The organism is Bdellovibrio sp. NC01, from assembly GCF_006874625.1.
Lineage (GTDB): Bacteria > Bdellovibrionota > Bdellovibrionia > Bdellovibrionales > Bdellovibrionaceae > Bdellovibrio.
The window spans coordinates 1,326,087-1,787,459 of sequence record NZ_CP030034.1 but is presented as its reverse complement, the minus strand read 5'-3'; the positions used below and the strand labels follow the sequence as shown (position 1 = coordinate 1,787,459).

At 44.6% G+C, this 461,373-nt stretch carries 443 protein-coding genes, 7 tRNA genes, 3 rRNA genes, 2 pseudogenes and 1 riboswitch (2 of these 456 running past the window's edge); of the genes and pseudogenes, 210 read left to right on the top strand and 245 right to left on the bottom strand.

The annotated features are described in order from the left end of the window. Nucleotides 1–6, top strand: the final stretch of a protein-coding gene (locus DOE51_RS19165; protein WP_168196351.1) for a glycine-rich domain-containing protein. 867 nt of this gene lie to the left of the window's left edge; only the last 6 of its 873 coding nucleotides appear in the window; the start codon falls outside the window, past its left edge; its stop codon occupies nt 4–6. Between the two features lie 11 nt (nt 7–17). Here the strand turns inward: DOE51_RS19165 and DOE51_RS08595 are convergent, their stop codons facing one another. After that, entirely contained in the window at nt 18–536 is a 519-nt protein-coding gene (locus tag DOE51_RS08595; RefSeq protein ID WP_142696122.1) for a hypothetical protein, read from the bottom strand. Between the two features lie 35 nt (nt 537–571). Here DOE51_RS08595 and DOE51_RS08590 point away from each other — a divergent pair, with 35 nt between their 5' ends. Genes DOE51_RS08590 through DOE51_RS08575 form a run of 4 tightly spaced genes read left to right on the top strand, consistent with a single transcriptional unit; the run spans nt 572 to nt 4,446 of the window. Continuing rightward, nucleotides 572–1,498, top strand: coding sequence for an HD-GYP domain-containing protein (locus DOE51_RS08590; RefSeq protein ID WP_142696121.1), 927 nt, complete (start codon nt 572–574; stop codon nt 1,496–1,498). A gap of 42 nt (nt 1,499–1,540) precedes the next feature. After that, nucleotides 1,541–2,086, top strand: a complete 546-nt coding sequence (locus DOE51_RS08585) for a hypothetical protein (RefSeq protein WP_142696120.1) — start codon at nt 1,541–1,543, stop codon at nt 2,084–2,086. A 40-nt stretch (nt 2,087–2,126) separates the two neighbouring features. Continuing rightward, nucleotides 2,127–3,032 (top strand): TIGR02285 family protein, encoded by a 906-nt coding sequence (locus tag DOE51_RS08580; protein ID WP_142696119.1) that lies wholly within the window; start codon nt 2,127–2,129, stop codon nt 3,030–3,032. 43 nt (nt 3,033–3,075) lie between these two features. Further along, on the top strand, nt 3,076–4,446 hold the full coding sequence (locus DOE51_RS08575; protein ID WP_142696118.1) for a chloride channel protein: 1,371 nt from the start codon (nt 3,076–3,078) through the stop codon (nt 4,444–4,446). Here DOE51_RS08575 and DOE51_RS08570 read toward each other — a convergent pair. Then, nucleotides 4,418–5,263, bottom strand: a complete 846-nt coding sequence (locus DOE51_RS08570) for a hypothetical protein (RefSeq protein WP_142696117.1) — start codon at nt 5,261–5,263, stop codon at nt 4,418–4,420. The genes DOE51_RS08575 and DOE51_RS08570 overlap by 29 nt on opposite strands. Before the next feature lie 301 nt (nt 5,264–5,564). Between DOE51_RS08570 and DOE51_RS08565 the strand changes: the two genes are divergently transcribed. From DOE51_RS08565 to DOE51_RS08535, 7 genes are all read left to right on the top strand, one after another. After that, entirely contained in the window at nt 5,565–6,158 is a 594-nt protein-coding gene (locus DOE51_RS08565; RefSeq protein WP_142696116.1) for a hypothetical protein, read from the top strand. Continuing rightward, on the top strand, nt 6,158–7,111 hold the full coding sequence (locus DOE51_RS08560) for a formimidoylglutamase (RefSeq protein ID WP_142696115.1): 954 nt from the start codon (nt 6,158–6,160) through the stop codon (nt 7,109–7,111). Before DOE51_RS08565 ends, DOE51_RS08560 begins: the two co-directional genes overlap by 1 nt. A gap of 3 nt (nt 7,112–7,114) precedes the next feature. Then, a complete protein-coding gene (locus DOE51_RS08555) occupies nt 7,115–8,140 on the top strand; it encodes a low specificity L-threonine aldolase (RefSeq protein ID WP_142696114.1) in 1,026 nt (341 codons plus the stop codon). Beyond that, nucleotides 8,137–9,216: a tryptophan 2,3-dioxygenase family protein gene (locus DOE51_RS08550; protein WP_142696113.1), complete on the top strand. Its 1,080-nt coding sequence runs from the start codon at nt 8,137–8,139 to the stop codon at nt 9,214–9,216. The genes DOE51_RS08555 and DOE51_RS08550 overlap by 4 nt, the downstream gene beginning before the upstream one ends. A gap of 104 nt (nt 9,217–9,320) precedes the next feature. Beyond that, nucleotides 9,321–10,076 carry a TIGR02285 family protein gene (locus tag DOE51_RS08545; RefSeq protein WP_142696112.1) on the top strand — a complete coding sequence of 252 codons (756 nt, stop codon included), beginning with the start codon at nt 9,321–9,323 and terminating at the stop codon, nt 10,074–10,076. A gap of 109 nt (nt 10,077–10,185) precedes the next feature. Further along, complete coding sequence (gene htpG, locus DOE51_RS08540) at nt 10,186–12,063, top strand: molecular chaperone HtpG (protein WP_142696111.1); 1,878 nt, start codon at nt 10,186–10,188, stop codon at nt 12,061–12,063. A 217-nt stretch (nt 12,064–12,280) separates the two neighbouring features. Continuing rightward, entirely contained in the window at nt 12,281–16,315 is a 4,035-nt protein-coding gene (locus DOE51_RS08535; protein WP_142696110.1) for a tail fiber domain-containing protein, read from the top strand. 33 nt (nt 16,316–16,348) lie between these two features. Here DOE51_RS08535 and DOE51_RS08530 read toward each other — a convergent pair whose 3' ends face one another. Both DOE51_RS08530 and DOE51_RS08525 read right to left on the bottom strand, forming a co-directional pair. Continuing rightward, entirely contained in the window at nt 16,349–16,819 is a 471-nt protein-coding gene (locus DOE51_RS08530) for a peroxiredoxin (protein ID WP_142696109.1), read from the bottom strand. Next, the gene (locus tag DOE51_RS08525; protein WP_210415580.1) at nt 16,809–17,993 is read right to left on the bottom strand and encodes a hypothetical protein; all 1,185 of its coding nucleotides are present in this window, start codon (nt 17,991–17,993) and stop codon (nt 16,809–16,811) included. Before DOE51_RS08525 ends, DOE51_RS08530 begins: the two co-directional genes overlap by 11 nt. Before the next feature lie 100 nt (nt 17,994–18,093). Here DOE51_RS08525 and DOE51_RS08520 point away from each other — a divergent pair, with 100 nt between their 5' ends. Beyond that, nucleotides 18,094–19,761 carry an AMP-binding protein gene (locus DOE51_RS08520; RefSeq protein WP_142696108.1) on the top strand — a complete coding sequence of 556 codons (1,668 nt, stop codon included), beginning with the start codon at nt 18,094–18,096 and terminating at the stop codon, nt 19,759–19,761. Between the two features lie 81 nt (nt 19,762–19,842). Here the strand turns inward: DOE51_RS08520 and DOE51_RS08515 are convergent, their stop codons facing one another. After that, complete coding sequence (locus DOE51_RS08515) at nt 19,843–20,223, bottom strand: high-potential iron-sulfur protein (protein ID WP_246845510.1); 381 nt, start codon at nt 20,221–20,223, stop codon at nt 19,843–19,845. A 228-nt stretch (nt 20,224–20,451) separates the two neighbouring features. Between DOE51_RS08515 and DOE51_RS08510 the strand changes: the two genes are divergently transcribed. Further along, the gene (locus DOE51_RS08510) at nt 20,452–21,222 is read left to right on the top strand and encodes a murein L,D-transpeptidase catalytic domain family protein (protein WP_142696107.1); all 771 of its coding nucleotides are present in this window, start codon (nt 20,452–20,454) and stop codon (nt 21,220–21,222) included. Here the strand turns inward: DOE51_RS08510 and DOE51_RS08505 are convergent. Continuing rightward, entirely contained in the window at nt 21,115–21,429 is a 315-nt protein-coding gene (locus DOE51_RS08505; RefSeq protein WP_246845534.1) for a MerC domain-containing protein, read from the bottom strand. The genes DOE51_RS08510 and DOE51_RS08505 overlap by 108 nt on opposite strands. A gap of 230 nt (nt 21,430–21,659) precedes the next feature. Here DOE51_RS08505 and DOE51_RS08500 point away from each other — a divergent pair, with 230 nt between their 5' ends. Beyond that, the gene (locus tag DOE51_RS08500; RefSeq protein ID WP_246845508.1) at nt 21,660–23,060 is read left to right on the top strand and encodes a protein adenylyltransferase SelO family protein; all 1,401 of its coding nucleotides are present in this window, start codon (nt 21,660–21,662) and stop codon (nt 23,058–23,060) included. A gap of 78 nt (nt 23,061–23,138) precedes the next feature. Here DOE51_RS08500 and DOE51_RS08495 read toward each other — a convergent pair whose 3' ends face one another. The 3 genes from DOE51_RS08495 to DOE51_RS08485 form a co-directional block, all read right to left on the bottom strand. Beyond that, on the bottom strand, nt 23,139–26,243 hold the full coding sequence (locus tag DOE51_RS08495) for an efflux RND transporter permease subunit (RefSeq protein WP_142696105.1): 3,105 nt from the start codon (nt 26,241–26,243) through the stop codon (nt 23,139–23,141). After that, complete coding sequence (locus tag DOE51_RS08490) at nt 26,243–27,673, bottom strand: TolC family protein (protein ID WP_142696104.1); 1,431 nt, start codon at nt 27,671–27,673, stop codon at nt 26,243–26,245. The genes DOE51_RS08495 and DOE51_RS08490 overlap by 1 nt, the downstream gene beginning before the upstream one ends. Before the next feature lie 158 nt (nt 27,674–27,831). Then, a complete protein-coding gene (locus DOE51_RS08485; protein ID WP_142696103.1) occupies nt 27,832–28,020 on the bottom strand; it encodes a hypothetical protein in 189 nt (62 codons plus the stop codon). 320 nt (nt 28,021–28,340) lie between these two features. Here DOE51_RS08485 and DOE51_RS08480 point away from each other — a divergent pair, with 320 nt between their 5' ends. The 5 genes from DOE51_RS08480 to DOE51_RS08460 all read left to right on the top strand — a co-directional run bounded on the left by DOE51_RS08480 (nt 28,341) and on the right by DOE51_RS08460 (nt 31,297). Continuing rightward, entirely contained in the window at nt 28,341–29,300 is a 960-nt protein-coding gene (locus DOE51_RS08480; protein ID WP_246845506.1) for an HNH endonuclease family protein, read from the top strand. Further along, nucleotides 29,297–29,974 carry an RluA family pseudouridine synthase gene (locus DOE51_RS08475; RefSeq protein WP_246845504.1) on the top strand — a complete coding sequence of 226 codons (678 nt, stop codon included), beginning with the start codon at nt 29,297–29,299 and terminating at the stop codon, nt 29,972–29,974. Before DOE51_RS08480 ends, DOE51_RS08475 begins: the two co-directional genes overlap by 4 nt. 157 nt (nt 29,975–30,131) lie before the next feature. Next, nucleotides 30,132–30,488 carry a hypothetical protein gene (locus DOE51_RS08470; RefSeq protein WP_142696102.1) on the top strand — a complete coding sequence of 119 codons (357 nt, stop codon included), beginning with the start codon at nt 30,132–30,134 and terminating at the stop codon, nt 30,486–30,488. Nucleotides 30,489–30,581: 93 nt separating this feature from the next. Continuing rightward, nucleotides 30,582–30,673, top strand: a tRNA-Leu gene (locus DOE51_RS08465). A 72-nt stretch (nt 30,674–30,745) separates the two neighbouring features. Further along, entirely contained in the window at nt 30,746–31,297 is a 552-nt protein-coding gene (locus DOE51_RS08460; protein ID WP_142696101.1) for a GNAT family N-acetyltransferase, read from the top strand. A 56-nt stretch (nt 31,298–31,353) separates the two neighbouring features. Here DOE51_RS08460 and DOE51_RS08455 read toward each other — a convergent pair whose 3' ends face one another. Beyond that, nucleotides 31,354–31,815, bottom strand: a complete 462-nt coding sequence (locus DOE51_RS08455) for a hypothetical protein (protein WP_142696100.1) — start codon at nt 31,813–31,815, stop codon at nt 31,354–31,356. A gap of 145 nt (nt 31,816–31,960) precedes the next feature. Next, on the bottom strand, nt 31,961–32,401 hold the full coding sequence (locus DOE51_RS08450; protein ID WP_142696099.1) for a hypothetical protein: 441 nt from the start codon (nt 32,399–32,401) through the stop codon (nt 31,961–31,963). Between the two features lie 290 nt (nt 32,402–32,691). Here DOE51_RS08450 and DOE51_RS08445 point away from each other — a divergent pair, with 290 nt between their 5' ends. Then, nucleotides 32,692–33,408: a hypothetical protein gene (locus tag DOE51_RS08445; protein ID WP_142696098.1), complete on the top strand. Its 717-nt coding sequence runs from the start codon at nt 32,692–32,694 to the stop codon at nt 33,406–33,408. Here DOE51_RS08445 and DOE51_RS08440 read toward each other — a convergent pair. After that, entirely contained in the window at nt 33,405–33,764 is a 360-nt protein-coding gene (locus DOE51_RS08440; protein ID WP_142696097.1) for a hypothetical protein, read from the bottom strand. The genes DOE51_RS08445 and DOE51_RS08440 overlap by 4 nt on opposite strands. A 216-nt stretch (nt 33,765–33,980) precedes the next feature. On the opposite strand from DOE51_RS08440, the gene DOE51_RS08435 reads away from it, so the two are divergent. Next, a complete protein-coding gene (locus DOE51_RS08435) occupies nt 33,981–34,307 on the top strand; it encodes a KH domain-containing protein (RefSeq protein WP_246845502.1) in 327 nt (108 codons plus the stop codon). A gap of 14 nt (nt 34,308–34,321) precedes the next feature. Further along, nucleotides 34,322–35,605, top strand: coding sequence for a helix-turn-helix transcriptional regulator (locus DOE51_RS08430; protein WP_168196415.1), 1,284 nt, complete (start codon nt 34,322–34,324; stop codon nt 35,603–35,605). Between the two features lie 7 nt (nt 35,606–35,612). Here DOE51_RS08430 and DOE51_RS08425 read toward each other — a convergent pair whose 3' ends face one another. Then, the gene (locus DOE51_RS08425) at nt 35,613–36,497 is read right to left on the bottom strand and encodes an NAD(P)H-binding protein (protein ID WP_168196414.1); all 885 of its coding nucleotides are present in this window, start codon (nt 36,495–36,497) and stop codon (nt 35,613–35,615) included. A gap of 165 nt (nt 36,498–36,662) precedes the next feature. Between DOE51_RS08425 and DOE51_RS08420 the strand changes: the two genes are divergently transcribed. The 3 genes from DOE51_RS08420 to murI are packed head-to-tail and all read left to right on the top strand — an operon-like array spanning nt 36,663 to nt 39,126. Continuing rightward, nucleotides 36,663–37,274 carry a hypothetical protein gene (locus tag DOE51_RS08420; RefSeq protein WP_246845500.1) on the top strand — a complete coding sequence of 204 codons (612 nt, stop codon included), beginning with the start codon at nt 36,663–36,665 and terminating at the stop codon, nt 37,272–37,274. Continuing rightward, complete coding sequence (locus DOE51_RS08415) at nt 37,267–38,307, top strand: guanosine monophosphate reductase (RefSeq protein WP_142696093.1); 1,041 nt, start codon at nt 37,267–37,269, stop codon at nt 38,305–38,307. The genes DOE51_RS08420 and DOE51_RS08415 overlap by 8 nt, the downstream gene beginning before the upstream one ends. Before the next feature lie 9 nt (nt 38,308–38,316). Next, nucleotides 38,317–39,126, top strand: a complete 810-nt coding sequence (gene murI, locus DOE51_RS08410) for a glutamate racemase (RefSeq protein WP_142696092.1) — start codon at nt 38,317–38,319, stop codon at nt 39,124–39,126. Here murI and lysA read toward each other — a convergent pair whose 3' ends face one another. Beyond that, complete coding sequence (gene lysA, locus DOE51_RS08405; RefSeq protein ID WP_142696091.1) at nt 39,127–40,302, bottom strand: diaminopimelate decarboxylase; 1,176 nt, start codon at nt 40,300–40,302, stop codon at nt 39,127–39,129. It lies immediately after the preceding gene. A gap of 68 nt (nt 40,303–40,370) precedes the next feature. Between lysA and DOE51_RS08400 the strand changes: the two genes are divergently transcribed. Together DOE51_RS08400 and DOE51_RS08395 are read left to right on the top strand one after the other, a co-directional pair. Further along, nucleotides 40,371–41,021 carry a M14 family zinc carboxypeptidase gene (locus tag DOE51_RS08400; protein ID WP_142696090.1) on the top strand — a complete coding sequence of 217 codons (651 nt, stop codon included), beginning with the start codon at nt 40,371–40,373 and terminating at the stop codon, nt 41,019–41,021. A 9-nt stretch (nt 41,022–41,030) separates the two neighbouring features. Continuing rightward, nucleotides 41,031–41,852, top strand: coding sequence for a 2,3,4,5-tetrahydropyridine-2,6-dicarboxylate N-succinyltransferase (locus tag DOE51_RS08395; protein WP_142696089.1), 822 nt, complete (start codon nt 41,031–41,033; stop codon nt 41,850–41,852). A 62-nt stretch (nt 41,853–41,914) separates the two neighbouring features. Here the strand turns inward: DOE51_RS08395 and DOE51_RS08390 are convergent, their stop codons facing one another. From DOE51_RS08390 to DOE51_RS08355, 8 genes are all read right to left on the bottom strand, one after another. After that, nucleotides 41,915–43,180: an FtsX-like permease family protein gene (locus tag DOE51_RS08390; protein ID WP_142696088.1), complete on the bottom strand. Its 1,266-nt coding sequence runs from the start codon at nt 43,178–43,180 to the stop codon at nt 41,915–41,917. A gap of 38 nt (nt 43,181–43,218) precedes the next feature. After that, nucleotides 43,219–44,175, bottom strand: coding sequence for an MlaD family protein (locus DOE51_RS08385; protein ID WP_142696087.1), 957 nt, complete (start codon nt 44,173–44,175; stop codon nt 43,219–43,221). After that, the gene (locus DOE51_RS08380) at nt 44,172–44,882 is read right to left on the bottom strand and encodes a cell division ATP-binding protein FtsE (RefSeq protein WP_142696086.1); all 711 of its coding nucleotides are present in this window, start codon (nt 44,880–44,882) and stop codon (nt 44,172–44,174) included. The genes DOE51_RS08385 and DOE51_RS08380 overlap by 4 nt, the downstream gene beginning before the upstream one ends. Further along, entirely contained in the window at nt 44,882–45,706 is an 825-nt protein-coding gene (locus DOE51_RS08375; RefSeq protein WP_142696085.1) for an ABC transporter permease, read from the bottom strand. Before DOE51_RS08375 ends, DOE51_RS08380 begins: the two co-directional genes overlap by 1 nt. A gap of 81 nt (nt 45,707–45,787) precedes the next feature. Further along, entirely contained in the window at nt 45,788–46,363 is a 576-nt protein-coding gene (locus DOE51_RS08370) for a YdcF family protein (protein WP_142696084.1), read from the bottom strand. Next, nucleotides 46,350–46,727, bottom strand: coding sequence for a RidA family protein (locus DOE51_RS08365; RefSeq protein ID WP_142696083.1), 378 nt, complete (start codon nt 46,725–46,727; stop codon nt 46,350–46,352). The genes DOE51_RS08370 and DOE51_RS08365 overlap by 14 nt, the downstream gene beginning before the upstream one ends. Before the next feature lie 11 nt (nt 46,728–46,738). Beyond that, nucleotides 46,739–47,221 carry an organic solvent tolerance protein gene (locus tag DOE51_RS08360; protein ID WP_142696082.1) on the bottom strand — a complete coding sequence of 161 codons (483 nt, stop codon included), beginning with the start codon at nt 47,219–47,221 and terminating at the stop codon, nt 46,739–46,741. A 101-nt stretch (nt 47,222–47,322) separates the two neighbouring features. Next, the gene (locus DOE51_RS08355) at nt 47,323–48,714 is read right to left on the bottom strand and encodes an HD domain-containing phosphohydrolase (protein WP_142696081.1); all 1,392 of its coding nucleotides are present in this window, start codon (nt 48,712–48,714) and stop codon (nt 47,323–47,325) included. A 104-nt stretch (nt 48,715–48,818) separates the two neighbouring features. Here DOE51_RS08355 and DOE51_RS08350 point away from each other — a divergent pair, with 104 nt between their 5' ends. Continuing rightward, complete coding sequence (locus tag DOE51_RS08350) at nt 48,819–49,457, top strand: chalcone isomerase family protein (RefSeq protein WP_142696080.1); 639 nt, start codon at nt 48,819–48,821, stop codon at nt 49,455–49,457. 53 nt (nt 49,458–49,510) lie between these two features. Here the strand turns inward: DOE51_RS08350 and DOE51_RS08345 are convergent, their stop codons facing one another. The 5 genes from DOE51_RS08345 to kdpA are packed head-to-tail and all read right to left on the bottom strand — an operon-like array spanning nt 49,511 to nt 57,193. Continuing rightward, entirely contained in the window at nt 49,511–50,206 is a 696-nt protein-coding gene (locus DOE51_RS08345) for a response regulator (RefSeq protein ID WP_142696079.1), read from the bottom strand. Continuing rightward, nucleotides 50,203–52,890, bottom strand: a complete 2,688-nt coding sequence (locus DOE51_RS08340; RefSeq protein WP_142696078.1) for a sensor histidine kinase KdpD — start codon at nt 52,888–52,890, stop codon at nt 50,203–50,205. Before DOE51_RS08340 ends, DOE51_RS08345 begins: the two co-directional genes overlap by 4 nt. Further along, nucleotides 52,887–53,438, bottom strand: a complete 552-nt coding sequence (gene kdpC / locus DOE51_RS08335; RefSeq protein ID WP_142696077.1) for a potassium-transporting ATPase subunit KdpC — start codon at nt 53,436–53,438, stop codon at nt 52,887–52,889. Before kdpC ends, DOE51_RS08340 begins: the two co-directional genes overlap by 4 nt. Beyond that, nucleotides 53,435–55,513 carry a potassium-transporting ATPase subunit KdpB gene (gene kdpB / locus DOE51_RS08330; protein ID WP_142696076.1) on the bottom strand — a complete coding sequence of 693 codons (2,079 nt, stop codon included), beginning with the start codon at nt 55,511–55,513 and terminating at the stop codon, nt 53,435–53,437. Before kdpB ends, kdpC begins: the two co-directional genes overlap by 4 nt. Before the next feature lie 9 nt (nt 55,514–55,522). Further along, nucleotides 55,523–57,193, bottom strand: coding sequence for a potassium-transporting ATPase subunit KdpA (kdpA, locus tag DOE51_RS08325; RefSeq protein ID WP_142696075.1), 1,671 nt, complete (start codon nt 57,191–57,193; stop codon nt 55,523–55,525). Nucleotides 57,194–57,695: 502 nt separating this feature from the next. Between kdpA and DOE51_RS08320 the strand changes: the two genes are divergently transcribed. Beyond that, on the top strand, nt 57,696–58,301 hold the full coding sequence (locus DOE51_RS08320; protein WP_142696074.1) for an NADPH-dependent FMN reductase: 606 nt from the start codon (nt 57,696–57,698) through the stop codon (nt 58,299–58,301). A gap of 352 nt (nt 58,302–58,653) precedes the next feature. After that, nucleotides 58,654–58,926, top strand: a complete 273-nt coding sequence (locus DOE51_RS08315) for a hypothetical protein (RefSeq protein WP_142696073.1) — start codon at nt 58,654–58,656, stop codon at nt 58,924–58,926. A gap of 104 nt (nt 58,927–59,030) precedes the next feature. Here DOE51_RS08315 and DOE51_RS08310 read toward each other — a convergent pair whose 3' ends face one another. The 6 genes from DOE51_RS08310 to DOE51_RS08285 all read right to left on the bottom strand — a co-directional run bounded on the left by DOE51_RS08310 (nt 59,031) and on the right by DOE51_RS08285 (nt 67,347). After that, entirely contained in the window at nt 59,031–59,483 is a 453-nt protein-coding gene (locus tag DOE51_RS08310) for a multidrug efflux SMR transporter (RefSeq protein ID WP_142696072.1), read from the bottom strand. 549 nt (nt 59,484–60,032) lie between these two features. Next, nucleotides 60,033–60,149: ribosomal RNA gene (gene rrf / locus DOE51_RS08305) — 5S ribosomal RNA — on the bottom strand. 249 nt (nt 60,150–60,398) lie between these two features. Beyond that, nucleotides 60,399–63,338 (bottom strand): 23S ribosomal RNA (locus DOE51_RS08300). A gap of 118 nt (nt 63,339–63,456) precedes the next feature. Then, nucleotides 63,457–63,533, bottom strand: a tRNA-Ile gene (locus tag DOE51_RS08295). Nucleotides 63,534–63,694: 161 nt separating this feature from the next. Continuing rightward, a 16S ribosomal RNA gene (locus DOE51_RS08290) occupies nt 63,695–65,208 on the bottom strand. The 16S, 23S and 5S rRNA genes sit together here with 1 tRNA gene alongside, the layout of an rRNA operon. A gap of 492 nt (nt 65,209–65,700) precedes the next feature. Further along, entirely contained in the window at nt 65,701–67,347 is a 1,647-nt protein-coding gene (locus tag DOE51_RS08285) for a methyl-accepting chemotaxis protein (protein ID WP_142696071.1), read from the bottom strand. Between the two features lie 273 nt (nt 67,348–67,620). Here DOE51_RS08285 and DOE51_RS08280 point away from each other — a divergent pair, with 273 nt between their 5' ends. After that, complete coding sequence (locus DOE51_RS08280) at nt 67,621–68,706, top strand: outer membrane beta-barrel protein (RefSeq protein WP_142696070.1); 1,086 nt, start codon at nt 67,621–67,623, stop codon at nt 68,704–68,706. A gap of 26 nt (nt 68,707–68,732) precedes the next feature. Here the strand turns inward: DOE51_RS08280 and DOE51_RS08275 are convergent, their stop codons facing one another. After that, nucleotides 68,733–69,038 carry a hypothetical protein gene (locus DOE51_RS08275; RefSeq protein ID WP_142696069.1) on the bottom strand — a complete coding sequence of 102 codons (306 nt, stop codon included), beginning with the start codon at nt 69,036–69,038 and terminating at the stop codon, nt 68,733–68,735. Between the two features lie 239 nt (nt 69,039–69,277). Here DOE51_RS08275 and DOE51_RS08270 point away from each other — a divergent pair, with 239 nt between their 5' ends. Both DOE51_RS08270 and DOE51_RS08265 read left to right on the top strand, forming a co-directional pair. After that, nucleotides 69,278–69,697 (top strand): hypothetical protein, encoded by a 420-nt coding sequence (locus tag DOE51_RS08270; protein ID WP_142696068.1) that lies wholly within the window; start codon nt 69,278–69,280, stop codon nt 69,695–69,697. Then, nucleotides 69,694–70,251: a flavin reductase family protein gene (locus DOE51_RS08265; protein WP_142696067.1), complete on the top strand. Its 558-nt coding sequence runs from the start codon at nt 69,694–69,696 to the stop codon at nt 70,249–70,251. The genes DOE51_RS08270 and DOE51_RS08265 overlap by 4 nt, the downstream gene beginning before the upstream one ends. Nucleotides 70,252–70,284: 33 nt before the next feature. Here the strand turns inward: DOE51_RS08265 and DOE51_RS19160 are convergent, their stop codons facing one another. Beyond that, nucleotides 70,285–70,431, bottom strand: a complete 147-nt coding sequence (locus tag DOE51_RS19160) for a hypothetical protein (protein ID WP_168196413.1) — start codon at nt 70,429–70,431, stop codon at nt 70,285–70,287. Between the two features lie 122 nt (nt 70,432–70,553). Then, entirely contained in the window at nt 70,554–71,624 is a 1,071-nt protein-coding gene (gene rsgA, locus DOE51_RS08260; RefSeq protein WP_246845496.1) for a ribosome small subunit-dependent GTPase A, read from the bottom strand. 276 nt (nt 71,625–71,900) lie between these two features. On the opposite strand from rsgA, the gene DOE51_RS08255 reads away from it, so the two are divergent. Further along, complete coding sequence (locus tag DOE51_RS08255) at nt 71,901–72,269, top strand: DUF1304 domain-containing protein (protein ID WP_142696066.1); 369 nt, start codon at nt 71,901–71,903, stop codon at nt 72,267–72,269. On the opposite strand, the gene DOE51_RS08250 is transcribed toward DOE51_RS08255, so the two are convergent. Further along, the gene (locus DOE51_RS08250; RefSeq protein WP_142696065.1) at nt 72,266–73,063 is read right to left on the bottom strand and encodes an ABC transporter substrate-binding protein; all 798 of its coding nucleotides are present in this window, start codon (nt 73,061–73,063) and stop codon (nt 72,266–72,268) included. The genes DOE51_RS08255 and DOE51_RS08250 overlap by 4 nt on opposite strands. A gap of 172 nt (nt 73,064–73,235) precedes the next feature. Here DOE51_RS08250 and DOE51_RS08245 point away from each other — a divergent pair, with 172 nt between their 5' ends. Beyond that, nucleotides 73,236–73,805: a hypothetical protein gene (locus tag DOE51_RS08245; protein WP_142696064.1), complete on the top strand. Its 570-nt coding sequence runs from the start codon at nt 73,236–73,238 to the stop codon at nt 73,803–73,805. 3 nt (nt 73,806–73,808) lie between these two features. Here DOE51_RS08245 and DOE51_RS08240 read toward each other — a convergent pair whose 3' ends face one another. Both DOE51_RS08240 and DOE51_RS08235 read right to left on the bottom strand, forming a co-directional pair. Continuing rightward, nucleotides 73,809–74,561, bottom strand: coding sequence for an ABC transporter substrate-binding protein (locus DOE51_RS08240; RefSeq protein WP_142696063.1), 753 nt, complete (start codon nt 74,559–74,561; stop codon nt 73,809–73,811). A 128-nt stretch (nt 74,562–74,689) separates the two neighbouring features. Continuing rightward, nucleotides 74,690–75,373, bottom strand: a complete 684-nt coding sequence (locus tag DOE51_RS08235) for a hypothetical protein (RefSeq protein ID WP_142696062.1) — start codon at nt 75,371–75,373, stop codon at nt 74,690–74,692. Nucleotides 75,374–75,467: 94 nt separating this feature from the next. Between DOE51_RS08235 and DOE51_RS08230 the strand changes: the two genes are divergently transcribed. Together DOE51_RS08230 and DOE51_RS08225 are read left to right on the top strand one after the other, a co-directional pair. After that, nucleotides 75,468–76,241, top strand: a complete 774-nt coding sequence (locus DOE51_RS08230) for a phosphatase domain-containing protein (RefSeq protein WP_142696061.1) — start codon at nt 75,468–75,470, stop codon at nt 76,239–76,241. Between the two features lie 128 nt (nt 76,242–76,369). After that, the gene (locus DOE51_RS08225; RefSeq protein ID WP_142696060.1) at nt 76,370–76,645 is read left to right on the top strand and encodes a hypothetical protein; all 276 of its coding nucleotides are present in this window, start codon (nt 76,370–76,372) and stop codon (nt 76,643–76,645) included. Nucleotides 76,646–76,679: 34 nt separating this feature from the next. Here DOE51_RS08225 and DOE51_RS08220 read toward each other — a convergent pair whose 3' ends face one another. The 6 genes from DOE51_RS08220 to DOE51_RS08195 form a co-directional block, all read right to left on the bottom strand. Continuing rightward, nucleotides 76,680–78,437 carry an NHL repeat-containing protein gene (locus tag DOE51_RS08220; protein WP_142696059.1) on the bottom strand — a complete coding sequence of 586 codons (1,758 nt, stop codon included), beginning with the start codon at nt 78,435–78,437 and terminating at the stop codon, nt 76,680–76,682. A gap of 132 nt (nt 78,438–78,569) precedes the next feature. Then, on the bottom strand, nt 78,570–79,664 hold the full coding sequence (locus DOE51_RS08215) for an NADH:flavin oxidoreductase (protein ID WP_142698227.1): 1,095 nt from the start codon (nt 79,662–79,664) through the stop codon (nt 78,570–78,572). Between the two features lie 113 nt (nt 79,665–79,777). Further along, nucleotides 79,778–80,050, bottom strand: a complete 273-nt coding sequence (locus DOE51_RS08210; RefSeq protein WP_142696058.1) for an SIP domain-containing protein — start codon at nt 80,048–80,050, stop codon at nt 79,778–79,780. Between the two features lie 111 nt (nt 80,051–80,161). Then, on the bottom strand, nt 80,162–80,950 hold the full coding sequence (locus DOE51_RS08205; protein ID WP_142696057.1) for an ABC transporter substrate-binding protein: 789 nt from the start codon (nt 80,948–80,950) through the stop codon (nt 80,162–80,164). A gap of 138 nt (nt 80,951–81,088) precedes the next feature. Continuing rightward, nucleotides 81,089–82,762: a methyl-accepting chemotaxis protein gene (locus tag DOE51_RS08200; RefSeq protein WP_142696056.1), complete on the bottom strand. Its 1,674-nt coding sequence runs from the start codon at nt 82,760–82,762 to the stop codon at nt 81,089–81,091. A gap of 149 nt (nt 82,763–82,911) precedes the next feature. Further along, nucleotides 82,912–84,117, bottom strand: coding sequence for an MFS transporter (locus tag DOE51_RS08195; RefSeq protein WP_142696055.1), 1,206 nt, complete (start codon nt 84,115–84,117; stop codon nt 82,912–82,914). 98 nt (nt 84,118–84,215) lie between these two features. Here DOE51_RS08195 and DOE51_RS08190 point away from each other — a divergent pair, with 98 nt between their 5' ends. Then, nucleotides 84,216–84,518: a helix-turn-helix transcriptional regulator gene (locus DOE51_RS08190; RefSeq protein ID WP_142696054.1), complete on the top strand. Its 303-nt coding sequence runs from the start codon at nt 84,216–84,218 to the stop codon at nt 84,516–84,518. Between the two features lie 2 nt (nt 84,519–84,520). Here DOE51_RS08190 and DOE51_RS08185 read toward each other — a convergent pair whose 3' ends face one another. The 7 genes from DOE51_RS08185 to DOE51_RS08155 all read right to left on the bottom strand — a co-directional run bounded on the left by DOE51_RS08185 (nt 84,521) and on the right by DOE51_RS08155 (nt 93,844). Further along, nucleotides 84,521–85,165 carry a hypothetical protein gene (locus DOE51_RS08185; RefSeq protein ID WP_142696053.1) on the bottom strand — a complete coding sequence of 215 codons (645 nt, stop codon included), beginning with the start codon at nt 85,163–85,165 and terminating at the stop codon, nt 84,521–84,523. A 131-nt stretch (nt 85,166–85,296) separates the two neighbouring features. Further along, a complete protein-coding gene (locus tag DOE51_RS08180; protein WP_168196412.1) occupies nt 85,297–85,923 on the bottom strand; it encodes a DNA-binding response regulator in 627 nt (208 codons plus the stop codon). Between the two features lie 163 nt (nt 85,924–86,086). Further along, on the bottom strand, nt 86,087–86,893 hold the full coding sequence (locus DOE51_RS08175) for a TIGR02147 family protein (RefSeq protein WP_142696051.1): 807 nt from the start codon (nt 86,891–86,893) through the stop codon (nt 86,087–86,089). A 183-nt stretch (nt 86,894–87,076) separates the two neighbouring features. After that, nucleotides 87,077–87,538 carry a hypothetical protein gene (locus DOE51_RS08170; protein ID WP_142696050.1) on the bottom strand — a complete coding sequence of 154 codons (462 nt, stop codon included), beginning with the start codon at nt 87,536–87,538 and terminating at the stop codon, nt 87,077–87,079. Nucleotides 87,539–87,692: 154 nt separating this feature from the next. Further along, nucleotides 87,693–92,132 carry a tail fiber domain-containing protein gene (locus tag DOE51_RS08165; RefSeq protein WP_142696049.1) on the bottom strand — a complete coding sequence of 1,480 codons (4,440 nt, stop codon included), beginning with the start codon at nt 92,130–92,132 and terminating at the stop codon, nt 87,693–87,695. Between the two features lie 152 nt (nt 92,133–92,284). After that, the gene (locus tag DOE51_RS08160) at nt 92,285–93,139 is read right to left on the bottom strand and encodes a M23 family metallopeptidase (RefSeq protein ID WP_142696048.1); all 855 of its coding nucleotides are present in this window, start codon (nt 93,137–93,139) and stop codon (nt 92,285–92,287) included. Nucleotides 93,140–93,151: 12 nt separating this feature from the next. Continuing rightward, the gene (locus DOE51_RS08155; RefSeq protein ID WP_142696047.1) at nt 93,152–93,844 is read right to left on the bottom strand and encodes an alpha/beta fold hydrolase; all 693 of its coding nucleotides are present in this window, start codon (nt 93,842–93,844) and stop codon (nt 93,152–93,154) included. A gap of 146 nt (nt 93,845–93,990) precedes the next feature. On the opposite strand from DOE51_RS08155, the gene DOE51_RS08150 reads away from it, so the two are divergent. After that, the gene (locus tag DOE51_RS08150) at nt 93,991–94,299 is read left to right on the top strand and encodes a hypothetical protein (protein ID WP_210415578.1); all 309 of its coding nucleotides are present in this window, start codon (nt 93,991–93,993) and stop codon (nt 94,297–94,299) included. A 73-nt stretch (nt 94,300–94,372) separates the two neighbouring features. Then, complete coding sequence (locus DOE51_RS19155; RefSeq protein ID WP_168196411.1) at nt 94,373–94,510, top strand: hypothetical protein; 138 nt, start codon at nt 94,373–94,375, stop codon at nt 94,508–94,510. A 67-nt stretch (nt 94,511–94,577) separates the two neighbouring features. On the opposite strand, the gene DOE51_RS08145 is transcribed toward DOE51_RS19155, so the two are convergent. Beyond that, nucleotides 94,578–94,886: a helix-turn-helix transcriptional regulator gene (locus DOE51_RS08145; protein WP_142696045.1), complete on the bottom strand. Its 309-nt coding sequence runs from the start codon at nt 94,884–94,886 to the stop codon at nt 94,578–94,580. 91 nt (nt 94,887–94,977) lie between these two features. Then, nucleotides 94,978–95,466, bottom strand: coding sequence for a hypothetical protein (locus tag DOE51_RS08140; protein WP_142696044.1), 489 nt, complete (start codon nt 95,464–95,466; stop codon nt 94,978–94,980). A 113-nt stretch (nt 95,467–95,579) separates the two neighbouring features. Between DOE51_RS08140 and DOE51_RS08135 the strand changes: the two genes are divergently transcribed. After that, nucleotides 95,580–96,185 (top strand): SAP domain-containing protein, encoded by a 606-nt coding sequence (locus tag DOE51_RS08135; protein ID WP_142696043.1) that lies wholly within the window; start codon nt 95,580–95,582, stop codon nt 96,183–96,185. 50 nt (nt 96,186–96,235) lie between these two features. Here the strand turns inward: DOE51_RS08135 and DOE51_RS08130 are convergent, their stop codons facing one another. Then, on the bottom strand, nt 96,236–97,003 hold the full coding sequence (locus tag DOE51_RS08130) for a nitroreductase family protein (protein ID WP_371726596.1): 768 nt from the start codon (nt 97,001–97,003) through the stop codon (nt 96,236–96,238). Between the two features lie 183 nt (nt 97,004–97,186). On the opposite strand from DOE51_RS08130, the gene DOE51_RS08125 reads away from it, so the two are divergent. Further along, complete coding sequence (locus tag DOE51_RS08125; protein ID WP_142696041.1) at nt 97,187–97,630, top strand: hypothetical protein; 444 nt, start codon at nt 97,187–97,189, stop codon at nt 97,628–97,630. Nucleotides 97,631–97,676: 46 nt separating this feature from the next. Here DOE51_RS08125 and DOE51_RS08120 read toward each other — a convergent pair whose 3' ends face one another. Then, nucleotides 97,677–98,858 (bottom strand): MFS transporter, encoded by a 1,182-nt coding sequence (locus DOE51_RS08120; RefSeq protein WP_142696040.1) that lies wholly within the window; start codon nt 98,856–98,858, stop codon nt 97,677–97,679. A 90-nt stretch (nt 98,859–98,948) separates the two neighbouring features. Between DOE51_RS08120 and DOE51_RS08115 the strand changes: the two genes are divergently transcribed. Then, nucleotides 98,949–99,839, top strand: coding sequence for a LysR family transcriptional regulator (locus DOE51_RS08115; protein WP_142696039.1), 891 nt, complete (start codon nt 98,949–98,951; stop codon nt 99,837–99,839). A gap of 7 nt (nt 99,840–99,846) precedes the next feature. Here DOE51_RS08115 and DOE51_RS08110 read toward each other — a convergent pair whose 3' ends face one another. From DOE51_RS08110 to DOE51_RS08095, 4 genes are all read right to left on the bottom strand, one after another. Continuing rightward, nucleotides 99,847–100,077, bottom strand: a complete 231-nt coding sequence (locus DOE51_RS08110) for a hypothetical protein (RefSeq protein ID WP_142696038.1) — start codon at nt 100,075–100,077, stop codon at nt 99,847–99,849. Nucleotides 100,078–100,087: 10 nt separating this feature from the next. Next, nucleotides 100,088–100,468: a VOC family protein gene (locus tag DOE51_RS08105; protein WP_142696037.1), complete on the bottom strand. Its 381-nt coding sequence runs from the start codon at nt 100,466–100,468 to the stop codon at nt 100,088–100,090. An 8-nt stretch (nt 100,469–100,476) separates the two neighbouring features. After that, entirely contained in the window at nt 100,477–100,671 is a 195-nt protein-coding gene (locus DOE51_RS08100; RefSeq protein ID WP_142696036.1) for a hypothetical protein, read from the bottom strand. 271 nt (nt 100,672–100,942) lie between these two features. Beyond that, complete coding sequence (locus DOE51_RS08095; protein ID WP_246845492.1) at nt 100,943–101,239, bottom strand: hypothetical protein; 297 nt, start codon at nt 101,237–101,239, stop codon at nt 100,943–100,945. 123 nt (nt 101,240–101,362) lie between these two features. Between DOE51_RS08095 and DOE51_RS08090 the strand changes: the two genes are divergently transcribed. Then, nucleotides 101,363–102,085: a VOC family protein gene (locus tag DOE51_RS08090; protein WP_142696035.1), complete on the top strand. Its 723-nt coding sequence runs from the start codon at nt 101,363–101,365 to the stop codon at nt 102,083–102,085. A 2-nt stretch (nt 102,086–102,087) separates the two neighbouring features. Here DOE51_RS08090 and DOE51_RS08085 read toward each other — a convergent pair whose 3' ends face one another. Both DOE51_RS08085 and DOE51_RS08080 read right to left on the bottom strand, forming a co-directional pair. Continuing rightward, nucleotides 102,088–102,606, bottom strand: a complete 519-nt coding sequence (locus DOE51_RS08085) for a hypothetical protein (RefSeq protein ID WP_142696034.1) — start codon at nt 102,604–102,606, stop codon at nt 102,088–102,090. A gap of 168 nt (nt 102,607–102,774) precedes the next feature. Then, nucleotides 102,775–103,929, bottom strand: coding sequence for an NAD(P)/FAD-dependent oxidoreductase (locus DOE51_RS08080; RefSeq protein ID WP_142696033.1), 1,155 nt, complete (start codon nt 103,927–103,929; stop codon nt 102,775–102,777). Between the two features lie 146 nt (nt 103,930–104,075). Between DOE51_RS08080 and DOE51_RS08075 the strand changes: the two genes are divergently transcribed. Together DOE51_RS08075 and DOE51_RS08070 are read left to right on the top strand one after the other, a co-directional pair. After that, complete coding sequence (locus tag DOE51_RS08075; RefSeq protein WP_210415576.1) at nt 104,076–104,645, top strand: TetR/AcrR family transcriptional regulator; 570 nt, start codon at nt 104,076–104,078, stop codon at nt 104,643–104,645. Between the two features lie 177 nt (nt 104,646–104,822). After that, nucleotides 104,823–105,362, top strand: coding sequence for an ester cyclase (locus tag DOE51_RS08070; protein WP_142696032.1), 540 nt, complete (start codon nt 104,823–104,825; stop codon nt 105,360–105,362). A gap of 64 nt (nt 105,363–105,426) precedes the next feature. Here the strand turns inward: DOE51_RS08070 and DOE51_RS08065 are convergent, their stop codons facing one another. After that, nucleotides 105,427–105,780 carry a MerR family transcriptional regulator gene (locus DOE51_RS08065; protein ID WP_142696031.1) on the bottom strand — a complete coding sequence of 118 codons (354 nt, stop codon included), beginning with the start codon at nt 105,778–105,780 and terminating at the stop codon, nt 105,427–105,429. A 47-nt stretch (nt 105,781–105,827) separates the two neighbouring features. Between DOE51_RS08065 and DOE51_RS08060 the strand changes: the two genes are divergently transcribed. Then, nucleotides 105,828–106,208, top strand: coding sequence for a hypothetical protein (locus DOE51_RS08060; RefSeq protein ID WP_142696030.1), 381 nt, complete (start codon nt 105,828–105,830; stop codon nt 106,206–106,208). Between the two features lie 64 nt (nt 106,209–106,272). Next, nucleotides 106,273–107,001 carry an SDR family oxidoreductase gene (locus DOE51_RS08055; protein WP_142696029.1) on the top strand — a complete coding sequence of 243 codons (729 nt, stop codon included), beginning with the start codon at nt 106,273–106,275 and terminating at the stop codon, nt 106,999–107,001. A 59-nt stretch (nt 107,002–107,060) separates the two neighbouring features. Here DOE51_RS08055 and DOE51_RS08050 read toward each other — a convergent pair whose 3' ends face one another. Continuing rightward, the gene (locus DOE51_RS08050) at nt 107,061–107,660 is read right to left on the bottom strand and encodes an FMN-dependent NADH-azoreductase (RefSeq protein WP_142696028.1); all 600 of its coding nucleotides are present in this window, start codon (nt 107,658–107,660) and stop codon (nt 107,061–107,063) included. 109 nt (nt 107,661–107,769) lie between these two features. Here DOE51_RS08050 and DOE51_RS08045 point away from each other — a divergent pair, with 109 nt between their 5' ends. Then, complete coding sequence (locus tag DOE51_RS08045; protein ID WP_142696027.1) at nt 107,770–108,201, top strand: helix-turn-helix domain-containing protein; 432 nt, start codon at nt 107,770–107,772, stop codon at nt 108,199–108,201. 12 nt (nt 108,202–108,213) lie between these two features. Here DOE51_RS08045 and DOE51_RS08040 read toward each other — a convergent pair whose 3' ends face one another. From DOE51_RS08040 to DOE51_RS08025, 4 genes are all read right to left on the bottom strand, one after another. Continuing rightward, nucleotides 108,214–108,594, bottom strand: coding sequence for a GFA family protein (locus tag DOE51_RS08040; protein WP_142696026.1), 381 nt, complete (start codon nt 108,592–108,594; stop codon nt 108,214–108,216). A gap of 174 nt (nt 108,595–108,768) precedes the next feature. After that, nucleotides 108,769–108,844 (bottom strand) — tRNA-His (locus DOE51_RS08035). A gap of 102 nt (nt 108,845–108,946) precedes the next feature. Continuing rightward, complete coding sequence (locus DOE51_RS08030; protein WP_142696025.1) at nt 108,947–109,912, bottom strand: hypothetical protein; 966 nt, start codon at nt 109,910–109,912, stop codon at nt 108,947–108,949. Continuing rightward, a complete protein-coding gene (locus DOE51_RS08025) occupies nt 109,890–110,654 on the bottom strand; it encodes a glycosyltransferase family 2 protein (RefSeq protein WP_246845490.1) in 765 nt (254 codons plus the stop codon). The genes DOE51_RS08030 and DOE51_RS08025 overlap by 23 nt, the downstream gene beginning before the upstream one ends. Nucleotides 110,655–110,735: 81 nt before the next feature. Between DOE51_RS08025 and DOE51_RS08020 the strand changes: the two genes are divergently transcribed. Both DOE51_RS08020 and DOE51_RS08015 read left to right on the top strand, forming a co-directional pair. Then, nucleotides 110,736–111,350, top strand: coding sequence for a hypothetical protein (locus DOE51_RS08020; protein ID WP_142696023.1), 615 nt, complete (start codon nt 110,736–110,738; stop codon nt 111,348–111,350). Nucleotide 111,351: 1 nt separating this feature from the next. After that, nucleotides 111,352–112,395 (top strand): rod shape-determining protein, encoded by a 1,044-nt coding sequence (locus DOE51_RS08015; protein ID WP_142696022.1) that lies wholly within the window; start codon nt 111,352–111,354, stop codon nt 112,393–112,395. A gap of 62 nt (nt 112,396–112,457) precedes the next feature. On the opposite strand, the gene DOE51_RS08010 is transcribed toward DOE51_RS08015, so the two are convergent. Next, complete coding sequence (locus DOE51_RS08010) at nt 112,458–113,432, bottom strand: aminotransferase class IV (RefSeq protein ID WP_142696021.1); 975 nt, start codon at nt 113,430–113,432, stop codon at nt 112,458–112,460. 139 nt (nt 113,433–113,571) lie between these two features. Here DOE51_RS08010 and DOE51_RS08005 point away from each other — a divergent pair, with 139 nt between their 5' ends. From DOE51_RS08005 to tsaA, 4 genes are read left to right on the top strand one after another with little or no spacing between them, the layout of a single operon-like run. After that, nucleotides 113,572–114,450, top strand: coding sequence for a carbonic anhydrase (locus tag DOE51_RS08005; protein ID WP_168196410.1), 879 nt, complete (start codon nt 113,572–113,574; stop codon nt 114,448–114,450). A 3-nt stretch (nt 114,451–114,453) separates the two neighbouring features. Continuing rightward, nucleotides 114,454–116,517 (top strand): methionine--tRNA ligase, encoded by a 2,064-nt coding sequence (gene metG / locus DOE51_RS08000; protein WP_142696019.1) that lies wholly within the window; start codon nt 114,454–114,456, stop codon nt 116,515–116,517. Then, complete coding sequence (locus tag DOE51_RS07995; protein WP_142696018.1) at nt 116,517–117,293, top strand: RNA methyltransferase; 777 nt, start codon at nt 116,517–116,519, stop codon at nt 117,291–117,293. The genes metG and DOE51_RS07995 overlap by 1 nt, the downstream gene beginning before the upstream one ends. After that, nucleotides 117,275–118,051: a tRNA (N6-threonylcarbamoyladenosine(37)-N6)-methyltransferase TrmO gene (tsaA, locus tag DOE51_RS07990; protein ID WP_142696017.1), complete on the top strand. Its 777-nt coding sequence runs from the start codon at nt 117,275–117,277 to the stop codon at nt 118,049–118,051. The genes DOE51_RS07995 and tsaA overlap by 19 nt, the downstream gene beginning before the upstream one ends. Before the next feature lie 8 nt (nt 118,052–118,059). Here tsaA and DOE51_RS07985 read toward each other — a convergent pair whose 3' ends face one another. Both DOE51_RS07985 and DOE51_RS07980 read right to left on the bottom strand, forming a co-directional pair. Beyond that, nucleotides 118,060–118,434, bottom strand: a complete 375-nt coding sequence (locus tag DOE51_RS07985) for a cysteine rich repeat-containing protein (protein ID WP_142696016.1) — start codon at nt 118,432–118,434, stop codon at nt 118,060–118,062. A 72-nt stretch (nt 118,435–118,506) separates the two neighbouring features. Then, nucleotides 118,507–119,070, bottom strand: a complete 564-nt coding sequence (locus tag DOE51_RS07980) for an exopolysaccharide biosynthesis protein (RefSeq protein WP_142696015.1) — start codon at nt 119,068–119,070, stop codon at nt 118,507–118,509. A gap of 68 nt (nt 119,071–119,138) precedes the next feature. Here DOE51_RS07980 and DOE51_RS07975 point away from each other — a divergent pair, with 68 nt between their 5' ends. Both DOE51_RS07975 and DOE51_RS07970 read left to right on the top strand, forming a co-directional pair. Further along, on the top strand, nt 119,139–119,411 hold the full coding sequence (locus DOE51_RS07975; protein ID WP_142696014.1) for a TMEM165/GDT1 family protein: 273 nt from the start codon (nt 119,139–119,141) through the stop codon (nt 119,409–119,411). 79 nt (nt 119,412–119,490) lie between these two features. Further along, entirely contained in the window at nt 119,491–119,862 is a 372-nt protein-coding gene (locus DOE51_RS07970; RefSeq protein ID WP_142696013.1) for a hypothetical protein, read from the top strand. 112 nt (nt 119,863–119,974) lie between these two features. On the opposite strand, the gene DOE51_RS07965 is transcribed toward DOE51_RS07970, so the two are convergent. The 4 genes from DOE51_RS07965 to DOE51_RS07950 all read right to left on the bottom strand — a co-directional run bounded on the left by DOE51_RS07965 (nt 119,975) and on the right by DOE51_RS07950 (nt 123,379). Further along, complete coding sequence (locus tag DOE51_RS07965; protein ID WP_142696012.1) at nt 119,975–122,047, bottom strand: sodium-translocating pyrophosphatase; 2,073 nt, start codon at nt 122,045–122,047, stop codon at nt 119,975–119,977. Between the two features lie 151 nt (nt 122,048–122,198). Then, a complete protein-coding gene (locus DOE51_RS07960; RefSeq protein WP_142696011.1) occupies nt 122,199–122,579 on the bottom strand; it encodes a hypothetical protein in 381 nt (126 codons plus the stop codon). Continuing rightward, nucleotides 122,554–122,832 carry a heavy-metal-associated domain-containing protein gene (locus DOE51_RS07955; protein ID WP_168196409.1) on the bottom strand — a complete coding sequence of 93 codons (279 nt, stop codon included), beginning with the start codon at nt 122,830–122,832 and terminating at the stop codon, nt 122,554–122,556. The genes DOE51_RS07960 and DOE51_RS07955 overlap by 26 nt, the downstream gene beginning before the upstream one ends. 10 nt (nt 122,833–122,842) lie before the next feature. Further along, nucleotides 122,843–123,379 carry a hypothetical protein gene (locus DOE51_RS07950; protein WP_142696009.1) on the bottom strand — a complete coding sequence of 179 codons (537 nt, stop codon included), beginning with the start codon at nt 123,377–123,379 and terminating at the stop codon, nt 122,843–122,845. 163 nt (nt 123,380–123,542) lie between these two features. Here DOE51_RS07950 and DOE51_RS07945 point away from each other — a divergent pair, with 163 nt between their 5' ends. Continuing rightward, entirely contained in the window at nt 123,543–124,076 is a 534-nt protein-coding gene (locus DOE51_RS07945; RefSeq protein WP_246845489.1) for an RNA polymerase sigma factor, read from the top strand. Nucleotides 124,077–124,078: 2 nt separating this feature from the next. Then, nucleotides 124,079–124,606, top strand: a complete 528-nt coding sequence (locus DOE51_RS07940; RefSeq protein ID WP_142696008.1) for a hypothetical protein — start codon at nt 124,079–124,081, stop codon at nt 124,604–124,606. Here DOE51_RS07940 and DOE51_RS07935 read toward each other — a convergent pair. Further along, complete coding sequence (locus DOE51_RS07935) at nt 124,603–125,313, bottom strand: endonuclease/exonuclease/phosphatase family protein (protein WP_256373182.1); 711 nt, start codon at nt 125,311–125,313, stop codon at nt 124,603–124,605. The genes DOE51_RS07940 and DOE51_RS07935 overlap by 4 nt on opposite strands. Before the next feature lie 48 nt (nt 125,314–125,361). Beyond that, nucleotides 125,362–126,357: a cysteine synthase A gene (gene cysK / locus DOE51_RS07930; protein WP_142696006.1), complete on the bottom strand. Its 996-nt coding sequence runs from the start codon at nt 126,355–126,357 to the stop codon at nt 125,362–125,364. A gap of 336 nt (nt 126,358–126,693) precedes the next feature. Between cysK and DOE51_RS07925 the strand changes: the two genes are divergently transcribed. Continuing rightward, nucleotides 126,694–127,176 (top strand): hypothetical protein, encoded by a 483-nt coding sequence (locus tag DOE51_RS07925; protein WP_142696005.1) that lies wholly within the window; start codon nt 126,694–126,696, stop codon nt 127,174–127,176. A 3-nt stretch (nt 127,177–127,179) separates the two neighbouring features. Here the strand turns inward: DOE51_RS07925 and metH are convergent, their stop codons facing one another. From metH to DOE51_RS07905, 4 genes are all read right to left on the bottom strand, one after another. Next, the gene (gene metH, locus DOE51_RS07920; protein WP_142696004.1) at nt 127,180–130,773 is read right to left on the bottom strand and encodes a methionine synthase; all 3,594 of its coding nucleotides are present in this window, start codon (nt 130,771–130,773) and stop codon (nt 127,180–127,182) included. 31 nt (nt 130,774–130,804) lie between these two features. Continuing rightward, a complete protein-coding gene (locus tag DOE51_RS07915; RefSeq protein ID WP_142696003.1) occupies nt 130,805–131,749 on the bottom strand; it encodes a methylenetetrahydrofolate reductase in 945 nt (314 codons plus the stop codon). A 151-nt stretch (nt 131,750–131,900) separates the two neighbouring features. Continuing rightward, on the bottom strand, nt 131,901–132,731 hold the full coding sequence (locus tag DOE51_RS07910) for an N-acetylglucosaminyltransferase (RefSeq protein WP_142696002.1): 831 nt from the start codon (nt 132,729–132,731) through the stop codon (nt 131,901–131,903). A 10-nt stretch (nt 132,732–132,741) separates the two neighbouring features. Further along, a complete protein-coding gene (locus tag DOE51_RS07905) occupies nt 132,742–134,088 on the bottom strand; it encodes a UDP-glucose/GDP-mannose dehydrogenase family protein (protein ID WP_210415575.1) in 1,347 nt (448 codons plus the stop codon). 300 nt (nt 134,089–134,388) lie between these two features. On the opposite strand from DOE51_RS07905, the gene DOE51_RS07900 reads away from it, so the two are divergent. Beyond that, nucleotides 134,389–135,498: a DegT/DnrJ/EryC1/StrS aminotransferase family protein gene (locus DOE51_RS07900; RefSeq protein ID WP_142696000.1), complete on the top strand. Its 1,110-nt coding sequence runs from the start codon at nt 134,389–134,391 to the stop codon at nt 135,496–135,498. 3 nt (nt 135,499–135,501) lie between these two features. Here DOE51_RS07900 and DOE51_RS07895 read toward each other — a convergent pair whose 3' ends face one another. From DOE51_RS07895 to DOE51_RS07885, 3 genes are read right to left on the bottom strand one after another with little or no spacing between them, the layout of a single operon-like run. After that, nucleotides 135,502–137,358, bottom strand: a complete 1,857-nt coding sequence (locus DOE51_RS07895; RefSeq protein ID WP_142695999.1) for a nucleoside-diphosphate sugar epimerase/dehydratase — start codon at nt 137,356–137,358, stop codon at nt 135,502–135,504. Between the two features lie 44 nt (nt 137,359–137,402). Beyond that, nucleotides 137,403–138,002, bottom strand: coding sequence for a sugar transferase (locus DOE51_RS07890; RefSeq protein WP_142695998.1), 600 nt, complete (start codon nt 138,000–138,002; stop codon nt 137,403–137,405). Beyond that, the gene (locus tag DOE51_RS07885; RefSeq protein ID WP_142695997.1) at nt 137,993–139,147 is read right to left on the bottom strand and encodes a DegT/DnrJ/EryC1/StrS aminotransferase family protein; all 1,155 of its coding nucleotides are present in this window, start codon (nt 139,145–139,147) and stop codon (nt 137,993–137,995) included. Before DOE51_RS07885 ends, DOE51_RS07890 begins: the two co-directional genes overlap by 10 nt. Nucleotides 139,148–139,300: 153 nt before the next feature. Between DOE51_RS07885 and DOE51_RS07880 the strand changes: the two genes are divergently transcribed. From DOE51_RS07880 to DOE51_RS07860, 5 genes are all read left to right on the top strand, one after another. Next, entirely contained in the window at nt 139,301–140,539 is a 1,239-nt protein-coding gene (locus DOE51_RS07880; protein ID WP_142695996.1) for a glycosyltransferase family 4 protein, read from the top strand. Then, nucleotides 140,536–141,600 (top strand): non-hydrolyzing UDP-N-acetylglucosamine 2-epimerase, encoded by a 1,065-nt coding sequence (wecB, locus tag DOE51_RS07875; protein WP_142695995.1) that lies wholly within the window; start codon nt 140,536–140,538, stop codon nt 141,598–141,600. Before DOE51_RS07880 ends, wecB (DOE51_RS07875) begins: the two co-directional genes overlap by 4 nt. Before the next feature lie 94 nt (nt 141,601–141,694). Then, nucleotides 141,695–142,339 carry a class I SAM-dependent methyltransferase gene (locus DOE51_RS07870; RefSeq protein WP_168196408.1) on the top strand — a complete coding sequence of 215 codons (645 nt, stop codon included), beginning with the start codon at nt 141,695–141,697 and terminating at the stop codon, nt 142,337–142,339. Continuing rightward, on the top strand, nt 142,332–143,645 hold the full coding sequence (locus DOE51_RS07865) for an oligosaccharide flippase family protein (protein ID WP_142695993.1): 1,314 nt from the start codon (nt 142,332–142,334) through the stop codon (nt 143,643–143,645). The genes DOE51_RS07870 and DOE51_RS07865 overlap by 8 nt, the downstream gene beginning before the upstream one ends. Further along, nucleotides 143,642–144,682 (top strand): methionyl-tRNA formyltransferase, encoded by a 1,041-nt coding sequence (locus DOE51_RS07860; protein ID WP_142695992.1) that lies wholly within the window; start codon nt 143,642–143,644, stop codon nt 144,680–144,682. The genes DOE51_RS07865 and DOE51_RS07860 overlap by 4 nt, the downstream gene beginning before the upstream one ends. Here DOE51_RS07860 and DOE51_RS07855 read toward each other — a convergent pair. Genes DOE51_RS07855 through DOE51_RS07835 form a run of 5 tightly spaced genes read right to left on the bottom strand, consistent with a single transcriptional unit; the run spans nt 144,674 to nt 149,754 of the window. Then, nucleotides 144,674–145,723, bottom strand: coding sequence for a glycosyltransferase (locus DOE51_RS07855; protein ID WP_142695991.1), 1,050 nt, complete (start codon nt 145,721–145,723; stop codon nt 144,674–144,676). The genes DOE51_RS07860 and DOE51_RS07855 overlap by 9 nt on opposite strands. Next, nucleotides 145,707–146,930, bottom strand: a complete 1,224-nt coding sequence (locus tag DOE51_RS07850) for a glycosyltransferase family 4 protein (RefSeq protein ID WP_142695990.1) — start codon at nt 146,928–146,930, stop codon at nt 145,707–145,709. The genes DOE51_RS07855 and DOE51_RS07850 overlap by 17 nt, the downstream gene beginning before the upstream one ends. Nucleotides 146,931–146,972: 42 nt before the next feature. After that, a complete protein-coding gene (locus DOE51_RS07845; RefSeq protein WP_142695989.1) occupies nt 146,973–147,557 on the bottom strand; it encodes an acyltransferase in 585 nt (194 codons plus the stop codon). Next, nucleotides 147,557–148,444, bottom strand: a complete 888-nt coding sequence (locus tag DOE51_RS07840) for a Gfo/Idh/MocA family protein (RefSeq protein WP_142695988.1) — start codon at nt 148,442–148,444, stop codon at nt 147,557–147,559. The genes DOE51_RS07845 and DOE51_RS07840 overlap by 1 nt, the downstream gene beginning before the upstream one ends. A 2-nt stretch (nt 148,445–148,446) precedes the next feature. After that, the gene (locus tag DOE51_RS07835) at nt 148,447–149,754 is read right to left on the bottom strand and encodes a nucleotide sugar dehydrogenase (protein WP_142695987.1); all 1,308 of its coding nucleotides are present in this window, start codon (nt 149,752–149,754) and stop codon (nt 148,447–148,449) included. 172 nt (nt 149,755–149,926) lie between these two features. On the opposite strand from DOE51_RS07835, the gene DOE51_RS07830 reads away from it, so the two are divergent. Next, nucleotides 149,927–151,162: an O-antigen ligase gene (locus DOE51_RS07830; protein ID WP_168196407.1), complete on the top strand. Its 1,236-nt coding sequence runs from the start codon at nt 149,927–149,929 to the stop codon at nt 151,160–151,162. Here DOE51_RS07830 and DOE51_RS07825 read toward each other — a convergent pair. Next, complete coding sequence (locus tag DOE51_RS07825; protein ID WP_168196406.1) at nt 151,138–152,301, bottom strand: glycosyltransferase; 1,164 nt, start codon at nt 152,299–152,301, stop codon at nt 151,138–151,140. The genes DOE51_RS07830 and DOE51_RS07825 overlap by 25 nt on opposite strands. 183 nt (nt 152,302–152,484) lie before the next feature. Between DOE51_RS07825 and DOE51_RS07820 the strand changes: the two genes are divergently transcribed. Further along, nucleotides 152,485–153,534 (top strand): acyltransferase, encoded by a 1,050-nt coding sequence (locus DOE51_RS07820; protein ID WP_142695984.1) that lies wholly within the window; start codon nt 152,485–152,487, stop codon nt 153,532–153,534. On the opposite strand, the gene rfbG (DOE51_RS07815) is transcribed toward DOE51_RS07820, so the two are convergent. From rfbG (DOE51_RS07815) to rfbF, 5 genes are all read right to left on the bottom strand, one after another. Then, entirely contained in the window at nt 153,531–154,547 is a 1,017-nt protein-coding gene (gene rfbG, locus DOE51_RS07815; RefSeq protein WP_142695983.1) for a CDP-glucose 4,6-dehydratase, read from the bottom strand. The two genes, DOE51_RS07820 and rfbG (DOE51_RS07815), sit on opposite strands and share 4 nt — an antisense overlap. Nucleotides 154,548–154,626: 79 nt before the next feature. Further along, a complete protein-coding gene (locus DOE51_RS07810; RefSeq protein WP_142695982.1) occupies nt 154,627–155,361 on the bottom strand; it encodes a tail fiber protein in 735 nt (244 codons plus the stop codon). A gap of 131 nt (nt 155,362–155,492) precedes the next feature. Continuing rightward, nucleotides 155,493–156,395 carry an NAD(P)-dependent oxidoreductase gene (locus DOE51_RS07805; RefSeq protein ID WP_142695981.1) on the bottom strand — a complete coding sequence of 301 codons (903 nt, stop codon included), beginning with the start codon at nt 156,393–156,395 and terminating at the stop codon, nt 155,493–155,495. Next, nucleotides 156,395–157,477 carry a CDP-glucose 4,6-dehydratase gene (rfbG, locus tag DOE51_RS07800; RefSeq protein WP_142695980.1) on the bottom strand — a complete coding sequence of 361 codons (1,083 nt, stop codon included), beginning with the start codon at nt 157,475–157,477 and terminating at the stop codon, nt 156,395–156,397. Before rfbG (DOE51_RS07800) ends, DOE51_RS07805 begins: the two co-directional genes overlap by 1 nt. Beyond that, complete coding sequence (rfbF, locus tag DOE51_RS07795) at nt 157,468–158,244, bottom strand: glucose-1-phosphate cytidylyltransferase (RefSeq protein WP_142695979.1); 777 nt, start codon at nt 158,242–158,244, stop codon at nt 157,468–157,470. Before rfbF ends, rfbG (DOE51_RS07800) begins: the two co-directional genes overlap by 10 nt. Nucleotides 158,245–158,364: 120 nt before the next feature. On the opposite strand from rfbF, the gene DOE51_RS07790 reads away from it, so the two are divergent. Further along, nucleotides 158,365–159,312, top strand: a complete 948-nt coding sequence (locus tag DOE51_RS07790; RefSeq protein WP_142695978.1) for a glycosyltransferase family 2 protein — start codon at nt 158,365–158,367, stop codon at nt 159,310–159,312. Nucleotides 159,313–159,329: 17 nt separating this feature from the next. Here the strand turns inward: DOE51_RS07790 and DOE51_RS07785 are convergent, their stop codons facing one another. From DOE51_RS07785 to DOE51_RS07765, 5 genes are all read right to left on the bottom strand, one after another. Beyond that, nucleotides 159,330–160,772, bottom strand: a complete 1,443-nt coding sequence (locus DOE51_RS07785; RefSeq protein ID WP_142695977.1) for a glycosyltransferase family 39 protein — start codon at nt 160,770–160,772, stop codon at nt 159,330–159,332. A gap of 64 nt (nt 160,773–160,836) precedes the next feature. Continuing rightward, nucleotides 160,837–161,148 (bottom strand): hypothetical protein, encoded by a 312-nt coding sequence (locus tag DOE51_RS07780; protein ID WP_142695976.1) that lies wholly within the window; start codon nt 161,146–161,148, stop codon nt 160,837–160,839. Nucleotides 161,149–161,186: 38 nt separating this feature from the next. Next, entirely contained in the window at nt 161,187–161,891 is a 705-nt protein-coding gene (locus DOE51_RS07775; protein ID WP_142695975.1) for a hypothetical protein, read from the bottom strand. Beyond that, nucleotides 161,888–163,303, bottom strand: coding sequence for a glycosyltransferase (locus tag DOE51_RS07770; protein WP_142695974.1), 1,416 nt, complete (start codon nt 163,301–163,303; stop codon nt 161,888–161,890). Before DOE51_RS07770 ends, DOE51_RS07775 begins: the two co-directional genes overlap by 4 nt. Beyond that, complete coding sequence (locus tag DOE51_RS07765; protein WP_142695973.1) at nt 163,303–164,094, bottom strand: hypothetical protein; 792 nt, start codon at nt 164,092–164,094, stop codon at nt 163,303–163,305. The genes DOE51_RS07770 and DOE51_RS07765 overlap by 1 nt, the downstream gene beginning before the upstream one ends. Before the next feature lie 108 nt (nt 164,095–164,202). On the opposite strand from DOE51_RS07765, the gene wecB (DOE51_RS07760) reads away from it, so the two are divergent. Next, the gene (gene wecB / locus DOE51_RS07760) at nt 164,203–165,363 is read left to right on the top strand and encodes a non-hydrolyzing UDP-N-acetylglucosamine 2-epimerase (RefSeq protein ID WP_142695972.1); all 1,161 of its coding nucleotides are present in this window, start codon (nt 164,203–164,205) and stop codon (nt 165,361–165,363) included. 94 nt (nt 165,364–165,457) lie between these two features. Continuing rightward, nucleotides 165,458–165,829, top strand: coding sequence for a hypothetical protein (locus tag DOE51_RS07755; RefSeq protein WP_142695971.1), 372 nt, complete (start codon nt 165,458–165,460; stop codon nt 165,827–165,829). Here DOE51_RS07755 and DOE51_RS07750 read toward each other — a convergent pair whose 3' ends face one another. The 5 genes from DOE51_RS07750 to DOE51_RS07730 all read right to left on the bottom strand — a co-directional run bounded on the left by DOE51_RS07750 (nt 165,830) and on the right by DOE51_RS07730 (nt 169,896). Then, the gene (locus DOE51_RS07750) at nt 165,830–166,162 is read right to left on the bottom strand and encodes a hypothetical protein (RefSeq protein ID WP_142695970.1); all 333 of its coding nucleotides are present in this window, start codon (nt 166,160–166,162) and stop codon (nt 165,830–165,832) included. A gap of 98 nt (nt 166,163–166,260) precedes the next feature. After that, on the bottom strand, nt 166,261–167,028 hold the full coding sequence (gene pstB / locus DOE51_RS07745) for a phosphate ABC transporter ATP-binding protein PstB (RefSeq protein WP_142695969.1): 768 nt from the start codon (nt 167,026–167,028) through the stop codon (nt 166,261–166,263). A 3-nt stretch (nt 167,029–167,031) separates the two neighbouring features. Continuing rightward, complete coding sequence (gene pstA, locus DOE51_RS07740) at nt 167,032–167,949, bottom strand: phosphate ABC transporter permease PstA (RefSeq protein ID WP_142695968.1); 918 nt, start codon at nt 167,947–167,949, stop codon at nt 167,032–167,034. Beyond that, on the bottom strand, nt 167,949–168,824 hold the full coding sequence (pstC, locus tag DOE51_RS07735) for a phosphate ABC transporter permease subunit PstC (protein ID WP_142698223.1): 876 nt from the start codon (nt 168,822–168,824) through the stop codon (nt 167,949–167,951). The genes pstA and pstC overlap by 1 nt, the downstream gene beginning before the upstream one ends. A gap of 73 nt (nt 168,825–168,897) precedes the next feature. Then, the gene (locus DOE51_RS07730; RefSeq protein ID WP_142695967.1) at nt 168,898–169,896 is read right to left on the bottom strand and encodes a PstS family phosphate ABC transporter substrate-binding protein; all 999 of its coding nucleotides are present in this window, start codon (nt 169,894–169,896) and stop codon (nt 168,898–168,900) included. 114 nt (nt 169,897–170,010) lie between these two features. Between DOE51_RS07730 and DOE51_RS07725 the strand changes: the two genes are divergently transcribed. Next, entirely contained in the window at nt 170,011–171,531 is a 1,521-nt protein-coding gene (locus tag DOE51_RS07725; RefSeq protein ID WP_142695966.1) for a PAS domain-containing protein, read from the top strand. 7 nt (nt 171,532–171,538) lie between these two features. On the opposite strand, the gene DOE51_RS07720 is transcribed toward DOE51_RS07725, so the two are convergent. Further along, nucleotides 171,539–172,009, bottom strand: coding sequence for a Fur family transcriptional regulator (locus DOE51_RS07720; protein WP_246845483.1), 471 nt, complete (start codon nt 172,007–172,009; stop codon nt 171,539–171,541). A 106-nt stretch (nt 172,010–172,115) separates the two neighbouring features. Beyond that, a complete protein-coding gene (locus DOE51_RS07715; protein WP_142695965.1) occupies nt 172,116–172,847 on the bottom strand; it encodes an EI24 domain-containing protein in 732 nt (243 codons plus the stop codon). 53 nt (nt 172,848–172,900) lie between these two features. On the opposite strand from DOE51_RS07715, the gene DOE51_RS07710 reads away from it, so the two are divergent. Next, the gene (locus DOE51_RS07710; RefSeq protein WP_142695964.1) at nt 172,901–173,497 is read left to right on the top strand and encodes a histidine phosphatase family protein; all 597 of its coding nucleotides are present in this window, start codon (nt 172,901–172,903) and stop codon (nt 173,495–173,497) included. Here DOE51_RS07710 and DOE51_RS07705 read toward each other — a convergent pair. Then, nucleotides 173,494–175,824, bottom strand: coding sequence for a fatty acid cis/trans isomerase (locus DOE51_RS07705; protein WP_142695963.1), 2,331 nt, complete (start codon nt 175,822–175,824; stop codon nt 173,494–173,496). The genes DOE51_RS07710 and DOE51_RS07705 overlap by 4 nt on opposite strands. 56 nt (nt 175,825–175,880) lie before the next feature. Here DOE51_RS07705 and DOE51_RS07700 point away from each other — a divergent pair, with 56 nt between their 5' ends. Further along, nucleotides 175,881–176,402, top strand: coding sequence for a hypothetical protein (locus tag DOE51_RS07700; protein ID WP_142695962.1), 522 nt, complete (start codon nt 175,881–175,883; stop codon nt 176,400–176,402). Here DOE51_RS07700 and DOE51_RS07695 read toward each other — a convergent pair whose 3' ends face one another. The 3 genes from DOE51_RS07695 to DOE51_RS07685 all read right to left on the bottom strand — a co-directional run bounded on the left by DOE51_RS07695 (nt 176,403) and on the right by DOE51_RS07685 (nt 178,604). Then, nucleotides 176,403–177,596 (bottom strand): ammonium transporter, encoded by a 1,194-nt coding sequence (locus tag DOE51_RS07695; protein ID WP_142695961.1) that lies wholly within the window; start codon nt 177,594–177,596, stop codon nt 176,403–176,405. A gap of 95 nt (nt 177,597–177,691) precedes the next feature. Beyond that, on the bottom strand, nt 177,692–177,979 hold the full coding sequence (locus tag DOE51_RS07690) for a helix-turn-helix transcriptional regulator (RefSeq protein WP_142695960.1): 288 nt from the start codon (nt 177,977–177,979) through the stop codon (nt 177,692–177,694). Nucleotides 177,980–178,199: 220 nt separating this feature from the next. Further along, on the bottom strand, nt 178,200–178,604 hold the full coding sequence (locus DOE51_RS07685; protein ID WP_142695959.1) for a hypothetical protein: 405 nt from the start codon (nt 178,602–178,604) through the stop codon (nt 178,200–178,202). A gap of 252 nt (nt 178,605–178,856) precedes the next feature. Between DOE51_RS07685 and DOE51_RS07680 the strand changes: the two genes are divergently transcribed. Then, nucleotides 178,857–179,129, top strand: coding sequence for a hypothetical protein (locus DOE51_RS07680; protein WP_142695958.1), 273 nt, complete (start codon nt 178,857–178,859; stop codon nt 179,127–179,129). A 15-nt stretch (nt 179,130–179,144) separates the two neighbouring features. Here the strand turns inward: DOE51_RS07680 and DOE51_RS07675 are convergent, their stop codons facing one another. The 6 genes from DOE51_RS07675 to pheS all read right to left on the bottom strand — a co-directional run bounded on the left by DOE51_RS07675 (nt 179,145) and on the right by pheS (nt 186,666). Next, nucleotides 179,145–181,220 (bottom strand): TonB-dependent siderophore receptor, encoded by a 2,076-nt coding sequence (locus DOE51_RS07675; protein ID WP_142695957.1) that lies wholly within the window; start codon nt 181,218–181,220, stop codon nt 179,145–179,147. Further along, a riboswitch (TPP riboswitch) is annotated at nt 181,209–181,307 on the bottom strand. It overlaps the preceding gene by 12 nt. A gap of 30 nt (nt 181,308–181,337) precedes the next feature. Continuing rightward, the gene (locus tag DOE51_RS07670) at nt 181,338–181,796 is read right to left on the bottom strand and encodes a hypothetical protein (protein ID WP_142695956.1); all 459 of its coding nucleotides are present in this window, start codon (nt 181,794–181,796) and stop codon (nt 181,338–181,340) included. Between the two features lie 296 nt (nt 181,797–182,092). After that, nucleotides 182,093–182,683, bottom strand: coding sequence for a MerR family transcriptional regulator (locus tag DOE51_RS07665; RefSeq protein ID WP_246845481.1), 591 nt, complete (start codon nt 182,681–182,683; stop codon nt 182,093–182,095). After that, on the bottom strand, nt 182,649–182,987 hold the full coding sequence (locus tag DOE51_RS07660; RefSeq protein ID WP_142698220.1) for an integration host factor subunit alpha: 339 nt from the start codon (nt 182,985–182,987) through the stop codon (nt 182,649–182,651). Before DOE51_RS07660 ends, DOE51_RS07665 begins: the two co-directional genes overlap by 35 nt. Before the next feature lie 182 nt (nt 182,988–183,169). Continuing rightward, entirely contained in the window at nt 183,170–185,644 is a 2,475-nt protein-coding gene (pheT, locus tag DOE51_RS07655; RefSeq protein ID WP_142695955.1) for a phenylalanine--tRNA ligase subunit beta, read from the bottom strand. Further along, on the bottom strand, nt 185,641–186,666 hold the full coding sequence (gene pheS / locus DOE51_RS07650; protein ID WP_142695954.1) for a phenylalanine--tRNA ligase subunit alpha: 1,026 nt from the start codon (nt 186,664–186,666) through the stop codon (nt 185,641–185,643). Before pheS ends, pheT begins: the two co-directional genes overlap by 4 nt. Nucleotides 186,667–186,775: 109 nt before the next feature. On the opposite strand from pheS, the gene rsmG reads away from it, so the two are divergent. The 5 genes from rsmG to DOE51_RS07625 all read left to right on the top strand — a co-directional run bounded on the left by rsmG (nt 186,776) and on the right by DOE51_RS07625 (nt 190,776). Beyond that, nucleotides 186,776–187,642 (top strand): 16S rRNA (guanine(527)-N(7))-methyltransferase RsmG, encoded by an 867-nt coding sequence (gene rsmG / locus DOE51_RS07645; protein ID WP_142695953.1) that lies wholly within the window; start codon nt 186,776–186,778, stop codon nt 187,640–187,642. A gap of 77 nt (nt 187,643–187,719) precedes the next feature. Then, nucleotides 187,720–188,841, top strand: coding sequence for a helix-turn-helix domain-containing protein (locus DOE51_RS07640; protein ID WP_142695952.1), 1,122 nt, complete (start codon nt 187,720–187,722; stop codon nt 188,839–188,841). After that, entirely contained in the window at nt 188,838–189,263 is a 426-nt protein-coding gene (locus tag DOE51_RS07635; RefSeq protein WP_142695951.1) for a hypothetical protein, read from the top strand. The genes DOE51_RS07640 and DOE51_RS07635 overlap by 4 nt, the downstream gene beginning before the upstream one ends. A 2-nt stretch (nt 189,264–189,265) precedes the next feature. Beyond that, nucleotides 189,266–190,027, top strand: a complete 762-nt coding sequence (locus DOE51_RS07630) for an RNA methyltransferase (RefSeq protein WP_142695950.1) — start codon at nt 189,266–189,268, stop codon at nt 190,025–190,027. A gap of 53 nt (nt 190,028–190,080) precedes the next feature. Beyond that, nucleotides 190,081–190,776, top strand: a complete 696-nt coding sequence (locus DOE51_RS07625; RefSeq protein WP_142695949.1) for a DNA alkylation repair protein — start codon at nt 190,081–190,083, stop codon at nt 190,774–190,776. On the opposite strand, the gene DOE51_RS07620 is transcribed toward DOE51_RS07625, so the two are convergent. Beyond that, nucleotides 190,758–191,471 (bottom strand): GNAT family N-acetyltransferase, encoded by a 714-nt coding sequence (locus DOE51_RS07620; RefSeq protein ID WP_142695948.1) that lies wholly within the window; start codon nt 191,469–191,471, stop codon nt 190,758–190,760. The genes DOE51_RS07625 and DOE51_RS07620 overlap by 19 nt on opposite strands. A gap of 20 nt (nt 191,472–191,491) precedes the next feature. On the opposite strand from DOE51_RS07620, the gene DOE51_RS07615 reads away from it, so the two are divergent. Next, nucleotides 191,492–192,097 carry an ATP-binding cassette domain-containing protein gene (locus DOE51_RS07615; RefSeq protein WP_142695947.1) on the top strand — a complete coding sequence of 202 codons (606 nt, stop codon included), beginning with the start codon at nt 191,492–191,494 and terminating at the stop codon, nt 192,095–192,097. Beyond that, entirely contained in the window at nt 192,094–193,335 is a 1,242-nt protein-coding gene (locus DOE51_RS07610; protein WP_142695946.1) for an ABC transporter permease, read from the top strand. Before DOE51_RS07615 ends, DOE51_RS07610 begins: the two co-directional genes overlap by 4 nt. Nucleotides 193,336–193,435: 100 nt before the next feature. Here DOE51_RS07610 and DOE51_RS07605 read toward each other — a convergent pair whose 3' ends face one another. From DOE51_RS07605 to DOE51_RS07560, 10 genes are all read right to left on the bottom strand, one after another. Beyond that, the gene (locus tag DOE51_RS07605; RefSeq protein ID WP_142695945.1) at nt 193,436–194,323 is read right to left on the bottom strand and encodes a mevalonate kinase; all 888 of its coding nucleotides are present in this window, start codon (nt 194,321–194,323) and stop codon (nt 193,436–193,438) included. Beyond that, entirely contained in the window at nt 194,313–195,293 is a 981-nt protein-coding gene (mvaD, locus tag DOE51_RS07600) for a diphosphomevalonate decarboxylase (protein ID WP_142695944.1), read from the bottom strand. The genes DOE51_RS07605 and mvaD overlap by 11 nt, the downstream gene beginning before the upstream one ends. Then, entirely contained in the window at nt 195,290–196,186 is an 897-nt protein-coding gene (locus DOE51_RS07595) for a hypothetical protein (protein WP_246845533.1), read from the bottom strand. The genes mvaD and DOE51_RS07595 overlap by 4 nt, the downstream gene beginning before the upstream one ends. An 18-nt stretch (nt 196,187–196,204) precedes the next feature. Beyond that, the gene (locus DOE51_RS07590; protein WP_142695942.1) at nt 196,205–197,524 is read right to left on the bottom strand and encodes a hydroxymethylglutaryl-CoA reductase, degradative; all 1,320 of its coding nucleotides are present in this window, start codon (nt 197,522–197,524) and stop codon (nt 196,205–196,207) included. After that, a complete protein-coding gene (gene fni / locus DOE51_RS07585; protein WP_142695941.1) occupies nt 197,521–198,564 on the bottom strand; it encodes a type 2 isopentenyl-diphosphate Delta-isomerase in 1,044 nt (347 codons plus the stop codon). The genes DOE51_RS07590 and fni overlap by 4 nt, the downstream gene beginning before the upstream one ends. Nucleotides 198,565–198,577: 13 nt before the next feature. After that, nucleotides 198,578–198,925, bottom strand: coding sequence for a 50S ribosomal protein L20 (rplT, locus tag DOE51_RS07580; RefSeq protein WP_142695940.1), 348 nt, complete (start codon nt 198,923–198,925; stop codon nt 198,578–198,580). 40 nt (nt 198,926–198,965) lie between these two features. After that, the gene (gene rpmI, locus DOE51_RS07575) at nt 198,966–199,157 is read right to left on the bottom strand and encodes a 50S ribosomal protein L35 (protein WP_142695939.1); all 192 of its coding nucleotides are present in this window, start codon (nt 199,155–199,157) and stop codon (nt 198,966–198,968) included. A gap of 189 nt (nt 199,158–199,346) precedes the next feature. Next, nucleotides 199,347–200,603 (bottom strand): DUF3443 family protein, encoded by a 1,257-nt coding sequence (locus tag DOE51_RS07570; protein WP_142695938.1) that lies wholly within the window; start codon nt 200,601–200,603, stop codon nt 199,347–199,349. Beyond that, entirely contained in the window at nt 200,600–201,082 is a 483-nt protein-coding gene (locus DOE51_RS07565; RefSeq protein WP_142695937.1) for a DUF2844 domain-containing protein, read from the bottom strand. The genes DOE51_RS07570 and DOE51_RS07565 overlap by 4 nt, the downstream gene beginning before the upstream one ends. 185 nt (nt 201,083–201,267) lie before the next feature. Next, the gene (locus DOE51_RS07560) at nt 201,268–205,245 is read right to left on the bottom strand and encodes a hypothetical protein (protein ID WP_142695936.1); all 3,978 of its coding nucleotides are present in this window, start codon (nt 205,243–205,245) and stop codon (nt 201,268–201,270) included. Nucleotides 205,246–205,421: 176 nt separating this feature from the next. Between DOE51_RS07560 and DOE51_RS07555 the strand changes: the two genes are divergently transcribed. Further along, a complete protein-coding gene (locus tag DOE51_RS07555) occupies nt 205,422–206,447 on the top strand; it encodes an esterase family protein (RefSeq protein WP_142695935.1) in 1,026 nt (341 codons plus the stop codon). Between the two features lie 93 nt (nt 206,448–206,540). Further along, complete coding sequence (locus DOE51_RS07550; protein WP_142695934.1) at nt 206,541–206,936, top strand: hypothetical protein; 396 nt, start codon at nt 206,541–206,543, stop codon at nt 206,934–206,936. 92 nt (nt 206,937–207,028) lie between these two features. On the opposite strand, the gene DOE51_RS07545 is transcribed toward DOE51_RS07550, so the two are convergent. Continuing rightward, nucleotides 207,029–207,358: a multidrug efflux SMR transporter gene (locus DOE51_RS07545; RefSeq protein WP_142695933.1), complete on the bottom strand. Its 330-nt coding sequence runs from the start codon at nt 207,356–207,358 to the stop codon at nt 207,029–207,031. A gap of 257 nt (nt 207,359–207,615) precedes the next feature. Between DOE51_RS07545 and DOE51_RS07540 the strand changes: the two genes are divergently transcribed. Further along, nucleotides 207,616–208,572, top strand: coding sequence for a D-glycerate dehydrogenase (locus DOE51_RS07540; RefSeq protein WP_142695932.1), 957 nt, complete (start codon nt 207,616–207,618; stop codon nt 208,570–208,572). Nucleotides 208,573–208,724: 152 nt separating this feature from the next. Here DOE51_RS07540 and infC read toward each other — a convergent pair whose 3' ends face one another. The 3 genes from infC to DOE51_RS07525 form a co-directional block, all read right to left on the bottom strand. After that, complete coding sequence (infC, locus tag DOE51_RS07535; RefSeq protein WP_246845478.1) at nt 208,725–209,315, bottom strand: translation initiation factor IF-3; 591 nt, start codon at nt 209,313–209,315, stop codon at nt 208,725–208,727. Nucleotides 209,316–209,474: 159 nt separating this feature from the next. Continuing rightward, nucleotides 209,475–211,442 (bottom strand): threonine--tRNA ligase, encoded by a 1,968-nt coding sequence (gene thrS, locus DOE51_RS07530; protein ID WP_142695930.1) that lies wholly within the window; start codon nt 211,440–211,442, stop codon nt 209,475–209,477. A gap of 109 nt (nt 211,443–211,551) precedes the next feature. Next, entirely contained in the window at nt 211,552–212,343 is a 792-nt protein-coding gene (locus DOE51_RS07525; protein ID WP_246845476.1) for a PilZ domain-containing protein, read from the bottom strand. A 79-nt stretch (nt 212,344–212,422) separates the two neighbouring features. Here DOE51_RS07525 and DOE51_RS07520 point away from each other — a divergent pair, with 79 nt between their 5' ends. Together DOE51_RS07520 and DOE51_RS07515 are read left to right on the top strand one after the other, a co-directional pair. After that, on the top strand, nt 212,423–212,683 hold the full coding sequence (locus tag DOE51_RS07520) for a hypothetical protein (protein WP_142695929.1): 261 nt from the start codon (nt 212,423–212,425) through the stop codon (nt 212,681–212,683). 25 nt (nt 212,684–212,708) lie between these two features. Then, nucleotides 212,709–213,842 (top strand): hypothetical protein, encoded by a 1,134-nt coding sequence (locus tag DOE51_RS07515; protein WP_142695928.1) that lies wholly within the window; start codon nt 212,709–212,711, stop codon nt 213,840–213,842. A 6-nt stretch (nt 213,843–213,848) separates the two neighbouring features. On the opposite strand, the gene DOE51_RS07510 is transcribed toward DOE51_RS07515, so the two are convergent. The 11 genes from DOE51_RS07510 to DOE51_RS07460 all read right to left on the bottom strand — a co-directional run bounded on the left by DOE51_RS07510 (nt 213,849) and on the right by DOE51_RS07460 (nt 227,346). Next, on the bottom strand, nt 213,849–215,045 hold the full coding sequence (locus DOE51_RS07510) for a BamA/TamA family outer membrane protein (RefSeq protein WP_142695927.1): 1,197 nt from the start codon (nt 215,043–215,045) through the stop codon (nt 213,849–213,851). Continuing rightward, nucleotides 215,036–215,581, bottom strand: a complete 546-nt coding sequence (locus DOE51_RS07505) for a hypothetical protein (RefSeq protein ID WP_246845474.1) — start codon at nt 215,579–215,581, stop codon at nt 215,036–215,038. The genes DOE51_RS07510 and DOE51_RS07505 overlap by 10 nt, the downstream gene beginning before the upstream one ends. Before the next feature lie 181 nt (nt 215,582–215,762). Next, nucleotides 215,763–216,962, bottom strand: coding sequence for a molybdopterin oxidoreductase (locus DOE51_RS07500; RefSeq protein WP_246845472.1), 1,200 nt, complete (start codon nt 216,960–216,962; stop codon nt 215,763–215,765). 8 nt (nt 216,963–216,970) lie between these two features. Then, nucleotides 216,971–217,552 (bottom strand): cytochrome c, encoded by a 582-nt coding sequence (locus DOE51_RS07495; RefSeq protein ID WP_142695924.1) that lies wholly within the window; start codon nt 217,550–217,552, stop codon nt 216,971–216,973. A gap of 1 nt (nt 217,553) precedes the next feature. Next, nucleotides 217,554–218,075, bottom strand: coding sequence for a DUF3341 domain-containing protein (locus DOE51_RS07490; protein ID WP_142695923.1), 522 nt, complete (start codon nt 218,073–218,075; stop codon nt 217,554–217,556). Further along, nucleotides 218,075–219,436, bottom strand: a complete 1,362-nt coding sequence (gene nrfD / locus DOE51_RS07485; protein WP_142695922.1) for an NrfD/PsrC family molybdoenzyme membrane anchor subunit — start codon at nt 219,434–219,436, stop codon at nt 218,075–218,077. Before nrfD ends, DOE51_RS07490 begins: the two co-directional genes overlap by 1 nt. Then, complete coding sequence (locus tag DOE51_RS07480) at nt 219,433–222,573, bottom strand: TAT-variant-translocated molybdopterin oxidoreductase (protein ID WP_246845470.1); 3,141 nt, start codon at nt 222,571–222,573, stop codon at nt 219,433–219,435. The genes nrfD and DOE51_RS07480 overlap by 4 nt, the downstream gene beginning before the upstream one ends. A gap of 17 nt (nt 222,574–222,590) precedes the next feature. After that, nucleotides 222,591–223,130 carry a cytochrome c3 family protein gene (locus tag DOE51_RS07475; RefSeq protein WP_246845468.1) on the bottom strand — a complete coding sequence of 180 codons (540 nt, stop codon included), beginning with the start codon at nt 223,128–223,130 and terminating at the stop codon, nt 222,591–222,593. Between the two features lie 234 nt (nt 223,131–223,364). Next, a complete protein-coding gene (locus tag DOE51_RS07470; protein ID WP_142695920.1) occupies nt 223,365–225,002 on the bottom strand; it encodes a cytochrome c biogenesis protein in 1,638 nt (545 codons plus the stop codon). Beyond that, nucleotides 225,002–226,441, bottom strand: a complete 1,440-nt coding sequence (locus DOE51_RS07465; RefSeq protein WP_246845467.1) for a cytochrome c biogenesis protein ResB — start codon at nt 226,439–226,441, stop codon at nt 225,002–225,004. The genes DOE51_RS07470 and DOE51_RS07465 overlap by 1 nt, the downstream gene beginning before the upstream one ends. A 95-nt stretch (nt 226,442–226,536) precedes the next feature. Beyond that, nucleotides 226,537–227,346 carry an N-formylglutamate amidohydrolase gene (locus tag DOE51_RS07460; RefSeq protein ID WP_142695919.1) on the bottom strand — a complete coding sequence of 270 codons (810 nt, stop codon included), beginning with the start codon at nt 227,344–227,346 and terminating at the stop codon, nt 226,537–226,539. Nucleotides 227,347–227,420: 74 nt separating this feature from the next. Between DOE51_RS07460 and DOE51_RS07455 the strand changes: the two genes are divergently transcribed. From DOE51_RS07455 to DOE51_RS07445, 3 genes are all read left to right on the top strand, one after another. Then, complete coding sequence (locus tag DOE51_RS07455) at nt 227,421–228,008, top strand: cob(I)yrinic acid a,c-diamide adenosyltransferase (RefSeq protein ID WP_142695918.1); 588 nt, start codon at nt 227,421–227,423, stop codon at nt 228,006–228,008. Further along, nucleotides 228,009–229,136 carry a hypothetical protein gene (locus tag DOE51_RS07450; protein ID WP_142695917.1) on the top strand — a complete coding sequence of 376 codons (1,128 nt, stop codon included), beginning with the start codon at nt 228,009–228,011 and terminating at the stop codon, nt 229,134–229,136. Nucleotides 229,137–229,259: 123 nt separating this feature from the next. Continuing rightward, nucleotides 229,260–230,183 (top strand): serine protease, encoded by a 924-nt coding sequence (locus DOE51_RS07445; protein WP_142695916.1) that lies wholly within the window; start codon nt 229,260–229,262, stop codon nt 230,181–230,183. 13 nt (nt 230,184–230,196) lie between these two features. Here DOE51_RS07445 and DOE51_RS07440 read toward each other — a convergent pair whose 3' ends face one another. Both DOE51_RS07440 and DOE51_RS07435 read right to left on the bottom strand, forming a co-directional pair. Then, the gene (locus tag DOE51_RS07440) at nt 230,197–231,678 is read right to left on the bottom strand and encodes a methyl-accepting chemotaxis protein (RefSeq protein WP_142695915.1); all 1,482 of its coding nucleotides are present in this window, start codon (nt 231,676–231,678) and stop codon (nt 230,197–230,199) included. 164 nt (nt 231,679–231,842) lie between these two features. Continuing rightward, complete coding sequence (locus DOE51_RS07435; RefSeq protein WP_142695914.1) at nt 231,843–232,412, bottom strand: hypothetical protein; 570 nt, start codon at nt 232,410–232,412, stop codon at nt 231,843–231,845. A gap of 213 nt (nt 232,413–232,625) precedes the next feature. Between DOE51_RS07435 and gspC the strand changes: the two genes are divergently transcribed. The 15 genes from gspC (at nt 232,626) to DOE51_RS07360 (ending at nt 248,124) form a co-directional block, all read left to right on the top strand. Then, complete coding sequence (gene gspC, locus DOE51_RS07430) at nt 232,626–233,480, top strand: type II secretion system protein GspC (protein WP_246845465.1); 855 nt, start codon at nt 232,626–232,628, stop codon at nt 233,478–233,480. Between the two features lie 56 nt (nt 233,481–233,536). After that, entirely contained in the window at nt 233,537–235,846 is a 2,310-nt protein-coding gene (gspD, locus tag DOE51_RS07425) for a type II secretion system secretin GspD (RefSeq protein WP_142695912.1), read from the top strand. 7 nt (nt 235,847–235,853) lie between these two features. Continuing rightward, nucleotides 235,854–237,545: a type II secretion system ATPase GspE gene (gspE, locus tag DOE51_RS07420; protein ID WP_142695911.1), complete on the top strand. Its 1,692-nt coding sequence runs from the start codon at nt 235,854–235,856 to the stop codon at nt 237,543–237,545. A gap of 15 nt (nt 237,546–237,560) precedes the next feature. Further along, nucleotides 237,561–238,778 carry a type II secretion system inner membrane protein GspF gene (gene gspF, locus DOE51_RS07415; protein WP_142695910.1) on the top strand — a complete coding sequence of 406 codons (1,218 nt, stop codon included), beginning with the start codon at nt 237,561–237,563 and terminating at the stop codon, nt 238,776–238,778. A 214-nt stretch (nt 238,779–238,992) separates the two neighbouring features. Next, nucleotides 238,993–239,403 (top strand): type II secretion system major pseudopilin GspG, encoded by a 411-nt coding sequence (gene gspG, locus DOE51_RS07410; protein WP_142695909.1) that lies wholly within the window; start codon nt 238,993–238,995, stop codon nt 239,401–239,403. A gap of 5 nt (nt 239,404–239,408) precedes the next feature. Continuing rightward, nucleotides 239,409–240,002: a Tfp pilus assembly protein FimT/FimU gene (locus DOE51_RS07405; protein ID WP_142695908.1), complete on the top strand. Its 594-nt coding sequence runs from the start codon at nt 239,409–239,411 to the stop codon at nt 240,000–240,002. Then, complete coding sequence (locus DOE51_RS07400) at nt 239,999–240,523, top strand: type II secretion system protein (RefSeq protein ID WP_246845463.1); 525 nt, start codon at nt 239,999–240,001, stop codon at nt 240,521–240,523. Before DOE51_RS07405 ends, DOE51_RS07400 begins: the two co-directional genes overlap by 4 nt. A 2-nt stretch (nt 240,524–240,525) precedes the next feature. Continuing rightward, a complete protein-coding gene (locus DOE51_RS07395) occupies nt 240,526–241,419 on the top strand; it encodes a GspJ family type II secretion system protein (RefSeq protein WP_142695907.1) in 894 nt (297 codons plus the stop codon). After that, nucleotides 241,379–242,638 carry a general secretion pathway protein GspK gene (locus DOE51_RS07390; protein WP_246845461.1) on the top strand — a complete coding sequence of 420 codons (1,260 nt, stop codon included), beginning with the start codon at nt 241,379–241,381 and terminating at the stop codon, nt 242,636–242,638. The genes DOE51_RS07395 and DOE51_RS07390 overlap by 41 nt, the downstream gene beginning before the upstream one ends. 92 nt (nt 242,639–242,730) lie before the next feature. Then, entirely contained in the window at nt 242,731–244,395 is a 1,665-nt protein-coding gene (pilM, locus tag DOE51_RS07385; protein WP_246845460.1) for a pilus assembly protein PilM, read from the top strand. Continuing rightward, the gene (locus DOE51_RS07380) at nt 244,392–245,072 is read left to right on the top strand and encodes a hypothetical protein (protein ID WP_142695906.1); all 681 of its coding nucleotides are present in this window, start codon (nt 244,392–244,394) and stop codon (nt 245,070–245,072) included. The genes pilM and DOE51_RS07380 overlap by 4 nt, the downstream gene beginning before the upstream one ends. A 3-nt stretch (nt 245,073–245,075) precedes the next feature. Beyond that, complete coding sequence (gene gspN, locus DOE51_RS07375) at nt 245,076–246,041, top strand: type II secretion system protein GspN (RefSeq protein ID WP_142695905.1); 966 nt, start codon at nt 245,076–245,078, stop codon at nt 246,039–246,041. 160 nt (nt 246,042–246,201) lie between these two features. Further along, complete coding sequence (locus DOE51_RS07370; RefSeq protein ID WP_142695904.1) at nt 246,202–246,642, top strand: single-stranded DNA-binding protein; 441 nt, start codon at nt 246,202–246,204, stop codon at nt 246,640–246,642. 94 nt (nt 246,643–246,736) lie between these two features. Further along, entirely contained in the window at nt 246,737–247,174 is a 438-nt protein-coding gene (locus DOE51_RS07365; protein ID WP_142695903.1) for a hypothetical protein, read from the top strand. 8 nt (nt 247,175–247,182) lie between these two features. Continuing rightward, nucleotides 247,183–248,124, top strand: coding sequence for a hypothetical protein (locus tag DOE51_RS07360; RefSeq protein WP_142695902.1), 942 nt, complete (start codon nt 247,183–247,185; stop codon nt 248,122–248,124). Nucleotides 248,125–248,141: 17 nt separating this feature from the next. On the opposite strand, the gene DOE51_RS07355 is transcribed toward DOE51_RS07360, so the two are convergent. The 11 genes from DOE51_RS07355 to DOE51_RS07305 all read right to left on the bottom strand — a co-directional run bounded on the left by DOE51_RS07355 (nt 248,142) and on the right by DOE51_RS07305 (nt 260,455). Continuing rightward, nucleotides 248,142–250,736 (bottom strand): ATP-binding protein, encoded by a 2,595-nt coding sequence (locus DOE51_RS07355; protein ID WP_142695901.1) that lies wholly within the window; start codon nt 250,734–250,736, stop codon nt 248,142–248,144. Next, a complete protein-coding gene (locus DOE51_RS07350) occupies nt 250,714–252,930 on the bottom strand; it encodes a bifunctional (p)ppGpp synthetase/guanosine-3',5'-bis(diphosphate) 3'-pyrophosphohydrolase (protein WP_142695900.1) in 2,217 nt (738 codons plus the stop codon). Before DOE51_RS07350 ends, DOE51_RS07355 begins: the two co-directional genes overlap by 23 nt. Before the next feature lie 181 nt (nt 252,931–253,111). Beyond that, a complete protein-coding gene (gene rpoZ / locus DOE51_RS07345) occupies nt 253,112–253,351 on the bottom strand; it encodes a DNA-directed RNA polymerase subunit omega (protein WP_142695899.1) in 240 nt (79 codons plus the stop codon). A 43-nt stretch (nt 253,352–253,394) separates the two neighbouring features. After that, on the bottom strand, nt 253,395–253,952 hold the full coding sequence (gene gmk / locus DOE51_RS07340; RefSeq protein WP_142695898.1) for a guanylate kinase: 558 nt from the start codon (nt 253,950–253,952) through the stop codon (nt 253,395–253,397). Beyond that, complete coding sequence (locus DOE51_RS07335; RefSeq protein WP_142695897.1) at nt 253,952–254,830, bottom strand: YicC/YloC family endoribonuclease; 879 nt, start codon at nt 254,828–254,830, stop codon at nt 253,952–253,954. The genes gmk and DOE51_RS07335 overlap by 1 nt, the downstream gene beginning before the upstream one ends. A 34-nt stretch (nt 254,831–254,864) precedes the next feature. Next, the gene (gene miaA, locus DOE51_RS07330) at nt 254,865–255,794 is read right to left on the bottom strand and encodes a tRNA (adenosine(37)-N6)-dimethylallyltransferase MiaA (RefSeq protein ID WP_142695896.1); all 930 of its coding nucleotides are present in this window, start codon (nt 255,792–255,794) and stop codon (nt 254,865–254,867) included. Further along, nucleotides 255,794–257,701, bottom strand: coding sequence for a DNA mismatch repair endonuclease MutL (mutL, locus tag DOE51_RS07325; protein ID WP_142695895.1), 1,908 nt, complete (start codon nt 257,699–257,701; stop codon nt 255,794–255,796). The genes miaA and mutL overlap by 1 nt, the downstream gene beginning before the upstream one ends. Nucleotides 257,702–257,756: 55 nt before the next feature. Continuing rightward, nucleotides 257,757–258,344: a hypothetical protein gene (locus tag DOE51_RS07320; protein WP_142695894.1), complete on the bottom strand. Its 588-nt coding sequence runs from the start codon at nt 258,342–258,344 to the stop codon at nt 257,757–257,759. A gap of 38 nt (nt 258,345–258,382) precedes the next feature. Next, nucleotides 258,383–259,222 (bottom strand): SH3 domain-containing protein, encoded by an 840-nt coding sequence (locus DOE51_RS07315; protein ID WP_142695893.1) that lies wholly within the window; start codon nt 259,220–259,222, stop codon nt 258,383–258,385. 3 nt (nt 259,223–259,225) lie between these two features. Next, nucleotides 259,226–259,921, bottom strand: a complete 696-nt coding sequence (locus DOE51_RS07310; RefSeq protein WP_142695892.1) for a polyprenol monophosphomannose synthase — start codon at nt 259,919–259,921, stop codon at nt 259,226–259,228. 93 nt (nt 259,922–260,014) lie between these two features. Continuing rightward, entirely contained in the window at nt 260,015–260,455 is a 441-nt protein-coding gene (locus tag DOE51_RS07305; protein WP_142695891.1) for a hypothetical protein, read from the bottom strand. 80 nt (nt 260,456–260,535) lie between these two features. Between DOE51_RS07305 and DOE51_RS07300 the strand changes: the two genes are divergently transcribed. Genes DOE51_RS07300 through DOE51_RS07290 form a run of 3 tightly spaced genes read left to right on the top strand, consistent with a single transcriptional unit; the run spans nt 260,536 to nt 262,471 of the window. Next, on the top strand, nt 260,536–261,189 hold the full coding sequence (locus DOE51_RS07300) for a hypothetical protein (RefSeq protein ID WP_142695890.1): 654 nt from the start codon (nt 260,536–260,538) through the stop codon (nt 261,187–261,189). Between the two features lie 7 nt (nt 261,190–261,196). Further along, complete coding sequence (locus tag DOE51_RS07295; RefSeq protein ID WP_142695889.1) at nt 261,197–261,862, top strand: hypothetical protein; 666 nt, start codon at nt 261,197–261,199, stop codon at nt 261,860–261,862. Nucleotides 261,863–261,868: 6 nt separating this feature from the next. Further along, entirely contained in the window at nt 261,869–262,471 is a 603-nt protein-coding gene (locus DOE51_RS07290; protein ID WP_246845456.1) for a Yip1 family protein, read from the top strand. A 67-nt stretch (nt 262,472–262,538) separates the two neighbouring features. Here the strand turns inward: DOE51_RS07290 and dut are convergent, their stop codons facing one another. The 12 genes from dut to DOE51_RS07230 all read right to left on the bottom strand — a co-directional run bounded on the left by dut (nt 262,539) and on the right by DOE51_RS07230 (nt 275,945). Continuing rightward, nucleotides 262,539–262,988, bottom strand: coding sequence for a dUTP diphosphatase (gene dut, locus DOE51_RS07285; RefSeq protein ID WP_142695887.1), 450 nt, complete (start codon nt 262,986–262,988; stop codon nt 262,539–262,541). Next, nucleotides 262,985–264,253: a pitrilysin family protein gene (locus DOE51_RS07280; protein WP_142695886.1), complete on the bottom strand. Its 1,269-nt coding sequence runs from the start codon at nt 264,251–264,253 to the stop codon at nt 262,985–262,987. The genes dut and DOE51_RS07280 overlap by 4 nt, the downstream gene beginning before the upstream one ends. Next, nucleotides 264,253–266,349, bottom strand: coding sequence for a polyribonucleotide nucleotidyltransferase (gene pnp / locus DOE51_RS07275; protein ID WP_142695885.1), 2,097 nt, complete (start codon nt 266,347–266,349; stop codon nt 264,253–264,255). The genes DOE51_RS07280 and pnp overlap by 1 nt, the downstream gene beginning before the upstream one ends. Nucleotides 266,350–266,562: 213 nt before the next feature. Next, nucleotides 266,563–266,832 (bottom strand): 30S ribosomal protein S15, encoded by a 270-nt coding sequence (rpsO, locus tag DOE51_RS07270; protein ID WP_142695884.1) that lies wholly within the window; start codon nt 266,830–266,832, stop codon nt 266,563–266,565. 146 nt (nt 266,833–266,978) lie between these two features. After that, nucleotides 266,979–267,893, bottom strand: coding sequence for a tRNA pseudouridine(55) synthase TruB (gene truB / locus DOE51_RS07265; protein WP_142695883.1), 915 nt, complete (start codon nt 267,891–267,893; stop codon nt 266,979–266,981). Between the two features lie 12 nt (nt 267,894–267,905). Continuing rightward, nucleotides 267,906–268,325: a 30S ribosome-binding factor RbfA gene (rbfA, locus tag DOE51_RS07260; protein WP_142695882.1), complete on the bottom strand. Its 420-nt coding sequence runs from the start codon at nt 268,323–268,325 to the stop codon at nt 267,906–267,908. Then, a complete protein-coding gene (gene infB / locus DOE51_RS07255) occupies nt 268,325–271,306 on the bottom strand; it encodes a translation initiation factor IF-2 (RefSeq protein WP_142695881.1) in 2,982 nt (993 codons plus the stop codon). The genes rbfA and infB overlap by 1 nt, the downstream gene beginning before the upstream one ends. A gap of 40 nt (nt 271,307–271,346) precedes the next feature. After that, the gene (nusA, locus tag DOE51_RS07250) at nt 271,347–272,741 is read right to left on the bottom strand and encodes a transcription termination factor NusA (protein WP_142695880.1); all 1,395 of its coding nucleotides are present in this window, start codon (nt 272,739–272,741) and stop codon (nt 271,347–271,349) included. Between the two features lie 44 nt (nt 272,742–272,785). Further along, on the bottom strand, nt 272,786–273,310 hold the full coding sequence (rimP, locus tag DOE51_RS07245) for a ribosome maturation factor RimP (protein ID WP_142695879.1): 525 nt from the start codon (nt 273,308–273,310) through the stop codon (nt 272,786–272,788). Between the two features lie 235 nt (nt 273,311–273,545). Continuing rightward, the gene (locus DOE51_RS07240) at nt 273,546–273,983 is read right to left on the bottom strand and encodes a GNAT family N-acetyltransferase (RefSeq protein WP_142695878.1); all 438 of its coding nucleotides are present in this window, start codon (nt 273,981–273,983) and stop codon (nt 273,546–273,548) included. A 5-nt stretch (nt 273,984–273,988) separates the two neighbouring features. Further along, complete coding sequence (locus tag DOE51_RS07235; protein WP_142695877.1) at nt 273,989–274,621, bottom strand: hypothetical protein; 633 nt, start codon at nt 274,619–274,621, stop codon at nt 273,989–273,991. Nucleotides 274,622–274,718: 97 nt separating this feature from the next. Beyond that, nucleotides 274,719–275,945, bottom strand: coding sequence for a hypothetical protein (locus tag DOE51_RS07230; protein ID WP_142695876.1), 1,227 nt, complete (start codon nt 275,943–275,945; stop codon nt 274,719–274,721). Between the two features lie 280 nt (nt 275,946–276,225). On the opposite strand from DOE51_RS07230, the gene DOE51_RS07225 reads away from it, so the two are divergent. Beyond that, complete coding sequence (locus DOE51_RS07225) at nt 276,226–277,134, top strand: trypsin-like serine protease (protein ID WP_142695875.1); 909 nt, start codon at nt 276,226–276,228, stop codon at nt 277,132–277,134. An 81-nt stretch (nt 277,135–277,215) separates the two neighbouring features. Then, nucleotides 277,216–277,297, top strand: a tRNA-Leu gene (locus tag DOE51_RS07220). A 74-nt stretch (nt 277,298–277,371) separates the two neighbouring features. On the opposite strand, the gene DOE51_RS07215 is transcribed toward DOE51_RS07220, so the two are convergent. Then, the gene (locus DOE51_RS07215; RefSeq protein WP_142695874.1) at nt 277,372–278,343 is read right to left on the bottom strand and encodes a PAS domain-containing protein; all 972 of its coding nucleotides are present in this window, start codon (nt 278,341–278,343) and stop codon (nt 277,372–277,374) included. A 123-nt stretch (nt 278,344–278,466) separates the two neighbouring features. On the opposite strand from DOE51_RS07215, the gene DOE51_RS07210 reads away from it, so the two are divergent. The 5 genes from DOE51_RS07210 to DOE51_RS07190 all read left to right on the top strand — a co-directional run bounded on the left by DOE51_RS07210 (nt 278,467) and on the right by DOE51_RS07190 (nt 283,280). Further along, the gene (locus tag DOE51_RS07210; RefSeq protein WP_142695873.1) at nt 278,467–279,246 is read left to right on the top strand and encodes a hypothetical protein; all 780 of its coding nucleotides are present in this window, start codon (nt 278,467–278,469) and stop codon (nt 279,244–279,246) included. 150 nt (nt 279,247–279,396) lie between these two features. After that, entirely contained in the window at nt 279,397–280,713 is a 1,317-nt protein-coding gene (locus tag DOE51_RS07205) for a hypothetical protein (RefSeq protein WP_142695872.1), read from the top strand. A 6-nt stretch (nt 280,714–280,719) separates the two neighbouring features. Beyond that, on the top strand, nt 280,720–281,427 hold the full coding sequence (locus DOE51_RS07200) for an SDR family oxidoreductase (RefSeq protein WP_142695871.1): 708 nt from the start codon (nt 280,720–280,722) through the stop codon (nt 281,425–281,427). Nucleotides 281,428–281,588: 161 nt separating this feature from the next. Beyond that, entirely contained in the window at nt 281,589–282,908 is a 1,320-nt protein-coding gene (locus DOE51_RS07195; protein ID WP_168196405.1) for an SBBP repeat-containing protein, read from the top strand. Between the two features lie 15 nt (nt 282,909–282,923). Continuing rightward, nucleotides 282,924–283,280, top strand: coding sequence for a zinc ribbon domain-containing protein YjdM (locus tag DOE51_RS07190; protein ID WP_142695869.1), 357 nt, complete (start codon nt 282,924–282,926; stop codon nt 283,278–283,280). A gap of 14 nt (nt 283,281–283,294) precedes the next feature. Here DOE51_RS07190 and DOE51_RS07185 read toward each other — a convergent pair whose 3' ends face one another. The 4 genes from DOE51_RS07185 to DOE51_RS07170 form a co-directional block, all read right to left on the bottom strand. Beyond that, nucleotides 283,295–284,836: an ABC-F family ATP-binding cassette domain-containing protein gene (locus DOE51_RS07185; protein ID WP_142695868.1), complete on the bottom strand. Its 1,542-nt coding sequence runs from the start codon at nt 284,834–284,836 to the stop codon at nt 283,295–283,297. A 175-nt stretch (nt 284,837–285,011) separates the two neighbouring features. Then, complete coding sequence (locus DOE51_RS07180; RefSeq protein ID WP_142695867.1) at nt 285,012–285,656, bottom strand: hypothetical protein; 645 nt, start codon at nt 285,654–285,656, stop codon at nt 285,012–285,014. A 177-nt stretch (nt 285,657–285,833) separates the two neighbouring features. Continuing rightward, on the bottom strand, nt 285,834–287,117 hold the full coding sequence (locus tag DOE51_RS07175) for a helix-turn-helix transcriptional regulator (protein ID WP_142695866.1): 1,284 nt from the start codon (nt 287,115–287,117) through the stop codon (nt 285,834–285,836). Between the two features lie 112 nt (nt 287,118–287,229). After that, complete coding sequence (locus tag DOE51_RS07170) at nt 287,230–288,249, bottom strand: lipoate--protein ligase (protein WP_142695865.1); 1,020 nt, start codon at nt 288,247–288,249, stop codon at nt 287,230–287,232. 125 nt (nt 288,250–288,374) lie between these two features. Here DOE51_RS07170 and DOE51_RS07165 point away from each other — a divergent pair, with 125 nt between their 5' ends. Next, nucleotides 288,375–289,229, top strand: coding sequence for a S1 RNA-binding domain-containing protein (locus DOE51_RS07165; protein WP_142695864.1), 855 nt, complete (start codon nt 288,375–288,377; stop codon nt 289,227–289,229). A gap of 33 nt (nt 289,230–289,262) precedes the next feature. Here DOE51_RS07165 and DOE51_RS07160 read toward each other — a convergent pair whose 3' ends face one another. After that, entirely contained in the window at nt 289,263–289,814 is a 552-nt protein-coding gene (locus tag DOE51_RS07160; RefSeq protein ID WP_142695863.1) for a hypothetical protein, read from the bottom strand. Nucleotides 289,815–289,957: 143 nt separating this feature from the next. Between DOE51_RS07160 and DOE51_RS19435 the strand changes: the two are divergent. Further along, a pseudogene (locus DOE51_RS19435) lies at nt 289,958–290,497 on the top strand (hypothetical protein); the annotation flags it as partial. A gap of 712 nt (nt 290,498–291,209) precedes the next feature. On the opposite strand, the gene DOE51_RS07155 reads toward DOE51_RS19435, so the two are convergent. Beyond that, nucleotides 291,210–291,941, bottom strand: a complete 732-nt coding sequence (locus DOE51_RS07155; protein ID WP_142695862.1) for a type 1 glutamine amidotransferase domain-containing protein — start codon at nt 291,939–291,941, stop codon at nt 291,210–291,212. 126 nt (nt 291,942–292,067) lie between these two features. On the opposite strand from DOE51_RS07155, the gene DOE51_RS07150 reads away from it, so the two are divergent. Further along, the gene (locus DOE51_RS07150) at nt 292,068–292,766 is read left to right on the top strand and encodes a pseudouridine synthase (RefSeq protein WP_142695861.1); all 699 of its coding nucleotides are present in this window, start codon (nt 292,068–292,070) and stop codon (nt 292,764–292,766) included. A gap of 84 nt (nt 292,767–292,850) precedes the next feature. Then, entirely contained in the window at nt 292,851–294,911 is a 2,061-nt protein-coding gene (locus DOE51_RS07145; protein ID WP_142695860.1) for a M1 family metallopeptidase, read from the top strand. Nucleotides 294,912–294,943: 32 nt separating this feature from the next. Here the strand turns inward: DOE51_RS07145 and DOE51_RS07140 are convergent, their stop codons facing one another. Together DOE51_RS07140 and DOE51_RS07135 are read right to left on the bottom strand one after the other, a co-directional pair. Continuing rightward, a complete protein-coding gene (locus DOE51_RS07140; protein WP_142695859.1) occupies nt 294,944–295,615 on the bottom strand; it encodes a hypothetical protein in 672 nt (223 codons plus the stop codon). A gap of 12 nt (nt 295,616–295,627) precedes the next feature. Continuing rightward, nucleotides 295,628–296,098, bottom strand: a complete 471-nt coding sequence (locus tag DOE51_RS07135; protein WP_142695858.1) for a hypothetical protein — start codon at nt 296,096–296,098, stop codon at nt 295,628–295,630. Between the two features lie 239 nt (nt 296,099–296,337). On the opposite strand from DOE51_RS07135, the gene DOE51_RS07130 reads away from it, so the two are divergent. Continuing rightward, nucleotides 296,338–297,192: a TIGR02147 family protein gene (locus tag DOE51_RS07130; protein ID WP_168196404.1), complete on the top strand. Its 855-nt coding sequence runs from the start codon at nt 296,338–296,340 to the stop codon at nt 297,190–297,192. Here DOE51_RS07130 and DOE51_RS07125 read toward each other — a convergent pair. The 3 genes from DOE51_RS07125 to DOE51_RS07115 form a co-directional block, all read right to left on the bottom strand. Further along, nucleotides 297,174–297,246 (bottom strand) — tRNA-Arg (locus DOE51_RS07125). The two genes, DOE51_RS07130 and DOE51_RS07125, sit on opposite strands and share 19 nt — an antisense overlap. Before the next feature lie 18 nt (nt 297,247–297,264). Beyond that, entirely contained in the window at nt 297,265–297,591 is a 327-nt protein-coding gene (locus tag DOE51_RS07120) for a hypothetical protein (protein ID WP_142695856.1), read from the bottom strand. Nucleotides 297,592–297,602: 11 nt separating this feature from the next. Next, nucleotides 297,603–297,929, bottom strand: a complete 327-nt coding sequence (locus DOE51_RS07115; protein WP_142695855.1) for a hypothetical protein — start codon at nt 297,927–297,929, stop codon at nt 297,603–297,605. A gap of 108 nt (nt 297,930–298,037) precedes the next feature. Here DOE51_RS07115 and DOE51_RS07110 point away from each other — a divergent pair, with 108 nt between their 5' ends. Beyond that, the gene (locus DOE51_RS07110) at nt 298,038–298,892 is read left to right on the top strand and encodes a LysR family transcriptional regulator (protein ID WP_142695854.1); all 855 of its coding nucleotides are present in this window, start codon (nt 298,038–298,040) and stop codon (nt 298,890–298,892) included. Between the two features lie 194 nt (nt 298,893–299,086). Continuing rightward, the gene (locus tag DOE51_RS07105) at nt 299,087–299,380 is read left to right on the top strand and encodes a hypothetical protein (protein WP_142695853.1); all 294 of its coding nucleotides are present in this window, start codon (nt 299,087–299,089) and stop codon (nt 299,378–299,380) included. Nucleotides 299,381–299,427: 47 nt separating this feature from the next. Here DOE51_RS07105 and DOE51_RS07100 read toward each other — a convergent pair whose 3' ends face one another. After that, entirely contained in the window at nt 299,428–301,512 is a 2,085-nt protein-coding gene (locus DOE51_RS07100) for an ATP-binding protein (RefSeq protein ID WP_142695852.1), read from the bottom strand. After that, nucleotides 301,509–301,928 carry an Hpt domain-containing protein gene (locus tag DOE51_RS07095; protein WP_142695851.1) on the bottom strand — a complete coding sequence of 140 codons (420 nt, stop codon included), beginning with the start codon at nt 301,926–301,928 and terminating at the stop codon, nt 301,509–301,511. Before DOE51_RS07095 ends, DOE51_RS07100 begins: the two co-directional genes overlap by 4 nt. Before the next feature lie 408 nt (nt 301,929–302,336). On the opposite strand from DOE51_RS07095, the gene DOE51_RS07090 reads away from it, so the two are divergent. Next, a complete protein-coding gene (locus tag DOE51_RS07090) occupies nt 302,337–303,827 on the top strand; it encodes a methyl-accepting chemotaxis protein (protein ID WP_142695850.1) in 1,491 nt (496 codons plus the stop codon). A gap of 49 nt (nt 303,828–303,876) precedes the next feature. On the opposite strand, the gene dtd is transcribed toward DOE51_RS07090, so the two are convergent. Both dtd and DOE51_RS07080 read right to left on the bottom strand, forming a co-directional pair. Then, nucleotides 303,877–304,311 (bottom strand): D-aminoacyl-tRNA deacylase, encoded by a 435-nt coding sequence (gene dtd, locus DOE51_RS07085; RefSeq protein WP_142695849.1) that lies wholly within the window; start codon nt 304,309–304,311, stop codon nt 303,877–303,879. Beyond that, nucleotides 304,311–304,979 carry a hypothetical protein gene (locus DOE51_RS07080; protein ID WP_142695848.1) on the bottom strand — a complete coding sequence of 223 codons (669 nt, stop codon included), beginning with the start codon at nt 304,977–304,979 and terminating at the stop codon, nt 304,311–304,313. The genes dtd and DOE51_RS07080 overlap by 1 nt, the downstream gene beginning before the upstream one ends. Before the next feature lie 319 nt (nt 304,980–305,298). Here DOE51_RS07080 and DOE51_RS07075 point away from each other — a divergent pair, with 319 nt between their 5' ends. The 12 genes from DOE51_RS07075 to DOE51_RS07020 all read left to right on the top strand — a co-directional run bounded on the left by DOE51_RS07075 (nt 305,299) and on the right by DOE51_RS07020 (nt 318,008). Continuing rightward, nucleotides 305,299–306,279 (top strand): hypothetical protein, encoded by a 981-nt coding sequence (locus DOE51_RS07075; protein WP_142695847.1) that lies wholly within the window; start codon nt 305,299–305,301, stop codon nt 306,277–306,279. Nucleotides 306,280–306,453: 174 nt separating this feature from the next. Further along, nucleotides 306,454–307,122 carry a MotA/TolQ/ExbB proton channel family protein gene (locus DOE51_RS07070; RefSeq protein WP_142695846.1) on the top strand — a complete coding sequence of 223 codons (669 nt, stop codon included), beginning with the start codon at nt 306,454–306,456 and terminating at the stop codon, nt 307,120–307,122. Nucleotides 307,123–307,140: 18 nt separating this feature from the next. Next, on the top strand, nt 307,141–307,602 hold the full coding sequence (locus DOE51_RS07065) for a biopolymer transporter ExbD (RefSeq protein WP_142695845.1): 462 nt from the start codon (nt 307,141–307,143) through the stop codon (nt 307,600–307,602). A gap of 4 nt (nt 307,603–307,606) precedes the next feature. Then, a complete protein-coding gene (locus tag DOE51_RS07060; protein ID WP_142695844.1) occupies nt 307,607–308,092 on the top strand; it encodes a biopolymer transporter ExbD in 486 nt (161 codons plus the stop codon). Further along, on the top strand, nt 308,092–311,055 hold the full coding sequence (locus DOE51_RS07055; RefSeq protein WP_142695843.1) for a tetratricopeptide repeat protein: 2,964 nt from the start codon (nt 308,092–308,094) through the stop codon (nt 311,053–311,055). Before DOE51_RS07060 ends, DOE51_RS07055 begins: the two co-directional genes overlap by 1 nt. Continuing rightward, the gene (locus DOE51_RS07050; protein ID WP_142695842.1) at nt 311,052–311,333 is read left to right on the top strand and encodes a hypothetical protein; all 282 of its coding nucleotides are present in this window, start codon (nt 311,052–311,054) and stop codon (nt 311,331–311,333) included. The genes DOE51_RS07055 and DOE51_RS07050 overlap by 4 nt, the downstream gene beginning before the upstream one ends. Nucleotides 311,334–311,342: 9 nt before the next feature. Beyond that, nucleotides 311,343–312,566 carry an AgmX/PglI C-terminal domain-containing protein gene (locus DOE51_RS07045; protein ID WP_142695841.1) on the top strand — a complete coding sequence of 408 codons (1,224 nt, stop codon included), beginning with the start codon at nt 311,343–311,345 and terminating at the stop codon, nt 312,564–312,566. Nucleotides 312,567–312,579: 13 nt separating this feature from the next. Continuing rightward, on the top strand, nt 312,580–314,007 hold the full coding sequence (locus tag DOE51_RS07040) for a hypothetical protein (RefSeq protein ID WP_246845454.1): 1,428 nt from the start codon (nt 312,580–312,582) through the stop codon (nt 314,005–314,007). After that, the gene (locus DOE51_RS07035) at nt 314,007–314,750 is read left to right on the top strand and encodes an outer membrane beta-barrel domain-containing protein (RefSeq protein WP_142695840.1); all 744 of its coding nucleotides are present in this window, start codon (nt 314,007–314,009) and stop codon (nt 314,748–314,750) included. The genes DOE51_RS07040 and DOE51_RS07035 overlap by 1 nt, the downstream gene beginning before the upstream one ends. Next, entirely contained in the window at nt 314,747–315,847 is a 1,101-nt protein-coding gene (locus tag DOE51_RS07030; RefSeq protein ID WP_142695839.1) for a hypothetical protein, read from the top strand. Before DOE51_RS07035 ends, DOE51_RS07030 begins: the two co-directional genes overlap by 4 nt. Continuing rightward, nucleotides 315,844–317,118 (top strand): hypothetical protein, encoded by a 1,275-nt coding sequence (locus tag DOE51_RS07025; RefSeq protein ID WP_142695838.1) that lies wholly within the window; start codon nt 315,844–315,846, stop codon nt 317,116–317,118. The genes DOE51_RS07030 and DOE51_RS07025 overlap by 4 nt, the downstream gene beginning before the upstream one ends. A gap of 80 nt (nt 317,119–317,198) precedes the next feature. Further along, on the top strand, nt 317,199–318,008 hold the full coding sequence (locus tag DOE51_RS07020; RefSeq protein WP_142695837.1) for a M48 family metallopeptidase: 810 nt from the start codon (nt 317,199–317,201) through the stop codon (nt 318,006–318,008). A gap of 57 nt (nt 318,009–318,065) precedes the next feature. On the opposite strand, the gene DOE51_RS07015 is transcribed toward DOE51_RS07020, so the two are convergent. Beyond that, nucleotides 318,066–318,698, bottom strand: a complete 633-nt coding sequence (locus DOE51_RS07015) for a YkvA family protein (protein ID WP_168196403.1) — start codon at nt 318,696–318,698, stop codon at nt 318,066–318,068. A 295-nt stretch (nt 318,699–318,993) separates the two neighbouring features. On the opposite strand from DOE51_RS07015, the gene DOE51_RS07010 reads away from it, so the two are divergent. Beyond that, nucleotides 318,994–319,404, top strand: coding sequence for a hypothetical protein (locus DOE51_RS07010; protein WP_142695835.1), 411 nt, complete (start codon nt 318,994–318,996; stop codon nt 319,402–319,404). Nucleotides 319,405–319,473: 69 nt separating this feature from the next. On the opposite strand, the gene DOE51_RS07005 is transcribed toward DOE51_RS07010, so the two are convergent. The 8 genes from DOE51_RS07005 to DOE51_RS06970 form a co-directional block, all read right to left on the bottom strand. After that, nucleotides 319,474–319,905: a bacterioferritin gene (locus tag DOE51_RS07005; protein WP_142695834.1), complete on the bottom strand. Its 432-nt coding sequence runs from the start codon at nt 319,903–319,905 to the stop codon at nt 319,474–319,476. Between the two features lie 69 nt (nt 319,906–319,974). Further along, nucleotides 319,975–321,381, bottom strand: coding sequence for a sigma-54 dependent transcriptional regulator (locus DOE51_RS07000; protein ID WP_142695833.1), 1,407 nt, complete (start codon nt 321,379–321,381; stop codon nt 319,975–319,977). Between the two features lie 38 nt (nt 321,382–321,419). Further along, the gene (locus DOE51_RS06995) at nt 321,420–322,952 is read right to left on the bottom strand and encodes a nitrogen regulation protein NR(II) (RefSeq protein ID WP_246845452.1); all 1,533 of its coding nucleotides are present in this window, start codon (nt 322,950–322,952) and stop codon (nt 321,420–321,422) included. Between the two features lie 48 nt (nt 322,953–323,000). Continuing rightward, on the bottom strand, nt 323,001–324,215 hold the full coding sequence (locus DOE51_RS06990) for a type II secretion system F family protein (protein WP_142695831.1): 1,215 nt from the start codon (nt 324,213–324,215) through the stop codon (nt 323,001–323,003). A 1-nt stretch (nt 324,216) separates the two neighbouring features. Beyond that, complete coding sequence (locus tag DOE51_RS06985) at nt 324,217–325,260, bottom strand: twitching motility protein PilT (RefSeq protein WP_142695830.1); 1,044 nt, start codon at nt 325,258–325,260, stop codon at nt 324,217–324,219. After that, on the bottom strand, nt 325,260–326,963 hold the full coding sequence (pilB, locus tag DOE51_RS06980; protein ID WP_142695829.1) for a type IV-A pilus assembly ATPase PilB: 1,704 nt from the start codon (nt 326,961–326,963) through the stop codon (nt 325,260–325,262). The genes DOE51_RS06985 and pilB overlap by 1 nt, the downstream gene beginning before the upstream one ends. A gap of 46 nt (nt 326,964–327,009) precedes the next feature. Continuing rightward, complete coding sequence (locus DOE51_RS06975; protein ID WP_142695828.1) at nt 327,010–327,846, bottom strand: hypothetical protein; 837 nt, start codon at nt 327,844–327,846, stop codon at nt 327,010–327,012. Continuing rightward, entirely contained in the window at nt 327,824–328,771 is a 948-nt protein-coding gene (locus DOE51_RS06970; RefSeq protein ID WP_142695827.1) for a bifunctional riboflavin kinase/FAD synthetase, read from the bottom strand. The genes DOE51_RS06975 and DOE51_RS06970 overlap by 23 nt, the downstream gene beginning before the upstream one ends. A gap of 73 nt (nt 328,772–328,844) precedes the next feature. Between DOE51_RS06970 and DOE51_RS06965 the strand changes: the two genes are divergently transcribed. After that, entirely contained in the window at nt 328,845–330,713 is a 1,869-nt protein-coding gene (locus tag DOE51_RS06965; protein ID WP_142695826.1) for an ATP-binding protein, read from the top strand. After that, the gene (locus DOE51_RS06960; protein ID WP_142695825.1) at nt 330,710–332,122 is read left to right on the top strand and encodes a sigma-54 dependent transcriptional regulator; all 1,413 of its coding nucleotides are present in this window, start codon (nt 330,710–330,712) and stop codon (nt 332,120–332,122) included. The genes DOE51_RS06965 and DOE51_RS06960 overlap by 4 nt, the downstream gene beginning before the upstream one ends. Here DOE51_RS06960 and DOE51_RS06955 read toward each other — a convergent pair. Next, complete coding sequence (locus DOE51_RS06955) at nt 332,097–333,197, bottom strand: glycosyltransferase family 9 protein (RefSeq protein ID WP_142695824.1); 1,101 nt, start codon at nt 333,195–333,197, stop codon at nt 332,097–332,099. The two genes, DOE51_RS06960 and DOE51_RS06955, sit on opposite strands and share 26 nt — an antisense overlap. Continuing rightward, entirely contained in the window at nt 333,121–334,086 is a 966-nt protein-coding gene (locus DOE51_RS06950; protein WP_246845450.1) for a glycosyltransferase family 9 protein, read from the bottom strand. Before DOE51_RS06950 ends, DOE51_RS06955 begins: the two co-directional genes overlap by 77 nt. Before the next feature lie 328 nt (nt 334,087–334,414). On the opposite strand from DOE51_RS06950, the gene DOE51_RS06945 reads away from it, so the two are divergent. Next, nucleotides 334,415–335,551, top strand: coding sequence for a cyclic nucleotide-binding domain-containing protein (locus tag DOE51_RS06945; RefSeq protein ID WP_142695823.1), 1,137 nt, complete (start codon nt 334,415–334,417; stop codon nt 335,549–335,551). Between the two features lie 33 nt (nt 335,552–335,584). Here the strand turns inward: DOE51_RS06945 and DOE51_RS06940 are convergent, their stop codons facing one another. The 14 genes from DOE51_RS06940 to DOE51_RS06875 all read right to left on the bottom strand — a co-directional run bounded on the left by DOE51_RS06940 (nt 335,585) and on the right by DOE51_RS06875 (nt 351,384). Then, nucleotides 335,585–336,730, bottom strand: a complete 1,146-nt coding sequence (locus tag DOE51_RS06940) for a DUF3108 domain-containing protein (protein WP_246845448.1) — start codon at nt 336,728–336,730, stop codon at nt 335,585–335,587. Continuing rightward, entirely contained in the window at nt 336,727–337,611 is an 885-nt protein-coding gene (locus tag DOE51_RS06935) for a lysophospholipid acyltransferase family protein (protein WP_142695822.1), read from the bottom strand. Before DOE51_RS06935 ends, DOE51_RS06940 begins: the two co-directional genes overlap by 4 nt. Next, a complete protein-coding gene (gene lpxK / locus DOE51_RS06930) occupies nt 337,583–338,602 on the bottom strand; it encodes a tetraacyldisaccharide 4'-kinase (RefSeq protein WP_142695821.1) in 1,020 nt (339 codons plus the stop codon). The genes DOE51_RS06935 and lpxK overlap by 29 nt, the downstream gene beginning before the upstream one ends. Nucleotides 338,603–338,605: 3 nt before the next feature. Next, a complete protein-coding gene (lpxB, locus tag DOE51_RS06925) occupies nt 338,606–339,757 on the bottom strand; it encodes a lipid-A-disaccharide synthase (protein WP_142695820.1) in 1,152 nt (383 codons plus the stop codon). A gap of 10 nt (nt 339,758–339,767) precedes the next feature. Further along, nucleotides 339,768–340,694, bottom strand: a complete 927-nt coding sequence (locus DOE51_RS06920; protein WP_142695819.1) for a Gfo/Idh/MocA family protein — start codon at nt 340,692–340,694, stop codon at nt 339,768–339,770. Next, nucleotides 340,687–341,508 carry an acyl-ACP--UDP-N-acetylglucosamine O-acyltransferase gene (gene lpxA / locus DOE51_RS06915; RefSeq protein WP_142695818.1) on the bottom strand — a complete coding sequence of 274 codons (822 nt, stop codon included), beginning with the start codon at nt 341,506–341,508 and terminating at the stop codon, nt 340,687–340,689. Before lpxA ends, DOE51_RS06920 begins: the two co-directional genes overlap by 8 nt. A gap of 85 nt (nt 341,509–341,593) precedes the next feature. After that, nucleotides 341,594–342,094, bottom strand: coding sequence for an OmpH family outer membrane protein (locus DOE51_RS06910; protein ID WP_142695817.1), 501 nt, complete (start codon nt 342,092–342,094; stop codon nt 341,594–341,596). A 62-nt stretch (nt 342,095–342,156) separates the two neighbouring features. Then, a complete protein-coding gene (locus DOE51_RS06905; RefSeq protein ID WP_142695816.1) occupies nt 342,157–342,660 on the bottom strand; it encodes an OmpH family outer membrane protein in 504 nt (167 codons plus the stop codon). Nucleotides 342,661–342,693: 33 nt separating this feature from the next. Beyond that, on the bottom strand, nt 342,694–345,054 hold the full coding sequence (gene bamA / locus DOE51_RS06900; RefSeq protein ID WP_246845446.1) for an outer membrane protein assembly factor BamA: 2,361 nt from the start codon (nt 345,052–345,054) through the stop codon (nt 342,694–342,696). A gap of 171 nt (nt 345,055–345,225) precedes the next feature. After that, a complete protein-coding gene (locus tag DOE51_RS06895; RefSeq protein ID WP_246845444.1) occupies nt 345,226–345,909 on the bottom strand; it encodes an ABC transporter ATP-binding protein in 684 nt (227 codons plus the stop codon). After that, nucleotides 345,902–347,131 carry an ABC transporter permease gene (locus DOE51_RS06890; protein WP_142695815.1) on the bottom strand — a complete coding sequence of 410 codons (1,230 nt, stop codon included), beginning with the start codon at nt 347,129–347,131 and terminating at the stop codon, nt 345,902–345,904. The genes DOE51_RS06895 and DOE51_RS06890 overlap by 8 nt, the downstream gene beginning before the upstream one ends. Further along, a protein-coding gene (gene prfB, locus DOE51_RS06885) for a peptide chain release factor 2 (RefSeq protein ID WP_246845442.1) occupies nt 347,128–348,259 on the bottom strand; the annotation gives its coding sequence in 2 pieces (ribosomal slippage) (nt 347,128–348,177 and nt 348,179–348,259; 1,131 coding nt in all). The genes DOE51_RS06890 and prfB overlap by 4 nt, the downstream gene beginning before the upstream one ends. Nucleotides 348,260–348,529: 270 nt before the next feature. Further along, nucleotides 348,530–348,967, bottom strand: a complete 438-nt coding sequence (gene ybeY, locus DOE51_RS06880) for an rRNA maturation RNase YbeY (RefSeq protein ID WP_142695813.1) — start codon at nt 348,965–348,967, stop codon at nt 348,530–348,532. A gap of 2 nt (nt 348,968–348,969) precedes the next feature. Further along, nucleotides 348,970–351,384 (bottom strand): HD family phosphohydrolase, encoded by a 2,415-nt coding sequence (locus DOE51_RS06875; protein ID WP_142695812.1) that lies wholly within the window; start codon nt 351,382–351,384, stop codon nt 348,970–348,972. A gap of 111 nt (nt 351,385–351,495) precedes the next feature. On the opposite strand from DOE51_RS06875, the gene mazG reads away from it, so the two are divergent. The 16 genes from mazG (at nt 351,496) to DOE51_RS06795 (ending at nt 372,604) form a co-directional block, all read left to right on the top strand. Continuing rightward, complete coding sequence (gene mazG / locus DOE51_RS06870; protein ID WP_142695811.1) at nt 351,496–352,320, top strand: nucleoside triphosphate pyrophosphohydrolase; 825 nt, start codon at nt 351,496–351,498, stop codon at nt 352,318–352,320. A gap of 482 nt (nt 352,321–352,802) precedes the next feature. Then, the gene (locus tag DOE51_RS06865; protein ID WP_142695810.1) at nt 352,803–353,867 is read left to right on the top strand and encodes a VWA domain-containing protein; all 1,065 of its coding nucleotides are present in this window, start codon (nt 352,803–352,805) and stop codon (nt 353,865–353,867) included. A gap of 11 nt (nt 353,868–353,878) precedes the next feature. Continuing rightward, nucleotides 353,879–354,490 carry a PilZ domain-containing protein gene (locus DOE51_RS06860; RefSeq protein WP_142695809.1) on the top strand — a complete coding sequence of 204 codons (612 nt, stop codon included), beginning with the start codon at nt 353,879–353,881 and terminating at the stop codon, nt 354,488–354,490. Then, the gene (locus DOE51_RS06855) at nt 354,477–355,178 is read left to right on the top strand and encodes a MotA/TolQ/ExbB proton channel family protein (protein ID WP_142695808.1); all 702 of its coding nucleotides are present in this window, start codon (nt 354,477–354,479) and stop codon (nt 355,176–355,178) included. The genes DOE51_RS06860 and DOE51_RS06855 overlap by 14 nt, the downstream gene beginning before the upstream one ends. A gap of 58 nt (nt 355,179–355,236) precedes the next feature. After that, entirely contained in the window at nt 355,237–355,782 is a 546-nt protein-coding gene (locus DOE51_RS06850) for a biopolymer transporter ExbD (RefSeq protein ID WP_142695807.1), read from the top strand. Between the two features lie 4 nt (nt 355,783–355,786). Next, nucleotides 355,787–356,284: a biopolymer transporter ExbD gene (locus DOE51_RS06845; protein ID WP_142695806.1), complete on the top strand. Its 498-nt coding sequence runs from the start codon at nt 355,787–355,789 to the stop codon at nt 356,282–356,284. 1 nt (nt 356,285) lies between these two features. Then, nucleotides 356,286–359,993 carry a tetratricopeptide repeat protein gene (locus DOE51_RS06840; RefSeq protein WP_142695805.1) on the top strand — a complete coding sequence of 1,236 codons (3,708 nt, stop codon included), beginning with the start codon at nt 356,286–356,288 and terminating at the stop codon, nt 359,991–359,993. Nucleotides 359,994–360,007: 14 nt separating this feature from the next. Continuing rightward, nucleotides 360,008–360,256: a hypothetical protein gene (locus DOE51_RS06835; protein WP_142695804.1), complete on the top strand. Its 249-nt coding sequence runs from the start codon at nt 360,008–360,010 to the stop codon at nt 360,254–360,256. A 17-nt stretch (nt 360,257–360,273) separates the two neighbouring features. Next, nucleotides 360,274–361,731 carry an AgmX/PglI C-terminal domain-containing protein gene (locus DOE51_RS06830; protein WP_142695803.1) on the top strand — a complete coding sequence of 486 codons (1,458 nt, stop codon included), beginning with the start codon at nt 360,274–360,276 and terminating at the stop codon, nt 361,729–361,731. Nucleotides 361,732–361,748: 17 nt separating this feature from the next. Next, a complete protein-coding gene (locus DOE51_RS06825; RefSeq protein ID WP_246845440.1) occupies nt 361,749–362,510 on the top strand; it encodes an outer membrane beta-barrel domain-containing protein in 762 nt (253 codons plus the stop codon). Between the two features lie 22 nt (nt 362,511–362,532). Continuing rightward, nucleotides 362,533–364,653, top strand: a complete 2,121-nt coding sequence (locus DOE51_RS06820) for a lipopolysaccharide assembly protein LapB (RefSeq protein WP_142695802.1) — start codon at nt 362,533–362,535, stop codon at nt 364,651–364,653. A gap of 16 nt (nt 364,654–364,669) precedes the next feature. Next, a complete protein-coding gene (locus DOE51_RS06815; RefSeq protein ID WP_168196402.1) occupies nt 364,670–365,317 on the top strand; it encodes a hypothetical protein in 648 nt (215 codons plus the stop codon). A gap of 191 nt (nt 365,318–365,508) precedes the next feature. Then, nucleotides 365,509–367,107 carry a methyl-accepting chemotaxis protein gene (locus tag DOE51_RS06810; protein WP_142695801.1) on the top strand — a complete coding sequence of 533 codons (1,599 nt, stop codon included), beginning with the start codon at nt 365,509–365,511 and terminating at the stop codon, nt 367,105–367,107. Nucleotides 367,108–367,279: 172 nt separating this feature from the next. Continuing rightward, nucleotides 367,280–368,938 (top strand): methyl-accepting chemotaxis protein, encoded by a 1,659-nt coding sequence (locus DOE51_RS06805; RefSeq protein ID WP_142695800.1) that lies wholly within the window; start codon nt 367,280–367,282, stop codon nt 368,936–368,938. A 111-nt stretch (nt 368,939–369,049) separates the two neighbouring features. Continuing rightward, nucleotides 369,050–370,705, top strand: coding sequence for a methyl-accepting chemotaxis protein (locus DOE51_RS06800; RefSeq protein ID WP_142695799.1), 1,656 nt, complete (start codon nt 369,050–369,052; stop codon nt 370,703–370,705). Nucleotides 370,706–371,056: 351 nt separating this feature from the next. After that, complete coding sequence (locus DOE51_RS06795) at nt 371,057–372,604, top strand: methyl-accepting chemotaxis protein (RefSeq protein ID WP_142695798.1); 1,548 nt, start codon at nt 371,057–371,059, stop codon at nt 372,602–372,604. On the opposite strand, the gene murJ is transcribed toward DOE51_RS06795, so the two are convergent. After that, nucleotides 372,601–374,133: a murein biosynthesis integral membrane protein MurJ gene (gene murJ / locus DOE51_RS06790; protein WP_256373181.1), complete on the bottom strand. Its 1,533-nt coding sequence runs from the start codon at nt 374,131–374,133 to the stop codon at nt 372,601–372,603. The genes DOE51_RS06795 and murJ overlap by 4 nt on opposite strands. 108 nt (nt 374,134–374,241) lie before the next feature. Between murJ and rpsT the strand changes: the two genes are divergently transcribed. After that, complete coding sequence (gene rpsT, locus DOE51_RS06785) at nt 374,242–374,505, top strand: 30S ribosomal protein S20 (protein WP_142695796.1); 264 nt, start codon at nt 374,242–374,244, stop codon at nt 374,503–374,505. Nucleotides 374,506–374,615: 110 nt separating this feature from the next. On the opposite strand, the gene DOE51_RS06780 is transcribed toward rpsT, so the two are convergent. The 3 genes from DOE51_RS06780 to DOE51_RS06770 all read right to left on the bottom strand — a co-directional run bounded on the left by DOE51_RS06780 (nt 374,616) and on the right by DOE51_RS06770 (nt 376,753). After that, nucleotides 374,616–374,972 (bottom strand): PilZ domain-containing protein, encoded by a 357-nt coding sequence (locus DOE51_RS06780; RefSeq protein ID WP_168196401.1) that lies wholly within the window; start codon nt 374,970–374,972, stop codon nt 374,616–374,618. 45 nt (nt 374,973–375,017) lie between these two features. Next, nucleotides 375,018–375,980 (bottom strand): DNA polymerase III subunit delta, encoded by a 963-nt coding sequence (holA, locus tag DOE51_RS06775; RefSeq protein WP_246845438.1) that lies wholly within the window; start codon nt 375,978–375,980, stop codon nt 375,018–375,020. Between the two features lie 191 nt (nt 375,981–376,171). Then, a complete protein-coding gene (locus DOE51_RS06770) occupies nt 376,172–376,753 on the bottom strand; it encodes an LptE family protein (protein ID WP_142695793.1) in 582 nt (193 codons plus the stop codon). Between the two features lie 44 nt (nt 376,754–376,797). On the opposite strand from DOE51_RS06770, the gene DOE51_RS06765 reads away from it, so the two are divergent. From DOE51_RS06765 to DOE51_RS06740, 6 genes are all read left to right on the top strand, one after another. Then, entirely contained in the window at nt 376,798–377,967 is a 1,170-nt protein-coding gene (locus DOE51_RS06765) for an alanine--glyoxylate aminotransferase family protein (protein ID WP_142695792.1), read from the top strand. Then, nucleotides 377,964–378,950, top strand: coding sequence for a D-2-hydroxyacid dehydrogenase (locus DOE51_RS06760; protein WP_142695791.1), 987 nt, complete (start codon nt 377,964–377,966; stop codon nt 378,948–378,950). Before DOE51_RS06765 ends, DOE51_RS06760 begins: the two co-directional genes overlap by 4 nt. An 87-nt stretch (nt 378,951–379,037) precedes the next feature. Next, nucleotides 379,038–380,336: an adenylosuccinate synthase gene (locus DOE51_RS06755; RefSeq protein ID WP_142695790.1), complete on the top strand. Its 1,299-nt coding sequence runs from the start codon at nt 379,038–379,040 to the stop codon at nt 380,334–380,336. 94 nt (nt 380,337–380,430) lie between these two features. Continuing rightward, entirely contained in the window at nt 380,431–380,829 is a 399-nt protein-coding gene (locus DOE51_RS06750) for a DUF3224 domain-containing protein (RefSeq protein ID WP_142695789.1), read from the top strand. After that, nucleotides 380,826–381,260, top strand: coding sequence for a nucleoside deaminase (locus DOE51_RS06745; protein WP_142695788.1), 435 nt, complete (start codon nt 380,826–380,828; stop codon nt 381,258–381,260). Before DOE51_RS06750 ends, DOE51_RS06745 begins: the two co-directional genes overlap by 4 nt. 200 nt (nt 381,261–381,460) lie before the next feature. After that, nucleotides 381,461–382,135, top strand: a complete 675-nt coding sequence (locus DOE51_RS06740; RefSeq protein WP_142695787.1) for a hypothetical protein — start codon at nt 381,461–381,463, stop codon at nt 382,133–382,135. Nucleotides 382,136–382,403: 268 nt separating this feature from the next. Here DOE51_RS06740 and DOE51_RS06735 read toward each other — a convergent pair whose 3' ends face one another. After that, nucleotides 382,404–383,327 carry a LysR family transcriptional regulator gene (locus DOE51_RS06735; protein WP_142695786.1) on the bottom strand — a complete coding sequence of 308 codons (924 nt, stop codon included), beginning with the start codon at nt 383,325–383,327 and terminating at the stop codon, nt 382,404–382,406. A gap of 113 nt (nt 383,328–383,440) precedes the next feature. Here DOE51_RS06735 and DOE51_RS06730 point away from each other — a divergent pair, with 113 nt between their 5' ends. From DOE51_RS06730 to DOE51_RS06705, 6 genes are all read left to right on the top strand, one after another. Beyond that, nucleotides 383,441–384,346: an NAD(P)/FAD-dependent oxidoreductase gene (locus DOE51_RS06730; protein ID WP_142695785.1), complete on the top strand. Its 906-nt coding sequence runs from the start codon at nt 383,441–383,443 to the stop codon at nt 384,344–384,346. A gap of 66 nt (nt 384,347–384,412) precedes the next feature. Further along, entirely contained in the window at nt 384,413–385,285 is an 873-nt protein-coding gene (locus DOE51_RS06725; protein WP_142695784.1) for a radical SAM/SPASM domain-containing protein, read from the top strand. A gap of 194 nt (nt 385,286–385,479) precedes the next feature. Then, nucleotides 385,480–385,555: transfer RNA gene (locus tag DOE51_RS06720), tRNA-Lys, on the top strand. 28 nt (nt 385,556–385,583) lie between these two features. Next, a tRNA-Glu gene (locus DOE51_RS06715) sits at nt 385,584–385,659 on the top strand. Between the two features lie 356 nt (nt 385,660–386,015). Beyond that, nucleotides 386,016–386,381, top strand: a complete 366-nt coding sequence (locus DOE51_RS06710; protein WP_142695783.1) for a helix-turn-helix transcriptional regulator — start codon at nt 386,016–386,018, stop codon at nt 386,379–386,381. Beyond that, nucleotides 386,365–387,318, top strand: coding sequence for an SRPBCC family protein (locus DOE51_RS06705; protein WP_142695782.1), 954 nt, complete (start codon nt 386,365–386,367; stop codon nt 387,316–387,318). The genes DOE51_RS06710 and DOE51_RS06705 overlap by 17 nt, the downstream gene beginning before the upstream one ends. Nucleotides 387,319–387,364: 46 nt before the next feature. Here the strand turns inward: DOE51_RS06705 and DOE51_RS06700 are convergent, their stop codons facing one another. Beyond that, entirely contained in the window at nt 387,365–387,874 is a 510-nt protein-coding gene (locus DOE51_RS06700) for a VOC family protein (protein ID WP_142695781.1), read from the bottom strand. A gap of 116 nt (nt 387,875–387,990) precedes the next feature. Here DOE51_RS06700 and DOE51_RS06695 point away from each other — a divergent pair, with 116 nt between their 5' ends. From DOE51_RS06695 to DOE51_RS06685, 3 genes and pseudogenes are all read left to right on the top strand, one after another. After that, a complete protein-coding gene (locus tag DOE51_RS06695) occupies nt 387,991–388,446 on the top strand; it encodes an SRPBCC family protein (protein ID WP_142695780.1) in 456 nt (151 codons plus the stop codon). 23 nt (nt 388,447–388,469) lie between these two features. Beyond that, a pseudogene (locus tag DOE51_RS06690) lies at nt 388,470–388,953 on the top strand (SRPBCC domain-containing protein). A 232-nt stretch (nt 388,954–389,185) separates the two neighbouring features. Beyond that, nucleotides 389,186–392,329, top strand: a complete 3,144-nt coding sequence (locus tag DOE51_RS06685; protein WP_142695779.1) for a S8 family serine peptidase — start codon at nt 389,186–389,188, stop codon at nt 392,327–392,329. A gap of 14 nt (nt 392,330–392,343) precedes the next feature. Here DOE51_RS06685 and DOE51_RS06680 read toward each other — a convergent pair whose 3' ends face one another. Further along, nucleotides 392,344–392,655 carry a GNAT family N-acetyltransferase gene (locus tag DOE51_RS06680; RefSeq protein ID WP_142695778.1) on the bottom strand — a complete coding sequence of 104 codons (312 nt, stop codon included), beginning with the start codon at nt 392,653–392,655 and terminating at the stop codon, nt 392,344–392,346. A 181-nt stretch (nt 392,656–392,836) separates the two neighbouring features. Between DOE51_RS06680 and DOE51_RS06675 the strand changes: the two genes are divergently transcribed. From DOE51_RS06675 to DOE51_RS06665, 3 genes are all read left to right on the top strand, one after another. Beyond that, nucleotides 392,837–393,574, top strand: coding sequence for an ABC transporter substrate-binding protein (locus tag DOE51_RS06675; RefSeq protein ID WP_246845436.1), 738 nt, complete (start codon nt 392,837–392,839; stop codon nt 393,572–393,574). Between the two features lie 117 nt (nt 393,575–393,691). Further along, nucleotides 393,692–394,756: a branched-chain amino acid aminotransferase gene (locus tag DOE51_RS06670; RefSeq protein ID WP_142695776.1), complete on the top strand. Its 1,065-nt coding sequence runs from the start codon at nt 393,692–393,694 to the stop codon at nt 394,754–394,756. Nucleotides 394,757–394,898: 142 nt separating this feature from the next. Next, nucleotides 394,899–395,378 carry an OsmC family protein gene (locus DOE51_RS06665; RefSeq protein ID WP_142695775.1) on the top strand — a complete coding sequence of 160 codons (480 nt, stop codon included), beginning with the start codon at nt 394,899–394,901 and terminating at the stop codon, nt 395,376–395,378. Between the two features lie 5 nt (nt 395,379–395,383). Here the strand turns inward: DOE51_RS06665 and DOE51_RS06660 are convergent, their stop codons facing one another. Further along, nucleotides 395,384–396,268 carry an NAD(P)-dependent oxidoreductase gene (locus DOE51_RS06660; RefSeq protein WP_142695774.1) on the bottom strand — a complete coding sequence of 295 codons (885 nt, stop codon included), beginning with the start codon at nt 396,266–396,268 and terminating at the stop codon, nt 395,384–395,386. 51 nt (nt 396,269–396,319) lie between these two features. Here DOE51_RS06660 and DOE51_RS06655 point away from each other — a divergent pair, with 51 nt between their 5' ends. Further along, nucleotides 396,320–396,871, top strand: a complete 552-nt coding sequence (locus DOE51_RS06655; RefSeq protein ID WP_142695773.1) for a hypothetical protein — start codon at nt 396,320–396,322, stop codon at nt 396,869–396,871. Nucleotides 396,872–396,886: 15 nt separating this feature from the next. After that, on the top strand, nt 396,887–397,720 hold the full coding sequence (locus DOE51_RS06650) for a PPK2 family polyphosphate kinase (RefSeq protein ID WP_142695772.1): 834 nt from the start codon (nt 396,887–396,889) through the stop codon (nt 397,718–397,720). Nucleotides 397,721–397,758: 38 nt separating this feature from the next. On the opposite strand, the gene DOE51_RS06645 is transcribed toward DOE51_RS06650, so the two are convergent. Together DOE51_RS06645 and DOE51_RS06640 are read right to left on the bottom strand one after the other, a co-directional pair. Beyond that, on the bottom strand, nt 397,759–399,270 hold the full coding sequence (locus tag DOE51_RS06645; RefSeq protein ID WP_168196400.1) for a C1 family peptidase: 1,512 nt from the start codon (nt 399,268–399,270) through the stop codon (nt 397,759–397,761). Nucleotides 399,271–399,327: 57 nt separating this feature from the next. Next, complete coding sequence (locus DOE51_RS06640) at nt 399,328–400,935, bottom strand: apoptosis inducing factor family protein (protein WP_142695770.1); 1,608 nt, start codon at nt 400,933–400,935, stop codon at nt 399,328–399,330. Between the two features lie 256 nt (nt 400,936–401,191). On the opposite strand from DOE51_RS06640, the gene DOE51_RS06635 reads away from it, so the two are divergent. The 6 genes from DOE51_RS06635 to DOE51_RS06610 all read left to right on the top strand — a co-directional run bounded on the left by DOE51_RS06635 (nt 401,192) and on the right by DOE51_RS06610 (nt 406,181). Then, nucleotides 401,192–402,310, top strand: coding sequence for a GGDEF domain-containing protein (locus DOE51_RS06635; protein ID WP_142695769.1), 1,119 nt, complete (start codon nt 401,192–401,194; stop codon nt 402,308–402,310). 168 nt (nt 402,311–402,478) lie between these two features. Next, nucleotides 402,479–403,399: a S8 family peptidase gene (locus tag DOE51_RS06630; RefSeq protein ID WP_142695768.1), complete on the top strand. Its 921-nt coding sequence runs from the start codon at nt 402,479–402,481 to the stop codon at nt 403,397–403,399. 10 nt (nt 403,400–403,409) lie between these two features. Then, nucleotides 403,410–404,096: a cyclopropane-fatty-acyl-phospholipid synthase family protein gene (locus tag DOE51_RS06625; RefSeq protein WP_168196399.1), complete on the top strand. Its 687-nt coding sequence runs from the start codon at nt 403,410–403,412 to the stop codon at nt 404,094–404,096. A 94-nt stretch (nt 404,097–404,190) separates the two neighbouring features. Further along, the gene (locus DOE51_RS06620) at nt 404,191–404,565 is read left to right on the top strand and encodes a VOC family protein (protein ID WP_142695766.1); all 375 of its coding nucleotides are present in this window, start codon (nt 404,191–404,193) and stop codon (nt 404,563–404,565) included. A 117-nt stretch (nt 404,566–404,682) separates the two neighbouring features. After that, nucleotides 404,683–405,504, top strand: coding sequence for a C1 family peptidase (locus DOE51_RS06615; RefSeq protein WP_142695765.1), 822 nt, complete (start codon nt 404,683–404,685; stop codon nt 405,502–405,504). Nucleotides 405,505–405,524: 20 nt separating this feature from the next. Continuing rightward, a complete protein-coding gene (locus DOE51_RS06610; RefSeq protein ID WP_246845434.1) occupies nt 405,525–406,181 on the top strand; it encodes an HD domain-containing protein in 657 nt (218 codons plus the stop codon). Here DOE51_RS06610 and DOE51_RS06605 read toward each other — a convergent pair. The 3 genes from DOE51_RS06605 to DOE51_RS06595 all read right to left on the bottom strand — a co-directional run bounded on the left by DOE51_RS06605 (nt 406,178) and on the right by DOE51_RS06595 (nt 408,057). Then, the gene (locus DOE51_RS06605) at nt 406,178–406,678 is read right to left on the bottom strand and encodes a MarR family winged helix-turn-helix transcriptional regulator (RefSeq protein WP_246845432.1); all 501 of its coding nucleotides are present in this window, start codon (nt 406,676–406,678) and stop codon (nt 406,178–406,180) included. The two genes, DOE51_RS06610 and DOE51_RS06605, sit on opposite strands and share 4 nt — an antisense overlap. 105 nt (nt 406,679–406,783) lie before the next feature. Then, the gene (locus DOE51_RS06600) at nt 406,784–407,470 is read right to left on the bottom strand and encodes an RluA family pseudouridine synthase (RefSeq protein WP_142695764.1); all 687 of its coding nucleotides are present in this window, start codon (nt 407,468–407,470) and stop codon (nt 406,784–406,786) included. Next, nucleotides 407,467–408,057, bottom strand: a complete 591-nt coding sequence (locus DOE51_RS06595) for an RlmE family RNA methyltransferase (RefSeq protein WP_142695763.1) — start codon at nt 408,055–408,057, stop codon at nt 407,467–407,469. Before DOE51_RS06595 ends, DOE51_RS06600 begins: the two co-directional genes overlap by 4 nt. Before the next feature lie 115 nt (nt 408,058–408,172). Between DOE51_RS06595 and DOE51_RS06590 the strand changes: the two genes are divergently transcribed. Further along, on the top strand, nt 408,173–408,352 hold the full coding sequence (locus DOE51_RS06590; protein WP_142695762.1) for a DUF1418 family protein: 180 nt from the start codon (nt 408,173–408,175) through the stop codon (nt 408,350–408,352). Here the strand turns inward: DOE51_RS06590 and DOE51_RS06585 are convergent. From DOE51_RS06585 to DOE51_RS06570, 4 genes are read right to left on the bottom strand one after another with little or no spacing between them, the layout of a single operon-like run. Continuing rightward, nucleotides 408,342–409,598, bottom strand: a complete 1,257-nt coding sequence (locus DOE51_RS06585) for an MFS transporter (RefSeq protein ID WP_142695761.1) — start codon at nt 409,596–409,598, stop codon at nt 408,342–408,344. The two genes, DOE51_RS06590 and DOE51_RS06585, sit on opposite strands and share 11 nt — an antisense overlap. Further along, complete coding sequence (locus DOE51_RS06580) at nt 409,570–410,412, bottom strand: ABC transporter permease (RefSeq protein ID WP_142695760.1); 843 nt, start codon at nt 410,410–410,412, stop codon at nt 409,570–409,572. Before DOE51_RS06580 ends, DOE51_RS06585 begins: the two co-directional genes overlap by 29 nt. Beyond that, nucleotides 410,402–411,235, bottom strand: a complete 834-nt coding sequence (locus DOE51_RS06575) for an ABC transporter permease (RefSeq protein ID WP_142695759.1) — start codon at nt 411,233–411,235, stop codon at nt 410,402–410,404. Before DOE51_RS06575 ends, DOE51_RS06580 begins: the two co-directional genes overlap by 11 nt. Further along, nucleotides 411,232–412,131 carry an ABC transporter ATP-binding protein gene (locus DOE51_RS06570; RefSeq protein WP_142695758.1) on the bottom strand — a complete coding sequence of 300 codons (900 nt, stop codon included), beginning with the start codon at nt 412,129–412,131 and terminating at the stop codon, nt 411,232–411,234. The genes DOE51_RS06575 and DOE51_RS06570 overlap by 4 nt, the downstream gene beginning before the upstream one ends. 28 nt (nt 412,132–412,159) lie before the next feature. Here DOE51_RS06570 and DOE51_RS06565 point away from each other — a divergent pair, with 28 nt between their 5' ends. Next, a complete protein-coding gene (locus tag DOE51_RS06565) occupies nt 412,160–413,161 on the top strand; it encodes a spermidine/putrescine ABC transporter substrate-binding protein (RefSeq protein WP_142695757.1) in 1,002 nt (333 codons plus the stop codon). Here DOE51_RS06565 and DOE51_RS06560 read toward each other — a convergent pair. The 3 genes from DOE51_RS06560 to DOE51_RS06550 form a co-directional block, all read right to left on the bottom strand. Further along, a complete protein-coding gene (locus DOE51_RS06560; protein ID WP_142695756.1) occupies nt 413,158–413,349 on the bottom strand; it encodes a hypothetical protein in 192 nt (63 codons plus the stop codon). The genes DOE51_RS06565 and DOE51_RS06560 overlap by 4 nt on opposite strands. A gap of 154 nt (nt 413,350–413,503) precedes the next feature. Next, nucleotides 413,504–414,298 (bottom strand): alpha/beta hydrolase, encoded by a 795-nt coding sequence (locus tag DOE51_RS06555; protein ID WP_142695755.1) that lies wholly within the window; start codon nt 414,296–414,298, stop codon nt 413,504–413,506. Beyond that, nucleotides 414,298–415,929, bottom strand: coding sequence for an ABC-F family ATP-binding cassette domain-containing protein (locus tag DOE51_RS06550; RefSeq protein WP_142695754.1), 1,632 nt, complete (start codon nt 415,927–415,929; stop codon nt 414,298–414,300). The genes DOE51_RS06555 and DOE51_RS06550 overlap by 1 nt, the downstream gene beginning before the upstream one ends. Nucleotides 415,930–416,564: 635 nt before the next feature. Between DOE51_RS06550 and DOE51_RS06545 the strand changes: the two genes are divergently transcribed. Together DOE51_RS06545 and DOE51_RS06540 are read left to right on the top strand one after the other, a co-directional pair. Then, nucleotides 416,565–418,415, top strand: a complete 1,851-nt coding sequence (locus DOE51_RS06545) for a DEAD/DEAH box helicase (protein WP_246845430.1) — start codon at nt 416,565–416,567, stop codon at nt 418,413–418,415. 136 nt (nt 418,416–418,551) lie between these two features. Beyond that, a complete protein-coding gene (locus DOE51_RS06540; RefSeq protein ID WP_142695753.1) occupies nt 418,552–419,298 on the top strand; it encodes a hypothetical protein in 747 nt (248 codons plus the stop codon). Nucleotides 419,299–419,301: 3 nt separating this feature from the next. Here the strand turns inward: DOE51_RS06540 and DOE51_RS06535 are convergent, their stop codons facing one another. After that, on the bottom strand, nt 419,302–419,667 hold the full coding sequence (locus DOE51_RS06535; RefSeq protein ID WP_246845429.1) for an STAS domain-containing protein: 366 nt from the start codon (nt 419,665–419,667) through the stop codon (nt 419,302–419,304). 203 nt (nt 419,668–419,870) lie between these two features. Here DOE51_RS06535 and DOE51_RS06530 point away from each other — a divergent pair, with 203 nt between their 5' ends. Then, the gene (locus DOE51_RS06530; protein WP_142695752.1) at nt 419,871–421,241 is read left to right on the top strand and encodes a TolC family protein; all 1,371 of its coding nucleotides are present in this window, start codon (nt 419,871–419,873) and stop codon (nt 421,239–421,241) included. Between the two features lie 59 nt (nt 421,242–421,300). Here DOE51_RS06530 and DOE51_RS06525 read toward each other — a convergent pair whose 3' ends face one another. Further along, nucleotides 421,301–422,302: a zinc-binding alcohol dehydrogenase family protein gene (locus DOE51_RS06525; protein WP_142695751.1), complete on the bottom strand. Its 1,002-nt coding sequence runs from the start codon at nt 422,300–422,302 to the stop codon at nt 421,301–421,303. 112 nt (nt 422,303–422,414) lie between these two features. Next, complete coding sequence (locus DOE51_RS06520) at nt 422,415–423,248, bottom strand: flagellin (RefSeq protein WP_142695750.1); 834 nt, start codon at nt 423,246–423,248, stop codon at nt 422,415–422,417. A 300-nt stretch (nt 423,249–423,548) separates the two neighbouring features. On the opposite strand from DOE51_RS06520, the gene DOE51_RS06515 reads away from it, so the two are divergent. Next, nucleotides 423,549–423,938, top strand: a complete 390-nt coding sequence (locus tag DOE51_RS06515; RefSeq protein WP_142695749.1) for a hypothetical protein — start codon at nt 423,549–423,551, stop codon at nt 423,936–423,938. Here the strand turns inward: DOE51_RS06515 and DOE51_RS06510 are convergent. Continuing rightward, a complete protein-coding gene (locus DOE51_RS06510) occupies nt 423,935–424,882 on the bottom strand; it encodes a hypothetical protein (RefSeq protein WP_142695748.1) in 948 nt (315 codons plus the stop codon). The genes DOE51_RS06515 and DOE51_RS06510 overlap by 4 nt on opposite strands. Nucleotides 424,883–425,089: 207 nt before the next feature. On the opposite strand from DOE51_RS06510, the gene DOE51_RS06505 reads away from it, so the two are divergent. From DOE51_RS06505 to DOE51_RS06450, 12 genes are all read left to right on the top strand, one after another. After that, nucleotides 425,090–425,875, top strand: a complete 786-nt coding sequence (locus DOE51_RS06505; RefSeq protein WP_142695747.1) for a phosphatase domain-containing protein — start codon at nt 425,090–425,092, stop codon at nt 425,873–425,875. 81 nt (nt 425,876–425,956) lie between these two features. Then, nucleotides 425,957–426,415, top strand: a complete 459-nt coding sequence (locus DOE51_RS06500; RefSeq protein WP_142695746.1) for an OsmC family peroxiredoxin — start codon at nt 425,957–425,959, stop codon at nt 426,413–426,415. Further along, nucleotides 426,384–427,700, top strand: coding sequence for an NAD(P)/FAD-dependent oxidoreductase (locus DOE51_RS06495; RefSeq protein WP_142695745.1), 1,317 nt, complete (start codon nt 426,384–426,386; stop codon nt 427,698–427,700). Before DOE51_RS06500 ends, DOE51_RS06495 begins: the two co-directional genes overlap by 32 nt. 141 nt (nt 427,701–427,841) lie before the next feature. Beyond that, nucleotides 427,842–428,432: a YceI family protein gene (locus tag DOE51_RS06490; RefSeq protein WP_142695744.1), complete on the top strand. Its 591-nt coding sequence runs from the start codon at nt 427,842–427,844 to the stop codon at nt 428,430–428,432. A gap of 157 nt (nt 428,433–428,589) precedes the next feature. Then, complete coding sequence (locus DOE51_RS06485) at nt 428,590–429,141, top strand: DUF4142 domain-containing protein (RefSeq protein ID WP_142695743.1); 552 nt, start codon at nt 428,590–428,592, stop codon at nt 429,139–429,141. A 59-nt stretch (nt 429,142–429,200) separates the two neighbouring features. Then, nucleotides 429,201–430,193 carry a ligase-associated DNA damage response exonuclease gene (locus tag DOE51_RS06480; protein ID WP_210415573.1) on the top strand — a complete coding sequence of 331 codons (993 nt, stop codon included), beginning with the start codon at nt 429,201–429,203 and terminating at the stop codon, nt 430,191–430,193. After that, the gene (locus DOE51_RS06475) at nt 430,190–431,821 is read left to right on the top strand and encodes an ATP-dependent DNA ligase (RefSeq protein WP_142695742.1); all 1,632 of its coding nucleotides are present in this window, start codon (nt 430,190–430,192) and stop codon (nt 431,819–431,821) included. The genes DOE51_RS06480 and DOE51_RS06475 overlap by 4 nt, the downstream gene beginning before the upstream one ends. Further along, entirely contained in the window at nt 431,808–434,255 is a 2,448-nt protein-coding gene (locus DOE51_RS06470) for a ligase-associated DNA damage response DEXH box helicase (RefSeq protein WP_142695741.1), read from the top strand. Before DOE51_RS06475 ends, DOE51_RS06470 begins: the two co-directional genes overlap by 14 nt. Beyond that, nucleotides 434,224–434,871 (top strand): ligase-associated DNA damage response endonuclease PdeM, encoded by a 648-nt coding sequence (gene pdeM / locus DOE51_RS06465; protein ID WP_142695740.1) that lies wholly within the window; start codon nt 434,224–434,226, stop codon nt 434,869–434,871. The genes DOE51_RS06470 and pdeM overlap by 32 nt, the downstream gene beginning before the upstream one ends. Nucleotides 434,872–434,976: 105 nt before the next feature. Next, nucleotides 434,977–435,243, top strand: coding sequence for a hypothetical protein (locus DOE51_RS06460; protein ID WP_142695739.1), 267 nt, complete (start codon nt 434,977–434,979; stop codon nt 435,241–435,243). 185 nt (nt 435,244–435,428) lie between these two features. After that, nucleotides 435,429–436,319: a hypothetical protein gene (locus DOE51_RS06455; protein ID WP_142695738.1), complete on the top strand. Its 891-nt coding sequence runs from the start codon at nt 435,429–435,431 to the stop codon at nt 436,317–436,319. Between the two features lie 118 nt (nt 436,320–436,437). After that, nucleotides 436,438–438,042: an ABC-F family ATP-binding cassette domain-containing protein gene (locus DOE51_RS06450; RefSeq protein WP_142695737.1), complete on the top strand. Its 1,605-nt coding sequence runs from the start codon at nt 436,438–436,440 to the stop codon at nt 438,040–438,042. Here the strand turns inward: DOE51_RS06450 and DOE51_RS06445 are convergent, their stop codons facing one another. From DOE51_RS06445 to DOE51_RS06415, 7 genes are read right to left on the bottom strand one after another with little or no spacing between them, the layout of a single operon-like run. Further along, nucleotides 438,043–439,254, bottom strand: coding sequence for a hypothetical protein (locus DOE51_RS06445; RefSeq protein ID WP_142695736.1), 1,212 nt, complete (start codon nt 439,252–439,254; stop codon nt 438,043–438,045). A 3-nt stretch (nt 439,255–439,257) separates the two neighbouring features. Further along, complete coding sequence (locus tag DOE51_RS06440) at nt 439,258–440,130, bottom strand: hypothetical protein (protein WP_142695735.1); 873 nt, start codon at nt 440,128–440,130, stop codon at nt 439,258–439,260. After that, nucleotides 440,130–441,716 (bottom strand): hypothetical protein, encoded by a 1,587-nt coding sequence (locus tag DOE51_RS06435; protein ID WP_142695734.1) that lies wholly within the window; start codon nt 441,714–441,716, stop codon nt 440,130–440,132. The genes DOE51_RS06440 and DOE51_RS06435 overlap by 1 nt, the downstream gene beginning before the upstream one ends. Nucleotides 441,717–441,746: 30 nt before the next feature. Next, nucleotides 441,747–442,793 (bottom strand): protease, encoded by a 1,047-nt coding sequence (locus DOE51_RS06430; RefSeq protein WP_142695733.1) that lies wholly within the window; start codon nt 442,791–442,793, stop codon nt 441,747–441,749. A gap of 50 nt (nt 442,794–442,843) precedes the next feature. Then, nucleotides 442,844–443,455: a hypothetical protein gene (locus tag DOE51_RS06425; RefSeq protein WP_142695732.1), complete on the bottom strand. Its 612-nt coding sequence runs from the start codon at nt 443,453–443,455 to the stop codon at nt 442,844–442,846. Further along, nucleotides 443,455–446,226 carry a hypothetical protein gene (locus DOE51_RS06420; RefSeq protein WP_142695731.1) on the bottom strand — a complete coding sequence of 924 codons (2,772 nt, stop codon included), beginning with the start codon at nt 446,224–446,226 and terminating at the stop codon, nt 443,455–443,457. Before DOE51_RS06420 ends, DOE51_RS06425 begins: the two co-directional genes overlap by 1 nt. A gap of 60 nt (nt 446,227–446,286) precedes the next feature. Then, a complete protein-coding gene (locus DOE51_RS06415) occupies nt 446,287–446,832 on the bottom strand; it encodes a protease (protein WP_142695730.1) in 546 nt (181 codons plus the stop codon). A 417-nt stretch (nt 446,833–447,249) separates the two neighbouring features. Between DOE51_RS06415 and DOE51_RS06410 the strand changes: the two genes are divergently transcribed. After that, nucleotides 447,250–448,095 (top strand): AraC family transcriptional regulator, encoded by an 846-nt coding sequence (locus DOE51_RS06410; protein ID WP_142695729.1) that lies wholly within the window; start codon nt 447,250–447,252, stop codon nt 448,093–448,095. Here DOE51_RS06410 and DOE51_RS06405 read toward each other — a convergent pair. Next, nucleotides 448,092–448,277: a hypothetical protein gene (locus tag DOE51_RS06405; protein ID WP_142695728.1), complete on the bottom strand. Its 186-nt coding sequence runs from the start codon at nt 448,275–448,277 to the stop codon at nt 448,092–448,094. The genes DOE51_RS06410 and DOE51_RS06405 overlap by 4 nt on opposite strands. A 165-nt stretch (nt 448,278–448,442) precedes the next feature. On the opposite strand from DOE51_RS06405, the gene DOE51_RS06400 reads away from it, so the two are divergent. Further along, nucleotides 448,443–448,913: a YcnI family protein gene (locus DOE51_RS06400; RefSeq protein WP_142695727.1), complete on the top strand. Its 471-nt coding sequence runs from the start codon at nt 448,443–448,445 to the stop codon at nt 448,911–448,913. Between the two features lie 55 nt (nt 448,914–448,968). Then, nucleotides 448,969–450,360: an ATP-dependent RNA helicase DbpA gene (gene dbpA / locus DOE51_RS06395; RefSeq protein WP_142695726.1), complete on the top strand. Its 1,392-nt coding sequence runs from the start codon at nt 448,969–448,971 to the stop codon at nt 450,358–450,360. A 1-nt stretch (nt 450,361) separates the two neighbouring features. Here the strand turns inward: dbpA and DOE51_RS06390 are convergent, their stop codons facing one another. Beyond that, nucleotides 450,362–454,333: a DEAD/DEAH box helicase gene (locus DOE51_RS06390; RefSeq protein ID WP_246845426.1), complete on the bottom strand. Its 3,972-nt coding sequence runs from the start codon at nt 454,331–454,333 to the stop codon at nt 450,362–450,364. 228 nt (nt 454,334–454,561) lie between these two features. On the opposite strand from DOE51_RS06390, the gene DOE51_RS06385 reads away from it, so the two are divergent. Both DOE51_RS06385 and DOE51_RS06380 read left to right on the top strand, forming a co-directional pair. Continuing rightward, nucleotides 454,562–454,963, top strand: coding sequence for a BON domain-containing protein (locus DOE51_RS06385; protein WP_142695724.1), 402 nt, complete (start codon nt 454,562–454,564; stop codon nt 454,961–454,963). Nucleotides 454,964–454,974: 11 nt separating this feature from the next. Continuing rightward, nucleotides 454,975–455,562 (top strand): DUF3341 domain-containing protein, encoded by a 588-nt coding sequence (locus tag DOE51_RS06380; protein WP_142695723.1) that lies wholly within the window; start codon nt 454,975–454,977, stop codon nt 455,560–455,562. Nucleotides 455,563–455,592: 30 nt separating this feature from the next. Here DOE51_RS06380 and DOE51_RS06375 read toward each other — a convergent pair whose 3' ends face one another. Continuing rightward, entirely contained in the window at nt 455,593–456,843 is a 1,251-nt protein-coding gene (locus DOE51_RS06375) for a DUF4010 domain-containing protein (protein ID WP_142695722.1), read from the bottom strand. Then, entirely contained in the window at nt 456,844–457,266 is a 423-nt protein-coding gene (locus tag DOE51_RS06370) for an SRPBCC domain-containing protein (RefSeq protein ID WP_142695721.1), read from the bottom strand. A gap of 168 nt (nt 457,267–457,434) precedes the next feature. On the opposite strand from DOE51_RS06370, the gene DOE51_RS06365 reads away from it, so the two are divergent. After that, a complete protein-coding gene (locus DOE51_RS06365; protein WP_210415572.1) occupies nt 457,435–458,076 on the top strand; it encodes a UdgX family uracil-DNA binding protein in 642 nt (213 codons plus the stop codon). On the opposite strand, the gene DOE51_RS06360 is transcribed toward DOE51_RS06365, so the two are convergent. Further along, on the bottom strand, nt 458,073–458,969 hold the full coding sequence (locus tag DOE51_RS06360; protein ID WP_246845424.1) for a DUF72 domain-containing protein: 897 nt from the start codon (nt 458,967–458,969) through the stop codon (nt 458,073–458,075). The two genes, DOE51_RS06365 and DOE51_RS06360, sit on opposite strands and share 4 nt — an antisense overlap. Nucleotides 458,970–459,082: 113 nt before the next feature. Here DOE51_RS06360 and DOE51_RS06355 point away from each other — a divergent pair, with 113 nt between their 5' ends. The 3 genes from DOE51_RS06355 to DOE51_RS06345 form a co-directional block, all read left to right on the top strand. After that, nucleotides 459,083–459,943 carry a hypothetical protein gene (locus DOE51_RS06355; protein ID WP_142695720.1) on the top strand — a complete coding sequence of 287 codons (861 nt, stop codon included), beginning with the start codon at nt 459,083–459,085 and terminating at the stop codon, nt 459,941–459,943. A gap of 111 nt (nt 459,944–460,054) precedes the next feature. Continuing rightward, nucleotides 460,055–460,843, top strand: coding sequence for a hypothetical protein (locus DOE51_RS06350; RefSeq protein WP_142695719.1), 789 nt, complete (start codon nt 460,055–460,057; stop codon nt 460,841–460,843). A gap of 21 nt (nt 460,844–460,864) precedes the next feature. After that, nucleotides 460,865–461,373: the 5' portion of a TfoX/Sxy family DNA transformation protein gene (locus DOE51_RS06345; RefSeq protein ID WP_142695718.1), read on the top strand. It continues 331 nt past the right edge of the window; 509 of the gene's 840 nt are visible here — the first part of the coding sequence; the start codon lies at nt 460,865–460,867; the stop codon falls past the right edge of the window.

The following is a 461,373-nucleotide window of genomic DNA, read 5'->3' as shown; positions in this document are numbered from 1 at the left end:
TATTAATCTGTATAAAATTAAAGGCCGAGCTTTTTTAAAAGATCGTCGATTTCTGATTGAGCCATTTTCTTGCTCTCAGTCTGTCCTGTGCCGACACTCATAGAATATTCGTCACTGAATTGTTGAGACACCCAACGCAATCTTTCGATAAAAGCTTCAGGAATTGTTTGACGCAATTTTGCTGCAGGATCGTGAATGTGTTGTAGCAGAACTTCAAGCGTTTCCGTAGCATCTAACAACAACGCCACACAGACGTCGAAAAAACCTTCATTGTTTTTGATTTGTGACGCCTTATAACCGACAGCTTTACACAAAGCCGCATAGTCAGAAATCATATGAAGTGCGTGATCCCCATCTGCCATGAGCGCTAAATTTTTTGCGCCCCCCATAATGCGGTCCACGTTGTTTCCATAGTCAGCCAATTCATGAACACGAGAAAAATCACCTTCAATACTTTCGAGAAGGTCAATCAACTCTTCAATCAAGGTCTTTGACTCGCTTACAAAATCTTCTACAATCTCTTTATCAATCGACATTAAGTCAACGATAGCAACCGAAGGAATGGCAGGCAATGGATTATGTTTCTATTCGCGTGAGTACTCTACGCGGAGATCAGAAGATCGACTTTAACGCCTATATCAAGATCAATGAGAAAATGATCCTCTACCTTCGTCGTGGGGACAGTTTTGAAGGCGATCGTCTGCAACGCTTGAAAGAGAAAAAACTCAAGAAGATGTTCATCCTGACAGACGAAGAAGTGAGTTATCGCAACTACCTTCAAAAAAACATCGAGATCGCTTACGACAACAACTCAAACAAAGACATCGGCACTCGTGCCGAGATCATTCAAGGCGCGCAACAAAGCAATGCTGAAGAAGTATTTGAGAATCCAGAAAACGTCGAATCGTATAACTACGCCAAAGACGCCGCAGGGAAGTATGTTAATTTCATTATGAGCAATGCTCAGGCATTAAACACTGTAATGAATTTAGAAAATACCGATAAGAATATTGCCCATCACGGTGTGACTGTTTCTACCCTCGCGATTGCGCTTGCGCAAAAACTAGGAATGAACGATCCAAAGAAAACGCAGCTTCTGACTCTGGGAGCTTTGTTACACGATTACGGTCACTACAATACGAATATCAACTTGGTGCAACCACTTGATAAAATGGCTGGCGAAGATCTTGTAAACTGGAAACGCCATCCCCAAGCTGGTGCTGAAAAAGTTCAAGACAAAAAGCACTTTGACCAAGCTGTTATCAATATCATCGCACAACATGAAGAAACTTCGAACGGCACAGGCCCCTTGGGTCTTCGCGAAAAAGACACCGACCCGCTTGCAGTGATCGTTTCTTCAGCAAATGCGATGGATCGTCTGATCACATTCGAAGGCGTGCCGAAAGCAGAAGCTGCGAAAAAGCTTATGATCGAACACGTGGGCAAACATCCTTTACAACATCTTCAATTTTTAAACGACATCATCAGGGGCCTCTAAAAAGAGGCTCTTCTTTTTTCTGGATCTTCCGATAAGAAATCCATGCACGGATTTCAATTTCTTCTTTTGAACCCTCGGTCCCTTCCTCACAGTCATGTCGAGCTGTTCAACCGTGTTTACAATCTTTATCTTCAACAAAAATCACCAGCAACACAGTGGCCCGGCGATCAGGTGAGTGTTTTACTTTACGGCGATAAAATTCTTGGCTTCCAAGTCTTTGAGTATTTGGATTTGCGCTTAAAACACGTCTGGAATCAATCGTTGCACGATCTGGCACCGATTGACCTAGCCGATCTTCGCCAAAGCCATGCGCATCTTTTAATGCGTGTTAAAACTTATTCTGGTGAAAGTATCGCGCAAACAGAACTTCAAGGTTTACATAGCTCTGAAATATTGAACGCCCTTGCATTACGTTTGATGGACGATTCAAAAGCAGATCTGGCTTATCTTTCTGAATCCTTTGAGCAAACTCAACTGCATGCGAAAGACCGCCACCGTCAGTTTAAGAATTTTGCTTTAAATTCTTGGGTCGATCAGCTTTGGCCCTTGTCAGACTACAAGCCAGCAAAACTACATAGTGTGCAATAAGGCTAAGCCCCGTTAAAATGAAGTCAATTGCGGAGACTTCATGTTGGCTTCACTCTTCTCGTTTATTTTTTCTGTGTCATTCCTCTTCAGTTCAAGTTTTGCTGAAGCCGCTTCTACAAAAGAACGCATCATTTGGTACAAACCTAATTGGCCACCCTACTTTGAAACTTCGGGACCACGAGCTGGCCAAGGCTATATCGACAAACTGCTGGATTATCTGCAAAGTCAAATGCCGGATACGCAGTTTGAATCGTTGTATTACTCCCTCAATTCCCTCGCGCAAATGCGCAAACAAAGTCCCTACACTTGCAATGTCTCGCATCTGCGCACCCCGGAGCGCGAAAAGTATGCTTACTTCACGGCGTTTTATATTCAACCACCACCTCAATTAGTGTTCCGCACAGAAGACTTTAAAAACAAAATGTTTGAAGCCAAAGTCGTATCGCTTGCGCGTTTGCTTGATCAAAAAGATTTGCGCGCGGGTTTATCGGCGGACAGATCTTACGGTTCAACACTTGATGCGATTATTAAAACACATAAAAACAAATCAAATGTCGAAACGTTGCAGGGCATTCCTGATTCCTCCAGCACTTTGAATATGCTGTCGGCAAAACGCTTCGATTATGCGATCGAATACGAAGAAGTCGCCCGCTATCTGCAAAGCAATAAACTTGTTATCGGCAACTTTTCATTTGCTGAAATCGAAGAACAACGAGGCTTAGTTGTTGTGCATATCGCGTGCAGTAAAACAGACTGGGGTTTAAAAACCATTTCGCGCCTGGATTCAATACTGCGCAGGATATCAGGGACACCTAAATATAAAGAGCTGATGGAGTCCTGGCATTCCGAGGCTTTATTAAAGAGCTATCGCAAAGAATTTGATGAATTCTATCAACGTCGCTCTTCAGAAACATGGACCAACGCACCTTCTCTTCACAAAGATTAATTAAGATTTGCATTTTGAAATAAGAGGCGTATTTCTTTAAGAGATGCTTATTTCTTCTTTACGCTCTAAAGCTCAATATCTTTTAAAGAAAGTTGAATACGAAGAGTCACTTCGTGTCGTGCCTTATCTGATTGCCAGTCTTGTGGCTGCAGGTACGGCCATTATCTATTCCAAACTGTTCTTTCAAGTCGAGGAAGCGGCGTCATGGATTTTGCGCGAAACCCACTGGAGCGTTTCGTTACTGGCCACCCTAGCAACGGTGTTTTTAAGCTGGTTTATTCCGCATAAGATCGCAGCACAAGCCGGGGGCAGCGGTATTCCGCAGATGTTAATCGCAAATGAACTTGATCCCTCTAAAGACAAGATGATCATTCGCAAATTGATCGGCATTCGTGTGATCTTAGTTAAAATCATTGCGTCTTTGGTGTGTGTCTTAGGTGGTGGTGCTGTCGGTCAAGAAGGTCCTACACTACAAATCGCGTCGGGCATCTTTTATCGCATTGGCGAAAAATCAACGAAATGGATTCGCCAAACGACGTTGCGCACTTTCATTCTTGCCGGTGGTGCTTCAGGTCTTGCTGCCGCTTTCAACACACCCCTGGGTGGTATCGCTTATGCTCTTGAAGAGTTAAGCAAAGATAGTTTTAACAACTTTAAAACATACGTTCTGTGGTCGATCATCACAACCGGCATTATCGTGCAAACTTTTTCAGGCGGTTATCTCTATTTCGGATTCCCGCACCTGGAAAGTGTTGTGTTCCAAACTTATCTTTTTGTTGTCGTCATTGGCATTCTTGCTGGCGCCATGGGATCGTATTTTGGTTCGGCCCTTTATGAAATTTCAAAATTCAGAAAACGTTTAAAGGGAATAAAAAAACTGATCGCTCTGAATCTTGCGTGTGGTTTGTTGTTCTGGCTGGGAATTTATTTTGTAAGCGCAACGGGAGTTGGCGGTGGCAAGGTCCTGATCATGGATCTGTTATTTAAAAACAACTGGGCCACACCGTTTGATATGCTAGTGCGTATTGCAGGGCCTCTATTAATGTCACTTGCTGGAGTTGCCGGCGGTTTATTCGCGCCATCATTAGCGGTCGGTGCAACGATGGGCTCTTTGCTTTCGGAGTTCTTCTGGACTCATAATCACCATCTTTTGATTATGGCTGGTATGATCGCCTTCCTAACCGGTTTCATGCGCACGCCATTCACTGCATTTATTTTAATTTTTGAAATGACAGATCGTCACTCGGCGCTGTTCCCAATGATGATTGCAGCGACTGTGGCCATGTGGGTTTCAAGTCTGCTGCAAAAACATTCGTTCTATGATCGCGTTAAAGAAGATTTTCTGCATGAGCATCAGAATAAAGAATCCAGTGCGACAGCTTTAGTTAGTTCTGAAAAAGAATCTCTGAGTTAAGCATGTCTGTTACGACTTCAGCCCATTGTGTTTTATTTAAATTGGGTTGAAGTTCTTCGCTGATGCTCGCCATCTCTACCAACTGTTCCGTTGAAAATTTGCGATCTTCTTGCAGCAAATCTAACAACAAGGCTTGTGCTGCCGTCAGAGGTTTTTCAAGAACTTGTTCCTGTTTTTCAGAATAAACAAAGGCGTACATGCCTTTCATTTTTCCTAAGATCGAATTGTTCTCAAGCAGCGGAACAATTTGCAAAGACGGATTCACCGTCAAGATGCCTTTTTCCAAATTCGTGTGCAGATCAAAAGGTTGAACTTCCAACCACGCTTGCACCCACTCCCAATAAGCAAGATCAACAAGTTCTTTTTGTTGCGGAAAACGCTGACGAAGATAACCTACGAAATAACGCCAGTGATCTTGCAGCAACCAACTGCTCCATTCCATTTCAGCCAAATAGGAATCACGAACCTTTGCTGCCGCAAGTCCCAGAGTTTGCGCCGTTTTAGGAAACACACGTTGGAAGATTTTTTTCTGTTCGTCTAACAAATTGAATTCGGAAATTTTATCAATGCGCAAAGGTCGCAACCACTGCAGACTGCGAAACAACTCATCATCGTAAATGCTACGTACGCCATCAGGAATAAAAGCTTCGTGAGTTTGCAGAATAATTTGCTTCGCGCCCTGCAAAGCTTCGATTTGTTTGCGGCGCTTAGCGCCCACACCGATGACATCCAAATCACGAAGCGTTACCGTTTCACCCGCTGGGATCTGACCGTTCCAAGGAAACACTAGATAAGACGACTCGTTATTTTTGGACATGTGCTGATAGTTTAAGCGTTTCCTGAATAACCACGCAAGAAATGTCGGCAGGCAATTATCAAATGCAAACGAATCTGTCCTCACTTTATGATTTTAGGCCCCAAATAGTCAGGCCCATTTCCGGCAAATTTTAGTAAATTGTTTCAAATAACAGTTTAAAGTTAAGAGTTTATTAGACTGCGCAACTTCTCTCTGAAAAATGCTGAAAATTGCCCTTTTGTTAAGCAGTTGACTCGCACAGTCAAACTTTAGAGTAGTTTTACTATTGACCGGATTTCGGAGCCATGGAACAAGGTCAGCCATGCGAGTATTACTTTTCGTCCTCACCTCTGTTTTTTCAACATGGGCCGTTGCTGTGCAACCGGTTGCGGGCTTCATTGAAAGAAAAGGCCAAGACATCTATTTGCAAGCGAACGATGATTGCCCAAGCTATCGCATTGAAACAAAATCTACGGATGCCCAAGTTGCTTTAGAAAAACTTTCTCCTGGCGATCACATTACAGCAACTGGAATCTACGACAAAGACACATGCCAAGCTTCTATCGAAAGCGTTGATTACGTTGGTTTGAAACGCATGCTGGGTACATGGATCAGCCGCCAAGGTGTGATCTCTGTTCACGACTTCAAGACATTAAGCTTCTATCCTGGTTCAAACACAGATCTTAAGGCGTCTCGTAATAGCGATGACTTCCAAACTGTAAAACCAGTTGATTACAAATACAGCGTAACTCCTTCTGATGGTAAAGAGTGGGTGCTTTTCTTGTCTGATCTTGAAAGCACAACATTCGCAACAATCCAATTCAGCAAAGAGATCGCCATCATGAAGATCTACGATACTGACAACGGCAATGTGACTAAAACATTGATCCTTACTCGTCGAGGCAATCTGAAATAATGAACTGGCTACATCCTACCGACAAGAATCTTCTTTTTACTAAAAACGACAAAGAAGATCCTCGTCTAGGTGAATGCGTACAGCTTATCGCCGAGACGGCCCTAGAAAGCATCTCTTCTTCAACTGACATCGCAATCCTTGGCTACCCTGATGACGAAGGCATCGCTTTGAATGGCGGTCGCGTTGGTGCTCACTTAGCTCCTAAAGAGATTCGCACTTTCCTTTACAAGATGACCCCGCACCCTTTAGCGACTCGCATGCCTGCGATTGCTGACTTGGGTGATTTGCACACGTCACAACCGTTGGCCGCTCGCCATGAAAAAGGTCGCGAGATCGTTCACGGTTTAGCGCAAAAAAACATTCGCTGGATTTCGTTTGGTGGCGGTCATGACTACGGCTATTGCGACAGCACAGCTTTTGTGTCGGCATTTCCAAACGATGCGGTGGTGATCAACTTTGATGCCCATATGGATGTTCGCCCTACCGATAAAGGCTTTAATTCAGGAACTCCGTTCTATCGCTTGATGACTGAATTCGCTGGCAAAGTTGATTTCGCGGAAGTCGGAATTCAAAATCAATGCAATAGCAAATTCCACATGAACTGGGCCACTGACAAAGGCGCTTCCATCTTCATGTTGGATGACGTAAATGAAAAAGGTCTGCAAACCGTTCTTGCCTCTTTCCTTAAAGGTAAAGAAAAGAAAAAGATTTTCTTAAGTGTGGATATCGATGCTTTCACCTCCAACGAAGCTCCAGGTTGCAGTCAGTCTTGGACAACGGGATTATTTACTCGCGACTTCTTAGCAAGCTTGCAGTGGATGATTGCGAACTTTGACGTGCGTGGCATGGGCATTTACGAAGTGTCACCGGCGCTCGATCAAGATAAACGCACTAGCAAATTAGCGGCACTTCTTTCGCATAACTTTATCTTTGCGCAACTTAACAAAGGCTAGTCTATGAAACGTGGTTTCGGCAGCGACAATCACGCGGGAGTTCATCCACTAATTCTTGCTTCTTTCGCAGAAGCAAATATTGAACATGCGCCGTCTTATGGAACTGACGATTGGACTGAACAAGCCATCGAAGAATTCCGCAAACACTTCGGTAAAGACGCGCAGGTGTTCTTTGTCTTTAATGGCACGGCAGCGAACGTTACCGCTTTACGCGCACTAACTCGTCCTTATCAATCGGTTTTATGTTCGGACGTTGCCCACATCAACGTAGATGAATGTGGCGCGCCTGAACAAATGGCGGGATGCAAGTTGATCCCTGTACCGTCTACGAACGGCAAACTGTCCGTAGCCGAACTTGAAAAGTATTTCATTCGTCGCGGCGATCAGCACTATTCGCAAGCGCAAGTCTTAAGTATCACGCAACCCACAGAACTTGGTACGACCTATTCTGTTGAAGAGCTCACGGCTCTTATCACATGGGCCAAAGACAAAAAGCTGTTCGTGCATATCGATGGCTCGCGCCTTGCCAATGCGGCTTGTTTCTTAAAGAAAAGCTTTAAAGAAATCACCACCGATCTTGGTGTGGACGTCGTTTCATTTGGCGGTACTAAAAACGGATTGCTGATGGGTGAAGCGGTGATCTTTTTGAATAAAGCCCTGGCCCAGGATTTTAAATACATCCGCAAACAAAGCAGCCAACTTCCCTCGAAGTCGCGCTTCATTGCTTGTCAGTTTATTTCTTACTTTAAAAATGATCTGTGGAAGTCCATCGCAGATAATTCTTTAAAACGCGCTCAAGAACTTTACACTCTTGTCGAAGGCATTCCCGGAGTCAAACTTCGTGAAAAACCGCAAAGCAACGCAGTCTTTGCAACGATTCCTTCGACGTGGGTAAAACCTTTGCGCGAAAAATATTTCTTTTACGTTTGGGACGAAAACACATTCGAATGCCGTTGGATGACTTCGTGGGATACAACCCCTGAAGATATTCAAGGATTCGCACAAGCCATTAAGGAACTTTCAAGATGAAATATCCTCCGGTGCACTACCACAACTATCTAGACATCGATAAAATCTTGCATGCGCAACACCCGAAAAGTGTTGAGTATGGAAAACCTGCTCACGATGAAATGCTTTTTATCGTCGTTCACCAAACTTATGAGTTGTGGTTCAAACAAATTCTTTTTGAATTGGATTCAGTTCTTAAAACTTTCCAACAGCCACAAATTCAAGAAGAAGAAATGGGTCGCGCGAGCGCTCGCTTAGAGCGTATCGTCAGCATCTTGAAGTTAATCATTGGCCAGGTTGACGTTTTAGAAACGATGACTCCCCTTGATTTCTTGGATTTCCGCGACATGCTTTATCCAGCGTCAGGGTTCCAAAGCTACCAATGGCGCTTGATTGAAACAAAGCTAGGTCTGCGCATTGACGACCGCTTGGCTTACAATCAATCTCCCTTCTACAAATCGCTGACTGACGACCAAGCAAAAGAAATGATGGACGTGTTAAATCAAAGTTCGTTGTTTGATGCGGTGGAAAAATGGCTCGAGCGCACTCCGTTCCTGCAAGGTGAAAATTTCAACTTCTGGGATACGTACAAGCAGGCTGTGAATCAGATGTTCCAAGAAGACATCAACACAGTAAAAGCAAACCCACGTTTGCCGGAAGAAGATAAAGAAAAAAACATCAAAGGCCTTGAAGCTTCATTGAAAACTTTCGACGCCTTGTTTGACGAAAAAGCATTCAACGAATTGCGCGCAGGCGGTCACTTCCGTCTTAGCTACAAAGCGATGCATGCGGCGTTGTTGATTCAGCTCTACCGCGATCAACCCATTCTGCAGACGCCATTCAGAATTATTCGTGCATTGCTAGACATCGATGAGACAATGACAACGTGGCGCTATCGCCATGCTTTGATGGCTTATCGTATGTTGGGACAAAAAATTGGTACGGGTGGTTCAAGTGGTCACAAATATCTTGCCGATGCGACTTCGAAGCACAAGATTTTCACAGACTTCTTTAACTTAACGACGTTCTTCATTCCGCGCTCGAAAGTTCCGCAATTGCCTAAAACAATTGCAGACAGAATGAATTTTCATTACTAATACCCCCACGGCGGAGTCTTTTTGACCCTAGACTTCGCGTTAAATTAGTTTTCAAAAACACGAAGCTCTTGGAGGAGTTCGTGTTTTCGAATAAACTAAAATCTATGGAACATTTCAGTACATGGGTCTTCGCACTGACTCTGCTTAGCGGATTCAATGCTCAGGCAAAAGAAGTCATCAATTGGTTCGTGGCAGATATGCCACCTTTCATCTCAACCAACACTGCACACGAAATTATTGATATCCAAGCAGCCAGCGGTCCTATCGCCGATCTTCACAGACAGATTGAAAAATCTCTTCCTGAATACGAACACCGCTACCATTTACAGAGCATTCCCCGCGGCGAAGTTTCTTTAAAAAAGAAAAACCACTATTGCACACTGATTTTGCTGCAAAGCCCACAGCGTGAAGAGTTCGCTTACTTCGGGGCATCCTTCACCAAGACGCCATACAAAATGGGTCTGATCACTTTAAAAAAATATATCGACGCTAAAAACACCGATCTTGAAGCTTATCTTGATAAAAAAGACTTTACCCTGGCGGTGTTAAGCAAACGCTTCTATGGCAATGATGTCGCTCCGATTCTAAAAAAATACAGTGCTCGCACGATCTCTTTGGTGCGTGATGAAGAAAATATGGCTGCGGTATTTAAGCTTCTTGAAAAAAACCGCGTTCAGGGAACTTTGGGTTATAAGTTTGAAATTGAAGACTATCTGACAAAAAATCCTGCGGCAGATATGGGATTTCAGCCGGTCAAACAAATGAACGAAGGGCACTTTGGTCGCGTCTCTTGCGAAAAAACGCCGTGGGGCAAAGTCGCTTTAGACAAAGTCTCAAATGTCATAAAAGCCATCAAATAAGCTCATTTTTTTACTCTTAGCGCCTTGCCAAACTCCATCCAATCCTCATATTTCTAAGGACGCTTGCTGTCAGCAATGAGCGGGCCCGTATTTGTATTGAGGAGTTATTATGGCGAAACAAACCCAAAGTTTTAACGCAGAGATTAAACAGCTATTAGATATCGTTATTCACTCTTTGTATTCACACAAAGAAATCTTTTTAAGAGAGCTCGTTTCCAACGCCTCTGATGCTATCGACAAACTTAAATTCCAATCTTTGACTCACGCGGCTTTGTTGCCTGAAAACTGGCAACCTGAGATCCGTTTGGAACCAGACACTCAAGCACGCACTTTGAAAATCATCGATAACGGTATCGGTATGACTCAAGAAGAAGTCACACAGTTTATCGGAACAATCGCCCGTTCTGGCGCAAAAGCCTTCGTGCAAATGAATGAAGAAATGAAAAACAAACCCGAATTGATTGGTCAATTCGGTGTTGGCTTCTATTCTGCATTTATGGTTGCTGATAAAGTGACTTTGCATACCCAAAAAGCCGGCACCAATGACGGCACAGTGTGGGAATCAAATGGCGATGGCACTTACACGATTGATTCGGTTCCTCGTCCAGGTGGTACCGGCACGACAATCACTTTGCATTTGAAGGCATTTAAAGAAGAAGATGAAGTTCAAGACTTCACTGATACTTGGACATTGAAGTCTTTGGTTAAAAAATATTCTGACTTTATCGCGCATCCAATTAAATTGAAAAACGATAAAGCTGAAGACGAAACAATCAATTCACAAAAAGCGATCTGGTTGAAATCCCCTTCTGAAGTGACGAAAGAAGAACACAAGGAATTCTACCAGCACTTGTCACACGACTGGAACGAACCATTGAAAACCATCCACTACAAAGCGGAAGGTACAATGGAGTTCAACGCGCTTATGTACATCCCTGCTAAAAAGCCGTTCAACTTTAACATGCAGGATTCTGCTTACGGTCTAAGCCTTTACATCAAACGTGTGTTCATCATGGCTGATTGCAAAGAGTTGATTCCAACTTACTTGCGCTTCGTAAAAGGTTTGGTCGACAGCGCCGATCTTTCCTTGAACGTGTCGCGCGAAATCTTACAACAAGACCGTCAAGTCACGCAGATTCGCAAAAATGTGACAAACAAGGTTCTTGCCGCTTTGAAGGATCTTTTGAAAAACGATCGCAGCCAGTATGAAAACTTCTGGACTGAATTCGGCGCCACTTTAAAAGAAGGCATTCCTAGCGATGGCGCGAATAAAGAAAAACTTGAAGAACTGACCTTGTTCCATTCAACGTCTTCAGACAAAATGACGACTCTTGAAGAATACGTGACTCGCATGAAGGAAGGTCAAAAAGACATTTACTTCATCACGGGTGACAACTTGACTCAAGTCAGCCACAGCCCTTACTTGGAAAAATTGAAAGAGAAAAACTACGAAGTTCTTCTGTTGGTTGATCCTGTGGACGAATGGGTTGTGAACTCAATGCCAGAATTCAAAGGCAAAAAATTGCAAAGCATTATGGCGCAAGGTTTAGACCTTGATTCAGAGGCAGAGAAAAAACAAAAAGAAGAAGAGTTAAAGCAAGCTGAATTCACTCTTCGCCCTGTCCTTGATACGATGAAGAAAACTTTGGAAAACGACGTCAAAGACGTTGTTCTTTCAGAGCGTTTGACAAACACACCAGCGTGCTTGGTGTCTGCGTCTCAAGACCCTTCCGCACACATGCAGAAGTTGTTATCGCAAATGGGTCGTGAGTATGGCACCCCAGTGAAACGCATCATGGAGATCAATCCAAAGCATCCAGTGTTTGAAAAGATGTTAAAAGCGACTCCTGAACAACAAACGAAATGGACAGAAATTCTTTTTGCCCAAGCATTGTTGAACGAAGGCTCAAACATCCCTGATCCAGTGAAGTTTTCGCAGCAAATTGCGGAACTGATGGTTCAGGCTGCTGATGCCACAAAACACTAAGCTGTGTCGTAAGAAGACATTTGTTATCTAAATTAAGAGCCGTCTCACCAGACGGCTCTTTTGCGTTCCACCACTGAGACATTTAAATTCGAAGCCTTCACGCATTCGTTTTTATGGACTCGTCGAGGGACTAGACCTGGAACACATTCAGCGAATTCGTCTCATATTATCTCGAGTTAACTTAATTTTTTTTATTTAGTAAGCCGATATCAAGTGTATGGGATTACTACTGTACGTTACTTTACCGTTGGTATTGCTTAGCTTTGCGGCGCAAGGTGCTCCTTCATCGCTGACCTATCAAGGACGCATTATGAAGTCTTCGGGAGAACCTCTTGAAGTCAACGGCGTCAATTTTATCTTCGAACTAACAAGCCCAGATGGTTCGTGCGTTATTTACCGAGAATTAAAATCAGGCATCGACATGAGAAACTCCAGTGGTGTGTTCGACGTTGCGATCGGCACCGGTTCACGTCAATACCCGGCTTCAGGCACCTCAACGGTCCTGGATTATTTTAATAATTCTAAATCTTATACCTGCGCAAATTCAGACAACACTGACTCTACGTCCACTTTCAGCGCAGCAACGACTGATGGCCGCAAACTGCGCGTAACATTCTGGGATGGTTTCGGCTGGCAATTGATTTCACCTGATACTGTGGTGCGCTCAGTTCCGTACGCGGCTTATTCTTTAGCTTCAGAAAAATTAGGAACACTTTCGCAAAACGACGTGGCTCTAAAAACGCAACTTCCGGCTGCGAATTGTTCCTCGGGTGAGGTATTAACTTACTCAGGAAACACATTCACCTGCGTTGCAGATCAGTTGGGCTCAACCGGTTCGGGAATTCAAAGTATCAATGGTGACCTAGCAACTGCGCATGCACTTGCTGTGAATGCAACGGGCAGCATTTTGAATTGGACTCACTCAAGTGGTGTGCACACTTTGAATTTACCACTCGCTGCAAATTCTGGCGTTGCTGCCGGTTTGTTATCCAATTCTGACTATCAAAGTTTCCAAGCAAAACAAAATGCCTTGGGCTTCACACCTCTGAATCCCGCAAATAATTTAAGCGATGTCACGAATGCAGCGACAGCACGCGCGAATTTAGGTTTGTCGACTGCGGGTGGTGACCTGACGGGAACTTATCCGTCACCAACTATCGCGGCAAATGCAGTAACAACTTCAAAACTTTTTGCAAATCCCGGAGTCAATCGTATCGTTGCAACGGACAACTCTACCGGCGCAACGTTGAAACCATTTACATGTTCTTCTCAAGGACAAAGTCTGACATGGGATACAACCAATGGCTGGCAATGTTCGTCTGCATTGGGATTTACTCCGCTGAATCCTGCAAATAATTTAAGCGATCTCGCGAATGCAGCGACAGCGCGCGCGAATTTAGGTTTGTCGACTGCGGGTGGTGACCTGACTGGAACCTATCCGTCACCAACTATCGCGGCAAATGCCGTGACCACGTCGAAACTTTTTGCAAACCCTGGAATCAATCGCCTGGTTGCGACGGATAATTCAACCGGCGCAACTTTGAAACCATTTACTTGCTCTTCTCAAGGACAAAGTCTGACTTGGGATACGACCAATGGATGGCAATGCGGGTCTGTGGGTTCACTCACAGCAGTGACTGCGAGTGCTCCGTTAACATCAAGTGGCGGCTCAAGCCCAAATATTGCGATCACTCAAGCAAGCGGCTCTACAAATGGTTATTTAACTTCCACCGACTGGAATACATTTAATAACAAACAAAGCTCACTCGGCTTCACTCCTTTGAATCCAGCGAACAATCTTAGCGACGTTGCTAATGCTGCCACAGCTCGCGCAAACTTAGGCTTATCAACAGCAGGCGGCGATCTGACGGGAACTTATCCAAACCCTACAATTGCAAAGCTTTCTGGCAAGGCCATTACGCTAACCTCTTTAGCTTCAGGAAATTATTTAAAATATAACGGCACGGATTGGGTTAACGTTTTACCGTCAACCGCAGATTTATCAGATGCAAGCTCTCTGATTAAATCTTCGCAGATGCCGGGCAACTGTACGGCAAGTCAGACATTAACATTCTCTTCACCGACGGGCACGTGGACATGCTCTACAATTTCAATCACAGGCTCTGCATTTGGAACACAAACAGCGGGAACTTTTTTTGCGGGACCGACGACAGGTTCAGCAACTCCGACATTCCGTGCGATTGCTTCTTCGGATCTTCCTAAAACTGGAACCGGCGGTGTCTTCGTAAATGGCGGCAATAGTTTTGGTGCCAACGCAACCTTGGGCACAACGGATGCTTTTAATTTAGTTTTGCGTACAGGTAACACGGATCGTGCAACATTCGATACGTCAGGCAATTTAGCGATTGGTACTTCAACTGCTGGCGCAGTCCCGGGTGCAAGTCGTTATTTAACACTCTATACAAATCAAGGCCCTACTTCCTTAGAACTAGTTGGTAAGGAATCTGGGGGCGCTCTGCTTTCACAAATTGATTTCGTCAAAGCAAGCGCCAACTTACCGTCCGCCTCGATTCGCGCCATAAACGGTAGTCTTTGGGCGCAAAGCGCTCACTTAACATTCTTGACGAGCCCGAACACTTCAGGCCCTGTTGAACGCATGCGTATAGATCCGAATGGTCTGATTGGAGTGGGAACAACGTCTCCACAAGTTCCATTTCACGTAACAACGCCAGTCTCTGCTACCGCCGTATGGCCATATCGCGCAGGAATTTTAGTTGAGGGTGAGGGCACATCTCCTTCGGGACGAATCAATACTTTGACTTACTCGGATACAGAAATTCCAACATTTAGTTTGCTGCGCGCAAAAAGTGCCAAGGCAACGCCAGGTGCAATTGTCGCAAACGACAGTCTTGGTCAAGTCACTGCAATTGGTTACACGGGTTCTGCTTTTCAAACCGGTGGCAAAACCGCCATTAACTTCTATGCAGCGGAAAACTTTACTTCAAGTACTCAAGGTTCGAGAATTAGCTTTGCAACAACAGCTCTCGGTACAACGACGACTGCAGATCGCGTGACAATTGATTCTACAGGGTACGTCGGTATTGGAACGATAGCGCCCACGAAATCGCTTCACATTCTAAACTCACAAGCCGCTGATACCGCAGTCCTTGTTCGCAATCCATCTAGCGTCGACAATGCAGCCAGCGCCATTGATATCGAAACGGATGGCACAGGTTTACAAATGATCGCTTACAGCACCGGCACGACCGGAACTTGGGGCACAAGTACTATTCCGAAAGCGGATTCAGTGGTTTTGCGTTCTTATACAACAACACCTCCCTCCAGCATGGGAGTCGGCACAGGCTCAAATGTTCCGCTGCACTTAATTACCGCAGATACACCTCGCATCACTCTGACAGGCGCAGGCAATGTTGGTATAGGTACGACAAATCCAACAGATCCTTTAGCCTTTGAAAAAGATTTCGATGGCGATGCATTCTTTAACGTGAACAACAACAGCACAGGAACAAGCGCACGAGCCGGTGTCGTTCTAACGAACAGAGGCACCGCTTACGGGGCTTCTTCCGGAGGACTTATTTTAGGAGGCAGCGCGCACAGCGCATCTCCTGACGTTCTCAATTTATTTACAAATTCTAGCATCACAAACGGCGTGAAAATTTCAGCTACAGGGGCCTCGGCACCCATCACCTTCGCAACATCAGCCGCACCGCTTGAAAGAATGCGTATCACTGCAAGTGGTACTGTAGGCATTGGAACGACAGCGCCAGCTTATCCTTTAGACGTTGTTGGTGATATTAGAACTTCATCGTGCTTACGTTATGCTTCAAGCACGCTTGGAACTTGCACTTCCGATGTGCGCCTTAAAAAAGATATTCACGCCTTTGATTTAGGACTGAAAGAGCTTTTAGGAATCAATCCAAAATACTTCAAGTACAATGGTTTAGGAGAAGAAGCTGAAACTAAAGCTGAACAAATGGGTGTGATCGCCCAAGAAATCGAAAAGGTTGCGCCCAGTTTAGTCGGCACGAAAATGGCTAAACTGCACCCCACTGATAAAGATAAAACAGAATTGAAGGTCGTTAACTACAGTGCCTTCATCTACGTCGCGATCAATGCTATCAAGGAATTCTATTCTCAGTGGCACGCTGACAGTCAGATCCTTCATCGTGAAATCGCATCACTCAAAGAACAGAACGATCAGTTGAAAATTCAAAACGACAAGCTTCAACAGCGTTTGGATAAAATAGAAAAGGCTCTACAGTCTAAGTAGAGCCTTCGCCAAAACTAAAATCTAGTTTGGAATCTAAAGAGCTTTAACAGCTTCAAGCATCTCAGCCGCATGCCCTGCGGCTTTGATTTTTCGAAACTCCCCGACTAGCTTTCCATCTTCATCGATGATGAATGTACTGCGCTCAATCCCCATCACCATTTTTCCGTACATGTTCTTTTCTTTGATGACGTCGAAGAGCTTGCAAACTTCTTCCTCTTCATCGGACAAAAGATGGAACTTAAAGTCATACTTACAGATAAATTTATCGTGAGACTTTAAACTATCACGCGAAATACCGAACACTTCCGTATTCAACTTTTTAAACTTAGGCAGAAGTTCATTGAACTCAATACCTTCAGTCGTACATCCCGGCGTATTGTCTTTTGGATAGAAATACAAAAGCACTTTCTTACCTTTGTAATCGGCTAAATTAAAAGTTTCGCCATTCGAAGATTCGATTTTAAAATTAGGAACTTTCTTTCCCATTTGAACTTTAGCGGCCATGTGGTGCTCCCGGTGCTTGCGGTGGAGGTTGTATATTCGGATTTGCAATCGGCGCAGGATTTTCGCGCATCTCTTGCTGCTGCTGTTGTTGTTCCATCAACTGTTGTTGCTGCTCAGGTGGCAAGTTTTCTGGAGTGATCGGGTTGCCATTTTCATCCAAAGGCCAACCCTGACTGCTTGCCGCCGCAGCGGGTGTTTGTGCTTGCGGCTCTTGCTGATCTGGTGGCAATAAAACTTGCGGCGCTGCCGGCACTTGATCACCATGACCTTGAGCGCGTTGAATATCAGGATCAATCGCAGGTGTATCTGGAGCGCCCTCCGATTTACTAGGAACACCGCTGACCGCCGAGCCTTCTTCTTTTTTCTTTTTATCTTCCGGTTTTTCTTTTACGACCGGTGCATACAACTCTGTCTCAACGACTTGAATTTTACCTTGCATCGGCACATCCGCTTCAATCTTGCGAATGTCAGAAAGATTTTCGAAAACTTTGCCACGCAACTTTAAAAGATTTTTACCTTCTTTGGCGTAGTCATAAGTATCCAGACGAATCATCTGTTCTTTGGTACGATCCTCTGCCCAGTTCTTACACTGCAACGATGTCAGTGCTTCAGAATCGTTCGCTTTCAAAGTACATTCAATGCGCTTATTCAAGATACTGGGACCAAGCCCCAGAATCTCTTCCAAGTTATCCGGGTAAAACGTCACACTGACTTCGTTGACATTGGGAATGTTAAGATCCGCAATTTTTTTACCGGCTTGTTTTTCACTGCACTTTTCTAAAACTTCGGCACTTTGCGGATAACCCGTGGGATTCAAAATTTTGCGCGTAACAACGTAACGGTCACAACGAAAAATGGATTTATTCGGCAATTTGATATTTTCAGAGGCCAGCAAAGCTCTTTCGACTTTTCCGAAAGGAGTTTTCTGCATCGGTTTCTTTTCAGATGTTAAGACCCACCAAGCTTCGCGGTGAATTCCGTCTGCTTGCGAGAAATAGCGCGTGATTTTTCCTAGATCTTTATCCTTATTTGTCGCTGCTGCGTCCTGTTTTTTCGGAGCAGAAACCTTCGCCTCGACCGCAGGAGGTTCTGATGGCGCAGCAGCTTCCTTCTTACCGAAGCAAGCTGTTAGCAAAAGTGCAGCAAAAATACTCAAGCGACCCATCCATCTCATACAAAGAGTCTTACAAAGACCTGGATTTAACTCAAGAATTTCCTTTACCGCGACTGAATACTTACTCTAGGATTGAGCTTGAAGCACCTTGGAGGACATCATGGAAAAGATTTGGCTTAAAAACTACCCTAAAGGCATTCCTGCAGAGATTGATTTGAGCCAGTACGAATCCCTGACTGACATCTATGATGAGTCTATTCGCAAATTCGCGAACAAAAAAGCTTTCACGAACATGGGCGTGAGTCTCACTTTTAGTCAGCTTGACCAGAAAGTGAATGACTTCGCTTCTTTCCTGCAACACGAATTAAAACTTAAAAAAGGCGATCGCATTGCGATTCAAATGCCGAACTTGTTGCAATTCCCAGTTGTTGCTTTCGCCGCTTTGCGCGTTGGTCTGACGATTGTTAACACAAATCCGCTTTACACAGCGAAAGAGATGCAACACCAATTCAAAGACTCTGGTGCTAAAGCCATTGTTATCATGGCGAACTTTGCTTCCCACCTTGAACAAATCATCAAGGACACAGCGATTGAAAGTGTTGTGATCACAGAGCTTGCGGATCTTTTCCCAACTCCAAAAAGAATTCTCGTGAATTCGGTTGTGAAATACATCAAGAAGATGGTTCCCCCTTACCACATTCCAAACGCCTACACATTCCGCCAAGCTCTCGAGTTGGGCGCGATGAGACCCGTTGAAAAAGTAAAAACAAATCACGATGACCTTGCCTTCCTTCAGTACACAGGTGGTACGACAGGTGTTGCCAAGGGCGCGATGTTAACTCACCGAAATGTTCTTGCGAATATGTTGCAAATTCGCTGGTGGATGTCGCCAAAATTGGTTGAAGGCCAAGAAGTCGCAATCGCTGCTTTACCGCTTTACCACATCTTCGCTTTAACTTTGAATTGCTTAGCGTTCTTGAAGTACGGCGCTGAAAATATTTTGATCACAAATCCAAAAGATATTCCTGGCTTCATCAAAGAACTTAAAAAAACGCCGTTCACAGCTCTTGCGGGCGTGAACACGCTTTTCAATGCTTTGATGAACAATCCAGAATTTGTAACTATCGATTTTAGCAGAGTGAAAATCAGCGTTGCAGGCGCCATGACTTTACAACGCCCGGTTGCTGAAAAATGGATGGAGCTTACAAAGTCCGTAATCGTTGAAGGTTATGGCCTGACAGAGGCGTCTCCGGTCGTTTCGTGCAACCCTATTGATGGCACGGACAGAGTCGGCACGATCGGCCTTCCCGTTCCAAGCACCGACGTAAAACTTTTGAACGACAACGATCAAGAAGTGGCGATGGGCGAAGCTGGTGAACTTTGCGCGAAAGGTCCTCAAGTCATGAAGGGCTACTGGAATCGTCCCGACGAAACTGAAAAAGTGATGACGGCGGATGGTTGGTTGCGCACGGGTGACATCGCGACTGTCGATGCTGATGGTTTCTTTAAAATCGTCGATCGCAAAAAGGATATGATCTTGGTTTCTGGCTTCAACGTTTATCCGAATGAAGTCGAAGAAGCGATTGCTTCACACCCAGGCGTTCTTGAAGTTGCTGCGATTGGTGTTCCTGATACTCACTCCGGCGAGATCGTAAAAGTTGTGATCGTAAAACGCGATCAGAATTTAACCGCAGAAGATGTGATCGCTCACGCTCGTAAGAGTTTGACGAATTATAAAATTCCAAGATTGGTGGAGTTCAGAACTGAATTGCCTAAGACGAATGTTGGAAAAATTCTGCGCCGTGCTTTGAGAGAGAATCCGGCTTAATAAGAAAACTTAGTAAGATGAAAACAAAAAAGGAGCCGAATGGCTCCTTTTTTGTGTTTGGAGATAACTCCAGCGTAGCCGTTAGGCTTTTTTATTCCAAGATCCGCACCAAGCGTTGTTGTAAACAAGCTTACCTGCGAAGATTGTGCATGTGCCAACTTCTTTGCCGTTACGAGTTTCTTTTTTAGCGTAGAAGCCGCAAGTACCGCAGTGGTTGCCTTTTGCTTCTGGAGATTTGTTGTGATCTTCAACGTATTTTACTGCTTTTGCTACAGCGTCGTTTGGATCAACCATTGGCATAGCGGCGCCGCCAGCTGCTGGAGCTGAACCACGTCTTTTTTCTTGAGCGTTAGCTTGTGAAGAGAAAACTGTATTCAATACTGTTGGTGCGACTGCTGCCACTCCTACTACTGAAGCAAGAGCTTTAAAGAAACCGCGACGATTCATTTTGTTATCGATCATAGATGCCTCCAAAATTTGAATTTATGTCCCGATACTACGCCCTTTCATTTGGTTTTCAATTAGATTTTTTGAAAAAACTACCGAATTGTTCAAAAAATCGCCGTCACTGCAGCACTTCATTTCACCTCAGAAACAAATTGTTGCACCTCCAGCCGCGTTTTTCGCGGCACACAGTTTGAATTTCCGCAAAGGTTGCATCTGAAAATTTGCTTCATCGGGGGGTGAAGAATGAAACCACTATACGGCCTGGCAGCGCTTGCCTTTATCGCTCAACCTGTTTACGCAGGCTCTTCTTTCTACACGCGAAAATCAAAAGGCGTTTTGCTTTACGATCTCTACAGAAAAGCCGGAGTCCCCACGCCCGCCTTACAGCGCACATTTGAATTTCTAGATTTGAATTCTGAAAAAGAATTTAAAGTTCGTGCCGACGAACGCTTAGTCACAAAAGAAATCACGAACAAAAACTACGCGGTCATCATCGACTTCACAAAACCTTCGTCGTCTCGTCGTCTTTATCTTTTGAATCTTAATACCGGCGCTGTTGAAAAATTCTATGTCGCGCACGGAGTAAACACCGGCGATGATGATGCCGAGAAGTTTTCAAACATCCCGGATTCGCGCAAATCCTCTTTAGGTTTGTATCTAACCGGCGGATCTTACGTCGGCAAACATGGCGAATCTTTGTATCTGTATGGTTTGGAAAAATCGAACGACCGTGCGTTTGAGCGCGCCATCGTCATGCACGGGGCTACTTATGTTTCGATGGATTTCTTAGATAAATACGGCCGTATGGGAAGAAGCTGGGGTTGTCCCGCCGTCTCTCAGCAGATCATTAAGAAATTGATTCCACTCTTAAAAGACGGCGCTGTTGTTTATGCTTACCACAAAGACTTAATGCCTGTCGCAGTGACAAGCCCTACGGTTCAAAACGTGGGCAACAATAAGGGCAGCACTACCGATAATAGTAATAACGTCATGCCCGAAGAGATTGAGCCCTGAGATCGGGGCAAGCAAACCAATTGCGATCAAAATAATACCAAGCACACCAAGGGCCACCAGGCCCTTTTGTTTGTGATGTTGATAGCCAGAGAAAAACGCATAAAGACCCGTCGGCACAACAAACACAGCCATTACCAAATGCACCCATGGCTGTTCAAAAGTTTCACCTAACACAGGAACTGCTAACGCCAAGAACGGTGTGATCACACAGTGAATAGCGCAAATCGTAGACAGAGTGATGCCCAGTTTATCCCAGCGATCCGTCTGCTCCACGAATTGATCGTGTTCAGCATGGTTTACTTCACAACAGTGTTTAGCATCTTCCACAGGCACCTCGAGCACTCTGTTGTCTCCTAAATGCAAGTCACTGTCAACTAGACTTCGCGAGCGGCCTTGCGTTTCTAAAGGAATCGGCTCATAAAATAAGGGTGTCACAAGTGAAAACTCCTCCCATATATGAATTAGGTTCTGACTTCTATGACGAAGTTGATGCTGCCGTCTTCCCTGCGCTTAAACTGCGTTATAGGAATAATCAGGCCGCAAAAGTAATTGGCCTTGAGCAACTCTCTGACGTGGAGTGGTTTGAGCACTTTGCGCAATTTAAAACTCTTCCCAACAACATTCAAAAGCCCTTGGCTTTGCGCTACCACGGCCACCAATTCCGTCATTACAACCCTGACCTCGGTGATGGTCGCGGCTTCTTGTTCGCCCAAGCTTACGGCGACAACAAGCTTTATGACCTTGGCACAAAAGGCAGTGGGCAAACTCCTTATTCACGTCGTGGTGATGGACGACTGACTTTAAAAGGTGCTTTCCGCGAAATTCTTGCTACGGAACTTTTAGAATCTCTTGGCGTCAACACCAGCAAAACTTTTTCTGTATTCGAAACTGGCGAAAGTCTTGATCGTCATGATGAACCATCACCGACTCGTGCGGGAGTGCTGGTGCGAATGTCTCACAGTCATATTCGCTTTGGAACTTTTCAACGCTTGGCTTTCTACAATCAGACGGAAAATATTAAAAAATTAATGGCGTATTGCATTCGTCATTATTATCCCGAAATTGCAAACCACGAAGAATCAGAGCAAGCTGCTTTATTCCTACAAAAAGTTGCGCGAAATATTGCAAAGACTGTCGCTGAATGGATTGTCGGTGGCTTCGTTCACGGAGTTTTAAATACTGACAACATGAACATCACGGGCGAAAGTTTCGACTATGGACCTTATCGTTTCTTACCAACTTACGATCCAACATTTACGGCCGCCTATTTCGACAATTCAGGTCTGTACGCTTTTGGGCGTCAGCCGCCTGCGGTGTATTGGAATTTACATCAATTGGGTGGCTCACTGAAAGTTGCCTTCCCTGAACCTCCTTACGAAGAATTGCTTGAAGACTTCGGCGATGAATTCAACATCCAAATGCGCGCGAAATTATTATCGCGCTTGAATCTGCGCAATCCTTTATTAGACGAGGCCGCCGCTGGCGAATTAAATGAAGAGCTGGTGATGCACTTCTTCCAGTTTATGGATGAAGCAAAACCTTTGTATGAACAAACGTTCTTTGATTTGCACTCGGGAGCCAAAGCAGAACGCCTAGCGCGTTCCGTCCAAGCGCAAGCTTACACTCACCCGTCATTTGCAAAATTAAAAGAAACGCTAGATTGTTTCGAAATCGCCAACGAAGAAAACGAACAACACCCCTACTTCACTCGCACAAAATGCTGTTCGCTATTAATCGACGAATTGGAATCGATCTGGGCACCCATCGCTGAAAAAGACGACTGGTCACTCTTTGAAGATAAACTAAAAGAAATTCGTTCATTCCGTGGAGTTTATTAAAATCACCGTTACCTTTGACGACAAAAAACCGTCTATTTCTTCAAAAACAAAAAAGCCCTCCGAAGAGGGCTTTTTCTTTTAGTGCGATTGATATCCGCTGATTTTAGCTAACCACTTACGGACCCAAGTTCTGAAGTCATCAATGAAACCAAATGCGGCAGGAACCACCACCAACGTTAATAACGTCGAGCTGATCAAACCACCGATAATCGCGATACCCATGGATGTTCTCATCGCAGAAGCTTCATTCAAACCGATTGCGATTGGAATCATACCGGCAATCAATGCTAACGACGTCATCAAGATCGGACGAAGACGTGTACGGCAGGCTTTCAACAACGCCGCATTACGCTCCAAACCTTCATGCAAAAGATGATTCGTGTAATCCACAAGCAGGATCGAGTTCTTCGCCACAACCCCTAACAGCAAAACGATACCAATCAACGAGAAGATGTCGATCGTCTTACCAAAGATCAACAATGCTAAGAACGCACCGGTCATTGCCAAAGGCAACGCAAGCAAGATCGCAAATGGAGTAATGAAACTTTCATAAAGGCTTGCAAGAACCAGGTAAATGAACGTCACGCCTAAGAAGATCGCGATCAACATATTATTGATCAAATCTTTAAAGTCATCCGCTTGACCCTGGAATTTATAATCAACTCCTGGAGGTGGCGGCAACTCTGTCTTTACGATTCTTTCAATTTCAGCAGAAGCCGTTCCCAAAGCACCATTCTTAGCCAAGTTCGCAGACAATTGAATGAAACGGTTTTTGTTTTGACGATTGATTTGCGAATAGCCCTTCGTCTCTTCACCCTTTGCGATACGTGGCAATGGGATCATGTTACCATTGTTATTCGGAACCAATGTCGTCGCGAACTGAGTGCGCAAATCACGGAACATTTCTTCAAAACGTACACGGATTTTGTAATCGATACCGTTTTCACGATAAATCGCATCGTTATTACCTTCCGTGCGGTTACGAAGTTCTGCCCCCGCAGTAACAGTCGACACACCCAAGGCTTCCGATTTTTTACGATCGAAGATCACGTGGAATTCAGGCTTACCAGAACGGAAGTTGGTATCAACATCCACCAGGCCCGGAATCTTCTTCACGCGCTCTACAACTTTTTGCACGTAAGCATTCAGCTCTTCCAGATTTTGTCCCGTGAAGTTGACATTCAAAGGTTTTTGTCCAGAACCGACGGCATCGATATCACCAACAGCTACAATCGCACGGTCATTAAACCCGGCAAGCTTCTTACGAACAGTTTCTTTATAGTCCGTCGTCGTCATGCTACGTTTTTTACGTTCAACCAAGCGGATGAAGAGATTTGCTTTATTCGATTCGTTATTAGACGTACCGATTGTTGATACAACGATATCAACAGCAGAGTCTTTATCGAATACTTTTTCAACTTCTGCGGTAAACGCAGCTGTTGCATCCAATGAAGAACCCACCGGCGTTTCGATACTGACCATAAATTCGCCGGCGTCATTCGCTGGCAAGAACGTTTTTGGAATGAAAGCGACCGTTCCCAATGACAACACGAAGATCACAACTGCTGACGCCAAAACCGTTTTTGGACGACGCAACGTAAATTTCAACAAGTGCTCGTAAATATCTTCAAGCTTCGTTTGGAAATTATCGAAGGCTTTCAACATACGTCCCACGATGCCGTCACCTTTTTTATGCTCATCTGGATGAGCCAAGTAAGCTGACATCATTGGCGCCACAGTGAAGGCGTCGAAGATCGAAATGATCATCGTAAATACGACCGTTAAACCGAACTGTTTAAAGAACTGACCGACGATACCACCCAAGAATGAAATCGGACCGAAAACTGCAATAACAACCAAAGTCGTTGCCACAACGGCCATCGCGACTTCTTTTGTACCATCCAAAGCAGCGTCTTTAGGTTTTTTACCCATCTCTAAGTGACGGAAGATGTTTTCACGGACAACGATGGCATCGTCGATCAATAGACCCACTGCTAACGATAACGCGAGCAAAGTCATCAAATTGATCGTAAAGCCCATCGCATACATGATCACGAAACCGCCCAAAAGGGAGTTCGGAAGCGCCATCCCTGTGATCAACGTCGAACGCGCCGAACCCAAGAAGAAGAACACCACAAGCACGCACAGCAAGACCCCGATGATGATCGACTCATTCACGTCTTCAACGTTCAAACGAATCGGACGAGACGTATCACGCACCATCTTCACTTCGCCATGCAAGCCTTTGTCTTTTAAGAAGGCGTTGGCTTTATCGATATTCTTTTTTACGGCATCAGCCACTTGCACCGTGTTTGAACCACGTTGCTTATAGATTTGCATCAACAGCGCATTCTGACCTTGAATACGACCCACTGTCTTTTCATCTTCAAGACTGCGCACCACTTTACCGATGTCACTGACTAGAACTGGACGGTCAGAACCCAAGAAATTCACATTCACTTCAGCCAGTTGTTTTAAAGATTCAAACTCCCCGCGCGTACGCAAAGCCGTTTCATCCTTTGAATTCCAAACTTTACCGATGGGAATATCTTTCGACGTATCAATGATACGCTTAGAAACTTGTAGCATCGAGATCTTACGATCTTGAATTTTGTTTTTGTCGACAAGAACATGGATTTCTTGCTTACGACCACCATAAATCTCTACTTGGCCGACGTCTTTCAGACGGTCAAACAACGGCTTCACAGTTTCATTGGCAAGGTCATACGCTTCACCCGGAGGCAAATCTGAAGTCAATGCCAATGTCACAATCGGCTGATCGGCAGGATCGAAACGACGAACAATCGGCTCTTCGATATCGGATGGCAGATCACGACGGATGTTGCCGATACGATTGCGCGTTTCTTGCTCCATCTCTTTGATGTCGGTACCAAGGTTGAATTCCAGAACGATTTGCGCAACACCGTCTAAGTTTGAAGATGTTAACGTCTTCAAACCAGATAAACTTCCCAATTCATCTTCAATCGGTTTTGAAACTTGTTTTTCCAAATCCAGCGGCGAGGCACCTGGATAGATCACTTGAATCGCCAACACCGGGAATGTGACATCGGGGAACAAATCCACTGGCATTTTAATCAGTGAAAACGTACCCAAGATCAGCATCAAAATGACCACGCATAAAATCGTGATCGGTCTACGAATCGATAGACTTGGTAAATTCATTATTTCTCCTCAATGGCGATAAATAAACGCCCTTGAGCCTCCATTTTTCTTTGCTCGGATTTCAAACGAACCAAGTTCAATTTTGAAATACCGGCATCTTCTTCTGCATTCACAACGTTGTTTGTGATGGAGCGACCTTTGTTAAATAAAACGCCTTCGGCTTTCGCGCGATCGTCTTGCAACCTCGCCGTTTGTTCGGCGGCTTGAATTCTGCGAGTCATCTCTGAATATTTACGATTCAATTCAACCCACGCGCTATCGCTATCAATAAATAGACGTTCGCTTTGTAGTTTCGCAGCCAAAGCCGTTTTCTTAGAGATATTGCGAGCCGCATTTTTCACGTCCGTATCAAACATGTACGTGAAGTTTAAAGAGATCTTCGCCGTTGGGTGTTGCGTATCAGCCCACTTTTCTGCTGCTTTCGGCATATTGTCTTCGAAAGAATTCGTTTTATATGAACCCACCAAAGTCAGTTCAGGACGATAAGCATCTTCAACTTGTTCAGCAGACAATTGCTGTGCGCGCGCATCCAAATAAGAAAGATAAGCATCTAGCTTTACAACTTTTCCTTTTGTGCCATCGACCATGGAAGCAATCGTGCGCATTTGCGACAGATCACCATCAATGGGCGGCAATGCTTCGCCAGGTGCTAGCTCTAGGTAATCGCGCAAAGCTTGACGAGCTGTCGCTAAATCGTCTTCAACCGCAATCAACTGCAAAGTTCTTGTCGATACCAAAGCTTGTGTTTGCAACAAATCCGCTTGTTCACTAATCCCATCAGCAACGCGACGACGCGTCCACGCTTCGATGCGTTTCGCACGCTCCAAAGAGTCACGACTGATTGATACATTTTGAAGAGCGTAAAGATAATCCCAGTAAGCGGCTTCCGCATTGACTAACAAACCTTTACCTTGCAAGTCGTAACGGCCCTTTTGCGCTTCAGCGACAACGGTATCCGTCTCACGGCGCAAAGACGTCGCGCGACCGAAGAAGTCTCTCCACAATGATTGACTCAATGAGATTCCCAACGAACCTGTACCGAATCTTGAAAGACTTCTGCCATTAAAAGTAAATTGCACATCAGGATTGTCGAAGTCAGCAGCTTCCGCTTGAACCGCAACACTCGTACCCGTCGAAAATTTCGACTGAAGGCCAAGCATTCCGCCATAGCTTTTACTTTGCGATGCACCCATCGTAGCAAATTGATTTAACGGACTTTTATCATTCGTATAGAAAATGCTTGCAGCAAGAATCGGAACGAGATCAATATCACCCGCTTCTTTACGCAGATCCGCGGCTTCCTTTTGTACTTCGAAAGCTTGCATTGATTTGTGTTTGCTTCTGACTGTCGAAAGATATTCCTGCAAGTTCAGCGCGAAAGCGCAGGACGGGGCCACTAACATCAGGGCCAAAAGAGACTTCATCTTCATCGGTATCATCCCCTTCAAAAGAGCATGAACCTAATCTTATTTATTATGAGTGGTAAATCAAATCATTACGCAAGCTAACGATTTGCATAATAACTGATAATAAAAAAGCCTCAGCGATCGCCGAGGCTTTCAATAAACTTTCAGTGTGCTCTAGAAAACTACTTACCTGGAGTTTTCTCTTCGCCTTTGCAGTGCTCGCAACCTTCACCTTTGTGCATTGGGCATTCTTTTGTTTCTGAACAAGCCGTTTTATCTTTACCACAAGCGCAAGTCTCTGTGGCTTTGTGAGCGCAAGCTGAAAGAGTCAAGGCAACGGCTGCAGTCATGATCAGAGATTTCAATTTCACTTTTTTACTCCTTGAAGGTGATCGCTCTCTATTTATAGAGGCAGTTACTATGCAAGAATATCGACCTTCGTTGTCCGAGTACAAGAAGCAAAAACTCGAAGTCCAGGGTTGATGGGCTGCCGGAAAACATAGAAATATTTACTAAAAACGACGCTATTTGGCAGGAAATAAGCTTACAAGTGGGCAAAAACACGGCAATTTTCACGAGTCGACACGACTTAATGTGGAGCGTTAAAAACTAACGATAAACTGACAAATTGTTTTGTTGAATCTGAAAACGGATTCCGGCTAAATGGCCCCATTCATTCAGTGGGGGAATAATGAATTTCATTAGGGGAATGAAAATTCATACAAAAGCTGTAGCACAAATCACACTGTCGATCGCTGCAGTTCTTGTTTCAATATCAGTTCACGCACAAGAAAACGTTGAGGGCGCATCAAGCTCGCAACAGGATTCTTCGTCGCAACAACCAACGCAACAAGCGCAACAGCCCGCCTATCAACAGTATTACACTGTGAATGAAAGCGCGACAGAGACAATCGAAGTCCCCGCTAAAAAGAATGTCTCTGGCACTTTCGACTTAACGAAAGACTTCAGCCCCGCTCAATTGGCAGCAAAGGCGAAAGTCATTGTTATCAATATTTTGAAATGGGTTGCGCACAACGAGCCTCTTTCAGTTCCTCAAGAAAAATATATTCGTAAACTTCACTTCGGCCGCTGGATCAATGACCCAATGGACGATACATGCATGAACACACGCGCTCGTGTCCTGGTTCGTGATAGCGAAGTCGATGTGACATATAAAGGTACAAGACAGTGCACAGTTGAATCTGGCAAATGGCTTGATCCTTATGCAAACCAAGAAGTGACTGAAGCCAAAGGCATTCAAATCGACCACTTGGTTCCTTTGAAAAATGCTTACTTGTCTGGTGCTTGGGAGTGGGATTACAAAACTCGCTGCCTGTACGCGAACTATATGTACTTCAAACCGCACTTGGTATCTGCTGGCGGACACGAAAACATGTCTAAGAGCGATAGCGGTCCGGAAAAATATCTTCCACCGAATGAAGACTATCGTTGCGAATACGTTCGTAACTGGTTGGCAGTAAAAACAATCTGGAAATTGAAAATGAATCCAGATGAAGTTCAAGCTATTGCTGACGCTTTCAAACAATACAAATGCAAAGTTCAAAACTTCATGATGAGCAAAGACGGCTTGGCGCAACAACGCGACTTCATCGAAGCCAATTTGAATTTCTGCATGATCAATAAAAGATGATTTTTAAGATTCTCTTTGAGGACGAGTACTTCATTATCGCAGAAAAACCTGCAGGACTTCCCTCACAACCAACGGTTGATAAAAAGAGACCGAACTTCTTCACTCTCTTAAAAAAACAACTGCAAGACGAACGCGGAGCGGGTTTCTACCTAGCTCTGCACCATCGTTTAGACCGCGACACATCGGGCGTGATGATCTTTGCTAAAAACAAAGAAGCCAACGAACCGCTTGCGGATCTTTTTAAAAAGCATCGCATTCAAAAAACTTATCTGTGCCTGACTCAAACGGGTAAAGCTGCTGAAAAATGGGACGAAAAAAACTTCTTAGCCGAAGTTCGGGATCCTGTTTTAAAAAAGATGAAAATGAAGTCGGTGCGCTCTGGCGGACAAGTCGCGCATACACAGTTCGCAGTTCTTGAGCGCCTTAAAAAAGGTTTGCTCATCCAAGCCCGTCCTCTGACAGGACGTATGCATCAAATCCGCGTGCATCTGGCCGAAAAAGGTTTGGGCATCTTCGGTGACGATATTTATCCGTGCTTAAAGAGCCCAGCAGCCCCGCGTTTGATGTTGCACGCCTACAGCTTGGAGTTCACTCACCCGTTTACTCAAGAGCCAATCACAATCGCAAGCACTCTTCCTGACGACATGGCGGAATTTAAAAAGAAGCTTTCCTAAACAGCGTTTCGCCTTGGATTAATTATATTCCCATTATTAGAGTTTCGTTAAGAAGCGCTTCGTAACTTGCCTTCTTTCTTTGATAAGCAATATTTGCCTGCAAGTTCTCGACGTAAACTTAGAGAACGGAAAAACTAAAACATCAAAGGGAGTATTTATGAAGAAAAGTATTTTATTTCTGGCGACTACATTCCTAACTTTAGCAGCACACGCAGAAACTTGGGATTGCAAAAGCTCTAGCGGCGAAACAATGACCGTGAAGGTCTCTGCAGACGGTAAAAGTGTTGGTCAAATTAGTGGTATTTTTAGTTTTCAAAGTGTAGACGTCGCCGGCGATAAGACGTCTCTTTCAGGCCAAGTTGTCGACTATGATTCTTATGATGCTACCGTCACACTTTCGCGTGATTCCGCAAACCCAGCAACGGGAACAGCTCACGCCGTAATCGACATCAATATCGATTGCTTGGGCGAAGCGAACTACGATCTTCAGATGCAGTGCCAGATTTCTGAATAAGGAATCGATATTGCTCTGAATTTGAGCAATGGGAACCCGCGCCAAGCCATTGACCTTTCTGGCAAAAGCAGTGATCATGGCTCTTCTATCGATGCCTCGGTGGCGAAATTGGTAGACGCACAGGACTTAAAATCCTGGGATTCCTTTACAGGGTCGTGCCGGTTCAATTCCGGCCCGAGGCACCATTAAATAAGAAAAGCACCCACAAGGTGCTTTTTTTATTTAATCTGCCTGCTCGTCCGCTTATCGTTAAAGTCATGGCAATACTTCCCTACAAGACGTTCAAAACAAAAAACGGCAACGATGTTCTTATTGGAACTCCAAGCATCAGTGATTCCGCCGAGCTTCTAGCCGTGGCCAAAAGAATTATGACTGAAAGCAAGCACCTCCTGACTCAAGGAGATGAGTTTCAATTCACAGTTGAAATGCAAGAAAAGCGAATCCGTGACTTCACAGATCACCCCGATGGTCTTTTATTGGTCGCGAAGATTGACGGAAAAATCGTCGGTATGACCGATTTCAAGGTCGGTGGTCGTCGTCGAATCGCCCATCATGGGATGCTAGGACTTTCATTTGTCCCAGAATATACGGGAAAAGGCCTTGGGCGTTTATTGATGAACGAACTTATTAGCTGGGCGCAAGCTAATCCACGCGTTGAAGCTTTACGCTTAGAAGTTCATTCGAAAAACACCCCAGCCGTCACATTATACGAAAAATTGGGATTCAAAATCGAAGGGCGCCAAATCAAGGGTATAAAATTCGATGATGATTCTTACGACGACGTACTCACAATGGTTCTATTCGTCTAAACAAAAGACCACCTAATAAGGTGGCCTTTTTCATTAAACAGTTATACATGCCATTCTTAACGAACTTGGCAAGCCACCGCAACACTATCAATCATAATCATCTGCGGGCCATAGCTCACTGGGTTCGCCAATTTAAGAACACCAACAGTGTTCACTGCGCCAACTGCTTGCGTAGCGTTCACAGTATTTGAATAATAAGCACTCAATTGATTTTGATCATCGCGGTAGGTTTGCACTGCTACTGAATCAATCGCCACTTGCGAACCTTCAACTTGCGCGTAAACACGCACGGAAGTATTGGGCACGTTCGTCAAATACACAGTCGCAGCACAGTTTGCCAAAGACGGCTCATCCCAATGCTCATCGGCGAAACCATCCAAAGCAGTGCCTGTCACAACGGCTTTGCCAGCAGAAAGAAAAGCACCTTGGCAAATCAAAGTCAGGTTCGTGTCACAAGAAGCTTGAGCTTGGTAAGAAGCCAATACTGATACTAGAACAGCAAATACGATGCGTTTCATAAATTACCTCCAAAAGATTGAATGGAGGAGTTTATAAGCGCTTTTTGACAGAATGAAAAGTTGGATCTTTGTTAAGATTTATCAGCCCTACGAGCTAATTGCGGAGCTGTGAGCGCACTCAGATATGCGCTCACGCTAACTAAAGCTATTGCTCTTTACGCATCTGAGCTTTTACTGTGATGCCAGCAGCCAATGAACTTGTTACTGAGACCTCGGTACCATTACGAAGATCATTCATGGATTCTTCTTTAAAGTTGACCTTAAAGTCAGCCACTTTCGAACGATCGTCTGGACAAGATCCAACACCGTTAAAGACCGTCGCATCTTTAAATGGCCATGGTTTTTTCTCGCGCTCTACTTTGAAAGTTCCATTGCAGATTTTGCCTTCATGATCGGCATAAATTCTTTGCACTTCAAATTCATGATCATTCAAGACCGTGAATTTCAGGACAGCACTTTTACCAAAAGCATGTGCTTCGATACGATAACGACCTACTAAACTTTGCGCAGTGATGTCTGATGCGAATGCCGGCGAAACCAACAAAGTCAGAACAGAAGCTGCTGTTAAATTCAAAAACGCTTTCATAATTCCCCCATGTGAACGCTTCGAAAATCTCGAAGCTGCATCCATGAGGGATAAAATGCTGTTTTAATTTTTCTGTCGATGAGTAATTCACGCCTCTGTAAAAAGTCAGAAGTCAAAACTTCACCAGGGCCAATGTGCTCCCGCTGCCCTTTGTAGCATTGCCAAGGATTGCAAGCTGTATATTTTTAAGACAGCTAAAACGGCGTGTAAGCAGATATATGCGATCTGACCTAGGAACAAGACTTGAAATAGCTCGAGCCGGAATCAACCTGTACCTACTGGGAGTACTCATGAATAAGCTCGTTTCGACTGTCACAGCTCTAGCTCTAACCTTCTCTAGCCTGACAATGGCTCATGCTCAAAACTGTGATCGCGAAGCCCTCGCCCGCATGTCACGCGCTTATAAAATGCAAGCTTCTGATGCGCAAATGATCGCTGATAACTTCAAGGATATGAACACCGATGCAGTCAAATGGAATAATCGCTCTCTGATCACAATGGTTTCAAGTCTCGCTCTTTTGTTTACCGCTGAATATTTACTTGTGGGTGAAGGTTCAGTGGGCGTTGTAGGAAAAGCAGGCGCAGCACATTCAAATGCTGTCGAAGGCGTTGCTGAATTTGTCGCTGCAAGAATTCAAAATCAATTTTTAGGCGCGGCCCTTGTCGCAGCATCTCCGGCAGTGACGATTCCTCCGGTCAATTCTATTGCAGCTTCTGTGATCATCAATATGAGAAACAGCGAAAGCAAAGCTCAAGAAAACATTCATAATGAACAAAAAGTTTTAGTAACGATGTCTGAAGAAGCGATCAAACAACGTATTGAAGTTTTACGTGCGCAACAATCAGCATTGATCGAGCAAGCTCCAAATCAATTTTTGGATGGTTTGTCTTTAGGCGCTTTGGATAATGCGTGGACTTTGTCTTTGTATGAAAACTCGCAACGTCTTGCAGATTTGAACAATCAACTTTACGCATTGAAAACAACTGAACTTCTTCAGTGTCGCTAATTAATACCTTCTCCAGCAAGATCAATGACGAATTTTTCCGTATAGAGATCAACAACAAGTTGCCCTTGCTGGACCCCTTCCGTAGACGGAGTAAAAACCGCACCAACCGCACAACGCTGCTGCGCTGGTAACGTGACGGGACAATCGGTTTCAAGTTTAAAAGCCAAACCACTCACATCAATACTTTGAATCGCAAGATCAAAATCTTTCGCACGAAGATTCCAATGAACTCGTGCACTTTCACCGATTTTCACTTTTCCAAAGTTCGCACTGAAGTGCACATCTTTCTGTGCAAGGACTTGCGCATTCACATTCGAACAAATCAGGACTAAGAAAAAGACCGCAACATACTTCATCGCTTTAGTCTAAGGACTCCGTCACTTCCACTCAAGGCTGAAATTTCTTAAGACACCCTTAACTATTTCGAATCCTAATTAGAGGACATCTAGGACACGGGCACTTCCTTCATGTCCGTACTACTTTTCAGTCGTCGATTACCGAAGCGTAATTATAATTAAAAATCTATTTAGGAGTTTCGATTGTCGGCAATAAAGCAACCTCTGGTGGTAAGAGTGAGAAATTCAAACACAAGTCCTTCGTCTTGCAGTTTACAAAAGGTGATGTCACGTGAAGAAGTCGCTGAACTCACTTGCACTATGATTCAAGAGTTTCTCCGCCTGATTGTCGATCATCCCGAAGAAGTCAGCGTAGCGATTGAATACGGCGAACGTACCACTGTTTTTCGTGTGGAATGTACAAAGCGAAATTTCTCAAAGATCTTAGGTTCCAAAGGAAGAATGATTTCTAGTGTACGTAACATGGCTTTAGCAATCACAGCTAGACATGGATATAGATCTATTGTCGAAATCCCTTACTTCGCTCCGGAAGATCACGTATAAATATGCTATCCAATATGAGTAGCGAATTAATAGAGATTGACCCGAATGAACTTCGGGCTTTGCTCCGCACGCGGGGACTCTCCCGTTATGATCTTGCGAAGAAATTAGATATTTCCACCAAGACAGTGCAGCGATGGTTGAATGAGTCGGTCCGACGTATTCGACTCGAAACCTTAGAACGATTAGCCGGCGCTTTGGAGGTCAATCCAGAGCAACTTAAAAAGTCAGCCACACCTATAGCCAATCATAAAACAAACAAAACTTTAGATCAGTTGTGCTCCTTCGAGTTCTTCAAAAAAGTCAGAACCAATGGCGATTGGGAAAACTATCTCGACATTTTAAAAACGTTCAATCCGCAAGCTCTTTCTTCTGAACAACGTTTGGATTTGTATAAGCATATTGGAATTTGCTCTTACTATCTTCGTAAATTCAAAGCATGTCGCCTGTATCTTAAACGCGCCGATGAAATTGCTGATGCTCTCAACCGCCCCGTTGAAAAATTATTGATCTACAAGTGGCAAGCCGCACGCGAGCACAACCTCGGAAATTTCGCAGAAGCACAAAATCATCTTTTGCGTGCAGAAGAACTTCTTTCCCACACCGATGATATGAGCATTCACGCGTGGTACTTCTACTACAAAGCGCAGTTCCTACATCAAGAAGGACATTACGAAGCGTCTTTAGCATTCGGAAAACAAGCGCTGCTCTTGGAATATACAATGGAGGAAGCTCCAAACATGTTGCATATTTCTTTGCAGTACTTCCAGGTTGGTTGCACACACTTGCGTTTAGGAAATTATTTAAAAGCAAAGATTATGTTTCAACGCATGCTTCGTTGCGCGGAAAAAGCGGGATGGGTTCGCGGCGTTAGTTTCGGACACTTCTATCTTGCAGTGGTTTACAAATTAGCAGGTCGCAGCCATCTAGTGCACAGACATTTCGGCAAAGCGCGAGTATTTCATCACTTTGTAAAGGAACGTCGTCACGATCCTCATGTGGCACAGATTGAATTCCTTTATCAAATTAGCAATGCTCGCTTTGAAGAATCAAAGAAGAATATCCTTCAGCGTTTGAAAAAAGCTCGCAACAGTCGCTTGCATTTTGCTTACACTGTGATTGATGCTTTATTTTTACAAAAGCTTTGTCCGGATTTATTGACGATTCGTCAAAGCTATCTTGATATGACCGAAGAATTTTTCACTAAAAATAATATCAAGCCCGGACTCGAGTTACTCAAGACACTGTCACAAAAAACTCACATGACAGAGCACGAAGTTTTTCAGCTTTATCATTTTTAATTTCCGTTTACGAGCGAAGTCCCAAATTCTGCGCGGGGCTTTGAAATTCCTCTGCCACTTCATCGCAATATTCTTCAAACGTTAAAGGCTGACGTCCTAATATCTCTTCAATGGTTGAAGTCACAAGTTCGCCGATGCCATCACGATTTGAAAGATGGCGGCTTAATACAAACTCCGTCCACCAACGGGACGCTCCCGCCTTAGAAAGTGCTTTGCGTGTCGCCTCTTCCGTCACGGGGATGTACGAAATCCTGCGCCGAGCTGCGAGCGATAATAATCTTAAAGCTTCAGCATTTGAAATCGCGCGAGGCCCCGTCACTTCATAATCTCGGCCAATATGTTGAAATGGATTTACTAAAATTTCCGCACAAACAGCGGCCAGATCGCGCGCATCAAGATATGCGACCCGGCCTTCGCCTTCTGGTAAAAAAAGATTTCCTTGCTTCAAAGCATCGCCATACAAGCGTGAATAGTTTTGCATGAAGCCCGTGCCCTTCACGATCACCGAAGGAATGCCGCTTTCTTGTAAGAGCTTATTAATCTCCCCTTCAGTTCGTAACCATAAATAGGGCGACTCAATATCGGCGCCCACAACAGAAGGTCGCACGATCAACTTCACACCGGCTTTTTGAGCCGCACGAATGGCATTTCGCGCCCATTGCTTCATGTCTTCAGCAAACGGGATCAACAAGAATAAAAGATCTATTTCGCGGAAAGCTTGGTCCAAAACCGCAGGAGATTCATAATTTACAGTCAAATTGCGAATCTCTTCCGGGAAGATGCTGTCTTGACGACAAGCCGCGACAAAGTCGACCTCACGTTGATGGAGCCGCTTTACGATTTCTCTGCCTAAACAACCGGTTGCGCCGGTCACCAGAATTCTCCATGCCATAGACATTTAGTATCGCGCGATGGGTCTTTTTTCGGGACCTGTTTCTTAACAAGTGTCTTCTTGACCACCCGGGGCTTCTGGGGTCTATTTACTTACGTGAATTTTTTTGCGGAAAACCTGAAGGTATTTAAAAAAGCAGCCCTCCCCCTTTTCGTCCTTGTGATAGTGTCGAACAACATCGATCAATATCTCAATATTCAGGTCGAACAGGCATTGCAGAATCCTCTGGGCGCTATCAATCAAGTTTACTTCTTCGGTTTCCTTTCCATCATCAGCAGCATCATCTTCCCAGTTCTTTTAATCACAACAGCTTTGTACGCCATGAGTAAGGCGCAACAACATTGGGAAAATATCACGACTTTTTTTGGTCGCTATCTTAATCAAGTGTTTATTGAAACCTTGCGCTCGTGGGGCAAGATCTTGGGTTGGTCGTTGCTCTTCATTCTTCCAGGAGTTTGGAAATACGTAGAGCTGATTTTCGTTCCGTTCGTGGTCACATCTTCAGTCAGTTATGAAAATGGCGAAATCGATGCTTTAAAAGCTTCTAGCCACGTTTTCCGTCGTCATTGGTTTAAAGCCATCGCGATTTTATTTATCTTCCATCTTTTCATTCCTCTTATTCTTACGAGCATCTTTGATTCGTATCGTTTGATTTGGAAGACGCCGATTGCAAGCTTGGCCTTGAGCTTGCTTGATACCTATTTGCTTTTGGTTTCGACACAGCTTCTATTTAATGTATTTCAAAGCGAGGTAAGAAAACATGACTCTCATGTTTAACTGGAAAGATATTAAGCACCGTGGAAAAGGTCTCACTTTCGATGACGTCTTGATTATGCCAGCGCGTTCTGACGTGCGTTCTCGTCGTGATCCACAATTGACGACAAAACTGACTAAAAACGTTTCCATCGAAACTCCGATCGTCAGTGCGAACATGGACATGGTGACAGAGTACGACATGGCCTTCGCGATGAATCAATTGGGTGGTATCGGTATCCTTCACCGCTTCCTTTCAATTGAAGATCAAGCAGCGCAAGCACGCCGCTTGAAAGAAGCTGGTGTAAAAAATATTTCTGCCAGCGTCGGCGTTGGAGAAGAATTTAAAACTCGCGCAAAAGCGTTGGTGGATGCAGGTGTGAATGTGATCACGATTGATATCGCTCACGGTCACTCTGTGCAAATGATGGAAACGATGAAGTGGTTGAAAGATCACTACCCACAAGTTGATTTGATTGCGGGCAACATGGCGACTCCAGATGCCGCTCGTGATTTGATTGAATCAGGCGCTGACGCTATCAAAGTTGGTATCGGTCCTGGCTCGATGTGTACAACTCGTATCATCACAGGTTGTGGTGTCCCACAATTAACAGCTATTGCATTGTGTGCTGAAGTTGCAGCCGGTTATGGCGTACCTGTTATCGCTGACGGTGGTATCCGTACTTCAGGTGATATGGTGAAAGCTTTTGCGGCAGGTGCTTCAACAGTTATGTTGGGTAGCATGCTTTCCGGCACAATCGAAACGCCGGGCGAAATCAAAAACGGTAAAAAGCAATATCGCGGTATGGCTTCACGTGCAGCGCAAGACAACTGGCGCGGTGGCGTTCCAGAAGGTATGGCTCCAGAGGGAGAATCAACGCAAGTTGCAGTAAAAGGTCACGTGAAAGACGTGATTTTTGAAGTCACTGGCGGCATCCGTTCTGGCATGAGCTACATCAATGCAACAAGCATTGCTGAAATTAAAGAGAAAGCACTCTTTATCGAAATGTCTTCTAATGGTATTTCTGAATCTCGCGCTCACGGAGTAAAGAGCTAAGAGAGATTTATGAAAGATCATGATTCACGTCCCATAGGTGTTTTTGATTCAGGTATCGGCGGGCTCACAGTATTGAAAGAGCTCGCTTTACAATTCCCTCAAGAAAGTTTTCTTTACTTGGGGGATACGGCTCGATTGCCCTATGGTTCGAAATCAGGTCACACCATTCGAAAATATTCTGAACAGAATATCGAATTCTTAAAACGCCAAGACGTTAAAGCCATCGTGATCGCTTGTAATTCTGCCTCCACGCAAGTTCCTGAAAGTGAATTTGCAGGTTTGCCTGTTTACAACGTCATTGGCCCGGGCTCACAAAGAGCTTTGGAAGTTTCAAGTGGTCTGCGCATTGGGATCCTTGGCACACGTGCCACGATCAATAGCCAAGCTTATACAAAACGCATTCACAGCATGAATCCAAAAGCACAGGTCTTCGATCAAGCCTGTCCTTTATTTGTGCCTTTGGCTGAAGAAGGTTGGGATTCAGATCCGGTCACTAATTTGATCGTGTTCCGTTACTTAAGTACACTTATGCAAAACCAGATCGACACATTGATTCTGGGTTGCACTCACTATCCTATTTTGAAAAATTCGATTGCACGTGTGACGGGCTCAAGTATTGAACTTGTCGATTCGGGTGAAGCTATCGCCGACTGGTTGGAAGAAGACTTCATCGCAGGCCGTCTGCAACGCCGCAAAGATCCAGCCCCGCGCATGGTAACGGTCTCAACAACGGATTCTTCGACACACTTTACGGAACTCGCCCACAGAATTTTAAAACCTGTGAAAGCTGACGAATTCCGCGTCGTTGATTTAGTTTAATTAAATACAGATTTCCAAAGGCAGTTCTTGCTGATTGTAGGTCGAAGCCATGGAGTATCCATAGGCCCCCGCATCCGCAATAGCTAAGAAATCTCCTTCTTTCACTTCAGGAAGCTTACGATCTTTAGCAAAGAAGTCTGAAGATTCGCAGATAGGCCCCACGATATCGTAAACACCTTCGTGCGATTTTTTATCCAGCGGTAAAATCGTATGATAAGCCTCGTACAGCGACGGACGCACCAAGTGATTCATTCCTGAATCGACAATTACGAATGTTTTCTCGGACGTCTTTTTCACATATTGTACTTGAGTGATCAGCACACCTGCATGAGCAAGCAACCACCGACCTGGTTCTGACTGCAATTCACAGTTTAATTCTTTTAAAGAATTCAAAGTGATCTTTGCGTATTCCTGCAAAAGACTTTGTTCTTTATCCAATTCAGAACGCTCGTAAATAATGCCTAAGCCACCACCGAAATCAAAACGACGCAAAGTCGAAAATTCCTGTTTCAACGAGTGATAAACATTTTTAAGACGCTCTAAAGCCTCTTGATAGCCATCGAACTCAAGCATCTGCGAACCCAAGTGCAAGCTCACACCGACTAACTCTAAAGAGCTCGCATATTTTTTAAGGCACGCGATCAATTCCGGAATCAGCGACAATTCCATACCGAACTTGTTGTCACGAAGACCCGTCGCAATATAAGGGTGTGTTTTGATATCGATGTCAGGATTTAAACGCAAAGCAATGGACGCTTTTTTGCCCATGGCTTTTGCGATTTCACCAATGCGCTCTAGCTCCGGCAGACTTTCGACGTTGATTTGATAGATTTCTAATTTCAATGCCTCAGTAATCTCGTGGCGAGTTTTACCGACACCGCTATAAACGATATCCGCCGGCGTAAATCCGCTTTCTAAAGCGCGCTTGATTTCACCTAAAGACACAACGTCAGCACCCGCCCCACATTCTTTAAGGCAAGCCAAGACTTCGGGATTTGAGTTCGCTTTCATTGCGTAGAAAATACGCACATTTTGCAGCGCCGCCGCCATCGCTTTGAAGCGCATACGAATGAAATCTAAGTCATAAACGTAGATAGGCCGCATATAATTTGCTGTGAGGCTTTTCAAATTCTTTTTATTAGGGCCTATATGCAGTTCATTATTGATGTATTCCACGAATTCCTCTTAAACTACGTCGGTCAAGCCAAAGACAGCTTATCATTACTCAAGAAGGAACCTTTGTCATGAAAACTTCGATCTTTACTTACACTTCTAAGGGAATGCCTGTTCCTGCCTTCGAATTCGAAAATGGCGGACCGGAAGTTCTGATCCTTGGCGGCGTTCACGGCGATGAAATCGAAGGTGTGATCTGCGCACAAGAATTATTGAAGCATTTCATGACGTCGTTCACTTACAAAATGAATCTGACACTGGTTCCGCAATTCAACTTGGAAGGCGTGATCTATAAAACGCGCGGCAACGGCAACGGTGTCGATTTGAATCGCAACCTGCCAACAAAAGACTGGTCCCCTGAAGTAAAAACTCCACGTTATAATCCAGGACCATTCGCCGCCTCTGAGCCTGAAAACAAAGGCTTGATGGAATACATCGAAAAGAAAAAACCAGTTTTGATCTGCTCTTTGCATTCGTGGAATCCCGTATTGAATGTGAATGGTGATTGCTACGCTTTCGCAAAAGTGTTGGCAGAACATACGGGTTATAAAATTGATGACGATATTGGCTACCCAACGCCTGGTTGCTTAGGTACTTATTCAGGTTTAGAGCGCAACTGCCCGACTTTGACTTACGAAATTCAACGTGGGCAAATCGCAGAGGACATCATCAAGATCCACGTGCCAGCGATTTTGGAAGCTTTGAAGGTTTACAACAAGTAGGAGATATTTATGCAAAATGAAGTGACACAACTTTTTCAAGACGTTCAAGGTGGCAGACCTGTCTCTGAATTTTCAACGAACGATCTGAAACACATCTTCGAAACGATCGAAGGTTTGAACTCGGGCAAAATCCGCGTGTGCGAAAAAACTTCGGAAGGTTGGAAAACAAACGAGTGGATCAAAAAAGCGATCTTACTTTATTTCCGCGTTCAACAAATGACTGTGATGCAAGCCGGTGACTTTACTTATTGGGATAAAATTCCAGTAAAACAATGGAGCGAAGAAGACGGCGTGCGCGTTGTGCCTCATGCATTGGCGCGCAAAGGTTCCTTCATTGAAAAAGGCGCGATCTTAATGCCTTCTTACGTCAACATCGGTGCTTATGTGGGCGCAGGTACAATGGTTGATACTTGGGCAACAGTGGGTTCATGCGCACAAATCGGCAAAAACGTTCACCTGTCTGGTGGCGTGGGTATCGGTGGCGTTCTAGAGCCCGTACAAGCTTCTCCGGTGATCGTTGAAGATAACGCATTCATTGGCAGCCGTTGCATCGTGGTTGAAGGCGCCCTGATCGAAGAAGGTGCGGTTCTTGGTGCCGGCGTCACGATCACTGCCAGCACAAAAATCATCGACGTTTCTGAAGGCAAAGCCACTGAATATCGCGGCCGTGTTCCAGCGAACTCTGTTGTGATTCCGGGCACACAAATGAAGAAATTCCCAGCCGGCGAATTCGGTGTGCCGTGCGCATTGATCATCGGCAAACGCAAACCTTCAACAGACTTGAAGACATCTTTGACGGATGCTCTTCGTGACTATCAAGTGAGCGTTTAAAAAAAGCAAAGGGACCGCAAGGTCCCTCTTTTATTGCTCAAGCAAAGCCTGACCTTAGAAAACTATTTAATGCGCAAAGCTTCTGATGGCTGAACTTCTGAAGATGTTCTAGCTGGAACGTAAGATCCCAACCACGCAATCCCAGCGCTGACAAACAACGTTCCAACAACCAATTTCCAGTCGACAAGAGCCGGGATCGAAGCATCGTAATAAATTTGCTGCGGTAAGAAGTTAATCGGATTGTGTTCGATATAAATGCCAATACCGGTTCCTAAAATCACGCCCGTCAGCACACCGATCGCCGACAACATACAACCGATTTGTGTGAATGTACGAACCGTCAAACGACCCGACAATCCAATCGCACGAAGAATCGCGATGTCCCTTCTTTTTTGCGAAAGCAAAAGTGCTAACACCGTCAGAATGGAGCTTGCCGCAATCATCCCAGCAAGACCTAAAAAGAACCCAATTGTCAGCTTTTCTAATTTTAAAGCGTAAAGCAAAGCGCCATTGCGATCTTCCCACGTCTCAACCTGCACGTCTGGGAATTTCAACAAATCTTCTTTCACGCTATCGATCTTTGACTCATCGGAAAGCCACGCTTCAATACCGATTTTCTTTAAGCCTTCATTATCAAGTTGCTTCAGCGCTTTACCACGCTGATAGAACAAATACTGCGAATCGATATCGGCAAGACTCGTCGTCACAATCTTCTTGATACGCACACGTTCAAATTTTGGAGTTTCCCCAGGCGGCAACAACAAGCCTGCAGGCGACACCACCGTGATGAAATCACCTTCAAAGACACCCAGCGATTGCGCAAGATCAACACCCAGAACAACTTCGCCCTCATCTGGAATCTCTTGCGGGTCCCAGAAGTAAGTGGGACTTTCATCTTTCAGATTTTGCGTCGAAGGTTTTTTACTGTCGAGCTTTCGCAGTTGTTCGACAAAATGCTCAAGACTTGGCTTTGTCACACCTCGCGCAATACCACCGCGAAATTGTCCATCCTGACTGCGAATGATGATGTCTTGGGTTTCATAGACATAAACTTTGTTGCCTGGATCTTCTTTCAAGCGCTGAAAGCTCGGGTGAACCTCTAATGCTTGCGCTGTTTTAGCCGTAGGAATTTGCACGTACATATGTGGCTCAAGACCGACAATGCGCGATTTAATACTGGCATTCATCCCATTCATCACAAACAGAACAACTAAAAACGCTGTCACACTGATAGAGATCGCCCCCATCGACAGCCAAGCAATACGCTTTACCAGCGCTCCTGCACGTTTAGAGAAGATAAAATGACGAAAGAGATGCCCAACTAGCATCTCTTCATCATATTATTAAGCTCTGTTGTTTCAAGAAGTTATTTCGAATTCGCAGGAACGCGGCGTGTGGATTCTTCCTCTTGGACTTCCTTCACGTTGCTTTTCATGAAAAAGCTTTTTTGCATCGCCTTCAGAACAACGACAGTTTCATTTAAAGCTTCGACAAGGCGCACACTAGCGCCTGGAAGTTGTGGTTCAACCGCCTGAACTGCGGGGCCCAACGCTTTGGTCATAACTGCCAAGTTTTGCGTCATAGACGCCAAGTCTTTTGCCAACTTCGGATTTTCTTCATTCAACTCTGGAAGGATCTTATTGATCTCTCCCGTTGTCACTGCCAAGTTGCCAACTAACTTTTGTACACCATCATCGTGGGTTGCTTGTTTTGAAAGCTTGATCACTTCGACAGACATTGTATTCAAGTTTTTAATCAACGGGTCCATACGGTCAAAGATACTGACGATACTTTGCGCGCGTTTTTTATCTGCAAACGCTTCCACTAGGATCTGCATGTTTTCAAGAATACCACCGAGCTTACCCAGATATTGATTCAAGTGTTTGCCACTCATCAAAGTCATAAAGTCTGTGGTTTCCGTCGACTTAATAAAACTATTTGCAGCAAGCACAGGACTTGCTTCAGATCCCACACTCACGTCAATCACTCGTTCACCAATCACAAACGGACGAATCAACTGAATGCCGCTGTCTTGACGAACACGATTTTGAAATTTGCCCAAAACATAGAACGTCACACGAACTTGGTTGTTGTCTTCAAGTTCAACGTCATCAACAGCGCCAGCACGAAGCCCCGCCATCTGTACCGTTGTACCTTGATGAATACCGTCGGCCGTTTCAAACACCGTGGTATAGTAAACTTTCGTTTCAAACCAACCTTGTTTGATCGCGACACTGACAGCAGTCAATGCAACCCCGAAGATCGCACACAGAACAAAAAGTCCCGCGACCCGTTCGTATTTATTGAACTTCAAAGGCCTCATAGGTGAACAACTCTTTTCTCTGGATCGACAGCTTGGAAGTACAATTGGCCTTCATCAAGGTGAATGATCTGGTAATTCATCAAGTTCATGAATTTTTCATCGTATGAACTGATGAATACGTGATTCAAACAACCTTCTTTACGTAACTGATGAACGTAATCTACGAATGTGTAAACGCTATCTTGACCAAGACCGACACTTGGATCATCAAGCAACAAAACTTGCGGTCTCATAACAAGCGAGCGCATCAAGCACGTCAACTTACGAACACGACCTGGCACATGGGCAGGACGTTCATTGGCGAATTTACCGATATCAAAAATACGGATCATCTCATCAACACGCTCTTTCGCTTCTTTTTGCGAAACAGCTTTGTGATAAAGAAGTGGCAACATCAAGTTGTCATACAAAGTACGATTATTAATCAAACCGCCGTAATCGAATGAATAGCCGATTTGCAAACGGTATGGCAAAAACTCTTCAAACGACATATCGACAACGTTTTCACCGTTAATCAAATATTGGCCTGATTGAGGGATTTGCAAGCCACCTAAAATTTGCAGCAAAGAGCTTTTGCCAGCACCTTCTTCAGCTTTAACCCAAAGAATTTCGTTCATTGGGAAATCGAATTCCACGTTGTGAATGATTGGCTCTTGCCCTTCGTGCGTAAATGATACGCCTTCAAACTTAAGACTTTCGATTTTCATTAGACCACCCCCAAATTGCGAAGTTGATTGAGATAAAACAAAGCTGTAACCATTAAATTGAAAATCACGACGAAGATAATACTGTTTACAACCGCTTGAGTTGTAACCTGAGGAACCTCATGCGGGCTCTTTTTCACAGACAAGCCTTGATAACATGACACCACAAATATAATCATTCCGCTGAAGCTGTTTTTAAGAAGGAAAATAAACACGTCTTCCTTCGTAAAGGCGCGCATCAATGAATCAGAATAAAACGCAAACGGCATATCCTGAATAAGACGAGTAATCGCAAATCCACCGATTAACGCCATAAAGTTAAAATAAAATGCCAGACACAAAACGCTGACAACACCGCCCAACACACGTGGGAACACGATGAAACTCAGCGGATTAATACCCATACTTTCAAGGGCTTCGATTTCACGATTCGCACGCATGTTACCAAGTTCCGAAGCAACAGCAGTCCCCGAGCGTGCGATCACGACAAGGGCAACAAGTAATGGACCTGCCTCACGCAAAACCATCACGATCAGAAAGTTCCCGATCATCGCAGTTCCGCCTAGCAGAGTTAAATTTGTCAGTGATTGTAAAATCAAAACTCCGCCCGTACCCAACGCTAACACGGTCACAAGCGGAAGCGCTTGCCAGCCGGTGAAATAAATTTGCGCTGAAATAACTCCGAAGATTTGGCGAAGGCCTTGCGCCTGATCCAGAACAGTCGCACGAAGAGAAAGGTATACCATCAAGAGGACACGCAATGTGTACTCCACGTTTTTGGTAATAAATCTGCCTAAGGAATCAATTTGCGTCAGCAAAGAGTCCATGACACCGTCCCTTTTCTCTAAGGACGTATCGGGTTTTTACTATCTTTTGTTGGCGGACCAAAGGTCTGGTTTTATGTCAGATTAATAAGCCCAAAGCGAATAAAACAGGGACTTTAAGGCTTCAAAGCCCGTCTCCCATGATGACGGCTCATAGCGCGAGGCAATCACAGGGTGTTTTTGAATGTAGATATTTTCCGGGAACGAGGACCTAAACGTGCGATATGAACGGTACATGTGAATGCGCGAAGTGACTAACAAGATGTCACGACATTTCAAGGCTTCGACAATCGGTAAACTCTGCTGAGCGTTCCCGTAAGTTGTTTCAGAACGGCGATCAAGAACGACATCATTCTCGTTCAAGTTTCCATAGTATGGCCACACGGGCATGATCTCGCGCAGACGTGCATTTGCATACACGCCCGAGATCACAAGCTTCTTTACATTTTGATTCGCAAGCAAATCAAAACCTTCGCGCACCCTTCCCGCTCCCCCAGTCAAAACCACAGCGCAATCTGCCGTCTGTGATTTTGTCCAAGAGATCATTGGCTCGCTTTGCACTCGCTGGTATTCGTTTACAAATCTATAAACGACAATACCGGCGATGATCAGCACCAGCCAAAAAGTGCGCGAACGAAGAAGCTTCTTAACGATGAGCAATGACTTCGATCTCCACGTTCACGCCTTTTGGAAGGCCTGCAACAGCAACAGTTGAACGAGCTGGCGGAGCTTCAGAAAATGACTTCGCGTAAACTTCGTTCACAGTGGCAAAGTCTGCCATGTTCGTGATGAAGATAGTTGTTTTGATGATGTTTGAAAATTTCATGTTGTTCGCAGTCAAAACCGCTTCAACATTTTTCATCACCATTTCAGTTTGCGTTTTGATGTCGCCAGTGAAAACTTCATTCGTTTTTGGATCGATTGAAATTTGACCAGAGCAGAACAAGAAATCGCCCATAGCAACCGCTTGAGAGTATGGACCAACTGCTTTAGGAGCATTGTCTGTGTGAATCACTTTTTTCATATTTATTCCTCTTAGAAGTAGAAAATAATTCCCGCACGAAGTGGGCTGTCAGCGATTGTTCTGAAACGAACATTGTCTGTTGAAAGAACGCCCGCACCGCCTTCAAATGTAAAACCCAATGAATCCAAACCAGGCAAGAAGAACTCACCACCGAAGACAGCATCAAGTTCAATACCTGATTCTTTATCGCCGGCTGTTTCCCAGTTCACAAGACCGAACGTACCGCCCATGTAGAAGTTCATATTGTCTTCTTTAAACACGATACGACGAACGCCCACGTTCGCTGCGAATTTAGATTCGTCTTTCTTAGTATCGATACCCAAACCGCCTGTGATAGCAATTTCATTTGTTGGATTGTAAACGATAGCCAACTCTGGAAGATCCAAAGTTTCGTGACTTTTAACACCAACACCCAAACGATTTGTAAGTTCTTTTGCGTGACCTACGCTTGCGCAAGTAATCAACGCCAAAGCACATGCTGCTTTCTTAAGCATTTAACGATTCTCCTTATTCGAACCAATATTAAATGCAAAGGTGTGTAAAGGCGCAAAAGGAATCTAAGTCTTACAATGGGTGTCAAACCAGATAGCGGTCGTTAGATCAGACTCTCGGCAATCGAGTTCAAAAATTCAAGACTGAAACTGCCCGGAGCCGATTGCTCCTTCTCCCACAGTTTCTCTTTCATAAAGCGGAAACCCACTCCGGTTTCTGCCATCGTTGTGCGCACACCCAGATCGATCAATCCAGCAAAGCGAATCGCTTGGGCTTCTAATGACAACTTATCCGCAGGAACTTGGTTGGGATAACCCTTCTCGTCATGACGCTCATGAACTGTGACTAACACAGACTTCACTGCTTCATTCAAAGGAAGTTTTTTGATAAGACAACGATTCAACGAAAGTACCGGATGCTTTGAAAGCTCTTTGCTTTCATTTTCATTCAGGTCTTTATCGCCCTTTTGCAGGTACTTTGCAGCCGTGCCATCAGAAATATCAAACAAACCGACATCGGCAAATAATCCCGAAATAAACGCAACCAACGGATCACCTTGTCCACTTTTTTTGCACATCAAGGCTGCGTAAGTCGCAATCCACGGAGATCTGAATTGCACAAACAAATCATTCTGCACGGATTCACGGAAGACATCCCAAAGACTTTCTTCTGTGGCCATTAAATCAATCAATGCGGTTGCTTGCTCCAACAGACGCGTATAGCACTCGCGAACTTTCACTTCGCTATTCGATTTAAAATCAAACAACAAGTATTCATTCATCTCAAGCCACAGACTGCACACACTCAAAAACAAAGCGCGTGCCTTCTTTTTCAAAGCCGCCCCTGAAGCATCAAAGTATGTATTGATATAGCGATAATACGAAGGACCGTCTTGAATTTGAAAAAAGATGCTATCGACAGCCTTAAGGCGTTGATACTTGGTTTCTGACAGCACCAGGCCTTTATAAGCAACGCCTAAAAATTTTTGATTCATCGGCAAGCGCACGGACACCGTGAATGGTAATTCGGTCATTGGGAATAAATCTGTCGGAGCCATCTCAAAAAATTGTGACCGCGCTTTCTGCAAACAAATATATTCAAACTTTAAAGTGTTGAAAAATTCCGACGGCGACAATGGGATCACGCGATCATTCTGCGTGCCCGCTAAGTTTTCACGTAAAGACGATTCATGCAAAACCGTTAGAATCCACGAACGCGGAAAACGTTGCAGCAAAACTTCCACGCGACCAGAAAAGTCTTTAATTGATTCCTTTTCTTCTTGAGCAATCAAAACGATCTGCGCGTTATTTAGTTCGCGGCCAGTCCCCGCATTTTCAAGACTTGGGAACTGTTTGAAGGTCAAATAGTACTCAGAGATCACGACTTTCGCGCGAGAAAGCACGTCCTCTCGCTGTGTTAACAGCAAAAACTCCAAACGTTGCCTGAATATTGGTGTTGGGCGCTTATCCAATTGGTCGCGCGTCGATGACCCCATTACTCATATTTTACGTTGAGCAAGTTGTGGCTGCCAACAATTCTTTTCCGGGTTGACATTTTGGTGGTCGCCCCAAATCCTTAAGAAACAACGAAAGGATCTTTATGAAACACTTTACAACTGTGATGCTGGGCCTAGTCTTCTCTATCAATTCTTATGCGGCTCTTCTGACAAATGAAGGCAGCAAAGGCAAATTAGAAGGAGTTTCGTTGTCCTCAACAAGTTCCGCAACTGTCGAAGGCGAAGCGGTAAAGCTGTCTCAAATTGGAGCGGGCTTGCGCTCTAAAAAAGTCGCTTTCATGAACTTCAAAGTTTACGTGGGCGAACTTTTTGTTTCATCTCCTGAAAAGTTCAAAAAGTCTGAAAGCGAAGCTTTGGCTTCATTGAAAGAACAAAAAGCCGTGGCGGTTCAACTTCACTTCTTGCGCTCTGTCGGTGGCGAAGACGTCCAAAAATCTTTTAAAGAGGCCTTAAAAGTAAATGGCGTAAATCTTGACGACTCAAGCGTAAAACAATTCTTGGATAGCGTGACTAAAGGTGGCGAAGCGAAAGAAGGTAAGACTTTAACTATTCTTGGCTCAAAATTGAAAGACGGTTCTGAAGAAGTGATTTACGAAACAACTTCTGGCAACGTCTCTTCAATCAAAGGACCAGCGGGCTTTGTTCAACAGATCTTCTCTATCTGGTTAGGTAAACCAGCTGATGACGGCGTTGGTAATCTTAAGGCATCGATCTTAAAATAATTTTTACTGTTCAAAAAATGAAAATGCCGAGGTTTCATAACTTCGGCATTTTTTTATTCAAGATCTAACAGACGATAGCCGACACCGGCCTCAGTTTGAATTAATTCCGGAATATCATCGCGAGTTTTCAGTTTTTTACGAAGCGCACCGACATACACACGCAAATAGTGAGTATGTTCGACCGAATTAGGACCCCACACCTCATTCAAAATCATCCGGTGGGTCACAACCTTACCTTTGTGTTTGATTAAAACTTTTAAGATATTGAATTCCGTCGCTGTCAGCTTAATCAACTCCCCGTCGACTAAGGCTGTGTGCCCTGGCAGATCCACGACTAAGGGGCCACTTTTTAGATCTTTTTTATCTTGAACAATTCCATTGGCATGACGTAAAGCCACACGCATACGCACTAACAGTTCGGGCACGCTAAAAGGTTTTGTGACGTAGTCGTCTGCGCCACCGTCTAAAGCTGTGACCTTATCGTTTTCAGAATCTAAAACCGTCAGAACGATCACGGGAACTTGCGACCATGCACGGATCTCTTTTAAAACTTCAAGCCCGCTTTTGTCAGGAAGTCCTAAATCCAAAAGAATGATTTCAGGACGAAGACTTGCAGCCATCTGTAAACCTTCAGTCGCTGATTTTGCCTCATCAATGTGATAACTATTAGCTTCAAGACTGACACGCAAAAGTTTACGAATAGAAGCTTCGTCATCAATAACTAAAACACGACGTTGATTTTCTTTCATGACTCACGACCTTCTAACAAAATCTGTGGTGGCTCAACATACGGAAGCTCCACAACAAACTCAGCTCCACTGCGCTCATTTCGATTTCTAGCATAAACGCGTCCGCCATGAGCTTCAACAAATGCTTTAACGATCGCAAGGCCTAACCCGACGCCACCGGCTGCACTTCCTGGCACACGATAAAATGCTTCAAAGATCTTATCGACATTATTCGCAGGAATACCCGGCCCTTCATCAGTGACACGAACAGACACTTTACGATTGTCTCGCTCGATATTAACCGTAATCAAAGTGCCTGGCGGAGCATAGCGGGCTGCGTTCGTAATCAAGTTCAAAAACACATGTTCCATCAAGCGTTCATCCACTTGAACCAAGCACTGCTCATCCGTAAAGTTCATCTTTAAGTTATGCTGAGCCACCGCCGCTTGCACTTTACGCTGCAAACCTTCAAGTAAATCGACTAAATCGACCCATTCCTTCTTCGGAGTCAGCACCCCCGAATTTAAACGAGACATATCAAGTAAGTTCTCAACAACTTGATCTAAACGATGCGAAGACTCCATCAAAGCCTGGACCAATTGCTTTTGAATTGCAGCTTCCTTGTTCACCTTTTCATCTTGCAACGCGGATGCTGAACCAATGATCGCAGTCAGCGGCGTTCTTAATTCATGCGAAACGGAATTCAACAAAGCCTGATGCAATTTTTCAGAGGCCTCAAAAATTTTGATACTTTGAAGTTTTTCTTGAAGTGTTAAACGCTCTAACGCCATCGCCAATTGCACAACAACTGTATCAAGTAGATTCTCTTGATCTAAAGGCAAGCCTTCATTTTTACGAGGATAATAAAGCAAAATCCCCATAAGATTTTCTTTTCCACGCAACGGCAAACTCAGACAACGTGATTCCGTCAAGGTATCCGTTTTCCATCCAGCCTTCTTGCGATTTTCAAAAGACCACAAGGCTAAGGCCAAATCCTTCTCATCTAATTTGGCAGAGTTATAAGTCTTTCTTAAAAGCTTACCTTCGCTATCGGTCAAAATGATTTTTACTTTTCCTTTCAGAAGAGTTTCAAGACTTTGCTCAGCACTCAAACACGCTTCCAAAGAAGTCAAAGCGGCAGCCATCTCTTTAACGAGCTCATACAAAGCACGATTGTATTCGTCCCTTTGAATCAAATCTAAATCGCGGCTACGAACCTTGGCCGTTAAGAAACCACCCATCAATGCCACGAACAAATACGCCAAGCACATCATCACGTCTTCAGGTTGCGAAATCGCAAACGTAAAGACCGGAGGAATAAACATGAAATTCCAAATCAATGCACTCAACCCCGCCGCAAACAAAATCGGTCCTAATGACGTTAAGAAACCAAGAACCAGAATGCACATCAGGAAAATAAAACCTACAGCACGGTAGCCAACATAAGGCACGATCAACTGACTGACGAACGTGACCCCCACCATAAACCAGAAAGTATTCCAATAAGAAGCCCCCGGCGCATAAAGACCTGGAAACTTCCATGACCACTTTCTCTTTTCACGCGCATCTTCTTGGCGAATGACGTGAATATCGACTGCGCTGGTTTTTTGTACTAGTTGATCCAATAACGAACCACGGTTCCAAATCAGATTCCAAGCATTACGCTCTGGTCGACCCATAATTATTTGAGTCACATTGCGTTCGTGCGACACACGATTCAAAGCTTCCGCAATATTCATGCTTTTAACAGAAATAACTTCAGCACCAAGCTCACGCGCCAGATTCAAGTTTTTCGTCAGCATGGATTGATCGTCGGGCTTAAACTGATTGCCGGTATCGACATACAAAGCAATCCACGGGGCCTCTAAGTTGTAAGCCATTCTTCGCGTCGCACGAATTAAACGTCCCGAGTGAGGACTATGTCCGACAGCAACTAGCAAACGTTCTTGCGTATTCCACGGCCCCTGCACTCTTTGCACGACCATACTGTCTTGTAAGTCTTGATCCACGCGCTCGGCCGTATAACGCAAAGACAATTCACGCAAAGCCAACAGATGAGTTTCTTTAAAGAAATTCTCTTCTGCCCGTGCCGCCCGATCACCTTGATAAACTTTGCCTTCTTTTAAACGTTTAATCAGATTTTGCGCCGAGATATCGATCAGCTCAATTTGTTGCGCACGATCGATCAATGAATCAGGCACACGCTCAAACACGCGTACACCTGTAATTTGTTGAACCAGATCGGCGCGACTTTCGATATGTTGCACATTGATCGTCGTATAAACGTGGATACCAGCGTCCAATAACTCAATCACATCTTGATAACGTTTGGGATGGCGAGATTCTGGAGCATTCGTATGCGCCAGCTCATCAACCAAAACAATAGCTGGCTTGCGAGCTAAAATAGCATCGATATCCATCTCTTCAACAACGGCACCACGATACGGAGTTTTCTTGCGCGGAATCACTTCCATCCCAAGAACAAGCTCCTCCGTTTCGCGACGTCCATGTGTTTCAACCACGCCAACAACTAAATCCATGCCTTGGCGAAGCTGCTCCTGCGCTGCTTTTAACATCGCAAAAGTTTTTCCCACTCCAGGGCACATTCCAAAGAACACACGAAGATGACCTCGCGAAGAAGCCTCTTCTTGTTTCTGAATGCGCTCTAACAATTCATCTGGATTGGGACGATAATCATCATTCATAGAGACTTATCCAACGCGCCATCAAGTGCTGCATTTAATTTAAGAACATTCACACGAGGTTCACCTAAGAAGCCCCACTGTCTGCCCTCAGTATAATCCTTAATCAGTTTAAGAACTACATCTCTTTGTGAGGCAGAAAGTTTACGCTCTACAGAAATGCGGTCCACCTGATCTAGCGCCGCCTCGGGGCTAATATGTGGATCTAAACCGCTTCCGCTGGCATATAGCATATCGTGGGATAGCCCCTGCGCCTTGCGCTCTGCAACAGCTTTAAGCAGTGTTTCGTTAGCGACCGCCTGATTGCTCGCGGAAGCCGATGTGCCACTATAGTCACTGGCTGAAGAGCGTGACCAAAAATAAGTTTTTTTCGTGAACTTCTGAGCCAACAACTCAGACCCCACGACCTGCCCATCACGCTCTAACAGCGAGCCGTTTACTTGGCGTTTAAAGATCGCTTCACCAACACCCGTCATCAAAAACGGATAAGCCAATCCAGTTAATAAACTTAAAGCAATAAAGATACGAAGACCTATTAACCATGTTCTCATGACACAACTCCCAAAGCGACGATGATAAGATCGATCACTTTGATACCAATAAACGGAGCGATCAAACCGCCGACTCCGTAATTTAAAATATTTCTTTTCAAAATAGCATTCGCACCCATGGCTCTATACTCGACACCACGGAGGGCAAGAGGTACCAACAGAATGATAATCAAAGCGTTAAAGATGACCGCACTTAACACCGCACTTTGTGCAGAGTGAAGACCCATGACGTTCAACTTTGCCAAAGGCCCGTGCCCGCCAGACACCGCATAAAGCCCCGCAAACATCGCAGGGATGATCGCAAAGTATTTCGCAACGTCATTTGCCACACTGAAGGTTGTTAAAGCTCCACGAGTCATCAACAGTTGTTTTCCCGTTTCAACGATTTCAATTAATTTTGTAGGATTCGAATCAAGATCCACCATATTGCCGGCTTCACGTGCTGCTTGCGTTCCCGTATTCATCGCAACACCCACATCGGCTTGCGCTAATGCTGGGGCATCATTCGTTCCATCACCAGTCATTGCGACTAAGTGACCACGACCTTGTTCTTCACGAATACGCGAAAGCTTCGTTTCTGGTGTGGCCTGAGCAATATAATCATCCACACCGGCTTCGGCAGCAATCGCCGCCGCTGTTAACGGATTGTCACCAGTCACCATGACAGTGCGAATACCCATTTTGCGAAGTTCAGCAAAACGTTCGCGAATGCCACCTTTCACAATGTCCTTCAAATAAATCACACCAAGAACTTTATTGCCTTCGCAAACAACCAGTGGCGTACCACCTTTGCGCGCCACATTTTCAGCGGCTTGTCGGACTGATTCGGGATATTTACCGTCAAGACCCGCAACGTATTTTTCAATAGCGTCGCCCGCACCTTTTCTTAAAGCACGCACACCATTATCAGTTTTAATATTCACACCACTCATGCGAGTTTGCGCAGTAAACGGCACAAACTCTGCCAAATGCGGCTCTAATTTTTCCGCACGCAATGCAAACTTTTGTTTCGCCAGCACAACGATTGAACGACCTTCAGGAGTTTCATCACTCAGCGATGCTAATTGTGACGCTTCTGCCAACATCTGCTCAGATACACCATCCGCTGGATAAAAGGCACTCGCCATACGATTACCCAAAGTGATCGTTCCTGTTTTATCAAGCATCAAAACGTCGATGTCCCCCGCCGCTTCCACGGCACGACCGCTTTTGGCGATGACATTCTTACGAACAAGACGATCCATACCACTGATACCAATTGCACTTAACAGCCCACCGATCGTCGTGGGAATCAAACACACAAGCAACGCAATCAATACAGGTACAGTCACGATATTAGATAAATCCTGATTCGCAGCTTTTGCAGAGTACTCTGCAAAATATTTAAGCGTGGTCACACCAAACAAAAACACCACAGTCAAAGCGATCAACAAAATACCTAAAGCAATTTCATTCGGAGTTTTCTGACGTTTCGCACCCTCAACCAAAGAGATCATACGATCCAAAAAACTTTGTCCAGGATCCGCAGTAATACGCACAAGAATTTTATCACTGATAACTCTTGTACCACCGGTCACGGCACTACGATCCCCACCACTTTCACGAATCACGGGAGCAGACTCACCGGTAATGGCCGATTCATCGACCGTCGCAATACCTTCAATCACTTCACCGTCCCCAGGAATCACATCTCCCGATTCACAAACGACGATGTCGCCTTTACGCAAGTCTTGCGCATGAAGTGAAGACTCTTTGCCATTTTTTAAGACACGAGCCACACTGTTAGAGCGCGCATTACGCAAACTTTCCGCCTGTGCTTTACCGCGACCTTCCGCTAATGCTTCCGAAAAGTTCGCGAATAGCACTGTGAACCACAACCACAAAGCAATTTGCAGTTCAAAACCAAACGTGTGTCCGCTTATCATTAAACGCACAGTAATCAAGGTCACAACAACAGCACCCAACCACGTGACGAACATCACCGGATTGCCCCATTGCACTTTAGGATTCAATTTTACAAAGCTCGCTTTAACAGCTTCACTCATTAGTTTTTTATCAAAAAAAGAATTATTCATAAGGTCACCTTAGCCCTTAACCAACAACAACAAATGCTCAAGAATAGGTCCCAACGAAAGTGCTGGGAAGAATGTCAACGCACCCACAATCAAAATGACAGCCGCAAGTAAACCTGCAAACAGAACTGAATCCGTTTGGAAAGTTCCCACTGACGGAGGCGCAATTTTTTTCTGCACAAAACTTCCCGCGATCGCCATCACCGGAATGATGATCAAGAAGCGTCCGATCAACATCGCAACACCAATCGCCACATTGTAATAAGCAGAGTTCACAGAAAGACTGCCGAAGGCACTGCCGTTATTTCCCGCACCAGACGCAAAGGCATAAAACACTTCACTTAAACCATGAGGTCCCTGATGACCAAGCCCCGCTAAACCTGCAGGCAACACAATCGACAAAGCACTGCCGACAAGGATCGTGATACACGGAGCAAGCACCCCGATAATCACCCATGTGATTTCTTTGGCTTCAATTTTTTTACCCAAGTATTCAGGCGTACGACCCACCATCAGACCGCACAAGAAAACGGTCAGGATCACGTAAAGTAAAATGCCGTACATCCCAGCACCGACACCGCCAAACACGACTTCACCCAACATGATGTTTAACATCGCGATCCCGCCAGACAATGGTGACATGCTCGACAGCATCCCGTTCACAGAACCATTCGAAGCCGACGTCGTCATCACAGACCACAACACGGTGTTCATCACACCAAAGCGTGTCTCTTTACCTTCCATCGTGCCGAATGAATATTCAGACCACAGTGACAGTCCCAAAATCACAACCATCATCGCCATCATCGTTCCAAACAGAACCAAACCCTGACGACGTGAACCCACCAATAAACCAAAAAGATAAGTACAAGCTGAAGCCAATAAGATCAGCGAAATCATCTCTAGAAAATTTGCCAACGGAGTCGGGTTTTCAAAGGGATGCGCACTATTCACACCAAAGAAGCCGCCACCATTCGAACCCAATTGTTTGATCGCGATCTGCGAAGCCGCAGGACCTTGCGGAATAATCTGCTCAACACCTTCGATCGTTTTCACATGCGTGTACGAAGAGAAGTTCTGCACCACGCCCTGACCCATCAAAATCACAGTCAGTAAAATCGAAAGCGGCAATAACACATGAGTCGTACTTCGAGTCAAATCAACCCAAAAATTCCCAAGCTCAGAAGTTTGTTTGCGTGAAAAACCACGCGCAAGAGCCAGCATCACAGCAAAACCCGTCGCGGCACTCACAAAGTTCTGAACACCCAAGCCCAACATCTGCGTCAGATAACTCATCGTATTTTCGCCAGAGTACGCCTGCCAGTTGGTATTCGTCACAAAACTCACAGCCGTATTGAATGCAAGATGCCACGACAAATCACCAAGATGTTCTGGATTCAGTGGCAGATGGCTTTGCACCATCTGCAGAATCATAAGAAAAACAAAACCGAAGAAATTAAAAATCAAAAGTGCCTTCGTGTATTGCTTCCAATTCATCTCTTCCGTTTCTTGAACTCCAGAAACGAAATAGATGATTTTTTCAAGCGGTCTAAAAACGCGCAGAAGCCCCGAATTTTGCCCCGTAAAGACCTTGAACATGTATTGGCCTAAGATCGGAGTCAAAACCGTCACAACGGCAAGCACAGCGAATATCTGTAATATATCAAAAGAGGTAAACGTCATAACAAGCATCCTTTTCCAAAGAAAAGCCTACGCCTTGCCCCCTCAACCCCACGTAAAAAGACCCCACAACCACATAAAGAAAATATAAAAATCGCGTATTTCCCTCTAGATTTCGCCTCATTACCAGGCATTCCCAATCCAAACCTCCCGACTCCATCTTTCCACCAAGCCGTACACCCCCGACCAACCTGGAAAACCAACTGTCTTGAATCGGCCTAAAGGATCAACCACCACCGAGGAATGAAGTACTTCCGGCGAAAATACGACCAGCTATCTAAAGAAAAAGTCGGACTAAAATATTCAGACCATTGAATGCCGCAAAGCACTCGCCTAAATCCTTTTGAGACAGCGCCGAATGTCTTTGGCATGAGTCTTCAACCTCTTTTTTCGACATTTCTTTTGGCTCTACCAAACATGATTTCTTGTAATTGCACAGTTAGCGACCTAGCATCTTTATCTGCTTTGGAAACACTGCCAGGATTTTTGAAACGGGAAGATAAATATGAAAATTTTGATGTTCGCGCCGGTATTGCGCAAAGGCTCTTTTAATAAAAAATTAATCCGCATCGCCCATGAAATCGTGTCTGGATTTCCCGAAGTAAAAGTCAAACTTCGCGAGTTCAACGAATTCCCAATGCCCGTCTACGACGGCGATCTTGAATCAGAACAAGGTCTTCCAGCAGGAGTTAAAGATCTTGCAGCGGCCATCAACGAAGCCGATGCAATCATCATCTCATCACCTGAATACAACGGTAGCATTCCAGGTCCATTCAAAAATGCCATCGATTGGGTTTCACGTATTGCGCCGGTTCCTTGGGAAGGAAAACAGATTCTACTAATCGGCGCCTCTCAAGGATATTTCGCCGCAGTGAAAGGCCACTTCCACAGCCGAGTCCCACTGCAAGTTTTGAAATCCCACGTCTACCCAGATTATTTTGGTTTGGCGTTCGCACACAAAGCCTTCGACGAAAACGACCAACTCAAAGATCCAAAAGACAAAGAGCGCCTAGCAAAGTTACTAGTAAACTTCGTCCACTACGCAGCAAAAACCGAATCCCCATTCGACAAACTCACTGACTTCCTAGAAGCCCAAATGAAACAACACTAAATCAAAAACTCATCAGAGAGGATTTCTCCAAACCTCTCTGATGACCCCACCACAACCTCCTACGACCCTCACATCATTTCTTTCTCCGCACTCACTCACTCACTCACTCACTCACTCACTCACTCACTCACTCACTCACTCACTCACTCACTCACTCACTCACTCACTCATCCGTGATTGAACGCACGCATGGCGATGAGAGATTTTTATGTCTGAGAGCAAATATAGTTTTGAGTGAAGATGTTTGTTTGTGCGCCCTTTGATGACGAGCGTTTTTAGAGCAGAACCTGCATGAGGCTCGCTTTACATGAGAAATATTCTTTACTAAGGTCCTCGGAAAACGGGGGATCTTATGAAAATTAAAGTACTTTTTTTCTTATTGGTTTCAACTACAGCAATGGCTCAAACAGCACCGATGACTTCATCGTCACTTCCTGAATCTCAGACAGCAGTTTCAAGACTTGTGCAAATCGGCAACACGAACGAGAGCGCTGTCATGAACATGATTTGTGATTACATCGGCACTCAACCAGATCCACGCGCATGCATGTTTGAATGCAGACATCGCGGTTATCGTACGTACCGTGCAGATCTTCCATCTGGCTCATGCCACTGCTGTGACTAATTAAATTCTGTCGGTGTGTTCACGCTGCTCATAACAACACAAAAAAAGAAGGAGACCGCAAAGTCTCCTTCTTTCATTCGAGAAATAGATCAATTTAGTCGACGTTAGCCAGAGTTTCGATTCGCGAGCGGTGCTCGCTGGGGAATCTCCACGTTCGGAGTTTTTACATCCGCTGCAGGAATGCGTTTCAACTCTTGAACGTTTTCCACTTCAGCAATTTGCTCTTTCGTCTCCTGAGAGTGCTTACCGCTAAAGTTCAACATCACAACACCAAGAATAATTAAACTTGTTGCCATAATTTTTTGTAAAGGAAGTGGTTCGTTAAAGAAGAACAAACCAACAACTGCCATAATAGCAGTTCCCACACCCGCCCAGATTGCATAGACCATGCTGACTGGAAGAGTTTTCAACGCAACTGTGAGAGCTACAAAGCAGATTCCATAACATACAAAAATAAGTACGGATGGAACCACCTTTGTAAATCCCTCTGCGTATTTCATACTAATAGTTCCCAAAATCTCAAAGATAATGGCTGCTGCCAAATATACGTATGCCATAAGACACCCGACATCCTGACCCTTTCTCTCGTATTCAATTTTTTTATCCCGTGTCTCGGGTGAGCCCCCGAGAGATCTTTTTTGAGTTCAGTCGTCAAAAAGACTTAAAAAGCGAACAGGAATATTTATTCCCGTGGTTTGATAGATACAGAATACCACAGCGGCCTACGAAAAGCTCTCGGAGCAGGTCCAGAATTACTAACCACAGAGATTCCAATAACTTAGCCATGAGACACAGAGCTTAAAATCAACCTCTTTTGAGCCCTAACAATTAAACTTTAGTTTATTCATCGTATCTAAATGAGACACTTTGCAAGACTCATCTCGAATCATCAGAGAAGCAAAAACCTCATGGCAACACCCACTCCTCGCGAATCGGATGAAGACAGTCAGAAAAAACTGAACCTAACTTTGGAACATTATGAAATTTTGAAATCAAGAATTCAGGAACATTAGATCACTAAGATGCATATAAATAATATTTTATTTACATGAAGAATAATAAAAAACCCGATTAGTTTTAAGGCTAATCGGGTTCGAGTAAAAAAGAGCTGGCGTCGTGCTACTCTCCCACACGGTTGCCCGTGCAATACCATCGCCGCAAGAGGACTTAACTTCTGAGTTCGGAATGGGATCAGGTGTGGCCCCTCTGCTATAAACACCAGCAAAGCGTTTATTAATCAAAGTGGAAGCATTCTTAGTACTTCCTTTTTCGTTTTGCAACTTTCTTCCAATCCAAATGGAGAAGTTACGTTTTATTTTGATAACTGAATGATTGATTTAGCTGATTTTTAGCGATTACTGGTTAGTTCCAGATTTAGCTCTCTTACTTATTCAGAGAGATAGTCTCTATTTTCCCGAAGGAAAAGTCTTTGAGACGAAAACTTCGTTAACAATGTTAAGAAGAAAATTTTTTTAAAAAAGCCTCACGACCTATTAGTACGGATCAGCTGAATACATTACTGTACTTACACCTTCCGCCTATCAACCTCGTAGTCTCCAAGGAGTCTTTAGGGGGCCGAAGCCCCAGTGAGATCTAATCTCGTAGTCTGCTTCCCGCTTAGATGCTTTCAGCGGTTATCAGTTCCGAACATAGCTACCCTGCATTGCTCTTGGCAGAACAACAGGAACACCAGAGGTTCGTCCATCCCGGTCCTCTCGTACTAAGGACAGGTCTACTCAAATCTCATACGCCCACAGAAGATAAGGACCAAACTGTCTCACGACGTTCTGAACCCAGCTCGCGTACCACTTTAATTAGCGAACAGCTAAACCCTTGGGACCTGCTCCAGCCCCAGGATGTGATGAGCCGACATCGAGGTGCCAAACTCCATCGTCGATATGGACTCTTGGATGGAATAAGCCTGTTATCCCCGGAGTACCTTTTATCCGTTGAGCGATGGCCCTTCCACGCGGGACCACCGGATCACTTTGGCCTGCTTTCGCACCTGCTCGACTTGTAGGTCTCGCAGTCAAGCCCCCTTATGCCAATGCACTCGACGCCTGGTTTCCAATCAGGCTGAGGGGACCATCGCGCGCCTCCGTTACTTTTTGGGAGGCGACCGCCCCAGTCAAACTGCCCACCAGACAGTGTCCCTCTGCTCGTAAAGAGCAGCAGGTTAGATTTCAAAGGTGCCAAGGGTGGTATTTCAAGGTTGACTCCACAAGGGCTAGCGCCCCTGCTTCAAAGTCTCCCACCTATCCTACACATGCCAACTCTAAAATCACTGCCAAGCTACAGTAAAGGTTCACGGGGTCTTTCCGTCTTTCTGCGGGTACTCGGCATTTTCACCGAGAATTCAATTTCGCGAGGCATTTGGTCGAGACACCGGAGAAGTCGTTACGCCATTCGTGCAGGTCGGAACTTACCCGACAAGGAATTTCGCTACCTTAGGACCGTTATAGTTACGGCCGCCGTTTACTGGGGCTTCGATTCTCAGCTTCGCTTACGCTAACTAATCCTCTTAACCTTCCAGCACCGGGCAGGCGTCAGCATGTATACTTCGTCTTGAGACTTTGCACATGCCTGTGTTTTTGATAAACAGTCGCTACTCCCATTTCTCTGCGACCCGAAAAAGCTTGGGGAGTAAATCCTTACACTCTCGCGGGCACACCTTTTCCCGAAGTTACGGTGTTAAGTTGCCGAGTTCCTTGACCAAAATTCACCCCATCGCCTTAGGATATTCACCCCACTCACCTGAGTCGGTTTACGGTACGAGCTAACAAATCTAAATTTACGAAACTTTTCTTGGATACATGGCTTTTCTCACTTCCGGGACAAGTCCCTCGCATTCACGCCTCAGTGTTATGTGCCGCGGATTTGCCTACGACACCACCTACACGCTTACACCTCAATCCAATAAGAGGCTGAGATAGCCTATACCGTCATTCCTTAAACACAATCTGTTAGGTAACGGAATATTAACCGTTTTGCCATCGATTACGCCACTTGGCCTCATCTTAGGTCTCGACTAACCCTGGGAGGATTATCCTTGCCCAGGAATCCTTGAGTTTTCGGCGCCCGGGTTTTTCACCCGAGTTCAACGCTACTTATGTCAGCATGATCACTTCTAGTTCGTCCAGCTGTCCTACCGGTCAACCTTCATCCTACGCTAGAACGCTCCCCTACCACTAAAATATAAAATATCTTAATCCAAAGCTTCGGTAACACGCTTAGCCCCGTTGTATCTTCCGCGCAGAGTCACTAGACTAGTGAGCTATTACGCTTTCTTTAAAGGATTGCTGCTTCTAAGCCAACCTCCTAGTTGTCAAAGTAACTCCACAACGTTCTCCACTGAGCGTGCATTTAGGGACCTTAGCTGTTGGTCTGGGCTCTTTCCCTCTCGACTCATGACCTTATCACCCTGAGTCTGCCTGCTGAGGAACATATCTGTGGCATTCGGAGTTTATTTGGGTTTGGTAATCCGGTAAAGACCCCTAGCCCATTCAGTGCTCTACCTCCACGATACTTTTTACTCAACGCTATACCTAAATATATTTCGGGGAGAACCAGCTATCACCCAGTTTGATTGGCCTTTCACCCCTAATCACAGATCATCAAAAGAGTTTTCAACCTCAACTTGTTCGGTCCTCCACGAGGTGTTACCCTCGCTTCAACCTGTCCATGATTAGATCACCGGGTTTCGGGTCTATGCCTGCAAACTAAACGCCCTATTCAGACTCGCTTTCGCTACGACTACACCTTCAACGGCTTAATCTCGCTTGCAAACATAACTCGCTGACTCATTATGCAAAAGGTACGCGGTCGCGCATATAAAGCGCTTCCACTGCTTGTAGACTTACGGTTTCAGGTTCTATTTCACTCCCCTCTCGGGGTTCTTTTCACCTTTCCCTCACGGTACTTGTTCACTATCGGTCACTAAGGAATATTTAGGCTTAGAAGGTGGTCCTCCTAGATTCCCACGAAATTTCACGTGTTTCGTGGTACTCGGGATGCCACTAGCGCTTCTGAGGTTTTCGAACACGGGGCTATCACCCTGTCTCGCCAGACTTTCCAGACTGTTGTTCTAACCTCTCGAGTCGCACATTGTGGTCCCACGACCCCTCAATCAAATAAATGATTAAGGTTTAGCCTCTTACCCGTTCGCTCGCCACTACTAGGGTAATCTCGGATTTGATTTCTCTTCCTGAGGGTACTGAGATGTTTCACTTCCCCTCGTTCGCTTCAGACACCTATGTATTCAGTGAATGATACCATTAAATGGTGAGTTTCCTCATTCGGACATCTTCGGATCAAAGTGTGTGTGCCACTCCCCGAAGCTTATCGCAGCTTACCACGTCCTTCATCGCTTCTTAGTGCCAAGGCATCCACCGTAAGCCCTTTGTAGCTTTAAAAAATGGAACTAACCTCGCTAAAAATCAACTAAATCAATCTATTCAATTGTCAAAGAACGAAAAACGTTCACAAGCAAAAATCCTCAAAACATTCCAACAGTCCAACTGATCAATTAGTTGGTGGGCCAGGGAAGACTCGAACTTCCGACCCCACGCTTATCAAGCGTGTGCTCTAACCAACTGAGCTACTGGCCCGTGTTAGATGCTTCGAAGAGTTTTCACTCTTTCAAAACTAAATAGCTAGAAAAGATTTTTGGGACTCACGCTTCCTCGGGAAGAGGAGCGTTGACCTAAGATTGGGTCGTTTTGACTTATCAAGATCAAGTCTTGATGAAGATCGACCGGATAATCCTTAGAAAGGAGGTGATCCAGCCGCAGGTTCCCCTACGGCTACCTTGTTACGACTTCACCCCAATCATCGACCATACCTTGGGCGCCTGCCTCCTTGCGGTTAGCGCAGCGACTTCTGGTACAGCCGACTTTCATGGTGTGACGGGCGGTGTGTACAAGGCCCGGGAACGTATTCACCGCGGCATTCTGATCCGCGATTACTAGCGATTCCAACTTCATGGTCTCGAGTTGCAGAGACCAATCTGAACTTAGATAGCTTTTCTCCGATTAGCTCCATCTCGCGACTTCGCTTCAGTTTGTGACTACCATTGTAGCACGTGTGTAGCCCTAGGCATAAGGGCCATGAGGACTTGACGTCATCCCCACCTTCCTCCGGTTTAACACCGGCAGTCCATCTAGAGTGCCCAACTGAATGCTGGCAACTAAATGCAGGGGTTGCGCTCGTTGCGGGACTTAACCCAACATCTCACGACACGAGCTGACGACAGCCATGCAGCACCTGTGTACCGACCCTTGCGGGCGACGGCGTTTCCGCCAATCTTCCAGTACATGTCAAGCCTAGGTAAGGTTCTTCGCGTTGCATCGAATTAAACCACATGCTCCACCGCTTGTGCGGGCCCCCGTCAATTTCTTTGAGTTTTAATCTTGCGACCGTACTCCCCAGGCGGGATACTTAACGCGTTAGCTTCGTCACTGAAGGGGTCAATACCTCCAACAACAAGTATCCATCGTTTATGGCGTGGACTACCAGGGTATCTAATCCTGTTTGATCCCCACGCTTTCGGGTCTGAGTGTCAGTGCTTGGCCAGTTACCCGCCTTCGCCTCCGGTATTCCTCCTGATATCTACGTATTTCACCACTACACCAGGAATTCTAGTAACCTCTCCAGCACTCAAGCTACGCAGTATCAAATGCACTTCTGGGGTTGAGCCCCAGGCTTTCACACCTGACTTACATAGCCACCTGCACCCGCTTTACGCCCAATGATTCCGAACAACGCTAGGATCCCTCGTCTTACCGCGGCTGCTGGCACGAAGTTAGCCGATCCTTTCTTACAGGGTACATTCATTGTGTTATTCCCCTGCGACAGAGCTTTACGACCCGAAGGCCTTCATCACTCACGCGGCGTCGCTGCATCAGAGTTTCCTCCATTGTGCAATATTCCCTACTGCTGCCTCCCGTAGGAGTCTGGACCGTGTCTCAGTTCCAGTGTGACTGATCATCCTCTCAGACCAGTTAAAGATCGTCGCCTTGGTGAGCCATTACCTCACCAACTAGCTAATCTTACGCGGACTCATCTTAGAGCGAAAAACCTTTGACCCCTTGAACCGCAGTTCTTGTGGTCTTATGCGGTATTAGCTAATCTTTCGACTAGTTATCCCCCACTCTAAGGCAGATTATCCACGCGTTACTCACCCGTGCGCCACTAGTACTCATATTGCTACTTTCCCCGTTCGACTTGCATGTATTAGGCACGCCGCCAGCGTTTGTTCTGAGCCAGAATCAAACTCTCCAGTTTAAATTCTGTTTCATCCCAAACAAGCTAGCTTTTACGCTGTTGTTTGTTCGAATATTTTTTTGAAATTGTGTCCTATCATTGCTGATAGAACTAAGAGCCCAAAAATCTATTATATCTAGCTATTCAGTTTTCAAAGAGCGAATCGTTTCTCAACATCGAAGTTACTCGTTGCTGAGAGGTAAGGTTTATATCGAAGGCTTAATGCCCTGTCAACACCTCAAAATCATTTTTCTCAAAAATTTTTAAAAAATCTTTTTTGAAAAATTCTTCGCGTTTATCAAACAAGTTGAAACCTAAGATCTAACTTTTGAATGCAAATCAAAGAGTTAGCTCTTTCAGTTCGTTTGAAAATCAAACATCAACGTCGAAGTGAGACCGGGTTATAGGCCTTAGACCCCTTTGCGGGCAAGGACTTTTTTAAAAGAAAAAAGAAAAACCCGATTATGCGCGATAACTGGGCATAATCGGGTGTTTTTGCTTATTTAATAGGAATTAAAATCCTTCTGCAGTGCCGATTTTTGAACGCGGGTCACCATCGTCATCAAAAGGAATCATCTCTTTTGCTGAGTTTTTAGGCGCTTTTGCTGCAACTGAAGTCGTTTTCGCAGTCGCCTTGAACGGAACCACCTTATTTGCGGCTTTTGGCGCCGCTTTTACCGGAACCGGTTCATGGTGAGCAGCTGTTTTCGATAAATCCACACCAATAACTGCTACGTTTAGTTCCACAGTCAAAGATTGAGATGTGTGCGCAAGGCTGTTGATCTCTCCCGTTGTTGCAGCGATCTCTTCTGCAGAAGCTGCGTTCGACTGAGATGATTGATCCAACTGATTCATCGCTTTGCTGATCTGTTGAATACCTGTTGTTTGCTCAGAGCTTGCTGCCGCGATCTCATTATTCAAGTCAGAAACTTTCTTAATAGAGTTCACGATGTTCGCAAGTACTTCACCGCTTGAATCGGCAATGCGACTGCCGCGATCCACTTGTTCTACTGAATCTTTAATAAGAGCAGAGATGTCTTTTGCTGAAGAGGCACTTCTTTGCGCCAGAGCGCGAACTGCTTCGGCTACAACCGCGAAGCCTTTACCTTGTTCACCTGCACGAGCTGCTTCAACAGCCGCATTCAAAGCCAACAAGTTTGTTTGGAAGGCGATATCGTCGATCACAGAGATAATCTCTTCGATCTTTTTAGATGAGTGGGAGATTTCGCTCATAGATTGAATCAACGATTTGATTTCAGACTCACCTTTTTCGGCAGCTTCTTTAGATGAAGCTGACAGAGCGGCCGCTTGTTTGGCGTTGTCTGAGTTCATTTGCACCATAGATGACATCTCTTCTAGAGCTGCCACTGTTTCTTCCAAAGAAGCTGCGGCTTCTGTTGAGTTTTGTGAAAGAGCGTTGCCAGCCTGAGACAATTGTTCAACGGCATCGACAACTTTTGAACCGGCACCGCTGAGATTCGAAGCAATGCGACCCACGGAATTTGAGATCTTAGCTGCCATGACTAGCAATAGACCCATGATAGCGAAACCTGCACAAAGAGTCACAAGCATCATCAAATGAATAATTTGCGAACGGCTTTCGACAAAATCTTTCGCTTCGGCGTCAGCTCTTTTTTCGTAGTGGGCAGTCACCTTTTCATTAAAATCTTCAAGCTTCGAAGAATAATGATGAAGATTTTCGTCTAAGTTTTTTCTTGCACGTGCTTGAGCCTCTTGGGATCCATTATCTAGATCTGCAAGAATAGAGTCAGCAAGCTCTGTATATTTACCGAAAACGTCTTTCACTTCATCAAACAAAACTTTTTCTTCAGAATCAAATGGAGCCGAAGTGTATTTCTTGTAAGCGGCTTTAAAACCGTCCATCGCCTCTTTACATTCTTTGACGGAACCTGGGCGATCTTCCTCGCTATTTAGGCCTTCCCACATTCTGTAACCGAAGCGGTTCTGGAAAATACGCATATCATCCAGCGCGGAGATATTAGGAATAATTGTCTGATGAGCACTTTCAACCAAATGACTGATCTTGTTGAGGCCCGAATATGTAAAACCAAAGATGATCGCAAATGCAATGAATGGGAAAACTGAAACAGCCAAAAGCTTTCCTTTAATACCCTTCAACCACAAACTTAAATTACCCATGTATGATTCCTTCTTACTTACTAAGATTTCTTAACAAGCAATTTTTCGGACGAATGTTCGCAATAGATAAGTCCAGTCCGTGGACTCCCAATAGAAACCTACGCTTGTAATACTTCTCAACAAAATTGAGTTCACTTCTCAAGAAATCTTGTAGGTTGAGGTTTAATTTCAACATCTTTGGGCACCTAAAAACTAGACTTAATATTGGTCGAGCTTTCCCGATAAAGGTGTGGGTTTTAATAAAGAACCAGTAAAAGACTACAGGGAGCCACCTTGAAAACAAAACTTTTAGCTCTGAATGCCACTCTTCTTCTTTGGGGAACTTCTGCACATGCCGCTGATATCGCAGGCATGAAGGTGTCAGGCGAAGCTTCATTCGACTATAACTATTTATCTTCGGGCGATAACGTTTATCCAGCCTCAGGCGGAGCGATGAACAATCAGTATCGCTTTAACCAAGCACAGCTTGTTTTGACTAAAGAAACAGATCAGCTGTCTTTTCTGGCGCGCTTGAATTATCAGCCGACAGATTATGCGCAATCGGCGACAGCAACTTCAAAAACGTCGTTCGGCACTCTTGATCAGTTAGAGATCTATTATAAGGTCACACCTGAGTTTTCAATCGGCTTCGGTCGCTTGGCTTCCACTCTTGGTTTAGAGTCTTTAACTCGCTCTGAAAACGTGTTTTATGTAAACTCGGTTTCTTATCAAGGCATTCTTCCTGGTTATGCAGAGGGCTTGCGTGCGAAGTACAATCCTGGTGATTGGTTAGCTCTTACTGTTTCTACTTATAATAGAACGCCAACAAATGCTTATGGCGACGACAACACTCCGACTAAAACGACAGAGGCTTCGGCAACAGGTGTTGCTGGTGGATTTCTGTGGTACGCGGGTATTCTGTGGGGCACGGACGGTGGCACTTCAGGAACAGATCCCAAAGTGGATCGCCAAACTTCAAGCATTTGGTTCACAGAGAAATTTAACGACGAATTTTCGTTGAGCGCTTTTTACGATACAAAATCGATGAAGCCACAAGACGGTTCTAAAAACTATGCGCAATCTATTGCCGGTCAATTGGCTTACACAAACGGTCGTAACGTATTTGCACTTCGTTATGAATCGGTGTTGGGCGCGGGTATGCTTGATACACTCAATGGAACGGCTTCACCGGTATTCTATCCAGGTGCGGACCGCGTTCAGGTTTTCAGTGTGGGTGAAAGCTTTAACTTGTCAGAGTATTTGCGTTTATATCTAGAGTATCGTTATGACAGTGCTGATCAGCCTGTTTTGCAAAAGTCAGATGGTGAGGCTACTAAAGATGGCCATATGATCACCTTGGGTACAGTAGCCCACTTCTAAGAGTTTGATGGGAGTAGTCTTTGCGACTACTCCTTTTCGATCAACAAACCTTCTTTAAGTTTTACATTGCCATCAACTTTGATTTCAGAAGCGTCTTGTGAAATCACGCGTGATACCACTCCCGTTCCTACTTTCGTTTTTCTGCACAATTCAATTTTAGGTCCTTGGCAAGTTTCTTCGTAAAGAGCGACGCGGTCGCCTTCTTTAACAGAGATGTTTTTTACGATGATTTGCGCGCTTGAGGAATCGATCTTCATAGAGACTTTGCCTTGCACAGCTGCGAAGGCTGAAGAAGACATCAATACGCTAAGGATAATCATTTTTGCTTTCATAATTCCTCCAGGGAAATTTTAAATATTCTCACTGATGCTTCATTGCAAGGGCGTTGCCATCTATTGCGCATTCTGCGCTATTTGGCGGCTTTTCGTTGCACAAGTTTTTAACAGAAGCTCACGCAGTTCGTCCAGATCTCATTCTGAGACACTGGTTTCGTAGAGATATTGTTTAGTGACATAGGGACTAAGACTTGGCCTGCAGCTTCGCTAAAATAGAGCTAAGAAGGAGGTGCCCTATGAACAGCATTCTTCGAGGGATATCAGCGAGTACAATGGCTACGAGCTCCACAGCCTTGGGACTCTTTCAGCTCTTCGGAAAAATCTCGGGCAAAAAACACACTGAGATCATTCCCACTGAGCCTCAAGAACAAAAAAAGCTGCTGGAAAGATATGGATACGGCGCCTTATTCGGAGTGGCCTACGCCACCGTGGCTTCCCGTCTGCCCATCAATCCCTTGGCAAAAGGTGCGTTGTTTGGTTTAGGCTTATGGGCTGGGGGCAAATATGGTCTTTTACCCGCGGCAAGCACATCACCGCTTTCATCTGCGCCATTAAGTAAGAATCGCAATACCATGTTGCTTCTTTCCAGTGTCGCGTGGGGTGTCGCTTTAGCTTATGCCGATGAAAAACTGCAGCGCCGCGAGACTCGTAAATGAGAAATTATAAAAAGCGTGATTTTCCGGTAGCGAAAGTCAGGCGCTTTCTTGAAGTGGGTCCTATTGTTCTGGTGAGCTCTTATTATAAGGGTGAACACAATATCATGACGATGGGTTGGCATACTGTGATGGAGTTTTCGCCTTCGCTAGTAGGCTGTATGATTACGGCAGCTAATCACAGCTTCGAGCTTATTAAAAAGAGCAAAGAATGTGTGATCAATATTCCAACTGTCGACATGATTGATACGATCGTTGGGATTGGCAATTGCTCCGGCACTGATGTTGATAAATTTAGCGAGTTCGATCTAACGGCAACCCCCGCAACTCAGGTATCGGCACCCATGATCAAAGAATGTTATGCAAACTTCGAATGCAAAGTTGTCGATACGTCGCTGTTGAATAAATATAACTTTTTTATTTTAGAAGTTGTGAAGGCCCATGTTGCAACAAGCCCGAGGTATCCGCGCACTGTGCACTATCGCGGCGATGGTATCTTTATGGTGTCTGGTGAACATATCAATAAACGCAAACTCTTTAAGCCTGAAATGCTTTAAGCCGACCACAAAGATCGGCTTAAAGAGGTGAAACTATCTTCTGCTTGATTTCGTAGATTTACCGCTACTGCTGCTGCTTGAGCTTGAACCACGTTCCATTCTTTCTTCTTTGTCAGAACCTTTGCTTCCTTTAAGACCTGATTTAGAACCCATTTGAGATTTGCCTGAGTTTTTTGCCATGTTGGCCTCCTTGTTTCCCTCAGCATAGAAGCGCATATCGTCATTGTCTTTTCCGATGCGAAGAAGAAAATAAAAAACATAAAGAGCGCTCTACCTTTGAATGGGAGAGCGCTCTTTCAATCTCACACTTGTCCCCGCGCTTTTTGCTTGATACGGACGCGAAGATCCTTAGAGATCTTCTTCCATTTGTTGCGCTGTTGTTCGAGAAGCGCATGATCTTCTTTCATTTTCTCGTGCAAAACTTCTCGCTGCAGCTTTAGGAAGCTCAACCAACGGCCTTGATCGACGTCGCCAGAATCCAAAGCCGCACGAATAGCACAACCGGGCTCCGTTTCATGCTGGCAGTCACTGAAACGACAGCTTTGCGCGAGCTCCACGATGTCAGAGAACTGATGCTCAAGCCCCTCTTCATGCGACCCCAGTGCGAGCGAACGCATGCCTGGTGTATCCATAAGCAGAGCTCCGCCTGCCAGGCGATACGTCTGTCGTGACGTTGTCGTGTGACGACCTTTTTGATCATCGTCACGAATAGCACCCGTCAGAGCGACTTCTCCACCCATCAAAGCATTTGCAAGTGAAGACTTCCCGACACCCGATGAACCCATGAGCACCACTGTTTGTCCCGGTAGCAGATATTTATTTAGCTGCAACAGCGTTTGTGGCTGCTGAAGACTGACAGCAAGCACATCCACGCCGACGTGACGCTGTTCAATTTCTGCAACAAGTGTTTGTGAGTTTTCGCACAGATCAATCTTGCTTAACACAATCACGGGCTGTGCCTTACTTTCCCAGCACAAAGTTAAATAACGATCCAGACGATTCAAATTCATTTCAGCATTGGCCGACGTCACAATGAAAGCGACATCGACATTTGCAGCAATAACTTGTTCCGAACCACGATAAAAACAAGTGCGTCGTTCAAGCACCTGTTGAATCATCGCGCGCTCATCGCCCGAATTAAAAGAATATTGAATCCAATCGCCAACCGCCGGAAACGCGAGAGGATTCGTTGTTGAATATGACAATTTACCGCTGAGTTGAGCCAATAAAGTCTCATCATCAGAAGTTTGAATTTTATAAAGTCCTTTTTCCTGATTGATGACTCGAGCAATATGCCAATGTGGCTGTGACTCTAAGTAAGCATCGAAAAAAGGTGACCATCCCCACGAATGAGGAAATGATTTCGCGTTCACGCAAAACTCCAATTAAATTTAGAATTAATAAATTGAGAATATGTGCCGCGAGCTAAAAATGTCTGGAATTAATCTTAATTAAGACAATCGAGAGCTGCGGCTATTGATAAAAGCTTGAGTTACAATCATGGCAGCCCTCCTATATAAAGACTTTGTAAAAAATGAAGATCCTATTGAGATCTCTTTTGAAGATAGCAAAGAGCTGCTGAATTCACAAGCATAAATATTTTGCGAATTTTCAAGACTCTATGGCAAGAACTCGTTAGCATTTATCTTATGAATAACATTTCTAACATCTTTGTCGCGCTGGTTTGTTTCATTCATTGGTATATTGTTGTCCTTGAAATGTTCTTATGGACGAAACCTTTTGGTTTAAAGACATTCAGAATGACTTTGGAAAAAGCCAAAGACACAGCAGTTCTTGCCGCGAATCAAGGTCTTTACAACGGCTTTCTTGCTGCAGGTTTGTTGTGGAGTTTGCTACACCCCGAGCCTGAGTTTAGCTTTCAACTGAAGCTTTTCTTTTTAGGCTGTGTTTTGATTGCCGGCATTTATGGCGCCATCACGGTGGGGAAAAAGATTCTTTACGTCCAAGCGATGCCGGCTCTTATTGGACTGATTTTAGTGTGGTTGTCGGCGCACTAAAGGGGTTCAAACCTTGTGCCGTAGCTTTTAAAAATTTGATCGAATCGTCCTGAGTTTTTTAAACGCTCAATGGCGCGATTCAGATCTTTAATTTTAATCGTACTTTTGCGATTCATATTGCATGAAATCGCATAGTCCTGAAGCGGAAAGCGCTGGCGATTTTTTTCGATATCGGGATGAGTCTGTTTGAAATAATCCAAAACAGTTTCATCCGTGATTGCATACTGCAAGCGGCCTTTTTCAAGCTTCAATAGATTTGCTGTTTCGCCGTACGAGTCTTCGCGTGTAATAGATTTCGCCGCAAACAATTTATCTAATTTCGGATAAGTGTAATTTAAAACAGTCCCGATCGTCTTGCCTGTAAAACCACTGACATCAGCGGGCGCTGGGCTTGGGCCTAAGATGACTTCGCGCTTTGCAAACATGGGTTTTGACCAGTTATAGGCATCCGCATTCTTGCCCCAAGATGGATTAGCAAAACACAGAATATCGGCCCGACCTGAAGTCAAACTGTCGTGCAAACGATAATGAGTTAACAACATCAACTCAGGCTCACGCCCCAACTCTTTGGCAATTGATTTAGAAATATCAACCACGATACCTGTTGGTTGTGAGCCCTCTTTGACGAAGAGCATAGGTGCTGCAAGTCCTTCAGGAATTGCTACAACCAATGGAGTCGCCGCAGGCTGCGCCGACGCAACCCCCGCGCTCAAAATTATTCCAAGAAAATAAAGACCCGTTTGCAAACGCATGCGCGCAATGTGCCGTACTTCGATTGCTAAGACAAATTTCAATTGCGCCTTTGAACAAAGTTTTTCGCATGAACAAAGATTGTCAACGAGTTTGCGGCCAAATTCTCAACGAAAGTTCACCGAGAGACTGTCCCAACCGCTTGTTTAAGCAGAAATTTTTTCATTTGCAGACTGGCGACTGCCCTGTCTGAAAATTTCCCATTAAACAGCTCTTATGAAAATGTTGTTTGTTCTTTTATTGTCATTGGCCCCTCTTCAAGCTTTCTGTGCTTGGGCAGAGGATTTTGAAGCTCTTAAATCTGTACCACGCTCTTACGAGGCGGCAGGAACGATCTGCGAAGAAATCGCGCGCTTAAATGTGCAAAAGAAATTTCCGGCTCCGCAATACAATGTGATGACGGGGATTTCTTACGGCAATGCTGAACGAGTTATTGGCGAACTTGATGTCATTGTTTTCGATACCAACTTAAACAAGGTGATCCAAATCGCCGAAGTGAAATGCTGGAAAGATCTGAATGACGGCCTTGATAAAGCGCACGAACAAAGAGCTCGCTTTCTTAAAAATTTGCGCTCGAGCAAAGATTTGATTTTTCGCTCGACTTCGTCTGCTGAGACATTCGCAAAAGAACAATTTCAATACGTAAAAGAATTTATCACGATCGGTCAATTAGGCGCGGTTCAAGCGGGCTACGATCTGGAGTTGCCTTACACTTTGAAAGAACTTAAGGGCTACTCGTACGAAATGATTCGTTGCCAACACAACGGTCAATGCGTACGCCCCTAATAATTAGTGTTGCACTCTTTTGATGTAGGCTTCAACGCTTTGAGTGAAGCCTTCTTCTGTCGCCGTCTTATTAAATTGCTCCATGATTTTGGCGTTTTCTTTATCCGTCTTGAATGCGACGCCATATTCGTTCAGCGCAACAATTTTTGGATTGATTTGCAACTGCTGCGCGTGAGCACGTAAGTTCGGATCATTCGCCACTAAAAAACCAAAAACATTGCGATCAATGAACACATAATCAATGCGTTTTAGCGCAAGCTTCATCAGATTTTGCGCATCGGCTGGAGCATCTTCCAAAGCTTCAGGATGCGCTTTAAAGACTGGGGCTACCTGCGAACGCAAAGTGTAACCACCTACGTTGCCACCTTTATACTTCAAAAGATCACTGGCTGTTTTCCATTTAATCGGATTGTCTTTGCGCTCAATGATCACCCACGGAGTTTTGTAAACCGTTTTAGACAGCTTCATCCCTTGCACGAAATCGTCGTCAACAAACGATGGAAAAAAACCAGCAATACTTTTATCTTCAAGCCCCACATTGCGTGTTCTTTGAATCGGGACGAATTTAACTTTCAACTCGTAACCCATCTTTGCGAAAATTTCGCGCAAACCCACAATGGCTGCACCGTTTTCTGGAATATCCGGACTCATAAACGGCGGAATATTCATCGACACCAACGTCACCGTTTTTACTTGTGCAGCGAAAACGGACATACTTAACAAGAGCATACAAAATGTACTGATTGCTATTTTCATGGGCCTGAATATAAAAATTCAGATTGCAACTTTCAAACAAAAGTTCTCTGTTCTAACAACTTCTTGAGCGAACATTGTAATGTCCTTCAATTCTGTAATGTTCCGTAAAATTTTTTCGAGATTAAAGATCAGTCAAGATTGGCATAACGTACAGAGTAGATTTTTACGAGTGCATCTTCGGTATAAAAACCGATCGCCCCCTTGGCGCTATAGAGTTTGCTTGAATCGGCAAATGAAAAAAAGCTTACTCCGTCGCATACGACGGTAAATAAGTTTCCTTTGCGACGATAGGTGAATATATGACGCTCGCCAATCGCAGTCTTTGCTGGCGCTAGATCAGAAAGAAAAGTTTGGCCGACACTGTCAAACGCGAGCCCCAACTCTCCCCCATTTTGTGGTTTGCTTAAAAAATAATTTGTCGTTTTATCGTTCACATTGTTTTGGTTATAGCTGAAAAACAACCAGAACACTTCCCACGGATTCGCTGCCGTGTTTTTACGAAGTTGGCGAACCGTTTCCAATTCAATCGTAAGTTCGAAATCGCGAACGGGTTTATTCAAAGTATCGTTCAAAAATACTAACGCAGCATGCGTTTCATTTGCAACGGTAGCGACTTTCGGTGACAGCGTAATCGCTTGAGAATCTATACTGACCGAACCCTCGCCGTCATAGGCCACTGTAAAGTTGTCATTACTAACTGTCACTGTTTGTGCCGTCGAAGTCTGTGGGTCACTTAAAGACGATACGGGCGCGGCTGAAAATCCGCACGAAGCAAGAGACCAGGTTAAGATTATCCAAAGAGCACTGCGCATTCCTTCATAACGGATGCTTTAGTCTGTCACTTGAGTTTTTAGCGAAACTCAGATTGCTCTAGACCTTTTGTGGATTCGCTATTAGGTTGGGCGCATGAAAACGCCTATGTTCTCGCTGTTATTCAGTTTAGTTTTGACCTCACCCGCGTTTGCGCAGTCAGCGTATATTATTAGCGGTTTTGATGATGTTCTTCGTCAGGCAGAAAACACGGGACTTGTAAAAGCAGCCATCAAGATTTTCGAAAAAGATCACGGCTTCACCGGGATGTCTGTTCTTTATTCCGAGATTTCAAAAAATGAACGTGATCCACATTTCTCTTTGGTGAGTGGGATTGCTACTTGGTTTGAAAATCGTGTTGACTCGCTATTGACGCGAGAACAGTTCCCGTCTCGTCGCTTGTATTTGCGTAATTGGGTCACGCAAATGAATTTAGAAAAGTTTAAAATTGATAACGTCGCGACAATTATTGACGATCATCCCGGTCGAAAATTTATTGTCATCTTTGATAACTCCGATGCCAGTCTGACTTTAGCTGATCAATTAATGAATAAGTTCCCAGCGCAAATCTTAGAAGTGTATCTTCATCAAATTATCGATAAAAAGATTCCTTCACGTGCAAAGGCTTATCACACAGCTTTCGATATCGCAGTGAATGAATACAAAAACGGTCGCTTGGATGCAGGCAGCGTAAAAAATGTTGCCGATTCCATTTTAAAAGAAAATCGCTTAGAAGCGTTGATCCCCGCTTACGCCGTCTGTCCACCAAACAAAACTTCGACGGACTTTGAGCTGCCACAGGAAATTGAAATGTTGCGCGGCCAAGTGGAAAGTCATTTGGCGACGCTTTGCACTTTACGAAAACAATAGAGCGATTTCCGTTTCATGACTTTCCATCTGTTCATTTTGTGCTTTTTCAATCAAACAAGTCGCAATACGATTTCGTCAGACAAAAGTCTGACTTAAAAAAAGCAAATACATGAATAAAGGAGTATTCGATGAAAATGTTTCTAGTTTCAGTTTTGTGTGTCTTAGGGATGAATGTTGCTCATGCAAGCGATTATCAAATGCCGACGCTGCCAGTACAACTTGAGCAGCCCGCGAATGCCTCTGTGCCTGCTGATGAGAATGATGCGAACATCATGTCTCAATCACGCTACTGCTGCATTCGTGAAGGTGGCAACTACTGCGATATGGGCTACTACGATACTTTCGGTCAACCATGCAAATGCTATACTGGCAATCAAGTATGGCACGGTCACGTTTGCCGTTAAGACTTTAAAAGGGAGCTTCGCGCTCCCTTTTTCTTTATTGTGATTGAACTGTTCCGTCGGTTTTGAATTTACTGATACGCCCGTTATTGCCATCGGCGAAATACAAATTGTCCCACTTATCGATAATCAAGCCTGACGGCGCATCTAAACAATCGGGCGCTCCACATGCAGGACGACCCAACTTCCCGACGAAATTTCCGTTGCTGTCGAATTTCAAAATTTTATTATCAACGGCGTCCAGCAAATAAACGTTTGAATCTTTATCGGTCACGATGCCAGCGGGCGTGTTGATCTCACTTTCGACGCCAAAGCTGCCATGGGTACCAAAACTATCGATGAATGTTTCCTGAGCGGAGTAACGATAAATTCCGCCAGAATAGGTCGCGATCACAAACCTGCCCTGCGCATCAATGGCGACATGACTTGGATAAGCCGACATCTGCCCTGGTCCCGATGTATCTCCAAAAGAACCTAAATGAGTTCCATCCGCTTTAAATTTTTGAATACGTAAATGAACAGCATCCGCCACATACAGGACACCATCTTTAAATAACAAACCCATTGGATAACTGACATCCGCAGCCCCAGTGCCGCCAGAAGCAATCACTGTTGGATTCGTGCCGTCGGCATCGTATCGAGTCACCGTACCGTTGACAGCATCCGAAATAAATATTGCGCCACTTTCAGGGTCCACAGCTAAACCCGAGATATACGCATAGGTCATCAGCGAGCGAACAAAGTGACCGTCATAGGTATATTCTTTGACATATCCATCTTCAGAGCCAAAATAAAAATGATAGTTTGGTCCCATCGCTAATTGTGTTACGACGCCCAGGCCACCTTGATTTTTGGTCTCTCGCAAAAAAGTTCCCGTGTCTGAATAGACGGCAAGACGATTGCCCTCTGCGACCCAGAGTTCTGAACCGACTTTTGAAGACTGAGAGGGGGCGCTTGCTAAGTCTGTTGGATCATACTGTGTTAGAATGGTGCCGCTTGCATTAAACTTTAAAGTTTGTGTATTCGCCAAATCATTCGCATAAAAATTAGAAGTCGAATTATCGTACATCATCGTATTAAAGAAAAAATTCACCGGATTGGTAATTTTGATTCGACTGACAAAATTGCCTGAAGGATCATAAGTCAAAAGATGGGCCGAGAAATCACCCACAAACACATAGTCACTGGCACTGATGGCAATCGATTCTGGTATTCCAAAATCCTGAGGGCCATTGATTCCGTTAGGACTGTACGTTCCGATTGTTCGAAGGAAGTTTCCGGAAGAATCGTATTTGATAATTCTTGGCGCAAGCCCACGATCAAGAACATAAATATTACCGCTGCTATCAACATCAATATCTGTTGGAAGGCTCAGAAGTCCGTTCGTAGTCCCTGGCGAACCAAAGCTTAACAGAAGATTACCATCTTGATCGAACTTATATATTTTTTCTAAGTTTGCATTGATCGCAAAAACATGACCTGCGCTATCCACTTTCACACGCATAAGATCAGTGACCGCAAAACATGTGATCGTCGTAAATGTCGTAGTTACTGAGCGTAAAGGACAATTTGGATCATAGTTATCGCTGATAAGATAATTGCCATTAGAAAGAATCGCAAAGAACGCCAGCGCCTTAAACTTCACATCCCCTGCACCCATTGGAAAATTTCCAACAGGCAGTACGTCTTCAGTGACAGATGAAGGATTGCCAATCACTTTAGTTTCTAAAGAGAAATCCAACGCACACGCCGTGCACAGTAAGCAGGATAGATATAGCAAGCCAGTACGTACCATGCTTAACTTTTCGGAATTACGAGAATATATCTAGAGAAGAACTTCTATCAACTGCTCCTAGGATCAAGCATCGTTTCGCTCTGAGACGAAAAAAAAGGCTGTCCATAAAAGACAGCCTCCCTAAATATTTTTTTAGTAGAGCTTCTTAAGGTCGTCGCGATTAAAACCTTTGAGTTCAGAGTTGCGACCTTCTTTGATTTTCACAACCCAATCTGGATCTGCCAATAAGGCACGACCGACAGCGATCAAATCAAACTCTTTTTTATCAAACTTCGCCAGCAACTGATCCAACGCTTGCGCCTCGGAACCTTCGCCTTTAAATGCCCCAGTGAACTCGCCAGACAGACCGACAGAGCCCACAGAGATTGTTGCCTTGCCTGTGATTTTTTTTGCCCAACCAGCAAAGTTCAAATCAGATCCTGCGAATTCTGGTTCCCAGAAGCGACGTTGCGAACAATGGAAAATATCAACACCTGCAGTAGCCAATGGTTGTAACCATGACTCCATCTCTTGCGGTGTTTGTGCGAGTTTGAAAGAATAATCCGCTGGTTTCCATTGTGATAAACGCAAAATAACTGGAAAGTCTTCGCCCACTGCTTTACGAACGGCTTTGACCGTCTCAACCGCAAAACGATTTCTTTCGGCCAAGGATTTACCACCCCACTTGTCAGTGCGTGTGTTTGTACGATCCCACAAGAACTGATCAATCAAATAACCGTGGGCACCATGAATCTCGACCGCATCAAAACCAAGACGTTTTGAATCAGCCGCAGCTTGGGCATAGGCTGCAATCGTGTTTTCGATATCTTCGTTTGTCATCGCGACACCATTTGGTTTGCCAGATCCCATCAAAGCCGAAGGACCTTCAAATGGTTTATTAGGCGACCAACCCGATTGTGAATTAGGTTGCACACCCATGTGCCAGATTTGCGGAGCCATCGCACCGCGAGCTTGGTGAACTTTTTCGATCACATGCTTCCAACCTGCCAGTGCGGCATCGCCATAAAAGTGCGGGATGTTCTTTTCATTCGAAGAAGGCACACGGTTAATCACGGTCCCTTCTGAAAGAATAAGGCCGACTTCACCGGCAGCACGACGTTGATAATAATCAGCGACGTCATTTGTAGGAATACCGTTTGGTGAAAACACGCGAGTCATCGGTGCCATCACAAAACGGTTTCTTAATTTTAAAGTTTTTAATTCAAACGGTCTGAACAAAGAATCCATTGAGCTCAAGGGACATCCTCCACTATAGAAGATCTATCCTAAGCCTGCTTTGCTAAGTCTCCAAGTTATGACTAAATAAAAAATACTGTGGCCTGCGATGTAATTGCGATTACTTAAGTCGTTTCAATCCATTCTTCCTGACTGCCTTTGACAGTGACAAGAAGATCTTTAAGAGCCACGGCACAAGGTGGGTCACAAGCAATCCACGTGAAATAGTCACCATGGGGAAACATCGCTTTAAGGACTTTGTTTTTTAGAGCTTCCGTGTCGTTCTCAATAATAACCACGGACTGAGCATGCGCCGGAAGCTGTTTCAGACGGTCCTCTATGAGTGAAGTCGCCGCCTGATCCCCGACTAATAAATACCAATCGAATTTTTGCTGCATAGACACCTCGACTTTTGCGAGGCCATCTTAATGCTTCACTTTATAAACCGGCAATTTTCTCCAACCGAACGATGGAGATGAATAGTTAGTGACTGGCAGATGAAAACCAAACTAGAAAGTATAGTACTTATTTACATCATCTTCGAGAACGTACTTCAGAAGAGTTTTGCGAATGAACCCGTCTTTGCGCATAGATTTAATCGCATCCGCAAAGATTTTTTGCTCTTCAGGCTTCACACGTGTTTTTGAAAAGAACAGTGTCAAATCCAGATTATTATTTTTATCAGGAATGGCTTCCGTCAATTCCGCCAATTTGAACTGTTTTACATAACGACGATAAAAAGTAGGCGATGTAAAGACAGCTTGAACCTTGCGTTGGGTCAGTAGTTCGATGACGCCGTCAGGAAACGGATCATAGACCGCACGTTTTTCTTTTTCTAACAAATCCAATTCATCTTTATTTGTGAAGAACATGCCACCCGAAACAACACCGAATTTGATTTTTGGATTTTTAATATAATCAGAAATTGTGAACTCTTTTTTATAGACGCCTTTACTTACGAGCAAAATACGCGAAACAGAATAAAGAACTTCCGAATTCGTGACAGCGGTCCACTCGGGAGCTTTGAATGCAAATGCAAAAATATCAATACGGTTATTACGAAGTTCTTCAAGAGCTTTAGTGAAAGAAAGAGTGCGTTCGTTGTAAACACAATTCACGCGCTTTTTTATTTCTGAAAAGAGTTCAATGGAAATAGCGTTAATTCCAGCGCGTTTTTTTGCGACAGCGTCCGTGTTTGTGCCAACAACAAAGATACGACTGCAGTCCGCATGGCCTGCAAATGGCGCAATTAAAAATGCAATAACAATAAATAGATGCACAATCGTTAACGACTTCATAGGTAGAGTATAGACCTAATCACTTCCTCATACTCTTGTGCAATGTAATTATTGTTGATGTTAAGCAGCAGATTTTAAGCAAAAAAAAGAGGATGAGATTGTCCTCACCCTCTTCGTAAGTAGAGTTCCTGAGAATACTTAGAAACCGTCAGTGGTTCCGACTTTTCTTTCATCGTCATCAAAAGGAATCATTTCAGCAGACGATGATGCGACGGTTTTTTTAGCAGGCGGTGTGAACTTTAAAACCTTGTTCGCCGCTTTTTTCGCTGTCGGTTGCGGCTGACCCTTCGCGGAAGGTTTGGCAGACCATTTTGCCGCAGGAGCTGGTTTCACTTCAGAAACAGTTGCTTCAGGCGTTTTTTCACCGGCCACGTATCCATTCAAATTCACCACAAGATTTTGCATTTGCGTTGATTGGGAAGCGATCTCTTCAGCTGTAGAGGCGATTTCTTCAGATGAAGCTGCATTCGTTTGCGAACTTTGGTCCAATTGATTCATAGCTTTACTAATCTGCTGAATGCCCGTTGTTTGCTCCGAGCTTGCAGCCGCAATTTCATTATTAAGATCAGAAACCTTTTTAATGGAGGTCACGATGTTATTCAAAACGTCACCGGAACGATCGGCAATCTTAGTTCCGTTTTCGATTTTTTCAACAGAGTCCTTAATTAGACTTGTAATGTCTTTTGCAGCGACCGCAGATCTTTGCGCAAGACTGCGCACGGCTTCCGCGACAACGGCAAAACCTTTACCGTGATCGCCAGCACGTGCAGCTTCCACAGAGGCATTCAGTGCTAACAAGTTCGTTTGGAAAGCAATGTCATCGATAACATTGATGATCTCTTCAATTTTTTTAGAGGACTGAGAAATATCCTGCATCGAAGCCACAAGATTTTTAATCTCGCGCTCACCTTCTTCGGCTGCTGTACGCGAAGCTTGTGATAAACCTGCTGCTTGTTTGGCATTGTCAGAGTTCATGTTAACCATAGAACTCATCTCTTCAAGGGACGCGACTGTTTCTTCTAATGAGGCTGCCGCTGACGTTGAAGATTGCGACAAGCTTTGGCCCGCCTGTGACAATTGCGAGATCGCCAAATTCACTTGGGAACCTGCGTCTGTCAGATTGTTTACGATGCCACCCACAGTTTTACTTAAGCGCGAAGCGATCAGCATCAACATTGCAAAAACACCGAAGCCCGCAGCGGCACCAATGGCAAACAAAAGAAATAATGACTTTTCTGTCTCTGCTTTTTGTTTCTTATTATTGTCGATCGCAAGCTGCTTATAAATACCCATGATTTTGCTTGTCGTCGTTTTGATTTCAACGGACTCTGCATTGTAAGTGCCTTCAGACATTAAACCACGAACCTTTTCATAGTTTTCTGCTGTCGGCGTATGCAACGTTTTAATCATGTCTTCCACACGAGCAACATAGTCAGCGTAATGCTCTTTCATTGGAGCATATAATTGAGGCTCGCCCGGTTGATCCGGCGTTGCTTCGTACTCTTTCACTGCGGCCTTATATTCTTCGATCGCAGTTTCTGCTTTCTTTAAATAAGTTTCGCGCTGTTTTGGCGCATTGAAATTTGCGACTGTTCCCCACAGGTATTGGCCAATGCGAGCACGACCGCCCTCGAGATTACCTAGTGAAGTAACATTTGGAATCACATCGCTGTAAGATTCATCCAACATTTTGCTGGCCGTGCTTTGGCTAGTGTATGAAACATACATCACCGCTGCAAAACCAAATAGTGGAAGACAAGCTGACAGGAATAATTTGCCCTTGATACCGCGAAGCCAAGAAAAAGAAGCCATTGAACCGCCCTCTGATTTCAAACGTGCACGGCTGGACTATTCGGTATTTTCGTTACGGGACTTTAAGTCAGGAAATGGTTATGTGTCTCTTTGAGACGTCGAGAGCGCTCGTCTATTGAGCGCTCTTTATTAGTGAGACTTAATGACTACTACGCGGTTTTCAATTCCTCTTGATAACCAAAATACTTTTCACTGACTGCCAAACCCAATGCGATTGTTGGGAATAGGAGTCCGACGAGTGTGGATGCTCCCCAACCGCCGTGGGCGTAAGCCCATGCACCGAATGCAGAACCAATACCGCCACCCAGATAAACGATACCAATGTACAAACCATTCAAACGACTTTGATTGTGTGGATCAATCATGAAAATCGCACGCTGACCCAACACTAAATGCGCAGACACACCTGCATCCAACAAATTTGCAGAGATCACTAAGAGGACCAGCGATACAAGACTGCCCTCTTGAATGAAATGATTCATTAAGAACGAAATAATAGCGACGGCAAACGCAACCAGCGTCGCTTGACGACTGTAACCTTTATCGGCAAGACGACCCGCAAAAGGCGCGGCGATTGCTCCAGCAAGACCGGCCAAGGCAAATACTGCAACACCTTTTTGCGTAAATTGAAAAGCGGAATGAATCAGCATGAGCGGTGCCGTCGTCCAGAAAGAACAGAACGCGGCAAACATCAGTGATTGATAAACGGCTCTTCTTCTTAAGGTTGGTGTGGATGTGAAGAGATGTTTCATCGACCAGATCAACTGCGTGTACTTCATACTTGTCGCTGCCGGTTGACGAGTCGGCAAACTGCGAGCTAGCAACCACAATAACACCGCCATGATAGCAGCCGAGACGTAAAACACTGCATGAAGCGAAACGAAATCAGTTAATAAACTTGCAAGCGGACGAGACAGCATAATCCCTAACATCAGACCGCTCATCAGACTGCCAAGCACTTGCCCGCGCATGGCTTTGTCATAAAGGTGCGTTGTATAAGGGATAATGATTTGCACGGCCGAAGCTCCTAACCCCACAGCCACAGAGGCCGCAAGATAAGTGACAACTGACTGCGATAAACCCAGCACTAACGATGCAACGATCGTTAAGCCTATCATAAAGAGAATCAATTTTTTATTTTCAAGCAAATCCCCTAAAGGAATCACGAACAAGACGCCCAATCCATAACCGATCTGCGTGAACGTCATGATAAGACCTGCGGCATCAGAGCGCAGTCCTAAGGAATCCGCAAGCAGTGCCAGGATAGGTTGCGAATAATAGATATTTGCCGCCATCGTACCGACAGCGAAGGATAAAAGAAGAATAAAACCTTTTTTGAGAGCTGGAGATGTCATAAAACGAGCCTTTCGAACATAGTTCGATGTTTATCTAACTATGTTTCTACGCCCACTCTTGACAGAGCACAAGAACTTTGTTAGATAATTATCTAACAATGGATGAAATAAGTCACCCTTCTTTAAAAGATGTCACAATGGAACAGGTCTTAAAGGCCCTGGGCGATCCTGTGCGTCTCTCAGCCGTGCGCGAGCTTATCGCCGCTAAAGGCGGAGAAAAGGCTTGTGGGACTTTCAGTTACACGGTGACGAAAGCCACGTTTTCACACCATCTACAGATTTTACGTGAAGCTGGAATCATCTGGACGCGCGTCGAGGGTAAACATAAATACACATCTCTGCGCACGAAAGAATTGGAAAAACATTTTCCAGGTTTGATGAACGTTATTGCCAAATACTGATATCACGTCCCGGCTTTTTGAGTCGCGTTAGCTAAAAAGTTCTTCATGAAGTAAGTCATAAAATTAAAATAAGCCTCGCGCGATTTGGGATTCTCCAAATACTTTTGCATCAATGCTTCACAACGAATCACCTCTTGATAAGTCGCGAAACTTTTTAACTGCCATAGAGCCTCATGAAAAAGAACCGCTGCTTGCTCCGATTCCTTCTTGAGGGCAAAAAAGTGCGGAAACAAAAACACCGATCGCTCACCTTTTTGTGATGGATGATTCTCTGTATAGGTTAAGGCGAATAACGCCACTTGATCTCGCGATACACCTAGCTCTCGCGAATAACGAGTCACCATTTCTTCCCGAACATCGGGGTAAACGCTGTCGCTGACTTTATAATAAGACCTAACAGCCGAAGGGTTGATTGCTCTTAGCACTTCGCTCTTCGCTTCTTCAGGTAAGTTTAAAGAATGAATGGAGTTTACAAGCAGGGCTAAACCAGGAATTTGCGCTGCTTGCAGTTTGTCTTTTGGTTTTTCGAGTGCAGAACCAACCGTGACCGGCGCTCCATCAACTAAAAGGCCGCCGCCCCCATTCCATACACCCGTCCATGCGAACGACACGCTTGCCAGTAAGATAATCAGTAGAGATAGCATCACGCTCCAGAACTCCCCTAAGAAGAGAGAGTTCCTTAATACCAATTATTTTTTCTCTGTCACGACTCTTTTAGATTTTTGATTAAATTCATTTTCCGTTGTTTAGGCTCACAGAGTTGATTCTTAATTAGCTATTAAGAATCTGATGGAGGCTCGACGTACAGTCGAAAACCCACTCCATATTGTGAAGCAATCGTGCCATCGAAGTTTTTAATTTTACGTTTGAGATTATGAATCTGCGTGTAGATGTTTCCTTGAGAAACCGTCGCGCCCTTCCATATCGACGCAATAATTTCTGCTGCTGTCACAAACTGTTCGCGCTTCTTAATCAACAGCAGAAGAATTTCATATTCCTTATTCGCCAAACGCACTTCTTGATTATTAATCAAAACTCTTTTGTACGCAGGGAAGATCAGCATATTCTTCAGTTCGATCGTAGGTGGAACATTGCGCAGCAAGTTCGTACGTCGAGTTAAGATAGACATCTTAAAGTGCAATTCTTCAGGGACCATCTCAAGGCTTAAACAATCTTGTGCGCCCACTTGATAAGACTTCAAGCGATAAGCCACATCGTCTTTATTTAAAAAACTAAAAATTGAAAAACGATGTTCAGACTCGAGCTCTTGCAAAAATGGATTTGAAAGCAAACGATCGATGATAGGCTCCGTCAACAGAACCAAATCTGGCTTTGCTTCAAGAACAGCGCCTTTGTCCAAATGAGGAACGGTTACCAGATCGATCTGCCCCTTTCCTTCAGCCACGTATTTTTCAATAAACTCCGATCCCGCAGATCGGCCAAAGCATAATATTTTGCACATCGCCATATTCCTTACAAAACTCTTGCTTAGGATGAATGAAATTTAAATGATTTTAAAACGTGAACGAAGCATAGTGGTCCAAGATGGTCCACTTGTGCTGAGCAGGCTACTTGCTCTCTGTCACTTCAAAACATTGCATCCCAACGCAGAACACGGAATCGCTGTTTTGCGATTCAAGCTCTTCAATTTCCTTCGCAAGTTCTTTTCGTAACGACAGCAATACTTTCTTAAGATACGAAATTTTCTTCTTCGGCATTGCGAACATCATATATGAATAATCTCTTTCACTAACGGGACGAGTGTCTAAGGCCTCTTCTGCTTTTCTCAAAACTTGCGCATGAGATTTACGAATATACGCAGAAGGAACATCCAACGTCGTCGCACGATTGCGATGAGTTTTTTCCGCACCACCATTTTTAATTTTTAAAAAATTCAGACGTTCTAAACGATGAATCGCTTCACCAGCAATATCTGGAGAAATCCCTAAGCGCTTCGCGACATGCTTCGCTGACACTTCAAAGTCTTTCAAATCAACCAATTCCAGTATCGCCGCATGATACCAGTCAGAGATCACGTTAAACTCTTCTTGCTTAAAGGCGTAAGCCTCTTGCAAGCGATCACGCAGTCGTTCGGATGAAGCTTGGCGAATCGCCGCACTTCTTCCGTATTCACTTTGCACAAGATCTAAGAACATCGCTTTATCTTCATCAGACAACTCCAGACGCTGCGCAATCTTGTTGGCATTGCGATACGAAATCCCTACTTTTCCAGTCATCATTTCACTTAAACGCGAAGGAAGGATGCCAAGGTCTCGAGCGAAAGCACGCTGCGAGTAAGAAGGGTTCCGCTTCTGGCGGTTCATTAGCTCGTCCAAAAGAAACTTTCGGGCGCTTGTGTATCTCTGTGTACTCATCAGAGGATATGTTAAGGAACTATCGAACAAATGTCTATACTAGAGTGCGCATGCGAAGGTTGCTTAAGTAAGAATTGAGTTTTCTATAATTAGCATGCTGACGATATCAGTTTATTCAAGGATTCTTGAGAAGTAATGAGGAAAAGGCCACCGTTCAAGGAAAACGGAGGCCTGGATAACCATTTATTGGTTCAATCTGTACGTGATCGCTTTTGTCTGTACGGAATCAGCAGCACACGCGTTTTGAGCCGAAGTGTAAACAACTACGATCTCCAAGTACTTTGGATTTACTTCGCCATAAGCTTCTTCACCTGCGATATAAGCCACAGCTTTTTCAGCAAAACCACATGTCGCCGTCCAACGATTGAACAAAGTTTTTTCTGCTTTGAAGTTCAATCTGTCTTCGTTGTGACGAGATGTGAATGTCACAGGAAACTGACCAAACAAATTTCCGTAACGTGCTTCAAGAGTTAAAGAATCATGATCAGGCGAAAGAGTTGCCGTATCGAATTTTAGTTCCAAAAGATAGTACGGAACAGCTGTATCGTTTGCGATGTAAACAGCGCCTGGAGTGTGATCTTCAGGACCAGCAAAAGAGATAAGTGGACAGATCACAAATAGCGCAAACATGACAAGTTTCTTCATTATATTCTCCTCGAAGTTTTTGATGGCTAAGAGGTGGTATAACTGAAGAACTCCCAAAAGTTTGTTTGATTTCCGTCAGGATCAGGTAAGAGTGAGCGCAATTCAGAGTGATTACTCTTAAACTTTGTTAACCAGCGCGCCGCGAACGCGATAGTTAACGACAGATTGGAGCTTTCGGATCTTTTGCGCACAGATATGCCTTCAGTGCTGCGTTTTCTTTTTTCAAAGAATCAATTTCAGCTTTATCTGTCTTTTTACTTTCCTCAATGCTCGCTAATCTGCGAGTCACATTGGCGATCTGTTCATCATGACCTGTCATTTTCGCATAAAGCTCTTTGACTGCATTGATCAACGGCGCAACAAGAACTGCGTAGTTCACTGACTTATAACCTTGTTTATCAACGGCGACGGCTTCAGGGAATTTAGTTTCCACCTCTTGCGCAATCACACCGATTTGATGTCTATCGCTAAAGTTCTTATCGGGGAATTCTTCTTGGCGCCAATCGTAAGTCACACCACGCAGAGATAAGATCTTATCCAAGGCATTTTCAATCGGCGCGATGTTCTTTTTAAAACGAATATCAGAAGTTTGAATTGTTCCATTGGGCGAACGGAAGTATCCGCCCGTATAAATGTCACCACCTTGAACTTCCAAGCGATATCCCGGACCACTCGTACCGATACCTAAATTACCACTCGAATTAAATACCATCTGCACTGTTGGCGTACTTCCGACAGGACCCGTAATGAAATGAAGTGCACCACTATCGGATCTGATATTGATACCCGCAGAAGCTACGGCATTGCTAAATTGCGGCAAGCCCGTTCCGCTCGTACTCGCATAAGTGTTTGCACCCAAATACAAATTCATCGCGCCATTCGCAACCTTAATCGGCTGAATGATACTGTGAATAGAGTTATCAGAACTCATGAACTGAACACCATCTACGGCTGCGGTATAAACGCTAGGGACAATCGCTAACTTCGTTGGCGGAGCCGTCGTACCAATACCAACGTTACCACTTGAATCAATACGCATACGCTCCATCAATGTTCCTGAGGAATTCACTGTTTGGAATGTCAGACGTCCCGGAACAACGCCCGTTGCAACGGTATTATCCACAAGGCCCGAAATCACAGCCGCTGTGAAAAGTCCCGCGCCATCAGATCCCCCAAAGTGAATACTGCCAAGACCATCACCACTTTGCGTCGCTGTGAAATCACCGACAGTCGAACCGCGAGAACGATTCAGCAAGATGCGACTTTGAAAACCAGATCCCGCATTGCTAAATGTATTAAACCCTGCATTCGAATCGCCCACATTTGACACTTGAAATATCGGAGTCGTCATAGTGTTTGTCGTATAAGCCGCCGACTGATTGACATAGACAGGACCTTGAACAGCCAAACCATTCGTCGGCGCTGTTTTTACTCCGGCATAACCTGAGCCGATGACAACTCCACCACTAACATCTAACTTATTCAGCGGAGCCGCCGTGCCTATTCCCGTTTTACCAGCAAAATAATTATTCGCGCCTGAGTCCGAAGCGTAAATATCATAAGGTGTGTTTGTATATGTACCGCCACCAGCCCCAAGACCACCGACGTACAGACCATATGCATTCGTCACTGTACCGCCAGCTAAATTGTTGGTCGTAATTCTTAAGCCATAGAGGTTGCTCACAGTGCCTGTCGAGAAGTTACCGGCATTTGCAGCAGCCCCCATTAAATTTGCAACTGTTCCTGTACCCGCATTGGCGGCGTACGTGTACATCGCCTGCATGCCGCCAGTGATATTACCGCTGCCCAAATTTACAGTCTTGGCTTGACCGCCATAAAGATAATTCGAAAGCGTAACATTAGAAGTTGCCGGTACGACGACTTCACTTTGACTCGCTGAACCTTCTGCTGATGAGTTCGCTGAAGGAGCAAAAGTCACATAGTTTAAAGAACCATAAACGGAATTCGCCGTCGTCGTTGTGCTTGTGATATTTGCTAAACCATTCACGTAAACATTATTTGTCACACCCGTTTGTGCAATGATCGAGTAAGGTCCCGTTGCATTAGCGTCCGTGGAATTGAGCGCTAGCAACGCATTCGGAGTCGCCGTACCAACGCCCACATTGCCACCACTGGAAGCGAGTAAAATACTTCCTTTGGTTGCATGGGAAGTTGAATCAATAGAAATATTTTGTGAAGCTGTTGTGCCACCATAAATTTGTGGCGCATAAAGTGTACTACCACTAACAGCACCCGATGTCGCGATGTTACCACTCGCATTGATATTGCCATTGACGCCGACACCACCACTGACTACAAGAGCACCGTTATTATAACCTGTCGAAGCCGTTGAATTTGTCACGGTCATGACCGAGCCTGTTTTAACAACCCCCGTCCCTGTTCCAGATAAAGTCAGATCTTGATTTGTACCACCCGCAGAAACTGACAAACCACTACTTGAACCCGTGATGGTTGATACGTTCGAATAGGCACCAGTGCCGGAATAAGTGCCAAGGCTGACCCACGCCGTGCCATTGTAAATTTCTGCAGCGACATTGTCTTTGTTCCAACGGATCATACCAATGTTCAAAGTCGTCGGACGTTGAGCTGTTGTCCCCGTCGGCAAACCCAATGCATCCGTCGCATTCGCCATATCTACAGTCACGCGTGGAGTATTGGTGTTAATACCAACTTTGTTCAGGAAATTTACGGTGCCGTCCTTTAAAAAGTTCATGACGTCTGAACGCGAACTGCCGTCAGCATTTCTCCACGAGAATTTGTAATTGATGTCGGTCCCGATCGTTGTCGTCATCAATTGAAACCAACGTTCATCCGCCGTATTTGTATAAGTGCTCGTTGGATCTTCAGGCTTCAAAGCAATGGCTACCGACGCATTTGAATTTGAAACAGCAAGACCACCACGGACTTCAAGTTGTGAAGTAGGAGTAGTCGTCCCGATACCGACATAACCGTTGTTTTCAATTCGCACGCGTTCCGCCGACGTTGTTCCACCGTTTGTCGTTGTGAAAATGCCAACCTTCGTCCCTTGGGCAGTATCACTCCAGTTTTCAGCAGCTGACATCATCAATGAAGCTTTTGAAGCCGAACTGAAAGCCGTACCTGTATAACCGCGAGCACCAATGAACATCAATGTTTGCGCATTTGTCACAGCCGTCGGACTTGCCTTCGTGCCACCTGCTTTACGACCAATCAACGCAGGATTTGTTGATGCCACTGAAGAATAGTTATCGAATAAAACGACTCCCGTGCCTTCATCAACGACATGAACTTTAGCTGCTGGCGATGAAGTGTTAAGACCCAAGTTTGAACCATCATAATACAGCATTGAATTTGTAAGTGTTGAGCTTGCATTATAATACGGGACATATCCCGCAGTTCCCGCACCTGACAGGGTACCCGCTGGCAAGTCGGCAGAAGTCATCGCACGGAAAGTCGGAGCACCACTTGCATTATCAGGTGACGCTAAAAATTGATTAGCAGAACGAGAGGCATAAGTGATCTGCGAATCGTTTAAAGAAATATTCGTACAAGTCCAAGTGCTTGTCGGTGAAAGAAACACAAGAGTTTGATTCGCAGCACAGCTTCCTGAAATTTGCGAAGCACTGATCTTACCACTTAACGCAGTATCAAGACCTGACACATCACTGGTTGCAAGAGCCGTCGGTGCCCAGTTACTGCCGCTGTATTTTAGTACGTTGCCAGATGCTGGAGCCGTTGTACTAACTGCAACACCCTGAATTTTTGCGACCGTTGGGGAAGGCAGAGTTCCAGACAAATCGCCGCCTGCTGAAGCACCCGTTTGAATTGCATTCACAATACGTGTGTCGTTACCGGCAGCCACTGTATTCGCTGTTGTTCCAACGTTTACTGTTAATGTCGGAGTCGTTGCTCCATTCACGATACTTAAATAAGCGTTGCTTGAAACAACGTTAGTAACCGTACCACCACTTGAACCTGATACACCCGCACAAGATAAGCTTGAACCATTCCATGACAAGAATGTACCGGCAGAACATGTTGGCAACCCAGCTTTAAGCAAGAAATCACTCGCGACATTTGTTCCTAATTTTTGCGCCGTCATAGCGAAACCAGAATAAGGAACTGAACGAATCACGTTATCTGGTGAAATTGTTTTCCAACCACTGCCATCGTAAAAAGATACGCGCAACAAACGACCATCAGAAACAACAGGCGCATACTGAGTCGTCGTTGCAGAACACGTATACGAACTGCCAGAACTTGAACAAGAACCACAATAGAAGTTTGCAGAGTTGTCGAAGATATCAAGAATCGAAGTTCCACCGCTTAAAGGATATTGCACGGTTCCTGAGCCGATCGGCACATCAAAAATACCGCGCGAATTCACCATGCTATAACCGGAACGGAGTTCTTGATAAATGATGCAACTACCAGCGGGGTCTGTAATTTGAAAAAGAAACGAAACGTTACCGTACTCTAAAGGAGTGCCGTCAGATTTTAAAATACGCCCTTGATATTCAAGCGTCGCTGGAGAAGCGAACACAGCTTGAGAAAGGAAAATTAATGCAGTGAGAATATAAGTAAATACAGGCATCCTACCCCTCGCACGTTCCGGTATCTAATTATCGGTTTTCAGAGGGGATCCCTTAAGAAAAAGACGCGCTTTTAGGGAGTGAAACTGCTCTTTTCGAGACATTTTCGACATATTCTGACAGGGCCTACGTTCTTAGAACAAGACTCCTTGGTTTAGTGAGTAAATTCAGATTCGGAAGCCTGGACTAAACTAAATCCGTCGACTGCTTCACCTTGGACATTTACACCCCAATGAAGATGAGGTCCCGACACTCTGCCCGTGTTACCCGCAAGTGCGATGATTTGTCCTTGTTTAACTTCTTGATCTTTCTTCACTAGAATTTTTGAAAGATGGTGATACTGGGTGAATATTCCCAAGCCATGATCGACGATGACGATATTGCCAGAGCGGAAAAGTTCGCCAGCAAATACAACTTTTCCAGTATTAGAAACAGATATTTTTTTGCCAATACCTGCGCGAAAATCATAACCAAGATGCTGTCCGTTCGTATCACCGTTAAAAACTCGCTTGATACCATAGGGACTTGTGATAACGCTCTTCAACGGTTGCTTAAAGACTTCTGTGAAGTACGGCTTCGCATTGGAATTTTCATAAAGCTCTTTCAGCATTTTTGTTTCCGCATCGACACGAATTTGATCTTTCGCAGACAGCTTCACCAAACGCGGAGGAACTTTTAAGGTTTCGATTTGGTATTGTTTGGCTTCAACTTTAAAAGATACTTTTTCCAACTCCTTCTCACCGTCCTTTAATAGACATTCAAAGGGTTTGAGTTCTGAAAAATAACTTTCAGAGATATAGGCAACATATTCATTCTTGCCGTCGTTGTATGCGCGAACTTCCTGATTACGACAGAAAAGCTTCGCGTTTTTCACTTCAGAATGAATTTTGAGAAAACGAACTTCACCCGGGTGAATAATCATTGGATCGGATTTTCCATCCGCGGCAAAAGTCGCTTCACCAGAGATTAACAAAACGATGCCACAAATAACCGACGACAAATGCTTCATAAAAAATTCCCGTCACTTGTTATTCAAAAAATCCGTGATGCTCTTATTAAGAGCCTCGGGCTGCTCCAGCGGAATGAAGTGACCACATTCTGAAATTTTCGCAAGTTGACCCTTAGGAACTACGTTAGCAGATCTTTCAATCGACGTAAACGGCACGATCTTATCATCAGCCCCACCAACGAATAGTGCTGGTAGAGACAAATGATTCATTTCATGTTTAAGCTCACGGCGATCCAAAGTGGCGCGCAATTGGCGCAGGTACACTTCTTTCGCATCAGGTCCTGCCATGTCGTGAATAACTTGTCGAAGCTCAGTGTTTTCGTAAGAAGAAGGATAAAGATATTCTTTCAATCTTTTGTCCGTGATCCCCGTGAACTTGCCTTTTTTAATAATTTCAATGGACGATTCAACAATACGTTTTTCTTCTTCTGGATAACCTTCACTTGAAGATCCCATCACAATCAACTTTTCTACCCGCTCGGGATACTTCAGTGCAAACTCCTGAGCGATATACCCGCCCATGGAAAATCCCAACAATACGAATTTTGCAACATTGACTGCGCCCACCGCCTCTATCATTTGATCGACGCTATCAGAATGCCTTAAATCCACGACGATAGCTTGAGAAAACAAACGGACCTGGGCGGCAAAAAGTCGTTCATCACATAAAGTTCCAGGAAGAAATACTGCGACCTTGTTGATCATAAGACCTCTGCTTCAAAACTCTATTTTGCTTTGATTAAAGAGGATGTTCAACAGTATGAGGCCTGTAAGCCGCCTGGCGCCATTTTAAAAAGTAGATGCTTCCTGGAATATCAGATAGACTACCAAGTACAGTGAAGCATCTATTTGTGCCTTTTATATTAGCGTTTATTTTCTTTGCAGGCTTCCCGCAGTTCGACATTGCGGGAATTCGCAGTGATACGCTTAAAGCACAGACCCTTACGGCAACTTCTTCGCTTTCATTTGAAAGCATCAGTTCTCTTCGTTTTTCAAAACCATCTGAACGTCATCAAGCCGACTATACCTTCGTAAAAGAAGTAACGCTAGAATGCCCTTCAGCTGATTACGCTTATCGCGATCCTGTTCTTTATCTTTATCGCGGTCTTTTCAATCCAACTTGGTCTGATCCACGCGCGCCACCCGCGCCCGTCGTTTAACACTGCATTTTTCAAATGAGTTATTTAACGATTTGTCTTTCGCACAAAGCGAAGGGATTGGATTTATTTTTATATGGAACAACAAACAAAAAACTCTTCTAAAACGGCGCCACCAGAAGGCAGTAAAGACGCACGCGGGATTATCATCCTTGGAGTAATCATCGTCCTTTTGATCGCGTTTAGAATTTTGATCTATCCGCACTTTGAATAATATTTTTTAATTGTCCCTGCCTGCTCGGCGCCTCGACTCGTCGGGCAGGTTTTAGCTGACATGGGATCTAAAATTGAAGAGCCAGTGCTAGCAGACCAAAAACAGGAATTTCAAGCTCTTCTTTATGATTCCAGCGATCCGTGGCTTTCTTCACGGCCTGCTCTTCAGCCTCTTCGACGTATCTATTGAACATTTCTGTCTCACAAACATCGTAAACACATGCCATGCGTTTCAAAAGTTTGATGGATGGCTTACGGCGCCCCAGCTCTACACTCGAAATAAATTGTGACTTGTAATCGCCTAATAGGTCTGCAGCCTCTTGCTGAGTTAAGCAACTCTTCTGACGCTGTTCTTTTAGAAACTGACATAATGGCATTGTTTTTCCTGACGTTGCAGAGACTATATATGCGTATTCATGTTTCCATTAGTTAATATTCCGCCATGAATAAGTACAAAAAGTGCGGAACTTACAAAGTCAGTCCCGTTTTTGTCTGAAAGAAGTCTTTGAGGAAGCGCAAACTCTGATACCGAGTGAGCTCTCCATGCTTATAGAAGAGTTCGCGATATTCTGCGGATAAAGAGTCTTGTTCTAGGCGCAAATCGTAATCGATAAAAAAAGAGAAACCATCATTCAGACGGATTGTAAAATTGACGTTTACCACATCTGATTCAAGGGCCACGATGTCCGTGTAAGCATAAGAACGCTGTACGCGGCCATCTTGAACTTCGAAAAACTCTGGGTTTAGTACAAGCTCTTTATTTAGCCGCAGACCTTTGATCAACTGCCAGCCCGCAAGCACGATAAAAGCCAGTGACATACCGATCAACAGGGCATCCGTTTTACCGTGATAGTCACTCACCCCCCAAACAAGAGTCGCGACAAAAAACACAAGAACGATTGAGGAACCCCAAATAAGGATTTTACGCGCAAGTTGGGTGTTAAAACGGATCGCCATAATTCATTGTAGAGACACGACATCGTGCTGGCACTCAGTATTTACAGGATTTTGTTAAATGCAAGACTTCTATTTCACTTCTCTCGATTACAGATCTATCCTATCCTTATATTATGACAAAGAAGCTTCGTCGAAAAATGTCGGTCACAGAATTTGAAAATGGTTATTTTTACGCTACGGATTTAAGAGATTTCGCTAAGTCTTTGGGAATCTCGGTGACCGCAAAGACCCGCAAGGATCAACTTGAGAAATTAATTATCGCCTTTCTTAAAAGTGGAAAGGTTGCGAACGCCCCTACCAAAAAAGTAAGCATGTCGGAAAAAACAGATCTTGAAAAAGGCCTGACTTTAAAACTTCCGATCATGAATTACATAAGCAATAAAGAAACAAAAAGCTTTCTTGAGCGCGAGGCTTTGACGATTGCTCCGAAGATGAAGCAAAAATCGGGGGCGCGATATTGGCTGAATCGTTGGCGTGAAGATGAAATGGCGAAAGGACGAAAAATAACCTACGGCGACTTGGTTCAGCAGTTCGTAAAGTTGAATGAAGGCGATGAACGTCTGCCGCGTATTCCCTCCACTCGTTTTAATAATTTTATTACGGATTTTTTGGCCAACGAAAAGAACGCGACGCGCGCGCAAGCCATGGATGCCTGGGAAAAGCTAAAGACTCTTGAGATTCCTAAAAATTACGAAGCCTGGCATCGCCAGAAGAAATAAAAAAGGCTCGATCTGAAATCGAGCCTTTTACATTGCCTATTCCTCTAATGTTATATGTTTTCCATGAAGCCTTGTTGTTCTAAGTACGAAAGCACGGTTTGCGAATATTGCAAATGCGATTCACGGGTGTACTTCATGATGGTGTAAAGCTGTGCGAGATTTTCTACACCACTTTCGGTAACACGTTTTGCAAGCTCTGGATCACTCAAATAACGTTTCATGCCCGCGATCTCTTTTTCGCGATAACTGTCTTTTAAACGCGTCTCTGAAAAATCATTATAACGTTCACGATGAACAATGGACTCTAACGGAAGACGATCTCGCAACACAGGAGATTCATCTGGATATCCCAAAGAAAAACCGACGACTGGTACCACATTTTTAGGACAACCTAAGATCTCTCCAATTTCAGCACAACTTGCAAGTGTCGTCCCCATGTAACAAATCCCTAAACCTTCTGCCTCTGCCGCCAATGCCGCATTTTGTGAAGCTAAGATCGCGTCAATCGAAGCAATCATAAAGCTCATGAAGTTATCGAAATTCATCGGTGCATCTGAAATCTTTAACCACTCGCGCATTCGGTGAAAGTCCGCACAGAACGTTAATAACAACGGTGCCTCGATCACCATGCTTTGCTCAAAGTGTGGCTTGTACAAGGCTTCTTTAATATCAGCATCACTTGTGACAATGATCGAATAGGCCTGCATATTGCCAGAGCTTGATGCCCGCGTTGCCGCCGTCAGAATACGTTGTAGTTTATCTTCCTCGACAGGATCTTTTTTATATTTGCGAATAGAGCGATGCTGAAGCAAGAGCACCTCCTGCCCCACGATGTGCCATGGATTGAGACTCTATAAAAGTGATGTGTTGTCTTTATCATGTGACCGTTTGGAACATATCCAAAGCTGTCACCACAAGGAACAAGACATCCCCGTTTTTTCACTATTTTGCTAATGCTTCAAAGGATAGAAAGGTTAAGAAATCTTCAATGGAGGAATGAAATGAAAAAGCACTTCTTATTTTTAACGATTTTATTTTCAAGCTTAGCCGCCCACGCGGCTGACGGAATTCTTGATGGCCACTATGCGGTTGAAATGCAGATTGGGCAGAGATTATTTCACGACGAAATGAATTTACAGGGAGCAAGCCCTATAGCTCTTCGTAATTTCACTGGTGCGATCTCTGGCAATATTGTCGTCCCAGGGGTCTTTGAATCACCTCTTGAGGGGCAAGCTGTTTGTTCAGAAGCAAACCTCAGCTGCGAATTAGAATTTACGATTTTAGTCAATGAAGGTGGCGAACCCTACAAGGTCCGTTATGTTGCAGAAATTCACGGCGAAGATTATATTCGCGCCGCGACTCTGAAAGCCGAGCCTGTTCTTCGCGGCTCTGCGTATCTGGAGGATGGTAAATTGATGGGAACTTTTACGGCGACTCGTAAATAAGAAGATTTTCTGCTGCTCACACTTCGCGAGCAGCAGACATTTTAAATCAATGTGTTAAAAGACTACGATCAATGTCGTTAAGCTCTTTTGCATCTGAAAATTTCGAACTCATGAATGCAACAATCGTCGCAAGAACAGCGATGCCTAAGCCTGTCCATGTCGTTGTTAATAAATTTCCGTGATCAATCGCAACGCCACCAACCCATGCACCAATCGCATTTCCTAAATTAAAGGCCGCGATATTCAGTGCCGACGCTAATGTCGGAGCTTCCGCCGCATGCGCCAGCGCCCGCATTTGCAGTGGTGGTACCGTCGCAAAACCAGTAAATCCTAAAAGTGCAACTAAGATAAGTGCCGCAATTTTAAAGCCCATAAAAAAACCAAAACCAAGAAGCACGACAGACAAGCCAATTAACGAGCCCACCAGTGAACCATTGAGATTTTTATCAGCCCACTTGCCGCCGACGATATTTCCCACAATAAGTCCCGCACCGAAGAGCAATAATATTGGCGACACTGCGGCTTCTGAAAATCCAGAAATCTGAGTCAAGATCGGCGCGATATAGGTAAAGACTGTAAACACACCCGCAAAACCAATCACAGTTAATAACAAACTGACTAGTACCTGCGGCTTCAAAATGACTTTCATTTCATGAGCCATGCTGCTTGGTTGTGCATTTTCTGTCGCTTTAGGTACGAAGAAAATCAATGCTGCCATCGCTAATGGGCCTACAGCCGTGACCGCCCAAAACGTCGCATGCCATCCGTAATTCTGACCTAACCACGTTCCAAACGGCACACCCAGAACGTTTGCTAACGTCAAACCTGTAAACATCAACGCAATCGCAGTTGCTTTTTGATTGGGCTTCACCAAGCTGGTCGCCAGAACAGAACCAATACCAAAGAAAGTTCCGTGCGCAAATGAGGTCAGCACGCGTGCCACCATCAACACCGAATAATTAGGTGCTAGAGCACAAATCAGATTTCCTAAAGTAAAAATCCCCATCAAAATAATCAGCGAACGTTTGCGTGGCCAGCGTGCAGATAACAGAGCCAAAATCGGTGCACCAATCGCTACACCCAAAGCGTAACCGCTTACCAACAACCCCGCTGAAGACAAAGTCACACCTAAGTCTTTTGCCATCTGTGGCAACAGTCCCATAATGACAAACTCAGTCGTTCCAATCCCAAATGCTCCAATCATCAGAGCATATATCGCTAAAGGCATATGAGCCTCCTTTTATTCCCTGAATCTAGCACCTTTGTTGTTGAGTATTTAGACATGAATAGGCAAAATATATTTGATCTGGAGTCAATAATGAAAACAACCCTCGACGAGCTTCAAACCTTCATTGCCATAGTCGATCTGGGATCCATCACCGCGGCCGCGGAAGAGCTGGATCAAACTCCCTCAGGTATCAGTCGCACTTTGGCGCGTTTAGAAAACAAACTGGACGTCACCCTGTTACGTCGCACGACTCGCAAACTTGATCTCACAAGTGAAGGCGAAAGATTCCTTAATAGCGCGCGTGAAATTATTCAATCCCTTGAAGCGGCCGAAGAAGCTGTCGGTTCAAAGAATACTCCGGCGGGTGTGTTGCGTGTTGATTCCGCATCACCATTTATTCTGCATTCTGTTGTGCCCTATATCCCCGAGTTCCATCAGCTTTACCCCAACGTACAAGTGGAGCTTTTTAGCAGCGAACGCAATATCGATCTTTTAGAAAATCGCATCGATGTCGCCATTCGCTTGGGAAATCTTGCCGATTCATCCTTGCATGCCGTGCACTTAGGACAAAGCAAACGGCGCGTACTTGCAAGCCCGTCGTATTTGAAAAAACACGGCACACCAAAATCGGTTGAGGATTTACAGAATCACAAATTGATTGGCTTCACAGATCCTAAAGAGCTAAATCAATGGCCCCTGAAAAATTCCGGTTCAAATCGTTACTTAATTAAACCTGATTTTGCAGCCTCAAGTGGCGAAACGTTACTACACTTAGCACGGCAAGGTTTGGGACTTGCCTGCCTGAGTGATTTTATGACGGGGCCTGATCGTGAAAGCGGCGCCTTGGTTCCTGTTCTAACAGGTGCGACCAGCGATCAGAAAGAGCAAATCCACGCGATCTATTATAAGAACGCGCAGCTTTCGCTGCGGGCTGATGTGTTTATTAAATTTCTTAAAGCAAAATTGAAGAACGCTTTATAGTCAGAATTTATAAATATTGATCCGTGATACAAAGGCCGTCTTCTTGATAGACTGAAAGATTGCATTTGTAGCGCTGAATAAGTCCGATCAATGCCAAGATCGCATCAACACGACTGTTAGCAACCTCTGCCGGATGTTCTTCCACTTCTTTTAAAACATCCGGCAATTCTTTACGAAGTAAAACAGATTTTTCACGTAACTCGGGCGCAAGTCTTTCTGAAAAAATAAATAGTCGCATAAATCACCTCTTACAGTTTGGCGAAGATGTCGATTTGATTTCCATCAGGATCTAGCACAGAAGCGTAACGCTGCCCCCAGAAGGCATCCCAAGGTTCTTTCATGACTTGAAAGCCGCTTGCTTTTACGTGTGCTACAACTTCATCAACGACTTTTGCGGATGACTGTTCAAAACACAGAACGATCGGCGTGCTGCCGACAGGTTTTTTCCAATCCGGATAAAGTTGCTTAATGGAATGAGCCGAATCAAGCATGATGTTGACACCAGATTCTTGAAGCGAATCAAAATGCTCTGTTTGTTGGAACTGTTTAAATTGAATTCCCAACAATGCATAAAATTTTAAAGACTTTGAAACATCTTCTGCGACGATACCAATAGCTGCTAATCCCATAAGACACCTTAAAGGCGAATGACGATGTCATTCGAAAGAGGTTTAATTGGTGTAGCGACTTCGCTGATTTCATTTTCTTCAGCGTGTGCCGAGTAAACTTTGAAACCCGTAAACAACTCAAGCAAACCTTTAAACTCTATTTGATTCGATGGTTGTTCCGGAAGATAAACTTCTTCATCATAGATTTCTTTAAATGCACCCATGGCGATCTCCTTTTACTTCAAAAACACAAAGCAATGCCCACAGAAAGAACAATTGTTCCTTCCGTTGTTAGCTCAACTCAGCATTTTGAAAAGTTACAAGTCTACTCCAGCCGCACTGGAAGACGAATTTGACGGTTTCAGAGGAGAAAAGAAGGCTTCTCTCCCCTTAAAATTGAATTTATGTCCGGAAAACGGACGAGTCAACGGATATGTAAATAATATGTAAATGCACGGCAGCAATCAGGCCTATCATCTAGCGAAGAGTCTGATCTTAGTTTTTGAAGCATTTGATTTTTTCAGGCTGGCAAAAAGAAATCGCTGTGCGGTCTTTGCAACGAGCAAGAACTTCTTTGCTGGCTTCATCTTCGGATTTGCCTAGAGCAGAAAAATGATTACCCATGGAGTCCAACTTACAAGTATAAGTTGCGACAAGTTTTACACCACCGCCACTGTAATCAACAGCAAGAGCGCCTTTATTCTTTTCATCTTCTGGGTTCACCACTTTCAAACCACAGCCCGCAGAAAACAACACAACCATCGAATAAATAATTAAAAGACCGTTCTTCATATATCTCCAGCATGAATATCAGCTCTAATTATGAAATGCCGAGCGCAGGGAGCGCAAGAAGAATGCGCTTGCATTCTTTAACTGCTAACTTTAGCGTTTCGGTATGTCAGGAAATCGCAACTTATGAAATATAAAGCCCTCTCTATCGTTTATCCCAATGGTTCTAAGATTGCGTCTGGAGAAAAGACGATTGAAGTCAGATCGTGGCAGCCACCTGCTGACTTCAGTGGTGATTTATTGATTGTTGAAAACCTGCATTTCTTACGTCAGCCCGGCGAGCAGGATCCTGAAGGTCGTGCGGTGGCGCTGGTAAAAATTAAAAACGTTCGTCCTTATATGGCGGGCGACATGTTAGCTGCATGTGCAACTCGTTGGGAACCCGGATACTATTCATGGGAGCTGACGGATGTCAGACCCTTAAAGCACGAATCAAAAGTTTTAGCGGCTCGTGATATTTATGAAATTGATTTAAATATCGACGGCGAAAAACTTCAGATTGGTTCTTTACAAACTGTGCGCATCACCGTGACGAACATTCAAAAAAGTCGCGATTGGTATAAAGAGCTTTTCAATATCGAGCCCGTCGAAGATCAAGATAATTTTGTGTCGTTCAAAGTCGGCGCAATTAATTTTGATATCGCACAAGCTGACGACAAATCTCCCCTTTCTACAGGTGGATCTGTCGCCTATTGGCTTGTGAATGACCTTGATTTGCTACTGCAAAGAATTGAAGCTCTTGGTGGCAGCGTTTATCGTGGCCCACTAAAGGTGCCCGAAATCCAAAGAACGATTCTGCAAGTGAAAGATCCCTTTGGAAATATCATTGGTTTCGAGGCACCGCTTTAACTTTATTTTTCGCAAATATTCATCGGCACTTCAATGCGCGGAAGATAGTGAGTGCCATGCAGGACCGTGCCATCTTCAAGCATCACAGTCGTTTCAACTTCCGTCTGTTGATAACAGTGCTGCATCTCTTCCCACGTGCCAGAATTTCCGTAAGTCACTAGTGTTGATTGTTCAAAAGTATATGGAAGATCCTCCTTCGTTAAGGACTTCTTCCACTGAGCGACATTGGCTTTTCCCATCTCTTTGTCACAGGGCGAATACGACGTATCAACATGCGCTGGATAAATAGACAGTGCCGTTGCCACGCCGTTGATTGCTACTTGCGTTTGGTAAGTGCAAATGACTGTATCACCAAATGTCGAATTGTAATCGGCTGTCACTGCATCAACAGCGATCGACAAAGAGGCCCCATTCAAAACTCCAGCCCCATGAGTTTGCGAGCGCGAAACAATGCCACTATTGGCCTGTGCCGCATTTGCAAAAAACAATATTGTGATCATTGATAAAAGAGAAGAACGCATAGAAACCTCCTGATTAGATCAGATAGGTTTCTTTCATAACTTGATCCACCAACAACCTGGACGGGAAAGAAACTCTGATAAAGAGTTCCAGGTCTAAAAATCAAGCTCGCAGGCACTTTAACACAAGATTTTAAAAACTCATTTTCTAAAATCTTGCGCCAGAATTTTTTACAGCTCTGGTGATGAGGACTTCATCCCGGTAAAGAAATCCACCAGGCTTTGCGGCGCTTTATCGCCATAACACAAATTAAATATCTCACGTGCTTCAACCGCGATCTTTGCAGTTCTTAGGAACATGTCTTTTTCATATGCCGCAAGTGCCCCCTCCATATCGCCTGGATGAGCAATAATCGCCTTTGCCAACTCCGCCCCGTCATGCATCGCAAGATTTGCACCGTCACCAGATGGCACCATTAAATGGGCGGCATCACCAAGCAACGTGACTCCCGGGACGCGCCCCCAGCGGTGCCCTATGGGCAACTCATACAGCGAACGAAACACAGGAGCCGTATCGCTTGCAGTAATAAGTGCTGTTAACTCCGGCGCCCAACCTTTAAACTCGTCAGCGATTCGCGCCAATGAATCTGCTTTGTTAGCAAGATCAAAACTTGCAAACCACTCTACTGGTTTTTTCAAAGCGACATAGGCATGCAAAGTTCCGTTTGCTTCACGATGAGCATTAATTCCTTTATCTGTCACAAGCGCAAATAAAGATCCCGCCCCCACCGCTTGCGCGGTCTTAGGATAAAGAGTGTCAGCATTATAAAGATAAGTTTCAACAAACGTCGTGCCCACATATTGCGGTTTTGCGTTCGATAACAGAGCCCGAACTTTCGACCACGCACCATCCGCACCGATGAGCAGGTCTGTCGTAATTTCAACCCCGTTTGTGAATATGACTTTGTGGCGACCATGCCCTAAAGACTCGATCGATGAAAGCTTATAACCCCAGCGAAGTGAATCCGCAGGTAAAGAATCCAAAAGCATTTTGCGAAGCTCGCCACGATTTACTTCAGGGCGCGAAAGCGATCCATCATCCCCACCAGCATACAACACTTGTCCCGTGGTGCTCAGCACACGTGTCGCTTCGCCACCGGGCATGATCAGTTTTAAAAACTCCTCAAAGAGTTTCGCATCCTTCAAAGCCTGCTGGCCGTCGTTAACGTGAATATCCAGCATCCCGCCTTGGGTGCGCGCATGGGGCGAGGCTTCTGCTTCATAAACCACCGCAGGAATACCATGAACATGCAGAACGCGCGCAAGCACCAAGCCCCCTAGACCCCCGCCAATGATTGCAATGGGTGTATGAGTTGTCGAATTCATAAAGACTCCTTTTAAATAGACCTGACGAAGCCCCGTGGTCTTACACTAATAATACAGAGCCTTTCAATATTTTTATAGTTACTTAAATATTTTAGTGTATATAATTATTCAGGTAGCTTTTATTCGATTTGGCATGCAAAGGACGTATGACTATGGGACTGCGAGAACTCAAAAAGCAAAAGACACGCAAGGCGATCTCGGATATGGCGACCCAGCTTTTTATAGAACGCGGATATGCCAACATCACAACGGCAGAAATCGCAGAACGTGCTGAAGTGTCACTACCCACTTTGTTTAATTATTTCCCGACAAAAGAATCCTTGGTATTTGATGAGGATGCTGAAACTGAACAAAAACTGGTCGCAGCAGTCATTCAGCGCAAAAAAGGCCAGACTGTTTTAAAAGCTCTGCTTGAAGCGGGCCTACATTTTCTTGACGAGATTCCTGAAAGTCATAAAAAGAACTTCAAAAAATTCATGACTCTGATTGAAAGCACGCCGGAGCTGAATTCCTATTCCAAACAAATGTGGCTACGCCACGAAAAGGCTTTGGGTGCCGCTATCAAAAAGGAAACGAAGAAAAAACTGACGAGCGCAGAAGCTGAAGCGATCGCGCGCTTTGTGTTGGATGCTTATCATCGTTCACTTGGTGTCACGAATGCAAAGGCTCATCTGAAAGCATTATTTGGAATTCTTGAGCACGGCTGGTCGGAGTAAAAACGATCGAGCTAGAAAAACGCACTGAAGATTTACAAAGATATGACTTAGGTTACCCTATCATTATATCCCCTGTATCTGCGCAGGAAGAGCAAATTCACCTTTTGGTGTCTTAGCGACACGCCTAATATCATTAATGATTTATCGGCTAAAAGAAAACACCATCATGGAGGATTTATGAGAACTACGATTTTTAAATCATTGATCGTTTTCATCGCTATGATTGCGGTCTCAACTACTCAGGCAAAGAACAAATCACAAAAAGACTTTGAACAGTTAGAGAAAAAGGTGAAAGAACGTCTCGCCACCTTCGATGATCTCGATTTCAATGTGTTTTCAAACCAAAAGTGGGACGAGCTTAAACGCAGTCACACGCAAAATGTGAAAGTACACTGGCCGGATGGGCATATCACAGAAGGAATCGACAGACATATTGCCGATTTAAAATACATGTTCACCTATGCACCCGACACCAGAATTAAGGAACATCCGATTAAAATTGGCCAAGGTGATTGGACAGCCGTTTATGGAATCATGGAAGGCACGTTTACAAAACCAATGACGACTCCGGATGGAAAAGTCATTCAGCCCACAGGGAAATCGTTTAAGCTTCCTATGGCAACAATTGCTCATTGGACAAAAGACGGAAACTTTGATGAGGAGTATCTGTTTTGGGACAACCAAACTTATATGAATCAACTGGGATTGGGAAAATAACGTAACTAAATAATTAAACTTTTGGAAAATCAAAAAGCCTGATCGTTTCTGATCAGGCTTTTTCTTATTCAACATCAAATGGACATGCCGATTCTAGAATTTGGCGAACGTTTTTTTGAAACTTTTTAATTATGGCAATTCGTTCATCCAACGCATCAAGCTTTTTGGTTAGCTCAGAACGAACTCTATTTTTAGTTAAGGCCCCTTGCTGAAGAGCACTGGCTAGAGTTTGAATTTCTTTAAGAGTGAAACCTAAATCTTTCGCCTGTAACACCAAAAGCAGAAGTCTTTCGGACTCAGGTGGAAAATCACGGTAATTAGACTCTCCTCTTTTGGCTCGAATGATTCCTAGAGTTTCATAATAGCGCACTCTTGAGACTGATAATCCGACTTTTTTCGCTAGGTCACCAATTTTCATATTTTCCTCTTGAGTCTAAAGTATACTTGAGGGTTTACAGTTATGCCATGGATTCAAAAAGATATAAAAAAATAGTACAAGCCAGCGCATTATATGACCTCATCGTATCAGCTCCGTTTGCAACACCATGGACCTTCAAGTGGGTGCATCACGGATTAGGATATTTCGTCACACTTCCAGAATATCTACCTATGCACATGCTATTCGCTAACTTAATGGGAAGTGTCGTTGTTGTTTGGTCGACTTTGCGCCTTCGTCAATATAACCCGATTTTTGGGCTCTATGACGGAATAGCTCGCGTGCTCTTTTTCACGTGGCAAATGTATTACCTTCTAGGATTTCAAGCTCCATGGATAGTCGGAGTTTTCGCTGTGTTTGAAATTACGTTTGGGATTTTACAGTTGGGGTTTAGAAAAAATCTTGAATGATCACGTCCGATTGCAGCCAGAAATTTAATATCACTTTGAGGTATCTTACCTCAAGGAGATACATATGCAATTTCAAGACAAAATCGTTCTCATCACAGGGGCAAATCGTGGAATTGGCAAAGCATTAGTAAAGGCTTGCCTAGCGAAAGAGGTAAAAAAAGTTTACGCCACATCAAGAAATATCGGCAATCTACCGTCATTTGATGACCCGAGAGTCGTTTCGATCCAACTTGACGTTGCTGATAAAGATCAAATCAAGGCAGCAGCTCAAAAGTGCCAAGACACCCAAATTCTCATCAACAATGCTGGAACGCTAAATCCAGGAAGCGTGTTTTTAGGTGAGGTTGATGGATTTAGAAAAGACATGGAGGTCAATTTCTTCTCAGTCATTGAGATGATGCGAGCTTTCGCGCCAGTTCTGTCAGACAATGAAGAACCCCGAATCGTAAACATAGCTTCTATTGCGAGCTACGTGAACTTTCCGTTCATTGCTGGCTATTCGGCTTCCAAAGCAGCTTTATATTCTATATCACAAGCAGCCAGAATTGAATTAAGCGCCAAGAACATTCCTGTCCATATCGTCAATCCCGGAGCGATTGATACAGATATGAATAAGGGCAGTACAATGCAGATGACTCCCCCTGACGAGGTTGCGAAAAATATTATCGAAATGGTTGAAAGAGAAATCGAAGATATCGTTCCAGACAGAATTGGTAAGGATATGTTCGCAACTTGGCAGAAGTCTCCGCGAGATTTAGAAGAGCTCGCTGGGAAGATATACTTCGGGGAATAATCAAAGATGAGCCTGTTCATTATCCGAACAGGCTCCGCTTACTTACGACGTAACAACACTTACAACTTCAACCGTTCAACATCTCTCATTGCGTTCGCGACAGCATTAACGGCAAGTTCGGGAACGGACAGTCCTTCGACTCGGACGGATTGAATGTCTTCAACTCCCAGAACGCGCAGCCAAGTTTTGACAAATGGCTCGGAGAAATCCAAAGACTGCGCTGGGCCTGAACTGTACACTCCGCCAGCTGAGGTCACTAGAATGGCTTTCTTTCCACCTAAAGTCCCTCGCGGCCCCTCTGCGGTGTAAGTAAAAGTGATTCCAGCTCGAGAGGTGTGATCAATCCAGGCCTTTAAGTTTGAAGGCACGCTGAAATTGTGCATGGGCATGCCGATGACGATGATATCGGCCTTCCTTAGCTCGTTGATCAGCTCCATAGATCGCGTGTTGAAAGGGCTTTGGAACTTTTCATCGTGAGAAAACAAGGTCGCTATGTCATCGAATTGAACGTGGGGCAAATTGGTTTTCACCAAGTCACGTTCAGTAAATTCGACCTCCTTATATTCTTTGCTGAAACGATTCTTGACCGCTTCAATCAATTGTCTGGTTTTAGAGTTTTCTCCGGCGGGACTGGATTGGATGATTAAAACATTTTTCATGATACTTCCTTTTAGTAAGTTACACTCTGTGCTAGAGTTAATTATAAAACGAGAGCTTGTGATCCCCAATAAGGCACTTTAATTACCGTCACTGAGCTGGAGGTAACCCATGAAAAAATCATCTAGAGTCAAAGACTTACGCCCCTGGGACGTTTGCTCGGGTCAGGACGCGGGAGATGTTCGCGATCTTTTATCAAGAGTCGGAGACAAGTGGAGTATCTTCTTGATCGTCTCGTTATCTAAACGCCCCGACCAACGCGCCCGTTTCAGCGAAATCGAAAAGGGTATTCCGGGAATTTCACAAAGAATGCTAACAACGACTTTAAAATCGCTAGCGCGTGACGGATTTGTCAGCCGCGAAGTCTTTCCCGAGGTCCCTCCCCGTGTCGAATACGAACTGACAGATCTCGGTCGAAGTATTTTGATACCGATGCAAGGTCTCGTAAACTGGGTGGGTCAAAATTGGCCCACGGTGAAAAAGTCGCGCGCGAAGAAGGACTCCGAGGTCGAAGCGAAGACTGTTCGCAAGCGACAGTTTTAGTAGTCTCAGCGATTATCCTTTTCGATCAGCCGGATGATTTGCGCCGTCAGATACCGGCACGTTACCAAGCTCAAACGGATCGACACCCTCAAGGCAGCCGACGTTGAAGCGAATTTGATTGGGATTTGTGCGACTGACGTTGTGAGTGTGAATTCCACAGATCGAACAGAAATAATGTTTTGCTGTTCGCGTGTTGAATTCATAAAGACTCAATTTTTCAGAGCCTTCTAAAATTTTAAATTTTTCTTTGGGAACGACAGCGACGATAGTGCCTCTGCGACGACAAAAAGAACAATTGCAACGTTTGGGATCTTCAATTCCGTTAGCTAATTCAATTTCAAATTTAACAGCCTTACAGTGACAGCTTCCTTGATGTTTCGGTTCTATTTTCATAATCGAAAGCCTAACAGAAATCGCAGCGCGAACGAAAGAACATAGAAAACGACGTCGAGCGTTTTTAATGCATATTTTTAAATGGGATCTAAATGAAGAGAAAAAACATTACTCTGACGAAGTCAGAGTGCAGACAGAAAATTTTTTAGTCAGCCGAAGGCTGGATAAAAAATTTGGGGTGAGTAACGGGGCTTGAACCCGCGACACTCGGAATCACAATCCGATGCTCTACCAACTGAGCTATACCCACCACAATCCCGAAAGGGAGATGCAGTTATAGCAGTGTCCTCAGCCAAAGTGCAAGATCAAAAAATCAGCAAAGCTGATGATTTTCGGGGGATTTTTGGATTATTTAGTAATCACAAGGAGCTACGACGGGCTGCGCCTTACATTGGATGCTGCTTTTTTGCGCATCCACAGGGCTTTCTTCAGCCCAAACCCCATTGGCGTTGCAACGGCGACGGACGCAAGAAACGCCCTCTTTTTCCGTTAAGCAGGCCTTCTTTTCTTTCGCGGGATTATTCAAACACACCCAAGCGCACTGATTAAATTTCGCAGATGGAGCCGAACAAATCGCACCGGAACGTTTTGCCTCTTCAGCAGCTTTTCGGTCATCCGCTTTTCTTTGGGCGGCGGCTCTCTTAGCTTTCGCCGCTTCATCAGAAAAACCATCCAGATCTTTTTTGCTCATGGATACAACCGGAGTCAGGTTGCCGCGTGGGATCTTCTTACCTTTAAGCAAAATATCGTAAGCGATCTCTCCTGATTCGATGATCCCTTGAAAGCCCGCTTCTTGGCCGGCCTTCACATGCGAAGACTCTTCACCGTTAAGGGCGGAAAATTCCATTGAACCTTTGATGACCTTCACGCCCGCATAAGCTTTTGCAGGATTGATTGAGAAAATAAAGTCACCCTTCGGAGCTAGGAACTCAAACAGGTCCGAACGCAATGCCACATTATAAGTGGGCTTATTTTCCGTTAACTGCTGCCAACGCAATTCGCCTTTTTTCAAAAGAATCACGGGCGCTTCCCCGCCCTCCCAACTGATGGTTGGAAGTAAAACTTCAGAAGCTTCTTGAACTGTGAAACTGCGATCCGCATCAAGCAACACTTTAACTGTTGCACCTTCAGTGGTTTCAAATAAGGCACGCTCAATCAACGGCGTCGTCTTTTTAAGTGCCTGCTTTTTGCCATCTTTCCCTGTGAGGAAAACATTGCCACGAACTTCAGCAACTTGAGGATACTTCGCAGCTGCCAGAGTCACTGCAGGAAGAAAAATAAGCAACGACGAGACTTTAAGAAGACTTTTTACGAACACGCTGAAGCTCCCACATTTTGGCGTACCTTAAGAAAATCGAATAAGAAGCACCGACCGAAATAATAAACCCCGGCATGCCATCCAAGAATCCGCGTTTGACGATATAAGTTTCGATAAACTTTGAAACCGGTTTCGTTAATAACTTAAAGTAGGAAAACTTTTTGCCGGCTTTGTGCAATTGTTCTGCCCCCAACGTGGAATAACGATCGTTCGTCACGACTTGGTCGCTTAAAGAATCAAACACCCAATGCAACATCGGACAGTGCATCGCGATCTTTCTCTTTACTTCAACCTTCTCGTGCAAAGCTGCGGAATTCCATTGAGATTTGTCTTTATTAAACAAACGCAGTTGGTAGTCAGGATACCAGCCACCATGGCCAATCCAGCGCCCTAAGTGAAACGATTTACGTGGGAAAAGATAGCCCGCCTCGGGATCAAGATTCGCGAATTTCTGGATGATCTCTGCCCCCAACTCGGGACTTAATGCCTCATCCGCATCCAAAGAGATGATCCATGAGTTCTTCGCCTGACTTGCAGCGAAAGCCTTTTGTGGTCCGAAACCTTTCCACTTTTCTTGGAAGACGCGCGCCCCGGCACGTTCGGCAATTTCAACGGTGCGATCCGTCGAAAAACTATCGACCACGACAACGTCATCTACAAAAGGAGCGGAAAGAATGCAGCGCTCAATATGCGCTTCTTCATTCAGGGCAATGATCACTAAAGAAATAGGAAGTTTCGTCACCCTTTTAGGGTCTCTTTGGATCAAGGTCTTGTCAAATGATTCGCAACTCGCTAACATTTTTGAAGTGAAAGGTTTTACTCCATGAAATTTGCTAAATACTTTGTTTTAGGTCTTTTTCTAAGTTCGCAAGCGCATGCATTTATGAGCATGGCTGAATCAGGTGAACTGGTTCCGATGGGTTCATACCAAGTTGGTTTCGAACCGCAACTTCTGACAGATAAAGACAGCGGAGGAAACTTCAACCTCTTGCTTGATGCTCCACTGAACGATTCAACAAGTGCCCGCGTGGTTTTGGGTGGTGGCACGATTGATTTTAACGCTTTCGCGAGCGTTAAGTTCGTTCCATTTCCAGATGTTGATAAGCAACCAGCAATGGGCATTCGTTTGGGCGCAGGCATTGCGCGCAATGAAGATGACAACATTCTACAACTTCAAGCGGCTCCATTGTTGAGCAAAAAGTACGACACAGATTACGGTCTTGCTGTTCCATACTTCGCGATCCCTTTCACATTTCTTAACACAAAAGACGAAAATTTCGTGGCAACAAACCTAGCAATCGGTTCAGAATTTCATTATCACGAGTGGAACAATGTTACTTTGGGTGGCGAGATCGGTTTGGATCTAAATAAATCTTGGTCATATATCTCTATCTTCGCGAGCTTCCCATTCGAGAGCAGCAAAGGATTCGGTAAATAATATGTTTTCTTGGCTCTTTAAAGACGAGGCTGGTACAGCCGCTGACCTTTACGTTGACCTGGGCACTGCGAACACTTTGATCGCAGCGCGCGGCAAAGGCATCATTTTGAATGAACCTTCGTTGATTGCTTACCAACAAACAAGCCCAGGCAAAAAACGTGTGATCGCTGTCGGTAACGATGCGAAGGAAAAACTCGCAAACAACCCTGGTAACATCTTCGCGCAAAAACCAATTCGTGACGGCGTGATCGCTGACTTCGAAACAACTGAAGTCATGTTGAAACATTTCTTAAGTCAACCGGGAGTGAAAAACACATTCTCTCGCCCCCGTGTGGTTGTGTCTTTGCCTTACGGTGTGACTGAAGTAGAGAAAAAAGCAGTTATCGAATCTTGCAAAACGGCGGGCGCAAAAGAAGTGTTCTTGATCGATGAACCAATGGCTGCGGCGATCGGTTCTGGTTTGAATGTCAAAGCGGCTGAAGGTTGCATGATCATCGACATGGGCGGTGGTACAACTGAAGTTGCAGTTATCGCTCTTGCTGATATCGTTTACTGCCAAGCAGTACGCGTTGGTGGTCACCGTATCGACGATGCGATCATTGATTACTTTAAGAAATACAAAAAACTTCATATCAACGAAACAACAGCTGAGTACTTGAAAGTTTCAATCGGTACTGCGGTTGCAAAAAAAGACATTCGTTCTGCAACGATCTCTGGTCGCGATGCTGATACTGGTATGAATAAAACGATCGAAGTCAGCTCTGAAGACGTGGGCCTTGCGATGAATAACTGCATTGGTGAAGTTATCAATGCGATTCACAAAGCTCTTGAACACACGCCACCAGAATTGGTTTCAGACATCATCGAATCAGGCGTTGTGCTTGCGGGCGGTGGTGCTTTGATTCGCGATTTCGACTTGCGCATTCAAAATGAAGTGCGCCTGCCAGTGCGTATCGCTGAAAATCCACTGGTTGCGATTGCTCGTGGCGGTGAGGCGGTTCTTAGCGATCCTGAATTGCTCGATAAAATTCAATTGGAAGTTTAAGACTTCTGAAAGCATAAGCGCCGATGACCTCGGCGCTTTTTTTTATTTGAAATATCTGCGAACTAATAAGGAACCGCTGTGGAAGTCGGTCCTTTTTTAATGTCTTCTTTTAATAAAGCTAACAACTTTTTCGCAACCGGCCCCGCAATCCCCGGTCCGATTTTTTTACCTTCAAAACTTGAAACCGGCAGGACGTCTAAAGTCGTTCCGATCATCATCACTTCTTTAGCAGCATAGATGTCTTGCTCGCTGATATTACGCTCTTCGATGGCTTTGATATCACCAGACTTCACAAGGGCTTCGGCCAATTCAAAAGAGCGCATCATTGTTGTGCCCTTTAAAATCTGATTCAATGTTGGGCGAACAAGAATGCCATTTTTATCCAGAATAACGATATTTTCAGTGCTCGACTCTGTCAGATTGCCTTGGGCATCGAAGCTGACCGTGAAATCAAGCTTACGGTCGACACTTTCTTTTTTCATCAAGACGTTTTGCAAATAGTTGCAGCTTTTAATGCGCGCAAACCATGGGTCTTTCGGCGGGATCTCGCTTTTACCACACGCCACACCCACTTCGTATTTTTCAGCGGGCATTGGCTTCAGCGTCGTTGCCACCAAGTACATTTGTGAAGACACGCTTTCATACGGATTCGTCGTGAATCCACCTGGTCCGCGGGAAATGTAAAGACGCAAGATGAGGTTTTGCTGACCGCTGATGGCTGATAATTCAAGACACGTGCGTTTGATTTCAGCGATGCTCATTGGCAAAGCCAACGATAAAAGCTCTGCGGACTTCGCTAGGCGCGCCAGATGCTCATCAATTAAAAAAACGCGGCCATCGACAACTTTGATCGCTTCAAAGACGCCATCGCCTCTGTGCACGAGGTGGTCATCAATGGGAACCATCATCAAAGAAGGGTTTTTAACGACTCCGCCCCACCAAGTGCTATACATTGCGTAATAAGTTTCTTGTGCAGGATATTTTTTCTCTAAAAGCTTCGCTTGGATTTGCTCGGGACTCAACACTGCTAGCGACATCGCAAAACTCCTTCTTTGCAGACGAAAGCATATTCTAAAATTCACGAGCCCGGCAGAAAAGTTTTTTTGCTTTTTAATTTGACCAGATGCGATGGAACTCTTGAAAATATCAGAGTCAATGTTCATCAGGGAGGATGCAATGTTAATTCGTGTTGCGCTTATTCTAGCGCTGATCAATTTGTCCGCTTGTTCCTACTTCTCAAAACGTCGTAATCCATCACAAGAAACGAAAGTGATGTTGAAAGATAAAACAGGCCAGGCAAAAGAAGCTCCGGCGCAAGCAACGACGACAGACGCAAAAGGTCTGACACCTATCAATCCAAATGAAGAAGAAGCGCAACAACAAGCGCAAGAGATGAAAAACGCCGTAGCACAAGCAGCTGAACACATCGAAAAAACCCACGGTAAATCGAAACGCGAAGTGGGCGCAGTACCCGCGGAAAAAGCTTTGGGCTGGTTGCGTAACGGAAACACTCGTTTTATGCGTGGAACAGTTCGTAAAGATGGCGCGACAGCAAAAGATCGTGCGCGTATTGCAAGTGAACAACATCCTCACTCTGTGATCTTGTCTTGCAGTGATTCTCGTGTTCCACCAGAAGTTATTTTTGACCAAAAGCTAGGTGAAATCTCTGTGGTTCGTACTGCGGGTCAGGCTTTAGATGCTGGAGTTGTCGGCAGTATTGAATACGCTGTGCAAAATTACGGCGCAAATCTTGTTGTCGTCCTAGGCCATGAGTCCTGTGACGCCATTGGCAGCGCTTTACGCGTCGTAGAAGGTGCGCAAATGGAAAGTGCCAATATGATGAGCTTTGCGAACGATTTAAAAGCTCGCCTTTTGAAATTTAAAGGAATTCCTCAATCACCAAACCTTTCCGAGGAAGGCTGGTCGAATGTGGATGGTGTAGCGCGCGATCTTCTGTTACGCTCAGAAATCCTTCGTGACGCGGTCACCTCTGGTGAGGTAAAAATCGTGCGTGCGATGTATCACCTCGATTCTGGAAATGTGGAGTTTAAGTAAACTATGTCTCAACGTAAAATCCTGATCACAACTGCTCTACCCTACGCGAATGGCTACATTCATTTAGGGCACTTGGTTGAGTATCTTCAAGCTGACTTCTGGACACGCTTCCAAAACATGCGTGGCAACGAATGCGTTTACATTTGCGCAGACGACACTCACGGTACACCGATCATGGTGAAAGCTCGTGAATTGGGAATCACTCCAGAACAGTTGATCGCTCAATCCTACAAAGAGCACACTCAGGATTTTGCTGATTTCCAAATCAAGTTCTCACACTACGGCTCAACAAACTCTGCTGAAAACAAAGCCTTGTGCGAATACTTCTATGGTAAATTCGTAGCTGGCGGTCACACCCGCAAACAAGCGATCAAGCAGCTTTTCTGTGAGCACGACAAAATGTTCCTGCCAGATCGTTTTGTTAAAGGCACGTGCCCTAAGTGTGGCGCAAAAGAACAATACGGCGATTCCTGCGACGTGTGTGGTTCAACTTATTCACCAAGCGATATGAAAGACGTTCACTGTTCTTTATGCGGCACAACGCCAGTACTTAAAGACAGCGAAAGTATTTTCTTTAAACTCAACGACTTCAAAAAATATCTAGAAGAGTGGATTCCTAAACACTCGTCGCCGGAGATTTCTAAGAAGATGCTTGAGTGGTTCAACGAAGATCTTCATGACTTGGATATCTCTCGTGATGAGCCGTACTTTGGCTTCCCGATTCCGGGAACTGATAATAAAAAATTCTTCTACGTCTGGGTTGATGCTCCGATGGGTTACATGTCTTCGACAGAGCAATGGGCAAAAGCTCAGGGCAAAACGTTGCAAGATATCTGGCAAGATCCTACGCGCGAAATCTATCACTTCATTGGTAAGGATATCGCACGTTTCCACACGATCTTCTGGCCTGCATTCTTGAAAGCCGCAGAGTTGCGTTCCCCAAATCAAGTTTTCGTTCACGGACACTTGATGGTGAATGGCGAAAAAATGTCTAAATCAAAAGGGACATTTATCGCAGCTCGCACTTACTTGAATCACATGAATCCTGAACATCTTCGTTATTACTATTCAACGAAGCTCAGCAGTTCTGTGGATGACATCGATTTGAACATGGAAGATTTCGTGAACCGTGTAAACTCGGACCTTGTGGGTAAAATCACAAACTTGGGTTCACGTGGTGGTCAGATGTTGAAAAAGAAAATGGATGGCATCATGAGCACTCCGGATGCGGAAGGCGCAAAACTGATCAAGTCAGCTCAAGAGCGTGGCGAAACTATCGCCGCCCACTTTGAAGCGCGTGATTTTGCCAAAGCCATCACAGAGATCCGTGGTATCGCTGACGATGCCAATAAGTACTTCGACGAAAAAGCTCCGTGGAAGACTTTGGAAACAGATCCTGCTGGCACAAAACAAGTGATCACCGCAACTTTGAATATCTTCCGTATTCTTGCGATCTACTTAAAACCAGTTCTTCCGTACTACACGGAAAAAGTGGCAAAACTTTTGGGCGAAGCCGATTACAAATGGTCTGACATCAACACGGTTTTGACGAATCGTTCAATCAACGAATACGAACATCTTGCAACTCGTGTCGAGGCTGACAAGATTAAAGCGATGATTGAAGAAAGCCGTCAGATCAATGAAAAGATCCAGGCTGAGAAAAAAGCCGCTTCAACGGCTCCTGCGAAAGCAGCAGCTGCACCCGTTGCTGCAAAAGCTGCTGAAGGCGATCGTGCTCCTGAAATCGAATTTGCTGATTTTGAAAAAGTCGATTTGCGCGTAGGTCTTGTCGTTGAAGCCGAAGAGATCAAAGAAGCAGACAAACTTCTTCGTTTGAAAATTGATATCGGCAATGGCGAAATCCGCCAAATCATTTCTGGTATTAAAGCTGCTTACAAACCGGAACAACTTTTAGGTCGTAAAGTTTTGGTCTGCGTGAATTTGAAACCACGTAAGATGAAATTCGGCATGTCTGAAGGTATGGTTCTGGCGGCTGGCACTGGTGGCAGTGACTTGTTCATGCTGACTCCTGATGAAGGCGCACAAGTCGGCCAACGAGTGAAGTAATGCATTTACACGATAAAAAATCCCTCGAAGAAATTCATAAGCTTTTTCTAGAGCTTGAGAAATCCTCGGGGGATTTTTCTTTTGACTCAGCGAAATTGAAAAATTTGAAATCGCTGATTGCCAGTCTTAAGACATCTGACAATCACGATGTCTCGCGCTTAGCGGATATCGAAAAACATCTTGTCCCTGACATGACTTTAAAACATTTTGTCAGCTTTGCGATTCCCTTTGAACGCTTGCTCCACAAAACCGTGCAGGATGATGATTTCCTTATTTTAGAAAACGACAAAGACCAAACTCCTGAAGAAAAACTGCCTTTGATTTTTGTTTTAGATAATATTCGCTCGGCATTTAACGTAGGTTCCATTTTTAGAACCGCAGAATGCTTGGGGGCTGAAAAGGTCTTATTGTGCGGCTATACGCCTCTGCCGACGCAATGGAAGGTCGAAAAAACAGCTATGGGCACGCAAGAGTACATGGACTGGGCAGAGGGCGGAAAACTTTTTGAGTGCCTTGAATCGCTTAAAGAAAACGGCTATCGCCTGATCGCACTTGAAACGGCAGCCAGTGCCGAAGATCTTTACGAAGATTTCGATGATACACCAACGGCTTTCATTTTAGGCAATGAACGTTTCGGCCTTGATCCTGAGATATTAAAATTAATCGATGAAGTTAGAATTATTCCTCTGCGCGGTCGCAAGAATTCTCTAAACGTCGGTGTGACCGCTGCGGTCGCTGGCTTTGAATGGATGAGACAATGGCGAATGAAAAAATAGAATTCACGCCGATTGGTTATTTCCGAAGTTCTCAAGTTCATCCTTACGAAGCTGGTCGCCAACCCGATTCCCATCACTCCGAAGGTGTGATCGAACTTGCCAGTGGTCAGAACTTTGAACAAGCACTGACAGGACTTGAAGGCTGCGATCGCTTGTGGATCATCTTTACGTTTCATCACAACCAACATTGGAATCCGATGGTTTTACCTCCGCGTGGGTCTGATACGAAGCTGGGTGTGTTTGCGACACGCTCTCCTTATCGACCGAATAACGTGGGCATGAGCTGCGTGAAACTAAAACGCATTGATAAACTGAAAATCTATGTCGAAGGGGCTGACTTACTTGATGGCTCCCCGATTCTGGATATTAAGCCTTATGTGGCTTACGCGGATTCTTTTCCGGGTAGTGAGCCCGCGTGGCTTTCTTCTTCGGAAAAGTTCACCGTGCAATTTTCTGAAGCCGTTTCAGATGATCTACAATATTTAGAAAATCATGGACTTTCGCAGTTGCGGGGCTTTTTACTGCATCAATTGGAATATGAGCCCGATAACTCACGTAAAAAACGCGTGAAAGCGACGGACGACGGCTTTGTGATTGCCTATCGCACGTGGCGTGCTTCATTTAAAATTATCGAGAGCGGCGATATAAAGACTGTTGCGGTTGAGAAGATTTTCTCGGGGTATTCTGCGGAAGAACTTCAAGCTGTAGAAGATCCCTATGCCGACAAAAAGCTGCATAGGGATTTTCTAAATCGCTAAGATAAGGCTTAACCGTGGTGTTTGCCTTTACCTTTTTTATGCTTCATCATTTCGTCTTTGCATGTTTGTGACAATTCGTCCTTGTGCTCTTTCATGCATTTCATCGCGCGACCTTTTCCCATTTTCACATCAGCGCAGAATTTTTCATAGTCGTCATGACAAGCCTCTTTGATATCTTTCATTGCGGCTTTCATTTTATCGCGTTGAGCTTTACAAGCTGGTGAAAGTTTTGCTTCATTCTCTTTCATACACTTCATCATGCGGCCTTCACCTGGCTCTACAGTTCCGCATAACGTTTGCATATCTTGCTGACATGCGTTTTCAGCATGTGCTGCGAATGAAACACCCATCGTCATTAATCCCATCAAAATCCACTTAGTCATTGTGACCTCCTGATGCCTTGATGGTAGATGAATCAGATTTCGCTGACAAAGACTGAAAGGTCCTGAGGCTTGTTAGAAGAAATGTTTTGCCCCCATCGCAAGCGATGTGAAAAAGGCGATCACTAACAAAGTCCAGAGGTAACTGAGAAGAATAAATAGACCATCTTTTTCCACATGCCCTAAGGCACACAAAACGATCGCGATTCCTGGAACAGTGTTAGTAAACGGAATGGGTAATGGCAACGCTAACAAGCATGCGTTTACTACAAATATCATAAGATTCAGCATGCGAAAGAACGAGCCGTCATGCAAAAACACCCAACGCTCTTTCACCACCCGCGAAAGTTTTTTCCAAATTCTTTCCGCAATTTCCGAAACCCTGATCACTACTTTCGCAGAGATCTTTAGTGTCTCGTATCTTCGTGGAATCCATGGCGGTCTGTGCATATAAAGCATGATGGCCACGGCAGAAATGATAATTCCCACGGGCGTTGACAACCCTGGAATTTGCACAGGAAAGATGGATGGAATTGCAATGAACAGCAAGAGCACGGCATGGCATTCTTCTCCCAAAATATCGACGATACGTCGCAGAGTCAGATCGCCCTTTATTGCTTCTAATTGCAACAAATCCATGGCTTCAATGAATTGACTCTTGGGATGGGAATTTCTAGACTCCATCATGTCATTCTAAAGGACGGCGTATGGATTGGAAGATTTTTGCGAGCACTTTCATTACTATTTTTTTAGCTGAAATGGGTGATAAAACTCAGTTCGCGGCTCTGGCTGCATCTTCACAAACCAAATCCACTGTAACTGTTTTAATCGCAGTTTTATTAGCCTTGGGTCTTGCCGGCACTATGGGTGTTCTTTTTGGAAGATACTTGAGTCAATTGTTAAGCGTGCAGATCCTGCGCTATATCTCGGGCAGCTTGTTCATTTTGCTGGGCGTATGGGTTTTAACTCATAAGAACTAACGAACGAAAAGGTCCCGTCTCAAATCAAAACAACGACTTGTTTCTAAGTTGTGATAGCATAAAAGCACGTGGGGAATTTATGAAAACATTCTGTGCTGTGCTTATCACTTTGGGCCCGCTTGCATCGTGGGCCCAATCACCATCAAAAAGTTCCTGTGTCACAAGCATCAAAGTTCGTTCGATGTCGATCTCAACCGCTGATGCAGAAAAATTGTGTGAACAAGATTATGAAGTCAGCAATTGCGCCGTGACGGCAATGCAAAGTTCGCATTCTGCCATGGGCGATGCCGTTAAAAAGTGCCGCCAAGAATGGGGCATCCCTGAAGAAAAAGTCGTCGAAAAAACAGTCGAGAAAAAAGACGAAGCCAAAAAAACAGAACCACTTGATGTCACGAAAGCTGCAAAGAAAGTGTACGACGAAGAATCTGAAGACAGTGAACCAAGTAAATAACTTCTCCTCTGCCCTCTCTTAAAAAACAAAAAGGCTTCCTCATCGGAAGCCTTTTATATTTTCGAACTATTGATTCAGTTAGACTCTACTCCGGCGGAGCCGGAGTGTAGACCTATCCGCCGATAGTTGCGATCAACTGAGCGATCAACAAAGAAACGACAGACATAACTTTGATCAAGATCGCGATACCAGGACCTGAAGTATCTTTGAATGGGTCACCAACAGTGTCACCAACAACGGCCGCTTTGTGAGCGTCAGAACCTTTTGGATGACCTGGCAATCCACCTTTTTCGATGAATTTCTTAGCGTTATCCCATGCACCACCCGCATTCGCCATGTACAAAGACAATGTCGCGCCGACAGCCAAACCACCTGCAAGAAGACCCGCAAGAGCTTGAGGACCCAAGATGAAGCCAACTGCTACTGGAGCAAGAATAGCGATCATACCTGGCAAGATCATTTCCCATAGAGCCGCTTGAGTCGCGATATCTACGATTTTCGCTGGTTGAGGCTCTGCCTTACCTTCGCGAAGACCTGGGATTTCTTTAAATTGACGAGCGATTTCGACAACGATTTTTTGAGCAGCTTTACCAACCGCAGTCATAGTTGTTGAACCAACTAGGAACGGAAGGATCGCACCGATCAAGATACCGATCAAAACGCCAGAAGAAGTAAGATCCAAAGACATTGCTGCAAGACCAGCTTTAAGACGTACGTGGTTCACTTCCATATTGAAAGCAGAGAACAACGCAAGAACCGTCAAGATAGCTGAACCGATCGCGAAACCTTTACCGATAGCTGCTGTTGTATTACCAACTGCATCCAATTCGTCAGTGATGTCACGAACGTTTTTACCAAGACCAGACATCTCAGAGATACCACCAGCGTTATCCGCGATAGGACCGTAAGCATCAACAGTCATAACAACTGCTGTACCAGCCAACATACCTACTGCAGAGATAGCGATACCATAAAGACCCAAAGCACGGTCAGCGATGTAAGCTGCGATCACAACGATCAACATTGGGATTGCAGTTGATTCCATACCTACTGCCAAACCACGGATCACACCAGTACCCGCACCAGTCAAAGCTGCTTCAGCAACTAGACGGATTGGACGAGCCGCTGTGTAGTACTCAGTGATCAAACCGATCAAAGCACCACCGAACGCACCCGCTGCCAACGCAACAGTCACTGCTTGGCTGATACCGAACATTGGCAACACAACGTAAGCTGCGATTGTCAAAACGATCGGAGGGAAGATCAAAGCATTACGCAATACAGTTGCAGGCTTGCCGTTTTTGAACGCGCGAGCTGCGAAGATCACGATGATAGAGATCACCATACCCAAAGTTGAAAGCAACAATGGAAGAGTGATACCTGCCATGCGAGTTGCATTAGCATCTGAAGAGTTAGTTACCAAGTTCGCCAATTTTTCTGCTGGGATTGTCAAAGCAATCGCCATTGCAGAAACGATCGCTGCAACCATTGATTCATAGATGTCAGCGCCCATACCAGCAACGTCACCTACGTTGTCACCAACGTTATCTGCGATAACGCCAGGGTTACGTGGATCGTCCTCTGGAATATTTTCGATAACTTTACCAGCGATATCCGCACCAACGTCAGCAGCTTTAGTATAAATACCACCACCGATACGTGCGAAAAGAGCGATAGAAGAAGCACCTACTGCGAATGAGTGAAGGATAGTACCAACAACTTCAGTTTGATCTTTGAACATCATGTAGATAACGCCAAGACCGATCAAACCAAGACCCGCAACAGAAAGACCCATCACCGCGCCACCGTCAAGAGCAACTAGCAACGCCGCTGCTTTTGAACCTGTAGAAGCCGCTTGAGAAGTACGAACGTTTGCGTAAGTTGCGGCCTTCATACCGAAGAAACCAGCAAGCAATGACAAGAACGCGCCAAGGATGAAAGATCCTGCAGCGATACCGCCCAATGCAAACCAAAGAGCTGCACCTACGACGATTGCGTATACGAAAAGAACTTTGTACTCACGTACAAGGAACGCCATTGCGCCTTCGCGAACATACGTTGCGATGCGATTCATTGTTTCATTGCCTGTTGGTTGTGCCTTCACACGAAGGTACAAGAACAAAGCAACGATCAAACCAACTGCCCCTGCGATAGCGGGAGAAATCAGCAAAGATTCACTAAACATTTTTGCTCTCCATAGTTGTCTGTCTTCACTCCGGGGTCACCGGAGTAATTACTGTTTATCGTTATAATTACGAAGACTTAGGGATAATAAAAACATTGCATGTAGTCAACGAACGTTGACGGCGCTGAGAGCTTTTTAGGGCTCGGCGCGTCTAGAAGAGCTTAGGCGCGATGAACGCGAAGAAAAATCCGATCAGAAAGACCGCGACAGATAGAATATAAACGCGAGCGGAGAATTTTCTGCCTGTTAAACAGGCATCTCGCAACTCGGGATCAATAGGACATGGAGCATTGCGATTGCGGTACATCCACACGCCATTAAAAGTAAGCATGAAGGCCGCAAAAACGAAGACTCCTATTTTATTTTCAGAAATCCAAATGAGGCCGGGAACTTTGGTTGCGACACCGGCAAGAACGGCTCCCATGCCAAGGCTCACAAACAACGCTGGCAGCGCGCAACACACCAGCGTGCCCGCGGAACTGAACAACGTCAGATAAGTGAAAAAACTATTTTTTGTCGAAGCTAACTTCATAACCCGCCTCTTTCAAAAGAGATTCGATTTTATCATGCGAAAGAGTTTTGCCGTCTTTATAGGTCAACTTCACGTATTTATTTTCAAGACTGACATCAACATTTTCAACTTCAGGCTGTTCTTTAAATTTTTTCGTAATGCCTTGAGCGCAGAATGAACACACCATCCCCTTCACGCCGACTGTTTCAGTTTGTGCAGCGTGGGCTGCAAAAGAAAACGTTGAAAGAAGAACTGTTAGTAAGATTGCTTTCATCTTCATACTCCTAGAAATGCACCATATAGTTAAATGCCCAACCGCCATCAAAGCCCGCGCCTAACTCCACCAAAACATTTTTATAGAACAAGCGCACGAATTGAGTCAGCACCACCGGTGTATCATTCATTTTTTGTGCTTCCAAAATGAACCACGTATTGATTTCATTAAATTCCGCTAAGTAAGGTGCAACACCCGCACGCACTTTCATGACTTCAAAATCAGGTCGTGAAATGTCGTCTTGATCTTGACGAAGAAAACGTTCGTAAGACGCTGCCGTATAATATTTGCGCGACTCCCAATCAACATCGATCGCACCAAAACCTGCGCCCACAGTCTGATTGAACGAGCGTTCATAGCCATAACCGCCACTTAAATAAATATTCCCTTGCGAGTCTTCGTTGTTCCAACGCTTCGCTAAATAATTCACGCGAGGAATGGTGAAGTTCACGTCACCCTCTCTGAAATAATAAACGGCTGCGGCGAGATAGGATTTTACTGAGTACGTTAATAAGAATTCGTTGTGCTGATCTTTATTGTAAGACATGAGTGAAGTCGCACCTTCATACGAGACTGGATGCGCCCACAAGGACGGACACATCAAGAATATTGTGGCTATCAAGACTAAGTGCTTTTTCATGTTTTACAAATCCCTCTTGTGTGTTGGTTCATAGACTATTAGGATGAGCCCAATAGGTTTGTGACAAACGATGGAAAATAATCTGCAAGATCTTAATGACGAAGAATTATTGGTCGCTCTGGCTGAAGGCCACGAGAAGGCGCTCGATATTCTTTATATGAGACACTCAGGCCGCGTACTGGCTTATGCCCTGAAGCGTGGCCTTTCTAAAGAGCAAGCCGATGACGTGCTTCAGATCGTCTTCTTGCAGGTCTTCCGTAAGAAACACCACTATGATCCTAAACATAAGGCCTTGGCCTGGTTGTACGTCATTACCAGAAGCGAATTAAAGGACTATAGAAACCGCGAAATTAAAGATTTCCTCGAGTGGGACGATTCTTTGTCACAAAATACAGCGGAGACTCCTACTTTAGAGAGTAAGGACGAGTCCGCGGCGTTGCTAAAACAGCTCAAACCGCGCGAACAAGAAGTCATGCGCTATCGCTATTTGGATGAACTGGAGTTTGATGAGATCGCAAATAAACTCGATCTTTCACCCAGCAACGTTCGCCAAATTATTAGTCGCAGCTTGAAAGCCTTACGCGGAAAGAAACAGGAGAAGTAAACATGAAAGACATAAAACAGGATTTTGAGTCTTTTAGTTCAGAAGACGCTGCAAAAACAGCGGGCTCTTCTTTTGTTTTGCAAAAAGTGAAAGAGCAGATCGCATTGACGGCCCCTAAAAAATCACATGTTGCAGTGAAACTGGGCGCAATTCACTTAGCAAGCTCCGTTGCGACACTGGCTGCGTGCCCGCAGTTTGGTTTGCGTTTATTTTTTGAAGGCGACGGTCTTATGCACTACTTCATGCAGATCAGCCCGATGTTCTGTCAGGCGTTCTGTGGTGCTTTCTATCTATCGGTTACATTTATTTTGGCGCGCGTGTTGTTGAAATACGACGAGTGGTTGGTGATCTTACGTTCGCGTGTTTTATCTATTGGCGTTCTAGCGCTGGGTTCACTCGGCGTATTTGCGATGATCAATCGTGGTGTTTCTTTTGAAGCGGGTTTATTCTGGATCTTTGGTGCGACGGTGGCTGCAGAGCTTGCCTCTGCTTCGAAGTATTCGGTGAAAAAACTTTTCAGCCGCGCTTAAAGTTTCAATTTAATTTCTAAAGGCAAATGATCTGATCCCAAAGCAGTGTGATGGACTTCTGCCTTTAAAACATCAAGGCCCCGTACAAACACGTGATCCAATTTTAAAAGTCTGCCGTCATTTTCTAAATCTAAATGTTCCATCCCTAAATCACGGAAGATGCTCTTCATAATCATATAGCGTTTAAAATTCCACGTATTGAAATCACCAGCCAATACCACCGGCCCTTCAAAGAGTGAAATTTTTTGCGCGATTTCATATAGCGATTCAGAAAACGCCGCAGTCGTTACAAAATTCAATACGTGCGTGCACACGAATAAAACTTTACGGCCTTCAAAATCGTACTCACTGAATAAAGTTAATTTTGGCGTAAGCCAGAAAAACTCGCGCGCCTTAGAACGAATGAAATCAACCGTTGTTGGAGTATGTTTTGAGCCAATCGCAACACCGGTACTAGAAAGATCTTTTTTATAGTGAAAGCTTTGAGCGAGATGCCACTCGTAACTTGAGAAATCTTGCTTCCACAATAGCGGCATCTTGTTATCGACAAGGGCTTCTTGCAAAAGAATAAAGTCCTTGCCGCTACCATACTTTTTAAAATCGTTTTCAAACAGATGAGCTTTTTGTCCCTTATACACGTTCCACACAAAGACATTTAATTCAGGCTGTAGGATGAGCGGAGATTTCTCCGCCTCCCCAATCTTCATTAAAACTTTGTCCTTAGCAGGAACGACAAAAGGGACCATTACAACTCTTTATCCGTGTTTAATTTTTGCCAAATATGATTCATCGACCTGAGACACTTGAAGCTGTTGAGCTTCCGCGCGCTCTTGTTCTGCAAGCAACGTTGAAAGATAACGTTCTGTATAACTTGGTACGATGACCACGATATTTTTACCGCGATTTTCTTCTTTTGCAGCCTGGCGAAGACCTGCCGTGATCGCAGCACCTGAAGAAATCCCTACTGGAATGCCTTCTTTTTTGATTACTTCACGCGCCATTTTCAATGACTCTTCAGAAGATACTTGCTCGATGCCATCAACGATTTTTGTATCCATCACTGACGGAATGAAGCCTGCACCGATACCTTGAATTTTGTGAGGGCCTGGTTTACCACCCGACAACACCGGGCTTTCCACAGGTTCAACCGCGATCATTTTTACTGACGGTTTTTTTGCTTTTAAAACTTGGCCAACACCTGTGATCGTCCCCGACGTACCAACACCGCTGATCACCATATCGACTTGCCCGTCAGTGTCGCGCCAGATTTCAAGTGCTGTTGTTTCTTTGTGAACTGCAGGGTTTGCCGCGTTGTCGAATTGTGACGGCATCCATGCATTTTTATTTTTCTCTGTCAGTTCAAGTGCTTTTGCAACTGCACCCTTCATACCCAATGGGCCTGGAGTCAGAACAATTTTCGCGCCCAAAAGAAGTAACAACGTTCTTCTTTCTTGCGACATTGTTTCAGGCATCGTTAGCGTTAGTGAATAACCTCGTGCAGCTGCGACGAAAGCCAGTGCGATCCCTGTATTACCGCTCGTTGGTTCGATGATTTCCATTCCTGGTTTTAATTTACCCGTCAATTCTGCTTCTTCAATCATCGCAAGACCGATGCGATCTTTAACAGATCCTAGCGGATTAAAAAACTCGAGTTTCAACAATAGTCTTCCTGGCAAGCCCTTCCCGATTCTTTGCATCTCTACGAGAGGAGTTTGGCCCACTGTCTTTGTGATATCCGCATAGATTTTCATAGCTGTCCTTTAGGTCGTTTTGTTGTGTCTTGGGATGGTCTGTTTTATTCTGGCTCAGCCAGAGTTCTAAACAGACTTCAAGTGTACTCCCAAGATCGAGGTCTTAAAAGAGTTCAATTGCAAAAACACCTCTAGCGTCCAGGCAAATGACAAGGTTGTGTTTCCCTTTGAGACCAAACTATTTTTGTCAAATGAAGCATTTAATCTATTTCGAAACACTGATTTTTTGTTTTTTGTTAAAGCTCTAAACATCAGGCTTCCGATCTGAAACAGTCCCTATGTTAACCTAAGGTTAAGGCTTCCTAACACTGTACACTTTTGACAGGAGGACTCTTCATGACGAAGGCTTTACTGATTTCGACAACTCTAGTTTTATCATTTCTCGCTGTTGAACTTTTAACGATAGAAAATGCCCACGCGGACAATGCCATAGGTGTAGTCCTAGGATCTCCAACAGGAGCCTCAGGACGCTTTGGTTTAAACGATGGCCACTCCATCGAGGGCGCCGTGGCTTATGCGTTCGGTGAGTGGGATGGTTTAGAAGTTCATGGAACTTATTTATGGGATCATGCTCGCACATTCGGAACAAAAGAAGGACCGATTGAAATGTACTACGGTCTAGGTGCGCGATTGATCATGATTAACAGTGGCAAACACGATGGCGAAGTTGCTGTCGGCCCACGCGCTCCGATTGGTTTGCTCTATAACTTTCATAATCCCAATATCGAAGTCTTCGCAGAGTTATCTGCGACGTTAGATATCGCACCCAAAACCGATGTGGATTTGGATGCGGGGATTGGGTTTCGAGTGAGGTTCTAATTCTTAAATCGCGAAGTACTTGGCTCCGTCGTGCATGAAGTAGTATCCAGATACACTTGCTGGCGGAGTCATCGCGTAGTTTTCAGTTAAAGACACACCCGTTCTTTTTTCGGCATCCAGTAGATTCCAGATTTTTTTCTTTTCACTGTGGTTCGGGCACGCTGGATAACCAGGGGCTGGACGAATGCCACGGTATTTTTCTGCAATCAAATCTTCGTTCGTTAGATTTTCAGAGATACCAAACAAAGCACGGACTTTTTTATGTGTCCACTCAGCCAAGGCTTCAGCCAAACGGTCACCCACGGCCTTCATCAAGATCGAATTGTAATCGTCGTATTGCGCTTCATATTCTTTAGCAATGACATCAACTTCATCACCTGCCGTGACCACGAACAAACCGATATGGTCTTCGCGTTGACACTCTTTCGGCGCGATAAAATCTGCTAGTGAATAATGAATGCCGTTATTCACGACTTTTTCACGTTGCTGGCGATCGAAATGCAGTCTTTCTAAAAGCTTTTTGTCTTGCGAATAAACATGCACTTCTTCATTTTCCGAATGCGCCTTGAAAATCCCAACGAGCGATTTCGGCTTAAGACGATCTTGTTTAATCAACATATCAAGCAACGCTTGCGCATCGTCGAAGAGTTTACGTGCTTCGACACCGTATTTTTCTGATTCAAAGATCTTCGGATAAAGACCTTTCATCTCCCACGCCCAGAAGAACGGGCCCCAGTCGATATAATCGCGTAATTCCGCAACGGTTGGAGCAAATTCAATGATCCCCGTCTTTTGCGGTTTAGCGATATCCGCTTTTTGCCAGTCGCAGCTATATTTTTTAGCGCGCGCTTCTTCCAACGAAATCTGTTTTCCAGAATTAAGAGATGCTTCGTATTGTTCTTTTAAGTTGGCATTCAAAGTCTTAACTTCTTTTGCGTAAGACTCTTTTGAATTAGGACTTAAAAGTTTGTTACCAACTTCCACCACAAGCGACGCATCGGCAACGTGCCCAACGACACCTTCATAGTGAGGCGCCAGCTTCACCGCAGTATGAACCTTACTCGTCGTAGCCCCACCAATAAGTACGGGTACGGTGATACCTTCACGTTGGAATTCACCAAGATTAAATGCCATTTCTTCAAGTGACGGAGTGATCAAACCACTCAAACCGATAAGGTCTGCTTCATTTTCGCGGGCAGCCTTCACGATATTTTGCACAGGGACCATCACGCCCAAATCGACGACTTTATAACCGTTGCAGGCCATGACGACAGATACGATGTTTTTACCAATGTCGTGAACGTCGCCCTTCACAGTTGCGATCACCATTGTGCCCTGGCTTTGAAGTCCGGTGCGAGTTTTCTTTTCTTCTTCCATGAAAGGCTCAAGATGGGCCACGGCTTTTTTCATCACGCGCGCACTTTTTACCACTTGGGGAAGGAACATTTTTCCTGAACCAAAAAGCTCACCGACGACTTTCATGCCGTTCATCAATGGGCCTTCGATGACATTTAAAGGGCGGCCTAATTGTTGACGGGCCTCTTCAGCATCTTCGACAATGTGGGCATCAATGCCTTTAACTAGCGCATGAGTAATACGCTCTTGCAGCGGAAGATGACGCCAATCTTCATTAACGACATGTTTATCACTGCCTTTTTCGGCTTTATATTTTTCTGCCTCTTTTAAAAGATCTTCAGCGGCTTTCGGTGACGAATTCAAAACCACGGCTTCTGCCAATTTACGAAGTGCGGGCTCAACCTCTTCGTAAATTTCAAGCATGCCGGCATTCACGATCCCCATATCCAGGCCCGCTTTCACGGCATGATAAAGGAAGACCGCGTGAATCGCTTCACGCACTTTATTATTTCCACGGAAACTGAAACTTAAATTTGAAACACCACCCGATGTATAAACGTGCGGGCACAGAGCTTTAATTTCACTCACAGCTTCAATGAAATCGACCGCATAATTGTTATGCTCATCCATGCCGGTCGCAACCGTTAGAATGTTTGGATCAAAGATAATATCAGATGGATCAAAATCTAATTTTTCAGTAAGTAGCTTATAGGCCCGTGTGCAAATACGGATTTTATCAGCTTTCGTTGCGGCCTGACCTTGTTCATCGAAAGCCATCACAACCACAGCCGCACCATAGCGCTGAATCAAGCGAGCTTGTCTTAAGAACTCCGCCTCGCCTTCTTTTAAAGAGATTGAATTTACAATCGCTTTACCTTGCAAACACTTCAGCCCCGCTTCAAGAACTGACCATTTTGATGAGTCCACCATCACGGGAACTTTAGAAACGTCTGGTTCTGCCGCAAGAAGATTTAGGAATCTTGTCATGGCGGCTGGCCCATCAATCATGCCTTCGTCGAAGTTCACGTCAAGAATGTTGGCGCCAGTATTAACTTGGCTACGCGCGACTTCCAAGGCCTCGTCGTATTTGTCTTCTTTAATAAGTTTCGCAAATTTTGGCGAGCCCGTGACGTTCGTACGCTCCCCGATCATCACAAAGTTTCTAACTTTTTCTTGCGAAAGATTGAACGGTTCAAGACCACTCAACTTCATCATGGGGGCTAAATTTGTTGGCTTAGGACGAACCGCTTTTTGTTTCAAAGTTTCAGCGACGGTTTTGATGTGATTCGGTGTTGTTCCACAACAACCACCAAGAACATTCACGATCCCCTCTTCCGCCATCAAACCTAATTGATACGCTAGCGACTCTGGAGTTTCATCGTACCCCGTTGGACTTAATGGATTTGGTAAACCGGCATTTGGGTAGCACGACACGTAACAATCAGACACGCGAGCGAGTTCTCTGATATAGGGATGCATTTCTTTGGCACCGAGTGCGCAGTTAATACCAACGCTCAAAGGCTTTGAATGTCTGACTGAATTCCAGAACGCTTCGACCGTTTGTCCTGAAAGAGTTCGACCTGAAAGATCCGTGATTGTTACTGAAATCATCAGTGGATATTTTTGTTTGCGCTCTTCTTCCACTTCCGAAATTGCAAACAAAGCGGCCTTGGCGTTGAGCGTATCAAAGATTGTTTCAGGCAAAAGAATATCAACGCCACCTTCTAGCAAACCCAAGATCTGTTCTTTATAGGCCGCTTTAAGTTCGTCAAAACTTGTGGCGCGGTAGCCGGGATTATTCACATCAGGACTTAAGGAAGCTGTTTTGTTCGTAGGCCCAATTGCGCCTGCGACATAACAGCGCTTTCCGGTTTTTGCTTGATAATCATGGCAGGCTTTTTTTGCTAATTTTGCTGCTTCAACATTCAGTTCATAAGTCAGATCTTCTAAGCCGTAATCGGCTTGCGCGATTCGCGTACCATTGAAAGTGTTGGTTTCAATAATATCAGCACCGGCTTCAAGATACTTATAATGAATATCGTAAATAACTTCAGGCTTCGTAATGACTAGAAGATCGTTATTGCCCTTTAAATCCTTCCCATGATTTTTAAAGCGCTCCCCACGATAATCGGCTTCACTAAGTTTATGGAGTTGCACCATGGTGCCCATCGCGCCATCCAAAAACATCAAGCGTTTCTTCAATAGATCTTCAAGTTCAATAAGAACCGGATTTTTCATCATCGTGACGAACTTCCTCTAATTTTTTACGAGATTACTTAAAACTTTTTACGATATCAGCGATACATTGCACGTCATTCAAAACGTAGAAATGCACACCCGGGGCACCCGCTTCAAGAAGGCCTTGAACTTGCTTGTGTGCCCAACGTTTACCAATTTCGGCAGCATGCTGAGGCGAAGTATGAACTTCATCAACCAGAGCATCTGGCAAATCAATATAGAAATTCTTTGGAACACTCTTAAGCTGTGGTGCTGATTTTAAAATTTTAAGACCCGGCACGATAGGCACTGTGATACCAGCAGCTCGGCATTCGCTCACGAAATCAAAATACTTCTGATTATCGAAGAACATTTGAGTGACGATGTAGTCAGCACCTGCATCGACCTTTTTCTTCAGATTGGCGATATCGAGTTTCAAGTTCGGTGCTTCAAAATGTTTTTCTGGATAACCAGCGACGCCGACACCGAAATCAAGCGGATGTGCATCTTCGAGATCGTCCAAGAACTTTCCTTTAGACAAGTCTTTGATTTGCGTCACCAAGTCTGCTGCAAAATTATTCGTTGTGCGGTCATTGCGAATTTGTTTTTGAAAGTTTGGCGTATCACCACGCAATGCCAGGACATTTTCAATACCCAAATAGCTCAGCTCAATCAGTGCGTCTTCTGTTTCCTCTCGAGAAAAACCCAAACACAAAACGTGCGCGACAGTATCGATCTTAAATCTGTTTTGAATGATACCACAGATACCCAGTGTGCCCGGGCGCTTCTTCAAAGTGCGCTTCTGAATGGAACCGTCTGTCTTTTCTTGAAAGTACGCTGTCGAACTATGAGACGTCACATCGATCCATGGAGGATTCAAAGGCGCAAGGATCTCGACGATTTCGACGATATCTTTATACGAGCGACCACGCGGTGGCGGCACGATTTCATAACTGAACAAAGGGTCTTTAGCGCTGTTGATGTGTTCGATGACTTTCATTCATTTTATTATGGGCCTTGAACGAAAGTTATCAACATCTAATTTATATTGTAGCTGGTTAGATTTATTGCTCTATGTCCGCTCCAATCTGAGCCGAGAGACTGCAGATTGAAGTTTTCATCAATTACCACGAAGACGTGGTTGCTCTACTTTACGGATGCAAAATCAAATCAGAGTAACGAGCTTGATTGTCGCGAATGTACTGCGGGAATGTCTCGTCGATCGCTACGAATTCAGACTCGATGTTCTGACCGTAAAGACCTTTACCTTGCTTGATTAAGGCTTCGATACGTTTTGGATCTTTGAAAGACTCAACGTTATGCTCTTTGTGCGAGTACGCTTCGATCTTTTCAATCACCGTCTTTACACCACCAAGGTAGCTAAAGTGCCAGCCGCCTTCGCGAATGATTTTAACTTTGTCCGTGTCCTGGCGCATGCCGCGGTAAAGACGCGCCTTCTTGATCGACTTAAGATCCTTACGTTTCATCATCACAGTGCCCTGCCATGGCTTGTAGCCATTGTAGACTTCGATAGGCTCTGGATAGTCTTTGATGAAGCAGTTCAAGTAGTAATAGTAAAGACGTTGCTGAAACACCTTAATTTCCGGCGTGTTCGCGTATTTGAGCACTAGATCTGGACGAGGAATTTCATCAAGATCCGAAACGATGATTGTATCATCAGGCTTTGCATCCTTCAGACCACGCATCTTCGCTTCTTTTTGATTGTCATGATAATCCCACGTTTTAACCTTTCTGAACTTTGTCCAGAACGTTGGATACGTGTCGACAACGATATGATCGATTTTGTGAAGAAACGGCTTAAAACGCTCTTTGTTTTTTTCAAAGAGCATCGGCTTGTCTTTCATTTGGAAAGTCTTAGTCGCTTCAACAAGAACGAAACGGTCCACCACATCGTTCATGATGTTCAGGCGCATTTCCAAAAGGTCGAGTTCGTTGAAGAATGAAAAACAATCGTAAATCATGGTGTGCTTTCTAGTTACGTCCAATGGACGTATAAGTGAAACCTCTCTCTTTCATCTTTTTCGGCGCATAGATATTTCGGCCGTCAAAGATGACTGGTTTCTTTAAGTTCTCTTTCATTTTATTAAATACCGGCTCACGGAAGGACTTCCACTCGGTCATGATCACTAAAGCATCCGCTTCTTTCATGACGTCGTATTGGTCTGCGATGAAGTGCAAGTGCTTCGCAGCCTCTGCTTTTACGGGTGAATGAGTCGCAAAATATTTTTTTGCAGATTCGGCAGCCACGGGATCAAAGCATGTGACTTCGCCGCCCTCTTTTAAGATCGACTCGATCATAGTCAAAGCCGGAGCCTCACGAATATCGTCGGTGCCTGGTTTGAAGGCTGCGCCCCACACAGCGATCTTGCGACCTTTCAAGCTTCCTTCAAAGTATGCTTTTACTTTTTTGAAGAAGTTATTTTGCTGAAGATTGTTTGTGGTTGCTACGGCTTTTAAGATTTTTAGATCTTCGCCAAGCTCATCACCCGTTTGAATCAGTGCGCGCACGTCTTTAGGGAAACAGCTTCCACCGTAACCGACACCTGCGTATAGGAAATGCGGACCAATGCGATGATCAGCACCGATGCCACGACGAACCCATTCAATGTCGGCTCCCACTTGTTCACACACGCGCGAAAATTCATTCATAAGGCTGATGCGTGCCGCAAGCATTGAGTTTGCCGCATACTTCGTCATTTCGCTTGAGAAAGGGTCCATCAGCAGCAAAGGATTGCCGTTTAAGAAAGGCTCATACATCTCGCGCATGATATTGCCAGCTTTCGCCGTTTCAACACCCACGACCACGCGATTTGGTTTTAAACTGTCTTCGATCGCAGAGCCTTCTCTGAGGAATTCTGGATTTGAGCAGATGTCGAACTCAACATTCACGCCGCGTTTTTTTAGAACTTCTTCGACTTTCGTTTTCACTTTCTTCCAAGTGCCAACGGGAACCGTCGATTTTGTGACGATCACTTTGTAGTCGTTCATGTGTGTTGCGATGTCTTCCGCGACTTTTAACACGTATTGAAGATCGGCAGATCCGTCTTCTTGCGGAGGCGTGCCTACAGCGATGAAAACGACTTCAGAATTTTGAACGGCTTCTTGTGCTTGAGTTGTGAAATTCAGGCGCGACGCTTTGATGTTCGTCGTAAGCATCTCATCAAGGCCGGGTTCGTAGATCGGTGACTTTCCACTTTTAAGCAATTCAACTTTGCTTGAATCGATATCAACGCAAGTGACTTCGTGGCCCATATCGGCAAAACAAACACCGGTTACTAAACCAACGTAACCAGTACCGAAAACAGAAATTTTGACCACACGAACTCCCTCAGTAAAAACGAAATTCCATTGGTACAAAATCATTTACGATAAGGCAACAATCAGAAGATTAGGTTAACGAAAGATTGGGACAGTACGATATCAAATTTGCGAATCATTACCAAATGTTAAGTCGATGCATTATTACTTCACGCAAGTACCGGCAATAACTCTCCCACCTCCAGATAAAAAACTGCATTCGAAACGGATGACCCACAGTTTAAATATTCTCCATCGGTGGACAAACTATTTTACAAACGCAATACTTCCAAACTGTTTACACACTCTTGGAGAGACACTTTGACAGTTCCATTTATTGATTTGAAAACGCAATACAAAGTTCTAAAAACTTCGATCGACACTCGCATTCAGGCTGTTCTTGAGCATGGCGCCTACATCAACGGACCTGAAGTTGTAGAACTTGAAAAAGTTCTCGCGGACTTCGTGGGTGTGAAGCATTGCCTTACAATCGCCAATGGAACTGACGCCTTGTTTGTTCCTCTGATGGCAATGGGTATTGGTGACGGCGACGAAGTTATCACGACGGCCTTTTCATTCATCGCAACAGCAGAAGTGATCATGCTCGCAGGAGCAAAGCCCGTTTACGTAGACATTGATCCACGAACTTACAACATCGACGCGACTAAAATTGAAGCCGCGATCACACCAAAAACCAAAGCCATCATGCCGGTGTCATTGTACGGTCAAATTCCCGATATGGATGCGATCAACGCTATTGCAAAAAAGCATAATCTCAAAGTCATCGAAGATGCCGCGCAAAGTTTTGGAGCGCAATACAAAGGCAAACGCAGCTGCAGCATGACCGACGCAGCAGGCACAAGTTTTTTCCCTGCAAAACCATTGGGCTGTTACGGTGACGGCGGTGCGATTTTCACTAATGACTCAAATCTTTATAAAGTGATGAAAGAGATTCGCGAGCACGGATCTGAAGTGCGTTACTACCACACGCGCCTGGGCCTGAACGCACGCTTAGACACAATTCAATGCGCAGTTCTTCTTGCCAAGATGGAAAGATACAATTGGGAGCTTGAACAACGCGAAAGAGTTGCGGCTCGCTACACAGATGCTTTTGTAAAGATCAACGCACCTGGTTTCTCTGTAACAACTTTAGAGTCTCACAACCACAGCGCTTGGGCGCAATACACTCTTGCAGTCTCAAACCGTGCAGATTTCCAAAAGAAACTTCAAGAAGCTGGCGTTCCAACTTCAATTCATTATCCACGTATTATGCCGGATCAACCGTTCTACCAAAAAACAGCTGATCCAAATGTCGATTTAAGCAAATCACGCTGGGCGGCTGATCATGTCATCAGCATCCCATTGTATCCAGACATGGATGAGGCGACTCAGGATAAAGTCATTGCTGCTGTAACTGCGGCGTCGAAATAATAATTAAGAGTTCGTGCTAGGGCTGTATTCTTTAACCAGCTCTCGCACGACAGAGTGAACAAATTCGTCGTTCTGTTTTTCACAAGCATCTTTAACAGCCGACAATTTAGGGAAGAGCTCTTTTGCTTCGATCATATTCTCGACGGCTCTCATAATTCGAGGGTGGCGAGTTTTTTCAACGCTATCGCCGATCAGCAATTCTTCATACAGCTTTTCACCCGGACGAAGACCCACGAATTCGATAGAAATATCACCAGCGCCAGTCATAGGATTACGAACCTCAAGACCACTCAATTGGATCATCTTCGCAGCAAGATCGGCGATTTTAACTGGCTCACCCATATCTAAAACAAAGACATCTCCGCCCTGACCCATGGCTCCGGCCTGCAATACGAGCTGAGCGGCCTCAGGAATTGTCATGAAATAACGAGTGACCTCAGGATGAGTGACTGTCACAGGACCGCCGGCTTTAATCTGCTCTTTAAACAAAGGAACAACTGATCCCGAAGATCCTAACACGTTACCGAAGCGCACCATCGTGAAACGTGTTCTTTGCGCACCTTCTTTAGCCAGAGCTTGCAACACAAGCTCTGCCATCCTTTTGGAAGCGCCCATAATATTAGTCGGACGAACCGCTTTATCCGTTGAGATCAAAACAAAATTCTCAACACCTTGATTGATACTTGCTTGCGCCGCGCACATTGTACCAATCACATTATTCATCACCCCAGCCGAAATATTAGATTCCACTAATGGCACATGCTTATAAGCGGCCGCGTGGTAAACGGTGTTTACAGAGTGAGCGTGCAGAACGCGTTCAAGCACCGGCTGATCAAGAACATTTCCCAAAACAGGAACGATTGAAATATTGCTACGATACCTCTTGAGATCTTGTTCAATTTTATAAAGAGCATATTCGCTTTGTTCGAACAAAATCAGCTTTTGTGGTGAGTTCAATACAATCTGACGACACAATTCAGAACCGATGGAACCGCCAGCTCCGGTAACAAGAACTGAACGTCCCATGATACAACTGGAAATCAGATCAGCAAATGGCGGTACCGGATCTCTGCCAAGCAAATCCTCAACACCCACTTCGCGAATGTCCTCAACTCTCACTCGTCCGTCGACAAGCTCCCCCATACCTGGAAGTGTTTTAAGAGTAATTTCCATACCCTCAAATCTTTGAATGATTTCTCGACGACGTGTACGAGACGCTGACGGCATTGCCAGTAAAACTTGGCGACAACGTTCTTGCTGAAGAACTTCTATAACTTTATCAGGAGAATGCACTCTGATGCCCGCGACACTACGTCCTTGCAATTGGGAGCTATCATCAAAGAATGCGACTGGACGATATTCTGCACCAGACATCAACGCCAAAGCTGTTTGCATGCCTGCGCGACCAGCACCATAAATGGCGACAGGTTGACGGAAGTCTTCGAAGCGTTCAAGGCTGCGCAACAATCCACGCGCTAGAAATCGACTTGTTGTGATGTATGCGACAGCGATGATCCAATAAATTAAGATTGAACTTCTTGGAACCGATGTTGCGCGGCCCATAACAACAGCTGCCATTAATAACAAGACAGATAAAGTTACACCGTAAACGACTGTATAAATAATTTTATCATCAAGATAACGGATAACTGCTCGATAAAGACCGATACGAACGAAAATAGGGACCGTAACAACAGGAATAATTAAAAAGAGCCAATAAAAAGCAGAGACATCGGGTTGAAAAGTACCAAGGCGAAGCGCAACACTTGACCAAAATGCTAACGGCAACAACACAACGTCGCACAAAAGCATCATCATAATTTTTACGAAACGTGGAAGACCCGCGACCTTTTCAAACATACGATTTCCTAAAGGAACATTTAACCTTTACGGAGCCCTAAAGATCAACTTCCAAATACAATCGCTTTGAGCGTTAGAAAAATAATTTTTAAATCTACAATCAGTGAAGCCGACTCGATATACTTCATTTGGAAACGAAGTTTTTCCGGCAGGACCACTTTAATATAATCCACCTCTGGGTTCGTCGACTTTGCTAAAATTTCATTTTCGTTTTTGAATTCAACAGAAGCCCAATCAGTAATACCGGGCTTTACTGAAAGAATGGCCGTTCTTAAACTTTCGGGATACATTTCAACATAACGCGGCACCTCGGGACGAGGCCCCACCAAACTCATTCTGCCCAGAAAAACATCAATCAACTGTGCAAGTTCATCAATTTTATATTTACGCAAAAATGCACCCGATTGAGTGATTCGACTATCTCCAGCGACAGTAATTTGCAGACCATCGTTTGCCACACTCATCGTTCTGAATTTGTGTATCCAAAACACTCTTCCGTTCAAGCCGACTCTTTGTTGTTTAAAGAATACAGGCCCTTTCGAATCATATTTAATCCAGAGCGCGACAAATAAAAATAACGGCGAAAGAACCAATAAACCTATCGCAGAAAAAGCAAAATCAAAAATGCGCTTTCCTAGCCACATAAAATTTCGCGAACAGTGGCAATAACACGTTTTTGATCTTCGTCAGTCATTTTCGTATAAAGAGGAAGACTGACCGCATCCTTGTATGTATTAAGGGCGTTCGGATAATCTTCGGCTTTAAGGTGATAAGTCTCTTTCCAATAAGGATGTAAATGCAGCGGAATGAAATGCACGCTGCAGCCAATCCCTTGTTCCGCCATTTTAACAATAAACTCATCTCTGGAGATCTTGTCTGTACGCAAACGTAATACAAAGAGATGCCATGCATGCGTGCTATTATCGATTGTCGCAACTGGCGGCATTTCAAGTGGCAAGTCTTTTAATTCATTGAGGTAGATTTTAGCCATTTCTTCGCGGCGTGCTTGGAAACGATCTGACTTCTTCAATTGGTGAATCCCCATCGAAGAAGCAATATCTGTAAGATTGTACTTAAAACCTGGGGCGATGACCTCATAAAACCATGCAGGTTTTGTTGACGTGTAACGATCAAAAGCATCGCGACTAATTCCATGCAAGCGCATGACTTTCATGCGCTTCGCGAGCTCATGATTACGCGTGACGATCATACCACCTTCACCTGTCGTGATTGTTTTTGTGGCATAGAAGGAAAATACCGTGATGTCGGAATCCAACGTCCCGATGAGTTTTCCTTTATAGCGAGTTGGTAAGGAATGAGCTGCGTCTTCAACAATTTTCAAATTGTGCTTACGCGCGATTTGAATAATTGGATCCATATCGCAAGACAAGCCTGCAAAGTGAACTGGAATGATGGCTTTGGTTTTCGCCGTGATCTTTGCTTCAATTTTATTTGGATCAATGTTGAAAGTTTTTGGGTCGATATCAACGAACACAGGATGTGCGCCTAGATAGCGAATGACTTCACCAGTCGCCGTGAAAGTATAAGGCGTAGTTAACACTTCATCGCCAGGGCCAATTCCTAAAGCCTCAAGCGCCAAATGCAATCCCGCAGTCGCTGAATTGACCGAAATACATTCGAGACCACCACCAAGATAAGCCCCAAAATCAGCCTCAAATTGCTTTGTTTTAGGGCCAGTCGTGACCCATCCCGAACGCAATGCGTCCACTACCTCTTGAATTTCCTCTTCACCGATATCAGGAAGAGCGAATGGAAGAAACTTATTCATAATGGAAGAAGCTAAGATGGGTTGACTACATTCGCAACGAAAATTACAACTTTTATCCAAGGTGAACCTAAAAAAGAAGTTCAACAACGGAGTTCAAACAAGAGTTAGCCAATTTCGCAAAAAGCGAGTTAGATAAATACAACAAGGAAGAACGTGCGGATTTTATATATCAACCATTATGCTGGCTCACCATCTTATGGAATGGAGTTTCGTCCCTATTATTTAGCCAAGCGTTGGGTTGAAAATCAAAATCAAGTTACAATCTTGGCTGCATCGCACTCTCATGTTCGAGGTAAACAACCAACCGTCACCGATTCCTTTACAACAGAAAATATTGACGGCATTAATTATGTTTGGTGTAAAACGCCGACATACAAAGAAAATGGAATCAAAAGGTTTGTTAATATCTTAGCATTTGTAGCGCGCGCCTTCCAATTTAGCTTTAAACTAACGTCTATAAAAAAACCGGATGTCGTTATTGCCTCAAGCACTTATCCTTTAGACATTTTCCCAGCTTGGCTCATTGCAAAAAAGGCGAAAGCTAAACTCATCTTTGAAGTTCACGATTTATGGCCGCTTTCACCGATCGAGCTAGGCGGAATGTCAAGAATGCATCCCTTTATTCTATTGATTCAGATGGCTGAAGACTTCGCCTATAAGCATGCCGATCAAGTTGTTTCAATGCTTCCGAAGACTTTGGATTACATGACCTCAAGAGGAATGAGTAAAGAAAAGTTTAATTATATTCCCAATGGAATTGAGCTTCAAGAATGGCTTAACCCAAAACCAGTAACTTCGAATGAGGCTAAGCAAATCACCGCGAAAGTATTGGAATATAAGAACCAAGATTATTTCTCGGTGGCCTACTTGGGTACACATGGGTTGGCGAACTGTCTTGAAAATCTTGTCAATGCAGCGGAGATTTTAAGAAATGAAAAGGTTGTATTCTTCTTCATTGGTCCCGGACCAGAAAAAGAAAGCTTAAAAAGCTTATGCAAAATTAAAGAACTTTCCAATACAGTTTTTTTTGATGCGATTCCAAAACCGGACATTCCATCAATCACTGGTCTTTTCGATGTGAATTATATTGGGTTGAAAAAAGAGCCCCTTTTCCGCTTTGGCATTAGTCCAAACAAAATGATGGATTATATGGCGTCTCGACGTCCAATCATTAATGCTGTCGAAGCTGGCAATAATCCTGTTGCTGAATCAGGATGTGGGCTTAGTGTTCCGGCTGAAAATCCACTGGCTCTCGCAAACGCCATCAAAGAATTGATGAATAACTCGAAAACAGAATTGAGCCAAATGGGTGAATACGGGTTTCAATTTGTATCTAAAGAAAATGACTATAAAAAACTGGCAACTAAATTCTTGCAGGTGATGGAAAAATGAAAATTGTAACCGTTGTCGGCGCTCGGCCACAATTTATTAAGGCGGCGGTCGTTAGCCGCGCATTTTTAAAACACAATCAAATCGAAGAAATTATCATTCACACTGGTCAACATTACGATGCCAATATGAGTGACGTCTTCTTTGAAGAAATGAAAATTCCAAAGCCAAAGTATAACTTAGGAATTTCGGGCCTTAGTCACGGAGCGATGACAGGTGAAATGCTTAAAGGCATTGAAGAAGTTTTGATAAAGGAAAAACCAGACTGGGTTTTGGTATACGGCGATACAAACTCAACTCTAGCCGGAGCTCTAGCCGCATGCAAACTCCATATTAAAATTGCACATGTCGAAGCGGGATTGCGCAGTTTCAATATGGCAATGCCAGAAGAAATCAACCGCATTCTAACAGATCGCATCTCAAATATTCTTTTTTGCCCGACAGAAACCGCCATCAAAAATCTCAAAAATGAGGGCTACGATAACATCAATTCAAAAACTATTAATGTAGGCGATGTGATGTTAGATGCCGCTATCTTTTACTCAAAAATGGCTCCTGATATTACTCCAAAAGAATCGTTTGTCCTAGCGACAATTCATAGAGCAGAAAATACTGACGACGAGCAACGCTTAAAAAACATCTTCCGAGGATTGACTGAGATAGCGAAGAGTACAAAAATCATTTTACCTTTACATCCAAGAACGAAAAAAATTGTGGAAACCTTAAATATTTCCACGACAGGAATAGATATTATTCCTCCCGCGAGTTACTTTGAAATGATTTCTTATTTAAAAGAATGCCAACTTGTGGTCACCGATAGCGGTGGCTTACAAAAAGAAGCATACTTTTTCAAAAAGCAATGCATTACTTTGAGAGATGAAACCGAATGGGTTGAGCTTATCTCATCAGGAACTAACTCACTAGTTGGAAGCAACGTAGATAAAATGCTGAGCGTATTTAACGAAATGAAAAATAGAATCAAACCGCAAAACTTTCCCTCGCTTTACGGCGATGGACTTGCTGGCGAAAAAATTGTTAGAGAGTTGTTAGGTCATCAAAAATAATATGGATAGAGAAATTGTACGAATTAACAATTATTATACGACACGTGATAGCTCGCCATCTTATTGGAGCTCGTTCAATTTTTTTCCTGCTTATATGGCCTACACACAACAACACCATCTTGTTGCTCTTTTTAAAAAGATTGGGATCACTAGCGAGCGAAATTTAGAAAACAAAAAAATCTTAGATGTCGGCGCTGGAAGCGGTGTTTTTTCGTTATTAATGTACAAGCTTGGCGCCACTCCGCAAAACTTTTATGCGTGCGAGCTTAACCCAGTGCGATTCGAAAAATTGCGAGTACTATCTCCCTCTTCGAATAATTACTTAGGCGATTACTGCTCACTACAAAATTCAAATAAATTTGATTTGATATTTCTGAATGCCGTACTCACATCAGTCGTTAATTTTGAAGTTAGAGCAAAGATCATCAAGAAGTGCTTAGACGAACTCGAGGTTGATGGCAGTCTATTTATCTTTGATTACTATAAAAAAGGGTCTCCGTTGAAGAGTGATCATTACCGCGCTCTTGATATTTCCGAAGTCATGCAACATACGACGCAAGGAGACTTCTGCATAAAGAAAAAGCTTAGAATTTATTTAAATTTACGTCTTGGAAAGCTATTGTCATTAGTTCATCTTGATTTCTTAATTCCACTACTCACAACATTTCGTATTTTGAATACGAATGTTGGATATTTGGTAATCACAAAAAAATCATCTGGTTTGAAGCATAATGAGTAATTTAGTACGCAGTTCCGCCATAAATTTTCTTTATAAGATATTCAATCTTTTATTAGCACTAGGAATAATGGCAGTTACGGCACGCCTCGGAACTTACAATCGAGGTGAATATTCTATTTTAATCACAAGCGCACAAATATATATTACCATATTCGCGGGCTTTGGGGCTGCAGCAGCCTATCAAATTTCTCGAGAAGGCAACTTCAATCGTAAATATATCTCCACTTGCCTTTTCTTATCTGGAATCATCGGAAGTATCGTTACATTTCTGACGATTTCAATTTCTTACTTTTTCAAATCACCCCCTTTAGTCAATCTTTGGATCGTCGGGCTCAGTGCTCCCTTTTTAATGATTATTCCGCTACTCAGTGGTGTATATCTCGGATCAGGAAATATGTTCCGAATGAATTTCATCAATTCATTTTCTTCTTCATTCGTACTTATCACGATTTTTCTACTCTACGTTTTTAGGGTAAATGTCACTATAGAAATAATTTTATTTTGCTGGGCCCTCTCGCAAGTGATTTCAGCAGTTTTGTCTATTTATATTTACCTAAAAGAACACAAGTTTGATGGTTGGGATTTCAAGTCACTTATCCCATACCGTGTCTACGCCATCGAAATTGGCATCACTAACATCGTGAGCTTGCTTAATTATAAAATCGATCTATTCCTGGTTCAGTCGTTCTTAGGCCTCAGCCAGGCTGGTGTATATTCCATTTCAATTTCGATCGCTGAAATGCTCTGGTTCATTTCGTCGTCGGTTACAGCTGCCGCGTATTCGCGAATTGGTCGAGATAATAAAGTCGATTCAGGTTTATTTGTTATTCGACTCGTTCATTTAAATTTCCTATGCCTCTTACTCGCGGCACCTATGATTATTATTGGATTTGTGTATACAGTGCCATTTTTATTTGGCAAAGCTTATGAGGAGTCTCTAATACCTTTGTTGATTCTATTGCCTGGCGTATTGCTGTTTGGCGCTGCAAGCACATTGTCTACCTATTTTACAAACCAATTGGGACAACCTAATCTTTCAAGACGTGTCGCCACTTTTTCATTCGCAACAAACTTAATACTTTCACTAATTCTGATCCCAAACTTTCAACTTATTGGTGCTGCTTTTGCCTCTAGCTTTGCATACATCATCGCCATAATTTATGGCCTATTCTTATTCACCAAAAACTCACATGTGTCGTGGGGGATCATTTTACATCCCGACATGGCAATGCTATTACAAGACGTAAACAAAATTGCGATTTCTATTAAAAATATTTTAAGACCTACTAAAAGAACACTGCGATGAAAAATAAAATAAAGCTGGTAGTTTGGGGAGATCATTGGCATCCATTATTTCAATCCTCTCTGGAATTCATCTTAGCCAATAAGATGTCCTCTGTTGAAGTGTGTGCCATTATCACATCCCCGCTTGAAAAAAATCGTACAGGCTGGAGTCGCCCAGTCTTATCTAAAAAAGATCTTTTCAGACGAGCCATAAAGAGAATTTACTCATCGTTAAAGCCTAAAGATAAATCATTCTTAGGAAAATGGGGCACAATTGAGCAGCAGTTAAAACAACGACAAATCCCTCAATATTCACCCACTAAATCAGAATTAACGACCTCTGACTTTACTTCGCTTCTGAAGAACTTAAAGGCAGATTTGTTTTTATTCGTTGCATATACTGAATATGTCCCACCAAAAATATTCAACATCGCACCAGTTTCTCTTAATATACACCCATCCTTATTACCTCACTACCGCGGTTCACATCCGATAGTCTGGGCTCTTAAAAATGGAGAAACCACAATTGGAGTAACTTCATTTAAAATGCATGAAGAACTTGATGCTGGGGATATCTTTGAGGCTAGAAGCTTCGTAATTTCTGACGATCAATCTTTTGATTCGATCATAGAGCAAGCGTGTGTCGAAACCAAAACGCTGGTCGAAAACATAATTACATGTGCATCGAATGATACGCTTAAATTTCATTCTCAAGATCACACTTTGGCAACTAGATACTATCCACCCACGGAGTCCGATTATAAGGTTAACTGGAATACGTGGCATGCTAGCCGTTTTTTCTGGACGGATAAAATATCTCCGGGCTCCATTTGGACAATCGTCAATGGCAATCGAGTTGTTTTAACTCATATTAAAAAACAGCCAGGCGCAGCCGGGGTCCCTGGCAAAATCTTAAAATTTGAGAATGGCAGCGTCTATTTGGCAACTGCAGAAGGCACTATATCTGTAGCTAAAATTGAATCGGGAGTTTGTTTGCGAACAAATGCACAGCGTGTACTCAAACGCTTAGGGTTTTCCGTGGGTGATGTACTACAATAAAGACAAATACAAATGAGCCATTCGGTCCATCTCAATTTGTCTCGAAGCATTTTTAGAAACTAGGTCTCTATTTTTGTCTCCCAAACTTTTGCTGTTTACAGGATCGGCTAATATCTTTTCCAGTGCCTTAGCTAACGCATCGACATCCCCAACAGGCACAATACAATTTTGATCGAAGATCCATTGACGATTTGCTGGCAAATCACTCGCAATTACAGGGAGCCCTGATGCCATAGACTCAAGCAATGACATTGACGTCGCATCGGATGATGGCACCGTCACAGAAACTGTCGATGTTGACAGTAACCTAGCCAGCGAAACTTCATCAAGCTGCCCTACAAATTGTATATCTTTCTCGATTCCTAATTTTTTTGTTAAATTCTGCAACTCTTCATTTAAAGGGCCAAAACCAGCAATAGTTAATTTAATATTATCCGTATTTTGTCTGACCTTAGCGAATGCTTTTATGATTATATCAATATTGTAGTTTTGGTTTAGCCCTCTTAGACTCACAATGTTTCTTACCGGCTCACTAACTTGCTCAGCAGGTTTGAACAAATTTAAATCAACGCCCCATTGTACCTGTTCAAAACGCGCTGAATTTGAATATGTTCTAGTTAAATCCAAAGTATCCAACGAATCTGCAGTAATTAAAGCTGCTTCACCCAAGGCCCATTGAGTTAACACACGTATCATCCTACTTTTAAAAGGCGACACGAGAATATCAGATCCCCAAGCTGTTTGAACTAGTGGCTTTATCCCAGACGCCTTGGCCCAAAATCCGTATGAAGTAATATAATGCCCGTGGACTATGTCAGGCTTAATTTGCTTCATCAAACACCGAATTTCCCAAATTTTTAAAAACCAAGAAAGCTTATTTCTGTTTCCAGATAAAACGATGACCTTAACACCGGGAACGTGCTGAAAGTTTTTTGAAATAAGTACCACTTCAAAACCGCGCTTAGCAATTTCGCTTACCCATCTTTGAGTATGAACACTTTGAGCATCTCCAAAAAAGCAAATTTTAATTTTTTTGGTCATTTGTCAGACTTTCGATTTCATTTTGAAGTAATCTTACACCGACACTTCTATGGTATTGAGCAATCAGATCCCAATTTCTTTTCGGCATAGATCCAGTTCTATACGCATCGACAATTTCTCGAAGGCATCTTTTAATACCAGCTAAATCATCACTATTAGAAACCCATCCCGCAGAGCATTTACGAATCAACTCAGCGGCAACATCATCTGGGTCAACTAAACCTAAAATCGGACGATCAATGGCCAGATAGTCAAATAACTTACTGGTATAAATGCCTTTCTGGTCCGTTGTTGGGTGGGTGACAAGTAAAGCATGCATTTGGCTTAATTTTTTTGGCAATTCCTCATAACTAATTCGATCTTGACTTGAAATACGCGCACGTATTTTTTCAGATAAATTTGGCAACGGCTTCTTATTACCAATAACAATCAAATTAATATTTTCATCAAACTCTTCAAGAGCCCGGAGAAAAATATTTAAATTACGATCGCCGTACAAACTACCCGCATATCCAATATTAATGGGAGTAATACTTAGAGCATTCAAGTTCTTTAAAGGTGAAAAATCGTATCCATTTGTTATTCTAACCCAATTAGCATGAACTTTATCGGGTTTCATTTTACTAATTTCATCGCCAATAGGATCTGAAACAACGGTTATCAAATCCGTCACGCAGAGGGAATCAGCCAACTTTCTTTCCGCATGCTTTCTAGAAAATGTATTTAGCGTATCCCAACTTAAGTGATCTCTAAAATCACTAATCCACTTTAATTCAGGAAATTCATTCTTTATCTTTTCTGCTGCCAATAACGGTCCGATTTCAGGATATGTCGACATCAAGTAAGAAAAATCACCTTCTTGAACCAGCCTGCGCCCTAAATGCGCCACCTTTTGAATCGAATCACTTTCGCGATTCCAAATAAAATATTGAAACAGTCGATTATAAGCAGCTTTTAAAAAATGGACTAGACGAGGCTCTTTACCGGTAAAAGTTTGCAATTTGAAACATGAACTATCGTTAATATAATGAACGGAAATACCGTTTATATCTTGAACACTATCTTTATAGTCCGAACCCATAACAATTACTTCAAAACTAAATTTTTCTTTATCAAAATACTTAACCCAACTTCCTGTTCTTAAGGCAGCAACACTTTTCGATGGGGAAAAATAATTAGTTATTAGAAGAATTTTTTTTTGAGTCATTATTTCACGTCAAATATTTTTCTTTAAATGTTCGGTGGGCAATTACGACTTTTCATCGACAACCAAAACATGTCCTTGCAATGAATAAGTGATTTTTTGATTTGGACAAACCCACTCACCTTCTCCTTCAGTTGGCAAGGGGATGCGCTCTCCGTACTTCGACATCCAACCAATTTGCTTTGCCGGAACTCCCGCCATCAAAGCGTAAGGCTTCACGTCCTTGGTAATAACTGCGCCTGCAGCGATGAAACAATATTCACCAAGAGTTACGCCACATACTATCGTTGCATTCGCTCCGATAGTAGAACCCTTCTTAACAAAAGTATTTAGATACTCATCCTTACGAACAACTGCAGCGCGTGGGTTGATGACATTGGTAAAAACCATACTTGGCCCACAGAAAACGTCGTCTTCCATGAAGACATTGTCGTATACCGAGACATTGTTTTGAATTTTGCAGTTATTACCGATGACAACATTATTGCCGACAAAAACATTCTGACCGAAAGAGCACTTGGCACCGATTTTTGCCTTAGGGCTTATGTGAACCCAATGCCAGATTCTGCAGTCGTTTCCGATCTGCGCACCTTCATCAACGATTGCAGTTTCATGTTTAAAGTAATCCATTACTGTTCTCGAATCATTTCAACAATCTCAATGGCAGCCCGAGCAGCTGAAAGTCCATAACCTTTTCCACCTAAGACGTCCGTGTAAACACGTTTATGAAGCTCTGTGAAACCTTCAGAAAATTCAAACTCTTCGCCGTCAATTTTAATGGATCTAAATGTTGTCTTCCCGCTTTTCACTGCCTCTGGTGGCAGATGAGATCTATCGATAGTCAGACTCCAATTGATATGAGCTTTTTCTAAAACTAACTCACCTGATTCGAAGCTTGAGCTTTTCTTGTTAATTTTTACTTCTTTCGGGTTACCAAAAATCCAAGTCAGCATATCGAAGAAATGAACACCAATATTTGTTGAGAGGCCTCCCGACTTCTTAACATCACCCTTCCAAGACTCATGATACCACTGTCCACGTGAAGTTATATAAACTAGGTCAACCTTATGATTGCCCTTCTTTTCTGAATCGATCTTCTTCTTCAAGGCTAGAATCGCATCATGCACACGTAGCTGCAAAACAGTGTAAACCTTGCGATCGTACTTTTTTTCATAATTCAAAAGATCATCAATATCTTTCGTATGAAGCACCAATGGCTTTTCACAAATGGCGTGAGCACCGTGGCTCAATGCAAACTTAATATGAGAAGCATGCATGTAGTTCGGCGTACAGATGGAAACGTAATCAATCTGTTGGTTAGAGCCCTTCAACGAGTCGACGTAAGACTCAAATCTTTCGAAGTCAGTAAAAAACTGACAGTCTGGGAAATAACGATCCATGATTCCTACAGAGTCATTATGGTCATACGCAGCTACAAGATTATGGCCTAAGTCTTTAATGGCTTCTAAATGCCTTGGGGCAATATAGCCACCAACACCAATAATCGCAAAATTCATAGCTAAGCCTTCACCAAATTGGCAGACGTCTTGCGATACTTCCCACGAGTATCAACAACCAACTTCGCATTTTTCAAAATCATATCGTAATTGAATTTGTCGTGATCCGTCGTCAAAACAACGCAGTCATAACTTGCAATGACCTGTTCATTCAGGTCTACGCTCTTTAAGTTGAATGAATGCTCACGCATTTTCGGAAATACCGGAACATGCGGATCTGAGTAATCTACGATCGCACCATCATCACGCAACTTCTCCATCAAAAACACTGACGGAGACTCTCGCATATCATCAATATTCTTTTTATAAGAGATTCCTAACACTAAAACTTTGGCACCTTTAACTGACTTCTCTCTATCGTTCAAAGCTAGTGCAATTTTCTTCATTACATAGCTTGGCATGGCACTATTGATCTCGCCAGCAAGCTCAATAAATCTTGTGTGGATACCGTATTCACGTGCTTTCCAAGTTAAGTAGAATGGATCGATTGGGATACAGTGACCACCGATGCCAGGTCCTGGGCGATATGCAACGAATCCAAAAGGCTTTGTTGCAGCAGCATCGATGACTTCGTGGATATCAATTCCCATCTTATCAGCAACTATCTTCATTTCATTCACAAGACCGATATTCACCGCTCTGTGAATGTTCTCAAGAAGCTTTGTCATCTCGGCGGCTTTTGTTGAAGTCACCGGCACAACTTTGTCGATAACTGCTCCGTAAAGCGCGACACCCGCCTGCAAGCAAGCTTCAGTGTGACCACCGACCACTTTGGGAATTGTATGAGTTGTAAAATCGGGGTTACCTGGATCTTCACGCTCCGGTGAAAACACCAGGAAGAAATCTTCACCAATTTTAAATCCACGCGATTCAACTCTTGGCTTAAGTTCTTCATCCGTAGTTCCAGGATAAGTCGTACTCTCTAGTGAAAGGAGTTGTCCTTTTCTCATGTGTGGAACAATTGAATCCGTGGTGTCCAACACAAAACTCAAATCTGGTTCTCTATATTTATTTAAAGGAGTTGGGACGCATAGAATGATGGCGTCCACTTCACCAATGCGTTTGAAATCTGTCGTCGCGGAAAAACCAGCGCGGGCTGCTTTCGCTACTGCTGCTGTCGGAATGTGCTCGATGTAACTTTGCCCATCGTGAATTTTGGAAATTTTATTTTGATCAATGTCGAATCCAAGAACTGGAAGTCCCATCTCAGAAAATCGCAAAGCTAATGGAAGTCCAACGTAGCCAAGTCCGACAATGCCGACTTTAAGTTCTTTATCTAAAACCTTTTTTCTAAATGTATCTAAGAGCACGTCTGCCTCCGCTAGTACGCCAAAATGCAAGAAATAGTATGACGAGCCTTCTCAAGTTGCAAACGACACATCTATAGAACCTTCATTTGGCGTCCTAAATTCCGCGATGTGCCAGATTCAATCGGAATTAGAAGTGGACTTCCTCGAGCATTTCCTCCAATCTAAATCGGATTTGAACACATTTTTACATCGATTTTCATCTTGGAATTTGCTTTTCATTTTGGCTATAGCCCTAAATGTAGTGGCCTATCTTCAGGTCGACATCATCTATGTGCTAGTTTTTCTAGCAGGCGCCTGCCTAACACTTCGCAACAACAGGTCATTTACACTGAGACCTTTTGAACTCAATGGCTCTGCTTGGAATATTCTTATCATGATCTGGGTTGCCGCAAATATCACCGGCTTATTCGCGAGCGGATCTTTCACCAACAGAGGCTGGCACGACACTCTAGATCTCAGATGGATCCTATCTTTTTTTGCATGTGTATATCTCGGTAAATCGGTTTCCAATATCAAACTGTTGTTGAAGCTTCTTGGTGGAGTTTCCACACTCGTCTTAGGCGCTTCCATCCTGTGGTACCTAAAGCATCCTAATGTATTCGGAAGAATCAGCGGCTTTTACTCGAATCCAAATGATTTTGCGTTGGCTGTTCTATTTTTATGGGCGTTTTTCTTTGGTTGGTTTGCTTCCGCGCTAAATGACTTAAAATCAAACGCTTGGATGCTTGCCCCTCTTGCGTTCATGACAGTCATCATTTACGAGACTTATACAAGAGGTGCCTGGCTTGCCATGCTAGTGGTGATTGCATTTATCACTCTCATAGGGAAAACCAAAAGACTCTTAACCGTATCGGCTATCTCGCTCTTTGGGATCATCTTGATTTACGCTTTTAACTTGTTCCAATTTAAAGATCGGATTTTGTATTCTTTGAATATTACTGCCGGCAACTCTCAGGCACTACGACTCATGATCTGGAAGGTCAGCGTAGCTATTTTTAAGGATTTCCCAACGTTTGGAGTCGGGTTCACTGAAAATAGATACTTGTTTCCTGCCTACTATAAAAATTTAGGCTTCGAGGGTCAGGAAATGCTTCTTCACTCTCACAACATGTATCTACAAATTCTAAATGATAGTGGACTCGTAGGATTTTTAGCGTTCTGTGGAGTTTTGATCACGGCGCTAACTTACTTTTATCGTGTGTTTAATAAATCTAAGAATGTTGAAAGCCGCTCCATGGCGCTTGCGGGACTAGCGATACTAATTGCCTTCATGACAGGATCACTCGTAGATTGCCCATTGCTTTCCACTGGCCCCCGCAACTACCTATTTTTGCTAGTGGGACTGTCTGTAGGTTATTGCCTGCAACATGATTCAGAGATTTGTCACAAAGAATCTATTATTTCATAAAATTCTGGAAGAATTCGTTCTTTCGAAAAATAAGACGCTCTTTCCAATGATTTCAGTTCGTATCTTTGCTTCAATGAAGCTTTGCTCTCAAGCTCAATAATTTTTTCAGCGAGATTCCGGTCATCTCCAACTTTGATTAAAATTCCAAACTCACCATTTTTTAAAACTTCAGCGGGCCCCACTGGACAGTCAGTTGCAATGACAGCTTTACCTAACGTCATCGCCTCGACCATCACAAGGCCGAAACCTTCAGTAATTGCTGAATGTATAAAACCTTGCGAATGCTTCATCCAAACATAGGGATTTCTTTTCATCCCGACGAGAGACACACAGCCTTGAAGACTAAGGTCTTCAAGCGACCGTTCTAGTTTTTTTCGGTCCGTACCATCGCCTACAACGACGAGTTTAAGGTTAAAATTTTTCTCCTTAAGAATTTTAAAAGCCTTAAAAACCGTCACAAAATCTTTTTCCGGAACAAATCGCGCAACGGCGACGTAGTATTTCTGCCCAATCAATTTTTGCTCTAAAGCAGTAAGCTCGGAAAAATCATCCGCTTCCGAGCGAATTTTTTCATAATTGATTGGAGTATATACGGTACGAACACGATTTGAGACTCTAGGAAAAAAGTCCTTAATGTGCTCTTCTAAGACATGACTTACAGTGATCAACTGATCAAATGGCAAAATACGTCGATAAAACTTTCGAAGGTCGCCTTTACTCCATTTCGTGCAGGGACCATGCACCCAGTACACAAGTTTGTATTGCTTGCGGAAAAACGGAAGATACTTTGGATACGTCAACGTAAAGCCAATCAAACAATCGGCTTTAGGTAAAGTTGAAAGCACTTCTTTGATTCTCAATATTTTATCAAACTTCTCTGAACGACATCTCAAGAAATTCCAAAACAAAGAGTTATACTTTTGAGGAAAATTTGAGTTTTCAGGAAATAAAGTTCGGACAGCCACATTTTTTGGAATCTGAGAGAAAAGATGATTGTCTGAAGACGGAGATCGCTCCAAAACAAGCGATAGTTGGTACTTATTCGGGTCAATACTGGTTAGGAAATCAATCTGCGCTTGCGCAGCTCCTCCAGATTCTAAATGTTCACAGAAAAACACTAAATGCTTTTTTTGACCCACAAAACTCACCTAACAAATTCACAAAAACATCTTTCAACAATCATCAAGCTTTAGATCAACAGTTTCAAGGTCGTTTTGCATCAAATTATCAAAAAGTTTCATCAACTTACCTGTCTAAATTTCTTGCAATCCACTCTTGCACCTGAGAAAAGTTTGACCAGGAATCCCAGGAGCCGTGCCACAATGACAAATCGGAGATTACCAGAACTAGATATTCTACGGGTTTTAGCCGCGAGCTTCGTGATGCTTTATCATTTTACCTTTCGTGAACCTGTGATGAATCAGATTCCTACGGTGACCTTTCCAATTATAGGTACTCTGACTCGATACGGTTTCTTAGGCGTCCAATTATTCTTCATAATCAGCGGATTTGTGATATTGATGTCCGCCGAAAAAGGCACAGCGACTGACTTTATTAAAAATAGAGCGCAGCGCATTTACCCTACTTTTTGGATCTGTTGCACAATTACGTTCTTTGCCTGCCTTCTTTGGGGCGCTCCCGTCTTTACGCCGACATGGTACCAGTATTTTGTTAACATGACATTGATGACGGATTTTATTCGGGAATACGCAATTGATGGCGCTTATTGGTCTATTTTCGTCGAAATTAAATTTTATCTTCTTATTTATTTAATTTTACTTTGCAAAAAAATTCTTAAAATCGAATTGATTTATTTCTTCTGGATCGGCGCAATTGGTTTGTTTTCAATTTTGCCGGGTGATCACAAGATGACTCAGGAATTCTTGCTGGCGCACTATGCACCTTATTTTGCTATCGGTTCCATTTTTTATTTATGGTGGCAAAAAAGGGCTTCTGTAATTTCATATTTAACTTTTGCAATTGCTTACGCCGTAGCTGTTTATAATACAAACTATGAAGTTTTTGTTTTGAACCGCGATTACCATCAAGAGTATTTCTCTATCTGGGTTTATAATATAATAATCGCGTCCTTCGTCGTTTCTATGTTCTTAATCTTAACAGATAAAATAAAGATTAAAGGATCAAAAACGATCACCCAACTTGGACTCTTAACTTATCCTCTTTATTTGATTCATCAAAATATTGGCGTTCTATTAATGAAGAGCCTACCAATAGAAATGTCCGGAACGTTGATAGTTGCACTAGCTTGCATTCTAGCTATTGCAATTGCTTGGGTTGTACTTGTTTCTGAAAAGCACATCATGCAGAGGATTTTTTCTTATAAAAAACAGACCTCTGCAACTATTGCTTAATTAACTTTACTATCAAATCTTTTAAACCACTGCGCAGTCCTTCGAACGGACTGCTCACTATTAAATTGTGGGCGCCAACCAAGAAACTCCTGTGCTTTCGAACAATCCAGCCCACTATGAAAGGAAGGGCTGCCACTATTTTCAACTGGTTTAGCGGGAACTCCAGAGTACTCACTAATGAAATAGGATTTTGCCTGCGCAACACTTGCTAGTCCATCCGCATTTACCCCAAAGTTCCAAGCACCAACAACTTTAGGTCCTCTTTCAAGCAACGATTGTCCTAACAATGCAAGTCCGTTAACAGCGTCATCTACATGCAGCCAAGGACGAATCGAGTCGGGATTCTTCAATGGCAAATCCACACCAGCTCGACATGACTGAGCTAGTTGGTGTATTAAACTCTCTGCAGAAAAATCACCACCACCAATTATTCCACCAAGTCGCGCTGTCGCTATTGCAACCTTATGCTTGTTATATTTTTCAGGAGAAAAAATACCATTTAAGTAGGATTCGACTATCAATTCGCAACAAGCTTTAGCAGCAGATGCGGGCGCATTTCCACCCAATGGATCGTTTTCGGAAAACGACATCGACGTGTCAGAAGAACGATATACTTTATCAGAACTTAAAATCACCACGGCACGGACAGTGGCTGTTTCTCGTAAAGCTTCTAATAAATTGACTGTTCCCAAAACCTGGCTCGAGTACACTTCAGAAACTTTATTCCAAGAGTCCTTTAAGCCTCCCCCACCTGATAAATGAAAAACGATATCCGTCTGTGAGTACTGAAGGGCGAACTTGAGCGCGTCACTATCTCGAATATCAGAAAATGTTGAAGTCATCCCTTGAGCCACATTTTCAACTTCAAAATAATTAGGGGTTGTCGTTGGAGACAGGCTATAGCCAAAGACAACCGCCCCACATCGTTGTAGATGAAGTGCTAAGTGACTGCCTAAAAAGCCGGAGTGGCCAGTAATAAAAACCTTCTTCTGAAACCAAAAATTTTGAGCCATGATACAAGATATCTTGATGACTATTTTTGGTCATGAGAAAAAATCGCCGCAAAATTAATTTACGGCGATGATCAATTCATTAAAGTTTAATGATATAATGAACTGCAACGTTCTTAGGACGCGTTTCATTTGATGTTCTTGGCGTACCGTGAGTCCCATCAGAGCGTGGATCTGAAACTTGAATAGATGAATTCGTTTGGTATCCAGACGAATTGTTCGTATTCGTAGCGCCCGCAATATTTCCCGTTCCGCCAGTATAGTTAGAGGAATTATGCCAGTGGCCTTGGAATGCATCGTCTTCTACGGAACCAAGAAGGCTTGTCGATGAACCACCATTTTCCCAATAACGAGGCCCTGGATCTCTGCTTTGACCTGATGTTGTATCCGCTCCACGCATAAAACGACCACGCATATCCGGAAGATTGAATGTAGTGCTACCATCACCATTACCAAATGTCGTACCAATGGCTGCAAATAACAGCGCATAATCACCAGTTCTAGGCACGGCTGAGCCGTCAGCAAATACAAATCCATCTGGAGGTGTAGCACCAGCATAAGGAAGGATCACGCCTGACGGAATGATTGATTGACCAGCCGATAGCAAAACCCATCTGTCGCCGTTATGACCGAAAAATTGAGGTGATGTGCCTGCCGTATCTAAAATGATCTCGCCACGCTCAGGATGAGGAATATTTTCTTGTCCTTTAATTTCCGGCGCAACAAAATGAAGTCCCATCGTTTGAAGGTCATTTTTATAAGTAAAACCTGCAGCGGCCAATCCAATAGCCACAATAACAATTATTTTGTTTCTCATGTACACTCCTTTGTGTTTATGTCGACAAAGTATGCCACTCGAAAAAATAAAAACAAAATTTAATTTATTATCTAGACCTAAAGAATTTTAAAACTCTAACAAGGATCAAACAAAATTATTCATGAATTAATTTAAAATAACTGCTGACGATGCCATGCGATTGTTTCCGACAAACCTTCTTCAAGCGAAATTTGCGGCTCCCAACCGTAGACTTTCTTTAATTTAGAAATATCTGCTTCCAAATGCATATTTTGATTAGGCCCATAAGGAATCGCACCGAAATGAAGTTCTGCATTGGGATCGATCTTGTTTGCAATCATGTGAACAACTTCTTTTAACACACATGCATGCCCACCACCCAAATTGAAAAAGCCTGATTCCTTTGGGTTTTGCAAAATCATACCAATCAATCTTGCGATATCTCGAGCGTGCACATAATCCCACACCTGAACGCATTCAGACAAATTCATAGGCTCATTCTTTAACAATGTTTTGATCATCAAAGACATCAATGAACCTGGGCGATCTCCGGGGCCGTAAGAAGAAAACAGACGAAGCCAGGTAAAATTCATACCGGCATCTTTGCACATTTTTTCCATCATCAAACCTGTCGCAAATTTTGCGATAGCGTATTTGGTTAACGGTTTATTAGATGCTGTCTCATCAATTTTTTTGTTGTGCACACCATACTCAGACTCGCTCCCCATCCCGATAAAAGATTTTACCTGGTACTTTTGTGCCAGCTGCAAAAGATCGACCGCCGTTTGCAGATTGTGAATTTGACCGGGATTGGACTTTTCTTTTTGATCGACTCCTATCCAACCTAAGTGAACGATGGCTTCTGGCCTAAATTCCGCAAATTGCTTTTCAATTGCGGGAATCTCAGAAAGATCTCCCTGAATGATGGCAACCGCAGAATCCGTAATTTTCTTTGGATCACGAGCCAAACAAGCGACCTGATATTGTTTTGCCAATAATTCTTTGACAACAAAACTACCAACACCACCTGAACCACCAGTGACCAAGACTCTCATTACAGACTCACCTTCGCAGACAGATCTTGATAGTGCTTAATTTGCTTTAAAGTCACAGAAGCTAAGTTTTCCTTAGACTTCAAGAAGTCTCCATACCAATCCGCCGTAAATGCTACAGTTTCGTCTGGAGAAAATGTCGGTGCCCACTTCAAGAACTCCATGGCCTTGCTTGGATCCAAGCGCAACAGATTTGCTTCATGGAATTTCCCCGAAGCTTGATCAATCTTGAACTCACCTTTACCAATGACCTCAATAAATTTCTCTGTGATGTACAACACATTATGCTTATTCAACACGCCTTGCGGAGCCAAATTATAAGGTGTCGAATGTTTTACCGGATCTAAATGGCAATGCATTCCCAGTGAAAGATAGCCGCGTGCCACATCCAAGACATGCTGCCAAGGTCGGACGGCTTGAGGATTACGCAAAACAACGGGACGATTGTCATCAATGGCTTGAACGATATCAGGAATGATACGGTCTTTGGCGAAGTCACCACCACCAATTACATTTCCTGCGCGGGCCGATGCGACTCCCGCACCGGTTTTTTTAAAGTATGAACGATAATACGCTGAGATCGCAATTTCTGCCATCGCTTTACTTGCTGAGTATGGATCATGTCCACCCAGAGTTTCAGTTTCACGATAAGGCCATAACCATTCTTGATTTTCGTAACACTTGTCACTTGTGATGAAGACACCAGTCTTGATGAAGTCGGTCTTTCTCATAATCTCAAGCAAATGGATTGTGCCCATTGCATTTGATTGGAAAGTTTCGACGGGATCTTCGTATGAAATATTAACGATCGGCTGTGCTGCCAAATGCAAAACGATCTCAGGCTTTTCAGTTTTGATTACACTTTCGAACTTCGCAAAGTCCAACGTGTTTCCTTCATACGAAGCCATCTGATCTTTTAATTTCGTTAAATTAAAATGGTTACCGCGATAGTCTACTGGAGACTTTGAATATCCGACAACATTGGCGCCAAGATCCAGCAAGTACCAACTTAGCCATGAACCTTTAAAACCAGTGTGACCAGTTACTAATACTTTTTTGCCTTTATAAAATGATCTTAAGTCCATCTGATCCACGGTGCTTTTCCGGTTTTAATTAAATCTTCAAGAAGAGTTTTATCGCGCAGGGTATCCATACATTGCCAGAACCCATGGTGCTTGTATGCGTAAAGGTTGTCGCTCTTCGCAATCGCCTCTAAAGGCTCACGCTCCCACATCTGCGAGTCACCTTCGATATGATCTAGAACCTTATTTGATAAAACGAAAAAACCACCATTAATATACGTATGAGTGTTTTCAGGTTTTTCTTTGAATGAAGAAATCTTGTTATTAGCATTCAACTCGAGAACACCATAACGTTCCACAGGTTGAACGGCTGTCAGGGTCGCCATCTTCCCATGCTTCATATGACAAGCAATAAGTTCATTGATGTCTACATCACAAACTCCATCACCATAGGTCATACAGAACGTATCCTGATCTTTCAGATGGTCTTTCAATCTTTTTAATCGACCACCCGTCATCGTATTTTCGCCTGTGTCAACAAGAGTCACTTTCCACGGCTCGCTACGACTGCTATGAAACGTCGTTTCGTTGTTCGCAAGGTCCACAGTGATGTCACTCATGTGAGCCTTATAATTCATGAAAAAATCTTTGATCAAATATCCTTTGTACCCAAGGCAAATAATGAATTCATTAATTCCATAGTGTGAGTACATTTTCATGATGTGCCACAAGATCGGCTTTCCACCAATTTCGACCATGGGTTTAGGTCTTAAAGAAGTTTCTTCACTTAGACGTGTACCCAATCCGCCAGCTAATATAACTGCTTTCATTAATGTCCTTTACGAAAAAAACCACTAAACAAATAATTTCTTGTCCGGCAGCACAGAAGATTGCTATGAATTGACAAGTGCCTGTAATATTCAGCAAAAACTTAGGTTTGGGTAAACAACATGTCAACTAGAAAACTAATCAGCGTCATCACACCTTGCTTCAACGAAGAAGAAAATATTCAGGACTGCTATGACGCCATCAAAGAATTGTTTGCCACAAAATTAAAAGACTACGACTACGAACATATTTTTTGCGACAACGCTTCAGAGGACAACACAGTTAAAGAACTTGAACGAGTTGCGGCGCAAGACAGCCGAGTGAAAGTCATCATCAATGCTAACAACTTTGGTTTCTTACGTTCAATGTTCAATGGAGTTCTTGCTGCCAAAGGTGACGCTGTCATCCCTATGATGCCGGCGGATTTACAAGATCCACCTGAGCTTATTCCAACATTCGTAGACTATTGGGAGAAGGGCTACAAAGTCGTTTACGGGCAGCGCGACAAGCGTGACGAACCATTTTTAATCGAAACAGGTCGTAAGCTTTACTATAAATTTGTGACTCGTTTTTCCAAAGCAAAGATCCCAGTTGATGCCGGAGAGTTTCAATTAATTGACCGCAAAGTTGTTGATGCACTAAAGCTTTTCGATGACTATGAGCCTTATTTGCGCGGCATGATTGCACAGTGTGGATTCAAATCCATCGGCGTAAAATATTTCATGAAAGCTCGCGAAAAAGGGGTCGCGAAAGGGCGTTTCTTTCTTCTATTTGATCTCGCACTGAATGGCATTGTTTCGAACACAACAGTTCCAATTCGCGTGGGTTTAGTCATTGGATTCTTGATGTCGATTCTGAGCCTTGCCTATGCAGCATTTTTATTGGCTTTATTTTTATTTAATGGCCGTTCAGACGTAAACAAAGGTATGGCTAGCGTCATGATTGGCCTATTCTTATTGAGCGGCATTCAGTTATTTTTCATCGCACTTGTCGGAGAGTACGTTGCTTCTATTCACGCACAAGTTCGCAAAGGCCCTTTGGTCGTCGAAGATCGCCGTATTAATTTTTAAAAGTAGAGCGTTCTGCTCTACTTCATAAATTTATATATTTTAAACTTCTCAGAGGGCTGGTCTGACATCACACGGAATGGCCCATAGTCGATGTCTTTAATTCTAAAGAACGCAGCATTCCCATCATCCACCACGACATATTGAATATTGAATTTCTGAGCTTCAGCAAATAACGCATCGGCGGATTGCTGAAGTGTTCCGGCCTCAACTTTATCTCGATAAGTAATAAAAGACTGAATGCGAAATTTATCTAAACCAGAAAACATGAGGTGCGCTGGGGACAAAACATTTGAGCCACTTGGCAAAAACTCTGTCACCTTTGCATATTCGGGCGCCATGAATTCTCGGGTGTTAAATTCCTGTAAATTATAGGCCCACGAAGCAAAAATAAAAATCAGCACAGCAGACCACGCTAACTTTTTTCTTCCCTGCGCAACCAGATTTTCAAACGCCAGAATGGAAATTAAAACTAAAAATGGAAAAGCGTACATCAAGTAATTCGTATTATTGCCATGAGTGACTTCAGCAATACAGAAAGACAACAACAAGGTATAACCGACAAGTCGACGATGATTCGCCCATAGATATTTCCGAGTTGGTACTATTAGCAAAAGAAGCATCAAGGAGTAGATAATTTCAGGAGGGCTATGAAGATAGCGACTCTGCTCTTCAAAAACTCTGAAAATTAGATCCCATCCATATTTTCCTGTTGCAACATCTCGCCAGTGAGTCAACTGGGTAAACATCTGCTGCAGTTCTTGAAGGGATCGAACATCAAAGGTAAATTGAAATATCAATCCCCACGTGGCAACAACTCCAAATATAAATCCTGCGAGCCAACGACGATAGCACCACAACAGTAAAACACCTGCGCCGGCGAATACGACTCCATTCAGATGAGTGGCAATGCTTATTCCCGTAACGAAACCAGCAATTAATAACTCGGAAAATTTTGAAGTGTCGAAATATCTCTCGAGAAATAGATAGCTAAGAAGACCCCAAAACACTAAGTGCATCTCAGGCCTAAAAGTGAAACCAAGATTCATTGTATGGAAAAAACTTAAGAACAGTGCCAGAAGTAAAAACGCCAATTGCGGTTTTAAAGAAGAGCGACGATAAATTTTAACTAAAAGGATACCGCTTAAAAGAAGATAGACAATGCTGATTGCTTTAAGCGGATATGGGTGAAAACCAAAAAACTTAATGACCCACGCACCTTCAATATTGAATAACTTGTGATATACATAAAGCTTGGTCTCGGCTTCATAAAATCCGCGCATGGCCTCTGACTTAACATAACCAAGCTTAGCTAACCAATAGGAGTACTCGGCAAGCCATACGTCATCAATATGAATGACTCGCTTCCAAAGTGTGCTGACAAAAATCAGTAAAGAACCAACGAACAAAAACAAAGAAAAGCGTGATTGATTTTTTGCTTGAGCATTTTCGGATGATGACATGATTTTAAGATTAGATGTTTCCCCTTACTGGGTCATCATATCATCATCGTTTTACATGTCGCGTTTAGTGCCCAGCCAAACGCTCTTCCACACCCTGCCCGCGGTGCTCCGGCATCACCCACGTCGCCATCACCTTCCCATCATAAACCCAGTGAAAACCCACCGGATCGGTACCATGAATGGCAACACGTAATTGGCCTTTGCCTTCTGTCGCTTTCATTTTTAAAAGTGTGTGCGATAAAGATTCTTTGTTCAATGAACCCGATGTTGCAGATGGCACGCAGAACTCTTCGTAAAAGCGTGCGAGCAAAGAAAGCTCAACAAGGTTGTACATACTGTCGCGGATAAAATATTTGTCTGAGTCTAATGAAGGCATGTGTGTAAGCTTAAAGTCCCTAACGAAGACCGGTCAAGCTAGTGCGTAAGTCCAGATACACTTCTGGCCCTGTCGTGCGGTGGCACCCCCGTCATCTCGGCCAAAATATCGTTAAATAGCGGCGCGTATTCTGCGTAAGCCGCAAGATCGGCCGGAGTTCCCGCGAAGTAATAGCGATTCTTCGCACGAACCGCGTAGGGCAAAATTTCCCGTGAAGAGTCGCTACGAATTTCTGCCAAGATCTCGAATTTTTCAGAATTCACTGGCAACAACTCGACACGGCGATGCTCTAAAGAACGTGTCTTAAAACTTTGTCCCTTATAATACACTTCACTTTGTAAGTTACCTTTGACAAGCCCCACGCCCAAAAAGCGCAAACCAAACACCCGCTCTAATTGATCACCTAATTGCCAGATATTATTTCCTAACCACGCAACACTCGTAGACGTTCGCAAATAATCTTCCCGAAATTCGCGCGGCACGAAGGTTTCGTCCTTAGCGCCCACATAAAAGTTAACCTGGCACTTATCCATGTCACCTTTGTGATAATCGCCGATATCTTTTACGTACTGACTGTATTCAGGAAAGCCACGCAGATATTTCTGCACGCCTCGAGCTTCTTTTTTCGAGTCGTGAAATATCTGAATGCACTTTTCTAAGGGTGCAGAGTTAAATCCAAACTTCAACACACCAGCAAGCGCACAAAAGGCTATCGCAAAAATAAAGTAGTAGGGAGATCTCATTGGGATTGTGCCTCCACGACGACGGGGTCAACCGCTTCCGGCGCACCAAAATGCGCTGGCAGAGTATGATCTGTTTTCACCCACACCGGGCGCGTACCTGTTCGTTGGCTTTCTTTGTAGGTCGTATAAGCACGATAAGAAGCCATGACATTAATCAAATTCGCAACAAGCCAACGCAGCGGCACCATCGCACTTTGCGACCAACCATTCACGCGTCTGACCGCGAGCATTCTTTGCAACAGACGCACGGTCATACCTAATATATTCACTGCAACCAAGGCTTGAATAAGAGGATGAGAGAACGCTTTTGGAGTTGCCCATCCCAGCGCATGGATCATCACAAAACTTAAAAATAAAATCGTCGCAAGGACGACAAGAACACTGCACATCGGCCCCTTGCGATCACGCAAGAGGAAATAGCGATCAACCAGACTGCCACTCCACTGAATATTTTCAGTTCCTTGATAAGCAATCCCCAGAGTCCATCGCGACTTCTGACGAACGCTCGCCATAAATTTCGCAGGAAAATATTCGCGAGTCGCAATAAATTCGCGCTCCCCTTTTTCATTTTCAATCTGAGTGCACACAAACTGACTGCGAAAGCCCATGGGTTTAGCCATCACACCAAGGTGATAGTCTTCAGTCAGCGTATCTTCTTTTAAGAAATGCCCCTCTTGCTGCAACATCATGCCGACCACAAGTTCGCGCGCCATGCACGTGCCCACGCCAGCAGAAGGAATTGCCGCGCCCAGATCTTGTCTGACTAACAAATCTTTTGTATGCGCCTCACTGAATTCATCAATGTAAACGCCACCTACTAATGACGTCTTCGGCACATCAAACGAAAACACCGGAATCTGAATGAAGTGAGCTTCATGAGAGTAGTAGTTCATCAGTGTCAAAGAATGCTTATGTAACACATCTTCCGAATCCTGCATCAAGAACAAATCATAACGATTACGAATCGACTCTTCCGACGCCAAAACCTGACGAGCGATTTCATTTAGCATTTGACCTTTTGAAGTCGGCCCCGGCGAAGAGTTTACGATCACGACCACCTTGTGAGGATAAAGCTTTTCAAGTCTACTTGCTTCCTCCCAAGTGGCCGTGTCGTTTGGATAAACTCCTAAAAAGAATGTGTAATTATCATAATCAAGACCACGAATGTTTCCGCGAATCATGGGCCCTAGAACTTCCGCCTCTTTCCAATTAGCGATCATGATGGCGATTTTCTTTTGCTGTGTCCGCTTCATACGCGCGAGCACAGCTTGACTGATGACTTTGGGTTTTAATTTGCGAATAAATGCCACGGCATCAATGAACAAGTCATCGAACGTAAAGATGCACGTCGCAACAATCACAGCGACAGTGAACAGAACAAAAAGATCTTCAAGACCGAATGATGTATCCATTAAAACTGTCCTCCGATGACTAAAAGACCTTCGATGTCTCCGTGTGCTTCCGTACGATTGATAGGATGATAAATGAGTGCCGCTAAATTCCAGCTTCCCGGCAACCACTGTGTGCGCACTCCCACTCGCCCTTCCTTCATAGAAGGACCAAGATCAGCGCTGCGACTTTCTCGTAAATAAAATTCCGCATAAGGGTCGATGTTGACACTCACCATGGGCTTAAAGCGATAACCTTGTTTAAGCCATCCTGTGGATACAGGCGTACTATCAAGACGAGGAACGTATGCCACTTCGCCATAACCTTCGGTAAAGATATGACTATCCACTGGCCACTGCCAGAAATCTCCAGCACTTAAAATCACACGTGGATCCCACTCAGCGCTGCGATTTGTTTGACCCGAGTTTTCATCGTTTAAAACGGCGCGCACCCCAGCTTGAAATTGCAAAAAGATTTTTTGAAAAGCACCGGCACGCATTCCCACATAAGGTGTTACCGAGTTATCAAAATACTTTTGCTGAGCGTTCGGGGATTGATATTGAAAGCCCGCTCCCGCAAACGCATCAAGACTTAAAACATTTTCTATATATAAAGGTTGGTAATAACGAAGCCTTGTGTCAGTTACGAGATTGTACTGTTCGTAATAACTGTTCTCTGAGTACAGCTCTTTATATGATTTTGCTTTTGGATTTAACCAAATAGATGTCGTTGAAGTTCCTTCTTGTGCAAAAGACTGAACACTCATCCCTAGGAAAACCATAACTGCTAGACTTTTTACGCTTGTACTGAACATTATTCCAACCTCGATTCCGCAGACAAAACGGTAAGTGAGTCGTCGGTGTTTGATGAGTTAAACCTCTGTAAGTTGCCAAGTAATAATTCCAAACAATAACGTGTGTGCATGAAAACTATTCTTGTTGTGTTTGGAACTCGTCCAGAAGCTGTTAAACTTGCACCCTTTATCCTACAAGCGCGCAGAGACAAGCGTTTCAAAGTCGTTGTTGGCTCGACCGGGCAACATCGTGAAATGCTTAAACCTCTTCTAAACTTTTTCGATATCATTCCCGATTTCGATCTTGATTTGATGAAGCCTGGACAAAGCTTGGCTGACATATCAATCGGCGTGATGAAGGGACTGAACGATTACCTGTCAAATAACAAAGTCGACGGAGTTGTGGTGCAAGGAGATACGACAAGTTGTTTTATTGGCAGCCTTGTTTCTTTTTATCATCGCATTCCGGTCATTCATATTGAGGCGGGCTTACGCTCTGGCGACATCTACTCCCCTTACCCTGAAGAGTTCAATCGCAAAGCAACGGGACTGATTGCAAAGTTTCACTTTGCTCCGACAGAAACGTCAAAAGCCAATCTGGTGCGCGAACATTATCCTGAAGAATGCATTCACGTGACTGGCAACACCGGCATTGATGCTTTATTTGAAGTAAGCTCTCGCTTAGAAAATTCAAACCTTAAGAAAGAGTATGATCATCGTTATTCGTTTTTAAATCCGCGCAAAAAATTAAATCTCGTCACCGTTCATCGTCGCGAATCTTTCGGCACACCGATGGAAGAAGTGATGAAAGGACTTGTCGCTTTATCAGAACGCGAAGACGTCGAACTGCTGATCCCTTTGCACATGAATCCCCAAGTGCGTGCCAGCGCTGAAAAAGTTTTCGGCGGAGCCGCTCGCTGGGTTGATAAAGGTCAGGATATTAAAGAGGGACAAAGCAAAATCTGGTTGTGTGAACCGGTCGACTATGTGCCGTTTGTATATTTGATGAATCGCGCGCATATGATCATCACAGATTCAGGCGGCGTTCAGGAAGAAGCTCCCTCACTAGGAAAGCCGATCTTAGTTGCGCGGGAAAAAACAGAAAGACCGGAAGCAATTCACGCCGGCACTTCGCGCCTGATTCCTCTTGAAGAAAAAGCCTTCTATAGAACAGCCGTGGAAGTCTTGGATACGCCCGAGATCTTTAATAAAATGTCCCAAGCGAAAAATCCATTTGGCGATGGCAAGGCGTGCGAGAGAATTCTGAATATTCTGGCAGAACAGCTTTAAGAGGTTCGCCGCCTTAAGTATGACACATTGTTTCGATGCAAGCGGTCTTAAGCTGAAGTTTGACAGTCACATTTGTGAGGAACACACTCTGCCCATGGATGGACAAAAAATTGAAATCTTAGCGAATGTCAGTGATGAAAGACAAAGCCCTGGTTTTGCTTACATCGAATTTTTCAACCCTGCACAGAAGACTCAAGTTGCGATTAAGAAGCTTGCGATCTTTTGGGGTATCGCTTTACTTTGCGTTTTGATTCCTGTTTTCCATTTCGTGCTTGTGCCGTTATTTTTCTTCTTAGGATTTTACTTCGCACGCAGAGGCTACAAAGCCGAAGGACAAGTCTTGGGTGGAGAAACAACATGCCCCCACTGCCACACTCAAGTGATCATCAAGAAACAAGAGTTGAACTGGCCGATCACAGAAATCTGCCAAGGTTGCGCTCGTGTTGTTAGGATTGAAAAGGCTTAATTAGTTTTTATCACAAGAAGGATCCCGCACAAGATCCTTCATAATAAGTTTCGAACGCTCACCGATTGTGATTTCGCCGACCTTGACTTTATAGCACTGCCCTGGGGCTGCGTAGAATTTCACGTTAAAGATCATCTCGGAATTATTCATTGAAACAAGATTCATCCAATTAGGACTCTCTGAAGAAGCATCGCGAATCGCTGCGACGACCTTATTTTGGTTTTCCATCAAATAGGCTTTTTGCTGTTCCGTCAGAGTCGGCGAAGCCATGGCGACTGAAGACACCGACAAGATAATAGACATAGCACCCAAAATTGTGCGCAAACGGATCATAAAAGCCCCTATAAACGGTTTTAATGCTCTTATAATCCTTAATGCAAAACAGGCCCCAAATAGAATGACTTTGGTCGCCCGCGAGGGACTTGAACCCTCTACCCGAAACGACCCGTAATGTAGTTTTCCGTCTTAGGATCTTTAGGGTTTGTAAAGACCTGATCACTTTGACCGAATTCAATCAAATCACCCAAATACATGAACGCCGTATAATCAGAAACACGCGCCGCTTGATGCAGACTGTGAGTCACAATAGCGATGGTCACATCTTTACGAAGTTCTTGAATCAACTCTTCAATGTGACGAGTGGAAATTGGATCCAATGCTGACGTTGGCTCATCCAGAAGCAAAATTTCAGGCTCTGTCGCTAAAGCACGAGCGATACACAGACGTTGTTGTTGACCACCCGACATCGCCGTCGCCGCCGTATGCAGGCGATCTTTCACTTCATTCCACAGACCCGCTTGTTGCAAAGATTTTTCAACGCGCTCTTCGATGAAGCTTTTCTTTTTAACGCCACGAACTTTCAAACCGTAAGCAACGTTTTCGTAAATACTTTTCGGAAACGGATTAGGCTTTTGGAAAACCATTCCGATACGCATGCGCACTTCCATCGGATCAATTTCTTTACCCAAAATATTCACGCCACCTGGGTGAAGCAAAATTTCCCCGTCATAAATCGCATTGGCATAAAGATCATGCATGCGATTAAAACAACGAAGTAAAGTTGTTTTACCGCAACCTGATGGACCGATCAAAGCCGTCACACGGTTTTCGTGAATAGGCAATGAAACGCCCTTCAAGACCAATTTTTCTCCGTAAGAGAATTTTAAATTTTTAACTTCAGCACGAACGTTTAATTCCATAGCCTACCACTTCATCTTCTTACGGAAACGCGAGCGCAGGTAAATCGCTCCGCCATTCATAATCAAAGTCATAACCAAAAGCACCACACCTGTTGCCGCCGCATTCACATGGAATTCTTGCTGCGGACGCGACAACCAGTTGAACATTTGAATCGGCATCACGGTGAATGGGTCCATGATCCACTTAAAGTTTACAAAAGGAAAATGCCCCTCTATCGGAGCCGTCGGCAAAAATGCAATGAAAGTTAAAGCACCAATCGTAATCAATGGCGCCGTTTCACCAATCGCACGCGATAAAGAAATAATCACACCCGTCAGAATACCACCCGTCGAATACGGCAAGATGTGATAACGAATCGTCTGCCATTTACTTGCACCCATGGCATAACTGGCTTCCCGAATTGTATTAGGAATAGAGCGAATCGCTTCACGGGTTGTCACGATGATAATCGGCAACACCAACAAACCCAACGTTAAACCCGCAGTCAAAATGCTGGTACCAAGTTTCAACTGATAAACGAAAAGGCCCAACGCCATCAAACCGTAAGTAATCGAAGGAATCCCCGCCAGGTTGATGATGTTCAGTTCAATAATTTGCGATAACCAATTTTTCTTAGCGTACTCTTCCAAGTACACGCCGGCAGCAACACCCAACGGGATTGCACAAAGTGCCGTTGTTAACATGATACAAAACGAACCCACCCACGCAGATAAAATCCCCGCTTTTTGCGGAAAGCGCGAAGGAAAGCTTGTGAAGAATTGCCAGTCAATACGTGGCACACCCGTCATCGCAAGATCGACGATCAAAGCCAGCAAAGTCAAAAGAGCAAACATCAACGATAGCAAACCTAAGAATGCAAACAAGAAGTCCATTCTTTGGCGCTTTTTGATATTGGCAAGAAGCTCTGAACGAGATTCCATTATTCTTTCTCCTGAAATCTTTTACGCAGCCACAAACCAAAAATATTAAACGTCAACGTCAGAATCAAAAGACTTAAACCCGCAACATAAATAGATCTAAAACCAATCGAACCATGAGGCAAATCACCAAGACTCACCTGCACGATGAAGGCTGTGATGGTCGCTGCAGGCTCTGTCGGATTCAAAGTCAGATTCGGTTGCATACCAGCAGCAATCGCCACAACCATCGTTTCACCGAACGCGCGCGAGATACCCAAAACATAAGCGGATGTGATTCCAGAAAATGCCGCGGGGATCACAACACGAAATGCCGTCTGCATACGTGAAGCACCTACTGCGAACGAAGCTTCGCGCAAATGTCCTGGCACAGATCTCATCGCATCTTCGCTTAAGGAACTGACATAAGGAATGATCATCACGCCCATCACAAGACCGGCGCTTAATGTATTAAAGCCACCCAGTGATGGAATTACTTTTTGCAGCATCGGAGTTACGAACAACAATGCGAAGTAACCGTAAACAACCGTGGGTACAGCAGCGAGCATCTCAAGAATCGGTTTTAGAACTTCTCGCACACCAGGGCGCACATATTCACTTAAGAAGGCAGCGGCAATCGTGCCCAGTGGAATAGCGACGATCAATGCAATCATCGTTGTCAGGAAGGTACCGTTCAACAATGGCAAGATACCGTAGTGCGCGTTTTCAAATAACGGCGTCCACTCTGTATCCGTTAAAAATTCTTTCAAAGTTACTTTTTCAAAGAATGGCAAGCTTTCAGTAACCAGAATCGCAACGATTCCTACTGTGACAAAAACAGAAGAGGCTGCTGCCAAGAACAAAATCGCTTCAATGATACGCTCTTTCAAACGGCGCATCTTACGAACCGGATGGTCCGCAGAAGTAAATTCAGAAAGTTTGCGTAGTTGATTTTTTTTGCTCACGGTGTGTTTACAAAGATCCTTCTTGGGATAACAAATCTTCCAACTTCAAACCGATTTTAGAGTGTCCACCAAAAACGGTTCCCAATTTCTTTTTTTGCAAGCGTTCGTTACCTAACACATACAGCTTCGTTGGAAGCGGAACGTATTTCACTTCAAGAACGATTTGGGGTGCTTGCTTTAAATAAAATTTTACAAATTGTGAAACCCAGTCTTTATTCAACGCGGCCTCATTGATGTAAATAAAAATCGGGCGCGACAATGGAAAATAAGTTCCACTTTCCACGGTTTCACGGTTAGGTAAAACGCCTTCGTTTTTCTTTGGCGACTTCTCGCCACCGACAACCGCTAGAACTTTAACTTTAGATTTGTTCTCTTCGTAATAAGCGAGCGGCAAATAACCTAAAGCAAAACGATCTTGCGAAATTCCCGTAACCGTTACATTGTGATCTTGGCTAGCTGTGTAGTCACCACGTGAAGAGTGTGCTTTTCCTACCACAGCCTCTGTGAAGTAATCGAAGGTTCCAGAATCAGAACCCGGGCCATAGAGATTCATTTTCTCATTCGGCCACGCAGGATTCACGTCGCTCCACTTTTTGATTTTACCTTGTGCTTCTGGAGACCAAATCTTTTTTAGCTCTGCGAGAGTGATTTGATTCAGCCATGTGTTTTTGGGATGAACCGCAATAGCCGCTGCGTCAAAAGCAATTGGAATCTCAATGAACTTGATCCCTTTGTCTTTGCAAGCTTGCAGTTCTTTTTCTTGAATCGGACGAGAGGCATCTTGAACATCGGTTTCGCCACGACAGAATTTTTTGAAACCGCCACCTGTTCCAGAGACACCCACAGTGACACGCACTTTTCCGCGGACAGATGTTTGAAAATCCTCAGCCATTGCTTCGGTAATTGGAAATACCGTGCTTGAACCATCGATCCTGACAACAGGAACTTGCGCATGAGCAGTGACTTCTAGTGAGGTCACTAGAGCCAGAATGGTTTTAAGCAGCATCAGAAGACTCCTCTAGCTAAAGGTCTAGCATCTCCAGCTTCCCGTGTATTGTTAAGGTTTTATTATGATTTAGCCGTTTTGCGTTAGACGCGATTTCGAGTAAACTAAACCTTAATGACTCAAGCATCACTGAACGATCAAAAGCATCTTCTTGAAAAGATAAATCGCGCTATTCCAAGCAGCATCTACATCTACGACGTCGTTGCTCAAAGCATGGTGTGGTTCAACGAACGCGTGCAAGCGCTGTATGGCTACAGTGTCGAAGAGATTCGCGAGATGGGTTCAAACTATTGGACCTTAACGATGCATCCCGACGACATCCCCTACCTCGCGGAAAGCGTAAAACGTGTGCAAAACCTGAAAGACGGCGAAGTGATCGAGCTTGAGTACCGTTTCAAAGCACGTAACGGCGACTATCGTTGGTTGAGTGATCGTGTGACGGTCTTTTCGCGCGACGATCAGGGCGGAGTGCAATCGCTATTGGGAATCGCAACAGACATCCACGATCGTAAAATCAACGAGCTGACTTTAAAAAAAACGATCGATAAGTTGAATCTGTCCTTGGGCGCAGCAAAGATGGGCACATGGGAGTGGGATTACGACACCCGCGAAACAACGTGGGATGATCGCATGTTTCAAATCCACGGTGCCGTGAATGGCCCTGGCGCGAAACCTCTTGAGGAATTGCATAAACGCATCAATCTTGCGGATCAGGCCGTCTCTAGACAACGTTTCGAAGAATCCGCGCGAACTCATCAAGATGTTTACACCACTTACCGCGTGACCTTTGACAATGGCGAGATTCACCACATCCGCTGTTATGGTCGCTATCGCATTTCAGAAACAGAAAAAAAATTCTATGGCGTTGCCTGGGACTCCACGGAAGAAATTCAAACCGAACGACAAATGGAAGAGGCTCGCGCCACTTTGATTGCCAGTACAAAAATGGCGGCCTTGGGCGAAATGTCTGGCGGTATCGCGCATGAAATCAACAATCCACTGACAGTGATTCAAGCACGCGCCTTCCAACTGACACAAATGGTGGATCAAGGAAAAGCCGAGCCCACCAAAATCAAACAGGCCGCAGAAAGTATCAGCCGTACCGCCGATAAGATCGCAAAAATTATTAAATCACTGCGTTCATTTTCGCGCGAAGGCACGAACGATCCGTTCGATGTCGTGCAAGTTAAAGAGATCATCAATGAAACTCTCGAATTCTGTCGCACGCGCTTTTACAATCACGGCGTTGAAATCGACGTGGAAGAAATCGACGAAGAAATTGAAATCGAATGCCGCTTGATTCAGATCGAACAAGTGCTTTTGAATTTATTAAATAATTCATTCGATGCGGTTCAACATTTTGAAGAAAAATGGATTCGCGTGGGTGTTGTTGCGCACGATAATTTCGTCGATATCAAAGTGATGGATTCTGGAAAAGGCATTCCTGCAGAGCACGCTGAAAAGATGATGCTGCCATTCTTTACGACGAAAGAAGTCGGTAAAGGTACTGGTTTAGGTTTAAGCATTTCTTCAGGGATCGTGAAGAGTCACCACGGCGAACTGTTTTTAGATAAGAAAGCAGCCAATACGACGTTTGTGATTCGCATTCCCCGTTTGCAAGAACAACCTGTCTAGTCGGATATTATTCAGAACAATTCGCGCAAAGACCGAAGAAATCCAAGCGATGTGAAAGCTGCTTATAGCCCATCGCTTCGACAGCTTTGATATGCGGCTCAAGATCGCACAAGTGAATCGGCTCTACTTTTTGGCATTGACGACAGATCACGTGATGATGGTGGTGGCCCGATTCAAGAGTCAATTCAAAGCGCGCAACACCGTCCCCAAATTCAAGACGCGAAACCAATCCCGCTTCTTCGAATTTTTTTAGAATACGATAGATGGTCACCAAATCCATGCCATCTTTTTTGCTGCCAACTTCTTTAAAAATATCATCCGCCGAAACAGGCTCAAGATGATGAAGAAGAACCTTCAACATCTGCTTACGCTGCTCAGTCAGCTTCATACCCGCCTTACGAACCCTTTCGTTTAGCGAATCAATATCAATATTTTTACGCTCATTGCCACATTTGCTCACAGCACATATGTAACCCATTTGGTTACATAAATCCACCCTTTTACACCCCCGGGAGTCCCAAAGGATCAGATGCAAGGCGCGAGGAGAAGGCGTACTGGCAGTACGCCGCCGACGAGCAACGCAGTCAGCTGGCCCTTTGGGGCTCTCGGAGAGTGCGTAACTCGTTTAATGCGTAATGGGAGTAACTGAGCGCCGAAAAGACTGGAAGTATAAAGACCGCCAAAGGAATATACGCCATAAGCCCCAAGAGCAACCCCATCCCCCAAAGTGTGTGGGATTCTGATTTTTCAATCTGCGCGCGCTCTTCGGCTGTGGCAAAATCCTGAAGTACATCGTACATAAATACTTTTTTATTCAGCCATGACGTCAGCAACAACGGGATCAAAACCTGACACCCCGGCAAGAACCACAAGGGCAATGTCACAAAGAACAACACCACAAAAACAATCGTCGCTTTCACCGCATTCCACACACTGCCCACGGTTGAGCCACCACGTTTTTTCTCGAGATCTTTGAATTCAGATTCACTGATCCACTTCAACGCAATCGGCATCACAAAGATGGACGTAAATAAAACCGCGCACAAATAAGCGAGCGGAATAAACATCAACACCAAAAAGATAATAGTGACGACTGATAAAATTTCAGGACTGCCCGTCGAGGTTTCAATCCAATTCAGCCAGCCAAAGCCGTGCAAAAATCCAGAAACGCCGTTGAATAAACTATTCCATACGAAAAAGAAAAATCCTAAAACACACAGTACGGCCACAAACGGCGGCACAATCACTAACAAAAACATTCTTAAACTGAGGAGTGCTTCAAATGATTGACGAAGGGCCTGAAGAATTTTAGTCATAACTGATCTTTTCCCTTCCAGTTCAAAAGCGCAAGTGCTTCAATAGGCCCATCATGTCTAAAGTCATTCATCTATTTCGTCATGGACAAACAGACTGGAATATCGGTCGCCGTCTGCAAGGTCACACAGACATTCCGTTAAACAGCGAAGGCCGCAAACAAGCAGAAACCTTGCAAGAGTACTTCGCAAAAAATCCTGTTGAGTTGATTTTCTCAAGCGATCTTTCGCGGGCAAAAGAAACCGCAGCGATTGCCAATCTTTATCAGCAGGCTCCGGCATTTTATTTTAATTCTTTTCGTGAAGTGAAATTAGGCGAGATCGAAGGTCTGACGTACGATCAGATTTTAGCGGCTTATGGCGAAGAAGCGTGGCAGAAATGGCAATCCATTCAACCGGAAAATTATCACTTCGCTTTTAAAGATGGCGAACCCGCTTTTGCGGCACTGAAACGCTTTAAAGAAGCTCTGGAAAAATGTTGCCGCGAGTATGATTTTACTGCGGCAGGACTCTGCACACACGGTTTGATGATGCGCAGATTTATTCATTCACTGCGCCCGGATTTAAAAGAACCCATGGCCGTACCCAACTGCTCCGTCTTTGCGATTCATTGGGAAGAAGACAAAGGCTTCTCCTTCCCGTCTGAAGTTTAAAGATCGTAACGGGTTAAATCCAAATAGCCCGCTTCAATCGGCGACGTCTGCTTATAGATTTGAGTAAGCTCATCGTAGTAATTCCAAAACTCCGCATTTTGACGGCGAATACCGAATCCATCGACCAGCGCCTGATAATCACTATCTGACTTAATGGCATGAATTTTATCTGTGAACTTCTTAAGCTCAGCCTCTTTCACTGAGAAAATCATATTGGGATATGAGCCCCAATAACCCTCTTTGAAAGTCAGAGTATCTTCTGCTGGTGCCATACGTAAAGATTCACCTGTGATCCACGAGATGTTTTCATGCTCTTTATTGTGAATCAATGTGAACACAGTCGTTAATCCTGTGCGGTTTTTCACCATGACGTAAGCAATATCTGGGAAGTAACGCGCAAAAGGAGTTTTACTTCCCGCCGCGATAGAAGCCACTTTTCTAAACTCACTTTCATAGCCGTGAGTTTTAAAATGCTTCTGTAAGTTTTCAGGGACATCGATCTTTTTCCAATTTAAAGCGTCCAGTGGACCGCGCACTTTTTCGTTAAGACGATAAAACAAAATCTTTTCGACGAGTTGTTTTTTGGTTTTTTGCGACTCTGTAAAGCGAATGCCAGTCGGCTCTTTGCTTCCCACTGTCGGAAAAATGTAATTCATTTTTGCTGACGCTAAGATGCCGTCGTACCACGAGCGACGATAAGCCAGGCGTGCTTCGGGAGGCAAGAATGTTAAGAACAACTCTTCTGCTTCCATACGAATCATATCCATATAAATACGAGTCATCAGTTGGTGACTGACGTTACCGAACACATCGAAGTTCACAACTAAATTGTAAACCAAACGCTCAAACAAGGGATAATCCAAAACAAACGCTGTTTTGGAAAGGTCACCGATGGCTCCTTTAAGAACAACGGCATTTTGATCATGACGGAAAACTGTTAGAACCGCGTTGTTATTCGTTTGTTCGCCATCCCATATATCTTTCAATGTATAACCACCAGGATGAAGCTTCGCCAATTCTTGAGAGCGCAGTTTGCGATAGCTTTCACGGTAATCAATGACTTTGGTTAAAAACCCGGGCGTATTAATCAGCCCCACGTCGCTACCATACATGCCTGGTAAAATCAGAAGATCTTTGGCGCGATCGGCATATTCTTTATTCAGCACCATATTGTCAGATTCAGGAGCCAAGAAGAACACATAGAATTGTTCTTGGATGGAATTCACTGCCATGCTGCCGTTACAAACGGGACCTTTGATGAAAGTCGCAACTTCGTACTGCGCATCATCGAGCAAGAACTGATAACGCGCTTTCACCGGAATATCTTTAAAAGCAATGAACGGATTTTCCGCAACTGCTGATTTATAAGTCGGAAGCTCCGTCACTTTCCAATCACCGCTTAAGAATAATTCTTTGTAGCGTTGAAGTTTGGTGGGACTGAACTCATAAGGCAAATGTGTTTTCATCACCACGGTTCCTGGGAACTTCACTAAACAATAGAAAAACTTTTCTGTCCCTGGATCATCATTCGGTCTACGCGTTGCGATTTCTTTAGGACCTTTTTCGCAGGCGCTAGTTGAACGAATCAGACGGAAGAACTCATGTGCAGTTCCACCTTTAAAATGAATGTGCGCTAAAAATAAATGTTCATACAAATAGCGACTGACCAACTTCTGACGTTTGTCGTCGCCATTAAAGAAAACTTCCCACTCACGCACTTGCTTCAAGCTTTCCGAAGAAAGCTCATGAAACTTTTTGTTCATTTCTGTCGAAGGCCCCGGCGCGCCTTTTTCGATCCATTCTTTTAGCGTTGCCAACTCTTCCGCTTTCAAAGGTGGCAAACCATACGGCATCCCAAGTTCTGGCTGCGCCGTCTCGCTCGCTTTTTCGGTGGCGATGCTATTGGAACATACTTCGGACTCATGAACTTGCTTTGTGATCTTTGCCGTCGGTTGGTTCACACGCAAATGCACCATGCGGAAGAAAAGATTTTCGTCAGGATTTTGTGAGGTGTGGACGGTAAAGAAATCCTTTTTTCTCCACTCTTCTGTCGTTTGTGCGTCGACCCAAATTCGGGTTGGTTCAACCGCTTTTGTGCGTGAACCGTTGTAGACATTCAGCTTATTGGCGCCGCGAACAAAGGCATCGTAGTTCTGCAAATTCAATTGGCAGGGAGCATTGAAGCAGCTGTGGCAAGCCACACAACGGTTATCAAATAACGGTTGAATTTTGTGGGCGTAGAGATCGCTTTCCGTTGTTGACGCGACTGAGACGCCCGTCATCACAAGTGAAATAAAACAGAATAACAACATCTTAATAAATTGCATCGCTTCCGACTCCCCTGTATTCTCTGCCAATAGTAAACACAAAGCCGAGGAAGATCATGGAAAAAATCCCTTTTCAAATTGTTCAAGATTCGATCGACAAGATCTGCAGTATCACGGAAGAGGCAGACCTCGAAAAGGCATCAGAACATCTATTTGACGTTCAACCTGATCTTTCAAACTTCTTTATGGAGTTCATCGAAGACATGAGCGAGTCAGCACAAGACCTTGGCTTCATGATGGCTTTGATCTTAAATAAATCTTTCGAAGACAAATACAAAGCAATGCGTGCAATGACAGAAGATGAAGTTGTACAACGTTTTGAGAAATCCGAAGCTGAGTTCGAAAAATTCATGAACATCAACGACGATATGATCGTTGAGCTTCAAGACAAAGAATCTTCTGGCGACGGACAACCGGAAATCTTGAACTACATGTTGGAAGAACTCTTCATGTCTCCAGAGTTGGAACCATCATTGGATGCTAACGAACAAATTCATTTGTTCATCATCTGCAAATTCTTCGTGGATTGCCTCAATGAACTAGCCAAAGAGGCTTCTCCTGAAGTGATCCGCCACTAATCAATAAGCACGTTCACCGTGCTGATGAAGATCCAGTCCGAGGTCTGCGACCTCGCGACTGATTTCTGGCTCTGTAAATCTTTTGATGAGCCAAATTCCCGCCGACGTCACAACAAACGTGTAAACCGTAACAATTCCCAAAGCTAAAACGTGCATTCCTAAAAGTTTCCACGAGCCCGTGATAACGCCACCCTCTTGCGCGAAAACAGCCGTTAATAACATTCCGACCATGCCACCCACGCCATGACATGGGAACACATCTAAAGTGTCATCAATGTTTGTGCGTGTGCGCCAGCGAACGACATAATAACTGACCACAGGTGCAATCACACCAATTGCTAAGCTTGAAATCACTGACACGTATCCCGCCGCAGGAGTGATCGCGACTAAACCCACGACCGAGCCAATGCAAGCGCCCATCGCTGACGGTTTTCCGCGGTAATGCCAATCAAGAAAGACCCAAGTTAACATCGCAGCGGCCGAGGCCGTGTTCGTTGTTAAGAACGCTTGCACCGCTTGCCCATTGGCCGCTAAAGACGAGCCACCGTTAAATCCAAACCACCCAAACCACAGGAGCCCCGTCCCTGTCAGCACGAATGGAATCTGACTGGGATTGTGTTCATTTTCACTTTTGCGTTTTAATAAAAGCGCACTTGCAAGAGCGGCAACACCCGCCGTGATATGCACCACAGTTCCACCGGCAAAATCCAGCACTCCCCATTTTCTTAAAAAACCCTCAGGATGCCACGTCCAATGCGCGATGGGACAGTAAATGAATAAACAGAAAAACACCGCGAAATACAAATACGCTTTAAAACGAATGCGTTCTGAAAAAGCCCCCGTGATCAACGCCGGAGTGATAATCGCAAACTTCATTTGAAAAAGTGCAAACAACGCAAACGGAATGGTCGTTGCAAACGCGGGATTCACGTCATAACCGACATTCGCAAAACCTAAATAAGTTAAAGGATTGCCGACGAAGCCAAGACTGTTTCCAAAAGCAAGACTGAAACCAACAAGCACCCACAACACACTGATCAACGCCATCGAGATAAAACTTTGAAACATGGTCGATAGCATATTGCGTTTACTGACCATGCCTCCGTAAAACAAGGCAAGCCCCGGTGTCATCAACAACACCAATCCTGAAGCCACCAACAACCACGCCGTATCCCCTGCAGAAAATGTCGCCATAAATCCCTCGCTGTCAGAAATTCTCAAGCGATGACATAAACGCAGACAATGGCTTTTGCGTGATTATGAAAACAAACAAGTTTGGAATGTTTATTCTATTTCGAGCGGCGCGATTTTTTGTCGTTAAAAAACTTGGCCCGCAGATCGCGTTCAAGATCTTCCATGGAAGCTTTCAATAATATCTCAAACACTTCATGCACATCGGCGCGATAGATTTTGGTTAATTCTTTGAGCGTCTCAATTGGCGGATAGGAAAGACCTCTTTCCCAGTTCGATACGAATTGCGGCGAAGCATATCCTAACACTTCTGCAACCTCGGCTTGAGTCATCTTAACGCTAACTCTTTTTTCTCTTAGGAAGTGAGCTAATTTTCCAAGTCCCATTCCAACAACTCCATTTGACGTCTTCTTATTCTTCTTCGGTCACTTTATGGAGACACTCCATTACAGAGCAGCTAAACAAATCATATTTAGCATTACATTTTTAAGAGGATGGAGAATTCGCCTAAGCTATAAGCATCTTGACGAAATTATGTTAATCAAAAACAAAAAAGCCCCTGGGTTTACCAGAGGCTTTCCTCATATTGCTCATTGCAAGTGAGAACTATTGTTCGATCACTTCACATTGGAATTTACCAACCAATGTTTGTTCGCCCAAACCCCACCAGTACAAGTTTGCAGTGTGGTCTTTTACGCTAACTACGAATTCATATTCATAAGAAGCATCAACCCAGAAATCATAACGAACGCTGTATTTGTTCGCTGCTGCAGATTTCATTTCAAGAGCGGGAGCATCTTTGTCGATTGTGCTCAAGTAAAGATCGCCAACTTGCAAAGACCATTGTTTCAAACCTTGGCGGAAGATTACGTTTGGATTTTTTTCGATGTTCGTATCTTCAGGGCGTTGCAAACCACGAGAAAGTTGAATTGCTGTGCAATCAAAAACTCTTTCTTCAGCGAAAGAGACAGCAGAAGTAAGCATCACGAATACAAGTACCAATGACTTCATATTATTTCCTTTTCTATTTGATGGCTCGATCTAGCCTGATTCCCAGGAAATGTCCTGTTATTTTGAGGTTTAGAAATGCCGCTCTGAAATTTTTCCGTGCGATTTAACAATTGATAAATAAAATCCACTCAATCAGACGTGCCAGAGTTCCACTTCATTGTTCACATTGGGGCTTTTTGCCAATTCTTGATGGATTTATTTGCGATACAACGGGCCCCGCATTTGCTGTGAAAAGCTGACGTAGGAGGCCCTATGAAAACATTCATCATGGCTTTGGCAAGCCTTGTATTAACACAAATTTCATTCGCAGCAACGGATTCAGGAAGAGGACAACCCTCACCCAATGCGCCGATGTCAGACACAAACTTACATCCGAGCGACCGCGACTATCACGGTACCTATAATAAAAAACAAAATCAAAAACGTACGGCTCGTACGACTTATGATCATGATGAAGTTCCTGCGGCAAAACCTGTGGGCAATACGAAAGATGAAAATGTAAAAGGTCCGCACACTGACTATTAAATGACGACAGCTCTCCTAAAGAATCGCGTTTAGCCACAAACTGAGGCTGCGCGATTCGCCAGGATAAAGATAAATGTGCCCATACTGCGTTGGCGATTCTCGCCAGTAGGAATTGTCTGTCACATTTTCAACCGCAAAACTGAGCGTCGTCTTTTTGCCAAACCATTTACTTACGTAACTAAAGCCCACATCCCCGCGAGTCCACGCTGGCAACATCAAAGTGTTATCAGCGACAATCGCACGCTTCCCTTCATGCATCACACGCGCATTTAGACTTAGACCACTGACATCAGGTACTTGATAAACGACGTTCACACGAACTGCGTTTTCGGGAATGTTTACTGGCGTGTGCGCATTCGCAGCCGTATTCAAAACACTGTTCTTGCGTGTTGCTTGCAGTGCCATCGCTGAAACATCCACTTGCCAACGACTTAAATTCAGCGAAGTGCTTGCCTCAAGACCGCGATGTTCATCATCGCCATCAATTTCATAATTCGGTTCTTTATCTTCAACAATAGGACGCGTGATTTGAAAAGCCGCAAGCGACCATTGCATCAACTCGCCACCCTTCACTCCCACTTCGTATTGGCGACTGCGCACATCACTTAAATATTCACCCGGGTGAGAATACGCAGGCTTATTTGGAGTCACAAAAGATTCAAGACCCTCCCCGTAACTGGTGTAAGCAATAAAACTTTTGAAGTCATAAGAGATCGCAACCCATGGCAGTGGGAATGTTTGCGTGTAATGAATCGAGCGCGAGCCATCCGTGCGCACACTGCTGCGATCAATATAACTTACACGTGCGCCTAACCACGCCTGCCAGTTTTCATACTTCGCAGAGTCCGTGACGAATACTTCCGCTGTTCCCGAATCACGATTCGTTGCTTGATCATTTTGCGCGGGATTTGCGATTCCTACACCCGTGCCGTTGACGTTACCAACACCTGCATAGTTGTAGGCCTGATTCTGATAGCGTTCTTTCATGTGACTGCCGACAACACCGAAACTGATCTGGTGAGCGATATCTGCTGTTGCAAACTGTCCCTGCACCGAAGCTTTCAACGCTTGCGTTTCGCGGCTTTCATTTTCGCTGCGATAATCATACATATCGTAGGTGCCATCAGAACAATAACGATCGTAATTATTCTCAGCCGAGCAACCGAAGGGATAAGCCAAGCGATCATCGGTTCCAAGACTTTGCGCACCGGCAATGACCGACCATGACCAATCATTTTCCAAAGCTTGCGTAAATTTCAAAGTGCCCGTTAAACCTTGAAACACCACGGGTTGAGTCCACGACTGATTGTTCAAATTTAAATTCACATCAGGGACTGACGGAATTTTATTTCCCAACAAACTAAAACCCGCCTGACTGGGCTGCGAGTGACGAGACCACTCAGCTTCCACTTCCAGAAGTGAGGATGACGGCAAACGCCAATCCATTGCCATCGCAGCCAAGGAGCGCTCCCCTTTGGAGTCTTTCAACTGCGGATCTAATTTTTCCTGAGCGAGATTTATGCGGTAATCAATATTTTGCGCAAGCGACAGCGAAGACTCAAAATCTGCCGCGATCAATGCATTACCACTGTCACTCACACCCGTTGTGATCGCCTGTGAAGCTTTGCCCGTCGGTCTTTTCACGACGTAATTGACTAATCCTCCAGGACTGCTGGCCCCCGCCTGCATACCGCCGAGTCCTTTCAGGATTTCAACTTTTTCTTTATTATCTAAAGCAATGAAAGTTTCTGCCGTGATTGGCAGTCCTTCGCGCAAATAATTCGTGCGATTATCAAGCGTGTAACCACGAATCGAAAGCATGTCCCAATACCCCGTGGCATTGTAGCTGTCAGTCGTTGAAGCTTCGACTTTCGTGACATCAGACAAATGATAAATTTGCTTCGCTTGCAATTCCGCAGCGGGAATTTGTTTTGTCGACAACGGCAAAGTCTTAGCGGCCTCTTCAGAAAGTCCGGTGATATCAGACGACGGCAATTTTTCAGTAATATCCAACTGCATCAGTTGAATCTGCGCCTGCGCTGACGTTGCAATTGTGAATAGGAATACAAGAATAGAAATATGTTTTTTCATAAGCCTTCCCTGCGCGAGCATTATCTCTTTCAGGTTCAAAGGGTTTTTCTCAGTCACCGACAATCGGTAACACCCCTAGCGTTGGAGCAAGCTTATGCTTCAGGAAGTATCAGGCTGTCAAAATATATTTTCTACGCGCTTCGGCTCATACACATTCTGTAATTTAGCTTCAAACTCTCCGGAATCATTGAAGTAACCGTATTCATCCGCCATCACCCCAACCGACAGATAAAAATGAAACCGACGACGAATCTTAAAAGGCTCCCGATCTTTGAAGACATTTTCAATATCAATCACGATATCCCCATCGCGAACATAAGATGTCGTAAAAACAACCATCCCAATCGAAGCCACTTCATCATGCTGAACTTTAACCCCATCAAGCACATACACATCATCACGAGATGGATACTTCAAAACAAACTTCTCACAACCACTTTGTTGAATAGTTAAAGTAGCAGGAACATCAAGCCCCGCACTCACAAGCTTATAGTCCCCAGAAAAATCCTGGCACTCACCCGCAAATGAAAACGATGAAATAAAAATCAAAGAAAGACTGAAAAGAAAACACTTCATAGAAGAACCCCACGAAGTGCAAAGGCTATCAAGAGAAGAAAGTCGGTCAACGATATGAATTTGATAATGTTACAGAACGTACCACCAACACACCATCAGTGTTCATGTAGCCAATTCATCGAAGGCAAAATTTGCTGGAGAGGTAGAGATTTATTTTTGCGTATGAGGCCTTCGCGGGGCCTGGATGGCCCTCGACGCCAAAGGCGTCGAAGCGACGAGGCAGGAAGCCGTGCCGAAGAAGCAAAAAGAAAGCTCTGCCTCTCCAGCAAATCCCCGCACTACCGAGGACCCACAAACTACAAGAACATCTGACGAACGCGGCGGATATCCATAACGAGTTCATCAACCGCTTCATTCAAGTGATCGATCTTAGTGTAAACTTGAGTCATGTCTTTTTCTTTACGGACATGAGCTTTCAGTTCTTTCATTGCGTTGCGAGCGCCTTCGATAGAGAAGCGGTCGCGGTGCAAAAGCTTTCTGATCAACAGCGCGTTTTCCACGTCTTTACGAGTGTACATACGTTGGTTGTTAGAAGCTTTTTTAGGCTTTAGAACTTCGAACTCAGTTTCCCAGTAGCGAAGAACGTATTGTTTGATGCCCAGAATTTCTGCAACATCACCAATTTTAAAACCCATTTTATCTGGAATCGCTTTGATCTCCTCCAGAAGTTTGTCATCACAAAGCATCGCTGGAATAGAAACAGGAACGATGTCGTTCGCGTTTGCCGTAGAGCCTTCAGAAGTCTCTTCAACGAATTCAAGATGTTGATCGCCCAAATTAAGTTCTGTGTTATCAAAACTCATTTGCTCTTCAACAACTTCTTGAACTGTTTCATCCAAGTCAGTCATCGGATTATTCATCATCACCGTAGTCATCGTCGTCGTCATCGTCATCATCCTTGAGGTGAGCGTACTCTTCACCATTCAGCATCGCCTTCAATACTTGAGACGGTCTGAAAGTGAGAACACGACGTGCAGAAATTTTGATTTGTTCGCCAGTTTGTGGGTTACGTCCGATACGTTCGTTTTTGCCACGAACGACGAAGTTACCAAAACCAGAAATCTTAACCTTTTCACCGTTTTGCAAAACAGTCTTCAAGGTATCAAAGCAGAGTTCAACCAACTCTGATGCTTCTTTCTTCGAGAAACCGATCTTTTGATACACGTTCTCGACGATATCGGCCTTCGTCACAGTTGATTTACCTAAGTTTTGGCCAGCCATAGTGATCCTTCACTTTAATTACTTGCTTCAGCTTGCGCGCCTATTTGTACTCCTGCTTTGCAGGAGTTGTTCGGCGCTTCAGCTCTGCCGGCTTCCGCCGGAAAATGCCTACTTAACTTAAGCCTAGCAAGCATTTGAAAACAATCAAGAATTTATCTCACAGAAAGATCAAAATTCTTTTTGAGAGATTCAAGTACCTTCGTAGTTACCTCGTTGATCTGCGCTTCTTGCAGCGTGGCATTTTTGTCTTGAAGCCACAAACGGATCGCTACGGATTTTTTCCCAGCTTCCATTTTTTCGCCTTCGTACAAGTCAAAAACGTCAACATTCACAAGCAAACCAGCCGCAGCTTTACGGATGTCTTTCAAAACGTCGCCGACTTTCAAAGTCTTCGGCATCACGAAAGCAAAGTCGCGCTCTACGATCGGGAACTTCGAAACACTTTGGATACGGTAAGGACGTGGTTGGCCTTTATAAAGCTGATCCAAGTCAAACTCACCCACCGCCGCAGGCACACGGATCTTATTATCATCCAAAAGAACCGGATGAAGAGTTCCGATAAAGCCTACTTTTTTGCCTTCAACCAACAACTGCGCATACTGCCCATGATGGATGAACGCTGGCACTTCGCTAGAATCTTTAGCAGAGACCCACGTATACGAAGAGATATTCAAAGTTTTCAAAAGCGTTTCAACAGTCGCCTTCAACTCAAATACCAATGGATAGTCCAAAGACTTATTCCAAAGATTTTCGTTTTTACCCCACAATGCAAAACCAATGTGCGAGCTTTCATTGTAGCCACCGTCTTCTTTTACAGAGAACGTCGAACCAATTTCAAACAAACGGCCAAACATGTTGCCGTAATGGAAATTCGTGTTCAAATTTCTGAAAAGACCAAAACTCAAAGAAGATCTCATCACGTCCATTTCCTCATTCAGAGGATTCATGATGCGAATTTCTTTATCACTCACGGCAAAGCCCGCCGCTTTCAACGCTGCTGACGAACCCAAGAAAGCCTTTTCAGCTTTCGAGCCCACGAAGGCAAAGTTGAACGCTTGTTGGAAACCTTCCGCACGAACGATTTCAGATGTTGAACGATTCAACATGAAAGCTTTGTCGTGGTTTGATGGAGACTTCACGAACACCGGCAATGTTTCAGGAATGTGTTCGTAACCATTCAAACGCGCGTACTCTTCAACCAAGTCCATGTCTTGTTCAAGGTCGAAACGGAACGTTGGCGGAAGAATTGTATAAGTTGCTCCAGCTTGCGCGCCTGCCGTCGCTCCAGCACTGCCGGCTGCCGCCGTAATCTGACAACCCAAGCGTTTCATGAAATCAACAAACTTCGCTTCTTCCGCTTGGTAACCCAAACGATCAGAAACTGTTTGCACAGAAATAGTGACTGGAGATTTCTTCACTGGATTTGGATAGAAATCATGGTGATCAGCAAACGCTTCGCCACCAGCAACTTCCAAAATCAAAGCCGCAGCACGATTCAACGCACGCAAAGCTCCGTCTGGATCGACACCGCGAGAAAAGCGGTAAGCAGAATCTGTATCGATACCGTGAGTACGTGAAGTTTTACGCGCACTCATTGGAATGAAGTAAGCAGCCTCCAAAAAAACTTCTGTCGTGCCATCAGTCACGCCAGAGTTTTTACCACCCACAACACCCGCCAAACACACTGGATGAGAAGCATCACGAATCGTAAGCTCTTCGCCAGTCAATTTGATTTCAGTGCCATCCAAAGTGATGAATGATTCACCAGCAACCGCGCGATCCACGATGATTTTTTTACCACCAATAAAATTAGCATCGAAAGCATGAAGAGGCTGACCCAATTCCATCATCACGTAGTTAGTCACGTCGACGATGTTATTGATAGAATTCAAACCAACGCTTTCAATACGTTTCTTCAACCATTCAGGCGAAGCACCGACTTTAACGCCTTTGATGTAGCGACCTGTATAACGAGGACACAAATCAAAAGCCTTCACATCAAGAGCGATCGCTGATTTTGTTGATTGCGAAGAAGTTTTCACTTCAGAAGAAGGAGCTTTCAACTCTTTACCAGTTAAAGTCGCAACTTCACGAGCCAAACCAAAGTGGCTTAAGCAATCCGCACGGTTCGGAGTCACCTTCAATTCGAAAGTGATATCGTCATAACCACCGTACTGCGCATAAGACATACCCACTGGGGCATCCGCAGGAAGAATCGCGATACCGTCAGATTCTTTAGCAAGACCCAACTCTTTCAAAGAGCACAACATCCCTGCTGAATCAACGCCACGAACTGCTGATTTTTTGATCGCAAAATTGCCCGGCAAAACCGCGCCTGGCAAGGCCACGATCACACGGTCACCCGCTTTGTGATTTTGCGCGCCACAGACGATTTGATGAACAACGTCACCCGTTGAAACACGACAAAGAGAAAGTTTGTCTGCGTTTGGATGTTTGTCTTTTTCTAGAATGTGACCAATCACGACGTGATTGAAATCTTTCGCACGATTTGTGATTTCTTCAACCTCAAGTCCTGCGCGAGTCAATGCTTCCGCAAGTACTTCTGGCTTTTGGAAGTACTCTGTCACATCAACATAATCTTGGAGCCATTTTAGACTGATCTTCATTTTACAAACTGCCTTAAGAAACGAACGTCATTTTCAGGGAATAAACGAATGTCTTCGATGCCGTACTTGATGATAGCCATACGCTCAACACCGAAGCCGAATGCGAAACCTTGATATTTTGGATATTCGATTTTCGCTGCTTGGAACACTTTCGGATTCACAAGACCGCAACCGCCGATTTCAATCCAACCCGATTGCTTACAAAGACTGCAGCCTTTGCCTTTACAAATTGGGCATGAGCAATCCACTTCCGCAGAAGGCTCTGTAAATGGGAAGAAGCTTGGACGGAAACGTGTTTTCAAACCTGGGCCAAAATATTCGCGCACGAAGAAACTGATGGTTCCCTTCAAATCCGCCATCGAAACTTTTTCATCGACACACAAAGCTTCAATCTGGTGGAAGTTCGGCAAATGCGAAATATCCGAGTCACAACGGAACACAGGCCCCGTACCGATCACACGAAGTGGCAACTCCTCAGTTTCCAAAGAGTGAATTTGAATTGGTGATGTGTGCGTACGAAGAACATGCGACTTATCAATGAAGAAAGTATCTTGCATGTCACGCGCCGGATGATCGGCTGGAATATTCAACGCTTCAAAGTTGTAGTAGTCCTTCTCGATGAGTGGACCCGTACGAACAGAATATCCAAGACGCGACATCACCGTGAAGATCTCTTCAACAACCATGTTCACCGGATGTTGCGTGCCTTTGTTGCGAGTCAAACCCGGCAACGTCAGATCGATTTCTTCCGCTGCCATCTTCGCAGAGATCTCTCCCTTTTTAAGATGCTCTTCAGCCTCTGTGTAAGCAGTTTCAAGAAGCTGCTTCACTTCGTTGACCTTTTTACCAAACAGAGGTTTTTCCTCTTTCGGCAATGAAGCCATCTCTTTCATGATTTCTGTAAGGGAGCCGTTTTTACCAAGATATTGAACTTTCAAATCGTAAAGTTCTTTAGAGCTCGGAGCCGCTTTAAAAGCTGCTAAGGCGCTGTCTTTGATGGAATCTAGTTTCAGTAATGACATAGGCGTCCATAATGGCTTGAAAATAAAGGCTTTTCAAGGACTTGAGCTTTTTCACACAGTGCAAAAAAGGCTTGAACTTTGGGTCCTGGAACCCTATCTTCCTCCGTCCATGGCTCACAAGAACACAAAAAACTACAGTCCCTATAAGGCTCGCCAAGAAGCACGTCAAAAAGACGGCAAAGCCCCGGCTCAGGCGAATTCCAATCAGGGACGTCATAAAAAACCTGAAACGATCTATGAGTTGCACGAAGCCAACGATCGTATTGCCGATGTTTTCCGCAATCACCGCTTCGATATGGTGAGCCACGAACAACGCCTAAATCTTGCGCATTTTTACCGTTTGTTGATGCTGAATCAGGAAAAAGAGAATTTCACTCGCCTGTTGAAGCTTCGTGATATCGCGATCAAGCACTTCATCGACAGCATCATCATCTTGAAATACACGGATTTGAAATTTCCATTGATCGACGTCGGAACGGGCCCAGGATTTCCTGGCATTCCTCTTAAGATCATGTTCCCGAACGAACAGATTCTTTTGGGCGAGGGCGTGCAACGTCGTGTGGAGTTTTTGAAACACGTGCGCCAAGAAATGAAGCTTAAAAATTTGGACATCATCGGTCGCAATATCAATAAGCATTTCGTTTATCCTGTGAATGGTGTGATCACTCGCGCGGTCGAGGATATCGGCAATACTTTAGGTAACGTGATCAGTTGCTTGAACATTGGTGGCCGTGTGTATTTCATGAAAGGCCCTGGGGTTGATCCTGAAATCGAAATGGCCAAAAAAACTTGGGGCGAGTACTACAAACTGGTCGATAATATTCCTTACACGTTGCCGGAAACTCCTCACGAGCGCCGCTTGGTCGTGTATGAAAAGATCAAACACATGCCATTACCAGAAGACGATGAAGGCGAAGAGCTTCTGATGGATGAACTTTCTAGCGATGAAAAACGTCGCTGGTCTCAGTACAAATAACTGCTCATTAAAAGTTTTTTGTAAGTTATTTTAAGAATTGACTCACCTACCTCACGGGGCTATCTCTAGCCCCCTTGATGAAACAGACGCAGAATCCTCTTATTCGAATCACTCAATTGGAATACCAAAAAGGTCATTTCCAAGAGGCGTCTATTTCTGCGCGCAAAGCCGCTAAAGAAACCCTTGAAAGCAAGAATTTCCCCGAGTGGCTAGAGGCGTGTCGTTTACTTCTGCAATCAGGTTTTGAACTCGACAGCATGTTTGAGTTTGAATCGCAACTAGCTTGCCTTCAACAATTCGACAAAGACACCCAAGGCCCCTTAAGCGCCGTCGTAAAATGCCTGCTTGCACACTATTCGATGTTACGTGGGGAATCTGCGGAAACCGCAGTAAAATTGCACGAAGCTATTGATACGGCAGCAGCGACACAGAATCTTGAATACTTCGCACGCTCCCTCGCTTTGGGGGCTTTCTGGTACAGCTGGGAACCTCAACGCAATATCAGCAAAGCGATAGAGTATCTTGATAAGTTAGATATTTTAATTGCCGAGCTGGGCCTTTTCGATCTGTCTATAAACTCATTGATGTATCGCTCCTTCTTCGCCATGGATCGTGGGCACCTGGATCGCGCTCATGATCTTGCATGGCAGGCTTATGAAAAAGCGCAACATCACGGTCATCAATTCGCATTGCCAACGGTGCTTGTGCAAATTTCTCGCGTACTTTTGGCGCAAAAACGTCAGGATCTTTTCCAGCTTTACGCCGAGCTTGCGTTGAAGGCTGTCAGCGCTCAACGTCACCCGCGTTTGTATCGTCAGATTTCTGATTTCTGCGCGAAAAATCTGGTTAAAACCCAAAGCAATTTTGACTTCGTTTTAGACGAAGAACAAAATGTTCTGAAAGAGCGTGAAAAAGGTTACATCGATTTCCGCAATCAGCATATCTTGCTGGAACTTGCCGTCTTGTTCTTAAAAAATCCGGGAACTCGCTACAGCAAAGAAGACTTGATCGAAAATATCTGGAAGCAAGCTTATGATCCAGATATCCACGACAATTTGATCTACGTTTCTATTAAAAGACTGCGTCTATTGATGGAACCGAACTCGGAAAGTCCAAAATACATCCTACGCGACCGTCAAGGTTACTATTTGAATGCGCAAACTCAAATCCAATTGAAAACACGAGAGGAAAAAGTATGAAACACTTCTTCTTAATCATCTTGAGCCTATTCTTCACAGCCGGATCATTGGCGCATCCTGGTGGTCCCATTACTCCGCCATGGCCTCTGAGCATTTCGACTGCGCCGTTAGATATTGAAACCCTTCCAGGCGAATGGGTTGCATACTCGCACAATACGATCTGGTTCTTACAAATTGAATTGAACGCCAACGGTCGCGGCCTTGCTGCTATCCACATTCAATCGAATGCGATTCGCAATCACAAAGTGGATGGATGGTTAGCTCCGGATCAAAATGCTTTGATCGGTGAAATTTTGGTCGATGAAAATCGCAGCCAAAAAATCATGATCTTCAAAGATAAAGACGGCACAAAATTGCGTATTGCCGCAGGCGGAAATGGCTATTACGATCTTAAGCTGTATAAACGCGAAAAAGGAAAATAGTCATGACAGAGATCACTTCAAAAAGTAACGAACACTTTCGTCGTTGGAGTGATCTATCGTCTGCTCGCGGAATCAAAAAACACAATGAATTCATTTTGATGGGTGAAAAGCTGATCGAAGAATTCTTGGCAAATCCCAACTTCAAAGTAAAAGCTGAAATCATTCACGAAGACTTGCGCTCGCTGACGCCAACGTCTTCGGTGGCACAGTTTGGTCGCATCCCCGTATTCAAACTTCCGAAAGCGATGTTTAATGAGTTGGATGTGGTGGGAACTCATTACAACTTGTTGGTTCTTGAGCCGAAAGCTCTGCCTGCCTTGCCGAATGATCACAAAGTTCAAGGTTTAGAACTTGTTTGCCCATTGGGTGATCCAGGCAATCTGGGGGCACTGGCGCGTTCAGCTTTAGCATTTGGTGTAAGTAAACTGATCCTGACGGAAGAAAGCGTTTCCCCCTACCATCCCAAAGCAATCAAAGCGTCAGCCGGAGCGATGCTGAAACTTCCGATGTTTAAAATCGGAAAATTTGCAGAGTATGTGTCTTCTCATGAAGGCCTTTGGGCTTTGGACATGAAGGGCGAAAATGTCGCAAAATTCAATTGGCCTAAAAACTTGCAACTAGTGATCGGCGAAGAAGGCCCCGGCTTTAGCGGTATCAAAGGCTTGCAACGCCTGTCCGTTCCGACTCATGGAGTGGAATCTTTGAATGCGACTGTGGCAGCATCAATTGCGCTTTTTTCTTACGCGAACTCTGTCAAAAATTAGTTCTTCTCATTTAGCGCTGCTTATACACACTCTTTGTTAAGGATCTGTGTCTTATGGAATTGCAAAATGACGTTTTAAAGCAAAGATCACCGAAAAAAGCTGCGTTCCTACAAGGCTTTTTTAAAACTGGCAAAGGGCAATACGCTGAAGGCGATATCTTTTACGGCCTGACAGTAGGACAGTCCCGCGCGCTCAGTCGCAAGTACAAAGATCTATCCTTCACTGATCTGCAAATCTTGATGAATTCCGAAATTCATGAAGAGCGTTTGATTGCGCTGCTCATTTTGGTTTTACAATACGAAAGCACGGACGATTCAAAAGTTCACACGCGCATCTATAAATTCTTTTTGAAGAACTCAAAGCGGGTCAACAACTGGGATCTGGTCGACTCTTCCGCTCCGAATATTGTTGGCAATTATTTACTAAATCGCGATCGTGCGATTCTTTATAAGTATGCTGCTTCAAAAAATCTGTGGCAGCGACGTATTGCGATTATTTCAACCTTCACTTTCATTCGTAATAATGATTTCAAGGACACCTTGAAGATCGTAAAACTTTTGATGAGCGATAAGCACGACCTGATTCACAAAGCTTGCGGCTGGATGTTGCGCGAAGTGGGAAAACGTGATGTCGCAGTTCTTAAGAAGTTTTTAAATGCAAATGCAACAAAACTCCCACGCACAGCTTTACGTTATTCCATCGAACACTTTCCAAAATCAGTGCGCGATTCCTATTTGAAATTGAAATGAGTTGCGACGGCAGGTGCCGCACTGTCGACATCTAAAACGGTCATAAAGTCGTAACAATCTAAATCTGCATCGAACACGGGTTGCAAACATACCAGAGCCCCCGCCATCAGGTACGCCCTTAATAAACTGGGCAACAATCGTCTGCGTAACGGTTGCGTATGGGCCCGCTCTAACACAACGGCATTTTCAGAAAAATACCCATGACGAGCTGTGATTGAATTCTGTGCGATAACGTAGTTTTCGTTCTTCAGATAGCTCATGATATCTAGAACTTGTTCGGAACCTTCGGTTGTGACACTCGCTAATCCAAAAACGTATCGCACTTGATGTTCCTTAAAGAATTCACTGAGCGCACGCCATAGCAAGTGAATGACTCGGCCATCGCGATAATCTGGATGCACGCAGGCCCAGGCAAGTTCAACTTTGATTCCTGGCTTCTTCTTGAATTCTTCAATCAGGAAATCATCTTCAGTTTCGAAGCGTTCTGTTTGCGTGGAAAGTGTGACGCGGTAGGCTCCGATAATTTGCTGCTCATCGTTTCTGATAACCAAGTGATGGGCAAGCAGATCAGCATCGCTTAAATACTCTTTAATTGCAGGAAAGCAGAGCTTTCGCAGCTTAAGAACTTCGCGCAGACTTGATTCGTCTTTGCACCAGTTCACTTGAAATTGAGATTTGCTTGCTTGATTCACCATTAAAAGAATAACATTTGTTCATGGAACTGCAACTTCAAGGCATCGAAACACCCTATTTTAAAGTCTCGAACTTTAGCCTTTCCCCAGGAAAACGTCTGTTGATCAAAGGTCCAAGTGGTACTGGTAAGACGACTTTCCTTCATCTCTTAGCGGGTTTATATACTCCTACCGCGGGTGACATTCAGTGGGATCAGAAATCCATTAAGAGCTTATCTGAAAGTGAACTCAGTCACATTCGTAGAACAAAGATGGGTTTGGTCTTTCAAAATTTGAACTTACTAAGCTACCTAACCGCGACTGAAAATATCGAACTGAGCGGCGCCAGTCGCGAAGTCGCGCATGAGTTGCTGGGTAAAGTCGGTTTGGCCGAGAAAACCTCACGCCGCACTCAGCAATTAAGCCTGGGCGAACAACAGCGTGTCGCCGTGGCCCGCGTTTTAGCGCAAAAGCCTGAATTAATTTTAGCCGATGAACCCACATCCAGCTTAGATGATAAAAATGCCGAGCACGTGATGAACTTATTAATCGGCGATTTGCGCGAGCAAAGTCTGGTTATGGTCAGTCATGACCACCGCATTGAAAAGTTTTTTACTGACATCGTGCCTGTACAGGAGTTGCTAAGATGAATTCATTCCGTCTTTCATTCTTGTATTTGCGTCGTCATCTGTTTGCGACTTCAATCACGGTCTTTGCCTTGGCCCTGGCCATTGCCGCGGTGACAATTCTTTTAAAGTTAGAAATCCTCTCGCACTCGCGCTTTAATACTTTGGCAGAACAAAGTGATGTGATCGTGGGCGCAAAATCAGGCGGCATTGATATTTTATTAGGCGCTTTGAATTTTGAAGGCGATATCCCCGCTTATGTTCCGCAAAATCTTTATGAAACGTTGAAGGCTAAAAAAGATATTTCTTTTGAAGACCAGACGACTTACCGCGAGTCTTTCGTAATCACACAGATTGCTCCGATGTTGATATTCGGAAAGTACAATGGCTTTACCTTAATCGGTACCGAAGCAAGTTTCTTAAATTTGCAGCCTTCTGCAAGTGCTCCACAAATTTCTGAAGGCGCATTTCCGTCTGGTGTTAAAGAGACAATCGTTGGTTCTGCGGTTGCTGCAAAAGAAAATCTCAAATTGGGCGATTCGCTTTATGTGCATGCGCGTATTCACGATTCTTCGCAAGAAAGTTCTGCTTTTGCTGTGAAAGTTGTCGGTATTTTAAAGCCAACTGGAAAAATCTGGGATCAAGGTATCTATACAAATCTTGAAACGGCTCAACAAGCCGTGATGGCGACTCCGGGCTATCAAACAATCTGGGGCCCGCATATTTTAAGTTATTTTTTGATTAACATCAAAGAAGGCGGCGAAGCTTCGCTTGCAACTTTGATCAACCAAAGAACTGTTTCGCAACTGGTCTTCGTCGATAAAGAAAAGAAACACTTGGAAGAACTAACGGGTTCAAGCAAAGAGCTGCAATTCTTAGTTGTCGGTGCCTTATTAGTCTTAAGTACTTTGACGGTGCTTGCGGTGTTCTTTACGCGTATCGAAGCGCGTTCTTTGGAGTTAGCGGTGTTGCGTGCCTTAGGATGGGCTCGTCGTGATTTGACGGGTTTATTATTAATTGAAGGCTTCTGGATGGGACTTGCGTCTATCGTTCTTGCCGCAGTGATTGATGTCGTTATGAGTCCGGTGATTCTTGCAACCGCGGGTTCACAATTGCCGGCGGCGACAGCAAGCACATGGCCACCATGGATGATCTTAGTAACAGGCTTATTAGCATTGATTGCTATTGCCATCGCAAGCTTACCGCCTTTGTGGCGCTTGTATCGCCAAGACGTTCACTCCGCCCTACGCAATATTTCTTAAATTCGCTTTCAACTTTTGAAAATTAAAAAGGGACCTTTGGGTCCCTTTTTAATTCAAATACTTAATCTTAATTTAGTTAGTTTTTTTCGAAAGATTCCGACTAACAGGGAATCAGTTCTTTAAGAACTTCTGGCGAAGGCTCTGAAGTCCATAATGATAGAACATAACCGCCACCGCCCGAGCCCGTTGGTTTCACGGCAATCGCGCCATTATCACGCAGCCATTGAATATGTTTCGCGGGTGCGCCTTCGTTAAGTCCCCACTGTTCAAAACATTGACCGGCTTGATTGATGGCATCGATCAATTGCGCTTGGGCTTCAGGTGAATTCCACAGCAAAGCTTTTTGGGCAAGCTCGACCGCTTCACGCATTTCCTGATCAATGCGATGACCGCGTGTTGGATCTTTTGCGATTAATTCTTTTACTTTGTTCACAGCGTCCACAGTGACTCCGCGTTTGCCGGTATAAGAGATATACCAACGTGGTTTCCACTGAGTTTCCAAATCTTTGCGCTCGCCATCACGAACAAAACGCAAACCTGTGCCCGACAAGGCCACCGCGATATCGACACCACTGCTTTCGCCGTGGAATAGATTTTCTAAGTTACGAGCGAACTCATAGAACTCAGACTCTTCCACATAACCTAAAAATCCCAACCAACGAGTCAAAGCCACACACAACGCTGCCGAAGCACCCATACCGGCGCCCACAGGTAAAGAAGATTTAATTGAAAGAGAACCCTTCAATTCATTGCGCGAAAACTTTTTCATCTCGCAGGCTTTTTCCAGAACGCCCCAAACTAGTAATTGCAACTCTTGGCCGTGATCACCTTCAAGATGTAATTCCAAAGCTTGTGGACCCGCCTGATAATCAAGCTCTAAAAAACGCGAGCGAATCGGAAATACCAGCGCAGGAATTCCGCGAAGAACAGAATGTTCCCCTGCAAGAATCCATTTGCCGAATGCTTTGCATGAAAAACTAGTGGACATTTTCTTTAACACCTTCAAAAGCCAAGACTTTAAAGTCTTTACCGAAATGTTCACGATATTCAGCGAAAGATTTCTTTTGATCGTTTCTGAAAAGCATGTGCACGTTCGCACCAGCATCCATTGTCACCAACGGACCGTCTTGCCATTTGTTCCAAAGTTTTTGGCAATCTTCCAAAACTTTCTTTGAACCATCTGTCATATAGCTAAAGGCCGGGGTGCTTGTTTCAAACAAGCGATGCATATCGATGAATTCATCCCACACGATTTGACGAGCCATGTGCCAGTCGTTGAAGCGCAAAGCATGGACCAGGTCTTTTAAACGGATCTCTGCACGCTCAGGGCGGCCATCAAAGCGCGGGCTTGTTGTTACAAGCTTATGCGCATCAGAACTTGAAACTTCTTTCTTTGAATCTTCAACCACCACAACGATGTGGTGCATGTGCGTGACCTCAAGACCCATGGGTTCTGCATACTCCGCCTGCCACAATGCCCACGGAGAAAACAAAGAACGACATGAAGAGCCTGAACCCATGCGCGAAAGTTCAGACAAAGTTTTTTTATCTTCACCCCACGGCTGTGGATTCATTTTCTGAAACATTTCTGCGGCAGCTAAAGTCAAAGCCGCAAAACTTGAAGCCGAACTTGCAAGACCACAGTCCGACGGAAAGTTATTGCCCGATTCAACCAAGAAAGACTTTGTGATGCCCCAACGATTTTTCAACATTGCTAAATGTTTTAAAAAACGCTGCTGCCCTTTTTCAGACAATTCAATTTTTTCAAGGTCTTCACGCACCAAGGGTTTCCATTGATCTTGCGACCCTTCAATTTCAGTCAAACGAACAAACGTGCGCAAGTTTTCAAGTGTATACGACAACGAACCGTTCGTCGGTTTATTGCCCGTCGTATCGGTCTTACCCATGTACTTAATCAAAGCAATATTCGACGGTGCTGAAGTTAAAACTGAATTCATACATTCTCCTTCACACTCACCTGAAGACCCGAAGAGATTTGTTGGTGAGAGGAAACAATAACCAGGCCCTTTTGCTGGCAGTAAGTTTTCAAAGCGAGCGATTGATCTTTTGCGACCACCGCTAATAGAACGTCAGAGCCTAAAGCTCCGCAGCCCTTCACCGCTTTCACACCTGCCAAAGGACGAATTTCACTGAGTAGCTTCAAAGTATTATCGCAAGTAAAACCCAACGCCTGAAGATTCATGGCATAAAGGTTCACCGCTTGAACGAACAATTCGCTTTGATGAGTTTCAAACGATTCCTTCGCCATCGCGAAACTTTTCTCTAGACCTGAAGAATCAAACTCATTCAATGCACGCAAATGTTCGTGCGTCGCAAGTTTATGACCTGTGTGGATCAGATAAAATTCCAAATCCGTGAACGGCCAGCTTGCGACCGACAAGAAGCCTCTTTTTTTCTCAAAGAAAGTTAAAGAGCCTTTCAGTTGTCCTACAAGGTCTGCTCCACTGGGTGGAAAGCCTTGTCCATTCCAAGCATACTTGTTGTATGTCTCTAGCAGATGCTTGAAATCGAAAAGTTTTTCCATGTCTTGTTGATGCGCTTCTTTATAAAGCCACAACGAATACACACCTAAGAATTGTGCCGTCGATGCACCGAAGCCGCCCTTACCTTGGTAAGGATCTTTGAATTCAAGACCGAATTTATTAAAATATTCCTGATGAGCCGCCACGAATTTTCCCGCAGGAGAATCCGGATGAATGCTGCCTAAACCTGCGCCGTTTTCTTTTACGATCAACTCGAAATTAGGATGAGTCAACGCAACCAGAGTTGGCCCTCCGTGAAGAGCCAAGTACTCACCTAAAAGAAAAGTTTTGCCGGGAATAGAAAGCACCAATGCCAAGGAAGACCCCTAGGAATGATGATGAGTCGTTGTAGAAACTGTTTGGCCAGAACCAGAACGAAGCTCTTTCAAGACGTCGATCGCATTGCTTAAAGAAATACGTTTACGGATTGCCAAGATTTCTTCCAATTTCTTTTGCACCAAAGGAATTTCTTTTTCTTCAGCACCAGCACCTAATGCCAGGTTCTTCGTGTGAAGTTTCATGTGACCTTCGATGATACCCACAGTCGTCAATGCTTTCAAAGCACCCAAGTTTTGCACAAGGCCGACAGCAGCAATCACGCGCGACAATTCGTTGGCTGATTGCGTGCCCAACATCTTCATACACAACATCGCTGTTGGGTGAAGAGTCGTCACACCACCAACAGTGCCCACAACTAGTGGCGCTTCGAAGACGCCCGTCAAGCCACCATTTTCACGGTACCAACGAGTGATCGAGCGATATTGACCATCACGGCAAGCGTAAGCATGAATGCCCGCTTCGACAGCGCGCCAGTCATTACCTGTCGCCACCAACACCGGATCGATACCGTTAAGAACACCTTTATTATTTGTAGCCGCACGATAAGGATCTTGTTGTGCGAACAAAGAAGCTTCTTCAATTTTTTCAGCCAATTCAGCATCAATGTCTTTGATGTGCACAACCGCTCTTGTGATTTTTGTATCCACAAGATTTGAAAGAATACACATCGTCACTTTTTCGCCAGTGAATTGCTCGATCGGCTCTTTCAAGAATTCGCACACTTGATTCATGATGTTTGCACCCATTGCATCGCATGGGTCCATCAAGACGTGCACTACAGCCATATCGCTGCCGTCACCACGAGGCACACGGCGAACTTGGATGTCACGAACTCCACCACCGCGACGAACCAGGCCGAAAGCCACTTCGCGGTTTGAGATTTCGATCATGTAGTTTTTCTGAGAAAGAATTTGTTTTTCAAAGTCTGCGAAATTTTTGATTTTCGCACACTGAATTTGACCGATGATTTCAGCGCCCACAACTTCCGTTGTGATTGAACCTGATTCACGGATCCATTTTGCACTTTTACAAACGGCAGCAACGATCGAAGTTTCTTCAACCGCCATCGGGATGACAAAGTCTTTGCCATCGATACGGAAGTTCGTTGCAACACCCAAAGGCATTTGGAAGTAACCAATGACGTTTTCGATGAACTTTTCACCCAAAGATGTATCGCGCAAACCACCCTTAGAAAGATATTCGATATCAGAGTCTTGCAAAGCGCCCACTTCACGGAGTGCTTTCAATCTTTCTTCACGGGAAAGTTTGGAGAAACCTTTAAAAACATCTTGAAGTTGTTTTTTCATAGAATCACCTTCTTCGTTTGCAGATCCTGCAGAGTTCGACAACCAGTACAGAACATTGTGATCTTAAGTTCGGCCTCAAGTCTATCGAGCAATTTCTCTAGTGCCTCATCACCTTGCAGAGCGGCTTCAAGGAAAGGTTTCGCAATCCCCACCTTTTGCGCTCCCAGAGCGATCAGTTTGCCGACATCCAAGCCGGTTCTAACTCCACCTGAAGCCCACACTTCGTAAGAAACGCGAGCTTCTTTGGCGTTACGCATAGAATCGACTGTGCTAATACCCCAGTTTTGGAAAGTCTGCGCGATCTGATAAAGCATATGGCTTTCTTCAGAGCGATAACCTTCCACACGTCCCCAGTGCGTGCCGCCTTTACCTGACACATCCACCCCGAAAACACCTGCGTTTTGCAGACGCTTCAAAGTTTCTGTAGAAAAACCGCAGCCCACTTCTTTGACGATCACAGGAATGCCCGCGAACTTCACAAGATTTTCTATCGCATGAAGGCCATCTTTGAAAGAAGGAGTTCCTTCGGGCTGTAAAACTTCCTGCAGTGGGTTCAAATGCACAAAAAGTGCGATCGCCTCTGTGGCCTCGATAAGCTTTTGAATCTTATCAATCGGAGTCTTAATCAGTTGTGTGATTCCAATATTTCCCAATAAACGCGCGTTCGGTGCTTGTTTGCGCACTTGCGTCCACTCTTGGGCAGCATTGGAATCATCCAACTCACGACGTTGCGAGCCCACGCCCATCAAGATCTGACGACGATCACTCAAACGCGCCAATGCCTCGTTGATGAAACGACCGTGTTCGTGTCCTGCTGTCATGGAAGAGATAAAAATCGGAGAAGAAAGCTTCAGAGATGTGTTCGAAAAAAAGAAAGAGGTCGAAATATCGACCTCTTTAAAATTCAAATCAGGCAAAGCCTCATGAATCATTTGGATCGAATCCAACCCATTTTGTCCCTCAGTCTGCGACCTTGGATCCAGCGCGATGCGAATATGATCGCGCTTTCTTGTTTCAAATTGGGTTGTTGATTCGTCCATTGCTTTGGGTTGATTACGCCAAAGCGTGTTTGCAAAGAGCTGCGAAGCCCGCTGCATCAGTGATAGCCAAGTCAGCCATTACTTTTCTGTCTACTTGGATACCAGCTTTGATCAAACCACCGATCAAACGAGAGTATGTTGTACCGTTCAAACGAGCAGCTGCATTGATACGTTGATTCCACAAAGTGCGGAATGCACGTTTTTTAGCTTTACGATCGCGGTAAGCGAACGCCATACCACGGTCATTTTTCTCAACCGCGTGGATGTATGAGCGAGAACCCGCTGCATAATAACCTTTTGCTCTTTTTAGAACTTTTTTGTGACGAGCACGATTTGTTTTACCACTTTTTACACGAGCCATTTTCTATACCTCAGACTTATCTATATTTGAGAGAGTTAAATTAGAATACCAAGCAACGACGCGCTTGAAGCAAGTTTGCGTCTTCAACGTATGATGTTTTGCCTAGTTGTCTTTTAGTCTTTGAGCTCATGTGAGAGTTCAAGTGACGCATGCGAGTGCTTTTCTTTTTGATTTTACCGCTTGAAAGAACTTTCATGCGTTTCTTAGCGCCAGAGTGTGTGCGCATTTTCATAATACTTACCTTCTACCCGATAAGGCGTCTATCCCGAGGGGGACAGCTCTTAGTTATGCCCTAGCCAGTTATAATTATGGACTCATCGTTTTAGGTCGAAGTACCGGGAAAATCAAGCTTTTTAAGGGCTTAGCCACATTCTTTGGCCAAACCCTCATCCGATACAAAAAGTGATGTGATTATAGATACTTAGAAGGCGTAGAAAGCCTGAGTCGCGTTCGAAGTCCCGTTCACAGTCGAGCTCTTCCCATAGATTCCCGTATAGACGGTGCGACCAAAGAAGAACGGCAGTCCCCAGTCAAACACATAGGTGCCACTCATGCGTAAATAGCCGCCCGTGTTAGAAGCGTAATTGTCGCTATAATAGGCAGCATAAGTATTCACCACATTGAACGGCACAGACACTGACGGAGTTGAACCCGAGTAAGGTTTCATTGTCGCTGAAGTCTGCACCGTCTCGTCAGGACAATAGAACACCGTGCCTGAACAGATCGGCAATGACGAACTTGTCGGCGGGAAGTACAACCCGTTCGATCCACTGTCGATGAACGCTGTATAACTTGAACCGTTATAGGTCGTTTTCATATAACCGTTGCTATCCGTGATGAACATGGTCGACGAATTTGAAGGCTGATTATTCGCGCGCGTGTTGATGCCGAACACTAAATAGCCACTTGCAGACACAGCACCCGTCACTGGAATTGCCGGAAGAATCAAAGCAGACCCATTGCTGTCATCAATACCGCCCAGAGTATCGAGTCCCGCTACGGGATTACGAACCTGACTTGCCAAAGGAGCCACAGAACCTGTGCATGCACTTCCTTGAGTAGCAGCGTTACATGCGTAATAAAGACTATTGTTCGAAGAAGCGACACAATCAGTTCCGCAGTCACGATCACGAACGCCCACACCAAGAATACCATTATACTGAGCTGCAACCGGATCACTCTCAGCTTCTGCACAACTTGAAGGAACTGTTGCGTAATTGGCTTGGATCAATTGAATCGGAATATTTGAAGCCGTCTCGCCACCCATTTGAATGTCTGCAAGCTTCACGGGCCCCCAATGACAGGTGCCATCAGCGAAGTTTGTAACTTTCGCCAATTGCTTCGTAGCACCGACATTCATCACACTCGTCAAATTCAGTGTGCTTACCTTCGAAGCGAAGACACGCAGGCCACTACTGCCTGTGTCTAACAATAACTTATCGACAACGATACAGTGTGTCGTCCCAGGTTCACAAACAGTCGCGGATACGCACGGCATGTTCATATAGCCACAAGACACATCGACAGAGATCACGTTTACCCCGTTCATGGTTGGAGCGTAAACCGCTGCGCCATTTGGTAAAGCATCGACGTTACTTTGAGTACCGCCACCACCAGCACCACCACTACAGGCCGTCAGAGCAAAAATCAAAGAAGTCAGTAAAAAGATAATTCTCATTGAAGATCCTCTGGTGCAAGACCCGCTGGAAGAAGTTTCGAGATATAGGCCATGCCCTTCATAGAAGCGCCGACAGTCATGTTGCTAAATACAAGATCTGCTGTTTCAACTGTTGCAATACGACGATTGCGGTTTGGCGTTTTAGCAGCAACCTTTTCTTTGTAAGCCGCATAATAACTGCCGAAGGTCGCGGCTAAATCCGGCAACCCCGTCCCGCTCCAAGAAACAGCGAAAACAACGCCAGAAGAGTTTACGTATTCTTTGATCACCCGCACGTCTTCAGTGATTTCGCGAACCGTGTACGACGCACCTAACGAAGAAGTTTTTGAGGACGTCTTCATGTTGGATGTTGATTGCGCGGAGACTTTTGCTTGCAGTGAAGAATTGGAAGAGATGTTTTCCCCTAACGCTGCGGCTTGAGCATTCGTCCAAGCGCAGGTCGCTGCAATCACAATGGTGGAACGTAGGAAACGATTCATTAGAACCTCTGTCCTATTATTTTCGGCTTTTTTGTAAGGAAGGAATAGAGGAAACCGTCAGACTTAACACTTCTATTCCATAGTGAATATTTCATTTTGAGACTGTTAAAAAGGTGTGGAAGCCATACCCATTTTCAGGAACATCTGCACTAGACTTTGGAACGATATATGAGCGTATTGAAACATTAATTGCTAACGCGAGCGCAGTTAAACTGCGTGCGACGGCTGCCCGACACTACTTTTGCAGCTCCTGAATTTTGATAGACAGTACAGCCCACCGTTCCACCCGTCGTATAGAATGTCGTCGTCGTTGAAACGGTACAGACGTTTTGATTGCAACCAATTCTATTTCCAATGTCAGGCAAGTCACCTTGTGCAGTACCCGTAAAGCCCGTGAAGATGTCAAACGGCGCAGCTGCCGTTGCACCATTTGCTTCGAAGTCCGCCTGACACATACACACGTACATTCCGGCAGCCGAAGCAGGAATCGTGAAATATCCAGTGGCGGCGTTATACGCATTTCCACGATTGTACGAAACAGTTGGGTTCACCACGACCGTCGTGAAGTTAGAAGGAATACTTTGCGACGAACTGTGCGCTAAAAATGCAAGCGGAGTAAAGGCTGCTGTGGTTTGCGTCGTTCCATCTGGAAACTTCACGCCTCCGGTTGTGCTTTCAATTGTTCCATTCACAGTCAACTGCGATCCTGGTGCCGACGTGCCGATACCGATTTTACCATTTTGATCGATGCGCATGCGCTCAGTAGTCGCATTCGTTCCGTTGGCGGTTGTAGAAAAGAAAATCGCCGTACCGTTGTTGGTTGCACTACTCCAGTTTTCTGTCGCAGCAATCGCCATACCCGCGCGAGAATCATTGTTTTCAAAAAAGTTATTGGCTTTTCCCGTCCAATAACCGCTGGCATTGAACATTCCTATGTTATCACCGTTCTGAACCGCCGTTGAAACGCTTGCAGTACCGCGTGCTGTGAATAAGCGCACTGCATTTCCGACTCCGCCTGTGCCGTTTTCATAAGCTTGTATTGCTAAACCGGTTGCACCCGCCGAGGTATTATTCATGTTGATCGAGACCGGCCACAACGGAGCCGTGTTATTAATCCCGATTTTCCCATTTTGAATTGTCAGCTCGTTACTCAAGAAAGTATTCGGTGCCGCTGCATCAACAAGTCCCAACTGCATAATCGCTTGCGCCTGCGTCGAGCCCGTGTAAGCGGCTGATATTTTATACGCGTAAGCTCCAGCGGTCCCTGACGCAAAGTTAGAGTTGTTCGTTAGATACAGACCGCCTTGATAAGGGGTCGTACCATTTGATTGAATGATGACTCCACCATTGCTTGCAGCACCAGTAGCTTGGAAGTTGGCTCCACCGTTTACGTGCAACAAACTGTTCGGTGCAGTCGTATTAATACCGACATTTCCCGCTGCCGAGATGCGCATTCGTTCTGCGATATTGCCAGCACCTGAGCCACGAGTGAAGAAACTCATATAGGTCGGTAAATCTCCTGTTGATGGAGCGCTTTCAACCAAAGCGCGAATGCGGGCGCCCGGCAAAAAGTTTGTGCCGTCGCTTCCTTGGAAATACACGGTTCCTAACTCATCACCCGATGCTAAAGAAGTTTGCGCGTTTGAAACATCTCCGCGCGCGTGAGCCAAAATCAAATTCGCGCCAGCGATATTGCTTTGGTAGGAAACACTTGCAGTTGATGCTGCATCAGAACTCACACCTGACGTCGATAAGCGTGGCGTGAAATTATAAAGACCCGTATATGGATTATAAATATTTGTGAGAGCTGCACTACTACCCACCCACACACTGCCATTTGTAATGGGACGATATACATTGCTACCAGAAACCGACCACACACCGATTGCTGAATCCAATTTCGCCGCAGTAACTGCGCCGTTTGCGATCGTCGTTGCTGTTGATCCAGCGGATGTTGTCACATCACCTGTTAACGCTGGCATACGTGCGGCTGCCAAGGTGCCAGACGTGATTGAGGCCGTATCAAGACCCGTGATACTTGTACATGAAAGCGTATCAGTGATTGAAACCCACGTTAGTGTTTGTGCCGCCGTACAACTTGTTGCGGGAAATGCAGCTGAAGCTTGTGTGATACTCGAACGAATATCACCCAAGCTTAAGAATTTTGGCACGTAAGAACTTGTACCGTCATAGCGAAGGACTTGTCCGCCCGACGACGGCGATGTTGCAGACACAGCCACACCTTGAATTTTTGCGACCGTCGGTCCCGGATAAGAGCCTGACAAATCACCACTCGCTGAACCTGTTGGTGCAGCCCCTGTGGTGGCAATAGATATAGAACCGTTGCCATTGGTAATACTGATGCCTGTGCCGGCCGTAAGGTTTGCTTTCGACAATGTATTGCCAGACGAATTGCCAATCAAAAGTTGACCGTCAGTAAATGACGTTTGCCCTGTGCCGCCCTTATTCACTGGCAACGTGCCTGTTGTGTCCGTTGAAAGATTAACAGTTCCATTAGCGGCCGAAGTGATACGGCCTTGCGCATCGATCGTAATCGCAGGATGAGTATAAGAGCCAGCTGTCACTGCCGTATTTGCAAGATTCAATGTCACGGCACCCGTTGTGCCGCCACCAGATAATCCTGTGCCCGCAGTCACACCTGTGATCGTGCCACCAGATCCCGTCGCAGAAGCAATCGCAACCCAGGCGCCCGAATTGTACTGATAAATAATTTTGGTATCCGTTGCGAAATAAATCGCACCCGCTGTCGGAGAAGCAGGCTTGCTCGCATCAACTCCCGTTTGGATCGAAGGTGTTCCACCGTTGTTAGTTAAATAATTTCCAGCAGCTTGTTTGTTATTAAACGTGTTCCAATCCGCAGAAGAAAGATAACCGTTGGTTGACGTAGTCGCCTGTGCGATCGAAATCGCTGGCGTCGTCGTGGTATTTGTCACCGTAATCGGCGCTGATCCCGTCACAGAAGTCACCGTTCCCGCATTGCCTGCAGGCAAAGTCGTCGGCACCCATTTCGAACCATTCCACTGCAAAACCTGATTCGCTGTCGGAACTGTCGTGTCCACTGGTTGGTTCTGCAAAGCTACGACTTTCGCAGCACCAATAGAACCTGTGACATCTCCCGCAAGACCGACGTTGATAGCCTGACATAAGAAGTTTCCAGAAACGGAATTCCAATACAACGTTTGACTTTGGGTACAGTTCGCACTCGCAACCATCGTGTTAAAAGACGAGGTTGCTAGTTTCGCTGATAAATTCGCAGACAATCCAGTGATATCACCAATTGCTAAAACATCAGCTACCCATTGTGACCCACTATAACGCAAGGTCTGACCTGCTGTCGTTGGCGCGACCGCACTGACGCTAGTGCCTTGAATCTTTGCGACAGTTGGATTAGGCAAAGTCCCCGAAAGATCTCCACCAGCGGCAGAACCTGATTGCAAAGCGCCGACGATGCGCGAGTCATTCCCCGCAGCCACAGTATTTGCCGTCGTACCAACATTCAAAGTAATCGCTGGAGTTGAAGATCCATTTGCAATCGTAATATAGGAATTTGCTGAAGTCACATTCGTGACAGTCCCACCACTTGCACCACTGACTGGCGAACACGCGAAGTTCGTTCCATCAAAAGTAACGAACTCGCCCGCAGAGCATGCGGTTAAGGAAGTCTTCAAAACGAAATCAGAGGCAACGTTATTCCCAAGCTTCGCCGCAGATCCTGCAAAGCCCGAAAATGGAACCGAGCGAATGATTGAATCCGGAGTAATTAATTTCCAACCTGAACCGTCGTGAAATTGCACACGCAACACACGTCCATCTGTTGCCAGTGGCGTGTATGTTGAAGTTCCTCCCTCGCACGAAAGAGGTGTCGCATTATTGAAGGCGCTTAAGATGTAGAACGTACCTGATGTTGGCCACGACACTGAGCCGCTGCCGATTGGCACATCAAACACGCCTTTTGAGTTGCTCATGTCGATGCCGTTCACTTGCTCGCGATAAATCGTGCACAAACCTGCGGGATCTAAAATTTGAAATTGAAATGAAACGCTGTTGCTTTCAAGAGGACTGCCGTCACTTTTTAGAATACGGCCTTGATAAGTCAAACTTTGCGGAGCTGCTGCGGCTAACAGCGATCCGAACAGAGTCATTATGAACAAGAGACGTGCAAGAAGATTCATGACTAACTTATCGGTTTAATTGCGGAAACATTGACGCTTTTGGTAGTGAATTCTTTCAATGAGACGTCCGATTAACATGATTTTAAGACTCTATTTCCCTCTCCCCAGACGTTGATCTTAATCTGATGGAATGTCATATTGTTCTAATGCACAAAACAGAAACGCTCCCAAATTTACACGCTTTCGAAACGAAGAACTTTAAAGTTGAAACACTGAAAATTGAAAGTCAGTGTTTGAAGAATAATCCGCTGAAAGATCCAGCGGTGCGCTTCAATCCTCTTTTGGTTCCTCACGGCGAGGGGCCGTGGCCTGTGGTTTTGGTTTTAGGCGGCTTCACCGGTAATTCACCCTATTACTTCAACGGTAAATTTAACGAGCAAAACACAGTGCAGATTTTGGATCAGGCCTTAGCTCGCGGCGAAGCTCCTGAAGCATTGTATGTCTTCGTTGATGCGATGACGACGTGGGGTGGTTCGCAATTTATTAATTCAGCGGCCGTCGGCAATTACGAAGATTATGTCGTTGAAGAGATCGTTCCGGCTTTGCAGAAGCACTACCCTGTTTCTAAACTTGCAAACGAATGGTGTGTGATGGGTGGCTCGAGTGGTGGTTATGGCGCGCTTCACTTAGCATCAAAACATCCGCATATTTTTGGCGTGTGTGCGGCGATTGCGCCCGATTCATTCTTTGAAGCGTCGCTCTTGAAAGATCTGTATGAAGCCATGCCTGTGTGGGAAAAATATCAATCGGGTCTGCGCGCTTTAGAAGAACTTCGCAATGGTAAACTTACAAAGATTCGCAACTGGCATACTTTGCTGAACGCTTTTGGTATGTCAGCTTGTTATGCTCCGTCTGGGGAACACGGTGATTTCCAATATCCGCTGAATAAAAATGGCGAAAAAATCACCGAGACCTGGAAACTGTTTTTAGAAAAAGATCCGTTGCACTTTTTGCCGAAGCGTTTGCCTGCGCTTAAAAAATTGCATGCAATTTATTTGGATGTTGGAACGAAGGATCAGTTCAACTTGCAATATGGTTCACGCCAAATTTCTGCCTTCTTTAAGAAGGAAAACATTGTCCATGATTACGTAGAATTCGATGGCAATCACTTCGATATTGGGGAGCGCCGTCCTGAAGTTTGGAAGTGGCTTAGCAACTGTTTTCGCCGCTGAGTCCTGCCCGTTGGCTTAGCTATTGCTCTTGTAAAAAGCCTGAGATTTTAAAGCTTATTAAGTCAGTTTTATTCGTTTATACGAGAGGCTTTTATGCGTCTTCTGTCGCTTTTTGTCACAGTGTTTGCTTTGTTTCTAGGTCTAAGTGCCCAGGCTTCCCAATGTTATTGCAAGGCCGATCCTTACTCTAAAAAATATACCGAGCCAAACGGTGTCGAAAACCATTGGTGGGGCGGCAAGCGTGATTGGACTTGTGAGTACACGTGTTCAACTCCCAATGGAGAAGCTAAGATCGTTGCCCGCCATAAAAAAACTTACTTCGGCAAAGACGATGGCTTATGGGGGATTTGTGATGGCCTCATCTACGAATCCCGCTACAATACTTACGTGAATGACTTTGTTTACACTCTTGAAGGTAACAAAGGGCTTGATCCAGTGAAGTCAGCTTCACCGGATCTGCAAAAGTTTACGAAAGATTTTTGTCAGTAATTTTTGTCGTTCGGTCCAATGCCGTTCGATCGAAAATAATTTTTATCGAACTCTCATCATTCGACTTCATCTATCCAAAAAATCGATGGAGTTTATGACTCTACGAATTTCAATCCAAGAATTCCGCCGATAATCATCGCCAGGAAAACCATCTTCATCAGTGACATCGGCTCTTTGAACACGATGTAGCCAATGATCACCGCCCCCACAGCGCCAATCCCCGTCCACACTGTGTAGGAAACTCCGACTGGCAAAACCTTCATAGCATTCGACAGAAGATAAAAACTAATCCCCATCGTGATAAGCGTAAAGATCGAAGGGCCAAGCTTCGTAAAGCCCTCTGAATATTTAAGGCCTGTCGCCCATACAAATTCCAAAATTCCCGCAATAACCAATAAGATCCATGCCGTTGTTGTAGTCATAGCAAATCCTTATTCAAATTTATTTGTAAGTCGTTGCTGTGAAGAACAGAGGGAGACTTGTATATCCCAAAATCTTTTTTAGCTTAAGTCGCAGAACTGCAACTTTGATGACCTTATCTTCTCACACATCGGCACAGCTTTAAAGAGTATTTTCTTGCGACCACGCGCACTCAGGATCAAAATAAAGACATAATTTTCTTCTGTGAATTTTTCCGCTACCTTCGTATCAGACTGTAGCCGAGCTTCTGAGGTTTTCTATGAAAGACACGATTCTTTTAACTTTCGCCGCTCCTGAAAATGTCATTCGTCGTTCCAAAGAATTATTCGACAGCCACGTCGCAACTTCCGAGTGGACTGCAGAGACCATCGCCGCTGAAAGTGCGAAACTCAACCCGAAAGCGATCGTGGTTTCTCCTCGTCAAAAGATGACAGCAGATATTATTGCGAAACTTCCCGCTTCAGTAAAAATCATCGCGACCTCAAGTGTGGGCTTTGATCACTTAGATCTTCCCGCAGCAAAAGCTCGCGGTATTGTTTTAACAAATACTCCGGATGTTTTAACTGAATGTACGGCGGATCTTGCGATGTTGTTGTTGCTAAATGCATGTCGCCGCGGACGTGAATACCAACACATCATGGAAGATGGATGGGGCAAAAGTTTTTCTCAATCAGAAATGTTGGGGATCAAAGTCAGCGGAAAAACTTTGGGCATCTACGGCATGGGTCGCATCGGCCAAGCCGTCGCCGATCGCGCCAGAGCTTTTGGCATGAAGATCTTGTACTGCAATCGTAAACGCCTGCCACCAGATCAGGAAAAAGGCGCAACCTACTTCGCAGACCTCAAAGAGATGCTCCCGCACTGCCAAATTTTCTCGTTAAACGCGCCAGGCACGGCAGAAACTCAACACATCATGAATGACGAAACCTTCGCGCTTCTTCCCAAAGACGCCGTCCTTGTGAACGTCGCAAGAGGAAGCTTAGTCGACGAAAAGGCATTGATGAGATCTTTAGATTCAAAACATCTCTTCGCCGCAGGCCTCGACGTCTTCGAACAAGAACCCAACTTCAACCAAGACTTACTGAAATACCAAAACATCTTCATGTGCCCCCACATGGGAAGCGCCACTCAAGAAACTCGCGATGAAATGGGCTACCGCGCCCTAGAAAACATCCGCAGAGTCCTCTCCGGACAACCCGCCCAAGACCCACTCTAAAGAGTGCCTGCTTCTTTTTTACGACCCACCAGCGTCATGACGCGGGATGGGCCCAAAAAAGTGCCAGACACCTTTTGATAACGCGGGTTGGTTGTAAAAAAGAAGCAGGCACCCCTGAAATAAAAAAGGCAGCGTTTCCGCTGCCTTTTTTTCTATTCTTCGTCGTCTTCTTCGAGCTCTTCCAGGTCGGCAAGTTCTTTCGTATCTTGCTTCGACTTGTTTGGATGGGCTTTTTGGTAGTCTTTGATTTTCACTGGATCTGGAGCCAGCATCAAGAACATCTGTTTGCCTTCCATTTTTGGATTTGATTCGATCAAAGCCAAATCGTTTACGAAAGCGATCGCTTTTTGCATCACTTCCATACCCAACTCTTGATGGGCCAATTCACGACCCATGAAACGCAATGACACTTTTACTTTGTCGCCATCCAAAAGGAAACGACGAGCGTGATTCATTTTTGTTTCGAAGTCATGTTGATCTGTACGAGGGCGCATTTGCACCTCTTTGATCGTTACAACAGTTTGTTTTTTACGAGCAGCAGTTGCCTGTTTTTTCTTCTCGTACTTCCACTTACCGTAGTCCATGATTTTACAAGTTGGAGGACTTGCAGTTGGAGCAATCTCAAGAAGATCGAGGCCTCTATCTTCAGCAATACGTAACGCCTCTGGAACAGTCATAACGCCCAACATGTTACCTTCATCGTCGATAACACGAATTTGTTGAGCACGAATCTCGCGGTTCACTCGCAAAGAGTCTTTAGAGTCTTTCTTGTTGCGATCAAAACGACCACCACCGGCACCGCCGCCTCTAAAATTACCACCTTCAAACTTGCTAATGGGAAACCTCCGTTGGTCGCCTGTTTACACTCCGGCTTCGCCGGAGTAGTTAAATTTATTTAAGGCCTACGTGTTTACTGGCGCAGATTTCGCCAATGAACTTTGTAGTGCTCTTGTATTAATATCAGTTTTAATCAAATTCATCACTTCATCAACTGTCAGACCTTTGTGTTCTGACCCGTCACGAAGACGTAATGAAACCGTTTTAGTTTCAGCTTCTTTATCCCCGACAATAATCATGTACGGAACTTTCTGAAGTTGAGCTTCACGGATTTTATAATTTAGCTTCTCAGCTCTACGATCAAATTCAACTCTAACTTTTGACTCTTTCAAAGAGTTCATAAGTTCTTCACAGAATGTATTCACACGGTCTGTCACATTCAAGATCGTCACCTGAACCGGACACAACCATGGAGGCAAATGACCCGCTGTATGCTCAAGGTAAACACCAATGAAGCGCTCTAAAGAACCAAGGATCGCACGGTGAAGCATCACAGGGCGGTGTTCTTTACTGTCTTCGCCTGTGTATTTCAGGTCGAAGGCCTGTGGAAGATTTGGATCCACTTGAAGTGTACCCAACTGCCAAGGACGGTTCAACGCATCCACGAACATGATATCAAGCTTAGGACCATAGAACGCACCATCACCTGGATTCAAAGTGAATGGCAGGTTCAAAGACTTCAAGGCATCTGACAACGCACCTTCAGCCATGTCCCAGTACTCTTCACTGCCCATACGGTTGTCTGGACGAGTTGAAAGATAGATGATGTATTTGCTCATACCAAGTTTGTCGTACACACGATTCAACAAGCCCATGAACTTCGCGATTTCCTCTTGAAGTTGATCCATACGGCAGAAGATGTGCGCATCGTCTTGGCAGAATGTACGAACACGAGTCAAACCGTGCATCGCGCCTGATTTTTCGTAGCGGTGCAAACGACCGAAGTCGGCCATTTTGATTGGCAAATCACGGTAAGAATATTTCTCTGAGTTATACAACAAACAGTGCGAAGGACAGTTCATCGGTTTAGAGGCGAAATCGCGCTCGTCCACTTTCGTGAAGAACATGTTCTCTTTGTAGTTTTGGTAGTGACCTGAAGTATGGAACAAGTTCACGTCGAAAATTTGCGGCGTGATCACTTCTTGGTAACCCGTTTCAAAATACAATTCGCGCAAGTAAGTTTGCAAAGCTGTGTACACAGTCGCACCCTTACCCGTGAAGAATGGAGAACCCGGAGCCAGTTCGTTGAAATAGAACATGCCAAGCTCTTTACCCAACTTACGATGGTCGCGTTTTTTCGCTTCCTCGATATTGTGCAGGTAAAGATCCAAATCTTTTTTATCGCCAAACGCTGTTGCGTACACACGTTGAAGTTGCGCGTTTTTCTCGTCGCCTCTCCAGTATGCACCCGCCACGCTTAACAATTTGAATGCTTTGATCTGACCAGTCGATTGAATGTGTGGTCCACGGCAAAGGTCAAACCAGCTAGTCCCATTGAAGTAGATACCAACTGTTGTTTCGCCTTTTTTCGCAAGGTCTTCGATCAATTCAACTTTGAAGCGCTCGTTCATGCCTTTGAAAGTTTCAATGGCTTTTGCGATCGGCCAGTCTTCACGGTGAATCGGCAAATCTTTAGCGATGATTTCAGACATCTTCTTTTCGATTTGTGCGAAATGTTCTTCCGTGAAATGGAATGGAGAATCGAAGTCATAGTAGAAACCATTATCGATCACTGGACCGATAGTGACTTTCACCTCAGGCCAAATATCTTGAACGGCTTGAGCCATGATATGTGCGCAAGAGTGACGGATCACCTCTACAGCTTCAGGCGATTTTGTGGTGATCAAAGCGACTTGCGTCTGGTCTTTCAATTTAGTGCGAAGATCAGAAATTTCAGAAGAACCATTGAGCTTCGCGCCCAAAGTTTCTTTGGCAAGACGTGGACCGATAGCTTGAGCTACCTCAAGCGCTGTCGGTTCGTGGTCGAACACCTTCGTAGAGTTATCCGGCAAAATGATTGTAACTTGTGACATTATGACTGCTGAGTCGTCGTTGAGCGACGACCGATTTCCGTGATTTGATGTGATGAAGAAATAAGCAAATTTTGCATCACATTATTAGTAATCCGGAGCCGTCAGAGGGTCAAGCACTCACCGCAAGAAATTGCACACCAATAATCTGTTGGCCAGTCACAGTCGAGGCAATCCAACGGACTTGGGATTCGATGGAAACCCACTTTCCTCTTTGGTCCTTGTACATCAGGCTAACGAAGTCCTTAGCGTGCAAAAGGCCCTCGCTGATCTCGATTAAAGCGCCCCCATTGGAGAAATCCTTCATCGCACCTTCACGCAGGAACTGGACCCCACCACCCGTTGGCGATGTGGCAGAGTAAGAAGACTTTTTAAGCATGACCTCAGCTTGAACGGCGTGGCGCTCGGCTTTGCGAGATTTCACTCCCAAACCTTGCAAGCGACGCGTCACGATGCCGGCAATTTGCTCGCTTTCCGACTCTCTTAAAAACAAGACACGGGAATCACTTAAACCAAGCTGATAAACAGCATTTTCAATAGTTTGCGCGATAAAGATTAAGGACAATCTTGTCTTTAATTGAGTCCAAGTTAGGAATGCTTGAGCTGTGCGCTGGTTTAAGAATTCTGATCTTACGATCACGCAGATATCTCCTTGTTGAAATTGAATGAGCTGCTTCATTTGTTCCGGTGTCTGAACCCAACGCCAACGAACCCCACGCAATTCGCGAAGATAATTCGGAAGAGTTTGAATCGGACTTAGATAAATGATGTCTCGAATTGAGTCTTGCATCACAGAACTACATTGCAAAGTTGAAGCCCAAACGTGAACTCGAACTAAAGTGACTCTGTGGTGGAAACTGCTGTTAACAACGTGGACACCTGCAAACAAAGCTTTAAACAACATTGTTAAATTACTGATTTACCGACTGTTTTTGCTGATTAACTATCTAGTCACATAAATCAAACCTAAAGGAGAATAATTTATGAAACTAATGATCACGGCACTGACAGCAATGTTCTGTTGTTCAATGGCTTTCGCACAATCTGACATCGATAAGATGAATCAACAAGCTCATGAACAAGGTGCAAAAATGGAAGCTGCGGGAAAAGAAGCTTCCGATAAAACAAAAATGGAGGCTGACAAAGCTTCTGCCTCTGCAAAGAAAACAACTAAAAAAGCTAAAAAGAAAGTTCACGAAACAAGTAAAGCTACTGAAGAAAAAATGGATGAGATGACTAAATAGTTCGCTCTCTACCTAAGGGGCCGGCATGTGGTTCTTCCGACGATTATTGTATTTTACTTTAAGTGTCTGGAGTGTGCAGGGCTGGTCCTTCCTGCTTTTAAATCCCGTCGGTCATCAAGAGGCATTGATGGGCAACGCGGGTATTGCTCACCCCGCCTCGCCGGGAAATCCTTTATTCAATGCCGCGGGATTAGCGTACTTTACCGATGACTTACCCAACATTTCTGTAAGTGGTACTTTAATATCTAGTTCTGACGCTTCTTCAAATGCTTTCGATAAAAGTAACAACTCCCTGACCTCACAGAGTGTACTTTCAGTCGCGAGTTTTCCGATCGGCTACGGCATTCGCATCGCGCCTTTTTATTCGTATCCACAGAACAGTGAATTTTACGGTTATTCTGACAACACCACTTCTGGCACCCGGGAGCGACAGTTTGAAAACGTCAGTTTGAAACAAGCCCTGGGCGGACTTTCTTATTCTGGCTTTTTTATTCCCGATGTTTTGGCGTGGGGATTTTCCGTGGGCGTCACTTGGAATGAAACCGATATTCACACCAGCCAACTGCAAGAAGGCGCCGGGTCCAGTCGGTTAACCTCCACTTACGATCAAAAACAAAGATCGCAGATTGAGTTGATGCCGGGACTTTTATGGAAAGCGACGGATGAGCTGTATTTGGGAATGGCCGTTCATCTGACACCACTGGAAGTTTTTTCGACGGGCACCACTTTTCAACAAGGACAAAATTCAGGCTCGCCAACAGGTGAACAGGACACCCGCCGTTATAGTCCCAACTTGGACAAACTTATTGGCGTCAGTCTGGGCCAAAGCTTCATCACGAACCGCTTTACCTTTTCCACCGACCTTAGTTATTTCGAACACGAGCCCCTGTTTAACCAATCAGCCTGGCAGGCGGCTTTGGGTTTAAAAATGCCGGTGATAAACCCCGTGCATTTACTTTCTGGGTTTAATTACTTTCGCACACGCGATTATGCGCAGTACATTCTGGATGGCGGCTTGGTCGTGAAACGCAACACTTACGAGTTTCTTTTTGGCGTGACATATAAGCGCATCGATTCCACCAACGAAGCCGGTTTTAACCTAGACAGTGACGCCTTAGGGTTCTTATTTTCTTCGACGATTTCATACAGTCCGTTTTAAGAGATTTTAAAATGCCTGATTCACTGAAAAATACCATGACCACTCATCGCCATAGGCAACGTCGACACGAAAATCGATGGGATTGCGCGCGGCAATTCGATAGCGCGCACCTAGACCACCCGACCACAACAGATCTTTTAATTCCAAATCCGAAACAGAATGCGCAACGTCTCCAACACCTGCAAATGCAACGGCGCCCCAGTGATCCGTAAAGCGCTGACGATATTCCGCCTGCGTCGCCCAAATAACTTTATCGCGATATTTACCGGCTTTATACCCGCGCAAGTCAGATCCCATTCCAAACATCGCCAAATCATAAAATGGAACATCACCAACGTTTGCTTGAAAATAAGCACGCGCCGCCAGCACCTTATTCGCATCTAAAGAGTGATAATAATTATAGTCCGCTTTATATCTTTGGAAGTTCGTCACATTGCCAAGTGACTCCATATAAAACTGCAAATTCAAATTCGCCAGATAACCTTTGGTTGGATAAAAAGAGTTATCGCGTTCATCCATTTGCACTTTAAATCCGGGCACCCAGGTTTCACTATCAAGTTTGTCGTTCACATTAATTTCAGCAGGCAAATTCGGAACATCGAATTTATTATCGAGTTTTTTATAACCAATCGTCGGCCCTAAATACACAGGCCCCCACTTCGGCATCAGTTGAGCACTAAAGAACGTTGCCTTTTGCTCCAGCAAGACAGAAATATCGCGCTCGCCCGTATCACGTCCCACACCATAGAAATCAGAATTGATTTTTGCATAACCACCGAAGACGTTCAGTCGAAGTTTGTCTTCATTCAATCGGCCGATATACCCCAACATGCCGCCGTAAGATTTCTTTTCAGTCCCAAAAACAGCGCCTGCAAAGATCGACGGCTTCTGATCTTTTTCATGCGCAAAAATTCTTTGCATCATCAAAGCCAAAGAAAATTCTTGGGATGGATTATATCCCGGCACTGGAGCAAAGACCCACTCCCCTTTCGTCAACTCTGGCTTCGAGGAGATTTCAAGTGGCGTCTTTTCTGTAGGGTCCTGCGCTTCGGGTGGCTCAATCGCATCGGCGTCTTTTAAACTTGAACGATCACTGACATCACCTTCATTTGCTGGCTTTGCAAATAAAGGCTCCGCTTGCGCGACGGAAGCAAGTGCAAGCATCAAAGCGACAAGGAAAAACAGTTTTCCTGCTAACGGCATTGATCCGCGATTTTGCGAAGTTCAGAGAGCTCATCACAGTCAAAACGCGACAAACGTGAACACACGTAATCGATGCACGAAACATCCATCAGCCCGCGACACATTTGTGTGACCGTAAATAGTTCCGTTTTTTCATCGCAATCAAAGCGCGAAACGCGATTGCAAACGGTATTCACACAAGCACTTGTGACGTTACGACAGTTGCGCGTGATTTCGGCAAGCTCCCCTTGTTCATCACAATCAAAACGTGACAGGTGCGAACACACGGCTTCAACGCACGCTTTCGGGTATCCCGTCGACGGAGGACAATTCGGTTGTTGTGGAGGATGAGGTCCTGGAGGATTCGATGGGTTTGTTGGCTGTTCTGGCATATTCGGATCATCCGGCAAAGGCATCGGCCCCTGTCCTGCCATGATCATTTTAAATGTCTGTAGCTTATCGAAATCGTCCACTAATTTTTTTATCTTCGCGGGCGAAGCCGCAAGACAAAGTGACGTGAACACAGTCACCAACGCGAACACAAGTCCCTGAGCCATAATCCCCTCCACGTTCCTACTTCAACGTGAGTGGCTGGAGGTCTCAACCTTTTAATCGAAAAAACAAAACACAGTGTGTGGAACGACAAACACCAAACAAGCTGAAATGCAGAACTGCAAAAGGCAAAAAAAAAGCCACTCGCGAAGAGTGGCTTTCAATATATCCAATTCTTTTAAAGAACTAGTATGCTACGTGGTGGTTTAGAGCCTCGTGCATGCGTGGGTCTTTCAAAGGAACCAAGCTGTGTTTGCTCCAGAAAGAGAACAAGCAAAGCATGAATAGACCAGCGAAACCTGCGAAGATACCAATTTCCCAGAAGCCGAATGTTACTTGGCCATCGAAGAAGTTTGGATATACCAACCAGTAGATGTCTACGTATTGCATAACAAGCACTAGAGTTGAAACAACCAATACATTCGTGTCAGAGCGTTTTGCTGCACGAGGAAGCAACGCCAAGAACGGAACGATGAAGCGGAAGATCAACAATGCCGTTGATACTGACATCCAACCACCCAATGAACGAGCGATGTAGAACTCAGTTTCTTCTGGCAAGTTCGCGTACCACATCAACATGAATTGAGAGAATGCGATGTAAGCCCAGAATACTGTGAAACCTTTAAGGTACTTCACAACGTCATGTTGGTGCTCAACAGTTACGTAACCTTTTACAAAACCGTGTTTTCTCATCAAAACGATAACGATCGCAAGGAATGCAAGCCCCGCTTGGAACAAACCTGAGAATGTGTAAACACCGAAGATCGTAGAGTACCAAGTTGGCAACAATGACATCAACAAGTCCACGCTGAAGAATGAGAACATCAAAGCGAAGAATGCGATGAAACCGATTGAAGGACCGACGTTTTTGTTCGTCAACTCAGCGTCACCAGTTTGATCTTGTTTCAAAGAGTTACCCACGATAACCCAACGGAACAACAAACAACCCACTACGAAGATCAACAAACGAACTACGAAGAAACCTGTGTTCAAGTAACCTGTTTTTGCAGCCACAACTGGGTTTGAAGCAACCACAGCTGGATCAGCCCACAAATAAAGTTTTTTGAAACCAATCAACAGAACCAAACCGCCAACGAAAATCCAAGGGATGAACGCTGTCGTTGCTTCAGCAAAACGGCGGATCGTTACTGACCAACCTGCTTTAGCTGTATTGTTGATTGCAACCCAGAACAAACCGCTCAAACCCAATGAAGAGAAGAAGAAGAATGCGACTAGGTAAGAAGTCCAAAGACGGTCTTGGTTTTTCATCAAACCGATGATGAAAGTCAAAACACCGATTGCTACCAAAGCAAAACTCAAAGTTTTAAGTTTTGCTGGAGCTTCAAATTTAGAGACATGGAGGTTTGTGTGATTATGATCGCCCATACCAATTCCTATTTGCCATCACGCTTCTCTAGGAAGCGAATGTAGTTAACAACTTGCCAACGATATTTTTGTGGAATGTGAGATGCGTAAGGACCCATCACACCTTGGCCCATAGTGATCACGTGGTAAACGTGTCCATCTGGCCAGCCTTTAATTTTATCAGTCAACAATGCAGGTGGTTTCAAAGCCATTTTAGCAGAGACAACAGACTTCGCAGCCTCGCCGCCTTCACCTTTATACCCGTGGCAAACTGCGCAGTTTGTCTCGTAGTATTTTTGGCCTGTCATTAGAGTCTCTTCATCCATTTTGCCTGCTAGTGGATTTTTCAAATTCTTAGCAGCACCTTCTGGATCCGTTGCATATCTGTATGGTTCGAAACCTACTGGAGCTGTGTGCTCTGGAGGTACGCGCATACCGCTATGGTGCGGAGAAGTTTCATCATACTCCTGCGCTTTGATCGCTGGAGATTCCATCATGTCTTGAATGATTTCAACGTTCGGGTTGTTACCGCGAGGACCGCAGCTAGACAATGCTAGAGCTGCTAGGCCTGCCGCCGCTACACCCATGGAGATATTCACGATGCTTCTCATTCTAGTACTCCGTTTTCTTCACTTCAAGAGCGCCAAGCTCTTTGAACATTTTCTCAATTCTTGCTTCGTCATATCCAGTATCGTTTTGTGGAATGAAGATCGCAAATTTGTGTGAGCTCAAATCCGGATCAATCACTGGAGGATCGATGCGTGGGATTTTGCAAATGTAGAACAAAGCGCCTACGGAGCAAAGAGCTGCAAACAAAACTGTCAATTCAAACATAATTGGAATGAACGCAGGCAAAGAGAAGAATGGTTTACCACCGACATTCACTGCCCAGTTCACTGCTGAAGTCCACCAAGTCAAAAGAAGACCTGCCGTCAAACCAACAAGACCTGCAACGAAAGTTACGTATGGAATCCAAGATCTTTTGATACCACACGCCTCTTCCATGCCATGCACAGGGTAAGCAGAAATGGCGTCAAATTTCGTGAAACCCATCTCGCGAGTTTTGCGAGCGGCTTTCAAGATCATGCCTTCATCATCCCAGATACCAGCGATACCTTTAGTATATTGAGCCATTAGTGGTGCCCTCCTTTATCGTCGTAGCCTACATGCAATACGGGCTTCACTTCTGCGATAGAAACCGCAGGGAACAAACGCAAATACAACAAGAACAGAGTCAGGAACATACCGAACGAACCGACAAGGACGCCCGTATCGAACCATGACCATTGATACATACCCCAGTTGGCCGGCAAGAAATCACGGTGCAATGAAGTCACAGTGATAACGAAACGTTCAAACCACATACCGATGTTTACGAAGATAGAAACGATAAACATCACTGGGATTGAACGACGCATTTTCTTGAACCAGAAAACTTGTGGAATCAAAACGTTACAAGATACCATCACCCAGTACGACCAGCCGTAAGGACCGAACGCACGGTTCACGAACACGAAACGCTCGTATTGGTTACCAGAGTACCATGCGATGAAGAACTCAGACGCGTACGCGTAACCAACAAGCATACCTGTTGTCATGATGATCTTATTCATCACTTCCATATGATCCAAAGTTACGTAGTTTTGGAATTCTTTGAAACCAATACGTACTAGAGTCATCAACGTCACAACCATCGCGAAACCAGAGAAGATCGCGCCGGCAACGAAGTATGGAGGGAAGATCGTCGTATGCCAACCTGGCAAGTTAGAAACCGCGAAGTCGAACGATACGATCGTATGAACTGAAAGAACTAGCGGAGTCGAAAGACCTGCAAGAATCAAGTACACCATTTCATAGTGTGACCAGTTACGAGCAGTACCTCTCCAGCCCAATGACAAAGCACCGTAAACAGAACGGCGAAGTTTGTTTTTCGCGCGGTCTTTAATAGTTGCAAAGTCAGGAACCAAACCGATGTACCAGAATACCATTGATACAGTCGCGTAAGTTGATACCGCGAAAACGTCCCAAAGAAGTGGCGAACGGAAGTTCACCCACAATGGACCACGTTGATTCGGATACGGGAACAACCAGTAATCAAGCCAAGGACGACCTGTATGTAGCAACGGGAAAAGACCCGCCGTCATTACGGCAAATACGGTCATGGCTTCCGCAGTTCTGGCAACCGATGTTCTCCACTTCTGACGGAAGAGGAATAATACGGCAGAGATCAACGTACCGGCGTGACCGATACCGATCCAGAATACGAAAGTAACGATCATCGTACCCCAGAAAACTGGATGAGTAACACCCAGCAAACCGATACCGACGCCCACAACTGTTCCAAGAATTACGATGTAGAACAACAACAACGTTTTTGCTGCTAGGAAAAGACCTACCCAACCTTTAGATGGGAATCTTTCCACTGGCGCGCAGATGTCGTCAGTCACATCTTTCAGTGTCTTATTTCCAAGGACTAATGGATTGCGCTTAATCATGAGTGTTCACCTTGTTTCGCAGTTCCGTGACCTTCTTGGCCACCAGCAGTTTCTTTATCGTTGTTACGGATCTTAGAAAGGTAACGAACTGAAGGTTTCGCATGCCATTCTTCTAGCAATGCATAACCACGCTCTTCCTTCTTAAAGATCTTAGCCACTTCAGAGTTTGGATCATTCAAATCACCAAACACGATACCACCTGCAGGACATGCAGTTTGGCAGGCTGTTTTAACGTCGCCGTCTTTCAACTGACGTTTGTCATTGCGAGCGATTGTTTTCGCTTCTTGGATACGGTGTACGCAGAACGTACATTTTTCCATAACCCCGCGCACGCGAACACCAACTGATGGGTTCAAAGCCATGTGCATTGGTTTTTCAATCAACTTCGCATAGTTGAACCAGTTGAAACGACGTACTTTGTACGGGCAGTTATTCGCGCAGTAACGAGTACCAACGCAACGGTTGTAAACCATGTCATTCAAGCCCTCATCAGAGTGAGTCGTAGCTAGAACCGGACAAACAGTTTCACAAGGAGCGTTGTCACAGTGTTGACACATAACCGGTTGGAAGACTGCTTCAGCATTCGCGATATCGCCAGTGTAGTAACGGTCGATACGCAACCAGTGCATGATACGACCTTCAAGAACATACTTCTTACCGATAACTGGAATGTTATTTTCAGATTGGCAGGCAACTACGCAAGACGAGCAACCTGTGCAAGTGTGAAGATCAACAGCCATACCCCATTTGTGACCAGAGTATTGGTGACCTGACCAGATGGACCAAGTCTCGTGACGTTTGATACCCGCAGAAGCACCTTTTTTGTTGTAGTCTTTCAAAGTCGCTTCAGCAACGATCTGACGACCTTCCATAGAGAAGTGACCAGATGTTGTTGCTAGAGGAATGTGCTCAGATGTTTTAGTGAATGTTACTGGCTGACCAGAAGCAGTCACTTTTCCATCTTTAGAGACAGTCATCATCGCAAACGCGTTTTGACCTACACCATTACCTACTTTACCAACTTTAGAACGACCGTAACCAACAGCTACAGCCACAACTTCGTCATGAAGACCTGGTTGGATGTAAACTGGAAGAGAGATCTTCTTGTCGCCTACTTTGATTTCGATAACGTTGCCTTGTTTCAACTTATGCTTCTCTGCCGTAGCGATAGAGATTGAAGCGTAGTTGTCCCAAGTCACTTTAGTTACAGGATCTGGAAGTTCATGCAACCAAGGTACGTTCGCCAAAGAGCCATCGCCCATTTGTGAAGTTGGGTAAAGAACAAGTTCATAACCTTCAGAAGATTTAGCAGGTTTGATTGCAGAGAAAGAATCTGCTTTGAATGAACGAGCAGAAGAACCTTTCGCCATCTCGCCAGCGTAACCTTTTTGAAGAGTTTCTTGCCAGAAGTCTTCGAAGGCTTGGCCTTTGCCAACTTTCGGGTGGATGTCTGATTTCCAGAATACACGAAGGTAGTCATAGAATGTTTCATAGTCGCGCAAACGAGCAGGACCCGCTTTCGCCATGAATGCCCAGTTCATCAATGACAATTGGAATGAACGCGTGTCGTACATAGGACGAATCGCTGGTTGGCAGATCGTGTAAACACCAGATGCCAATTCCATATCATTCCAAGACTCAAGGAAGTGATTGTCTGGGATCAAGTAGTCTGCATGAACGCCTGTTTCATCAACACGGTCGCCAGTGTACAGAACCATTTTTACTTTTTTAACTGCGTCTGCGAAGCCCATTTCAGCAGGCAATACGAAACCAGGATTTACACGGTGGATGATCAAAGTTTTCACTTTGCCAGCGTTCATATCTTGGATCAATTGCGCCATGTCTTCATAAGAACCCTTCAATGCAGGAGTTCCCGTTTTCGCTTCGATTGTCGAACCTTCGTTACCAAGAACTGAGTTCAACATGTTTACAGCGGCTTGAAGTTCAGAAGATCTGTCAGTCAAAGTCGCCAAACCACCTGCAACAACAAGTGATTGACCTTTGTTATCCCAAAGATCGGCAGCAACTTTTGCGAACAATTCTGGTTCAATGTTCAATTTCTTCGCAACATCACCGTAAGAAGACAAAGCAGATTTCACACCAGCGTTGCCAGCGTAAGAAGAGTTGCCTTTTTTCACGATGATTTCATGAAGAAGACCCATCACAACATCAAGTTGTTGCGAAGGTTTGATTTTCACGCGGATATCCGCGTTCGCACCAGTCAAAGAGTAGTTTGAATCAAATGAAACCAAACGGTTCATTTTTTTGATGTCTTTACGACCTTCAACGAATTGGTTTGTGAATGCTGTTGGAGCAATCCATGTACCCAAGAAGTCTGCATCGATAGAAACGATCATTTTCGCTTTATCGAAACGGTAGTTAGGAACAAGTTCTTCGCCGTAAGCAGCTTTAGAACCCGCCGCAACGTCAGCATTCGTCAATGCATCCCAAACAACGTGAGTTGCTTTGAAACCTTGTGCGAAATCACCAATCACTGCACGTGTTGCAGGAGACGCGATAGAACCCGTCAAGATAACTACGCCACCTTGGCCCAATTGTTCGACGACTTTTTTATCAAGATCTTCCCACTTCACATCAACCAATTGGCTGTTGCTTTTCTTTTCATTGAAAAGATTGCGTTTAGGACCTTGCGCTCTTTCTGGATCATACAAATTCAACAATGAAGCTTGTGAACGGATGTTCAAGCCGCTGATGCTGAATGGGTGACCAGGATTTGCTTCGATTTTAACCGGACGACCTTCGCGCGTTTTAACCAAAACTGCGATGGGGTCAGAACCGTCGAAATACGCAGATGAGTAGTAGTTTGGAAGACCCAAAGTTACTTCTTCTGGCATTTTGTTGTATGGAACGATTTTTTGTACTGGACGACGGATGCAACCTGCAGTTGCCATCGCTAGTGACGCGCCCATCAACTTCAAGAATTCACGACGTGCAAAACCATCTTGGCCATCTTCTTCACGTAGAGGTGAAGACATGAACTCAGTTTGTGCTTTCGCTGCGAACTCTGGGTTGTTGTTTAGCTGTTCAATCGTTTCCCAGTAAGTGTTGTCATGCTCTATCTTTGGACGAAGAGCTTTTTTCATTTCTAATTCGTGATCGTGATGCATTTCAGACATGATACCTTCCGAAACTCTTAGTAGTGACAAGTTGAACAGTTAAGAGGTGCTTTGTTCTCTGGTTGACGGTGGCAGTTCACACACCAGCCCATAGATAGATCAGAGAATTGCTCCACACGCTTCATTGTTTCGATAGGGCCGTGACATGTTTGGCAGTTCACGCCTTTAGCAATGTGCGCATTGTGATTGAAGTGAACGAAGTCAGGAAGCATGTGCACGCGAACCCATTCAACAGATCCACCGCTATCATATGCTTCACGCAATTTTTGGATTTCAGGTTTGTCTGTTGCAACTTGCAAATGGCAATTCATACAAGTTGAAAGAGCTGGAATGTTTGAGTGTCTCGATCTTTCCACTTGGTTGTGGCAGTATTGACACTGAATTTTGTTCGTTCCAACGTGCAATTGGTGATCGAACGCAATTGGTTGCTCAGGTGCATACCCTTTGTTGTATCCCCAACCTGGTTGAAACTTACAACCCGTTAGAAGTGTTGTAACCATGAGCGCGCTCAAGAAGGCCATCGCGCCCGCCGCCGTACTTTTGAATACCCGATGCATAATCATCCCTTTGCCAAGCCTGTTCTCCACCGCAACTTATGGTTGCCATGTTTGAGGCCAACAATGCTGTCCTAAATTTAGTTTGCCCTTATTTAAAGACTTTAAAGTCCAGTGGTCAATTTTCTTTTTGCAAGCATATTGAAAAAGGAAGACACTCCGCGATCTTCGCTCAAAAACTATGCAGCTTCGAGAATCATTCTCACCCGACTACTAAAGTCACTTTAGCTCTTTGGTCTAAGCTGCTTTCTTCTTCCCGTTGCGGATCATAGCGACGTACACAACCATTAATAGATGTGCAGCAACAAATGCGGACACGTATTCAACACCGCCCGCACCGAATCCGTATGAATGAAGCCCTGCGCCAAGCACGAAGTTCACGCCATACCACGCCATAATCACAAGTGAGAACGTCACAATCCCCGTCACAACCATGCCGAAGTTACGAATCATGCCTGCATAACGAGCATGAAGAACCGCTAAATATCCAAGCAGCGCGATCAAAGCCCAAGTTTCTTTAGGGTCCCAACCCCAGAAACGGCCCCAAGAATAATCCGCCCAGATACCACCCAAAATAATTCCGGGAGCTAAGAACGCGACACCAATTTGCATGGCGCGATAGATTCCCATGACGATCGCACGAATTTTTTCGTGATGCTTTTCTTCACCACGCAGGTAGTAAAACAGACCAATGTCTGCAAGACCGAACGCCAAGAAGAAAGCAGCGTAACTGATAGTGATTGTCATCACGTGGATCGTTAACCAATAGTTACTGCGCAAAACCGGTTCAAGCGGCGTCAATGTCGGATCAAGAACGGCTGGTGCGAAGTCAGCAATCACAAGCGCAAACAAACTCGCAAGCGTGCCCGCGAAAATAATAAAACGGAATTTATAGATGCGCTCTAAGATTGTAGAGAACAAAATAGCTCCCCACGAAACCCAAATGACCGTCTCATACATATTTGAAACCGGCGCGCGATCCATGATGTACATACGCAAACCGAAACCATACGTGTGCAATGCAAAACCAATTGCCAACATCGCCCACGCAAATTTCATCAGGCCTGGTTTGTTCAAGACCCACACAAGCAAGATTGAAGTCGCTGTGATGAAATAGAAAATATAAGCCCAACGGAAGGGGTGGAAGTCATTATAATGAACTTCTGCTTTAATTTTTGTGTCGTGATTATATAGAGCAGGATTTTCCGCACGCGCAGAATCTTCAAACTTCAAAACCGCTTCATCCAAAGCTTTGGCAGTTCCTTCAAGCGCTCCCGCATCGGCTCCCTGAGCCACAGCACCGATATGATTTACGAATGCTTTTGTGACGTCCAAGAATTTTTCTTGTTGTGCAGCAGGCATATCAGCAACAGAAATCCAGTTCTCCCCTTCTTTCGGTGGAACCAATTTCAACATGCGACCTGAAGCCACTTCTTGGAACACGAAGAATTGATTTTCCAAACGTTGCAACGCTTGGAAGTACGGATTTAGTTTTTCTTTTGTTTCACGCTTTGACTGCAACTCTTGACGAAGCAACGTGAAGCGATCGCTGGCGAACAACTCATCGCCTGAGAAATATCTTTGCTCTTTTGGCAGCTTCATCGCCTCTAAAACTTGGTGATTGCGCACTTCAAAGATTTTTTTGTTCTGCCACGCTTGTGGCGACAACATCCACGTTAAAATAATTTCAGTCGCGGCACGACCTTCAAATTTTGATTTCCCATAAACGATTTCAAGCATCTCGCGCGCGAAAGAATCGTAAGGTTTAATACGTCCGCCATCTTGCACAGGAAGATACTTCAAAGCATCGCCCGCTTTAGCAAAAGCCGACACAGAGATCACGGATGTTAGAATTAGTACTAACAGAGATTTCATTATTTTTTATCTCCACTTTTTTTCGCAATTTTAAAATCAAGATGCTTGAACCACATCAACAGAACGATCCCCAAGCTCATGATCAATGAACCCATATATTTTAGGAAACGTCCCGGATCGGCGTTCACCGAAAAGATCGAAGCCACAGGTTGGCCATTTTCTTCTTGGAAACTTGCTTGATAGACTGTCAAACCTTTGTATTTCAAAGGCTCATTCATAGAAATCAAATGTTCGCCCAATTCAGGAACTTCAACGACGCTCTTGTAAGCCATCGCACGCATTGTCCCTTGATAGCGATCCACTTCAAATTTCTTCAACTTCACAGGGAAACCGATATCGATGCGACGATTGCCGTAAGTCAGCAAATACACCGCTTGATTCGTGAACAGCTTCACCATGTCATTTAAAAGCACCCAGTGCTCTTTGCCTTCAAAAAGAATTTTGATCGCTGATGTCGTCAACGGCGTTGGATGTTCCAGCTCTTGCAAATCCCAGTCTTCAACTGCTGACGGCAGATAACGAAGGACACGGAAATCCATACTCATTTTGAATCCTGGATCGAAAACTTCGCCCTCTTTAAGGAAGCCTTTTTTACCTGGTTTTTTAGATTCTTTATAGAAAACAGCATAACGAACGCCGTCTTTTTCAGGATTCAAGTAAATTTCGTTCTTCCCCAAACCCTCTGCAGGAATAGGCCCCAAGTTGATGCGCGCAGGACCGAAATCATGAATCGCCAAAGCATTGGCTTTTCTTTGCACCAGCCATTCGATCACATTGACGTTTGGATTTTGAATTTGAAAACGAAGCCCCGCGCCCGCTTTACCCGATTCATCGGCGATCACTTTTTTCGCAGGCAGAACATACTTTTTGTAATCAACAACTTTGATGGCACCCTCAACCACGGGAATGTCCAAAGACTTCTGCGCTGTTGGTGGTTTCACGAAGAAATCAACTTCGCTTTCATAAGTTTTCGAATAGCGATCGCCATCGAATGACGAATACACAACTAGATCTGTATCAGCCGTTTGCACGAAATTATTTTGATCGCCAATACCAACACGCATCGAACCATCAAGACCGAACTTCGCTGTGATGACTGCACCTGCAAGCAAGAACAAGATCCCGATGTGCGCAAGCACGAAAGACGCATGACGTTTTTTCCACGGCCAACGATCCACCATCACGCCGATCAAGTTGATCGCAAGCACGATCATGATCGTGTACATGAACCAAGTGTCGTAAACCCATTTTTTTGCGGCATACGCATCGTATTTCGATTCAATGATCGTTCCGACCGCAGTGATGGCCGCAATTGCGATAATAATGACTACGGCCAGTTTTAAAGAAGCCAAAGGCTTGTTCAGCCTTTTCAGCAAAGATTTTTTTGGTGCGCCAGAAGTGGTCAAAGCTGCATCCCCGATAGAGTGATTTTTATTCACTGCTATCAATAATTTAGAACGCTTGCGATGACCACGCTTTTTAACCCCTCAACACTTCGTGTTATCACGCAACATTTGGTTGCGGACACCTTTCATTAGTAAAGGGAATGGAGATTTTTTCGGATATAATCCAACGCGAAGAACACTTTTTCTTGAACCTTCTTCGCCTCTTCAGGCTTCAATTTCTTCGTTTTTTCATCCATGTACAGCTCACGATTCATCTCCACCTGCAAAGTATGCTGCTCGCGTGATGGATTGCCGTACTGTTCTGTGACGCGACCGCCAAAATATGGCCAGTTGTAGCCAACTTTGAATCCCGCCGTCACATACGCCGCAATCACCAAGTCTTTGAATTTTGGATCGCAGCTTTTACCTTTGCTGTCACTTACCACAATATCAGCGCGTCTTTCACCTGGATCGCGATGTTCGCTTGTTCCTACCGACGGCATGCTGTGGGCATCAATATGAAAGGTCTTTTTAAAACCTGCTGCATGCACCTTGCTATACATATCACGAATGCTTGAATGAAATGGTTCGTAAACCAATTTAACCAATTCATCGTGAGTTTGTTGAGTCATCGGTGCTGGCATTAATTGATGCTTGTAAGTCGTAATCACCCAGTGAAAACCACGATTGAACATGCCCGCTTTGTTAGCATTGCCAATCACTGACGATTCATCGATATCCTCAGGAATACGATTCATATCTGCGGCATAACGATGCCATTCTGTTTTTACAAGTGGGATTTTCAATTTGTGTAAAGCGGGCTCATACAAAAAGTCCACGTAACGATCGACATCGCACATCAAAATTTCTTCAGGCAGAGTATTCAACCACGGAGTTTGTGGCGGAATTTTTTCGCCCGAGTGAGGAATGGTAACGATCAAAGGTGCAGTGATTTCCATATTAGCTCCCCGCCGGATCAGAGTTGACCTTAGCAGACTAAATCGCGACAATTATTTTGAAAAGGGTAAATCTTATGACAACACCTCCCAAAGCAAAAATCTACACGCGCACAGGCGACAAAGGCTCTACTCGTCTTGTTGATGGTTCGTGCGTTGAAAAATTCAATCCACGCGTCGAAGCCTATGGCACTGTTGACGAATTGAATAGCTATTTGGGCGTGGTTCGTTGTGCGCTTAAACAAGATTCTGCCATCGCCGCTAAATTTGTGGCCATGGATCACGTGCTTGAAAAAATTCAAAATGAACTTTTCAATATTGGCAGCTTACTTGCGACTGAAAAAGACGAAGTCTTTAAGATGTTACCTGCCATCACGGAAGAACAAATCGTATTCATCGAACACCAAATCGATGAATTAACGGCGGGCTTGCCTGAATTGCGCAATTTCATTCTGCCAGCGGGTCATCCTGTTGCTGCGCACTTGCACGTCGCAAGAACGTGCTGCCGTCGCAGTGAACGTCGTTCCGCAGAAATTGCCGTGAAAGACGACCGCTATGCTTTGGCTTTGCAGTATTTAAATCGTTTAAGCGATTACTTGTTTGTGGCGGCTCGATTTGCGAATCAAACAGCCGGCCAAGCTGACGTTGTTTGGAAAAAAACTTAGATGAAGTTAGAAATCGCAAAGCCCGAGGACAGTGCTCTTTTAGCAGAGTTTTATAAAGGCTTCCCCGTTCGCGGTTTAGTCGAAATGAAGATTGATCGTAACAACGACTTCTTCATGCCCTATGATATTCAATCAGATCAACACATCACTTATGTTCTGAAAGAAGAAGACAAGCCCGAAGGCATGGCAAGCTTCGTTCTGCGTGATGTTTTATTGGATGATAAAGTTCAGCCCGTCGCTTTCGGTCGCGACTTGCGTATCACTTCAAATCGCAAAGCCGTCATCGAATGGTCCCAGCACTTTTTGCCGGTGATGACCGAGGTGTTTCAAACCTTCGGCACTAAATATTTGTTTTCCATTTTAAGCATGGGTGAAGTGCAGGCACTGAATGCCTTTGTGCGTCCTCGCACCTTGAAGCGCCCCCTACCGCAGTATCATTTATTTCGTCGCTTCAACATGATTTCGGTACATGGTCGTTTGCCGTGGGCAAGCAACCCTTTGCCGAAAATGCGAATTCGCCATGGCAATGAAAACAATGTCGATGCCTTGATCTACTATATTTGTCAGAAATCTCGCGATAAGGATTTAGCAACAGTTTGGGATGCACAAAGCTTCCGCGATAAATTAGATCGTTGGAAAGGTCTTAAACTTGAAGACTTCCTGATTGCGTTTGATAAAGACGAAAACATTGTTGGCTGTGTGGCGCCGTGGAGTTCCGGTGGCCTGCAAGACTTCATTCCTATGCAATATGGATTGCGGGCGCATAATTTCCGTCAATTCTTAAAATTCGGCAAGATGCTGGGGTGGACTCGCACTTTGACGAAGCCCTTTTCTCGTCTGAAGGTTGAAGCCAGTCTGAATTTTAAGTACTTAAGCTTTTTACACGCTGATAATGGTGATATTTTCGAAAGTCTTTTGTGGAAAGCTTTTGATGATGCTGAAGAAAACGAATTTTTGGTCTACAACCAAATGCGTTCAGAATACATTTATCGCAGACCTCGCACATGGATTTCTGCGAAAATGCCTTTCGGCGTTTATCTTTTACAACCACCAGACAGCGAACCGCCGGCGTTCTTGCATCCATCGAACGAAAAATCGATCGAGATCGAACCGTTTTTTAATTTTTAATTCGGCGAAAGCCGGCATTTAAAAGAGTTGTCGGATTTCCGCGGAACATTCTAAAGCAACTCTAATGTTGGTTGCGCAATTGAAATTGGTTTTTTGCTTAGCAAACACATAGGTTTGTTTTCTATGAAAAAAGCACACATTGCCCTTCCCCTATTGATGCCGGCTTTATTAATCACTGCTTGTGGACGAGTTCCTTCAAAGCAGCAAATTCAATCGACAGAAAACACTCAAGGAGTGGTTTACACGTCTGACTCACGTAAAGAGATTTCAGAAGTTAAAACTCCTGCGGTTTTAAAGATCGCGCGTTCAGCGGTTGCATTTATCGACTATAACAATATGGAAAGACGCGGTGACGAGTACGTTATGTCTGCGCGTACTTTGAAAGATGAATTTAACATGTGTAGCAATCAGCGCTATGCGGACCAACAAAGCGTCGCGAATTGTTCCGGTATCTTGATTTCGCCAAAACATGTTTTGACTGCCGGCCACTGCATCAACGAAGACACTTGTTATCTTTATAAAATGGTCTTCGACTTTAAACACGAATCACCGTTCTATGCATCAGACCGTCAAAACTATCGCATTCCTTCAAACAATGTTTATTCATGCAAAAAAGTCGTCGCCCGTGTTTCACAACCTGGCTGGACAACGCATGATTATTCTATTGTTGAATTGGATCGCCCTGTACAAGGTCGCGAACCTGTTAGCCCTAGCTATAAAACTTTGAAACCAAATGACCCCGTGTTCACTTTGGGTTTCCCAACAGGAATCGCCATGAAATGGGCGCACGGCATGGTGCGTGTCGATCTTAATGAAACAACTTATAAGACAGCGATCGATACTTTTTCTGGAAATTCAGGCTCGCCTGTATTTGATGAAAAATCGGGAGCTTTGATTGGTATTCTGACTGGTGGTGAAAGTGATTTCGTTTACAACCCGCAAGATGCCTGCAACGACATTAAAGTCTGCGCTTCAGGCACCTGCATGGGTGAGCGCGTATTTAAACTTTCAGCGATTGCTTCCGTTTTGAAAAAATACGCGCGCTAAGGCGATAACCGCCCTAGCCTGCTTTCTGCTTAATACCCGTTAACAACGCCAGATTTGAAATCGTGCTTGTTAAACCCATCGTTGAGGTATTCAAACTGCCCGCAGCCCCAGAAATAGTTTCTGCAGAGGCTGCATTGGTTTGCGTCGCTTGATCCAATTGATTCATCGCTTGCGTAATTTGCGAAACACCTGTGCTTTGCTCGTTACTTGCTGTTGCAATCTCATTATTCAAAGCTGCAACTTTATTCACTGAATCCACGATTTTCTTTAGTACTTCGGCACTTGATTGCGCAACATCTTGACCTTTTTCAACTTGTTCAACGCTTTCTTTGATCAAGCCAGAAATTTCTTTTGCCGACGTCGCACTTCTCATCGCCAAAGCACGGACTGCTTCTGCAACGACAGAGAAACCTTTACCTTGCTCTCCCGCACGAGCGGCTTCAACCGCTGCATTTAGCGCCAACAAATTCGTTTGGAACGCGATATCGTCGATAACCGCGATGATTTCTTCGATTTTTTTAGAAGATTGCGCGATCTCATTCATTGATTGCGTCAACGCTGCGATTTCACGCGTACCTTCTTCTGCTGAAGCCTGAGAAATATTAGAAAGATCAGAGGCCGATTTGGCATTTTCGGCATTTAACTTAATCATGCTCGTCAGCTCTTCCAAAGAGGCCACCGTTTCTTCAAGCGAAGCGGCTGATTCCGTCGACGCCGTCGAAAGATCCGCACTTGAACCCGTCAAACTTGCCACCAATTCGCGAATTTGCGAATACGCAGTCGACAAAGATTCTGTTTGCATACGGATACCTTCTTTCAAAGAGAAAGAAGAGAAGAACATCGTCAAAGACAAACCAATGATCATGATGGCAACCGAACCCAATGACCAGTTGGCATAAGAAGAATAATTATCCACCGCGGCCAAGGTACGATTGCTCATCGCTTGTTCGAACTTATTGATGGGCTCCATGATGTACGCCACGTTGTCTTGATATTTTTGATTATGCATAAGATCGCGGGCCAATTTTGTGTCCGCTTCTTTTTTCACAGTGAACTTGCCGCTTTCATCAGTGAACAATCCTTGGGCTGCATTCATCGCGATCTCTTCTGTATGCACAAGATCGTTGGAACGTTTTGCTGCCTCGTCCAAGAATGCAAACTCTTGATCCGTAAAGCCCGCATCTTTCATCATTTGATTCAAAGAAATCGTACGACCATCAGGACGAGCTTTTTCGCCGCTACGAATTTTTACGATATCCCAATAAGTATCTAGATATTTTTTTTCACCCGTCACAACGAAAGTACGCGCGTTTTCAGTCAAGTCGCGTGAACTTTTACGCAACTCATCGGCAAGTCGTTGTGATTCAAAACGATTGCGATGGGCCGAGTCCGCTTTTTTCTGGAAGTAGAATGCACTTCCGATGCACAGATAAAGTGCGCCGATTAAACAGATTGATAAAAAATTAAAAAACTTAACTTTGGCAAATACGCTCATGGAGGTTCCCTTAAAAAATTTAGAGAACTCATCGGATTATCCTTAGGTAACAAAAGCAGCTAAGTTTGTTTATTTCGCACTTTTTGTGATGAACAAAAGTCTAGCGACAGCAAAGTCGCTTAAGACAAGATTCTTAAGCGGAAATTAATTTATGTTACGCATTTTTAGATCAACGGATTTTCTGAATCAAAGAACGTTTCACGCACCTGAGGCCAGAACCAATCAAGTTGTGGGTCTGCGGCGATAACATCCTTAATAAGAACTTTAATATCGGTGCGAGTTGAAACTTCGCGACGCAACCACATTTCGATTTCGTCGTAGCCCGGCCCGATGATTGTGATTTCAACATGACTCATGAAGTGCAAAAGATGAAGATCTTTGGTAGCGACCTGCTTGCCATCACGTTTTGCATTGATAAAGCTCAGCACCTCATTTTTGATATCCAAAAATGATCGATGATTGATTCTTCTCAGAATCAAATCCGCACGATGATCGCGATTGACCCATCGTTGGTGTAAGCCTCTTTGCACGAGGTTGATCAGTAGTGTGCGTAAAACGCTTGGCACCTGACGAAATTCATCATCAGGGAGTGCCATTACCTGCATCAAGTCTACGTAGCGAGCCTGTTCCTGGCCGCGACGAAGGGAGGTAAGCACTTCAGGGATTCGCAAAAGGGACTCACGAATTCCTGATAGATCAATTCCTGCTCCATCCGTGAAGTAGAGAATTCTCATACTTCTATCATGACCTAAGTTTATAAAATGTGTGCAGAAAATTTCACTCTCAAGACCATGGTCTAGTATGTATTTTTTGGTGCACCCCCCTCGCCTTTTTGATAGGATTGTTCAAGGCCTATGGACTAGGGCCGTAGAAAACAAAGGATTGTTATCGTGAGTTCGAAGAACCCCAAAAATCAGCGCCCTCCTTTTGAGAAGTGGTACTCCTATTTGCTTTTTGCTTTTGTGGGTTATTGCATCGCTGACCTTGCGATTTTGTCGTATCGCGATTTGATGCTTCCGCAGTCTGCACCGCCTTCTCATCCGAAAGCTCCACCTCCAGATAACTATGTTAGTAGTGGCGCCTACAACAGCATCACGTCACGTAACATCTTTGCTTCAAGTGGAATTATTCCTGATGCCTTAGTTGATAAATCTAAAGGCAATCAGGAAAAAGAAGCCGCTCCTGTTCCTTCACAATTGCCTCTGACTTTGATTGGCACTCTGGTGCATTCGAATCCTGCGAAATCAATTGCCGCGATTGAAGTGCGCGGTAAAAACCAAGTGATCTCTTACTCTCCAGGTAAAGATGTTGAAGGTATGGCGAATATTATTTCCGTGGAACGCCAAAAAGTTATTTTCAGAAACTTGAATTCAAATCGTCTTGAATATCTAGAGATGAAAAAAGAAGGCAATAAAGTTGCTTTCGGCGGTGCTCGCCCTGCTGCGAGTGGCGGCAAAGAAGTTATGAAAACCGGCGACAACACGTTTGCGATCAAGCGTTCTGATTTGTTGAAATATACAAATGATCTTTCAAGCATCTTGATGCAAGCGCGCGCAGTTCCGAATCGTGATCCAGGCACGGGCGCCATCAATGGCTTCCGTATCCTTGATATGCAACCAGGCAGTATCTATGAACAGCTTGGCGTCCAAAGAATGGATGTCATCAAGTCTGTTGACGGTACGCCAGTAGATTCTCCAGCGAAAGCAATGGAGCTTTACAACAGCTTAAAAAATTCTCCAAAAGTCAGCATCCAAGTTGAGCGTAACGGCAAAACCGAGACGATGACGTATAACATCCAGTAAGTGATGTTATTTTTGAGATAGATAGAACGTTTAACTCCTCAGGAGGAGAGAGAAAAATGAAAAAACCGGTCAGCATAGGACTTGCTTCATTGATGACGGCCCAACTTATAGGCCCGGTAGCAAAAGCGCAATTCGAGGACTTCCCTCCTCCACCGCCACCACCAGATTTTGGTGGCACTGAAAGTGCGCCTGCAGATTCATTCCCACCTCCTCCATCGATGCAACAATCATCAGGCCCTTCTGCAAGTGGCTCGCGTGGTGGTTCATCAAATCTTTCAACGGCTGGCGTTCTTTCTAAAAAAGAAAAAGATAAATTCGCAAAGGCGTCTATTGAAGACATCACAAGCGAAAACTTCCCAGAAACGATTGAATCATTCGACTTCCCGAATGTAGAGATCACAGATTTGATCAAAGCGATCGGCGAATTGACTGGTAAGAACTTTATCATCGATCCGGGCGTGCGTGGCAAAATCACGATCGTGGCACCTTCTAAAATCACAGTGGCAGAAGCTTACAAAGCTTTCCTGTCTGCCCTTGCGATTAACGGTTTCACAGTGGTTCCATCAGGTGCTTTCTTAAAAGTTAAATCAGCAAGAAATGCGCAACGTGACAATATCGATACTTTCTCTGGCGCTTACTATCCAAACAGCGACCAAATGATCACAAGAATTATTCACTTGAAGCACATCTCTGCGGCTCAAGTAAATCGTGATCTGCGTATTTTACCTTCTAAAGATGGCGAGATGAATATTTACGAGCCAACAAACTCGATCATCATCTCTGACTACGGTTCAAACATTGACCGCGTGATGAAAATCATCAGCCAATTGGACGTTCCGGGATTTGAAGAACAACTTGAAGTTATCCCAGTTAAGTACGCAAAATCCAAAGACCTTGCTGACCTTGTTGATAAAATCGTAAATAAAGGAAATAAAACTCAAGGTGGCGCCCCAGGCACATTCACTGCGGGTGTTCCTCGTTTCACTCGTACAACAGGTGCTTCATCACAACAAGGTGCAAGCTTCTTCATGGCGATTCCAGATGACAGAACGAATTCAATCATCGTTGTTGGTAACAAATCTGGTATCGTTCGTGTAAAAAAATTGATCTCGCAATTGGATTTCAAAATCCGCGCTGAAGAATCAGGCGGCGTTTACGTTTATTACGTAAAAAATGGCGATGCTGAAAAAATCGCGCAAACTTTGACGGGCGTGACAAAAGACGCAACTCCAAAACCAGCAACGGGCGGAAGCTTGTTGTCTCCTTTGGGTCCTTCTGGTGCGATGCAAGCTCCGACAGAAATCTTCGGTGGCGACGTAAAAATCACTGCTGATAAAACAACAAACAGCTTGGTTATCACTGCAAGCAAACAAGACTACGACGTGATCTTGAATATCTTAAATAAGATCGATATCGCGCGTGATCAAGTTTATGTTGAAGCAATCATCATGGAGATGAGTGCGAATGACGGTAATCAATGGGGTGTTGGTTACTACCAATACGGCAGCTCTGGTTACGGTAAAGTCGGTTTCAACGGTTTCACTGGCAGCCCTACTTTGACGGACTTGTTAAGCCCAACTGGCGGTAACGGTGCGATCATCGGTTTCGGTTCTGGTAAAACAGTGACAGTGACAGATCCTTCGACGAAACAAGAATTGAAAATCCCAAGCTTGATTGGTTTCATCAACTTCTTGAAGACGACGAAAAAAGCGAACATCCTTTCAACTCCGCAAATCATGGCTTTAGATAACCAAGAAGCAGAGATCGAAGTGGGTGATAAAGTTGTAACTGGTTCGCAACAGTCTTCGACTGGTACAAGCGGTACGACAATTACAACGCCAACGTTCGACGATGCGACTATCAAATTGAACATTAAACCGTTCATTAGCCCGACATCGAATTCGATCCGTATGGAAATCAAACAACAGGTTTCGCAATTGTCGACGGCTTCAACTCCGAAGGCGTTCCAAGACTCTACTCAGCCGATTGCAAAACGTTCGATCAAAACAATGATCAACGTTAACAACGGTGACACGGCGATCCTTGGTGGTTTGATTAAAGAAGACGACACTGAATCCATCATCAAAGTTCCACTTTTGGGTGATATTCCAATTATCGGTTGGTTGTTTAAGTCTTCAACTCGCGTGAAGAATAAAACAAACATGGTTGTGTTCTTAACGCCGAAAATTGTGAGAAACGTTGCTGATTCGAATCAAATTATCTCGAAAAAGCTAGATCAACGTTTGGAATACATCAAATCCGAGGGTGGTAAAGATCCATTTGGGTCTAAACTTGATGAGATTACCCGCAAGGTGCAAGGGAACGCTGCTGATGTAGTCAACCCTCCTGCAACAGAAAAGGAATAGGAATTAAATGGCCTCCGTGGATGTTCAGACGATTCTAACAAAAGCAACTTCACTGACTCCTGATCAAATCAAGTCAGTGCTTAACAACCCTTCAGTGGTCCGCCCGGTCACTGTAGGGGAAGCTTTGAACTCGAAGGAATTTTCCACGGCGGATGAAGTCGTTGCTGATCTTTGCAAAGAACTGGGTTTGGATTTTATCAAAGACATTCCTGTTGCAGATATCAACGTCGACTTGATCCGAGATGTCCCAATCAACTACGCCAAACAACATCAAGTCCTTCCCTACAAAGAAGAAGCTGACACACTGACGGCCCTTACAAGCAATCCAGTGAATTTGAAAGCTTTGGATGACTTGAAAGTTTTGTTCGGTAAAAGAGTCCGCCCGCTTGTGACAACAACAAGCCGTATTCAAGACGCGATCAATCGTGTCTATGAAAAAAGCACTTCGAATCTTTCAGGTCTCGATGAAATCGACGAAGAGGATTACGATCTTGACGATCCTATCGTGGATCTTCTTGATGCTGGCGAAGATGATGCGCCGGTTATCAAACTTGTGAATTCAATTTTGTTCCGCGCTGTAAAAGAAAAAGCTTCCGATATTCACATCGAACCGTACGAAAAAGACATGGTTGTCCGCTTCCGTACTGACGGTGTTTTGAATGACGTTATTAAACCGCCTAAAAAACTTCAGAACGCGATCACTTCCCGTATCAAAGTTATGGCGAACTTAAACATCGCGGAAAAGCGTCTTCCTCAAGACGGTCGTATTCCATTGAAAGTCGGCGGTAAAGATATCGATATCCGTCTTTCTACAGTCCCGACTGCTCATGGTGAGCGTCTGGTTATGCGTATTCAAGATAGATCAACAGTTGTTCTTGAACTTGAACAACTGGGTTTTTCTCGCGAAAACTTGGATCGCCTTGATGATTTGTTATCGCGTAATGACGGCATCTTGCTGGTTACGGGGCCTACGGGTTCTGGTAAATCCACAACTCTTTATGGTGCTTTAACGAAACTCAATAAACCTGACGTAAACATTCTGACGGTAGAAGATCCGGTGGAGCAACGTATCCACGGTTTAGGCCAAGTGCAAACAAACGCCAAGATCGGTCTGACATTCGCGGCGGGTTTAAGATCTTTCCTTCGTCAAGACCCCGACATCATCATGGTCGGTGAGATTCGTGACTTGGAAACTGCCGAACTTGCGATTCAAGCGTCTCTGACAGGTCACTTGGTTTTATCTACACTACATACCAATGACTCTGCCGGTGCCTTCCCGCGTTTGATTGACTTCGGGGTTGAGCCCTTCTTGATCGCAACTTCAGTTATGGGCGTTGTTGCACAACGCTTGGTGCGCGTTCTTTGCCCTCACTGTAAAGCTCCGCACAACCCTTCTGATTTTGAATTAAGTCTGTTAGGTATTTCACGCGCCGATGCTCAAGGTCACCACATCTGTAAGGCGATGGGTTGTACTCAATGTGGGCAAAAAGGTTATTCAGGTCGTACGACGATCAGCGAATTGCTGGTCGTAACTGATGATATTCGTTCTTTGATCATGCAACGTAAAGACGGTAACACGATCAAAAAACAATCGGTCGCAAACGGCATGAAAACATTCCGTGATCACGGCATCGCGAAAGTTCTTGCCGGCATCACAACGATCGAACAGTTAACTACAAATACTCAGTTAGATATCTAATAAAGAGAACCACCCATGCCAATTTTTGAGTACAAAGGTTTAACCCGAGACGGAAAAAATACTAAAGGTACGATCGACGCCGAAAATCAGCGTGCGGCTCGTACTCGTCTCAAAAAAGATGGCGTTTTCGTAGTCGATATCAAAGATAAAAAGAAAGCGGATCCTAAAAAATCCAAAGGTCCTCGTCAGACTGCAAAAGTTGGCGTGAAAGACTTAGCCTTAATGACTCGTCAGCTGGCGACTTTGATTAAGGCCAACATTCCCCTGGTCGATGCACTTGCTGCCGTTTCTGAACAAGTTGAAAATCCAACTTTGGCAGAAGCTGTTGCCGACTGTAAGAACATGGTGAATGAAGGCTCCCCGTTCTATAAAGCTCTGCAAAAATATCCAAATATTTTTACCAACATCTACATTTCAATGGTTGAGGCCGGCGAGATGTCAGGTAGCTTAGACATCTTGTTGTTGCGCTTGGCAGAGTTCACTGAAGCCCAAGCAGAACTGCGCGCGAAAGTTTCAAGCGCCATGATGTACCCGATTATCATGTTGGTAGTAACCGGCGGCTTGTTATCATTCTTGTTCATCTTCTTAATTCCAAAAATGGTGACAGTGTTTGAGTCCGCTCCCCAACTTGTCCTGCCTTGGTACACGATTGCGTTGGTCAATGTTTCAACGTTCATGGTGAACTACTGGTACATCATTTTCGGTAGTATCTTCTTGGTTGTTGTTCTGTTTAGAAATTGGAAATCAACGCCAGCGGGTAAAGATCAATGGGATGCGATTTCTTTGAAATTGCCGCTGATGGGTCCGACAGTGCGCATGGTTGCGGTATCACGCTTTACTCGTACTTTGGGTACACTTCTTAGCGGTGGTGTTCCAATGTTGACGGCTCTTGATATCGTTAGAAACGTCGTTGATAATCATGTTTTGGCTGTCGCGATTGATGAAGCCCGCAGCAATATCTCTGAGGGTGAAACGATTTCGGGTCCGCTTAAAAAATCAGGACAGTTCCCGCCTATCGTTATTCACATGGTGAACATCGGCGAAAAAACCGGCGATCTAGAAAACATGTTGATGCAAGTTTCTGAAGCTTATGACTTCCAAGTTAAGAATAAGTTAGAATCTTTGACGGGTTTGATGGGCCCGGTTGTTATCGTGATCATGGGTTTCGCAATTGCTGCGATCGTGTTCGCGGTCATGATCCCAATGTTCGAAATGACGAACCTTGCCGGGTAGATCTTCACCAGACTTAAAGTAAGTTCTTAAATATCAAATGTGAAATTATGCAGCACGAACTGAGTGCTGCTTCCTCACCACCCAAAACGGAACCATATCAATTCAAGAAATTCAGGATTTTTGACGAAGGTCGGTGTAGATTCCCTCGCGAATCCTTTACCTGACAGTTCGCCAGTGTTATTCTCTGACGATGTTGTTAACCAAGGAGAAATTAATGTCACCTATCAGCAACCGTAAAGGTATGACCTTGATCGAGATCATGATCGTTCTTGCGATCTTGGGCGGTATCATGACGCTGTTATTACCTCGTTTGACGGGACAAATGGAAAAAGCAAAAGTTAAAGAAGCGCGCATTCAAATGTCGCAAATCGTAAATGCTCTTTCAATGTACTACACTGATTGCGGCAAATACCCTCAATCACTTGAAGGCCTTGTGACTCAAGATTCTCAATGTAACAACTGGGGACCTGAAGCTTACTTGAAAAAATCGCCGAAAGACCCATGGAATCATGACTTCGTTTATGAAATCAGCGGCAGTGAATACTCTTTGAAATGTCTTGGTAAAGACGGCAAAGAAGGTGGTTCTGGTTTCGACGCTGACATCACACTGGAAGACATCCAGTAGTCCTTATGGGTAAAAAGGGGTTCACCCTCATTGAAGTAATGATCGTCTTGGCTCTGCTTGGAGCCTTGATTGGTTATGGTGCTCCCCGCCTCTTCAAAAAGCAGACGAATATCAAAACAGCTGTTCGTCACTTCATCGTCCTTTCTCGTGAAATTCGCAATAAAGCTCGACTTAATAATTCTACTTACCGTCTTGTTGTGCAAATGGACGATAAAGAGCAGAAATATTGGGTAGAACGCGCCAACGGCCCTCAGGCCATCGACATCGAAGCCCAAGAAAAAGAACGCGAAGAAGGCAAAAATAAAGACAAAAAAGAGGATGCTCCGCCGCCTCTTTTCCAAATCGACAAATCACTCACTAAAAAAGAACAAACTCTACCGGAAGGTCTTCGTTTCGGTCAGGTTGAAACCGTTAATTCCAAATCCGCGATGACATCTGGAACGGCCTACATTCACTTTTTCCCAGAGGGATTTGTGGAAGCTGCGGCGATTCAGATCACCGATGGAAATAAATTAACATGGACTCTTGTTTTTAATCCTTTAACGGGTCAAGCTGATATCATAGAGAAAGCTCAATCGTTAAAGGATATTCAAAGGTGATTCGTTCCCGCAAAGGCTTCACACTCTTAGAAACAGTGATCGCGATGGTGATCCTATCTACAGGAATTATTTTGCTTACCAATTCCTGGGGTGGCGCTTTCATGCGCGTGAAAAAGACCCAGCTTTCAACGGAAGTCACCGCCCTGCTTGAACGCAAGATGGCTGAAGTTGAAATGGAATACGCCGGCAAACCTCTGGATTCCATTCCTGAAGAAAAAGAAGACGATTTCGGTTCTGACTATCCTCAATATTCGTGGAAAATGGAATCTAAAGAATTTGAAGTTCCAGACATCTCTGCCACTTTAACTGCCAATCAAAAAGGCGGACAAAATGGTGTCGATGAACTGAGTCTGACGATGATGAAGACACTCACTCAGCATCTTTCGAAAACAATCAAAGAAGTCAAAGTGACTATTATCTATAAAGGTGGCAAAAAGCCTTTGAACTTCTCTGCCACGCAGTATTTTGTCGACTACGATAAAGAAATCCCAATGCCTTCAGTGCCTGGAATGGGCGGCTAACGATGAAGCGCAATCGCGGTTTTACATTGATCGAAGTGATGATCACGATCACGATTTTGGGAACTTTAACGGTTCTTGCGGCGCAAGCCATTCAACAAGCGATCAAGGCAAAAACAAAATTGCAAACCCAAATCGACGACGTCTCTAGAATGCGTGATGCCGTTCGCTTGATGGAGCGAGACATCAACCTTGCCTATCACTATCGCGACATCGAAAAAGAGATGGCAACACTGGTGAAAAATTCTGGCAAGAATCCTGCGACACCTGGTGGCCCGGGCACTGGTGGGCCAGGCGGTATTGCAAGTGGCGGTTTCGGTGGCACTGTTGTGCAAACTCCGCAAGCTGTGGGACCGAATCAAGATTTAATCACGGGCGCTGCTCGTGAAGTTCCGCGCATTGATCCTGAAACAAATTTAGTCGGCACAACAGATTCATTGAATTTCGTGACGATGAATAATGCGCGCACTGTGCGCAACACCAAACAAGCAGACTTCATCGAAGTTGGTTATGCGTTGAAAGATTGCAAAAACCTTCGTGAAGACAACAGTTCTTCAAAATGTTTGTGGAGACGAAGCACACCTTACGTAGATGCCGATGTCACAAAAGGTGGCGATGAAATCGTTCTTTTAGAAAACATCACTGAATTCAAACTTCGCTATATCGGTAAAGGTAAGCAAGATTGGGTTGGCGACTGGCGCACCGATGCACAAGGCGATGGTGCCACAAAAGGCAAATTCCCACAGGCCGTTGAAATATCTGTCACTGTAAATAAAAAAGAAGGCACTCGCAGCAAGAAATACTCTATGCAAGTTGTCGTCCCTATCCATTTCCCTAATAACCCAGAGGAGTCTTCAAATGCGTCAAGCCCTACGTCGTTTGGGAACCCCACTCAATAACAATCGCGGCATCGCCCTGATGGTGGCGATCGCTTGCGTGATGTTGATTATGTATTTTGCGATGGAAGTCTCTTATGACTCTAACGTGGAGTATTTGGTGAACTCGCAAGGGTTAAATCGCGTGAAAGCTTATTACGCGGCGAAATCTGGCATGCAGTTAAGTCTTTTGCGCATTAAGATTTACCAACAAGCACAATCTAAATTTGGCGCACAACTTGGCGCCAATAATCCCATGTTAGATCAAATCTGGCAGTTCCCTTTTGCATGGCCTTTGCCGATTCCCGATCAAATGACCGCCGTCGACAAAGATCAATTCAAAAAATTGGTCAAAGAATCTTCAATGGACGCCAGCTACTTTGTGACGATCGAAGATGAAGGTTCCAAAATCGACATCAACGATCTGGGTTCGGCTTCGAAAACATTGGCTGACATCACAAAGACACAGGTTCTGAACATCTTCTTGCAAAAAATGAAAGAAGACGAAGAATTCGCACGTCGTAACAGCAACGTGCGTTTTGAAGAAATCGTGAATAACATTGCTGACTGGATGAGTTCAAAATCGCAATCTTTAAACGGTGGCGATAAGAAATCTCGTTACGCAGATTTAAATCGTGAATCTCAAGGTGACAACTTCCCGCCAAACCGCGCCTTCAGAAGTATTGCTGAACTACATATGGTTCCAGGTTTGACGGATGAATTTTACGACCTGCTAGCTCCACGAATCACGATTTACGGAATGAAAGGGATCAACCCGAACATTGCATCTAAAGAAGTTTTGAAATCGTTAGACCCTGCGATGACTGAAGAAGCCGTGCAAGCGATCATCAAACGTCGTGATGATGCGAACGAAGGTGGCCCCTTCAAAGATGCGCAAGATTTCTGGAACTTCGTTCAACAAAAAGGTGTGCGTACGGAAGGACAAACGGATCAAGTTCCGCTTGTTTTCGAATCAGTATTCAACTTCAAAGTGCGCAGTACGGGTGAATTCGCGGGGGCTACTCGAGAAATCACTGCGATCGTAATGGATTTGAACAAAACGGCAGCAAAAATTAAGTCCTACCAAGACAAAGACAAAAAGGCAGCTGACACAGCAGGTGGCGGCGGTGGCACAGGAACTGGTGGAACGGGAACAGGCACCGGTACTGGCAGCGGTTCAAAAACTTCTTCCACTCCTGTCGGCAAAGGTCCTCCACGCATCGTGTACTGGAATGAAAGATAGACCTTGGTCGAGTCGACCTTAGGTCACTAAAAAATTGTACATAACCAAAAGACATCCTATACTTAGACCATTATCTCGTTCACGGAGGAACGTTGAAATCTCTAGGTATAGACATCGGTTCTAGCAGTATCAAAATTGTCGAGATGCAGTCGTCATCTAAAGGCTTTCAAGTCTCTCAATACTATGAGCACGCCCTCAGTAACATCGCGGGCAGTGATCAAGAACTTGAAGTGATTGAGTATATTCGCGATTTGATTTCCAAATACGATGACTCTACCCGTTTCATCGTCGGTCTTCGTCAAGACAGAGTCGCAATTCGTAATAAATTTTTCCCATTCAACGACAGAATTAAAATCGCAAAAAGTTTGCCGTTCGAATTGGAAGAAGATCTTCCCTTCTCGTCTGAAAATGCCATCTACGATTCTAAAATTATTCGTACAATTGGCGGTGGTGCAGAAGTTCTTGCCTGTGCGGCTCCGAAAACGCATGTGCAAAATTGTATTCAACGCGCACAAGATGCGGGCTTTGAACCACACCTTGTTTCTGTTGAAGGTATCGCTTTCGCAAACGTCTTTGAAAGATGGAATGAAGCTCCCCCTGCTCTTGCGGCAGCAGCCCCTGTCTTTGACGACATGGAAAAACCAGTTCGCCATATTCAGCTTGTTTTGAATATGGGCCACACGCGCACTATCGTCGCGGCGTTTGAAGGTCATTCGTTGATCGGTCTGCGCTCGCTATTGTGGGGCGGAAAAAATATCGCGGAAGCGATTTCAAAAAAATACGAAATCCCTTATGTGGAAGCGTTGAAAGAACTGCAAACTAAAGCGTTCATTTTAACGAATAAACAAGGTGCTACTTTTGACCAAGTCACTTTTTCAGAGACAATCGGCAAAAGTGTTCGCGAGATGGCTCGCGACTTGCAACTTTCAATTCTTGAAATTAAAGGCGAGTTCAATGTTCAAATCGACAGCATCGGTTTGACTGGTGGTACTTCTCAAATTCAAAACTTGGGACCGTTCCTGACTCAGATCCTTGAGGTTCCAGTTAATAAAATGTCCACGTTGGATCAAATTCCAAATGTGATGTTTGAAAGAAGCCCTGCGATCTCTGCCAAAGCAGGTGTTGCTTTAGGTCTTGCAATCGAAGGTTTCAAAAAACCGCGCAATCCTCCGATGAATTTCATGCGTGGTGAATTCGCTCGTGAAAATCACCAGATGAAAATGTTCTGGGAAAAATGGGGTCACACTTTCAAAATCGCAACCGCAGCGTTGGTGGTATTGTTCGTGTACACATCCCTACGCTCTGACTTTGCGACAAGCCTTGCAGAACGCGGCCAAGAAGTTTTGAAAACTCAGGCGAAAAATGTTGCGAACCTTAAAGGTAAAAATGCAACGGAAGCCGGTATTAAAAAATACATCCGTGAAAATAAAAAGCGCGCTTCAGATCTTAAAACTCTGGCAAGTGTTGCGAATATGAATTCAGCCTTGGACGTATTGAAAAAAGTCAGCGATGCGGCTCCGCCAAAATCGGCTGTGACGATGGATGTAGAATCCTTCAATGTTCAAGATGCAAAAGTCACTTTGGAAGGTTACGTGAACTCTCCGCAAGAAGTCAGTCTTTTGCAAAAATCACTTTCTAGTATTACAGCAGACGGCCAAGTTAAAGTAGAACGCGCGACGATCGGTACAAAACCAGGTCGCACGGCTTTCTCTTTCAGCTTTAACGTAGACCGCGGCATTCAAAAGGTGACTCGATGAATTTAGACGATCTTAAAGAACGTATATCAACGGAAGCTCGCCAAACTTGGGACCGTATCCAAGAAAGTGCTGCTTACAATCAACTGCGTGACCGCTATGAAAACATGACACCAACAATGCAGAAATTGACATTGGTTGGTAGTGTTGCCGCAGTCGCCGCCTTGATTCTTTCAGTGCCCTACGGAAACTTCACGACAAGCAACGAAGCGGTTAGCGAATTCGAAGGCAAACGCATGACGATTCGTGAACTTCTTAAAGTCAGCCGTGAATCATCTGAAATGCCGAACATTCAACCGGCTCCGCCGATTGATATGCTTCGTGCAAATATCGACAACCAAATTAAAATGGCCAATCTTCTTCCTGAACAAGTCAAAGGCATCGACGCGGGCGCAGCAGCTGGCGGTTTGATTCCTGCAAACTTGGCAGAGGGAACTTTGGACGTGAAACTTGCGAAGTTGAATCTTCGTCAAGTGATGGACATGGGCTATAAATTCCAAAGCATCAACTCAAGCGTTAAAATGAAAGACATGGTTGTAACCGCGAATCGCGACGACAATCGTTATTTCGACGTGATTTACAAAATGGTCGCCTTAGCGGTGCCACAAGCTCCTCCTCCACCGCCTGAAGAACCGCCTTCTAAAGGTAAACGCAACAAGCAACCAACGACGGAAGAATAGTTCATGGAAAATATCTCTCAATTCTTCAAGCTTCTGAAAAACAACAAAGGCAAAATCTTCGTCATGTTCGTATCGGCGGTGATTTTCATTTTTGTTCTTTTCCCTTTTGATGACTTGAGTGACCTGGTTACTTCCCAAGTAGCAAAACTTTCTAACAACACAGTCTACGTCAGTTTTGAACGCTTGAAGATGAGCTTATTCCCTACTCCAGGTGTTAAGATGGACCAAGTGTTCATCGAATCCATCCGCACTCCTGCCTTGTCTGCTTCTGAATTGACGATCACGCCTTCTGTATCAGGAATGCTGGCACAAAAACCTTACGGCCATGTCTCGGCAAAAGGTTTCTTGAAAGGCAACGTTGATTTAAGCATGAGCAAAGGTCAACGCAGCGATAACGGTGTTGAACGTCAACGTATCGAAGTATCCGCGAAGAAAATTGCATTGCATGACTTGCGTGAGCTTGCGAACTTGCCTGTTATTTTAAAAGGTCAGTTGAATCTTGAAACGACTGCGTTGGCAGATCTGACTTTCCAAGAACAACCCGACATGGATATCGATTTGACGATCAATCAATTCGAACTTCCTCCGTCAAACGTGAACACTCCGATGGGACCTTTGACTCTTCCCGATTTGAAGTTGAGCACTGTTGAATTGAAAGGTCGTTTAGCGGCTGGTCAGTTCATCATCGAAACAGGAACAATCGGCAAACCTGGCGATGAGTTGCAAGGTACGATCAAAGGTAAGATTGGTTTGACGATCAATAACCGTGGCGGCATGTTCACTCACCAAGTGGGCGCTTACGATTTCAGTATCGATTTGAAAGCGAAGAAGTCTTTCCAAGATCGTGCTGCTTTATTCTTGTCGTTCATCGATGGCTTCAAAACCCCGACAGCAGAGGGTTCTCAGTATAAGTTCAAAGTTTCCGCGACGAATCCTATGATGCCGCCAAGCATCGGGGCCGCGCGTTAGATCCGAGTTCTAGCCTGCATTATAAGCCCTTTGGTAACCAAAATGACAAGGGGCGTGCTTAAAACTTGCTCACCTCACCTCCTATCTTAAATTAGAGTCCGAAGTCTTATTGACTTCACTCTTAAACTGACCAAAAACGAAGTGGTCTAAATCGGAGGGAATAATGTCTGTAAATAAGGTTATCATTGTAGGTCGTTTGGGTGCTGATCCTGAAGTTAAAGCTATCGGCAGCGGCAGCACAGTTGCGCGTTTGAATATCGCAACAAGCGAATCTTGGGTAAAAGATGGCCAAAGACAAGAGAAGACTGAATGGCACCGTGTAACTGTTTGGGGCAAACTTGCAGAAATCTGCGGTAAGCACTTGAGCAAAGGTCGCCAAGTTTATGTTGAAGGTAAATTGCAAACTCGCCAATGGGAAGACCAACAAGGTGCTAAACGCTATACGACTGAAATCGTAGCAAGCACAGTTCAATTCTTGGGCGCAGCAAGCGGCGAAAGATCTTCTTCGACTTCATCTTCAATGGGTGGTGGCGACGATTTCAACTTCAACGATTTCGGTCCAGAACCAAGCTTCAACAGCAACGACGAAATTCCATTTTAATCGTTTGCTCTAAAAATGTATTTTACTGCACAAAGGCCCTGATCATCTCGGGGCCTTTGTCATTTCTGCCCTCAGATTCTATAATAAAAGGGTTATGAAGCATGTTTTCACTTCACTCCTTTTTCTAAGTCTTAGTGCCTGCTCTCTGTATAAATCAGATGGCCGTAAAGAATTTGAAAACGACGCTCCTGGAAAACTGAAAGCTGCTTCAGCTTCCGCGACTGCCGTCGCTCCAGCACTGCGCACTACCGCGCAATTCAAGCTTAAAAACTGCAAAAAAGAAGGCACGATTGAATCATGGTTCAATTCAGAATTCCCTGCAGCTTCTTATGAACTTGTAGTGTCTGAAACAGATCTTGAAATCTGGCGCACAATGAACGCCAATGGCGTGATCGAAGTTAAAGCGATTCAAAAAACTGATAACGCCACGACCATGACTTGCAATTATGAATTCGCCACGTCTGCGGTGTGGGACCTTTATAAAGATCAATTCATTCGCGAGCTTGAAAACAACCTGATGACTCAAGATTAGGACACTGTTTGAAGAATATCATCGTCGCTCTTAGTTTGATCCTTTTCATCCAGAGCTCAGCCACTGCTGCAACAATCACTGCCGTCAAAAACGGAAAAACTTTAATCTCTTTAGACGGCGATGAAGTGGCTGAAGGTGATGAATTCTTTCTGATCAATCCCGCGAACAATAAAAAAGTCGGCATCATCCGTGTTAAACAAGTGAAAAACGGCAAAGCCTTGGCTGATATTCTTAAAGGCCGCGCTGAAGCCGGTTATTCGCTTCGTGCAAAGGCGTCATCGGGCGCAGGCGCTGTTGCGGCTGCACGCTCGGCTGAAGCTGAAACTGCAAAAGAAACACACGCTGAAGAGCCCACAGAGGGTTCGGACAGAACTCCCCGTGACACTTCTTATTTACGCTATTTAAAACCTTCATTCGGTATTGTTGGCGAGCTTTTGCAAAATACGATGACGGTTTCAATCAAAGACTACTTTAACGCCACTGAATCTGTTGCTTTAAAAGGAACTAGTTTTGGTGCCGGTGGTTTTTACGAATTTATCGCAACTCCGGATATCTCGGTGCGTGCCTTGGTTGCCTTGGAACAATACAATGCCAGCGGCACTTCAACCATTTTGGGTTGTGATGGCAAGACGTCAACGAACTGCTCTGCCAACATCATGTACTTGTCAGCTTATGGTTTAGGTAAATACTATCTGACACAAAATCGCCTGCGCTTCTGGGGCGGAGCCGGCGGTGGCTTCTTAGTCGCCGTTTCAAAATCAGCAACGGCACTCAACGAATCAAACATCGCAACAAATCAAATTCTGACATTAGCAATCGGCGCCGACTGGCAAATCAGTCGTAAGAACTACATCCCGATCAGCATCGAATACAATTATTTCCCACCGTCAGACACCGTGAAGGCCACATCCATCATCCTAAAAGCCGGCTGGGCTTGGAACACCAATTAAAAAATGGCAGACACCCGTTAGGATTTGAGCCAGATGACGAATCTTGTTTGTTTGCTTGTTTCGTCTAAATAGAATTTGCCGCCGTGGCTTTGAATAATACCTTGAGAGATGCTTAAGCCTAAACCAATCCCCTGCCCCACTTCTTTTGTTGTGAAGAACGGTTGCATGATTTTGCTGCGCAATTCTTTTGGCACGCCGGGACCGGAATCCGTGACGCTGATTTCGATTCCATCAGAAACTTTTTTCGCTTCGATAACAACTTTACGAACTTGCGACTGCGCTACTGCATCGTAAGCGTTGTTCAAAAGATTCAAAATCACTTGCGAGATTTGATACGGACGACAGCGAACTTTCAAGTTCGGTTCAATGGAAGCGACAAGATCGATGTTGTCGTTTCTAAATTTTTCCGTACAAAATGCCAAAGTATCATCGATGATTTGATCCACACTTGAAACTTCATCGCTACCCTCGTGCGATTCACGCGAATAGGTTCTTAAGCCGCGGATGATTTTAGCAATACGCTGTACTGTTGAATCAATGGAATCGACACGGCGATTGATCTCTACATCCCCGTCTAAACCTTTTTGCGAAAGTTGCTTTTTCAAGACGCTGACGTAACCACTGATGATCGCCAGCGGATTGTTAATTTCGTGCGCGATACCAGCAGCCATCTCACCCAGCGAAGCTAAGCGTGACGACGTCATGATAAGTTTTTCTTGTTCTTTCAAAAGATTTTCGCGCTCTTTTTTCTGAGTGATATCTTCGAAGATCGCCATATAGCCCGCGATTTCTCCATTATCACCAACCACGCGGCTGATAGAAGCGACTGTAGAAAGTCTTTTGCCAGATTTAGTAAGTAACGTGCGTTCAGATGCAGAGCTATAACCTAATTCAAAGATAGCTTCCGCAAAATCGCGATCCGTCGGTAACGGACGACCTAGGCGCGCTTCCATCTGTCCACGTTTCATCATCAGTTCATCGTGATCGTGGAATGCGTAAGGCGAAGTGCCAACCAATTCTTCGACACTGTAACCAAGCAACTTCACCATCGCATCGTTAACATCCAAAATTTTTATATCGGCGTCGGTTGTAAACACAATAAGGGAAATACTATTGCGTGCGGCGTTCTGCCACTCTAACGATTGGCGTGCTTTACTTTCTGCTTTCTTCGCTTTTTGGAAGAAGTGAACTGCCAACGACAGAAGCAATGAAATCGTCACCCCGAAAATAAATACGAAACTTGGCAAAACGGATGCGTTGGCACGGATCAATTCAGGCTTTGGCGTCAGCTCGATTTCCCATTTTGCATTCAGATACCTATACGTTGTTTTATAAGTCCAGTCGCGCGCATACGTCCCTTGAGCTTTGCCAGTCGAAATCAGCTCGCGGCCATCTTCATAAATAGTTAGATCGTAGTTTTCAACTTTCGCAATACGCTCAAAGAAATCTTTTGCGATCACAGCGGCAGAAAGGATTCCCTGAAATTGATCTTCACGAAAAATCGGTGCAAAGATAACAAAGCCACTTCCACCGGTTTTTAGTTCAAAAGTGCTCGACATACTCATGGTGCGATTTTCGACGGCATACTTTACGATATCGCGCACCGTAGGTTCTTCAGAGACATTGACGGATTTGATCTTTTCCCCGCCATTAGTTAACGGATAAACCCAACGAGTCACATAGTTTTCATCGGCCCATGTGACACGTTTAATTCCACCGAAATCTTCAATGAAGCTGGCAGAGTCCAACGCCCATACCTCATAGTTTGGATAACGATGAAGTGCAAAACGTCTGGCCATATTTTCCAACGACGTTTTCACCGGATAAAGAGTATTATCCATGTTGGTTTTCAAGGATTCAGCGCGAATCTCGGTGATACCGCGATTTCTATCGAAGTCTTTGACGACTAAGAGTTGCCAAATCAGCAACGACGTCAAAATCCCGATGATCAACATATAGAACGGAATGAAGTAACGCCCTTCAATGTTATCGGACTGTTCTTTCACTTTCGTACGAAGTTGCGCAAGCAGCGCGATACTTAACAAAATAATGGACGTTGAAGTGTGCACGGCCATTCTAGAAAAAGAACCCCAACCATACTCCGAGTTGAAGTTAAAGACGTATCCTAAAAGACCAATTACACCAAAACCGAAAGCCAAACTGGAAGCGGTACTGCGCACATACTGACACAGTGTCGAGCGCTTATTGAAAAACAGCGCAAGTCCCAATAAAGCGGTTGTCCCCGCCACACTCGCAGCCATGCGACCTGGATAATTCGAATCAAAGAAAGGTTTTACAAAAAACGTATCAATGCCGAAATTTATGTTCAGCGGATACTGAATCAAAACCACGCCAGAAAAAATCATGACAATGACGGAACAAATGCGCCCGAGTTTTAAATAACTGTATTCAGAAAATAAAACTCCCAAAGAAAGAAAACACAAAAGAAAGGCACTGTTAAACACCATTGGCGCAAACTGCGGGCGCACGCGAATCAACATAGGATCTTGCACGATCCATCCGAAGATCACAGTCAGTCCCACGCCCAACACGATCAGTGCCAGGACGTTATGGAGTTTTGGTAGTTTTCTAATGAAGGACGCGAGAGACACCGATAATGCCTTTAATTTTTTGAATTTCGTAAATGGCCTGATTCAACTGACTTGCATCGCGAACGCTGACCTCAAAATTACAAACGGCTTTTTTATCTTTTGTCGTACGAATTTGCGCCGATTGAATATTGATACCTTGTTGAGCAAAAGCCTCAGACATAGATTTCAAAAGTCCCGGAACGTCTTGAGAGATAATTTTCAAACGCACGATACGCTCTTGGCCCTCGCCCGCTTGTTTCACATTCCAAGTCACATCGACTTTGCGAAGCTGATCGAATTCGAACGCTTTACGACAGTCACTGCGATGGATTGTAATACCGCGGCCACGACTGATAAAACCAACAATCGGATCGCCTGGAATCGGATGACAGCATTTTGCATAGTGAACAAGAACGTCGTCCATACCATCAACGCTGACCAAAGAATTTGATTTCTTCGTTTTTTGCGTCGCTGCTTTGAAGACTTTCTCCATGAAAGAACTGTTTTCAGTTTTTGCGGCTTCTTTCGCAATCGCTTCTGGAGAAATGCGTTCTACCAAAATTCTTGTTTCAAGTTTGCCGTAACCGACAGCGACATAAAGCTCGTCAGTGTCAGCAAGGCCGTGATCCTTTAGATAATTTTCGTAGTGCTCGCCCTTCATGTGCTTCGCAGCAGCCATGCCGAATTTGCGGAATTCTTTTTCCACAAGCTCTTTACCAAGAAGAATGGCACGACGGCGTTGTTCTTCTTTAACGAAGGCACGAATTTTTGCTTTGGCTTTATTCGTAACAACAAATTTCAACCAATCTTTCGACGGCTGTTGTGTTTTTGAAGTCACGATTTCAACAGTGTCCCCGTTTTGCAATTGATGCTTCAAAGGCACCATCTTGCCATTCACGCGCGCACCGACACACTTGTTACCAAGTTCGGTATGAACGGCGTAAGCGAAGTCGACCGGTGTCGCACCTTCAGGGAATTCACGCACATCTCCGTTCGGAGTGAATACGTAAATTTCAGACTCAAATAAGTCCGTTTTTACAGTATCCAAAAACTCGTCAGAACTGCGTGTTTGTTGATGAAGATTCACAAGGTCACGAAGCCAGTTCGCTTGTTGCAAGTCGGAAGAGTCTTCCATTTTGCCGCGCTCTTTGTACTTCCAGTGAGCCGCGATACCGCGCTCAGCGACCAAGTTCATTTCTTGAGTACGAATTTGAATTTCAATACGCTCACCGCCCGGACCAATCACTGTCGTATGCAACGACTGATAGTTATTGGTTTTAGGCATGGCGATGAAGTCTTTGAAACGACCAGGAATTGGTTTCCACAACGAGTGGACCAAACCTAGAACGGCGTAACACTCAGCGATTGTATCGACAAGCACACGGAACGCCAGAACGTCATAGACTTGATCGTAATCGATGTTACGTGATTGCATTTTTCTATAGATCGACCACAAGTGCTTTGAGCGACCATAGACGTCGAATTTAAAGCCAGCTTTATTCAGCTCTTTAGAAATTTTCGATTTCACATCTTCGATGTAACGGCTTTGTTCGGCTTCAGTCTTTTTAACCTGTTGAACAAGCGTGTAGTACATCTCTGGGCGATAGTAACGGAAACACAGATCTTCAAGTTCAGTCTTTAAAGAGCTGATACCCATGCGACCCGCAAGTGGACAATAAATTTCCAAAGTTTCAAGCGCGATACGCTCTTGCTTATCAAACGGCATGAAGTTCATCGTGCGCATGTTGTGCAAACGATCGCACAACTTCACCAGAACGACGCGCACGTCTTTACCCATCGCTACGATCATCTTGCGAATATTTTCGCCTTGTTTTTCGTGCGAGTTTTTAAATTTCATCTGACCGATTTTAGTAACGCCATCAACCAAGTGCGCGATCACATCACCGAACTCGCGACGAATATCATCAAGAGTCGCATGCGTGTCTTCCACCGTATCGTGAAGCAAACCTGTCGCAATCGTATCTAAATCCAGTCGCAAATCTGCAAGAATAGCTGCAACAGAAAGTGGATGAGAAATATACGGCTCACCCGAACGACGAATCTGTCCTTCATGAGCTTTCTCAGAAAAATAATAGGCTTTTTCAATGACTTTCAAATCCGCGCTCGGCCAGTAACTGCGAATGCGGTTCAATAGATCTTCAACTGTCTTAACGGGCTTATGGGAAAGGCCGTCCTCTTTCTGAGTCTCAACCATATCCACTAGAATACCCTAAGTTTACATAGAACCAACTAAGAATTCAGAAATATTAGTGTTTTTAGGATGTTAGCGACCTTGGACTGGCTCGATAAAAAGGCTCGATTTCAGAAACGAAAAAAGCGCACCTGAGTGCGCTTTTCTTGTCATTCCTCGAGGGAATTATGAACAAATGAGAGGATTACTTATTAAGGTCTTTCTCGATTTGTTTGATAGCGTCAGCATTATCCAAAGCTTCAGCGTAACCAACGTTACCGATAGCCACTTCACGAAGAGCGCTAACGATGTATTTGTTGCTCTTAGTTGAAACTGTAGCTTCTGCACCTTTAAGAAGTTGCTTCGCTCTTTTAGCGACCATCAATACAAGAGCAAATCTGTTAGGAACTTTTTCCAAGCAATCTTCAACGGTTACACGAGCCATTTTTGCCTCCAGGCGAATCTACATACAGGGAGTGAAATTACCCTTAACCTAGCAATTCTTCAACGATTTTTTTGAATTGCTCGTAGGAATGATCGAACTTATCGTTCACGATCTGGTAATCGAATTTAGAGGCCTCACGCAGCTCTTTTTCGGCATTGGCCATTCTGACTTCGATATCGTGAGGCATACCGCCATCGCGTTTCTCAATGCGACGACGCAGCTCATCAATTGAGGGTGGGAGAATGAAAATCGTCTTTGCATCCGGATACTTAGACTTAAATGTCAAAACACCTTGGATGTCGATATCCATGATCGCTGTTTTGTTCTGAGCCCAGGCATTTTCAATCGAAGCGTAAGAAGTTCCGTAGTAATTCGTGTGAACTTTCGCCCACTCGACAAAGAAACCTTGTTCGATCTTATTCTGGAAGTCGTCGTGGCTAATGAAGTTGTACTGAACACCGTTCGTCTCCCCTTTACGGATTGAACGCGTAGTATAAGTAACGATGTCGACCAAGCGATCGTTTTCCTTGGTCAATCTTTCGACAAAGCTACTTTTTCCTGCGCCACTCGGAGCGGCGACGATGATCATGCGTGTCTTCATTATTGCACGTTTTGAACCTGTTCTCTTAGTCTCTCAATAAGGGTTTTTGCTTCTACCACAGCCTGAGTGATCTTGGCTACCTGAGACTTCGAACCAATCGTATTCACCTCGCGGAGCAGCTCTTGAGTGTAGAAATCCAATTTCTTACCCTCGGCCTGTTGCGACGACACTAATTGGCGGTAGTTTTTAATATGCTCACTTAGACGAGACAATTCTTCGTTGATGTCTGCCTTTTCAAGCTGAATCACGATTTCTTGCGACAATCTAGTTGGATCAATTTCATTGCCTTTAAGACGAGCACGAATTTTTTGTTCAAACTTGTCTTGAAGTTGTGCATTAGCTTCTTCGCGCAAACCCGTGATTGCCTTCACTTGTTTTTCCAGCGAAACCAGCAAAGCCGTCAGATCGTTACGCAAGGCTTTTCCTTCACGTACACGTTCTTTATCGCAATTCTTACAAGCATCAGCGAAAGCTTTCTTCAAAACTTTTTCTTCGCCAGCAAACAATTCATACGTTTCCTCAAGCTTGATCACATCTGGCAAACGCGCCATAGCTTCAAGATGTACTTGAAATGGAACGCCCAACTCTTTGGAAAGATGTTTGTATGCCGTGAGATATTTTTTCGCCAATGCATCGTTCACCGTCATCTGCGTTTTGCCGCCCACGTTTTTCACGCGACGAGAAATAAACACATCAACTGTTCCACGCAAAAGCGTTGAAGATAAAACTTTTTTAAGATCGCCTTCAAAAGCTACGAATTCACGAGGTAAATGGAATCGAGGCTCCAAGAATCTGCCATTCACTGAACGAATGCTCACCTCGATAGTGACATCCTTTGATTGAACTCTCGCGTTGCCGTAACCTGTCATGCTTTTCATATTGCCTTCATTCTCCGCGCCCGTAGTTTTCGGGTCAAGATTTCAGAAATTTCTCGACCTGTGCTCGCGCTTGCTCGAAACCCGTGCCGCCATCAAACCAGTGAATTGATTTGTCTCGCTGAAACCACGTTTTTTGTCTTTTAGCGAGCTGAGCTGTACTTGTCGTAATCGCTTCTTGTAATTCACTGAAAGGAATTTCACCTTTCAAACATTCAATCGCTTCCTTATAACCAACCGAACTGAGCGGAGCCCAGTTTTCCAAACCTTCGTCGAGGAGAGTTTTTGTCTCTGCCAGCAACCCGTTTTGCAACATGATCGCCGATCTTTTCGCAATTCGCTCGCGCAAAAGTTCACGGTCCCAACTTGGGCCAATCTTTAACAGCGGAAACGGAAATTCTTCACGTTGATCTTCGAACTCTTTTTGGATTTGCGTAACACTTTTGCCTTCGCTGCGAATCAATTCGATCGCGCGCCCGATACGATACTTATCGGCTAAATGAATTTTAGCCGCATACTCGGGGTCCATTTTTGTCAGTTCCGCGTGAAGTTTTTCCGAACCGCCCGGTTCAGAAAGTTCTTTTTCGATTTGCGCTTTTAATTCCGGCGCCACTTTCATGACCGGATACATGCCCTTTTCAATCGCCATGAAATAAAAACCAGTACCACCCACAACAAATGCGGGCTGACCTTCAGGAAGTTGTTCCATCACCTGAAAGAAATCACGGGCATAATTACCAGCCGTCACTTCTTCCGGAGGATTCACATAATCGAGTAAATAATGTTTTACGAGGGCCTGTTCTTCTTTACTGGGCTTCGCCGAACCGATGTCGACTTTGGTGTAAAGCTGAACGGAATCGCAGTTAATGATCACCCCGTTAAATTCTTGCGCAAGCTTCAGCGCCCACTCGGATTTCCCAGTGGCCGTGCTGCCGACAACAAAAATCACAGGATTCTTTTTTCCCATTAAACGATGCGACCGAAATCTTTTTCCAATTTATAGAACGGATATTCAACACTCACCGGTCTGCCATGCGGGCAGAAACTTGAAAGTGGGAATTGATCCATCTCTTTCAGCAAATTCTTCATCTGCTCAATGCTTAACGCCTGTCCTGCACGAACGACCGAATGACACGCCATTGTTGCACAGATATCACCGACTGCTCTTTCCAAAGAATAGCTGCCACCCTGCTCGACGATTTCGCCGGCCATGCGGTCCAAAACTTTTCCTAGGATTGATTCTTTAATAAACAACGGTGCGGCCTTAACACCCACAGTGCCCGGGCCCAAGGCTTCGATATGAACACCTAGGCGTTCAATATCTTTTGCGAGCAATAAAATGCCTTCCACTTTTTCCGGAGACATATCAATCGCGAGTGGGAATAGGAAATCTTGAATATCAATTTTTCCACCCTTCCATGCACTCATCAGGCGCTCAAAAGCAACACGCTCGTGGGCCGCATGTTGATCGACGAAAACAATCTTGTCGCGATTTTGTGTCACGATGTATGTCAAATTCGCCTGTCCCAAAACTTCAAGCGATGACCAGTAGCCACCCCCAGAAGTTTGTGGTGTCGCTTCTTCCGTCAGCGGAGTTTGTTGCGCCGGAGATGTCGGCGTCATCAACTCTTCGCGAGCGGCTGCGGAATCCGCAAGCGTTTGATAATCCAACTTCGTTTGCTGAAACGTGGTTGGGAATGAGAAATCTTTTTTCTGGAATTGAGTCACCTGCAAAGAGGAATCTTCGAAAGAAAGATTTTCCTTCGGCATCGACTTCGCGAAGTTCGGCAGACCTTGAGTCGTTTTAAATTCAGAAGTCGCTTCAGCACCACTCGGGTCTGCGGAAGCCATTCTACCAGCGGCCGAGGAAACACTTCCCGCAGTTTTCGGAATCCACGGAGCTTGCTCCAGCGTCGAACGCACCGAACCCGCCACCGCACGGAATGCAAGCGAAGGATCTTGGAATTTCACTTGTGATTTTGTTGGATGAATATTCACGTCGACACAGTCTGGATCTAACTCAACCCAAACCGCAGCAATCGGAAACTCACCGTGCATCAGCAGACTGCGATAGGCTTCATTGACTGCCGCTTGCAGACTGCGATCTTGAATCCAACGATTCTGTGCAAACAGCCAAATATTTTTTGATGTCTTCGCCACGTTATGAGGATCCGCAAACACCGCATACGCTTTCACGTTTTCGCGAACCGCTTCACCCTCAAACATCGGTTTGATTTCTAAGATCTGTTCAACACGGTCTTTGCGATTATTACATGCAGGCCAGAAGTTGATCAGCTTGCCGTTTTCTTGAATACGAAATTCCACATCAAAATGGGAAAGCGCCATCGCCTTTAAAGTCGTCTTGATCGCAGTGTGTTCAGCGGCGTCTGATTTTAAAAACTTCAAACGCGCCGGAGTGTTTTCAAAAAGATTCTCCATCAAAATCGTCGTGCCTTCAGAGCCACCGATTTTGTTGATCTCGCTTTTTTTGCCGAATTCACTGATCAGTTGATGAGCTTGTTCATCGCCTTTACGACGAGACGTCAAAGTGATTTTTGAAACCGCCGCGATACTCGCAAGCGCTTCCCCACGAAACCCGAAAGTGCGAAGCTTCCACAAGTCGTCTGTTTTTTTGATTTTGCTTGTCGCGAATCGCTCTAAAGCTTTTGGCAAATCGGCTGGCGCCATGCCTTTACCGTTATCGATCACTTTGACGTTGCGACCACCGTCAAAATATTCCACATGCACGCGCGTAGCACCCGCATCGATACTGTTTTCAACCAATTCTTTGACAAGATGGGCAGGCCGTTCAACCACTTCGCCGGCAGCGATTTGGTCGACAACTTCAGGGGATAAAACGTGGATTTCTGACATAATCAGCGACTCTGCATCAGGGCCTAATCGCTGTCAAACCTACTCGGCGCGTCAACTACTCCTGATCAGGCTTCTTGCAATGGCCTTGATCTTGGCATTTCAAAAGCTGCATACGAAGCTGCTTAATCTCGCTTAAATTCAAATCCAGCTCTTCATCAAAGCCCTTTGCCACACCGCCTGCTTGCGACACAAATACGAACGGGAAAGAGCTCGCAAAATTGGCAGCCGTAAGCTTTGTGCCGTCGTAAGACGTAAAGCGCATTGCCTGCGGAGTTTTACCCAAATGCCACAAGAAACGAAGCTTCTGCGATTGCGCTTTTTCAAGGCCGCCAGCGAAGTTTTTCCAGCACTTCACTTCTTGCACAAGGATCACTCTGTTCGAGCTTTTTTCAATCACGATCACGTCTAATTCGCCGATCGTTAAGGCCCCCGTGTCGTATTCGATATCACCTGTGATTGTGTATTGATTTTCCGGATACGCAGCACGAATTTTAAGACGCGCTAATTGTTCACACACAGCACCGTCTGGTTCCCAGTTCTCACCCACATTTTGTAGAGATTGAAATGCAGCTTGGATGTCGCCCGCAAAAGATTGATGAGTAACGAAAACCAAAGTCAGAAATAATGTAAAACGTAAAATCATGTGAAAGGCTTTGCCCGAGCGGTAGCCCGAAGTCAAAGTTAAAACTCGAAGCCCCAGCTGACGCCTATTCCTGGGTATTTGTTTTTTTCCCAGTAGTACTTAACGTCGGAACGAATCGCCGTTTTGCTGATTCTATAAGCAAGTCCCACATCAAACAAAATACCGAGCGCCATATCATCCGCAGAGTAGCCTTGCGAAACGCCGCCATTATTAAGGTGCAAATCAAAATGCGAATAACGCCACGTCGGACCGAACCCGTAATACATCAGGCAATCTTTTGTTAAGGTGCGCACCGTTTGCAAAAGAAAATTCGCATTCACGATAAAACCACCAGCACTCTCACCGGTTTTATCTTCGTAGTACGAAGGCGCGCCACTATGAAAAATCAAATTGGCATCGGTATAAACTTCGCCACTGAACAGAGTATTAAAGCCCGTCCACTTAAAGCCATAAAACATCGTCATCGCTGAACGTTCTTCACCCATGGTGTCTTCCGTGTAGTTTAGAAACTCCACAACGGGACCCCAGTGACGAGTCGTAAAAAAAGCAGGTCGATTTTCTTCGTGCTCTTTTTGTTCTTTGAGTTTTTGGGCTTCTTTTTTTGTTTCCGCAGTAACTTTCAAATTACCGGGGCGAATATCCGTTTCAGAAATCCAGCCGACAGTTCCCGGCTTCACACGAATTTTAAAAAACGGACCTTTTTTGCCAGTAGAAATACTGTAGACCCCACCTGGAGGTAACACCGCAATCACCGGTGCATCAAAATCTGGATCACGATAAATCTGCGCTTCATCTGCAACAATCGTCCCCTGCTGCGCCGTCTGCGCAAACACTTGAACAGGGAGGATGAAAAAAAGAATCAGCGCAATGAATTTCATTTCTTATTTAAAGCGCATGATCCAGACGCGATAGAAGGCTTCGATCACGATTTTCAAAGACATCTTACTTTGCCCAACACGACGATCTTCAAACACGATTGGTGATTCTGCACCTTTAAATCCGCGTTTCATCGCTTTGTATTTCAATTCAATTTGAAAGCTGTAGCCATTCGACTCAACCGTTGAAAGATCAATACCTTGAAGAACTTCTTTCTTCCACGCATTGAAGCCACCCGTCCAATCGTTCAACGGGAAACCAAGAATCAGACGCGAATAAATCCCGCCGCCGCGAGAAATAATCTTACGCATCAGACCCCAATTAACTGTACGACCACCCTGAATGTAACGAGAGCCCACAGCGAAATCATTCTTAGACAATGTATTCAACAACGGACCCAAATCTTCGGGGCGATGTGAAAAATCCGCATCCATCTCAACCAAAGCTTCATAGCCTTGATCCATACCCCAACGGAAACCAGCGATGTAGGCTTTACCCAAACCTTGTTTTCCTGGGCGAGATAGCAAATGCAATTGCGGAAGATTTTTTTGCATTTCGCGAACGATCGCACCTGTTCCATCCGGAGAGTTGTCGTCAACCACAAGGATATCGACTCCAAGATTTTGTGCAAAAATAGCAGGCACAATAGTTTGAACGTTTTCTTTCTCGTTGTATGTCGGGACAATGACCAATGTTTTCATGCCCCTAACGTCGCATAACTGAAGCAATGAGGCAACGAAATCTGGTTTTTAAGATGATTACAGAAGCTGCTCCAGCACTAACGGCCTCCGCCGTTAAATAGAGCGAGAAACGAGCTTGCCTTTTTCTTTAGCCTGCAAGGCCTTTGCTTTCGCGGCCGGAATCGCAGGCAGGTTCAAAGGTTTCGCTAAAAGATATTTAGGATCTTCTTTACGCATGTCTAATTGCGCGCGCACTTTAGTCGCTGCAGCCTCTGGATCTTTCGTGTACAAAATGGGATCAAAGCCGCAAGTTCTGCACACGACAGACAAGCGCCAACGAATTTGCACGAAGGTTTCAGAGATCGCCAAACACACAACGAAAGCAATAATGGCGCGCGGATCGAACTCTTGCCAGATCGCGAACATCAGAACAATCGCAGCCATAGCGCTGGCCACGACATTCATCACAGAAATATTCTTCTTACGATAAATGCGACGAGGCGTTTTGCAAAAAGCGCAGTAGCAGTTGTTTTTGGCTTGGAATAAGGAAAACATCCTCTTCAGTGTGCCAAAAGGATGGTCTAGATTGAAAGATCAATTTATGAAAAATGACAAAGTCTTGCTAGAATTGAATAATGACTAACAAAAATTCATTCAAATTTGTATTGGCGGGACTTTTATTAGCTTTAACCCCAACTATGGTCTGGGCGGCTTCCGGTAAGGATTATGAGGAAGTCAGCTATGACGACCTTCTGAATGAACTCTCTTCTAAAAAGACAAAGCTTCAACAAGAGAATAACACAGCAGGCACTCCTCGCCTTCATGTGGGTATCGGTTACGCAAACTCATTCTCTAACATCTCAACAAACGGCGAAAAATTCAGCCGCCACGCAACGGGTATTCAGTTAAATGCCGGCACTGATTTGATTTCTCCAGAGTGGTACGCAGAAGGCATCTTCAGAAACTACGGTTCAAACTCGAACGGTTCAGAAGATTTTTCTTTGCGCGAACTTGAAGGCAAAATCGGTTACACAAATCTTTTGCAAAACGTTTGGCACTACACAATTAGCACGGGTGTTTCAAATCGCTTTATGACTTTCAAAGACAACACTCGCGGCATCAATGTTGACGAATCAACACCGGCCCTTGTGATTTCAACGGGTGCGTACGCACAAGTTCACAGAAATCTTTCAATCGGTGCAGAGATCAGCGGTCGTACAGCGATGGTCAATAAGACAGCCGATCAAAACAGCTTTGACTTTGCATTTAGATTAAATACCTCTCTATAATTAGAGAGTGGATTTTATAGTCATATTACTCAGCCTCTTTGTTATCACACTCGCCCTGGCCATCTTTTCCAATCGCGCCAGGGCCCGTAAAGAAATCCATTTCGAACTTCAACCAAACTGTTTACTGACTCGCTGGCCTCTGGTTTTCGTAACCGGTCCGCGCAGCTTCTTTTACTTCGATAAATATTGGAATCAGTACACATCCTTCATAGCCGAACACGGCTATGAAGTTTTCAATGTGCGCCTACCATGGAATAAAACGACGTTACGTAAAGAACGCTTCAAAGAGTTTTTAAAACAACAAGAACAAGCTCATCAGAAATTTCATCTCTTCTTAGACTCCCCGACGTTTGCTGAAATGGAAGACCTTTTGCGCAACCACAATGGCACATGCCTGATCAGCGTGACTGAAATCAGTGATGCCGGGAAATCTCATCCCAGCTCCTCGCTGAAACCTTTTCCGTTTCCAGTGGGTCTGATTGAATTAAATCCCGATGGCAAAGCTTCGTTTTTTACAAAACTTTCTTACACGCTTCACTTGGCTTCACTGACTCGTTATCGATTGCTGTCGTTGAGTTCTCTTGGAGCCGCCCCAGAAACTTTTCTGACAAATGCTAAGATGTTATTAGAGCGCGCCCACGACCTTGCTGAAACAGATTTGCGAAGCGAATAATTCGCCTTGCCAGATCTTACGTCTGGTGCTGCAATATTAGACATGAACGACTACAGAGACGTCACACCTAATCAGTCCCCTTCAGGTAAACAAACAGCAAAAGAAGTGATCGGATATCTTGTCGATTATCTTCGCCATCCGATTCACAAAATCAAAGTTCTTCCCGACTGGCACTGGTCAACTCTTGTTGTAACGTTGATCGTGATCTCGATGATTTCAGGAGTGATCACGGGCCTAGTTCCACCGAACTTCTTCCGCATCATGAGTGGCGTCATCGTTTCGCCAATGGTTGCGATTGTAACGGCTTTCGTGGGTGCTTTGTTTATTTACTATTACTTTCAAGTTTTCGAAAAAAGAACGTGCTCACTTCGTCGTATCTTCACGTTGATTCTTTTCGCTGACATTCCGTTCTTTATTTTCCAAACTGGCAGCGAGTTGATTCCACCCATCACCTTGGTGGGCTTCGCCTTCACAGCGCTATTGATGGCCGTCGGTTTAACTGAAAATTTCCAAATGGAAAAAAGAAGATCTTTGCGTTTGGTTACGATCCTGTTCGCGATCGTTTTCATCTTGTGGTTATGGAACCGCATCGATGCCGCGAGATTATAGGCCAGCAGGCCAGAGCGACTCTTCGTTTTAAAAACAAAAAAGGCTTCGTCACCGAAGCCTTTTTTTATTACGCGCGACCTGTTGAGCCGAAGCCACCAGCACCGCGTTCAGTGTCTGATAATTCATTCACCACTTCAAAGTGTGCTTGGTAAACCGGCGCAATCACCAATTGAGCGCAACGCTCTTGATCGTTGATCGTCACAGATTCATTACCCAAATTAATCACGATGATTTTTACTTCACCGCGATAATCAGCATCGATCGTGCCCGGAGTGTTCAACACTGTCAGACCACTTTTCGCTGCCCAACCGCTGCGTGGACGAGCCTGGATTTCATAACCCAATGGAATTTCAAAGCTCAAACCTGTTGGAATCAAAGCGCGTTCGCCTGGATTCAAAACAACCGGTCCTGCCAATTGCGCGCGAACGTCAACGCCGCTTGCACCCGCAGATTGATAAGCAGGGATTTCCCCGTGGAAGTTTTCAAGTTTCTTAATTTTCACAGTCAATTTATTCATAATTCAATCCCTTCCCACCAGTCTTTAACGTCATTCACACCAGGCCCTAGCAAGACGCCAGAAGCTTGAGATAAATCGATCTCGTGTCGAAGATAATGGTTCACAGTATCTACGTTCACTTCGTTGATCTCTTCAATCACCGATTCAACCGACCGATATTGGCCGAAGACCATCTCATTCACCGCTAAAGAAGTCATACGATTTTCGATGTCGTCAGAGCCCAGCAAAATACTGCCAGTCACCTGCGTCTTAAACATTTCAACGTCGTTTTTCGAAATACCTTTTTTACGAAGCTTCGCAAACTCAGCCGAAATCAAATCGCCGACTTTGCGCACGTTCTTCGCTTCAGTACCCGCATAAATATTCAACATCCCCGAATCGATATTTGTATTCAGACTCGAGAAGATGGAATACACCAAGCCCTTTTTCTCACGCACAGATTGATACAGCTTTGAAGTCATCCCGCCACCCAAAAGAGTATTCAAGATCACAGCTTCAAAACGATATTTGTCTTTAAAACTTGCTGTCGGCAAACCCATCAACATATGAACTTGCTCTGCTTGTTTTTCAACCACGTGACGACGTTTCAACCAGCGAGGTTTTTTACGCGTATTTTTCAATGCACTTTTTTGCTTACGACCTAAATGCTTCTGCACACCTGCCATGAAGTCTTCATGATCCAAGCAACCAGCGGCACTGATAATGATATTCTTACCCGTATAGTTCTTCTTATAATACGACATCACTTGCTTTTGATTCATCAACGCAATTGATTTTGGCGTACCTAAGATCGGACGACCCAATGGATGAGCGCCATAAACTTGGTCATAGAAAATATCGTAAATCACATCTTCGTGGTTATCTTCAGACATCGCGATCTCTTGCAAGATCACGCCTTTTTCTAACCCGAATTCTTTTTGATTCAGATGCATGTTCGACACAAGGTCCGACAATACATCCAAAGCTTTTTCCCAATGATCTTTCAACACCAGCGCGTGATAACAAGTGTATTCACGTGTTGTGTAAGCATTCAAATCTCCACCCAAAGCTTCCAAAGATTTTGCAATCTGATAAGCCGAGCGAGAATTCGTGCCTTTAAAGACCAAGTGTTCAAGCAAATGTGACATGCCGGCGATTTCAGGAACCTCATCACGAGTCCCCGTCAACACCCACACACCGATAGAAACGGCACGGGACCCTGGATGAAACTCGCTCATCACTCGGATCCCGTTAGATAGTTCAGATTTTTTGAACTTAATAGACATTATTGGTTAAGAAGCGCCTTACGAGAAAGCTTGATACGACCAGCGCGGTCTACTTCAAGAACTTTCACGTCGATAGTTTCGCCTTCTTTAAGAACGTCAGTTACTGCACGAACGCGCTCGTTAGCGATCTCAGAGATGTGCAACAAACCTTGCGTGTTAGGCAAGATTTCAACAAATGCACCGAACTCAGCGATCTTAACAACACGGCCTTTGTACACTTTGCCAACTTCAGCTTCAGCAACGATGTCGTTGATCATGCCGATAGCTTTTTTAGTCGCTTCAGGATCTGCAGACGCGATGTGGATTGTACCATCATCTTCGATCTCGATCTTAACGCCAGTCGCTTCAGTGATACCGCGGATAACTTTACCGCCAGAACCGATAACTTCACGGATTTTATCTGGTTTAATTTTGATCGTCTCGATACGAGGAGCAAATTCAGAGATTTGACCACGAGGAGTTTTGATCACTTTTTCCATTTCGTTCAAGATGTGCGAACGACCTTCTTTAGCTTGCGCCAAAGCTTGTTCCATCACTTCGAAAGAAACAGAGTCAATTTTGATATCCATTTGCAAAGCAGTGATACCTGCAGGAGAACCAGCAACTTTGAAGTCCATGTCACCCAAGTGATCTTCGTCACCCAAGATGTCAGTCAATACTGCTACACGGTCGCCTTCTTTGATCAAGCCCATCGCCACACCGGCAACGTTACCTTTCAAAGGAACACCAGCATCAAGAAGTGCTAGAGTACCAGAGCACACTGTACCCATTGAAGAAGAACCGTTTGATTCCAAAACTTCAGATACGATACGGATTGTGTATGGGAATTTTTCGTGATCAGGAAGAACTGCTTTGATCGCGCGTTCAGCCAAGTTACCGTGACCAATTTCACGACGACCCAAACCGCCCATACGACCCACTTCACCTACAGAGTATGGAGGGAAGTTGTAGTGAAGCAAGAACTTGCGTTTTTGAAGACCCATCAATGAATCAACCATTTGTTCGTCATCACCAGTACCCAAAGTTACTGTGCCCAACACTTGCGTTTCACCGCGAGTGAAAAGACCAGAACCGTGCGCACGAGGAAGCAAACCAACTTCGTTCGCGATAGGACGTACAGTTTTTACGTCACGACCATCGATACGAACTTTGCGATCCAAGATCATTGAACGAGCTTCATGGTATTTCAACTCTTCAACGATAGTGTTCAATTCTTTTTTACGTTGTTTCAACAAGTCTTTATCAGTGATAGCTGACAACAAAGATTTTTCAGCTTCAGCAGCCGCCGCATTTGCAGCAGCATAACGATCTTGTTTTTCACGGATAGCAAGAGCCGCCGCGATTTTTGGTTTCAAGATGCTTTCAGCAGCAGTTCTGAAGTCAGCATCGATAGCTGGTGCAACGAATGCACGTTTTGCTTTTGAACCTATTTTTTCACGCAATTCATCTTGCGCGTTCAATAGAGGCATCATTGATTGGTGACCGAATTTCAAAGCAGCCATAACGTCTGCTTCAGAGATGAATTTCGTTTCACCTTCAACCATCAACAAACCATTGCGAGTACCCGCAACGATCAAATCCATGTCTGATTTTTCCATTTGTTGTGGAGTTGGATTCGCTACAAGTTGACCATCAACGCGTGCAACTTGGATCGCAGCTGTTGGGCCATTGAACGGAATGTCTGAAGTGTGAAGAGCTGCAGAGGCACCCAAACTTGCTAGAATCTCTAGAGGGAATGCGCCGTCAGCAGAAAGAACTGTCGCTACTACTTGAGTTTCGTGACGGTAGCCTTCTGGGAATACAGGACGAATTGGACGGTCGATCAAACGCGCGATCAAAACTGCGTCGTTTGTTGGTTTTGCTTCACGTTTGAAGTAACCACCAGGGATTTTACCAGTCGCATAGTATTTTTCGATGTATTCAACTGTTAGTGGGAAGAAATCTAGTTCTGAGGCTTTTTTAGAAGATGTCGCAACAACAAGAACCATGTTGTTACCACAAGTAACTAGAGCAGAACCATCTGCTTGTTTTGCCAAACGGCCTGTTTCGATAGTGATCTGTTTTCCGCCTACCGAAGTTGTCACAGTCGTTTTCATTATGTCTCCTTGGAATTCTGGCAGAGCCTTTATGCTGTGCCGTTGTGAAGGGCTGTCTACCCTTCGAATGCTATATTGTTTCTCTCGTTTAATTCTTTTTTATTCTTTTGTATTTGGGACCGAATTTCAATCACTTGTGCAGCTTGATAAGAATGCACTGGATTAAAAAAGCTAAAGGGGCTTTTCGCCCCTTTAGTGATTTCTAGAATCAGATTACTTACGGATATCAAGAGCCTTAAGAACTTCTTGATAAGCTTTAACGTCTTTACGGTGAAGGTAATCCAAAAGCTTACGACGTTGGTTAACCAAAGTCACAAGACCACGGCGACCGTGGAAGTCTTTTTTGTGTTTAGAAAAGTGCGTAGTCAAATCGTTGATTCTTGCTGTCAACAAAGCGATTTGTACGTTTGCTGAACCAGTATCAAGATCACTAGTTTTGAATTTTTTTACGATTTGTTCTTTTTGTTCTTTAGTGACTGCCATTAACGTCTCCTGTTTTAAATGTTTCGTTCAGGTTTCCCACCCTCAGATCGTCATGGCTGTCGACCCAGGTAGGTTTGAAGATAAGGTTCTAACTGTTCCCGCGAAGGCGGTCAAGTACTCAAAACGACTAATCTTTAAAGACGCCTTTAGTACTTAAAAACTCGACGAAGCACGAATCCTTTACCCGGTTCTAAGCCAATAAGGGCCAATAAAGCGCCCGTTTCTTGAGCAACAACTTGGATATATTGATCTTCTTCCGGCTTAAAAAGGGCTATCAACTGCGAACGCAGGTCATGGCTGATTTGACCATTCCCCAAAAGCACTTGATCCTGACCGCGAACGCGAATTCGTTTGATCTGAGGCAAAGCCATGTCCATTTTCACGAACGATGAACTGAAAGTGCCTTTTTTAACACAATCTTCGATGTCTTCCAGGGTTTGCGCCTGCTCTAGCAGGTAAGGAGCCGAATAGGTTCTGCGCAAAGCACTCATCGCCGCCCCACAGCCCAAGGCTTTCCCTAAAAGATCGACCCAAGTACGGATGTAGCTGCCTTTTGAGCAGCGTAAATCGAACTCGGCCCAATCCGCCCCACAATCCAAGAACTTGATATCCCAGAAATTCATCACTTTCTTCGGAATCACAACTTCTTGTTCTTCACGGGCGTATTCGTACAATTTCTTACCCTGAATTTTAATCGCAGAGTAAATCGGAACTTCCACTTCCATTTCGCCAGACAATTTAAAAGCCTCACGCAAAAGATCATCCTTTGAGTGAGTCACCGGCAACGTTTCCAAGGTCTCCCCTGTCACGTCCAAAGTATCAGTGCGAATTCCAAACTGAATGCGCACGCGATAGCCTTTATCGCCTTCCAAAATATATTGGCTTAACTTGGTGCCTTCATTGATTAAGCACGCCATCAAGCCCGAAGCCATCGGATCCAAAGTCCCCGAATGCCCGACCGAGCGCGTGCCCATAATACGACGAAGTCGTGAAACGACGTCATGGCTTGAAATACCTGATGGTTTATCAACCAACAGAAGACCGTTAAATGTATTGTTCATTAATTAGAGATCCTAGTTTTCGTCAGAGTCAGCGTCGCCGTCGGTATCTTCATCCTCTGAAGTTCCGCTCGCCTTACGCTCTTCCGCAAGTTCATGCAGAATGCGCTCTACTTTTAAAACCTGATCCGTGGCGTGATCTGCAAAGAACGTCAATTTTGGGCAATAGCGCATTTTGAGTTCTTTACCGATATAATTTTGAATTTCAAAAGCGCGATCTTGCAGAAGCTCAATCGCTTCTTCTTTTTGTTCATCCGAACCAAGAACGCTGATGTAAACCTTAGCAGCACGCAAATCCGCTGGCATACGCACCGATGCCACAGTCACAAGACCTGGCAACGGCGTTTTAAAACCACGGATCAAAAACTGAGCGATGGTAGCTTGAATCTCTTTTTCTACGCGAGCGACTCGGCGCCCATCACCCATGTTCTTCATTACTGAGCTCCGCTAGAAAGTTCACGAGCAACTTCTTTTTTCACGTATGCTTCCATCATATCGCCCACTTTAACGTCGTTATAGTTTTCGATACCGATACCGCATTCGTAACCTGCTGCCACTTCTTTCGCGTCATCTTTGAAGCGTTTAAGTGAAGAGATTTTTCCTTCGTAAACGATTTTATTTTCACGAAGCAAACGAATCGAGTTGTTACGTTGAACTTTACCATCAAGAACGAAGCAACCAGCGATCAAGCCGACTTTAGGTACGTTGAATGTGTTACGCACTTCTGCGCGACCCATAACTTCTTCCACCACATCTGGAGAAAGAAGACCTGCCATCGCCGCTTTCATCTGATCGATCAATTCGTAAACGATAGAGTATGTTCTGATGTCGACACCCAATTGTTTCGCTTTAGCTTGTGCGCCCAAGTCAGGACGTACGTTGAAGCCCAAAACGATACCTTTTGAAGTGTTCGCCAAAGTTACGTCGTTTTCGTTGATACCACCAACAGCCGCATGGATAACACGCGCTTTAACTTCCGGAGTGGAAATCTTAGCAAGCATGCCGTTGATTGCTTCCAACGAACCGTGAACGTCTGCTTTCAAGATGATCGCAAGCTCTTTCACATCACCCGTTTTAACTTTCGCGAAGATCTCATCCAAAGAAAGTTTTTGCGCAGGTGCATTTGCAATTGCAGCAGCTTTTTCTTTACGAAGAGTCGACATTTCTTCAGCAGTTCTTTCATCTTTAACGATGTCGAACTGATCACCCGCTGCTGGAACACCGTCAAGACCCAAAACTTCCACTGGAAGACCTGGACCGACAGATTGAACTCTTTCGCCTTTATCGTTCATCAAAGAACGAACGCGACCTTTCATAACACCAGCAACGATGTATTGGCCTACTTCAACAGTTCCGTCTTTAACTAGAAGTGTTGCAACAGGGCCTTTGCCTTTTTCCATTTTCGCTTCGATCACAAGACCTGTACCCGAACGTTTTGGATTGGCTTTAAGTTCAGCAACTTCCGCAAGCAATTTGATTTGCTCAAGAAGCTCTTTCAAACCTGTTTTCTTCAACGCAGAAACTTCTACGAAGATCGTGTTACCGCCCCATTCTTCTGGAACGATTTCAAGTTCAGTCAATTGTTGCTTGATACGTTCTGGATTCGCACCTGGCTTATCCATTTTGTTCACAGCAACGATGATTGGTACGCCCGCTGCTTTAGCATGATTAATAGACTCTTGAGTCTGTGGCATCATACCGTCGTCAGCCGCAACCACGATAACCGCGATATCCGTCGCATTCGCACCGCGAGTACGCATAGCCGTGAAAGCCTCATGGCCCGGAGTATCTAGGAACGTAATCAACGAACCATCATCAAGTTTTACAGAGTATGCACCAATGTGCTGAGTGATACCGCCGGCCTCGCCTGCAGCTACGTCAGCTTTACGGATAGCATCTAGCAACGACGTCTTACCGTGGTCGACGTGACCCATGATAGTCACAACCGGTGGACGAGTTACTTTTTCTGCATCCAAATCACCGAATGCTGTTTCTTGCGCAACATCTTCAGCAGTTTTGAAGACGTTTTGTGCTTCCCAACCGAACTCTGGAACGATCAATGCGATCGTATCGAAATCAAGGTCCGTGTTCATGTTGGCCATCACACCATTTTGCATCAAGACCTTAACGAGTTGAGGAGCTTTCAAGCCCATCTCCATCGCCAAGTCAGTCAGCTTCATCGTGTTATTAACTTTAACAACACGTTTGTGAGCTGCTGCAGTTGTGATTTGCGTTTTCATAGCGTCACGATCCAAAGAACCTTTTTTCTTCTTCGGTTGGAACACCATTTCACGTTTACGGAATTCAACAGCGTTGAAGTCCTTCACTTCCTCTTCTTTTTCCTTCTCACGTGTGCTTGGGCCGGCACCGAAGCCAGCAGGACCTGCCGCCGGAGCTGCAGTACCGAAGCGTTTACGCTTATCGAAGTCACGATTTTGGAAATGACCACCTGATTCTGGCATTGGTTCCGGTGGAGCAGCTTGCGCTACGAAACCAGGACGAATGTTACGAGTCGGTGCACCACCCGCTGGACGATTGAAGCCGCCTGGACGAGGAGTGAATCCGCCACCACCTGATGAACGGTCTGGACTGTAGCCACCGCCTCCTTGACCGGCAGGACGAGGAGTGTAACCGCCTTGAGGACGTTCACCACCACCCTGACGTTGTGGAGCTTGAGTTTGAACGCGGGAAAGATCCATACGTCCAATGATATTTCTTTTTGGAGTTGTCGCAGGAGTTGAAGAACTCGCTACACCACTTGTGCCCACTACTACTTCTTTCTTACGAGCAGCAGGTGCCGCTACTGGAGCCGGAGCTTCAGTCGGTGCTGGTGCCGCTGCTTGTGGAGCAGCTGGAGTTGGCGCTGGAGCTTCGACTTTTTTCGGAGCTTCCACTTTCGCCTCAACCGCAGGAGCTTCTGCTTTTGGAGCAGGAGCCGCTTTTGGTGCTTCTTCTTCTGGAGCCGCTTCGGCTTGCGCCGGAGCTGCAGCTGCTGTCTTCTTAACAACAACACGTGTTGTTTTCGCCGGAGCTGCTTCTGCTTCAGGTTCCGCCGCTTCTGGTTTCGAAACAACTTTTGCTTTTGTTTCTACAACCGGTGCGTCTTCTTTTTTACGACGGATCACAGGGGCTTTCGCCGGAGTGGCCGCTGCGGCATCGCCCTCAGCAGGAGCTGCAGCAGCTGCTGGAGCTGCTTTCTTCGCTGGAGCTTTTCTTGTTGCCGCTTTCTTTGGCTTAGCTTCTTCAGTGGATGCGCCACCGCCGCTAAGTTTGATTTTAATTTGCTCTAGAACGCTAGGTTCAAGTTCTGCCATGTGAGATTTCACAGGCAAATTCCACTCGCGGATTTTATCCATGAGGGCTAGCGGGGTCATCCCGACTTCTTTTGCAAATTCAAAAACTTTTGGATTACTCACTCAGTCTCCTGTGTATTTCCCAAAAACAGTTTAGTAATTACTATTCTTCATCCGCTTCTTGTGAATTGAGTTTTTGCAACTCTTGTTTCAACAAGGCGTCGGCTTGTTCTTTTGCAGAACTGCCTGATTGTTTGCTAGCTGCAGATGGAGCTGTTGGAACTGGAATGCCTTCAGCTTCATATTTTTTAACTACAGCTTTTGCGTCGTTCAAAAGCTTTTCAGCTTTTTCTGGATCGTCGTAACCAGGGATCGTCATAATGTCTTGGACTTGTGCAGTCGCAACAGACTGGAATGAACCGAAACCAGATTGGAAGATGTTTTGTGCCATCGTCTCATTCATGCCTGGGATCAACATCAAGTTGAAGATTGATTCCGCAGTACGAGAAGCCGCTGCTGATTCAGAAATGATATCCAATTTCCAAGTCGTCAATTTAGCTGCCAAGCGAACGTTTTGACCACGTTTACCGATTGCCAAAGACAATTGCGAATCTGGAACAACGATTTCCATCTCACGGTTTGAGTCATCCAAGAAGACACGTGAAATTTCAGCCGGAGCCAAAGCGTTGCACGCGAAACGAGTGATGTCTTCATCCCAAGGAACGATATCGATTTTTTCACCACGAAGTTCTTGTACGATGTTTTGTACACGAGAACCTTTCATACCAACGCACGCGCCTACTGGATCTACCGAGTTGTCTTTTGAACGAACTGCGATTTTCGCACGTTGACCTGGTTCACGAGCTGCCGCCATGATTTCAACCACGCCGTCATAAATTTCTGGAACTTCCATTTCAAAAAGTTTCATCAAATAACGTTCATCAGCGCGAGACATGATGATTTGTGGACCACGAGTTGTTTGACGAACTTCTGACAAGTAACCTTGAATACGGTCACCTGGTTTGTATTGTTCGCCAGGGATTTGTTCACGAGGTGGGATGTACGCTTCCGTACGACCCAAATCGACAACGATAGCACCTTTTTCTACGCGACGAGCGATACCAGATGCGATCTCACCTTTACGTTCTTCGAATTCATTGAAGATGATGTTGCGTTCAGCATCACGCACTTTTTGCATGATGATTTGTTTCGCAGTTTGAGCTGCGATACGACCCAAATCTTGGGCTTCCATTTTAATACCAATAGAATCGTCCAATTGAACGTTTGGATCTAGTTTAACTGCATCGTCGTAAGGAATTTCAACTTCCTCATCCACGAATTTTTCACGAGGAACAACTTCTTTGAACTCGAAAAGTTCAACTTCGCCAGTTTCTTCGTTATAAGCTGCTTCAATCTCACGGTATGTCCCGTACTTCTTACGAGCCGCTACAAGCATTCCTTGAGTGATAGCATCGATAACAACTTGTTTGTCGATACCTTTGTCTTTACCAACTTGTTCAATCACTCTGGAAAGATCTGAAAACATACTTTCAGCCATGGTTTCCCTCTCTGCAATTACCCTGAATTCTTCAGGGTGTGGATCTACTTTTTCTGACCTTTATTAATCTCAAATACTACTTTCGCTTTTTCGATCATGCCGTATGGGATTTTGAAATCCACATCGTCAATCACAAAGCGAACGCCCTCGTCGTCTGCAGAAGCAATAACGTTTTCTACAGTCTTCGCGGCCTTCCATTTTTTATCTTCAACACCGGCGCTTTCTAGAGCCTTCGTTGTTTTCAGATAAACTTTTTTACCGACAGCTTTTTTAAAGTGCCAAGGTTTTACAAGGTGACGTTCCAAACCTGGAGTGGAAACTTCAAGATTGTAAGCTCCCCCAGGAATCAATTCTTCGTCTGCATCCAAGAACACATTCAGAGCTTTAGAGACATTCGAACAGTCTTCAATACTGATCGCGCCTTCTTGTTCTTTATCGATGAACAAACGCAGAGTTCTGCCTTTGCCTGCGCCTACGAATTCGATATCGTAAAGCAAACAGCCTTCTTGTTTCGTGGCTTGTTCGGCAAGTTGTTCAACTTTTCCCATCCAAGCTTGTTTTTCTGACATTTAAATCAACCCCACTAATACGAATACACAGCCGCCCATAGCACGGGTGGCTCAAACTTAATTCCAATGTGTGGAGTGAAGTGAAGTGCACCGGATTTGCTCAAACGCTTACATAAAACGTATCTGGCGAATCGGCCCGTGTTCGAGTGGCAAAAAAAATGGGCCTATTAAAGGCCCATCGAACGAACTTAAACTAACAAAAATATCGAAGCAGTGCAAGGAGTTATCTCAATTCTTAGGGACAGGAGTACAAAAGAGCTGTGGCCCCATCTTTATAATACCTCGGTCGCCGCCCGCTCAGCTTAAATCCGAGCTTTTCATAGAGTTTTTGAGCCGCATCGTTATCCTGGTGGACTTCAAGCCAAAGCTCACGATTTTGACCCTTCGCGGCTATAAGATGCTTTATAAGCGTCTCCATCAACCCGCGCCGGCGAAAATCAGGGTGAGTGACCACTAAAGAGATCTCCCAAGCTCCCGGCACATCCCGATAAAGCACGAACCCCGCGAGCTTTTCATCTTCAAAAATACCGACAGCTTCCGCGGTTGCAAGCTCCGCCCCCAACAGGTCCATCGGCCAGTAAAAGCCCGCTTGCAATCCTTGATTCGCAAGCACAGCTTCAATCAAAGCTCGCATTTCTGGTTTATGTGGCGTGTACAAAGATTCAATGCGCATAAGGCTTAGCCCGAAATAAAGTTGCGAACTCGGTATTTCCTTTTGATCACTTCAAACCATGAACGCAGACGCTCTTCCAACTGCTGCTGAGCAAGGAACGTCTTGATGTTTTCTTTGAATGAAGCAAACGGCATATTGCCAAATTTCAAACGATTTTTTTCGTAGTAAGCTTGCGCCTCTTGGTCTGAAATGATGCCTGACATAGAGTTGGTTTTAAATTTTAGGAAATTTTTTGCGACAAATTTGCGTTTCGTGAAACGACGAAGTTCCAGATCTGAAACTTCCAAGGCCGTCCAAAAACTTTTGCCTGCCATCGCTTTTTGTACTTTTGCAATCGCCTCATCAACATCTTTATCGCCGACAGTCGCAACACTGAAGTTTTCTGCTTCCATCGCCACAACGGTTTCAAGCAATACAGAAGTAATCATGGAATTGAACTCAGGCGCATCCAATTGCAATTCTAGCGGTGCACTTTTCGCGGGATAAAGAATTCGTTCGATGACATTGGAAATCTGAACTTCGCGGCTGGTTGTCACATACTCCGCCACCTGCCCTACTGTTTCAGTAACGACAGTTGCAGCCTGACTCTTGTGTGCAAATAAAACTGTTGCGAAGAAAAGACTTAAAAGAAGATGCATGGTCTGATCTTCACCAAAAAGAAGGGTGAAGTCAAAGCACAATACCCGCTATTGCTAGCAGGTATTGTGTAACCACTTAAAGACTTTAATTCAGGAACTAGAAGTTAACGCGTCCAACTACTGACATTACGTAGTATTGGAGTTTTTCGATTGGTGTACCGTAAGAAGGTGCATTCAACCATGTGTTGTTGTCTGCGTTGATACGGCTAGACATATTCCACATATAACGGAAATCAAGACCCAAAGAGTATTTAGGATTGAATTCCAAATCCACACCAGCAAGAGCACCTACGTCAATCGCATGTGAGCTTGCAGAAGTGTCGTTGCTGTAAGCATAACCGTTGTTGTTGTTAGCCCAAGCAAATGTTCTGTAAGAGTATGATACCAACGCACCAACTACTGGACGGATGATACCAGAGAACAATTGAAGTTTACCAGCCAACTGACCAGTGTATTGATTTACGTCAACGTTCATTGGGATATAGATGTTGCTGTATGGGTAAGCATAGCTATAGCTGTAACCATTCGCTGCACCTTGATCCACAGTGTAGTTTGAATACAAGAATGTACCTTCAAGAATCAAATTGTCGTATTTGTTACCGAAAGAAACACCCAAAGAGTAGTTACCTTTCACGTTACGAACATCTGGAAGGTCCGCAATACCAGCCATAACCGCAACATATTTTGTTTCGATTGGAGCTTGTGCTGCTTCAGTTTCAGTTTTCATAGCTGCAGCAAGTTCTTCACGGATAATATCGCGTGTGTTTTCTTTTGGCTCCTGTACTTGTTGTACAGGAACTTGTTGAACTTGTACTGGTTGAGCTTGTTGCTGAACTTGTACAGGAACTTCTTGCTGTTGCTGTCTGTTATTCATTTGATTAAATTTATCACCGAACAAAACGTCAGCTCTGCGTTTCTCGTCTTCCATACGAGATTGCTCAAGCTTTTCAACGATTTTTTGCTCAGTTTGAACTTCAGCATCTTGACGAGATTTACGGATTTGATCCGCACGTGACTCAGTCAATGGTGAAGCTTCGATCACAGTCGTAGGTTGTTTTTGAACCTGTGACTGTTGAACTTGTGCAGTTGCATTTGATGGAGCCTGATTCAAAATATAGATAGGCTGGCTGCCATTCAAATTAAGAGGTTGGCCTTGTTGAGCTGCTGCAGGAGCTGCAACGGCCGCTGATGTCTGAGGCGCTGCTGCTGCTTGATTGGAATAGATTTGATCCAATTCAGCATCAACGTCGCTTTCCAAACTTTGAGCTAAAGCGAACGTAGGCGCGATAGTCAAAGCCGCGAGGATATAGAAATACTTTTTCATAAAGTCTCCAGTTTAATGGTCGTGGTTATAAAACCTTTTTTAATCAGGAATCCGCTAAAGCAAGGCCAGTGCCAACTTGGCCGCTTTCGTCCCCAGCGTCTAAGTGTTTGATATCTAAGCTGTACATGGTTTTGCACCATGGGAGGTCGTTAGGTCCGCTGGATAAAGAAGTGACAAGGCTCGAAACACTTTCTGAAATTCTTGCAAAGTGGAGTCATTTTGCCCTGCTCTTATTTGGACTCTGATAAAACAAACACCTCATATATAGGAGAATATCTCTATGAAAACCAGCTTGATGGTTCAGGCCCTTGCTTTGACTTGTACTCTCGCAACGATGACAGCATGTAGTGGCTCCGGCGGCGGCGAAAGCGCAGCAGCAGCTTGTGAAATCCAAGGCAGCTCTTACGGTATTATTCAGGGCGAAACACTTTCTTCAGGCAACTTACTTTCAAAATCAACAGTGATGGTTATCCATATCCAAGATGACACCCACGCAGAGATTTGCACAGGCACTTTGATTGATAACGACAAAGTTCTAACAGCCGCTCACTGTACTTCTCGCAGCTCTTCAGAAAAAACCCTTGTCGCGTTCTCTAACAGCTTTGGCTGCGTAACTAAAAGCCAAGCTAATGTGAAACAACTGGCTCGCCCGGTTGTCGCTAAAGAGATCAATACATCTTATAGCTATGCTCAAAATAAAAGTGTCGAGAATGCGACAAATGACTTAGCAGTTCTTAAGTTTTCAGGCGGCATGGCTAAAGGCTATTCTGTTCGTCCATTGCCAGCAGCCTCTTATGATCCAGCAACAGCGACTGAAATCGTGATGAGCGGCTACGGCATAACGAATGAAAAAAATGAAGACTCTGGAACTTTGCGTTTCACGACAGCGAAGCCTTCACGTCTTAAAAAAGACTTCTATATGAGAGGTCTAAAAAAGACGATCCAAGTTGATAAGACTCTTATTATGGAGCAACCAGAAAACGGCGTTTGCAGTGGTGACTCTGGTGGTCCGTTGTATGCGAAAAACCAAGATGGCACTTTGACGTTGATCGGTGTGACTTCAATGGTCGCTGATAACAACGCGGAATATTCTTGGAATGCGAAGGTTTGTCATGGCGTTTCGATCTTCGTCGACGTACGTGCGCAACTTGATTGGATTCAAAGAGCCGTGCAAACGCTTAATTACTAAGCAAATCGCTAAAAAATGCGGTGCATTTAAAAAAAGATCTTGAGGTTTTACCCCAAGATCCGTTACAAAGGTTACCTCACTGCGGGTGTGGTGAAATGGTAGACACAGAAGATTCAAAATCTTCCGCGAAAGCATGGGGGTTCAAGTCCCTCCACCCGCACCAAATATGATTTTTAAAAGGCCATCCACAAGATGGCCTTTTTCTTTTTCAGACTCAGCAATTCCTAAGTGATATTTTTAAGTAATATTTAAAGAGACTTTACCGATCGAAACGATTCGGCCCGCCTGATCGACGATGGGGAAAACTGTGGAAAGGTATCGCATTGCCAGTCCATGGTGGGTCAAGACTTCTTCGAATGTCATCGGCTGCTTCGACATGTAGACTTTCTGTTCAAGCCCGATTGATTTTGAATCCGCGGCCACAAGCTTTCTAGCATCCAAGCCAATTAATGATTCGCGAGAAACACCGACAAAACGTGAATAGGCAGCATTGCAGCTGCTGATAATGCCATCACCATCCGTCACCACAAGTAAGAAAGGTGCCGCATCCAGAATTTGCTGCATACGAATTTGGAAATTTCGTTCATCTGTCACATCGCGAGCCGAAGCGAAGCGCACTCCCAATTCACGGTCGGCAGCGGCACTCCAGCTCAGTGTGCGGTAACTTCCATCCGCTGTGCGATAGCGATTTTCAAAACCCACTGTGCGTAGACCCATGTTCAAGGCCTCAATGTTTTTGCGCGTGGCCTCGCGATCGTCGGGATGAATGAATTTAAAAAATGGCGTCGTTAAGATTGTCTCTTCACTGTAACCCAGAGTGTTCACCAACGATTTGCTGGCTTTCTTGAGCAATCCATCTTGGCCCGCTACAGCCATAAGATCACTGGATATAGAAAAGAATCTATCCAATGTAATTTGGCTGTGTTCAATATCCTTCAAGCGCTCTTGCAGTTTTTTGTATTCACGTTGGGCTTTCGCCGACTCGAGATTTGAGGAATGACAAGTGGCGATTCCAAAGCACGCAATCGTCGGAATCAAAACGATAAACGCAATGAATTGAGAAGTGCTAATTGCAGGCAGCATAATGCTGGCGATCACAAATAGCCCTGACAGCACCAAGATGGCGATCAACGAAAACAAAGTGATTTTGTTTTGCAACTTCCAGAAGCTGAAATATTCAATTGTCTTCTTCTCTTCGCCTAGATTCAAAAACGTCCCTCGCTAAACAATACTTCGAATCATATATATAGGCCCTTAAACAGACAAGAAACTTAAGAATAGTTAATACAATCCTTAATAATCCCGGCACGGTCCTTTCATTGTCTTTGAAGCATGAGAATCAAGTCCCTTCCTAATGCTTTAGGCGGCATTTTGCTGTCTATTCTATGCACAATGGCGCTCCAAGTTGGCGCGGCGGAAAAGCCGTACCTTGAAGCCCAATTGCAGAAGACGGTCGATACGACCGAGGGGTCACTGCGCATTCTGGTCTTTGAAGGCAATGACAATACAAGCTTTTACGAAGCACCCGAGACTTCGCTGCCGGCAGTTACTGAACTTCAAAAAAAGGTTCGGGAGCAAGTCGTGGATACCGATCCTTATGCCCTACTCAAACGCCAACAGAATCTGTTTGTGCGAGTCGGATATACCGAGTTTTTGCCCCGCTTTGATTTAGTGATGAGTAAAAAAATCTATTCCATGTCGCTGCTGGAACAAGCACTTCTTGAAATTCATTCACAGGTGATGAAGAAGCCTTTGTTTAATAGTTACTCGGAGTTTGGCGCGAATGTCTTGGTCAAAGAACAAAAGATAGCGATCATTTTCACTTCGAACGAAAGCGACGCGATGGTGCCCGATTCAAAAACGCGCCGTCAGTTTCTGCAGAAGTTTTTGGACGCTGGCTATACTTACAAATTTCATATTCACAACCATCCATTTAATTTCGACAACCCCAGTAAAGACATTGGCGGCACGACTATTCCATCAGGCAATCACGAATTCGGTGATGTCGGCACCTACCTGGATGAAAACAAAAATCTGGGTCTTCAGAATGCGTGGATTACCAATGGCTTTAGCAGCCTTCACATTCCAGCCAGTGAGTTTTCCGACTACTAGATACTCAAGCCTTACTAACAATTGTCACCCTCTCATTTTGAGACATTTTTTATTAACTCCCCTTGTTTCTAAACTTATACATTTATTTAGAGCACCTTCTTAAAGGCACGTCGCTTGCTGTGTTCCCATGTATACAAATTGGGAGTCCCTATGACTTACGCTGGCTCGTATAAAAAAATATCGGCTTTGGTATTCACTGCACTTCTTATGTCGGCACCGTTTGCGCATGCAGAAGGACCACAGTGCTCTTCCGTATTTTATACTTCCACCGAGTCTTTAAATGACCTGATGACGAAGCGTTATCCGTCGCTTGATAAATTGCTTCAGGATCCCAATGCATTTTATGAAACTTACCGCCAGCGTTTCCATGCCCAAAAAGAACTGACTCCGGATCACCCCTATCGTTTTGATTTTAGCGAAATGGGCATGCCGCTTGTGCGTGACATCGATAAATATCTTGAAGTTAAAATTGATTCTGTGACGAAAGAATTGGCTGAATTTAAAGAAAAGCGTGCAAGTCGCATGAAGCTTTCACGAATCGTGCGTACGAAGTTCGATAATGCCAAAGAAAAGAATCTTGAAACCTACGTTGAATACCTCAAAGATCTGCGTGGCGAATCGCAAGAAATCATGAACGATGGCCACGTCAGCTATGAACGCGTTGTTGAGTTTTCGTACTTCTACAATCGCGCCGCAGGTCGTTTCGACACGAATAAATATCCCATGAAAGATCGTTTCTTGTTGCTAACGGACCGCCTGCTTGAAGGTTACAAGCCGTTGCCGATCGCTGAAGAATACCGCATGTACAAAAATCGCGATTTCGGCGTTTTTCAAATGAAGAGCGTTTACAAAGGCTACCGCGATGCTGAAAAAATATTTGCGAAAGACTTCAAAGCGACTGACGAATTAAAACAATTATGGATTCCAACCAACGCAGCGCTGGGCAATTCAGTCTTAATGCGTTTGATGAATACAAAAATCCACTTGGTGGGTGTGACGGATGCACCGATCTGGGCGGACGGTTACAATCGCCCTGCTGGTGATTTCTGGATGCATGACGTTCGCCATGAATCTTTCAAATATTATGAAGCGCAAAACTATATCGAGAAAAATCAACTTTCAGACGCGCAATTTGATCGTATGAAAAGCAAAATGGATGACTGGTTGGTGGAGCTGAATTCTGAAATTGCCAAAATCGAAGACGTGAATTTGAAAAAAGCGGTGTCATTGACGATTTTCAATTTCCATCATGATGCAGGCTTCCCTTTGATTCCGACGATGTTCTTAACTAAAAAGAATACGACGAAGAATTTGTACACAATGTATGTTGTCAGTGGTCACGGAACTTATTTCGAAAATCCATGGAAAAACCTAGATCGCGCCGATGCATGGTTGAAGGATTTCTGGGGTAAACGCGTCGAGCAAGAAAACGAAGCTCTTGATCTAGCGCGAAGCCACAATCCATAATTGCTTATGGCAAATTATCTGATCGTTGGCGCATCTTCTGGAATCGGACTCGCGGTGACGCGTGAACTTTTAAATCAAGGTCACAAAGTGTGTGGCCTTGGGCGCAGTCTTGAGGCCCTTCACCTTTTACAGCAACAGCATAAAAATCTTTTTGTCTTATCTTACGATATTCAAACTTTGCAGTCGCAACCGATTATCGCGGAAGCTGAAAAACACATGGGCCCCATCGACGTTGTGTTTCTAAATTCCGGCGTCGCCTCGGGGCACTCACTGGATGACTGGAATGATGCTGCTCGCACCGTCCACACCAACGTCACAGGAACGACTGAGTTTTTAATCAATGCCAATGCATACTTTAAACAGAAAAACTCTGAGGGCGTCATCGCTGTGAATACTTCAGTGGCAGGTCTTCGTGGTTTGCGCCAAGCTCCCGTTTACAGTGCTTCAAAAGCTTATCTCATTAATTTATGTCAGTCGTTGCGTTCACAGAATAAAACTTCTGCTGGCAAAGTTCGTGTTGTCGATATTCGCCCCGGCTTCGTTGATACGCAAATGGCTGGCGGCACAACGTGGATGAGTTCTACTGACAAAGCGGCAAAACAGATCATCGCAGCCATTCATAAACGTAAAGAGATCGTCTATATTTCCAAACGCTGGATCTTAGTTGCGGGACTCATGCGTTTGGTTCCACGCGCACTCTACGAACGTTTTTAATTTGTCTCACTATGAGGCGATATTCATGCTCCCAAAACATGATGGAACAATTCCTCTGTAAATCATGAGGGATTCTTTAAGAGTCGTGATCCCTCCTCCGAAAACGGAGTATGGGAACATTGCTGCACCTTTTGGAACGACTCCTGTACACTCTTGCATTTGTGTCTGTACTCGCTATCAACGCGGGTTGCGGGCTTTCTGTCTCTCTCTGGGGATCATCAAGTAAACATTCTGCTTCAAGCGGCAACACCGGGGGAACCGGTGGCTCTGTAGCCTTGCAGGAATTTTACCAAAGCTTCGGCACACCATCTGGCTTGGTGCTGATGGCGGGAGCTACCTCGGACTCGGATAATAATATTTATGCCGCAGGCGCCGCCACGGGTGGAGTCTTAGGCGACAGTGCCATTGGAAGTGTTGACGCTGTTATTGCGAAGTATGCTCCGGACGGAACATACTTGTGGCACAAAGCGATTGGCAGCTCCGGCTCGAGCACCCTGGTGAATCGCCTCTATTATAAAAACGGTTCACTGTATGCATCTGGTTACACGATAGGTGGCGTATTTGAAGGACAAACTGCTGTCGGCAATTCCGATATGTTTGTTGCAAAACTTAATATCGATACCGGCGCCGTTATTTGGCTGAAAATGTTTGGCCAACCTTCCACGCAAATGGCGACGGCTGAACTGGTTGTTGATAGCTCTGAAAACGTTTACGTGACTGGTTATGGCAACATGAGTTTTGATAGCTACACGGTTCTTGGCAATATGCCGAGCTTCGTTATGAAATTGGATTCATCCGGCAACAGATTATGGACAAGCTATTTGGATGAAAACGGAATGTTTTTTCAAGCATCCGGAATCGGCTTAGATAACAATGGCAATGTCTATATCGGCGGCAGTGCAATCGGCGCAAGTTTCGATGGTCAGGCTGCGGTTGGGAACCTTGATGGTTTTATCGCAAAGTTTGATTCTAATGGAAATAAGCTTTGGGCAAAACGTACGGGATCAGCTTCTAACCGTTTGGCAATTTATGATATTGAAGTCGATGCCAGTGGCAATTCATATATTGGAGGCACCACTATAGCAGACATCAACGGCCAAACGATGATCGGCAATAGCGATCAGTTCGTTGAAAAATATAATTCTTCAGGCGTTCGCCAATGGACCAAAATTTATGGTGTCGCTAATGCGAGCACTCAAGTATCGGCCATCCATCTTGACAGTTCTGGCCGAGTTTTGATTGGTGGTGGCACCGACGCCAACACAACAGACACGACTGGTTGGTCCGTAAAACGCCTTAATTCTAGTAACGGAGCTCTCGTTGATGAATTCTCAAGTTCCGCAGCCACTGCTCTTATCATGGATTTTCAGGTCACATCAGATGGCTGGTTAAAAGCCGTTGGTGTAACGAAATCCTCCCTGGAAGGACAGCCGTTGACCGGAGTCCTTGACGCCTTCGTACTAGTCAAAAAGATCAATTAATCGTATACGTAGGGCATGACAAATCCAACGAACTGCCCTACTTGCAATTCTGAAAATATTTATTCTGACGGCAACCTATGGATTTGCCCCGAGTGCGGGCACGAATGGAGTGCACACGCCGTTGCTGTTGAAGCAACAGAAGAAGTCGATGACGGCTTGATCCGCGATTCCAATGGCAATGTTTTAACCGACGGTGATTCTGTGACTGTGATCAAAGAACTTCGTATCAAGGGTTCATCAAACGTCGTCAAAGTCGGCACGAAAGTTAAAAACATTCGTCTTGTTGACGGTGGTGATGGTCATGACATCGCCTGCAAAATTGACGGCATCGGTGCCATCAATTTGAAATCGGAATTTGTAAGAAAGGCCTAAGACAGGCCTTTCTTTTATTCCTCTTTATTTTGTAGTTCAAAAACTTGCTCGACTCCTATGGCCTGCAAGAAATACTGATCATGCGAAATCACCAGCAGTGCGCCTTCGAAATCGCACAGGGCTTTTTCCAAAACATCCAGACTTTGCAAATCAAGGTTGTTAGTCGGTTCATCAAGAATCAAAAACTGCGGTGCCGGATTTGCCAACAAAATCTTCGCTAACGCGGCTTTCAGTTTTTCTCCCCCACTTAAGTGTTTTACTTTTTGCAGCGGCAATTCCTTTGTGAATTGAAAGCGCGACAGTTCATTGCGAATCTCAATTTCACTGCGTGTCGACGAGGCCTGCACATTTTCAATCACACTTAATTCATGATCTAGAATCGCATATTCTTGATCAAGGACTGCGTAAGCTACAGATCCGAGTTTTAAACTTCCCTGAAGACGCCCTGCGGGCTTCAATCCATCCGAGAGCAATAACTTCAACAACGTCGACTTGCCCGCTCCATTTCTGCCAGCCAAGGCCCAACGGTGTGGCCCTTTCATGGTCAGGTTTAAGTTTTCAATCCACAGATTTTCGCCTTCACCATATGCAAAGTTACAATCTTGAATTTCAAAAACCATCTTGCTTGAAGGAATCGAAGTTTCTTGTAGCTGCAACCCTAAGCGCGATTCCTGTTTCATATTATAAAAGAAATCAGAAAACTCTGCCTGCTTGCTTTCGACTCGATCGCTTTCATGGCTGTTGATTCGGCCCATGGTTTCTTGGGCGCGACGTTTTCTGCCACCTAAAAGAATTTTTGGAATACCACCTTGTGCAGCCTTCTTCGCTCCTTGGCGCATACGTTTGTCTTGCATCGCCAATTTTTCGACGTGTTCATGTTCCAGTTTTTTCTTTTCACGACGAAGACGATCTAAAGTTTGCGCTTCAATGGCGCGTTCACGTTCTTTTTCTTCTTCGTAAAAGGCAAAGTTGCCACCATAGGTGCTGACACCTTGATTGGAAAGTTCCAGAACACAATCAACTCGATTTAAAAGTTCACGATCATGGCTAATAACTAATAACGGTCCGTGAAAATTGCGCACAAACTCTTCGATAAAGGTGCGCCCTTCTCGATCCAAGTTATTTGTCGGCTCATCCAGAATCAGCAAGCCATTCAAGTTCGCTAGCGCTTTAGCAATTCTTAAGCGCGTCCATTCCCCGCCACTCAGATGTTGAAGCTTTCGCTCAAAAGCAATGTCTTGAATGAGAATATTCAAAACCGTTGCGTCGTAATTTAAGCTCCAAATGTCTGCCAAAAAAGTCGCAACATCCGTGTCAGGCCTTTCTTCGTGCTGGGGTACATAGACCGCACGATGGGAAAGTTCCAGATGACCTTCGGTGGGCGATAACTCTTCACAAAGAATTCGCGCAAGCGTGCTCTTGCCAATGCCGTTGGGTCCCACTAAAGCATAGCGTTTTGAATTTAATGAAAATGTTAAGTGGCTAAAAAGCTTACGCCCATGCGGAAGCTCAAAGCCTAGCGCCTGGGCGCTGACTTGAAATATATTATTGTGCATAGATAAATCCGTCCGAGGCCTGATGAATGGCCTAAGAGAGTTGATAAAAATGAAGATAGTGACGGATTATTAATTTCTCATAGGTGTTCGGTTTAGGAGCCGAACAAAAACAGTATACGCGAGCTCGTTTAAAAACAAAAGCCCCTTTTTCAGGGGCCTTGAAAACGCTTATATTTTAGTTGGCGTGCATGAAGTCTAGAAGCATCTCATTTAAAATCAATGGATGTGTCACGGCGTAGTGGTCATTTTCTTTCTTCACTTTGTATTTTGCCGGCACCGTGATGACCTCGTCATAAACCAAAGCTGTTGTTGCCTCCCACGCTTTACCTAACTCGTGCGATACCAAAGGACGACCGTTGATTTTAATTCCACGAAGACCCATTGCTGTTGGATCAATCACTGATGTATTCGCTGGCAACTTCACTTCGACATCTTCTTTCGTCGAATAAGTGCCATAATCGACTGACTGATAACTTGTGATTCTATCACCCGGCTCGATCATCAATAACATTTTGCCGTCGATGCCTTCTTCATTTTGTGGTGGCTCAGCATAGATCACACGCGAGCGATAAAATTTTGCATCTTCAACCGCTTTTGCCATCTGCTTTTTTGAATCGCGGATATCAAGCAGGTGCATGACATAAAATAATCCCGTGTACTTCATCGCCTGCATAATACATCCGCCATAATAGACACAGATGAAGCCTTCCATTTGGACTTTTTCTGAAAGGCTTGTTGATTCTGGTACTAACGAATCAGCCTTCGCTGTTGCTCCCAAAATTAATAGTGATGATAAAACGATCGATAAGATTTTCTTCATGGGGATTCTCCGTTTCAATAATTAATAACGAAGATCCCTAAAGCAACGGCCATGCCTAAGTTTCTGAAATCCCAAAATCTGTATATTGTTTACGAAGACCTAGCAGCCTTTAAGAACGTCAAAAATTGCAGCTCTTTTTTGGAGGTTCATCACTTGTTCACAGACGGTGAACACGCATTAGAAACGATAGCGTTTAATAAAGTCCTCTTTGGAAATACTTTTCACCGAATTTAAATATTCCAATAAGGCTAATGCCTCTTTAAGTCCATTTTTGATGAAGAGTTCTTTGGCTTTTTCAACCAGCGTCTGACGAATACGGAAGTGCTCAGGATAACGGCGTCCTAGAAACATACTATCCAAAACTGCAAAGGCGAAGTGCATACGGCTTGGACGAACCAAGGCCATGCGCTTCACCAGCAAATTTTTCGCTTCTTCGGGTAAATCGTTTGCCATGCAATAAAAGAATTCAAATTGTTCGACCTTCGTATCAAGGCGATGAAAGTGCGAATTATCGCGCAAACGCTTTGCTTTACCGACGTGGGCACGAACTTCTGAATAGTCGTCCCCTTCAAGCAGGCGAATGATACCTAGGCAGAAATACGTATAAGCCTGACCACGCACCCACCCCGCTTTTTCAGCACAGCGGAGGTTGCGCATGAAAGCGACCTTCGCCTTTTTTAAATCGCGGGCTCGCAGATAGTTTCCACCTAACTGAAAATATTTGACGGAAATCATCACTTGGTTTTGGCTGCCACGTTTATAATCTAGCCAGATTGATTCACGAATCAGGCGCACGGACTCTTCTTGATGTTCCAAATGAAACAACACACGACCTTTTTTGAAATACAGGTCGGCCACACATGCCAGATTATCTGTTTTAGGCAGAAGCTCTTCGGATTTTTTGAAGTAGTCCATTGCTAGCATAATGTTTCCGACTAATTCAGAACGAATCGCCAGCCAATTCAGAATAAAAATCTGCTCATCGATGTTGTGCAAAGCATGAGCGATCTCTAAGGCTTTATCCAAATGGCTTTTGCCCGAACGCAATTCACCTAAAAACAGGGATGTCTGCCCAAGATGTTTATGCAAAACCATTTGTTGTGATGAACGCAGATCTTTATGTAAATACGATTTTAAAATGCGACTGTAGCTTTCCCATTCATTGGAAGCCCGCACTCGCTTATAAAAATGCTCCGAACACAACTCTTCCAGGGAACGATCGATAGGACGATTCGATAAGACAACCTGAGAGCGACTAAGGCGTTCAGGCAAGACTCCAAGGGCCTTTGCTAGGTTTTGCAAAGTTTCGGGCTTTAAACGACGAACTGAACCGTTCAACCAACGTTGAATCGTCTTTGTTGTAACTTTAAGTGTGCCCGCCAGTGAAGAATGAGAGAGACCTTGCGCCTCTATAAAGTTTCTTAACAAGTTGGCGTCGATTTCGACTAAATCCATCTTCATAGATGTATTTAGGCTAAACTGTGCAAAGTTTCCGTCAAAACAATTTTCTTGGGATCACAAATAACAAGTCTAAAAAGACCGCATGGCAACAGCGCTCCTCACATTTCGAGGATTACACTTCCACCTGACTGCACAGCCAATTTTCCAACTCTTGCAGACCCGTCTGCAAGTCCGGCAAACGACTTTTAACATAAGTTAACGAATCACGAATGCTCCCGCCGTTATACGGTTTGCCCTTCAAAAGCGTCGTTAAATCTTCAACGACTTGTGGATACAAACAGTCCGTAAAAATTTGCAGATCGGCGATAGTTCCCTCTTCTACTTTGAAGTTGAAGTCGAAGAACCCTAACGACAAATACTCATCCAACTTGTGATTGAACTCTAAAGTATTCCCGTACAACCAATCCCAAGAACTCAAGCCTTCATACTGAGTTTTCAATTCTTGGTTTTCTTGAAGCGTCTTCATGCTCAAAAATTCAGTCTGAGCTTTACCGCCATAGAAGTTTTCAAAAGAGCGCACCATCGCGGTCACGATCTGATCGTGATTGATATCTTTGGCGACCTCACTCAGGTTTGCAACGCGGGCGCGAACAGACTCTTTGCCTTTTGCCTGAAGTTTTTTTGGATTCGGAGTCAAATAATTTCCCAGGCGAGTTAGATCTGCATGCAACAACAACGTGCCGTGATGAAAGGCACGATCTTTCTTTTCGCGATAAGCGCTGCCGCTGAATTTTCTTGGACCATCTTGAAATGGAATTAGTAAATCATTGCGACCAGAAGCTTCACCTTGAATGCCAAATTCCTTAAGTGCGTTGAAAATAATTTGAATGTTGTTTTCGCGGCGATACGATTCTTTTGGCGAAAGGAACGTAAAGTTGGTGTTACCCATGTCATGAAATACAGCGCCCCCACCCGTCGTTCTTCGCGCCAAGTGCACAGAGTCTTCTTTCATCTTCGCCAAGTTACATTCAGACCACGGGTTTTGGTTACGACCAATAACCACCGTGTTGTCGTTTCTCCATAAAAACAGCACCTGACTTGAAGGATCTAAATTGTGAAAAATCCACTCTTCTGTGGCTAAGTTCAGGTGCGGATTCAGGCTTTCAGACAGGAAGATCTTTAAATTCGACATGGAGGTATTCTAGCGCGTTTCCCTCGGAAAGTCATCCTGCCCTTTTTTCACGCAGGGTCAATATCAGCTATGAATTTTGCTCAAGATGAATTAAACAAGGGCCTGACGTTAACAAAGGTTCAATTATGATCGAGCTCGGCAAATTCAATAAACTTAAAGTCCTAAAAAATTCTGAATTTGGTCTGTTTCTCGATGCGGGCGAAGGTAAAGAAATTCTGCTACCAAAGCGCTTCGTCACGTCGGACTTTGAAGTCGGTCAGGAACTTGAAGTTTTTGTGCACACGGATTCTGAAGACCGTCTTGTCGCGACAACACAAAAGCCGCTTGCCCAGGTGGGTGAATTCGCGACTTTAAAAGTTGTGTCTTTATCGAGCGTGGGCGCCTTCTTGGACTGGGGCTTGGCGAAAGATTTGCTTTTGCCTTTCGCCGAAAAAACTCGCCCGTTGCGAGTTGGTGAAACGGTTCTGGTGTATCTGTACGTTGATAAAAGCGATCGTATTTCAGCAACCATGCGTGTAGAGAAATTCACAAACACTGACAAGCCTGAATATGAAGAGGGTCAAACTGTTGATTTGATCATCAGTCGCAAAACGGATCTTGGAACAAGCGCGATTGTAAACGGCAAACATCTGGGAATGCTTTTCGCCAACGAGATCTTTGAACAGCTTATTCCAGGTCAACGCCTTCAAGGTTATATCAAAAAAGTTCGTCCCGATGGTAAGATCGATTTAAGCCTTCATCAAACAGGCATCAAAGATGCCGATGAAATTGGCCAAAAGATTTTGAATCTTTTGAAAGAACAAGGCGGATTTGTTGAAATCAACGACAAGACTTCGGCTGATTTGATTTACGATTATTTCGGCGTCAGCAAAAAGAAGTACAAGATCGCACTTGGCGGTCTATATAAAAAACGTTTGATCACTGTCGATGACGATGGCATTCGCCTGGCAACAGCACACAAACCAAAACGTCTGTTTTAAAGAAAAAAGCTCGAATGTCCTTCGAGCTTTTTTTTAATTTTCTTTTTTAAATAGTAAAACCAATCCCGTCGTTAAGGAACTGCACGACTTAAAGATCTGATCCGAGTCAGCACCAGGTTTCAAACGTGCACCCACCGCGCAAATCATCTGATCTTTATCGTTTAATAGACGGCAACTGTATTCACCATACGCTTGGTCCGTGATTTCTTTGTCTCCGCCTTGTGCTTCGTCATAAGCCCATGACGAAAAGACAGCGTCCGCTGACTTTACTTCGTAAGGACCTTGGCTGTGTTTCACGCCGCCGACATTTTCAAACGTCACTTGGCGTCCACTAAAGTTTAAAGTGAAGATCGAACCATCACGATTGGGAATTCCTTCAGGCATAAACGCCGAGCCACGCATCACGTTCTTACAACTTGCATGCTCGACAACGCCCGTGCGAATCCAGCGACCACCCAGGTCAGGTGCCGACGTGGTGTTGGCTTCATTCCACTCTTTCAATGCGGCTACGAAGTTTGTGGATTTATCAAAAGCATGTGCTGAAAGGCTTGTGCCCAGCAGAAGACAGGCAATAAGTGTTTTCATAAAGTTTCCTTTACCTCTTCTTCAAACTAGCAAATCTTGTTGAGCACACAAGGCCAACGACAAATAACATATTTTCGCGAAGAGCTAAGCCCAGTGTTGCCACTCAGATTGACCTCGAATGAAAGTCGCGGCCAAATGATTGTATGAAGATGTTACTTTTTTCTTTCTTCTTCGCACTGGGCGGCCTCTTTGTGGGGCAATCTGTGTTGGCACAAATGCCTTCGGAAGCAGCCTTTAACATCATCACTTATGATCCGTTTGGCTTTCGCGTTGATGACACGGCTCAAGGACAGCGCGTGCGTCGCTTGTTACTGAAAATGCAGGCGTTAGGTGCCAATACTGTCATCTTTAATTTTCGCGCGCGCATGGTGACTGGAACCAAAGCCGACATTCGCTCTGACGTTTTACCCGAATATCAATCCGAGGAAGAGCGTCTTCTTAAAGATGCCGTTGCGTTCGCAAAACAACGAGGGCTTGCTGTTGCCTTTCGCCCGATTCTTTTAGTCGTCGGCCCCAATGCCGAATTTCCTTACGTCGATGAAAATGGTTTCACGTGGTGGCATGGCAACATTCGCCCGGAAAAACCTGAAGAATGGTTTCAAGCTTATTTCAATTATCATCAACGCTACATGCGTATCGCCCATGACGTCGGCGCCAAGTGGTATTCGATCGGAGCAGAAATGCATTCCATGACTTCAGGTCTTGGCAGTCGTGATATGACCTGGCGTTTTGGTTATCCGCAATTGTGGGTGCAATTCGTATCGAAAGCTCGCACGATCTTGGGCGATAATGTGCAAATAACTTATGGTGCGAATTACACCGATCAATATGTTTTAGAAGATGGCATTAAAACTTGGGGTGGCGAATTCGGTCAGTGGTATCATGATTTAACCTTCATTCCAAAGACCGATGAAGAAACGAATCATCAGGAAAATCTTCGTCAATTTTATCACTCGCTTGATTTTATCGGTTTGGATTTCTATCGTGCTCTCGGCAGTGCCAATGTCGATTATCCCGCAGAGTATCAAGCCCTTGTCACGCAACTGAACGATTACTCTTTCACTTATGCACAAACTTTGAATGGCATGGTTTCCGACATCGACAGACAATTGGGAACCATCAGCCAAATCGCCATTCAAGAAGTGGGCTATCGCAGTGTCGAGAAGTGTTTTGTGGCGCCCTACTTGTATGAAGATGATCACACGCCAATCAATTATGAACATCAAGCTGCTGCCTGGGATTCTTTGTTGTCAGCGTTTTGGAGTCAACCTTTAAGCTGGATGCGTGGAATTGGAATCTGGCAGGTGTTGCTTGACGATAACTCTGATGAAACTGTGAATGGCGGATTCTCTCCTTTAGGAAAAGAACCCGCAGAACTCGTTTTAAAAAAATATTTTATCGGGCATGCCACTCGCACCAATTTTGTTCCGGCACGATTCGTCCCCGACTTACAAAATCAAGAACTTCAACAATTCCTTTTCCAACACCGGCCGCTGATGCCGGATTTTGCCCCGTCACAAGGCGACCGCTTTTAATAACATTGTCAGTGAAACTTGGCGCCACAACCACGCTGGCTCCCCGTTCATTCAGTCTTGATTCCAGCAAGAAAGGCACGACCGATTCAAAACCAACGGCGCGTTCTTCTTCATTCGTAAAGCATGACATTTCGTGACCGCGAACCAGATAACTTCCATCAGAAAGTCTGACATTCACAAGACCCGCAGGCCCATGGCAGACGGCTCCGACCACACCGTCATTTTCAAAAATTTGCGAAGCCAGTTTTTGCAGACTTAAATTATCAGGAAAGTCGAACATCGCCCCGTGCCCACCGGCGAAGTAAATCGCGCAATAGTCATCACCACTCACTTGCCACGGCTGCAAAGTGTCTTCAATTTTTGCAAGAAACTCTTCATCATTCATCCACGTCGCATTGATGGGATCATCCATTTTCACACCATCTAACGGCACCTTGCCACCGCGTGAACTGATCATGTCCACTTGATAACCGGCACGTGAAAATTCGTCATAAGGATGAGTGATTTCGGAAAGATATGCTCCGGTTGTGTGCCCGCTATCCCCGAGGCGATCGGTGCTTGTTAATACCGTCAGAATTCTTTTGGGTCTCATAGGGCCTCCTGGCTCAGGATTAGAATCACTCTACGGTTTCATGAATACAAATTTCCCAAGGGCTAGCTGTGAATGAACACATTTTGACTTGGACTTTCGGCAGGTGCTTCGTTATAAGCTACTCCGATGGAATTGATTTACCAAGATGAACATTTTATCGCGATTAATAAGCCGTCTGGCTATCATGTTCATCCGCCTGAGGATTCACAGTTCAAAATTCCCCGCGACAAAATCTGTTTATATCAAGTGCGCAACATGATGAAGAAGCACGTGTATCCCGTGCATCGTCTTGATGCTGCGACAAGTGGCGTGTTGTTATTCGCTTTGTCTTCGGAAGCTGCTTCAAAATTCGGTAAGATGTTTCAAGAGCGTGCTCCACAAAAAACTTATCACGCTGTCGTTCGCGGCTATGTCCCGGCAGAGGGATCTATCGACGTGCAACTGGAACTGGATTCAACCGGCGCCCTTGTCGACGCAAAAACGTCTTATAAGCGTCTTAGCACCATTGAGTTTCCCGTCGCTGTCGGCAAAAAATTTCCCACCGCGCGCTACTCGTGGGTAGAAGCTTATCCTCACACAGGTCGTTATCATCAGATTCGTCGTCACTTTAATCGTATTTCACATCCTCTTTTGGGCGATGCTTATCATGGCGACTCCCACCACAACCGATTCTTCAGAAATGAACTGGGTATTGAGGGGTTGTGCCTGAAAGCGATTAAAATGGAATTGATCCATCCGTGGACTTTGGAACCCTTGAAGATCGAGGCTCCTCCCTGCGAAAAATGGAATAAAATTCAAAGCCTTTTCACTTTAAAACAGGGCTAAGCAAGCTACCATTGTAAAAACTCAAATCCCTTTGACCAGAAACGTCACCAGGCGTAGAAATCGGCCTCTTTTTAGAGGTAAAAAATGTCTAAGGCTAAAGCCCTTCACAGGCTGATGTTTGTGATCGGAGTTCTGTTCTTTTTGTTAGTGACAGTGCAGGCACCCGCACAGACTTTGAATCACAAGTTGGATGTCGAACTACTTCCAACTTTGAAAATGATCAAGGTTCAAGACAAGATCACTTTTCCTAAAGACTCTCCTCGCAAAGTAAGCTTCCTTTTGCATAAAGACCTGCAAGTCACTGTTCTTAGTCCCGACGACTCCTTGATTGTTCTTCACCCTGCAACTTCTGACGAATCTTTCACCGAATATGGCTTAAGCCTTGGCAGCCAAGATCAAACCGCAACCTTGTTATATTCTGGCGTTATCTATGATCCGGTGGTGAATGATAACTCCAATGGTTTGATCTCTGCTGAAGGTGCGACACTGTTTGGTAGTACCTACTGGTACCCGTCTATTCTTGATACTCAAAAAAGCTTCGACATTTCAATTCGTGCACCGGCCGAGTGGAAAACTTTGTCGCAAGGTCAACTTGTGGCGCAAGAAGTGAATGGCTCAACAGCTATCACTCGTTACAAAGAAATTTATCCGCAAGAAGATATTTATTTGGTCGCAGGGCCTTTTAAAAATTATGAAACAGAAACGGCGTCAGGAAAAAAGCTGCGCGTTTTGCTTCGAAAAGACGATCCACCTTTGGCGCAGTCTTTTTGGGCTTTAATGCCTGAATATATTCAGCACTACTCTGAAACCATCGCTCCTTATCCTTATGCGAGTTTTTCCGCTGTCGAAAACATGTGGGAAACAGGTTACGGTATGCCAAGCTTCACACTGCTTGGTCCAACGGTCATTCGCCTGCCATTCATTTTAAATTCATCACTACCGCACGAAATCCTGCACAACTGGTGGGGTAACAGCGTTTACGTTGATTATCAAAAAGGCAATTGGAGCGAAGGTTTGACGACCTATATGGCTGATTACTGGCAACAGGAAAAAATCGGCGCTGATACGGCTTATCGCATGAAAACGTTGAGCCAATTTGCTGATTTTGTGGCAAGCAATCCTGCGAACGACTTCCCGGTTCGTGAATTCCGCGGTCGTCACAACTCAAGTTCGCAAGCTGTGGGTTATGGCAAATCGATGATGATCTTCCACATGCTAGAGTTCCGCTTCGGTAAAGAAGTTTTTGAAAAGGCTTTGCAAGACTTCTACAATACGAATCTTTACCAACGCGTGAGCTTTGAAGAGATTCAAAAAAGTTTTGAAAAAGTAACGACACAAAATCTTTCAGGCTTCTTCACTCAATGGTTGGATCGCAAAGGGGCTCCTGTCCTTGAATTGACTGACGTGAAGCTGATGCGCTGGTTGGATGGTTCGCATGCGACGTCTTACGTGTTAAGCCAGAAACAAGACGAAAAATACGACCTTGCAGTTCCTGTAATTTGGAAGCTAGAGTCTGGCGAAGAAGTTCGTCAGCTAGTAAAGCTCACTGAAAAATCACAAATCTTTACTTTGGTGTCACGCAGTCGTCCGGTGAAAATCTCTGTCGATCCTGAATTCCACGTATTCCGTTCTCTTTATACAGAAGAACGTCCTGCGACGATTTCTTCAGTTGTTGGCAGTTCGCAAGTTCATTTCTATTTCGATGGCAATGATGGTGGCGCGCAACAGTTCGTGCAGACGTGGTCTAAATCTATCGAAGGCAAAAGCACTCTGCACAATGTAGGCGACTCGATAGAACTTCCTGAAACTGGCGCGCTGGTTTTGGTGGGTGATAAAACCGCATTTGCGAACTTTATGAAAACACAACTGGCGGATCAGAAGTTTTCTGTTTCGGATACTTCACTGCAAATTGATGATCAAAGTTTTGCTTTGAACGAACACAGTACAGTTTTGGTAACTCGTCTTAAAGGCAAACCTCAACAACCCGTTATTTGGGTGCGTTGGACACGTGACAATCCACCGGCAGAGTGGGCGAAACGCTTATTACATTATGGTAGCTCGGGTATTTTGGTATTTAAAGGCCGCCCCGTTGTCTTGCAATCAAGCTGGCCTGTCACTGAATCGCCGTTGCAACGTAAGATGTAAAAAAAAGGTCGCTCTGGTAAGCGACCTTTTTTTTATTTAATTTTTGTCCAGAAAGTCGAAACATTAAGAAATTTAGATGACGTAAAGTTTAAAGATCCGTCGTCTGCCTGTTTAAAATCAAACTGTTTGCGCATGATTTTTCCTTTTGAACAGAACGACAGTGCTGCTTGTGTTCCTTCAGCAGTACCCGCGTCGATCACGCGGTAAGGAGTCGAGACGCAGTCCCCTAGTACTTCTTTATTCTTTTCCAGATCGTGATCTACAGATAAAGCTTGAGTCGAGTTTAAGCCAGTAAGTACGTCAATAAACGTCTCGTTACCGTTTCCCGTTTTATAGTACATCTGACCTTGGCGAACAAAAACAACTTCAAGAGAACCATTCTTTTCGATGACTGCGATATCTTTTGAATACTCCTCAAAGCGCGGGTCTGTCGCATATTGTTCGATATTACGCTGTTCAATGCCATGGGCTTGCAGCTGATCGTTGGGAATGCTGAGCGTTCGGTAAACTCCGACCAAAGCGGAAGCCGAAATCCCTGAAGGTTCTGCATTCTTATTCTTCATGTCTTCAGCCGCAGACAACATTTGAATTTCTGCCGGATCCAACGAACTCTTAAACCTCCAATATGAGGAAGAACTAGCAACAGCTTGTTGTGCCAACAAAACAGCAGACGAAACCAAAAGCATAAGCAAAGATTTTTTCATAAATAATATTTCCTATTTCTTACAGTTTAAGACTGTTCTTTCGATCCACGCATTTTTTGCAGATACGGATGGGTCAGCAAGATTACCTTGATTGTTATATTCAGGAACTTGTTCGCTAATGACCAAAGAACCAGCCGTCACTTCTTTCAAATCCGCCGAAGTCGAAAGACTCAGTGAAATCTTATAATGAGCAACGCTAGAAAAAGTTAATAATGGTTGGGTCGTTGTATCGATGATTCCCGAAGTCGCGCCGTCAATCACACTTTCAAGAGTGCCCGCAAGAACAACATCTGCTTTGTAAGAGACACAATCCAGATTTGCCTTTTGCAAAGCTGTTTTCGCCGCCAATTTATATTCTGCCATTCGCGCCGCAGGAATTTCTGTTTTCCCAATACTACCGGAACCGATTTCACCAACACCTGCGAAGGCGTTCAAAGAAGCAAATAAGATTAGAGCGGTCGAAGCAAATTTGATGTCTTTCATAAAGACTCCTATTTATTAAACCCCAAGGTCATCGCAATAGAGCGGAATGCTCGGCAGTCAAAATAGTTATTTGCAATCCTAAGACTCATTCATTTTCACTTAAATCAACAATGGGCTCAGTGGAGGTGTTCAGCGATTAGCCATGCCACTCAAATTTGGAAGAAGTTCGTAACTTGCGTGTGCAGATGCACTCAAGGAAGTCGCTTTACAACGACTCACGATTTTGTTCAGATAATTTTATGCCAAAAAAACCCAGCGTCACCGAATATCTAAGTGTTCACCATTACCTGAATGATCTTTATAAGTATCGCAAACAAACAGAACCTGATTTTTCTTACGAACTGTGGGCACAAGAACTTGATTTCAAAAATCGTTCTTTTTTAAGACAGATTGTCACGGGTCGTCGCGGGCTGACCTCAGACACCGCAAAACAATTAGCTGTGCGACTGAATTTTCAAGGCATCGAACGCCAGTATTTTGACCTTCTTGTTCAATATTCCCGTGCGCGCTCCCTTGAAAAGCAAAGTTTGCTTGGACGAGAGCTTATGAGTCTTTTAAAGTCAGAGCATTCACAACAAGAAATCGAAGACTATTGCGAATTTGTTTCGGCGACTTTATATCCAAAGTTGCAGACGCTTTTAAGTTTTAAAGATGTCCGTAAAACACCAGAGCACTTGGCACCTCTTTTACGCAAGTCGCCTGAAGAGATTACGAACGCGTTGAAAATCTTAGAAAGAATCAATCTTGCCACGCAAGAAGATGACGAGGAATGGAAATCAGTCCCAAAATCCTTCAAGGTTCCTGAAGCCATTGGTGATAGAAATCTATTAGAGTATCATGCGCTGTCATTGCGAGAAGCGATAGAAGCAAGAAGTCTTCCTAAAGAACAGCGCCGCTACCTGAGCCTTATTTTGCCATTGAATCAACAAGACTTCGCGGCCTTTTGGGAAGAGTTTAATAAATTCAAAAAAGATATGATCCGAAAATTCGACGTCGAAGACCTGCGTGATCGTCAACTTTTTCAAATGAATTTGAATATCTATGCCGTCTCTGAAGAAATGGTGGATTCAAAAATTGACCCTACCCCGACTTGAACGGGGATCTGGCGTTTAGGAAACGCATGCTCTATCCAGTTGAGCTATAGGGTCGATGGCGGCAGTTTTACACTAAAGCCGCTCAATTTCAAGAGAGTACACTTCGCACTGTTCGCCTACTTTAAACGTATAGTCGTTATAATTGTAATAAGCCCCACCGTAAATATATCGCAAATAGCACTCGCGGGCGCCGGTGTCTGCCGCTTTGCAACCGCTGAACACCAGTTGGCAATTATAAGAGGAACCTTCCCCCCAGCACGTATTGATCTCATTCATCCCTTCCTGCTGTAGCAACGTCGTCGTCACCTTCGTCAGTTTATCTTCGCAGTTTTGAGGTTCTGCTTGTGCTATAGAGGAAAAAATAAAAATCGCGGCGATAAGACTTTTAAACGTTTTCATACCGGACCTTCTTAATATCTATCAATTTGAATAGAGAATACGTCGCACTGGTCATTAACTTTAAAAGTATAATTGGTATACGTATAGTACGCACCGCCGTAGTCATATCGTAAAGAACATTCACGGATGCCAATCTCCGATGTTTTACAACCTTCAAACGCGAGCTCACAAACTGCTTTCGAACCAAGATTTGGGCAAGACGTGATTTGATTTGAACCCTCTTGCTCGAGCAACGTCGTTGTTACTTTCGTGAGTCTGTCTTGACAGTTTTGAGGTTCAGCATGCGCGGTAGAGGCAAAAACAAAAGTAGCAGCAATAACAGCTTTTAACGTTTTCATTTAGATCTCCTTGGTTAGTTCATGTTCTTTCTGAATCGAAAAAGGGTTTAAACCGAGTTTTAATTAAATAAAAATATATAATTTGTATGCAATCCATGCTATTTAGGTATGGATATGAATCTTCTGCATTTGCAATACTTTTATGTGGTAGCTCAAGAGCGTGGTTTTACCAATGCTTCAAAGCGTTTACGCATTCAGCAACCGGCAATCAGTCGTATGGTGAAGCTGCTAGAAGATGATCTTGGCTTTAAGCTTTTTGAAAAAGTGGGCCGCCATGTACAGGTTACCAAACAGGGCATGGAAGTTTTTGAGTATTGCCAACGGATCTTTGGCACCGTTGAGGAATTGCAGCAGTCATTGGGACGCATTTCAGGTGAAAGCAAAGGGCCTTTGCTTGTCGCGGCCGCAGAGCCAATCGCGACCCATTATTTACCGGCCCTGATTAAAGATCTCTTAGTACAGTCCCCGCTTGTGCATCCTCAGATTTTTTCGGGTCCCGCTTCGATGCTGTTTACGCAAATTAAAAATGGCGAAATCGAGCTAGGTATGTTCTTTCATACTCCTGATATTCCGGATGAGCTGACGCTCTTTAAAACTAAAGACATTCGCTTTCATGTCGTGATCCGCAAGGATTTACGCCGTAAGAAAGAGGTTTTAGAAACGTTCATCGGTTCACGCGAGATCGACGACACCTCCACTCGCCGCTTTCCTACTCTTGAGAAGCTTCGCCAAGATTGGCCGAACGCGAAGATTAAAATATCCAGCAACAATATCACCGCGCACAGGCAAATGGTTTTAGAAGGCTTAGGTGTTGCCGTTCTGCCGGATTTTATTGTCGGCCAAGACATCAAAGAAGGCTTGCTGTCGGATATTTACCCGCACGAGCACTTAAGTTTTAAAATGAAATTCATCAAACGGAAAACCGCGACACTTTCTTCCGCAGCGATGGCGTTGACGAAATAGAACCGTGCGCGTCCTTGCTGTGCTCTTACAATGAGGACTAAAAATAATTTTGAATAGTTGAAATAAACAAGCACGTTGTTCCTGTACTTAGAACAAGCAATGGTGATTGTTCGCACATGGAAAATAAAGAAACAGATTCTTCCGACGAATTCTTTTAGGTTTTTACGAGATCACTTTCAGGCAAGGAGGCCATCGTGAAAAAAGTTTTCGTTACAGCAGTTCTAGTTATGTTCGCAAGTTTGTCTTCTGCATTCGCAGACAACCAAAGCTACGTCAATCAAGAGCAACAGCCACAAGATGTTGTTGTACAACCTTACCTAAGAAGTTGCGATTCCCCATATCTTGGCAACAATGAAACGTGTTTGAGCAATTCCAGCACTTGTCCAGGTGGTTATGAGTTCTCTCACGCCAATTACTGCTGCGATCACAATGGTAGCTGGTATCGCTGTGGTACTGTGTGCAAATCGATCTATGCTCCAGGTCACTAATATTTAGAATTTAAAAAGAGGATCCTGCTGAAGGCAGATCCTCTTTTTTACGTGACGATATATTTCTGTAGGATCGCTTCGACGGTCGCAAGATTCAGTGGCTTTGCAATATAGTCTGTCATTCCCACCTGTAAGCAACGATCTTTTTCATCTGACATCGCACTGGCCGTCATTGCAATGATCGGTGTGCTTTTGAACTTTTGCATCTCGCGAATTTTTTGAGTCGCAAGATAACCATCCATTTCAGGCATGTGACAATCCATCAACACCAAATCGTATTTGGCGTTTTCCAATTCCTCGAGAGCCAGTTTACCGTTTTCAACCACCGTGAAGCCATGACCCATTTTTGCAAGCATACCGCGAATGATAAGTTGGTTAACGGGATTATCTTCTGCCACAAGGATATTCAATTTTCCCGTTTTGTCTTTTGGTACAACGTGTGCTGCTTGAGTATCAATCGTCGCGGCTTTTTCAAGAGTCAAAGAAAACCAAAAAGTTGAACCATCATTAGGAACGCTGAAGAAACCCATTGTTCCGCCCATCAGCTCTACCAGCGATTTTGCAATCGATAATCCTAAACCAGTGCCGTCGTAACGACGACTTGTCGAAATATCTCCTTGCTCGAAGCGTTGAAAGATGCGCTGTTGCACTTCTTTATTGATCCCGATGCCTGTGTCTTTGACTTGAACTTTCAATGTCACTTGCGAATCGGTTTCCCGTTCGACAGATAAAAAGACATCGACACCGCCTTTTTCAGTGAACTTCAAAGCATTGCTAATAAGGTTAACAATAATCTGGCGGAACCGTGCCGGGTCGCCCATGACTTGAAGGTTGGGATTGATGGCTTCATGAAGTCGCAGGTAAATAGATTTGTGGCGGGCTTGAAAATTCATTAAGCCCATCACCTGATGCATCACCGAACTTAAGCCAAAAGGTACTTTTTCAAGTTCAACCTTATTGGCTTCAACTTTAGAAAAATCTAAAACGTCATTAATGACACTTAACAAACTTTCCGCTGAAGCTTTAATCAGCTCCGCATATTTTCTTTGTTCAAGATTCAAATCTGTATCCAGAAGTAAATCCGTGACCCCCATCACACCATTCATTGGCGTGCGAATTTCGTGGCTCATGGTCGCCAGGAAACGGGACTTTGCTTCATTCGATTTGACAGCTCGGTCAGCCTTCGTTTCCAGTTCATGGGTACGCAATAAGTTCAAACGATAAAGCATTCCAAGGACCGCGAACAAAACAGCGATAAAACAACCAACCCCAAGAATTTGACGTTCAAGCAAAACGGCTTCTGCAAATGCCTCTTTAGCAGGACGATCTAGAACGACTATCCAACCAAAACCATCGCTATCAATGCTACCAGAACCTTTAGTCCGCGCCTGGCCTTCCAATAACACATCACCGTTACCGTGATCTTGAACGTGATAGTGATTGCGCTCTCCCGCCGCTGGCATATCAGACGCTTTCATGTCTGGAAGTGTCTTATCGCCAAGAATGACTTTACCCTCTTTCGAGTACACCGTTAAACGCACTGGGAAACGGCTTTGCAAAGGCGCAAGCCACGCTTCACTGATATCCTGAGCCCAGCGCCAGCTTAAATGCGCTCCTAACACGCCAACCGGCTTGCCGTTGTATATTAATGGAGTTGCGTAATCGAAGAAACGAATTGGTTCTGCTTCAGTCCCGCCAAGGATTTTATTAAGCAGCAAGGCATCATGAACATCGCCGAAATAATCCTTTTGCTGACCATGAATGAACCAATCCCTTTTCGCAATGTCGGCTCCTTCTAGAAGACCTTTATTGCTAACCAGGACATGACCATCCAACGATGCGATACCCACCCACGCAAATTCTGGAAAAGACTGCGTCAGTTGATTTAGAACCCGACGTTTATGTTCGAGGGCAACTTTAGGATTAGAAATCTCGTCAAGTGTTGAAAGAGTTTTGATCTCTCCCGCGCGAGCCGCGATAATAATGTCGATTTTATCCGCGATATTGTAGGCCATATCAGCCAAGGTGTGGCCTTGTTCAAACTCAATGCGAGAACGAACCTGACGACCAATCAACCAACTCGATAAGACTGTGATCACGAAGATCAGAGCTGCTAAATGACCAAGCTTCATGCAAGTTCCTGAATCCTTCCGAAACTATCCACTAATTGATTTAATTGTTTTACGAAGTCTTTGGTTTGTTTCACAAGAACACCGTACTGGGCTTCAAACTTTTGACGATCCCAATCAGACGAGCCCATCTCAATACGCTCCACTGTGTCTGCCACGCTGGAGTCATGAAAATTCGCGATGGCACCTTTAAATTTATGAGCCGCTGCATAAATCTTTTTACGATCTTCTGAAATGATTGCGGATCTGATGTCGTTTAATTGCGCTTCATAACTTTCCAAAAAAATTCCAGCCGCCGCCGCAAAAATCGTAAAGTCGCCAAGGAATCGCCCGTCCATCATCTCTTCAAGTTCAGTGAGGTTAAAGCCAGCACTGACGAGCTCGGGGCAATATTTTCTTATTTTTTCAGTGAGTGTCATATCGTCTTCTATATCACCCCAAGAATGATTCGCGTGCAAGTGGTGCTATTTGGAAAATGCGGACATTTCAGCACTGCGGTCATTAGCGAGAAACATGCATCTCTTTTCAAGAATTCTTATAAGCGACTTTCCACTAGGTCTAGGCGACGAAGTCCTCACGGCAATATAAATAAACTTCACATTATTTAGTATCTATGCAATTTTAAAAATGAATTTCCATTCAAAACTCATCCACCGCCATGTGGATTTTTCGTTCAGCGAGTTTGCATTTACTCTTCACTACTCACATCTCGAATTTATCAAAAGTTCATTCGCGATTTTTCAGTATATCTTGAAGTAAAATTAATAAAGAGAATTCGTTCAAATCCCGACAAAGAGTCACGACCAACTTTCGAGCAAAGGTAAATTATGAAAATCGGAAGCTTAAATTTCAAAGTAACATCCATCATCGCAATCCTTGTAACTGGCAGCATGTTGATAGTCTTCATCGGCCTCTCGAAGATGGGAGAGCTGAAAGAATCCCTAAATATGATTGTCAATGTCCAATCAGCGCGCGTTTCTACAGCGAAACAACTGCAGTCCGTCTTCTATGTGCAAATGTCTAATCTTCGCTCTTACATTTTAGAAGATGACAAAGCAGAACACGAAAATCTGAATCTTCTGATGGAGAAACGTAACGAGCAAATGCTGAAGCTCGTACAAACTCTTTATGATATTTCTACAGAGGTAGGTCGTAAGGAAATGACCGAATATAAAGACACTTACGGGAAATGGTGGGAACTTTCTAAAGAGGTCCGTGAAGTTTCAAATAAAGGCAGGGAGTTCGATGCCGCCGCCTATAAACTGCTAGGCTCCAAAGGGGGCGAGCTTAAAAAGAGCATCGAAAATATTCTAACGGGACTGATTGATCGCAACGAAGCGAACATGGCTAAGGAAGTCACGTTGGCAGATGAGCAGTATCAAAAAGCGCGCATGACGATGATTCTTGTTAGTGTCTTTGCGACATTGCTTGGTATTGGTATCGCAACAGTCGTCTTAAGAAAGCTTTCAAAATCAATTAATTCGGTGATTGAAAACTTGGATGACAACTCTCAACAGGTCACACAAGCGGCACAACAGATTGCGAATGCCTCGGTCGAATTATCTCAAGCGACGACGGAACAAGCTTCATCCCTGGAAGAAACCGTTGCAACCTTAGAAGAGCTGACATCTATGGTACGTGTGAATTCAAATAACGCTGGCGAAGCTGCGAAACTTTCGGGCAGTGCGAGCACTGTGGCTTCTCAGGGTGAAGAACGCATGAAAACACTGATTGATTCAATGCAAGAAATCTCGGCCGATTCTAAAAAAATCGAAGAGATCATTTCAGTCATTGATGACATCGCTTTCCAAACAAACTTATTGGCCCTTAACGCCGCCGTCGAAGCGGCCCGCGCTGGTGAGCAAGGCAAAGGTTTTGCCGTCGTGGCCGATGCTGTTCGTACTTTAGCGCAAAAAAGTGCCGAGGCCGCGAAAGACATCAACAATCTTATTAAATCGAGCGTTCATAAAATCGAACGCGGTAGTATCGAAGCCGATGCCAGCGGTCAGGTTCTAACCGAAATTCTTTCAGCTGTTAAAAAGATGGAAGAACTGAATCGCGAAATCGCATCCGCCAGCGAGGAACAATCAAATGGTATTGCACAAATTAGCAAAGCCATGAATCAATTAGACCAAACCACGCAAGTGAATGCGGCGTCATCCGAAGAAGCTGCAGCCTCGGCTGAAGAGTTGTCAGCGCAAGCAGACTCTTTATCGCGTATGGTGGTGCAATTGATTGAGACGGTTCACGGGACGAAAGAGGCTCCCCGTTCCAATGAAAAAATCGCAGATTATAAAAGCGAACTTCAGGCCGCTTAAGTTTATAAATCAACCGCGAAAAAAGGATCTGGTTGTGGCAGATCCTTTTTTATATCTCTATGATTAATGTGACGGGCCCGTCGTTTAAAAGTTCCACCTTCATGTCAGCACCAAAAATGCCACCGTATGTGGGAACTTCACGACCGCTCAGTTGCAGAGCTTTTTCGTAAAGTACTTTCGCAACATCAGGATGTTCAGCACCAATAAAGCTAGGACGATTGCCTTTGGCGGCATCACCCAACAAGGTAAATTGCGATACAAGCAAGTGTTCGCCTTTGATATCTTTTAAGGACAGATTCATCTTCCCCTGCTCGTCGGGGAAAATACGCAGGGCTAAAATCTTTTGAATCATTTTTTGCAGCTGCTCTTCGCTATCGCCTTTTGCAACTCCCAATAAAGTTAAAAGGCCTCGTTCGATTGACGAGACCTTTTGACCATCTACGGTGACTGATGCTTTTGAAACTCTTTGAACAACCGCTTTCATTATTTTTCTGTCTGGCCTTTGATTTTATCCACTTTAGTTTCTTCCAAGTTTACGCGCCAAGCTTTTTGACCCCATTGTGGGCTGTCGTCTTCGCCGTGACAGTAATGTCTATCAAAATAAGTTGTATAACCGATGCGGAACTTCTTCAAGTTCTTCATCTCTGGCAACATATCGTCTGGCCATCTGAACTCAACCACGTTTTTATCAATACTGACTTTCACGGCGTCGGTTCTATTCAGCTCTGTATCGACTGCGCAGTTTGACGTTAGGCAATTTTGTACGGCGATCTTTTCAGAAACCCAGTTGCCGCCAGTATTGGAATCAAGCGAATAGAAGATTCTATAGTTCGCATAAAGATCTGGCCACGCCACCGATTCTGGATCGTAGGGTTGATACGCTCTTTTATCGTGAGTTAAATCAAGCCAGAAGTAATACTCTTTATAGCCGCCTGTCTTTTTGATGTCTTCGGTCACTTCCATGCGCACAACAAATTCACTGCCTTCTTTTGTGATGTCTGTGCTGACAAGATCCGTATAAGTTTGATTTGAACAAGGCATCGGTGAAAAGTCGATATCGCCCACAGGATCTGTGTGTTTGTTGTTCCCGGCAATCGCCAGTTGGCAAACAAGTGTTGAAGCAAGAGCCATGTATTTCAATGCGGCTTTCATAAAATCTCCAGGTACTATCAGGTTTGTGTTCACCCCAGATCATTACAAGTTCCACTCCACTCCCAATTCAATCTTAAGAACTTTTAACGGATTTTAACTGCCCAACTTTTTGACGCCACGACCGTTTTGTCGTCATGAAAATCTCTCGAGATTCATTCGAGAATCACAAAATGAGCGCAAAAAATCCGCGTTTTTCAGAGTGAAACTAGAGTATATGCTCCAATGTCAAAAGCGCTATTATGATTGACTCATTCACCCCTTTCGCGGAATTCCTATCGCGACTTCAAAGAAAAACTCGAACACTCTGGAAGGATTTTTTATGAAAAAATCGACTTTGATTGCTTATGGTATTGTCGCAAGTTTACTGATCGCCTGCTCGACATCTGCATGGGCTCAAGAAGGAACTATTTCTACAAAAGTAGAACAACCGAAATTGTTTCTGACTTACAGTTACTACAAATACGATTTGCAAGGCACGAACTCAGCCAACACACGCATCTACAAATTCGATGCTGCGACTGTTGATATGAACATGGTGACTGCGACTTACTTGCTAAGCCCCAACTGGACTTTGCTTGCTTTCGTTCCGTACATCAAAAACATGGTTGAAACAGTGTATGAACCACTACCAGGTGGTTTGAACTTCAAAACCCGCGACTACACAGAGGGCCTTAGCGATATTCGTTTGATGGCTGTGACACCAACTCTTGTGCAAGGCAGCCACCTGATTCTGACTGATATCAGCGTGACGTTGCCTACTGGTGACATCAATCAAAAATTCACAAGCGCTCCAACGCAAAACGCCGCTTACAATATGCAATTGGGTTCTGGAACGACAGACTTGGTCATCGGTAGCACATACTCTTACACGACGACGCCAGCATGGGTGCAAAGTGCTCGTGCCGAAGCAACAGTTCGTGGTGGTCGCAATGAAAACGGCTGGGCCCTAGGCAATCAATTGGTTCTTTCAGCGGGCAGCAAATATCAACCAGCAAAATGGGCTGAAGTTGGTGTGGTCGCAAACTATAAAGCGCGCGATGCCGTTCAAGGTCGTGATGATAAATACGAGTTGCACAATGACTGGAACAACGTTGCTCACGGCGACGGCCATCAATACTATCACGCGCCACAAATCAACTGGGACACTGAAGTTGTTGGTAAGCTAACAAGTCCTTCTTACCACGGTGTGAATGCAAGTGCTGAAGCTGGCGTTTCATTCTATCGCGATGCCATCAACAAAGATGACGTTCGTTTGGACAACCCTTATTGGATCGCAGCGTCCGTAAACGGCGTTTTCTAATCGCATTTTAGCAAGCTCCATCTTCCATCCATCTTTAACAGGGGTGACGCCGTAAAGTGTCACCCCTGTTTACTTTCTTCACTTTCTAATCAGTTTTAGGCCTGAATAGGCGTCTCAAATCGTGGCACTAACGTTGCTCATAAGACTTCCGGAAAACTAACTGGAGGATTTTATATGCAATTCCTAATGTCACTTGGTTCTGGCTTCACATCTGGCGATGCAATTTGGATGTGGACGATTTTGGCAGCTCAGATCGTATCTGTAGCTATTATCTTGGAACGCTCTCACGCTTTGTTCGTTTCTCGTAAAACGAATCAAAAAGAGCTTTCTAAACTTCTTGCGGAAGATATCCGTGCAGGTCACCTCGATAAAGCTCTTCGTCGCTCTATGCAATTGGGCATGAAAGAACCATTGGGTGTTGTTGCCTCTGCAGGTATCCAAGCGGCTCTTGATATGGGCGGAAAAGAAGAAATCCAACTTAAAATGGACGAAATCCTATTAGAAGAAAACTCGCGCGTAGAAAAACGCATTGGTTTCCTTGCGATGTTCGCTAACGTTGCGACATTGTTGGGTCTATTAGGTACGATCACAGGTTTGATCCACTCTTTCGCAGGTATCGCCAACGCGAACCCAGTAGAAAAAGCGACAATCCTTTCTCAAGGTATCTCATTAGCGATGAATACAACGGCGTACGGTTTGATCGTGGCAGTTCCTGCTTTGATTATGTATGCGGTTCTTCAAAACCGTGCATCTCGTTTAACTGACGATTTGAACAAAGCGGCTTTGAACTTGTTCATCCAATTGGGTTTCCACTACGAACCAGTTTCAGACAAGAAACAATAGTAGATAAGGGCGTAAGCTATGAGCGCATCCAGCAACAACAACGATAAGTTGAATTTTGATATCAACATTTTGCCGATCCTGGACATCTTGTCTGTGTTGATCTGCTTTCTGTTGTTGACAGCGGTATGGGTTCAAATCGGCACATTGGATACAAAGCAAGCTATTGGAGACAACTCCACATCAGGCGCTAAAAATCCTCCGTCTTTGTGGGTGACTTTGGATGCAGATGGTAGCGTACAACTTTCTGTGCGCGACCTTCCGAAGCTTCAAACATCAGAAACACGCGTAGCTAAAACTACGAAAGGTGTGAACTGGGCAGGCCTTGAAGCCAAATTAGCCGATTTGAAAACAAAATTCCCTGAACTGAAAACTGGTATCGTTCGCCCCGGAGCTCAAAGCTCTTACGGCGATGTGATCAAAATCATGGATCAGTTGAAACAATCTCAATTTGAAGGTGTGGGCTTGTCCCCTCTTGGGTAATTTTATGAAAACGAGCTTTTTAAAAGTAGACCAAAAAGCTTCTCCACTGATGGATGCGATGGTCTTGAAAAACGGAAATAAAAAGAAAAAAGGCATCGCTAGCAACCTTGCGATCGCATTGCCTTTAACTTCTTTGATCGACGCTTTTTCAATCATCGTTATCTATTTGCTTATCGGAACGCAAAACAGCGGTATCGAAACTTCCGTTCCTTCGCGTATGAATCTTCCTCAAGCTTCACACAGCCAAGGTATCGATAAAGAAACTGCGATCCTGCGTATCGAGAAGGGTTCGTACTTCTTGAACGATAAAGCTGTGTCTGGTTCACAACTAAGCAACAAATTGGCTGAGTTGAAAAAAACCAAAGAAGACAAAGTTGAGTTGATGATCCAAGCCGATACCGAGATGAAATATGCCGATCTCGATCCATTGCTTAAAGCGGGATCTCAAGCTGGCATTGAAAAACTTAAATTCGCGGTAGTACCAAAATAATGAAAAACACAAAACACCTCCTTTTTTTAAATGTGGTTCTTGCGGGTATGCTCTTCTCTCATCCGGTTCATGCAGAGAAGATGAATGCAGACACGCAAGACTTGGTTATCAAAAAGATGGACCGTGTTTTGGACTTGATGGATCGCAAAGACCCTTCTTGGATTCCAACACAACAACGTCTTGCTGACGTTTTGGCGGAACGCGCACGTACTCGTTTCATGGCTGAAGTTGAAGCGAACTGCGAAAACTGCAAAGGTTCTAAAGACGACCGTCAACGCGCTATCAAAATTTATGAAACTCTTTTGACTGAAGTGAAATTGAACGAGCACGGACCGATCTTGTTCCAATTGGCTCACTTGTACGAAATGGCTGGTCAACAAGATCAAGCTATTGCGTTGTTTGAACGTATTATTAAAGAAGCTAAAGCGAAGTCTATCGATGCTGGTATCGTTTCTAGATCTCACGCTTCATTGGGCGATTTGCTATTCCAAAAAGGCAAATTCAAAGAAGCTAAAGAACACTACGTGATCGCGTTGAAAGACAAAAATCTTGAAAACAAATCTTTAGCTATCTACAACATGGCTTGGTGTGACTTCAACACAGACAAGCTGACTTCTGCTATCGACACATTAGAGGGCTTGTTGAAAGACCCTACTAAAATCACGAAAGACACGGAAGCTGGCAGCAATTACGATCCAGTTTTCCACACTGATATCGTTCGCGACCTGGGTACTTTCTATGCTCGTAAAGAGATCACGATTAAAGAAATCGCTCGTTATGAAACTTTGACTCCTAAAGAAAAACGCAAAGAATTGATCTTGAATTTCGCTCAGGAAGCAGACCGCGTTGGTCAAAAACAAGCGGCACACTTGATCCTGACGCGTTATATGGATCAACCTGATTTGACAAAACAAGAACGTCTTGAAGCTTTTGTTCGTATGGCACAAGTGAACTACGACCGTGGTGAAACTGGCAAATCAACGCAAGACTTCGCGAAAGCTGCTGAAGCTTTCAAAAATACTGATTGCGACGATTCGAACAAGTGCGAAGAATTGAAAAAGACGATGAAGCGTTATGTAACGGAACTTCACCGCTCTAAAAAAGTAAAACCTGACCAAGACCTTTTGAACGCGTATATCATTTACGCAAACACATTCCCTGGCGACAAGGAAATGGTACAACGTGGTTCACAAGTTGCGATGGACATGGGTAAATACCCAACCGCTATCAAACTTTACCGCACAATCGCCGAAGGCCGCACTTATTCAGCTAAAGAGCAAAACGAAGCGATGCTGAATGAAGTTGCTGCTGCTGAAAAATCTGGCGATCCCGTTCTTAAGAAAGAGGCTTACGCTTACTTCTTAAAGAATTCCGCAAAAGACGAAAAATACTACGAAGTTCGTTACCAACAAGCTTACCAGCTTTATCAAGCTAAGCAGTTGAAAGACGCGGCGAAGATGTTTAACGATTTGGCTCGTGATAAAAACACGAAAGCAGATCTTCGTAAAAAATCCGCGGACCTTGCCTTGGATTCTTACGCTCAGTTGAAAGACGACGAAGCCATCCAAGAAAATGCAAATGACTACGCAGAGATGATGCCGGCAAACGCCCCTGAGTTTTCAGGTGTGGCTCGTCGTGCTTTGATGAATCAAGTGGCTGACGTCGCAAACAATCCGCATTCGACAAAATCAGAATTGAAATCAGTGATGAAGACAGTTTTGAAGACGAAATTGGATGGTGCAAAACCAGACGAACGCATCTTGATTTTCACAAACTTAAGCGTCGTTGCGAAAAAACTGGGCGAAGACGACGTTTATGCAAAATCTTTGTATGCGTTGATCAATACTCCTGAAACTCCAGAAGCGAAGAAGCAGCAGTATTTAGAACAACTTGTTGGTTACTACGAACGTAAGCTTGATTTCAAAAACGCTTATAATACCGCTTTGAAAATGAACGATTCAAAAGTATCGGCGAAAGAAAAAGCTTTCCGTCTTGGTACTTTGGCTGACTTGGCTGATATCAATCCGGAAAAACACTATAAAGAAGCTTTGGCTTTAGGTATTTCTGGTGAACGTGCTCTTGTTATCCGCGAGCGTTTGGTTCTTCTTTCAAGCAACCCTGTTAGAGAGTTGAAAATCCAATCTGCTGACTTGCGTGCAAGACCTTCAATGTTGAATGAAACGACTTTGTTGGTTTACGCAAAAACTGGAAACAAAGCAGGCTTGCAATCGATTTTAGAAATGAAAGAGATGCGCAAACAATCTGCGAACTCTTTCATTCGCAAACAAGAGTTCTACAACAAGCTTAATGAGTTCCAAAATCAGATCGCGAAGCACAAAATTGACGATGGTTCTGACAAAAATCTTACGAAGGGTATTACTCAACGTATGAAATTGTTGGCTAAAGCAGACCAAACTTTGACTGAGTCTATTCAAACAAAAGACATCACAGCTCAGTTGGTCGCTTTGAATATCGTAGCGATTGAAAATCAACGCTTTGTTAAGGATTTGTCAGGCGCTGATATGCCAAAGGGTCTGACGGCGGCTCAACAAAAGCAATACGTTGAAGCCTTGAAAGCCAAATCAAGACCGTTCTTGATGAAGGCGAAAACGGCTCAGACGAAAATGAACGAATTATGGAATTCATCCCCTGCTCTTGCCTCTTTGGCTCGCGACTACCGTATGGCGCGCCCAGAGATCCAAAAGCTGCTTTCTCGTGAAATGCAGATGTTGGAAGAGCTTCCAGGTCGCGGCAAAATGAAGACGGCGGTCGAAGATGCTTATGGCTCTTCATCATTGTCGGCTCGTGATCTTGCTTCGGCTCGCAAATCAGTGTCTGAAAACCCTGATAGCGTGAAGGATCTTGAAAACTTGAAATCTATCGAGACAAAAATTGGCCATCCGTTAATGCCCTCTTATCTGGAAGCGCGTTTAAATCACATCCAGAAAGGAAAAAGCCTATGAAAACAGCAGTTTTAGTGGCCTCCCTTTTGCTAACTCTGATTAGCAGCTTTGGAGCTAGCGCCCTCGCGAAAACAAGCCCTAATGAAGGGAAAAAAGTCGAGGGTACTAAGCCAAAACTTGGCACTTCGTTTAAGTTCGACGGTTCTGCCCTTCGCGGGAAATATCAGACCTCACTTAGTACGAAGGCCGCAGTAGAAAACGATAAATTACTTGAAGATCTTCTGGGCGGAAGAACACAGTTCGAAGACCGCATCCAACAAGATCAAGAAAGAAACTAGGATTCAGAAATGGGAACAACAAAGCTTTTAATCTTACAAAATCAGTTGGGCCAGAAGGTTCGTACCTTCTCGGTTGAAGCTGAAGCTTTGAATCTCGTTTATCTGACTGATAAACGCAGAGTTGAAGCGTATACCCGTCTTGAATCACTTGATGAAAACAAGGTTGATTATCGTCTTCTTAAAACCATCAATCTTTCAGAAATTTCTGAAGCTGGTATGGTGATTCCGGGTGTTGGTTCAGTGCGTGTTGCCGGCGCTAAAGTCGACAACAGCCCGATCTATTACCTTCCAGAAGAAAACGATAAAGAAGATCTTAAAATCATCATGCAAAAAACAGCGTTGGGTCACTTGGCGGCGTTGTTTGCATTAATGCTTGGTTCATGGGTTATTGCTCATTACTTCTCTAAAAAAGAAGAGCCGCAATTAGTGACGATCGTTCTTCCTAAAGACGAAACAAAACCTGAAAAAGCTCAACCGGCTCCGCACGTCAAAGTGTCAGAGCATAAGTTGAAACAAACGAACAAAGTTTATCGCCCGGTTGCGAATAAACTTAAAACAAAACCTTACAAAGTGAATACAGCGAAAGCCGTAAACGTTGAACGCGTTGGTGCTTTGGCCGCTTTGGGTGGTATCCCAACTGGTGCTAAAGGTTATGAAGGTTTGGATCCTCGCTCAATGAAAGCAATCCGTGCAGCCGGTACAGGCAGCGGCGGTGGCGGCGTTGGTTCAGCAGGCCGTGGTGGTATCAAAGGTTATATGCCTGGTTCTGGTTTGATCGCAGGTTCCGCGGGTGAAGGCGGTCGTGCCCAATCTGCGGGTGGCTACGGTACTCGTGGTGTTGGTGGCGGTAAAGCTGGTTACGGCAAATTGAATATGGTTGGCGGCACAAGCGCAGTCAGTCTTCCTCTTGATGAAGAAGCAACTGTTGAAGGCGGTTTAGATCGTGACCAAATCATCGCTGTTATCAACCGCAACAGAGGTCAAATCATCTATTGTTATGAAAAAGGTTTGCAAGCGGCTCCAACTCTTGGTGGTCGCGTGGCAGTCGATTTCGTGATCGGTCCAGCAGGTCGTATCACAACGGCGAAAGTATCGCAGTCGTCTTTAGGTTCGCGCATGGTTGAAAACTGCATGCTTGATAGAATGCGTACATGGCAGTTCCCTCGCCCTGTAGGCAAAGTGAATGTTGATGTTCTCTATCCATTTGAGCTGACTCGCGTAAGCAGTCGCTAATTGAGAGGTTGTTATGAATCACATTAAATCGTTTTTGACTCTTATCCCTGTGGGCCTAGCTTTGACTGGCTGCGGAGAGTGGAAGAAAAATCCAGTTCCAGAATCGAATGGTGTGACTCTTGCCGACTATCGCAAATACGCGAAAGAGCAATCGACTCAAGGACCTGAAAAACCACGCGTGATCACAAACACTGTGATCGTGGAAAAACCGCAAGTTATCGTTAAAGAAGAATCAAGCATCGATGATAAATTCATCGTTATCACTCCTGATTCACAAATGACTTTCAATGAAGGTCAAGCAGCGAGCTTTAAAGTTCGTGCGCGCGTCTTGGTTCCAGGTGTTCAAGTAAAATTGAGTGCTCAAGGTTTGCCAGACGGTGCCACATTGAAAGCTTCGCAAACTGAAAAAGATCTTTATGTTCTTTCTTGGACTCCAGCTCTTTACACGGTTCCTTCAAATGCCAGCATGAAAACATACAACGTCAAGCTAGTTGCTGAAGTTGTTGTTGCTGACGATGCTAAAAATGCCGCGCAATTGAAAGGTCTGGTTCGTTCAAAAGAAATCAGCTTGTTCCTTTTCAGAAACCAAGAGCTTCCTTCTGGTTTGAAAGTGGAAAGCTTGCCAACAGAACTTTCTGAAGGCGCATTGACTCCGTTCTCGGTTACTGTAGCGGTTCCTGGCATTGACGGTTCTGCATCTGCAAAACCACGTTTGGTTATCAGCTATGACGGTGTGTCTTACACAGCGGGTAACAACTTCCTTGAACTTGATGGTTCAAGATACGTTGTTGCTGACTTGAATCAAAAAGATCCTGAATATCTTGGCGATTCAAAATGGAAGTTCTCTTTGTTATTCGATACAAAGAATATTTCTGTCCAACCACAATTGGCTAAAGACGGTACGATTCTTAAAAACTCTGACGGCACACGCGTTCGTTTGAGCTTTAAAGTATTCAGCCCGGTTGGTTTGTCGACTCCAGAGAGTTTGACGCAATTAAAAATCAAATACACTAAAACGATCACGGCTCCTCGCTTTGACCTTTCTGGTTTAGCGCAACAAAGTTTGGAAGTTTCTCGTGGTCAAGCTGTGAGCTTGAAATTCACAGTGGCGTCTCCTGATTCAGCGGCAGCAGTTGCTGTTGAAACAAAAGAAGCAAAATTGGCGGGCTCACCTTCTGTGACATGCCAAGCTTCAGCTTCTGGCGCTAACAAACAAGATTGTACTTTAAGTTGGAATGTTCCTTGTGACGCAGCTCTTGACCAAGTGGCGGGGCAGATTGAGATGACTGCGACAAGCACAGTAAACAGCCGTTCTTCTGAAACGACTGCTTACTCGTTGAAAGTAGTGAACGCTTCGACTGAACAAAACCTTTGCAACACAGGTGCAACGGCTCCTTCAACAGAGCAAAAGCCTGCTGAGCAAAACGTGGAGAAGAAATAATGAAAACCGCTAAAGTCATTAGTCTTTTAGTTCTTGCTGCTCTTTCCTGGTCATCTGTTTCTTCAGCCGCTGGCAGCAAAGCGTCTTCAAAACAATTGAATGTCAGCGAAGACATCGACTCTTTAGGTGGTAACCAAGAGTTGGCAGAGATGGCTCAAAACATCAAATCTGAAACACGTTCACGCGTTGTTCAAGAGCGTCTTGTACAAAGAAGAAACCGCATTGAATTCGGTCTTTCTTATGGCGGCGTTATCGGCGGTGACTCTTATTTGAAAACACAAAGCGCTGGTTTCGCGATGGATTACCACATCACTCCCCGTTGGTCTATAGGTGCTCGTTATTACGATTACGGCAACAGCTTAACTGACGAAGGTAAACGCGTTTACGACAATGCTCGTAAAAACGTTCAAGCTGGTGGTACTGGTTACGCAGTTGATATCGACTACCCAGAAAATGCAATGCTTGCCGTTGTGAACTGGTACCCAATCTATGGTAAAACAAGCTTCCTTGATATGGGCGTAACACAATTTGATATGTACTTGCTTGCTGGTGGCGGTCAAATCACTCTTTCAAGTGGTTCGACAGGTCTTGCAACCGCAGGTATTGGTGTTGCTGCTTGGATTTCTAAACATTTGTCTGCGCGTGCAGAATTCCGTTACCAAACTTATAAAGACAGCCCAGTCACTGGTTCACGTCAACTTGACACTGGTGTTGCGACACTTGGTTTAGGTTGGATTCTATGAGTCGTAAATCCTGGATTGCCACTTCAATTTTCGTGACTTGCATGCTTGCGATTGCCTCTTCGGCAATGGCAGCAGACCAGGCACAAGCTGAGAACGCCGCTTCACAAGAGCGCTTCTCAGTGGAAGCATGGGGCCAGTCATTTAAATCGGCTTTAAAAAATAATAAATCACAAGACCTTTTGAACCTTCTTGATATGAAGGCTCTTGAAAAGCAAGCTCTGACTTTGTCTGCTGAAAACGGCAAAGACAAATTGGAACAAGCTCGTAAGCTTTTCGCGAAAAAACAATTCGCTGAAGCGATGGCTTTGTACAACCAAGTCCCTAAAGGCACGGACTATTGGTTCAATGCTGTAGAGGAAAAAGGTTGGACTTATTTCCGTCAAGAGGACTCTGAAAAAGCATTGGCGCAAAGTAAAACTCTTTTGAGTCCACAGTTTTCAGAAGTTGTGAATTCAGAAGCTTACTTCTTGCAATCTTTAACACAATTAAAAATCTGTGATTACAAAGGCATCTTTGCAACACACCAGATGTTTAAAGAAAAGCAAAAGAACCGCATTGTTGACGTTCAAAACTTGGCTAAGTCCGGTATGAACGAAGCTTATGCCAAAGTCATTAATACGACAGATCAGTTCCCGCTTTTGGCTAAAGATCTTGGCGATTCTTTTTTGCATATGCCAGTTCTTTACTACAAAGACTTGGAAGTTCAGTCAGCGTTGTTGAAGTTTAAAGTATCGCAAAAAGCTTTGGACATCTTGAAATCTCAGGATTCAGGTTTTGCGAAACTTCAAGCGACTTTGACTAAGTTGAACCAAGACAGTTTTGCGAAATTAAAATCGCGCATGATTGAGTTGGCTTCAGATGAAACAAAAGAAAACACTAAGATCGTTCAAAAATTGAACTTGATCGAAGTTGAAGCAATTCAAAGAATTCATACTGATCTGTCTTTGAATGACGAGCTTTACAAAAAAGGCAAATTCAAAGAAACAGACGAAGACAAATTGGTTTTCATGGACGACGGTCGCCCATGGATCGACGAATTGGATAAATTCGAAGTTTCTGCGAAATCTTGTCCTCAAGGCATCAGGAGGAAAATGTGAGAACCATCACGATCCTTTCTATTTACCTAGCAGCGTTTGCTTTGCTATCAGCTTGTTCTCCTGAATCAAGCGAAATCAAAGCGCAAATGCCATTGCCACAACAAGAACAACCACAGATCCCAACTTACGATAAAGTTGAACCACAAAAATTCGACTGGATCACTGAAGATGGCGGTCAAAGTCAGTTGGACTTCAATCCGCAAGTAGACATTCTATTTGTGATGGACAACTCGGACTCTATGAAGTCTGCGCAGGAAAACTTGAATCGCAATATCGATCGTTTTACTGCGGGTATCGTTAAGAACAAAATGATCGACTACCATATCGGCGTTGTGTCGACATGGGATAGTTCAGAGCGTTTTGCGAAAATGAAAAAAGATTCTTTCAACATCGGCGATCTTCGTTATGTGAAAGACTTAAACGGCAAAGCTGTTAACAAACGCTATTACACGAAGACTGACGGTTCAAGATTGTCACTCGCTTCAACTTTGGCGATTGGTGTAACTCCGTACGCTGAAGGTGGTCCAGAGGTTGAGGAGTTCTTCTCTCCCCTAGCGGCTGCTTTGGAAAATACAGGCCGTGGTGCTGCAAATGAAGGTTTCTTCCGTGATAATGCACAACTTGTTGTTGTGATCATGACGGATGCTGACGATTCAACAAGTCGTATTAGCCCAGAACAAATGGCTAAAACTTTGATTGATTTCAAAGGTGGCAAAGAAGAAAAAGTATCAGTGTTCGGTGTTTTAGTTCGTCCTCAAGATCCAGATCAATACAAAGACTGGGACTTGCGTATTCATCCAAAATATCACCCAGAGTGTTTTGATATGACTCAAAAAACTCCGAAGAACACTGGCAAATGTACTGGCTTCGGTCCGGAACGTTTGGATCAGTTGATCGTTGCGGCAAATGCACAAGCGGGAACTCCTGAACAAATTCGTTCAAAGTTCATCATGAGCATCGTCAGCAAAAACTTTGGTAGCGATTTAGCGAAAATCGGTAACGACATCACTGTTAAGACTTTGGAAAAAGAAATCTTCTTAAGCCAACGTCCACGTGTTGACGATAAAGGTGTTTTGAAAGTTCGCGTACGTTACGGCACAGACAAACAATTGGCAGCTGGCAAAGGACAAATCATCCCACAAAAAGCGGATGGCGGCTGGTTGTATGACCCTGAAAACAACTCGGTTCATTTGTCAGGTAATATCAATTACGAATATCAAGAAGGCGCGCGTTTCGCTGTCGACTTGATCCCTCTGACTCTAAAGCAGTAATCGCTGATACGCAGCATGTTGCGTAGACCTTGGAAGGCTCGGATTTTGACAATCCCAGCCTTCCTTGTCATTCTGGGGCTATGAAAAACGCATTTAAATACTCAGCCCTACTCGCTTCTCTTTTCATTTATACTTCTTGCGCGACAACGACCGACCAAGGCGCCACTGGCGTCAATCGTTCGCAATTGATGTTGGTTTCTTCTGACGAAATCAATCAAGCTTCTGCCGCAAGCTATGAACAAACTAAGAAAGAAGCTGCTGCTAAAAAGATTCTTGATACAAACCCAACGCAAGTTCGTCGTGTGCAAGCTGTTGCGAACAGAATCATTCCGCAAACAGGGGCTTTCCGCAAAGATGCCCTTGAATGGAAATGGGAAGTTCACGTTATCACCAGCAAAGAATTGAACGCGTACTGCATGCCTGGTGGCAAGATCATTTTCTATAGCGGCATTATCGAACAATTGAAACTCACAGATGGTGAGATCGCAGCAATCATGGGTCACGAAATCGCCCATGCTTTGCGTGAACATGGTCGCGAAAGAATGTCCGAAGAGCTCGTAAAACAAAAAGGTCTTGAGCTGTTGGTTTTGAGCGGAAAAGTCAGCGCCAATTCAGCAAGCGCTTTAGGCCAATTGACGAATGTGGCAATCTCGTTGCCGCACGGTCGTGGCCAAGAATCTGAAGCCGACGTGATCGGCACTGAACTTATGGCGCGTGCTGGATACGACCCACATGAAGCCATGAACTTATGGAAAAAAATGGGCGCCGTTGGTGGCGAAAAACCACCGGAAATCTTAAGCACCCATCCTTCGGATGAAAAGCGTTTGGAACACATCGCTTCGTTGATGCCGAAAGTAATGCCGCTTTACCAAGCCACTCTTAAAAAGTAGGCATAAAAAAAGGGACTCGATCGAGTCCCTTTTTAATTTGTCTTTATTGAATCAAAATTAGCCTTTAAACGGTTTTAATTTCAAGTAGTAGTCAACTGCTACCCCAAGAACCGCGATATCATCCAGGAACCCCACAGCCGGGATCGCATCTGGAATGAAATCGAATGGGAACAACAAGTAAAACAAGGCGCCAATAGCGACATATTTATTTGTTCTTTGCACGTCGCTGCCGTTCAAAACTTTCCAAAGTGTGGATACTTTCTCGCCGATGCTTGAGCCTTTTTGTTCGTACTCACGAAGTTTTTCTTCGTTTTGTTGAACGTAAGCCAAGCTTTCGTCTTTTTGACCAAGCTTCAAGCACAAATCAACTGTGCCTTCTTCGTCCTGTGACGTTTTCTCGAACTGTTCCATCGTCAAATCCATCATTGTAAATGAATTTTTCGTGCTCAAGCTTTGCATGAAGTCGTAGGACTCAAGAACGATTTCGTTCTCTTTAGGCAACATTCCGTTCTTCACAAGGGTCAAAACACCTTGGTGAAGGTTCGTCTCATATTGAGCCGGAATTTTATATCCAACTGGTTTTTTCAACCAACGACGCAAAGTCATGTTGGAAACTTGAAAATATACAGCCAATCTTTCAGGGCTTAAACCGGTGTCTTTAATTAACTTACTGATTTGTTGTACTTTCATATGTCTGCATCTTAGCCCATATGGGCCGATAATAAAAGGAAACAAGCGAAACTTTTTTATAACATCTGTTAATTGACTCTGAGAACGCTCAGAAGCCGCTCTGGGACTATTTTTCATGATCAGATGTGAACAGGGGGTTGTATGCACAGCGTTCGCTGCATAGTGACCGCGCTCCGCTTTGGGACTGATTTGCATCACTAGCAAGTGCGATGCATCCGATTGTTGCATTCAAATATCTTCGCTCGACAACATCAAGCCTTTGCAATAAATCGATTGGCATCCAAAGGAGATCCTAATGAAAGCACTTATCGTGGCAGCCTCTTTGCTTTTGAGCTTTTCAGCATTTGCCGGCACAAGCCCCAAAGCTGGTGATAAAAGCGCCGTTGTTTGCGCAACAGACGACGCACAAACTTGCGTACAATTGCAATTCTTGGCTGATGTGAACTCTTCATCAGAGTCTTCTTTCATCGTGAATATCGCAACTGCCAACAATGCAGAGATCTATAACTTGAAAGTCGATTTGTGGATGAAAATGGGCAGTCATGGTCACGGTTCTGCACCGGTTGAAATTGAAAACACTTCTGCTAATGTCGCGAAAATTACGAATGCATGGTTCGTGATGTCAGGTCCGTGGTTGATCCGTGTGGACTTCGATTTGAATGGCCAGCATCAGCACTTGGAAATCCCTGTTTACGTTGCTCAGTAATTTTACTCACTAGCGCTTAAAACAAAAAAAGCCAGGTTCATCACCTGGCTTTTTTGTTTTTATGAACTCTTAATTCACATCAAGCATCTTCATGCATTCTTCGATGTGCTCTGTCTCGTTGCGGATTTGTTCGCGCACAAGCTCTTCAAGTGCTACGTCATCTGGCTCAACAACCGCTAGCAACTCTTTATACTTTGCTAGAGCTCTTTCTTCGAACTCTAGGCTTTCTTTCAAGATATCTAAAACCTTGTGTGTTTTAGTTTCAGGAACCGGGCTTACTTTCAAAGAAGGGTGACCACCCAACGCCGTGATCTTTTCACCGATCAACGAAGCGTGCGCATAACCTTCATTCGCTTGATCGTGGAACCACTTCACGATTGGAATACGATTAGGTCCTTTGATCATCAACGCATAATGCAGGTAACGAACAACCGCCGAGATTTCCATCTCGATGATTTCGTTCAATAGCGCTACTACTTTTTTGTTATTATCTTTAGCCATAAAGTCTCCAATGGTTTTTTAGCAAAAAGGAAACGGCTTTAAACACGGCAGCTGCCGTATTTAAACCGTTTACTCGTCGTCCAACTCGTCGTCGCCGACTACGCCTAGATTATATTTTTCAATGCGATAACGCATAGATCGGAAAGAAATATGAAGTAGTTTTGCTGCACGTTTCTTTACACCACCCGCGGCGTGGATCGCTTTTACTAACAATTCTTTTTCGATTTGGCCCATCACCTTATCAAGATCAACACCGTCATCGCCGATTTCGATCTCGTTTGAAGAAGCCATCTTACGACCTGAAGACGTATTCACCATTGGTGGCAATGATTCAGGAAGAATTGTCGCACCACCCTCCAAAGCCACTGTGCGCTCGATCAAGTTTTCAAGCTCACGCACGTTACCTGGGTAGTCGTACTTTTTAAGGATTTCCATCGCTTCAGTGCTGATTGCACCAATATTTTTATTCAAACGCTCGTTATATTTTTTCAAGAAATGGTTCGCAAGCAATGGAACGTCTTCACGACGCTCACGCAAACCTGGAGTCTTGATGTTGATAACGTTCAAACGATAGAACAAATCTTGACGGAAGCCGCCTTTAGCAACCATCTCTTCAAGATTTCTGTTTGTCGCAGCGATGATACGAACATCGACTTTCATGTCTTCTGTCGCACCCACTCTGCGGATAACACGTTCTTGAATCGCGCGAAGTAATTTAACCTGAATCGTTAACGGCAACTCGCCGACCTCATCCAGGAACAATGTACCGCCATCGGCAACTTCAAAAAGACCGGCTTTATCAGCAACGGCGCCCGTGAAGGAACCTTTTTTATGACCGAACATTTCTGATTCCATCAAGTTTTCAGGAATCGCACCGCAGTTCACGGTAACGAAAGGTTTATCTTTCAATGGTCCGTTGTAGTGAATCGCTTTTGCAACGACCTCTTTACCGGTACCAGATTCCCCTGTAATCAAAACGTTTGTTGGCGTTTGTGATACACGTTTAACCATGTCATAGATTGAATGCATTGCTGGAGAATTTCCGACCATGTTTTGGAAGGAATATTCTTTCACCAATTCTTTTTTCAACGTTCTATTTTCAACTTCCAAGTTGCGCGAACGAAGAGCGTTTTGAATATTCAAACGTACTTCGTCGATCTTGAATGGTTTTGTCAAATAGTCGTAGGCACCCATCTTCATGGCTTCAACCGCAGTTTCAGTCGTACCGAAAGCTGTGATCAACATGAACACTGTATCTGGGTATGTCTCTTTAACATGCTTAAGAAGTTCAATACCTGTGACATGAGGCATTTGAAGATCTGAGATGATCATGTCGAAAGTTTTTTTCGTAAGAAGGTCTTTCGCTTTTTGGCCGTCTTCAGCCAAAGTGACTTCATACCCTTCTTTCTTGAGCATGATCTCTAAAAACTCGCGTATTGATTCTTCGTCATCGACGACCAGAATTCTCGACTTCATGTGTGCGCTCCCACGTCCTGTGTATAGACGTTATTCTCTCAGTTAGCTTTTGGAAATGTCAAAATAAACTCAGTCCCTACACCTTGTTCACTCTCAACGAACACTTGCGCCCCGTGACCTTCTAAAATCTTATGAGTCACAGCTAGACCAAGGCCCGTACCTTTAGGCTTCGTTGTATGGAATGGTTCAAACATTTTCTTCTTCGTCGTTTCACTCATACCGCAACCCGTGTCGCGAATACGAACTTCAACTTTGTCTTGAGCTTTCATTGCCTTCACGATCAGACGCGGCTCTTTAGCTTCGCCCATCGCTTGGTAAGAGTTCAAAACAATATTTAAAAACACTTGTTTCAACTTATCTCTGCGACCCAAAATGACTAGTTCCGAGCCCAGCTCACGAACTTGTTCGATATCAGCGCGCAGTTTGTTATCGGCCTTGATTGCATCCAGCACTTCATTCATCAACGGAGACAAATCTACTTTGTCTGTCGGCGGAGTTTCTGGGCGAGCGTAATCAAGGAATTCAGTAATCAAATTATTCAAACGATCAATTTCACGAAGAACGATCTTCATTAACTTCTTATCGTCATCGTTCGTCACAGTTTGCGTCAGCATTTCGATACTGCCACTGATACCTGCAAGCGGATTGCGAATCTCGTGCGCGATACCTGCTGCCAAGCCACCCACTGCCGCAAGCTTTTCATTTTGTCTTGCCGCATATTCCAACTGACGAACTTTGGTTAAATCATCAAACAATGCGATCGACACGTTTGATTGAAGTTCCGGGCTGTACACTTTGGAAATTGTCATCCCCAAAGTTTTTGGTTCCTGATCTACCGACGGAGCGTAACGAACGTCCGCTTTAAACAAACTGTTTTCCGTCGCTTTCGCCTCTGGAAAAAGCTCAAACCAATTTGTTTGAGTCAGATTTTCTTTTTCTAGAATCGCCGACGCGGACGAGTTCGCTTGAATGATCTCACCGTTATCTGTAAACGAAGTCATACCTGATGGGATGTTCGCGATCAGAACCTGATTCAATTCTTGTGCTGAACGAAGACTTGCCCCCGTCTTCTTTAACTCTTTACCAACCGATTGCAATTGCTCGCTTAAATAACCTGCAAGACCTGCAACTGAAAAGAAAGCGACGTTATTTAAAACCAGCAAGAAGAAGAAATTCAACGCCTTCATTTCCGGTGAAAACAACGCTGCCGCCGTAAAGAAAATGCTTGTGAACAATGACAACGTCAATGCCCCGACACCACGACACGCAATCCCCGCAAGCAAGATGTTCACAAGATGCAAGAACAAGAACAGCGATTGATTGACACCGAAATAGTAAATCAAAAGCGAGATGAAGAACGAATCAAGAACGAAGCCTGCGAACAATAAACGCGGACGTTCGATCAATTGATTCCACTTCGCGATCCACACGATATGCAGACCCAAAGCCAAAGTTAAAATCGCATAGAACGGCCCCAGCACCACCCAATTGATGAAGCTTCCTTGTACCAATGTAGATACAAGGCTGACCCCGAGGATCAGTACGAATAGACTGACGCGGGCAAATTCCACTGCCAGTCCATTGTTTTTGCTATTCTGAAGCGCATAACTAAGACGCATCTATTGAATCGTTCCTGCCATGTTGAAGATCGGAAGATACATCGCGATTACTAGGATTGCGATAATACCACCCAAGGCCACCATCAAAAGTGGCTCAATCAATGAAGTCATTGCTTTAACAGCCGTTTCAACTTCGTCTTCATAGAAGTCGGCGATCTTACCAAGCATCACATCCAGTGTACCTGATTGCTCACCGATGGAGATCATCTGCACAACCATCTCTGGAAATGCTTTTTCGCGACCCAAAGGTGCAGCGAAAGTACGACCTTGAGTCACAGACTCTTTACAACGAAGAAGAGCTTGTTCGATTACGATATTACCTGAAGTCTTAGCCGAGATGTCGATTGCTTCAATCAACCCCACACCTGAAGACAACAAAGTACCCAGCGTACGAGTCAGCCTAGCAATCGCTGACTTCTGCACCACTTCACCGAAGATAGGTGCTTTAAAGATCAAACGATCAAACGTGTCGCGACCTTCCGGCGTTTTTCCATATTGAGCAAGTGCAATCGGACCACCAATACACAAACCCAAATAAACGTACCAATTATTCGTCAACGAGTGGCTGAGGTTCACCACCATCTGAGTCAATGCCGGCGGCTGTTGACCAGAAGAAGCGAAGAACTCCATAAATTTTGGAATAATGAAAATCAAAATACCCGCAATGACCAGAATCGCTACGATGATGATCACTAACGGATAAACCAAGGCACCTTTTACTTGGCCTTTAAGTTTTTCCGATTTTTCCATATAGCTGGCAAGACGTTGCAAGATACCATCAAGGATACCGGCCTCTTCACCTGCTTGAATCATGTTGCAATAAAGTTTATCAAATACACCCGGCACTTGCGCCATTGAATCGGCCAAACGACGACCGCCTTCGATGGAAGTTTTAACTTGAGCTGAGGCTTCTTTTAACAAACCAGGACGCAGACCTTCCGACAAGATCTTCAAAGAATCCACGACAGGAATACCGGCATTGATCAACGTCGCAAACTGACGAGTAAAGATTTGCAGATCTTTACCTTTTACTTTCGGCGCGAACAAACCTGTCGACTTGCCGACACCTTGTTTTGCAGAGGCCATACCGACACGTACAGGAATCAACTGTTGTGCGCGAAGACGAATCACAGCCTCTTGTTGAGAGCCCGCTTCGATATCGCCATTCACCATTTGTCCCGCAGAGTTTTTTGCCTGATACGAAAACTTTGGCATCCTAGATTCCTACCTTCTTCAGAAGCAAGTCTAAGCCATCTGGATCGCGCGAAGACTCAAAAGCAGTCTTCAAATCCACACGACGACGAATCAAGTGTTGAAGCAGGGATTGATTCAAAGTCAAAAGACCCGAATTTTCAGGAGCCACTTGTAACAGACTTTCAATTTGTTTCATATTTTGCGTTTCAAGCAATTCACGAACTTGTGGTTTTACCAATAAAACTTCATGAGCATGAACACGCTCGCCACCAAGACCCGGCATCGCATATTGACCGAAAGCCATTGACAGAACTTCCGCCAGACGAGGCGCCCCGTGTTCAGCAAAACGCTCTGACAACACAGCCAGACAACGACGAAGTGCATTTGGTAATGACGGAGCTTTCATAGAATAAATAACAAACACGCCACGCTCTGCTAGTGCCAAGGCTTCAATGAAGCTGTTGTCATCAGCGTAACCGTCAAAGACAACCATATCCGCACCCGCAAGAAGACTTTCACGTTCTTCATGACGAGCGAATTGGCCCGAGTGATAAATGAAGCTTGCTTTTTCTTCACGGACTTGTGGAAAAGCTTTGTTCGAGAACACGACGCCCAAGAACGATTTTTCTTCACCCATTTTTTGGAGGATTTTATGCAAGGAAGTGACTTGACCCGACTCGCCAGGAGCCGACATCAACACAAGTCCTTTCATACGCATGCAGCTTTCAAGGACGCTTGCTGGAATTTGAATATCTTGGCGTGAACCATCGATATCCAAATCCAAAACAGCTTTCATCGTGCTGTCTTGTTGAAAGAATGAAAAACCAATACGTAAGTTTTCAAACGAAGACTCACCCTGTACGACGCCTGTCGTTTCAAGCACGGCTTTTTGGGTATTATCTAAAAAGCTTTGCTGAAGAAGATTCCACTCAGTAATCAAACCAGGAGAAGCACGAAGACTTTCCCATCCTGTGGCTGCACGCGCACGCGGCTCGCTGCCTACGATGAATAGAAACTCTTGTGCCTTCTTAGATTTAGCCTGCAATAGAAGTTCTGTTAAACTCATTAGACGTCCTTCACTGATGCATTTAAAACTTCTTCAATTGTCGTAATACCGCGCTTTAACTTTAACAAAGCCGAACGACGCAAAGTTCTCATACCTTGCTCGCGAGCGAGGTAACGAAGCTGACCTGTTGAAGCGCCTTTTAAAATGGCTTCTTTCATCTTTTCAGTCATGCTCATCAATTCATAAATTGCGGCACGACCTTTAATGCCCGTACCCGCGCAGTTCGCACAACCTTTTCCGCGGAAAAGTTTGTATTCACCCACATCATTCGCAGCAACACCCAGGTTGATCAGCGTTTGTGCTGGAACTTCGATCGGCTGTTTACACGATTCACACACGCGACCCACCAGACGCTGAGCCACGATCAAGTTTACTGTAGAAGTAATGATATAGGGAGCAACACCCATCTCTGTCAGACGAATGACAGTTCCCGGAGCATCGTTGGTATGCAAAGTACTTACAACCAAGTGACCTGTTGAGGCCGCTTTAAATGCAATTTCTGCCGTTTCAAGGTCACGAATCTCACCGACCATAACGATGTCAGGGTCTTGACGAAGGAAAGACTTCAGCGCACTTGAGAAGTTCAAATCAATGTCAGGATTCATTTGTACCTGATTGATACCTTCCAAGTTGAACTCGACAGGATCTTCCGCCGTCGAAATATTCACGTCTGCTTTATTCAATTCCGCCAATGCAGAATAGATTGTTGTCGTCTTACCAGAACCCGTCGGACCTGTGATCAACACCATTCCTTGCGGAAGGTTGATATTGTTTTTGAAAATTTTAAGATCGTCTTCCTCGAAACCTAATTTCGTCATGTCGAGCTGCAAGTTTGATTTATCAAGCAAACGCAGTACGACTTTCTCGCCCCAGATTGTTGGCAAGACGCTGACACGGAAATCCATCTCTTTACCTTTAATGGTACGTACTTTCAGACGACCATCTTGAGGACGACGTTTTTCCGCGATATCAAGTTTCGACATAATTTTAATACGCGAAGCAATCGCTGCGGCCGTTCCTGGAGGAGGCGCCGTTGCTTCCACTAAGTTACCGTCAATACGGAAGCGCACACGATAACGTTTTTCATACGGTTCAAAGTGAACGTCGGAAACTCTTTTACGAATCGCATCACCCAAAATAGAGTTTACGAATTTAACGATAGGAGCGTCGTCATTCGTACCTTCTTGGTCAATGATCTCTGCTGTCGGGCCCGAGAAAGAAAACTCATCGTCTTCCCCTGCTATCGACATAGAGTTCAATTGCTTCATGCTGATGCTGCCGCCGTAATATTTTTCAATCGCGGCACTGATCGCACTTTCAGTTCCCACAACCGCTTGAATGCGGCAGCGAGCGATGAAGCGCAAATCTTCTTTGACCATGATGTTACTAGGATCAGCGAACGCCACGACCAAGGTGCTTCCCGCGCGTTGTAAAGGAATGAGTGTGTGTTTTTCACACATATCACGCGGAATCATAGCAATAACAGAAGCATCAATTTCAAAAGTATTTACTTCTACACCGGGGACGGCATAGTTCTTTTCGAGCGCACGAAGAATTTGATTTTCTTTAAGAAATCCAAGTTGAACGATGGCGTTCGTCAGCTTCTGTCCTGATTTTTTTTGCTCTTCAACAGCCAAAGCAAATTGATCAGGTTTCAGCAAACCTTGCTTAACTAAGATTTCACCAATTTTGAGTGAAGACATTGTGGCTCCCCTTTATTACCTTAATACAGGGTGCCATTTTTTGTAACTAGACCGAGGGAGAGATTTCTTGCAAAAACTTTTTCCAGCTTTCGCGAAGCTCCTCGACCTTTAACGAGGCCCCTACTTGAAGGCGTTGCAACCAAATCTCTGTCAGAGATGCAGCGACAAGTGCGGGATGAAGAACGCGAAGATCAGCACGCTCTGCTTCTTCAAGAAGAGAGTTATGATAAGGCAACAAGTTCAAGTCTAACGCATAACCATTGACCTTCATAAAATTAAAATATGAAAGGTCATTCAAAAGTTCTTTATTCTGAGACAGATCCACAGTGTTAACGATGATCGCTGCACTAAGGGACTGAATCGTCAGCTCTTCAGACAGTAAATCTCTAAACTTAATTCCAAAGTGCGCACGACGAAGGATATCCATTTGCACTGCAAGCTGCTCAGCATCTTCGCCGACAACGTAAATTTCACTAAAACCAAGTTCTGCAAAAACAGAAGCCACCACACGCGCAAGCTCGGTGTGACCGACGACGAAGGCAGGCAGACGCACGTCCAAATCGCGAGCGCAATCGACCAGAACTTTACGAATCGCTTCGTAAGTATACAAACGCGGAAGCCATTTGCCGTCTTCAGGTGCAAAAGCATCTACACAGCGAATGGTTCTGACTGCCGTTGATAACAAATGCAGTTGCGGCAGCACCGCATCTGATAACGTCAACTCCACTTTCGCCATGTCAGCTTGATCCAGAAGCTCCATCTTGAATTCAGGATGAGTTTCAAATGTAAAATCCCAACCCTGCTGCTTTGCTAGGTTTTCAAGATAACGACAGAATATTCCTTGGCCTTCAGGATTGAACTCAAGAATCTTTTTTGTGCTCATCAAAATACCTGCGTGCTGCTTGCATGTCGTTCATGATTTGCGTTTTTAATTCATCGATGCCGTTGAATTTCTTTTCATCACGTTCAAAGCGCATCAAGAAAACTTCCACTTCAACGCCATAAAGTTGCGCATCAAAATCAAAAATATGACTTTCAATTTTGATGGGCGATTTTTTATCTTCATGGAATGTCGGATTGATACCGATGTTCGTGATTGACGGATGCATGTGCCCGCCAATTTTCGTGTACGTAAAATACACACCTTTGCGGGGAACAAATTCGATATCAGGATGTACGTTCGCTGTCGGCACACCGATCGTGCGACCACGTTGGAAACCTTTTTCAACATGACCACGCAAATAGTAAGTGCGACCTAAAAGTTCATTGGCCTTTTCAACGTTGCCCTCTTTAAGGGCTTCACGAATCTTTGTCGATGACACGACTTGTGAGTTCAACTGAAATGGCGGAATGATAATCAAGCGGATGCCTTTATCAGCACAATATTTTTCCAAGAATGGAATGTTGCCTGCGCGATCAGCACCGAAAGTAAAATCATGACCGACAACCAAAGTCTTAGGATGCAGGTTTTTCAGAATATAATTATCTAGGAATTCCTGGGGGGTGACCTTCGCGAAATCCTTCGTGAACTCCTCGATAATCACCATGTCGATGCCTCTTTTTTCAAACTGCTCTTGCTGGTCGCGCAGGTCAAAAAGACGTTCGGTAGCTCTTTCAGGATGCAAAACCTTCACGGGGTGTGGATGAAATGTATAGACGACAGAGGGAACTCCGAAGTACTGCGCCTCCCTCCCCACGTTCTCGATAAGCTGCTGATGCCCTAGGTGGACCCCATCGAAATTACCAATGGTGACCACGGAAGCCGTTAATGGAGAGTTGAGCTGTTTCACACCGTTTAAGATCTGCATATTTTTCAAATATACCCCGTTGTGAGGCCGGCGGTAAGTACTTTTAATTGTTGATATTTCTAATAAATTTGCTATGTTGCGACGCGTGCAAACCGGAAAGTTTCAAGAGCTCATCTACCGTAGCGAAGTCCTGCTTCGTTTCTTTTCTCGCCGCCGAGGTTTTTGGCTGCGTTACCTGCTGTGTTGGGTGATCGGTTGCGTGACCTTGGCATCGGACGAGATCAATTCGTACGACCAACGCTTTCAATTGCGCGGAGATCAAAAGGTCAGTTCACAAATCGTGATGATCACGATCAAACAATCTGACATTTCAAACATCTATGATGCCCGTACAAATTCTTTGGGCAACATCAGCGAAGCCACTGACATCACGGACAGCTTCTTTTGGGACCAAAAGACCTGGACCACGTTGTTACAACGTTTGTTAAAACAAAATCCAAAATCCATCGGTGTGGTTTTGTATTTTGGCGATAACATCGGCGCCGTTCGCATGTCGGCAGAAGATCATAAAATCTTTGATGATCCACGCATCGTGTGGGCTTCAACGACAAACAACTTAGAGCGAGTCTTAACACCGGTCTTTGCAAATTCTGAAAAAACGAATTTAGGAAACAATGAAATTCGTCGTGACGAGGACGGCATTGTTCGTCGTGTGTTCCCGTCCCGGTCCGACATGCCTCACTTGGTAGAGAAAATCACCGGCAAGTCCTTCCCGACAACTTTAGCAGGACTGCCAATTAACTATCGCGGTAACAGCGGCGTGTTCGCGCAGTATTCGTTAAGCGAAATTCTTTACGATGAACTTCCGGCTAATACCTTCACGAACAAAATTATTTTGATCGGAGCCGAGACTTCTTCCGCACCCGTGTATTCGACACCGGTTGGAACTTTGTCACGTACAGAGATCATGGCACAAATCACTGACACCGTGATCGGCAACAAGTGGATTAAGCGTCTGACCTTCTGGTGGTACGCAATTGGCTTTGCGGTTTTGATGTGGGTTGCGGTGTTCATCATTACCACTTATCCGCAATCAGTCGCTTTGTTCTTCATTATCTGGATTGCGACGTTGCTTGCGGCATTATCCGCGTGGGTGTTCGACAGTTTCTATTTCTGGTCACCGGCGTTTTCACCATTCGTACTTTTGACGGCGACCTGGACGATTTTCATCGGTTATCAGGCGACGAAGATTGAGAAACAAAACTTTGCCCTTCAACAAGAACAACAGTACTTGGCAGAGCTTGAACAACTTAAGAATAATTTCGTAAGTCTTATTTCCCATGACTTAAAAACTCCGATTGCGAAAATTCAAGCGATCGTGGACCGCTTGATGACTCAACATCAAGAGGCTGAACTGAATACCGATTTGCGTTCTTTAAGAACTTACAGCGATGAACTAAACCGCTATATCCAATCGATCTTAAAAGTTCTGCGAGTTGAGTCGCGTGACTTTAAAGTGAATGTTGATGTGGCCGACATCAACGAAGTGATTGAAGAAGCGCTACAAACATTACGCCCGTTAGCGCGCGAAAAGGATATTCAAGTCCATACGGCTTTAGAGCCTATGTTTTCTTTGGAATTCGATAGCACGTTGATTAAGGAAGTTATTATTAACTTGGTCGAAAATGCGATCAAGTACACTCCGCGTAGTGGCAGCATTGAAGTGATTTCGCACGAAAATGACGACTATGTGCATGTCGTAGTGAAAGATACCGGCGAAGGTATCAAACCTGAAGACATGGACAAGGTTTGGGGCAAGTTCACTCGCGGTAGTGACCAGGATTTAAAAACAAAAGGTACGGGCTTGGGCTTGTACTTAGTTAAATATTTTATTGAACTTCATGGTGGTAAAGTCACTATGGAAAGTAAAGTGGGTGTCGGCACGACTGTGACATTCACTTTACCGTTGGAATCTGAAACTGAATCAGAGGTGATCGCATGATTAATAAACTTCATACTCTTATCGTGGATGACGAAGCTGAACTACGCCGTTCGGTGATTTCGATTCTTCAATCAGCAATGCCTGAAATCGAATTTTCGATTGAAGAAGCCTCTAACGGCAAAGAAGCTTTAGAAAAAGTAAAAGCACACACCTGGGACCTGGTCTTGATGGACGTCAAGATGCCAGAGATGAATGGTCTTGAAGCTTTAACGGCTATCAAAGAACACGATCCACGCACATTTGTCGTTTTGATGACGGCGCATTCAAATCTTCATGACGCCGTTCAAGCGATCAAAGAAGGCGCTTACGATTACGTTGAAAAACCAGTGAAACCAGAACTTTTGACAGAGATCGTTCGCAAAAGTTTGGAAGCTCGCGACTTGGTTTCCTCTTTAGCACTTTCCAATCCGGTTTTTGATGACGACATCGAGTCTGAATTTGTTGGTGGCAATCAGAAGATGAAAGAAGTCTTCAACTTGATCTATCGTCTGTGCAAAGTCGATACGACAGTTCTTATTCGTGGAGAGAATGGTACGGGTAAAGAGTTGGTGGCGCGAGCAATCCACTTCAACTCGCCTCGCAAATCGGGCAACTTTGTCGCGATCAATTGCGGTGCAATTCCTGAAAGCTTGATGGAATCAGAACTTTTTGGTCACGAAAAAGGTGCGTTCACAGGTGCCGTTGAAAGAAAGATTGGTAAATTCCAAATCGCGAACAACGGAACGTTGTTCTTAGATGAAATCGGTGAACTTCGCCCCGATATGCAAGTTAAGTTGTTACGTGTGTTGCAAGAAAAGAAATTCACTCCTGTTGGTGGCAACCGTGAAGTGAAAACAACAACGCGTATTATCGCAGCGACAAATCGTAACTTAGAAAAAATGATGGCTGATGGCACGTTCCGCGAAGACTTGTTCTATCGTTTGAATGTCATGCCGATTTTCTTGCCGAACTTGCGTGATCGCCTGGATGATATCGAAGCCTTGGCGCAACATTTTATCAAAAAATTCTCGCGCCAACACGCGCGCACCATTTCAGGAATTACGCCTGAAGCTTTGGATATGTTGAAGTCTTATCGCTGGCCGGGAAATATTCGTGAACTTGAAAACGTTGTGGAACGTGCGTTCATCGTTGAAAACTCAAACCAGATCACAGTGGATTCTTTGCCAGAGTCTATTCGTTTAGCACCAAAAGACAGTGCTGAAAAAACTGCGAGCGTTGGTTATTCAGGTCCACTTGATTTCGATGCCTTCAAAGAAGAGATGGAAAAAGAGTTCATCGTGAGCGCATTAAAAGCAAATCAAGGCCGCATCAATCAAACGGTTGCGCAAGCAAACATTCCAAAGAACACGTTGCTTCGTAAAATCCGTAAATACGGAATCAATGTTAAGGATTACTCGGGCGAAGAATAAAGCCCGCTGTTTTTAAAACCTCGTCTGGTGAAACTGATTTCATACAGACGTGGGTTTTAATCGGACACACTTTATGGCCGTGCTTTCCACAAGGACGGCACGCCAATTCTGAATTCTGCACAATATACGTTTCTGCAGACCACGGACGATAACCAAATTCCAAAATCGTAGGACCAAACACCGCAATCAGCGGGGTTTCACACACACTTGCTAAATGTGTTGAAGCACTGTCGTTACCGACAAGCAAAGCCGCGCGACCAATCAACTGTGCCGATTCAAAAATCTGTGTCTTCCCTGCTAAAGAAACAGAACCTGCGATTTCTTCCGCAACTTGTTCTGCCAAAGCTTCTTCTCCAGGTCCGCCCATCACGTAAACTTGATAGCCTTGTTGCTGCAAGCTTTGGCCAACCTTGATGAAACCATCTGTCGTCCAACGTTTTGTCGCCCACACACTGCCGGGAAAGATAAGGACAGCTTTACTGTCTTCAAATCCATGCAGTTGGTATTTTGTTTTGAGTGCTTGGAAAAGCTCATCGTTCAAAACGGTTTTGCGTAAACTCATCGAACCCCATTTGGGTGGAGCTGACAAGTGGCCGTGTTTATCCGGACGATACGGAGTCTCTTTATTTTTATAATCTGCCAGTTGTTCTTTCAAACGTGGATCGACGTCTTTCAATAAACTGATTTGACGAAGTGAATCTGGCAACTGTGAATCGCGTTCAATCTTAGAATCAAATGCAAGCCATGACCAAAAATTCTTATAACCGATTTTGTGTTTGGCTTTGATCTGACGACAGAACAATGTCGTGCGCATAGATTGATGTGGAGAAATCAAATAATCCACTTCTTGCGTTTTCAATTGTTCGAGAATTTTTTTATAAGTGTCTTTGTTGCCTTTTTGAATTTCAAAAACTTGATCGACAACGCCCGTCTTGATGAAAAAATCGCCCATGCCCTTGCGACAAACCAGTGCAAGCTTATGGTCAGGCCATAGCTCTTTACAACGCTTCAATAGCGGAATCGACAGAAGTAGATCCCCTAGAAAGGCAGTTTGCACGACTAGATTTAACGGCATCAATGATATCTCCAAGACGAACCTGATCGTAACACATTATGTCTTTTTCACAAGTTCTCTTCCAGCACGGAGCACACGGACTTTGCGTTAAAATCTTAGATCCGCGATCAAAGATGTCGATCTCGTGAGCACAGGTTGGACCAAACCATGCGATCACCTGTTTTTTCTGTGCAATGGCCATGTGCATACCAAGACTGTCGCCAGTAATTACAATGTCACAACAAGCGACGCTGACAAGACCATCACGCAAGCCTGAAGTTGTTGCGCTGGAAATAACCGAAAGACCTTCAGCAATTTGTTGGTTGCGTTCCGTATCTTCGGGACCACCCAGCAAAACAATTTGGGCGTCTGAAAAACGTTGCTGCAATTCCTGAATCATTTTTCTTTGATAAGCCACAGTCAGTTTTTTGTGAGCAATCACATGACTGCAACCGGTGTTAACACCGATAATATAGGACTTACCTTGTAACCACGAAGCCCGACGCTCCCCGGCCTGAAGTTCCTCTTGATATGTCAGAGGCAACCAGTAATCGTCACGTTGATACTCGCCCAGCTCTAAAGCTTCGATCATCAATTGCGTTTCTGGTTTTTGATTCACAAAGAACTTCTGATTGTCGTCTAAACCTAATTGCCACAATTCATTCGCAGCTTCTGTTGCAGGAATGATGGCGCCGTTTTTAACATTGACCGTAAAGCCAAAAATTTGATCAACCGTTGTACGCTTCACAATACCGACTGCTTTTAACGATTTATCGATCACTAAGGCCACTTCGAATTCTAAAGCTGACAATTGCAAAAGATCTACTTCTGCTGTCGTCAGCACGCGATCAATCGCCGGATGATTTTTCAATAAGTGATGAGCCGGGGCATCCGTCACCCATGTAATCATACTGGATGGATATTTTCTTTTAATCGCTTTTAACAGACTTGTGCTACGAACCACGGCACCCAGCGCACCTAAGTGCACCAGCAATATTGAAATCTGCGGTACATCTTTATGCTGGCAGTTTGAATCGCATGTGAGATTTTTTTTGCACGGTTTATAGCCAGAAAAATGTCGACAGTCAGTTATTGCCATTCTTCTATCCTAAAACATCGTTCCACCAATATATGAGGGCAAACACAAACCCAGACCTCTTGGAATTGTGAATCAGGACCTTCGTTGTGCGAAAGAACGTCGAGGTTTTTCCGATAAGAGCAAGGCATGAAAGTTGACCATGAAAGTTGAAAAAGAAAAGCTCCAGTTTAAGCCCTTTCAACTGACTCCAAAAGATGGAGCCGGTGTGATTACTATTTCCGGGCGTAACGATTCTTTTCAACTCAGTCCCCTGCAATATTCCTATTTAGACGTTTTAAAAAATGGCCTTTCTATTGAAGGCCTTGTGCAATTTTTCTTAGGACAAGGTTGGTTAGTTAATTTCCGTGAACTTAATACGCTGATTCAATTTTTAGTCACCGAGCGTGTGATCACTAATCCCACAGTGGTTGATTATTTTAAAAAAGCTTTAAGTCATGATGTGCCAATGGTGTTTAGCTCGATCAGCAATATGACTGGTAAAGCGGCGCAAGCGTTGAATCCTGCAGAGCTGCCGTTTTTTCGCTCGCTCGATCCAGCATTAGCTCGATACCTTCTAAAGGGCGCGGAAGTGTTTCAAGTTCCCGCGCAAATTCGTCTGACTCATTCAGGGCAAACGGATCGCGATTTGTTCATTCTTTTGAATGGCCAAGCTGCGATTTATAAAGTTATTGATACTCACCGTCGTCAGATGGTTGCGACTTTAAATCAAGGTTCGCTGTTTGGTGAACGCGGATTCTTATTAAATCAACCGCGCAACGCCGATATTATTACGACGACACCGTCAGAAGTTTTGCGCGTTAAACACTTGCCCGAATTTGATCAACTGATCAAAACAGAAAAAGCACAAAGTCTGCAACACCGTTTCTGGGTGATGCAAGCCTTACTGTCATCGCCAATATTTAAAGAGATGCCAACCGATTCACTGGATGCCTTGGTATTTGCCGGTCGCTTAGTCCAAGCCCCTGCCAATCAGATTCTTTTCCAAGAAGGCCAACGCGGAAACACTTGTTATATCTTAGTGCAAGGATCTGCGGTTGTGACCAAAGGTGGCCAGCCAATCAACGTGCTGAACCAAGGTTCTTGCTTTGGCGAGATTTCGCTACTTATGAGTGGCGGAGTGCGCACGGCAACCGTGGCAACCCAACGAGATTGCGTGCTTTTAGAAATCCAACAAAACGATTTCTATAAGATGCTCAGTCAAAATTTAATCTTAGCAAAAGAGATTGAAACAATGGCTGCGAGTCGTCTGCAAAAAGATTCGACTCGCCCGAAATAGTCCTACTCCGGCGAAACCGGAGTGCAAACAAGCCTAGTGACCTGGTTTGATTTCCGTTACTTCTGAAACCAATGTACCAATTTTGATTTTCGCTTCGATACGCAAGATGTATCGGCGATCATCATCTGACAACCAAATCAAGTTATCACCAATAGGTTTAAACTTCCCTTTCAGCATAATGTTCGGCTGAATGACGATGGCTTTCATCGGACCTAGCTTTGTATCAAGCACTTCTTTGCGAAGAGCTTTACCTGAAAACACCAGGTTTTCATTATCGTTGGCAACACGGAAGGAATACTCTTTGCCCACTTCCCATTTAAAGAAACGCATATAGTAAACGGCACTGTATACGTTTTGTGTGTATGGCAAGATTTCCCAGTTTTGTTTCTTTTCTTCAACGCCGTCTTTTTTCGTTACTTTCTTTTCCCAGAAAGTCGCAGTGTTGTCTTTTTCGTTGAAAAGCATTTTCGCTTCACGAAGTTGCCCCGACTCTTTCACGTGCAATTGGAAAACACTTGGCACCAAAGATTCGTAATCCATAAAAATGTCGACGCTGTCTTCAACACTATAGAATGAAGAAAACAATGAACTTGTACTGATAAAGATTTTAAACGAGTACGCTTTACGACCATTCACCGTTGCATACGGGTCCACTTTCATACGCAAAGTACCCGCTGACACTTTGAAGTAATTGACGTCGTGAATGACTTCTTCACCCACACGGAAAGGATCCACATTAGGACGACGACCCGTGAAACCTTCATCGTCTTCCAGTTCTGGTTGACGACGCGTTGGTGATGGCTCTGCTGTCGGTTCAGTAGCTGCATCTGTTGCCATGGCTTTTTTTCCTTTGGCTGACTTCGCAGGTTTTTTAGTAGCAGTTGCAGCCGCAGTCGTTGTCGCTGCTGCTGATTTTTTAGAACTGGATTTCGTTGATTTAGAAGTGGAAGACTTGCCTTCCATTAAATCTTTTTTGCTTTCAGTAGGAATCGCCACAGTCCCAGCTGTCGGCGCTGGCGAAGGAGTTGGTGTTGGCGTGGCATTGGGTTCGACAATCTTCACTTTCTCGTCGAACTCATCAATCTTCTTTAGTTGATCTTCCTTGTCGTACTTTAAAAACGCAGTCCCGCAGGAAGAAAGAAGAAATGCTGAGATGATAAGAAACGAGCTGTACTTCACTTAAAGTCCTTCCATCGACGATGCACCCACATCCACTGCTCCGGATGCTTTCTGATGATTTCCTCAAGCTTGTTATTAAAGGCCTGAGTCAAATTAGCTATCGTCTGATCTTTATCATCAACGACGTATTTGGCTAAGTCCATCGCTGGTTCAAAAACAGTATGAAGTTTTTTATCAGTTCCCTCGTATGTGTAGCATGGGATCACCGGAGCTTTGGTTTTTTGCACAAACAGAGCTAGACCATAGGCTGTTCCCGTTCTTTTACCAAAGAAAGTGGAAGCAATTCCAAATGGCTTTCCCATGTACTGATCAAGCACGAAGACGATTCCGGCATTCTTCTTTAAGGCTTTTAAAATCTCAAAAGCATTATTCGGAGAATGGGCATCGATGTACTGAACACCTTGCGAACCGCGAATCGAAAACCAAATATCATCGAACCATTTCGTCTTAAAACGTTTCGTAATGATGAACGTTTCCTGCCCGCGCATGGCGATGGAACTTGCACCAAAATCACCGTTCCCCAAATGCAGACTTAGGAAGAACATGCCCTTCCCGCCTGCAGCGGCTTTTTCGATATTTTCCCAGCCGTGAGAAACCATATTCTTATCAAGCCATTCGTTATTAATCGATGGCAGTTTAAAGAATTCAAGACCGTTGTAGCCCAGTTGATAAACGGATTCGCGACCGACAGCATAGCGCTGTTCATCGCTCCACTCGGGAAAGGCGATTTTCAAATTGTCTAAAACGATTTTTTTACGAAAGCCAAAAACGTCGAACCACAAAAAGCCAATCCATGCGCCACTTTTGCGCAGAATTTGACGTGGCATCAGACCACTGATCAGAGTCGCAATCTTAACGAAGAATTTGACCAATAATTTCATCAAGACGTCCTTTTTTACCGATCTCTGACACTTCAAGATGCGCGCTCCACAAAGCCGGTGATTTCGCCATCAACGGACGAAGCTTCACAGCATCTTTTTCTGTCGTAACCAGATAATCAGCACCTGATTTTTCAAATTCAGCCACGATATTGCGAACGTCTGCTGGCGTGTACTGATGGTGATCACGGAATGCTAAGCTTTTTTTAGAAACTTCACCAATTTCACGCATCATTTTTTCAAACACATCAGGACGAGCAATTGCTGATACCAGGAAAACTTTTTTACCCTGCATTTCCGCGCGAGTGATTTTTTTGTTTTCAACGGGATTAGAAAACTTCTGTAATTCATAGCCGAAATAAAGAACTTCTTTATCTTTCGGCAGACGCGCTTCCAAGGCTTTCAAATGTGCTTCTTCAGCCAAGTTGCATTTTGTTAGTAAGATGATGTCGGCGCGATCAAGACCGGCCCAACCTTCGCGCGCACGTCCTTCAGGCACGACTTCATAGTTTGCCAAAGATTCTGTGGCATCTAAAATCACAATATTCAAATCACGTTTCAATTTGCGGTGCTGGAAACCATCATCCACAATCAAAACATCGTAAGGCTTTTTAGAAACTGCATATTCAGCCGTCTGCCATTTACTAGGCCCCACATAAACTGCGACTTCGGGATTTGCCTGTGCCAACAGCAGTGGTTCATCGCCATAATAGCGCGCACCGAATGGATGACTGACATCGACCCAACAAGGTGATTCAGCATCCGCACGATAAGAGCGACTAATGACCGCCACCTTCTTACCGGCTTTAACTAAATGTTTAATACAGAAATCCGTCAGTGGAGTTTTACCCGTTCCACCGACAGTCAAATTTCCAATAGAAATAACAGGAACTGGAGCATTGTAAGTTGTTATCACGCCCTTGTCGTAGAGTGAGTTCTTCACTCCCACAACCTTGTCATACAAATATGAAAGAGGACGTAAATAGATCTTCATGCTTTAAGCCTTAATATATTTATCCAAAGCCGCAACCACACGTTGAGTTGCACCTTTGTCGCCTAAGTACGGACGAATCTGCGCCAAATCGTTGACGACTTTCGCTTTGTATTCAGGATCAACAATGTATTGTTCAAGAAGAGCTGCGATTTTTTCAGGCGTTACATCACCTTGGAATCTTTCAGGCACCGCTTCTTTGTTCAAGATCAGATTTACAAGACCGAAGTACTTCGTCCCACGCACCACAAGTTTTGCAATCAAACCTGTCAGCCATTTCATCCGGTACATGATGACCATTGGTTTTTTCAACAAACCCACTTGCAAAGTCGCTGTCCCCGAAGCCACCAGCATCATGTCCACCAAGTGGATCATGCGGAATGGTTCGTCCTTTAACAAGATATAAGGCAGACGGAAGTCTTCCAAATAATCTTGCATCTGTTCTTTCGAGAATGTTGGTGCCGTCAAAATCAAAACTTTTAAGTTCGGATATTTTTTAGAAAGAATACGAGCTGCATCCAACTGAATCTGGAAGTGCTGTTTCAATTCCAAACGACGACTGCCCGGCATCAAGCCCAACACGATTTCGTCATCACGAATACCACATTGGTTACGATGAGTTTTCAAGTAAGCCGCATCATCCGTCAAACGATCATCGAATTCATCCAACAGCGGATGACCGACGAACTCACAAGGCACGCCATGCTCTTCGTAAAATTTCACTTCAAATGGGAAAAGAACGAATACTTCTTTGCAGTATTTTTTGATCGTTTCAACACGACCCTTGCGCCATGCCCATACTTGCGGAGAAATATAATAAACAACCGGAATACCCATCGCGTGCAATTTTTTTGCAAGCATCAAGTTGAACTCTGGGTAATCCATAACGATTGCAACTTTAGGTCTGCGCTTTTCCGCTTCAGCGACAAGGCTGTTAAATACGCCTTTTAATAAGCCGAAGTGTTGGATGATCTCTGCCGCACCGACAACAGCCATCTCTTCAGATTTGCCTAGGCGTTCAAAGCCCAGGTCTTCCATTGCTTGGCTGCCGACACCGAAGGCATGGATCTTACGACCCTGCTTTTTCCACGCTTCCAAAATGCGTTGTGCATATGTGACGCTGGATGCTTCGGCTGCGACAAAGAGAACTTGATCCATTAAGCCATCCCTACTTTGTTACTAGCTTTTCGATAGTTTCAATTGCACGAAGAGCTTTCAAGCCATCAAGACCTGTCACGACGGGTGCTGTGTTATTCATAACAGCCGCGATGAAGGCATCAGTTTCTTTTTGAAGAGCATCTTCTTTATTTACAGTCCATTTCGTCACTTTAGTCAGATTCTCTGGAGTGCCATCACCCTTTTGAACCATTTCAAGCTCGTGGATACCTGTGTTTGCAAAGATCGTGGCATCATCTTGAACGATGCGCACAGATCTTTGTGGATTCGTCGCCACACGGCTGACAGTGATAATACCCATGATGCCATTTTTCATTTTGAAAGAGGCTGAGCATGTATCTAATTCTTGAGAAATCAACTTCGTTCCCGAAGCGATCACAGAATCAATTTCGCTGTCACTTAGGAAATACAAAAGATCCATATCATGAATCATTAAGTCGTGAAGCACACTGACATCAGCGCCACGTGTTTTGTACGGAGCTGTTCTTACAAGCTCAATCGTGCGCACGTTGCGAAGATGTTTTTTTAATTCATTCACAGAAGGATTGAATCTTTCGATATGTCCCACTGCCAATTTTAAATTATTTTTTTCAGCCAAGGCCACAAGCTCTTCAGCTTGCGGCACAGTTGCTGTGATTGGCTTTTCAACGTTTACGTGAACGCCATTTTGCAAAAACATTTTTGCAACTTCGAAGTGACTCAAAGTGCTGGCTGCAATAGTCACCAAGTCCACTTGACCGATAAGGTCTTGGGGACGATGGAAACTTTTTACGCCCAACTCTGCAGCGACTTTGTCAGCTTGAGCTGGGAATGCATCACACACCCCTACCAATTCCACGTTCGGATTATTTTTATATTTCTGAGCGTGAAACGTGCCTAGATAACCTACGCCAACAACGGCGCCGCGAAGTTTACTCATCGTCTTGCCAACCTTTTGGACTTCTGTCGATTGCAAGTCCACGTTTTGAAGTTTTGATGAAGTTCAAGAAGTACTCAATGTTTTCACTCATTGTGCATTCTTGTTGAATACGAGCAACACCCTCATCAACTGAGTGCGAGCCCATAATCATGATACGAATTGCTTTATGTACGTTTGCCACTTCTTCACGAGAGTAGCCTTTACGTGACAAACCGATTTTGTTCGTCGCACGCACCATTGCGTAGTTACCTTGTGCGCGAGAGAACGGCAGGATGTCTTTATTGATTGCAGAGGAACCGGCAACGAAAGCACCGCGACCTACGCGAACGAATTGATTGAAGGCACAAACACCACCGATGTTCACGCCGTCTTCGATGATACAGTGACCACCCAAGTGCGAGTCATTGGCGATGATAACGTTGTTACCAATTTTGCAATCGTGACCGATGTGCGTGTAAGACATGAAATAGCAGTTGTTGCCGATTTCAGTTTTCTTATCGTGTTTGCTTGTCGCAAGATTCACAGTCGAAAATTCACGGAATGTGTTGTTGTTACCAATAATCAAAGAAGTCGGTTCGCCCTTGTAAGAGATATCTTGAGGAGCACCACCGATAACGGCTCCTGGGCTGAAGTGATTGTTTTCACCAATCTCTAGAATACCGTGACGAGTTCCCAAAGTAACATGGCCTTCTACGAACGTGCCTTTACCGATTTTTACTTTACCTTGGATCAAGCAATAAGGACCGATTTCAACATCGTCTGCGATTTCTACATCAGGACCAATAACGCTGCTTGGATGAATATTTTTTGCCATAACTTTTTCCTAACCCCTTAAAGCCTTAAGTACTGCTCGGCTTTAAACTAAAAAGGGCCTTTGTGAGGCCCTTTTACTTATTGAACTATTTCTCTTTTTCGTAGGCCTTGATCACTTCATCTGTCAAATCACTGTCAGGTGTTGCGAACAAGATCGCTTGATTGTTTTCCATCACAAGCGTGTAGCCTTTTTCTTTTGCGATCTTAGCGATCACTTTTTTCATTTTATCAAGAATCGGAGCTGTTAGGTCTCTTTCCTTTTTTTGGATTTCAACCTGGCTTTTGCCGACAACGTCACGATACTTCAACATCTCTTCTTGGAACTCAGCTTGTTTTTTGCCAAGTGCTTCTTCAGAAAGAACTGATTTTTTCTTTTCTAGGTCTTCACCCATTTTTTTCAAATCAGCTTCTTTTTTCTCAAGATCTTTTTTCTTTTTGTTGAACTCGCCTTCCAATTCAGCTTTTGCTTTTTTACCAGCAGAAGTTGATTGAATAGCTTTTTGCATATCAACGAAACCGATCTTAGATTCAGCATGTGCTGCAGTTGCCATCAATAGCGCGCCCAACACAACAACGATTTTTTTCATCTCAATACTCCTTCAAATTTCACAACAAATTAATTGTGCCAGGAACCTGGCGTTCCGTCACACTATTTCTCTTTTTCGTAAGCTTTGATCACATCATCAGTTAGATCTGAGTCAGGTGTTGCATAAAGAACGCCCTGTGTGTTTTGCAATACAAGTGTGTAGCCCTTCTCTTGAGCAACTTTCGTGATAGTTTTTTGCATCTTCTCCAAGATCGGAGCAGTCATCTCTTGCTGCTTCTTTTGGATTTCAGCTTGGCTCTTACCAACTTCATCACGGAACTTCATCATTTCGCCTTGGAATTCAGCTTGCTTCGTACGCAAAGCTTCCTCTGAAAGCACAGACTTTTTCTTGTCTAGGTCTTCGCCCATCTTTTTAAGATCAGCTTCTTTTTTCTCTAGTTCTTTTTTCTTTTTATTGAACTGGCCTTCCAATTCAGCCTTAGCCTTTTTACCAGCTGAAGTTGCTTGGATTGCTTTAGGAACGTCCACGAAACCCACTTTCGTTTCTGCTGCTTTTGCCGCGCCTGTTGCTAGAATCACACACAAAGAAAGAATCATTTTGTTCATGGAATACTCCTTAAATTTTTAAACTAAACTGCACTAGAAGCTAGGTCCGATAGAGAACTCGAACACAGTCGCATCGTGGTACACAGGATCGCGATTGAGTGGGAACCCCCACTCGAAGCGTAACACCCCGATTGGCGAGTACCAGCGAATACCGAAACCAACGTCAGAGAAGAAGTTGCCCGCTTCAAGAACGTCATCCGCCGCACCGATATCGAAGAAACCTGCGCCGTAAATTTGTGCTTCACGAACAAGTGGGAACTGCAACTCGGTCTGATACATCGCTTGTTGCGTACCACCGTAGAAACGCCATGACTGCTGAGTCGCGTACGGTTCTGGCACCGGAGGATTTGATGGATTCTGCGCCCCAGGACACGCCGTCAAATCACAATGGATTTTATTTGAGTATTTCATTTTACCGACACGGTATGAACGGTAACCACGTAGTGAGTACGGTCCACCCAGTAAGTACAATTCATTGAACGGCACAGAGCCACCATCCACAGCTGCGATTTGCGCATACTGCAATGAGTTTCTCCATGTGACATCCCAGAACAAATTCTTAAAGAAACGGAATGTACCGCTGGCACGATTGAACTTAATAGTTCCCGCAAGACCCGCGTACTCGTAAGAAGCACTCGCAAAAATACCTTTTGTCGGAGAGAAACGGTCATTACGCGTATCGTACTCGATCGATGCCGTCACAGAAGCCATCTCGCCCGATGCTGAATCCAATGGGAACAGATCGTAGTCCGTGATCAACTTACCGTTTGAATCATATGTCGGATCCAATTCAGATTTGTCGTATTTGAAACGCAAGTAACCGCGAGTGTTTTCCGCCACCGGGTGACCGAAACGAACAGCCGCACCTGTGTGATTTTCTTCGTAGTCAAGACGAGCGGAGTTGGCACTGCGATACACATCGGCGCCCGCAGACCACAACGTATCGTTCACGTACGGTTCTGTGAACGACAAACTGTAGTAACTACCCGTACCGCTTAAGTTCAAAGACGCACCAAGGTTTTGACCTTTACCCAAGAAGTTGGATTGGTTCACGGAACCTTGAAGTGTGAAACCTTGAGACGTACCGTAACCAGCACCCAATTGGATTTGTCCTGTGTTACGTTCTTTCACGTTGATATCCACGTTCATCACTTCTGTGTGATCAGGATCTACGGAAGTTTTAAAATTCACTTCTTCGAAAAAACCAAGACGTTGGATATTTTCTAAAGATTTACGACGACGAGTTTCGTTATAAAGTTCGCCCTCATGAACTTGTAATTCACGGCGCACAACTTTATCGCGAGTTTTCGAGTTACCAACAACGTTGATTTTACCGAAGTAAACTTTGTTACCTTTGTCGAATTCAAACACAAGATCCACTTTGCGATCTTTGTCGTTGAAACGCGTTCTTGGGATAACGTTGGCGTAAGCGTAACCCAAGTCACCGTACTTCGCCGTCAACTCACTGATGTCTTTTTGAAGAACATCGTAAGCAAAGACGCCGTTTTTATCGATTTGAATGGCTTGGAACAATTCCTCTTTCGGGAACAAGATGTCGCCCGCGAAATCAACGTCGCCGACTGAATATTGCTCGCCCTCTTCGATATGAATAGAGATGTAGATGTTTTTCTTATCCGGAGTCACCGTCACTTGGGGACGATCGACTTTGGCTTGCACGTAACCTTGATTGTAGTACGCAAAACGCAAGATTTGCACGTCACGTTCGAACATCTCTTGCTTGTATTGACCAGAACCGCTCAGTCCCGAGAAGAAGCCGCCTTCTTGAGTCAACATACGAGATTTCAAATCACGAGACGTCAAAGCTTTGTTACCAAGGAAAGTGATCTTCTTTACTTTCACTTTATCGTTTTCACGAATTTTGAAAACCAAGCGAACTGTTTCATCCGCTTTGATCACTTGCACTTCAGCTTCTACTTTCGCCAAGAAGAAACCTTTGTCTTCGTAAAGCTTTTGAACTTTCTCAACCGCTTCTTTTACTTTCGGCATGTTCAAAAGTTGGTACGCTTTGATACCCGTCGCCTCAGCGATGTCTTCCGCTTTAATTTCGCTATTACCTTCGTATGCGATTTCGGCGATCGAAGGTTTTTCCAAAACTTTGTAAGTTACAGACACATCTTTGCCTGAAACATTTCGACTGACTTCGATGTCGTTGAAATAACCCATCTTGAAAAGTTGCTCGACATCTTCGCGCACATTCTTCGCAGAATATTCTTCGTTCACTTTCGAAACGAGTTTCGCGATGATCGCATCTTTTTCGATCTTACGGTTGCCAGTGATCTCGATGGATTTGATAGTTAAGCCGGAAGGAAGATTGGAAGTATCCACAACCTCGGCCGTTTTTTGGGATGATTTTTTGGTCTTTGGCGCAGCCATAAGCTGCGACGATGAAGACACTATAAGCAGAGCACAAAGAAGCTTAAACAAAGTTCCAATTCCCCAACTAGTTGTTTTTTGGAAAAACTTAAAGTTTTTCAATACTTACAATTTATTGGGAGAATCGTAGCCCAAGACCAACGTCCTGTCAAAGAGGAAGCGGCGCGCTGCTTAAGAGAACCAGCTACCGTCTTTCATTCTGTAGACCTTTGGAAAACGAGTCGCGAATGTTAAGTCGTGAGTGACGATGACTAACGCTAACTTCATTTCCTCTTTCAGTCGGAAAAACAGCTCTTGTATTTTGCCACTTGTCTGTGAGTCCAAATTTCCTGTGGGCTCATCGGCAAACAAAATCTTCGGCTGACGAACCAGTGAACGTGCGATAGCGACACGCTGCAACTCGCCACCAGATAGCTGATTTGGGAAATGATGAGCACGCTCGGCAAGGCCCATGAACTCTAACAAGTGCAGAGCTTTTTCACGGGCAAGTTTTGGCGACTCACCTGCCACGCGACACGGAATCATGACATTTTCCACCGCGTTAAATTCACTCAAAAGATGATGGAACTGGAAGACGAAACCCATTTCAGCGTTTCTAAATTGCGATATTTCATCGTCGTTCATTGCAAGCAAATCGCGGCCTTCACACGTCAATTCACCACTTGTTGGACGATCCAGTGTTCCCATGATTTGCAATAACGTACTTTTACCAGCACCTGATGAACCCAGAATCGCAAGAGCTTCGCCCTCTTTGATTTCCAAACTGACTCCGCGCAGGACTTCCAATTCGCCCGTCGCGTGCGAGTAAGATTTATGGATATTTGTCGCCTTCATGAAAACATTGGCGTTATTCATTACGAAGCCCTTCCATCGGATTGAGCTGACCGCCTCTGCGAGCCGGAGCCAAAGTAGCAATAAAACAAATCAACATCGTCGCAAAACAGATCGCAATCGTATCAGTGAAACGAATGCTGAGGCTGATCCCATCAACACGGTACACAGCCCCTGCGATCAATCCCAAACTGCCCTGCAAAGTATTAAAGAGCGCGCACAAAATAAAACCGACGATAAAACCGCCGAACAAACCGATCGCCCCCATGAACAAACCCTGAAACGTAAAGATTTTAATAATATCTTTACGACGGAAGCCGACAGTTTTCAGAATCGCGATGTCTTTATATCTTTGCACCACATTCACAAACAATGTGGATGAGATATTAAAGGCCGCAACGAAAATAATAATTGAAACGACAAAGAAAATCGCAGGGCGTTCAACGCTGACCGCATCAAAAAGATTTTCATTTGAATCACGCCAGTCACGAATCCAATACGGAGTTCCCAAAGCACGACTTAAATTAAATCCTGCCTGACGAGCATACTGCGCACTTGGAAATCTTAGAAGCAAACCACTGTAGCGATCGCCGATTTCGGCCACTTGTTGTGCTGCTGTTAAACCGGTCACGACAAAGCGCTCATTCCAGTCGTATTTGCCAAGCTCTAAGATCCCTTGAACTTTAAACTGGCCGACTTTTCTTTGCAGACTGTTGGGATCCACTGTTTCGGTGACTGGTACGACAACGCGGAACACATCGCCGACTTTTAAATTCATTTTTTTGGCAAGCCCCGAGCCGATCAAAGCCAAGGGAACGTCGGATGGCGCTGATAAATCTTCGCTGCCACTTTGCACGCGGCTTTTGAATTTCAAAACTGAAGTCACACGTTCTGTATCGACACCTTCTAGCAAGACGCCAGAAATTTGACCATTGTGAGCCATGATGCCTTCAATAAAAACAAAACGCGTCGCCCCCACCAATGTGGGCTCGGCTTTTTTAATGCGCGCTTCAAGATCTTTCCAGTCATCAGGGAAACGCGAACGCTTCACCACTTGCACATGACCTGAAACATCGGTCATTGCTTGTTGCAATGTCGATTCAAATCCGCTCATCACTGCCATGGAAACGACAAGGGCTGCGACTCCAAGAATGAGTCCCAACAATGCCAATGGAGCTGTTCCACCGAACAAAGTTTTACGCGAAAGTAAAAGTCTCCAAGAGATCCAGGCTAAGGTTGATTTCACTGTGCTGGCGTTCCTGCAGTGATTTCAGATTTAAGGTAGGCCATGATGAAATCATCAATATCGCCGTCCATTACGTCATTCACTTGATTGGTTTCAAAATCAGTACGGTGGTCTTTCACCATTTGATAAGGATGCATCACGTACGAACGAATTTGCGAGCCCCACTCGTTGGCTTTTTTCACAGAATTCATCGCGTCTTTTTCAGCGTTACGTTTTTCAAGCTCTTTTTCGTAAAGCTTCGCTTTCAACATCTTCATCGCCTTTTCACGGTTCTGAATCTGTGAACGTTCAATCTGACATGACACCACAATCCCTGTGGGGATGTGATACATGCGCACGGCTGAATCGGTTTTATTGACGTGCTGACCACCGGCACCGCTGGAACGGAACGTTTCAACGCGGATTTCGTCAGGTTTTACTTCAATATTAATATCGTCATCGACTTCCGCCCATGCAAACACGGACGAGAACGATGTGTGACGACGAGCATTTGAATCAAACGGTGAAATACGCACCAGACGATGAACGCCTGATTCCGCTTTCAAATAACCGTAAGCATAAGGGCCTTCGATCAGCAGCGTGCACGATTTAATTCCGGCACCTTCGCCCTCTGTGATCTCAACGATTTGATACTTGTAGCCGTGTTTGTCAGCGTAGCGCATGTACATACGCAGAAGCATTTCAGCCCAGTCGCACGATTCCGTACCGCCCGCGCCCGAGTTGATTGAAAGGTACGTGCTATTCGCATCAAGCTCACCGTTCAAAACTCGTTTTAATTCTAATTCGCGACCGTATTTTTCCAAGGCCGCGACTTCTGCTTTCACTTCAGCAAAGCTGCCTTCATCGTGGGCTTCTTCGGCCATCTCAAGCAAAACTTTGGCGTCTTCCAAACGGCCCGTAAAACCGTCGAATTCACCGACAGCTTTTTCTAACAGACTTTTTTCTTTGTTGAGTTTCTGCATTTCTGCAGGTTTTTCCCAAAGGGCCGGGTTTTCCGCTTGGATTGCGATCTCGTCTAGACGCTTTTTCTTTTTGTCGAGGTCAAAGATACCCCCGGAGCTCCTGTGAGAAACTCTCGAGAGAAGAAATTTTGCTTTTTACTTCAGATGCTTCGGTAACGATAGACATGCGGATACTGTTATTTTTCTCGGTAGTTAAGTCAATGAATGCTCTGCGTCTTTGCTTAAACAATGGTGATCAAGTTCGTTTATCGGCATGCGGGGTTCAATAAATATTGCCAATTGTTTACGCAAACACTCAACACTCTTGCTTACGAGAGAATCAGTTCGATTCTCTCGTTTTTGAATCTCGAAATAAAGAAACTTCTAGCTCGAGTTTCTCGGGCGGATTGAGTGACATAGAGAGTGGTGTTGTTGGTCACTCACTGAGTGAGTTTTTTTATTTGGTTAGCTTTTCGAAGATCGTGTCTTGGATTTTGAACATTTCTTTGGCGTCGGCTTCGCTGGTTTCGTGATCGTAGCCTAGCAAATGTAAAATCCCGTGAAGGAGCATATAGCCTAATTCTTTTTGGAATGTCAGGCTGTGCTCCTTTGCTTGTTTTTTTAGAACTTCTGGGCACATTACCAGTTCACCCAAGGACGATGGGTCCATGGAATCAAAGCTCAAAACATCAGTGGCGTAGTCTTTACCACGGAATTCTTTATTGATCTTTTGCGCTGGCTTTTTATCTAAAAAGACCAGCGTTAATTCGCGTTTCGCTTTTTCGGCGTTGATCACTTTGCGTTTGCGAAGCTCTGCAGTGACAGACTCGGTCCACTGCTCAATAAATTTTTTGGGAATAGCGTGTTTGGATTCGTTTACAACGACAACTTTCATGATCAACCTTGTGTGCTGCTGCTTCCTGCAACTTCGCCTAAACCGCCGCCAGCACTGCGTGGATAGTCGATACGTTGATGGTAGATGCCCAAAAGAATGCGGATGAATGCCGCTTCAACTTTTGAAATGTCTTTCAACGTCAGATTACATTCATCTAACTGCCCGTCAGAGAACTTTCTTTGGATAATATTACGAACGATGTTCTGCAAACGCGCAGGAGTCGGTTCATCCAATGAACGAGCCGCCGCTTCGATACTGTCTGCTAACATACACAACGCCGCTTCACGGAATTGCGGTTTTGGACCTGGGTAACGGAAATCTTGATCGCTGATTTCAGGATCTTCCGGCTTTTTCAAATCCAGAGCTTTATTAAAGAAGTAAGAAATCAATGTCGTCCCGTGATGCTGAATGATCCCGTCGATGATTGGTGTTCCCAGTTTATAGGAAATCCCCATTTCCACACCGTCTTTAACGTGCGCGATCAACAAAGTCTTACTCATGAACGGCGAGATATGATCGTGTGGATTGTGTCCCGGCTTTTGATTTTCGATGAAGTAATTCGCGTGCTCCATTTTACCGATGTCATGGTAATAGCACATGACTTTACCAAGCAGTGGATTCGCACCGATTTCTTCTGCTGCCGCTTCCACCATCGAACCCACCATCATCGAGTGATGGTATGTGCCCGGTGCTTTCACGATCATTTCTTTTAAAAGCGGATGATTCAAATTTGAAAGTTCTAGAAGTTTAACGTCGGTTGTATAATTGAAGATCGATTCCAAAAGCGGAATGAACATCATCGCAAACAAAGCACTGAAGATCCCGCCAACAAAACCACCCGGAATCGCAAACAAGATATCTTTCGCTCCACCCTCTTGATCGAATTTGGTCATCGTTAAAATGAATGCGATCATCAAGGCGTTAACCGCACCTGTTCTGACACCAGCAAAGTAGATATCGTTTCTTGTTTTACAGTTGAACACACCACGAGCCGCCGCGATACCGCCGACCAGACTTACGATCATGAACGAATAGTTGTAATCAACCATCACGCCCAGACATACGGAAATGAAGGCTGTGAACAACCACACCACTTCGCCTGATGTTACTAGCAAACCAACAAGCATCGGTCCTGCCGCCACGGGTGCCGCATACAACCAGAAACTTGCCGGCAGTAAGTGACCTAGTTTGGAAACAAAAGCCGCATCCACGATGAACAAGTAAATCTTCGTGAATAAAATCACCCCAAAGGCGATTAACATCATGACCACAAGGTCTTTAAAGGCCACACGCACACGGTTTAATGTGAAACGTTTCAAGTACGAGAAGAACACCATGATCGCAACTGACAGCATCAAAGCCATTGAAAGCGATGTGATGTCTTTGCGTTTATCCGCTCTGATATTTTCGATCTGTTTAATCACCGCCATTTGGAATGGCTGAATCACAGAACCTTGCGTGATGATCGTTTGATTCTTTTTGATCGTAATCGTAACTGGAATAACCGCATCACGTGCCGACTGACGACGAGTTGCCGTTTCCTGCTTATTCAACGTCAAATTCGGGATTAACAATGAACGACCGAAATACAAAATATTCGCACGGTCACTTTCCGTAAAACGATCCAGATCTTTTTTATCGTCAAGATTGAAATTTTCAGGATCTTGCAGATCGATCACGTCATTGCGATTGATTGAAAACTCGCGGCCCAGATTGTTTTTGTGCACAACGCGCGCAACCACTGAAGTTTGGCTGGCAGGCACAACACGATCCGGAGCTTCCGCGATTTTTCTTTCATACCAGTTTTCAAGATTACGAATCAAAACCGCTTCGATACGAGGACTAAATTTATTGTCTATGAGCCACTCGTACATAAAGTCGGAAACTTGAACGCCCAACTCTTTTTCGAATTCTTTTTTATATTGGAAGAACTCTTTAACTTGTGCGCGGTTTGCAACGGAAGACTTTGCCCACGATGTTTCACGGTAATATGTGCGCATCGTTCTGAAGGAATGAATCAAACCTTGAGAGACGCGTTCGAACACGTTCGTATCGAAGTCATAAACAACCGGTACCGAGTATTCCGCTTTAAAGCGTTTCTCTTCCGTTGTGACCTCATCCGTCATTTCAAAACCAATTGGTGACGCCACATCGTATTTGGCAACGTCGCCGACCGCGAAATTATATGGCACATCGAATTGATAGAAAATTGTGTAAGAAAGAAGAACGCAATACAGGAAGATCAACGCCGCACGACGAATAAAGAATTTTTCTTCCATCAACTGCACAACGCGACCGAAGAAAGTTTTCTCCAGACCAATAGAATCTACCCAGTCCAAAAACTTAAGACTGTGATCTTCATAGTTAACGCGTGTGGTAGGACTCTCGCCCTTTTTAAAATTCTTGTTTCGTTGCATGCCCTTAGTAAGTCATTCCTGTTGTTTTGGACCTATCTTTTTATCTTCCTTTAGGCTTTCGTTTTAGGCTAGCATAGAAGCCAGTTTCCAATCAGAAAGTCGAGGCTTGTGATGCCAAAAGCTCCTTCTAACTTACGTCAATTTGAGTCCTTAGTCGAGATCGTCAAGTCGCTGCGCGGCCCAGATGGTTGTCCTTGGGATAAAGAGCAAACACACGAGTCTTTAACACAGTACGCGATTGAAGAAACAGCCGAGCTGGTTGAAGCCATCGAAACGAAGGATGCATCACGCGATATGAAAATGAAAGAAGAACTTGGTGACGTGCTATTCCAAGTTATTCTGCACTCGGCAATGGCTTCGGAACGTGGTGCCTTCACCCTTGATGACGTTATTCACGGCATCAGCGAAAAATTAGTACGTCGCCACCCTCACGTGTTTGGCGAAGTAAACGTGACTGACTCTGCTGAAGTTATTCGCAATTGGGAAGAAATTAAAAAAGCTGAAAAAGCGCTTAAAGGAGAATTACAGAAATCTCCTTACGCGTTGAACGTGCCGCCACTTCCCGCTCTGCAAAAGGCTTTCAAGATAGGCAAACGTACCGAAAAATTACAGTTCGATTGGGAAAACGTAGAAGGCGTTTTAGGCAAAGTCGATGAAGAGATCGATGAATTGCGTGAAGCACTAGATCTGACTTCTAAAGAAGAGATCGAACATGAATTGGGTGATGTGTTTTTCTCGCTGGCGCAATTAGGCCGTCATCTCGACATGGACCCAGAACAGGTTTTACGTAAAGCCAACAATCGTTTTGAAGAACGCTTTAATAAAATGATCGAGTTCGCTACCCAAGACGGAAAAGATTGGGGCAAATTGACTCTTGATGAAAAAGAAAGCTATTGGTTGAAAGCCAAGCAAGCATTGAAGACCGTCAAAATTTAGTCGTCACAGCGGTTCTGCCACTCACTCTTCAAGGGTTCTTTAGAAGTGGCAGAAATTTTCGTTCACTCTCCTCTAGAGAAAATGCGTTTTCCCTCGAGAAACGTCGTGATTTTCACTCTACCTTGGACAAGATTTTCCCGCGGCGTTCTGCCAGTCTTGTGCTGAAACGCAGGGACCTTGAGACGCAAAAAAGTTCGTCAATCTTTTTAAACTTACTAAAATTCCAACTACTTAGACAAAGTTTCAGACAGTATTTCTGTTGAAAGTGCGCAAAGGTTTAACAGCAGAAAATTATTTGCGCACTGGTCTTTCTACCAATTCACTGTGTTTCCGCACACTTAGTGCGTGTCAAAAAGAGACTCTTCACAGAATAAAAAACGATTTCGAACACTTAGGGGTGATTTTCTATTTTCGTTGATTGCAACGAAACTAACTTCATCACGAAACACAAACGTGGTGGGGTTGCTCAGGAGGGCATGAGTATGGTTAATCAAGTCGCACGCAAAGCAATGACATTCGCTTCAGCGTTAGCAATGCTTGCCGGTTGCGCTAAAGGTGGAGGCTCGTACTCTACGCTTGCTGATACAGCTAGCTTCACGCAAGAAGCTGTCTATATCCCTAAGAAGATCGACATCCTTTGGGTGATCGACAACTCAGGCTCTATGGCTACTTCACAAACTAACTTGGCTAACAACTTCCAGTCTTTCATCTCACGCTTCAACCAATATAGTTATGACTTCCATATGTCAGTTGTTACGACTGACGGCTGGGAGAAAGAATTCTTCACAAGCGATAAAGCTAAAATCCGTGATGGTAACGGCACAACACATTCAGGTGTGTTTGTGATGGATAAAAATACTTCGAACTTGAGTTCCGTATTCGCAACAAATGCTAAGGTTGGCATTAACGGTAACGGTGACGAACGTGCGTTTGAGTCTCTTTACCAATCATTAGGTAACGAGCCTTACAACGTATCACTTGGTTTCCGTCGCGCCGATGCGTTTCTTGCAGTGATTATCGTAAGTGACGAGGACGATTTCTCGAATAATACGACTTCACTTCATGAAGACTACAATTACTCAGGCCTATTCCCTATTTCTAAATATACTGACTTCTTGGATTCATACACTGGCGGTACTGCAAACGGCAGAAACTATTCAGTAAGCACGATTTCAGTACAAGATGCTGCTTGCCGTTCTCAGTTGATGGCGGGCGATCCAAATGCGGCACAAAAGATTTCTCAGCGCTACAATGCGATGGCTGATGCAACTGGTGGCGTAAGATCTTCTTTGTGCTCTGACTTCGGTACATCTCTACAATTGATCTCTGATAAAATCATCCAGCTTTCGAGTGCATTCAAATTGTCTCGTGAGCCGATTCCAGAATCAATCGTAGTGACTGTTGATGGCGCTTCGGTTCCAAACAACGCAACGAACGGTTGGACTTATGATGCAGCAACTATGATCATCACGTTCCACGGCAGCGCGGTTCCATCAGCGAATTCAAGTGTGAAAATTAACTTCGATCCGAAATCGATCAAATTGTAAGAAGGTGCTGTATGAGTGGTGGGGTACAAGCAACAACTACAAAAGGTCAAGAGTGGTACATCCTTCGTGGGGACATGAAATACGGTCCTTACGAGTACAAATCCTTGATCACTATGATTCAAAACAGCGAGCTTTACGATTATAATTACGTATGGGCTCCGCACCTTGAGAATTGGACTCTCGTAGGTGATTTGCAAGAATTCTCTAAAGACCGTCTTTGCCGTTTGATCGAAACTAAAGATCACTTGGCAGGTTCTTTCAAGGATAGAAAGGTACCACGTGTTGACCTTGTGACGCCTGTTTATGCGCACAACGATCAAACGTTTTTCGATGGTCAAACACTCTCTGTGAGTGAAAACGGAGCTCTCGTTCTTTTGAACGATCCGCTTCTTTTACCAGGTCAAAAAATTCTGCTTCACTTCAGAACTTCTGATGTGAATCCAGTATCGTTCAACGTTCTTTGCGAGATCGTTCGTAAGAATTATTCGAAGCAAAGACTTAATGTTAAATCCGGTCTGCACTATGCTGTCCGTTTCCTCGAAGTGCAAGAACACGGTGTTGCTCAACTTACAAAATGGTCGCGCGGTGGCGTTGCCAAGGAGGAAACAAATGGCATTTCTTAAATTCATGAATGAATCTGGTTTCGTTGGCTGGACAATTCTATTAACTGGTATCGGATCTTTGATCCTGGTAGCTGAACGAGCAAAGATGCTCTATAAAGAATACGGTATGAACACGGAAGAGTTCATGGGCAAGATCCAAACTTTGGTTCTAGCTAAAAAGCTTGATGAAGCACTCTTGATGTGTGCTCAGCTTGAGAAAAAGCCATTGGCTGCAGCTTTCAAAACTATTTTGGAAAAAGCAGACCGTGATGACGACACTATTTTCCAAGCGCACGACATCGCTTTGTCTGAAAATACACCGCTGTATACAAAACGCCTGCACTATCTTTCAATGCTTGCCAACGTTGCAACATTGCTAGGTCTTCTTGGTACGATCCACGGTCTTATCCTGTCGTTCCAAGCGGTTGCACAAGCTGACCCTGCACAAAAACAAGCGTTGCTTGCACAAGGTATCTCGGTATCCATGTATACAACAGCGTTGGGTCTTGCGGTTGCGATCCCTGCGATGGTGTTCTTCTCTTTCCTAACTTCTCGTCAAAACGAGTTGCTTGAAGAGATGATGGAAAAATGCGGTAAACTTGCAGAGCTTCTTACAAGTGCACACATCCCTAACTTGACTCGCCAAAACGTGTTCCCTGATCACGTGCCAGCGATGACACCTCCGACTCCAGGCGCAAAGGTCTCTTAAGACCTTTCGCTGCTAAGATTCGGTAATGGTGGGTACGATTCTTTAAGATGGGTGAACTATGAGACGCGCAAAAAAGTTAAAAATTAATCACCACAGTGAGTTCGAGTTGGACTTGGCTCCCCTGCTTGCTGTGATGGTAAAACTAGTTCCGGTTCTTCTGGTTTCCTCAGCCTTCGTGCAAATGATGGTTATCGAAACAGAATTGCCACAAGTAGTGAATGAAGCTATCCAACGTCAAGACAAAGACAACTTGCCGACAAACATCGCATTGGATGTCGACGCGAAAGATGGTTTCCGCATTGTGGTGACTGAAAAAGGCCAAGAGAAAGTAGAAGAAGTTCCATTGAAAGATGGCGCCTTCGACCTTCCTGCCCTTCACCAAAAATTAGTTGAAGTTAAAAAACTACATCCTGAAATCTTTAAGCTTGAACTGAATCCAGATGCGAAAGTTCCCTACAAGGAAATCGTGAAAATCATGGATGAAGTTCGTCAAGCTCACGATTCATCAGTAAAATTTCCAGTGTTTGATACGAAACAAGGGAAGAACGTAGATACACCGTATATGTTTCCAGAAATCATTTTCTCTAACATGATGGAGGGCTAACAACATGTCACGCAGACGTCGTTATGAGCCAAACCTTAAAAAGAACTCCACATTTGCTTTGAATATCACGTCGATGACCGACATGTTCACGATCCTCCTCGTGTTCTTGTTGCAAACTTATTCGACGTCAGATGTTCAGATCATTCCAGAAAATGGTTTGCGCTTGCCATCTTCGGCTTCGCAATCGAATCCAACGGAAGCGATTAAGCTTTCGCTGTCTGGAACAGCCCTTAAAATTGACCAAACAAAGATTGCCGACGTTAAAGATGCGGAATTTCTTCCGCAAGATCTTGAAGAGAAAGACACAAACTTCATCAAGCCTCTTTTCGAAGAGCTAGATAAGCTTGCTAAAAACTCTCAAGATAAAGCTGGCGTCAAAGAAGGCCGTATCTTGCTTCAAGCAGATAAAGAGCTTCCTTATGCAACTTTGAGAAAGGTCATGTATACAGCTTCAATGGCGGGCTTCCCGCAATTGAAACTAGTGACTTTAGTTGGAGAATAAAATGAAACTGCGCACAGTATTTCTTCTTCTAGCAATACATCTTTTTTCGATTTACTGTTTTGCAGAAACCGAAAAGGGCCTTTTGCCTGAAGTGCGTCTATCCGGCAACGAAGATGACAACGAAAGAAAAGCATTAAGCAGCGAGATCATGATCACGCGCTCTGAAAATAAGGCGATCGAGTCTCTTCAAGCTATTCTTAAAAAACAAAAAGGCTCGAAAAATGAGGCGGACCTATGGTACCGCCTTGCCGAGCTTTACATGAGAAGATCTAAATCAGGTCGTTTCTTTGATTTACACAAAGATACACCGCTGATGAAGCTTTCTTCTTTCCCAGTACCAAACGAAAAAGGTGCTGAGGCGATTAAACGCGCCATCAAAATCTATAATAAAATTGAAGCGGAATTCCCTGGCTTCAAACAAATGGACTCAGTTCTTTTCAACAATGCCTTTGCTCATCAGCAAGTGGGTCAATTTAAAGAATCTGATAATCTTTACGCTCGCCTACTACAAAAATTCCCTAAATCTCCATTGGTACCAGATGGTACGTTGGCGTTGGGTGAGTTGTTGTATGATCAAGGTAAATTTGCTGCCGCTTTGGACCAATTCCAACGCTTAGAAAAATTCCCACAAAGCCGTGTGTATTCATACGGTATGTATAAAGCAGCATGGGCTTACTATAATCTTCATGACTCTGATAACGGCATTAAGAAGTTGATCGAGGTTGTTAAAAACAATCCGCCACTTCAAGAAGGTGAAGTTCCAACGAACCGCCACAACTTGCGTAAAGAAGCTTTGCGTGACTTGACGGTCTTCATTGGTGACTCTTACCCTGCTAATAAACTTTATTCTTTCTTCGAAGACATCACGACTGAAGACGAACTAGGTCAATCAATGTCGGACCTTGCGAAACTTTACGATTCGCATTCTCGCCAAAAAGAGATGAATATCTTCTTGGGCGAATACATCGATAAGCGCCCATCGGGTCCAGAGGTTGTGAAATCTCACTTGGCCTTGGTTGAAGCGAACGAAACTTTGAAGAAACGTGATTTGGTTCTAGAGCATTTGCAATTGGCCAGCGATCTTTGCCGCAAAGATTCTGCTTGGAAAACAATGCAAAAAGCAGACGTTGCACAAGCTTCTTGTAACGAAGGTTTCCGCCATACAAGTCTTGATATGACGAAAAAATGGTGGGACATCTGGACTAAAAACAAACAAAACACTGAGTTCTCGAATTTGACTCAGAAACTTTTCAAATTGATGTTGGATAACGAAGATCCAACGAAACCAGATTTGAAAACACGCTTTGCCTATGCAGAGTTGTTATTCCAATTGGGTAAATACGATGACGCCAGCGTTCAGTACAAAATGGTGGGCGATGCTTCTAAAGAAGAACCTCTTCGCCATGATGCCAACTACGCGGCCCTATTCTCTAAAGAAAAGTCTATCGATCAAAAGAAAGATGCTTTGAAAGAGGCTGAACGTAAAGAATTGGCTTTAAACTACTTAGCTAAATATCCTGCTGGCAAATTCGCGACATCAGTGAAATTCAAAATGGGTCACATTGCTTACGAAGAGCAAAACTACCCAGAAGCTGAAAAGTGGTTGAAACCTTTGACTGTCGTTAAAGGCTCTGAAAACGCAGATATCAAAAAGAAATCTGAAGACTTGGTGTTGGATATGCTGAACATCAAGAAAGACTACGCTGGTATCAAAGATTTCTCGAAACAAGTTATGACTTCTTCATCAGACGAAGCCCGCAAAAAAGATATGGGCAAAATCTTCGAAGAAGCTCACTTTACGGAAGTTCAAGAGTTTGCGAAAACTGGTGACAAAGACCAAGCTGCGCAAAAGCTTATCGCTTACGCTAAAGAACACGAAGGTTCGAAGTTAGCTCAAGACGCTCAATGGCAAGCTATCGGTATTCTTTATACTGAAGGCAAAGTCTTTGATGCTGCTGAATTGTCTTTAAAATACGTTTCGAAATATCCAGACGATAAAAAGAACTTGGATGCTTTGAAAGATGCTGCGAAAGCTTACGCTGACGTCGGCCAAATTTCAAAATCGGCAGAAACTTTGGTGAAAATTGCCGACCTTGATAAAAAAGGTCGCAACACACAACTTGAAACGGCTGCTGACATCTACTTGCTAGAAAAGAAAATCAAAGATGCTCGTGCGGCTTATATGGGAATCCTGGCTGGTGCTGATAACAAAACGTTAGAGCGCATCTATGGCAAATTGATGGATTCATATAAAGGTGAACCGAACTCTGCGGAGCTAGCGAAGATCCAAAATCAGATCCAAGCTAAAGGGATCGAACCATATACGACTCAGATCATGATCGACAAAGCGAAAGCTTTGTTGGCCGCTGGCAAAATGACTGCTGCTTTCGATCTTTCGATGAAAGCAAACGGCCGTAGTGTTCCTGCAGAAGTTCGTGCGGAAGCTCGTTTGATCCAAGCGCAAGTTCTTGAAAAAGAATTGATCCAACAAAGCGTGAAAGCTCGTGAAGAGAAATTCGCAACAGTTCTTGGTATCAAGACTGAAAAGTTGGATAAAGCTCAAACGGCTTACGTGACAGCTTTGAAAATGAGTAAAGATCCGTATCAACAGCTGGAAGCTATGCGCGGTATCGACCGTTGTTACGGCAACTACATCGAAGCTTTATCAAGCATGCCATTGCCTGCTTCCTTGAAACCGGAAGAACAACAGCAATTGCGTGGTGAGTTGGCTAAATTGATCAACCCGATCCAAGAAAAGAAGAACGAGAACGAAAATAAATTGAAAGTTCTTGCGGCTTCTAAGGGTCAATCAGCAACGACAGGTCGTGTGATTGCAAATATTCGTGTGGATCAAACGATCACTCCGGATGTGCAATACCCTGCGGCTGATAAAATGGGTGCTTTCTTGCCAGCTTCAATGGATATGAGCATCGGTAAGGTGTCTCGTCTTGAGACTCGCGCAGGAAAAACTTGTAACAAAGCCGCAGTTTTAACGGGTCAACTTGCGAAAGTAAATCCGATCGAAATTGCAGGAAATTGTTATGGTTCTAGACAGTTCGATATCGTTGAAAAATTGGGTTTAGAGCTTGCGAAAAATAAAGACACGCGCGCACTAGGTTTGTTCTATGCAAGCGTTGGCGCGGAAGCTCGCGGTTATACAGAGAAAGCTCAGTGGATGATTGAAGCCGCATTGAAGCTTCAACCTGAAGCAGCTCCATTCGTATATCAAAAAGCACGCTTGATTTATAAAGACGATGGCTTGAATGCAGCAATGCAATTTTTCGAAAAAGTTTTGGACATGCAAATGCCTTCGACAGAAATGCAAACTTTCGCTGGCGTGAAGGCTTTCTCAGAGGGAGATTTTACTAGAGCAATTGAAAAATTATCTTCTCTGAATAAAGAACAGTTGTATACTTTCAATGTGGGAACCTTGATGAGCGAAGCCTATGCTCAGAAAGGTGAAGTCGATAAAGCTCTCAGCACTCTGAAAGATTTGTTGGGTGGTAAGAAAGACAATGTCGACTTCCTTCTAGAACAAGCTCATATCTTTGAGACTTACAAAGGAAGCCCAACTCTTGCCTTGGACTCTTATGAAAAAGCGTTCAAAGCAAGCTCGCAAATGGATTTGAGAGATTGGTTAGGTAAGAAAATACAGTATTTGAAAAATCAAAACAAAGTCGGTCAGAACGTAATCTCAGGAGACTTGTAGTATGGAGGGTACAGGTGAAAACTTTCATCTCGGCGATGATCGCTTTCATTCTCTTGGGAACTGCGACTGGCTTTGCCAAAACAAGAACAGTCCGTAAAGTCCAAGAAGTAAATTTTGGTGACATGAACCTCAAGGGTACGATTCGTAATCCTGACGGTGCCTACCTTGTGCAAAAAAGAGGGATTAAATTTATGCCTCTTTATGACGTGCAGAAGGATATGGATGGCCGTATTCGCGAATCTGCTTTGTACCTGAATAACTAGAACACACGAGGTGTTACATGCTCACGTTAATTGTACGTCAGTCTCTTAAGAACGGGACTGCAAAAACTTGGAAGTTGCGTTCAACAAATAATACACAAACATTCGGTTCATCTCGCGATGCCGATGTGATCTCGATCGCTCCTGGTACAAAAGGCATTCAAGGTCTTTTTGAATTCCGTGACAACCAGTGGTGGTACGTAAATATGGATCTTATGACAAGCGCAAAAGCCTCTGGTTCCCCTGCTTTGTCATTGAATAAAGATCAAGTGCTTGAGTTAGAAGATTGCACTCTTTCTTTCACTCCGGTGAAAAGAGAAGTCGATCTTTACATGCGCCTTGAAAAAGCAGGCCGTGAATCACAAGAACTTGGCAAACAATTCCAATTGTTCATGGTGAAACAAGCTGGTGTTGTTATTCAAACGAAGATCCTTCCTTTGAATAAAAAATTCCAACCTGCATTGAGCTCTGAAAAGATCGCATGTGTGCCGTCTCCGGAATGGCACCGCCAAATGGTTGGCGATCTTGAAGTCAGCCAAAGAACATTGTCTTTGGAAGATGCTGCAAGACTTGCACGCTTCTCTCCAAGTCAATTGGTTGATGAAGACTCTAAAAAAGGTGTGGTGTTGATGTTGGGAGCTGCGGCTTTCTTCATTACACTGGCGATCTTCTCTCCGAAGTCGAACCACCTTGTGGCAGAGGCTCCACCAAAAGTGGCGCAAAAAATTATTGTTAAAACTGAAATCAAACCTAAGCGTAAAAAAGCTGAAGCTGCAAAACCTGCGCAAGTGGCAGTGCAAGCGGCTCCTGCTGCAGGTCCTAAGGCAGAAATGCCAACAGGTGGTGGCGGCGGTAAATTGGCGAACATGATGAAATCGATTTCGAACGGTCGTATTTCGCAATTGATCGGCAAAGTTTCTGCGCAAGGTGCAAAATCTAACAACGTGATTTTCGCAAATGGCGTGAAAGCAGGTTCGGGTCCTTCAGGTCGTGCCTTGGCTGCAGTCGGCAGCATGGAACGTTCTGGTCGTGACTGGGGTGCTGCAGGTAACGGCAGTGGCGTGATGATTTCTACGAACGGTCGCGGTGGCGGTAAAAACGCTGCTGGTATGGGTGGCCTTGCAGCTGGTGGCACTGGTAGCGGTGGCGTTGGCTTGATCGAAGAGGAATCAGAAATTACGGGCGGTTTGGACCGTGAGGTTATCGCTCAGTACATTAAATCTAAATTGGGTCAGATCCTTTATTGTTATGAAAGACAATTGAGTGCGAATCCAGATTTGTTCGGTAAAGTTGCTGTGAAATTCACGATCGGTCCAACGGGCCAAGTGGAACAACAGTTAATCGGAGACACAACACTTAAGAACGCAACCGTTGAGGGATGTATATTGAATAGGGTTGCGGCATGGAAGTTCCCTACTCCACAGGGTGGGACTCGAGTGCTGGTAACGTATCCATTTTTGTTCAAGAGTACAAACTAATACGACGGGGGTAATTCGTGTTTAAGAAAGCATTTCTAACGATCATCTTGATGGCTTCATCAGCGTTAGCACAACAAGGTGACAAGCAAGCAGAACAACGCGGCAGCGACAAACTTGATATCAAGAAACTTGAGCAAAAGTATTGGGCTGCAAAAGACGACGATTTCAGCGTCGTACAAAATCGCCGTTACGTAAAAGCAGAACGCTTTTATCTAACTGCTGAAGGCGGTATTCCTTTTAACGATCCGTACAGCACAGGTTCAATCTTTGGTGCAAGCTTCGGTTATTTCTTCAATGAGCGTTGGGGTGTGGAAGCAAACTACAACAGCGCCAACATGAAAGATAACGATGCGGTTGACCAATTCGTCACTCAATACGGTGCGATTCCGGATCACAATATCTTTAAGTCATCTTATTTTTTGTCAGGAACTTTCGTTCCGTTCTACGCAAAAATGTCCTTCATGGATAAATCCATCATCTATTTCGATATGGGTCTGTCATTGGGTGTTGGTAGCGTGAACTACGAAATTGCTAAGAACACAGGCAATGAATCAAAAAATGCTTTTGGTGTGAAGCTTGGTATTTTCCAACAGATTTTCTTCTCTGAACACTTTGCGGTTCGTGTTGACTTAAACAACACATGGTCGAACCAAGATCAGGCGAAATACTATACTCCAGGTTCAGCACTTCCTGGTGGTGGTACAGCTGGCGCGAACACTCTAGGTTCTAAGACGATCAACGATACTTCATTGATGTTCGGTCTAACATATTGGCACTAGTTTTCTCCAGGGCGGGGGTTTTATGTTAAAGCCAATGAGTTTGTTATTACCTTTATCTTTGCTTTGCGCGACTGCGTGGGCTGATCCTGCTTTGACAGTAAAAAAGCAAGGTCGTCCAGCGGCGGCAAGCTTGAAAGTTAAAACAAGTCTTGTTCCCACTTTCGATGTTTACCAACGTAAAGTCGTTAAGGGTAAAGTAGAAGTTTATAAAGTAAAAAGCATTCCTGTACTGGATCTTGGCGAAGAACGCGAAGTCGAAGCGGCTACTTTAAGCCCGCTTCGACTACCCGCTTCTCGTGAAGTGAATGTCAGCGAAGTTAAAAAGCATCAGCCAGTGCCTGCGATGTTGTTGACGACACAAGCGTACAACGCGACTGTTGCAGCACCAAAACAGTTCACAAGCGCTGAAGCGTTCAGCAAAATTCCAGACATTAAGATCCTAAATCCCGTTCCAGCTCCAGTAACTAAAGAGCCGCAAGTGACGCTTGCGAAAATGGACGAGATGGGTCCTAACGACTATAAACTTTTGCAAGCGATGATCTTTTTGGAAATCCAAAAGAAGTACGAACTTGCGATGGGTTTATTTGCTGAATTGATGGACGATCCAGAACATCGCATTGAAGCATTGTATAACTATGCACAAACTGCGAAAGGCATGGGTCTGAATTCTGAATTCCGCGAATACATGATCCAAGTGGCAAAAGAAACTAAAGCAAAAGAATGGCAACAACGTGCCACTGAAGCTTTGGTTAAAAATATCAACGTGCTTGAGCACTCTGACATCGCTTTGATTGACCCATTGGTTACAAAGTACGAGTTGGATGTGACTAAGAACGATGACTATCAATTGACTCGTGCAAAATATTATTCAGAAACAAATCAGTTGGGTATGGTTGAAGATGCGTTGATCTATATTTCAGAGCAGTCTCCCCGTTATCCAGAGGCTTTGATGCTGAATTCTTTATTGAGTTACCGTCAAGGTAAAGTCGATGAAGCGATTATCTCTTTAGAAAAATTGATGCAAATTACTGAACCAGACAAAACAGCTCAGATTCGTTCTGTAGGTGCTTTGACTTTGGCTCGTATGCAATTCCAAAAAAGTCAGTATAAAGATGCGTTCCAATCTTACTTGAAGGTTGATAAGTCCAACCCACTTTGGTTGCAAGCGATGATTGAAAGTGCTTGGACTCAAATCTTGGGTGAAGACTATGAAGGTGCTGCGGGTAACATGTTCTCGCTTCACACAGACTTCTTTAAAAACGCTTTCGTGCCTGAGTCTTATGTTGTGCGCACAGTGGGTTACTTGAACCTTTGCCAATACGGTGACGGCGCTCAAGTGCTTAATGAAATGCGCCAAAAATATGGCCCATGGAAAAAGAAATTGGAAGCTTACAATGCGTCTCATAAGTCGAACATCAATTACTACGACACTGTTAAGAGCTGGATTAGAAATTCAGACTTGAAAGAAGTAGATGGTCTGCCAAGATCTTTCATCGTGGAGTTAGCTCGCCACCCGGCTTACATGAGCGTGCAAAAACAAATTAATAACTACGAAGATGAAATTGGTAAGTTCAATCGTATCGCGTTGAATTTGATTAAAATGGAACGCGAACTTTTGGCGAAACAAAATGCAGCGAACAAAGAGCTTTTGGATGCGAAACGTAGAATCGCAGGCAATAGCCCTTCTGAAGGTGCAGTCCAAGCTGTACAAACTGCTGAAAAGAAACTTTTAAGCTATCGTATCCAGTACCATATCGCTAACAAAGCTCGTACATCGATCAAGAACTTGCGTGCCCAAGGTATCGCTCGTATCGAGAAAGAAAAAGACGTGCTTCGCCAAGCGGCTGGCAAAACGTTGCAATCTCGTTTCACAGAGATGTATGCAAGCTTGAACAAAGTTTTGGATCAAAACGATGTTCTTCAGTATGAACTTTATTCTGGCGCCGGCGAACACATCCGTTACCAAATGGCTGGTGGCGATGTGAACGACAAAGAACGTCCAGAGCTTAAAGTTCAAAAAGAAAAAAGTTTGAATTGGAAATTTAAAGGTGAAGTTTGGGAAGACGAGGTTGGTCACTATCGTTCTTCATTGAAAAACGTGTGCCCGCAAGAATCACTAGCGGGAATGGCTGATCAACAATAAGGAAAGGACTTTCAAGATGAAAATCTCTAAAACAATGACAACAATGACTTTAGCACTTTTGATGGGTTCATCGGCTTTCGCCCAGAATTCTGCGAAAGAAGGCTTGGAGCGCATCAAAGCCAACCTTAACAACTCTAAATCCAATCTTACTGAGTACGAAAAGAACCTGAAAACTGTTGAAGGCAACTTGGGCGAAGTGAATAAAGCCAAGTCACAGGTTGAGGGCCAACAAAAACAAGTTCAAAACCAAATGGAAGAAAACAACCAAGCTATGACAAAAGTGGGATCTCAAGAAAAAGAGATCACAGCTTTGATCAATAACGAAAAATCGCAAACGGAAATGGAAAATCAAAAGATTGCCGAGTACGAAGCGATGATCGCAAAGATCAAAGAAAACCAAAAGAAACGTCAAGCTAACGTTGCTGACTACCAAGCGCAGATGAATCAGTTGCAGGAAGAAAAGAAAATCTGGAATTCACGTGCGCAAAGCTTGAAAGAACAAAACGAACAAGTGAATGGCAAACTTCGTAATCTAGCAAGCGAAGAAAAAGAGTGGAAAGCAAAACAGCAAGGCTACCAAGGTGAAGTTAAACGTTGGAGCAAAGAAGTTGAAAGACAGCAAAAGATCAGCGACTCTTACAACTCTTTGGCTGAAGTAAAATAAACTCTGAAAAAATTTAAGACCGAATAAATAATTGAACGGAGAAACTGAGAAGTTTCTCCGTTTTTTATTTTTTTGACCACGACACAAGTGGCGGACAGAGTGGACGTGATAAGTAATTTAGGATCCCAATCTCTTCCCGAGATGGAAAATTCCGAAAGCTCTTTCAGTCACTCCTCTGAAAGGATCTTTTCATGAACTCCTCATTGTCCACATGGTTTCGTGGCATCAAGGGCAAGCTGCTATTTGCGGCAGTCCTTCCCGTTATTGGTTTTGCCGTTGTATTTACGATCGCTCATACGAACTTCGATCGCCTTGGTTTTTTACTTAAAACAGCCAATCGCGAAATGATTCCGAACCTTCAAGGTATCGGAGAAATGCGCCAAGCCCGCAATAAATATGGCTATCAAGTGTGGGCTGCGATGAACATGCCGACGGAAGAAAAACGCATGGCTCGCGCGAAGCTTGCACGTGATGCCATCAAAGAATTCGAAGCCGGTTACAAAACCTACATGGAAGTGCCATCGCCTGAAGAGCTCAACGCTAGCGATGACAAGGGTAAAGCCGTTTATGATGAATACATTGCTCTTTTGAATAAGTGCGTGGATCTAGCAGAATCCGGTAAGCCAGAAAACTATGAAGAGGTTAAACGACAACTTGACGGACGTCTTTGGGAATTGGGTTCTATTATGAACACGATGACGCAAACAGCGTTGAAAGTTTATAATGGCTATACGGAACGCTATGCTGAAGAAGGTGAAAACCTGATTGTTTCGGCAACTCGCAACATTATCATCACGACAGTACTTGCCTGCTTCTTCGTTTTCGCCATTCTTTTATTCTTGGCTCACCGAGTATCTTCATCAGTCGCTTCGATCGCCGGTCGTCTGACAACTGCAGGCAACAACGTAGCCACTTCGGTAGAACAACTTAATGAAGCTGGCAATAGCCTGTCCCAATCATCCACTGAAGCCGCCGCTTCACTTGAAGAAACCGTCGCGGCCCTTGAAGAAATGTCTTCGATGGTGCAGATGAATTCAGATAATGCGAAACAAGCCGCTGCCCTATCGTCTTCTTCGAAAGAAGCAGCCGAGCGTGGTGAATCTGAAATTAAATCGTTAATCAAATCCATGAGCGAAATTTCTCAATCTTCGAAAAAAATCGAAGAGATCATTTCAGTTATTGATGACATCGCTTTCCAAACGAATCTGCTCGCATTGAATGCTTCGGTTGAGGCCGCACGTGCGGGTGAACAAGGTAAAGGATTCGCAGTTGTGGCAGAAGCCGTTCGCGCCCTGGCGCAAAGATCAGCCACTTCAGCTAAGGATATTTCTGCGCTGATTAAAGACTCTGTCGATCAAGTTGATCGCGGCAGTCGCATCGCAGACAGTAGCGGCGAAGTGCTTGCGAATATCGTGAACTCCATCAAAAAAGTTTCTGATTTGAACAACGAAATCGCGGCAGCAAGTTCAGAACAAACGACAGGCATTCAACAGATCAGCAAAGCGATGAATCAATTAGATCAGTCGTCACAGTCCAATGCGGCCTCTGCGGAAGAGATCGCTGCAACCAGTGGCGAGATCAATAACTTGGCGATGACTTCTCAGAACCTAACTGTTGAATTGAATACGGTGATTTTAGGTCGCGACAACCACCCGACTGAATCTGCGATTGCAGCAGAGTCTAGTCCAGGCAAGAAGTCAGCCCCGAAAAATGTTTTGAAGTTTCCGGCGACTCAAACGAAGACATCTCATTACGATCAGTCACGTGTTGGAACGACTGAGGGTTTCTAGACTCAACAAAAACATGTTAAACAAAGGCGAAGGCTTCTGGTTGGTCCAGGAGCCTTTTCGATTTTAAGGGCCTTTGATTTGTAATCGTTCTGGCCCTTAACAAGATTCAGTAAAAAACCGATCAAGAAGTGTTGAACATTTTTAAAACAAATTTTTATGGGAGCTTATTAAAATGAAAAACGGTTTCTTGAGTTCATGGTTTAAAGGGATCAAAGGTCGCCTGCTAATAGCAGCCATTATCCCGTTTATTGGTTTTGCGATCCTATTCTCTGTCGCAATGAGAGGTCTTGATCGTACAAACGATATTCTTTCGACAGCTCAAAAAACAGTTATTCCAAATTTGTTTTACCTCGGAGAAATGCGCCAGTCGCGCAATAAGTTCGGCTACAAGGCATTAGAAGTACAGCTTAACAATGAGAATCCAGAAAAACGCGAAAAATCACTTAAAGCAGCTGAAGAAGCGATTAAGGAGTTTTCTGATAACTATAAAAAATATGCCGACGCGCCCTTCATTCCTGGTGAAGACGAAATTCACAATAAAGGCAAGGCTTCCGTTCCTGAGCTTGTTTCAGCAATGAATAAAATCAAAGATCTTTTAGAAACAAAAGATCCTGCGAAAATGAAAGAAGCCATCGTGCTTCTTGAAGGTGACTTTACGAAACATGGCAACGTGGTTCGCGACTTCAACCGCGACGTCGCAGCATTGTATCAACAAAAAGCCAGCGAAGAAGCCGTTATCGCCGCTTCAACAAGAAGCGAGGTATTTAACCTGCTTATTCTCGTTTCCTGCTTTGCCGCATTCGGCATCAGCGCTCTTTTACTATGGATTGCTGCAAAGATCTCAAATTCGGTGGGTTCGATCGCAGATCGTCTGACGAATTCTAGCGCGCAAGTTGCAACAGCGGTTGAACAATTAAATGAAGCCGGCAATAGCTTGTCACAATCTTCTACAGAAGCAGCGGCATCTCTTGAGGAAACAGTGGCGGCCCTTGAAGAGTTAACTTCGATGGTACAAATGAACTCGGACAACGCCAAACAAGCAGCGACATTGTCAATTTCATCAAAAGAATCTGCTGAATCTGGTGAGCATGAAATTCAAACATTGATCAAATCGATGACGGAAATTTCACAGTCGTCGAAAAAAATCGAAGAGATCATCTCTGTTATTGACGATATCGCTTTCCAAACAAACTTGTTGGCCCTCAATGCGGCTGTCGAAGCAGCTCGTGCTGGTGAGCAAGGTAAAGGATTCGCAGTCGTTGCGGAAGCAGTACGCGCTCTAGCACAAAGATCTGCGGCTTCAGCGAAAGATATCTCATCTTTGATTAAAGACTCCGTATCGCAAATTGATCGTGGCAGTGAAATAGCTGACAAGTCTGGCACTGTTCTTTCAAACATCGTGAACTCAATTAAAAAAGTTTCCGATTTGAATAACGAAATTGCAGCAGCAAGTTCTGAACAAACAACCGGCATCCAACAAATCAGCAAAGCGATGAATCAGTTGGATCAATCTTCACAATCAAATGCAGCTTCGGCTGAAGAAATCGCCGCAACAAGCGGCGAGATCGCAAACCTTGCAACGACGACTGAAAATCTAACAGTGGAATTGAACAAAGTCGTTCTTGGTGGCAGCGAAGTGGATCATCACCCTGTTGAACGTGAAGTAAAGGTCGCAAAACCAAAATCCTTTTCAACACCTGCAAAGAGCAACGTACTGCCAATGAAAAAGGCATCTGCGTCATCAATGCCTAAAAAGTCATCACCTTCTTCAGAAATGATTCCTTTTGATGACGATGATAGAGCAAAAGTAGGATCGACAGACGGCTTCTAGCCCCAGAATCTGAGACAAGACACAGGGGACATGACATGAATTCATGTCCCCAGACCTTAGCTCCTTTTATGACCTTTCCGAAAGGTTTCTCATCATCAAGGAGCATAATTAATGAATCAGTCCTCTTCGTTTTCAAGTTGGTTTAAAGGTATTAAAGGTCGCCTTCTAGGTGCGGCAGTGATCCCGGTTATTGGTTTCAGCGTTCTTTATGTTATCTCAAACAGAGGCACAGATAAGTTAAATGTCGTTATCGACAGTGCTCACTCCGAAATCATTCCCAATATCGTTGCATTGAATGAATTGCGCCAGGCCCGCAATAAATTTGGTTTCATGACTTGGAACTATATCATGTCTGAAAATAACGATGATCGTACTGATGCATTAAAAGGTATGACTCAAGGTTTGGCAGAGTATGAAACGAACTACAAAAAATATACGGAGTCCCCGTTTTCAGGCGAAGAAAAGAAAAACTACGAAGCTGTTAAAGACAAATTCGCAGTTTTGATCAACGCGATGAAGAAAATGGTTGATACAGCCAATGCCAATACTCCGGAAAGCAAAGCACAATTAAAAACGCTGCTTAAAGGTGACTTTTCAAGTGCTGGTGACATCGCTGGTGGATTCACTCGCGACACAACTCTTGGCTATGTATCACGTGCTCAAGCTGAAAACAAAGAAGCTGACGTTACTGTCGCTTCCGTTTCAAACATGTTAATCTTCACTACCCTATGTGCAAGCTTCCTTATCTTCGGTCTTTTGATGTGGTTGGCAGCAACTGTATCTAAATCAGTAAGCTCTATCGCAGAACGCCTTTCAACTGCTGGTGGCCAAGTTGCTTCTTCAGTTGAACAATTGAATGAAGCAGGTAACAGCTTGTCACAATCTTCAACTGAAGCGGCGGCTTCTTTGGAAGAAACTGTTGCAGCTCTTGAAGAAATGACTTCAATGGTACAAATGAATTCAGACAACGCGAAACAAGCGGCTTCATTGTCAGCTTCTTCTCGTGATGCGGCTGAAGTTGGTGAACGCGAAATCAAATCATTGATCGAATCAATGAACGACATTTCTCAATCATCTAAGAAAATCGAAGAAATTATCTCGGTTATCGACGATATCGCTTTCCAAACAAACTTGTTGGCACTAAACGCCGCAGTTGAAGCAGCTCGTGCCGGTGAACAAGGTAAAGGTTTCGCGGTTGTTGCGGAAGCAGTTCGTGCCCTTGCACAAAGATCTGCGGCTTCAGCAAAAGACATCTCGTCTTTGATCAAAGAATCAGTTCACCAAATTGATAACGGCAGCCAAATCGCTGATAAGTCAGGCACTGTTCTTGCGAATATCGTAAACTCAATCAAAAAAGTATCTGATTTGAATAACGAAATCGCAGCAGCAAGTTCCGAACAAACAACAGGTATTCAGCAGATCAGCAAAGCCATGAACCAATTGGATCAAGCTTCGCAATCAAACGCAGCGTCTGCAGAAGAAATCGCCGCAACAAGTGGCGAGATCAACAACCTTGCGATGGTGAATCAGAACTTAACGATCGAATTGAATAACGTGATCTTGGGTTCAACAACTGTGACAGCAGAAATTCCAGTTGGCGCAACTGCAAAAGCGTCTACGACGAAACCATTTGCTAAAAAATCAAATGTCGTCAGCTTCAAACAAAAGCCTGCTCCACAAGGTCACTCGGCAAAACCTTCTGCAGCTTCTGAAGTGATTCCATTTGAAGATGACCACCGCAAAGTGGGCACAACAGACGGATTCTAAGAGTTTACTCAGAAATTTCATGACGGGTTTTCCACTTCCAACCGTCACAATGAGGCCTCGCAAGAGGCCTTTTTGTTTATTTGCGCCTCTAATCATCAGCTCTTTTTTATGAGTCACTCAATGATCTTTCAACAAAAGCGTTTCACTCTCGTGCACTTTCACGAATAAGTTTTTCGTTTCTGACTCACCCAAAGATTGCTATGTCCTCCGAGGTTAAAAAGTCGTCAAAGGCCTCTCCAAAAATTTCCTTAGCCTCCGAAGAGTTTAATGAAGACTTCTCCAAAATAACTCACATCTGGTGAGAGGTTTTGCAGACGACTTCGTTTCTGCTTCTTCAGCAAGGAGTACGTTATGAGTTTCAGCAAATGGTTCAAAGGTCTACGCGGCCGTCTTTTAAAAACTGCTTTGATTCCCCTCGCCGGTTTTGCTTTGATGTTTTACATCGCTTCACGTGGCTTCACGATGATCTATGGCTTAATGGACAGCGCGGAAAGTGATGTTCTACCGAATCTGACCACACAAAATGAGATGCGCCAGTCACGCAATAAATTCGGCTACAACATCTGGGCTGCGGTTGACGAAGCCAAAGACATGCAACTTCATAACTTCTATATTACGCAAGCCAAAGACGCGATGGCTGAATTCAGCGAGAACTACGATAAGTATACAAAAACTTCAGACACGCCTGAAGAAACAGCCCTACACGATAAATTCAAACCCGACATTCAAGATATCCAAAAACAGATGGCACAGATTTACGCCTTGGCTGAAACTCAAGATCCACAAAAATGGGAACAAGCTAAAGACCTGCTACGCAAAGAATTCCGCATCACCAATCTTAAAGTTGCAGAATTCAACACTGGCGTTATTAAAATCTATCAGCAAGTGGCTGCAAGCGATGAACAACAAGCAGCGTTTATCAAATCCACTGGCTTGAAATTGATGATCGGTGTGATCTTACTTGCCAGTATTGCCGTGTTCGCGTTTATGGTTTTCCTTGGCAATCGTCTTTCCAATTATCTGAATGGACTTGTGCAACAAATTGCCGAATCTGGTGGCAAAGTGAAAGGCACGATTGCACATCTAAATCACGCCGGTTCTTCGCTGGTTACAACTTCAACCGAAGCTGCCGCTTCTCTTGAAGAAACTGTCGCATCCCTAGAAGAACTTTCATCAATGGTAAAATTGAATTCCCAACATGCGCGTGAGGCAGCCGCATTGTCAGTGACTTCGCGCCAATCCGCTGAAAACGGCGAACGCGAAATCAAATTGCTAGTAAAAAGCATGCATGAAATCCACGACTCTTCCCGTAAAATTGAAGAGATCATCAACGTGATTGATGACATCGCCTTCCAAACAAATCTATTGGCACTAAATGCCGCTGTTGAAGCTGCTCGCGCTGGCGATCAAGGTAAAGGTTTTGCAGTCGTTGCGGAAGCTGTCAGATCCTTGGCACAAAGAAGTGCCGCCGCAGCGAAAGATATCACGAACCTTATCAAAGACTCGGTCGAGCATGTGCAAGAAGGAACTCGTATCGCCGATCGCAGTGGCAGCGCTTTGACAAGCATCGTAACTTCGGTCAAAAAAGTTTCTGAACTAAATAACGAAATCTCTGTCGCAAGTACGGAACAAGCAACTGGTATTGAACAAATCAGCCAAGCAATGAATCAATTGGATCAGGCGACACAAGCAAATGCCGCTTCCGCTGAAGAAATCGCCGCAACAACGTCAGACTTAAAAGCTTTGAGTGAAGGAAATCAGAAGGTCACATTATCACTTAAAGAAGTCATTACCGGCGATAAAGAGCAAAATGCAAATAATGACGATGCGCCAGAAAAAAGCAAAGTCATTACCTTCCCCGATCGCAATCATAAGCTAGGTTCTGTACAAGGATTCTAAAACTTCCTACGAAGCGCGGCCCACAAAAGCCGCGCTTGTTCTAAGCGCAGTCCAAGAGCCACGACTGTATACGCCCCGGCCCCCAGCAAGATTGCCAGTGCTAAATTCACCAATTGCGATGGAACACCTGCTTTTTCTAAGACCGCGTAAATCTGCACGGCGCCGACCAAGGCACATCCCGCCAAAAACATTTTGCCGAGCTCAGCTGAAGTTTGCAGCCACTTTATTTTTGTAACCATGAAATGCATTGCAAGCATCATCACCACAAACTGCACGATCACAGCACACAAGCTTGAAACAACTAAGCCCTGCAATCCCGCTCGAGAAATCCACCACGGCGCCCACGCGATATGAAGAACCAGCGACAACACGGCTGCGACCGCGGGCAACCACGTGTTTTTCACGGCATAAAAGGCCGGAGCAATAATGCGCACACCTGAAACAAATAATAAGTTTAGCGCATAAACTTGCAAAACGATGGCGGTTGCGCGCGCATCACCGTCTGAAAAAGCACCGCGCTTAAATAACACTTCAACAATCGGCTGACTTAAAAAGAACAAACCTAAAGCTGCGGGCCACGCTAAAAAGAACGTGAACAGAAAATTCTTCTGCAAAGTATCCGCGAAGTAAGAATGCTCTTTGCGAATATATAAATCACTCAAGGTCGGCAACAACGCAGCCCCCAGACTGATTGATACCAGCGACAGTGGCAGCTCTAACAAACGATCGGCCCAATAAATATAGGAAATCGCCCCCTGCCCGAGTGCACTTGCGAAATGCAAATTCACTAACGTCGTCAGTTGCAACAAGCCCATACCCAAAAGACCCGGCACCATATTCACTAAAACTTTTTTTAGATCGGAATTTTTAAAAGCAAATTGCAAACGCGGCAGATATCCACGCGCCTTCAGCGCCAACCACAACACCAATGATTGCAACACGCCACCAACCAGCACACCCCACGCAAGTCCATCACCCGCTTGTGCAAACCATGATGGCGGCATGAATGTAAATACCAGCATTGAAATATTTAAAAGCGCCGGTGCGACGGCCGGTAGGCCGAAACTTCCTAGGGCATTTAAAATCCCCATGAAGTAAGCATAACTACACACGAAATACACAAAACCAAACATCAAGCGCGCCATACGCACCGTCAGTAACCAGCGTTCCGTGTCAGCCATGTACTGCGAAGTTAATAACACTCCCAGCACTTGCTCCATAAAGATGATGCCCAATACTGTGAGGGACCCCAGGAAGATCAGCAGAACGGTATAAAGCGCATTGATCAAATTTTGTGCGCGAACGCCCGATGCATCTTCGCTTTTGGCTTCCATGAAAACGGGAATAAAACTCACAGAAAGGGAGCCTTCACCGAACAGACGGCGGAACAGATTGGGTAAACGGAACGCCGCAGTCCACGCGTCCGTGATCGCTCGATCAAACAGAGCCGCCAACGCCATATCGCGGAATAAGCCCAAAATTCGGCTTGTTAAGGTGCCCGACGCCATGAAAAAGGCCCTTTTCAGCACCTTTTTGTGGTCAGATTCGTTCTGTTTGGTTAAATGGCTTGCTTCGACAGACACCCTATGTTAACCCCTATGGTTCGTCTAAAAAAGATTACTTTGGAGGAATATCCCTTGGCAAATCATAAGTCTGCAGCAAAAAGAGCTCGTCAGTCTATCCGTAAAACAGCAGTTAACAACGCTCGTAAAAGCACAGTTAAAACAGCTGAGAAAAAACTAGTTAAAGCTATCGAAGCAAAAGACCTTAAAGCTCTTCCTGAGTTGTTGAAGGCTTTCACTTCTCAAGTGATGAAAGCTGCTAAAACTGGCGTTATGAAGAAAGAAACTGCTTCTCGCAAGATCAGCCGTCTTTCTGTTCGCGCTACAGCAACTAAATAGTTTCTGTTGATAGAGCACAAAGCTTAAAAAATAAAAACGTCAGTGGCGGCGCCGCTGGCGTTTTCTATTTTCCGGCCCCGCAAAACTCAGTGCTTTGTCAGATATGTTGATTAGCTTGCGATAGAGTCAGCGCGTGCTGATACGAAGGCACGGATCTGACGTTTGATCGAAAATGCGATATCCGCGAAGCTCAGACCGTGAACGACCTTATGGTCTTCTCTTTGACGAGTCGAACGCACAACCGCGCGTAAGAACACAAAATCACCTGATGGGATTTGCAGACTGACCACAAGTTCGTGACCCTCTGTCAAAACAAAATCAGAGACGATGGCCATACCACCCTCACCGATTTCACCTGTTTCACAGACAAAATAAGAACCGTCACAAAGCACACCGGCTTTGCGTTTCATCGCACGTCGTGGGTACTGACGGCGAAAATGGCCCTTATCTTCGTAATCAAACTTCATAGTCATCTTAAGGGACTTATCGGATTTTCAGAGGAGGATCTTAACTTAAACGGCCGCTTGCGAACCGCAAGTTTTCAAAACCATGTTTTCAAGCCAGATGTGACTAGACAATGGTGAAGACTTCAAGGCTTTATCTGTCTCAGAAAGAACCACGAGAGTTTGCTCAAGCTTTTTGGCAGTCCAGCGACGTGATTGATCTGTATAAGTATCAAGGAAGTACGGAGGCACTTGGGCATAGTGCGCAAGCTTCGCCCCATGCAATCCTTCATCCATACCTTTTTTTACTGTCAGCAAGATGCGCACATGGCGCGCTACCAACGACACGATACCGATTTCGTTTTGGCCTTGATCTAACAAGTGCACCAAGTGTTCAAGCGCTTTGACGCGATCATTTTCACCGATAGCTTTGGTGAAATCGAAAACGTTTTCTTCTTTTGAACGGGATACCACTTGCGCCACATCAGACACTTCAATACGACGTGCGCCCTCGATAAACTCACCAAGCTTTTTCAGCTCCCCTTCAATTTCAGTCAGATGATGACCCACTAATTTATGAAGAAGGTGAATCGCTTCGTTGCTGATCGTAAGACCAAGGCTTTGTGCGATGTAGTTGATCCAAGACGGGATCTGATTTTCGTAAGGCTTTTTAAATTCCACGCATTCAGCTTTATCAAGCAGTGCACGGATTTGTTTTTTACGTTTATCTACACGAGTTGCAAGAATCACAAACACTGTCGAATCAACAGCGTTGTCGATCAGCGGCTCTAATTGAGTCCACTCTTTATCGTTTAATTCTTGGGCTTCTTTCAAGATCACCAAACGGCGCGGAGCCATCATCGGCAAAGTTTCAACAGCATCACGAACGGCAACAACGTCCGCATCGCTTGCATAAAAAAGACTGTAGTTGAAATCGATGGCGCCTTCATTCAGAACGGCGTACTTGAAGCGCTCAACACTTTGATTCAGCAAATAAGGCTCTTCACCAAACAAGAAATAAAGAGGAGCCAACTGCCCCTTCTCAAGATCTCGATAAAATTTCTGAGCATCAATAATCGCCATTAAATCAGTGCCAACAAGTTGTTAATTTATCACCAAACTAAGTGTGTCAGAAAATGTCGGAGCCGAGGCGCTAGGAGGAAGCTGTACTGCTAGTACAGCGACGACGAAGCAACGAAGGATCCGGCATTTTATGGCGCACGCTAAAAATTCTCAGTGATGCGGTCATGGGCCTCGAGCATAAGGTCGCTCGCCATGACGTCAATGTTTTGCCTGCGTGCAGAAAGATTGTAAAGAGGATTCACCGAGTTTACGCCTGCAAGCGTCACCTGTGGAGCTTGGTAAGTTCGCTCACCGTTGAAGGAGCCTTTCCACAATTCAGTTCCGTCTGCTTGACGAACCACTCGCACTGTCACCGTTAAAAGAATACGATACTCTGAAGCGAGTGCTGAACCGTTAGGCAAATAAGGAGTTGCAGAGTCACCTGATAGACGTTTCGCTCCAGGCAAGTATTGAATGTTATCGATTGAACCGATCACCGCAACTTCGGACAAAGAGTTGTCCACAACACGCGCAACACGTGAACGTTGAAACTCTTGAATCATGGCATTTGTAAATGACACTTCGATTCCTGTTTCCTGAGTTTTATTTTTAAAAACCGGCACAGAAATTTGCTTATAGCCACCTGGAATACTGCGACTTGCAGCGCCTAAGTGATAGGCACATCCACAGAGGAAAAGCGAAAGAATCATAGAGATACGAAAAGCTTTAAAGATTGCGTCCACGAACCCAGTTGAGTATAAATTTATCAAGATATCAAGGAAGAAAAATGACATCTCCAAATGCTTCAGATTACAGCTTATTAGCTCCGGGGCCCGTGAATCTTCATCCTGAGGTGCGTAAAGCCTTGGCACTGCCGATGATTCACCACCGCACTCCTGAATTTGATAAAATTTTGAAGCGCGTTTTGACGAATATTAAAACCGTTTTTCAAACGCAAGAAGACGTTTATCTTTTGACGGCAACGGGTTCTGGCGGAATGGAAGCGTTGTTAGTGAATACGCTTTCTCCGGGCGATAAAGTTCTGGCAATTGTCTCTGGAAAATTTGGTGAGCGTTGGGCCGACATGGCGAAAACATATGGTGCGATCGTGACGATCATCAACGTTCCATGGGGCGAAGCCGTTAAAGTGTCTGATGTCGCTGCTCACTTAAAAGCAAATCCTGATACGCGCGCGGTCCTTTGCCAAGCTTGCGAAACTTCAACAGCCGTTGCTCACCCCATTAAAGAACTTGCACAAGTGATTGACGGCTATGCTGACACCTTGTTCTTAGTTGATGCGATCACAGCCTTAGGTGCATATCCCCTGCCGATGGACGAATGGAAAATTGACGGTCTGGTCGCAGGCTCGCAAAAAGCATTCATGTTGCCGACAGGCATGGCGTTTATTTCTTTTTCTAAAAAAGCCTGGAAGTTTATCGAGAACGCTAAATTTCCACGTTATTATTTTGACGTTCGCAAAGAGAAAAAAGCAAACGGCGCCGGCGAAACTTTTTATTCTTCAAACGTGGCGATCATTCGCGCGCTGGATGTGGTTTTAGGCCTGATTGCGACTCAAGGTTTGGATAAACTTTTTCACACGATTCATCGTCGTGCGGAAGTGACGCGTATTTTTGCGCAGCAATTAGGTTTTACTCTGTATGCCCAGGCACCGAGTGATTCTGTCACGGCTTTGACTGTTCCACCGCAGATGGATGGACAAAAAATTCGTCTGCATCTTGAAGAAGTTCACAACATCACAATTATGGGTGGCCAAGATCAAGCGAAAGGTAAAATCATTCGCGTCGGTCACATGGGCTACATCCAAGATCAAGAGATGCTCCGCTTGCTAGAATGTCTTGGTCTAACACTTCGTCATTTCGATAGCGAATGCATTTCTTTGGAACAAATCTCTTCTGTGGTGGATGAAGCACGCAAGTGGTTGGAGCAAAATCCATGAAGAAAAAGATTTTGATCACAGATCGTTTCGCGCAAGACAGCTTTTTGTATTTACAACAACAAAGCCATTTTGAAGTCGTACGTTCGGATCATCCGCAACACCTGCCCCTTGAACACTTAGTGACGGCGAACTGTCTGGTTATTCGTAGCCGCACTAAAATTAACGAAGAGCTTTTACAAAAAGCCCGTCAATTGCAATTGATCATCACGTGCACAAGCGGTTTTGATCATATCGATTTGGATGCGACAGAAAAATGGGGCGTCACGGTTATGCACACCCCGACTGCCAATATTGAATCAGCAGCGCAATTGACGTGGGGCTTGGTTTTGAATTGTGTGAACAATATTCCGCAAGCATTCAAAATGGTGAAGGCCGGCGATTGGAAACGCGATCTTATTACGGGTATTGAATTGTGTGGTCGCACTTACGGCATTGTCGGTTTAGGCCGCATCGGCAGTCGTGTCGCTGAAATTGCACAAGCTTTCGGCATGAACGTCGTTGCTTACGACCCGTATGTCGATGATGACGTGTTTGAACGTTTAAAAATTCCCCGTTTAAGTTACGAAGAGGTTTTAAAAACTGCTGACGTTTTAAGCTTCCACGTGCCACGCACTCTGGAAACAGACAACATGTTAAACCGCTCGCACTTTGAATACATCCACCGTGGGATTGTGCTGATCAATACATCGCGTGGCTCGGTGATAAACGAAAACGACCTGTGTGAGGCTCTTGAAAAAGGTTGGTTGCGTTCCGTGGGCTTGGATGTTTTTGAAAAAGAGCCACTAAACAGAAACTCAAATCTTTTGACATATCCCAACGTAATTTTGACTCCACATATTGGAGCAAATACTGAAGATGCGTTCTTTAAAGCCTCTCAGGTTGCAGCTAATAAGCTTTCAGCCTTCTTTATTGATGGCAGCACTTCTGACACTCTCCCGCCAAGAACGCCTTGGTACGGAGCAACTGGATTTAAAGGCGAATAAAAACTTGCCTCTGACAAACTCTTAAAAGATAGTTCATGGGTACCGGCTCTAGCTAACAACCCGGTACAGTCTTTGAGGGGTTTTGGTATGTCTGGAGTTGTGGTTGTCGGCGCTCAATGGGGCGATGAAGGTAAAGGTAAATTGATCGACGTGTTTGCAGAAAAAGCAGACATGGTTGTGCGCTACCAAGGTGGTGCAAACGCAGGTCACACATTGGTCGTTAACGGCCAGAAAACAATTCTTCACTTGGTTCCTTCGGGAATTCTTCGTCCTGAAACAACATGCGTGATCGCTTCTGGTGTGGTGATTGACGTTTCTGCCATCAGCAAAGAAATCAAAGGTCTTAAAGAATCAGGCCTTTTGCAAAATCCAAAACAATTGATGATCTCTGATACCGCAACTGTGATCCTTCCTTATCACAAGGCTTTGGATGCGGCTCGCGAATCAGCATTAAGTGATGAAAAAATCGGAACAACTGGCAAAGGCATCGGTCCTGCTTATGAAGACCGCGCTTCTCGCCGTGCTGTTTTGTTCGGTGATCTTTTCGATCGCGAATCTTTGCGTAAAAAATTGGAATTGGCTTTGCGTGAGCGCAATTTCATCTTGGAAAATTATTATAAAACGACAGGCTTCAACATTGATGAGTTGATGAACGATTTGGCTGTGCTTGCTGACGAGTTGGCTCCATACCGCTCTAAAGACTGTGCGTTGTTTATCTCTAAAGCCATCAAAGCTGGCAAACGCGTGATGTTCGAAGGTGCGCAAGGGACAATGCTTGACGTTCTTCACGGCACGTACCCGTTTGTAACAAGCTCTTCAACATTGGCTTCAAACGCGTGTGCGTCAGCGGGCATTGGTCCAATGAGCATCAACAAAGTGATCGGCGTATTCAAGGCTTACACAACTCGCGTTGGTAGCGGTCCGTTCCCGACTGAACTGTTTGATGAAACGGGTTCAAAAATTCAAGCTGACGGTCACGAATTCGGTTCAACAACAGGTCGCGCGCGTCGTTGCGGTTGGTTGGATCTTGTTGCGTTGAAATACGCGATTCGTGTTAACGGCATCACAAACTTAGCGATGATGAAGATTGACGTTTTGACTGGTCATGATCGTTTGGGCGTGTGCACAGCTTACAAATTGAATGGCGAAATCATCACAGAACTTCCAACGTCTCCGTACGAATTGGAAAAAGTGGAACCGATCATCGAATGGCTTCCAGGTTGGAAAGAAGATTTGACGAAAGTAAAAACACTTTCTGATCTTCCTCGTCCAACAACGAACTACATCGATTACGTTGGTTCGCAATTGGGCACACCGATCGATGTGATTTCAGTGGGACCTGGTCGTGAGCAAACTCTTTGGGTAAAACCGTTGTTTAACAACTAACATCGACTCCTATTTAAAACTTACAAAGCCCCTGCAGAAATGCCGGGGCTTTTTTTTATCCTTGTTATCTGAAGTTTCTGTTAGGCTTGTGGTTATGAAAACAATTAAAGGTTCTTTCGAAGTTAAAAGCACTCCCCTGCCAGCTGACGAAGTTTCCCAAGCGACAGGTGCTATGCGCATGCGTTTTGATAAAACATTCTCAGGCCCCTTTGCAGCAACGGGTGTTGTATCGATGATGGGAATTTTAAACGGTTCTTCAGGCGGCTATGTCGCCATCGAAAAAATCACTGGCAGCATTGAAGGCAGATCTGGTTCATTTTGTTTTCAGCACAGCTGCACGATGGATGCAGGGGCACAGAAACAAACAATTGAAGTGATTCCGGGAACTGGCAACGGTGAACTGACGAACTTGAAAGGTGAAATGACTATCGAGATCGTCAACGGTCAGCACTTTTATACTTTCAATTATTCTATTGAGTCGGGAATTTTATGAGCGAAAAAGATTTTTTAAAGCAAGCTGTCGAATTAGCGATCGAAAATCGCAAAAAAGGCGGAAGACCTTTTGGCGCACTGCTGGTTAAAGACGGACAGATCATCGCTAAAGGCGTGAATAACATTCTGACAACGTTTGATCCCTCTTCCCATGCAGAGATGGAAGCGATTCGGTCGGCAACCATGAGCACGCGCAATCTTGATTTGCGTGGCTGTACGATTTACGCAAGCGGCCAACCTTGCCCGATGTGTTTAGCCGCGATGGCTTTTACTGGAGTTTCTGAAGCCGTGTTTGCATTCGCTAATGCGGATGCCGAGCCGTTTGGATTTTCTAGTGCTGTCGTTTATTCGAAGCTTCATATTTCAGAGGTTGAATTTATTCCTTTCAGAAAAGTTGATTGCGGCTATTCGGCTTCGCAAGTCTATGGGTAACGACCTTTTGACCTAGGCGCTAGTCGCGCAAACTTAAAATACTTTATCAATATTAAGGCCTCTGCATTCGCAGGGGCTTTTTAATTCTAGGGATTCCTCGAATTTTTAAATGGGACTTCATTAAAAATGGTCCCGGACATTTTGTTTAGACTTGCTGAATATCAATGTCGTTTGAAAAACTAAGTCAGAAGGAATCCTCTATGACAAAAAAAATTCTGTTACTTGGTTCGCTGGCACTTACGACTGTCTTTTCTTCTAAACTTTATGCTGCTGAATTCCCCGTACAAGCACGCTTGTTTGTCGGTGTGACGTCCGTCGATCCTAAAAATGTTAATGACGTGACTGAAGCGCAAGGTCTGCAAAAAATCGACAAATCAACTCAGCTGGGTCTAGAGATTACTTATCCATTGATGTCGCATTTGAATGTCGGTGTTCGCTATTCGAAACGTATCGTCTCATTGGATGAGAATCCTTCGAATGAAGCGACAGATTATATTCAACAAGTGGATCAAGATGCGTTGTTGTTAGTGGCGCGCACTCCTTTCGTAAAAAGTGATACGTTCCTAGCAGACGCATTTGTTGGCGTTGGTGGGACAAACACGACTTTCAAAGTTAAAACCGCATCACAAGATGGTGAATTGAAAGCCAGTGCTGGCGATGGCTGGGCGGCATCACCGTATGCGGCAGCGGGCGTATCCGCAGCGGTCGGTTATAAGCAGTTCTTCTTCGTCGTCGAAGCTGGATATGAATACAACAAAGCCAGCAGCTTCAAACGTTCAGGCAATGTGGATAGCAGAATTGATGAATTAGATTTAAGTGGCGGCTATGTGACCATCGGTCTGTTGTTTGATGGTGTAAAAGGTTTCACGAAATAGTTTTCGCTGATTTAATTCGATGCGCACTTTCATCGTGCGCATTTTCTTTTCTTGTTCTAAAACTTTTATATTCTTTAATTATGAAAACTATTAAAGGTCCTTTTGAAGTTTAAAGCTCTCCGTTACAATCCGATGAAGTGTCCCAAGAAGTGGGCGCTATGCGCATGCGTTTTGATAAACGCTTCTCTGGAGCCCTAAGTTTGGGCGAAGGGAGTTTTATTTTTTTCAAGAAAATGGATTGCGGCGTTTCTCCGGCGCAGCTTTACGGCTAGTGTGATTTATCGCTTGCCAGGTAAAGACATTGCGTATTTTTCGTCAAGACGGCTTCTTTTTCTGCGATGAAGCTGATAAAAGTTTTTAAAGAGGCATCTTCTGCTCCGGGGCGCCAAAATACATGCACTGGCATGAACATATCTTTAATCGGCACAAAACGCGTGTGTTCCGGTGCAAAATTCGTTGCGTTCGCAATCGTCAGCGACACACCTTTACCCATCGCCACTAAAATCGGACAACTCTCACCTTCTGCTTTAATGTATATTTTAGGACTTTTCGCAATCCCCTTCATGAGATGTGAAATGCGATCATGAAACTCTTCGGCCTCTTTACGATGATGCAGAATAATCGTTTCATTTTTAAGTTCGTGCAGGTGAATTTCTTTTTTCTTAGCGAGTGGATGTTTTAGAGGCAAAAGTACACCTAAGTTTTCTTGCAACACCTCTTGATTTGCAAGCCCCGGGAAAGAAGTCACCGCTTCGACAAAGCCCACGTCATAGCGACCGGCTTCGACTTTTTTAAGTAGGTCTTGACTGGAAACCTCCTGCAATTCCAATTTTATTTTTGGACAACGTCGTTGAAACTCTTCAATCAGATCTGGAAAACGAGCCATAAATGCGGTTCTGGAAAAACCGATTTTTAAAGTGCCCGCCTTCATCCTGCCCGCGGCACGAACTTCTGTTTCTATTCGCGATAAGGCCCCAGCAATTTCTCGAGCCTCCTTCAAAAGTAGAACGCCAGCACCCGTCAGTTGTACAGAACGCGTGGTGCGCTCAAAGAGCTTTGTTCCCAATTCTTTTTCAAGAGATGAAATAAGACGAGTGAGTGGTGGTTGAGACATTCCCAGAATTTCTGCACTTTTGCGGAAGTTCAGTTCTTCGGCCACGACGATAAAGGCTTTTAGCTTTCCAAAGTCCATAATCTATTAATACCTAAAAAGTATCAATTAGTCAATAAACTGGGGAATTATCGTCTGCAGAGCCAGGTGATATTCTTAAACCGAGTCTGAAGTCGTTAAAAAGGAGCTTTAATATGAAATTCGATTATGAGGTTTTAATTGTAGGCGGCGGCCCTGGAGGCTTAACTGCTGCTCTAACGTTGGGACGAATCCACCGCACGGCACTTCTTTGCGATGATAACCATCCACGCAATCTGCCGTCAGCGCACGTAAACAACTTCCCTTCTCATGACGGCATTCATCCCGCTGAATGGCGCCGCTTGGCCAGAAAGGATCTGGAAAAGTATCCCTCTATCTCCCCTTTTCACGGCACTGTCTCATACATTGAGAAACTGACGGATGGTTTTCGTGCCGAACTTTCTTCGGGCACTTCGGTTGTTGTGAAGAAAATCATTCTTGCTTATGGAGTTAAAGATCGCATGCTTCCAATTTCAGGTTTTCAAGAACTTTGGGGCAAAGCGATTTTCCACTGCCCGTTTTGTCACGGCTACGAAATTCGCGGCTCACGCTTAGGCATGCTTGTAAAAAATGGCTTCGCGTTTCACTCCTTGCCATTGATTGAAAGCTTGGCGTCTAATCTTGTGGTCTTCACGGACGGTGGTCATCCGTTTTCCTCTGAGCAATTGGAGGTATTGGCGCGCAAAAATATTACTGTAATACAGCAAAAAATTTCTTCTTTTACGTACTCTGACGAACGACTCCAAGCGGTCGTGTTAGAGAATGGGACATCTATAGATCGGGATTATCTTTTTTATGCGGCAGAATTCCCGTTTATTCAGAAGTCCTCGCTGGGTGAAAAGCTTGGATGCGAGGTGAATGAGTTTGGTCTTTATAAAATCAATGAGCGCGGGGGCACGACTGTCCGTGGTGTTTATGCTTGTGGAGATTCCGTGGCTATGGCTCAGTCTGTTCTACTTTCTTGTGCGAGCGGGGTTTTGGCTGGAAGTGGTGTTATATTCGAACTGTTATCGAGTCATTAATTCCAAATCGCGATCAGAACTATAAAAAGAGTGTCGGCTCGTTAGCAAGATGGTAGATTCTGGTTAATGAGTAAACGCTTTCAAAAGATCAATATCGAAATCAGCAATATCTGCAATCTTCAGTGCAGCTTTTGTCCTGAGGTCATTCGTGCTAAGAAAACGATGCCTGTTGATCTTTTTGAACGAATCATTCAGCAAGTAGCGCCCCTGACAGAACAAGTTTGTTTTCATTTGATGGGTGATCCCCTGGTTCACCCGCAGTTAGCGGATTTCGTGCAGATCTGCGAAAAACATGACGTTAAAATTTTCCTGGTTTCTAATGGCGTGCTTCTTCGCGAAAAGCAGGCTGAGTTATTATTGAACCCTGCATTTCGTCAGGTGAATTTTTCTTTGCACAGTTTCAACGACAATTATCCTGATCGTGATCCGACAACTTATCTTGAGAAAATTTTCGCTTACACCGAACGCGCGATGAGCGAGCGCCCTGATCTTTACATCAACTATCGTCTTTGGAACTTACAAGATGTTCGTGGTGGGACGGATCGCAATCGCGACATTCTGAAACGAATCTGCGAACGCTTTCAAGTGAACGTCGAAGACAAAATTGATGTGCGTCTTAAAAAAAGCATTCACCTGAAGAATCGCCTGTATCTTCACTTCGATACGGAATTCATTTGGCCGTCGATGGACCTTCCCGTTTTAGGAACAAAAGGAACTTGCTACGGACTGTCTTCACACTTCGGAATTTTGGTTGATGGCACCGTCGTGCCGTGCTGCCTTGATAAAGAAGGTGCGATTCCTTTAGGAAATATTTCTGCGACAGATATTTCGGAGATTTTAGATTCTTCGCGCTCTCGCGACATCCTTGAAGGCTTCCGCCGCAGAAAGCTGATGGAGGGCCTTTGTCAGCGCTGTCAGTATATTGAAAGATTTTCTTAGAAAACATTTGCGATTTTGCACGCTAAGTATGCAATTTTGCGGAGACTTAAGACTTTCTCGCAAAACCTGCTGAGCAATTATGCAAAGCTTCGCCGCACCCCAAAAAACTTCAGAATTTTTTTAAAAAACTGCAAGAAAGTGTATTGACATTAAGACCCTCTTAGAACAAATTAGCACTTCCTCAAACGGACAGTGGTTCGCTAGCTCAGCTGGTAGAGCACTTCACTTTTAATGAAGGGGTCGATGGTTCGAATCCATCGCGAGCCACCATTTTTAGTTCGCTTGATTTTCCTAGTACGTTCCCATCGTCTAGGGGCCTAGGACACCTCCCTTTCACGGAGGATACAGGGGTTCAAATCCCCTTGGGAACGCCAAATTTTGTATCTAAAATAAAAAACCCGAATCGAAAGATTCGGGTTTTTTATTTTACACACAGTCTGCCGCCCCAAGGAGATTAGAACTCAAAAGGTCGGCGAAAAACAAAACCACGCACAACAAAAATCAAAGAACCGCCGACAACAGGGGTTCATCGGCGGCGCACGATGCGCCCCCGAGGGTGCCGAAGGCAGGGCAAAGCCCCGAGGGCCCGGACGGCCCGAGCCCCAATCAACTCCGCACCAAACCAACTCTTTTAAAAAACCACCAAGAACCAACCACTTACCCCCTCTTGACGAACCGTAAAAAAAGGCCTATTATTTAACCATTAAGTTAATTAACTAAGAGGTTAAACATGCAAGACCATCTCAGCCAAACTTTCTCAGCCCTTGCAGACCCAACTCGCCGAGCGATTCTGGCGCGCCTTTCAAAGGGCGAAACCAGCGTGTCGGAATTAGCAGAACCTTTTTTGAAAGAGATGAGTCTGCCTGCTGTCACAAAACATTTAAAAGTTTTGGAGAAAGCAGGACTTGTTACGAAATCTCGCGAAGCGCAGTGGCGACCGTGTAAGTTGAATGGCACTCCCCTGAAAGAGGCTTCTGACTGGATGGATTTCTATCGACAATTTTGGGAAGAAAGTTTTGATCGTTTGGATGAATACCTAAAAACTGTAACCGCTAAAAAGAAAGCGAAAGGAAAAAGCCATGGGCGCAAAAAATAATTCCGATGAGCTACACCTGACACGAGTTTATGATGCTCCCGTGAAACTTGTTTGGGATGCGTGGACGGATCCAAAACAAGTCGCAAAATGGTGGGGCCCGCGTGGCTTTACAATCACGACTCACAGTAAAGATCTAAGACCTGGCGGCATCTGGCACTACACTATGCACGGGCCCGATGGCACAGACTGGCCCAATAAAACTTTGTATCATGAGGTCGAAAAATATTCGCGCTTGGTTTACGACCACGGCGGTAACGACGTTCAAAAACCTCTCTTCAAAGTGACGGTCACTTTTAAAGAGACCAACGGCAAAACTAAAATGGACATGACGATGAAATTCGAAAGTCCAGAACGCGCTCGCGAAATCGCGGTGTTCATTAAACAAGCCGGCGGCAATTCCACTTGGGATCGCTTGGCAGAGTTCTTGGAAAAAGATACGACTGGTAAAGACAAGTTCGTTATCAATCGTTCGTTCAATGCTGACATCAACACCGTCTTTGATATGTGGACGAATCCAGAGCACGTCGCAAAATGGCTGCCACCGACAGGTATGACGATGAAGTACCTTCATGTCGACATCAAACCCGGCGGCAAATCATTCTTCATGATGACGAATGGCCAAGGACTTACAATGTACGGATTGCAACAGTACTTAGAAGTGACAAAACCAAGTCGCTTCGTTTACACGCAACAATTCGCGGATGAAAATGAAAACATCTCACGCCACCCAATGGCACCGACGTGGCCTGAAAACATGTTAACCACAGTGCAGTTTAGCGTCGAAGACGAAGAGACAACACGCGTGACTGTAACATGGGAACCGTGGGGCAAAGCTTCTGCGGAAGAGATCGCTACATTCGTCAAAGAAAGAGCCGGCATGACTCAAGGTTGGACGGGTTCATTCGATAAACTTGAAGAGTACTTGGCTAAACGCTAATCACCCTTCCAAATAAATCCCTCTCCATAGCAAGAGAGGGATTTTTTTATAACGACGCTTCTTGATCGCTGCCTTTGCTATTGAAGGCTGCCGTTAATTTTTCAAGATCGAGTTTCTTCATATTGGCCATTGCCTTCATCACCTGATCCGCGCGGCGTGAGTCTTTATCAGACATCATCTCATCCATTTGTTTGGGCACGATTTGCCAAGACAGCCCATATTTATCGCGCAGCCAACCGCAGGGTTCTTCCTCCCCGCCTTCGGAAAGTTTTTCCCAGAAATAATCGATCTCTTTTTGATCAGCACATTTCACCATCAAAGAAATCGCGTGATTAAATTTAAACATCGGGCCGCCATTCAGTGCGATATATTCTTGGCCATCCAATTCAAAACTGACAACCATCACCTGCCCGACCGAACGGCCCGCCATTTTCGCGACCGCGTCGCCGTAGTGATTCACGGTTTTGATTTTCGAATTCTTAAATACAGAGACGTAAAATTTCGCAGCCGACTCGGCCTCTGAATCAAACCATAAGTTTGTGACAATCTTTTGCATAGCAGTCTCCTGTGTAGGTTTCTATTTTAGTGCATGCTTGCAAAATCAAAAGTTGTAAAAACACACAACGCCTTTAGAATCGAATTATTCTGCTGATGACATGTAAAGGGTCTTTCATGAACGAAAATTACAACACCATTATCGCAAGAGAAATTGTCACATCGCGCGTCTTTAAAGTTCCGCGTGAAACACTTTACCGTGCGTGGACGACGCCAGAGTTTTTAGAGATGTGGTGGGGCCCCGCAGGCTTCACCAACACCTTTCAAACCTATGACTTAAAACCGCAAGGCTTGTGGAAATTTGTGATGCATGGACCTGATGGCATTGATTACGACAATGAGTGCGAATTTATCGAAGTTGAAAAGCCTTCGAAGCTTTCATGGAATCATCTTTCCGAGCCCCCTTTTCAAGTCACGGTAACGTTCGACGAAGTCAGTAAGGACTCTGCGAAGGTGACATTTAGAATGCTCTTCAATACGGCGGCAGAATGTGAAACGATTAAGAAGTATGCTTTAGCTGCCAATGAACAAAACATGGAAAAGCTCGAAGCTCTTCTTGAAGACATCGTTTAAGATTTAACTCTGCGGAGGTTGCTGTGAAATTTCATTTTAAAATGCATATGAAAATTCAAAAATCGTTGAATGAAGTTTTTGATGCTGTTCAAAAACCTCAACATATCAGCAAATACTTTGCGACAGGTGGCGTTTCAGCTCCCCTTGAACAAGGACAAAACGTTATTTTAACTTTCAACGATGGTGGCGAAGACTTCAACGTGCCAATTCAAGTCATGAAAGTTGAAAACAACGAACTGATTCAGTTTGAATGGGCCGCAAGCGAAGGCGCTTACGATCCAGAAACAAATTCTTATCCTCGCCCCGGCGGCTACAACACTCTGGTTGAGTTCAAATTCAAACAACGGTGGCACCGAAACACTTGTGACTGTCAGCGAAGGCTCATGGACCGAAACACCAAGCGGTCTTGAAGGCTCCTATCAAAACTGCCAGGGCTGGATGAATATGATCTGCTGCTTGAAAGCGTATCTCGAGTACGGAATTAACTTAAGAAAAGGTGCTTTTTAATTAAGCATCTTGTCTGCAAATTTCTCCTGCAGATTCACTGAACGATGGCGGGAGTTTTTTACAAATTCCTCAATCAATTGTTCCCACCAAAGTATTTTTCCTTAATGATTCTGGCGACTCCATGCCTAAACGACACCATCTTGATAGGCATGCTTCTTGAGATAAGGACAGTGGCTTAAAACTTCAGCGCAAATCTGGAGTCGTTATGCCACCTTAACGAAAGGGCTTCCAGATGAAACGCACATTTGAACTATCTCACCTCTTAACCGGCCTGATTCTTTCAAGCTTGATGTTAACAGCATGTAGCAAACAAGAATCTCCAATGGCGGGTTCTGCGAATGCCGAATTCCTTGATGGTTTGTATTCAACTCGTCCCACAGTGGAAGAGCCTGTTATCACAATTCTGAAACTTCAAACTCCTGCTTTGCTAGAAACAGCAAAACGTGAAAATGGTAAATTAAAAGTCGATGCAAAACTTTTGAAAGCCATCCAGGCAGAGCAAGAAGCAACAATCGCTGAGCTGCAAAAAATCTCTTCAGACATTCGTGTGTTGATTCGTTATAAATACGTCCTGAATGCAGTGACAGTGTGGGCTCCGGCAAGTGCGCTTGAGCAAATCAAAGCTCTTCCTAATGTGACTTTGTCTGAAAAATCTGCGGCGTTTTCTCGCCCCGTTCTTCAAGGAGATGCGAAAGTCACTGCGGCCGTTGGTGAACACACATCAGTGAACTTCATTGGCAGCGATGCCGCTTACGCTCAAGGTATTCATGGTGAAGGTTTGCGTGTGGGTATCATCGATACAGGTATCGACTATACTCACAAAATGTTAGGGGGCGAAGGAACCGAAGAGGCTTACAAAGCCGTTGATCCTTCCAAAGCAAATGCGGGTTTCCCAAATAAGAAAGTTGTCGGCGGTATTGACCTTGTTGGTACTGAATACAACACCGCTTCAGCAGACTATCGTAAACGCATTCCTGTTCCAGACGCGAATCCTTTAGATGAAGCCGGTCACGGCAGTCACGTTGCCGGCACAGTGGCTGGTCACGGTGATGGCATCAACACGTATGATGGTGTGGCTCCAGCCGCGGATCTTTATGCGATCAAAGTTTTCGGTGCGAAAGGTTCAACTTCGGATGAAGTTGTTATCGCAGCCCTTGAATACGCGGTGAATCCGTCAGGCGACATGAAATTTGAAGACCAATTGGACGTTGTGAACTTGTCTTTGGGTAGCGGTTATGGCAGCGCTCATATCATGTACAACCAAGCTATTAAAAATTTAACTCGTGGCGGAACTGTTGTTGTTGCTTCGGGTGGTAATTCGGGTGACGTTCCTTATATCGTAGGCGCGCCGGGTGTGTCTGACGATGCAATCTCTGTTGCATCAAGCGTTGATAACACAAATCAAAACATCCTTTCCCCTGCAGCAACCTTCACTTCATCAGCTGGTTCATTCCAAGCGGAAGCAATCGAAGCCGCGGTTACAAAACCCTTATCTGATATTGAAAAGGCCGAAGGCGTTCTTGTTTACGCAGGTGTCGCCGACAAAGACTTCACAGGCGAATTAAAAGACAAAATCGCTGGCAATGTCGCTTTGATTGATCGTGGTGTTGTCGCATTCGCTGATAAAATCAAAAGAGCGCAAGATGCGGGCGCGATCGCGGTTGTTGTCGCAAACAATGCTGACGGCGCACCTATCGTTATGGGCGGCGAAGGCAACTTTGACATCCCTGCGGTGATGATCTCTTTAGATAATGCCAAAAAAGTTAAAGAGGCGATGGCTGCCGCTGCCGTTTCTGTAAATTTGAAATCAGGCGCTTTTGTTGAAAAAGCATGGTTGATCGATACCATCTCAACATTCTCTTCACGCGGTCCCCGCTCTGAAGACGGTATGATTAAACCTGAAATTGCGGCTCCGGGTACAAACATTATCTCTGCCGCTGTGGGTGGTGGTGCTAAGGGCACACAAATGTCTGGGACGTCGATGGCGGGTCCACACATTGCCGGTGTTATGGCATTGTTGAAACAAAAATTCCCAACACTTTCTCCACTAGAATTGAAATCCGTATTGCTTTCGCACGGTAAAATCATCGGTGATGAAAAGAAAAAGCAATATCCAGTGGCTCGTCAAGGTGCAGGCCGCGTGCAAGTGGCTGAATCCTTGAAAGCGAAAGTCATCAGCGTTCCTTCAACAGTATCGTTGGGCATCACTGACATCGAAAAAACTAAAACGTTGGCTCGTGAAATCACTTTGAAAAACATCAGTGCTGAAGCTGTGACAGTGAAAGCCGTTTGGACTGGTCATAAAGCTTTGAAAGTTGCGGCACCTGCAACAACTTTGGCTGCGGGTGAAAGCAAAACGATTCTTGTAACAGCAAAAATCGACGCTTCACAAATGGCGACAGCAAATGATGAACTTGATGGTTTCTTGAACTTTGCAACTGACAAAGAAAACGTTTTGCAAATGCCTGTTCTTGCCGTGGCAAGACAGATTTCGCAAATCTCGGCTTCTAAAGTCGTAGTGCACTCTTCATCGGCGGCAGACAGCGCTGGCAGCCTTGCGGAAGTGACTTTGCAAAACAAAGGCAACAACCCCGGCACGGCGTATTTGTTCAACTTGATCGATGTCGACGGTCGTAAAAAAGATAGCAGACCAGATCTAGTTCACAACCGTAACTGTGACATGCAATCGGCAGGTTACCGTGTGGTAGAAAAAGATGGCGCACGTGTATTGCAGATCGCTGTTAAACTTTATGAAAGCATGACGACTTGGAATCGCTGCGAAGTGAATGTGCAAATCGATGGCAATCATGATGGCATCACAGACCAAGAAATTTCAGGACTTCAACAATCAAACCTTCCAGGGTTGACTGCAGATTCCTTCGTAAGTCTTCTTTTGGACGGCAGCACAGCTCGTGAGCTTCGCAAGAAGTACGAAGCTGACTTCGCGGCCGACCCAACAAAAGCCAAAGAAGATTACTCAAGCGCGGTGATTGACATGCGTGATATGGGAGTCTTCGATAATTCTACTTTAGCGATTATCGAGGCCGACATCAGTGCCCTTGCGATCAGCGATACTGGAGAGTTGCAGATTAAAATTTCAACGACGCATGAAGATTCGGGTGCGATTGAGTACGACGACTACTTGAATAACCAAGCGACAGAGTGGAAGAAAATCTCTTTAGAAAAAATGGGTGCGGGTTATGCTTCATTGCCTGAAGAGATCACTTTGCAAGGTCAAGAATCAGTGACTGTGCCTTTGCTTAAGGGTTACGGCGCCAACGATTTGATCTTGTACGCGCCACAAAATCGTTCGGTGCGTGATGTGCTTCTTGAAGACAACCAATCTCAGGTTGTCCCAAGCAGCTTTGAAGAATAGTTTTTAAACTTATATCAGAAGAACGCCTCCATCTGCGGCTGATCCCCGTTCCATAAGATGGCGCGTTCTTCGGGATGTTTTTCAAACCAGTGTCTGACATAAGGGCACGTGCCGATGATTTGCACGTTTTCGTCCTTTGCCACTTGAATGGCCGATCGAACCAGCTTATCTCCTATGTTCTGTCCCCGTGCCTCCTCGGGGGCGTTGGTACTTAATAAGTCATAGGAATTACCGGGACCACGGCGGTATTTAAGGATGGCTTCGCCTCCCTGCACGTTAGCGATGAAACGATTCTTGTGGGATTCATGACGAACTTGCGTATCCATAAGACCTCCGATACTTTAAGACTAACCTCGTGGATCACTTAGAACAAACCCAGGCGATATTTTCTGCCAGAGTGCACGTTTCTAGTGTATTCCCTAGGTTCTTTCGTACAGTTGTAATAAGATCGGCAAAATGAAGTTTTGTTTAATTGCTCTTCTCTCTCTGCGCACACATGAGTCGCTTTTGTTAGCGCTTGGCCTTGCGATCGTACTGTGTGTTCCAACAATCGCGCATTGTGCAGAAGAAAGCCTTAAAATTGGCGTCAATTCAGACTACGCTATGCCGTTGATCAAAGTGAAAAACACGGAAACTTCACGCGAACTGCAAAGCGGAATTCTTAAAGAGCTAGGCTCTGAAATCGCCAACGAGCTTGAGCGCAAACCTCAATGGATGCTGCTGCCAAAGCGCAGGGTTGCTCCGGCATTGATTGCTGGCGATGTGGATGTGATCTGTCACCTAAACGAAGTGTGGCAGCCCGCCATTCGCAACGACGTCTGGTGGAGCCAAGAACTCTATCGCTCCAATAATGTCATCGTGACATTGAAAGATACGAAAACGCCAAGGTCTATTAAAGATTTGCACGGCAAACGGGTCGGTACTGTTTTGAATTTCATATACACAAACCTTGATGACGACTTCAAAAAGGGTTTGATTCAACGTGAAGACGGTCCCAGCAACGAAAGCAATGTGCAAAAACTTTTGCATCACCGTCTGAATTACGTCGTGATGTCTAACATAGAGTTTCAGTACTACAAAAAATCTTATCCTAATTTGGTGGACGTGGATTTCGGCCTGGATTCAATTATGACCAAATGTGCGCTGTCGAAAAAATCAAAAATCTCTTTGTCAGCTCTGAACCGCGCTATCGAAAACATCAAGAAAAGCGGGACTCTTGAAAGGATCTTTAAGTCCTATTATTAGGAGGATTCACGAGTCAAAGCGCCCACAATGCCTGTCAATCCGACAATTGAAAATTACTCGCGCTTTTCGTGGTAATTAAGGCATGACATTAGGCCCAAGATCAGTTAACTAGGGCCTATGACAGACATTCAAATCACGCTGACAAAAGAGCCTAAAGCACTTCCTCCAACTGACAATCTTGGATTCGGTAACTACTTCACAGACCATATGTTTGTGGCGAAGTATTCTGAAGATAAGGGTTGGTATGAAGCGAAGATCTTGCCTTACGGTCCTTTGCCGCTTGATCCGGGTGCTTCGGTATTCCACTACGGCCAAGCTTTGTTCGAAGGGATGAAAGCCTTCCGCCAAGCTGATGGCAAAATCGTGTTCTTCCGCCCCGAATTCAATCAAGTTCGTATGGCTCAAGGTGCAGAACGTATGTGTTTGGAAGCGCCACCAATGGAACTATTCATGAAGGGTTTGCATGAGGTCGTTAAAGCCGATGCTCGTTGGATTCCTAATGAACCAAACACGTCTTTGTACATCCGTCCTACTTTGATTGGGACGGAGTCGTTCTTGGGTGTACGCCCATCACGCGAAACAATGTTCTTCATTATGCTTTCACCTGTGGGCTCTTATTACGCTGAAGGCGTGAAACCAGTTAAAATTTGGACTGAAGAAAAATATCTTCGTGCAGCGCCTGGTGGTTTGGGTGCGGTTAAAGCGGGTGCGAACTATGCATCAAGCTTGAAAGCGGCACTTGAAGCTAAGAAAAAAGGCTATGCACAAGTCTTGTGGTTGGACGTTGAACATCAAGGTATCGAAGAAGTTGGTACGATGAATGTGTTCTTCGTATTCAACAACGAAATCGTAACACCGGCATTGAATGGCAGCATTTTGAATGGCGGCACTCGCGATGCGATCGTCGAACTTCTGAAACACAAAAATCTTCCGATCGTTGAAAGAAAAATCACGATCACTGAAGTTGTTGAACGTTTGCAAAAAGGCGAATTGCGCGAAGCTTTCGGTACAGGTACAGCAGCGGTTATCTCTCCTATCGGTGAACTTCACTACCGAGATAAAGACTGGAAAATCAACGGTGGCCAAACTGGCGAGTTGAGCACTCAACTGTACAAAGAAATCACTGGCATCCAACGCGGTGAACTTCCAGATCCATTCAACTGGATCACTCCATTAAAATAATCGTTCTCGACTAAATCACTACAGAGCTGGCCCACCCGCCAGCTCTTTTATTTTGTGCCGATGCTTTAAAGCACACTCTTTGAATTTTTATGTAAATTGCTGGGTAACTGCCGCACGATAAATTTATGTGAGGAGGTTCCCTATGGAACGTACAGCTTCAGCCTATTGGCGAGGTTCAATCCAACGCGGTCGCGGTGAAGTCACTACTGCGAGCGGTGTCCTTAAAAACTCACCTTATTCATTCTCGACACGTTTTGAAAATGCACCGGGCACCAACCCCGAAGAGCTTATCGCGGCGGCACACGCAAGTTGCTTTGCGATGGCCTTATCAGGTGCCTTGACGAAAGCGGGCTTTGAACCGAAAGCCTTGGATGTGACGGCAGCCGTGAGCATTGAAAAAGATGGCGAAGGCTTTACCGTGCGCTCTTCCAAACTGAAATTACGTGCGCAAGTTCCAAACATTGATGGCGCCAAATTTAGTACGATCGCCGAAGATGCGAAAAAGAACTGCCCGATTTCAAAATTATTGAACGCCGAAATTACTTTGGAAGCTCGCCTTGAAGGCGCGCAAAATTACGGCAGTCCATCCAAACCGAGCCAACAAAGCAGCTCGGCCGTATAGATTTTTTATTGCGAGACCCCAGCGTTTTCTGCGGCAAATTTGCCCAGAGCACTGAGGTCCATTTCCGCCATGCCTCTGGCAATTGCTGTCATGACTTGATCGTGCACGTGACTTGCCATTGGCAATGGACTTCTTGCCGAAGCCGCCGCTTCTTGCGCCAAACGCAAATCTTTTAAAGCCAAAGGCAATGCGAAAGCGACATTCTTTTCATACATCTTATCCACGATCATCGAGCCATAGTTTTTAAATATCGGAGCCGAGAAAATAGAGCCCGTCATAGCTTCCAAGAAAAGCTTCTGATCAAGACCGGATTTTTGCGCAAGCGCCAAGGCCTCTGACAACATTTGAATGCTTGAGATTAGCATGAAGTTGCCAAGAACTTTGGTAAGATGCGCGTGTGCGGGATCTTCACTGACATGGAAAACTTTTTGCGAAAGAGCGTCGAAGATTTTTTGACAGCTCTTCAAGAGCTGATCATCACAACCGGTCATGATGAAGAGCTTTCCTTCTGCCGCGGCCTCGGGTCTGCCAAAGACCGGTGCGCCGACGAAGAAGCTGTTGCACATATGGTGATCCGCTTCCATATGATCGGCTAATGCGGGGCTAATGGTGCTCATTGAAATGTGAATCGTACCGGGTTCTAGAACTTTTAAAAGGCCGCGCTCGCCATAAACCAGATTTTCAAGCGCTTTATCATCCGCAACCATCGAGATGATGATGTGACAATCATGCAGATCCAGAGGAGAATAAGCGATTTTTGCGCCCTTTGCCACCAAGGGTTCCGCTTTTTCTGGTGTTCGATTGTATACCGTAAGATCAAAGCCTTTATCTAAGAGTCTTGCGGCCATCTTTGCACCCATGTGACCGAGCCCCATAAATCCGATTTTCATTGCAGCCCCCTTCACTTTCCTTCTAGCATATTAGCAATCATGGAGATTCTAATGAACCAAAGAATAAACACAGTCTTTTTGCTTCCACTGGTTTTAACTCTTTCAATGATGTCCTTCACAGGTTGCGCGACGTTGAGTCCTCGCAGTATCGCGGACGTGCCCGCTATCAATGTCGAAAAAGTCAAAATGCCAGTCCTTAAAAACATTCCAGGTAATCAACTTAACCTAAATGTAATGGACAACAGGGACAGTATGTACCGTCAGAACACGGAAGCGCTACAAAAAGAACTTCGCCGTGTTATCACACAAAGTTTGAAGTCCAAAGGCATCACAGTGAATCCGAGTTCAAAGAATTCGCTGCTGATCTCTGTGCAAGAACAAAAAGTGGGTGATTACAAAGATGGCTGTGTGAAAATCAATGGCATGTTGGCGATTCCTGACGTGGCAAACGTGTATTCCGACGCGACTTCTTGCTTTGAAATGAAAAGTCCTGTGAGCACTGTCAGCATGGGAAGTGATATTAACGAATCATACGAGATGGCGTTATCCGCCGTATTCCAAAGCTTTGGTACGAATTTACAAAAACTAAATCCAAAAAAATAATCCACGGAGGCTGAGATGACGAAAGATAAAGACTTCTTCCTAAAAAAGAAAAAACTTTCGTCATTCAGCACCGAGGGCGAAGACTTCTGTAAGTTTGATAAAGCCGAGCTTGTGGAGAAAACCAAAGAACTTGGCGACGATCTTGCCGACCTTCAAGAACTGATCTTTGCGGAATCTAAATATAAAATTCTAATTATTTTGCAGGGTCTGGACACCTCGGGCAAAGACGGCACTGTCAAACACGTCTTCGGAGCGACCAACCCTCAAGGCGTGCGCGTCGTTTCCTTCAAAGCTCCGACGGAACTTGAGCTTGCCCATGATTATATGTGGCGCATTCATAAGGAAGCCCCAGAAAAAGGCGAGCTCGTCATTTTCAATCGCAGTCATTACGAAGATTATATCGTGCCACGTGTACACGGCACTTTAAACAATAAGCTTGTAAGACAGCGCATGGACGACATCAAAGCATTCGAAAAAATGCTTGCCGCACAAGATTTTGTTATTTTTAAATTCTTCTTGCACATTAGTCTTTCCGAACAAGCTGAACGCTTGCGCGAACGTTTAGATAACGCTGAAAAACACTGGAAGTTTCAATTAAGCGACCTGACAGAACGCCGCCACTGGCGCGAATATCATAAAGCCTATGAGGAGATCATCCAACACACGCATACGGATGACTGTCCATGGTATATCATCCCGGCTGACAACAAGCCTATTCGCAACTATCTGATTTCAAAAATTCTTGTACATCGCTTAAAAAATTTGAAATCACATCTGCCGGAGTTCAATCCCAAAGTGATCAAGAAATTAAAAGAAGAAGCGCAAAGAATTTTGCCGCATAAGAAATAAAAAAAAGGCCTCTTGCGAGGCCTTTCTTTTTAGTGAAATTAGTTTTTCACATTCACAGTCAAGTGAGCACTTTCCACTTTCGTATCGATCGTGTTCGACTTCAAGTGACCGACAAACCAGATGTCATATTTGCCGTTGGGAACCAGATTTGTTCTCCAGCCCATCGTCAATTTACCTGGAACGACAGATGCTGTTCTGACATCGTCCTTACCATCGGGTCCAACATGATGGAATTCGATAGAGCTCATTGGAACTGAAGAAGACGTCATTGTGATATCAACTTCGATACGCTCTTTAAGGTCCTTGTTTAGATCAAGGCTGCCTTTGCCTTTAAACGTGATCGCCATTTGTGGAGCTTGGTTAACAACATAGAAGAAATGTCTTTCTGATGTTCCCAATTTTTCGCCCACGGCATTTTGTGCAAGCACTTGCACTTCATAACGACCATCTGGCAAAGCACTGACATCCATTTGTTCTGGGCAAACGCCTTTTTCACAAGTCGCAGAAAGCACGGCTTGATTTTGGCTATTGTACACCGCAACTGTCATGGAATCCGTTGAAGGGGAAGTTGAAACTACTTTCACTGGAACGGTCCCTGTGTTGTAAGAATAATCCGCTGGTGATTCCACCGAAACAGCTCCGCCAATTGCAGGGATATTGTACAACCATGTTTCGTCACCTACGCCCGATTCGTCATCGTAAGCCACGTAACCAAAACCTTTTTCACCCCACTCTTCGCCCCAGCTGTTGCGGATAATGAATGCTTGTTTGGCATCATCATAACCGATGATTGAAATCGCGTGACCGCCCATGTATTCGCCCGTCGTGTGTTTGTAAACGCCACCTGCATACGCCATGAAGTCTGCATACACTGTCAATGTCGTTACAACCGGACCTTGCAACAAGGCTTGTTTTAAAGCCTGCAAGTTTTGTGAACCACGAGTTGGACTTGAGTAACTAGAAATTTTGAAACTTCTTTGCGCCGAATCAGAGCAAGAAGCGCGACATGCGACGTCTTGTCCCGTTGCTCCTGAAATATACGGCATACACGCTTCATCAGGCACACCGTTACGTTGAATATAACGAGCGGCACTTTCAGGCATCCAACCCCAGTTACATGCACCACCACCGCAAGCAAATAAATGCTGAGGCGAGAACTTCACGTTAAATTGAGGCAGCAATGATGAGATTTTGTATTGTGTTTCCAAAACACCGATAGAGGCAAAAGCCACACAGCTTCCGCAATTACCTTGATCTAAAATCGGTGACACCCAATTTTGACCGTCTTTATTTCTCCAGTCGAATTGCGCAGGCAAGTTTGCCATGATTTTTGGACTGTCTGTGATGAACTGGATATCGCGAGCACCTTCACGGCGCAAACCCAGACGATGTTTAAGCTCTTGCTTATTCATATCAGTCAGAGTGTTCTTACGTGCGTACCACTCGCCACCTTGTTGTTGAATCTTGTGATTCAATTCTTGAACGTTCAATAACTCGGCATGCCCCACTTGAGAAAGTAGAAGCGCTGTCGTCAAAACAAGTGTTTTCATTGTTCTTCCCCCCACATAGAACATTATCTGACTAAAATTTGTTAAGAGACAAACAGTTTAAGGACTCGGCTCAAAGAAATTTGACGATGTCATGGGTTTGCCTTCGACGTATTTCGGGAAGTTTTCCAAGATGTCTTTCACTTTGTTGTTATCGAAATGCTCCAGCGCATCTTCGATGAGCAAACTTTCTTTATCGCGACCGACTGTTGCGACCGCAGCAATGCGTTCATCTTCATAAAATGACACCGCGAAGTCTTTGCTGTGCATGTCACCATAACACTCCATACGATCAAACGCTTCTGCGTGGCCCACATACGACAAGATAACGTCATATTGTTGACTCCAGAAGAATGGAACTTCGTCGTATTTGACTTGTCTGCCTAGCATATTCAAAGCTGCGATCTGTCCTTGGCGCTCGGCGTGTTCCCAATGTTCTACGCGAATGTGCTCTTGCGCGCGCGGATCAGGCCAACGGGCGACGTCACCGGCAGCAAAAACTCCGGGAACGGAGGTTTCAAGATATTCATCAACTAAAATACCATGATTGGTTTTAATCCCCGCTTGTTCCGCCAAAAGAGTATTTGGAATAATTCCCGCGCCTAAGACAACGAAATCGCAAGGCACTGTCGTTAGATCGTCTAACAATACACTGCGATCGCGAATTTCCCGAACTTCATGCCCTAAATGGAAAATCACGCCATGATCTTCATGCAACTTCTTAAGAAAGCTTCCGATGTGTACTCCAAAAGTTCGCAACATCGGCAAACCTTCGGGCGCCACGACGTGAACTTCTAGGTTGCGCTCACGCAAAGAGGCTGCGACCTCCATGCCGATAAAGCCCGCTCCGATAATAACAACTTTTTCTGCCCACGACGTGCGATCGATAATGTTCCGGCAGTCTTTTAAAGAGCGCAAAGTAAAGACGTGCCCTTTTTCTACTCCCGGAATGTGCGGTTTTGCGGGTTGTCCGCCGGTTGCCAGCAAACACGCATCATATTTTAAAGTACGCCCGTCTGCTAGAAACACATGTTTGCGATGAGCATCTAATTTTGCGACTTTAATTCCTAGTTCCAATTGAATGTTTTTACGTTTGAAGAAATCAGGATTAAAGAGTGGAATCCACGATTCTTTGGCATTGCCCGCAAGATAGTCTTTGGAAAGATTGGGACGATCATAAGGAGCTGATTCGTCTTCGCTTAACAGATGAATATGTCCTTGAAAACCTTCGCGGCGCAATTGCACGGCGGCAGCAATACCGGCGGCGCCTCCGCCGACGATGACGAAAGTTTTGTGTTCAGTGTCGGCGATACTTTTTGTTGAAGCTGTTTTTTTACCGGTCACAAAAACTTTGCCGTCTTTAACTTCGATATTCCAACACGAAATGGGACTCAACGCGGGAGTGCGGTGCGCTTCGCCGGTTTTTAAGCTAAATGCCGAGTGATGCCACGGACAGTGAATGATATCACCTGTGACGATGCCTTCGTTTAATGGTGCGCCATAGTGCGAACACTTTCCACCGACAGCGTAAAACTCTCCATCTATTTTTGAAAGCAGAACGGCTTTGTCGCCGACGTGGCCAAGAAGCAAATCGCCTTCATTAATGGAATCTTCCGCAATCCCGAGTGTGAAGTCAGGACCGCTCACGTTTTCATTATCTTGGCCCACAAGTACCTCCGAATTGAAAGCCTAAGGACACTTCAATAATAATTTTTTTCTGATTCCACCAGCACTGCTGACAAAGAGTTGTGCAAAAAAACACCAGTGTGCTGGACCTACATCAACTAGTATTAAAAACCTGATGTCTCAATTTGAGAATGAGATTTCAAATACCCAATCTTCCCTTAACATCGGACCCTCATATTCCGAAAAAGCTATATGCATTCCGACTTGTTGGAATGAGTATTTGCAACCGGAGGCTCCGTTGAAACAGTGGGTGAAAAAATTGGTCGATCAGCTCGATATGGACTGGGGTCATTCGCATTCTGAACAGGGTGCTAAGAAGACTGATAGCCCGGCTTTGTCTGAAGAGCGCGCCACCATCGTTTACATTCTAGATGTTTACAACAAAAACCTATTCGAGATTCCTCGTCACCAGGTTCGTAAGGTGCGTGCGAAAATCGATACTTACGCTAAAGAGATCGTTCATGCGCCGTCACAGGATGCTTTGAATAATACGCTCTTTAATTTGCGCCAATTCATTTCAAGCTATCGCATTGATGAATACTCGTTCGTGCAAAACACGATTGACGATTTCAAACGCATTATCTGGGAATTCGCCGATCACCTTAGCGAAGAGGTTTCCCAAGAATCAAAATCCCAAGTGGATTTGGATTCAAGCCTTGCGCAACTGCGTGAAGCCGTCGAGTCTAATTCCGTCGAAGAATTGCGTCTGAAATCACGTGAATTCATTGATCTGTATCTGAAATCGCAAACGTCACAGAACGAGCGCCGTTCAAAACGCATGGATTCTGTGAAGAAGAACTTGAACAGCGTTAAAAAACAATTGATGGAAGCAAATCAAACGATGCGCCGTGATCACCTGACTGGTGCGCACAATCGTCGTAGTTATGACGAGCAAGTAAAACGTTATCTGCAATTGAATGAGTTGGATAAAGATCCTATTACGCTGGTTATGCTAGATATCGACTTCTTTAAGAAGATTAACGATAACTATGGTCACGATATCGGCGACTTTATTCTGCAAGAATGCGTACGTATGCTGCAAGAAAGCTTTTCACGTGAAGAAGACTTCGTGGCCCGTCTGGGTGGCGAAGAATTCGCCGTGATTCTTCCTGGTTGTGACGCTGATGCGGCAGCAAAAATCTGCGAAAATGCCATGGCTAAAATCCGTAAGGAAGTCTTTATCCACGGCGAACATCAGATCCGCTTTACCGTGTCTATGGGGATCGCACCATTGATTCCTGGGGAAAGTGCAGATAACTGGTATAAACGCGCTGACGGCGCTTTATACGAGTCTAAAACCACGGGTCGCAATAAATATACGATTGCGACAGCGAATTCCGCTAAGAAAGTGGCCTGATCAACTTTTAGACACCTGTCAAATCACTAGTGGTGACAATAAAAGCCTGAACACTCGTTCGGGCTTTTTTTATGTTTAGAAAAATCTGAACAGTTACAGTGAATTTTCAGACGAACTCGATTGTAGAGTGCACACAAGTAGGTCTTCCTTTTGCTTTGTTGAAAAAGCATGAAGACATCAATCCAATTTTTCAAATACACTTCTGCTCTATTACTTCTTTCTTCTTCCTTCACGGCGCCAGCGCAAGATCGCGTTGATAGAGATATCGTGATTGCGATCATCGATACGGGTGCTGAAGTGAATCACCCTTTAATTAAAGAAAACATTTGGACCAATCCCAAAGAAGTTATCAATGGCATCGATGATGATGGCAATGGATTTGTCGACGACGTCCATGGATGGGACTTTGTTTCTCACTCGACGGATTTGAGTGATAATAATGGTCATGGGACTCATATCGCGGGCATCATCCAACAGCGCGCTCAAAGTGCCCACGTTAAATATATGATCCTTAAATATTATGACAACGGCAAAGCGGAAGAGGACAACGTCACCGCGACGATTGCTGCTATTAAATACGCAACTAAAATGAAGGTCGACATCATCAACTATTCAGGTGGTGGTTATGATCGCAATCCCAAAGAAGAAGAAGCGATTAAAGAAGCGCAACGCCAAGGTATTTTATTTGTGGCAGCGGCAGGTAATGGCGGAATCAATACCGATACCTTTGGCTACTACCCGGCTTCTTATAAGCTCAGCAATATTATTTCTGTCGCAGCAATGGATTCGGCAAAGCATTTAATTGATAGCAGTAACTATGGTTCACAGTCTGTGGATTTAGCGGCCCCAGGTAAACGCATTCTTTCTTCACTTCCTGGTGGACAATACGGTTACATGACTGGCACTTCGCAAGCGACGGCGTGGGTCAGCGGACTTGCTGCAAGTCTTATGTTGCAAAAAAAGACATACGTGCCAGAAGAGATTAAACGCCAGCTTGAAAAACGAGGTGTGCGCGATTTATCGCTCGCTAATAAAACGAAATCTCAGGTGCGCATTTCCTCTTTACAGTCTTCAGACGCAAGCCTATAACCTAAAAGTATTGAGCAAGCTTGAATTCAACCCGCAAGGGCCCTTTCCCCTCGTCACTTATGACGAATGCAGTTATCAACAGGCGCAGGAACATTCTGTGCTTGTTGATGAGTTGTTGGGATTTCGCACGGCTGAGGTTGAAACGGCTTTGTTAAAATCAAGTGCTTATCAGGTGCAAGCAGACCAAAACATTCCCGTGCAATTTTGGCGCGGCCTTCCGGTTCAAGCCCTGCAAACTCCGTATAGCGAAATTCGTTGGATTTTGGATTTATTGAACTTACAACCTGGCGAAACTGTTGTCGACCTGGGTTGCGGTTACGGGCGGATGGCTTTTGTGCTTGGCAAACATCATCCCGGTGTCAACTTTGTTGGCTACGAACTGGTTGCTGAACGTGTCGATGAAGGCAATCGAGTTTTACAGAGTTTCAACTACCCGAGTGTTAAAATCGTAACTCAAGATCTGACGGCGCCCGATTTTATTCCTGTGAAAGCACAGCACTATTTCTTATTTGATTATGGCAGTGCTGCTGCCGTTGATAAAACTTTAGAAGATTTAAAGACTCACGCCAAAGGCGAATCCATTAATGTGATCGCCCGTGGACGTTATACGCGTCATCGCATTTATCAAGCACACCCGTGGCTTGCAGAAATAAATGAACCCAACGTGCAAGAGACTTTTACGATCTTCAAATCATGAGAACGCACACAAATTAAATTCAACTTCTGTATTCACACAAACTTCGCCGATTGAATCTTGCGGTTCAAGCGCAGTCCTTTGGATACTAAAGTCTATGAGACTTGAAGGCTTCGGCGAATACTACAAAAAATCCAACGATCCCCAAAAACTCACTCAGTGGTATGAAGAGCATATGGGCCTTCATCACGAAGACGACGGTGAAGTCATGCTTCCCGATTCAAGTTTTAAGCCCGTCGACATGAGTTACTTTTCGCCAAGTACAGAGATGAGCAAACTGACTTTTCAGGTTGAAAATCTCAATCAAGCTTTGCAAGACCTTACCGAAGAAGGTGTCAAGGTTGATGACAATCTTCATGAAACCGAATTCGGTCGCTTCGCTTGGGTTTATGACCTTGAAGGCAATCGCATCGAGCTGTGGGAGCCTCGTCCCTATTATTATAATCCGGTCGATCTTGGCGAGCCCGAGTGATCAATTCTTTGACGGCCTGGTAAATCTCTCTCACTCTTAACAAGTGTCCATCGTAAGATCGCGCTGATTGCCGTTCACGCATCGAAAAATGGCAAAGGCTTTGCTTAACCTCAACCCATGAAAATACTGATTCGTGCTCTGATTTTGTCGTTGAGCCTGTTATGCTCAGCCTTCCTTGATAATGCTCGCGCTGAAGTCGTAGACCTGCGCCCGCTGCAAACACCCGCCAAAGACCAGAAGAATCGCGATACCTGCGCTTACTTCGCGGTCAGCGGTTTGGTTGAAAGTGCTTTTAAGAAATTTACTGGCAAAGAATATGACATCTCGGAAGAGTTCGAAATTTTCCGTCATAAAATCATCAATTCCTGGCGCCCTGAAGTTGAATTCGGTGATACGTACACGTTGCTACAGAATTTAACGAACTCTTATTTCGTGGCTCCTGAAAATCTTCTGCCGTATCAAACTCAAAGTTTAAATTTTCAAGCACCATTAAGCGCAGAACAAACAGCGATGTACGATCTGCGCAATCGTAAAGGCTTGATTCAATTCCGCAGTTTAAAATTTAAAATGTTAACGCAAATGTGGAGCCGTAAAGCATGGTCGGAACTTGCGATGAATGAAATCAAGCAAGAACGCCCTGTGGTCGTAACAGTCAAAGTCGCGATTCCATATGTCGACGATGCAAAAGGTACTTTTACGTATAGCGCAGCTATTGACCAAGAATGCGGTGGCGGTAAAATCGTTTGTGGTGGCCATGCCATCTTACTTGTGGGTTATGACAGCGATAAGAAAGTGTTTCTGTTTAAAAACTCATGGGGACCGCAATGGGGTTCTCAAGGTTTCGGAGTTTTAAGTTTTGAGCATGTTGATAATTACTCTGACCAATTATTGACGGCGTATTTTGACAAACTTACGTCCCCTTCCGTGAGACAAGATTAGCGTTCAATTAAACTGGAAAAATGGAAGTCATGAGTACTGAATCGTCTGTAGATAAAAAATGGTTCGAGCTGTTCAGCAACAAGGCGCGTGTGATCTATCCACACTCGGACCCATCTCATGACTATCTTCATATCATACGTGTTGTGAACACCGCTAAAAAACTTTGTGATGCAGAAAAAGCTAACTGGGAAGTCGTGATGCCGGCGGCATTCTTTCATGACTTTGTAAACGTACCTAAAAACGATCCCCGTCGTGCATATGCTTCACGTATTTCCGCTGAAGCCGCGTTAGAATACTTAAAATCTGTGGGCTATCCGGAAACGCATTTTGAAGACATTCGTCATGCCATTGAAGCCCACTCTTTCAGCGCCAATATCAAACCTGAATCCCTTGAAGCGCAGATTGTGCAAGACGCAGATCGCTTAGACAGTTTGGGAGCTATTGGTATCGCTAGGTGCTTTGCGACTTCAACATTGATGAGCCGCCCCTTCTATTCTGAAGAAGACCCATGGGCCGAGAAGCGCGATCTAGACGATAAGAACTATGGTATTGATCACTTCTATATCAAATTATTTAAATTGGTCGATAAGCTGAATACTGAAACGGCAAAAAAAGAAGGCCAACATCGTGTGGCCTTCATCAAAGAATATCTTGAGCAGATTAAGCGGGAAATCTAATTAGATTCGCCGTCAATCATCGATGGCGGTGTCGTCGTTGAATCGACGATCTTTGCCTTCGTCACGAATTCATGCATGATCTCTGCAAGAGTTTTTGTTTTGTGTGGTGACATCGCTTGCAAAGTTTCGATCATGTCTTCTTGAATCGCACGTGGGATGTGTTGCAACTTTTGCTCCCCTTCAGGAGTCAAAAACACAATCACCTTTCTTGAATCTTCTTTTGAAGTCGAACGCGAAACTAATTTCTGTTCTTCAAGTTTCTTCACGACAACTGACACAGAACTTTGATGAGTCACTGTGCGAACCGCAAGATCGTTGATCGAAAGACCTGGCTCTTCTTTCAGTTTTTTTAGAACGAAGATTTGCGCAGCACTCAGCCCAAGATTCTTTTCAAACTGGCTTGAAGAGATTCTTAGAGCTTTGAAAATGTGTCGGATGTAGTCCATGATTTCTGCGACTTCAGGTCGTTGCTCATGAAGTGAGTCGTTGTTTTTCATTGATAAGATTTTCGACTAACAACTAAACACAATCAATATTAATTTACATGGCCTGCCATACATGCACCGATTGTCATCGCTCAATATGCATCTACAATTTCTGCTTTAAATAAATTTGTGAATAGAAATTTTTTGCGGAAGAGAAAACTTCTCTCGCTGTTTTGCTCTAGAAAAATCGATTTCATATGAACGCAAGGCAATTGCATCATCAGCAAGCCAACGCTCTTTAGAACCATACAAAATATCGCCTATTATTGGAAATCCATGACGACTTAAATCGAATCGCAACTGATGCGAGCGCCCCGTGACTGGATGCAAATCCCACAAATGAAAACCATTTGAATTAACTCCCAAGTAAATGGCTTCGGTTAAGCTAGGTTTGCCTTGTGGAGATTCATACGCACGTCGTTTTCCGCGTAAAACTTTAGCAGTCCATGTGTATTTGTGACCAACTTTTAGTTCAATAGCATGCTTAGTGTTTTGGACATTGTCTGGAATGTGAGAAAAGTCCTGCCCCGAAGTCAATGCACAGTAGGTTTTCGTGACTGTGCGATTCTCAAACCATGCATTGGCAGCACGATGGGACTCCATACTCTTGGCATACATCACAAGCCCCGACACCTCGAAATCAAGACGGTGCACGGGAAAGATCTGAATGCCTAGTTCGTGTTGAAGAGTTTTTCCCAAACAAGCGCGCGTATCTTCGTCTTCAAAGCGACTTGGGGTACTTAATACTCCACTGGGCTTATCACAAATGACGAAGTGCTCGTTCTGGAAAACAACGTTAATCATTTCTTGCTGATTCCGACCAAAAAGATTTCTTTTGAGATCTTACGAGTAGAGTCAGGCTTAACCGCCTCGCATTTTGCGAATGATTTTTTGATTTCATCGCGAAGTTTACCGAAATCGTCGCTATGAAAGAGTTTGCAGATAAAGTGGCCATCTTTTTTCAAGAAACGGCGTGCAACATCTAAAGCCAGTTCACACAGCTCCATCGAGCGTGCTTGATCGGTCATGCGGATGCCTGTCGTCTTTGGCGCCATATCTGACATCACTAAATCAAACGGGGGTTGATATCCGTGTTCTTTAAAAATCTCTTCAAGATTCAAGTCGCGGAGATCAGCTTGAATAAACACAGCATTGTTCAACTTCACAGTCACCGGGCTTAGATCGACACCCAACACGCGACCGTTTTGACCAACCATTTTGGAAGCATATTGTGACCACGAGCCTGGAGAGGCTCCAAGATCTAGAACTGTTTGGCCGGGTTTAAAGATTTTGTATTTCTTGTCGATCTCTTCAAGCTTGAAAACAGAGCGGGCCGCAAAGCCCTCTTCCTTTGCTTTTCTAAAGTATCTATCGCGCGGATTGTAAGTCATATCGAAGGTTTATGTCGTGAACCATGGGTAAAGTCCAACACAAAAGTTTTCCTTTCCCTTTTGGGACCTCATATACTAGAAAAGATTCATTCTTTCCCTATTTTTGGAGTGCATTGTGAGTATTGTTTTATCCATGGCCATCTTCTTTGTTGTCGTTACGATGGTATTCGTCACGATCACCCTGCTCTTCCCAGAATCAATGGGTATCACTGGTAAACGCGCGAAAAAGATCATCGAACAACAGCAAGAGCAAGATCCCGAAAAGAAAAAGCACGACGACGAAACTAAGCCTTAACTCTCGGCTCTTTCACCAGAGCCAACAACCAGCCGCCCGAAATAAACAGAACCAGAAGTCCTAACATTCCCATGCGCGAATTCCCAGTCACTGTCACCCCGAAGGCCACAAACAACGGGCCTAGGATCGAAGCAAATCTACCAACAAGGTTAAAGAGCCCAAAATATTCGCCACTGTATTCTTTTGGCGACATACGCGCGAACAAAGAACGACTCAATGCCTGAACTCCACCTTGCACCAATCCAATCACTGTCGCGAGCAGATAGAAATGCCAAGCCTGTGACATCATCGTCGCTAAAATAACTGTGATCGCGTAAATGAGAATGCAAAACAGTATCGGTCCTTTTGTGCCCCAACGTTTCGTAATTGTGCCGAAATAATAGGCTGCCGGGAAACCTACGAACTGCGTGATCAACAAGGCGGCGATTAAATCTTTTGCTTCAAAGCCGATTGAAATCCCGAAATCCACAGCCATCGTCATGACCGTGTAAACTCCGTCAATGTAAAGCCAATAAGCGATCATGAAGATCAGCAAATTCTTTTCAAGCAAAAGTTTTTTGAAAGTCGCAGCCAACGTACGCACACTTTGCAGAGTTAAACGCCAGATACTTTCTTTTGAAACCAACACTTCAGGTTCAGGAACATTCTTCGCAAGTGGATAGGAAAACACGAACCACCACAACGCCACACTGATAAACGAAACTTGCACCGCTTGAACGCCATCTTTCAAACCAAAGATTTCAGGTTTCAAGTACATGATCACGTTGAGCAAGAATAAAATTCCACCGCCTAAATAGCCTAACGAATATCCTAAGGACGAGGCGTAATCCAGATCTTCAGGCTCTGCAACAAATGGTAGCAGGGCTTCGTAAAATACGCAGCTTGCATTGAACGCCAACATCGCAACCCCATAGGCAACAATGGCATTCCACCAATCGCCCGCTGGGATAAACGCCATCCAGGCACAGCACAAAACACCTAAAACCATGAAACCCAAACATAGAAGTTTTTTAAAACCACGCAGATCGGCCATGACTCCTAAAGTGGGACTCATCAACGCGACAACCAAACTTGAAATTGAAATAGCCGTCCCTAGTCGTGCAGTTGTCGTGACGGCATCAGCGCCCTGACTCCAGAAGTTTTTAAAAAAGACGGGGAAAAATCCAGCCATCACGGTTGTGGAATATGTACTATTCGCCCAGTCGTAAAAAGCCCAGCTATAGATTTTCTTTTTCTGTGGATTCATTGCCGCTTCCTTGTGCTTCATCTTGAAGCAAAACATGAAAGGAAGAAGAACGGAAGAGGAAAATCAAGACAGCTAAAGTCATAAGAAACATCAAACTTGAAAGCGCATGCAGCTTGGGACTTACACCCATCTTCATCGCGGTATAAAGCTTCACTGGCAGAGTATCTTGACCTACACCATTCACGAAATAGGTGATCAAAAAGTCATCGAACGACAACAAAAAGCTTAAGATAAAGCCACCTAAAATTGCGGGCTTTAACAATGGTAGAATTATGGTTTTTAGAATTTGCCATTCACTGGCGCCTAAGTCGCGAGCCGCATCTTCAAACGAAGGATCAAAACTGACCAGCCGCGAACTGACGGTCATCATCACATACGACAATGAAAACGTCACATGGGCGATGATCACCGTCGTCAAACCCAGCTCCATACGCATGACAAAGAACCAACTCAGAAGTGCTAGGGCAAAAACGATCTCTGGAAAAATCAAAGACGTTAATGACAAGCCTTCTAAAAGGCGGCGCACTTTTTTAGAAGCTTTTTGCATACCGACTGCGGCCGCGGTTCCCACTACAGTCGCAATTGAACTTGCACAGATCGCCACCAATAAAGAATTACCCAAAGCCTGCATCAATGCGGAATCGGCAAAGACCTCTTTAAACCAACGCAAACTTAACGAAATCCTGTCAGAGTTGCGCTCGACAAAAGAACTTACAAACATCACCGCAATCGGCAGATATAACAATAACAGCACAAGCCATAATAAGATCTTCGCAAGTTTTGGAGCGGCAGGACGCTGACATTCATGAGCCATGCTCTGCCCCTTTTTTACGAGTAAAGACGAAGACGATAACCAACAACATCACGATCAACAAAATCGCCAAGGCCGAACCTTGTGCCCAGTTGCGTGCTTTTAAAAATTGTTCCGTGATCAGGTTCCCGTAAAGCATGGTCTTTGCGCCACCCAATAAGTCCGGAATCAAAAACTCACCCAAAGAAGGGATGAACACCAATAAGAATCCGCTCGCCAGTGGCTTTTTAAGGTTTGGCAAAATAACCGTGCGTAAAATAGTCCATGCCGAAGCGCCCAAATCTTGTGCCGCCTCAACAAGCGCAAAATCAAATTTCTCGAACGCTCCATAGAGTGGCAACACCATGAACGGCAGATAGGTCGTCACCATCCCGTAAAAAACCAGGAACTGATTTTGTGTCAGCATGAACGGATCGAATTCAATGCCCGTAAATTTAAGCACCGCTTGCAGTGGTCCATCAAAACCCACAAACAGTCTGAGGGCATAAATACGAATCACCACATTCGTCAAAAAAGGCAGCGCTAAAGCTGCGACATAAAACTGACGCTGTTTAAGCGAAGCTGTGCTCATTGCCCAGGCCATCAAAACACCCAACACCGCACAAGTGACGGAAGTTAGTAGAGCTAACTTCAGGCTTTCTAAAAAGATCGCGAACGACGTCCACGAAAAGGCGTGCACATAGTTTTCAAATGTCAAAGTCCACTCAAGACCACCATAGGTGCCGCGAGTCGCAAAACTGACCGCGAGCACAATCAAGAGTGGCAACAATACAAAAGCTGCAAACCATATTAAAGCTGGAAAAGAAAGTGACTGACGTGATCTCACTTCGCGCGAGTTCCCACTTGCAAATCGCCGCGATTAAAAACCATTGCCTTACGCACGTACGCATCTAAGGACATGCCTAAGCGCAAGTCTTCTGCTGGGACATTGAATTTCCCACGCACAAGACTGCCATCGCTTAATTTTAAAGTCGCGAAGTCCTGAGAGATCTCAACCAACTCCCCTTGCAGACATGTGCTCATCCCCATGAACTGGGCCGCAAAGGCACCTTCCGGGTTTTCATAGATTTCTTGGGGCGAGCTGACTTGCACAAGCTCGCCTTTATTCATGAGACCAATACGATCCGACATTGCGAGTGCTTCTTCTTGATCGTGAGTTACGTAAATAAACGTCAAACCAAGTTTGCGTTGCAACGCGCGAAGTTCACGCTGCATGTGTTCGCGCAACTTTTGATCTAGTGCAGATAAAGGTTCATCCAAAAGTAATACTTTCGGGTGATTGACTAATGCGCGAGCAATGGCTACGCGTTGCGCTTGACCTCCCGACAAAGTTTCAGGACGACGATGACGGAACTCTGACATCTCGACAAGGTTTAGGGCATCCGCTACCCGAAGTTCAATTTCATCAGCAGAAAACTTTTTGACCTTCAGGCCGTAAGCGATGTTTTCACCCACAGTCAGGTGCGGAAAAAGTGCGTACTTCTGAAAAACCATATTGAACGGTCTTTCGGCTGCACTTAAATGCTCGACGTGTTCGCCATTCAGAAGAATTTTTCCGTGCGACACCGTCTCAAGCCCCGCGATGATACGCAAAAGTGTTGTCTTTCCGCAGCCACTTGGACCTAGCAAAGAAAAGAACTCCCCTTCCGCAATAGAAAGGTTCACGCCCTTTAAGGCTGTTTGACTCGAAAAACTTTTGCCGATATTCAGAAGTTCAAGCATGCACTAACAATAAAAAGGATTTCAAAAAATGTCGAGAATATTGATCGCACTTCTAGCTTGCAGTCTGCTTTTCACGGCTTGTACCAAAAAAGCTCAAGACACTGACGCCAAGGTTGTGAACCTTGCGATCTGGGGCAATTACCTCACTCCGGAAATGCAAGCGAAGTTCGAAAAGGAGACGGGCATTAAGCTGAATATCTCCAACTACTCTTCCAGTGAAGAGCTGCTAGCGAAGGTGCAAGCGGGATCTTCAGGCATCGACGTGGCTGTGCCCTCGGACTACATGGTCGACATCATGATCAAAATGAATCTTTTGGAAGAGCTCAAAGCCGAACAAATCGCCAACCGCGCTCAAGTTTCGCCGACGTTCATGGGTTTGCAGTTTGATCCAACTAACAAGTACTCGCTTCCCTACGCTTGGGGCACGACGGGCATCGCTGTGAACCGCGCCCTTTACAAAGGTTCGATGAAATCGTGGAAGGACCTTCTGACAAATCCAGAGCTTGCCGGCAAATTCGCGTTGCTGGATGACGTGCGCGAAGTTTTGGGTGCGGCTTTGATCATGAATGGAAAATCTGTGAACAGCACAGACCCGGAAGAGTTAAAAGCGGCTAAAGCAATTATCCTAGCAGCTAAAAAGAACGTGAAGATGTTTACATCTGATACCGTCGACATCTTAAAAAATAAAGAGGTCGTTGCTGCTCAAACATATTCGTCAGACGCACAACAAGCCGTCGCTGCCAATAAAGACCTTGAATACATCATCCCGGAAGAAGGCTGCAGCATGGGCCTTGATAATTTGGTGATTATTAAAGGCAGCAAGCACACGGAAGCAGCCCACAAGCTGATTAACTTTTTACTAAGCCCCGAAGTCGAACAAAACAAGATTCAGAACATTCACGCGGGACCCGTTTTGAAGGTTAATCAAAAGCTGATCCCTGCAGATCTTAAGAAGTTCCATTCGCTTCACGACTTGGCCGAGAAAAACAAACTGTGGGAAGATATTTGGACTGAGATCAAAACCAACTAAGACTGTTCGCCTACTTGATTCGTCACCGCAGGTGCAATGCGCGGAGATTCTTCACTGCGCGCATTGAACTGTCGGTACAGATTCACAGCCCCGATGGTGGTGGCTATGACTCCTGCGACCAAATAGATCATGACTGCTTTTTTGCTTTGATTGAAGACGTAGTTGAAACCCGCAATTATCAGCAACAAGGGCCCTACAACTACCAAGGACGAAATAATCTGTCGGAGAGCAAACTCTCCCATTTCCGAATTCATAACCCCGCCTACGTTCAAGAATTTGGTTATATTCGTAGAACTTATCGGCAGGACTTTGGGCCACTTGAGGGCAATTAGAATTCAAAACCTAAAAAACTGAAAGATAACCGTCCACTTTTGAGACGATCGAAATATGGTTTAAGGATTCGAGCAGCAGAAACTTCACATCGGTGTGAGCAAACAATTCTTTTTGCTTTTCTGCGTTGATCACTTCGTCTTTACCACCAGTCACAACGTAAAGATTCGGATGAAGAGCTTTGATCTTTTCCATCACATCATCCGGTGCATGAACCGCCTTGAGGTACTGAGCACTGTAATGCAAACGTTCATTTCCGGTACGCATTGCTTCGGGGAAGTTCACATTGAAACTGCCGTTTTCACCCGCTGTGATCCACCCGCCATAGCCTGGTTGATTGGTCTGCAAGTGATCCGGCAAATGCGGCGCCAAGGCCACGAATTTATAAAACTGTTTACCCAATGCGGAAGTGGCGATTCTTAACGTAAAGCCCCCACCCATCGAGTGCCCGGCCAAGGTTAAACGCGAAATCGAACGCTGCATTTTGATGTGAATCAAAAGCTCTTCCATATCGATTTCAAGTTGTGACTGAGAAATAGTATCAGTGTTTAGATTCAGACTGCCGCCATGCCCACGTAAATCCGGAGTCACCACATTCGCGACACCTGATTTCGCAATGGCATCGGCCAATACACACATGTAACGGCTATCACTGCCCGCCCCGTGATAAAGAATCACCAGGTCTTCACACCAAGCAGGATAAAAGCGATACGTCAGGGTATCGCCTTGGCGGGTACGAAACTTCTCCAGCGGAGCTAACTTGCCCAGAGGAATTTTGAAGCTTCGCAAGTCCATTTGGTCAGACATTAAGCTTTCGCCTCTTGTTGTTTTTTATGAGTGTAGTAATCGTAGTCGCCTTCGTAGATACGAAGTTGATTTTTATCGACTTCAAACACACGAGTCGTCACGGCTTTAAGGAAGTGACGGTCATGCGATACGATAAGCACAGTTCCAGGGAACTCTTTAATTGCATCAAGCAAGATTTCGCGCGATTTGATATCCAAGTGATTCGTCGGCTCATCCAGAATCAAAAGATTCACAGGTTGCGCTAAGATCGTCGCAAGAACCACACGTGATTTTTCACCACCCGAAAGAACGCTGATTTTTTTATCTGCTTCTTCGCCCGAGAATTTAAACGCACCCAAAAGACTGCGCACAGTTCCCAAGCCCGCATTCGGCATACGCGAATGCACTTCATCAAGAATCGTCATCTTTGGATCTAAAACGTCCAAAGAATTTTGCGAGAAGTAACCGACATTGATCGACGCACCCAATGTGCATTTACCTTCTGTCGCTTCCACATCGCCCGCGATAATTTTTAATAACGTTGATTTACCAGCACCATTCACCCCAACGACCGCAACACGGTCTTGGCGTTTTACCAGTGCATTGGCGCCAGAGAACACAAGTTTCTCTTTGCCATCGTCACGTTTCCAAATTTTCGAAAGCCCTTCAAACTTCACAACCTCGTCACCACCACGCGGAGGCACTGGCCACTCAAACTTGATTTCTGCTTCCTCTTCAGGAATTTCGATACGATCAATTTTTTCTAATTTTTTAACACGCGATTGCACTTGGGCTGCATGCGAGGCACGGGCCGCAAAGCGCGCGATGAATTCTTCTTCTTTCGCCAGCATGTCTTCTTGACGTTTTGCTGCTGCGATCAACTGTTCTTTACGGATATCACGCTCTTTTTCATAGAAGTCGTAATTGCCGCCGTACACCGTGATTGATTTATTCGCGATCTCAACAATTTTGGAAACCAAACGATTCATGAACTCGCGATCATGGCTTGTCATCAGGATGGCGCCTTTAAAGTTCACCAACCACTCTTCAAGCCATACGATCGATTCGACGTCCAAGTGATTCGTCGGCTCGTCCATCAGCAAAACTTCAGGATTCAAAACCAGAATTTTCGAAAGAGCGATACGCATCTTCCAACCACCAGAGAAACTTTCAGTAGGACGATGATAATCATCTGGGCCAATACCAAGACCTGTTAAGATCTCTGCCGCGCGAGCCTCTAGATCGTAACCACCAAGACGTTCGAAGTCGGCTTGCAATTCACCGTAAACTTCAAGAATGCGAGTCATTTCATCCGCATCCAAATCAGGATCACAAAGTTTTGCTTCGCACTCCTGCATTTTGGCCTGCATCTCGCCGATGTTGCCGACCGCTGATTTCACTTCTTCAAGAGCTGAACGCCCACGCATATCTTCGATATTTTGCGAGAAATAACCAATCACCGTACGATCTGACTTAGAAATCGTACCGCCGTCGATACCCTCTTCACCCATGATAATACGGAAAATAGTCGTTTTACCGGCACCATTAGGACCGACAAGGCCAATCTTCTCTCCAGCGTTAATCTGAAAAGAACCATTGCGATAAAGAATCTTATTACCCTGCTGCTTCGAGATATTTGATAAGTGAATCATGGTTCCTTATATAACGTAGAAAGGATTAAAATGAGCACAAAATAATGAATAAAATTATGCCCTATTATCGAGCACCAAAACACTCGACGGTCCCCTATGCTTCAACTGAGCCCAAAAACCCACACAAAGCCCATAAACAAAAAGGAGTTCCAAATAGACTCCGCAGCACAAACAAAAGAAATTGAAAATAAAAGCCCCGCTCAGCTAAAAAATAGTGTATAGTCCCCCACAACATAGATACAGGATCTCAAAACAAAGAGATGCGAAAACCACTTCCAAAGAGCTAAAAAGCGGCAGCATACAACGAGCAAAGCGAGTTGGGCTCAGCCAGCAAAACCAGCGACGGCGAAAGCCGAGCCAGAAACAAAAAAGCAAAAGAGAATTGGTCAAAATGCCACAAGCGCAAGGCGGAGGGTTCTCCCCGCAGCGCAGGCGTGCTGGAGGCACGTCGGAGCGAGGAGAGAGCCCGACAACGCAGTCGATTGGGGTATTTTCACCAATTCCGTTGAACGAAGCCGTGGCTGTATAGGGAATGTACGAGCATGAACAAAGTTCATGAGCGCTACATCGCCTAAAATTAGCAAGCTTTTACGATTGTAATCCTGTACATTCCCGACTCACACAGAAAGGTCACAATGACACCCCCTTTAACTACGGTAGATAGTTTCGAAAGCTTTGGTCTTAGCGCACCACTTATGGATGCGATGAAAGACATGGGCTTCTCGACTCCAACGCCCATTCAGACACAAGCGCTTCCGATTCTTTTATCAGGAGCTAAAGATTTTATCGGCCTTGCCTCTACAGGTACTGGCAAAACTGCTGCATTTGGTATTCCTCTTGTAGAAAACATCGATACAACAACAAAAGACACGCAAGCTCTAGTTTTGAGCCCAACACGTGAATTGGCTTTGCAAGTTGCAGAGCAATTGACTTTGCTTGGTAAGAAAAAAGGTCTTCGCGTTGTTACGATTTACGGTGGCGCAAGCTATCGCACACAAATCGACGGCATCAAACGTGGCGCACACATCGTTGTTGCAACACCAGGTCGTTTGGTTGATTTCTTAGAACAAAAAATGATCAAACTTAAGAGCGTTCAAACAGTTGTTTTGGACGAAGCAGACGAAATGCTTTCTATGGGCTTTAAAGAGCCATTGGATTTCATTCTTTCTGCAACTCATCCAGATGACGATACTCAAGCAGAACGCGCGGCTTGCCGTACATGGTTGTTCTCTGCAACTATGAGCTCTGAAGTTCGTCGTTTGTCTGAAAAATATTTGGAAAATCCAGAAACTGTTCAAGCTAACAAAGTTGGCTCGACAGCTTCGACAATCCAACAAGTTTATTACACAGTTAAAAATTCAGCTAAAATGGAAGTGATCTGCCGTTTGTTGCAAACTCTTCCAGAATTCTACGGTATCATCTTCTGTCAAACTAAGATGGAAGTTGCAGAGCTAGCAGAGATGCTAACTCAACGTGGTTTCCCAGCAGATTCTTTGCATGGTGATAAGTCTCAACAAGAACGTGAAATGACGCTGAAGAAATTCAAACAAAGTCAGATCAAAGTGGTTGTGGCGACGGACGTTGCCGCTCGTGGTTTGGACATCAAAGACCTTACTCACGTTATCAACCACTCTTTGCCTTGGGATGTTGAATCTTACGTTCACCGTATCGGTCGTACAGGCCGTAACGGTCAAAGCGGTACAGCAATCACTTTGGTAAACCCAGAGCAATTGAATCTTCTTCGCCGTGTGATGCAAACGACTAAAGCGACTCTTACTAAAGGTGTTGTACCTTCAGGTGATGAAGTTGCTGGTCTTAAAATCAAAGACGTTTTGGATAAAGTTAGCACAATGAAAGAGGACAATGCGACTCTTCAACAAGCAAACGACTTGATCCGCGTTCTTGTCACTGCTGGCGATACAGATCTTTCTAAGTTTTCAAAAGAAGATTTGTTAGCACGCTTTATCGTGTCTTACTTCCCGAACGTGTTCGTTAAGAACGATAAGTTCTTGGACTACATGGGCGATCGCGTTCCTCGTGAATTGCTTCCTCGTGATCCAAACGACAACCGCTTCACAAGCAATCGTGATGGTGGCGGTCGTGATCGCGGTGGTTTCCGTGGTGGTCGTGGCGGCGGTTTCCGCAGCCGTAATAACGATCGTGGCGGTTACAGAGCTGATCGTTCATCTTCGTCATTCTCTTCGGATCGTCCTGAACGCTCTGAGCGTTCTGAACGTCCTCGTTTTGCTGGCAATGATGGCGGCGAACAACGCACAGAACGCGAACAACGTGGCAACTTCAACGAAGGTTCTGCTCCACGTGGTTTCCGTAGACGCGATAGCGGCGGTTACTCTCCTGAGCGTAGCAGCAGCAGCAGCGAAGGCCGCAGCGAACGTAAGGACCGTGGTGGCGATCACCCGGGCATTAAACGTTCTCGCTCTGGTGGTTCTTCTGAGCGCTCTTCAGCTCGTCGTTTCCGCGACTAGTTTGAAGCAAAAATTTTTACGAGTTTTAACAGGGGTGACACAAGTGTCGCCCCTGTCTTTTTTTTAGACACTCACAGCCGCTCAGCTCGAAATGAGACCACTTTGAGACGGCATCAATTTCGCTTTTAAAAGCCATATGATGTCTTTAGCGAAACTACTTCTTATTCCAGTTGTGACCTTGCTTGCCGTTCAGGTGCAAGCAAACATCAGAGGCAGCAGTTCTATGACTGCCTTCACTTCTAAACATACAGAGGCCGTTGCGGCGTGCCCTGAATGTAAAGAGACTCCGAACAAGACGGCTGCGGCCCTGCGTGATATGCGCAACGCCTTAACGGATGAAGCAACAGCTGAACAGATTTCTATGATTAGCGAAAAAATGAATTGGGCTGATGCCTGTGACAACTTTGCAGACGAAGATGAGTTTGGCAAATGGGGCGAAATGATTTTCGCTGAACTTAAAAAAGGATCCAACGATGCCTTATTGAAAGGCTCTGATGATCTTATCCGTTTGTGCCCAGGTTATAAAAGTTTGAATATTGAAGGTCGCCAAAACGTTTGGGTTTTGATTATGAACGCGATGGCTTTCTATGAAAGCTCGTGTGACAAGAACAGTAAGGCGCAAGGTCCGAATGGTTCTTTGATTGGTCTTCTGCAACTTCACCGTGGCAAAGAACAAAACTATGCACCTAGCTGCAAAAAAGGCGACGGCAACACTCCACAAGGAACGTTCCGCTGCGCCCTTTCGATGTTGAATTCACAACTTGAAAGAGGCGAAGATCTTTTCAGCCGCAAATCTTATTGGGATGTTTTGCGCCCACAGGCGCGTTCTAAGAAATTCGCTAAAATCCAAAAAGCGATTAAATCATTCCCGCTTTGCCATTAGAACTTAAGCAACTTTGCCGAATGAAATAAGTGCGGAGCGGAGGTCGTCAGTGACTTCCATTCCTCGCACCACACCCATGCGCACGAGTTTTTCTCGTAAAGGTTGTTTCAGCGAACACAAGCGCAACTCCAACCCGCGTGAACGAATATCTCTTTGCATTTGTGCTAATACAGGTATCGCATCCGGATGGACCGAACCGACATCTTGGAAGTAAAAGACGACGCACTTCACTTCAGGCTTTGCCAAGATTTCTTGACGACAGGCCTCGAGCCCCGGCGCCACCACGGGCGTCAGCTCCCCTGTAAAAGAAACAACGAGCATCTTATTTTTATGACTCAGCGTATAGCCAAACGACTTCTGTTCGATCAACGTACAACTCCTAGAAATCGAGAATGAATTCCTTCAATTTTAGCACAGGCTGCAAAAGATTAAAGTTTTGCTACGCCCGTGATTCTGAATGAAACAATTGTGGAAAGATTATTCTAAGGAGTGCTTAATTAAGACGTGAAAACAAGGGTTTGACAACCCTGGGCGAGCGGAATAATTCTCAGATCCTACGGGGGATTTTCATAATGGGAACGTTTCTAAAACGCCAGCTCGCATTCAGCATCGTTGCACTTGTATTTGTTAGTTCTGCCTTTGCAGCTCCAGCAAAACAACCAGCCGTGGTGAAAGTGAATCCTGATACTTTGAAAACAATGTTGCTTGAGCAAAACATCTCTTTGCAGGTGCAACTGAACAAAGTTTATCAAGCCAAAGAGCAAGTTAACATCAGCCGTGCTTCTCTTCTTCCATCAATCAATTTGGGTTCTGTGATTTCAAGCGGTCCAAGTTTTGCGCTTACGACGGTTTCAATGTTGTTGCCGTTCTTGATGCCTAGCAACTGGTTCGATCTTAAAGAAAGCCAGTACTTGTTGAATGCGCAAGCGACGTCTTACTACATCGCCCAGTTGAACACTTACTCTTCAGCGTACTCGGTTTACCTGACTGTTGTTGGCGACATGGAACTTCGCGAAGTTCTTTACAAGCAATACACAAACTACAAAGAGATCGAAGATTTGATTCAAATGGCGGTTGATGCCGGCATGATGCAACAATCTGATTTGTTGCAAGCTCGTGCACAAACGCAATTGGCTTCTATCCAGGTTTCGCAAGTTGACGATCTTCTGCAAAAAGAAAAAGCGGCGATCCGCAACATGCTAGCATTGCCACTTTCTCAAGAAATCCAATTCGATAAAGTTCATACAAGCCAAACGGCGACAGAGCTTTTGCCAGCACAAGTGATCTTGGATCGCGCGACAGCTAAATCGCCAGAGATCAAACAAATGAATTCGATGATTTCTGCTGCGAACACAGCGAAATGGTCCAAAGCATTTAGCTTCCTGACAGGCGCTTCATTGGGTGCTTCTCGTTCGGGTGCGGGTTCTGCTTTCGGTTCTGTGCAAACAACAGGAACTGTGAACTTGGGCTTCGGTTACTTCCCGGCCTTGAAGTTATCTGACTACAATATCGACGAACTGAAACTGCAAAAGAAACAAATCACGTTCGACCAAGCGGAGTTGATCGAATCGACTTTGGGTTCTTTGTATGAAGCGCAAAAACAAGTGGCTTTAGCACAACAAGCGCAAGCGACTTTGCAAGATGTTTACGAAGGTGAAGTTGAAAAGTTCCGTGCAGGTTTGACGGACTTGTTACACGTGCTTTCTGCTGCCAATTCTTTGACGACAGCTTTGACGAACCAAGTGAAAGCGCAAACGAACCTTGATTCAATGCGTGTGAGCTTAAATCGTATCGTGATCGACGAACGCTTCGCACAAGTTGGCGCTTGTGAAATCGAGCGCAAAGGTTCGGGCGGTATCAAAGGTCGTTTGGGTCGTGTCTTCAATCCGAAGAAAGACCAAGTGACTTTGGATGAAGCTTGCGGTCCACAGACTGTAAACTAACTTTTGAAAGATATTTGAAATAAAAAAGCCGCTCTGAAAAGATGCGGCTTTTTTTATGCCTAAAATTTGATGACGATCTTCCCTATGGTCTTATGGGATTCGATCATCTGATGGGCCTTTCTGAAGTTTTCAGCGGTCATGCCTTCGAAGATATGATTGATGGTCGTTTGAATCTCTGCGCGATCAATCATACCCGCAATTTTAGTTAGCAACTGATGCTGCTTAATCATGTCAGGCGTTTCAAACATCGAGCGCGTAAACATAAACTCCCAATGCACACCGACGCTTTTTCGTTTAAAGCCATTAATCGGAAAATTTGGTGGGTCATCGATCAGACAAAAAGTTCCTTGGGGCGCGATCATCTTTTCAATACTTTCACGGTGCACATCACTGTGAGTGGTACTGAAAATATATTTGACCGTGTCGATACCATGTTCACGCAATTGCTGATGCAGGTCTTTGTTATGATCAATCACGATATCAGCGCCAAGTTTTCGACACCACTCTTGCGAAGAGGCGCGCGATGCCGTCGCAATCACTTTCAGGCGTGTTTCTTTTTTTGCTAATTGAATCGCCATGGACCCAACTCCGCCCGATCCCCCCAGGATCAATAAATACTCCTGATCGTTCACCAATACGTTCATGCGATCAAATAACGCTTCATAGGCCGTAATACTTGTCAGTGGCAAAGCGGCCGCTTCTTCAAAGGAAAGCTTTTGCGGTTTTAAAGCTGCGATGCGCTCGTCAACTAAATGAAATTCCGCATTCGTTCCTGGGCGAGTTAAACTGCCGGCGTAATAAACGGCATCGCCAACTTTGAAGTGTTGAACTTTGCTGCCGATCTTTTCAACGATCCCCGCAGCATCCCATCCTAAAATTTTTGGTTCACCGGGATTGGGTTTTGTATTCTTACGAATTTTTGTATCGACTGGATTGACGGATACAGCTTTGACTCGCACAAGAATATCCATCGGCCCTGGCTCTGGTGTTGGCAGATCAAGATTTAAAAGAGATTCTGGATTTTCAATATCTAAGGACTCGAGATAGCCGATGACTTTCATGAACACTCCTTGAAAACTTCAGATAGTTTGCGCGGAATTCAAAAAGTTATCAAGCAGTTGGAAAAAATAGAGTGGTGATCCTTCCGCAAAAGAAGGATCACCGAGCGCAGCACTAACCGATAAGTTTAAGTGCCAATTGATTCGATTGATTTGCTTGTGCAAGAACAGATGTTGCTGCCTGCATCAAGATATTGTTGCGGGTCATCTCTGAAGATGTCGCTGCAACATCGGTATCACGAATACGACTGTTCGCTGCCGAAAGATTTTCGTGCATCACACCTAAGTTGTCAGAAGTCGAAGTCAGACGATTTTGCAAGGCGCCTAGATACGCTCTTGTACCATTGACATTCGTTTGTGCGTCGTCAAGCTTTTGCAAAGCCTCACGCGAACCTTCCTTCGACGAGAAATCCAAACCTTCAAGACCTAACGATGCCAAAGTCGCAGAGTGTGCACCGGCTTCGAAAGAAATTCTATCAGTGTCGGCATTATTATTAATGCCCACTTGGAAATCAAATTTAGGAGCGGAACCATCTAAAAGTTTCGTTGTACCCCAAGTTGTCGATTTCGCAATACGATCGATTTCACTGCGAAGTTGCACAACCTCTTTATTGAGCATGCCACGTTCAGTTTCACCAACAGTGTCAGATGAACCTTGGATGGCCAATTCACGTAAACGCACAATGATATTGCCGACTTCATTCAATCCACCTTCGGCAGTTTGAATCATCGAGATACCATCATTTGCATTTCGTTGAGCTTGGCTTGCAGAGCGAATTTGTGCTTTCAAACGTTCAGAAATCGCTAAACCTGCAGCATCGTCAGCAGCTTTATTGATACGACTGCCACTTGCCAATTTCGCCATCGAATCGTTCACAACTCTTTGTGTTCCAACGAGGTTTCTTTGAGCATTAAGTGCAGCAATGTTTGTATTAATTCTCATTCCCATAGCAATTCCTAATCAGTTTTCTTCATAGCCAAGCCTCCGTGTATTGTTGCCGCAGACATCCGAGTCCGCTGTCCCATCATTGGGATTCCAACTTTTCGGGAAACATTGATTGGGCTTCACGAGACCATTGGATGATTTTTTGTCTGTTCTTTGACTTCTGGACAAGACGACAGAGGCAAATAACAGAAATCTCAAAATGAAACCGAACTCTGGGCTGGGTGTTTGTACTTCTGCGACTGTACTACTCCACAAAATGGGCGGAGTTCAGAATGATGCTAACAACCTTTTTCGGAGGGCTTTATGAAAGCACTTGCACCGGTACTGATGGCAGCATCACTTTCTTTGTTCACGACATCTTCATTTGCGAAAAGCGATATCATGCTTCCAATGGATACGAATGAAGAAACGATGGATTTCGGCGAAGTTTATGTTGGCGATTATGTTTATGACGATATCGATGTTGTCGCGGGCGACACAGACATGACAATTTCAGAAATCGCACTGACAGGCGATATGTTTCAAGTAGCACACAACTGTCCCGACACTTTGCCGGCAGGAAAAACATGTCACATCTTTGTGATCTTTGAGCCCACGGCAACAGGTGATTTCACTGGCGAACTGAGTGTCAAAGCCAGCATCGGTGACTATCTATTCCACTTGATGGGCTCTGGCTACGAAGAGGGTGATTAGAATTGCACCTTGAAATTCCAATTTGCATACCAAGAAGCGGGAATGAATGCTGTTCCCGTTTCTTTTCTGCCGATGCCTTGCGCTTCATAAAAGGAGCGATCAAAGGCCTGCCCCACTTGCAACTCTGTGAATACAAATTTCGCAAGCAAGAAGCGCGAACCCACGAACACTCTTTTTTCGTCGAAGTATAATTTATTATCAGTGTCCTTCACGTCATGACGAAGCCACGTGTTTTGATTCCAATCAAAACCCATCATGTACTGTGAAACCGGAGGACCATAAGACACTTCTGCTTTCACGATGGTCGCAAGGTCAAACAACGTAAACGCCCACGGTTCTGCTGATGGAGTCCAACGCAAGAAAATAAACGGCAGTCCCACGGCTCCCATCACCGTATCGCGTTTAAAGAAGTAAGCGACAGAAGGCACCGGCAATCCCGCAAAGACCGGATTGTTGTTCGAATAAAACAGCGCCCAAATCCAACGATCATTTTTTTCAGATGGAAAGCTATAAACTAAATTCGCGCTGATCGCGATTGATTCTTTGGTTGAAAATAAACTGTCGCTGGCAGAACCATAAGTCACGCCACCACCGATAATGCGCTCGCCTTCAAGACTGCGTTTGTATTGAATGCCGCCTTCCAACGAAGACAGTGATTCAGGAACTTCAATCAATGTGCTGCCAGGAATATTGATTCCTTTAGGCACCGATAAGTGACTGCCTTTCACCGACACTGTCAGGATATCTTTATCACGCGACCACACCGGAACCGTGCCGTTAATGCTATTAAAATTCATCGGCTCAACGGGCTCTGTAAAACCGGAATATTCCAATTTGATTTTATTAGAAAGTGGTCCGCTGAAATTATCAAAAGGCAAATCCATAGCAGCTTGGGCTGCCCCACTCACACCTAAAATCGCAAGAACAATAACCTGTTTTAACACGTGGAAACTCCGTCTTCTCAAAGAATCCTAGCGAAACCTTTTAGCCCGTACAACAGAAGTCTGACTGTGCTGCAATGGGCCCTGCGTTTGCATTTTTAAGGACTCGAACAAATTCGGAGTCTTGAGGACCTCTTTAAAAGCTATGGGCTTACAAGGAGCGCCCCTCTATGGCACCTGAACACTTTCTTGACAGAGACGGAGCTTGCTATGAACAAAATCTTAGTCGTTCTTGGAATGTTACTTTCCTTCGCGGCAGAGGCAAAAGTCCTTGTGATCTCTGATATCGATGACACTTTAAAAGTCACAAATGTGAGATCTAAGGCCGGTGCGGGCTCTTCATTTTTCGACGACGGCAGTCTTTTTAAAGGTATGCCTGAGCTGTTTCAGGCTTTACAGGCTTCCTATAACGACATCGAATTCCACTATGTCAGCTTGGCTCCGAAGGCCCTGATGTTTGAACAACATGAAGACTTCATCAAAGAAAACCACTTCCCACTGACAGCCCTTCATACAAACCCCAACTGGAAACAAGATCCAGAGTACAAACAAAAAACCATCCGTGCATTATTGGCCGAAAAGAAACCGGAATTGGTTATCTATTTTGGCGACAACGGGCAATTCGATACGGTCGTGTATCGCCAGATGAATCAGGAATTTAAATCTATTCCTGAAGTCACTTATATCCGTGAAGCTTACTCTTCGAAAGGTGCCGATATCTTGCCGGTTCTTCCGGGGCAAGTGGGGTTCGTCACTTCATTTGAAGTCACGATTGATTTGATCAGCAAAAATATTTTGCCTGCTTCCGTCTATCCGAAAATGGAAAAGCTGATTTACAAAGCACTTAAAAAAGATGATGGCGACGAACACTTTGGTCGCATGATGTATCCGCATTGGATGGACTGCCGCGATTTCAAATGGCAGTGGAATCTGACAAACACTTCACCTGCATTTAACTTTATCAAGCAAGACATATTGAAACGCTGCACACGCTAACGTGTCTTTGCGCAAAGGCTTGCACTTTCGCTGTCGAGCCCTCCCCAGTCTCCGGCATTCTAATGTCTGTGGAGGTGACGGATGGAGAGACTTGCGGAAGTGCACTGGGAAGGTAATTTAAAAGAAGGTCGCGGTGAAATTTCAACTGGCAGCCAGTCTTTAGATCACGCCTCTTATGAATTTGCGACCCGCTTTAATGGGAAAACTGGAATTAATCCTGAAGAACTTGTCGCGGCCGCTCACGCCAGTTGTTTTTCCATGGCCCTTGCTGCTGAACTTACAAAAATTCATTTCGAACCCAAAGAGCTCTTCACCACAGCCCATGTACAGCTTGTTCAAGATGGTAAAGAAGGTTGGAAAATAAAATCTTCGCATCTTTGTCTTGAAGCCGTGGTTCCCGGTTTGGATTACGCAAAATTTCAGTCGATTGCCGAAGGTGCAAAAGCCAACTGCCCGATTTCAAAATTGATGAAAGCTGAAGTCAGTCTTGAAATCAGAATGCTGACAAATGAAAAACAATTTCCTACGGCGGCCCCGTAAAGCCCACGTCATCATTATTGGTGCTGGTGCTGCGGGTCTGGCTTGCGCGCGCGAACTTCGTGACGCCGATGTCAGTTGCACGATTCTTGAGGCCCGCGAACGTATCGGCGGTAGAGCTTATTCTGTTGCCAATCATTTTCCCGCAATCGAATACGGGGCTGAATTCATCCACGGGGCGCAACCCGTCTTGATCGATCTTCTGCATCGTCACAATTTAGCCTTCTTAGACCTGTGTGATAATCATCTCTTCTGGCGTAAAGGCAAGCTGCACGAGCTTCCCGATTTTTGGGAAAAGCTTGATAAAGTGAACAGTCTTTTAAGTAAAACTCTTGTGCATGATCGCAACATGGAAGACTTCATGAAAGCGCATCACAAAAAAATTCGTCAGGACACGGCTCAGCTTTACAAAGCTTACATTGAAGGATTTCAAGCTGCCGATTTGGGCTTGATTGGCGAGCGCGCTCTGGCCATTGCCGAAAAAGATGACGAGCCCGAATTAAATTCTCAAAGTCAGTTCCGTCCTAGCGCTGGATATTCCACCGTCATGCAGGCGTTGTTAAAAGAAACCGGTCTGCGTAAAGAACACATTCACTTTAATCACAAGGTCCAAGAAATTCTTTGGGATGAAAATGGCATCGCGATTCGCTCGACAACTGAAAATTCTCGTCGCACTTTTCACTGCGATTATGTGGTGATCACCGTACCCATTTCCGTTCTTAAAACTCAAATGAAAATCAGCCCTGCTATTCCCGCTCTTTTCAATTCGCTTTCATCTGTGCATATGGGTCACGTGCAAAGAATTAACTTTGAATTCTCGGAACGATTTTGGGAAAGCTTATCTAAAAAACCGATAGGCTTCTTACACTCAGGTGCCGAAGAATATTTCCCGACGTGGTGGACGCAAATGCCTCAACGCACGAATATATTAAATGCGTGGCAAGGTGGTCCCAAAGCTTACGAAATGAGTTTTTGGAGTGAGAAAAAACGTGTTGTCATGGCGCTGCGAAGTCTATCGCGAATGACCGGGCGAAGTTTAGCCTACTTGCAAGAGCACTACCTTGGTCACTTTACTCACAACTGGAGTCAGGACCCGTTTAGTCTTGGTGCATGTTCCTATCAGGGCGTATTAAAAGGACGTGAAAATTCCCAACTTCGCAAACCATTTGAAAAAAGAATTCTGATTGGTGGCGAAGGCACTTCGCAAGGTTCAGATCAGGGCACGGTTCATGGGGCAATTCACTCAGGCGTCCGATGCGCGCAGCAAATTATGGAAGACCTTAGCTAGACTACGACCTCAGTCCTAATCCTCACACCTGTAAATGCTTCTTCGGCCAAAGTTTATTTCTTTGCAGAATCAGTTGATCTGTTTCGATGGCTTTAATAGTCTTTACTGGCAAACGACATTTGATTTGTCAAAGGAGACAACATGATGAAGTCAGTTTTCGCAGCATTCGTTCTTGTGTTCGCAACTTCTGCTTACGCAGCGGACACTTATAAAATCGACACTAAAGCAAGCACAGTAACTTGGAAAGCTGCGCACAAAGTTGGCGCCGTTCATGACGGTGGCATCGCAGTTAAAGAAGGTTCAGTGCAAGTTGATAAAGGCCAAGTATCAAGCGGTACAATCACTGTTGATATGACGACTATCACTAACAATGATTTGAAAGACAGCCCTGACTACCAAAAGAAATTAGTAGGTCACTTGGCTTCAGGTGATTTCTTCAACGTTGAAAAATACCCAACTTCAACTTTCAAATTGACTAGCATCACTCCAAAAGCAAAAGACGAAGTTTTGGTTAAAGGTGAATTGACGATGGTTGGTAAAACTCAACCTATCGAATTCCCAGCAAAAGTAACTGTTGCTAAAGGCACAGTAACTGGCGAAGCGAACGTAACAATCGACCGTACAAATTGGGATTTGAAATACGGTTCAGGCAACTTCTTCAAATCATTGACGGCCGATAAAATCATCAATGATACATTTGAATTGAATCTTAAATTGGTTGCAAAAAAATAGTTTTTCGCACTCGATTTTGATTTAAAAAGGGCATCGGAAGCGATGCCCTTTTTTATTTCGGCACACTCTCTCCCCCATTGCGCAAGCGTAAGTTGTCACGATCATTAATTCTCGAGACCCTTTGGATTCAAAATTTTAAATCACAAAGGAGCTTCTCATGAACTTCAAAAAACTTTTCTTATCATCTGCCCTTCTTAGCATGCTTGTCGGTCCGGCCGCGCTTGCATTAAGCGATTCAGAAATCGCCGAAATTATGAAAACCGCAAATCAAGCTGAAATTGATGCCGGCAAAATGGCGAAGTCTAAAGCTTCTAATTCGGAAGTGAAAGACTTCGCGAAGCACATGGTTTCGGCTCACGAATCGAATATGAAAGACGGTAAGAAAGTTGCGAAAAAGGAAAAAATTAAACCTGAAAATAACGACACGGCCAAAGACCTTAAGAAAAGTGCTAAAGATCAGATGGCAGAGCTGAAAACGAAAAAAGGATCTGAATTCGACAAGGCTTACATCGATAATCAAGTGGCAATGCACCAGCAATTGTTAAATGATCTGGATTCTAAATTCATTCCTCAAGCAAGCAATGCGGAATTTAAATCATTCCTTGAAGAAACCCGCACGCATGTGCAAGAGCATCTCAGCAAAGCCCAACAAATTCAATCATCGATGGCTTCCTCAGCACCGGCTCCAGGTCAACCTTCGACGAAGTAATGGTAAAACACAGTCCTTGATTATTTTTTTCCATTCTCTTGCGATGTTAAAGTAAGAGAATGGATTTGATCAAAGCAACCACAGAAGGTTTGTACTGTGCTGCGGGCGATTTTCATATCGACCCATGGCGACCTGTGAAAAATGCGGTGATCACTCACGCCCATTCCGATCATGCCCGTTGGGGTTCACGTCTTTATTATGCTCATGAAAAATGCGTTCCGTTGATCCGACATCGTCTGGGTGAAGGAATTCCTATCGTCGCAAAAAAATGGGGCGAAAAATTTAAGATGGGCGACACCTGGGTGAGCTTTCATTCCGCCGGTCACATTCTGGGCTCTTCACAAGTTCGCGTGGAATATAAAGGCAAAGTATGGGTCGCATCCGGCGACTACAAGCGTACTTCCGACTTATCCTGTGATCCTTTTGAAGTTGTCCCATGCAATACCTTTATTTCTGAAGCAACATTCGCACTGCCCGTTTATAAATGGGACTCTAGTGAAGTGACCGCGCATAAGATTTACGATTGGTGGCAAAGCGATCTTGAACGGCCGACTTTGATATTTTGTTATGCCTTAGGAAAAGCGCAAAGAATTCTGGCGGAATTAACTCGCTTTACTGACCGCCCCGTTTATCAACATGGAGCCATCGAATCTTTGACGGAGGTTTATCGTCATCACGGTGTTAAAATGCTGCCAACCCGTTCCGTCTTTGATGAAGAGAAAACCTATTCCTTTAAGGGTGATCTGATACTGGCACCGCCTTCAGCACACCGTTCACCTTGGATGAAACGTTTTAAAGAACCACAAACGGCTTTTGCTTCCGGATGGATGCAGGTCCGCGGCACGCGTCGTCGCAAAGGCTACGAAAAAGGTTTTGCACTTTCCGATCACGCTGACTGGAATGAACTTCTACAGACTATCAATGAAACAGGTGCAGAAACGGTGTTTCTGACTCACGGGCGCACGGACGTTCTTAAACAATATTTAGAAGAACAAGGTAAAGCGGTACGTCTGTTTCAAACCGAGTACGAAGATCAAGAGGAGGCATCATGAAAGCCTTCGCCAAACTCTTCGACGACTTAGACTCAACAACCTCAACCAATGAAAAAGTCACGGCCCTTAAAAATTATTTCTCTAGTGCCCCGCCCGCTGATGCCATGTGGACGATTCTGGTTCTGACTGGGAAGATTTCTAAGCGGGTCATCACCTCGCGCACCTTACGTGATCTATTTCTTTCCGCCACCCATTATCCCGAATGGCTTTTAGATGAGTGTTACGATCATGTGGGTGATACAGCTGAAACCTTAAGCCTGCTCGCGCATTCTTTAAACCTGTGTCGCGAAACCAGTACGTCGGATAACAAAACTTTGACAGCGTGGATGGAGGAAGAAATTCCGGCCCTCGCAAAAATGAAAGATGAGCTGGCACAAAGTGACCAGCTTATCGCGTGGTGGAAAGATCTGACTTATCAGGAAGTCTTCATTTTAAATAAACTCATTACGGGTGCTTTCCGCGTGGGTGTCAGCGATAAACTTGTTATCCGGGCTATTGCCGAAGTTTATAATTTACCAACGGATCAAGTCGCGCATCGCTTAACGGGTGATGTGCAATCAGGAATCGAAGCTTTTGAAAGAATCATTTCACCAGAACCCGTTGAAGCGAATTTTAGCCAGCCCTATCCGTTTTGCCTGGCTCATCCCTGGAACGAGCGCAGCGAAAAGAATTTTGACGCCAGTGAATGGTGTATTGAATGGAAATATGACGGCATTCGCTCGCAAGTCATACATCGCGAAAATCAAACTTGGATTTGGTCCCGAGGTGAAGAACAAATCACGGATACTTTTCCAGAGCTCGCAAAAATATTCTCTGCCCTTCCCAATGGAACGGTCTTAGACGGCGAGATTTTAGTTTATAAAGACAATCAGATTCTGCCCTTTCAAGAATTGCAAAAGCGCTTGGGTCGCAAGAAAGTTTCTGCACAAATGCTGAAAGATCTTCCCGTGGGGTTCTTCGCTTACGATTGTCTGGAATACAACGGCGAAGATATACGCGATAAAAGTCTGCGCAAGCGTAAAGATCAGCTTGCAAAAATCGTCACCGCGCTTGACTGCGACCAAGTCGTTCTTTCTCCGATCGTGACCGTTCACGATTTGGCAGAGCTTGATGACTGTCGTTTAAAGGCGCGCGAACTGGACGCCGAAGGTCTGATGATTAAACTCTGGGAAGGCACTTACACGGTTGGCAGAAAGACTGGGAATTGGTGGAAATATAAAGTCGATCCACTGACATTAGATGCGGTCTTATTGTATGCACAATCAGGAACAGGTCGACGTTCCAATCTTTATACCGACTACACTTTTGCATTATGGAATGAAAATAAAGAACTGATACCTTTTGCCAAAGCGTACTCTGGTTTAGATCAAGCGGAAATTGACGAACTCGACGCGTGGATTCGGCGGCACACGAAAGAAAAATTTGGTCCCGTGCGCTCTGTCGATGCGGAACAGGTTTTTGAAATTGGCTTTGAAGGTATTGGCGCTTCCAATCGCCACAAGTCAGGAATTGCGGTGCGCTTTCCCCGAATTCTTCGTTGGCGCAAAGACAAAAAAGCCCAAGATGCAGACAATCTGCAATCAGCCCAAGAACTTTTAAATGCGGTGACCAAACATGGACGAGCTTAAACCCATCCATGCATTTTTTAAAAATCGCAAATGGAAGCCCTTTCCATTTCAGGAAGAGGCATGGCAAGCGTATTTGTCGGGCGAATCGGGATTGCTGCATGTGCCTACGGGTTCGGGGAAAACATATGCGGCCGTGATGGGACCCTTCGCACGAATGATGGCGCAACAACCAAAACGCAAAGGTTTAAAAGCGCTTTATCTGACACCACTGCGCGCACTCACTCGCGACTTGGAAACGGCAATTAAAGAACCGCTGCTGCAAGAACAATGGCCTCTTAAAGTCGGTTCGCGCACTGGTGATACCGCCACTGCAGAAAAACGCAAACAAATGCTTAATCCTCCCGATCTGCTACTGACTACTCCTGAATCTTTAGCGGTGATGATCTCACAGCCCGATGCCGAAGATATTTTTAAAAATCTCGAAGTCGTGATCTTGGATGAATGGCATGAACTCATGGCCAGCAAACGCGGAAGTCTTTGCGAGCTGTCGCTTTCTTATTTGCGCTCGATCAATCCAGAACTGCAAACGTGGGCCTTGTCGGCCTCTATCGGAAATTTAGAAGAAGCCGCAAAGGTCGCTGTCGGTCGCGGGCAAGAAGCAAAAATTATTTCTGGTGGTTCCGATCGCAATCTGGATTTAGATTGCTTGTTGCCGGAAAAAATTGATCGTTTCCCCTGGGCGGGACATTTGGGATTCGCTTTACGCGAAAGTCTGATTAAAGAACTTGATCCTGATGTCTCTACACTGATTTTTACTAACACACGTTCACAGGCAGAACGCTGGTATGAAGCGATCTCGGTTTTAAAACCTGACATGGAAAAGCACATGGCTTTGCACCATAGCTCTCTTGAACGCGAAGAACGAGAAGCTGTCGAAGAAGCCGTCAAAACCGGAGCCCTGAAATGGGTGGTCTGCACTTCTTCCTTGGATTTAGGTGTCGACTTTCAACCGGTCGAGCGCGTCGTACAAATTGGCAGTCCTAAAATGATTGCACGCATGCTTCAACGTGCGGGGCGTTCTGCTCATAGACCCGGTGGTAAAAGTCGTTTGCTTTTTGTTCCGACGAACTCGTGGGAAATACTGGAACTTGAAGCCGTTAAAAAAGCTTTAAAGAATAAACACATCGAACCACGCAGGCCCTTGAAAAAACCGATCGACGTTTTACTGCAACATATGATGACTCTTGCTTGCGGGCCTGGGCTTAAGATGGATGAGTTGTGGTTATCTTTAAAAGAGACCTACTCATTCAGTGAAATCACTCGAGAAGAAATCAACTGGTGTCGTCAGTTCTTAACTCGCGGTGGAGAAACACTGCAAGCCTATCCACAATTTCATAAATTAGAAATCGACGAAATTTCGGGCAAATATCGTCCCGCCAATCCCCGTGTTGAAAAACTTCACCGCATGAGTATCGGAACCATTGTTTCACGCGAATCCGTGCGTGTCAGTTATACCAATCGTTCGCGCATTGGTTCGGTCGAAGAAAGTTTCATTTCAAAACTAAAAAGAGGTGACGTCTTTCAGTTCGCTGGTAAAAAACTCGAATTCGTTCTTTTAAAAGATATGACCGCCTATGTGAAAGCTTCAAAAGCACCGACCAATACTATTCCTTCCTGGGATGGAGGCCGCTTCCCTATTTCTGAAACCTTAGGGCAAGCATTTCGTGAAACCCTGAATGAAAAACATCCCGGACTTGATCGTTTTCTTGAGCCCCTGCTCGGTACGCAAAAGAAAATTTCAGTTTTGCCTTCTCCTGAAATTTTATTGATTGAAAAATGGAGCTCAAAACAAGGCGAACATATTTTCGTCTACCCGTTCGAAGGAAAATCCGTTCATGAAGGTTTGACTCAATTGTGGGGCTATCGCTTTGCCCAACGTCAAGCTTCGACCTTTTCCTTTTCGGTGAACGACTATGGTTTTGAAATCGTGGGACCTAAAGATTATGACTTTCAGGCTCTTTTTGATGACGACTTCTTTTCTGATCACAACTTGGTTGAAGAAATCGGTCAGTCCCTGCAAATCGGGCAACTCAGCCAGCGTCAATTTCGCGAAATCGCACAAATCGCAGGGCTGGTATTTACCGGTTATCCCGGCGCTGCCAAAACCGGCAGACAAATGCAGATCAGCTCTTCATTATTGTATGAAGTGTTTCGCAAGCACGAACCTAATAATTTACTCATCCGCCAAAGCTTTGACGAAGTTCTTGCGAACTCTTTGGAAAGTGGGCGCATGCGCAAAACTTTGCAGCGTCTTTCGCAAATGAAAATTGAATGGGTCGAAATTGATACCCCGTCGCCGTTATCGTTCCCACTAGTGGTTGAAACGATCGCGACAAGCAATCTGTCTAACGAAAGCCTTGAAATGAAAATCGCACGCCTTAAACGCGGCTGGGAAAAGAAAAATGAAGATACAAGTCGCGAACGAAGACATTGAGCTTCTTCCAGAAAAAGCTTTCTTATGGCAGCGCGAACATCTGCTAGGGCTTTCCGACGTGCATTTGGGTAAAGCCGAAAGCTATCAATCTGCTGGTGTGCCAATACCTTCAGGTTCGCATCGCGAAGATTTACTTCTTATCAGCGATCTGATCCATCGTTATCAAATTCGCAAAGTCATGATTTTGGGCGACTGGATACACAACCGTTTTTCGTTGAGTGAAATCATCGTTCAGGATTTTCGTGAATTCTTTAAAGCTCATGACCATGTCCATTGGACCTTGCTATTAGGCAATCATGAAAAAGGAAGTGTCGAAATTCTTAATAAACTTCCCTTCCATTTGGTAGAGGAAGAAATGCAAATCGGTCCATTCCTTATGACTCACGGACATAAAAACGCAAAATCCAAATTGTTCCAGATTCAAGGACATACCCATCCCCTTGTCAGTATCCACGAAGGCCCCACGCGACTAAAGCTACCGTGCTTTGTTCTTGAAAAAAACGCGCTGACGATTCCTGCCTTTGGCTCTCTGACCGGTGGATACGTCATTCGTAAAGACAAGGGCAAAAGAATTTTTGCCGTGACTCCGAAAGAAATTTTCGAAGTGGATGTGTGAATTTGTTGCAGCAAGCCACTTACAGATTTGTAAATTTATTTTTCATAAACCAATGACAAAATCAACCTGTCAACGATTCACATACTAAATCCAAAGGAGGATTAGATGAAAAAACAAACTATGTTGCTATCTGCTGTTGTTTTAGCTGGTTCATTGGCATTCGCTGCTGATATGGAAAATAAAACTGAGTCAACTACGGACCACTCAAAAAATCCAATCACTGGTACTGAAACAACAACTCATAAGACAAAAAAGAAAATGAAGGGCGAACACGCGTCTTCTGAAACAGAAGTAAAACAAAAAACTAAAACTCACTCAGACGGTAAGAAAAAAACCACAACTGAGACTGAGACCACGACAGAAACGAAATAGTTTTTTCAGCGTGGCTAAAAACTAGCTTCAACGAAAGCCTGCTCCCAAAGAGCGGGCTTTTGCTTTTTTAACCGTGGCTTTACAACTTTCGCAGCCTAAGTCCGGTTATCCTGCACCCCGACCCCGAAGTGATTCTCTTTCATTCAACAATCTATAAACATTATTAAGTGTACGAAAGGGAATTCATGAAACACATAGTAATCGCATCTTTGATTTTGTCGTCATCAAACTTCGCATTCGGTATGATTAAAACCAGCGCCAATCTTAGCCCAGACGCAGGACAAATGGAGTTTCTAGCGGCAGCAGCTTACGCTTCCAGCAGCGTAAAGTTCAGCGACACTGGTGCTAAATCAGATTTAACGGGTTATGTCTTACCTGTTGGTTTTTATTACGGCGTGAATCAAAACGACTCTTTCGGACTAACACTGGGATACATTTCTACGGAAACAAAAAGCGCTCAAGCGGGCTTTTCTGATACGACATCAAAAAACAAAGGGTTCAACGACGCAAAAATCGGTTACAAAGGTAACTATGACTTTATGGGTGCAACTTTCTTTTCTAGCGCAGGAACATCTATTCCCCTAGAAAAAAGTAAAGTCGACGAAGTAACAATGGAACGCAATCCCTCTGAAGGCCGTTTAGTTCCTTTCATCGAAGCCGGTTTGGTTTTCCCCGTACAAAGTTATTCACTGGGCTTTGGTGGATCATATAATATGGCTCTTGAAGGCAATCGTGATTACGTCATCAACTCAACGACAACGGTCAATGTGACTGTGAAAGACGGAAGCCAAATGTCGCTTTACGTTTTTGGGGAAATAGAGTCGGACTATCATCCTTACCTAAAAGTGCTTTACAATCGCTATTATACCGAACATTTCGAATATAATGGCATAACTGGTACTTCAAGTTCTCCATATGCAACCATTAGCGCAGAAGCTTCATTGCGCTTTAATATGAATCCTAACTTTGAAATTTGGCCAACCCTAGCCTACACGACCGTGATGGATAAATCTGATATGAACGTGTCGTCTTACGATCAGTTTATTGGCGGCGTCAGCATCCGAGCTCTTTATTAGTTTTCCCGACCATTTGCCTAAATAACCTACACCTAAAGGCCTCTTTCCCACCGAAAGAGGCCTTTTTTATTGAGGCATCCTATTGCGGAAAATGGGTCTAAAGTGGTATTTAAACCCCATGATTACAACGTCCAATGTCAGCCTTCGTTTCGGTGGTAAAAAACTCTTTGATGAAGTGAATGTGAAATTCACTCCAGGCAACTGTTATGGCCTGATCGGTGCCAATGGCGCCGGCAAATCCACTTTCCTTAAAGTCCTTTCTAAAGAGCTGGAGCCGAATACGGGCGAAGTCATCATTCCAGGGGCCCTGCGCCTTTCAGTATTGAAGCAAGATCACTACGCTTACGACAGCGTGACAGTTCTTCAGACTGTGATGATGGGCAACGATCGCCTCTTCAAAGTGATGCAGGAAAAAGACGCTCTTTATGCAAAACCTGATTTCAGCGAAGCCGATGGTGTTCGCGCATCAGAACTTGAAACAGAGTTTGCAGAATTGAACGGCTGGGAAGCAGAATCGGAAGCCGGCGTGATGTTAGCGGGTCTTGGTATCACTGACAGCCTTCATCAAAAACTGATGAGCGAACTTGATGCTGGCGACAAAGTAAAAGTTTTGTTAGCTCAGGCTCTATTCGGTCAACCTGATATCTTGCTTCTGGATGAGCCGACGAATCACTTGGACATCTACGCGATCCAATGGCTTGAAGAGTTCCTTTATAATTTTGAAAACACAGTCATCGTCGTATCGCATGATCGCCACTTCCTGAATAAAGTCTGCACTCACATGGCGGATATCGATTTCGGCAAAGTGACGGTTTATACGGGTAACTATGAATTCTGGCGTGAAGCTCGCGATCTTGCGCAACGCTTGAAAGCAGATCAACAACGCAAAAACGAAGACAAAGCTGAAGAGTTGAAATCGTTCATCGCACGCTTTAGTGCTAACGCTTCAAAATCGCGTCAGGCATCTTCTCGTCAAAAACAACTAGAGAAGTTGGATCTTAGCGAACTTCCCGTTTCAAGTCGCCGTTCGCCGTTTGTGGGTTTTGATCCAAAACGTGAAGCCGGTAACGATCTTGTGACTGTGCAAGGCTTGAACAAAACAATCAATGGCGAAGTGATTTTGAAAAACGTCAGCTTCACGATCAAAAAGAACGACAAGGTCGCGTTCATTGGTCGCAATGACGTCGCAAAAACAGTTTTGCTTGATATCTTAGCTGGCGAGATGGAACCGGACTCTGGAACTGTCACTTGGGGCATCACGACGACTCGCAGTTACTTCCCGACTGACAATAGCAAATACTTCAACGTCGATGCTCGTTCCTTGGTTGATTGGTTGCGCGAATATTCTGAAGACAAAGATGAGTCGTTCTTACGTGGCTTCTTAGGTCGCATGCTCTTCAGTGGTGACGATGCGATGAAACAACCGAAAGTTCTTTCGGGGGGCGAAAAAGTTCGCTGCATGCTTGCGAAAATGATGTTGTCTGGCGCGAATGTTTTGTTGTTCGATGGACCAACAGCCCATTTGGATTTGGAAAGTATCTCTGCTGTCAATGAAGGCGTGAAACGTTTCAAAGGAACAGTGCTATTTACTTCTCACGATCACGAGTTCGTGCAAACAGTTGCAAACCGCATCATTGAAATCGATACGACAGTGACGGAAGACATGAACGATATTACTTACGATGAGTATCTTGAAAAGAAAAAACCGGTGACTGCCCAATAATTAGCGGCAGTCTTTTCCGTTTGGCGCTCTGAATCCCCAGCGCACTGCTGGGGCATAATATGCAGATGACGCCAATTGCCCGTCACGCACACGCGCCCACAGTTCCCACGTATTCATAAAACGACCCGGCCAATATTGAATCTGGCATTTTTCTAGCTTCGGTTGGGCATCTTCGACCGAGCCCATAATATCGTCACCATCTTCACGTTTTTTCCAGTCGTAAAGATCGCCTAATTGAAAATAAGAACCACGAATGCGTTGATCGCGCGTGTCTGTTGAGTATTCATCGGCAAGATCCGGTGGCAGGCATTGATTACCGTTCTTCGTAACCTTGCTCCACCCGTCAATCACAAGCTCTGCACGCGTTGTAAGTAAAGAACAAATGCTATCGACCACGATATCCACACGCTCGTCAAAAGACGGAACACGCGTGCGCATAAGACGACGAATCGATTCATGCCACTGATAGATCTGACGACGAGTGATAAGTTTTAATGGTGCCCAATCAGCCAATTTAAATTGGTCCATCCCGTAACCTGGAAGAGCGCTATTCGAAACGCCAAACTGGCCCGGTTGACGCCACTTACGAAAACCACCGTTTAAAGTGAAAGGCGCCATATAAGGATTTTTATTCAAGCTTAAAGTACGAACTGCTTTCGGCGAAGTTGAAGAGATCGCTTCACTAAAACCGATATCATCAATACTCTTAATATATTCGGCGTGACCACCATGAAAACCAGTCGCACGTCTTTGGCTTTCAGTCAGAATCGGACTTAAAAAAATCACGCCCGGTTTGAAGTATTGTTTATCGATGGTGACCGGATAGGTGTCACTTTCCAAAGTATAAGTCGACACCATGTCAGAGATATAAATAATAAAACTACGCACACGCTGATCTTGCGGTTGTGAATCCCAACGAGTCATGGCTTGCGTAAAGTAACTTCCCGAACGGGTCACATCACTAAACTGAACAGGCAAACCTTCGCGCGCAGCAAACACGGCACGAGCTGCATAAACTGCATCGGCACAATCCGTTTTAATGCCATACAATTTAGATTGAGGATTCGTGAAAACGTCCGTTTGCCATTCTTTTTCCAAAAAGACTGCAAAACGATCTTCATCTGCGGGCGTCCATGACCGAGTCACTGTCCAAACTGCACCGTGCGCAGTTGTGCTCAGAATCAGAATGAAAAGTGCCAATAGCTTGGACATGAACTAGAGCAAGTCCCCGTTCGTGATATCAAGATCAATCGTGAACTCTGTCGGACTTGCCGAATTCGGACGAACTTTCACCGAAGACGAATTGGCCATTTCTGTGAAAATTGCGCGCACAGAGCAGAAACGCGGAACGTAGTTTGTTTTTGAATTTAAACGTTGGCTCATGCTCAAAGTGCTAGAACGTGGGTAACCTGAAGAGGCAAACGTCACATCGGCTTCTAAAGCATTGCCTGATGGTGCAAACTCATTTGAGCTTCTTGCATCTTTGCTTTTACCAACATCACGAAGATCGCAGTTCACTTGCAGAGTCATACCCAAGTTTGAATCTTGTTGATAAATCAAACCACTGCCCTGGTTCGCTGCCGCAACGTTGGCTGTGATTGTATAGATACCTTCAGAAACGTCTTGGTTTTTTCCGTTCTTCTTTTGAATCTTTTCAACCGGACCTTGATAGCAGAAATCGACAAAGTAACTTGTACCGTATGTTTCTGATGACGTTCCGATTTCAATTGAAGTCACATTGTTGTTCCACGCATTTAAATCCGTGAACAAGTTATTATATGTCGCCGCTGTATTAGATTTAAGAGTGTTGCCGCGAGAACGTAGTGGGCTTGATTCCGCCACCGTCAAATCGTCCCACGAAGCTGTCAAAGTATCTTCGCCAGCTGTTGAATCCGAGCATACACAAGAAGTGTCATCGCTCGCGTTGCAAGCAAGTCCTGTATATTGATCAGCGCAAGTCGTACCAGTTGCTACTTTATGGGCAATCCCCGCGTTGCACACGAAAAACCCTTCGCTGACTGAAGGTCTGATCGTCACTGCCCATGAAAATGAGGGAGCAAAAAGCGCTAGAAGCAACAGGAGTTTCATTATTGAGCCTCGCAAGTAACCGTTGGCAAAGCTTCAGGTCTTGTCGTGTAGTTTCCAAATACGGGTGATTCTCTTTTCACGACGTAGTCCTTCAAAGTCCAGATACCTTCGTTTGGATCAAGCTCACCGATAGTGAACTCCACAGACAGTTTAGAATAGAATTTTGACTTACCCGCTTTTACACAAGATGCACGAGACGAATTGCAAATGTCGTCAAAGTACGATGGCCAGTTACGGTCTTTACCTAACTTTTCCAAAGTCTTAAGGATGCGCTCCATCTCTGTATCCATGTTTGGAGAAGACATTGAAGGAAGATTGTCCAAACCAACCAGGCCGGTCAAATTACCCAACGATGCCAGCGGCGTGATCACGTCAAGACCTGCTGTTCCTTGAAGAGTCTTAAGATCGATCACCATCTGTTGAATGTCTTTCGTGAACAGCGTGAAGTCCTCAAGTGGATCCACGAAAGTCACGGTCATGTGATAACGCATGCCCGGTTTTAATTCAGTTTCATTCAAGATATGTGGGCCACTTTTCATCAAACCCATCCAACGAGGATTCGCAAGTCCTGCGTGCCACCAAGAATCCATGTAATTCAAAGTACCATCACGACGAACTTCAGAAAGTTCAACCTCACCTACTACGGGAACGTCGAAGTCACTTGGACTCGCACACATACCATTGTAGCAAGATTTTTTAGAGCGGTTATCAACCAGCAAAGACATATCGACGGTGAAAGTTTCGTTAGCACCGCGGATTTTCAATTCACCCATATGAACATCGGCATTGAATTCCGTTGGGAAACGTGGAGTTTCGGCACCGAAGTCTTCAGAAAGTTTCAAAAGTTTGCTGTGGGGAGCAATATAGATACGAGTTTTCGTGGCACCAATTGGATCAACGTCAGTGCTGATACCAGAAGCATCACCCACGACGTAAGCATTCAAAGAGGCTTCGATATCTTGTGGCTCAATGCCATGAGCGCTCATGTAAGCAGCATTACGGCACTCATCCTTAATGATTGTCGTAACCGCAAAACGATTGTTTGGACGAATACGAAGGAAGCAGTAATCACCTTCCATTTTCAAAGTGCCATTTTGCTGACGCGAAATTTGGCAATGATCTTGAGATGGCGTGAAATCAATAGGTTTATTATCTAAATCGTAAATTTGAAGGAAAGTACAAGCGCGCAGTGCTTTGTACTGTTTATCGATAACTTGTGCGCGTTCTTGGTAGTCAGGCTGATCTTTCAGGAAAGAGTTTGCGACAGAGCATTTTGTATCGATCAATTGCCCGTCAAAAGAAACATCCGCCACGTCAGAATTTAAAGTGGGACGACGTACACCCAAAGAGAACATCAAATATTTACCAGAATCTGTCTGGCAGCGTTCAATAACCGAAGGAGCCTGCGGCGTATCCGCGGCTTCACCGAAACCTGTAATTGACTGAGTTTCAGTCGAAATCGCAAAATTCATTTTAGGATCACGGGACATCTTGCAACCTGCAAGCGCCCCGTTTCCTTGAAGTACAATAGCTAGGAGAGTGATAACGGCAGTTACACTTTTATTTAAAAAACCGATTCTACTCATTGTCATTCTCCTAACTTAAAGATTCACTGCTTAGTTCAAACCAGAAGCGTCAGATGCTTCTTCGATATCAGTGAAAGTACACATTTCAGCACCGTGACGTTGCCATTTACGCAAGTTTGGCAAAGTTGCAGTTGCATTTGTTTCTGTGAATACATAACGGATTTTGCAGAAACGTGGTGTGTGAGTGTTTTGGTTAACCCAACCGTCAACCAAAGATACGTTGCCTGTACCCAAGTTAGCGATTGAACCAAGAACGAACAAGTCGCCACCAGAAGTTGGCAAACCAGTTTGGTTGTTCAATACGAAGTTAGCTTCGTTAGCAGTTGTGTTGTATTGACCTTGGTTGTTGCGAGCATATTTGTAAGAACCTTCACCTTGCTTATCGCAAACTACGAAAGCTTGTACTTTCAAGCCAGCTAGCTCAGTGTATTTCTTGCCATCAACTGTACCAGGGATAACTAGACCGTCACGGTTGTTGTCACCACCGTTAACACCGTTTGCCAAGAAATCAGTCGCGTTAGCTTGTGCTTTCAAGTTGAAGTTAGCAGTTACGCCGTCTTCGAAGTACTCAATTTGAGGACCACGGTAGCAGATATCAACGAAGTATTTCGCGCCGTAAAGCTCAGAACCCAAGTTGAAAGAAAGGTTAGAGATTGAACGACCCCAAGATTGAGAATCATCGTAAGCTTGGTTCCACGCAGAAGTTGAACCTGAAGAAGAGAACGTCGCTGAACCTTTACCAGTTGCAGCAGTTGTGTCGCCGTTGTCTTTCCAGTCTTGATAATCAACTTTACCGTAGTTCATCAAGTAGTCGCCACCGTTGTCACCAGTACAAACGCAACGAGTGTCACACACTGCTTGAGTGTTATCACATGTCGTTGGAGTACAAGTGTTTTTAGTGCCTTCGAAGTAGCACACTTTCGCGCCAACTTGTGGTGTCATGATACCCGCGTTACACGCGTACATGCTTGGACCAGAGCTGAACGTTTTGAATTTGAAACGCAAAGAGATTGCGTTTGCATTTTGAGCTACAGCGAACATTGTGATCGCTGAAAGCATCAACATAAGTTTTTTCATAGTTTCTCCTATTTTTCCCTTGCTGGGGGTTTTGTTAATTGGTTCCTAAATTATTTTAGTTTCAAATTTAAATTCATCTTCACATCAAATACTGGAGTGCCTCCGACGACTGGCGAGCGCAACGCCACATCGTAAGCGCGTGAAGTACCGTTTGTGTCTTTGCATAAAATGAAGCTCAACTTCTCGGGTTGCTGTTCAGAAGTCAGCTTAATTGCGAGCAATGGATCCTCCGTCTCGGATGGACAAAGTGCTTGCAAGTTACTCAAGAACTCACCCGAGTTGAGTGGCTTGTAGTAATTGTAAACACTCTTTGCGCCGATCAAGATGTATGACGTCGTGACCATATATTTTACTAATGAAGAAACAGGAATTTCGTTTTGTGTCGGAATGTAATTCTGAGAAATCTGTGTGAAGAGTGAGCGCATGACTGACGAAGCAGTTCCTGCACAATTCAAACAGTAAGGCTCGACACGGCGGCACTCTTTTTCTTGTTTGCACAAAACTTGGCAGTACTCACCTTCATTGGCATCGCAAAGAACTTGAATTTCTTTAACGTAAGCACCTGCTGCATTCGTCGTATAACGAGAATTCACAGAAAAAGCGTGAGCAACACCACTCAGGACAATGCCTGCACCCACCAGAAGCAAAGAAACCGTTTTCATTATTTCCAGTTCCCTTCTTTGATGATGCGCTTACAAGTACCGCTGAAACCGTAAAGGCGCTCAGAAGGAACTTGGAAACCTGATCCATTGTCTCGGCAGTAAAAATTAAAAATCGTTTCGCCTTGGCACAAGTCAGACTTCACCCATGCTCTGCGAGAGTAAGAATTATTATTGAACTGACGCTCATTACTTTGAGTCGCGTCCTGAATCGTAATTTCTGTAACTTTACCACCCGTCAAACGCTCGAAGTAATCAGCTGCTTTGGCAGAACAGATATCTTGGAAGCACTTCAAACCTTGGCCTAATTGATCGACACAATCTTTTGGAATCGTTCCGTAACGGCGATAAGTGTCCGCTACTTTTGCAAGATCGACGTTGAAGGCCTTAGGCACGTTGACGGGATCTTTTTTCGCAGTCACAAAGCGATAAACCGCGCGGAATAAGTACACACCCATCTTGATTGGATTGAATGACGTTGCCGCCGTCGATGATGCCACACCCGAAGCCACACCTACGAAATTCAACGAACAACCACCGCAATAAGAACGAGTTTTGTTCGGATCGTACGTGATGTTGTTTGCACCACTCGAAGTCGCACCTGTTTTTGTACGAGCATCACAATAATTTACGGTGATACCGTCAAATGCCAGGAAGTTAAATTCCTTCGCATTCGGCGCGATTGAAACCGCGCAAGGAGCACCCGTTAACGGACCGAAGTCAGCAACGACAGATGCCACCATTTTGGATTTTTCGATATTTGGATCAAACTTAATCACACCGTCTTTCAGAAGACGTTGGAATGAAGTTACTTTCGGCGGAGTATAATCAGCGTCGATATAAATCGGCATGAAGTTCCAACCAAAGAGCGCTGTACTTGCAAGGTCCGCCATGAACACGCGATTGGCGCGTTTTGTTTGGTACCAAGGATCGTACATCTTGCAGGCTTTCAATTCTGAATACGGATTGAAAACATCGGGTGAAGCCGCTGTTGAAGACACTGGCAAGTAAGCATCCGCGTATTGAGAAACCGCATACAAATCAACCAACGCCTTAACCACACCACGTGCACAATCGATACCTGAAGCGCAGATGATATTACCACTTTGGTTGCCAAGATCTGCATTCCAAACAAGAAGTGCTGAACCGCCATAAATTTGTGGAGTGTAAGCTGGAACCGTCGCATCCGCGCCTTGAGTTTGTTCAGGAACGATATTCAAAACTTCTTTAGCCCATTGGTTAAAGCCTTGTTTGTTCACCGTATAGTTCGCAGCTTGCCACATGTTGGTCTTTTCCAACTGGTCACACAATGGCAATACCGTTTTAGACAACGTATCGAAGTAGCCTACGAAGTCTTGGATCGTGTATTTAGAATTATCCAACGCCTTCGTCATATTTTTCAGGCCACCGATGTTGTCGATGTCTGTTTTCATGAAATCCAAACGTTTATCACCAGCAAGACGAATCTCTGTGCACAGATAGTACAATTCATCTCTTTGGATTGACGTTTGATTTGAAGCAAGTGCCAAAGGTTTTACGTACTCTGCCAAAGTCGCCGCATTCATTGTGTCGGTCATGACATTCATGAATTGCACAGAGCTTTGCAGACGGTTTTTGATCGAACCACGAGTTGCGACGAAGTTTTTACGGAAGTTATCAACCCACTCAGACGCTGTCATGTAGCCACGAGTGTTCAAGAAGTCATTGTTCACGCCACGGGCACCACGTTCTAAAGCCGTTTTTTCCGGGCTTTGTGGAACTTGGGCGCTTGTGTTGTTTTGTGACTGATCTTGTTTCGCAAGCTCGCGAAGGTTGTTCAAAGAAAGATGTTCCATATCACACCCGGGCTTCGTAATTGATTTACAGCCGTTTGGAATGAACATCATGGATTCTTCAAGAGCCAAAGACTTGAACACTTCGCCAAAACGTTGACTCATTTGATTGGGAACTTGGGTGTTTCTCCAAGCCCATGAAAGATAGATTTTTACGCTATTCCAGAAATCGAAACCTTTTGCGTTCCAATTGTCTTGGTCACCCGTTTTAAGGTCGATTTGCAAAGCGACGTTACGAGAATCCAAAGTCTCATCTTGGTCGTAACAACTTGTGATGTATTTTTCCTTTTCAAGGTAAGCGACAGCCATTTCTTGAAGAGCGGCTGCATCGATAGTTGAATTCTGCAATTGACCTTGAAGAGGAGAGAAACGTTTTAAATAATAACAGCCAACACGACGCGCGCCTAAGTCCGACATGAAATTGGCCGTCGTGATGTTATCAAGCGACTTCCACTCGGGGCTTTTTGAAGTGATACCGGATTGTTCTGACAAAGCCCAGGCTTGGCTAAGGAAGTTTGAAATATCAGAGCAATAAACTTTGTCGCCACATTTATCAGCCAAAGATTTGTAACGCAGAAGTTTTGCGTCCTTCAAATTCATCGGCAACAAAGGCAATTTACCAGTCAGAAGTTTGTTAACGATTGTCAGCGTCAAGTGACTGACAGACAGGCGGAACTCTTTCATCATATCCGAAGACATTGACGCCTCATCAAGGCCCATGTTCTTCGCTAAAGAGTTTCCTAATTTACCTGCATTATAACCATCAAGGATCATAAATGCAGAATCTGTTGGGATATCAGAATCCAACGCACATTGTGCGCGGTTTGTGATGCGCAAGTTATTCAACGTTTGATTCGTGTTAACTTGCGTTAAGGCCAATGACGAAGACAACACAAGTGCTGCAAAAAGACAGAATGTATTTACTGTTTTTAAAACGCTCATGGGTTGTCCCGCAGTTGGTTTAACTCCGGCGGAATACCGGAGTTAGAAATCTAAAACGAACTATTTTGCGCCCGTGTTGTTGCCGCAAGACTCAACTTTGTTCAACATCGTCGTGTAGAACAAAATCACAGTTTGATCTGCTGGAGAGAAATTTCTTTTCGTAGAACCGTCGCTGTTCACCATGTTGTACATGTATGTATTCACGAAGCGATAAACCGCTGGCGTAACACGAAGACTTGATTGGCAAGTGTAGTTTTTGTAAGTCACAGTGATGCCGGCGTTCCAATTCATGTTGTTAGCGTTATTTGGGTTGTCGCCGATGTAGATCGCTGTGCCGTTGTTGTTATTGTTGTTGCCGTAACCAACGTTGAAAGAAACTGTCCAACCTTGACCTTGGCCATCAGTACCAACGATTTTGCAAAGGTTGCCAGAGCATGCGATTTCCATCTCTTGCGCAATTTTCTTTTGGATCTCTGCTTCGTTGTAAGTTGGGTTTGGACGAGGATCGAATTCGCCTGATCCACCATCAAATTCACCTGCGACAGCAGTTGAAAGGCAAGCAAAAGCCATGAGCGCGCCAAGAGCCGCAAAAATATTCTTCTTCATTTTTTCTCCGAGTGTTTCCTTCAAGGTCCGTTGGTACAAACGTGCTAGGTAGAACTTTGAAAGATGCTTTTTTGTGTTGAGGAGTTGTAGAGCACCTGTTCTTAAAATAAAAGAGCTGTAATCAAAGAATCTTTAAATATTTTGGAGCTGCAATCTTGCCCAACCAACAATCGCGGGTTTACGAGGTTTTCTTCCAATTCTCTAAGTAGTCCCATTTAAAAATCAGACAAAAATGATGCTTCTTGTCTTCACTTCTTTGTATTAAATTCACGGTGGACGTGATGGAACCCCATAGACTTGGTCAAGATTTAAATAAAAACAAGTCCGCGTTTGTACGATTCCTAGAACATCTGTTCTAAGCCATGGACGCGGTTTTCAAGCTGGTTTTTCTGTTTAGAAAGGTTGATAACAACTGCCATGAAACGACATTCGATGAGCTCTTTAGGCGTCATTCCCGCAATAGCTTCTGACATCCGCGTAGAAAAACTCGAGCATCGTACGACGCCAAAAATTCCTTTTCCGCACAAGCATGATTTCTATCAGCTTGTCGTGATTCTTTCTGGTAGCGGCTGGCATGAAGTCGACTTCACTCGCCACACGGTTAGTAAAAATCAGATCTATATCATCAAGCCCGGTCAGGTTCACGGTTGGAAGCTTGCGAAGAATACACGCGGTTACGTCATCGAATATACAGATGCTTCATTTCCAAAAAATATGACTCTGGAAAATCACATCACTCGTCGCAGCCGCGCCCTGCCCGACATGATGAAGCTTGGTAAAAGCAAACTTGTGAATGGTAAATTCTTTGAGCTGATGGAAGAGGAATTCCGTCACTCGCAAATACACTCACAGAGTATTCTGCAAAATTATTTGAGCATTTTAGTATTAGACCTTCTGCGCTTAAGTAAAGCCAAAGAGGCTGACAATCATGAACAAGAAGATCTGATTATGGCCTTCACAGATTTACTCGAAGAGCATTTCCGCGAAGAACATTCGCTCGCGTTTTATGCGCAAGAACTGAAGATCTCTGCGAAGGCGCTGTCAGCAAAAATTCAGCGCGTTTTGGGTAAGCCCGCAAAAGAAGTCATTCAAGAGCGTTGCTTCTTAGAGGCTAAAAGATTGTTATCTTATTCAACGTTATCGGTGTCAGAGATTGGCTACGAATTAGGTTTTGATGATCCGAACTATTTCAGTCGGTTTTTAAAACAGAACTTAAAAGTCAGCGCTCAACAGTTTAGACAGCGAGCGCTGAAAAAGAATTAAAGCTTGTCAGTAGGATGAGGCGCCGGCGTTTCGCCCTCACGATGGCTGATTTCAGCGTTCAATGCGACTTTGCCTGTGATACCAACCCATTCCGGGTAAAAGACTGCCAAGCATGCATATACAAGAATGCTAAAGATCGAAATAACAATGATGCCCCCAATAATCCAAGCTTCTGCGCCCATAAGAACTCCTGGCCTTCATCCTACCTAATATGTCAAAAAAATGGAATGGAGGAAAGGCCGTGCGACTAGCACAAATTTCCATAAGATTCCGTCCTCCATGCAACCATTTGGTGCATTGTCGGTAGCACTTTTTCTGGATTATTTAGAGGCTTCAAGGAGAAACCCATGAAAAAACTTATTGCGACGACTCTGTTATCTTTGCTTTCCACGACGGCCTTTGCCCATGTCTCTTTAGAATCCCCAACGGCAGAGACTGGCAGCTATTACAAAGCGGTCCTGCGCATTCCACACGGTTGCGATGGCACTGCCACCAACTCGATCACAATCCAGCTTCCAAACAAGTTCCTATTGGCTAAACCAATGCCCAAGGCCGGTTGGAATCTTGATATCGCAAACGATGCCGCTGGCAACGTGACTGAGATCAAATACTCGGGTGGCAATCTTCCCGATGCTTTTTACGAGGAATTCATTTTCAGAGGAAAAATCGCAGCTCCAGCCGGTAGCACTTTGTACTTCAAAGTGGCTCAGGTTTGCGAAAAAGGCCATATCGACTGGTTTGATATTCCAGCCGCGGGTCAAGACGAGCATTCTTTGGAAGCTCCAGCCGCTTCTTTGAAAATCACAGCAGGAAAATAATGCTATTAATGCGAAATCCCAGGACATTTTTGGGGTTTCTGCTACAAAAGGGACTATGAAGTCCCTTGATTTTTCTTCGTTAGAAATTGCCCCTGAATTAATCGCTGTCGTCAAAGAACTTGGCTACGAGCAAATGACTCCCATTCAAGCGGAGGCCATTCCTTATCTGCTAACAGGTAAAGATCTTATCGGTCAGTCAAAAACGGGATCTGGAAAAACCGCAGCGTTCGCCCTGCCGATCTTAAATAAAATCGATTTAGAAATTGAAAACATTCAAGCCTTGGTGATCTGTCCAACTCGTGAGTTGGCCAATCAAGTTGTGACCGAGATGCGCAAACTGGGTCGCAAACATGAAGGCTTAAAAATTCTGGCACTGACTGGTGGCCAATCAGGTCGCGAACAAGCACAGTCCTTGGAAAAAGGCGTGCACATCGCCGTGGGCACTCCAGGTCGTATCTTGGATCACATCACACGTGAGCGTATTGAACTGGGTGACTTACAAGTTTTAGTCTTAGACGAAGCCGATAAAATGCTTGAGATGGGTTTTGAACAAGAAATCAAAGCCTTGATGAAAGAGCTTCCAGTTAAACGCCAAACGGCTTTGTTTTCTGCAACTTTCCCAGAAGGTATCCAAAGCCTGAGCCGCAGTTATCAACGCAATCCCATGAAGATTATCGTTGAAGAAGCCGAAGGCCAAAGTGCTTCCATTCAGCAAGTTGTTTACGACACAGAACCTGAACACAAATTAGAAACTTTGATGCGTGTTTTGCAACAGCATCCTTCGAAATCAACGATCATCTTCTGCAATATGAAGAATACCGTAAACGAAATTGCGGAAGCTATTGCGGAACGTGACGTTGTTGTTGGCAGCCTGCACGGCGATCTTGAACAACGCGATCGTGATCGTGTGATGACGATGTTTCGCAACGGCAGCTTGCCAATTTTAGTTGCGACAGATGTAGCCGCGCGCGGTTTGGATATTGAAAATCTTGAACTGGTTGTGAATTATGATCTGCCAAATCAAACTGAAACTTACGTGCATCGTATTGGGCGCACGGGTCGCGCTGGCAAATCAGGCACATCGGTGACTCTGGCAGGTCCCCGCGACACCATGAAGCTATTAGAGTTCGAGAAATTGACTGGTGGAGCTTTTGAGCGCCCGACATTGGGTTTTAAAAATCAATTGGGTTTGAACAAATTTGCATTTCAACCAACGATGCAAACGATTGGTATTTCGGGCGGTCGCAAAGACAAACTTCGTCCCGGCGATATCTTAGGAGCCTTGACAGGCAGTGATGGCCTGAAAGGTTCCGACGTCGGCAAGATCGAAGTTCACGATCGCTATGCCTATGTAGCCGTGGCCCAAGGTGCAGCGAAAGACGCTTTCGAACGTCTTCGCAACGGCAAAATCAAAGGCCAAAAATTCCAAATCAAAATTATGAAATAAATTATTTCAAACCAAGAAGCATGTCGAAGTCGTCCTTCGATAGTGAAGCGTTGCCGGCAGAAATGTCGGCGTCTTTTTCGGTGTTCGTAAATAGCGTTTGGAATTTACGGTCTTTACGATCCTTCAAAACTTCAATTTTTTCTTCCAACGATTCATGCATGATGTAGCGGAATACTTGTACTGCTTTGCTTTGACCTAAACGGTGCGCACGGTCTGTTGCTTGGTTTTCTACTGACGGATTCCACCATGGTTCCAAATGGAAGACATAACTGGCTTTCGTCAAATTCAAGCCCACCCCACCCGTTTTCAGAGTCATCACAAGAACAGCGCCTTTTTCGTTTTTCGTGAAATCCGCTAAAATCTTTTGTCGTTGTTTCGTTGGGATCGCTCCGTGCAAAACGTAAACTGGGATGCCCGCTTTTTTCAAGATAGCTTCCGTATGTTCCAACGTTTGAATGAATTGCGTAAACACCAAAGCGCTTTCGCCTGATTCAACAATCTCTTGGACGGAATCAAGCAAGGCTTCCAATTTTGGCGGCACTTTTTCATAACGTACGTTTGGCAAAGCCGCAGGATCAGAACAAGCCTGACGCAGACGCAGTAAGGCCGTCAACATCTGCAATTGCACGCTGGCTTCGCCTTGAATACGAATGCCTTCTTGCACCTTCTGATTGTAAGACAAGGCGATATCGCGATAGATCTCTTTTTGACGATCTTCGAAGGCGATGCTGACTTTTGTCTCTTGCTTTTCTGGCAACTGATCCAAAATTTCTTTTTTTGTACGACGTAACAACAACGGTTTGATTTTCAACTTCAAATCGTCCATTTCTTCGCGTGTCACCATTTCAGTGTTCACGAAGTTACGACGGAAATCTTCAATCGAACCAAGACTGCCCGGCACTAAGATATCAACCAATGAATAAAACTCACCGTAGTGATTTTCCATCGGCGTTCCTGTTAGACAGATTTTAAATTGTGCCGTCAAAGAACGCGCCGCACTTGTACGTTTCGTCGAAATATTTTTTAGATTCTGAGCTTCATCGAAGATCAGAACTTTCCATTTATACTGACTTAAGAATTGTCCGTGTTCGAGTAGCAACCCGTAAGTCGTAATAACAACTAAAGGCTCTTTACGCTCAAGACGTTTTGCCACAGCATCACGGTCTTTGTTCGAGAATACGGCCAACGGCAAATTCGGAACGAACTTTTCAACTTCACTTTGCCAGTTAAAGATCAATGACGACGGCACAACCACAAGAACTTGTCCCAATTCGTCTTTTTCGCGCAAACCTTCCAAGAACGTCAACGTCTGCAGAGTTTTACCCAAACCCATGTCATCAGCAAGCAAGGCGCCAAGACGCAATTGATACAAATCTTGCAACCACTGCACGCCTGTTTCTTGATAAGGTTTTAATTGCGCCTTCACCGTTTCAGGCAAATGCAATTCACGTGCGGATGAACCCAATTGATCATAAAACGCACACAGTCTTTGCCATTCGTGATCGCCACGAATACCAACGCCGGAAGCGCGTAACGCCAGAAGTTCTAAAACCTGATGACGTGGAAGTTTATAAAACTTGTCACCTTTCAGTTTGCGCGCGGATTCAGTTTTACCTTTTTGTAGCTTCAACCAGAAGTTTTCAAGACGACGTAGTGATGGCATTTGTTTCTTAGGAACTAAGAACAACTTACCACCGTATTCAACAACACCGTTACCGCCGAAGCTTCCCATGTTGTCAGGATCGATTTCTTCACCGCGCAGGAAGAACTTTGGATTTAGCTCAAACCAGTTGAAGTATTTTTCTGCCGCATCACTTTGTAAAACAAAGTCGATGTGGAATTCGTCTTCATTTAATTCTTGAAGGGGTTGTCCGTTAAAGAAAATGCGATAGCCAAAAGGAATCAACGTTTGAACGGATTCCAAAGAATCATTCAAAGTCGCAGCCCCTTTTCCACCTGCCGGGAAATGAAAAGTCGCATCCGTCAGATTCGCATCTTCTTTGGCATTAGAAATTTTTGATAAGAATGACGTCCGAGACTTTTTAAAGGCCTCACCACCTGAATTCAACGCGAGCTTTTTTAACAGCTCGTAAATCAGACGGAATTCACGTTCGACCACGCCTTCTAAGATCACTTCGCCTTGCTCAGAAAAGAACGATTCACTTTTCGCAAGCGATTCCAAAGTGCGTGTCACGTAATCTTCAAAATAGAAAAGCACGGGCTTTGAGCACAGCTCTGTCAGTGACATATCACGCGCAAGCATAACTCCTGCGCCAGACACCAACAGGTTTTGAATCTTATCCTGAAGGGAAGAGAAAATTTCATCTTTCTTAACCACAGTGCCGTCAACTAATGTGCCGTCAAAATGGAACGACAAGATTTCTAAAGTCAAATATTGCAGGATACCCAAATTGCGTAGCAGTTTTAGATCCCAATCACGTTTACCGCGAGCACGTGTTGCGATGTCTTTCGCATCGGTACTAAGCAAATAAGGCAGACCTTGCGACAAAGTCTGTAAATACAATTCAGCTCTGGGAGTCCAACCGCGACGTGACAGATTTTTCTGATCGCGCACACGGGCATCGTGTTTAATGAAGAATTCGCCATTTTCTTCAAGATGCACTTCCATCTGGCTTTGGCCGGGGCTTAGGGTGATTGACTCGCCTGTGATTTTTACGGCGATACTACGACCACGCAGATATCTTAAAAGAATTTTCGTTTCGACTTCACCAACGACGTGAATTGTTGGCATTTCACCCGTCAAACTCACTTCAGAATGTTTTTGTGAAATCGATGTTAGTGTTTCAAGAAGTTGGCTCCATTCGCGCAACCATGGGTGCACAAGCAAAGTTCCAGATTTTTTTTCTACAGCGAATGATTCGAAGAAATAGAATGGTTCTTTTCTGAAACTGATAAGTTTAAACTCGGTTTCGAGTTCTTTCTTTTCAGAAAACTCCACGCGCCAATCAAGTTCATTGTTGGGATCAAACTCAATGCTTTGAATAAGCATGGCTTTGTTAGGCGCATTTTTTGTTTGCAGGAAAATATCTAAATTCCCCTGGCGTGCCGACTTCGCAACCGCCGCGAGTAACGACTGCACAATCTCTTCCACTTCGCGAAGGGACTGGCTGACAAAAATATTTTCTTTTTGTTGTGTCAGGGGCCATTGTGAAAAGACCTCATTCGGTCCTTTCGGTTGCGGCAAGATTTCACGCGGCACTTGGCGCTGCAAAGGATGACGTAAAATTTCTTTGGCACTGATCTGCATGCCATTGCTGAAGTTATAACGAATCATTCCCGCCAAGCGGTTTTGTTCGTTCACCTCGTTGAAGTAGTGTTCAGAAAAAGCAGTCAGCTTTCTTCTGAACACTTCAGGCATATTCCACAGACGTGGTGAAAGGAATTCTTTCTCTTTAAAAGTTTCTTGGAATTTGTATTTGGAAAGATCTTGTTCCAAAAGTGCAGCCAGTGGCATGCCCTTAAGAACAAAGGGATCGTCAAGAATCAAACTGACAGAATCCAGTTTCGTCGCTGCAAGACTTGAATCAACGTCCTCTGCTTTATCAAGACTGCCGGTCTTCATAAGCTCTTGCACTTTAGTCGAAAGTTCAGCGAGTTTATGATTTTCAATCGTTTCAGTTTCAAGTGTCAGCGCTTGCCACAAAATAATGTACGAACCCCATTGATGTTCGCAGGTATTGCGTGAACCGTTTGAAGTTCCGCAATGATCGCATTGGAAATCAAGCGCCCCATTGCCACCGTCTTCAAGAACCGTTACCTTCACACCTTTGCTAGCATTGGGATCTTTCCAAAAGACATCCAACTTCATCGTTTTTGCGAGACTCTGTGCCAGTTCGTAACCTTCAAAGGCGCCGCCCTCTACCAAAGCCATTGCATCTTCATAAGGATAACGTTCACCCAAAGGCACGCGCTCGCTTGGAGTGCGAAGCTGACTGATAGCAGAAAGAGTCATGGGCGCTAGAAACATTTAGATCCTTTTTCACCCAAATTTAGGTGACCAGTTAGTATGCCACTATTTTGCTTAAATTGTCACGGCAGAATGTCGCCTTGCAGAGGAAAGTCTCCCCGCTTCCAGAGCCAAATTCAGGTATTTTGCCCCCTACAATGCCTTGACTAATCGGAGCGGCCTTTAAACCTTGGCCCGCTTCTGGCAATTCAAAAAAATGAAGGAGACATAACCATGAATCACTCTAAGTTGAATTTTGCATTCATTTCTGCCTCTTTAATTTTGGCTGGGTCTTTGGCTGGCGCCGTGGACACCCGTCCTACGCAACCAGTTAAACAACCCGATAACACCGCAATCAATCAGCGGGATGCGACAACGAATACATTGACGCCGACCGATCAAGCACGCGGCAGCACAAGCGATGTTGAGTTGACTCGTCGTATTCGCTCGCAATTGACAGCGGATTCAACACTTTCAACCAATGCACAGAACGTGAAAATTATCACACTTAATGGTCACGTGACTTTGCGTGGTCCTGTCGACAACGCCAAAGAAAAACAAAAAATTGAGCAAGTCGCGAAATCGGTTTCTGGCACAAAAAACGTCGATAACCAAATTGAAGTCATCAAAAAATAGGAGGAGCACTTATGGCAATCGGTCATGATCATGGAGAAAAAGGACATAAGGCAGTGTTCGGCATTTTCGAAAGCAAATCACAACTTGAAAGCACAGTTGATAGTTTAAAAAGTGATGGCTTTCGCAATACTGATATTTCAGTACTGATGCCGAGTTCTGAAAGCACTAAAAACTTCGCGCATGAAAAATCAACCAAAGCTCCTGAAGGCGCTGCGACCGGCGCGACAGGTGGCTTGGCAATTGGTGGCGTCCTCGGATGGCTTGCCGGCATCGGTGCTCTTGCTATTCCCGGCATCGGGCCTTTCGTAGCAGCGGGTCCCATTGTGGCAGCCATCGCTGGTGCTGGTATTGGTGGTGCTGTTGGTGGTATTGCGGGCGCACTTGTCGGTTTAGGAATTCCTGAATACGAAGCCAAACGCTATGAAGAACTTATTAAAGGCGGCGGAATGCTATTGTCAGTGCATGTTGACGATAGTGACTGGCAAGACCGCGCCGAAAAGATTTTGAAACTGGGTGGCGCTCATGACATCGCCTCTACAGGTGAAGAAAAAGCTCCGCCACAAGTGAAGGGCGATAGAAATATCCACCCTCATACCTAGTTGGAAAGCCTCGCGCAAGCGGGGCTTTTTTTATGCCCAAATCATGGGAACGATGGGCGCTACGAATGCCACAGCAAGAATAAGTAAAGCAATTAAGATCATCATTTTGTCAGCGAAGAGGCACTTCGCAGAAATAATAATCAAAGACTTAGAAACTAATGAAGCGATAAAGGCCAAACACATCGCAAAGACGGTTTGATCCGAATACTTCAGCGAGCTAATCGCGAAGGTCACCCCTTGCAGTTCAAACAATCCACTGACAAAACTAACCCCAAGAAATGCTGTATCACCGACGAATTTCTTCGCAAGACTGGTCAAACACATCACCAAAAACAAAACCAAGGCAAAAGTAAACTGCTTCTTCAAGTTCAACGGATCTTCTTGTTCGGATTCCTGCTGAACTTTGGTTTCTTCATTCTTCTTAAAAAAAGAAATAGCACCGAAAATGATGCAGGCTAAAAACACTCCACCAAAACTAGGCAGCAGAGCTTTGCCAAGCTCGCCTGAGTTCACGACAATAATGACTAAAGATTGAAAGGCGCTGGCTAAAATCGCCATCATGCCAAATGCAATCATATCCGTGCGCGAAACTGTGCGCTTGCTATTCAGATTTTGGCGGATATTTACAAATGCTGCCGTGCTAGAGGCAAAGCCCGCAAGAAGTCCGCCGATAAATGATCCTGCTTTTTCACCGAAGATTTTTAACAAAGCATATGACAAGAATTGAATGAGTGCCAAAATGAAAACTAACGCACCCAATTTCCTTGGCACAAAGATACCCCAAGAATCGAGCGCTTCGCTTGGCAAAAAAGGCAAGATCGCCACACCTAAAATGATCAATGTCACAAAGGCATCGGCTTCTTTTTGTGTAATTCGTTCGCGCGTAAAATTGTGAAGCACTTGTCTGCCAGCCAGTAATCCCAAAGTTAAGGCCGCTAAGATGAATGCCACATTGCGATCGCGTGTACTGATATAACCCAGTACAAAAACAACCATTGCAGAGACTTCAGTGGTCAATCCAATATCGACTGGGCCAGAACTTCTTGTGCTTCGTAAGTATCCAATAAGGATGCAAGCAATGACGAATATCGTTAACAGTGCCGCCATCACTTCTGATGCGGCAGCTCCGGTAAATGCTCCTAAAAGTCCAAAGAAAGAAAAAGTCCTAAGTCCATAAGCTTGAGTGCCGGGCTTGTTTGCCCGTTCCCGTTCAATGCCGATGATAAACCCGATAAGCAAACCTGCAAGATAAGGATGCAGTTGCTCAAGGACATTTTCCATTTAGTCATCCAGGTAAGATTTCAATTCCTTTAAATGATAGTTCCAACCCACATGAAAATCTTTAATCGTCGACTGACGTTTCGCTTCAGGAAGAGAATCCCAACCTGTGTGCACCACTTTGATCACTCTTTTGCCAGCCTCTTCTGAAATTTCAAATGTGCATTCCGTTTGCGCATTCGCAGGCCAGTCTTTTTCTTTCCAAGTGAACTTAATCATCTTGTTCGGTTGCACGTCTAATACTTTTCCTGAAGCAAGCATCTTGCGACCCGCATCGTCTTCCCATGGCTCTTTAAAGATGCCACCTTTTTTGGGCTCAAGAACAACGTCTTCGCTCCACCAATCTTCGGTCTCATCAGTAAGGGCGCGCCAAATTTCAGCGGCTGTTGCTCTGACTGTGACGGAAAGTTCGATTTGATCTTTCATGCTTCCTCTATTCTAGATTCTTTGCTCTGCAATTCTAGCGAATGCCTTATGTTTTATATCCCTCTATTAAAACGAAGAGTTTGTAATTTTGCAAGATTCGACGCCACTTGCTTTGTTGTTGTCGGAAACCAAGTTGTCTTGTCGAACCACCGCTTTCACCCTGAGCGTATGGCGATGAAAAAATATCCTGGGGCCAAACCTCCAGACACGAAGAGCTTAAAAACTTTAGAAGCCGCTGCGGAAAAATGCCGAGGTTGCGATTTGTATAAAAACGCGACTCAGGTCGTTTTCGGTGATGGCTCTGCAAAAGCGCAAGTCCTTATTGTCGGCGAACAGCCCGGCGATAAAGAGGATCAGCAAGGCCTGCCCTTCGTCGGCCCAGCGGGAGAGCTTCTTCGTCACTGCCTTGAAGAAGCCGGCCTGAGTTCTAAAGACATCTATCTTACAAACGCCGTGAAACATTTTAAATGGATCGCAACACCGGGAAAGGCCCGGCTTCATCAAAAGCCCAACCGCGCCGAAATGAATGCCTGTCGCCCGTGGTTAGAAAAACAAACAGAAGCGATCAAACCAAAAATTATCGTCGCCTTAGGCGCGACGGCAGCACAAAGTGTTTTAGGCCGTGCTGTCGCAATCACGAAAGAACGCGGCGCGATTTTACCAGAATCAACACTGGGTAAACCGGTCGTGATCTCGTGGCATCCGTCAGCCATTCTACGAAGCATTGACCGCGAAGATTCCGCACAGAAAAGAGCCCAATTAGTCAAGGACCTGAAACTAGCCGCGAAGTTTTTAAAACTTAAAGATTAATCTTGTGGCTTCCAGTCGACATGCAGAAGATGCATCAAACTTTTGGCATCAACGGGCGCACGAACTTTGAGATCATTATCAAAGTACACGAAGACATCGCGTTTTTGTGGATGGGGATCAGGTCCTGCCATGGTCAAAGCATCGCGGGGTTCACTGCCCGCTTGCCATTTTTTAATACGATCACTCCACCAATTCAAATTTTCTGGTGCATACCCGCTGGCGTAGAGTTCTTCATCACCGTGCAAACGCAAATACATAAAATCCGCCGTTGCATCTTCCATGTACGGCCACTTGCCCGCAGTATCCGCCAAGACCAGGGCAATATTGAAATCACGAAGCAGTTTTATAAAATCAGGATTTTCAAAAGAGTGATGGCGAACCTCAATCGCATGGCGCAGATGCCGCTGCGAAGTCGCGGCCGCCGCAGGATAGTCGGGATCTAACCGATCTGCTTTTTTTGCTAATTGCACAGCCTGTTTTTCCGTTTTCGGCAAGTGCGCGAAGAAGTTGGCAAGCTTATCTTCATCTAAACGAAAACTGGGAGGAAACTGCCATAAAAATGGTCCTAACTTTTCTTTTAAATGTAAAACTCCCGAGCCAAAGAAATTCGCCAGCGGCAATGCGATATCGTTCAGCCTGCGAATATGCGTGATATAGCGTGGTCCTTTGACTGAAAAAATAAAATGATCCGGTGTCGTGCTATACCAGGCTTTATAACTTGCCGGACTTTGCGTCGAATAAAATGAACCATTGATTTCTATGGAACTGAGCTGACGACTTGCGAAGTACAGCTCATTCTTTTGCGCTAAGTCTTCAGGATAAAAAGTTCCGCGCCATGGAGGATAGCGCCAGCCCGATATGCCTATTCGCGTTTCCATCGTCACCTCTTTCATAGAATAAAAAGAGCTGATGCCCATCACAATTTGTCTTTTGCTAGGGACTGTCTACAATTTTGACGAAAAATCGAAGTTCGTTTTTTACACCTAGCCCATGGTACTATAAATGAATGATTAAAGAGTTGTGGCATTCTTTTCCTAGGACATTAGAACAAAGAATCAACGCCTTACTGGACGAGGCGGAGCCAACACCGGCCAAAGCGTTTCAGCTATACAAGGTCTGCCAGAATGAAAATCTGTGGCAGGATAGCTTTGAAAAATTCCAGAAGCATCTGAACGAATTCTTCGCCCTGCCAAAAGTAGAAAGAAGAAAAAGTCATGTCGATGTTTTCTTGAATGCGCCATTGCATACGCATCTGTTTGAAGATTTCGAATTGAATTTCCGCAATGCCGTTGTCGACAATCGTTCGCTTTTGAATCTAGCGAATTGGGCTCATCATCTGATGCGAGTGGCTCAAAAAACCGATTGCCTGGTGATTTCAGAGGACGTGTTGGTGAAGACTTTGCGCTATATCACCAATCCTCCCCTGTTTGAAAAAGCCAAAGATATTAAGTTTGAAGATTTCTGTGATGCTTGGAAAAAGATCGTCTTTAATCTTTTCGGTCGCAAATACGATTCCGAATTTCAAAAGATTTTAAGAGAGCTGGAATGGCTGCAAGCTCAGCTAAAAAGCGAAGAACTGCAACAGCAGGATCGTCGTCCCGCTTTTATGCCGACGATTTACCTGACTCAGACAGAAATCGATTGGACCATCGGTATTTTAAAAGCCTTAGATGCAAATACGCAGCTGCCTAAGTTCCCTCTGTCACGGGGGCCACAAAAGCAGCGCCTTATTGATTTAGAGCGCACGATTAGGCTTTATAACATCGTCCAAACAACCAAGGACCCAGAGTTCCTTAAACACAAGGAAAACATCAAGGCGACGATTATAAATCGCTGTGAAGGTCTATTGCGCGATAAAGCCGCATAGCTCTGTTTTCATTCAAATTTTAACTGTCTAAAGAGTGGACGGCCTCAGAAAAGTTTATGAGGCACGTTCTTGTCTTCTTTGAAGGCCAAAGGAATGTGTTACAACCTCCTTATGAAGATTAAAGCTCTCATTATTTTTGGTGCGATTATGAGTTCTACGTCGGCATTGTTTGCAAAGACTGCCGACGATCAATCCTTCTCGCGCGGGATCATGTTAGCCGTCGATACGCGGGATCACGCCGCCTGCGAAAGCACTAAGACTTATCTTAAAATTCTTGAACCGACCTACAAGGAAGACATCTGTAAGAGCGACTCGTACAATCCATTGAGCGTGATCGTTGTGACAACAGCGGTGGACGAATGGGAATTCATGGCCGAGATTGATATGTCTCGGAAAGCACCAAGAAATATTATGTCGCATCCGGCAGGTTTTGTGTCGAATACTGACGGCGGCGTTTTGTTTTTGCTTCCCGATGCTCGCGACTCTGACAACAAACTGCGTGTAGCCTTAAAGAAAGAACGTTCGGTTGCGCACTTGCGTTTGTCAGATTTAAGTTTGCTTGAAGACTATCACATGCCAAATATTGCGATCTCTTTCATTTTTAAAAAATTGCCAGCGTCGTTGTCACCGCAACAAAAGGCGATGGCTGAAAGAATGGTGCGCCGTATTCGTATCAGACATACTTCGGAAAAACCTGGTGGCGAAGAATCAACAGCCTTATCATCATTAAATATTCTTGAGGGTCTTAATAATTCAATCAAAGACATCACGAATAAAAGCTTCGAAGTTGACTTGTTTATGCCCAAGGATTTATGCCCTACTAATGGGACGTGTCCTACAAATAAGTCCGACACGATCTTACCGCTGAAACTTGGCTTCAGCTTTAAGATGAAGTTCTAATTTGTTCTAAAAGGTTTTGTCATGGCAAAAGAACCCCAACAACTCAAATGGGTCGAAAGTCTTCTTCCCGAAGAGCAATATCGTCGTAAAGCGATGTTCGGTGGCTTTGCTTACTACATTGGCGAAAAAATTGTTCTGCTTATTTTTGAAAGTCCCGGCAGCCGCTCTTACCAAGGTCAACAATACGAATTTGAACTTTGGGATGGCTGCATGTTCCCGGTCGAGCGTGAACTGCAAGACAAGGCGCTGGCGCGCTTCCCCTTCTTAGTTTCACATCCTATTTTACCTAAGTGGTTGTATATCCCAGTCGACACTGAAGGCTTCGATGAATTGGTCACAGAGGTTGTCGAACAAGCAACCCGTCCCAATAGCTATTGGGGCAGCATTCCCAAAGCTCGCGGCAAAAAAACGAGCGCTGGCACTTCTAAAAAGTCAGTAGCCGTTAATGAAAAAATCGACACCCGCACACCCCGTATGTTTTCTGATGAACCAGCGTCGGTAGCACTAAATCGAGCACAAAAGATTTCGGA

Excerpts from the sequence above, each read along its gene's own strand:
- DOE51_RS08595 (WP_142696122.1), bottom strand. The coding sequence starts at position 536 with ATGTCGATTGATAAAGAGATTGTAGAAGATTTTGTAAGCGAGTCAAAG.
- DOE51_RS08590 (WP_142696121.1), top strand. The coding sequence starts at position 572 with ATGGATTATGTTTCTATTCGCGTGAGTACTCTACGCGGAGATCAGAAG.
- DOE51_RS08585 (WP_142696120.1), top strand. The coding sequence starts at position 1,541 with ATGCACGGATTTCAATTTCTTCTTTTGAACCCTCGGTCCCTTCCTCAC.
- DOE51_RS08580 (WP_142696119.1), top strand. The coding sequence starts at position 2,127 with ATGTTGGCTTCACTCTTCTCGTTTATTTTTTCTGTGTCATTCCTCTTC.
- DOE51_RS08575 (WP_142696118.1), top strand. The coding sequence starts at position 3,076 with ATGCTTATTTCTTCTTTACGCTCTAAAGCTCAATATCTTTTAAAGAAA.
- DOE51_RS08570 (WP_142696117.1), bottom strand. The coding sequence starts at position 5,263 with ATGTCCAAAAATAACGAGTCGTCTTATCTAGTGTTTCCTTGGAACGGT.
- DOE51_RS08565 (WP_142696116.1), top strand. The coding sequence starts at position 5,565 with ATGCGAGTATTACTTTTCGTCCTCACCTCTGTTTTTTCAACATGGGCC.
- DOE51_RS08560 (WP_142696115.1), top strand. The coding sequence starts at position 6,158 with ATGAACTGGCTACATCCTACCGACAAGAATCTTCTTTTTACTAAAAAC.
- DOE51_RS08555 (WP_142696114.1), top strand. The coding sequence starts at position 7,115 with ATGAAACGTGGTTTCGGCAGCGACAATCACGCGGGAGTTCATCCACTA.
- DOE51_RS08550 (WP_142696113.1), top strand. The coding sequence starts at position 8,137 with ATGAAATATCCTCCGGTGCACTACCACAACTATCTAGACATCGATAAA.
- DOE51_RS08545 (WP_142696112.1), top strand. The coding sequence starts at position 9,321 with ATGGAACATTTCAGTACATGGGTCTTCGCACTGACTCTGCTTAGCGGA.
- htpG (WP_142696111.1), top strand. The coding sequence starts at position 10,186 with ATGGCGAAACAAACCCAAAGTTTTAACGCAGAGATTAAACAGCTATTA.
- DOE51_RS08535 (WP_142696110.1), top strand. The coding sequence starts at position 12,281 with ATGGGATTACTACTGTACGTTACTTTACCGTTGGTATTGCTTAGCTTT.
- DOE51_RS08530 (WP_142696109.1), bottom strand. The coding sequence starts at position 16,819 with ATGGCCGCTAAAGTTCAAATGGGAAAGAAAGTTCCTAATTTTAAAATC.
- DOE51_RS08525 (WP_210415580.1), bottom strand. The coding sequence starts at position 17,993 with ATGAGATGGATGGGTCGCTTGAGTATTTTTGCTGCACTTTTGCTAACA.
- DOE51_RS08520 (WP_142696108.1), top strand. The coding sequence starts at position 18,094 with ATGGAAAAGATTTGGCTTAAAAACTACCCTAAAGGCATTCCTGCAGAG.
- DOE51_RS08515 (WP_246845510.1), bottom strand. The coding sequence starts at position 20,223 with ATGATCGATAACAAAATGAATCGTCGCGGTTTCTTTAAAGCTCTTGCT.
- DOE51_RS08510 (WP_142696107.1), top strand. The coding sequence starts at position 20,452 with ATGAAACCACTATACGGCCTGGCAGCGCTTGCCTTTATCGCTCAACCT.
- DOE51_RS08495 (WP_142696105.1), bottom strand. The coding sequence starts at position 26,243 with ATGAATTTACCAAGTCTATCGATTCGTAGACCGATCACGATTTTATGC.
- DOE51_RS08490 (WP_142696104.1), bottom strand. The coding sequence starts at position 27,673 with ATGAAGATGAAGTCTCTTTTGGCCCTGATGTTAGTGGCCCCGTCCTGC.
- DOE51_RS08480 (WP_246845506.1), top strand. The coding sequence starts at position 28,341 with ATGAATTTCATTAGGGGAATGAAAATTCATACAAAAGCTGTAGCACAA.
- DOE51_RS08475 (WP_246845504.1), top strand. The coding sequence starts at position 29,297 with ATGATTTTTAAGATTCTCTTTGAGGACGAGTACTTCATTATCGCAGAA.
- DOE51_RS08470 (WP_142696102.1), top strand. The coding sequence starts at position 30,132 with ATGAAGAAAAGTATTTTATTTCTGGCGACTACATTCCTAACTTTAGCA.
- DOE51_RS08460 (WP_142696101.1), top strand. The coding sequence starts at position 30,746 with ATGGCAATACTTCCCTACAAGACGTTCAAAACAAAAAACGGCAACGAT.
- DOE51_RS08455 (WP_142696100.1), bottom strand. The coding sequence starts at position 31,815 with ATGAAACGCATCGTATTTGCTGTTCTAGTATCAGTATTGGCTTCTTAC.
- DOE51_RS08450 (WP_142696099.1), bottom strand. The coding sequence starts at position 32,401 with ATGAAAGCGTTTTTGAATTTAACAGCAGCTTCTGTTCTGACTTTGTTG.
- DOE51_RS08445 (WP_142696098.1), top strand. The coding sequence starts at position 32,692 with ATGAATAAGCTCGTTTCGACTGTCACAGCTCTAGCTCTAACCTTCTCT.
- DOE51_RS08440 (WP_142696097.1), bottom strand. The coding sequence starts at position 33,764 with ATGAAGTATGTTGCGGTCTTTTTCTTAGTCCTGATTTGTTCGAATGTG.
- DOE51_RS08430 (WP_168196415.1), top strand. The coding sequence starts at position 34,322 with ATGAGTAGCGAATTAATAGAGATTGACCCGAATGAACTTCGGGCTTTG.
- DOE51_RS08425 (WP_168196414.1), bottom strand. The coding sequence starts at position 36,497 with ATGGCATGGAGAATTCTGGTGACCGGCGCAACCGGTTGTTTAGGCAGA.
- DOE51_RS08415 (WP_142696093.1), top strand. The coding sequence starts at position 37,267 with ATGTTTAACTGGAAAGATATTAAGCACCGTGGAAAAGGTCTCACTTTC.
- murI (WP_142696092.1), top strand. The coding sequence starts at position 38,317 with ATGAAAGATCATGATTCACGTCCCATAGGTGTTTTTGATTCAGGTATC.
- DOE51_RS08400 (WP_142696090.1), top strand. The coding sequence starts at position 40,371 with ATGAAAACTTCGATCTTTACTTACACTTCTAAGGGAATGCCTGTTCCT.
- DOE51_RS08395 (WP_142696089.1), top strand. The coding sequence starts at position 41,031 with ATGCAAAATGAAGTGACACAACTTTTTCAAGACGTTCAAGGTGGCAGA.
- DOE51_RS08390 (WP_142696088.1), bottom strand. The coding sequence starts at position 43,180 with ATGCTAGTTGGGCATCTCTTTCGTCATTTTATCTTCTCTAAACGTGCA.
- DOE51_RS08385 (WP_142696087.1), bottom strand. The coding sequence starts at position 44,175 with ATGAGGCCTTTGAAGTTCAATAAATACGAACGGGTCGCGGGACTTTTT.
- DOE51_RS08380 (WP_142696086.1), bottom strand. The coding sequence starts at position 44,882 with ATGAAAATCGAAAGTCTTAAGTTTGAAGGCGTATCATTTACGCACGAA.
- DOE51_RS08375 (WP_142696085.1), bottom strand. The coding sequence starts at position 45,706 with ATGGACTCTTTGCTGACGCAAATTGATTCCTTAGGCAGATTTATTACC.
- DOE51_RS08365 (WP_142696083.1), bottom strand. The coding sequence starts at position 46,727 with ATGAAAAAAGTGATTCACACAGACAATGCTCCTAAAGCAGTTGGTCCA.
- DOE51_RS08360 (WP_142696082.1), bottom strand. The coding sequence starts at position 47,221 with ATGCTTAAGAAAGCAGCATGTGCTTTGGCGTTGATTACTTGCGCAAGC.
- DOE51_RS08355 (WP_142696081.1), bottom strand. The coding sequence starts at position 48,714 with ATGGGGTCATCGACGCGCGACCAATTGGATAAGCGCCCAACACCAATA.
- DOE51_RS08350 (WP_142696080.1), top strand. The coding sequence starts at position 48,819 with ATGAAACACTTTACAACTGTGATGCTGGGCCTAGTCTTCTCTATCAAT.
- DOE51_RS08345 (WP_142696079.1), bottom strand. The coding sequence starts at position 50,206 with ATGAAAGAAAATCAACGTCGTGTTTTAGTTATTGATGACGAAGCTTCT.
- DOE51_RS08340 (WP_142696078.1), bottom strand. The coding sequence starts at position 52,890 with ATGAATGATGATTATCGTCCCAATCCAGATGAATTGTTAGAGCGCATT.
- kdpC (WP_142696077.1), bottom strand. The coding sequence starts at position 53,438 with ATGAGAACATGGTTAATAGGTCTTCGTATCTTTATTGCTTTAAGTTTA.
- kdpB (WP_142696076.1), bottom strand. The coding sequence starts at position 55,513 with ATGAATAATTCTTTTTTTGATAAAAAACTAATGAGTGAAGCTGTTAAA.
- kdpA (WP_142696075.1), bottom strand. The coding sequence starts at position 57,193 with ATGACGTTTACCTCTTTTGATATATTACAGATATTCGCTGTGCTTGCC.
- DOE51_RS08320 (WP_142696074.1), top strand. The coding sequence starts at position 57,696 with ATGAAAATTTTGATGTTCGCGCCGGTATTGCGCAAAGGCTCTTTTAAT.
- DOE51_RS08315 (WP_142696073.1), top strand. The coding sequence starts at position 58,654 with ATGAAAATTAAAGTACTTTTTTTCTTATTGGTTTCAACTACAGCAATG.
- DOE51_RS08310 (WP_142696072.1), bottom strand. The coding sequence starts at position 59,483 with ATGGCATACGTATATTTGGCAGCAGCCATTATCTTTGAGATTTTGGGA.
- DOE51_RS08285 (WP_142696071.1), bottom strand. The coding sequence starts at position 67,347 with ATGGGTAATTTAAGTTTGTGGTTGAAGGGTATTAAAGGAAAGCTTTTG.
- DOE51_RS08275 (WP_142696069.1), bottom strand. The coding sequence starts at position 69,038 with ATGAAAGCAAAAATGATTATCCTTAGCGTATTGATGTCTTCTTCAGCC.
- DOE51_RS08270 (WP_142696068.1), top strand. The coding sequence starts at position 69,278 with ATGAACAGCATTCTTCGAGGGATATCAGCGAGTACAATGGCTACGAGC.
- DOE51_RS08265 (WP_142696067.1), top strand. The coding sequence starts at position 69,694 with ATGAGAAATTATAAAAAGCGTGATTTTCCGGTAGCGAAAGTCAGGCGC.
- DOE51_RS19160 (WP_168196413.1), bottom strand. The coding sequence starts at position 70,431 with ATGGCAAAAAACTCAGGCAAATCTCAAATGGGTTCTAAATCAGGTCTT.
- DOE51_RS08255 (WP_142696066.1), top strand. The coding sequence starts at position 71,901 with ATGAATAACATTTCTAACATCTTTGTCGCGCTGGTTTGTTTCATTCAT.
- DOE51_RS08245 (WP_142696064.1), top strand. The coding sequence starts at position 73,236 with ATGAAAATGTTGTTTGTTCTTTTATTGTCATTGGCCCCTCTTCAAGCT.
- DOE51_RS08240 (WP_142696063.1), bottom strand. The coding sequence starts at position 74,561 with ATGAAAATAGCAATCAGTACATTTTGTATGCTCTTGTTAAGTATGTCC.
- DOE51_RS08235 (WP_142696062.1), bottom strand. The coding sequence starts at position 75,373 with ATGCGCAGTGCTCTTTGGATAATCTTAACCTGGTCTCTTGCTTCGTGC.
- DOE51_RS08230 (WP_142696061.1), top strand. The coding sequence starts at position 75,468 with ATGAAAACGCCTATGTTCTCGCTGTTATTCAGTTTAGTTTTGACCTCA.
- DOE51_RS08225 (WP_142696060.1), top strand. The coding sequence starts at position 76,370 with ATGAAAATGTTTCTAGTTTCAGTTTTGTGTGTCTTAGGGATGAATGTT.
- DOE51_RS08220 (WP_142696059.1), bottom strand. The coding sequence starts at position 78,437 with ATGGTACGTACTGGCTTGCTATATCTATCCTGCTTACTGTGCACGGCG.
- DOE51_RS08215 (WP_142698227.1), bottom strand. The coding sequence starts at position 79,664 with ATGGATTCTTTGTTCAGACCGTTTGAATTAAAAACTTTAAAATTAAGA.
- DOE51_RS08210 (WP_142696058.1), bottom strand. The coding sequence starts at position 80,050 with ATGCAGCAAAAATTCGATTGGTATTTATTAGTCGGGGATCAGGCGGCG.
- DOE51_RS08205 (WP_142696057.1), bottom strand. The coding sequence starts at position 80,950 with ATGAAGTCGTTAACGATTGTGCATCTATTTATTGTTATTGCATTTTTA.
- DOE51_RS08200 (WP_142696056.1), bottom strand. The coding sequence starts at position 82,762 with ATGGCTTCTTTTTCTTGGCTTCGCGGTATCAAGGGCAAATTATTCCTG.
- DOE51_RS08195 (WP_142696055.1), bottom strand. The coding sequence starts at position 84,117 with ATGACATCTCCAGCTCTCAAAAAAGGTTTTATTCTTCTTTTATCCTTC.
- DOE51_RS08190 (WP_142696054.1), top strand. The coding sequence starts at position 84,216 with ATGGATGAAATAAGTCACCCTTCTTTAAAAGATGTCACAATGGAACAG.
- DOE51_RS08175 (WP_142696051.1), bottom strand. The coding sequence starts at position 86,893 with ATGAGTACACAGAGATACACAAGCGCCCGAAAGTTTCTTTTGGACGAG.
- DOE51_RS08170 (WP_142696050.1), bottom strand. The coding sequence starts at position 87,538 with ATGAAGAAACTTGTCATGTTTGCGCTATTTGTGATCTGTCCACTTATC.
- DOE51_RS08165 (WP_142696049.1), bottom strand. The coding sequence starts at position 92,132 with ATGCCTGTATTTACTTATATTCTCACTGCATTAATTTTCCTTTCTCAA.
- DOE51_RS08160 (WP_142696048.1), bottom strand. The coding sequence starts at position 93,139 with ATGAAGCATTTGTCGTCGGTTATTTGTGGCATCGTTTTGTTAATCTCT.
- DOE51_RS08155 (WP_142696047.1), bottom strand. The coding sequence starts at position 93,844 with ATGATCAACAAGGTCGCAGTATTTCTTCCTGGAACTTTATGTGATGAA.
- DOE51_RS19155 (WP_168196411.1), top strand. The coding sequence starts at position 94,373 with ATGGAACAACAAACAAAAAACTCTTCTAAAACGGCGCCACCAGAAGGC.
- DOE51_RS08145 (WP_142696045.1), bottom strand. The coding sequence starts at position 94,886 with ATGCCATTATGTCAGTTTCTAAAAGAACAGCGTCAGAAGAGTTGCTTA.
- DOE51_RS08140 (WP_142696044.1), bottom strand. The coding sequence starts at position 95,466 with ATGGCGATCCGTTTTAACACCCAACTTGCGCGTAAAATCCTTATTTGG.
- DOE51_RS08135 (WP_142696043.1), top strand. The coding sequence starts at position 95,580 with ATGACAAAGAAGCTTCGTCGAAAAATGTCGGTCACAGAATTTGAAAAT.
- DOE51_RS08125 (WP_142696041.1), top strand. The coding sequence starts at position 97,187 with ATGAAAAAGCACTTCTTATTTTTAACGATTTTATTTTCAAGCTTAGCC.
- DOE51_RS08120 (WP_142696040.1), bottom strand. The coding sequence starts at position 98,858 with ATGCCTTTAGCGATATATGCTCTGATGATTGGAGCATTTGGGATTGGA.
- DOE51_RS08115 (WP_142696039.1), top strand. The coding sequence starts at position 98,949 with ATGAAAACAACCCTCGACGAGCTTCAAACCTTCATTGCCATAGTCGAT.
- DOE51_RS08110 (WP_142696038.1), bottom strand. The coding sequence starts at position 100,077 with ATGCGACTATTTATTTTTTCAGAAAGACTTGCGCCCGAGTTACGTGAA.
- DOE51_RS08105 (WP_142696037.1), bottom strand. The coding sequence starts at position 100,468 with ATGGGATTAGCAGCTATTGGTATCGTCGCAGAAGATGTTTCAAAGTCT.
- DOE51_RS08100 (WP_142696036.1), bottom strand. The coding sequence starts at position 100,671 with ATGGGTGCATTTAAAGAAATCTATGATGAAGAAGTTTATCTTCCGGAA.
- DOE51_RS08095 (WP_246845492.1), bottom strand. The coding sequence starts at position 101,239 with ATGAAGAACGGTCTTTTAATTATTTATTCGATGGTTGTGTTGTTTTCT.
- DOE51_RS08090 (WP_142696035.1), top strand. The coding sequence starts at position 101,363 with ATGAAATATAAAGCCCTCTCTATCGTTTATCCCAATGGTTCTAAGATT.
- DOE51_RS08085 (WP_142696034.1), bottom strand. The coding sequence starts at position 102,606 with ATGCGTTCTTCTCTTTTATCAATGATCACAATATTGTTTTTTGCAAAT.
- DOE51_RS08080 (WP_142696033.1), bottom strand. The coding sequence starts at position 103,929 with ATGAATTCGACAACTCATACACCCATTGCAATCATTGGCGGGGGTCTA.
- DOE51_RS08075 (WP_210415576.1), top strand. The coding sequence starts at position 104,076 with ATGACTATGGGACTGCGAGAACTCAAAAAGCAAAAGACACGCAAGGCG.
- DOE51_RS08070 (WP_142696032.1), top strand. The coding sequence starts at position 104,823 with ATGAGAACTACGATTTTTAAATCATTGATCGTTTTCATCGCTATGATT.
- DOE51_RS08065 (WP_142696031.1), bottom strand. The coding sequence starts at position 105,780 with ATGAAAATTGGTGACCTAGCGAAAAAAGTCGGATTATCAGTCTCAAGA.
- DOE51_RS08060 (WP_142696030.1), top strand. The coding sequence starts at position 105,828 with ATGGATTCAAAAAGATATAAAAAAATAGTACAAGCCAGCGCATTATAT.
- DOE51_RS08055 (WP_142696029.1), top strand. The coding sequence starts at position 106,273 with ATGCAATTTCAAGACAAAATCGTTCTCATCACAGGGGCAAATCGTGGA.
- DOE51_RS08050 (WP_142696028.1), bottom strand. The coding sequence starts at position 107,660 with ATGAAAAATGTTTTAATCATCCAATCCAGTCCCGCCGGAGAAAACTCT.
- DOE51_RS08045 (WP_142696027.1), top strand. The coding sequence starts at position 107,770 with ATGAAAAAATCATCTAGAGTCAAAGACTTACGCCCCTGGGACGTTTGC.
- DOE51_RS08040 (WP_142696026.1), bottom strand. The coding sequence starts at position 108,594 with ATGAAAATAGAACCGAAACATCAAGGAAGCTGTCACTGTAAGGCTGTT.
- DOE51_RS08020 (WP_142696023.1), top strand. The coding sequence starts at position 110,736 with ATGAAATTTGCTAAATACTTTGTTTTAGGTCTTTTTCTAAGTTCGCAA.
- DOE51_RS08015 (WP_142696022.1), top strand. The coding sequence starts at position 111,352 with ATGTTTTCTTGGCTCTTTAAAGACGAGGCTGGTACAGCCGCTGACCTT.
- DOE51_RS08010 (WP_142696021.1), bottom strand. The coding sequence starts at position 113,432 with ATGTCGCTAGCAGTGTTGAGTCCCGAGCAAATCCAAGCGAAGCTTTTA.
- DOE51_RS08005 (WP_168196410.1), top strand. The coding sequence starts at position 113,572 with ATGTTAATTCGTGTTGCGCTTATTCTAGCGCTGATCAATTTGTCCGCT.
- metG (WP_142696019.1), top strand. The coding sequence starts at position 114,454 with ATGTCTCAACGTAAAATCCTGATCACAACTGCTCTACCCTACGCGAAT.
- DOE51_RS07995 (WP_142696018.1), top strand. The coding sequence starts at position 116,517 with ATGCATTTACACGATAAAAAATCCCTCGAAGAAATTCATAAGCTTTTT.
- tsaA (WP_142696017.1), top strand. The coding sequence starts at position 117,275 with ATGGCGAATGAAAAAATAGAATTCACGCCGATTGGTTATTTCCGAAGT.
- DOE51_RS07985 (WP_142696016.1), bottom strand. The coding sequence starts at position 118,434 with ATGACTAAGTGGATTTTGATGGGATTAATGACGATGGGTGTTTCATTC.
- DOE51_RS07980 (WP_142696015.1), bottom strand. The coding sequence starts at position 119,070 with ATGGATTTGTTGCAATTAGAAGCAATAAAGGGCGATCTGACTCTGCGA.
- DOE51_RS07975 (WP_142696014.1), top strand. The coding sequence starts at position 119,139 with ATGGATTGGAAGATTTTTGCGAGCACTTTCATTACTATTTTTTTAGCT.
- DOE51_RS07970 (WP_142696013.1), top strand. The coding sequence starts at position 119,491 with ATGAAAACATTCTGTGCTGTGCTTATCACTTTGGGCCCGCTTGCATCG.
- DOE51_RS07965 (WP_142696012.1), bottom strand. The coding sequence starts at position 122,047 with ATGTTTAGTGAATCTTTGCTGATTTCTCCCGCTATCGCAGGGGCAGTT.
- DOE51_RS07960 (WP_142696011.1), bottom strand. The coding sequence starts at position 122,579 with ATGAAGTTAGCTTCGACAAAAAATAGTTTTTTCACTTATCTGACGTTG.
- DOE51_RS07955 (WP_168196409.1), bottom strand. The coding sequence starts at position 122,832 with ATGAAAGCAATCTTACTAACAGTTCTTCTTTCAACGTTTTCTTTTGCA.
- DOE51_RS07950 (WP_142696009.1), bottom strand. The coding sequence starts at position 123,379 with ATGTCTTACAATAAAGATCAGCACAACGAATTCTTATTAACGTACTCA.
- DOE51_RS07945 (WP_246845489.1), top strand. The coding sequence starts at position 123,543 with ATGGAAAATAATCTGCAAGATCTTAATGACGAAGAATTATTGGTCGCT.
- DOE51_RS07940 (WP_142696008.1), top strand. The coding sequence starts at position 124,079 with ATGAAAGACATAAAACAGGATTTTGAGTCTTTTAGTTCAGAAGACGCT.
- DOE51_RS07935 (WP_256373182.1), bottom strand. The coding sequence starts at position 125,313 with ATGAAGATTGGGGAGGCGGAGAAATCTCCGCTCATCCTACAGCCTGAA.
- cysK (WP_142696006.1), bottom strand. The coding sequence starts at position 126,357 with ATGAAAATCTATGCGGATATCACAAAGACAGTGGGCCAAACTCCTCTC.
- DOE51_RS07925 (WP_142696005.1), top strand. The coding sequence starts at position 126,694 with ATGACGAAGGCTTTACTGATTTCGACAACTCTAGTTTTATCATTTCTC.
- metH (WP_142696004.1), bottom strand. The coding sequence starts at position 130,773 with ATGATGAAAAATCCGGTTCTTATTGAACTTGAAGATCTATTGAAGAAA.
- DOE51_RS07915 (WP_142696003.1), bottom strand. The coding sequence starts at position 131,749 with ATGAAAGTCATCGAACACATCAACAGCGCTAAAGACCCTTTGTTCAGT.
- DOE51_RS07910 (WP_142696002.1), bottom strand. The coding sequence starts at position 132,731 with ATGATTTACGATTGTTTTTCATTCTTCAACGAACTCGACCTTTTGGAA.
- DOE51_RS07895 (WP_142695999.1), bottom strand. The coding sequence starts at position 137,358 with ATGTTTGAAAAGGTCGCGGGTCTTCCACGTTTCGTAAAAATTATGATG.
- DOE51_RS07890 (WP_142695998.1), bottom strand. The coding sequence starts at position 138,002 with ATGTGGCTAGGAAAGCGCATTTTTGATTTTGCTTTTTCTGCGATAGGT.
- DOE51_RS07885 (WP_142695997.1), bottom strand. The coding sequence starts at position 139,147 with ATGAATAAGTTTCTTCCATTCGCTCTTCCTGATATCGGTGAAGAGGAA.
- wecB (WP_142695995.1), top strand. The coding sequence starts at position 140,536 with ATGAAAATTGTAACCGTTGTCGGCGCTCGGCCACAATTTATTAAGGCG.
- DOE51_RS07870 (WP_168196408.1), top strand. The coding sequence starts at position 141,695 with ATGGCCTACACACAACAACACCATCTTGTTGCTCTTTTTAAAAAGATT.
- DOE51_RS07865 (WP_142695993.1), top strand. The coding sequence starts at position 142,332 with ATGAGTAATTTAGTACGCAGTTCCGCCATAAATTTTCTTTATAAGATA.
- DOE51_RS07860 (WP_142695992.1), top strand. The coding sequence starts at position 143,642 with ATGAAAAATAAAATAAAGCTGGTAGTTTGGGGAGATCATTGGCATCCA.
- DOE51_RS07855 (WP_142695991.1), bottom strand. The coding sequence starts at position 145,723 with ATGACCAAAAAAATTAAAATTTGCTTTTTTGGAGATGCTCAAAGTGTT.
- DOE51_RS07850 (WP_142695990.1), bottom strand. The coding sequence starts at position 146,930 with ATGACTCAAAAAAAAATTCTTCTAATAACTAATTATTTTTCCCCATCG.
- DOE51_RS07845 (WP_142695989.1), bottom strand. The coding sequence starts at position 147,557 with ATGGATTACTTTAAACATGAAACTGCAATCGTTGATGAAGGTGCGCAG.
- DOE51_RS07840 (WP_142695988.1), bottom strand. The coding sequence starts at position 148,444 with ATGAATTTTGCGATTATTGGTGTTGGTGGCTATATTGCCCCAAGGCAT.
- DOE51_RS07820 (WP_142695984.1), top strand. The coding sequence starts at position 152,485 with ATGACAAATCGGAGATTACCAGAACTAGATATTCTACGGGTTTTAGCC.
- rfbG (WP_142695983.1), bottom strand. The coding sequence starts at position 154,547 with ATGGCTCAAAATTTTTGGTTTCAGAAGAAGGTTTTTATTACTGGCCAC.
- DOE51_RS07810 (WP_142695982.1), bottom strand. The coding sequence starts at position 155,361 with ATGAGAAACAAAATAATTGTTATTGTGGCTATTGGATTGGCCGCTGCA.
- DOE51_RS07805 (WP_142695981.1), bottom strand. The coding sequence starts at position 156,395 with ATGAGAGTCTTGGTCACTGGTGGTTCAGGTGGTGTTGGTAGTTTTGTT.
- rfbG (WP_142695980.1), bottom strand. The coding sequence starts at position 157,477 with ATGGACTTAAGATCATTTTATAAAGGCAAAAAAGTATTAGTAACTGGT.
- rfbF (WP_142695979.1), bottom strand. The coding sequence starts at position 158,244 with ATGAAAGCAGTTATATTAGCTGGCGGATTGGGTACACGTCTAAGTGAA.
- DOE51_RS07790 (WP_142695978.1), top strand. The coding sequence starts at position 158,365 with ATGTCAACTAGAAAACTAATCAGCGTCATCACACCTTGCTTCAACGAA.
- DOE51_RS07785 (WP_142695977.1), bottom strand. The coding sequence starts at position 160,772 with ATGTCATCATCCGAAAATGCTCAAGCAAAAAATCAATCACGCTTTTCT.
- DOE51_RS07780 (WP_142695976.1), bottom strand. The coding sequence starts at position 161,148 with ATGCCTTCATTAGACTCAGACAAATATTTTATCCGCGACAGTATGTAC.
- DOE51_RS07775 (WP_142695975.1), bottom strand. The coding sequence starts at position 161,891 with ATGAGATCTCCCTACTACTTTATTTTTGCGATAGCCTTTTGTGCGCTT.
- DOE51_RS07770 (WP_142695974.1), bottom strand. The coding sequence starts at position 163,303 with ATGGATACATCATTCGGTCTTGAAGATCTTTTTGTTCTGTTCACTGTC.
- DOE51_RS07765 (WP_142695973.1), bottom strand. The coding sequence starts at position 164,094 with ATGTTCAGTACAAGCGTAAAAAGTCTAGCAGTTATGGTTTTCCTAGGG.
- wecB (WP_142695972.1), top strand. The coding sequence starts at position 164,203 with ATGAAAACTATTCTTGTTGTGTTTGGAACTCGTCCAGAAGCTGTTAAA.
- DOE51_RS07755 (WP_142695971.1), top strand. The coding sequence starts at position 165,458 with ATGGATGGACAAAAAATTGAAATCTTAGCGAATGTCAGTGATGAAAGA.
- DOE51_RS07750 (WP_142695970.1), bottom strand. The coding sequence starts at position 166,162 with ATGATCCGTTTGCGCACAATTTTGGGTGCTATGTCTATTATCTTGTCG.
- pstB (WP_142695969.1), bottom strand. The coding sequence starts at position 167,028 with ATGGAATTAAACGTTCGTGCTGAAGTTAAAAATTTAAAATTCTCTTAC.
- pstA (WP_142695968.1), bottom strand. The coding sequence starts at position 167,949 with ATGGAATCTCGTTCAGAGCTTCTTGCCAATATCAAAAAGCGCCAAAGA.
- pstC (WP_142698223.1), bottom strand. The coding sequence starts at position 168,824 with ATGCGCCGTTTGAAAGAGCGTATCATTGAAGCGATTTTGTTCTTGGCA.
- DOE51_RS07730 (WP_142695967.1), bottom strand. The coding sequence starts at position 169,896 with ATGCTGCTTAAAACCATTCTGGCTCTAGTGACCTCACTAGAAGTCACT.
- DOE51_RS07725 (WP_142695966.1), top strand. The coding sequence starts at position 170,011 with ATGACTCAAGCATCACTGAACGATCAAAAGCATCTTCTTGAAAAGATA.
- DOE51_RS07720 (WP_246845483.1), bottom strand. The coding sequence starts at position 172,009 with ATGGGTTACATATGTGCTGTGAGCAAATGTGGCAATGAGCGTAAAAAT.
- DOE51_RS07715 (WP_142695965.1), bottom strand. The coding sequence starts at position 172,847 with ATGACTAAAATTCTTCAGGCCCTTCGTCAATCATTTGAAGCACTCCTC.
- DOE51_RS07710 (WP_142695964.1), top strand. The coding sequence starts at position 172,901 with ATGTCTAAAGTCATTCATCTATTTCGTCATGGACAAACAGACTGGAAT.
- DOE51_RS07705 (WP_142695963.1), bottom strand. The coding sequence starts at position 175,824 with ATGCAATTTATTAAGATGTTGTTATTCTGTTTTATTTCACTTGTGATG.
- DOE51_RS07700 (WP_142695962.1), top strand. The coding sequence starts at position 175,881 with ATGGAAAAAATCCCTTTTCAAATTGTTCAAGATTCGATCGACAAGATC.
- DOE51_RS07695 (WP_142695961.1), bottom strand. The coding sequence starts at position 177,596 with ATGGCGACATTTTCTGCAGGGGATACGGCGTGGTTGTTGGTGGCTTCA.
- DOE51_RS07690 (WP_142695960.1), bottom strand. The coding sequence starts at position 177,979 with ATGGGACTTGGAAAATTAGCTCACTTCCTAAGAGAAAAAAGAGTTAGC.
- DOE51_RS07685 (WP_142695959.1), bottom strand. The coding sequence starts at position 178,604 with ATGAAGTCATTGGTACTTGTATTCGTGATGCTTACTTCTGCTGTCTCT.
- DOE51_RS07680 (WP_142695958.1), top strand. The coding sequence starts at position 178,857 with ATGAAAACATTCATCATGGCTTTGGCAAGCCTTGTATTAACACAAATT.
- DOE51_RS07675 (WP_142695957.1), bottom strand. The coding sequence starts at position 181,220 with ATGAAAAAACATATTTCTATTCTTGTATTCCTATTCACAATTGCAACG.
- DOE51_RS07670 (WP_142695956.1), bottom strand. The coding sequence starts at position 181,796 with ATGAAGTGTTTTCTTTTCAGTCTTTCTTTGATTTTTATTTCATCGTTT.
- DOE51_RS07665 (WP_246845481.1), bottom strand. The coding sequence starts at position 182,683 with ATGACGACGACGATGACTACGGTGATGATGAATAATCCGATGACTGAC.
- pheT (WP_142695955.1), bottom strand. The coding sequence starts at position 185,644 with ATGAAGATCAGTCTAAAATGGCTCCAAGATTATGTTGATGTGACAGAG.
- pheS (WP_142695954.1), bottom strand. The coding sequence starts at position 186,666 with ATGTCATTACTGAAACTAGATTCCATCAAAGACAGCGCCTTAGCAGCT.
- rsmG (WP_142695953.1), top strand. The coding sequence starts at position 186,776 with ATGGCTCACAAGAACACAAAAAACTACAGTCCCTATAAGGCTCGCCAA.
- DOE51_RS07640 (WP_142695952.1), top strand. The coding sequence starts at position 187,720 with ATGAAACAGACGCAGAATCCTCTTATTCGAATCACTCAATTGGAATAC.
- DOE51_RS07635 (WP_142695951.1), top strand. The coding sequence starts at position 188,838 with ATGAAACACTTCTTCTTAATCATCTTGAGCCTATTCTTCACAGCCGGA.
- DOE51_RS07630 (WP_142695950.1), top strand. The coding sequence starts at position 189,266 with ATGACAGAGATCACTTCAAAAAGTAACGAACACTTTCGTCGTTGGAGT.
- DOE51_RS07625 (WP_142695949.1), top strand. The coding sequence starts at position 190,081 with ATGGAATTGCAAAATGACGTTTTAAAGCAAAGATCACCGAAAAAAGCT.
- DOE51_RS07620 (WP_142695948.1), bottom strand. The coding sequence starts at position 191,471 with ATGGTGAATCAAGCAAGCAAATCTCAATTTCAAGTGAACTGGTGCAAA.
- DOE51_RS07615 (WP_142695947.1), top strand. The coding sequence starts at position 191,492 with ATGGAACTGCAACTTCAAGGCATCGAAACACCCTATTTTAAAGTCTCG.
- DOE51_RS07610 (WP_142695946.1), top strand. The coding sequence starts at position 192,094 with ATGAATTCATTCCGTCTTTCATTCTTGTATTTGCGTCGTCATCTGTTT.
- DOE51_RS07605 (WP_142695945.1), bottom strand. The coding sequence starts at position 194,323 with ATGTCCACTAGTTTTTCATGCAAAGCATTCGGCAAATGGATTCTTGCA.
- mvaD (WP_142695944.1), bottom strand. The coding sequence starts at position 195,293 with ATGAATTCAGTTTTAACTTCAGCACCGTCGAATATTGCTTTGATTAAG.
- DOE51_RS07590 (WP_142695942.1), bottom strand. The coding sequence starts at position 197,524 with ATGAAAAAACAACTTCAAGATGTTTTTAAAGGTTTCTCCAAACTTTCC.
- fni (WP_142695941.1), bottom strand. The coding sequence starts at position 198,564 with ATGGACGAATCAACAACCCAATTTGAAACAAGAAAGCGCGATCATATT.
- rplT (WP_142695940.1), bottom strand. The coding sequence starts at position 198,925 with ATGGCTCGTGTAAAAAGTGGTAAAACAAATCGTGCTCGTCACAAAAAA.
- rpmI (WP_142695939.1), bottom strand. The coding sequence starts at position 199,157 with ATGAAAATGCGCACACACTCTGGCGCTAAGAAACGCATGAAAGTTCTT.
- DOE51_RS07570 (WP_142695938.1), bottom strand. The coding sequence starts at position 200,603 with ATGAGAATTATCTTTTTACTGACTTCTTTGATTTTTGCTCTGACGGCC.
- DOE51_RS07565 (WP_142695937.1), bottom strand. The coding sequence starts at position 201,082 with ATGAATCGTTTCCTACGTTCCACCATTGTGATTGCAGCGACCTGCGCT.
- DOE51_RS07560 (WP_142695936.1), bottom strand. The coding sequence starts at position 205,245 with ATGACTCTGTTCGGATCGCTGTTAGCCGCAGCAGCTCCGCAAAGTTTG.
- DOE51_RS07555 (WP_142695935.1), top strand. The coding sequence starts at position 205,422 with ATGCACAAAACAGAAACGCTCCCAAATTTACACGCTTTCGAAACGAAG.
- DOE51_RS07550 (WP_142695934.1), top strand. The coding sequence starts at position 206,541 with ATGCGTCTTCTGTCGCTTTTTGTCACAGTGTTTGCTTTGTTTCTAGGT.
- DOE51_RS07545 (WP_142695933.1), bottom strand. The coding sequence starts at position 207,358 with ATGACTACAACAACGGCATGGATCTTATTGGTTATTGCGGGAATTTTG.
- DOE51_RS07540 (WP_142695932.1), top strand. The coding sequence starts at position 207,616 with ATGAAAGACACGATTCTTTTAACTTTCGCCGCTCCTGAAAATGTCATT.
- thrS (WP_142695930.1), bottom strand. The coding sequence starts at position 211,442 with ATGTCACAAGTTACAATCATTTTGCCGGATAACTCTACGAAGGTGTTC.
- DOE51_RS07525 (WP_246845476.1), bottom strand. The coding sequence starts at position 212,343 with ATGTTGTTTAAAGCTTTGTTTGCAGGTGTCCACGTTGTTAACAGCAGT.
- DOE51_RS07520 (WP_142695929.1), top strand. The coding sequence starts at position 212,423 with ATGAAACTAATGATCACGGCACTGACAGCAATGTTCTGTTGTTCAATG.
- DOE51_RS07515 (WP_142695928.1), top strand. The coding sequence starts at position 212,709 with ATGTGGTTCTTCCGACGATTATTGTATTTTACTTTAAGTGTCTGGAGT.
- DOE51_RS07510 (WP_142695927.1), bottom strand. The coding sequence starts at position 215,045 with ATGCCGTTAGCAGGAAAACTGTTTTTCCTTGTCGCTTTGATGCTTGCA.
- DOE51_RS07505 (WP_246845474.1), bottom strand. The coding sequence starts at position 215,581 with ATGGCTCAGGGACTTGTGTTCGCGTTGGTGACTGTGTTCACGTCACTT.
- DOE51_RS07500 (WP_246845472.1), bottom strand. The coding sequence starts at position 216,962 with ATGGGCGATCATAATCACACAAACCTCCATGTCTCTAAATTTGAAGCT.
- DOE51_RS07495 (WP_142695924.1), bottom strand. The coding sequence starts at position 217,552 with ATGAGAAGCATCGTGAATATCTCCATGGGTGTAGCGGCGGCAGGCCTA.
- DOE51_RS07490 (WP_142695923.1), bottom strand. The coding sequence starts at position 218,075 with ATGGCTCAATATACTAAAGGTATCGCTGGTATCTGGGATGATGAAGGC.
- nrfD (WP_142695922.1), bottom strand. The coding sequence starts at position 219,436 with ATGATTAAGCGCAATCCATTAGTCCTTGGAAATAAGACACTGAAAGAT.
- DOE51_RS07480 (WP_246845470.1), bottom strand. The coding sequence starts at position 222,573 with ATGTCTGAAATGCATCACGATCACGAATTAGAAATGAAAAAAGCTCTT.
- DOE51_RS07475 (WP_246845468.1), bottom strand. The coding sequence starts at position 223,130 with ATGCATCGGGTATTCAAAAGTACGGCGGCGGGCGCGATGGCCTTCTTG.
- DOE51_RS07470 (WP_142695920.1), bottom strand. The coding sequence starts at position 225,002 with ATGAAATCTCTGTTAGTACTAATTCTAACATCCGTGATCTCTGTGTCG.
- DOE51_RS07460 (WP_142695919.1), bottom strand. The coding sequence starts at position 227,346 with ATGGAAATCACTGCACCTTTGATCGTTACCATTCCTCACTCGGGCGAA.
- DOE51_RS07455 (WP_142695918.1), top strand. The coding sequence starts at position 227,421 with ATGACAACACCTCCCAAAGCAAAAATCTACACGCGCACAGGCGACAAA.
- DOE51_RS07450 (WP_142695917.1), top strand. The coding sequence starts at position 228,009 with ATGAAGTTAGAAATCGCAAAGCCCGAGGACAGTGCTCTTTTAGCAGAG.
- DOE51_RS07445 (WP_142695916.1), top strand. The coding sequence starts at position 229,260 with ATGAAAAAAGCACACATTGCCCTTCCCCTATTGATGCCGGCTTTATTA.
- DOE51_RS07440 (WP_142695915.1), bottom strand. The coding sequence starts at position 231,678 with ATGAGCGTATTTGCCAAAGTTAAGTTTTTTAATTTTTTATCAATCTGT.
- DOE51_RS07435 (WP_142695914.1), bottom strand. The coding sequence starts at position 232,412 with ATGAGAATTCTCTACTTCACGGATGGAGCAGGAATTGATCTATCAGGA.
- gspD (WP_142695912.1), top strand. The coding sequence starts at position 233,537 with ATGAAAAAACCGGTCAGCATAGGACTTGCTTCATTGATGACGGCCCAA.
- gspE (WP_142695911.1), top strand. The coding sequence starts at position 235,854 with ATGGCCTCCGTGGATGTTCAGACGATTCTAACAAAAGCAACTTCACTG.
- gspF (WP_142695910.1), top strand. The coding sequence starts at position 237,561 with ATGCCAATTTTTGAGTACAAAGGTTTAACCCGAGACGGAAAAAATACT.
- gspG (WP_142695909.1), top strand. The coding sequence starts at position 238,993 with ATGTCACCTATCAGCAACCGTAAAGGTATGACCTTGATCGAGATCATG.
- DOE51_RS07405 (WP_142695908.1), top strand. The coding sequence starts at position 239,409 with ATGGGTAAAAAGGGGTTCACCCTCATTGAAGTAATGATCGTCTTGGCT.
- DOE51_RS07395 (WP_142695907.1), top strand. The coding sequence starts at position 240,526 with ATGAAGCGCAATCGCGGTTTTACATTGATCGAAGTGATGATCACGATC.
- DOE51_RS07390 (WP_246845461.1), top strand. The coding sequence starts at position 241,379 with ATGCGTCAAGCCCTACGTCGTTTGGGAACCCCACTCAATAACAATCGC.
- DOE51_RS07380 (WP_142695906.1), top strand. The coding sequence starts at position 244,392 with ATGAATTTAGACGATCTTAAAGAACGTATATCAACGGAAGCTCGCCAA.
- gspN (WP_142695905.1), top strand. The coding sequence starts at position 245,076 with ATGGAAAATATCTCTCAATTCTTCAAGCTTCTGAAAAACAACAAAGGC.
- DOE51_RS07365 (WP_142695903.1), top strand. The coding sequence starts at position 246,737 with ATGAAGCATGTTTTCACTTCACTCCTTTTTCTAAGTCTTAGTGCCTGC.
- DOE51_RS07350 (WP_142695900.1), bottom strand. The coding sequence starts at position 252,930 with ATGGTTGAGACTCAGAAAGAGGACGGCCTTTCCCATAAGCCCGTTAAG.
- rpoZ (WP_142695899.1), bottom strand. The coding sequence starts at position 253,351 with ATGGCTCGTGTAACCGTTGAAGATTGCTTGGAAAAAGTTCCTAACAGA.
- gmk (WP_142695898.1), bottom strand. The coding sequence starts at position 253,952 with ATGAAGACACGCATGATCATCGTCGCCGCTCCGAGTGGCGCAGGAAAA.
- DOE51_RS07335 (WP_142695897.1), bottom strand. The coding sequence starts at position 254,830 with ATGAAAAGCATGACAGGTTACGGCAACGCGAGAGTTCAATCAAAGGAT.
- miaA (WP_142695896.1), bottom strand. The coding sequence starts at position 255,794 with ATGGGAAAAAAGAATCCTGTGATTTTTGTTGTCGGCAGCACGGCCACT.
- mutL (WP_142695895.1), bottom strand. The coding sequence starts at position 257,701 with ATGTCAGAAATCCACGTTTTATCCCCTGAAGTTGTCGACCAAATCGCT.
- DOE51_RS07320 (WP_142695894.1), bottom strand. The coding sequence starts at position 258,344 with ATGATTTTACGTTTTACATTATTTCTGACTTTGGTTTTCGTTACTCAT.
- DOE51_RS07315 (WP_142695893.1), bottom strand. The coding sequence starts at position 259,222 with ATGAAATTCATTGCGCTGATTCTTTTTTTCATCCTCCCTGTTCAAGTG.
- DOE51_RS07310 (WP_142695892.1), bottom strand. The coding sequence starts at position 259,921 with ATGAAAACATTGGTCATTGTCCCGACATACAACGAGAAAGAAAACGTT.
- DOE51_RS07305 (WP_142695891.1), bottom strand. The coding sequence starts at position 260,455 with ATGTTTTCCTTATTCCAAGCCAAAAACAACTGCTACTGCGCTTTTTGC.
- DOE51_RS07300 (WP_142695890.1), top strand. The coding sequence starts at position 260,536 with ATGACTAACAAAAATTCATTCAAATTTGTATTGGCGGGACTTTTATTA.
- dut (WP_142695887.1), bottom strand. The coding sequence starts at position 262,988 with ATGAATAAATTGACTGTGAAAATTAAGAAACTTGAAAACTTCCACGGG.
- DOE51_RS07280 (WP_142695886.1), bottom strand. The coding sequence starts at position 264,253 with ATGTCTATTAAGTTCAAAAAATCTGAACTATCTAACGGGATCCGAGTG.
- pnp (WP_142695885.1), bottom strand. The coding sequence starts at position 266,349 with ATGAAAACGACTGTGACAACTTCGGTAGGCGGAAAACAGATCACTATC.
- rpsO (WP_142695884.1), bottom strand. The coding sequence starts at position 266,832 with ATGGCAGTCACTAAAGAACAAAAAGAACAAATCGTAAAAAAATTCAAA.
- truB (WP_142695883.1), bottom strand. The coding sequence starts at position 267,893 with ATGAACAATACATTTAACGGTCTTCTGTTGGTTGATAAACCATCAGGT.
- rbfA (WP_142695882.1), bottom strand. The coding sequence starts at position 268,325 with ATGAAGAACATGGGTGATGGGCGCCGAGTCGCTCGCGTAGAAAAAGAG.
- nusA (WP_142695880.1), bottom strand. The coding sequence starts at position 272,741 with ATGGCTGAAAGTATGTTTTCAGATCTTTCCAGAGTGATTGAACAAGTT.
- rimP (WP_142695879.1), bottom strand. The coding sequence starts at position 273,310 with ATGTCAGAAAAACAAGCTTGGATGGGAAAAGTTGAACAACTTGCCGAA.
- DOE51_RS07240 (WP_142695878.1), bottom strand. The coding sequence starts at position 273,983 with ATGCGCATTGAATCTTTGTACACGCCACATAAACCAGAAATGCGAGCT.
- DOE51_RS07235 (WP_142695877.1), bottom strand. The coding sequence starts at position 274,621 with ATGCATCTTCTTTTAAGTCTTTTCTTCGCAACAGTTTTATTTGCACAC.
- DOE51_RS07230 (WP_142695876.1), bottom strand. The coding sequence starts at position 275,945 with ATGAAAAAGTATTTCTATATCCTCGCGGCTTTGACTATCGCGCCTACG.
- DOE51_RS07225 (WP_142695875.1), top strand. The coding sequence starts at position 276,226 with ATGAAAACCAGCTTGATGGTTCAGGCCCTTGCTTTGACTTGTACTCTC.
- DOE51_RS07210 (WP_142695873.1), top strand. The coding sequence starts at position 278,467 with ATGAGAATCAAGTCCCTTCCTAATGCTTTAGGCGGCATTTTGCTGTCT.
- DOE51_RS07205 (WP_142695872.1), top strand. The coding sequence starts at position 279,397 with ATGACTTACGCTGGCTCGTATAAAAAAATATCGGCTTTGGTATTCACT.
- DOE51_RS07200 (WP_142695871.1), top strand. The coding sequence starts at position 280,720 with ATGGCAAATTATCTGATCGTTGGCGCATCTTCTGGAATCGGACTCGCG.
- DOE51_RS07190 (WP_142695869.1), top strand. The coding sequence starts at position 282,924 with ATGACAAATCCAACGAACTGCCCTACTTGCAATTCTGAAAATATTTAT.
- DOE51_RS07185 (WP_142695868.1), bottom strand. The coding sequence starts at position 284,836 with ATGCACAATAATATATTTCAAGTCAGCGCCCAGGCGCTAGGCTTTGAG.
- DOE51_RS07180 (WP_142695867.1), bottom strand. The coding sequence starts at position 285,656 with ATGAAGAAAATCTTATCGATCGTTTTATCATCACTATTAATTTTGGGA.
- DOE51_RS07175 (WP_142695866.1), bottom strand. The coding sequence starts at position 287,117 with ATGAAGATGGATTTAGTCGAAATCGACGCCAACTTGTTAAGAAACTTT.
- DOE51_RS07170 (WP_142695865.1), bottom strand. The coding sequence starts at position 288,249 with ATGTCGAATTTAAAGATCTTCCTGTCTGAAAGCCTGAATCCGCACCTG.
- DOE51_RS07165 (WP_142695864.1), top strand. The coding sequence starts at position 288,375 with ATGATCGAGCTCGGCAAATTCAATAAACTTAAAGTCCTAAAAAATTCT.
- DOE51_RS07160 (WP_142695863.1), bottom strand. The coding sequence starts at position 289,814 with ATGAAAACACTTATTGCCTGTCTTCTGCTGGGCACAAGCCTTTCAGCA.
- DOE51_RS07155 (WP_142695862.1), bottom strand. The coding sequence starts at position 291,941 with ATGAGACCCAAAAGAATTCTGACGGTATTAACAAGCACCGATCGCCTC.
- DOE51_RS07150 (WP_142695861.1), top strand. The coding sequence starts at position 292,068 with ATGGAATTGATTTACCAAGATGAACATTTTATCGCGATTAATAAGCCG.
- DOE51_RS07145 (WP_142695860.1), top strand. The coding sequence starts at position 292,851 with ATGTCTAAGGCTAAAGCCCTTCACAGGCTGATGTTTGTGATCGGAGTT.
- DOE51_RS07140 (WP_142695859.1), bottom strand. The coding sequence starts at position 295,615 with ATGAAAAAATCTTTGCTTATGCTTTTGGTTTCGTCTGCTGTTTTGTTG.
- DOE51_RS07135 (WP_142695858.1), bottom strand. The coding sequence starts at position 296,098 with ATGAAAGACATCAAATTTGCTTCGACCGCTCTAATCTTATTTGCTTCT.
- DOE51_RS07130 (WP_168196404.1), top strand. The coding sequence starts at position 296,338 with ATGCCAAAAAAACCCAGCGTCACCGAATATCTAAGTGTTCACCATTAC.
- DOE51_RS07120 (WP_142695856.1), bottom strand. The coding sequence starts at position 297,591 with ATGAAAACGTTTAAAAGTCTTATCGCCGCGATTTTTATTTTTTCCTCT.
- DOE51_RS07115 (WP_142695855.1), bottom strand. The coding sequence starts at position 297,929 with ATGAAAACGTTAAAAGCTGTTATTGCTGCTACTTTTGTTTTTGCCTCT.
- DOE51_RS07110 (WP_142695854.1), top strand. The coding sequence starts at position 298,038 with ATGGATATGAATCTTCTGCATTTGCAATACTTTTATGTGGTAGCTCAA.
- DOE51_RS07100 (WP_142695852.1), bottom strand. The coding sequence starts at position 301,512 with ATGAAGCTTGGTCATTTAGCAGCTCTGATCTTCGTGATCACAGTCTTA.
- DOE51_RS07095 (WP_142695851.1), bottom strand. The coding sequence starts at position 301,928 with ATGACACTCACTGAAAAAATAAGAAAATATTGCCCCGAGCTCGTCAGT.
- DOE51_RS07090 (WP_142695850.1), top strand. The coding sequence starts at position 302,337 with ATGAAAATCGGAAGCTTAAATTTCAAAGTAACATCCATCATCGCAATC.
- dtd (WP_142695849.1), bottom strand. The coding sequence starts at position 304,311 with ATGAAAGCGGTTGTTCAAAGAGTTTCAAAAGCATCAGTCACCGTAGAT.
- DOE51_RS07080 (WP_142695848.1), bottom strand. The coding sequence starts at position 304,979 with ATGAAAGCCGCATTGAAATACATGGCTCTTGCTTCAACACTTGTTTGC.
- DOE51_RS07075 (WP_142695847.1), top strand. The coding sequence starts at position 305,299 with ATGAAAAAATCGACTTTGATTGCTTATGGTATTGTCGCAAGTTTACTG.
- DOE51_RS07070 (WP_142695846.1), top strand. The coding sequence starts at position 306,454 with ATGCAATTCCTAATGTCACTTGGTTCTGGCTTCACATCTGGCGATGCA.
- DOE51_RS07065 (WP_142695845.1), top strand. The coding sequence starts at position 307,141 with ATGAGCGCATCCAGCAACAACAACGATAAGTTGAATTTTGATATCAAC.
- DOE51_RS07060 (WP_142695844.1), top strand. The coding sequence starts at position 307,607 with ATGAAAACGAGCTTTTTAAAAGTAGACCAAAAAGCTTCTCCACTGATG.
- DOE51_RS07055 (WP_142695843.1), top strand. The coding sequence starts at position 308,092 with ATGAAAAACACAAAACACCTCCTTTTTTTAAATGTGGTTCTTGCGGGT.
- DOE51_RS07050 (WP_142695842.1), top strand. The coding sequence starts at position 311,052 with ATGAAAACAGCAGTTTTAGTGGCCTCCCTTTTGCTAACTCTGATTAGC.
- DOE51_RS07045 (WP_142695841.1), top strand. The coding sequence starts at position 311,343 with ATGGGAACAACAAAGCTTTTAATCTTACAAAATCAGTTGGGCCAGAAG.
- DOE51_RS07040 (WP_246845454.1), top strand. The coding sequence starts at position 312,580 with ATGAATCACATTAAATCGTTTTTGACTCTTATCCCTGTGGGCCTAGCT.
- DOE51_RS07035 (WP_142695840.1), top strand. The coding sequence starts at position 314,007 with ATGAAAACCGCTAAAGTCATTAGTCTTTTAGTTCTTGCTGCTCTTTCC.
- DOE51_RS07030 (WP_142695839.1), top strand. The coding sequence starts at position 314,747 with ATGAGTCGTAAATCCTGGATTGCCACTTCAATTTTCGTGACTTGCATG.
- DOE51_RS07020 (WP_142695837.1), top strand. The coding sequence starts at position 317,199 with ATGAAAAACGCATTTAAATACTCAGCCCTACTCGCTTCTCTTTTCATT.
- DOE51_RS07015 (WP_168196403.1), bottom strand. The coding sequence starts at position 318,698 with ATGAAAGTACAACAAATCAGTAAGTTAATTAAAGACACCGGTTTAAGC.
- DOE51_RS07010 (WP_142695835.1), top strand. The coding sequence starts at position 318,994 with ATGAAAGCACTTATCGTGGCAGCCTCTTTGCTTTTGAGCTTTTCAGCA.
- DOE51_RS07005 (WP_142695834.1), bottom strand. The coding sequence starts at position 319,905 with ATGGCTAAAGATAATAACAAAAAAGTAGTAGCGCTATTGAACGAAATC.
- DOE51_RS07000 (WP_142695833.1), bottom strand. The coding sequence starts at position 321,381 with ATGAAGTCGAGAATTCTGGTCGTCGATGACGAAGAATCAATACGCGAG.
- DOE51_RS06990 (WP_142695831.1), bottom strand. The coding sequence starts at position 324,215 with ATGCCAAAGTTTTCGTATCAGGCAAAAAACTCTGCGGGACAAATGGTG.
- DOE51_RS06985 (WP_142695830.1), bottom strand. The coding sequence starts at position 325,260 with ATGAGTTTAACAGAACTTCTATTGCAGGCTAAATCTAAGAAGGCACAA.
- pilB (WP_142695829.1), bottom strand. The coding sequence starts at position 326,963 with ATGTCTTCACTCAAAATTGGTGAAATCTTAGTTAAGCAAGGTTTGCTG.
- DOE51_RS06975 (WP_142695828.1), bottom strand. The coding sequence starts at position 327,846 with ATGAGCACAAAAAAGATTCTTGAGTTCAATCCTGAAGGCCAAGGAATA.
- DOE51_RS06970 (WP_142695827.1), bottom strand. The coding sequence starts at position 328,771 with ATGCAGATCTTAAACGGTGTGAAACAGCTCAACTCTCCATTAACGGCT.
- DOE51_RS06965 (WP_142695826.1), top strand. The coding sequence starts at position 328,845 with ATGTTGCGACGCGTGCAAACCGGAAAGTTTCAAGAGCTCATCTACCGT.
- DOE51_RS06960 (WP_142695825.1), top strand. The coding sequence starts at position 330,710 with ATGATTAATAAACTTCATACTCTTATCGTGGATGACGAAGCTGAACTA.
- DOE51_RS06955 (WP_142695824.1), bottom strand. The coding sequence starts at position 333,197 with ATGCCGTTAAATCTAGTCGTGCAAACTGCCTTTCTAGGGGATCTACTT.
- DOE51_RS06950 (WP_246845450.1), bottom strand. The coding sequence starts at position 334,086 with ATGATTACATGGGTGACGGATGCCCCGGCTCATCACTTATTGAAAAAT.
- DOE51_RS06945 (WP_142695823.1), top strand. The coding sequence starts at position 334,415 with ATGAAAGTTGAAAAAGAAAAGCTCCAGTTTAAGCCCTTTCAACTGACT.
- DOE51_RS06935 (WP_142695822.1), bottom strand. The coding sequence starts at position 337,611 with ATGAAATTATTGGTCAAATTCTTCGTTAAGATTGCGACTCTGATCAGT.
- lpxK (WP_142695821.1), bottom strand. The coding sequence starts at position 338,602 with ATGAAGATCTATTTACGTCCTCTTTCATATTTGTATGACAAGGTTGTG.
- lpxB (WP_142695820.1), bottom strand. The coding sequence starts at position 339,757 with ATGGATCAAGTTCTCTTTGTCGCAGCCGAAGCATCCAGCGTCACATAT.
- DOE51_RS06920 (WP_142695819.1), bottom strand. The coding sequence starts at position 340,694 with ATGAGTAAACTTCGCGGCGCCGTTGTTGGCGTAGGTTATCTAGGCACG.
- lpxA (WP_142695818.1), bottom strand. The coding sequence starts at position 341,508 with ATGGCAAAAAATATTCATCCAAGCAGCGTTATTGGTCCTGATGTAGAA.
- DOE51_RS06910 (WP_142695817.1), bottom strand. The coding sequence starts at position 342,094 with ATGAAAAAAATCGTTGTTGTGTTGGGCGCGCTATTGATGGCAACTGCA.
- DOE51_RS06905 (WP_142695816.1), bottom strand. The coding sequence starts at position 342,660 with ATGAACAAAATGATTCTTTCTTTGTGTGTGATTCTAGCAACAGGCGCG.
- bamA (WP_246845446.1), bottom strand. The coding sequence starts at position 345,054 with ATGGCTGCGCCAAAGACCAAAAAATCATCCCAAAAAACGGCCGAGGTT.
- DOE51_RS06895 (WP_246845444.1), bottom strand. The coding sequence starts at position 345,909 with ATGAATAACGCCAATGTTTTCATGAAGGCGACAAATATCCATAAATCT.
- ybeY (WP_142695813.1), bottom strand. The coding sequence starts at position 348,967 with ATGAAAGTTGTCGTTGTAAACGAATCCAAACACGCTATTCCCAAAAAA.
- DOE51_RS06875 (WP_142695812.1), bottom strand. The coding sequence starts at position 351,384 with ATGCAACGAAACAAGAATTTTAAAAAGGGCGAGAGTCCTACCACACGC.
- mazG (WP_142695811.1), top strand. The coding sequence starts at position 351,496 with ATGCCAAAAGCTCCTTCTAACTTACGTCAATTTGAGTCCTTAGTCGAG.
- DOE51_RS06865 (WP_142695810.1), top strand. The coding sequence starts at position 352,803 with ATGGTTAATCAAGTCGCACGCAAAGCAATGACATTCGCTTCAGCGTTA.
- DOE51_RS06860 (WP_142695809.1), top strand. The coding sequence starts at position 353,879 with ATGAGTGGTGGGGTACAAGCAACAACTACAAAAGGTCAAGAGTGGTAC.
- DOE51_RS06855 (WP_142695808.1), top strand. The coding sequence starts at position 354,477 with ATGGCATTTCTTAAATTCATGAATGAATCTGGTTTCGTTGGCTGGACA.
- DOE51_RS06850 (WP_142695807.1), top strand. The coding sequence starts at position 355,237 with ATGAGACGCGCAAAAAAGTTAAAAATTAATCACCACAGTGAGTTCGAG.
- DOE51_RS06845 (WP_142695806.1), top strand. The coding sequence starts at position 355,787 with ATGTCACGCAGACGTCGTTATGAGCCAAACCTTAAAAAGAACTCCACA.
- DOE51_RS06840 (WP_142695805.1), top strand. The coding sequence starts at position 356,286 with ATGAAACTGCGCACAGTATTTCTTCTTCTAGCAATACATCTTTTTTCG.
- DOE51_RS06830 (WP_142695803.1), top strand. The coding sequence starts at position 360,274 with ATGCTCACGTTAATTGTACGTCAGTCTCTTAAGAACGGGACTGCAAAA.
- DOE51_RS06820 (WP_142695802.1), top strand. The coding sequence starts at position 362,533 with ATGTTAAAGCCAATGAGTTTGTTATTACCTTTATCTTTGCTTTGCGCG.
- DOE51_RS06815 (WP_168196402.1), top strand. The coding sequence starts at position 364,670 with ATGAAAATCTCTAAAACAATGACAACAATGACTTTAGCACTTTTGATG.
- DOE51_RS06810 (WP_142695801.1), top strand. The coding sequence starts at position 365,509 with ATGAACTCCTCATTGTCCACATGGTTTCGTGGCATCAAGGGCAAGCTG.
- DOE51_RS06805 (WP_142695800.1), top strand. The coding sequence starts at position 367,280 with ATGAAAAACGGTTTCTTGAGTTCATGGTTTAAAGGGATCAAAGGTCGC.
- DOE51_RS06800 (WP_142695799.1), top strand. The coding sequence starts at position 369,050 with ATGAATCAGTCCTCTTCGTTTTCAAGTTGGTTTAAAGGTATTAAAGGT.
- DOE51_RS06795 (WP_142695798.1), top strand. The coding sequence starts at position 371,057 with ATGAGTTTCAGCAAATGGTTCAAAGGTCTACGCGGCCGTCTTTTAAAA.
- DOE51_RS06780 (WP_168196401.1), bottom strand. The coding sequence starts at position 374,972 with ATGAAGTTTGATTACGAAGATAAGGGCCATTTTCGCCGTCAGTACCCA.
- DOE51_RS06765 (WP_142695792.1), top strand. The coding sequence starts at position 376,798 with ATGACATCTCCAAATGCTTCAGATTACAGCTTATTAGCTCCGGGGCCC.
- DOE51_RS06760 (WP_142695791.1), top strand. The coding sequence starts at position 377,964 with ATGAAGAAAAAGATTTTGATCACAGATCGTTTCGCGCAAGACAGCTTT.
- DOE51_RS06755 (WP_142695790.1), top strand. The coding sequence starts at position 379,038 with ATGTCTGGAGTTGTGGTTGTCGGCGCTCAATGGGGCGATGAAGGTAAA.
- DOE51_RS06750 (WP_142695789.1), top strand. The coding sequence starts at position 380,431 with ATGAAAACAATTAAAGGTTCTTTCGAAGTTAAAAGCACTCCCCTGCCA.
- DOE51_RS06745 (WP_142695788.1), top strand. The coding sequence starts at position 380,826 with ATGAGCGAAAAAGATTTTTTAAAGCAAGCTGTCGAATTAGCGATCGAA.
- DOE51_RS06740 (WP_142695787.1), top strand. The coding sequence starts at position 381,461 with ATGACAAAAAAAATTCTGTTACTTGGTTCGCTGGCACTTACGACTGTC.
- DOE51_RS06735 (WP_142695786.1), bottom strand. The coding sequence starts at position 383,327 with ATGGACTTTGGAAAGCTAAAAGCCTTTATCGTCGTGGCCGAAGAACTG.
- DOE51_RS06730 (WP_142695785.1), top strand. The coding sequence starts at position 383,441 with ATGAAATTCGATTATGAGGTTTTAATTGTAGGCGGCGGCCCTGGAGGC.
- DOE51_RS06725 (WP_142695784.1), top strand. The coding sequence starts at position 384,413 with ATGAGTAAACGCTTTCAAAAGATCAATATCGAAATCAGCAATATCTGC.
- DOE51_RS06710 (WP_142695783.1), top strand. The coding sequence starts at position 386,016 with ATGCAAGACCATCTCAGCCAAACTTTCTCAGCCCTTGCAGACCCAACT.
- DOE51_RS06705 (WP_142695782.1), top strand. The coding sequence starts at position 386,365 with ATGGGCGCAAAAAATAATTCCGATGAGCTACACCTGACACGAGTTTAT.
- DOE51_RS06700 (WP_142695781.1), bottom strand. The coding sequence starts at position 387,874 with ATGCAAAAGATTGTCACAAACTTATGGTTTGATTCAGAGGCCGAGTCG.
- DOE51_RS06695 (WP_142695780.1), top strand. The coding sequence starts at position 387,991 with ATGAACGAAAATTACAACACCATTATCGCAAGAGAAATTGTCACATCG.
- DOE51_RS06685 (WP_142695779.1), top strand. The coding sequence starts at position 389,186 with ATGAAACGCACATTTGAACTATCTCACCTCTTAACCGGCCTGATTCTT.
- DOE51_RS06680 (WP_142695778.1), bottom strand. The coding sequence starts at position 392,655 with ATGGATACGCAAGTTCGTCATGAATCCCACAAGAATCGTTTCATCGCT.
- DOE51_RS06670 (WP_142695776.1), top strand. The coding sequence starts at position 393,692 with ATGACAGACATTCAAATCACGCTGACAAAAGAGCCTAAAGCACTTCCT.
- DOE51_RS06665 (WP_142695775.1), top strand. The coding sequence starts at position 394,899 with ATGGAACGTACAGCTTCAGCCTATTGGCGAGGTTCAATCCAACGCGGT.
- DOE51_RS06660 (WP_142695774.1), bottom strand. The coding sequence starts at position 396,268 with ATGAAAATCGGATTTATGGGGCTCGGTCACATGGGTGCAAAGATGGCC.
- DOE51_RS06655 (WP_142695773.1), top strand. The coding sequence starts at position 396,320 with ATGAACCAAAGAATAAACACAGTCTTTTTGCTTCCACTGGTTTTAACT.
- DOE51_RS06650 (WP_142695772.1), top strand. The coding sequence starts at position 396,887 with ATGACGAAAGATAAAGACTTCTTCCTAAAAAAGAAAAAACTTTCGTCA.
- DOE51_RS06645 (WP_168196400.1), bottom strand. The coding sequence starts at position 399,270 with ATGAAAACACTTGTTTTGACGACAGCGCTTCTACTTTCTCAAGTGGGG.
- DOE51_RS06630 (WP_142695768.1), top strand. The coding sequence starts at position 402,479 with ATGAAGACATCAATCCAATTTTTCAAATACACTTCTGCTCTATTACTT.
- DOE51_RS06620 (WP_142695766.1), top strand. The coding sequence starts at position 404,191 with ATGAGACTTGAAGGCTTCGGCGAATACTACAAAAAATCCAACGATCCC.
- DOE51_RS06615 (WP_142695765.1), top strand. The coding sequence starts at position 404,683 with ATGAAAATACTGATTCGTGCTCTGATTTTGTCGTTGAGCCTGTTATGC.
- DOE51_RS06610 (WP_246845434.1), top strand. The coding sequence starts at position 405,525 with ATGGAAGTCATGAGTACTGAATCGTCTGTAGATAAAAAATGGTTCGAG.
- DOE51_RS06605 (WP_246845432.1), bottom strand. The coding sequence starts at position 406,678 with ATGAAAAACAACGACTCACTTCATGAGCAACGACCTGAAGTCGCAGAA.
- DOE51_RS06600 (WP_142695764.1), bottom strand. The coding sequence starts at position 407,470 with ATGATTAACGTTGTTTTCCAGAACGAGCACTTCGTCATTTGTGATAAG.
- DOE51_RS06595 (WP_142695763.1), bottom strand. The coding sequence starts at position 408,057 with ATGACTTACAATCCGCGCGATAGATACTTTAGAAAAGCAAAGGAAGAG.
- DOE51_RS06585 (WP_142695761.1), bottom strand. The coding sequence starts at position 409,598 with ATGAATCCACAGAAAAAGAAAATCTATAGCTGGGCTTTTTACGACTGG.
- DOE51_RS06580 (WP_142695760.1), bottom strand. The coding sequence starts at position 410,412 with ATGGCTCATGAATGTCAGCGTCCTGCCGCTCCAAAACTTGCGAAGATC.
- DOE51_RS06570 (WP_142695758.1), bottom strand. The coding sequence starts at position 412,131 with ATGCTTGAACTTCTGAATATCGGCAAAAGTTTTTCGAGTCAAACAGCC.
- DOE51_RS06565 (WP_142695757.1), top strand. The coding sequence starts at position 412,160 with ATGTCGAGAATATTGATCGCACTTCTAGCTTGCAGTCTGCTTTTCACG.
- DOE51_RS06555 (WP_142695755.1), bottom strand. The coding sequence starts at position 414,298 with ATGTCTGACCAAATGGACTTGCGAAGCTTCAAAATTCCTCTGGGCAAG.
- DOE51_RS06550 (WP_142695754.1), bottom strand. The coding sequence starts at position 415,929 with ATGATTCACTTATCAAATATCTCGAAGCAGCAGGGTAATAAGATTCTT.
- DOE51_RS06545 (WP_246845430.1), top strand. The coding sequence starts at position 416,565 with ATGACACCCCCTTTAACTACGGTAGATAGTTTCGAAAGCTTTGGTCTT.
- DOE51_RS06540 (WP_142695753.1), top strand. The coding sequence starts at position 418,552 with ATGATGTCTTTAGCGAAACTACTTCTTATTCCAGTTGTGACCTTGCTT.
- DOE51_RS06530 (WP_142695752.1), top strand. The coding sequence starts at position 419,871 with ATGGGAACGTTTCTAAAACGCCAGCTCGCATTCAGCATCGTTGCACTT.
- DOE51_RS06525 (WP_142695751.1), bottom strand. The coding sequence starts at position 422,302 with ATGAAAGTCATCGGCTATCTCGAGTCCTTAGATATTGAAAATCCAGAA.
- DOE51_RS06520 (WP_142695750.1), bottom strand. The coding sequence starts at position 423,248 with ATGGGAATGAGAATTAATACAAACATTGCTGCACTTAATGCTCAAAGA.
- DOE51_RS06515 (WP_142695749.1), top strand. The coding sequence starts at position 423,549 with ATGAAAGCACTTGCACCGGTACTGATGGCAGCATCACTTTCTTTGTTC.
- DOE51_RS06505 (WP_142695747.1), top strand. The coding sequence starts at position 425,090 with ATGAACAAAATCTTAGTCGTTCTTGGAATGTTACTTTCCTTCGCGGCA.
- DOE51_RS06500 (WP_142695746.1), top strand. The coding sequence starts at position 425,957 with ATGGAGAGACTTGCGGAAGTGCACTGGGAAGGTAATTTAAAAGAAGGT.
- DOE51_RS06495 (WP_142695745.1), top strand. The coding sequence starts at position 426,384 with ATGAAAAACAATTTCCTACGGCGGCCCCGTAAAGCCCACGTCATCATT.
- DOE51_RS06490 (WP_142695744.1), top strand. The coding sequence starts at position 427,842 with ATGATGAAGTCAGTTTTCGCAGCATTCGTTCTTGTGTTCGCAACTTCT.
- DOE51_RS06485 (WP_142695743.1), top strand. The coding sequence starts at position 428,590 with ATGAACTTCAAAAAACTTTTCTTATCATCTGCCCTTCTTAGCATGCTT.
- DOE51_RS06480 (WP_210415573.1), top strand. The coding sequence starts at position 429,201 with ATGGATTTGATCAAAGCAACCACAGAAGGTTTGTACTGTGCTGCGGGC.
- DOE51_RS06475 (WP_142695742.1), top strand. The coding sequence starts at position 430,190 with ATGAAAGCCTTCGCCAAACTCTTCGACGACTTAGACTCAACAACCTCA.
- DOE51_RS06470 (WP_142695741.1), top strand. The coding sequence starts at position 431,808 with ATGGACGAGCTTAAACCCATCCATGCATTTTTTAAAAATCGCAAATGG.
- pdeM (WP_142695740.1), top strand. The coding sequence starts at position 434,224 with ATGAAGATACAAGTCGCGAACGAAGACATTGAGCTTCTTCCAGAAAAA.
- DOE51_RS06460 (WP_142695739.1), top strand. The coding sequence starts at position 434,977 with ATGAAAAAACAAACTATGTTGCTATCTGCTGTTGTTTTAGCTGGTTCA.
- DOE51_RS06455 (WP_142695738.1), top strand. The coding sequence starts at position 435,429 with ATGAAACACATAGTAATCGCATCTTTGATTTTGTCGTCATCAAACTTC.
- DOE51_RS06450 (WP_142695737.1), top strand. The coding sequence starts at position 436,438 with ATGATTACAACGTCCAATGTCAGCCTTCGTTTCGGTGGTAAAAAACTC.
- DOE51_RS06445 (WP_142695736.1), bottom strand. The coding sequence starts at position 439,254 with ATGTCCAAGCTATTGGCACTTTTCATTCTGATTCTGAGCACAACTGCG.
- DOE51_RS06440 (WP_142695735.1), bottom strand. The coding sequence starts at position 440,130 with ATGAAACTCCTGTTGCTTCTAGCGCTTTTTGCTCCCTCATTTTCATGG.
- DOE51_RS06435 (WP_142695734.1), bottom strand. The coding sequence starts at position 441,716 with ATGAGTAGAATCGGTTTTTTAAATAAAAGTGTAACTGCCGTTATCACT.
- DOE51_RS06430 (WP_142695733.1), bottom strand. The coding sequence starts at position 442,793 with ATGAAAAAACTTATGTTGATGCTTTCAGCGATCACAATGTTCGCTGTA.
- DOE51_RS06425 (WP_142695732.1), bottom strand. The coding sequence starts at position 443,455 with ATGAAAACGGTTTCTTTGCTTCTGGTGGGTGCAGGCATTGTCCTGAGT.
- DOE51_RS06420 (WP_142695731.1), bottom strand. The coding sequence starts at position 446,226 with ATGAGCGTTTTAAAAACAGTAAATACATTCTGTCTTTTTGCAGCACTT.
- DOE51_RS06415 (WP_142695730.1), bottom strand. The coding sequence starts at position 446,832 with ATGAAGAAGAATATTTTTGCGGCTCTTGGCGCGCTCATGGCTTTTGCT.
- DOE51_RS06410 (WP_142695729.1), top strand. The coding sequence starts at position 447,250 with ATGAAACGACATTCGATGAGCTCTTTAGGCGTCATTCCCGCAATAGCT.
- DOE51_RS06405 (WP_142695728.1), bottom strand. The coding sequence starts at position 448,277 with ATGGGCGCAGAAGCTTGGATTATTGGGGGCATCATTGTTATTTCGATC.
- DOE51_RS06400 (WP_142695727.1), top strand. The coding sequence starts at position 448,443 with ATGAAAAAACTTATTGCGACGACTCTGTTATCTTTGCTTTCCACGACG.
- dbpA (WP_142695726.1), top strand. The coding sequence starts at position 448,969 with ATGAAGTCCCTTGATTTTTCTTCGTTAGAAATTGCCCCTGAATTAATC.
- DOE51_RS06390 (WP_246845426.1), bottom strand. The coding sequence starts at position 454,333 with ATGACTCTTTCTGCTATCAGTCAGCTTCGCACTCCAAGCGAGCGCGTG.
- DOE51_RS06385 (WP_142695724.1), top strand. The coding sequence starts at position 454,562 with ATGAATCACTCTAAGTTGAATTTTGCATTCATTTCTGCCTCTTTAATT.
- DOE51_RS06380 (WP_142695723.1), top strand. The coding sequence starts at position 454,975 with ATGGCAATCGGTCATGATCATGGAGAAAAAGGACATAAGGCAGTGTTC.
- DOE51_RS06375 (WP_142695722.1), bottom strand. The coding sequence starts at position 456,843 with ATGGAAAATGTCCTTGAGCAACTGCATCCTTATCTTGCAGGTTTGCTT.
- DOE51_RS06370 (WP_142695721.1), bottom strand. The coding sequence starts at position 457,266 with ATGAAAGATCAAATCGAACTTTCCGTCACAGTCAGAGCAACAGCCGCT.
- DOE51_RS06365 (WP_210415572.1), top strand. The coding sequence starts at position 457,435 with ATGGCGATGAAAAAATATCCTGGGGCCAAACCTCCAGACACGAAGAGC.
- DOE51_RS06360 (WP_246845424.1), bottom strand. The coding sequence starts at position 458,969 with ATGAAAGAGGTGACGATGGAAACGCGAATAGGCATATCGGGCTGGCGC.
- DOE51_RS06355 (WP_142695720.1), top strand. The coding sequence starts at position 459,083 with ATGATTAAAGAGTTGTGGCATTCTTTTCCTAGGACATTAGAACAAAGA.
- DOE51_RS06350 (WP_142695719.1), top strand. The coding sequence starts at position 460,055 with ATGAAGATTAAAGCTCTCATTATTTTTGGTGCGATTATGAGTTCTACG.